At 50.2% G+C, this 461,373-nt stretch carries 441 protein-coding genes, 19 pseudogenes, 6 riboswitches and 2 other annotated features (2 of these 468 only partly in view); of the genes and pseudogenes, 80 read left to right on the top strand and 380 right to left on the bottom strand.

Going from position 1 to position 461,373, the window contains the following annotated elements:
- The 6 genes and pseudogenes from EXW96_RS08890 to EXW96_RS08870 all read right to left on the bottom strand — a co-directional run.
- A pseudogene (locus tag EXW96_RS08890) lies at window positions 1-147 on the bottom strand (glutamate dehydrogenase) (its annotated part extends 102 nt beyond the left edge of the window); the annotation flags it as partial.
- Window positions 148-285: 138 nt separating this feature from the next.
- The gene (locus EXW96_RS08885) at window positions 286-732 is read right to left on the bottom strand and encodes a DnaB-like helicase C-terminal domain-containing protein (RefSeq protein WP_174350358.1); all 447 of its coding nucleotides are present in this window, start codon (window positions 730-732) and stop codon (window positions 286-288) included.
- Between the two features lie 140 nt (window positions 733-872).
- Window positions 873-1,172, bottom strand: coding sequence for a DnaB-like helicase C-terminal domain-containing protein (locus EXW96_RS27395; RefSeq protein WP_254611288.1), 300 nt, complete (start codon window positions 1,170-1,172; stop codon window positions 873-875).
- Complete coding sequence (locus tag EXW96_RS08880; RefSeq protein ID WP_254611287.1) at window positions 1,169-1,909, bottom strand: toprim domain-containing protein; 741 nt, start codon at window positions 1,907-1,909, stop codon at window positions 1,169-1,171. The genes EXW96_RS27395 and EXW96_RS08880 overlap by 4 nt, the downstream gene beginning before the upstream one ends.
- A 90-nt stretch (window positions 1,910-1,999) precedes the next feature.
- Window positions 2,000-2,599 carry a genetic competence negative regulator gene (locus EXW96_RS08875; protein ID WP_062408884.1) on the bottom strand — a complete coding sequence of 200 codons (600 nt, stop codon included), beginning with the start codon at window positions 2,597-2,599 and terminating at the stop codon, window positions 2,000-2,002.
- Window positions 2,600-2,831: 232 nt separating this feature from the next.
- Complete coding sequence (locus EXW96_RS08870) at window positions 2,832-3,200, bottom strand: hypothetical protein (RefSeq protein ID WP_062408885.1); 369 nt, start codon at window positions 3,198-3,200, stop codon at window positions 2,832-2,834.
- Between the two features lie 379 nt (window positions 3,201-3,579).
- Between EXW96_RS08870 and EXW96_RS27390 the strand changes: the two are divergent.
- Window positions 3,580-3,905, top strand: a pseudogene (locus EXW96_RS27390) (polysaccharide deacetylase family protein); the annotation flags it as partial.
- Here EXW96_RS27390 and EXW96_RS08860 read toward each other — a convergent pair.
- The gene (locus EXW96_RS08860) at window positions 3,895-4,113 is read right to left on the bottom strand and encodes a hypothetical protein (RefSeq protein WP_174350357.1); all 219 of its coding nucleotides are present in this window, start codon (window positions 4,111-4,113) and stop codon (window positions 3,895-3,897) included. The pseudogene EXW96_RS27390 and the gene EXW96_RS08860 overlap by 11 nt on opposite strands.
- Window positions 4,110-4,703, bottom strand: a complete 594-nt coding sequence (locus EXW96_RS08855; protein ID WP_062410957.1) for a type II CAAX endopeptidase family protein — start codon at window positions 4,701-4,703, stop codon at window positions 4,110-4,112. Before EXW96_RS08855 ends, EXW96_RS08860 begins: the two co-directional genes overlap by 4 nt.
- Before the next feature lie 68 nt (window positions 4,704-4,771).
- On the opposite strand from EXW96_RS08855, the gene EXW96_RS08850 reads away from it, so the two are divergent.
- The gene (locus tag EXW96_RS08850) at window positions 4,772-5,680 is read left to right on the top strand and encodes a hypothetical protein (RefSeq protein ID WP_062408889.1); all 909 of its coding nucleotides are present in this window, start codon (window positions 4,772-4,774) and stop codon (window positions 5,678-5,680) included.
- Window positions 5,681-5,756: 76 nt separating this feature from the next.
- Here the strand turns inward: EXW96_RS08850 and EXW96_RS08845 are convergent, their stop codons facing one another.
- Complete coding sequence (locus EXW96_RS08845; RefSeq protein ID WP_174350356.1) at window positions 5,757-6,086, bottom strand: rhodanese-like domain-containing protein; 330 nt, start codon at window positions 6,084-6,086, stop codon at window positions 5,757-5,759.
- Window positions 6,087-6,272: 186 nt separating this feature from the next.
- Window positions 6,273-6,515, top strand: a binding site (T-box leader).
- A 76-nt stretch (window positions 6,516-6,591) separates the two neighbouring features.
- Here EXW96_RS08845 and serA point away from each other — a divergent pair.
- Window positions 6,592-8,175 carry a phosphoglycerate dehydrogenase gene (serA, locus tag EXW96_RS08840; protein ID WP_137669769.1) on the top strand — a complete coding sequence of 528 codons (1,584 nt, stop codon included), beginning with the start codon at window positions 6,592-6,594 and terminating at the stop codon, window positions 8,173-8,175.
- 91 nt (window positions 8,176-8,266) lie between these two features.
- Here the strand turns inward: serA and EXW96_RS08835 are convergent, their stop codons facing one another.
- The 19 genes from EXW96_RS08835 to EXW96_RS08745 all read right to left on the bottom strand — a co-directional run bounded on the left by EXW96_RS08835 (window position 8,267) and on the right by EXW96_RS08745 (window position 24,777).
- Entirely contained in the window at window positions 8,267-10,114 is a 1,848-nt protein-coding gene (locus EXW96_RS08835; protein WP_174350355.1) for a HAMP domain-containing sensor histidine kinase, read from the bottom strand.
- Window position 10,115: 1 nt separating this feature from the next.
- A complete protein-coding gene (locus tag EXW96_RS08830) occupies window positions 10,116-10,832 on the bottom strand; it encodes a response regulator transcription factor (protein ID WP_054819904.1) in 717 nt (238 codons plus the stop codon).
- A 41-nt stretch (window positions 10,833-10,873) separates the two neighbouring features.
- On the bottom strand, window positions 10,874-12,121 hold the full coding sequence (gene ccsA / locus EXW96_RS08825) for a cytochrome c biogenesis protein CcsA (protein ID WP_062408892.1): 1,248 nt from the start codon (window positions 12,119-12,121) through the stop codon (window positions 10,874-10,876).
- On the bottom strand, window positions 12,118-13,794 hold the full coding sequence (gene resB / locus EXW96_RS08820) for a cytochrome c biogenesis protein ResB (RefSeq protein WP_062408893.1): 1,677 nt from the start codon (window positions 13,792-13,794) through the stop codon (window positions 12,118-12,120). The genes ccsA and resB overlap by 4 nt, the downstream gene beginning before the upstream one ends.
- Window positions 13,795-13,828: 34 nt before the next feature.
- Window positions 13,829-14,347: a redoxin domain-containing protein gene (locus tag EXW96_RS08815; protein ID WP_062408894.1), complete on the bottom strand. Its 519-nt coding sequence runs from the start codon at window positions 14,345-14,347 to the stop codon at window positions 13,829-13,831.
- A gap of 67 nt (window positions 14,348-14,414) precedes the next feature.
- Window positions 14,415-15,176: a pseudouridine synthase gene (locus tag EXW96_RS08810; protein WP_062408895.1), complete on the bottom strand. Its 762-nt coding sequence runs from the start codon at window positions 15,174-15,176 to the stop codon at window positions 14,415-14,417.
- 19 nt (window positions 15,177-15,195) lie between these two features.
- On the bottom strand, window positions 15,196-15,537 hold the full coding sequence (locus tag EXW96_RS08805; RefSeq protein ID WP_062408896.1) for an N-acetylmuramoyl-L-alanine amidase: 342 nt from the start codon (window positions 15,535-15,537) through the stop codon (window positions 15,196-15,198).
- Between the two features lie 75 nt (window positions 15,538-15,612).
- Entirely contained in the window at window positions 15,613-16,146 is a 534-nt protein-coding gene (locus tag EXW96_RS08800) for a spore maturation protein (protein ID WP_062408897.1), read from the bottom strand.
- A 6-nt stretch (window positions 16,147-16,152) separates the two neighbouring features.
- Entirely contained in the window at window positions 16,153-16,752 is a 600-nt protein-coding gene (locus tag EXW96_RS08795) for a nucleoside recognition domain-containing protein (protein WP_054819902.1), read from the bottom strand.
- 22 nt (window positions 16,753-16,774) lie between these two features.
- Window positions 16,775-17,947 (bottom strand): D-alanyl-D-alanine carboxypeptidase family protein, encoded by a 1,173-nt coding sequence (locus EXW96_RS08790; RefSeq protein ID WP_174350354.1) that lies wholly within the window; start codon window positions 17,945-17,947, stop codon window positions 16,775-16,777.
- A gap of 206 nt (window positions 17,948-18,153) precedes the next feature.
- Window positions 18,154-18,450, bottom strand: coding sequence for a DUF6509 family protein (locus EXW96_RS08785; protein WP_074726796.1), 297 nt, complete (start codon window positions 18,448-18,450; stop codon window positions 18,154-18,156).
- Between the two features lie 111 nt (window positions 18,451-18,561).
- The gene (locus EXW96_RS08780; protein ID WP_062408900.1) at window positions 18,562-19,494 is read right to left on the bottom strand and encodes a manganese-dependent inorganic pyrophosphatase; all 933 of its coding nucleotides are present in this window, start codon (window positions 19,492-19,494) and stop codon (window positions 18,562-18,564) included.
- Window positions 19,495-19,658: 164 nt separating this feature from the next.
- On the bottom strand, window positions 19,659-20,111 hold the full coding sequence (locus EXW96_RS08775) for a DUF441 domain-containing protein (RefSeq protein WP_174350353.1): 453 nt from the start codon (window positions 20,109-20,111) through the stop codon (window positions 19,659-19,661).
- 184 nt (window positions 20,112-20,295) lie between these two features.
- Window positions 20,296-20,763, bottom strand: coding sequence for a GerW family sporulation protein (gene ytfJ / locus EXW96_RS08770; RefSeq protein ID WP_054819900.1), 468 nt, complete (start codon window positions 20,761-20,763; stop codon window positions 20,296-20,298).
- 66 nt (window positions 20,764-20,829) lie between these two features.
- The gene (locus EXW96_RS08765; protein ID WP_174350352.1) at window positions 20,830-21,522 is read right to left on the bottom strand and encodes a DUF2953 domain-containing protein; all 693 of its coding nucleotides are present in this window, start codon (window positions 21,520-21,522) and stop codon (window positions 20,830-20,832) included.
- Window positions 21,523-21,650: 128 nt separating this feature from the next.
- Window positions 21,651-22,265, bottom strand: a complete 615-nt coding sequence (gene scpB, locus EXW96_RS08760) for an SMC-Scp complex subunit ScpB (RefSeq protein ID WP_054819898.1) — start codon at window positions 22,263-22,265, stop codon at window positions 21,651-21,653.
- Window positions 22,234-23,019: a segregation and condensation protein A gene (locus EXW96_RS08755; protein WP_062408901.1), complete on the bottom strand. Its 786-nt coding sequence runs from the start codon at window positions 23,017-23,019 to the stop codon at window positions 22,234-22,236. Before EXW96_RS08755 ends, scpB begins: the two co-directional genes overlap by 32 nt.
- 37 nt (window positions 23,020-23,056) lie before the next feature.
- Window positions 23,057-23,527 carry a 6,7-dimethyl-8-ribityllumazine synthase gene (gene ribH / locus EXW96_RS08750; protein WP_062408902.1) on the bottom strand — a complete coding sequence of 157 codons (471 nt, stop codon included), beginning with the start codon at window positions 23,525-23,527 and terminating at the stop codon, window positions 23,057-23,059.
- A 29-nt stretch (window positions 23,528-23,556) separates the two neighbouring features.
- The gene (locus EXW96_RS08745; RefSeq protein ID WP_174350351.1) at window positions 23,557-24,777 is read right to left on the bottom strand and encodes a bifunctional 3,4-dihydroxy-2-butanone-4-phosphate synthase/GTP cyclohydrolase II; all 1,221 of its coding nucleotides are present in this window, start codon (window positions 24,775-24,777) and stop codon (window positions 23,557-23,559) included.
- A 467-nt stretch (window positions 24,778-25,244) separates the two neighbouring features.
- Here EXW96_RS08745 and EXW96_RS08740 point away from each other — a divergent pair, with 467 nt between their 5' ends.
- Complete coding sequence (locus EXW96_RS08740; RefSeq protein ID WP_074730232.1) at window positions 25,245-26,489, top strand: IS110 family RNA-guided transposase; 1,245 nt, start codon at window positions 25,245-25,247, stop codon at window positions 26,487-26,489.
- Window positions 26,490-26,685: 196 nt separating this feature from the next.
- Here the strand turns inward: EXW96_RS08740 and ribE are convergent, their stop codons facing one another.
- The 7 genes from ribE to EXW96_RS08705 all read right to left on the bottom strand — a co-directional run bounded on the left by ribE (window position 26,686) and on the right by EXW96_RS08705 (window position 33,937).
- Complete coding sequence (gene ribE / locus EXW96_RS08735) at window positions 26,686-27,351, bottom strand: riboflavin synthase (protein ID WP_174350350.1); 666 nt, start codon at window positions 27,349-27,351, stop codon at window positions 26,686-26,688.
- Window positions 27,352-27,354: 3 nt separating this feature from the next.
- The gene (ribD, locus tag EXW96_RS08730) at window positions 27,355-28,497 is read right to left on the bottom strand and encodes a bifunctional diaminohydroxyphosphoribosylaminopyrimidine deaminase/5-amino-6-(5-phosphoribosylamino)uracil reductase RibD (RefSeq protein WP_174350440.1); all 1,143 of its coding nucleotides are present in this window, start codon (window positions 28,495-28,497) and stop codon (window positions 27,355-27,357) included.
- A 270-nt stretch (window positions 28,498-28,767) separates the two neighbouring features.
- Window positions 28,768-28,947, bottom strand: a riboswitch (FMN riboswitch).
- A 66-nt stretch (window positions 28,948-29,013) separates the two neighbouring features.
- A complete protein-coding gene (locus EXW96_RS08725) occupies window positions 29,014-29,445 on the bottom strand; it encodes a peptidylprolyl isomerase (RefSeq protein WP_062408906.1) in 432 nt (143 codons plus the stop codon).
- A gap of 177 nt (window positions 29,446-29,622) precedes the next feature.
- Window positions 29,623-30,954 carry a diaminopimelate decarboxylase gene (lysA, locus tag EXW96_RS08720; protein ID WP_062408907.1) on the bottom strand — a complete coding sequence of 444 codons (1,332 nt, stop codon included), beginning with the start codon at window positions 30,952-30,954 and terminating at the stop codon, window positions 29,623-29,625.
- A gap of 124 nt (window positions 30,955-31,078) precedes the next feature.
- Complete coding sequence (locus tag EXW96_RS08715) at window positions 31,079-32,839, bottom strand: spore germination protein (RefSeq protein ID WP_254611286.1); 1,761 nt, start codon at window positions 32,837-32,839, stop codon at window positions 31,079-31,081.
- Between the two features lie 29 nt (window positions 32,840-32,868).
- Window positions 32,869-33,264, bottom strand: a complete 396-nt coding sequence (locus EXW96_RS08710; protein ID WP_062408908.1) for a stage V sporulation protein AB — start codon at window positions 33,262-33,264, stop codon at window positions 32,869-32,871.
- Window positions 33,265-33,277: 13 nt separating this feature from the next.
- Window positions 33,278-33,937 (bottom strand): stage V sporulation protein AA, encoded by a 660-nt coding sequence (locus tag EXW96_RS08705; RefSeq protein WP_174350348.1) that lies wholly within the window; start codon window positions 33,935-33,937, stop codon window positions 33,278-33,280.
- A 189-nt stretch (window positions 33,938-34,126) separates the two neighbouring features.
- Between EXW96_RS08705 and EXW96_RS08700 the strand changes: the two genes are divergently transcribed.
- The gene (locus EXW96_RS08700; RefSeq protein ID WP_174350347.1) at window positions 34,127-34,336 is read left to right on the top strand and encodes a DUF378 domain-containing protein; all 210 of its coding nucleotides are present in this window, start codon (window positions 34,127-34,129) and stop codon (window positions 34,334-34,336) included.
- A 53-nt stretch (window positions 34,337-34,389) separates the two neighbouring features.
- Here the strand turns inward: EXW96_RS08700 and sigF are convergent, their stop codons facing one another.
- The 17 genes from sigF to EXW96_RS08615 form a co-directional block, all read right to left on the bottom strand.
- Window positions 34,390-35,145 carry an RNA polymerase sporulation sigma factor SigF gene (sigF, locus tag EXW96_RS08695; RefSeq protein WP_054817777.1) on the bottom strand — a complete coding sequence of 252 codons (756 nt, stop codon included), beginning with the start codon at window positions 35,143-35,145 and terminating at the stop codon, window positions 34,390-34,392.
- A 12-nt stretch (window positions 35,146-35,157) separates the two neighbouring features.
- Window positions 35,158-35,604 (bottom strand): anti-sigma F factor, encoded by a 447-nt coding sequence (spoIIAB, locus tag EXW96_RS08690; protein ID WP_054817776.1) that lies wholly within the window; start codon window positions 35,602-35,604, stop codon window positions 35,158-35,160.
- A complete protein-coding gene (gene spoIIAA / locus EXW96_RS08685) occupies window positions 35,601-35,954 on the bottom strand; it encodes an anti-sigma F factor antagonist (RefSeq protein WP_054817775.1) in 354 nt (117 codons plus the stop codon). Before spoIIAA ends, spoIIAB begins: the two co-directional genes overlap by 4 nt.
- Window positions 35,955-36,161: 207 nt before the next feature.
- Window positions 36,162-37,340 (bottom strand): D-alanyl-D-alanine carboxypeptidase family protein, encoded by a 1,179-nt coding sequence (locus EXW96_RS08680; RefSeq protein ID WP_062408910.1) that lies wholly within the window; start codon window positions 37,338-37,340, stop codon window positions 36,162-36,164.
- 223 nt (window positions 37,341-37,563) lie between these two features.
- Entirely contained in the window at window positions 37,564-38,064 is a 501-nt protein-coding gene (locus EXW96_RS08675) for a YhcN/YlaJ family sporulation lipoprotein (protein WP_054817774.1), read from the bottom strand.
- Between the two features lie 140 nt (window positions 38,065-38,204).
- On the bottom strand, window positions 38,205-39,536 hold the full coding sequence (locus tag EXW96_RS08670; protein WP_174350346.1) for a pyrimidine-nucleoside phosphorylase: 1,332 nt from the start codon (window positions 39,534-39,536) through the stop codon (window positions 38,205-38,207).
- Window positions 39,537-39,648: 112 nt separating this feature from the next.
- A complete protein-coding gene (locus tag EXW96_RS08665; RefSeq protein WP_062408912.1) occupies window positions 39,649-40,026 on the bottom strand; it encodes a cupredoxin domain-containing protein in 378 nt (125 codons plus the stop codon).
- A 609-nt stretch (window positions 40,027-40,635) separates the two neighbouring features.
- Entirely contained in the window at window positions 40,636-41,487 is an 852-nt protein-coding gene (locus EXW96_RS08660; protein WP_054817771.1) for a purine-nucleoside phosphorylase, read from the bottom strand.
- Window positions 41,488-41,529: 42 nt separating this feature from the next.
- Window positions 41,530-42,357, bottom strand: a complete 828-nt coding sequence (locus tag EXW96_RS08655) for a purine-nucleoside phosphorylase (protein WP_054817789.1) — start codon at window positions 42,355-42,357, stop codon at window positions 41,530-41,532.
- A gap of 30 nt (window positions 42,358-42,387) precedes the next feature.
- Window positions 42,388-43,548: a phosphopentomutase gene (gene deoB / locus EXW96_RS08650; RefSeq protein ID WP_054817788.1), complete on the bottom strand. Its 1,161-nt coding sequence runs from the start codon at window positions 43,546-43,548 to the stop codon at window positions 42,388-42,390.
- 145 nt (window positions 43,549-43,693) lie between these two features.
- On the bottom strand, window positions 43,694-44,590 hold the full coding sequence (gene xerD / locus EXW96_RS08645; protein ID WP_062410960.1) for a site-specific tyrosine recombinase XerD: 897 nt from the start codon (window positions 44,588-44,590) through the stop codon (window positions 43,694-43,696).
- Window positions 44,591-44,680: 90 nt separating this feature from the next.
- A complete protein-coding gene (locus EXW96_RS08640; protein WP_174350345.1) occupies window positions 44,681-44,923 on the bottom strand; it encodes a DUF4227 family protein in 243 nt (80 codons plus the stop codon).
- A 73-nt stretch (window positions 44,924-44,996) separates the two neighbouring features.
- Window positions 44,997-46,121, bottom strand: coding sequence for an alanine dehydrogenase (gene ald / locus EXW96_RS08635; protein ID WP_174350344.1), 1,125 nt, complete (start codon window positions 46,119-46,121; stop codon window positions 44,997-44,999).
- A gap of 121 nt (window positions 46,122-46,242) precedes the next feature.
- Window positions 46,243-46,692 (bottom strand): ferric iron uptake transcriptional regulator, encoded by a 450-nt coding sequence (gene fur / locus EXW96_RS08630; RefSeq protein WP_054817769.1) that lies wholly within the window; start codon window positions 46,690-46,692, stop codon window positions 46,243-46,245.
- 240 nt (window positions 46,693-46,932) lie between these two features.
- Window positions 46,933-47,580, bottom strand: coding sequence for a stage II sporulation protein M (gene spoIIM / locus EXW96_RS08625; RefSeq protein WP_174350343.1), 648 nt, complete (start codon window positions 47,578-47,580; stop codon window positions 46,933-46,935).
- A gap of 61 nt (window positions 47,581-47,641) precedes the next feature.
- Window positions 47,642-48,823 (bottom strand): endonuclease Q family protein, encoded by a 1,182-nt coding sequence (locus EXW96_RS08620; RefSeq protein WP_062408917.1) that lies wholly within the window; start codon window positions 48,821-48,823, stop codon window positions 47,642-47,644.
- A gap of 1 nt (window position 48,824) precedes the next feature.
- Window positions 48,825-49,388 carry an NUDIX hydrolase gene (locus tag EXW96_RS08615; RefSeq protein WP_174350342.1) on the bottom strand — a complete coding sequence of 188 codons (564 nt, stop codon included), beginning with the start codon at window positions 49,386-49,388 and terminating at the stop codon, window positions 48,825-48,827.
- A gap of 138 nt (window positions 49,389-49,526) precedes the next feature.
- Here EXW96_RS08615 and mciZ point away from each other — a divergent pair, with 138 nt between their 5' ends.
- Window positions 49,527-49,796 carry a Z-ring formation inhibitor MciZ gene (gene mciZ / locus EXW96_RS28510; RefSeq protein WP_174350341.1) on the top strand — a complete coding sequence of 90 codons (270 nt, stop codon included), beginning with the start codon at window positions 49,527-49,529 and terminating at the stop codon, window positions 49,794-49,796.
- Here the strand turns inward: mciZ and EXW96_RS08605 are convergent.
- Window positions 49,681-50,832, bottom strand: coding sequence for a DUF3866 family protein (locus tag EXW96_RS08605; protein ID WP_174350340.1), 1,152 nt, complete (start codon window positions 50,830-50,832; stop codon window positions 49,681-49,683). The genes mciZ and EXW96_RS08605 overlap by 116 nt on opposite strands.
- 95 nt (window positions 50,833-50,927) lie before the next feature.
- Window positions 50,928-52,067, bottom strand: coding sequence for a M20/M25/M40 family metallo-hydrolase (locus EXW96_RS08600; RefSeq protein ID WP_054817766.1), 1,140 nt, complete (start codon window positions 52,065-52,067; stop codon window positions 50,928-50,930).
- A 70-nt stretch (window positions 52,068-52,137) separates the two neighbouring features.
- Between EXW96_RS08600 and prli42 the strand changes: the two genes are divergently transcribed.
- Window positions 52,138-52,233, top strand: a complete 96-nt coding sequence (gene prli42 / locus EXW96_RS08595) for a stressosome-associated protein Prli42 (protein ID WP_149917076.1) — start codon at window positions 52,138-52,140, stop codon at window positions 52,231-52,233.
- Between the two features lie 21 nt (window positions 52,234-52,254).
- Here prli42 and EXW96_RS08590 read toward each other — a convergent pair whose 3' ends face one another.
- The 4 genes and pseudogenes from EXW96_RS08590 to lpdA (EXW96_RS08575) all read right to left on the bottom strand — a co-directional run bounded on the left by EXW96_RS08590 (window position 52,255) and on the right by lpdA (EXW96_RS08575) (window position 57,233).
- Window positions 52,255-53,619 (bottom strand): dihydrolipoamide acetyltransferase family protein, encoded by a 1,365-nt coding sequence (locus EXW96_RS08590; protein ID WP_062408921.1) that lies wholly within the window; start codon window positions 53,617-53,619, stop codon window positions 52,255-52,257.
- 76 nt (window positions 53,620-53,695) lie between these two features.
- Window positions 53,696-54,676, bottom strand: a complete 981-nt coding sequence (locus EXW96_RS08585) for an alpha-ketoacid dehydrogenase subunit beta (RefSeq protein WP_174350339.1) — start codon at window positions 54,674-54,676, stop codon at window positions 53,696-53,698.
- Between the two features lie 5 nt (window positions 54,677-54,681).
- Window positions 54,682-55,692 carry a thiamine pyrophosphate-dependent dehydrogenase E1 component subunit alpha gene (locus EXW96_RS08580; protein WP_054817765.1) on the bottom strand — a complete coding sequence of 337 codons (1,011 nt, stop codon included), beginning with the start codon at window positions 55,690-55,692 and terminating at the stop codon, window positions 54,682-54,684.
- Between the two features lie 117 nt (window positions 55,693-55,809).
- Window positions 55,810-57,233 (bottom strand): annotated as a pseudogene (gene lpdA / locus EXW96_RS08575) (dihydrolipoyl dehydrogenase).
- A 149-nt stretch (window positions 57,234-57,382) separates the two neighbouring features.
- Between lpdA (EXW96_RS08575) and EXW96_RS08570 the strand changes: the two are divergent.
- A complete protein-coding gene (locus EXW96_RS08570) occupies window positions 57,383-57,652 on the top strand; it encodes a DUF2627 domain-containing protein (RefSeq protein WP_174350338.1) in 270 nt (89 codons plus the stop codon).
- 25 nt (window positions 57,653-57,677) lie between these two features.
- Here EXW96_RS08570 and EXW96_RS08565 read toward each other — a convergent pair whose 3' ends face one another.
- From EXW96_RS08565 to EXW96_RS08425, 29 genes are all read right to left on the bottom strand, one after another.
- Complete coding sequence (locus tag EXW96_RS08565; protein ID WP_174350337.1) at window positions 57,678-58,538, bottom strand: hypothetical protein; 861 nt, start codon at window positions 58,536-58,538, stop codon at window positions 57,678-57,680.
- Window positions 58,532-59,242: a glycosyltransferase family 2 protein gene (locus tag EXW96_RS08560; protein ID WP_054817762.1), complete on the bottom strand. Its 711-nt coding sequence runs from the start codon at window positions 59,240-59,242 to the stop codon at window positions 58,532-58,534. Before EXW96_RS08560 ends, EXW96_RS08565 begins: the two co-directional genes overlap by 7 nt.
- 20 nt (window positions 59,243-59,262) lie before the next feature.
- Window positions 59,263-60,432, bottom strand: a complete 1,170-nt coding sequence (gene steA / locus EXW96_RS08555; RefSeq protein WP_254611283.1) for a putative cytokinetic ring protein SteA — start codon at window positions 60,430-60,432, stop codon at window positions 59,263-59,265.
- A 243-nt stretch (window positions 60,433-60,675) separates the two neighbouring features.
- The gene (gene spo0A, locus EXW96_RS08550; protein ID WP_054817761.1) at window positions 60,676-61,479 is read right to left on the bottom strand and encodes a sporulation transcription factor Spo0A; all 804 of its coding nucleotides are present in this window, start codon (window positions 61,477-61,479) and stop codon (window positions 60,676-60,678) included.
- 241 nt (window positions 61,480-61,720) lie between these two features.
- Window positions 61,721-63,064 (bottom strand): SpoIVB peptidase, encoded by a 1,344-nt coding sequence (gene spoIVB, locus EXW96_RS08545; protein WP_174350438.1) that lies wholly within the window; start codon window positions 63,062-63,064, stop codon window positions 61,721-61,723.
- Window positions 63,065-63,201: 137 nt separating this feature from the next.
- The gene (gene recN / locus EXW96_RS08540; RefSeq protein ID WP_174350336.1) at window positions 63,202-64,902 is read right to left on the bottom strand and encodes a DNA repair protein RecN; all 1,701 of its coding nucleotides are present in this window, start codon (window positions 64,900-64,902) and stop codon (window positions 63,202-63,204) included.
- Window positions 64,903-64,922: 20 nt separating this feature from the next.
- Window positions 64,923-65,372, bottom strand: coding sequence for a transcriptional regulator AhrC/ArgR (ahrC, locus tag EXW96_RS08535; RefSeq protein ID WP_054817786.1), 450 nt, complete (start codon window positions 65,370-65,372; stop codon window positions 64,923-64,925).
- Between the two features lie 22 nt (window positions 65,373-65,394).
- Window positions 65,395-65,862 carry a hypothetical protein gene (locus tag EXW96_RS08530; protein ID WP_054817760.1) on the bottom strand — a complete coding sequence of 156 codons (468 nt, stop codon included), beginning with the start codon at window positions 65,860-65,862 and terminating at the stop codon, window positions 65,395-65,397.
- Between the two features lie 70 nt (window positions 65,863-65,932).
- Window positions 65,933-66,775: a TlyA family RNA methyltransferase gene (locus EXW96_RS08525; protein WP_062408930.1), complete on the bottom strand. Its 843-nt coding sequence runs from the start codon at window positions 66,773-66,775 to the stop codon at window positions 65,933-65,935.
- A 17-nt stretch (window positions 66,776-66,792) separates the two neighbouring features.
- Entirely contained in the window at window positions 66,793-68,679 is a 1,887-nt protein-coding gene (gene dxs, locus EXW96_RS08520; protein ID WP_174350335.1) for a 1-deoxy-D-xylulose-5-phosphate synthase, read from the bottom strand.
- Between the two features lie 111 nt (window positions 68,680-68,790).
- Window positions 68,791-69,696, bottom strand: coding sequence for a polyprenyl synthetase family protein (locus EXW96_RS08515; protein WP_373864962.1), 906 nt, complete (start codon window positions 69,694-69,696; stop codon window positions 68,791-68,793).
- Window positions 69,696-69,953, bottom strand: a complete 258-nt coding sequence (gene xseB / locus EXW96_RS08510) for an exodeoxyribonuclease VII small subunit (RefSeq protein ID WP_054817759.1) — start codon at window positions 69,951-69,953, stop codon at window positions 69,696-69,698. The genes EXW96_RS08515 and xseB overlap by 1 nt, the downstream gene beginning before the upstream one ends.
- A complete protein-coding gene (gene xseA, locus EXW96_RS08505; protein WP_062408933.1) occupies window positions 69,928-71,304 on the bottom strand; it encodes an exodeoxyribonuclease VII large subunit in 1,377 nt (458 codons plus the stop codon). Before xseA ends, xseB begins: the two co-directional genes overlap by 26 nt.
- A gap of 6 nt (window positions 71,305-71,310) precedes the next feature.
- Window positions 71,311-72,177, bottom strand: coding sequence for a bifunctional methylenetetrahydrofolate dehydrogenase/methenyltetrahydrofolate cyclohydrolase FolD (gene folD, locus EXW96_RS08500; protein ID WP_174350334.1), 867 nt, complete (start codon window positions 72,175-72,177; stop codon window positions 71,311-71,313).
- 24 nt (window positions 72,178-72,201) lie between these two features.
- On the bottom strand, window positions 72,202-72,660 hold the full coding sequence (nusB, locus tag EXW96_RS08495; RefSeq protein WP_054817758.1) for a transcription antitermination factor NusB: 459 nt from the start codon (window positions 72,658-72,660) through the stop codon (window positions 72,202-72,204).
- A 69-nt stretch (window positions 72,661-72,729) separates the two neighbouring features.
- Window positions 72,730-72,969 carry a DUF2273 domain-containing protein gene (locus tag EXW96_RS08490; protein ID WP_054817757.1) on the bottom strand — a complete coding sequence of 80 codons (240 nt, stop codon included), beginning with the start codon at window positions 72,967-72,969 and terminating at the stop codon, window positions 72,730-72,732.
- Window positions 72,970-72,984: 15 nt separating this feature from the next.
- The gene (amaP, locus tag EXW96_RS08485) at window positions 72,985-73,545 is read right to left on the bottom strand and encodes an alkaline shock response membrane anchor protein AmaP (RefSeq protein ID WP_054817756.1); all 561 of its coding nucleotides are present in this window, start codon (window positions 73,543-73,545) and stop codon (window positions 72,985-72,987) included.
- 74 nt (window positions 73,546-73,619) lie between these two features.
- Window positions 73,620-74,030: an Asp23/Gls24 family envelope stress response protein gene (locus EXW96_RS08480; RefSeq protein ID WP_054817755.1), complete on the bottom strand. Its 411-nt coding sequence runs from the start codon at window positions 74,028-74,030 to the stop codon at window positions 73,620-73,622.
- 160 nt (window positions 74,031-74,190) lie between these two features.
- Window positions 74,191-75,549: an acetyl-CoA carboxylase biotin carboxylase subunit gene (gene accC / locus EXW96_RS08475; RefSeq protein ID WP_062408935.1), complete on the bottom strand. Its 1,359-nt coding sequence runs from the start codon at window positions 75,547-75,549 to the stop codon at window positions 74,191-74,193.
- A gap of 17 nt (window positions 75,550-75,566) precedes the next feature.
- Window positions 75,567-76,043: an acetyl-CoA carboxylase biotin carboxyl carrier protein gene (gene accB / locus EXW96_RS08470; RefSeq protein ID WP_054817754.1), complete on the bottom strand. Its 477-nt coding sequence runs from the start codon at window positions 76,041-76,043 to the stop codon at window positions 75,567-75,569.
- A 279-nt stretch (window positions 76,044-76,322) separates the two neighbouring features.
- Entirely contained in the window at window positions 76,323-77,081 is a 759-nt protein-coding gene (locus EXW96_RS08465; RefSeq protein ID WP_174350333.1) for a SpoIIIAH-like family protein, read from the bottom strand.
- A gap of 56 nt (window positions 77,082-77,137) precedes the next feature.
- On the bottom strand, window positions 77,138-77,779 hold the full coding sequence (spoIIIAG, locus tag EXW96_RS08460; RefSeq protein ID WP_062408937.1) for a stage III sporulation protein AG: 642 nt from the start codon (window positions 77,777-77,779) through the stop codon (window positions 77,138-77,140).
- A 4-nt stretch (window positions 77,780-77,783) separates the two neighbouring features.
- A complete protein-coding gene (gene spoIIIAF, locus EXW96_RS08455) occupies window positions 77,784-78,533 on the bottom strand; it encodes a stage III sporulation protein AF (RefSeq protein WP_062408938.1) in 750 nt (249 codons plus the stop codon).
- Between the two features lie 28 nt (window positions 78,534-78,561).
- Window positions 78,562-79,842 (bottom strand): stage III sporulation protein AE, encoded by a 1,281-nt coding sequence (gene spoIIIAE / locus EXW96_RS08450; protein WP_062408939.1) that lies wholly within the window; start codon window positions 79,840-79,842, stop codon window positions 78,562-78,564.
- A 47-nt stretch (window positions 79,843-79,889) separates the two neighbouring features.
- Window positions 79,890-80,279, bottom strand: coding sequence for a stage III sporulation protein AD (gene spoIIIAD, locus EXW96_RS08445; RefSeq protein WP_062410962.1), 390 nt, complete (start codon window positions 80,277-80,279; stop codon window positions 79,890-79,892).
- Window positions 80,280-80,294: 15 nt separating this feature from the next.
- Window positions 80,295-80,498: a stage III sporulation protein AC gene (gene spoIIIAC / locus EXW96_RS08440; protein ID WP_054817751.1), complete on the bottom strand. Its 204-nt coding sequence runs from the start codon at window positions 80,496-80,498 to the stop codon at window positions 80,295-80,297.
- A gap of 14 nt (window positions 80,499-80,512) precedes the next feature.
- Window positions 80,513-81,031, bottom strand: coding sequence for a stage III sporulation protein SpoIIIAB (gene spoIIIAB, locus EXW96_RS08435; protein ID WP_062408940.1), 519 nt, complete (start codon window positions 81,029-81,031; stop codon window positions 80,513-80,515).
- A gap of 33 nt (window positions 81,032-81,064) precedes the next feature.
- Entirely contained in the window at window positions 81,065-82,066 is a 1,002-nt protein-coding gene (spoIIIAA, locus tag EXW96_RS08430) for a stage III sporulation protein AA (protein ID WP_174350332.1), read from the bottom strand.
- A gap of 143 nt (window positions 82,067-82,209) precedes the next feature.
- On the bottom strand, window positions 82,210-82,476 hold the full coding sequence (locus EXW96_RS08425; RefSeq protein ID WP_062408942.1) for a YqhV family protein: 267 nt from the start codon (window positions 82,474-82,476) through the stop codon (window positions 82,210-82,212).
- Window positions 82,477-82,618: 142 nt separating this feature from the next.
- Here EXW96_RS08425 and comA point away from each other — a divergent pair, with 142 nt between their 5' ends.
- The 3 genes from comA (at window position 82,619) to EXW96_RS08410 (ending at window position 84,877) form a co-directional block, all read left to right on the top strand.
- Window positions 82,619-83,458: a phosphosulfolactate synthase gene (comA, locus tag EXW96_RS08420; protein ID WP_074726775.1), complete on the top strand. Its 840-nt coding sequence runs from the start codon at window positions 82,619-82,621 to the stop codon at window positions 83,456-83,458.
- Window positions 83,459-83,478: 20 nt separating this feature from the next.
- The gene (locus tag EXW96_RS08415) at window positions 83,479-84,186 is read left to right on the top strand and encodes a 2-phosphosulfolactate phosphatase (protein WP_054817749.1); all 708 of its coding nucleotides are present in this window, start codon (window positions 83,479-83,481) and stop codon (window positions 84,184-84,186) included.
- A 226-nt stretch (window positions 84,187-84,412) separates the two neighbouring features.
- Window positions 84,413-84,877, top strand: a complete 465-nt coding sequence (locus tag EXW96_RS08410) for a DUF441 domain-containing protein (protein ID WP_054817748.1) — start codon at window positions 84,413-84,415, stop codon at window positions 84,875-84,877.
- A 1-nt stretch (window position 84,878) separates the two neighbouring features.
- Here the strand turns inward: EXW96_RS08410 and EXW96_RS08405 are convergent, their stop codons facing one another.
- The 3 genes from EXW96_RS08405 to EXW96_RS08395 all read right to left on the bottom strand — a co-directional run bounded on the left by EXW96_RS08405 (window position 84,879) and on the right by EXW96_RS08395 (window position 86,821).
- Complete coding sequence (locus EXW96_RS08405; RefSeq protein WP_062408944.1) at window positions 84,879-86,135, bottom strand: aspartate kinase; 1,257 nt, start codon at window positions 86,133-86,135, stop codon at window positions 84,879-84,881.
- 107 nt (window positions 86,136-86,242) lie between these two features.
- Entirely contained in the window at window positions 86,243-86,527 is a 285-nt protein-coding gene (locus EXW96_RS08400; RefSeq protein WP_174350331.1) for a hypothetical protein, read from the bottom strand.
- Between the two features lie 39 nt (window positions 86,528-86,566).
- Entirely contained in the window at window positions 86,567-86,821 is a 255-nt protein-coding gene (locus EXW96_RS08395) for a DUF2164 domain-containing protein (protein WP_217437285.1), read from the bottom strand.
- 232 nt (window positions 86,822-87,053) lie between these two features.
- On the opposite strand from EXW96_RS08395, the gene EXW96_RS08390 reads away from it, so the two are divergent.
- Entirely contained in the window at window positions 87,054-87,143 is a 90-nt protein-coding gene (locus tag EXW96_RS08390) for a sporulation protein YjcZ (protein WP_074726773.1), read from the top strand.
- Window positions 87,144-87,199: 56 nt separating this feature from the next.
- Here EXW96_RS08390 and EXW96_RS08385 read toward each other — a convergent pair whose 3' ends face one another.
- Window positions 87,200-88,405: an MFS transporter gene (locus tag EXW96_RS08385; RefSeq protein WP_174350330.1), complete on the bottom strand. Its 1,206-nt coding sequence runs from the start codon at window positions 88,403-88,405 to the stop codon at window positions 87,200-87,202.
- A 201-nt stretch (window positions 88,406-88,606) separates the two neighbouring features.
- Window positions 88,607-88,719, top strand: a riboswitch (TPP riboswitch).
- A gap of 92 nt (window positions 88,720-88,811) precedes the next feature.
- On the opposite strand from EXW96_RS08385, the gene thiC reads away from it, so the two are divergent.
- Window positions 88,812-90,593 carry a phosphomethylpyrimidine synthase ThiC gene (gene thiC / locus EXW96_RS08380; RefSeq protein ID WP_074726771.1) on the top strand — a complete coding sequence of 594 codons (1,782 nt, stop codon included), beginning with the start codon at window positions 88,812-88,814 and terminating at the stop codon, window positions 90,591-90,593.
- Between the two features lie 87 nt (window positions 90,594-90,680).
- Here thiC and EXW96_RS08375 read toward each other — a convergent pair whose 3' ends face one another.
- The 4 genes from EXW96_RS08375 to EXW96_RS08360 all read right to left on the bottom strand — a co-directional run bounded on the left by EXW96_RS08375 (window position 90,681) and on the right by EXW96_RS08360 (window position 94,266).
- Complete coding sequence (locus EXW96_RS08375) at window positions 90,681-92,354, bottom strand: thiamine pyrophosphate-dependent enzyme (RefSeq protein ID WP_174350329.1); 1,674 nt, start codon at window positions 92,352-92,354, stop codon at window positions 90,681-90,683.
- Between the two features lie 4 nt (window positions 92,355-92,358).
- Window positions 92,359-93,021, bottom strand: coding sequence for a GntR family transcriptional regulator (locus tag EXW96_RS08370; RefSeq protein WP_062408949.1), 663 nt, complete (start codon window positions 93,019-93,021; stop codon window positions 92,359-92,361).
- 170 nt (window positions 93,022-93,191) lie between these two features.
- Window positions 93,192-93,521, bottom strand: a complete 330-nt coding sequence (locus tag EXW96_RS08365) for a hypothetical protein (RefSeq protein ID WP_174350328.1) — start codon at window positions 93,519-93,521, stop codon at window positions 93,192-93,194.
- Window positions 93,522-93,606: 85 nt separating this feature from the next.
- Window positions 93,607-94,266, bottom strand: coding sequence for an HAD family hydrolase (locus tag EXW96_RS08360; RefSeq protein WP_062408951.1), 660 nt, complete (start codon window positions 94,264-94,266; stop codon window positions 93,607-93,609).
- Between the two features lie 303 nt (window positions 94,267-94,569).
- Between EXW96_RS08360 and EXW96_RS08355 the strand changes: the two genes are divergently transcribed.
- Complete coding sequence (locus EXW96_RS08355; RefSeq protein ID WP_174350327.1) at window positions 94,570-95,034, top strand: hypothetical protein; 465 nt, start codon at window positions 94,570-94,572, stop codon at window positions 95,032-95,034.
- A 97-nt stretch (window positions 95,035-95,131) separates the two neighbouring features.
- A complete protein-coding gene (locus EXW96_RS08350; RefSeq protein ID WP_174350326.1) occupies window positions 95,132-95,884 on the top strand; it encodes an MBL fold metallo-hydrolase in 753 nt (250 codons plus the stop codon).
- 53 nt (window positions 95,885-95,937) lie between these two features.
- Here the strand turns inward: EXW96_RS08350 and EXW96_RS08345 are convergent, their stop codons facing one another.
- The 11 genes from EXW96_RS08345 to EXW96_RS08295 all read right to left on the bottom strand — a co-directional run bounded on the left by EXW96_RS08345 (window position 95,938) and on the right by EXW96_RS08295 (window position 110,767).
- Complete coding sequence (locus tag EXW96_RS08345) at window positions 95,938-96,573, bottom strand: RraA family protein (RefSeq protein ID WP_174350325.1); 636 nt, start codon at window positions 96,571-96,573, stop codon at window positions 95,938-95,940.
- A 42-nt stretch (window positions 96,574-96,615) separates the two neighbouring features.
- On the bottom strand, window positions 96,616-98,613 hold the full coding sequence (locus EXW96_RS08340) for an IucA/IucC family protein (RefSeq protein WP_174350324.1): 1,998 nt from the start codon (window positions 98,611-98,613) through the stop codon (window positions 96,616-96,618).
- Window positions 98,610-100,457 (bottom strand): IucA/IucC family protein, encoded by a 1,848-nt coding sequence (locus tag EXW96_RS08335; protein WP_174350323.1) that lies wholly within the window; start codon window positions 100,455-100,457, stop codon window positions 98,610-98,612. The genes EXW96_RS08340 and EXW96_RS08335 overlap by 4 nt, the downstream gene beginning before the upstream one ends.
- Before the next feature lie 90 nt (window positions 100,458-100,547).
- Complete coding sequence (locus tag EXW96_RS08330; protein WP_309225045.1) at window positions 100,548-101,795, bottom strand: MFS transporter; 1,248 nt, start codon at window positions 101,793-101,795, stop codon at window positions 100,548-100,550.
- A gap of 166 nt (window positions 101,796-101,961) precedes the next feature.
- A complete protein-coding gene (locus EXW96_RS08325) occupies window positions 101,962-103,725 on the bottom strand; it encodes an IucA/IucC family protein (protein ID WP_174350321.1) in 1,764 nt (587 codons plus the stop codon).
- A 77-nt stretch (window positions 103,726-103,802) separates the two neighbouring features.
- Window positions 103,803-105,179: an aspartate aminotransferase family protein gene (locus EXW96_RS08320; protein WP_375256442.1), complete on the bottom strand. Its 1,377-nt coding sequence runs from the start codon at window positions 105,177-105,179 to the stop codon at window positions 103,803-103,805.
- Window positions 105,180-105,305: 126 nt separating this feature from the next.
- Window positions 105,306-105,758: a response regulator transcription factor gene (locus EXW96_RS08315; RefSeq protein ID WP_174350320.1), complete on the bottom strand. Its 453-nt coding sequence runs from the start codon at window positions 105,756-105,758 to the stop codon at window positions 105,306-105,308.
- 180 nt (window positions 105,759-105,938) lie between these two features.
- On the bottom strand, window positions 105,939-107,918 hold the full coding sequence (locus EXW96_RS08310) for an ABC transporter substrate-binding protein (protein ID WP_174350319.1): 1,980 nt from the start codon (window positions 107,916-107,918) through the stop codon (window positions 105,939-105,941).
- A 210-nt stretch (window positions 107,919-108,128) separates the two neighbouring features.
- Window positions 108,129-108,944: a hypothetical protein gene (locus EXW96_RS08305; RefSeq protein WP_174350318.1), complete on the bottom strand. Its 816-nt coding sequence runs from the start codon at window positions 108,942-108,944 to the stop codon at window positions 108,129-108,131.
- 42 nt (window positions 108,945-108,986) lie between these two features.
- Complete coding sequence (locus EXW96_RS08300) at window positions 108,987-109,886, bottom strand: TIGR01777 family oxidoreductase (protein ID WP_174350317.1); 900 nt, start codon at window positions 109,884-109,886, stop codon at window positions 108,987-108,989.
- Between the two features lie 482 nt (window positions 109,887-110,368).
- Window positions 110,369-110,767: a helix-turn-helix transcriptional regulator gene (locus tag EXW96_RS08295; RefSeq protein ID WP_483874535.1), complete on the bottom strand. Its 399-nt coding sequence runs from the start codon at window positions 110,765-110,767 to the stop codon at window positions 110,369-110,371.
- A 429-nt stretch (window positions 110,768-111,196) separates the two neighbouring features.
- Between EXW96_RS08295 and EXW96_RS08290 the strand changes: the two genes are divergently transcribed.
- A complete protein-coding gene (locus tag EXW96_RS08290) occupies window positions 111,197-111,808 on the top strand; it encodes a ferrochelatase (protein ID WP_254611282.1) in 612 nt (203 codons plus the stop codon).
- Window positions 111,809-111,888: 80 nt separating this feature from the next.
- Here the strand turns inward: EXW96_RS08290 and EXW96_RS08285 are convergent.
- The 15 genes and pseudogenes from EXW96_RS08285 to EXW96_RS08215 form a co-directional block, all read right to left on the bottom strand.
- A pseudogene (locus tag EXW96_RS08285) lies at window positions 111,889-113,099 on the bottom strand (acyl-CoA dehydrogenase family protein).
- Between the two features lie 21 nt (window positions 113,100-113,120).
- Window positions 113,121-114,197 (bottom strand): dimethylsulfone monooxygenase SfnG, encoded by a 1,077-nt coding sequence (sfnG, locus tag EXW96_RS08280; protein ID WP_062408965.1) that lies wholly within the window; start codon window positions 114,195-114,197, stop codon window positions 113,121-113,123.
- A 249-nt stretch (window positions 114,198-114,446) separates the two neighbouring features.
- Window positions 114,447-114,794: a hypothetical protein gene (locus tag EXW96_RS08275; protein WP_174350315.1), complete on the bottom strand. Its 348-nt coding sequence runs from the start codon at window positions 114,792-114,794 to the stop codon at window positions 114,447-114,449.
- A 193-nt stretch (window positions 114,795-114,987) separates the two neighbouring features.
- Window positions 114,988-115,761 carry an ATP-binding cassette domain-containing protein gene (locus tag EXW96_RS08270; RefSeq protein WP_054817784.1) on the bottom strand — a complete coding sequence of 258 codons (774 nt, stop codon included), beginning with the start codon at window positions 115,759-115,761 and terminating at the stop codon, window positions 114,988-114,990.
- A gap of 29 nt (window positions 115,762-115,790) precedes the next feature.
- Window positions 115,791-116,588 (bottom strand): aliphatic sulfonate ABC transporter permease SsuC, encoded by a 798-nt coding sequence (ssuC, locus tag EXW96_RS08265; protein WP_054817722.1) that lies wholly within the window; start codon window positions 116,586-116,588, stop codon window positions 115,791-115,793.
- Window positions 116,542-117,753, bottom strand: coding sequence for an FMNH2-dependent alkanesulfonate monooxygenase (gene ssuD, locus EXW96_RS08260; RefSeq protein ID WP_062408967.1), 1,212 nt, complete (start codon window positions 117,751-117,753; stop codon window positions 116,542-116,544). The genes ssuC and ssuD overlap by 47 nt, the downstream gene beginning before the upstream one ends.
- Window positions 117,754-117,776: 23 nt before the next feature.
- Window positions 117,777-118,763, bottom strand: coding sequence for a sulfonate ABC transporter substrate-binding protein (locus tag EXW96_RS08255; RefSeq protein WP_174350314.1), 987 nt, complete (start codon window positions 118,761-118,763; stop codon window positions 117,777-117,779).
- 36 nt (window positions 118,764-118,799) lie between these two features.
- A complete protein-coding gene (ssuE, locus tag EXW96_RS08250; RefSeq protein WP_174350313.1) occupies window positions 118,800-119,387 on the bottom strand; it encodes an NADPH-dependent FMN reductase in 588 nt (195 codons plus the stop codon).
- A gap of 363 nt (window positions 119,388-119,750) precedes the next feature.
- On the bottom strand, window positions 119,751-120,899 hold the full coding sequence (locus EXW96_RS08245) for a Ger(x)C family spore germination protein (protein WP_309225043.1): 1,149 nt from the start codon (window positions 120,897-120,899) through the stop codon (window positions 119,751-119,753).
- Entirely contained in the window at window positions 120,896-122,449 is a 1,554-nt protein-coding gene (locus tag EXW96_RS08240) for a spore germination protein (protein ID WP_174350436.1), read from the bottom strand. The genes EXW96_RS08245 and EXW96_RS08240 overlap by 4 nt, the downstream gene beginning before the upstream one ends.
- A 25-nt stretch (window positions 122,450-122,474) precedes the next feature.
- A complete protein-coding gene (locus EXW96_RS08235) occupies window positions 122,475-123,563 on the bottom strand; it encodes an endospore germination permease (RefSeq protein ID WP_074726757.1) in 1,089 nt (362 codons plus the stop codon).
- Window positions 123,564-123,787: 224 nt separating this feature from the next.
- Window positions 123,788-125,464 (bottom strand): 2-polyprenylphenol 6-hydroxylase, encoded by a 1,677-nt coding sequence (ubiB, locus tag EXW96_RS08230; RefSeq protein ID WP_174350312.1) that lies wholly within the window; start codon window positions 125,462-125,464, stop codon window positions 123,788-123,790.
- Window positions 125,465-125,512: 48 nt separating this feature from the next.
- Complete coding sequence (locus tag EXW96_RS08225; protein ID WP_062410965.1) at window positions 125,513-125,803, bottom strand: phasin family protein; 291 nt, start codon at window positions 125,801-125,803, stop codon at window positions 125,513-125,515.
- 25 nt (window positions 125,804-125,828) lie between these two features.
- Window positions 125,829-126,602 carry a patatin-like phospholipase family protein gene (locus tag EXW96_RS08220; protein WP_174350435.1) on the bottom strand — a complete coding sequence of 258 codons (774 nt, stop codon included), beginning with the start codon at window positions 126,600-126,602 and terminating at the stop codon, window positions 125,829-125,831.
- 163 nt (window positions 126,603-126,765) lie between these two features.
- Window positions 126,766-127,443: a LexA family transcriptional regulator gene (locus EXW96_RS08215; RefSeq protein ID WP_054817718.1), complete on the bottom strand. Its 678-nt coding sequence runs from the start codon at window positions 127,441-127,443 to the stop codon at window positions 126,766-126,768.
- A 260-nt stretch (window positions 127,444-127,703) separates the two neighbouring features.
- On the opposite strand from EXW96_RS08215, the gene EXW96_RS08210 reads away from it, so the two are divergent.
- From EXW96_RS08210 to EXW96_RS08200, 3 genes are all read left to right on the top strand, one after another.
- Window positions 127,704-128,654: a beta-ketoacyl-ACP synthase III gene (locus EXW96_RS08210; RefSeq protein WP_174350311.1), complete on the top strand. Its 951-nt coding sequence runs from the start codon at window positions 127,704-127,706 to the stop codon at window positions 128,652-128,654.
- A gap of 150 nt (window positions 128,655-128,804) precedes the next feature.
- The gene (locus EXW96_RS08205; RefSeq protein WP_174350310.1) at window positions 128,805-130,076 is read left to right on the top strand and encodes a copper amine oxidase N-terminal domain-containing protein; all 1,272 of its coding nucleotides are present in this window, start codon (window positions 128,805-128,807) and stop codon (window positions 130,074-130,076) included.
- A gap of 236 nt (window positions 130,077-130,312) precedes the next feature.
- A complete protein-coding gene (locus tag EXW96_RS08200) occupies window positions 130,313-131,179 on the top strand; it encodes a LysR family transcriptional regulator (RefSeq protein ID WP_062408974.1) in 867 nt (288 codons plus the stop codon).
- Window positions 131,180-131,228: 49 nt separating this feature from the next.
- On the opposite strand, the gene EXW96_RS08195 is transcribed toward EXW96_RS08200, so the two are convergent.
- The 11 genes and pseudogenes from EXW96_RS08195 to EXW96_RS08145 all read right to left on the bottom strand — a co-directional run bounded on the left by EXW96_RS08195 (window position 131,229) and on the right by EXW96_RS08145 (window position 140,898).
- The gene (locus tag EXW96_RS08195; protein ID WP_054820364.1) at window positions 131,229-131,735 is read right to left on the bottom strand and encodes a hypothetical protein; all 507 of its coding nucleotides are present in this window, start codon (window positions 131,733-131,735) and stop codon (window positions 131,229-131,231) included.
- Window positions 131,736-131,781: 46 nt separating this feature from the next.
- Entirely contained in the window at window positions 131,782-132,651 is an 870-nt protein-coding gene (locus EXW96_RS08190) for a transposase (protein ID WP_254611176.1), read from the bottom strand.
- 307 nt (window positions 132,652-132,958) lie between these two features.
- Window positions 132,959-133,870, bottom strand: a complete 912-nt coding sequence (gene prpB, locus EXW96_RS08185; protein WP_174350309.1) for a methylisocitrate lyase — start codon at window positions 133,868-133,870, stop codon at window positions 132,959-132,961.
- 37 nt (window positions 133,871-133,907) lie between these two features.
- The gene (locus EXW96_RS08180; protein WP_174350308.1) at window positions 133,908-135,356 is read right to left on the bottom strand and encodes a bifunctional 2-methylcitrate dehydratase/aconitate hydratase; all 1,449 of its coding nucleotides are present in this window, start codon (window positions 135,354-135,356) and stop codon (window positions 133,908-133,910) included.
- A gap of 38 nt (window positions 135,357-135,394) precedes the next feature.
- Window positions 135,395-136,510, bottom strand: coding sequence for a citrate synthase (gene mmgD, locus EXW96_RS08175; protein ID WP_062408977.1), 1,116 nt, complete (start codon window positions 136,508-136,510; stop codon window positions 135,395-135,397).
- A gap of 233 nt (window positions 136,511-136,743) precedes the next feature.
- A complete protein-coding gene (locus tag EXW96_RS08170) occupies window positions 136,744-137,262 on the bottom strand; it encodes an RDD family protein (protein WP_054817782.1) in 519 nt (172 codons plus the stop codon).
- A 16-nt stretch (window positions 137,263-137,278) separates the two neighbouring features.
- On the bottom strand, window positions 137,279-137,449 hold the full coding sequence (locus EXW96_RS28505) for a sigma factor (RefSeq protein WP_174350307.1): 171 nt from the start codon (window positions 137,447-137,449) through the stop codon (window positions 137,279-137,281).
- Window positions 137,450-137,453: 4 nt separating this feature from the next.
- Window positions 137,454-137,822, bottom strand: coding sequence for a hypothetical protein (locus tag EXW96_RS08160; RefSeq protein WP_062408978.1), 369 nt, complete (start codon window positions 137,820-137,822; stop codon window positions 137,454-137,456).
- Between the two features lie 424 nt (window positions 137,823-138,246).
- A pseudogene (locus tag EXW96_RS08155) lies at window positions 138,247-138,381 on the bottom strand (VOC family protein); the annotation flags it as partial.
- A gap of 22 nt (window positions 138,382-138,403) precedes the next feature.
- Window positions 138,404-140,531, bottom strand: a pseudogene (locus EXW96_RS08150) (heavy metal translocating P-type ATPase).
- Window positions 140,527-140,898: an ArsR/SmtB family transcription factor gene (locus EXW96_RS08145; protein ID WP_174350305.1), complete on the bottom strand. Its 372-nt coding sequence runs from the start codon at window positions 140,896-140,898 to the stop codon at window positions 140,527-140,529. Before EXW96_RS08145 ends, EXW96_RS08150 begins: the two are co-directional and overlap by 5 nt.
- 268 nt (window positions 140,899-141,166) lie before the next feature.
- On the opposite strand from EXW96_RS08145, the gene EXW96_RS08140 reads away from it, so the two are divergent.
- On the top strand, window positions 141,167-141,781 hold the full coding sequence (locus EXW96_RS08140; RefSeq protein ID WP_174350304.1) for a YHYH domain-containing protein: 615 nt from the start codon (window positions 141,167-141,169) through the stop codon (window positions 141,779-141,781).
- A gap of 101 nt (window positions 141,782-141,882) precedes the next feature.
- Here the strand turns inward: EXW96_RS08140 and EXW96_RS08135 are convergent.
- Window positions 141,883-142,769 (bottom strand): annotated as a pseudogene (locus tag EXW96_RS08135) (SDR family oxidoreductase).
- 788 nt (window positions 142,770-143,557) lie between these two features.
- Here EXW96_RS08135 and EXW96_RS08130 point away from each other — a divergent pair.
- Both EXW96_RS08130 and EXW96_RS27385 read left to right on the top strand, forming a co-directional pair.
- On the top strand, window positions 143,558-144,184 hold the full coding sequence (locus EXW96_RS08130) for a tyrosine-type recombinase/integrase (RefSeq protein ID WP_309225042.1): 627 nt from the start codon (window positions 143,558-143,560) through the stop codon (window positions 144,182-144,184).
- 24 nt (window positions 144,185-144,208) lie between these two features.
- Window positions 144,209-144,439 (top strand): hypothetical protein, encoded by a 231-nt coding sequence (locus EXW96_RS27385; RefSeq protein ID WP_254611280.1) that lies wholly within the window; start codon window positions 144,209-144,211, stop codon window positions 144,437-144,439.
- 319 nt (window positions 144,440-144,758) lie between these two features.
- Window positions 144,759-144,845: riboswitch (cyclic di-GMP riboswitch) on the bottom strand.
- 683 nt (window positions 144,846-145,528) lie between these two features.
- On the opposite strand, the gene cntE is transcribed toward EXW96_RS27385, so the two are convergent.
- The 6 genes from cntE to cntA form a co-directional block, all read right to left on the bottom strand.
- A complete protein-coding gene (gene cntE, locus EXW96_RS08125) occupies window positions 145,529-146,773 on the bottom strand; it encodes a staphylopine family metallophore export MFS transporter CntE (RefSeq protein WP_174350303.1) in 1,245 nt (414 codons plus the stop codon).
- 112 nt (window positions 146,774-146,885) lie between these two features.
- Window positions 146,886-147,623, bottom strand: a complete 738-nt coding sequence (locus tag EXW96_RS08120) for an ABC transporter ATP-binding protein (RefSeq protein WP_174350434.1) — start codon at window positions 147,621-147,623, stop codon at window positions 146,886-146,888.
- Complete coding sequence (cntD, locus tag EXW96_RS08115; RefSeq protein ID WP_054818842.1) at window positions 147,610-148,449, bottom strand: staphylopine uptake ABC transporter ATP-binding protein CntD; 840 nt, start codon at window positions 148,447-148,449, stop codon at window positions 147,610-147,612. The genes EXW96_RS08120 and cntD overlap by 14 nt, the downstream gene beginning before the upstream one ends.
- Window positions 148,450-148,454: 5 nt before the next feature.
- Entirely contained in the window at window positions 148,455-149,348 is an 894-nt protein-coding gene (cntC, locus tag EXW96_RS08110; protein WP_074729860.1) for a staphylopine uptake ABC transporter permease subunit CntC, read from the bottom strand.
- A 2-nt stretch (window positions 149,349-149,350) separates the two neighbouring features.
- Window positions 149,351-150,283, bottom strand: a complete 933-nt coding sequence (gene opp1B, locus EXW96_RS08105; protein WP_054818836.1) for a nickel/cobalt ABC transporter permease — start codon at window positions 150,281-150,283, stop codon at window positions 149,351-149,353.
- Window positions 150,284-150,307: 24 nt separating this feature from the next.
- On the bottom strand, window positions 150,308-151,915 hold the full coding sequence (cntA, locus tag EXW96_RS08100) for a staphylopine-dependent metal ABC transporter substrate-binding lipoprotein (protein ID WP_054818835.1): 1,608 nt from the start codon (window positions 151,913-151,915) through the stop codon (window positions 150,308-150,310).
- A gap of 236 nt (window positions 151,916-152,151) precedes the next feature.
- Here cntA and EXW96_RS08095 point away from each other — a divergent pair, with 236 nt between their 5' ends.
- From EXW96_RS08095 to EXW96_RS08085, 3 genes are read left to right on the top strand one after another with little or no spacing between them, the layout of a single operon-like run.
- Entirely contained in the window at window positions 152,152-153,015 is an 864-nt protein-coding gene (locus EXW96_RS08095) for a histidine racemase CntK family protein (RefSeq protein ID WP_054818834.1), read from the top strand.
- Between the two features lies 1 nt (window position 153,016).
- Window positions 153,017-153,835, top strand: a complete 819-nt coding sequence (locus EXW96_RS08090; protein ID WP_054818833.1) for a class I SAM-dependent methyltransferase — start codon at window positions 153,017-153,019, stop codon at window positions 153,833-153,835.
- Window positions 153,832-155,142 (top strand): opine metallophore biosynthesis dehydrogenase, encoded by a 1,311-nt coding sequence (locus EXW96_RS08085; RefSeq protein ID WP_137671277.1) that lies wholly within the window; start codon window positions 153,832-153,834, stop codon window positions 155,140-155,142. Before EXW96_RS08090 ends, EXW96_RS08085 begins: the two co-directional genes overlap by 4 nt.
- Window positions 155,143-155,263: 121 nt before the next feature.
- On the opposite strand, the pseudogene EXW96_RS08080 reads toward EXW96_RS08085, so the two are convergent.
- The 9 genes and pseudogenes from EXW96_RS08080 to EXW96_RS08040 form a co-directional block, all read right to left on the bottom strand.
- Window positions 155,264-155,506, bottom strand: a pseudogene (locus EXW96_RS08080) (CobW C-terminal domain-containing protein); the annotation flags it as partial.
- Between the two features lie 549 nt (window positions 155,507-156,055).
- Window positions 156,056-156,577, bottom strand: coding sequence for a TetR/AcrR family transcriptional regulator (locus EXW96_RS08075; RefSeq protein WP_062408989.1), 522 nt, complete (start codon window positions 156,575-156,577; stop codon window positions 156,056-156,058).
- 174 nt (window positions 156,578-156,751) lie between these two features.
- Window positions 156,752-157,612, bottom strand: a complete 861-nt coding sequence (locus EXW96_RS08070; RefSeq protein WP_174350302.1) for a hypothetical protein — start codon at window positions 157,610-157,612, stop codon at window positions 156,752-156,754.
- Window positions 157,613-157,693: 81 nt separating this feature from the next.
- The gene (locus tag EXW96_RS08065; protein ID WP_174350301.1) at window positions 157,694-159,091 is read right to left on the bottom strand and encodes a sensor histidine kinase; all 1,398 of its coding nucleotides are present in this window, start codon (window positions 159,089-159,091) and stop codon (window positions 157,694-157,696) included.
- The gene (locus EXW96_RS08060) at window positions 159,088-159,741 is read right to left on the bottom strand and encodes a response regulator transcription factor (RefSeq protein ID WP_054818831.1); all 654 of its coding nucleotides are present in this window, start codon (window positions 159,739-159,741) and stop codon (window positions 159,088-159,090) included. Before EXW96_RS08060 ends, EXW96_RS08065 begins: the two co-directional genes overlap by 4 nt.
- A 407-nt stretch (window positions 159,742-160,148) precedes the next feature.
- Window positions 160,149-160,706 carry an elongation factor P gene (efp, locus tag EXW96_RS08055; RefSeq protein ID WP_054818830.1) on the bottom strand — a complete coding sequence of 186 codons (558 nt, stop codon included), beginning with the start codon at window positions 160,704-160,706 and terminating at the stop codon, window positions 160,149-160,151.
- 99 nt (window positions 160,707-160,805) lie between these two features.
- Window positions 160,806-161,879, bottom strand: a complete 1,074-nt coding sequence (locus EXW96_RS08050) for a M24 family metallopeptidase (RefSeq protein ID WP_062408992.1) — start codon at window positions 161,877-161,879, stop codon at window positions 160,806-160,808.
- A 3-nt stretch (window positions 161,880-161,882) separates the two neighbouring features.
- Entirely contained in the window at window positions 161,883-162,329 is a 447-nt protein-coding gene (aroQ, locus tag EXW96_RS08045) for a type II 3-dehydroquinate dehydratase (RefSeq protein ID WP_054818829.1), read from the bottom strand.
- Window positions 162,330-162,436: 107 nt separating this feature from the next.
- A complete protein-coding gene (locus EXW96_RS08040) occupies window positions 162,437-162,949 on the bottom strand; it encodes a YqhR family membrane protein (protein ID WP_074729867.1) in 513 nt (170 codons plus the stop codon).
- 164 nt (window positions 162,950-163,113) lie between these two features.
- Here EXW96_RS08040 and EXW96_RS08035 point away from each other — a divergent pair, with 164 nt between their 5' ends.
- On the top strand, window positions 163,114-164,043 hold the full coding sequence (locus EXW96_RS08035) for a DUF1385 domain-containing protein (protein ID WP_137670315.1): 930 nt from the start codon (window positions 163,114-163,116) through the stop codon (window positions 164,041-164,043).
- A gap of 38 nt (window positions 164,044-164,081) precedes the next feature.
- Entirely contained in the window at window positions 164,082-164,363 is a 282-nt protein-coding gene (locus tag EXW96_RS08030; protein WP_074729869.1) for a hypothetical protein, read from the top strand.
- Between the two features lie 47 nt (window positions 164,364-164,410).
- Here the strand turns inward: EXW96_RS08030 and EXW96_RS08025 are convergent, their stop codons facing one another.
- Entirely contained in the window at window positions 164,411-165,418 is a 1,008-nt protein-coding gene (locus EXW96_RS08025) for a patatin-like phospholipase family protein (protein ID WP_174350300.1), read from the bottom strand.
- A gap of 110 nt (window positions 165,419-165,528) precedes the next feature.
- On the bottom strand, window positions 165,529-165,951 hold the full coding sequence (gene mntR / locus EXW96_RS08020; protein ID WP_074729871.1) for a transcriptional regulator MntR: 423 nt from the start codon (window positions 165,949-165,951) through the stop codon (window positions 165,529-165,531).
- Between the two features lie 216 nt (window positions 165,952-166,167).
- Here mntR and splB point away from each other — a divergent pair, with 216 nt between their 5' ends.
- Window positions 166,168-167,226: a spore photoproduct lyase gene (splB, locus tag EXW96_RS08015; protein WP_062408997.1), complete on the top strand. Its 1,059-nt coding sequence runs from the start codon at window positions 166,168-166,170 to the stop codon at window positions 167,224-167,226.
- Window positions 167,227-167,232: 6 nt separating this feature from the next.
- On the opposite strand, the gene EXW96_RS08010 is transcribed toward splB, so the two are convergent.
- The 10 genes from EXW96_RS08010 to EXW96_RS07965 form a co-directional block, all read right to left on the bottom strand.
- Complete coding sequence (locus tag EXW96_RS08010; protein WP_062408998.1) at window positions 167,233-167,940, bottom strand: cytochrome c biogenesis CcdA family protein; 708 nt, start codon at window positions 167,938-167,940, stop codon at window positions 167,233-167,235.
- Window positions 167,941-167,965: 25 nt separating this feature from the next.
- Window positions 167,966-168,769, bottom strand: a complete 804-nt coding sequence (locus EXW96_RS08005) for a metal ABC transporter permease (protein ID WP_074729874.1) — start codon at window positions 168,767-168,769, stop codon at window positions 167,966-167,968.
- 50 nt (window positions 168,770-168,819) lie between these two features.
- On the bottom strand, window positions 168,820-169,602 hold the full coding sequence (locus EXW96_RS08000; RefSeq protein ID WP_054818825.1) for a metal ABC transporter ATP-binding protein: 783 nt from the start codon (window positions 169,600-169,602) through the stop codon (window positions 168,820-168,822).
- 30 nt (window positions 169,603-169,632) lie between these two features.
- Complete coding sequence (locus EXW96_RS07995; RefSeq protein WP_174350299.1) at window positions 169,633-170,679, bottom strand: metal ABC transporter solute-binding protein, Zn/Mn family; 1,047 nt, start codon at window positions 170,677-170,679, stop codon at window positions 169,633-169,635.
- A 277-nt stretch (window positions 170,680-170,956) separates the two neighbouring features.
- Entirely contained in the window at window positions 170,957-172,936 is a 1,980-nt protein-coding gene (gene metG, locus EXW96_RS07990) for a methionine--tRNA ligase (protein WP_137670311.1), read from the bottom strand.
- Window positions 172,937-173,072: 136 nt separating this feature from the next.
- Window positions 173,073-173,318 (bottom strand): hypothetical protein, encoded by a 246-nt coding sequence (locus EXW96_RS07985; RefSeq protein ID WP_174350298.1) that lies wholly within the window; start codon window positions 173,316-173,318, stop codon window positions 173,073-173,075.
- Window positions 173,319-173,394: 76 nt separating this feature from the next.
- Window positions 173,395-173,592, bottom strand: coding sequence for a membrane protein insertion efficiency factor YidD (gene yidD, locus EXW96_RS07980; protein WP_174350297.1), 198 nt, complete (start codon window positions 173,590-173,592; stop codon window positions 173,395-173,397).
- 351 nt (window positions 173,593-173,943) lie between these two features.
- Window positions 173,944-175,020, bottom strand: a complete 1,077-nt coding sequence (gene mreB / locus EXW96_RS07975) for a rod shape-determining protein (RefSeq protein WP_174350296.1) — start codon at window positions 175,018-175,020, stop codon at window positions 173,944-173,946.
- Window positions 175,014-176,471 carry a sensor histidine kinase gene (locus tag EXW96_RS07970; protein ID WP_217437283.1) on the bottom strand — a complete coding sequence of 486 codons (1,458 nt, stop codon included), beginning with the start codon at window positions 176,469-176,471 and terminating at the stop codon, window positions 175,014-175,016. Before EXW96_RS07970 ends, mreB begins: the two co-directional genes overlap by 7 nt.
- Window positions 176,468-177,160 (bottom strand): response regulator transcription factor, encoded by a 693-nt coding sequence (locus tag EXW96_RS07965; protein ID WP_174350295.1) that lies wholly within the window; start codon window positions 177,158-177,160, stop codon window positions 176,468-176,470. The genes EXW96_RS07970 and EXW96_RS07965 overlap by 4 nt, the downstream gene beginning before the upstream one ends.
- Before the next feature lie 694 nt (window positions 177,161-177,854).
- Between EXW96_RS07965 and EXW96_RS07960 the strand changes: the two genes are divergently transcribed.
- Entirely contained in the window at window positions 177,855-178,196 is a 342-nt protein-coding gene (locus EXW96_RS07960) for a hypothetical protein (RefSeq protein WP_054818823.1), read from the top strand.
- Complete coding sequence (locus EXW96_RS07955) at window positions 178,183-178,650, top strand: type II toxin-antitoxin system VapC family toxin (RefSeq protein ID WP_054818822.1); 468 nt, start codon at window positions 178,183-178,185, stop codon at window positions 178,648-178,650. The genes EXW96_RS07960 and EXW96_RS07955 overlap by 14 nt, the downstream gene beginning before the upstream one ends.
- 349 nt (window positions 178,651-178,999) lie before the next feature.
- Here the strand turns inward: EXW96_RS07955 and EXW96_RS07950 are convergent, their stop codons facing one another.
- From EXW96_RS07950 to EXW96_RS07915, 8 genes are all read right to left on the bottom strand, one after another.
- Window positions 179,000-179,794: an ABC transporter ATP-binding protein gene (locus EXW96_RS07950; protein WP_062409004.1), complete on the bottom strand. Its 795-nt coding sequence runs from the start codon at window positions 179,792-179,794 to the stop codon at window positions 179,000-179,002.
- The gene (locus EXW96_RS07945; protein ID WP_062409005.1) at window positions 179,794-180,708 is read right to left on the bottom strand and encodes an ABC transporter permease; all 915 of its coding nucleotides are present in this window, start codon (window positions 180,706-180,708) and stop codon (window positions 179,794-179,796) included. Before EXW96_RS07945 ends, EXW96_RS07950 begins: the two co-directional genes overlap by 1 nt.
- Before the next feature lie 68 nt (window positions 180,709-180,776).
- Window positions 180,777-181,826: an ABC transporter substrate-binding protein gene (locus tag EXW96_RS07940; RefSeq protein WP_074729878.1), complete on the bottom strand. Its 1,050-nt coding sequence runs from the start codon at window positions 181,824-181,826 to the stop codon at window positions 180,777-180,779.
- Window positions 181,827-182,193: 367 nt separating this feature from the next.
- Window positions 182,194-183,417 carry a chromate efflux transporter gene (gene chrA, locus EXW96_RS07935; protein ID WP_174350294.1) on the bottom strand — a complete coding sequence of 408 codons (1,224 nt, stop codon included), beginning with the start codon at window positions 183,415-183,417 and terminating at the stop codon, window positions 182,194-182,196.
- A 93-nt stretch (window positions 183,418-183,510) separates the two neighbouring features.
- Window positions 183,511-183,774 carry a hypothetical protein gene (locus EXW96_RS07930; RefSeq protein ID WP_139170788.1) on the bottom strand — a complete coding sequence of 88 codons (264 nt, stop codon included), beginning with the start codon at window positions 183,772-183,774 and terminating at the stop codon, window positions 183,511-183,513.
- 184 nt (window positions 183,775-183,958) lie between these two features.
- On the bottom strand, window positions 183,959-184,777 hold the full coding sequence (locus EXW96_RS07925) for a YihY/virulence factor BrkB family protein (RefSeq protein WP_174350293.1): 819 nt from the start codon (window positions 184,775-184,777) through the stop codon (window positions 183,959-183,961).
- A 92-nt stretch (window positions 184,778-184,869) separates the two neighbouring features.
- Window positions 184,870-185,664, bottom strand: coding sequence for a C39 family peptidase (locus tag EXW96_RS07920; RefSeq protein WP_174350292.1), 795 nt, complete (start codon window positions 185,662-185,664; stop codon window positions 184,870-184,872).
- 158 nt (window positions 185,665-185,822) lie between these two features.
- Window positions 185,823-187,325, bottom strand: coding sequence for a tagaturonate epimerase family protein (locus EXW96_RS07915; RefSeq protein ID WP_174350291.1), 1,503 nt, complete (start codon window positions 187,323-187,325; stop codon window positions 185,823-185,825).
- 264 nt (window positions 187,326-187,589) lie between these two features.
- Between EXW96_RS07915 and EXW96_RS07910 the strand changes: the two genes are divergently transcribed.
- Window positions 187,590-188,525, top strand: a complete 936-nt coding sequence (locus EXW96_RS07910) for an MraY family glycosyltransferase (RefSeq protein WP_074727558.1) — start codon at window positions 187,590-187,592, stop codon at window positions 188,523-188,525.
- Window positions 188,526-188,627: 102 nt separating this feature from the next.
- Here EXW96_RS07910 and EXW96_RS07905 read toward each other — a convergent pair whose 3' ends face one another.
- A complete protein-coding gene (locus EXW96_RS07905) occupies window positions 188,628-189,692 on the bottom strand; it encodes an AbrB family transcriptional regulator (RefSeq protein WP_174350290.1) in 1,065 nt (354 codons plus the stop codon).
- A gap of 339 nt (window positions 189,693-190,031) precedes the next feature.
- On the opposite strand from EXW96_RS07905, the gene EXW96_RS07900 reads away from it, so the two are divergent.
- The 3 genes from EXW96_RS07900 to EXW96_RS07890 all read left to right on the top strand — a co-directional run bounded on the left by EXW96_RS07900 (window position 190,032) and on the right by EXW96_RS07890 (window position 191,608).
- On the top strand, window positions 190,032-191,147 hold the full coding sequence (locus EXW96_RS07900; RefSeq protein WP_174350289.1) for an aminopeptidase: 1,116 nt from the start codon (window positions 190,032-190,034) through the stop codon (window positions 191,145-191,147).
- 192 nt (window positions 191,148-191,339) lie between these two features.
- The gene (locus EXW96_RS07895; protein WP_082660782.1) at window positions 191,340-191,447 is read left to right on the top strand and encodes a sporulation protein YjcZ; all 108 of its coding nucleotides are present in this window, start codon (window positions 191,340-191,342) and stop codon (window positions 191,445-191,447) included.
- A gap of 59 nt (window positions 191,448-191,506) precedes the next feature.
- Window positions 191,507-191,608, top strand: coding sequence for a sporulation protein YjcZ (locus EXW96_RS07890; protein WP_174350288.1), 102 nt, complete (start codon window positions 191,507-191,509; stop codon window positions 191,606-191,608).
- Window positions 191,609-191,860: 252 nt separating this feature from the next.
- On the opposite strand, the gene ndk is transcribed toward EXW96_RS07890, so the two are convergent.
- From ndk to EXW96_RS07865, 5 genes are all read right to left on the bottom strand, one after another.
- On the bottom strand, window positions 191,861-192,304 hold the full coding sequence (ndk, locus tag EXW96_RS07885) for a nucleoside-diphosphate kinase (protein WP_137670295.1): 444 nt from the start codon (window positions 192,302-192,304) through the stop codon (window positions 191,861-191,863).
- Between the two features lie 79 nt (window positions 192,305-192,383).
- Complete coding sequence (gene ppdK, locus EXW96_RS07880) at window positions 192,384-195,077, bottom strand: pyruvate, phosphate dikinase (RefSeq protein ID WP_062409014.1); 2,694 nt, start codon at window positions 195,075-195,077, stop codon at window positions 192,384-192,386.
- 215 nt (window positions 195,078-195,292) lie between these two features.
- The gene (murA, locus tag EXW96_RS07875; protein WP_062409015.1) at window positions 195,293-196,588 is read right to left on the bottom strand and encodes a UDP-N-acetylglucosamine 1-carboxyvinyltransferase; all 1,296 of its coding nucleotides are present in this window, start codon (window positions 196,586-196,588) and stop codon (window positions 195,293-195,295) included.
- A 34-nt stretch (window positions 196,589-196,622) separates the two neighbouring features.
- Entirely contained in the window at window positions 196,623-197,390 is a 768-nt protein-coding gene (locus EXW96_RS07870) for an FHA domain-containing protein (RefSeq protein ID WP_235594314.1), read from the bottom strand.
- A 125-nt stretch (window positions 197,391-197,515) separates the two neighbouring features.
- Window positions 197,516-198,145: a DUF2087 domain-containing protein gene (locus tag EXW96_RS07865; protein ID WP_302621115.1), complete on the bottom strand. Its 630-nt coding sequence runs from the start codon at window positions 198,143-198,145 to the stop codon at window positions 197,516-197,518.
- A 216-nt stretch (window positions 198,146-198,361) separates the two neighbouring features.
- On the opposite strand from EXW96_RS07865, the gene EXW96_RS07860 reads away from it, so the two are divergent.
- On the top strand, window positions 198,362-199,876 hold the full coding sequence (locus tag EXW96_RS07860; RefSeq protein ID WP_174350286.1) for an LTA synthase family protein: 1,515 nt from the start codon (window positions 198,362-198,364) through the stop codon (window positions 199,874-199,876).
- 218 nt (window positions 199,877-200,094) lie between these two features.
- Here the strand turns inward: EXW96_RS07860 and EXW96_RS07855 are convergent, their stop codons facing one another.
- The 6 genes from EXW96_RS07855 to EXW96_RS07830 form a co-directional block, all read right to left on the bottom strand.
- Window positions 200,095-201,852, bottom strand: coding sequence for an ABC transporter ATP-binding protein (locus EXW96_RS07855; RefSeq protein ID WP_074727552.1), 1,758 nt, complete (start codon window positions 201,850-201,852; stop codon window positions 200,095-200,097).
- The gene (locus EXW96_RS07850) at window positions 201,849-203,609 is read right to left on the bottom strand and encodes an ABC transporter ATP-binding protein (RefSeq protein ID WP_174350285.1); all 1,761 of its coding nucleotides are present in this window, start codon (window positions 203,607-203,609) and stop codon (window positions 201,849-201,851) included. Before EXW96_RS07850 ends, EXW96_RS07855 begins: the two co-directional genes overlap by 4 nt.
- 169 nt (window positions 203,610-203,778) lie before the next feature.
- Window positions 203,779-204,228 carry a GNAT family N-acetyltransferase gene (locus EXW96_RS07845; protein ID WP_054817937.1) on the bottom strand — a complete coding sequence of 150 codons (450 nt, stop codon included), beginning with the start codon at window positions 204,226-204,228 and terminating at the stop codon, window positions 203,779-203,781.
- 17 nt (window positions 204,229-204,245) lie between these two features.
- Complete coding sequence (locus EXW96_RS07840; RefSeq protein ID WP_174350284.1) at window positions 204,246-204,938, bottom strand: metal-dependent hydrolase; 693 nt, start codon at window positions 204,936-204,938, stop codon at window positions 204,246-204,248.
- A gap of 223 nt (window positions 204,939-205,161) precedes the next feature.
- Window positions 205,162-205,524 carry a response regulator gene (locus EXW96_RS07835; protein WP_074727549.1) on the bottom strand — a complete coding sequence of 121 codons (363 nt, stop codon included), beginning with the start codon at window positions 205,522-205,524 and terminating at the stop codon, window positions 205,162-205,164.
- 187 nt (window positions 205,525-205,711) lie between these two features.
- Window positions 205,712-205,794, bottom strand: a riboswitch (cyclic di-GMP riboswitch).
- 242 nt (window positions 205,795-206,036) lie between these two features.
- Window positions 206,037-207,017 (bottom strand): aldo/keto reductase, encoded by a 981-nt coding sequence (locus EXW96_RS07830; protein ID WP_174350283.1) that lies wholly within the window; start codon window positions 207,015-207,017, stop codon window positions 206,037-206,039.
- 318 nt (window positions 207,018-207,335) lie between these two features.
- Between EXW96_RS07830 and EXW96_RS07825 the strand changes: the two genes are divergently transcribed.
- Window positions 207,336-208,529, top strand: a complete 1,194-nt coding sequence (locus EXW96_RS07825; protein ID WP_074727547.1) for a polysaccharide deacetylase family protein — start codon at window positions 207,336-207,338, stop codon at window positions 208,527-208,529.
- 12 nt (window positions 208,530-208,541) lie between these two features.
- Here EXW96_RS07825 and EXW96_RS07820 read toward each other — a convergent pair whose 3' ends face one another.
- From EXW96_RS07820 to EXW96_RS07810, 3 genes are all read right to left on the bottom strand, one after another.
- Entirely contained in the window at window positions 208,542-209,723 is a 1,182-nt protein-coding gene (locus EXW96_RS07820; RefSeq protein ID WP_137670327.1) for a cation:proton antiporter, read from the bottom strand.
- Between the two features lie 234 nt (window positions 209,724-209,957).
- Entirely contained in the window at window positions 209,958-210,434 is a 477-nt protein-coding gene (locus tag EXW96_RS07815) for a zinc ribbon domain-containing protein (RefSeq protein WP_074727545.1), read from the bottom strand.
- Between the two features lie 196 nt (window positions 210,435-210,630).
- Window positions 210,631-211,809 carry a HEAT repeat domain-containing protein gene (locus EXW96_RS07810; RefSeq protein ID WP_174350282.1) on the bottom strand — a complete coding sequence of 393 codons (1,179 nt, stop codon included), beginning with the start codon at window positions 211,807-211,809 and terminating at the stop codon, window positions 210,631-210,633.
- A 126-nt stretch (window positions 211,810-211,935) separates the two neighbouring features.
- Here EXW96_RS07810 and EXW96_RS07805 point away from each other — a divergent pair, with 126 nt between their 5' ends.
- Window positions 211,936-212,193: a hypothetical protein gene (locus EXW96_RS07805; RefSeq protein ID WP_137670285.1), complete on the top strand. Its 258-nt coding sequence runs from the start codon at window positions 211,936-211,938 to the stop codon at window positions 212,191-212,193.
- A gap of 18 nt (window positions 212,194-212,211) precedes the next feature.
- On the opposite strand, the gene EXW96_RS07800 is transcribed toward EXW96_RS07805, so the two are convergent.
- From EXW96_RS07800 to EXW96_RS07680, 26 genes are all read right to left on the bottom strand, one after another.
- The gene (locus EXW96_RS07800; RefSeq protein WP_174350281.1) at window positions 212,212-212,964 is read right to left on the bottom strand and encodes a 3'-5' exonuclease; all 753 of its coding nucleotides are present in this window, start codon (window positions 212,962-212,964) and stop codon (window positions 212,212-212,214) included.
- A gap of 256 nt (window positions 212,965-213,220) precedes the next feature.
- The gene (locus EXW96_RS07795; RefSeq protein ID WP_171005899.1) at window positions 213,221-214,135 is read right to left on the bottom strand and encodes an NAD(P)-dependent oxidoreductase; all 915 of its coding nucleotides are present in this window, start codon (window positions 214,133-214,135) and stop codon (window positions 213,221-213,223) included.
- A 299-nt stretch (window positions 214,136-214,434) separates the two neighbouring features.
- On the bottom strand, window positions 214,435-214,767 hold the full coding sequence (locus tag EXW96_RS07790; protein ID WP_062409028.1) for a hypothetical protein: 333 nt from the start codon (window positions 214,765-214,767) through the stop codon (window positions 214,435-214,437).
- 14 nt (window positions 214,768-214,781) lie between these two features.
- Window positions 214,782-215,480, bottom strand: a complete 699-nt coding sequence (locus EXW96_RS07785) for a pirin family protein (protein WP_174350280.1) — start codon at window positions 215,478-215,480, stop codon at window positions 214,782-214,784.
- Window positions 215,481-215,613: 133 nt separating this feature from the next.
- Window positions 215,614-217,731: a (Fe-S)-binding protein gene (locus tag EXW96_RS07780; RefSeq protein WP_174350279.1), complete on the bottom strand. Its 2,118-nt coding sequence runs from the start codon at window positions 217,729-217,731 to the stop codon at window positions 215,614-215,616.
- Window positions 217,732-217,792: 61 nt separating this feature from the next.
- Window positions 217,793-218,455, bottom strand: a complete 663-nt coding sequence (locus tag EXW96_RS07775) for a GntR family transcriptional regulator (protein ID WP_062409031.1) — start codon at window positions 218,453-218,455, stop codon at window positions 217,793-217,795.
- Between the two features lie 138 nt (window positions 218,456-218,593).
- Window positions 218,594-219,562: an electron transfer flavoprotein subunit alpha/FixB family protein gene (locus EXW96_RS07770; protein WP_137670279.1), complete on the bottom strand. Its 969-nt coding sequence runs from the start codon at window positions 219,560-219,562 to the stop codon at window positions 218,594-218,596.
- Between the two features lie 15 nt (window positions 219,563-219,577).
- Window positions 219,578-220,336 (bottom strand): electron transfer flavoprotein subunit beta/FixA family protein, encoded by a 759-nt coding sequence (locus EXW96_RS07765; protein WP_137670278.1) that lies wholly within the window; start codon window positions 220,334-220,336, stop codon window positions 219,578-219,580.
- Window positions 220,337-220,365: 29 nt separating this feature from the next.
- Window positions 220,366-221,136 (bottom strand): enoyl-CoA hydratase/isomerase family protein, encoded by a 771-nt coding sequence (locus EXW96_RS07760; RefSeq protein ID WP_171005898.1) that lies wholly within the window; start codon window positions 221,134-221,136, stop codon window positions 220,366-220,368.
- Between the two features lie 13 nt (window positions 221,137-221,149).
- Window positions 221,150-222,883, bottom strand: a complete 1,734-nt coding sequence (locus EXW96_RS07755; RefSeq protein WP_174350278.1) for an FAD-binding protein — start codon at window positions 222,881-222,883, stop codon at window positions 221,150-221,152.
- Between the two features lie 12 nt (window positions 222,884-222,895).
- On the bottom strand, window positions 222,896-224,458 hold the full coding sequence (locus EXW96_RS07750; protein WP_174350277.1) for an acyl CoA:acetate/3-ketoacid CoA transferase: 1,563 nt from the start codon (window positions 224,456-224,458) through the stop codon (window positions 222,896-222,898).
- A gap of 23 nt (window positions 224,459-224,481) precedes the next feature.
- Complete coding sequence (locus tag EXW96_RS07745) at window positions 224,482-225,117, bottom strand: RraA family protein (RefSeq protein ID WP_174350276.1); 636 nt, start codon at window positions 225,115-225,117, stop codon at window positions 224,482-224,484.
- A gap of 31 nt (window positions 225,118-225,148) precedes the next feature.
- Window positions 225,149-226,294, bottom strand: coding sequence for an acyl-CoA dehydrogenase family protein (locus EXW96_RS07740; RefSeq protein ID WP_174350275.1), 1,146 nt, complete (start codon window positions 226,292-226,294; stop codon window positions 225,149-225,151).
- A 52-nt stretch (window positions 226,295-226,346) separates the two neighbouring features.
- The gene (locus EXW96_RS07735; RefSeq protein ID WP_174350274.1) at window positions 226,347-227,810 is read right to left on the bottom strand and encodes an aldehyde dehydrogenase family protein; all 1,464 of its coding nucleotides are present in this window, start codon (window positions 227,808-227,810) and stop codon (window positions 226,347-226,349) included.
- 12 nt (window positions 227,811-227,822) lie between these two features.
- On the bottom strand, window positions 227,823-228,992 hold the full coding sequence (locus tag EXW96_RS07730; RefSeq protein WP_062409040.1) for an iron-containing alcohol dehydrogenase: 1,170 nt from the start codon (window positions 228,990-228,992) through the stop codon (window positions 227,823-227,825).
- Between the two features lie 110 nt (window positions 228,993-229,102).
- The gene (locus EXW96_RS07725; protein ID WP_174350273.1) at window positions 229,103-229,807 is read right to left on the bottom strand and encodes an ABC transporter ATP-binding protein; all 705 of its coding nucleotides are present in this window, start codon (window positions 229,805-229,807) and stop codon (window positions 229,103-229,105) included.
- Complete coding sequence (locus EXW96_RS27375; protein WP_254611279.1) at window positions 229,794-229,946, bottom strand: ABC transporter ATP-binding protein C-terminal domain-containing protein; 153 nt, start codon at window positions 229,944-229,946, stop codon at window positions 229,794-229,796. Before EXW96_RS27375 ends, EXW96_RS07725 begins: the two co-directional genes overlap by 14 nt.
- Entirely contained in the window at window positions 229,888-231,693 is a 1,806-nt protein-coding gene (locus EXW96_RS27370) for a branched-chain amino acid ABC transporter ATP-binding protein/permease (protein ID WP_254611278.1), read from the bottom strand. The genes EXW96_RS27375 and EXW96_RS27370 overlap by 59 nt, the downstream gene beginning before the upstream one ends.
- A gap of 35 nt (window positions 231,694-231,728) precedes the next feature.
- The gene (locus EXW96_RS07715; protein WP_062409041.1) at window positions 231,729-232,619 is read right to left on the bottom strand and encodes a branched-chain amino acid ABC transporter permease; all 891 of its coding nucleotides are present in this window, start codon (window positions 232,617-232,619) and stop codon (window positions 231,729-231,731) included.
- 74 nt (window positions 232,620-232,693) lie between these two features.
- Window positions 232,694-233,836: an ABC transporter substrate-binding protein gene (locus EXW96_RS07710; protein WP_062409042.1), complete on the bottom strand. Its 1,143-nt coding sequence runs from the start codon at window positions 233,834-233,836 to the stop codon at window positions 232,694-232,696.
- Between the two features lie 583 nt (window positions 233,837-234,419).
- Window positions 234,420-235,172 carry an acyl-[acyl-carrier-protein] thioesterase gene (locus tag EXW96_RS07705; RefSeq protein ID WP_174350272.1) on the bottom strand — a complete coding sequence of 251 codons (753 nt, stop codon included), beginning with the start codon at window positions 235,170-235,172 and terminating at the stop codon, window positions 234,420-234,422.
- A complete protein-coding gene (locus EXW96_RS07700) occupies window positions 235,144-235,830 on the bottom strand; it encodes a PIG-L deacetylase family protein (protein WP_174350271.1) in 687 nt (228 codons plus the stop codon). Before EXW96_RS07700 ends, EXW96_RS07705 begins: the two co-directional genes overlap by 29 nt.
- Before the next feature lie 167 nt (window positions 235,831-235,997).
- Window positions 235,998-236,321 (bottom strand): NIPSNAP family protein, encoded by a 324-nt coding sequence (locus tag EXW96_RS07695; RefSeq protein ID WP_174350270.1) that lies wholly within the window; start codon window positions 236,319-236,321, stop codon window positions 235,998-236,000.
- A 149-nt stretch (window positions 236,322-236,470) separates the two neighbouring features.
- A complete protein-coding gene (locus tag EXW96_RS07690; RefSeq protein WP_137670266.1) occupies window positions 236,471-237,319 on the bottom strand; it encodes a pirin family protein in 849 nt (282 codons plus the stop codon).
- A 215-nt stretch (window positions 237,320-237,534) separates the two neighbouring features.
- Window positions 237,535-237,759: a cold-inducible protein YdjO-related protein gene (locus EXW96_RS07685; RefSeq protein WP_062409044.1), complete on the bottom strand. Its 225-nt coding sequence runs from the start codon at window positions 237,757-237,759 to the stop codon at window positions 237,535-237,537.
- 83 nt (window positions 237,760-237,842) lie between these two features.
- Window positions 237,843-238,766 carry an AEC family transporter gene (locus tag EXW96_RS07680; protein ID WP_174350269.1) on the bottom strand — a complete coding sequence of 308 codons (924 nt, stop codon included), beginning with the start codon at window positions 238,764-238,766 and terminating at the stop codon, window positions 237,843-237,845.
- Between the two features lie 183 nt (window positions 238,767-238,949).
- Here EXW96_RS07680 and EXW96_RS07675 point away from each other — a divergent pair, with 183 nt between their 5' ends.
- Window positions 238,950-239,135 (top strand): small acid-soluble spore protein H, encoded by a 186-nt coding sequence (locus EXW96_RS07675; RefSeq protein ID WP_054817908.1) that lies wholly within the window; start codon window positions 238,950-238,952, stop codon window positions 239,133-239,135.
- 117 nt (window positions 239,136-239,252) lie between these two features.
- Here EXW96_RS07675 and EXW96_RS07670 read toward each other — a convergent pair whose 3' ends face one another.
- Both EXW96_RS07670 and EXW96_RS07665 read right to left on the bottom strand, forming a co-directional pair.
- On the bottom strand, window positions 239,253-240,176 hold the full coding sequence (locus EXW96_RS07670; RefSeq protein WP_174350268.1) for a DMT family transporter: 924 nt from the start codon (window positions 240,174-240,176) through the stop codon (window positions 239,253-239,255).
- A 203-nt stretch (window positions 240,177-240,379) separates the two neighbouring features.
- Entirely contained in the window at window positions 240,380-240,844 is a 465-nt protein-coding gene (locus tag EXW96_RS07665) for an HAAS domain-containing protein (protein ID WP_174350267.1), read from the bottom strand.
- A 51-nt stretch (window positions 240,845-240,895) separates the two neighbouring features.
- On the opposite strand from EXW96_RS07665, the gene EXW96_RS07660 reads away from it, so the two are divergent.
- Entirely contained in the window at window positions 240,896-241,078 is a 183-nt protein-coding gene (locus tag EXW96_RS07660) for a benzoate/H(+) symporter BenE family transporter (RefSeq protein WP_254611277.1), read from the top strand.
- Between the two features lie 75 nt (window positions 241,079-241,153).
- On the opposite strand, the gene aroC is transcribed toward EXW96_RS07660, so the two are convergent.
- A complete protein-coding gene (aroC, locus tag EXW96_RS07655; RefSeq protein ID WP_137670261.1) occupies window positions 241,154-242,209 on the bottom strand; it encodes a chorismate synthase in 1,056 nt (351 codons plus the stop codon).
- 75 nt (window positions 242,210-242,284) lie between these two features.
- Between aroC and EXW96_RS07650 the strand changes: the two genes are divergently transcribed.
- Window positions 242,285-243,214 (top strand): LysR family transcriptional regulator, encoded by a 930-nt coding sequence (locus EXW96_RS07650; protein WP_174350265.1) that lies wholly within the window; start codon window positions 242,285-242,287, stop codon window positions 243,212-243,214.
- Between the two features lie 78 nt (window positions 243,215-243,292).
- On the opposite strand, the gene EXW96_RS07645 is transcribed toward EXW96_RS07650, so the two are convergent.
- The 4 genes from EXW96_RS07645 to EXW96_RS07630 all read right to left on the bottom strand — a co-directional run bounded on the left by EXW96_RS07645 (window position 243,293) and on the right by EXW96_RS07630 (window position 248,433).
- Window positions 243,293-245,476: a malate synthase G gene (locus EXW96_RS07645; RefSeq protein WP_174350433.1), complete on the bottom strand. Its 2,184-nt coding sequence runs from the start codon at window positions 245,474-245,476 to the stop codon at window positions 243,293-243,295.
- Between the two features lie 319 nt (window positions 245,477-245,795).
- Window positions 245,796-246,545 (bottom strand): IclR family transcriptional regulator, encoded by a 750-nt coding sequence (locus tag EXW96_RS07640; protein ID WP_054817905.1) that lies wholly within the window; start codon window positions 246,543-246,545, stop codon window positions 245,796-245,798.
- 417 nt (window positions 246,546-246,962) lie between these two features.
- Window positions 246,963-247,427, bottom strand: a complete 465-nt coding sequence (locus tag EXW96_RS07635; RefSeq protein ID WP_074727531.1) for a DinB family protein — start codon at window positions 247,425-247,427, stop codon at window positions 246,963-246,965.
- Between the two features lie 40 nt (window positions 247,428-247,467).
- Window positions 247,468-248,433, bottom strand: coding sequence for an amidohydrolase family protein (locus EXW96_RS07630; protein WP_174350432.1), 966 nt, complete (start codon window positions 248,431-248,433; stop codon window positions 247,468-247,470).
- A gap of 46 nt (window positions 248,434-248,479) precedes the next feature.
- Here EXW96_RS07630 and EXW96_RS07625 point away from each other — a divergent pair, with 46 nt between their 5' ends.
- Entirely contained in the window at window positions 248,480-248,815 is a 336-nt protein-coding gene (locus EXW96_RS07625) for a hypothetical protein (protein WP_174350264.1), read from the top strand.
- Window positions 248,816-248,914: 99 nt separating this feature from the next.
- Here EXW96_RS07625 and EXW96_RS07620 read toward each other — a convergent pair whose 3' ends face one another.
- Window positions 248,915-249,517 carry a sigma-70 family RNA polymerase sigma factor gene (locus EXW96_RS07620; protein ID WP_171005896.1) on the bottom strand — a complete coding sequence of 201 codons (603 nt, stop codon included), beginning with the start codon at window positions 249,515-249,517 and terminating at the stop codon, window positions 248,915-248,917.
- A gap of 173 nt (window positions 249,518-249,690) precedes the next feature.
- A riboswitch (cyclic di-GMP riboswitch) is annotated at window positions 249,691-249,773 on the bottom strand.
- A gap of 229 nt (window positions 249,774-250,002) precedes the next feature.
- Here EXW96_RS07620 and EXW96_RS07615 point away from each other — a divergent pair.
- The gene (locus tag EXW96_RS07615; protein WP_054817894.1) at window positions 250,003-250,203 is read left to right on the top strand and encodes a hypothetical protein; all 201 of its coding nucleotides are present in this window, start codon (window positions 250,003-250,005) and stop codon (window positions 250,201-250,203) included.
- Between the two features lie 111 nt (window positions 250,204-250,314).
- Here the strand turns inward: EXW96_RS07615 and EXW96_RS07610 are convergent, their stop codons facing one another.
- The 4 genes from EXW96_RS07610 to EXW96_RS28280 form a co-directional block, all read right to left on the bottom strand.
- The gene (locus EXW96_RS07610; RefSeq protein ID WP_054820364.1) at window positions 250,315-250,821 is read right to left on the bottom strand and encodes a hypothetical protein; all 507 of its coding nucleotides are present in this window, start codon (window positions 250,819-250,821) and stop codon (window positions 250,315-250,317) included.
- 46 nt (window positions 250,822-250,867) lie between these two features.
- On the bottom strand, window positions 250,868-251,737 hold the full coding sequence (locus EXW96_RS07605) for a transposase (RefSeq protein WP_254611176.1): 870 nt from the start codon (window positions 251,735-251,737) through the stop codon (window positions 250,868-250,870).
- A 306-nt stretch (window positions 251,738-252,043) separates the two neighbouring features.
- Window positions 252,044-252,433 (bottom strand): DUF4183 domain-containing protein, encoded by a 390-nt coding sequence (locus EXW96_RS07600; protein WP_054817893.1) that lies wholly within the window; start codon window positions 252,431-252,433, stop codon window positions 252,044-252,046.
- 116 nt (window positions 252,434-252,549) lie between these two features.
- Window positions 252,550-252,921, bottom strand: a complete 372-nt coding sequence (locus EXW96_RS28280) for a DUF4183 domain-containing protein (RefSeq protein ID WP_074727571.1) — start codon at window positions 252,919-252,921, stop codon at window positions 252,550-252,552.
- Between the two features lie 387 nt (window positions 252,922-253,308).
- Here EXW96_RS28280 and EXW96_RS07590 point away from each other — a divergent pair, with 387 nt between their 5' ends.
- On the top strand, window positions 253,309-254,103 hold the full coding sequence (locus EXW96_RS07590; protein WP_174350263.1) for an IclR family transcriptional regulator: 795 nt from the start codon (window positions 253,309-253,311) through the stop codon (window positions 254,101-254,103).
- Window positions 254,104-254,208: 105 nt separating this feature from the next.
- Here EXW96_RS07590 and fdhA read toward each other — a convergent pair whose 3' ends face one another.
- The 13 genes and pseudogenes from fdhA to EXW96_RS07525 all read right to left on the bottom strand — a co-directional run.
- Window positions 254,209-255,426 carry a formaldehyde dehydrogenase, glutathione-independent gene (fdhA, locus tag EXW96_RS07585; RefSeq protein ID WP_174350262.1) on the bottom strand — a complete coding sequence of 406 codons (1,218 nt, stop codon included), beginning with the start codon at window positions 255,424-255,426 and terminating at the stop codon, window positions 254,209-254,211.
- 23 nt (window positions 255,427-255,449) lie between these two features.
- Window positions 255,450-256,673 (bottom strand): ABC transporter substrate-binding protein, encoded by a 1,224-nt coding sequence (locus tag EXW96_RS07580; RefSeq protein ID WP_309225057.1) that lies wholly within the window; start codon window positions 256,671-256,673, stop codon window positions 255,450-255,452.
- A 52-nt stretch (window positions 256,674-256,725) separates the two neighbouring features.
- Complete coding sequence (locus EXW96_RS07575; RefSeq protein ID WP_054817887.1) at window positions 256,726-257,430, bottom strand: ABC transporter ATP-binding protein; 705 nt, start codon at window positions 257,428-257,430, stop codon at window positions 256,726-256,728.
- Window positions 257,417-257,506 carry an ABC transporter ATP-binding protein C-terminal domain-containing protein gene (locus EXW96_RS07570; RefSeq protein WP_254611318.1) on the bottom strand — a complete coding sequence of 30 codons (90 nt, stop codon included), beginning with the start codon at window positions 257,504-257,506 and terminating at the stop codon, window positions 257,417-257,419. Before EXW96_RS07570 ends, EXW96_RS07575 begins: the two co-directional genes overlap by 14 nt.
- A gap of 48 nt (window positions 257,507-257,554) precedes the next feature.
- Window positions 257,555-258,796 carry an ISL3 family transposase gene (locus EXW96_RS07565; RefSeq protein ID WP_174349589.1) on the bottom strand — a complete coding sequence of 414 codons (1,242 nt, stop codon included), beginning with the start codon at window positions 258,794-258,796 and terminating at the stop codon, window positions 257,555-257,557.
- 87 nt (window positions 258,797-258,883) lie between these two features.
- Window positions 258,884-259,591, bottom strand: a complete 708-nt coding sequence (locus EXW96_RS07560) for an ABC transporter ATP-binding protein (protein WP_174350260.1) — start codon at window positions 259,589-259,591, stop codon at window positions 258,884-258,886.
- A gap of 5 nt (window positions 259,592-259,596) precedes the next feature.
- On the bottom strand, window positions 259,597-260,592 hold the full coding sequence (locus EXW96_RS07555) for a branched-chain amino acid ABC transporter permease (protein WP_174350259.1): 996 nt from the start codon (window positions 260,590-260,592) through the stop codon (window positions 259,597-259,599).
- 40 nt (window positions 260,593-260,632) lie between these two features.
- Window positions 260,633-261,526: a branched-chain amino acid ABC transporter permease gene (locus EXW96_RS07550; protein WP_174350258.1), complete on the bottom strand. Its 894-nt coding sequence runs from the start codon at window positions 261,524-261,526 to the stop codon at window positions 260,633-260,635.
- Window positions 261,527-261,570: 44 nt separating this feature from the next.
- Window positions 261,571-262,068 (bottom strand): aromatic-ring-hydroxylating dioxygenase subunit beta, encoded by a 498-nt coding sequence (locus tag EXW96_RS07545; RefSeq protein ID WP_137670253.1) that lies wholly within the window; start codon window positions 262,066-262,068, stop codon window positions 261,571-261,573.
- A gap of 18 nt (window positions 262,069-262,086) precedes the next feature.
- Window positions 262,087-263,415 carry an aromatic ring-hydroxylating oxygenase subunit alpha gene (locus tag EXW96_RS07540; RefSeq protein WP_062409062.1) on the bottom strand — a complete coding sequence of 443 codons (1,329 nt, stop codon included), beginning with the start codon at window positions 263,413-263,415 and terminating at the stop codon, window positions 262,087-262,089.
- Between the two features lie 66 nt (window positions 263,416-263,481).
- Window positions 263,482-264,675: an FAD-dependent monooxygenase gene (locus EXW96_RS07535; protein ID WP_174350257.1), complete on the bottom strand. Its 1,194-nt coding sequence runs from the start codon at window positions 264,673-264,675 to the stop codon at window positions 263,482-263,484.
- An 18-nt stretch (window positions 264,676-264,693) separates the two neighbouring features.
- The gene (locus EXW96_RS07530; protein ID WP_074727526.1) at window positions 264,694-265,545 is read right to left on the bottom strand and encodes a fumarylacetoacetate hydrolase family protein; all 852 of its coding nucleotides are present in this window, start codon (window positions 265,543-265,545) and stop codon (window positions 264,694-264,696) included.
- 57 nt (window positions 265,546-265,602) lie between these two features.
- Window positions 265,603-266,523: pseudogene (locus EXW96_RS07525) on the bottom strand (cupin domain-containing protein); the annotation flags it as partial.
- Window positions 266,524-266,602: 79 nt separating this feature from the next.
- On the opposite strand from EXW96_RS07525, the gene EXW96_RS07520 reads away from it, so the two are divergent.
- Complete coding sequence (locus EXW96_RS07520; RefSeq protein ID WP_375256441.1) at window positions 266,603-267,901, top strand: IS110 family RNA-guided transposase; 1,299 nt, start codon at window positions 266,603-266,605, stop codon at window positions 267,899-267,901.
- Window positions 267,902-268,302: 401 nt separating this feature from the next.
- Here EXW96_RS07520 and EXW96_RS07515 read toward each other — a convergent pair.
- The 4 genes and pseudogenes from EXW96_RS07515 to EXW96_RS07500 form a co-directional block, all read right to left on the bottom strand.
- Window positions 268,303-268,524 (bottom strand): annotated as a pseudogene (locus tag EXW96_RS07515) (cupin domain-containing protein); the annotation flags it as partial.
- 242 nt (window positions 268,525-268,766) lie between these two features.
- Complete coding sequence (moaA, locus tag EXW96_RS07510) at window positions 268,767-269,795, bottom strand: GTP 3',8-cyclase MoaA (RefSeq protein ID WP_062409066.1); 1,029 nt, start codon at window positions 269,793-269,795, stop codon at window positions 268,767-268,769.
- 28 nt (window positions 269,796-269,823) lie between these two features.
- Window positions 269,824-271,728 (bottom strand): molybdopterin biosynthesis protein, encoded by a 1,905-nt coding sequence (locus EXW96_RS07505; protein ID WP_174350255.1) that lies wholly within the window; start codon window positions 271,726-271,728, stop codon window positions 269,824-269,826.
- Window positions 271,729-271,781: 53 nt separating this feature from the next.
- The gene (locus EXW96_RS07500; protein ID WP_174350254.1) at window positions 271,782-273,023 is read right to left on the bottom strand and encodes a molybdopterin molybdotransferase MoeA; all 1,242 of its coding nucleotides are present in this window, start codon (window positions 273,021-273,023) and stop codon (window positions 271,782-271,784) included.
- A 100-nt stretch (window positions 273,024-273,123) separates the two neighbouring features.
- Here EXW96_RS07500 and EXW96_RS07495 point away from each other — a divergent pair, with 100 nt between their 5' ends.
- Together EXW96_RS07495 and EXW96_RS07490 are read left to right on the top strand one after the other, a co-directional pair.
- Window positions 273,124-273,399, top strand: a complete 276-nt coding sequence (locus EXW96_RS07495) for a ubiquitin-like small modifier protein 1 (RefSeq protein WP_054817882.1) — start codon at window positions 273,124-273,126, stop codon at window positions 273,397-273,399.
- A gap of 3 nt (window positions 273,400-273,402) precedes the next feature.
- A complete protein-coding gene (locus tag EXW96_RS07490; protein WP_062409069.1) occupies window positions 273,403-273,678 on the top strand; it encodes a MoaD-like domain-containing protein in 276 nt (91 codons plus the stop codon).
- Between the two features lie 46 nt (window positions 273,679-273,724).
- Here EXW96_RS07490 and EXW96_RS07485 read toward each other — a convergent pair whose 3' ends face one another.
- Complete coding sequence (locus EXW96_RS07485; RefSeq protein WP_062409070.1) at window positions 273,725-275,533, bottom strand: aldehyde ferredoxin oxidoreductase family protein; 1,809 nt, start codon at window positions 275,531-275,533, stop codon at window positions 273,725-273,727.
- 191 nt (window positions 275,534-275,724) lie between these two features.
- On the opposite strand from EXW96_RS07485, the gene EXW96_RS07480 reads away from it, so the two are divergent.
- From EXW96_RS07480 to EXW96_RS07465, 4 genes are read left to right on the top strand one after another with little or no spacing between them, the layout of a single operon-like run.
- Window positions 275,725-276,585 (top strand): ABC transporter substrate-binding protein, encoded by an 861-nt coding sequence (locus tag EXW96_RS07480; protein WP_174350253.1) that lies wholly within the window; start codon window positions 275,725-275,727, stop codon window positions 276,583-276,585.
- A gap of 19 nt (window positions 276,586-276,604) precedes the next feature.
- Window positions 276,605-277,273: an ABC transporter permease gene (locus EXW96_RS07475; RefSeq protein WP_309225056.1), complete on the top strand. Its 669-nt coding sequence runs from the start codon at window positions 276,605-276,607 to the stop codon at window positions 277,271-277,273.
- On the top strand, window positions 277,270-278,010 hold the full coding sequence (locus EXW96_RS07470; protein WP_174350251.1) for an ATP-binding cassette domain-containing protein: 741 nt from the start codon (window positions 277,270-277,272) through the stop codon (window positions 278,008-278,010). Before EXW96_RS07475 ends, EXW96_RS07470 begins: the two co-directional genes overlap by 4 nt.
- A 26-nt stretch (window positions 278,011-278,036) precedes the next feature.
- Window positions 278,037-279,074 (top strand): ThiF family adenylyltransferase, encoded by a 1,038-nt coding sequence (locus tag EXW96_RS07465; protein ID WP_174350250.1) that lies wholly within the window; start codon window positions 278,037-278,039, stop codon window positions 279,072-279,074.
- Between the two features lie 57 nt (window positions 279,075-279,131).
- Here the strand turns inward: EXW96_RS07465 and EXW96_RS07460 are convergent, their stop codons facing one another.
- From EXW96_RS07460 to EXW96_RS07435, 6 genes are all read right to left on the bottom strand, one after another.
- Window positions 279,132-279,725, bottom strand: coding sequence for an MSMEG_1061 family FMN-dependent PPOX-type flavoprotein (locus tag EXW96_RS07460; RefSeq protein WP_054817880.1), 594 nt, complete (start codon window positions 279,723-279,725; stop codon window positions 279,132-279,134).
- Between the two features lie 179 nt (window positions 279,726-279,904).
- Window positions 279,905-280,705 carry a creatininase family protein gene (locus EXW96_RS07455; RefSeq protein ID WP_174350249.1) on the bottom strand — a complete coding sequence of 267 codons (801 nt, stop codon included), beginning with the start codon at window positions 280,703-280,705 and terminating at the stop codon, window positions 279,905-279,907.
- Complete coding sequence (locus EXW96_RS07450) at window positions 280,702-282,696, bottom strand: hydantoinase B/oxoprolinase family protein (RefSeq protein ID WP_174350248.1); 1,995 nt, start codon at window positions 282,694-282,696, stop codon at window positions 280,702-280,704. The genes EXW96_RS07455 and EXW96_RS07450 overlap by 4 nt, the downstream gene beginning before the upstream one ends.
- 1 nt (window position 282,697) lies before the next feature.
- Window positions 282,698-284,776, bottom strand: coding sequence for a hydantoinase/oxoprolinase family protein (locus tag EXW96_RS07445; RefSeq protein WP_174350247.1), 2,079 nt, complete (start codon window positions 284,774-284,776; stop codon window positions 282,698-282,700).
- Between the two features lie 171 nt (window positions 284,777-284,947).
- Window positions 284,948-285,622 carry a Crp/Fnr family transcriptional regulator gene (locus EXW96_RS07440; protein ID WP_174350246.1) on the bottom strand — a complete coding sequence of 225 codons (675 nt, stop codon included), beginning with the start codon at window positions 285,620-285,622 and terminating at the stop codon, window positions 284,948-284,950.
- 597 nt (window positions 285,623-286,219) lie between these two features.
- The gene (locus EXW96_RS07435) at window positions 286,220-287,224 is read right to left on the bottom strand and encodes an AI-2E family transporter (RefSeq protein WP_062409078.1); all 1,005 of its coding nucleotides are present in this window, start codon (window positions 287,222-287,224) and stop codon (window positions 286,220-286,222) included.
- Between the two features lie 273 nt (window positions 287,225-287,497).
- On the opposite strand from EXW96_RS07435, the gene EXW96_RS07430 reads away from it, so the two are divergent.
- Window positions 287,498-288,835 carry an IS1380 family transposase gene (locus EXW96_RS07430; protein WP_027093557.1) on the top strand — a complete coding sequence of 446 codons (1,338 nt, stop codon included), beginning with the start codon at window positions 287,498-287,500 and terminating at the stop codon, window positions 288,833-288,835.
- A gap of 395 nt (window positions 288,836-289,230) precedes the next feature.
- Here EXW96_RS07430 and EXW96_RS07425 read toward each other — a convergent pair whose 3' ends face one another.
- The 12 genes from EXW96_RS07425 to EXW96_RS07370 form a co-directional block, all read right to left on the bottom strand.
- On the bottom strand, window positions 289,231-290,106 hold the full coding sequence (locus EXW96_RS07425) for an SMP-30/gluconolactonase/LRE family protein (protein WP_174350245.1): 876 nt from the start codon (window positions 290,104-290,106) through the stop codon (window positions 289,231-289,233).
- A 75-nt stretch (window positions 290,107-290,181) separates the two neighbouring features.
- Window positions 290,182-291,414: an ROK family transcriptional regulator gene (locus tag EXW96_RS07420; protein ID WP_174350244.1), complete on the bottom strand. Its 1,233-nt coding sequence runs from the start codon at window positions 291,412-291,414 to the stop codon at window positions 290,182-290,184.
- A 36-nt stretch (window positions 291,415-291,450) separates the two neighbouring features.
- The gene (locus EXW96_RS07415; protein WP_174350243.1) at window positions 291,451-292,113 is read right to left on the bottom strand and encodes an RraA family protein; all 663 of its coding nucleotides are present in this window, start codon (window positions 292,111-292,113) and stop codon (window positions 291,451-291,453) included.
- Window positions 292,114-292,190: 77 nt separating this feature from the next.
- Entirely contained in the window at window positions 292,191-293,489 is a 1,299-nt protein-coding gene (locus tag EXW96_RS07410) for an ABC transporter substrate-binding protein (protein ID WP_174350242.1), read from the bottom strand.
- Between the two features lie 62 nt (window positions 293,490-293,551).
- A complete protein-coding gene (locus EXW96_RS07405) occupies window positions 293,552-294,892 on the bottom strand; it encodes a hypothetical protein (RefSeq protein WP_174350241.1) in 1,341 nt (446 codons plus the stop codon).
- A complete protein-coding gene (locus EXW96_RS07400; RefSeq protein ID WP_062409084.1) occupies window positions 294,889-295,965 on the bottom strand; it encodes a DUF4432 family protein in 1,077 nt (358 codons plus the stop codon). The genes EXW96_RS07405 and EXW96_RS07400 overlap by 4 nt, the downstream gene beginning before the upstream one ends.
- Entirely contained in the window at window positions 295,962-297,074 is a 1,113-nt protein-coding gene (locus tag EXW96_RS07395; RefSeq protein WP_174350240.1) for a D-TA family PLP-dependent enzyme, read from the bottom strand. Before EXW96_RS07395 ends, EXW96_RS07400 begins: the two co-directional genes overlap by 4 nt.
- Window positions 297,074-297,901: a carbohydrate ABC transporter permease gene (locus EXW96_RS07390; RefSeq protein WP_309225039.1), complete on the bottom strand. Its 828-nt coding sequence runs from the start codon at window positions 297,899-297,901 to the stop codon at window positions 297,074-297,076. Before EXW96_RS07390 ends, EXW96_RS07395 begins: the two co-directional genes overlap by 1 nt.
- A gap of 2 nt (window positions 297,902-297,903) precedes the next feature.
- A complete protein-coding gene (locus EXW96_RS07385) occupies window positions 297,904-298,839 on the bottom strand; it encodes a carbohydrate ABC transporter permease (protein ID WP_082660795.1) in 936 nt (311 codons plus the stop codon).
- 75 nt (window positions 298,840-298,914) lie between these two features.
- The gene (locus EXW96_RS07380; protein WP_062409086.1) at window positions 298,915-299,289 is read right to left on the bottom strand and encodes a RidA family protein; all 375 of its coding nucleotides are present in this window, start codon (window positions 299,287-299,289) and stop codon (window positions 298,915-298,917) included.
- 38 nt (window positions 299,290-299,327) lie between these two features.
- Window positions 299,328-300,617: a M20/M25/M40 family metallo-hydrolase gene (locus tag EXW96_RS07375; RefSeq protein WP_074727517.1), complete on the bottom strand. Its 1,290-nt coding sequence runs from the start codon at window positions 300,615-300,617 to the stop codon at window positions 299,328-299,330.
- A gap of 22 nt (window positions 300,618-300,639) precedes the next feature.
- Window positions 300,640-301,389 (bottom strand): SDR family NAD(P)-dependent oxidoreductase, encoded by a 750-nt coding sequence (locus EXW96_RS07370; RefSeq protein ID WP_062409088.1) that lies wholly within the window; start codon window positions 301,387-301,389, stop codon window positions 300,640-300,642.
- 467 nt (window positions 301,390-301,856) lie between these two features.
- Here EXW96_RS07370 and EXW96_RS07365 point away from each other — a divergent pair, with 467 nt between their 5' ends.
- Window positions 301,857-303,101, top strand: a complete 1,245-nt coding sequence (locus tag EXW96_RS07365; RefSeq protein ID WP_074730232.1) for an IS110 family RNA-guided transposase — start codon at window positions 301,857-301,859, stop codon at window positions 303,099-303,101.
- 459 nt (window positions 303,102-303,560) lie between these two features.
- On the opposite strand, the gene EXW96_RS07360 is transcribed toward EXW96_RS07365, so the two are convergent.
- Window positions 303,561-304,271 carry a TerC family protein gene (locus EXW96_RS07360; RefSeq protein WP_137670243.1) on the bottom strand — a complete coding sequence of 237 codons (711 nt, stop codon included), beginning with the start codon at window positions 304,269-304,271 and terminating at the stop codon, window positions 303,561-303,563.
- 432 nt (window positions 304,272-304,703) lie between these two features.
- Here EXW96_RS07360 and EXW96_RS07355 point away from each other — a divergent pair, with 432 nt between their 5' ends.
- The 6 genes from EXW96_RS07355 to EXW96_RS07330 all read left to right on the top strand — a co-directional run bounded on the left by EXW96_RS07355 (window position 304,704) and on the right by EXW96_RS07330 (window position 312,584).
- Window positions 304,704-305,699 carry a thiamine pyrophosphate-dependent dehydrogenase E1 component subunit alpha gene (locus EXW96_RS07355; RefSeq protein ID WP_174350429.1) on the top strand — a complete coding sequence of 332 codons (996 nt, stop codon included), beginning with the start codon at window positions 304,704-304,706 and terminating at the stop codon, window positions 305,697-305,699.
- 15 nt (window positions 305,700-305,714) lie between these two features.
- The gene (locus tag EXW96_RS07350; protein ID WP_054819504.1) at window positions 305,715-306,749 is read left to right on the top strand and encodes an alpha-ketoacid dehydrogenase subunit beta; all 1,035 of its coding nucleotides are present in this window, start codon (window positions 305,715-305,717) and stop codon (window positions 306,747-306,749) included.
- A gap of 26 nt (window positions 306,750-306,775) precedes the next feature.
- The gene (locus EXW96_RS07345; RefSeq protein WP_174350239.1) at window positions 306,776-308,008 is read left to right on the top strand and encodes a dihydrolipoamide acetyltransferase family protein; all 1,233 of its coding nucleotides are present in this window, start codon (window positions 306,776-306,778) and stop codon (window positions 308,006-308,008) included.
- A 16-nt stretch (window positions 308,009-308,024) separates the two neighbouring features.
- Entirely contained in the window at window positions 308,025-309,404 is a 1,380-nt protein-coding gene (gene lpdA, locus EXW96_RS07340; RefSeq protein ID WP_137670241.1) for a dihydrolipoyl dehydrogenase, read from the top strand.
- A 37-nt stretch (window positions 309,405-309,441) separates the two neighbouring features.
- Window positions 309,442-310,497 (top strand): 2,3-butanediol dehydrogenase, encoded by a 1,056-nt coding sequence (locus EXW96_RS07335; RefSeq protein ID WP_054819503.1) that lies wholly within the window; start codon window positions 309,442-309,444, stop codon window positions 310,495-310,497.
- A gap of 197 nt (window positions 310,498-310,694) precedes the next feature.
- Complete coding sequence (locus EXW96_RS07330; protein ID WP_062409092.1) at window positions 310,695-312,584, top strand: sigma-54-dependent Fis family transcriptional regulator; 1,890 nt, start codon at window positions 310,695-310,697, stop codon at window positions 312,582-312,584.
- Between the two features lie 67 nt (window positions 312,585-312,651).
- On the opposite strand, the gene EXW96_RS07325 is transcribed toward EXW96_RS07330, so the two are convergent.
- The 14 genes and pseudogenes from EXW96_RS07325 to EXW96_RS07260 all read right to left on the bottom strand — a co-directional run.
- Window positions 312,652-313,527 carry an SMP-30/gluconolactonase/LRE family protein gene (locus EXW96_RS07325; RefSeq protein WP_174350238.1) on the bottom strand — a complete coding sequence of 292 codons (876 nt, stop codon included), beginning with the start codon at window positions 313,525-313,527 and terminating at the stop codon, window positions 312,652-312,654.
- 63 nt (window positions 313,528-313,590) lie between these two features.
- Complete coding sequence (locus EXW96_RS07320) at window positions 313,591-314,625, bottom strand: zinc-dependent alcohol dehydrogenase (RefSeq protein WP_062409094.1); 1,035 nt, start codon at window positions 314,623-314,625, stop codon at window positions 313,591-313,593.
- A gap of 50 nt (window positions 314,626-314,675) precedes the next feature.
- Entirely contained in the window at window positions 314,676-315,641 is a 966-nt protein-coding gene (locus EXW96_RS07315; protein WP_174350237.1) for a Gfo/Idh/MocA family protein, read from the bottom strand.
- A gap of 13 nt (window positions 315,642-315,654) precedes the next feature.
- On the bottom strand, window positions 315,655-316,686 hold the full coding sequence (locus EXW96_RS07310) for an ABC transporter permease (protein WP_062409096.1): 1,032 nt from the start codon (window positions 316,684-316,686) through the stop codon (window positions 315,655-315,657).
- A 20-nt stretch (window positions 316,687-316,706) separates the two neighbouring features.
- On the bottom strand, window positions 316,707-318,278 hold the full coding sequence (locus EXW96_RS07305; protein WP_174350236.1) for a sugar ABC transporter ATP-binding protein: 1,572 nt from the start codon (window positions 318,276-318,278) through the stop codon (window positions 316,707-316,709).
- A gap of 26 nt (window positions 318,279-318,304) precedes the next feature.
- On the bottom strand, window positions 318,305-319,324 hold the full coding sequence (locus EXW96_RS07300) for a D-ribose ABC transporter substrate-binding protein (RefSeq protein WP_174350235.1): 1,020 nt from the start codon (window positions 319,322-319,324) through the stop codon (window positions 318,305-318,307).
- Between the two features lie 48 nt (window positions 319,325-319,372).
- On the bottom strand, window positions 319,373-320,734 hold the full coding sequence (locus tag EXW96_RS07295; protein WP_174350234.1) for an IS4 family transposase: 1,362 nt from the start codon (window positions 320,732-320,734) through the stop codon (window positions 319,373-319,375).
- A gap of 288 nt (window positions 320,735-321,022) precedes the next feature.
- A complete protein-coding gene (locus tag EXW96_RS28275) occupies window positions 321,023-322,411 on the bottom strand; it encodes a sensor histidine kinase (RefSeq protein WP_062409099.1) in 1,389 nt (462 codons plus the stop codon).
- 36 nt (window positions 322,412-322,447) lie between these two features.
- The gene (locus EXW96_RS07285; protein ID WP_160327379.1) at window positions 322,448-323,443 is read right to left on the bottom strand and encodes a sugar-binding protein; all 996 of its coding nucleotides are present in this window, start codon (window positions 323,441-323,443) and stop codon (window positions 322,448-322,450) included.
- A gap of 11 nt (window positions 323,444-323,454) precedes the next feature.
- Window positions 323,455-324,594, bottom strand: coding sequence for a response regulator transcription factor (locus EXW96_RS07280; RefSeq protein WP_174350233.1), 1,140 nt, complete (start codon window positions 324,592-324,594; stop codon window positions 323,455-323,457).
- A gap of 165 nt (window positions 324,595-324,759) precedes the next feature.
- A complete protein-coding gene (locus EXW96_RS07275) occupies window positions 324,760-326,013 on the bottom strand; it encodes an enolase C-terminal domain-like protein (protein ID WP_174350232.1) in 1,254 nt (417 codons plus the stop codon).
- Between the two features lie 78 nt (window positions 326,014-326,091).
- Window positions 326,092-326,853 carry an SDR family oxidoreductase gene (locus EXW96_RS07270; RefSeq protein WP_062409103.1) on the bottom strand — a complete coding sequence of 254 codons (762 nt, stop codon included), beginning with the start codon at window positions 326,851-326,853 and terminating at the stop codon, window positions 326,092-326,094.
- A gap of 19 nt (window positions 326,854-326,872) precedes the next feature.
- On the bottom strand, window positions 326,873-327,883 hold the full coding sequence (locus EXW96_RS07265) for a zinc-dependent alcohol dehydrogenase (RefSeq protein WP_062409104.1): 1,011 nt from the start codon (window positions 327,881-327,883) through the stop codon (window positions 326,873-326,875).
- Between the two features lie 58 nt (window positions 327,884-327,941).
- Window positions 327,942-329,150: pseudogene (locus EXW96_RS07260) on the bottom strand (TRAP transporter large permease); the annotation flags it as partial.
- 169 nt (window positions 329,151-329,319) lie between these two features.
- Between EXW96_RS07260 and EXW96_RS07255 the strand changes: the two are divergent.
- Window positions 329,320-330,684, top strand: coding sequence for an ISNCY family transposase (locus EXW96_RS07255; RefSeq protein WP_074730239.1), 1,365 nt, complete (start codon window positions 329,320-329,322; stop codon window positions 330,682-330,684).
- Window positions 330,685-330,950: 266 nt separating this feature from the next.
- Window positions 330,951-332,315, top strand: a complete 1,365-nt coding sequence (locus tag EXW96_RS07250; RefSeq protein WP_074730239.1) for an ISNCY family transposase — start codon at window positions 330,951-330,953, stop codon at window positions 332,313-332,315.
- A 165-nt stretch (window positions 332,316-332,480) separates the two neighbouring features.
- Here the strand turns inward: EXW96_RS07250 and EXW96_RS07245 are convergent, their stop codons facing one another.
- From EXW96_RS07245 to EXW96_RS07140, 21 genes and pseudogenes are all read right to left on the bottom strand, one after another.
- Window positions 332,481-333,062 carry a TRAP transporter small permease gene (locus tag EXW96_RS07245; protein WP_062409106.1) on the bottom strand — a complete coding sequence of 194 codons (582 nt, stop codon included), beginning with the start codon at window positions 333,060-333,062 and terminating at the stop codon, window positions 332,481-332,483.
- A gap of 144 nt (window positions 333,063-333,206) precedes the next feature.
- Window positions 333,207-334,257 (bottom strand): annotated as a pseudogene (locus tag EXW96_RS07240) (TRAP transporter substrate-binding protein).
- A gap of 444 nt (window positions 334,258-334,701) precedes the next feature.
- A complete protein-coding gene (locus EXW96_RS07235) occupies window positions 334,702-335,160 on the bottom strand; it encodes a GntR family transcriptional regulator (protein WP_217437280.1) in 459 nt (152 codons plus the stop codon).
- A 367-nt stretch (window positions 335,161-335,527) separates the two neighbouring features.
- Window positions 335,528-336,286: an SDR family NAD(P)-dependent oxidoreductase gene (locus tag EXW96_RS07225; protein WP_174350228.1), complete on the bottom strand. Its 759-nt coding sequence runs from the start codon at window positions 336,284-336,286 to the stop codon at window positions 335,528-335,530.
- A 34-nt stretch (window positions 336,287-336,320) separates the two neighbouring features.
- Window positions 336,321-337,604 carry a TRAP transporter large permease gene (locus EXW96_RS07220; protein ID WP_174350227.1) on the bottom strand — a complete coding sequence of 428 codons (1,284 nt, stop codon included), beginning with the start codon at window positions 337,602-337,604 and terminating at the stop codon, window positions 336,321-336,323.
- Between the two features lie 28 nt (window positions 337,605-337,632).
- A complete protein-coding gene (locus tag EXW96_RS07215; RefSeq protein WP_062409111.1) occupies window positions 337,633-338,139 on the bottom strand; it encodes a TRAP transporter small permease in 507 nt (168 codons plus the stop codon).
- Between the two features lie 87 nt (window positions 338,140-338,226).
- Window positions 338,227-338,409 carry a hypothetical protein gene (locus EXW96_RS07210; protein ID WP_309225055.1) on the bottom strand — a complete coding sequence of 61 codons (183 nt, stop codon included), beginning with the start codon at window positions 338,407-338,409 and terminating at the stop codon, window positions 338,227-338,229.
- Window positions 338,410-338,458: 49 nt separating this feature from the next.
- A complete protein-coding gene (locus tag EXW96_RS07205) occupies window positions 338,459-338,695 on the bottom strand; it encodes a lamin tail domain-containing protein (RefSeq protein WP_174350226.1) in 237 nt (78 codons plus the stop codon).
- Window positions 338,696-338,977: 282 nt separating this feature from the next.
- Window positions 338,978-339,652, bottom strand: a complete 675-nt coding sequence (locus EXW96_RS07200; RefSeq protein ID WP_174350225.1) for a GntR family transcriptional regulator — start codon at window positions 339,650-339,652, stop codon at window positions 338,978-338,980.
- A gap of 149 nt (window positions 339,653-339,801) precedes the next feature.
- Window positions 339,802-341,307 (bottom strand): tripartite tricarboxylate transporter permease, encoded by a 1,506-nt coding sequence (locus EXW96_RS07195; protein ID WP_062409119.1) that lies wholly within the window; start codon window positions 341,305-341,307, stop codon window positions 339,802-339,804.
- Window positions 341,308-341,328: 21 nt separating this feature from the next.
- On the bottom strand, window positions 341,329-341,772 hold the full coding sequence (locus tag EXW96_RS07190; protein WP_249929589.1) for a tripartite tricarboxylate transporter TctB family protein: 444 nt from the start codon (window positions 341,770-341,772) through the stop codon (window positions 341,329-341,331).
- A 5-nt stretch (window positions 341,773-341,777) separates the two neighbouring features.
- The gene (locus tag EXW96_RS07185) at window positions 341,778-342,806 is read right to left on the bottom strand and encodes a tripartite tricarboxylate transporter substrate binding protein (RefSeq protein WP_074727505.1); all 1,029 of its coding nucleotides are present in this window, start codon (window positions 342,804-342,806) and stop codon (window positions 341,778-341,780) included.
- Window positions 342,807-342,821: 15 nt separating this feature from the next.
- Window positions 342,822-343,232, bottom strand: coding sequence for a PaaI family thioesterase (locus tag EXW96_RS07180; protein WP_062409122.1), 411 nt, complete (start codon window positions 343,230-343,232; stop codon window positions 342,822-342,824).
- A gap of 16 nt (window positions 343,233-343,248) precedes the next feature.
- Window positions 343,249-344,034, bottom strand: a complete 786-nt coding sequence (locus EXW96_RS07175; protein ID WP_174350224.1) for an enoyl-CoA hydratase-related protein — start codon at window positions 344,032-344,034, stop codon at window positions 343,249-343,251.
- Complete coding sequence (locus tag EXW96_RS07170; protein WP_062409124.1) at window positions 344,034-345,248, bottom strand: CaiB/BaiF CoA transferase family protein; 1,215 nt, start codon at window positions 345,246-345,248, stop codon at window positions 344,034-344,036. Before EXW96_RS07170 ends, EXW96_RS07175 begins: the two co-directional genes overlap by 1 nt.
- Before the next feature lie 273 nt (window positions 345,249-345,521).
- Window positions 345,522-346,802 carry a nickel pincer cofactor-dependent isomerase, group 22 gene (locus EXW96_RS07165; protein ID WP_174350223.1) on the bottom strand — a complete coding sequence of 427 codons (1,281 nt, stop codon included), beginning with the start codon at window positions 346,800-346,802 and terminating at the stop codon, window positions 345,522-345,524.
- A gap of 26 nt (window positions 346,803-346,828) precedes the next feature.
- Window positions 346,829-348,325, bottom strand: coding sequence for a tripartite tricarboxylate transporter permease (locus tag EXW96_RS07160; protein WP_062409126.1), 1,497 nt, complete (start codon window positions 348,323-348,325; stop codon window positions 346,829-346,831).
- A 14-nt stretch (window positions 348,326-348,339) separates the two neighbouring features.
- On the bottom strand, window positions 348,340-348,798 hold the full coding sequence (locus EXW96_RS07155) for a tripartite tricarboxylate transporter TctB family protein (RefSeq protein ID WP_062409127.1): 459 nt from the start codon (window positions 348,796-348,798) through the stop codon (window positions 348,340-348,342).
- A 73-nt stretch (window positions 348,799-348,871) separates the two neighbouring features.
- Window positions 348,872-349,891 (bottom strand): tripartite tricarboxylate transporter substrate binding protein, encoded by a 1,020-nt coding sequence (locus EXW96_RS07150; RefSeq protein ID WP_062409128.1) that lies wholly within the window; start codon window positions 349,889-349,891, stop codon window positions 348,872-348,874.
- Between the two features lie 25 nt (window positions 349,892-349,916).
- Window positions 349,917-351,086 (bottom strand): UxaA family hydrolase, encoded by a 1,170-nt coding sequence (locus EXW96_RS07145; RefSeq protein WP_174350222.1) that lies wholly within the window; start codon window positions 351,084-351,086, stop codon window positions 349,917-349,919.
- Entirely contained in the window at window positions 351,076-351,396 is a 321-nt protein-coding gene (locus EXW96_RS07140; RefSeq protein WP_174350221.1) for a UxaA family hydrolase, read from the bottom strand. The genes EXW96_RS07145 and EXW96_RS07140 overlap by 11 nt, the downstream gene beginning before the upstream one ends.
- Before the next feature lie 124 nt (window positions 351,397-351,520).
- On the opposite strand from EXW96_RS07140, the gene EXW96_RS07135 reads away from it, so the two are divergent.
- Complete coding sequence (locus tag EXW96_RS07135) at window positions 351,521-352,144, top strand: FadR/GntR family transcriptional regulator (protein WP_174350220.1); 624 nt, start codon at window positions 351,521-351,523, stop codon at window positions 352,142-352,144.
- 8 nt (window positions 352,145-352,152) lie between these two features.
- Here EXW96_RS07135 and EXW96_RS07130 read toward each other — a convergent pair whose 3' ends face one another.
- From EXW96_RS07130 to EXW96_RS07115, 4 genes are read right to left on the bottom strand one after another with little or no spacing between them, the layout of a single operon-like run.
- Window positions 352,153-352,938: an SDR family oxidoreductase gene (locus tag EXW96_RS07130; protein ID WP_054818810.1), complete on the bottom strand. Its 786-nt coding sequence runs from the start codon at window positions 352,936-352,938 to the stop codon at window positions 352,153-352,155.
- Window positions 352,939-352,954: 16 nt separating this feature from the next.
- Window positions 352,955-353,833 carry a fumarylacetoacetate hydrolase family protein gene (locus EXW96_RS07125; RefSeq protein WP_054818809.1) on the bottom strand — a complete coding sequence of 293 codons (879 nt, stop codon included), beginning with the start codon at window positions 353,831-353,833 and terminating at the stop codon, window positions 352,955-352,957.
- 34 nt (window positions 353,834-353,867) lie between these two features.
- Window positions 353,868-354,857: a 2-hydroxyacid dehydrogenase gene (locus EXW96_RS07120; protein ID WP_174350219.1), complete on the bottom strand. Its 990-nt coding sequence runs from the start codon at window positions 354,855-354,857 to the stop codon at window positions 353,868-353,870.
- Window positions 354,858-354,915: 58 nt separating this feature from the next.
- The gene (locus tag EXW96_RS07115) at window positions 354,916-355,650 is read right to left on the bottom strand and encodes a FadR/GntR family transcriptional regulator (RefSeq protein ID WP_062409132.1); all 735 of its coding nucleotides are present in this window, start codon (window positions 355,648-355,650) and stop codon (window positions 354,916-354,918) included.
- 401 nt (window positions 355,651-356,051) lie between these two features.
- Window positions 356,052-356,299, top strand: a binding site (T-box leader).
- Between the two features lie 54 nt (window positions 356,300-356,353).
- Between EXW96_RS07115 and EXW96_RS07110 the strand changes: the two genes are divergently transcribed.
- A complete protein-coding gene (locus EXW96_RS07110) occupies window positions 356,354-357,424 on the top strand; it encodes a bifunctional 3-deoxy-7-phosphoheptulonate synthase/chorismate mutase (protein ID WP_062409133.1) in 1,071 nt (356 codons plus the stop codon).
- Window positions 357,425-357,632: 208 nt separating this feature from the next.
- Here the strand turns inward: EXW96_RS07110 and EXW96_RS07105 are convergent, their stop codons facing one another.
- The 5 genes and pseudogenes from EXW96_RS07105 to EXW96_RS07085 form a co-directional block, all read right to left on the bottom strand.
- Window positions 357,633-358,820 carry an acetyl-CoA C-acetyltransferase gene (locus EXW96_RS07105; protein WP_174350218.1) on the bottom strand — a complete coding sequence of 396 codons (1,188 nt, stop codon included), beginning with the start codon at window positions 358,818-358,820 and terminating at the stop codon, window positions 357,633-357,635.
- A gap of 72 nt (window positions 358,821-358,892) precedes the next feature.
- Window positions 358,893-359,600: pseudogene (locus EXW96_RS07100) on the bottom strand ((Fe-S)-binding protein); the annotation flags it as partial.
- Entirely contained in the window at window positions 359,497-360,171 is a 675-nt protein-coding gene (locus EXW96_RS07095; RefSeq protein ID WP_254611309.1) for an electron transfer flavoprotein subunit alpha/FixB family protein, read from the bottom strand. The pseudogene EXW96_RS07100 and the gene EXW96_RS07095, both read right to left, overlap by 104 nt.
- A gap of 13 nt (window positions 360,172-360,184) precedes the next feature.
- Window positions 360,185-360,952: an electron transfer flavoprotein subunit beta/FixA family protein gene (locus EXW96_RS07090; RefSeq protein WP_054818805.1), complete on the bottom strand. Its 768-nt coding sequence runs from the start codon at window positions 360,950-360,952 to the stop codon at window positions 360,185-360,187.
- A gap of 39 nt (window positions 360,953-360,991) precedes the next feature.
- A complete protein-coding gene (locus EXW96_RS07085) occupies window positions 360,992-361,495 on the bottom strand; it encodes an acyl-CoA dehydrogenase family protein (protein ID WP_174350091.1) in 504 nt (167 codons plus the stop codon).
- Between EXW96_RS07085 and EXW96_RS07080 the strand changes: the two genes are divergently transcribed.
- Window positions 361,490-362,254 (top strand): dehydroquinate synthase/iron-containing alcohol dehydrogenase family protein, encoded by a 765-nt coding sequence (locus EXW96_RS07080; protein WP_174350215.1) that lies wholly within the window; start codon window positions 361,490-361,492, stop codon window positions 362,252-362,254. The two genes, EXW96_RS07085 and EXW96_RS07080, sit on opposite strands and share 6 nt — an antisense overlap.
- A 152-nt stretch (window positions 362,255-362,406) precedes the next feature.
- Here EXW96_RS07080 and EXW96_RS07075 read toward each other — a convergent pair whose 3' ends face one another.
- The 15 genes and pseudogenes from EXW96_RS07075 to EXW96_RS07015 all read right to left on the bottom strand — a co-directional run bounded on the left by EXW96_RS07075 (window position 362,407) and on the right by EXW96_RS07015 (window position 373,596).
- Window positions 362,407-362,625, bottom strand: a complete 219-nt coding sequence (locus EXW96_RS07075) for a tautomerase family protein (protein ID WP_137670216.1) — start codon at window positions 362,623-362,625, stop codon at window positions 362,407-362,409.
- Between the two features lie 90 nt (window positions 362,626-362,715).
- Window positions 362,716-362,880 carry a 2Fe-2S iron-sulfur cluster-binding protein gene (locus EXW96_RS07070; protein ID WP_174350427.1) on the bottom strand — a complete coding sequence of 55 codons (165 nt, stop codon included), beginning with the start codon at window positions 362,878-362,880 and terminating at the stop codon, window positions 362,716-362,718.
- A gap of 67 nt (window positions 362,881-362,947) precedes the next feature.
- Window positions 362,948-363,886 (bottom strand): FAD binding domain-containing protein, encoded by a 939-nt coding sequence (locus EXW96_RS07065; protein WP_074727483.1) that lies wholly within the window; start codon window positions 363,884-363,886, stop codon window positions 362,948-362,950.
- Between the two features lie 67 nt (window positions 363,887-363,953).
- The gene (locus EXW96_RS07060; RefSeq protein ID WP_137670214.1) at window positions 363,954-364,760 is read right to left on the bottom strand and encodes an N-acyl homoserine lactonase family protein; all 807 of its coding nucleotides are present in this window, start codon (window positions 364,758-364,760) and stop codon (window positions 363,954-363,956) included.
- Entirely contained in the window at window positions 364,747-365,889 is a 1,143-nt protein-coding gene (locus tag EXW96_RS07055; RefSeq protein ID WP_309225038.1) for a xanthine dehydrogenase family protein molybdopterin-binding subunit, read from the bottom strand. Before EXW96_RS07055 ends, EXW96_RS07060 begins: the two co-directional genes overlap by 14 nt.
- A gap of 58 nt (window positions 365,890-365,947) precedes the next feature.
- Window positions 365,948-366,259: an ATP-binding cassette domain-containing protein gene (locus EXW96_RS07050; RefSeq protein ID WP_174350214.1), complete on the bottom strand. Its 312-nt coding sequence runs from the start codon at window positions 366,257-366,259 to the stop codon at window positions 365,948-365,950.
- Window positions 366,260-366,355: 96 nt separating this feature from the next.
- Entirely contained in the window at window positions 366,356-366,643 is a 288-nt protein-coding gene (locus EXW96_RS07045) for a 4Fe-4S dicluster domain-containing protein (protein ID WP_137670212.1), read from the bottom strand.
- Window positions 366,640-367,398, bottom strand: a complete 759-nt coding sequence (locus EXW96_RS28760; RefSeq protein WP_483874534.1) for a hypothetical protein — start codon at window positions 367,396-367,398, stop codon at window positions 366,640-366,642. The genes EXW96_RS07045 and EXW96_RS28760 overlap by 4 nt, the downstream gene beginning before the upstream one ends.
- Window positions 367,372-368,001 (bottom strand): annotated as a pseudogene (locus tag EXW96_RS28755) (FAD-dependent oxidoreductase); the annotation flags it as partial. The pseudogene EXW96_RS28755 and the gene EXW96_RS28760, both read right to left, overlap by 27 nt.
- Complete coding sequence (locus tag EXW96_RS27355) at window positions 368,000-368,251, bottom strand: FAD-dependent oxidoreductase (RefSeq protein ID WP_302621110.1); 252 nt, start codon at window positions 368,249-368,251, stop codon at window positions 368,000-368,002. The pseudogene EXW96_RS28755 and the gene EXW96_RS27355, both read right to left, overlap by 2 nt.
- 122 nt (window positions 368,252-368,373) lie before the next feature.
- Entirely contained in the window at window positions 368,374-369,186 is an 813-nt protein-coding gene (locus EXW96_RS07035) for an alpha/beta hydrolase family protein (protein WP_174350213.1), read from the bottom strand.
- Between the two features lie 331 nt (window positions 369,187-369,517).
- Window positions 369,518-370,510 (bottom strand): ABC transporter substrate-binding protein, encoded by a 993-nt coding sequence (locus EXW96_RS07030; RefSeq protein WP_174350212.1) that lies wholly within the window; start codon window positions 370,508-370,510, stop codon window positions 369,518-369,520.
- Between the two features lie 33 nt (window positions 370,511-370,543).
- Complete coding sequence (locus tag EXW96_RS07025) at window positions 370,544-371,689, bottom strand: LLM class flavin-dependent oxidoreductase (RefSeq protein ID WP_054818773.1); 1,146 nt, start codon at window positions 371,687-371,689, stop codon at window positions 370,544-370,546.
- Window positions 371,690-371,720: 31 nt separating this feature from the next.
- Window positions 371,721-372,593: an aliphatic sulfonate ABC transporter substrate-binding protein gene (locus EXW96_RS07020; protein ID WP_174350211.1), complete on the bottom strand. Its 873-nt coding sequence runs from the start codon at window positions 372,591-372,593 to the stop codon at window positions 371,721-371,723.
- The gene (locus tag EXW96_RS07015; RefSeq protein ID WP_062409162.1) at window positions 372,586-373,596 is read right to left on the bottom strand and encodes an ABC transporter substrate-binding protein; all 1,011 of its coding nucleotides are present in this window, start codon (window positions 373,594-373,596) and stop codon (window positions 372,586-372,588) included. The genes EXW96_RS07020 and EXW96_RS07015 overlap by 8 nt, the downstream gene beginning before the upstream one ends.
- Before the next feature lie 462 nt (window positions 373,597-374,058).
- Between EXW96_RS07015 and EXW96_RS27350 the strand changes: the two genes are divergently transcribed.
- Both EXW96_RS27350 and EXW96_RS07010 read left to right on the top strand, forming a co-directional pair.
- Window positions 374,059-374,598 (top strand): hypothetical protein, encoded by a 540-nt coding sequence (locus tag EXW96_RS27350; protein ID WP_254611273.1) that lies wholly within the window; start codon window positions 374,059-374,061, stop codon window positions 374,596-374,598.
- Window positions 374,595-375,584, top strand: a complete 990-nt coding sequence (locus tag EXW96_RS07010) for a diguanylate cyclase domain-containing protein (RefSeq protein WP_254611272.1) — start codon at window positions 374,595-374,597, stop codon at window positions 375,582-375,584. The genes EXW96_RS27350 and EXW96_RS07010 overlap by 4 nt, the downstream gene beginning before the upstream one ends.
- Before the next feature lie 5 nt (window positions 375,585-375,589).
- On the opposite strand, the gene EXW96_RS07005 is transcribed toward EXW96_RS07010, so the two are convergent.
- A complete protein-coding gene (locus EXW96_RS07005; RefSeq protein WP_062409164.1) occupies window positions 375,590-376,306 on the bottom strand; it encodes a YebC/PmpR family DNA-binding transcriptional regulator in 717 nt (238 codons plus the stop codon).
- A 280-nt stretch (window positions 376,307-376,586) separates the two neighbouring features.
- On the opposite strand from EXW96_RS07005, the gene EXW96_RS07000 reads away from it, so the two are divergent.
- Window positions 376,587-376,814, top strand: coding sequence for a helix-turn-helix transcriptional regulator (locus EXW96_RS07000; protein ID WP_062409165.1), 228 nt, complete (start codon window positions 376,587-376,589; stop codon window positions 376,812-376,814).
- Window positions 376,811-377,101, top strand: a complete 291-nt coding sequence (locus EXW96_RS06995) for a DUF2178 domain-containing protein (protein ID WP_249929584.1) — start codon at window positions 376,811-376,813, stop codon at window positions 377,099-377,101. Before EXW96_RS07000 ends, EXW96_RS06995 begins: the two co-directional genes overlap by 4 nt.
- 93 nt (window positions 377,102-377,194) lie before the next feature.
- Here EXW96_RS06995 and EXW96_RS06990 read toward each other — a convergent pair.
- The 11 genes and pseudogenes from EXW96_RS06990 to EXW96_RS06945 all read right to left on the bottom strand — a co-directional run bounded on the left by EXW96_RS06990 (window position 377,195) and on the right by EXW96_RS06945 (window position 387,207).
- Window positions 377,195-377,892, bottom strand: a pseudogene (locus EXW96_RS06990) (response regulator transcription factor).
- A 17-nt stretch (window positions 377,893-377,909) separates the two neighbouring features.
- The gene (locus tag EXW96_RS06985; RefSeq protein ID WP_174350210.1) at window positions 377,910-379,343 is read right to left on the bottom strand and encodes a sensor histidine kinase; all 1,434 of its coding nucleotides are present in this window, start codon (window positions 379,341-379,343) and stop codon (window positions 377,910-377,912) included.
- A 14-nt stretch (window positions 379,344-379,357) separates the two neighbouring features.
- On the bottom strand, window positions 379,358-380,110 hold the full coding sequence (locus EXW96_RS06980) for an ABC transporter permease (RefSeq protein ID WP_174350209.1): 753 nt from the start codon (window positions 380,108-380,110) through the stop codon (window positions 379,358-379,360).
- Complete coding sequence (locus tag EXW96_RS06975) at window positions 380,097-380,822, bottom strand: ABC transporter ATP-binding protein (protein ID WP_062409169.1); 726 nt, start codon at window positions 380,820-380,822, stop codon at window positions 380,097-380,099. Before EXW96_RS06975 ends, EXW96_RS06980 begins: the two co-directional genes overlap by 14 nt.
- Before the next feature lie 77 nt (window positions 380,823-380,899).
- Window positions 380,900-382,174, bottom strand: coding sequence for a hypothetical protein (locus EXW96_RS06970; protein WP_174350208.1), 1,275 nt, complete (start codon window positions 382,172-382,174; stop codon window positions 380,900-380,902).
- Window positions 382,175-382,597: 423 nt separating this feature from the next.
- A pseudogene (locus EXW96_RS06965) lies at window positions 382,598-383,005 on the bottom strand (efflux RND transporter permease subunit); the annotation flags it as partial.
- Window positions 382,998-383,146: pseudogene (locus tag EXW96_RS27345) on the bottom strand (MFS transporter); the annotation flags it as partial. The pseudogenes EXW96_RS06965 and EXW96_RS27345, both read right to left, overlap by 8 nt.
- Before the next feature lie 2 nt (window positions 383,147-383,148).
- On the bottom strand, window positions 383,149-383,628 hold the full coding sequence (locus EXW96_RS06960; protein ID WP_054819366.1) for a DUF6530 family protein: 480 nt from the start codon (window positions 383,626-383,628) through the stop codon (window positions 383,149-383,151).
- 414 nt (window positions 383,629-384,042) lie between these two features.
- Window positions 384,043-384,579 (bottom strand): RNA polymerase sporulation sigma factor SigK, encoded by a 537-nt coding sequence (sigK, locus tag EXW96_RS06955; protein ID WP_174350206.1) that lies wholly within the window; start codon window positions 384,577-384,579, stop codon window positions 384,043-384,045.
- Window positions 384,536-386,176: a recombinase family protein gene (locus EXW96_RS06950; protein ID WP_174350205.1), complete on the bottom strand. Its 1,641-nt coding sequence runs from the start codon at window positions 386,174-386,176 to the stop codon at window positions 384,536-384,538. The genes sigK and EXW96_RS06950 overlap by 44 nt, the downstream gene beginning before the upstream one ends.
- A 269-nt stretch (window positions 386,177-386,445) precedes the next feature.
- Window positions 386,446-387,207, bottom strand: coding sequence for a hypothetical protein (locus EXW96_RS06945; protein ID WP_174350204.1), 762 nt, complete (start codon window positions 387,205-387,207; stop codon window positions 386,446-386,448).
- A 275-nt stretch (window positions 387,208-387,482) separates the two neighbouring features.
- On the opposite strand from EXW96_RS06945, the gene EXW96_RS06940 reads away from it, so the two are divergent.
- The 3 genes from EXW96_RS06940 to EXW96_RS06930 are packed head-to-tail and all read left to right on the top strand — an operon-like array spanning window position 387,483 to window position 391,071.
- On the top strand, window positions 387,483-388,991 hold the full coding sequence (locus EXW96_RS06940; RefSeq protein ID WP_174350203.1) for a tyrosine-type recombinase/integrase: 1,509 nt from the start codon (window positions 387,483-387,485) through the stop codon (window positions 388,989-388,991).
- A 14-nt stretch (window positions 388,992-389,005) separates the two neighbouring features.
- Window positions 389,006-390,133: a tyrosine-type recombinase/integrase gene (locus tag EXW96_RS06935; RefSeq protein ID WP_174350202.1), complete on the top strand. Its 1,128-nt coding sequence runs from the start codon at window positions 389,006-389,008 to the stop codon at window positions 390,131-390,133.
- Complete coding sequence (locus EXW96_RS06930; RefSeq protein WP_074730144.1) at window positions 390,130-391,071, top strand: tyrosine-type recombinase/integrase; 942 nt, start codon at window positions 390,130-390,132, stop codon at window positions 391,069-391,071. Before EXW96_RS06935 ends, EXW96_RS06930 begins: the two co-directional genes overlap by 4 nt.
- A gap of 432 nt (window positions 391,072-391,503) precedes the next feature.
- On the opposite strand, the gene EXW96_RS06925 is transcribed toward EXW96_RS06930, so the two are convergent.
- Window positions 391,504-393,588, bottom strand: a complete 2,085-nt coding sequence (locus EXW96_RS06925) for a DEAD/DEAH box helicase (RefSeq protein ID WP_074730145.1) — start codon at window positions 393,586-393,588, stop codon at window positions 391,504-391,506.
- Between the two features lies 1 nt (window position 393,589).
- On the bottom strand, window positions 393,590-394,183 hold the full coding sequence (locus tag EXW96_RS06920; protein WP_074730146.1) for a hypothetical protein: 594 nt from the start codon (window positions 394,181-394,183) through the stop codon (window positions 393,590-393,592).
- A gap of 136 nt (window positions 394,184-394,319) precedes the next feature.
- Between EXW96_RS06920 and EXW96_RS06915 the strand changes: the two genes are divergently transcribed.
- The 5 genes from EXW96_RS06915 to EXW96_RS06895 all read left to right on the top strand — a co-directional run bounded on the left by EXW96_RS06915 (window position 394,320) and on the right by EXW96_RS06895 (window position 398,444).
- Complete coding sequence (locus EXW96_RS06915; protein WP_217437279.1) at window positions 394,320-394,970, top strand: hypothetical protein; 651 nt, start codon at window positions 394,320-394,322, stop codon at window positions 394,968-394,970.
- The gene (locus tag EXW96_RS06910; protein WP_174350090.1) at window positions 394,936-395,331 is read left to right on the top strand and encodes a hypothetical protein; all 396 of its coding nucleotides are present in this window, start codon (window positions 394,936-394,938) and stop codon (window positions 395,329-395,331) included. Before EXW96_RS06915 ends, EXW96_RS06910 begins: the two co-directional genes overlap by 35 nt.
- A 121-nt stretch (window positions 395,332-395,452) precedes the next feature.
- Entirely contained in the window at window positions 395,453-396,265 is an 813-nt protein-coding gene (locus EXW96_RS06905) for a hypothetical protein (protein ID WP_074730148.1), read from the top strand.
- A gap of 98 nt (window positions 396,266-396,363) precedes the next feature.
- Window positions 396,364-396,783: a hypothetical protein gene (locus EXW96_RS06900; RefSeq protein ID WP_174350201.1), complete on the top strand. Its 420-nt coding sequence runs from the start codon at window positions 396,364-396,366 to the stop codon at window positions 396,781-396,783.
- Window positions 396,784-397,079: 296 nt separating this feature from the next.
- The gene (locus EXW96_RS06895) at window positions 397,080-398,444 is read left to right on the top strand and encodes an ISNCY family transposase (protein WP_074730239.1); all 1,365 of its coding nucleotides are present in this window, start codon (window positions 397,080-397,082) and stop codon (window positions 398,442-398,444) included.
- 122 nt (window positions 398,445-398,566) lie between these two features.
- Here the strand turns inward: EXW96_RS06895 and EXW96_RS06890 are convergent, their stop codons facing one another.
- The 27 genes and pseudogenes from EXW96_RS06890 to EXW96_RS06760 form a co-directional block, all read right to left on the bottom strand.
- Window positions 398,567-401,932 carry a DEAD/DEAH box helicase family protein gene (locus EXW96_RS06890; RefSeq protein ID WP_174350200.1) on the bottom strand — a complete coding sequence of 1,122 codons (3,366 nt, stop codon included), beginning with the start codon at window positions 401,930-401,932 and terminating at the stop codon, window positions 398,567-398,569.
- Window positions 401,933-402,199 carry a restriction endonuclease subunit S gene (locus tag EXW96_RS28500; protein ID WP_174350199.1) on the bottom strand — a complete coding sequence of 89 codons (267 nt, stop codon included), beginning with the start codon at window positions 402,197-402,199 and terminating at the stop codon, window positions 401,933-401,935.
- 44 nt (window positions 402,200-402,243) lie between these two features.
- Complete coding sequence (locus EXW96_RS27340) at window positions 402,244-403,749, bottom strand: transposase (protein WP_203237022.1); 1,506 nt, start codon at window positions 403,747-403,749, stop codon at window positions 402,244-402,246.
- Window positions 403,750-403,890: 141 nt separating this feature from the next.
- Window positions 403,891-404,793, bottom strand: a complete 903-nt coding sequence (locus EXW96_RS06875) for a restriction endonuclease subunit S (RefSeq protein ID WP_174350198.1) — start codon at window positions 404,791-404,793, stop codon at window positions 403,891-403,893.
- On the bottom strand, window positions 404,790-406,244 hold the full coding sequence (locus tag EXW96_RS06870; RefSeq protein ID WP_074730130.1) for a class I SAM-dependent DNA methyltransferase: 1,455 nt from the start codon (window positions 406,242-406,244) through the stop codon (window positions 404,790-404,792). Before EXW96_RS06870 ends, EXW96_RS06875 begins: the two co-directional genes overlap by 4 nt.
- Before the next feature lie 33 nt (window positions 406,245-406,277).
- Complete coding sequence (locus EXW96_RS06865; protein ID WP_174350197.1) at window positions 406,278-409,640, bottom strand: UvrD-helicase domain-containing protein; 3,363 nt, start codon at window positions 409,638-409,640, stop codon at window positions 406,278-406,280.
- On the bottom strand, window positions 409,633-412,596 hold the full coding sequence (locus tag EXW96_RS06860) for a PD-(D/E)XK nuclease family protein (protein WP_174350196.1): 2,964 nt from the start codon (window positions 412,594-412,596) through the stop codon (window positions 409,633-409,635). The genes EXW96_RS06865 and EXW96_RS06860 overlap by 8 nt, the downstream gene beginning before the upstream one ends.
- Window positions 412,597-412,637: 41 nt before the next feature.
- Window positions 412,638-413,591 (bottom strand): helix-turn-helix transcriptional regulator, encoded by a 954-nt coding sequence (locus EXW96_RS06855; RefSeq protein ID WP_074730127.1) that lies wholly within the window; start codon window positions 413,589-413,591, stop codon window positions 412,638-412,640.
- 54 nt (window positions 413,592-413,645) lie between these two features.
- A complete protein-coding gene (locus tag EXW96_RS06850; protein ID WP_174350195.1) occupies window positions 413,646-414,023 on the bottom strand; it encodes an HIRAN domain-containing protein in 378 nt (125 codons plus the stop codon).
- A gap of 127 nt (window positions 414,024-414,150) precedes the next feature.
- Window positions 414,151-415,272 carry a Fic family protein gene (locus EXW96_RS06845; protein WP_074730125.1) on the bottom strand — a complete coding sequence of 374 codons (1,122 nt, stop codon included), beginning with the start codon at window positions 415,270-415,272 and terminating at the stop codon, window positions 414,151-414,153.
- Between the two features lie 92 nt (window positions 415,273-415,364).
- Window positions 415,365-416,321: a 3'-5' exoribonuclease YhaM family protein gene (locus EXW96_RS06840; protein ID WP_074730124.1), complete on the bottom strand. Its 957-nt coding sequence runs from the start codon at window positions 416,319-416,321 to the stop codon at window positions 415,365-415,367.
- Between the two features lie 383 nt (window positions 416,322-416,704).
- The gene (locus tag EXW96_RS06835; protein WP_023554888.1) at window positions 416,705-417,289 is read right to left on the bottom strand and encodes an ATPase; all 585 of its coding nucleotides are present in this window, start codon (window positions 417,287-417,289) and stop codon (window positions 416,705-416,707) included.
- Window positions 417,282-417,461: a hypothetical protein gene (locus EXW96_RS06830; RefSeq protein WP_015253841.1), complete on the bottom strand. Its 180-nt coding sequence runs from the start codon at window positions 417,459-417,461 to the stop codon at window positions 417,282-417,284. Before EXW96_RS06830 ends, EXW96_RS06835 begins: the two co-directional genes overlap by 8 nt.
- A gap of 146 nt (window positions 417,462-417,607) precedes the next feature.
- Window positions 417,608-419,281 carry an SWIM zinc finger family protein gene (locus tag EXW96_RS06825; protein ID WP_309225054.1) on the bottom strand — a complete coding sequence of 558 codons (1,674 nt, stop codon included), beginning with the start codon at window positions 419,279-419,281 and terminating at the stop codon, window positions 417,608-417,610.
- A 178-nt stretch (window positions 419,282-419,459) separates the two neighbouring features.
- The gene (locus tag EXW96_RS06820; protein ID WP_139170888.1) at window positions 419,460-419,756 is read right to left on the bottom strand and encodes a nucleotide exchange factor GrpE; all 297 of its coding nucleotides are present in this window, start codon (window positions 419,754-419,756) and stop codon (window positions 419,460-419,462) included.
- A 30-nt stretch (window positions 419,757-419,786) separates the two neighbouring features.
- Window positions 419,787-420,425 (bottom strand): UPF0158 family protein, encoded by a 639-nt coding sequence (locus tag EXW96_RS06815; RefSeq protein WP_074730224.1) that lies wholly within the window; start codon window positions 420,423-420,425, stop codon window positions 419,787-419,789.
- A gap of 12 nt (window positions 420,426-420,437) precedes the next feature.
- Window positions 420,438-421,571: a DUF6155 family protein gene (locus EXW96_RS06810; RefSeq protein ID WP_174350193.1), complete on the bottom strand. Its 1,134-nt coding sequence runs from the start codon at window positions 421,569-421,571 to the stop codon at window positions 420,438-420,440.
- Window positions 421,572-421,659: 88 nt separating this feature from the next.
- Entirely contained in the window at window positions 421,660-421,815 is a 156-nt protein-coding gene (locus tag EXW96_RS06805; protein ID WP_157462203.1) for a hypothetical protein, read from the bottom strand.
- A 465-nt stretch (window positions 421,816-422,280) separates the two neighbouring features.
- Complete coding sequence (locus EXW96_RS06800) at window positions 422,281-422,547, bottom strand: type II toxin-antitoxin system RelE family toxin (protein ID WP_023554895.1); 267 nt, start codon at window positions 422,545-422,547, stop codon at window positions 422,281-422,283.
- Window positions 422,531-422,767 carry a hypothetical protein gene (locus EXW96_RS06795; protein ID WP_023554896.1) on the bottom strand — a complete coding sequence of 79 codons (237 nt, stop codon included), beginning with the start codon at window positions 422,765-422,767 and terminating at the stop codon, window positions 422,531-422,533. Before EXW96_RS06795 ends, EXW96_RS06800 begins: the two co-directional genes overlap by 17 nt.
- 346 nt (window positions 422,768-423,113) lie before the next feature.
- Window positions 423,114-424,388 (bottom strand): Wadjet anti-phage system protein JetD domain-containing protein, encoded by a 1,275-nt coding sequence (locus tag EXW96_RS06790; protein WP_028407040.1) that lies wholly within the window; start codon window positions 424,386-424,388, stop codon window positions 423,114-423,116.
- Window positions 424,389-424,412: 24 nt separating this feature from the next.
- Window positions 424,413-427,868: an ATP-binding protein gene (locus EXW96_RS06785; RefSeq protein WP_174350192.1), complete on the bottom strand. Its 3,456-nt coding sequence runs from the start codon at window positions 427,866-427,868 to the stop codon at window positions 424,413-424,415.
- Window positions 427,837-428,445 (bottom strand): DUF4194 domain-containing protein, encoded by a 609-nt coding sequence (locus tag EXW96_RS06780; RefSeq protein ID WP_174350191.1) that lies wholly within the window; start codon window positions 428,443-428,445, stop codon window positions 427,837-427,839. Before EXW96_RS06780 ends, EXW96_RS06785 begins: the two co-directional genes overlap by 32 nt.
- A gap of 6 nt (window positions 428,446-428,451) precedes the next feature.
- Window positions 428,452-429,870 carry a Wadjet anti-phage system protein JetA family protein gene (locus tag EXW96_RS06775; RefSeq protein ID WP_023554900.1) on the bottom strand — a complete coding sequence of 473 codons (1,419 nt, stop codon included), beginning with the start codon at window positions 429,868-429,870 and terminating at the stop codon, window positions 428,452-428,454.
- Between the two features lie 304 nt (window positions 429,871-430,174).
- Window positions 430,175-430,372: pseudogene (locus EXW96_RS06770) on the bottom strand (RNA polymerase subunit sigma-70); the annotation flags it as partial.
- 205 nt (window positions 430,373-430,577) lie between these two features.
- Window positions 430,578-430,754 (bottom strand): annotated as a pseudogene (locus EXW96_RS27335) (TRAP transporter large permease subunit); the annotation flags it as partial.
- A gap of 89 nt (window positions 430,755-430,843) precedes the next feature.
- A complete protein-coding gene (locus tag EXW96_RS06760) occupies window positions 430,844-432,208 on the bottom strand; it encodes an ISNCY family transposase (protein WP_074730239.1) in 1,365 nt (454 codons plus the stop codon).
- A 237-nt stretch (window positions 432,209-432,445) separates the two neighbouring features.
- Here EXW96_RS06760 and EXW96_RS06755 point away from each other — a divergent pair, with 237 nt between their 5' ends.
- Complete coding sequence (locus tag EXW96_RS06755) at window positions 432,446-433,012, top strand: DeoR/GlpR family DNA-binding transcription regulator (RefSeq protein WP_174350189.1); 567 nt, start codon at window positions 432,446-432,448, stop codon at window positions 433,010-433,012.
- A 172-nt stretch (window positions 433,013-433,184) separates the two neighbouring features.
- Here EXW96_RS06755 and EXW96_RS06750 read toward each other — a convergent pair whose 3' ends face one another.
- The 18 genes from EXW96_RS06750 to pdhA form a co-directional block, all read right to left on the bottom strand.
- Window positions 433,185-433,751, bottom strand: coding sequence for a nitroreductase family protein (locus tag EXW96_RS06750; protein ID WP_062409175.1), 567 nt, complete (start codon window positions 433,749-433,751; stop codon window positions 433,185-433,187).
- A gap of 32 nt (window positions 433,752-433,783) precedes the next feature.
- Complete coding sequence (locus EXW96_RS06745; protein ID WP_174350188.1) at window positions 433,784-434,629, bottom strand: alpha/beta hydrolase; 846 nt, start codon at window positions 434,627-434,629, stop codon at window positions 433,784-433,786.
- The gene (locus EXW96_RS06740) at window positions 434,619-435,377 is read right to left on the bottom strand and encodes an alpha/beta hydrolase (protein WP_174350187.1); all 759 of its coding nucleotides are present in this window, start codon (window positions 435,375-435,377) and stop codon (window positions 434,619-434,621) included. The genes EXW96_RS06745 and EXW96_RS06740 overlap by 11 nt, the downstream gene beginning before the upstream one ends.
- Before the next feature lie 24 nt (window positions 435,378-435,401).
- Window positions 435,402-436,424: a FecCD family ABC transporter permease gene (locus tag EXW96_RS06735; RefSeq protein WP_174350186.1), complete on the bottom strand. Its 1,023-nt coding sequence runs from the start codon at window positions 436,422-436,424 to the stop codon at window positions 435,402-435,404.
- On the bottom strand, window positions 436,417-437,424 hold the full coding sequence (locus EXW96_RS06730; RefSeq protein WP_174350185.1) for a FecCD family ABC transporter permease: 1,008 nt from the start codon (window positions 437,422-437,424) through the stop codon (window positions 436,417-436,419). Before EXW96_RS06730 ends, EXW96_RS06735 begins: the two co-directional genes overlap by 8 nt.
- Before the next feature lie 17 nt (window positions 437,425-437,441).
- Window positions 437,442-438,443, bottom strand: a complete 1,002-nt coding sequence (locus tag EXW96_RS06725) for an ABC transporter substrate-binding protein (protein ID WP_174350184.1) — start codon at window positions 438,441-438,443, stop codon at window positions 437,442-437,444.
- A gap of 103 nt (window positions 438,444-438,546) precedes the next feature.
- Entirely contained in the window at window positions 438,547-440,196 is a 1,650-nt protein-coding gene (locus EXW96_RS06720) for an AraC family transcriptional regulator (RefSeq protein ID WP_174350183.1), read from the bottom strand.
- A gap of 454 nt (window positions 440,197-440,650) precedes the next feature.
- Entirely contained in the window at window positions 440,651-440,974 is a 324-nt protein-coding gene (locus tag EXW96_RS06715) for an SCP2 sterol-binding domain-containing protein (protein WP_174350182.1), read from the bottom strand.
- Window positions 440,975-441,157: 183 nt separating this feature from the next.
- Window positions 441,158-442,846 (bottom strand): long-chain-fatty-acid--CoA ligase, encoded by a 1,689-nt coding sequence (locus EXW96_RS06710; protein ID WP_074727197.1) that lies wholly within the window; start codon window positions 442,844-442,846, stop codon window positions 441,158-441,160.
- A gap of 299 nt (window positions 442,847-443,145) precedes the next feature.
- The gene (locus EXW96_RS06705) at window positions 443,146-444,018 is read right to left on the bottom strand and encodes an HD-GYP domain-containing protein (protein WP_174350181.1); all 873 of its coding nucleotides are present in this window, start codon (window positions 444,016-444,018) and stop codon (window positions 443,146-443,148) included.
- Window positions 444,019-444,193: 175 nt separating this feature from the next.
- Window positions 444,194-446,104 carry a flagellar assembly protein A gene (locus EXW96_RS06700; protein WP_137670140.1) on the bottom strand — a complete coding sequence of 637 codons (1,911 nt, stop codon included), beginning with the start codon at window positions 446,102-446,104 and terminating at the stop codon, window positions 444,194-444,196.
- Window positions 446,105-446,204: 100 nt separating this feature from the next.
- Window positions 446,205-446,290: riboswitch (cyclic di-GMP riboswitch) on the bottom strand.
- A 182-nt stretch (window positions 446,291-446,472) separates the two neighbouring features.
- On the bottom strand, window positions 446,473-447,375 hold the full coding sequence (locus tag EXW96_RS06695; protein ID WP_174350180.1) for a helix-turn-helix domain-containing protein: 903 nt from the start codon (window positions 447,373-447,375) through the stop codon (window positions 446,473-446,475).
- Window positions 447,344-448,123 (bottom strand): DUF429 domain-containing protein, encoded by a 780-nt coding sequence (locus EXW96_RS06690; RefSeq protein ID WP_174350179.1) that lies wholly within the window; start codon window positions 448,121-448,123, stop codon window positions 447,344-447,346. Before EXW96_RS06690 ends, EXW96_RS06695 begins: the two co-directional genes overlap by 32 nt.
- Complete coding sequence (locus EXW96_RS06685) at window positions 448,120-448,269, bottom strand: hypothetical protein (protein ID WP_160327383.1); 150 nt, start codon at window positions 448,267-448,269, stop codon at window positions 448,120-448,122. The genes EXW96_RS06690 and EXW96_RS06685 overlap by 4 nt, the downstream gene beginning before the upstream one ends.
- 168 nt (window positions 448,270-448,437) lie before the next feature.
- Window positions 448,438-449,853 carry a dihydrolipoyl dehydrogenase gene (gene lpdA, locus EXW96_RS06680; protein ID WP_174350178.1) on the bottom strand — a complete coding sequence of 472 codons (1,416 nt, stop codon included), beginning with the start codon at window positions 449,851-449,853 and terminating at the stop codon, window positions 448,438-448,440.
- A 6-nt stretch (window positions 449,854-449,859) separates the two neighbouring features.
- Complete coding sequence (locus tag EXW96_RS06675) at window positions 449,860-451,239, bottom strand: dihydrolipoamide acetyltransferase family protein (RefSeq protein ID WP_174350177.1); 1,380 nt, start codon at window positions 451,237-451,239, stop codon at window positions 449,860-449,862.
- Window positions 451,240-451,271: 32 nt separating this feature from the next.
- Window positions 451,272-452,252, bottom strand: a complete 981-nt coding sequence (locus tag EXW96_RS06670) for an alpha-ketoacid dehydrogenase subunit beta (protein WP_054820342.1) — start codon at window positions 452,250-452,252, stop codon at window positions 451,272-451,274.
- 19 nt (window positions 452,253-452,271) lie between these two features.
- Window positions 452,272-453,342: a pyruvate dehydrogenase (acetyl-transferring) E1 component subunit alpha gene (gene pdhA / locus EXW96_RS06665; RefSeq protein WP_062409188.1), complete on the bottom strand. Its 1,071-nt coding sequence runs from the start codon at window positions 453,340-453,342 to the stop codon at window positions 452,272-452,274.
- Window positions 453,343-453,564: 222 nt separating this feature from the next.
- Here pdhA and EXW96_RS06660 point away from each other — a divergent pair, with 222 nt between their 5' ends.
- The gene (locus EXW96_RS06660; protein ID WP_174350176.1) at window positions 453,565-454,293 is read left to right on the top strand and encodes an alpha/beta hydrolase; all 729 of its coding nucleotides are present in this window, start codon (window positions 453,565-453,567) and stop codon (window positions 454,291-454,293) included.
- Window positions 454,294-454,305: 12 nt separating this feature from the next.
- On the opposite strand, the gene EXW96_RS06655 is transcribed toward EXW96_RS06660, so the two are convergent.
- The 3 genes from EXW96_RS06655 to EXW96_RS06645 form a co-directional block, all read right to left on the bottom strand.
- Window positions 454,306-455,139 (bottom strand): lipoate--protein ligase family protein, encoded by an 834-nt coding sequence (locus EXW96_RS06655; RefSeq protein WP_054820173.1) that lies wholly within the window; start codon window positions 455,137-455,139, stop codon window positions 454,306-454,308.
- 111 nt (window positions 455,140-455,250) lie between these two features.
- The gene (locus EXW96_RS06650; protein ID WP_137670139.1) at window positions 455,251-455,793 is read right to left on the bottom strand and encodes a GDYXXLXY domain-containing protein; all 543 of its coding nucleotides are present in this window, start codon (window positions 455,791-455,793) and stop codon (window positions 455,251-455,253) included.
- A complete protein-coding gene (locus EXW96_RS06645; protein ID WP_174350175.1) occupies window positions 455,786-457,012 on the bottom strand; it encodes a DUF2157 domain-containing protein in 1,227 nt (408 codons plus the stop codon). The genes EXW96_RS06650 and EXW96_RS06645 overlap by 8 nt, the downstream gene beginning before the upstream one ends.
- A gap of 230 nt (window positions 457,013-457,242) precedes the next feature.
- On the opposite strand from EXW96_RS06645, the gene EXW96_RS06640 reads away from it, so the two are divergent.
- The 3 genes from EXW96_RS06640 (at window position 457,243) to EXW96_RS06630 (ending at window position 460,777) form a co-directional block, all read left to right on the top strand.
- A complete protein-coding gene (locus EXW96_RS06640; RefSeq protein WP_174350174.1) occupies window positions 457,243-458,304 on the top strand; it encodes a metallophosphoesterase family protein in 1,062 nt (353 codons plus the stop codon).
- 64 nt (window positions 458,305-458,368) lie between these two features.
- Window positions 458,369-459,313, top strand: a complete 945-nt coding sequence (locus tag EXW96_RS06635; RefSeq protein ID WP_054820175.1) for an NAD-dependent epimerase/dehydratase family protein — start codon at window positions 458,369-458,371, stop codon at window positions 459,311-459,313.
- A gap of 180 nt (window positions 459,314-459,493) precedes the next feature.
- Window positions 459,494-460,777, top strand: a complete 1,284-nt coding sequence (locus EXW96_RS06630) for an ATP-binding protein (protein WP_174350173.1) — start codon at window positions 459,494-459,496, stop codon at window positions 460,775-460,777.
- A gap of 2 nt (window positions 460,778-460,779) precedes the next feature.
- Here the strand turns inward: EXW96_RS06630 and EXW96_RS06625 are convergent, their stop codons facing one another.
- On the bottom strand, window positions 460,780-461,373 hold the 3' end of the coding sequence (locus EXW96_RS06625) for a peptidoglycan D,D-transpeptidase FtsI family protein (protein WP_174350172.1). Its footprint extends 1,212 nt past the window's final position; only the last 594 of its 1,806 coding nucleotides appear in the window; its start codon lies beyond the right edge, outside the window — the gene reads right to left on this strand; it ends in the stop codon at window positions 460,780-460,782.

Genomic DNA, 461,373 nt, shown 5'->3' with positions numbered 1-461,373 from the left:
GACATTTTCAAACCCTTTTTCCATCATTTCTTGCAGCCTGGCATGCACTTGCTGCTCCGTCCAGTAATATCCCTGATTATTTTGCACCCATTCGAAGTAGGACACCACCACGCCTCCTGCACTAGCCAGCCCATCAGGTTCCAGCAGGTCATCGCCCTTGATACCCCAGCTTTGTAAGGGCCTGTTCAATGCTGTGCTGTGTCGTGTGAAGAGCGTTTAAGTTGTCGGTCACAAGCAACCACCCTCTGTTCAAACCTTGGAAGGAGATCAAGCCTTCCTCGGCATCTATGGGTTCGCCGCTTCTACAAACACTGCCTTTTGGTCATGAAAACGCAATTGGATTGTCTTTAAAGAACCGTTTCGGTGTTTCAGCAGATGGAGCGCTACGCCACGCCCTTGGTTCGGCTCCCCGACGGGCTGCGGCTTTAACAGCATAATAACATCCGCAGAGGCCTCCACGCCTTGCGGAAGAGCTTCTTCCCCGATATCCGAAGGAATCGCTGCCAGAACGGGGCCGCCCCGCTCTCTGGACCACTGCTTGAGGACATAAGCCAGCATCGTCTGATGCTCGCTTGCCGATTTGGGAGTCTGCTGCAAGCCGGTCACAGGAATCCGGTTGAGATGATCAATGAAAACGACCGGCGTTTTTCCTGCCATCGCCCCGATTCGCTCGATGGAAGCCATCACCCGGTCCATGGGCGTGTCAATGGAGCATTCGATCGTCCACAACATTTTGCTGATTTGGGCATACTGCTTGTTCGCATCACTTACTTCTTCAGGGGAATTTTACGCGGGAGACACGTCCCACTCTGCATAGCCTCTCTATCGGTCGCGGCGCAGTGATTCATGCTCCGCAAACTCTATTGCGCACCTCAATAGTATCCTATTCCAGGGGGAATTTTACCGCTGAGCACTTTTTGCGGCTCCGTGCCGATGATGCGGGCAATGCTTCGAGCCCATAACTCAAAAGCCGTCATATCCCACGAAACATAGACGACTGGCATTTGCTCGGAAGCGATATGATCGGCTATTTGTTTCATCAGCATCGTTTTGCCGGATGAGGCGCCTCCAGCAATCAAATAAAGCCCGCTGCGCAGCCCGCCGAACAACGTTTCGTCGAGCTCCGCAATTCCCGTAGGAGTGCCGGACGACTGGCCGCGGTGTCTTTTCATATATTCTTCCGTATATATCGTAATATTTTTACATCGGGGGCGATGGGTAACATCATCGCTTCTTCCATCGTTTCATTTAACAATTTCATGAAGGTATCCAACGGATGTTGTACGCGCACGAAGAAATCGTTGACATCTCTTATGGATTCCGGCATTTGAACGATGAGCGCCTGCTTGGCTATCGGTTGCAGCATGGTCAGTATTCTTACGCTTTCACTCCTGCCGAGCTCATCATTACCGAGACAAATAAACACTCTCTTCTCCCTAAGCTTCTCCGCATGACTATCCTTGAAGGTCATCCAGACAGGTACGCATACCGCCGGGAGCCGGGCCTGAGCCAAGCTAAGAACATCGAAGACACCGCTTGCGAGAATGACATCCTCCGTTTCTTCCAGGATCTGCTCATTAAACATAATATCATCGACACCGAGCAGCGATTTGTATTTCGGTTCGCGATGATCGATCGAACGGCCGATTAAATCAACGGCAGCGCCTTCCGCATCCGCTATCGGAATGATCACCCGGTTTTCAAAATAATCCCCCAGTTTGTTTGAATTCACATAAAAACCGATTTTACCAGGCTCGAAGCCGATCCGGTAACGTTCAACCGTTTCCTGAGCGATGCCCCGCCGCTGCAGATACAAGAATGCCTCCTCACGCAGCTGTTTCTGATAATGAACGACCAGCTCCTCTAAATCAAAGGAAGCTACGGCCGCGCTTCTATTGGTTCCCGACATCGCCTTACTTCCCCCCGCAAAAAAAGCATTCCAACAAAAACGAACGTTTTTGTGAATGCTTCATGTCTTAGTCTGTGTAGACAGGATTAGTTAGAATTTAGCGCAAAGCACCTTCACGGCATCGGATTCAATGACCGTTTTGCCATATTCCTCAAGCATGGCTTGCGTAACCGAAGTCGCCTCCCCATACTCCGATAAAACGGCTACAATCAATTGCAGCTGTTTATCTTCCATATCGGCTGCGTCAAGGAGCAAGATCCACTTGTTTTTGTAAGAATACAAAGTTCCGCCATTCGTCAATAACGGGTTAATGACTTTGGCCATGCGAAGCAGGTCTTCGAAATCATGAAAAGCATAGGTGACCTGGTCCGTTTCATCCATAGTCACTTCAAGCTCGTATACCTCTTCCAAGTCTTCGTCAATCGCATCTTCACCGTGGCTAAAATTCATCTTGCCCCGTGTTACGATCACCATCATTCCTTGTGCCGGCATGGCCAGCACCTCGACGGCAAGCGGACCTGTTGCATCAAAGCCAAGCTCCATATAAGCCTGATCCATCATTTCACTAAACAGCTCGTGCACCTTAGGTATTTCTCTCCACATGTCATCCTTATGAATGCCGCGCTCCGTTAAGTCATCGAATGTGAGGAAAATCCGTATCTTGTCCTGACTTAAACGCTCCATTTTCATACTGGATTCCTCCCTTGCCGACTGTAATAATATCTTATGAAGTTTGGGTTACAAAGGTGAGCCATGGCCCTGCGATTCATGAAATGAAGAGCTTGTATTTTCATGATATGACTATTATATCACAAACCTGAAAGAAAAGAACGGTTATACCCCTAAAAATAACACAATAAAGAAAAAGACACAACCGCCGTCTTTGAAAGACAACGCTGTGCCCGATATCTAATTCTGAAAATTAATGTGCGCCATATTGTTCTTTTCCCGCATTGCTGTCCAAAATTTTTTCTACAGCGGCCTTCAGTCCGGGATCTTGATTTACAATATCGCTAACCTTGTTCAACCCGTCTTCTTTAAATAAATCTTCATTCAAGCCCTTTTTCGGCTTATTCGCCTTCTCTTTGGATCCTGATTGAAAGGATTGAGATTCCGACGCGCCCGACTTGGTTTGACCTATTGTGCCCGACGATGACGCCATGCCCATCGACGGGTTTACCGAATCGCTGCTGCTGAACGCGGCACCGAACAACGATTTGTTTCTATTGGACAAATAGACGACAGCCGCCGCTCCTACAAGTCCTCCGAGCAAAAAAGCTCCTACTCTCATAGTCCATCCCTCCGCTTAGATTCGTCTTCCTCATTTATTCTCCTCTATGTAACATGGAGACATGCATGATAAAATAAGGAAAGCTGTAAGCCAACAAACATGACGGTAGAACAGGAGCTTCCTTATGAAGAATAACTGGCTTATCTTGTCCGCGGCGGCGCTGGTCCTGACCTCTTGCGCCAATCCGAACGCCAACACGCCGGCAGCCGCACCGGTCCCTGCAAGTCCGGCGGCCACGCCCGCTTCCCCTCATGCGGCACCGCCCGCGGCCGATCCGGGAAGGACCGGGGAAACCCCTCCTTTGGAACAAAAGAAGCCGCCTGAGCCTTCAGCCCCACAGGAAAAGCCAAGCTATATATATGATGAATCCGAAAACGGCGTCCAAAAGGCTGTGCAGGAGCTGACAGGCAAAGCCCCGGCCTTTTGGCCTCCCTTCGGTTTGGGCAGCGAGGCAGTCCGTGCCAAGGTAAAGGAGCATATGATTTATATGACATGGTCAAACGGTTCCAAGGACTGGGAGATGATGGTCAAAAAAAATAATCCGGACCGGATCATCTCAAATGTATCGGAACAGCTTCGTCCCGGAAGCACATCTTGATGCACGAACTGCCCTGGACAGCACAAGCGCTGGACACGCTCCTGACCCGATTGGAGGAAAAGGGCTACGCCTTCGTAGATCCCGAAACGATCGAAATCAGGAATTAAACAGCGTCCAGCCCCAAATCAAAAGACCTGCAACAAGGAGTACAAAAATCCACAACAGCGACCGATAAAAGATAAATACCCACTTTTCTTTCTCGGTCGGGTGAACCGTTTGTCGCGGCGGCAGGTAATGATCATCCAACTCCGCCACCGCTGCGTGCTCCGGTTCTTTGCGTTCTTGTTGTAACAAGGCTTGTCGTTTCCTGCTCATGTTTCCTCACTCCTGAATCGAAGGATGCAGCCCATGGTGAAGTCGATGAGAAAGTGAGCTGCGATCGGAGTCCACAGCGAGCCCGTTTGGATATAAATCCAGCCCAGGCCGTAGCTGATGCCAAATACAAGCCCGGTCATCAGCCAGTGCTGCAAATAACGGATATGAATGGCGGCAAACAATATGCTTGTCCAATAAGGCCCCCAGGAAGCCTGGATCGCACCGCGGAACAACAGTTCCTCGCAGAACGCCACGACCAGAGAAAGCAAAGCGATATGCCACAACGGCCTGTTCTTGAAAATCTTTTCATTAATGCCGCCGTCATCTGTCACTTCAGGAGGGACCTTGCTTGAAATCAATAAATCGACTATGACCACCGCTGCCGCGAAACCAATGCTCCATATAAGAATGCGGGTACCCGCGGCGATGGAAAAGATGGCGCTGAACTGCGGTTTTTGAAACAACAGGATCACCACAGCCGCGATCAGCACGACCAATTGGGTTACATACAGATTGATCAGCAAAAAACGATCGTCTACTTCATCCAGATTGACTTTTTGAAATTTAAAATGCTTTATGAATTTTTTCATCATGATTCCCTTTTTCGACATTTTCACCTATACTATCAGCATACAACAGAATCAGAGGTGTTCACCACATGGACAAACGGTTGACCCGAACGGATTACCTATTCGCCGTCACTTTTATCTTTATGCTTGTCGTGGCACTTGGAGCATTTTTCTTCGGCTTGAAGATGGGACAAGAGCGGACCGCGGTAAAATATGAAAAAATGCTCGCCGAGAAAAACGAAGCGGAAAAGGGTTTTGCCGCTTACCACCAACAGTATCTGGTGTCTTTCTATCATACCATTTATCAACCATACAGGGAATTTCATAAAAGATGGTTCGACAAAATGGAAGAGCTGCAAACCAACAGTCCGGCGGACGCTTCCCTGATCCTGAAGGAACTCGCCAAGCTGGCGAAAGAAACTTACGACGGACTGGGTGCTAAATCGATGCCCGATTCCTCACCTCTTCTCAAAGAGGCGCATATGAACTATATGAGAAGCTTAAAACTGTTCAATGAAGCGCTCGGCGGATACCAATCCAAGGCCAATGCGGTACCCGGTACCGAGCTTGTCTCCCAGCTGGATAAAGACGCTTACCTTGAGGAAGCGAAAAATTATGCGCTGCGGGCCGAAAAAGAATACTACGAATCGATCGTCAAATGGAATCAAACGGTGAATGAACAGTTCAAACCGATTGACGTGACCAAACCGGTATCCATCAACGATTGGAGCCGTCTTGGCCTGAATATGAAAAACGAATACATAGCTCAAATGATGATGACTTCCAAGTTATTCAAAGCGTTCACACCGCAGGATTTAACCGCCCGGATCGATGAAATGCTTGCTTCCGGACAAGCCAAGAATTTGAATTTGCAGGAAATTGAGGGCATCGTTGATGTTCTGATCGCAACAAACGCAGTCAGACCGGGCGATTTCCTCCGGGGCAAAAACAGATATGCGAATGAGACGCTGCCCCAGCTTCCTTTCTTCACCAATTAACCCTATGCCTTATCGGTCGTACCGCAAAAATAAGTACCCTGTCGGGTACTTATTTTTGCTTATACAAGGAAAAGGTTTAATCGTACTGAAACCCGCGCAGCGCAGCCAACGCAGCCATTCCTCCATCCACATTGACCACTTGATCAAACCCCTGCTGCTTCAAATAATAGCTGACATTGGCACTTCGTACGCCATGGGCGCACACGACATAGATGGGTTTATCCTTGGGAAGCTCCCCCAGTCTCTCCGGAATGGTATTCATCGGCATAAGAACCAGCTCCTCCCAGCGATAATACTCCCATTCGTACGGCTCTCTTACGTCAATAATAAGGGAATCTGATAATTCCCCGTTCTCCAGCTTTCGCTTGAAGTCTTCCGGCCCCACTCGATCAAAAGGATATTCCATGAGTTCCTCCTTGCATCACTGCTCATTTCAACCTCTATCTTAGCATGTTTGACCGCTCCGTCCAAACGAACGGGAATAGAAATCCAGGAAAAAAATATTCACAAAGATTTCGTATTTTAATTTCAGTTCGACACCTATTGACAAGGCCGAAACGGTCGTGTTAATCTAATGAAAAATTTCACTTGCAATAAAGCCATGACGGAGCCAAGCATATGACGAAACGTTCAGAGAGCCGGTGGTTGGTGCGAACCGGACGAATTTCAATATGCGGAGCACTCCTGAGTTGCTGCATCGAACTTGAAGTAGCTGCAGCCGGCCGGAAGCCGTTACCCTTCCAGGTCTGTGAATTCGGCAGACCACAAGAGGCTGTTCGCGCGAGCGCACAGTGAATTAGGGTGGTACCACGAGAGCCAGCTCCTCGTCCCTTGTATACGCTAGTCGTGTCGGGGTGGGGGGCTTTTTTTGATGCTCCAATGTTATTTTTATACTAATGGAGGGTTATGAAATGTTTAAAGTATTAGTCATGGACGGAATCAGCGACATGGGGATTCAAATGCTGTACGAGGCACCGGATGTAGAGGTAGAGAAAAAGAACGGCTTGTCCGAGGACGAACTCGCAGCCATCATCGGCGAGTATGACGCACTGTTGGTGCGCAGTGCAACCAAGGTGACCGAGCGCATCATGTCTGCCGGTACCAAGCTGAAGGTCGTTGGACGCGCCGGTGTGGGCGTGGATAACATCGATCTGGAAGCCGCGACCAAGCGCGGGATCGTGGTCATCAATGCCCCGGACGGCAACACCATTGCCACATGTGAATTGACGTTCGCTATGATGATGTCTATTGCGCGTTCCATCCCGCAGGCATACAAGAAAACGGTTGGCGGAGAATGGGACCGCAAAACGTTCGTAGGCGTCGAACTGCGCAATAAGGTGCTCGGAGTTCTCGGCATGGGCCGAATCGGCAGCGAGGTAGCCAAACGCGCGAAAGCTTTCGGTATGCAGGTGATCGGTTACGATCCGTTCCTGACAGAAGAGCGTGCCGAGAAAATCGGGGTGAAACTGGGAACGGTAAACGACATTTGCGCCAAAGCGGATTTCATTACGGTGCATACTCCGCTCACCAATGAAACCCGCCATATGATCAGCCGTCCTCAGTTTGAAACGATGAAAAAAGGGGTTCGCATTATCAACTGCGCCCGCGGCGGGATCATCGATGAGCAGGCTCTCGTCGAGGCGATTGATTCCGGTATCGTGGCCGGCGCTGCCTTCGACGTATTCGAACAGGAGCCGCCTGCCCCGGATCATCCATTCCTGAACCATCCGAAAATCATCGTTACTCCGCATCTTGGCGCTTCCACCGTTGAAGCCCAGGAGAACGTCGCCATCGACGTATCCGAAGAAGTGCTGCATATTTTGCGCGAGCAGCCGTTCAAAAATGCGGTCAACATGCCTACGGTACCGGCTAACGTTCTGAACGCACTGCAGCCTTACTTCAACTTGGGCGAGAAGCTCGGCTTGTTCCTCGGCCAAACCGTCGACGGGCCGGTCAGCGAAATCGTCGTGAACTACGCCGGCGATTTGGTCGACGTCGATACGTCCCCGCTCACCCGGCATATCGTCAAAGGCATATTGTCGAACCAGCTTGAAGGAGTCAATATCGTTAACGCCATGCATTTGGCCAAAACGAGGGACGTCAAAGTGATCGTACAGCAGTCCTCGGCTTCGCCGACGTTTACCAACCTGGTCTCCGTTACGCTCAAAACGAAGCAGCAGCAGCACTTGCTCGCCGGTACTTTGCTTGCGGGTTATGGTGAACGCATCGTGCAGATCGATCAATACCCGGTCGACATCGCTCCATCCGGTAACCTTCTGCTGATCTCCCACAATGACCGTCCGGGGATTATCGGTAAAGTAGGTACCCTTTTGGGCAGCAATGATGTGAATATCGCTACCATGCAGGTAGGCCGCAAGGTCATTGGCGGCCAGGCGATCATGGTGCTGACAACCGACAAACCGACGCCTAAGGACGTTATTGTGCAGCTGTCTCAGCTTCCTGAACTTACTGACGTTATCGAACTGACCCTGTAATCCGGTTGTTTCACGAACAACAAGAAAAAGTTGGACGATTCAACAAATAAAATAAAGCCTCCGATGACGAATCGGAGGCTTTTGTTTGGTTTTACACACCTTTGCAGGGAAGCGTGATAGAAAATGTCGTTCCCTGTCCGGTTTGACTTTTCACCTGAATGGTTCCATGATGAGCTTCGATGATATTTTTGACAATTGCAAGACCAAGGCCGGTTCCTCCGTTGGTTCCCCTGGTACGGGCTTTATCCGCCTTATAGAAACGTTCGAAGATATAAGGAATATCCTCCGCCGGTATGCCATAGCCTTGATCCGAGACTTCGATCAGAATGGCATGTTCACCTTTGTAACGCTCTTCCGACGCTCTGATTTCGATTTGAGCCCCTGCAGGTGTATGCCTAAGCGCATTATCCAGCAAATTCGTCATAACCTGCTCAAGGCGATCCTCGTCCGCTTGACAAAGCAGCAGCGGTTTATCCGGCAGCGTACAGCTTATCGCGATGCCCCGTTCTTTAGACAGCCCCGCAAATTTCCGGTGTATCCGCCTGAGGAAAGCCAACACGTCCAGTTCCCGGAAATGAAGCTCCATATTCCCCGTCTCCATCTTGGCCAGATCGAGCAAATCCCTGACCAGTCTGCCCATCCGAAGGGATTCGTCATGAATGACCTGCGCCAATTCTTTCCGTTCCTCCGGCGTGGCCGCGATATCATCGATGAGCGCCTCACTGTATCCCTGCATCATAGACAGCGGCGTCCGCAGCTCATGGGACACGTTGGCCACGAAATCCGTTCGCAGCTTCTCCAGACGAAACTCCTCCGTGACGTTGCGCATCACGGCAACGACACCGCGTACGATATCGTGGGAGTACAAGGGCGCCATGACGACGGACCATACATCACTTCTGACATGAACCTTGGAGGTCAGTTCTTTCGCTTCTGAAATCACGGATTCAAAGAGCGGCCTGAGCGGCTCGGGAATGGTGCTCATCGAACCATTGCCCGCTTGCCCGCCGGTCAGGGCAGGCTTTTCATCCGACCACTGGATCTGATTCCATTCCTGAATAATTTTCTCCCCTTGGGGATTCGTCAGTATGACACGCCCGGCCGCATCAAAAGTGATGACGGCATCGGTCATGCTTCGCAGGACGCTGGACAAATGCTCCTTCTCATGGTTGAGCGCTTTAATCGTATCGGAAAGCTGCCCGCCCATGTGGTTGAACGTTTGAGCCAGCTCTCCGATCTCGTCCGTAGATGTAATCGGCACACGAGTGCCGTATTCTCCCTTAGAGATCAGATCCGCCGCCTTCTTAAGCTGCTGTATCGGTTGGGTAATTCGGGTAAGAAGGAAAAAGGCGAAAAAGGTGGTCATTAAAAAGCCGGCAACCCCAACCACCACAAAAAGCTTTTTCACATAAGCCTGCGTCTCTTCCGAGGACTGGGTAATCTGATACAGAATCAGCGCTCCGGCCACCTGCGATTGTTCCTTATTCATGAACGGCACGGCAACGGCCGTATATTGATTCTCCAGCTGTGTATTCGGCATGCCGCTATTTCTAAGGCGGTTGTCCTTAATCTCACCCGCAAATACTTTCTGCAGATCCGAATTCAGAAAAAAATCATCATAGCGTATTTCCCGATGATCGGGTTGACCGACCGGCGCCTGAATCTGTCTAAAATCCGTAGTAACGATGATGACGCTGGTATCCTGAGCGCTTAACAGCTCATTAACGACCTGCAAGTAACGCCGCTCTTCCTGGTGCAAAGAAATCTCACTGGCCACCTTCACCGCCAATTTGCTCAGCGTTTCCGCCTGGTCCTTCGATTTAGGGAATGAGGTTTCTATAAAACGGAATAAAAAAAGGCTGAGCGTAAGCAGTACGACAACGACCAGCCCGATAATCGTGATCCACAGTTTGCCTACGACGCTTTTGAAGATAAACACGTTACTTCGGCACCTCAAGCTTATAGCCCACGCCCCACACGGTTGTAATCATGGAGGCCGCTTCCGGCGACACTTTATTCAGCTTTTCGCGCAAACGTTTTACATGCGTATCAACGGTCCGCAGATCACCGAAAAACTCGTAATTCCAAACATCCTTCAGAAGCTCTTCCCTGGAGAATACCTTATCCGGCGATACGGCCAAATAATGAAGCAGCTCATATTCTTTCGGAGTCAAGGCAACCTCCTGTCCGCCAGCCGTCACCCGATGCGCGTCATGCTCGATCACCAGGTTAGGAAATACGATATTGTTGCTGGAATTGACTTCCTTGGACAAATAAGCGGTAACCGAGGAACGCCTTAATATGGCCTTCACGCGATAGATCACCTCGCGCGGACTGAACGGCTTAACGACATAATCATCCGCCCCGGATTCGAAGCCTTGTACGCGATTGGTTTCTTCCCCTTTCGCCGTCAGCATGATGATGGGCGTCGATTTAACTTGACGCAGCCGTGCGCACACTTCATTACCGTCAATGCCCGGAAGCATGATGTCGAGCAATATCAAGTCGTAGTCCGTTTCGAGAGCTTTCCGAAGCGCCGTCTCCCCGTCCTCCGCTTCATCGATATGGTAATTCTCTTTCTCCAGATACATCCGCAAGAGCCGGCGGATCCGTTCTTCATCATCCACAACCAAAATACGCGTATTTGTGTCTGTCATGGATATCCCTCTTTTCTTCAGATGTAAAAGATATGGCGCCGCTACGTGCCGGAGTAGGAGTGCAGCCCGGCAATAACCAGATTGACGCCAATAAGCGTAAACATCACGACGAGAAAGCCGATAACCGAAAGCCATGCCGATTTCTTGCCCTGCCAGCCGCGGGACAGCCGAAAATGCAGGTACGCGGCATAAAAGAGCCACACGATGAGCGCCCACACTTCTTTGGGATCCCAGCCCCAGAAGCGCCCCCAGGCTTTTTCCGCCCAAATCATGGCAAAAATTAATGCGCCCAGCGTAAAAATAGGATAGCCTATGGCAATCGAACGGTAACTGATTTCATCGACATCGTCCGGGTCAATCCCTTTCATCAACGGCTGCAGAGCCCGGCCAAGCGGCTTTCTTGCAATCCGCCGGAGCAGAGAATAGAGTACGATCCCAAGCAAAATCGACCAGATCACCGTATTCAGCTTCCTGCCGGCGTTCGCTCCCTCCATCCAAGAAGGCGCCTCGAACAGCGGCTGCGTCATGCCCAGAAACGGCTTCATTTCCACCAGCTCGCTCTGGTAAGGCTTGACGATCGGCGGAAGCACATATTCGACCCGATTCGTGACCACCTGTTCCACTTTATTCTGGTCCAATATCTTCTCTTGATGCGTAAAGACCGCTTCGTATCCCGCCGCTTTAAAGCTGAATACGGATACGACGAAAGCCACAATCATAATCAGGGTGAACAGGGTGAATTCGACGCCGCGTTGCTCCCACCGCTCGCTGCGGCTCGTTCCTTCAAAGTTGACGCTTTGCAGCAGGTACATGATACCGGCCGCGAAGCCAACGGCAAAGAAGGCCTCGCCCAAAGCGGCGGTGGTCACGTGAATTTTGAGCCAGTAGCTCTGAAGTGCAGGAATCAAAGGCTGAATTTCCTGCGGAAATACCGACGCATAGCCAATCATAATGATGGCTACAGGCAGGGCGAAGACGCCGAGCGCTTGAGCCCGATAAATCAAATATAACACAATAAACGCAAGAACAATCATCATGCCGAGGAACGTCATAAATTCAAACATATTGCTGGTCGGGATATGTCCCGCCTCTATCCAACGGGTGAAGAAGAAGGTCACATGGAACAAGAAACCGAAAATCGTCAAGCCAATGCCAATCTTGCCCCAACGCCGGCCATAGTTTTCCGGATCCGTCACCCGCACCGATTTTTGCCCCGTGATGCCGATGACAAAACCGATCATGGCTATACAATATATGATAAAAGCAACGAGCAAGAAAGTACTGCTCACGTTTGGACCTCCTTTCTTTCCAATATTTTGGGATCGATGTCGATTCCCGATTTTTGCAGGACCTGCGCCACCTCTTTACGAATCCCGTACCAATTTTTGTTCGTGTGCGCCCCGAGCGCCAGCCGCCCGTTATCAATGCGCAGCCACACCCGGCGGTGGTGCCAATAAAATCCCATCACCAGTCCGATCATGGAGATCGCCGCTCCGACCCATATGAACGGCATGGCACGGTCCACTCTAATATTCAAGAAACTGATATACTCCGATATTTGGACATCGTCCATAGACCCTACGGATAGCTCCAGCTTGTCCGCTAAAGCGCCGTTAATTTCATCCTGACGGAAGTTCACCTTATCTACCTGCCGAGGGAAGTACATATAAGGCTCGCCTTCCGGCTTCAATCCCGGTCCCTTGATCTCAAAAACGAATGCCGGCTTGACCGGATCGTTGGATTTCGTCAGCGGCATTCCCTTGTTGTCCATTCCAAAATCCGGAAAATAAGCTTTTAATTTCAGCTCGTAAGGGCCGGCCTTATAGCTTTCTGCAGGCTTCTTCATCGAGATGTCGAAGCTGCCGTAGTTTTCGCCGGTTTGCTTGTTTTTTAGCGATGGCTTGACGGATAGCAGCATCGGTGACATTTTGAAGTCGAATTGAAAGGCCATGAGCCCTTCATACATCAGAGGCTCATTGACCTGGATGTCATGACGATGCACCTCCGTAAGAACCGGTTCCTTCACCGGATCATCGCAATCCGCCGTACATTTGTACAATACAGCCTCCGTTTTGTAAACCTTGGGTACGATCTGACCTTTTTCACGGAAATCCTCTGACATTTCTTCTTCTGTGTATAATTCCAGCGTAAATTTTTCGTTTTTCAGATAATAAGGCGTATCCGGTATTTTGACCAGCTGTCCTTCAGGAAAAGCCAGATGCTGGTCCATATGCCATCCGGGAATACTCCGCATCAGTACAGCCGCCAGAAAAATAATGAGACCGATATGATTAATATAAGGCCCCCAGCGGCTGAACCGGTTTTTCTCGGCCAGCAAGGCCGTACCGTCGGTATATACACGGTATCGCCGCTTGCGCAGCAGCCCGGCGGCCTTCTCCGTCCATTCCAGCGACGCCTTCTCTCCGAGCTCCGCTCCCGGAATCTCTCCGACGTAGGATACCTTCTGTCTCGTGATGAAACTGGTGTGCTTTCGGATCTGCTGCTTGCTGAGTGCACGATACAGCGGCAGAACCCTGTCCAGACTGCACACGACAAGGGAGGTGCCGATCATAAACAAAAGCGTGATAAACCACCATGATTCAAAGGTGTGCGTCAGCCCCAGCAAATAATAAATGTGGCCGATGGTTCCGTACGTCTCCTTGTAATATACCGACGGATCGATATTCAAGAACGTGTTCTCCTGCGGGTAAATGGTGCCGAGCGAGGCGCCGATCAATGTGATGATAATCAGCCAGATGGCAACTTTGACCGAGGAAAAAAAACTCCACACCCGGTCAAGCACACCGGGATTGGTCCGCTGGGAACGTCTTGCCACCCCGTCATACCGCATCTCAAGCGGCTCGTCGCCGCCATCATCCGTCAGAGGCTTGCCGCAGGATTCGCACAGAACCGTGCCGACATGATTCTGATGCCCGCATTCGCATTTTGTATTGTGAATCATGTGACCTCCTTGGTTACATCAGATTTTCTCTAAGTTACTTCAGCATGGCTGAAACCGTTTGTTCGATAAAGGGTTCATCCATTTCACCGATGCGGATGTGTTTGACAATGCCGTCAGGTCCGACAAAAAAGGTCGTCGGATACTGCGACACCCCGTAACGTTTACGAATTTCTTCGTTTTTGTCCATCAGGATAGGGAACGTCACCTTGTATTGCTGAATGAAATTTTCTACGGCGACTTTCGGTTCATCCAAATTCAGCCCGAGCACGACCAGCTGATCTCCCCATTTGGCATGCTGCCGTTCCAAAGCAGGCATCTCGTTGCGGCACGGCTCGCAGAATGTCCCCCAAAAATTAACGACAACCGCCTTCCCCTTAAAATCGGACAGCTCATAGGTATTCCCGTCAAGTCCAAGCAGCTTGAAATTGGGAGCCGGAGCCCCTTGGGTCGGCTTTTTGTCGCCGGAGTACAGCTGGCTTGCGAGGGTCAACGCGCCGATTACCACGATCACGGCAAAAATAGTGATTTGGATCCATTGTCTATGCTTTCCCATGATCACTCACCTTCAAACCATTGGATGTAAATCCTTTTTTCATTATAGCGAAAAATGTCATAAACGATTATTCGCCTTTTTGAATTTTATGTGTCTTGCCGCCGCCTGCCGAGAGCGCTTCATTCCTCAATTCTTCCACTTCCTGAGGGGTCAAATGACGGAATTTGCCCCTGGGCAGGCCGGAAAGCTGAAGGGGGCCGAACTGAACCCGCTTCAGCTTAATGATCGGATGATGAATGGCATCGAACATGCGCCGCACCTGCCGGTTGCGTCCTTCATATATGGTAATTTTGATGACCGCTTCCTTCTTGTCCATATCCACGTCCTGATATTCTACCTCAGCCGGCGAGGTCATGCCGTCGTCCAGCTCGATGCCGTTTCTCAGCTTGTCCAATTGTGTTCCATGCGGGATCCCTTTGACCGTTGCCAGATAGGTGCGCGGCACATGATGCTTCGGATGCGTAAGCAGATGGGCAAAATCGCCATCGTTGGTCAGCAAAAGCAGTCCCTCGGTATCATAATCGAGCCGACCGATCGGATAAATGCGCTCTTTCATGTTTTTGAAAAATTCGGTAACCGTTTTGCGGCCCTCCGGGTCCTTGGCGCTGGTAATGACGCCCTTGGGCTTGTTAAAGATCACATATACCTTCGCTTGTCGCCGGATCGGACGCCCGTCCACTTTAATAAAATCCTGGGACGGATCAACCTTGACGCCCAGGGTAGTGACTACCTGATCATTGACTTCCACGCGTCCTGCGGTAATCAACTCCTCGCATTTTCGACGGGAGGCCACACCCGCTTCGGCCAATACTTTTTGCAAACGTTCCATCTTGTCGATTCACCTCAAGCTAATGATACCTATCCTCAGGCGAAATCACAAGTTGAGACCACGGAAAAAAGCGGCCCGGACACGAATTCGTATGCGGAAATATGTCGGCCGGGTGAAACTTGTATGAATCGGAGAGCTTTTGAATCAGTTTGTTCAGCAAAAACAACTGTTCCTTCTCTTCTGTGTTGTACTCTATAGGAAGCACGGAGAAATCACCTTCGAGGCAAATGTGGATGTACAGAGGGTCGGTTTGTTCGGAAGAAGGGATGATGGCGCCGCTTTTGGCGATAAAGAAATCATACCCTTTTCCGTTAATGGCGGGACAGACGGAATGATGAACGATAATTCCGTAAAACTGCACGCAGCTCACCTCTTCCGGGTTGACTGCTTACAGTATATGTGCGGATAGCGGAGGGGTTCCATGCGGGACTTGCCATCAAACGAATACGAGGTAGCAGATAACGACGGAAGCGATAAACCCGACGGCGTCGGAGATCAGACCCACCTTCAAGGCGTAGCTAGCCTTGCGGATGCCGATCGCCCCGAAATACACGGTAATCACATAAAGTGTTGTATCGGTGCTGCCCTGAATGGTCGATGCGATGCGTCCTACCAAGGAGTCGGGGCCAAACTGCGAGATCAGGTCCGTAGTGAAGGCAAGTGAACCGGCGCCGGTAATCGGTCTCAGAAAAGCGAGGGGAACGACCTCGGTAGGCAGACCGATCGCTTCGCAGATCGGCTTCAGCCATCCGGTAAACAGATCCATAGCCCCGGAGGCGCGAAACACGCTGATGGCAACCATCATCCCGACCAGATGAGGGATAATGCGGATAGCCGTATCAAACCCGTCCTTGGCTCCGTCTACGAACGATTCGTAGACGGGCACTTTACGATAAGCCGCATAAAGCGGAATAAAGACGATAATGACGGGGATGGCCCATGAGGAAATCAAATTGACCAAATCATACACGTGCCATCATCCTTTCCCCGATCCGAGCGGCGAGCTCTTGCTCCGGTACCAGCGGTCAACCATAATGGCAGCCGCGGTGGAGATGAAGGTAGCCAAAAGTGTGGTTCCGACGATTTCCGCCGGATTGGCCGAATTGTAGCTCATGCGGATGGCGATCAGCGTCGTAGGAATCAACGTAATACTGGCGGTATTCAGCGCAAGCAACGTGCACATCGCCGGACTCGCAATATCCTTGTTCGGATTCAGCTTCTGCAGCTCCTGCATCGCCTTAATTCCCATCGGTGTGGCGGCATTGCCCAAACCAAAGATGTTGGCGCTCATATTCGACATGATATATCCGAGCGCCGGATGATTCCGGGGGACCCCCGGGAATAAAGAACGGACTACGGGGCTCAGCAGCCTGGACATTTTCTGCAGCAGTCCGGCGTCCTCGGCGATCCGCATCATGCCTAGCCAGAACACCATAATGCTGATCAATCCGAAGCATACGGTTACGCCGCTCTTGGCACCGTCGAAAACCGCTTCCGTCACCAGATCGATTCTTCCTTGAAAAGCCGCTACAATAAAGCCGGCTACCATAAAAAACAACCAGATGTAATTGACCATGAACGTTCGCTCTCCTTCCCGTTTACTTGACTTGACCGGTAAAGAGCACACGGGATAATGCCTGAAGAATATACAGCCATTCTCTGGCGCGCGCTTCATTCAACATTCCCATTTCCGTGAGGGAAAAGGAAGAACGGTCATTCAAATGAAGACGGGGACTGTCCTTTGCGTACAAAGGAACGGAACCGATCGGTTTGCCGTCCAGCAGGAACTGCAGATGCCCCGCTTCACCAAGCCTGTATGCCGTTGATCCGGCGTCATTCATCACCAATTGCCGCGTAAACCGGCTCCGTTCCGCTTCTTCCGCCGGGTAGCTGAACGATCCGCCGGCTGCGAAGTCTGTGCCTAACACGGGTTCTCCTGAACGGATGAGGGGGACAAGGGGGTAATGCTTGAAGCCGTAATCCAGAAGTCTGGCGTGATCGATCCAATCGTTCGGATCGTTCAACGTCACCGCAGCGAGCTGCTGCCCTCCTCTGGTTGCTGAGGAGACAAGACATCGTTTGGCAAGCTTGGTATATCCGGTTTTGACCCCGTCAGCGCCTTCATACAGCGATAGCATCTTATTTTTATTGACCCAGGAATAGTCCCAGGATTCATTCGGATTAGGCACTTTTTTCACTTTCGTTTTGACGATTTCCTGGAAAACCGGATTTTTGAGCGCGTAGGCCGTCAGCCTGGCCATATCGTTCGCCGTGGAATAATGCCCTTCCGCATCGAGCCCGGAAGGATTTTTGAAGCTGGAATTCGTCATCCCGATCATCCGCGCCTTCTCATTCATTAAAAAGGCGAAGCCCTCTACGCTGCCGCCGACATGCTCGGCGATCGTCATCGCTGCGTCATTGCCGGATCGAAGCATCAGTCCATACAAAAGGTCCTTCAAGCTCATTTCTTCATCCAGCCTTAAATAAATAGAAGATCCTTCGGTTCCGAACGCATTCTTGCCGACCTTCGCCATATCGCTCAGTTTCCCGTGTTCAATCGCCACTATTGCAGTCATGATCTTGGTCAGACTGGCGATTCTCATTGGCTTATCCCCTTGGACGCTAAACAGAAGCCGCCCTGAGGTGACATCGATCAGCGCCGCGCTTTCCGCGCTGGTGGATACGCCGGGCGCCGCCTGGACCTCTGCAGGCAGCAAGCCTCCCGTACAAACGAGTAGTAAAGCAAGTAGCAGCAGACATCCTTTTCTCATCCTAAATCCTCCCGCAAGCCATCCTTTGGAAACGAAGCCGCCGCCACCTAAGGGCAGGCCCATTCCTTCTCATCTTGTACATATATATGCATTCAGGACAAGGTTATGTATGGCTTGACCGAATCAGGCCGACCGGGCGAATCGGATACTTTCATTAAAAAAAGATGAATACATCCGGAACGGATATACTCATCTTTTTTATAGATTTATTTCACGGCCTTGGGCAGGTGCTCTTTACAATAAGCGTCTACCGTTTGTTCTTCATCTTCTTCCAGATCGAACTCCAGATACCGTTCTGTCGTTTTTTCGAAAATTTCGTATTTCACGAGATTGGTTTTATTTTCGTCCACACGATAAATGACCCTAATATATAAACCGTTCTCCGAGTATAACTCATCATCCTCAGAAACTTCGACATCAAGCAAAAACTCATACCGCTCTCCGGACAAGATGCCGAAGGGGTCTTTGATCCATTCGACTTTATGGCCGATAATGGTCAACATGCTGTCATTCCCTTCTCAACATTGGCGATTGCCGCTTTATCATCGGACAAAGGCTGCCGGACCCAACGGCCGGCAGCCTTTCTTACTTGGAATCTATCCAACGCGGATGATTCAGTTTTTGTTAAAAATGTCGGTCAGCACAGGTACGATTTGCGATTTGCGTGATACTACGCCTTTAAGAACGGCTTTATTATCAACCAGCTTTACATTGTACGCTTGCTCTACGGCATTCGCCTTATTGCCGAGGGCCAAAGCAATGGAATCGTTATTTAAAATATCCGTTACAACGAAAAGGAACAAATCCAAGCCTTTTTCCGAAATGATTTGCGAAAGAGCCGCTTCCAGCTCCGCTTGGCGAGAAAGAACATCGTTCGTATCAACAGCGTTAACTTGAGCGATTTCAACCTTGGAGCCTCCCATTTGGAATTCCTTAGAATCCAGGGAGATCAGTTGGCTGATTGTTTTGTCGCTCAAATCAGCACCGGCTTTGAGCATTTCCAAACCGTAGCTCTCGGCATTCACGCCGGCGATTTCAGCCAGCTCACGTGCCGCAGCCACATCTTCCTCCGTGCAAGTCGGCGATTTGAATAGAAGCGAATCGGAAATAATAGCGGATAACATCAAGCCTGCAATAGGTTTATCAATGGAGATCCCGTTTTCTTTATACAATTTTTTGAGAATCGTCGCTGTGCAGCCGACCGGTTCGGCACGGTAATACAAAGGACCGCTGGTTTCAAAATTCGCGATACGGTGGTGGTCGATCACCTCTGCCACGCGAACCTGATCGATGTCCGTCGCACTTTGTTGGCGTTCATTGTGATCGACCAAAATGACGCTTTTTACTTCATTGGCTACGGTCTCAACCAGACGAGGCGCCTCAACATTGAATTGTTTCAATGCATGCTGCGTTTCCCCATTGATCTCACCCAAACGGACGGGTTCCACATTTTGACCCAATTTGGTTTTCAAATCAGCATACGCAATGGCAGAACAAATGGAATCCGTATCCGGATTTTTATGCCCGAAGATAAGTACTTTTTCCATGATCTTACTCCCTTATTCTTTTTTTATTAGCGAGAAAAGTATACCTTAGAACGATATTCACAATCAAGATTATATCATAATATCCTTCTAACTCCTATTATTTTAGTAGGAATACTTAAACCTTTCAATAGCCATGGAATATGTATGCACGAACTGCGGCCGGATTACATTCTCCCGATCATAAGGGATAAAATGCCGGCGGCAATCAGCGGGCCCACAGGAACCCCCTTGAATAGCGCTACACCCAGAATGGTACCAGTTAATAATCCTGTTGTGATCGCAGGCTGATTCAGCATCAGGGAAGCCCCACGGCCGCCCAGATAAGCGACGAGGATCCCGACGGCAACGGCAAGCAGCGACTTCCAATGCAAAAAAGTCTGCGCTAGCGCTTGAAGCGTCAGTTTCCCGCTGGCGACCGGCGTCATGATGCCGATCGTCAAGATAATAATCCCCAAAGTAAGCCCGTGCTTTTCCAGAAACGGAAATGCCTGATGAAGGTTGAGCGCTCTCAAGAGAAGCAGGACAACCATGGCGACGGTAATGGAGGTATTGCTGGATAGAATGCCGAGTGCTGCAAAAAGCAGCAGAATTAACGAAGGCATATCGAGTTGATGCATTTTGGCATCTCCCTTCTTCTATAAATCGCATGAAAATGACTCCTAAGTAAATATAAAGAAATCCTCGGCAAAGAGCAACCGAATCAAGAAACAGTAAAGCTGCCCCGGTCGCAGGAGCAGCTTCTTATGGATTAAAGCCATCGTGTTCCAAGAAAGGGATGAAGTAATATTCATCTGAAGAATATTACACGATGTAATTCTCATTCTCGACAGAGGTTACCGTAGATGTTTCTCCTGCATCCTTTTTGGAATTCGCCTTGATCATCGATTGAAGCCGGTCGACCACGTGCGGAGCCGAGTCGATCAGCCGTTCCACCAAATGCGTCTGGTTATCCAGCGGCAAAATTTTCACGCCGTTCTTGCCTACGACCAAGAAAGCGATTGGCGTAATGGATACCCCGCCGCCGCTGCCGCCGCCGAAGGGCAATGCGACGGATGCGTTATGCGCATCGTTGCGGCTAACACTGCTGCCATCTTCAACATTGTAATCACTGCCGCCCGCAGCAAAGCCAAATGCCACTCGGGATATAGGCATAATTACGCTGCCGTCAGGGGTCTCCACAGGGTCGCCGACAATCGTATTCACATCGACCATAGCCTTAATATTTTCCATTGATGTTTTCATTAAACCTTGAATCGGATGTTCGCTCATGAAAATATACCTCCTTGAAAGATGACTTGACCTAAACACTTATATCGTGTCCTTTAAGAGGTATGATTATGTAGATCCCGAGCTTCCGGCAGGAAGCAGAACGTTCCGCCATACCCTAAGGCCACCTTTGACTTTAAGGATGCGCAACAGAAGCCGTAAGCCGGCACTAACCAGATATACCAGTCGAATTTGCAGGATGCACGCTCCTTCGATCACAAACAGCTTTTGGTTGAAAGCCGGCATAACCTGAAGTTGGGGCTGGGTATCCAATTGGATAAAACGGAACAGAAATCTGAGGATCATGGATTTGATCCCCCAGATGCTCCCCACCAGTAATGCCGTCTCGGGGGCATCCCCGATGCCGACAGAGGTCCTCCAATTGAACTGCGTACAATGGATTCGGCGCATCGTTCCGGATAACCATTCTTGAAAATGAAAGCAATGCTGAAGCAGGACCTGTACTTTTTCATAGGCTTCCTTCATTTTCTCCAGATTAATCTGCTTCTTCTGGTCCTTCATAAGCCTGTCGGCCGTCACATTCACTTGAGCCGTGTGCAGTTCAAATCCCTCCGCCCAGTTTTTGAAGCGAATCGTCGGAACATAGTAATTCACCTGCACAAGGCCGAAGAGAGCGCGGAGATTCAATAAAATTTCATCATTTTTATCTTGATGGGTAAACGTTATCCGGATCCGAAACTGGCTTAGTGCCAAGAGAACGATCAGCGCGCCGATCATCCCGGCGGCCCAAGCCCAAAACATATCAAGCAACCCCTTCCTGCAGGTAAGCCATCGTCCCGAAAACATAAGAAAACCCCTGAATGACAAGAAGCTTGCCGCTTCTTTTTCCTCAGGAGTTAGTATAGCCCTGCTTAGGCGAAACATACATGTCAGATTTGATCCGCCGGATCAATCTCGTCGATCGTCATTTGCTTTCCGTCCAGCTTCTCAAACAGAAGCCGCGTTTCTTCTTCCAGATTATCCTCGTTCTCGAACATCGTTGTTTCCGGCAAATCGGCAAGCGAGGCCAATCCAAAATAATCCAGAAACGATTTGGTGGTTCCATATAATATCGGCCGTCCGGGTGCGTCAGCGCGGTCTACTTCCTGGATCAGATCCTTGGCAACCAGCGTTTGCAGCGCACGGTCCGATTTCACCCCGCGAATTTCCTCAATATCAATACGGGTAATCGGCTGTCTGTAGGCAACTATGGCGAGCGTTTCCAGTGCGGCTTGCGATAAAGATGATCGGGATGGCGAATAAGCCAGACGTTCAAAATAAGGTGCGTGTTCGGGCAGCGTCGCCAGCTGGTAGGTCCCGGCAAGCTCGACGATCTGAAGGCCTCTGCCCTGCCTCTTCATGTCCGACTGCAAATCCAATATCATCTCGCGGATAAAATTGGCGTCCTGCTCCAGCACCTCAGACAACTGTTTGGCATCAAGCCCTTCATCTCCCGCCACAAACAGCAAGCCTTCAATAACTGATTTCATCTGTCCAAAGTCCATTCGCCGTTCCATCCTCTCTTGCCTGTATCACAATGTCGTCAAAAAGCCGGTGCTGAAAGCAAATAATCCGTTTGATCTTCATCAGCTCCAGCATTGCCAAAAACGTCACCACTACCGCTTCCCTTGTCGTATCCTCTTGCAAAAGTCTGGAGAAAAGCACTTTGCCTCCCTGGCTCTCCAGCGCTTCGAGCACCTCAAGCATCCGGTCCTTGACGGAAATTTCGTCTTTACGGATTTTGGCGATGGCTTGCCGGCTGTGCATGCGGCGCAGCGCTTTGCGAAACGCATGAACCAGATCGGCAACATGAAGTCCCTTCACCGGATTTTCAATGACTGTAGAGACGTATGGAGTTAAGTCCTCGGGCTCCCGCGTAAAAATCAGACTGCGTTCCACTTCTTTATCCCGTAAATGATCGGCTATCGCTTTATATTTGCGGTATTCAATCAGCTTCGCAACAAGTTCCGCCCTTGGATCGTAATCCTCATCCATCATATAGTCGTCAAATTCCAGGTCCACAACAGGCGGCTTCGGCAGCAGCATCTTGCTTTTAATCGACAACAAGGTGGCCGCCATGACGAGAAACTCGCTCGTCACTTCAAGCTCAAGCTCCTGCATGGCGTCCAAATATTCCATGTATTGATCCGTAATGTCTTTGATCGGAATGTCGTAAATGTCGACTTCCGCCTTATCAATCAAATGGAGCAGCAAATCAAGGGGGCCCTCAAAGGTTTCAAGTTTTACCGTGACTTTCACTTTCCGTTCGTTCCCCCTTAAGTCATGCCTTCAACGTTTATTTTGAGAATTGCTTGGCCAAGTTGGCCATTTCTATCGCGCTTGCGGCCGCTTCCCAGCCTTTGTTGCCGGCTTTGGTTCCCGCACGCTCCACGGCCTGCTCAATCGAGTCGGTCGTCAGAACGCCGAAGATGGTAGGTACGCCGGTTTTGAGCGCGATCGCTGCGACGCCTTTAGCCGCCTCGTTGCACACATAATCAAAATGAGGAGTTGAACCGCGGATGACGGCACCTAACGTGATCACGGCGTCGTACCGGCCGCTTTCAGCCATTTTTTGTGCGATCAAAGGAATTTCAAAAGCTCCCGGAACCCAGGCGATTTCGATTTCATCTTCTTGTACGCCATGGCGCTTCAATGCGTCCAAAGCGCCGCCCAGCAGCTTGTTGGTAATAAATTCATTGAAACGTCCAACCACAATACCGTACTTTAATCCCTGTGATACCAAATGTCCTTCGTATATTTTCGCCATAACGCTCTAACATCCCTTCATGTTCAAAATTATTTTTTCACGCCAAAATCGAGCAGATGGCCAAGCTTGGCCTGTTTCGTGTGCAAATAAACCGTGTTGTCTTCGTTTTCTTCCATTTGGATAGGTATCCGTTCGATGACTTCGAGACCGTAGCCTTCCAGCCCGCGAATTTTGCGGGGGTTGTTCGTCAGCAGCCGGATTTGTCTCACGCCAAGATCCTTCAAAATTTGCGCCCCGATGCCGTAATCCCGCAAATCGGGCGCAAAGCCCAGCTTCAGGTTCGCGTCTACCGTATCGAATCCCTGCTCCTGCAGCTTGTAAGCCTTCAGCTTGTTGATCAGCCCGATGCCCCGGCCCTCCTGACGCATATAGAGGAGCACCCCGGCGCCCGCTTCGTCGATTTGCTTCAAGGCTGCGGCAAGCTGCGGTCCGCAATCGCAGCGGTGGGAATGGAATACATCGCCGGTCAGGCATTCGGAATGAACACGCACCAAGGTAGGGCGGTCGCTGTCAATCTTGCCCTTGACCAAGGCCACATGCTCCTTTTGATCCACGACATTCGTATAAGCGATCGCTTGGAAGACGCCAAAATCGGTTGGCATCCTGACTTCGACTTCACGCTGAACAAGCTTTTCCTTATGATTACGGTATTTGATCAAATCTTGAATCGTGATGATTTTGATGCCGTGCTTCCGGCTGATTTCCATCAGATCAGGCACCCTCGCCATCTCTCCGTCTTCCTTGATCACCTCACAAATGACCCCGGCCGGGTAGGCTCCGCATAAGTTGGCCAGATCTACCGCCGCTTCGGTATGGCCGGCACGGCGCAGCACTCCGCCTTTCTTGGCGATCAGCGGGAAAATATGCCCCGGCCGGCGGAAGCTTTGCGGCTTGGTACGCTTGTCGATCAGCGCCATGACTGTCCGCGAACGCTCCGAAGCCGAAATCCCTGTCGTCGTTTCGATGTGGTCTACGGACACCGTAAACGCGGTGCCATGGTAGTCCGTATTCCGCGAAACCATCGGCGGCAGGTCAAGCTCCCTGGCCCGTTCCCCGGTAATCGGTACGCATACCAGACCGCGGCCTTCTTTGATCATGAAGTTGATGACCTCGGGCGTCGCCTTTTCGGCCAAAGCGACGAAGTCTCCTTCATTCTCGCGGTCTTCGTCATCCACAACGATAATGACTTTGCCGAGTATCAGATCGTAAATCGCTTCTTCGATCGAATGAAAACGGATTGGCTCTTCCATTGCTCTCACTCCTCGTATAGTATGTTTAGAATCTTCTTTTTGAAGAATTTCCAGTTAATCTGCAGTGAAACTATGGTGGACGTAGCCGACCCGCACCGCAGCCCGAAGGGCAAGGAGCGGAAGTCGGGGTCCAGAGAGAAAACCGCTCTTTGACAACTTTAAAAAATACAATTAGGGTCTTGGACTTTTCGTGATGTTCCCAGACAATGAGCTTAGGGTCATTTGGGGAAATTCGTCTCACTCCTGTAGTTCGACTACATCTAAAGTCTGTTTCCCCAGCACTCGTTTGAACTTCTTACCCGCTGGCTGTCCCCTTCGGCAACCCATGCTCGAAGATAGCAGCTTCGAGGCAGCTCATGGACCGAAGGAAGTTCTCATATGCGAGGGTGACTGATCGGCGAGCGCGCTGGGGGCATCCCGAAGAGTCCAATTCCCTAAATCCCGAATCCAGAAGGGAGGGATCACCCTTGAAATTATTTGTCGGTATTGACGTCAGTTCAGAAGAACTGGAAGCGTGTTTCATGAATCCGGAAGGCGATACGCTTGAAACGCTCAAGGTAGAAAACAATCTACACGGTGCCTCGCATCTGCGCGACCGCATCGTGGCTGCTGCGGACAAGCTGCCGGCTTCCGAAATCCATATCGGCCTTGAAGCAACCTCGGTCTATAGCTGGCATCCGGCTATGTACCTGCATGAGGATGCCTCGCTTCAAGAGCGGAAAACCAAGGTGTTCACGATCAACCCGAAGCTTATCAACAAGTTCCGGGAAGCCTACGCGGATATGGACAAGACCGATCGGATCGATGCCTGGATCATCGCCGAACGCCTGCGCTTCGGCCGTCTCACGACGACCATCGTCATGCAGGAGCAGTACATCGCGCTTCAGCGCCTGACGCGCATGCGGTACCATCTGGTTCACAACCTGACACGCGAGAAGCAGTACTTCCTGCAGAATCTGTTCTACAAATGCAATGCGTTTCGTTCCGAAGTCGACAGCTCCGTTTTCGGCCACGCCATCATGGAGATGCTCTCGGAAAAGTTCAGCCTCGATGAGATTGCCGACATGGAAGTCGCCGACTTGGCCGACTATCTCAAGGAGAAGGGAAAGAACCGTTTCCCTGACCCGGAGCATGTCGCCCGCTGCATCCAGAAGGCTGCACGAGCGTCCTACCGCCTTTCAAAGGTCGTAGAGGATTCCATTGATCTGGTTCTCGGCACTTCCATACAGGCCATCCGGAGTATTCAGAGCCAACTGAAAGAGCTGGACAAGGCGATCGAACGCATTCTGGCTGGCATCCCCGGCGCTCAGTGCCTGCGCTCCATTCCGGGCATCGACCGGGTGTACGCCGCCGGCATTCTGGCGGAGATCGGCGACATCGAACGCTTTAGCGATCAGGCCGCCGTAGCTAAATATGCAGGCCTGACATGGCGTAAACATCAGTCCGGGGGCTTTGAGGCCGAAGATACCAAACGCATTCGTTCCGGCAACCGATTCCTTCGTTATTACCTTGTTGAAGCTGCCAACTCGGTGAAAAACCGCGAACCGGAATTCGGCGAGTATTACCGGAAGAAGTACGTTGAAGTGCCTAAGCATCAACACAAACGCGCCCTCGTCTTAACGGCAAGAAAACTTGTGCGTCTGGTCGATGTGCTGCTACGCAACGGCCAACTCTACACGCCTGGAAGGAAGGTGACAACTGCGAAGGATTAACGCCTCCTTTGCCAAAGTCCTTCACGGATTCCCAGTTAAAATCTGGTAATTAACTCGATTTTCGACTGGGTTTAGTTTGGTGTTGCCTTTTTCCCTGAGTCATCGCGTTTTGGGCCAAAATAATTTCCAATTTCCACGAATCAGGGACTTGACATATTACCGCTGGACTTTTTTTCTATCCCCGATGATCTTTGCCTTAGATGAAGCCATTCTCCGCAAGAAAAGCTTCGGTCAGCTTTGCCTTCGGTGAAACCGCCGAGCCGCTTCCGCCGCGGTAAGTCATGAGCCTCTCCATGTACTTGCCCAGCACATCGCCTTCCAGATTGACCTCGTCCCCTTGTTTCTTGTACTGAAGGACCGTCTCGCTAAGCGTGTGCGGTATGATCGATACGGTAAACGAGTTCTCCGCCGCTTCGACAACCGTGAGGCTGATGCCGTCGATCGTGATGGAGCCGTGAGGAATAATATATTTTAGAATACCCGTGTCACGCGGCTCTACACGAAAAACGACCGCGTTCTCTTCCGGGGTTCTTCCTGTAATGACTCCGGTTGTATCTACATGTCCTTGGACGATATGCCCGCCAAAGCGTCCGTTGGCCGGCATCGCGCGTTCGAGGTTGACCGGAGCGCCGGTTGACAGCCGGGACAGGTTGGTCCGACGGTACGTTTCGGGCATCACATCCACGGTAAAGGCAGACTCGTCGAACGAAACGACGGTAAGACATACCCCGTTCACCGAAATGCTGTCTCCGAGCTTAACGTCGTCGAGAATCCGTTTGGCCCCGATTGTCAGTACCATGGCCTGCCCTTGCTTGGCCATGTGACGCAGCGTACCGATTTCTTCTATGATGCCTGTAAACATCCGTTACCCCCCGCTTTCATTTTCGGTATTACTCTCTGCTTCATACCGGGGATACCCGGAGATGCAGATGTCGTTATCGAAGCGTTCAACCTCCAGACGCTCCAATGCTATAGCTTCCCGCATCCTCCCGAATCCGGGAAAATCGAAATTGCCCGGGGCTGCCGCTCCCCCGCCGATGATCTTTGGTGCGTAGAAGAGCACCAATTTGTCCACAAGGCGTGCTTCCAGCAGCGCGCCGCTCAGCTTGCCGCCGCCTTCGACAAGCAGCGAGCCGATCTCGCGCTCGCCCAGCCGCTCCATGGCGGCGCGTAGATCGACTGCCGGCCCCGGGCCGCAGTCGATGACCTCGACGCCGAGCGTTTCGAGCTCGCGGCGGCGCGCTTGGGGCGCCCGTTCGGTCGTCAGCACGACCGTGGGCGCCTCGCCGTCCCGCACGAGCCGTGCGTCGCGCGGGATGCGCAGCGTCGAGTCGACGACGACGCGGATGGGATTCAGACCCGGCACCGGGAGCCGGGTCGTCAAGGCCGGATCATCGGCCAGTACCGTGCCGATGCCGACCATAATCGCCTGATGACGATGGCGCAGCGTGTGAACGTATGAGCGGGAACCGTCGCCCGTAATCCACTTGCTGTCGCCTGTTCTGGCGGCGATTTTGCCGTCCAGCGTGCTGGCGCTCTTGACGGTGACGAACGGCCGGCGGGTGACGATGAACTTGTTGAACGCTTCATTCAGCTTCACAGCCTCCCGCTCCAGCACGCCCGTCGTCACCTCAATGCCGCTCGCGCGAAGCTTCTCGATGCCGCTCCCCGCCACCAGCGGGTTCGGGTCCGTCGCCGCGATCACGACCCGTTTTACGCCTTCACGGATGAGCCGGTCACTGCACGGCGGCGTCTTGCCGTGATGACTGCAGGGCTCGAGCGTGACATAAACCGTGCTGCCCTGCGCTTGCCTTCCGGCCATCTGCAGCGCATGAATTTCGGCATGCGCCTCACCGCGTTTCAAATGCGCGCCCATACCGACCACTCGGCCTTCCTTGACAAGCACGCAGCCGACGACGGGATTAATGCCCGTTTGTCCCGAGGCGGAAGCGGCCAGCTGCAGGGCAAGCCGCATATAAAATTCATCGTTAATACCGCCCGCAGGCATCGTCATGATCCGCCCCCCCATTCTCTTGATGATGCAGCTGGCCGAAACTTTGCGGCCAACGCAAAAAAGCCGCCTTTCGCAATACAAAAGGGGCATGGGATTGTTAACGTATGGGAATGCCGTGGAATTGCACAGGAACAGGACGCCGATACCGCCGTTTACCTCCGGTAAACCATTTCAGCTTGTCAGACATCGACAAGCCGGCGGACGCGGCAGCTTCCTTGTGAAATTACGCACATATGCAAATGACAAGATTTGCTCTTGCTTGGCCTTCCCCTTCTCCCATCCAGACTATACTGTCGGTCTCGGAATTTCACCGAGTCCACCGGCAACGGATGCCTGCCTAATACAAGGCGCATGGCCGCCGCACGGGTCACGGACTGAGTCAAGCAGCTATCGCCGCTTGTCATCACCGCCGGTTGGGAATTTCACCCTGCCCCGAAGGTTCCAGCTATGTTATTTTTAAAACCCAGTATAACGCTTGGAGTAAACTTTGTCTATACCGATTCCAATAATTTATACTTCAGTGACCTGAACGGACTCCATTTTGTCGCGGCCTTTGAAGGCATCGACGTGCTCCATGCCTTTTACGACTTTGCCAAACACCGTGTGCTGGCCGTCCAGATGAGGCTGCGGCTGGTAGCAAATATAGAATTGGCTTCCGCCGGTGTTGCGGCCTGCATGCGCCATAGCCAGCGTACCGCGCTCGTGCTTGTTCGGGTTGATTTCGCAGTTGATCGTGTATCCGGGGCCGCCGGTTCCCGTTCCATGAGGGCATCCTCCTTGAGCTACAAATCCAGGAATGACGCGGTGGAATACAAGGCCGTTATAGAAACCGGAGTTTGCCAGCTTTTCGAAATTAGCTACGGTATTCGGAGCATCCTTGTCGAACAGTTCCAGTACGATTTCGTTTCCGTCAGCCATTTTGATGGTTGCTTGCTTTGCCATAGGTATATACATCTCCTTATTTTCGTCATATATGTAACCGGAAATGATGCTTCAGCAAATATCCCAGGTTGTCCTCAACTATTTTACTATGAAAATCAGCTCCGCACAAATGGTAGATCCGTGTGCCGTTTCAATATGACAACAAAACGCCCAGCCGTCAGCTGAGCGTCTCTTCCATTATGTTGTTTTCGTTACCTGCTTCATCCGCTCAGGCACGACGTCATTCCCCACAAGATACTCAAACGTCTCGCGTTTAACGACCACGTCGGCTTGCCCGTCTTTCACAAAAACGACCGCCGGACGGCGAATGCGGTTATAATTGCTGGCCATCGCGTAATTGTATGCGCCGGTGCAGGCTACGGCAAGCAAATCACCTGTCCGCACCTTCGGCAGATTCACATCCCAGATCAGCATATCTCCGCTTTCGCAGCATTTGCCTGCAATGGAGACGACTTCTTCATTCGGGTCATGCGCGCGGTTGGCAAGCATGGCTTCATACTGCGCTTCGTACAAAGCAGGACGCGGATTATCCGTCATGCCGCCGTCCACCGCTACATATTTGCGGACGCCCGGAATGTCCTTATACGTGCCGACGGTATACAAAGTCGTTCCCGCATCGCCTACAATGCTGCGCCCCGGCTCGATCCAAATTTCCGGAAGCGGATATGCGTGGTTCCCGAAATTGCCGCGGACCGCATCCGTGATCGCTTTGACATATTCCGCCACAGGCAAGGGCGTATCCCCCTCGACATAGCGAATGCCAAAACCGCCGCCCAGATTGATGACGCTAAACGTCACATCAAGCTCCTGACGCACCTTCAAGGCAAAGTCCGTCACTTTGTCCACCGCCAAACGGAATCCGCCCACCTCGAAAATTTGCGAACCGATATGGGAATGCACGCCGAGCAGAATCAAATGAGACAGATCCGATGCTTCTTTGACCGCTTGCATAGCGGAGCCGTTCTCCAAATCGAATCCGAATTTGGAATCCGTTTGACCCGTTGAGATATATTCATGCGTATGCGCATCGACTCCCGGAGTAATGCGAAGCAGGATGTTCACCTTTTGTTTCTTCTCGGCTGCAATCGCATTAAGCATATGCAGCTCCACGAAGTTGTCGACGACAAAGCAGCCGATCTTCGCATCGACGGCCATCTCCAATTCGTATGGCGTCTTATTGTTGCCGTGGAAATGAATCCGCTCCGCCGGAAATCCTGCCTGCAGCGCAGTGTACAGCTCGCCGTCGGACACGACGTCCAGCGACATGCCTTCTTCCTCCACGATGCGGCACATCGCCATGACGCTGAACGCTTTACTGGCGTAAGCTACCTGGAAGCGGAGGCCCGAATGGCGAAAAGCCTCTACAAATTCGCGGCACCGCCGGCGAATCAGCGCTTCATCCATGACATAAAGCGGGGTGCCGAATTTCTTTGCCAATTCTACTGTATCGCAGCCACCGATTTCAAGGTGCCCATTGTCATTGATTTTACTTGTGCCGTGTAAATACATCGTGTGTTATTCCCTCTTCCCTAACTAGACATTTCTTCTAAAGTAACACAGATGGACTCGGACTGACAATAAGCAAAACCTTTCCTTAAGCGCAAAGCCGTAAGGTTTGTTAAAGGCAGGTCTGTCAGCGCTGCGGCTGCCTCGTCCTGTCGGTCGGCTTGGTGATGCTTAACCGGGTTTTCATCGACATAAACGGACGTCTGATGATAATGTCGGCCATCGCTTTGGCGTTAAACGGTATAAACGGCCATAAGTACGGCGTGTTATAAGATCTTTGGAGCGCCAGCATAAGGACAAGCAAGGTAGAGCCAATCACAAGACCGGGCACCTTGAAGACGGCCGTCGCCAACAGCAGACCCAACCGGGCCAACCGGTTCGCGAGGCTGAGCTCATAGCTCGGTGTGGCAAAGGTACCGACAGCCGCCACGGCAAGATACAAAATCACCTCATTGACGAATAATCCGCTTTTCACCGCCACGTCTCCGATCAAAATCGCCGCGACCAAGCCCATCGCCGTCGCCAGCGGAGTAGGCGTATGAATCGCTGCCATCCGCATTAAATCCAGTCCGAACTCGGCAATCAGGAACTGGCCAAGCAGCGGAATTTTCCCCTCCTTCTGCGGTCCGATGAAATCCAGTCCCGCTGGCTTGAGTTCCGGCGCGATCACCATCAGCATCCAGAGCGGCAGCAGGAAAAGCGAAGCGGCAATGCCGAAAAAACGGACCCAGCGCAGGTAGGTTCCGGTCAGCGGGGTTTGCCGGTACTCTTCCGCATGCTGGACATGATGAAAAAATGTCGTCGGCAGGATCATGACGGAAGGCGACGTATCGACGAACACAATCAAATGTCCCTCCAGCAAATGCGCCGAGACGACATCCGGACGCTCGGAGAACCGTACCATAGGATAAGGATTCCACCCTTTGCCAATGATGGCCTCTTCCAGCTGCTTCTCTGCTAACGGCATCCCGTCCACATCGACCTGTTGAATTTTGTCGCGAACCGCTTCCACCAAATTTTTGTCGCAAATATCCTGAATATACCCAATGCAGATATCGGTCTGCGTCCGTTTACCGGCTTGGGTGATTTCCAGCTTCAAACGGGGGTCGCGAATTCTGCGGCGCACCAGGGTTACGTTCGTCAGCAGCGTTTCCACAAAACCGTCCCGCGACCCGCGCACTACCCGCTCCAGATCCGGTTCCTCCGTGGAGCGGACAGGGAAGCTTTTGGCATCCACCAGCACCGCTTCCTCGTAGCCTTCGAAGAAAAAAGCCGTTCCGCCTATCGCCGCATGATCAATGGCTTCTTTCAGCTTCTTTGTCTTCGTCACTTGAATATGGGGAATCAGCGCTTGCTCGAAAAGCGCGATCACATCCGACTGTTCCTTGCCCCGATCGCCTTGGCCTGCTGTGTGCCCGTCGTCCTGATGCCTTTGATCCGCATAGGATAGACGCACCAGAATATCGGTCAGCACCGTATCCTTGGCAAATCCGTTGTAATAAAATATGCCGGTATTTTGACCTCCAAACACCATTTCCCGGAACACCACATCGAAGCTTTTATTCAACCCCACCTGCTCTTCCAGCTGCCTTTTTAAACGCCCGAAATCCTTTGAAATGGATGTATCCTTCATCAGCTCGCGTTCTTCTTCAGTCAATGTCCATTCTTGATGAAAAGAGCCGGATTCTCCCTTAGGACTGCCGCCGGATGAAGCTTCTGATTCGATGTGAGGCTGCGGCATCTCCGATTCGGTTTCGGAGTTGTCAATAATGTTTCCCTCGCTGTCTATAGCCAGCTTCTCCTCCGATTTTCCGTTTTGCCTATCTTCCTTCTGAGGGTCCGAACCCGTTCGGACCCTCAAAAGCTTCGCTCTTTTGTACGGCTTCATCCCTTTATCCTCCTTGATACGAATAAGAATCACTTCAGCACACCCAGCCAATCGATTAGCGACCCGATGACTTTACCGAAAATCATCGCCATCAGCAGCCAAATCATAAATGGCTCCATACGGATCCGCTTGGCCAAAATCGGCAGCACATTAATCACTTCTGTCAGCGCGGCCGCGAGCATTCCGACAAAGATACCGGCAAACAGACCGAACCCTGCCGCAGCCATCGGAAAAAGAAAATACGTCCATTCAAAAAAATCGGTCAGCGTAAAAAACAGCGAGCCGAAAATAACGGCTATTTCATAAGACCGGATGTTTTTATACGATCTGGTAATTTGAGCCAATCGGGGGATGACATCCAGCACGACCAGAAACGCTACCATACCGCTGCCAACCACCAGTCCGCCGCCGATCCCGATAAACATCTGAAGCAGGACATCAAGAATCCCGATGAGAAGTCGCCTCCTCCTCCCGAGAATGCTTTGCTTGCATTTTTCCATATTCATCTGTAATGATGTAATGATTCAGGTTTTCCTGATACATGAACATTTCCACTTCAAGCGGGCTCGGTTCTTCATTGAATTTTTTCTTGAACAAATGGTTGAAGAACGTCATCATCCCGATGCCGATCCCGATCGAATAAGGAATTTGCAGCAGCAGCGGATGCTCTGTCTCCTTGCCGGTAAGAAGTTTATAAATATGCCGGTGCACTTCGGCCATGCTGACATCCGCGTGAAAGTTCATGATGGCTAACCCCGATCCTACAAACAGCAGCAGCCAGACGAGCACGATCAACACCAGGCTGGAGGGCTTCGAGCGCCCTTGGATTTCAATCAACGCATGAGGTTCCCCAAAAAGCTCGATTTGCATGGAAGGATACAGCTCCTTCACCTTGCGGACAATCAGCATCATATCGATCAGCACCAGGCTTCCGTCCTGTTCGTCGGGACGGTACAGCTCCAGCATCTGCAGCTTTTGCTCATACTCCGGCTCCGCCAGCAATTGTGCAATTTGTCCCAGATATACCGGTTCACCGCGGCGCACTTGCATTTTTTTGCGCAAACGTATATACAGGGATGGAACAGAAGCAGACGGCATGTTGCAGTTCCTCCCTTTTGACGCAGTTTGTCTTGTTTGCCTTAGTATGAATAAAAACCCACTTTCATAAACACGCCTTTTTTTGGCATAATTTAACTTGCCGCAGGCAGCATAATGAGAGATTTTTTAACAAAAATTAAGCTTATTAACAATGAACTCACTCTCAACACAAGGAAGGTGTCATAGGACATGACAAAAACAGCTTTAACGCTCGTAATTATCGGGGCACTGAACTGGCTGCTTGTGGGATTATTTGAATGGGATTTGGTTACGGCGCTGCTGGGAGGAGATGTTCACCGCGAATCTTCCGGCTTAAGCCGTATTGTCTATACCCTGGTCGGACTTGCCGGCCTTTACTGCATCGGGCTGTTGTTTCGCGACGACGTAAAAGCCGGATAACTTTTCCCGGATAAACGAAAAGAGGATGAGCTCCGGCTCGTCCTCTTTAAACCTCACTGTGCAATTTGGTTTTTTATGGATTGCAGTATTTTTTTCTCCAGCCGGGATACCTGCACTTGAGAAATCCCAAGACGGGTTGCGACCTCCGACTGCGTCTGATCCCGAAAATACCGCAGATACACGATCAAACGCTCCCGCTCGCTTAATGATCCGATCGCCTCGTTCAACGCAAGCTTATCAAACCACTTGTCCTGCGCTTCGTCGGCAATCTGATCCATCAGCGTAATCGGGTCGCCATCGTTCTCAAAGACGGTTTCGTGAATGGAGGAAAGCGGCTTGTTCGCCTCCTGGGCAAAGACCACGTCTTCGGGAGAAATCTGGAGTTCTTCGGCTACTTCCTTCACCGTGGGAAGTCGGCCATTTCGTTTGGAAAGCTCATCCTTGGTTTTGCGGATTTTGTTGGCCAGCTCCTTAAGTGAACGGCTGACTTTAAGTGTTCCGTCATCCCTGAGGAAACGCTGAATCTCCCCAATAATCATCGGTACGGCGTAAGTTGAAAACTTTACATCATACGACAGGTCAAACTTGTCAACCGACTTCAACAGGCCGATGCAGCCGATCTGAAACAAATCCTCGGCTTCATAACCGCGGTTTAAAAACCGCTGTACCACCGACCAAACGAGACGGATATTGCAGTTCACCAGCGTCTCCCTGGCAAGCGCATCCCCTGATTGGCTTAACGCGATCAAGCGCTTGACTTCGGCATCGTCCAAATAACTGTGAGAGGCGTTCTTCAAATCCACATCCATAAGATCAGACCCCTAATTGAATAAAGCTTTTTTCGATTCGATTCGCTTCTTCATCCTGACTGTGGTGCCTGTGCCAAGTGCGGTAGTGACTTCGATTTCATCCATGAAATTTTCCATGATCGTAAAGCCCATGCCCGAACGCTCCAATTCCGGTTTGGAAGTATACAGAGGCTGCTTAGCCAGATCCAGATCCTCGATCCCCGCTCCCTGATCTTCCACTGTGATAAAAACGGTATCCCCTTCGATTTGTGCGGTAATCGTCACTACGCCATCCGGACGATTATCGTAACCGTGGATAATGGAGTTGGTCACAGCCTCTGAAACCACGGTTTTGATATCCGTCAATTCATTCAAGGTCGGGTCGAGTTGAGATACAAAAGCGGCAACGGCCACACGTGCAAATGATTCGTTCTCAGAGCGGCTTGCAAACTGAAGCGTCATAAAGTTGCGTTCACTCATGATACGACCTCCAAACTTTGGATCGCTTTTCTTTCGTTATCCTGGATCGATAAAATTTTGAACAGGCCCGACATTTCAAGAAGACGGTACACGGACGGATTCACGTCGCAAACGACCATTTTCCCGCCTCTGGCCGTAATCAGTTTATAGCGTCCAAGTATGACTCCCAGGCCGGAGCTATCCATGAAGGTCAGATCCTTTAAGCTCAAAATGATATGGCTGCTGTTGCCCCTCAGAATCGCTTCTTCCATCTTCGTCTTTACGGTATCCGCCGTATGATGGTCAAGCTCGCCTTTAAGCCTTACAATCAGCATTTTACGATAATGTTCAAGTTCAATTTGCAAACTCAAACTGCTCACTCCTTCCCGTCTATGCCCACTCTTTTCTACACAGAGGAAACCATCTCCTGCACCTCCGACAAAACTAGAAGAAAAGCGCCAGAACTAGAAAAATTGCGACACCTTGCGCAAAGCGGATAAAACCAAATCCCCGCTAGCGGCGTTCATCTGCTGCGGGGACTCATGATGTCGATTCGTGTGAGCAGCGTATCTCTAACTTCAATCCAGGAAAAGCAGGCGTTTAGCCGTCCGTTTCGTCAGCGTCCACCAACCGGCTTTTTTGACATCTACCGGCGATTCCAGCGCAAACTCGGTGAGTACCTGATCATCTTTGTATACGACAAGCTTGCCAATCGGCTGTCCCGCAGCGATCGGCGCCTTCAAATTAGGCAGCAACTGCAGTTCATGGCGAATGCCGTTTACGCCATCGCCCTTCTTGAGCAGGACGCTGTAGGGATGCTTGGCCGTCAAAGGAACGATAGGGGTTTCACCCTTGCCTACCCTCATTTCACCCATTGTATCTCCGGTTTTGTAAATCGGAAGGCTCGTAAACTGGGAGAAGGCGTAATCAAACAGCTTCGTTACCTCCGCATTGCGGGTCTTGGTGTCGGGTTCACCCATGACGACGGAAATCACACGGAGATTGTCCCTTTTGGCCGTGGCCGACAGACAAAATTTCGCTTCACTGGTATAACCGGTTTTTAGTCCGTCCGCACCGGTATAGAAACGAACCAATTTGTTCGTATTCACCAGCCAGAAAGGTCTGGGCGATTCTTTTCTCAAGTAGTCCTGATACAGGCCTGTGTATTTAGTAATTTCTTCGTGCTTCAGCAGTTCTTTGGACATCAGCGCAATATCGTAAGCCGAAGAATAGTGATTCTCCGCAGGAAGCCCGTTCGGGTTAACGAAACGGGTATTTTTCATGCCAAGCTGCTCGGCCCGCTCATTCATCATACGCACGAACGCTTCCTCCGAGCCTGCTATTTTCTCAGCTACCGCCACAGAAGCATCATTACCCGAAGCCAATGCTATGCCCTTGAGCATGTCTTCAACGGTCATTTCCTCTCCTGGCTCCAGGAAAATTTGCGATCCGCCCATCGAGGCTGCGTATTCACTGGTACGCACCTTTTCGTCCATCTTGATTTTCCCTTGATCCAGTGCTTCCATAACCAGCAGCATCGTCATGATCTTCGTGATACTGGCCGGAGGCAGCTTGGCATCTTTATTTTTTTCAAAAATAATGGTTCCTGTATCTGCATCCATGACAACGGCAGACGTTGAATTCGGCGCCAGGTCAATCGGCTGGGCCGCCTTGCCTTCCTCTGCCATAGCGGTTGGAAGCATAAGAAGAAGCAAAAGCTGAACGGATAACCCTAGTTTCAATACTTTGCTGATCATAGCCTGTTCTACCCCTCCTGACTGAAGCTCAAGTTTAAATTGCTGGTAATTAGTGTTGACCATTACCCAACAAAATATTCCAATGGTGAAAAGAAATGGAGCGGGCTGCAAGCGCCTCGCTTAATATCCAGGGAGGACACCCCTGCAGCCGTACAAAAGCCAGAGCGATCCGACGGGCGGATTCTCTGGCTTCACTAGAAAAGCACCCTGATGGGTTTGCTGATTACCTTGCGTTCGGGAACACTCTTTGTACGATCTCGGAAAATTCCTGCACGAAGCCCGATATCGGTCTGCCTGCCTGCACATCGTCAACATAGCGGTTTACCCGGCTCACAAAATCAGGGTTGACCGAAACGTAAACGTTCCGGATATTTGCGTCGGTGGCACGAACCTTCTCCGCAATCTGAGACTCGACGTCCTGGGACACTTGAGTTTGACCGCCCTTGAGTACAGCGGCGACATAAGCGTTGCGGCGGGTCACCAGAACGTTTGCCGATTGGACGCCCGGCACCTCGGAAACGATTTTTTCAGCGGCTTTATCGGCAACCTCAACTCTTTCTTCCGTTTCACTCAAGGGACGCGTTTCCTGGCTTGGCGCAGCTTGCTGCTGAACCTGCTGCCGGTCGTTTTGCGCCTGCGGCCGGTTCGCGCAGCCGGCGGCTAACATCGCCAGGCAGCAAAGAGCGATTCCGGATGTGCTTAACAGCCTATTACGAATTTTCATTCACATAACCCCTCCTTGTATTTGATTCGCTATGTAGTATGCTTTATCCAGCACAAAGAAATGCATAAAAAAGGCGATTCCATCATGAGCAATTTTGGCATGAAAAAACTCGAGCTTCGTTTTGCTCGAGTCATTGTTTTTTATAGATGCCGCACTCCGTTTCGGGTCACAACGGCATAAATCAGCTTCGATCTTGGCGCCGGAGCCTCCGTAATCGTAAACGCGGCAGCAGTCCGCTCGCACATCCGGGCCGTATCGGCCGGTTCATTCCGGTTCATGTACAGCTCGGCCAGAGGCTCCCCTGCCTTTACGGTATCCCCGACGCGTTTGAACAGCTTGATACCGACGGCCAAATCGATAGGGTCCTCCTTCGTGGCGCGGCCTGCGCCGAGCAGCATGGCAGTAACTCCTAACGCCTCCGCATCGATCGCGGCAATACTGCCGTCGGCAGGGGAGGGCACAGGCACCCGGTATGCGGCCTCAGGCAGCCGATCGGGTTCATCGGCTACACGCGCATCTCCCCCCTGGGCCTTGATCAACTGCTTCAGCTTTTCCAGCGCCTCTCCGCTCTTTAGCAGCTGGTCGACCAGTTGCTTCGCTTCCGTTTCATCCTGCGCTTTGCCGCCCAGAAGGACCATATGCTTAGCAAGCTCCCGGCAAAGCTCCGTCAGCTCAGCCGGTCCTTGCCCCTTCAGCGTCTCTATGGCTTCGCGCACCTCCAGAGCGTTGCCAATGGACGGTCCGAGCGGTTCATCCATATTCGTGATCACCGCAACCGTCTCACGGCCAATCTCCGTGCCAATCTCCACCATCGCCTTCGCCAACCGGACGGAATCCTCCAGAGATTTCATGAACGCTCCCCGGCCGGTTTTGACGTCCAGCACGATGGCATCCGCGCCGGATGCAATTTTCTTGCTCATAATGGAGCTTGCAATCAGAGGTATGGATTCGACGGTTGCCGTTACATCGCGCAGCGCATACAGCTTTTTGTCCGCCGGAGTCAAATTGCCGGATTGGCCCACGACGGCCAGACCGATTTCCTTCACTTGATTCAGGAACTGCTCTTTGGTGCGTTCCACCTCAAAGCCTGGAATCGCCTCCAGCTTATCAATGGTTCCTCCCGTGTGTCCGAGCCCTCTTCCCGACATTTTGGCTACCGGGATTCCTGCAGCCGCCACCAATGGAGCCAGAATTAAGGTCGTCGTATCGCCGACGCCGCCGGTACTGTGCTTGTCGACTTTGACGCCGGGAATGGAGCTCAAATCCACTTGCTCGCCCGAACGGACCATCGCCATCGTAAGCTCAGCCGTTTCCCGTGCCGTCATTCCATTGAAAAACACCGCCATCGCCCACGCAGACAATTGGTAATCCGGAATGTCTCCGCGAGTGTAGCCTTCAATCAGGAAATCCAGTTCTTCCTTTGTCAGCTCGCCGCCATCCCTTTTCTTATGTATGATATCGACCGTCCTCACGCAATCCGCACCTCGCATTTTACCATATTACAAGTATTATATGCGCCGCAGGACCAAAAGAAAAGGAAGCCGAGGTAAAACCCTCAAGCTTCCTTGTGCAGTCGTTATTGAATTATTGAACGATCAGCTTCGTTTTCATATCCGCATGGCCTGGACCGCATGGCAGCGAGCAATGCACTTCATACTCGCCCGGTTTGTCGAAAGTCACTTCCATGGACTTGGTATTGTTGTCAAGCTTTACGTTCGTGCCTACGATTTCAATCGCATGCAGACCTTCCTTGTTTTGCAAAGAAACGGTCACTTTTTCGCCGGCTTTCACGGTGTACTCCGCTTGATCGAACTTATAGTTCGTAGCAACGAACTTCAATGTCGGACCCGCAGCTTCTTCCTGCGCCATCTCCGCTTGACGCGCCGAGATATTCTGGAACAGCACTCCCGTACCGAGGAGACAAGCGATGATGAATAGTGAAAACATAGCCCATTTTTGCATAGGTAATTCCCCCCTTACTGTTAGCCGTTAAGACGTATAGTCTTATTGTACAAAATACGCATCAATTTACACATGCCCTTTGAGGTCGAACAGGTGAAAAATTTGTGACAAATTTAGCTAATCAGCATCTTCAGCTATTATGCCCCAAGCTATTTTAGCATAAAACTATTACGGCAACAAAACATCGATACTAAAACTCCGCCGCATGGACAGAGTGCTCGGTTCGAATATTAAGAAGCGCTTCCCGGATCTGGAATCCGCTGCCCCGTTCAAGACGCCTGGCCTCCTGTTCCTTTATCACTGGAGCGTACTTGCGAATCGTATAATCGTGATCAGGAAAGCCATAATATGAAAGCTGAAGAATGCTTCTTGCAGGGGGAGGTGTCCCGGATGTGCGCTAAACAACAAGGACATGCCAATCAAAATACAACGACAAGAACAAGCGATAAGGGCGCAAAAAAATCGAAGTAACCTTAAAAAAGGCGTCCCCATTGGCAGCTCTCGGAAAGCGCCTTTACTTGATTTGAGGCAAAATAACCTGGCCGGTGGCCAGGTTATTGCTTTACAGCAGTCTTCGATGGGAATGCAGCCTCCGCAGCGGCTCCCCAATTACACACTGACCTCCCGCACAAACCGGCAGACCAGTTCGATGAATACCGGCTTCGTCCGGTTCGCTACGGCGACCACCTGCTCGTGCGTAAGCGGCTCGAGCTCCTCTCCAATCGCCATGTCGGTGATGCAGGAGATGCCGAGCACCTTCAGGCCGGCATGACTGGCCGCGATGACCTCTCCGACGGTAGACATGCCAATGGCGTCTCCTCCGAGCCGGGCCAGCATCGTCAGCTCGGCGGGAGGCAAATAATTCGGGCCGCTGATTCCCGCATAGACGCCTTCCTGCAACCGTACAGGTTCATTGCGCTCATGTCCTATTTGTTCTGAAATTTGTTTAGCCAATGCACGGTATTCCCGGTTGTAAGCTTCAGACATATCCGGAAACCGAGGCCCCAGTTCAGGATGATTGATGCCGATAAGCGGATTGTCACCGGTCATATTCAGATGATCGGTGATCAGCATTAAATCACCAGCTTGGAATGTTCGATTCATTCCCCCGGCCGCATTGGTGATAACCAAAGATCGGACCCCCAGTTGCTTCATGACATAGATCGGAAATACAACCTTTTTCATCGAATAACCTTCATAATAGTGAAAGCGCCCTTGCATGACGATGACGGATTTGCCCTCGAGCCTGCCGATGACGAACTGGCCTGCATGTCCTTCTACCGTAGAAACCGGAAAATGCGGTATGCGTTCATAAGGAATCGTGACAGCATCCTCTACCTGGGCGGCCATGTCGCCAAGACCGGAGCCGAGAACAAGACCGATATCGAGCGAACGGCGGTCAATCCGATCGCTGATCCATTGAGCAGACTCCTGGATGTGTTCTGCATAATAAGGTTCCATTGCTTTCACCTCTCCTTTCAATGTCAGACGCAGACCGGAACGCTAAATGCGCGGAATAATACCTACAATAAGCTTCAAGAACGTTTGCTTCACCCGCTCCGTCGTCTCCATCACTTCCTGGTGGGACAGCGGCTGATCCAGGATGCCTGCAGCCATATTGCTGATGCAGGAGAAACCCAGTACCTCAATGCCTGCATGGCGGGCGACCAGCACTTCAGCTACCGTCGACATGCCCACGGCGTCTGCGCCGAGCGTACGCATCATCCGGATTTCAGCCGGTGTTTCATACGATGGCCCCAACAGACCGATATAGACGCCTTCTTGAAGCTTCTGCCCTTGCTCGGAGGCTACCGTCTTGGCTATATCGCGCAACCGGCGGCTGTATGCCTCGGACATATCCGGAAAACGGACACCAAGCTCGCTGTGATTGGGGCCGATCAGCGGGTTGCGGAACGTAAAGTTGATATGGTCCTTAATCAGCATCAAATCGCCCACATTATAAGAAGTATTAATGCCCCCGGCCGCATTGGTGACAAGCAGTATTTTAACGCCTAGCGCCTTCATGACCCGGATGGGGAAGGAAACCGTCTCGACACTGTAACCTTCATACATGTGAAAGCGCCCTTTCATCAACAAGACATGGCGCCCGCTAACCGTGCCCAGCAGCAGCTCGCCTGCATGTCCTTCCACGGTAGACACCGGAAAATGGGGAATATCCTCATAAGGAATCACCACACCATCCTGCACCATATCCGCGATCACGCCCAGTCCGGAGCCGAGCACCAGACCGATTTCAGGTTCAATCGGATATTTGCTGCGGATATATTCCGCGGCCTCCTTAATATTTTGCAGCAACGCGTTTTGTTCCATGAACAAACACGCTCCCTTCATCTTCGTCGTTTATTGTAAATCGTTTAAAAAGCTTGTTCCATTCTTCACGGCGGTCAGGTTAAAATTATCGGCAATCGTAGCTGCAATATCGGCGAACGTATGACGAACGCCCAGCGATCCCGCCGATTGAAAAGCCGGGTTGTATACCAGCAGCGGAACATATTCCCGGGTATGATCGGTTCCGTGATGAACCGGATCGTTCCCGTGGTCCGCGGTCAAAATCAGCAAATCCTCTTCGCCAATCCGCTCCATCAGCTTCGGCAGCCAATCGTCGAATTCGTTCAAGGCCTTCGCATACCCTTCGGGATCTCTCCGATGCCCGTACAAGGAATCGAAATCGACCAGGTTCGTAAACAGCAGCCCTTCGAAAGCCTGCGAAAGCTTGTCTATCGTCTTGTGTATACCATCCAGATTGCTCTTGGTGGGATTCGATTCCGTAACCCCTTCCCCGGAAAAAATATCGTTAATTTTACCTACGGAGATCACGTCGTATCCCGCATCCTTGAGCAAATTCATAACGTTAGGCGCAGGAGGCTTAACGGCATAATCATGCCTGTTCGGCGTCCGCGTGAAAGCTCCGGGCTTTCCTATGTACGGACGAGCGATAACGCGGCCGACGGCATAGGGTTCATCCAGCGTCAAGCGCCGGGCGATTTCACAGCCGCGGTACAGTTCTTCCAGCGGTATAATTTCTTCATGGGCCGCCAGCTGCAGTACGCTATCGGCGGAAGTATAGAGGATCCATGCCCCCGTCTCCATCTGTTCGGCACCGAGTTCATCCAGAATCTCCGTGCCGGAGGCCGCTTTGTTGCCGATGACCTTGCGACCGGTTTCTTTCTCAAAACGTTCGATCAGCTCTGCCGGAAATCCGTCAGGAAATACGTTGAAGGGGGTCTCTACCTTCAGCCCCATGATTTCCCAATGCCCGGTCATTGTATCTTTGCCGACCGATACCTCAGCCATTTTTCCGTAGTATCCCTGCGGCTTCTCTACCGGTGGAATTCCTTGCAAGGGAGCAATATTCCCCAGCCCGAGCCGCTGCATGTGGGGCAATCTCAGCGAGGACACCCGCTCCGCAATATGCCCCAGGGTATGAGCTCCGGTATCTCCAAAACGCGCTGCATCAGGAAGCTCGCCGATGCCTACGCTGTCCAATACAATCACTGCCATGCGTTTATATTTCAAACCTGCCCCACCTCTCTTTTTAGATGACTAACTCATGAGCTTATTATCGCAAACCATAGTGGCTTTTGCAAAATCCGCCGAATGGAAACAACCCGTCTTCCGTTCACACGAAAGGCGGGCGAATCAGCCGTTATTTAATTCCGGCTCTAGGGTGGGTGCGGTTGTAAACGTCTTTCATTTTGCCCCGTCCCACCTGGGTGTAAATTTGCGTGGTGGAAATATCGGCATGGCCGAGCATTTCTTGAACAGAACGCAAGTCAGCCCCGTTCTCCAGCAGATGAGCGGCGAACGAATGACGAAGGGTATGCGGCGTGATTTCCATCTGGATATCCGATTCCACAGCATATCGTTTAATGATTTTCCAAAACCCCTGTCTTGTCATGCGCGTTCCCAAATGATTGATAAACAGCGCTTCCTCGTCCTTGGATTTTTTCAGCAATTTTGGACGCATCTTTTCGATATATTCCGCTACATATTGGGAAGCGATGCTTCCCAGCGGAACGATTCTTTCCTTGGCTTTACCTACGCAGCGAATAAACCCGACCGTCAGGTCCACGCTGTCCACATCAAGCGAGACCAGTTCCGATACCCGGATCCCGGTGGCGTAAAGCACCTCCAGCATCGCTTTATCGCGCATCCCGTTGGGCGTTGACGTCGGCGGCGATTCCAGCAGCCTCTCCATCTCGGAAACGGAAAGCACTTTGGGTACCCGCTTCTCCAGCTTCGGAGTCTCCATATGCATGGAAGGATCATTTTCCAGCATCCGTTCTTTCACCATGTACTGATAAAACGAACGGATGGATACCATATTACGGGAAAGCGTTGCCGTAGCCCGCCCCATCTGTTTTAACTTAAGCAGGTAAGACGAAATGCTCACCTTCCCGCTGTCCTTCAGCGAATGAACGCCTGATTGCTCCAAAAAATGGATGTATTGCTGCAAGTCGCGTTCATAAGAGTCCAGCGTATTTTGGGCTAAGCCTCGTTCTTCAGATAAAAATCGGATAAACGATTTCAAATCGTTTTTCATGAGAGCCTGATCCCCTTCTGTGTTGTCAAGCTGCAGTATTACATAAAAATTCAACAAAAAGGGGGGATTTCCTGCCTCGTCACAGCATTTTTATTCACCGATCCAATAAAAAAGTTTCAGCCGCTCTCCCATACTGACAGACGGGGATATTGCAGCATGCTCATTATGAAACACCTTCACCGCTCCGCCGGCCGGCGCTTTGTATTTAGGCATAGGCTCAATAAAACGGGTGACCATTAGCAGTATATGATACATCGCAAAGGTGAACGCCAGAAACAACAGCATGAATCGCATACGGCCCATCCACTTACGGATACGAATATGAAAGATCATAGCCTGTACTCTCCCCTTTCCTCTAAAAGACTATGATCTTTCGGACGCGATTATGTGCGGGTCGCCGCTCTCTTCAGCTAATAGGCAAAAGCGTATCAAGACCTGTGTACGGCAAGCCTACGGCCTCCGCTACGGCGCTGTGAGTCACATGACCGCGATACGTGTTCACGCCGTGCTTTAATGGCCCGTTACCGTTTAACGCCCGGGTGACTCCCTTACCGGCAAGCTCCAAAGCGTAAGCGATCGTCACATTGGTTAAAGCGAGGGTAGACGTCCGCGGCACGGCCCCGGGCATATTCGCAACGGCATAATGGATCACGCCGTGCTTCACGTATGTCGGCTGGCTGTGCGTAGTCACACGGTCCACGGTGGCAATCGAGCCTCCCTGATCGACGGCCACATCGACAATGACAGCCCCCGGCTTCATCTGTTTTACCATTTCTTCTGTAACCAGCTTCGGCGCTTTCGCACCGGGGATAAGAACGGCGCCGATCAAAAGATCCGCCTTCTGCACCGCATTGGCAATATTGTACGGATTGGACATGAGTGTTCGAATCCGTCCGTGAAACACGTCGTCCAGATAGCGAATCCGGTCGGCGTTTTTCTCAATCACAACGACATTGGCTCCAAGACCCAGCGCCATTTTGGCGGCGTTGGTGCCAACGATCCCGCCGCCCAGAATAATCACGTCCGCAGGAGGCACACCCGGTACGCCGCCAAGAAGGATGCCCCGTCCTCCGTAAAATTGCTCCAGGAATTGAGCCCCCACCTGAACCGACATCCGGCCGGCCACTTCGCTCATAGGCGTCAAAAGAGGTAGGCTGCCGTTAGGCATTTGAATCGTTTCGTAGGCGATGGCCGTCATCTTGGTGCGGACCAGGGCCTCGGTCAGCAGCTGTTCGTTCGCCAAGTGCAAATAGGCAAAGAGTGTCAAATCTTCACGAAAATAGATGAATTCCTGAGGCAGCGGCTCCTTCACCTTCATGATCATTTCCGACTTCGCCCATACCTCGGCCGCCTCCGGGATCAGCACGGCGCCTTCTTTGGCATAATCCTCGTCAGAAAAGCCGCTGCCGGCACCCGCTCCCCTTTCAATGATAACGGTATGACCTGCCGCCTTCAGCATCGCTGCCCCTCCGGGTGTCAAGGCCACCCGATTCTCATTACTCTTGATTTCCTTCGGTATTCCTATGATCATGAGTCAATCTCCTCCCTCATCGACAAAACGTACTATATAGGATTTGTCATAATGGTGTGAATATGTAAAGTATGCAAAAAACCTTCAGCCTGAATCGATACTCAAGCCGAAGGTTTCGGGTTCATGTTTTGTTCTTATCCCGGCAGCGGTGACAAATGCCCTGGAAATCCAGCCGGTGATCGAGTACTTGAAACCGGAACTCCCGCTCCAGCCGTTCCTCGAGCATGCCAAGCCAATCTTCCATAATTTCGTCCACGGCTCCGCACTGCACACATATCAGATGGTGATGATGATGATGAGTACTGTCGTTTCGCAAATCGTACCGTGCCACGCCGTCGCCAAAATTCATCTTCTCGAGCACATGCAGCTCGCTTAGCAGTTCCAGTGTCCGGTATACGGTAGCAAGGCCAATCTCCGGCGCTTTATCCTTTACGAGCATGAAGACATCTTCCGCACTCAGATGGTCTTCCTCGTTCTCAAGCAGCACCCGGACGGTCGCTTCACGCTGCGGTGTCAGCTTATAGCCTTGAGACTGAAGCTGCTGCTTTATTTTTTCGATGCGAGATTCCATGCTTTTCCCCCTACGGGTTTTGTGAAAGCAAAACCTTACTCGTAAGCCCACGCTTCGGGTTTCGCACAGCAAAGCCTTACTTGTAAGCCGTGATTTTGGGTTTTGCACAACAAAACCTTACTCGTAAGCAATGCTTTCGGTTTTGCGCAGCAAAACCTTTCATAAGCATTAACTACAGGATTCTTATGCTTACATTATAGGAGGTGAAACGCAAGAAAGTCAAACCTTTTAGCCCTATCCTCAAGAGGGCGGCATTGTGATTAGCATCGGTGCAACCCATTTCATCATGACAGGTGAAACATGGGCTTCAAATACAGCGACTCCGATCAGCATGAAACCGGAAGCGAGAATGGTCCCGGAAAGCTGCATAAAAGGCTCGTAAAGAGTGCCTTTTCGGCTGATAAACCGGTTTTTCACCAGAAGAATGGAAAACGAAATCGCGGACACACTGCAAATAATCAGCAGCGGAATGACAATCAAATTTTGCGGAACGACCGAAACCAGCGCGAACAAAAGCCCTTTCCAGGAAAGCGTGCCCACCATATAACCGACCGAAAATCCAATCAGCACGCCTTTCAGAAAGTCAAGAATAAGAATAAGCGGCAGTCCGATAACGGATAGTCCGAGCAGCCAGATGATCAGGACCCATTTGATGTGCATGGTGAAAGACTCCTTGATGGAGGAAGCCGTCCCGCTTTCCAGACCGCCTTGAGTTACAATGGAAAAAAAATTGCCGAGATACCTTGTAATCTCCTGCTTTTGCTCCAGCGAGAGGGCGTTTACCATGACGGCGCCAAAGACGACTCCTGTTACGAAAATTACACCGACAAAAATATACAGCGACAAATGCTCCTTCATATATTGCTCTAGCGTTCGGTTGCGCAACATGCTGCCATGCCCCCCTTGTCCGATTACTAGAGCATATGAAAAAGCGCCTCCCATTATGACTTCAGGCTTCCACCTTCCCGTATTTGCCGCCTCCGCCCGTTGCGAGCCGCAGTTTTCCGGAGCGTGCATCCGTCAAATAGCGGGCGATGGTCTCGCCTGCGGCTTCCGCAAGCTCCTCATACGCAGCCCGGTGCAGCATATTCATTTCGGTGCCGAAACGGGCGAGCAGCCGATGAAGCGTCTTGGGACCGAGGCCGGGGATATACTCAAGCGGAACCTGGTAATGATATGGCGGACGGTCAGCGGGAATGACGGGTTCGTCCCGATCGGCGATATCCAGAATCCGGTCCATGACCCCGTTGACGAGCTTCGTACTGCCGCAGTATAGACAGCGCTCCGTCGCGATGGCATGCTGTTCGTCCAATATATGATTGCAGCTGCTGCAGTAAGTCCGATGGTATTTGCCCAGCCGCGGGTTCAAACCGTAGTTCGCCAGCACCCGACGTCCCTCTTCCCTATTCAGCGCTTTGCGCAGTTCATCGAAGGTCGGGCGCTCTAGCGCAAGCTTGTTATATTCACGCCCGATCTTGGGCAGAGAGTGCGCATCGGAGTTGGTCAGGAACGTATATCGGTCCAACTCGCTGATATACCCCGCCATCACCGAATCCGCGCTCAGGCCCAGCTCTACCGCCGCGATACCGTCCAGATCAAGCAGGTGCTCCATCCGGGTGGAGCAGCTGCCGTACACACTCTTGTGCGGTGTAAAAATGTGGGCGGGCACCATCAGCCCTCCACGATCGATGACCTCCCGCTGCAGTTCACGGGCTGTAGTATAGATGCGCTGAGAACTCAGATTCACGTTCTTCATATAGTTACCGAGCCAATCCGTAAACTGCAGCATGTCGGAAAGCTTGGGCAAATATGCGATCAGGTGAGCCGTGCCCAACCCCGGATCCCGCACCTCGATTTCACAGCCTAAGATGATGGTTGTATGGTGATACCGGATGCCTCCGCCATCGAGCTCCTCCATATCGCCCCGTTCCAAATAATGCACCATCTCCCGCTGCACTCCGGGCGAATGACAATCAATGATGCCAACGATATCGATACCTTTGCGCTCCGAGGCTTCCTGAGCAATGTTATAAAACGTCAGATTTTTCGCCGCGCTGATTTTGACCGCTTCTCCTTCTTCCGTCCGTCCGATATGGATATGAAGGTCGGCATAATAATCCTGCAGTGACATATCAGAACTTCCCTGTCAGTTTATAGATTTGCCAGGCATATATCGCCATGATCGTCTTCGCGTCGCTGATCCGCCCTTCAGCCACATACTGCTGCGCTTGCTCGAGCGTAATGGCTTCGATCTCAAGGAACTCGTCCTCATCCGGTTGGGCCTCCCCTTTGGTCAGGCCCTGGGCTACATACAGATGAATGATCTCATCGGCAAAGCCGGGAGATGTATAGAATGAACTTAGAAGCTGAAGCGAAGCGCTGGTGTAGCCGGTTTCTTCCTCCAGTTCCCGACGGGCGCAGTTTTCCGGCTTCTCGCCAGGTTCTAATTTACCTGCGGGGATTTCAATCTGGCTTTTTTCGAGCGGCTTGCGGTACTGCTCTACGACAAGCATCCGATCATCGGGGGTGATGGCGAGTACGGCCACGGCTCCCGGATGCTTCACAATTTCGCGGGTCGCCTCCGACCCGTTTGGCAGCTTGACGGTATCCACCTGGAGAGAAATGATCCTTCCCTGGAATACAGATCGGGTAGAGATAGTAACCTCTTCAAATTTTTTATGGGAAATTGAAGTCATGACCGGATTCCTTTCTTACCATTTGGTTATTTTAATTATAAGACATCGATTTATTATACCATGAATTCAAGTCATACTCGCTTTTTCTCTCGCATAAGGTGAACTATATCAACCTATCAAAGCTTGGGGGAAAACACTATGAAAACCTATGTTGGCAACGGTCAGCTGCGTCTTGTAGGCAAGGCATGGGAAGTAAGACAATATTTGAAAATGATGCTGGGAACCATGTCGGCCGATCAGCCTTTAACCGCATTTTTGAACGCAAGAAGCGCCGCTGAGCTGAAGAACCGGCTTATTCGTCCTGTCTGTCCTGTCCATACAAGCATTGCCGATAGGCAACGGAAGCGGCCCCGCAAACTCCTGCAAAAAACGAAGGGTCTTCACGTAATCCCCTTCCCATCGAAGTGACCGGCCTGCCGTAAAGCTCCAGCGCAGCATCCAATTCATCCACGGAGGGAGCTTCCGTCCAGCGAACGCGGTGCAGCCGGTCGAGCTCATACTGCTGCATCTGCCGTTTCAGCAGCATGATTTTCCCGGGATCCCGGAGCAGCGGCAGCGGCAGGCTGCATGGTGCCAGGGCAGCGACGGCTAGTGCCGTCAGCGTATGCCGGCTGATCCCCCGGTGCTGCTCCCTGGGATCGGCAAAGCTGATCCGCGGAATGGCGACGGGCGTTCCTCCGAGGGCATGGACAGCGTTGATCAGCTCTCCGACCTCCATCCCGCTGTACCCGTAAACGGTATCTGTCCCAACGATCCCCGGACCCATAATAACCATGGCGATATCGGCCTGCAGAACATGTCTTGCTGCAAGCAGCGCCGTATATTTATTGACGGCTTCGAGATCCCCGCCATAGGCGTGACCGTAGGTAATCGTACCGGCAAGCCAGCCCAGGCCGCATAATCTGGCGGCATGCAGGCTGATAGAAAGCGGCAAAGCACCGCCGTCCGTCATGATGTACGCAATCCTGAGTTCTTTGGTCCCGGGCTGCGCTTGATTGGCCAGATGACGCAGCCAGCATACCGCCACAGGCAGCATACTGTGCAGTTCCCCGAGAAGCACCGGCATCCCCTCCAGCGTCCTGCGGCCGGCCAGCGTCTCATGATGCGGACTATCCGGCTCTTCTGCCGCAAGCACCGCGCGCTGCAGCGACGTGTAGCGCAATTTCATAATATGGCCCGGTCCCGGTTCCGCGGCGTCCATAGATGGCTCAAGTACCGCATGAATAAAATGGTAGCCGCCCGTGCCTAATTGAAGCGCTTCTGCCGTCGTATTCATCAGCACGGTATCCCCTACGGCCAGCCTGGGAAAGACGGACAAATCGTGAATAGCCCGGGCCGTCGCCCCATCGGGCTGCCTTACTTCAACGATTTGAATTTTAGCGTCCGGCAATGCCTCATGACCATCCGCATCCGTAACAACCCCCTTCTTCATCATCAAACCCATTGGAACACCTCCTACAATACAACTTACGTCGGAGAATCCATAAAAAAAACCACCCGGCACGTTTCTTCATGCGAGTGGTTCTTCCCAAGACGGCTTTATGATCCCTTAGCAACTTCCTGAATAATGTTTACTACCACTTCGGAAGTTTTAACCAGGTCTTTTATTGCGATGCGTTCTTTCGTGGTGTGAATGTCCAGATACCCGATCGCCAGATTAACGGTCGGAACTCCCATGCCGTTAAACATGTTGGCGTCGCTGCCGCCGCCGGAATGGAAGGTGCGCGGAGTGCAGCCGGAGTTGGTGAGTGCCTTCATCGCCAGCTTGACGACCGGAGCCGATTCGTCATACATGTAGGCGGGGTAAATCACCTCGCTTTGGAAGTTGAGCTTCGCCCCCATCTCCGCAGCCGCATCTTCGCACGCTTTGCGCATTCTTTCCACCTGTGCAAGCATTTTCTCCTGTGTAATGCTGCGAGCTTCGGCTTCCAGTCGAACCCGCTCGACTACGATGTTGGTTGCTCCCTCCACACCGCCTTCAAAGCGGCCGATGTTGGCCGTTGTTTCTTTATCGATTCGGCCAAGCGGCATGCGGGAGATCGCTTTGCTGGCCACCGTAATCGCACTGACCCCGTCCTCCGGATTCACCCCCGCGTGTGCGGAACGTCCCCAGAAGGTGATGTTCACCTTGGCCTGGGTCGGAGCGGCAACGGCAATGGCCCCGATCTCACCGTTGGAGTCCAGCGCATAGCCGAAGTCCGCATCCACCCATTTGGCGTCCATGGCGCGGGAGCCAAGCAAGCCTGATTCTTCTCCGGCCGTAATGATAAATTGGATTTGACCGTGTTCGATCTGGTTATCCTTCAGCACACGGATCGCTTCCAGCATTGCAGCCAATCCCGCTTTATCATCGCTTCCGAGAATGGTCGTCCCGTCGCTGCGTATGTACCCGTCCTCGCCGATCTGGGGCTTAATGCCTTTGCCCGGAGTGACCGTATCCATATGCGAGGTGAAGAAAAGCTTGGCCGCCGCGGACTTGCCCGGCGATGCCGGCAGTGTACAAATCAGGTTGCCCGATCCGTGACCCGTTTGGGCCGCCGTATCGTCCTCTTCCACCTTAAGGCCGAGCGCTGCGAACTTCTCTTTCAGCACCCGGCTGATTTCCTGTTCATGACGCGTTTCGCTATCTACCTGGACAAGCTCGATAAATTCAGCCACTAATCGCTCTTGATTAATCATTCGCTTTCCTCCAATCTACGCATGAGTTACAATATCATTATAGTATTCCCATGAACAGGAGTTGAGTCTTATGCAAAACAAACTTATTTTCAAGATTATCGTATATGTGATGATCATATCCATGCTGTTGTCCACGCTGCTCTTCACCGTGGGGATGCTGCTATAAAATGTTGTTGCCAAGCAAGTTCTAGTATAGCTTCGTATCCTGGTTATAAGCTTCCAGATTTTCCTTGACACGCTGCAGGAATCGGCCGCAGATCACCCCATCCAGAATACGGTGGTCAAGGGACAGGCATAGATTGACCATGGAACGAACGGCGATCATGTCCTGAATAACGACCGGCTTCTTTACGATCGACTCGAAGGTTAGAATCGCAGCTTGCGGATAGTTGATAATCGGATAGGAAAGAATCGATCCGAACGAACCGGTGTTGTTGACCGTGAACGTGCCGCCTTCCAAATCGTTAAGCGTCAGCTTGCCGGTTCTTCCCTTCCGGGTCAGCTCGTCGATTTCCCGGGCAAGGCCGGCAATATTTTTTTGATCAGCCTTCTTGATGACAGGCGTAACCACGAAATCCTCAGTGCCTACGGCAAGGGAAATATTGATATCCCGTTTGACGATGATTTTATCGACGGCCCAAACCGAGTTTATGATCGGATAATCCTTAATGGCGCTCACAACCGCTTTAAGCAGGAACGCGAGATAAGTCAAGTTGATGCCTTCCTGCTTCATGAATTCATCCTTGACCTTGTTGCGCAGCAGCACCAGGTTCGTGACATCCGCTTCGATCATCGTCCATGCATGAGGAATTTCCGTCACGCTCTGACGCATTCGGCTCGCGATGGTGTTGCGGATCGGCGTCACGTCGATCAAATATTCTCCGCGGCCTTCCAGAGAATGTCCTTCCACCTCGATCTTCGGTAATGGCGGATTCTCCGACAAATGAATGCCAGTCGAGCGGACAGGCACCTTCGGAGGCTCGGGAATAAATACCCCCTCGACTGCGGCTGCGGCAGCTGCGGCCTTATTCGCTTCGGCTGCCGGCATGACAGATCCCGGGACGGCTGCACGCCCGGAAGCAATGAATGCTTCAACGTCCTTGCGGGTAATACGGCCGCCCAAGCCCGTTCCCTGCACATCGCCAAGAGAGATACCGTGCTCGACCGCCAGCTTCAGCACCGCCGGAGAGAAACGGCCGCCCAACCCCGGATTTTGGGCTTCCGCCGCCGGACGTGATAAAGTGCCCGGCTGTTCCGTTTGTGCCGCGCCGTTTGCTGCGGCGCCGTCCGCCGCCTGCTGTGGCTCCTCAATGATACAGATCGCTTCTCCCACCGCCGCCGTGGCCCCGTCTTCCACCAAAAGCCGAACGAGCCTGCCTTCAATGGGCGAAGGCATCTCTACCGTTACCTTGTCCGTAATCAGCTCGCAAAGCACATCATATTGCGCTATGTAATCCCCGGGCTGCCTAAGCCATTTGCCGATCGTCGCCGACACCAGACTCTCTGCCAAATGGGGAACGGTTACTTCAGTCCCCTTCATGTTCTCCTTCATGCTGCATAACCTCCTATGAAAACGCCGGCCTGGAGGACGGCTAAATACGTCAGCTTCAAAGGGCTCGCTGCCTGCCTTAGAACAATGCCAGCTTCCGCATGGCTTCCATGATTTTATCCGTATTCAAGAGGAAAAATTTCTCCATCGGAGGATTCATCCCTACAGCCGGCACATCGGGCGCGCACAGCCGCATGATCGGCGCATCGAGCTCGAACAGAAGCTCTTCCGCGATGATCGCGGATACCTCCGCGCCGACTCCGCCGGTTTTGTTGTCTTCATGAATAATTAATACCTTGCCGGTTTTGCTTGCTGCTTTCAGAATCGCTTCTTTATCAAGCGGTTGAAGGGTGCGCAAATCCAGAATATGCGCACTGATGCCTTCCTTGTCCAGCTCTTCCGCCGCTCTCATCGCATATTGCACGGTCAGGCCGTAGGAAATCACCGTAATATCGGTGCCTTCCCGTTTCACGTCGGCCTTGCCGATCGGTACGATATAATCGTCTTCCGGCACCTCGCCCGTGATTCCCAGGTAGCATTTTTTATGCTCGAAATAGAGAACCGGATCAGCATCACGAATCGCCGCTTTGAGCAATCCTTTGGCATCATAAGGGGTAGACGGGGCAACGATCTTCAATCCGGGAATGCCGAAAAATACGGACTCCGGACACTGCGAATGGTAAAGGGCCCCACCCCCTGTCGCTCCGTAAGGCGCGCGTATGACGATCGGACAGTTCCAATCGTTGTTGGAGCGGTAGCGGATCAAAGCCGCCTCGCTGATGATCTGGTTCGTAGCAGGAAAAATAAAGTCCGCATACTGCATCTCGGCTACAGGCTTCATGCCGTACATCGCCGCGCCAATCGCCACTCCTGCAATGGCCGATTCCGCCAGCGGCGTGTCCATTACGCGTTCTTCCCCGAACTGGTCGCGCAGCCCTTTGGTCGCATTCATGACGCCGCCCTTGCCGACATCCTCGCCGAGAACGAACACATCTTCATCCCGTTCCATTTCTTCTTTCATTGCCGTACGAATGGCTTCCAAATAGGTTATGACGGCCACGATGATTATACCTCCCCTGAATCGGCATACACATGCCGCAGCGTATCTTCCGGTTTCGGAAACGGCGCTTGCTCGGCGTAATTCGTCGCCTCGGTCAGCTCCGCTTTGATTTGCTCCATCAGTTCGGCATCCCGTTCTTCGCTCCATACACCGCATTCGATCATATACCGCCTGAATCCAATGAGACCGTCTTTGGCACGATTCTCCTCGACTTCTTCCTTGGTCCGGTAAAGCAGATCGTTATCAGAAGTAGAATGCGGCGGGATGCGGTACATGACCGCTTCAATCAATGTCGGCCCTTCACCGCGAATGGCCCGCTCGCGTGCTTCCCTGACCACGCGGTACACCTCCAGCGGATCCCGGCCGTCTACCTTGATACCCGGAAATCCGTAGCCGACAGCCCGTTCCGCAATGCTTCCGGCCGTCTGTTTGTGAAGCGGGGTCGAAATCGCATATTGATTGTTTTCGCACATGAAAATAACCGGCAGCTTATGTACGCCTGCAAAATTGCAGCCTTCATGAAAATCGCCCTGGTTGCTGGAACCGTCTCCGAATGTCACGAACGATACGAAGTTTTGACGCTTCATCTTTGAAGCCAGCGCAAAGCCTACGGCATGCGGCACCTGCGTCGTTACCGGACTTGACCCCGTGACGATGTTCAGCTTCTTATGGCTGAAATGCCCCGGCATTTGCCGGCCGCCGCTGTTCGGATCTTCAGCCTTGGCGAAGACCGAAAGCATAAGCTCCCTGAGCGTCATTCCGATGGTTAGAACGAATCCGTAATCGCGATAGTAAGGGAGGAAATAATCTTTTCCCTTTTGCAGCGCGAATGCGGCAGCCACCTGCGCCGTTTCCTGTCCGATGCCGGATACGTGAAACGCAATTTTCCCGGAACGCTGCAAAACAAACCCTCTCTCGTCGAACATTCGGGCCTTCAGCATATATGTGTACATCTCAATGATTTGATCGTCGCTCAAACCAAGCTGCCGATGTTTGGTTATTTGTCCGATGGACATGGGGCGGACGCCTCCTTATCATCATCACCTAATATTATTACCAGGTGCTAGTACTTGACACTATATATATTATAAACCGTTTGGTTTATGAACACAATTTCAATATTTCAAGTACGATTAAACGACAATTGCCTTCCCGTCAACGGCCAGCATGGCGTCGCCCAATATTTCGGACAAGGTCGGATGCGGATGAATCGTTTGTCCGACTTCCCAAGGCGTCGCCTCAAGCAGTTGCGCCAGCGCCGCTTCCGAAATCAGATCGGTTACATGAGGACCGATCATGTGCACACCCAGTATATCATTTGTTGCAGAGTCGGCAATCACCTTCACAAAACCGTCGCTTTCTCCGTAAACGAGCGCCTTGCCAAGGGCCTTAAAGTGCACCTTGGAGGTCTTGATTTGATGACCGCGTTCTATCGCCTGCCGCTCGGTAAGTCCGACGCTCGCCGTTTCCGGACGCGAGTACACGCAGCGTGCAATCTGGTGGGAAGCGTAATGATGGACTGTATGCCCGCATATATGCTCAGCCGCGGCGATGCCTTCGTGGCCCGCCGCATGAGCCAGCTGCAAGCCGCCGACGCAGTCCCCCACCGCATAAATGTGCAGCTCCGCCGTCTGCATCACGTCGTTGACGCGAATATAGCCGCCTTCAACTTTGACGTCGGTATTCTCCAGGCCGATCCCTTCGACGTTGGCCTGACGTCCCACGCACACGAGTGCGATCTCCGCTTCCAGCATATGCCGCGCTTCCTTATGCTCAACGGCGAGCTGTACTCCGGAATCGCTCTTCTGCAGCGTATCGGCCAGTACCTTGGCGCCGGTCCTTACGGTTACTCCCCGTTTCTTAAGCAGACGTTCAAGCTCGCGCGATACCTCCTCGTCTTCTCCCGGAAGGAGCCTCGGCGCATATTCCACAACCGTAACCTGAACGCCGAAATCGCTGAGCATGGATGCCCATTCCACTCCGATCACGCCTCCGCCGATAATCACAGCCGACGCCGGAAGCTTCTCCAGACGAAGGGCGTCGTCACTGTTCAGCACGCGAACCCCGTCCGTATCCAAACCCGGAAGACTCCGCGGGCGCGAACCTGTGGCGATAATCAGCTTCTCCGGCACCAGCGTCAGGATTTCCCCGTCCTCCTGCTCCACCGATACACTGCCACTGCGCGGCGAGAAAATAGAAGGGCCGATGATTCTGCCTATTCCTGAATATACGGTAATTTTATTTTTTTCATTAAATATTGAAGTCCGTTATGCAGCTGTTCAACGATCCCGTTTTTGCGGGAGATCACTTTACCGAAATCGACCCGGACTCCGTCGGCCTCAATCCCGAATCGCTCACTTTCCTTCATCGCTGCATACACTTCCGCGCTCCTTAAAAGCGCCTTGCTCGGAATACAGCCGCGGTGAAGACAGGTTCCGCCCAGCTTGTCCCGTTCGACGATGGCCACATTCTTTCCAAGCTGAGCAGCGCGAATCGCTGCCGAATAACCACCGATGCCTCCGCCAAGGACTACGATATCAAAAGCATGCGTCGTCATTATATTCCCTCCGAAACTATGATTCTTCTATTTTAACCATATTCGTCTCAAGAAATATAGTCCAATTTGTGAAAAGGCATGAAATGTTCTTGAAGTTATGGTAACGTTAATGACATAGAACGTTTTATCGGAAAAAGAAGGAGCCGCACATGAAAGTCACCTTATACCGATTTATCGCCATGCTGCTGTTGGTCATTCCGGGCCTGATGGCGACCTACGGATTTCTGGCCATGAAGGATGCCTGGTTCGCCCAATTCGATCAAACGGCTACCGATCCGGGAATTCTCTGGGGCAAGATGATTCTCGGGTTGATTTTATTCGGAGTGGGGGTCGCCTTTATCGGAGGATGGATTTTTTTTCGCGACCGCAAGCACAATTATGTCGCCCCCAGATTTCGGGAAAAACGTAAAAAGGGATAGCCGTACAAGGCTGTCCCTTCATTCGTTATACCCGTTCCCGTCCGGCGCCGTCCAGCCAGCGCAAAAACCGGTTTGTCTCAATCAAGCTGCTTAAAGAGCGGCGCCACGTTAACATATGCAAGGCGACGAACACAGCAAGGACAGCCCCTTGAAAGAGCTCCGTCGTCAGTCTTACGATGCCGATGCCAAGCGCAAAGCCGAGCAGATTGGCGCCGGTATCGCCAAGCATGATCCGCCCCTTCAAGTCAAGCGGAGCAAGCAGCAGCGCGCCGACAAGGACCGGCGCCAGATCATGCCACAGCTGCGCCCCTCCCGGGGCTGCATCTGCTGCCATAAGAAAGCTGCTCCAGCCGATCATCCCCATGAAAAAGAAAAACATTTTCAACGCCCTGCCGGGACGGACATCAAACAGGTTAACGCCGTTCGTTGCGAGAAGCACGAGCAGGAGCTGGCGCGGCAGGTCCCACAAGCTGTCTTGGTCCGGCAGCAGAACAAGAAGACCGGCCAGGCCGGCCGCCGCGGCTTTCAGGATTCCGGTCGTGATGCTGCGTTCTCTCTTCCACGCCAGCCAGTGGCCGCGTATGCCTTTGGTTCGCTTATCGCCCTTCACATCGTCCAGAAAGCCCGCAAAGCAAATGATGCTCAGGGAGAGCACCCATACCGCATCCGGATTCCAAATGCCGGTGAAATTGTCTATGACAAAACTGGCCAGAAGAAGAAGCCAGATGAGCAGCCCCCCGGCTGTAGGAATGGAGTCCCCGGTATAGTTGCGTTCGGTAATCCCGTGCTCCTGCAAAAACCGCAAGCTGCCGGGCATAAGCAGGCGGCCGATAGCTAACAGCGCCGTTAGAGGCAAAATCCACTCCAGGACAAAACCAGTTAACATACCGGTTTCCTCCAGCATTCCCATAACGCGAGACCGACGGCAACGAACTGTTTGCCGCGGTGCACAAAGCCGCCCCAATCCCTTCCTGTTTCCCTATGGCCAAAAGGCACAGCGAGCTCCATCACACGATAACCGAGCTTGACGGTATCGATCAGCATACCTACTTCTACCCCAAATCCGGTGTAAACACGTCCACAGCGCTTCCATACTTCCGCCCTTACCGCGCGCTGACCCGATAACGGGGCTAACGATGAATAACCGCTTAAAGCTTTCACTCCGCGCGATGCGAGACCTTTTACCAGTCCGAAGCCTGCGGGCTTGTTGACCTGCGGAAGACGTGCAACCGTCAAGTCGGCCTGATTTTGGACTAACGGTTCCAACAATACGGGAAAGCAGGCTGCGGTTTCTCCCAAATCCGCATCCAGAAATACAAAAATCTCCCCCCCGGCAGCCCGGCAGCCCGCTGACATCGCAGCTGCCTTCCCTCTGTTAACCGGAAAACCGATAACCAGATCCGCCCACGGGTAAGCAGCCGCTCTAGTGTCATCATCACTTCCGTCATCGACGACAATAAGCTGAAACTTAAGCGCGCGGGGCTTCGCCCCTTCTATTGTTGATATGACCCGGTCCACCGCCTTCAGCGTTGCGGGAAGACGTTCCGCTCCATTCCAAACGGGAATAATGACGGATACAAGTGTCGTCACATTCGCCCCTCCTTGTAAATCTAGAACCAGGATCGAACAAAAGATTGCCAAGCCCTGCCGATTCTGAGCGGTTTCATTGTCTCGCCGTTCGGGAACAGCCGGCTGATTCCCCTGGCGTCAATCAGCTTGCTGCCTACCTTCATGCGTACAAGCCAAGTGCTTCCCATGCCTTTACGGCCTTTCTCAAGAAAATCCTGCATATGGCTGTGCAGGCCGACGGCAACGATTTGTTCGCATCCCCCGTCATAAGCCAGCAACAGCGCAGCGTCCTCACTGGTCCCGCCGCTTGGCAAAAGCACTCCCGACAAATGCAGCCTGTGCAGCCGTTCCAAGCCTGGAGCTGTTCCGTCGATGTAGCTATGTACGATAAGCTCGGCACCGGAGCATAAAGCCCGATCCGTCACGCTATCCATATCCCCGATAATCAGCCGCGGAGCGTACCCGAGCTCAAGCAGCGCGTCAGCTCCGCCATCGACACCGATGAGCACCGGATCCTCTCGCTGTATGTAAGCATGTAAAGCCGCCAGGTCTTCCTTATATCCGTTTCCCCTAACGACGATAAGGGCGTGCTTCCCTTTCAGCTTCGTTCGGAGAGACAGGCAGGTGAGCGGGTCAATCAGCCAATCTTTCTCTTGATTGGCATACCGAAGCGTGTTGTCGATAAATTCCCGGAGCCGAACGGGCTCCGCTTTTCGTGCGGCACGATAAGCCTCCAGCCACATTTGTCTGGTGAATCTTTTGCAGGGAAGGAAGGCATGGCCCAGATCGATGCCGTTCTCGGTTATGACGAGTTCGGGGGTTCCGCTTAAAAGCTCGAAGAATTCCGGAGCCGTTTCCAGCAGCGGCAGCCCTGCATCAAGAAGCAATAAGCCCGCCCGGCTTGCGAAGGTGCCGGTAGTGGTTTTGCCTGTATTAATCACCGCCTTAACCTTGGCAGCGATTAATCCCCGTACCGCCAACTCGTCCAAATCGTCGTGCGCGATAACGGCTATGCTGCCTGGACGAATTCTCTGCAACAGCTGCTTCGTGCTGCGGTCCGCTTCCACTTTTCCTTTCATGGGCCAACGTTCCGGTGTGCCATTCCATTTCATGATCACAATCACCCGTTTTCCGACGAAATAAATTGACGGGTAGGCTTCCCCATAGTCGGCAGATTCTTCGCATGTGACCAGCACCTGTCTTCTAAGCATCCGCCTTGCCGAGGATGTCTGTTTGCTGCATAAGGGTGAAGCCTCCTTCAATATTTCTTTTAACGTTCCCCATGCATCTTTCAAGTATGCAGCAAAAAAACGGCATCCTCTTTCGATACCGTTAGATTTCCATCAACCAATCACCCGACAAATCATTTCGATTTATCGGGTGATGGATTGGATGTGAAGAATATAAACTTTTTAAATGGCAGTAACCAACTATTCCAGTTAATCCTTACCCTTTCAAGAAACCTTATGCTCGATCCGCAGCTTATCCGCCACCATCGCGATGAATTCGCTGTTGGTCGGCTTTGCTTTGGAGATATTGATCGTGTAGCCAAACAAATGGCTAATGCTCTCGATATTGCCGCGCGTCCATGCGACCTCAATCGCGTGGCGAATCGCGCGTTCGACGCGGCTCGGCGTGGTTTTGTATTTCTCGGCAATCGCAGGATACAGCGTTTTGGTGATGGCCCCGAGAATTTCAATATTGTTGTACACCATTGTAATGGCTTCACGCAAATATTGGTATCCTTTGATGTGGGCAGGAACACCGATTTCGTGAATAATCGAGGTAATGTTGGCATCCAGATTTTTCGCTTTTGGCAAATGAACGATATTGGCTTTCGCTTGCATTGAAGATGACATCATCGACATCGTTTGGTTAGGGCCCACCAATTGACGAATGCGGTTCGTCAGAATCTCCATGTCGAAAGGCTTCAAAATGTAATAAGAGGCGCCAAGCTGAACCGCTTTCTGCGTAATATTCTCTTGGCCAAAAGCAGTGAGCATAATAATTTTAGGCTGTGGATTTAAATCCCTTTCACGGAGTTTCTCAAGCACACCCAGACCATCCAAATGCGGCATGATAATATCCAGAATCAGCACATCCGGAACTTTGGGGCTTTGCTCGATTAAACGAATAACATCGTTTCCGTTATAGGCTACACCCGTTACCCTCATATCCTCCTGATCATCGATAAATTCAGATAATAAATTGGTGAATTCACGGTTATCATCCGCTAAAAGAACTTCAATAGTTTGCAACAGAAAGCTCTCCCTTCATTTGCGACAATTACGTTAGCATTATTTACCTAATAATATGATTTCGACACACACTTTAAAATTCCTTCTGTCGAATATTATTTTTGTGGATTTTTTATCAGTTTTATTTTACAATAAATAATTTAATTCATTATTATACATTTTTCGACAAACACTTTATTTTCTATATCTGAATTCGCACCAACTATCCTTTCTTCGTTCAGGTAAAAAAAAATGAAGGCGATTAGCTCGCCTTCATTGCTTTTGTTCCTTCCTGATTTCCCGTTGACCGGAGCATAATGCCTGCATCCTGCAGCATCCATTCGATAAAACAACCATAGCCGCTTGTCGGATCATTAACAAATACATGGGTGACCGCACCAATGACCTTGCCGTTTTGAACGATCGGACTGCCGCTCATGCCTTGAACAATTCCCCCCGTTTTTTCCAGAAGACGGCGGTCGGTAATTTTGATGACCATTCCTTTGGTTGCAGGGTACTCTTGTTTGGCCACATGGATGACTTCAATATCGAATTTCTCGACTTTTTGGCCTCCGATCACGGTATAAATTTGTGCAGGACCTTCTTTGACTTCCTCCGCAAAGGCTACCGGAAGCACCTTGTCGCTCAGACTGTGGGAAGGAGCTTCGTACATCTTGCCGAAAATGCCGAATTGCGTGTTTTTCTCAATATTGCCAATTGCCTTGCTTTCTCTGGAAAACTGGGCTCTTTTTTCACCGGGTTCGCCATTTTGGCTTTTGGAGATGGAGGTCACATTGGAATGAACGATCTCTCCATTACCTACCACAATCGGCGTTTGTGTATCCATATCAGTAATGATATGTCCCAGGGCGCCATACACGCCTTGATCCGGGGCATAGAATGTCAGCGTACCAACGCCCGCTGCGGAATCACGAATGTACAGTCCCAGCCTGTAAGCATTATCCAGCAGATCGTAGGCAGGAGTAATTGGAATTTCCAACGTTTGATCACCGCGTAAAATCGTTAAAGAAATGGGTTTTTTACTTTCGCCCGCCGCCTTGACAAGCTCAGCTACCTTGCTCACATCGTTTACGGGTTTACCGTCCATTTTGACGATCAAATCTCCAAGCTGGACTTTTGCTTCTTCGCCCGGCGACGTCTTTTTATCCTCCGCAACGGCTACGAGGTGATGACCCACCACCATAATGCCCGCCGACTTCAGTTTTACGCCGATGGTTTGCCCGCCTGGTATGACTTTGAGATCGGGTACGACATTGACCTTTACCGTTTTGAGCGGGATTTTGCCAAACAATTTCAGCTTCATTTCCGCTTGTCCGGCTTTGTAGGATTGTAAAGAAATAGGATGATGAAGATCCACTTGAAATGAGTGCTCGGCGGTTCCGTTCACTTTTAATATTTCCGGATGATTAATGGTCAACTGTGCATTCACCGGCATGGATAGCTGTAAATGGGCTTGTTGTCCGGTAAAAAGTCGAAGCTCCTCGGGGAATGAGGCAAAGCTGCGGAAAGGGGTGGTTAAGCTCCCCCAACAAACGAAGAGGACGAGCAGTAATCCAATTAATCTTTTTCTCTGGTTGGAACTCAATTCGCTCACGCTCCCTTGCTTCCTCTGCATAGCGGCATCTTATCCTGTACACCAACATGGTTCAGATACCGCTGATGTGTACCTTTAAGGTAACCCCCGCCCATTTCTTTTATAACACCAAAATGGTGCCACCCCCGTTAGACCATCCTTGCCTTTTTATCATTTGCCAAGGCAAGCATTTCCTGTGCGTGCTGGAGCGTCTTCTCCGTGACCTCTACTCCGCCTAGCATCCGCGCCAGTTCATGAATCCTCTCGTCAGTACCCAGGTCGTCTACATTCGTATATGTCCGGTCGCCATCCGTTGTTTTGTGTATACGGTAATGCGCGTCCGCCATACAGGCCACCTGCGGCAAATGGGTGATCGAGAACACTTGACAGCTCTGCGACAGCTTGGACATTTTCTCAGCAATCGCCTGAGCCGCTCGTCCGCTTACCCCGGTATCCACCTCATCAAAGACGAGAACCGGTATCCGGTCCACCCGGGCAAATATCGATTTCAACGCCAGCATGACCCTCGATATTTCACCGCCGGAAGCGATTTTGCTTAAAGAGCGAAGCGGCTCTCCGGGATTCGCCGAAATCAGAAATTCGACTTGATCGGCACCGTCTCTTGTCAGCTTCCTCCCTTCCACCGGTGCGAAATGCACTTGAAACTGCGTCCTCTCCATATGAAGCTCACGCAGCTCCGCTACAATCTCCGCCGAAAGGCGATCAGCTACGCTTTTTCTTAGTCCGGTCAAATCGTCCGCCAACCGCTGAAGGGCCGCAAATGCCGCTTGTTCCTGCTTTTCCAGCTGCATTAGCTTCTCATCTTTATTCTCGATGAGATCCAGCTCATGCGCAATTTTGTCCCCATAAGCCAAAATGTCGGATACGGTATCTCCATATTTTCTCCTAAGAGACGATATTGTATCCAGTCTTTGTTCGATAAAATCAAGACGAGACGGGTTGAATTCCACCTCGTCCCGGTAATCCCTGATTTGATAGGCCGCATCCTCAAGCTGATAATAGGAACTCTGTACCTGTTCGGCAATAGACTGAAGCTTAGCCGGGTCCAGCCCGGCAATATCCTGAAGCTTCTGCATGGCGCGGCGCACCGAGTCAAGCCCTTTGCCTCCGCCATAGAGAAGATCATAAGCGTCGGCCGCGTTCGAATACAGTTTCTCCGCGTTTCCCAGCTTTTGTTTTTCCTCTGCCAATGCCTCATCCTCACCCGGTTTTAATTGGGCGGCTCGGATTTCTTCAACCTGAAAACGGTACAAATCCATCATCTGCAAATTTTGCTTGCTCGTATCCTGCAGCTCTCTCACTTGCTTGCGTATGGTTTGATAAGCATCATAAGCTTCTTGATAGGCCTGTCTGGCAGGGGCAATCTCCGCTTCTCCGAACAGATCGAGCCAGCGGGGATGCTCCTCCACCTTAAACAAGGACTGATGCTCATGCTGCCCGTGAATGTTCACGAGCCATTCGCCGACTTCCTTCAGCATGGCCAGATTGACGAGCTGTCCGTTAATGCGGCTTGTGCTTTTGCCTTGCGCCGTAATTTCTCTGCGTATGATAAGATGCTCTTCCGGGTCCGCTTCTATTCCCAACCGCTCCAGAACGGCCCACACCGGATGGCCGGGCTCTATTCCGAACATCGCCTCAATAGTAGCTTTGTCGCTCCCGTAGCGCACCAGATCGGAAGAGCTTCTGCCGCCTGCAATCAGGCTCAGCGCATCGATAATAATCGACTTCCCCGCTCCCGTCTCCCCTGTCAAAACATGAAAACCGTTTTTGCAGTGCAATTCAACATGTTCTATCACCGCCAGATGGCGGATGGACATTTCCAGCAGCATGGTTCACACCTCTTTTGGCTTCATCCGAGCATTCCAAGAATTTGATTGACCACATGCGCGCTTTGGTCTTTCGTACGGCATATAATCAGAATGGTATCGTCGCCGCAGATCGTTCCCATAATCTCGTTCCATTCCAGGCTGTCAATGAGAGCTCCAATGGCATTGGCTGTGCCCGGCAAGCTCTTTAGCACCACCAGATTTTCGGTATGATCGATATGTACAAAATGATCGTTGAGCGCCCTGCGAAGCCGCTGCATCGGATTATAACGCTGATCGGCAGGCACCGAATACTTGTATCTCCCGTCATCGAGAGGAACTTTCATTAAATGCAATTCCTTAATGTCCCGGGAAATCGTTGCTTGCGTTACGTGAAACCCGGCGGTTCGAAGCTGCTCCACCAGCTCATCCTGGGTTTCAATCTCGTTATTTGTAACGATTTCACGGATCTTGATATGTCGTTGGGCTTTCATGGTATCCTCCCTGCTGCGTATATTATTCATCGTACAGCTGCACAGCGAACACAAAGCAATGAACCTTCCGCTGTGGCAAGTCCACATATAATACACCGGCCGTGTTCGGATACACAAGCTGGTACACCAGCAGCCGTTCGCGTATCGAGCTTCCCGTCCACTCCACCGGCTTCCGGTCCTTAGCCAGCTTGACCGTATAGTACAGGCCATTCTTCGAAGCCATATAATCTATAAACAATCGGCTGTGCAGCATTTCCCCGTCGTTTACTGAGATTTCAATGGGAATGCGCTTTTTGCCGCTTATGACTTCATAACCGTTCTCTTCCAGCAAACGCGTCGCATCGTCATCAGGCAATTCCTCATCAATCAGAAAATCGAAAGGCGAAGCATTATCCACAGTCTCCCGCATTTTGCCACGTATATAATAGAAAGCCCATATGGCGAGCACTGCTATGATCAGCACAACGACCGTTCCGTCACCCTTTTGCATGGAATCACCTCGAAATTACTATTCGAGAATCCGCCTTCATAATCCTCTAAAAAGGCAAAAAACTCATCCATTAAGATGAGCTCTGCATGCTTTGCGACTCTTCAACAACCTCGCGGATGCGCTGTTCCAATTCGGAACCGGACCATCCGGGCTCGTCCGTATGGGTTTGGGTCAAATACGCTAAAAACTCGATATTTCCTTCTCCTCCCTTAATCGGGGAGAAAGTAATACCCTTCACGGCAAATCCAATTTCCTGTGCAAACTGAAGAACCGTTTGCAGCACTTCCCGGTGTGTTTCCGGCTCCCTTACCACTCCGGATTTGCCTACCTTCTCTCTGCCTGCCTCAAACTGCGGCTTCACCAATGCAACCACTTGACCCGAAGGGGCAAGCAGTTTTTTTAGCGGTGGCAAAATAAGCTTTAGGGAAATGAACGATACATCGATGCTGGCAAAGGCGGGCACCGGTCCCTTTAAATCCTCCGGCTGTATGTAACGGAAATTCGTCCGTTCCATTACGCTGACGCGCGGGTCTTTGCGAAGCGACCAATCCAATTGATTGTAGCCCACATCGACGGCATATACGTGAGCTGCGCCATGCTGAAGCGCACAGTCCGTAAAGCCGCCGGTAGACGCGCCAATATCCAGCACAGTGATACCCTGAAGATTAATATTGAAAGTCCGAAGCGCTTTTTCCAGCTTCAATCCGCCGCGGCTTACGTAAGGATGCACCGCCCCTTTGACGACAATTCTGGATGAGCGCGGGATTTTCGTGCCGGCTTTATCCACCGGCTCATCCTCCACAAGCACCAGGCCGGCCATAATCGCCGCTTTCGCTTTTTCTCTTGTTTCAAACAAACCGCGCTCGACCAGCAGGAGGTCGAGCCGTTCTTTATCCGCTTTGTCTGCTGCCATGAATAGCTCCTTACATCTTACGCCCGCTGTTTTTTGCGCGGGACGAGCGATTGCAGCTCGGTTATCAGCCGTTCTGCCGTCAATCCCACTTCTTGACGCTGTTCCTTCACAGAGCCATGCTCCACGAAATAATCGGGAACGCCGATCAGCTTTATCCGCATGCCGTATATATTGTTCAGAGAATAATACTCAAGCACGCCGCTTCCGAAACCGCCCATTTGGGCGCCTTCCTCGAGCGTGACGACCGGGATATCTTCCTTCGCGAGCTGCATCAGCACAGCTTCGTCCATCGGCTTGATAAACCGGGCATTGACGACCCGAACCTGAATACCTTCCTTGGCAAGCTGCTCTGCCGCTTCAAGCGCAAGCGGAATCATCGGTCCGACGGCCAAAATCGCTGCATCCTTTCCCTGCCGCAAAACTTCCCACGTGCCGATCGGAATCGGACTCACAGGCTCATCCGTGGATACGCCCAAGCCGTTAACCCGCGGGTAGCGTACGGCAATCGGCCCGTCATCATAATCAATCGCCGTTTTCATCATGTGCCGCAGCTCGTTCTCGTCCTTCGGCATCATCAGGACCATATTCGGAATGCTGCGCAGGTAGGCGATATCATAAACCCCCTGATGGGTTTCTCCATCCGGCCCAACGAAACCCGCGCGGTCAATCGCAAAGACGACATTCAGGTTTGCCCGGCAAATGTCGTGCACAACCTGGTCATAGGCCCGCTGCAGGAAGGTGGAGTAAACCGCAAATACCGGCTTCAAGCCAAGGCTGGCCAAGCCTGCCGAGAAGGTGGCCGCATGCTGCTCCGCAATGCCGACATCGTACATGCGGTCCGGAAATAATTTGGCAAACTCAAGCAGACCCGAGCCTCCCGGCATGGCCGGCGTAATCGCTACGATTCGCTTGTCTTGACGCGCAAGCTCGATCAAGGTTTTGCCGAACACTTCTGTATACATAGGCGGCCCGACGGATTTGAGCACTTGACCGGATTCAATCTTGTACGGAGTAATCCCGTGCCATTTGTGCGAATCCGCTTCGGCAGGAGAGTATCCCTTCCCCTTGAGCGTAATGACGTGAACGAGTACGGGGCCGTTTACTTTGTCCGCTTGCTTCAAGGCTTCCAAGAGCAGCGGCAGATTATGGCCGTCCACCGGTCCAAGGTACGTAAAGCCGAGCTCCTCAAACCATACCCCCGGAACGACTAAATATTTGAAGGAATCCTTTAAACGTTCCGCCGTTTTGGCCAGAGTCCCGCCAATCGCCGGAATTTTTTTGATCAAATGCTCGAATTCTTCCTTGGCTTTAACATAATGACGGTCTGAACGGATGCGCCCCAAATAGTTATGCAGCGCGCCGACATTCGGGGCGATGGACATTTCATTATCGTTCAGAATGACCATCAGCTTTCTTTTCTCGTGCCCGATATGGTTCAGCGCTTCTAACGCCATCCCTCCGGTAAGAGCGCCGTCGCCGATGATCGTAATGACGCGATTCGATTCCCCGTTAAGATCGCGGGCTACCGCCATCCCCATCGCAGCGGATAAGGACGTACTGCTGTGACCGGCTTCCCATACGTCATGCTCACTCTCGGAACGCTTCACAAAACCGCAAAGGCCCTTGTATTTACGCAGCGTATCGAATTTATCCTTGCGTCCAGTCAATATTTTGTGAACGTAGGATTGATGCCCCACATCGAAAATGAATTTATCTTTCGGACTATCAAACAAATAGTGCAGAGCAATCGTTAACTCGACAACACCAAGGTTGGGCGCGAGGTGACCGCCGGTAGCCGAAAGCTTTTCGATCAGAAACTTTCTCGTTTCCGCTGCCACTTGCTCCAGCTGTTCTACTGTAAGACCCTTCAGGTCCTCAGGCTGATGAATTTGATTGAGCAGCACGCTTGTTCCCCGCTTTCCATGGTAAAATAGTCAATCCAATGCCGAGACGTTGCCTTGATATCATGAAGTATAGCACAGGAGAAGTCCCGTGCTCAAATCAATCATGTTCAATTAATGATCCCGCTTCATCAAGAAATCGGCAAGCTGCAAAAGCCTCTCAGGCTTTGGAAACCCCGCTTGTACAATCGATTGCTTGGCTTTTCGGGTCAGTTCCTCCACCTTGGCTTCGGAGGCTTCGATCCCGATAAAATAAGGGTAGGTTACTTTCTGCTGTTTCACATCGCTCTGTACCGGTTTACCCAGCTTCTGTTCGTCCCCGATCAAATCCAGAATATCGTCCTGAATTTGAAAAGCGAGGCCGATGCAGGTGCCGAAATGCTCGAGCGCAGCCAGTTGTTTATCGCTTGCGCCGGCGATTCGACCGCCTGCTTTTAAGGAAAATACGATCAAATCGCTTGTTTTATGCAGATGGATATATTCCAGCTCTTCCAGCCGGGTGACCCCCTGCTCTCCCAGCATGTCCGCAGCTTGACCGCCCACCATGCCCGGAGCGCCAGCCAGACGTGAAAGATCTTCTACGATATCCGCAATCGTTTCTCCCGAAATTCCATGCTTTCTTGCCGATTGAACAATCATGTGAAAGGCATGGGTCAGCAGGGCGTCACCGGCAAGAATGGCCATCGCTTCGCCAAACACTTTATGATTCGTCAGTTTGCCGCGGCGGTAATCGTCATCATCCATTGCCGGCAAATCGTCGTGAATCAGAGAATACGTGTGAATCATCTCAACGGCCAAAGCCGCCGGCATGGCGGCAGTCGAATCGGCGTCAAGCGCTTCCGCTGCCGCGAGCACAAGAATTGGACGAAGCCGCTTGCCCCCGGCCATCAAGGAATACATCATCGCTTCGCGCAAAGGAGCAGGGATGCTCCACTGGGGAGGAATCGATGTCTTCAGCTCTTGCTCGATAAGCAGTACTTTTTCTTTAATATACGTGTCTATCCCGTTTAGCGGTTCAATCATCGGGTATCCCCTTTATCGCCTTCGTCCGCTTGAAACGGCTTTTTGACCATGCCGCCATCTTGCTCAAGCAGGACCTCGATTTTCCTTTCCACCTGTTCCAGCTTGCTGCTGCACAATTGCGACAGCTTCATCCCTTCCTGGAACAGCTCGATCGCTTGTTCCAGCGGAACGTCTCCGCTCTCCAGCTGTGCCACAATGCGCTCAAGCTGATCCATGGCTTGCTCAAAGCTAGGCATCGCTTCCTGATTTGTCATCGACTTTCTCCTCCATTGACCAAACATGACAATCGATACGGCCGTCCTTCAGCCTAAGCTTCAAAATATCACCGATTTGGACCTGGTCTATCGATTTAATCAAATGCTTTTCCTTCTCATCATACACTAAACTGTAGCCGCGCTGCATGATTTTCAAAGGGCTGAGCGCGTCGAGCTGACGAATGCCGGCCATCAGTTCCTGCTGCTTTCCCTTCAGCACACCCTGCATGGCCTGCCGCAGCTGCCGGGTTGAGGAATCCAGGCGCTTGCGCGTATAAACGATTTGCTCCTTCGGATTGAAAGATGCCAGCCGGCGTTCGGAACGCATCAGACGTTCCCCCGATTTCGTCACCCGGCTGCGGATCTTGTAGCCGAGCTGCTCCCGAACCCGGTCGAGCCTCTCTGCCGGCTGCTGCAGCAGCTGCCGTCTGGGGTTCGTCAAATAGGGCGAACGCTGCAGTCGCTTAAGCTTTTCTTTGCTGCGTTCGAGCTGTTTGGCCAGCCCCCCGTAAAGCTGCTGCTTATAAAAGCCGATCTGCTGCATGAGTTCCAAATGATGCGGCACGGCAAGCTCGGCAGCGGCCGTGGGTGTCGCCGCCCGCAGGTCGGCTGCAAAGTCGGCGATCGTGAAGTCGGTCTCATGCCCTACGGCAGAGATGACCGGCAGCACCGAGGCATGGATGGCCCGCGCAACGATTTCCTCATTAAATGCCCATAGCTCCTCCAGGGACCCCCCACCGCGGCCGACAATCAAAACATCCACTTCGTTCATTTCATTCATGTCCCGGATGGCTTTCACGATCGATGGGGCCGCCTGCTTTCCCTGGACCAATACAGGATATAAGAGAACAGGCACGGACGGATGGCGGCGCTGCAGCGTGGTGATAATGTCGCGAACCGCTGCTCCGGTTGGAGACGTGATGACACCGATCGCCTTCGGAAATCGGGGGATAGGCTTCTTTGCGGCCGGAGCGAACAACCCTTCGGCTTCCAGCTTTTTCTTCAGCTGCTCGAAAGCCATAAACAGGCTGCCGATCCCGTCCGGCTGCATTTGCGTAACGTAAAACTGATACTGCCCGTCCCGTTCGTAAACCGAGATGTTTCCGCAGGCAAGCACTTTGGCGCCTTCCCTCGGAATAAAAGCAAGCTTCTGATTATACGAAGCGAACATAATACATTTTAACCGGCTGTCTGCATCCTTTAGCGAAAAATACATATGCCCGCTGGTATGATGCGTAAAGTTGGAGATTTCTCCCCTGACCCATACGTTCTGCAGACGGTCATTCCCCTCAAGCAACATTTTGACAAGCCGGTTCAAATCCTTGATGGAATAAACTTGTTTATCCTTCATAACGGATCACAAAGCGGCATGCGCGCCTGCCGCCCGCTGTGCCGCTTCAAGCGTATTGCGAAGAAGAATGGTAATCGTCATCGGCCCGACGCATCCCGGAACAGGCGTCACGTAGCTTGCCGTATCCAGCACATCGTCAAAATCAACGTCCCCCGCCAGCTTTCCGTTATCGAGCCGGTTAATGCCCACGTCGATCACGACAGCGCCCGGTTTGATATGGCTGCGGTTGATCATTTTGGCTTTGCCGACCGCCGCCACAAGGATATCCGCCTGACGTGTAATCTCCTCCAAATTCTTTGTGCGCGAATGGCAAACGGTGACGGTTGCGTTCTCCCTGAGCAGAAGGGTCGCCATCGGCTTGCCGACGATATTGCTCCGGCCTACAACGACAGCATGCTTGCCGGCGATATCTACGCCGATCTTCTTCAAAATCTCGATGACGCCTGCAGGCGTACAAGGAGCCGGTCCTTCTTTACCGATCATCAGGTTGCCGACATTGACCGGATGAAAGCAGTCGACGTCCTTCTCCACTGCGATCGCTTCCACTACACGTTCTTCCGAAATGTGCTTCGGCAAAGGCGATTGTACAAGGATACCGTGAATAGCGGAATCCTCGTTCAGTCTGGCAATCAAAGCGAGCACTTCCGCCTCAGGCGTTTGTTCGGCAAGCTTGTACACCTCGGAGTGCATTCCCGCTTCTTCGCAGGCTTTCGCTTTATTGCGGACGTACACGTGCGATGCCGGATCGTCTCCAACGATGACCACGGCCAGCCCCGGGCGAACGCCCTGCTGTACAAGCCGTTCAACCTGCTCTTTGATTTGCGCGCGATAAGCGCTCACGATCTCTTTACCATTAATTACTTGTGCGGACATGTAAGCCGTTCCCCTTTCCATTTTTCAGACCTTCGGCGTCTGTTCCCGAAGCTTCTCCAAATCCTTGATCATCTTACCGAGCACGCCATTGACGAATTTCCCCGATTCCTCCGTCCCGAAATTTTTGGCCATCTCGATTGCCTCGTTCACGACTACCTTCGGCGGCACGTCTTCCTTGTAAATCATTTCGTACGCGGCGAGCCTCAATATTTCACGATCCACCCTGGACAGCCTGTCCATTTGCCAGCCTTTTAAATAATCCGACAGCAAGCTGTCGATTTGCTGCTTATGCTGTGTGGTGCCTTCCACAAGCTCCTGCACTTCCGCCGGCGATATTTGATCGCGCTCCCGTGTCAGCTGCGCTTCATCTTCTCCTCTTGCCTCTTCAACGACATGAGCGATGGCGTCACCGGATGTGACTTCGTTCATCTCGATTTGATACAGACTTTGCAGCGCAAGCTCCCTTGCCAATCTTCGTCTCATTAACCAATAAAACCTCCTGTTGGTCACTTAAAGGATCATTAAAAAAATCCTCAGGCTATCCCAAGGATTTTAGCGGAACAATCTCCATTTGTCCATTAGCCAGCGCCAAGTGTCTTCTACGGGAAATACCGGCTCGTTCCGGTCCAGCTTTTTCCCTATATAATAACCAGTATATACGATCAAGACAAAGATTAACATACGCCACAAGCCAAAGAACAAATATATCATCCCCAAGACGCCTCCGGCAAGGACGCCAAAGGTTTTGCCCCTGTGCTTTTCCCGCAGCTGTTCCCATATTTGCATCCACATCCGGGAAGCTCACCTCTATTCCACTCGACTTTTGAAGGTGGGGGACGATTGCTGGATATTCGCTACAAACACAGTCACATGTGCAACCGGAATACCCGTAATGTCTTCAATGTGATTCTTGACATTGCCCTGAATCTCTTCCGTCAGCGCCGGAATGGAGCTTTCGCCGTCAACAATGACGCGGATCACAAACTCAAGCCCCGCTTGATTGACTTTGACACGCGAACGCAAATCCTTCACGCCCCGGGTGCGGCCCGCCGCTTTAAGCGCCAGATTCTCCACCGTATCGAGCGATATGCGGATATCCCCGAAATCGGTTCTCTGATCTATCGAAGGCACATCCGACTTCCCCCGCCGAACCGCCAGATAAAGAAAACGGATACTGATCAGAAAAACCGCTATGGTAACCGGGATGAATATGACCGCCGTGTCCATATCATAATATATGTCGTGGACAAAATTTTCCGCAGCGGTTAAAGGAATGAGTCCGAAGGCTAAGAACAATAGGACGACGGAGGCAATAAATATAATGCCGCTGAAAAGCAGCAGCAGCAGTCTGTCGAGCACTTTTACCACGTATTCCGACTCCTTCCGAAAATATGGCGGAAACCCCCAGACGATAGGTTTGGGGGTTCAACCGGGCTTCATGTTTATTTCACGCGTTGCGGAGATGTTTCGACCTCTTCGGCTTTGTCTGCGCCCTTGAAGATAACGTCATGAATATGAACGTTGACCTGCACTACGCTAAGTCCTGTCATCGACTCGATCGCCTGCTTCACATTCGCCTGCACGCCGCTTGCCACCTCGGGAATTTTCGATCCGAATTCGATGACAATGGACACGTCAATGGCCGCTTCACGCTGTCCCACTTCGACCTTTACGCCTTTGGATACGTTCTTCCGTCCGAGAAGCTCGGCGATCCCGCCGGCGAATCCCCCGCTCATTCCCGCAACACCGGGAACTTCTACAGCAGCCATACCGGCAATGATTTCAATCACCTCGGGAGCGATTTGAATCGTGCCCATCTCGGTCTTCTCATAATCCGCAGCCAGTGTACTCATTGGATAGGTCCTCCTCCAAGTTTTTGCTAAAGCAAAAACGGCTTCAAAAAACATTCATGTTCATTCTGTTTTCCGGTAAAGCGACTATCTTATAGCCGCTCTAACCTTGTCTTATTGTATACTATACCATCCCGGCAAAAATATGACAATGAATTGTAAATCAGGAATTCGGGTCATTTACATCATGTTCTTCCAAAAATTTAATATCGAAGTCGCCGGCCAGAAACTTCTTATGCTCCAGCAGCTTCAAATGGAAAGGTATCGTCGAGTGGATTCCTTCGATCGCAAATTCCGATAACGCCCGTTTCATTCGCTGCACAGCCTCGTTCCGATCCGCTCCCCAGACGATCAGCTTGGCGATCATGGAATCGTAATGCGGGGAGATCGTATACCCCGGATAAGCGGCGCTGTCCACCCGAACCCCAAAGCCGCCCGGAGGCAAATAAAATTGAATTTGGCCTGCCGAAGGCATGAAATTCCGCTCGGGATCCTCCGCATTAATCCGGCATTCGATGGCCCAGCCGTTGATCTTCACGTCTTCCTGGGTGAAGGACAGCGGCACCCCTTCCGCTACACGGATCATTTCTTTAATAATATCGATGCCGGTAATCAGCTCCGTGACTGGATGCTCCACCTGAATGCGCGTATTCATTTCCATAAAATAAAACTGTCCGTCGGCGCCCAGCAAAAATTCAAGCGTACCTGCACCGGAGTAGTTCACGGCCTTGGCCGCGCGTACGGCCGCTTCTCCCATCCGTTCGCGGATTTCCGGCGTCAGAATCGGGCATGGCGCTTCCTCGACCAGCTTCTGGCGGCGGCGCTGCACGGAGCAGTCCCGCTCGCCCAGATGCACAACATTGCCGTGCTTGTCCGCCAGTATCTGTATCTCGACATGCTTCATGCCTGTCAAGTATTTCTCCAGATAGACGCCGGCATTGCCAAAAGCATTCTGAGCTTCCTGCTGTGCGGTGGTAATCTGTTGAATCAGCATTTCCTCGTTCTCTGCCAGACGAATCCCCTTGCCTCCGCCGCCTGCCGTTGCTTTAATGATGACAGGATAGCCGATTTCCCGGCAGATCCGGATTGCCTCGTCCATATCTTCCACAAGCCCGTCGGAGCCGGGAATAACCGGAACGCCCGCGTCCTTCATCGTCTGCTTCGCCACAGACTTGTCGCCCATTCTGCTAATCGCATCGGGAGACGGTCCGATAAACGTGATGTTGCAGCTTTCGCAGATTTCCGCGAAGTCCGCATTCTCTGCCAAGAAGCCGTAGCCCGGGTGAATGGCATCCGTTTCCGTAAGCGTAGCCACGCTCATCAGATTCGTATAGTTCAGATAACTGTCTTTGGAAAGCGTCGGTCCGATGCAATAGGCTTCATCCGCCAAACGGACATGAAGCGATTCCCGGTCGGCTTCGGAATATACCGCGACCGTGGAAATGCCGAGCTCACGGCAGGCGCGAATAATCCGAACGGCGATTTCCCCACGGTTGGCAATCAAGATTTTTTGAAACTTCAATGGTGTTCTCCTCCTACTTACTCCGGTTTCACCAGGAATAAAGGCTGACCGTATTCGACCAACTGGCCGTTTTCTACCAGCACTTCGACAATTTCACCTTTAACCTCGGCTTCAATCTCGTTCATCAGCTTCATCGCTTCGAGGATGCAGACAACCGTCTTCTCCTTCACTTTGCTGCCTTTCGAAACAAACGGCGCCGCTCCCGGAGAAGGAGCTTCATAGAATGTGCCTACCATCGGGGAAACGATTGTATGTAAGCCGGCATCGGCTGCGGCAGGCTTCTCGGCTGCCGGTGCAGCGGGCGCAGGAGCGGTCTGCTGAACGGCTGCTGGCGCATAAGCTTGCACAGCAGGCGCGGCAGCAACGACGACCTGCTCGGTTTTATTCGGTTTCCGAATCAAAAGGCGGGAGCCTTCGTTTTCAATTTCCAGCTCTTGTAAAGAGGTTTGATCCACTAGCTTAATCAGTTCTTTGATTTCGCTTAACTTAAACAAATAGGTTCACTCCTTTGGCGTCTTGTTCCAACCGGCGTCAATATACTGCGGCAGCGGTCGGAACGAAAGGTGAAACAAACGACGTTGTTATTATATCACAATCTTCCGGCAAGGAAAGAGTTTCTTGGGACTTGCCCATGAAGCTGGGAACAACGCCGCCTGATTCACTTGTACCGCATGGATAACACGGTCGGGAAGAGCAGCCGGGCTTCGAAGGGTATAGATGAAACAAGAGTCCCTTCGCGGGGACTCTTGTTTCATCTGCTTGGCACATTTGGATTAAGGCTTGTATTGTATGGCGATGTGATCCGGGATGATGCCAAGCTCCTTCATTACCTGATCGGCAATACTGACGGCTTGGCTTCTTTCCAGCTTGTTCGCTTGCACCGTTACCTTCCATCTCTCGCCTTCCTGGGTAATCACCGCTTGCGGATACTCCTTCATAAGGTTCTCTTCCAAGGATGTGATCTTCGTTTCAATGTCCTGGAGCTTTTGCAGTTCCGTCTGCGCTTTTGCGGCGGCTTCCTGCGTCTGCTTGGTGTCGGCCAGAATGGTCATCAGCGACTCCACCTGTTTGGACAGCGCTTCGTCGCGCTTCATTTGCATATTCACAAAATAATCGGAACCCGAGGTCGCTTGAGCCTGGATTTGTTCCAGCACTCTGGCGTTTTGGTCGCCGGCTGCCGCTTCATTCTTGGATACGGGCTGAGCAGTCGTCGGGTCAGCGCCGGATTCCGGCTTTTCTGTGGATGGCGTTTCGGTGCTCGTGCTGCTCGATTTCGGATCGGTCTCGGTCTTCGTCCCTTCTTCGGCTTCGGGCTGCTGATCGCTCTGCTTCGGCGCCGTTTGTCCATTGGCTGCGCCCTGCGGCAGGCCATCCAATTGGCCCGCGTTGATAATCACTTCTTTGGATTGCGTTGAGCTGGCCGTATTCAACTCCAGTTGGCTAACGTCTTCCGTGAACAAATAGTAGGCTGACAGGACTACCATCAAGCTGAGCATGGATACGAGCCAAATCGTTTGTCTTTTAGAGTTCATCAGTATTCCTCCTTAAGTGAGTTTATCGTTTTATCACTGCTTCCTGCGAACGCGAATTATTGTTTCCGCGGAAGAATGGATATCCGGTGCGGAGGGACGCCAAGGCCGCGTTCCACAGCCTCGGATATCATCTTTTTCACTGTTAAATTTTCCGCCCCTTTGGCCACGACCAGCACGCCGCGGATTTTAGGTTTGATCGTTTTGGTTACGAGGGGCTTTTTGCCGCCCGACACCTCGTAAAGAACGACTTCCCCTTTGCGTGAAATATCGGTAATATGCCTTTTGGCTCCCTGTTGATCCTGTTCATTGGTGATCTGCTGCGTTTCCTGGGTATTGCGTTCAACCGTGACCTCCTCGGTCGATTCAATCGTGACAAGAACCTCCACCTCGCCTACCCCGACGATTTTGGTTAAAATCTCCCTGAGCTGGGACTGATAGGCTTCCTCAAATTCGCGGAAGGGACTGGACTCCTTACCGCTTGATCCGAAGACAGGCTGCGTTTGATCCGCTGGAGAAGCGCGACCCTCACCGATGGGATCCACCTCTTTTACCGTAATGAATGAGTTCAGTATCATGAAGGCGGCTCCGACCAGCCCCATCAGCAGCAGCCAGCGGAGGGTCTGGATTCGTTTGGGTCCGCCCGGTCCGCCGCTAAAAAGGCTGAACGGCCATCTGGGTTTCCCGTCGTTGTCTCCCATCGATTCACCTCCTTGAGGATAGTCCCATCCGGATCTGGATTTGCTCTCCGGACAGCTGCCAGTCCTGCTCCAGCATCAGCAAAATTTGCGTTTGTTTCTGCAGCGCCTCCGGCGGGAGACGATCCTCTTGCACTTCATCCGAGGCCCACGCCGGATTTGAATCCTTCCTGTCTTCCCCGATTTCAATCGGGGCGATGTCAACCGGTTCCACCGGCCTGACAGGCCCGCTGCTGCCGACCGCCTGGTATCGGCCTTGCTGTGATGTGTTCTCGGTTGAAGGTACAAAGTCCAGGGACAACGCCACGCTCCGAATGACCGCTTGACCATTCTCATCCTGCCTGGTATCGACCTGCACGCTTTGTACCTGCACTCCCGCCGTTTGTTCAATTTTGCGCTTGATCAAATCGGCAACCTGGTTTTGCACGATCCGTTGGGATTGCTCCTCCCGCCTTAACCGCAGCGTCTCCGCTCTCTGCTGTATGGCGGGGAGCGACTCCATACGGTCCGTACCGTTACCGCTCTGCCACTTCCAGGCGGCATCCTGTTTGAACAGGGCCGATCCAAGCTTTTGATCTATCTGGCTGCTGTTATCTATTAAGGATAAAATGGGATGAAGCAGCGTCATCAGAAGAAACAGGGAAATCACCGTTTTGACATACCTCTGCATCGATTGATTCGGCAGCAGCAAGTCGACGAAAGTCGCGAGCAGAATCACGAGTATGACCGATTTAAGCCAATCGCTCAGGAAGTCCATAGCGGGATCCCCCTTCCCGTTCGGAGGATTATCGCATCATCACGGATACGTTCCCCGCCGCAATCAGGATTGTAATCGCCAAGAAAAACATGAGCCCTACCGCTGCCAGAGCAGCAAATACGTAAATCAAACTTTTCCCGATGGTTGCCAGACATGCGGTCATCGGATGATCGCCTAACGGCTGCATGACCGCCGCGGAAAGATTATATATGAAGGCAAGCGCAATAATTTTCAGTGCAGGAAACGCACAAAGTACCAGAATAATCACGACCCCCGACAAGCCTACCGCATTTTTGACCAGGAGCGACGCGCCGATAACCGTTTCCGAAGCATCGGAGAACAGCCTGCCTACTACCGGCACAAAATTGCCCGCAATATATTTGGCCGTACGGATCGTCACTCCATCCACAATCGCTCCCGCGCCCCCTTGAACCGATACCACCCCGAGAAAAACGGTTACGAATATCCCCAAACAGCCCAAACTGATATTTCGTAATAAATTCGCAAGCTGCGTTACTTTATATTTGTCCGACAGCGCGCTTACGATATGAAGCACTGCCGAAAAAAACAACAGGGGAAAAACGAAAAAATAAATCACCGTCCCTATGGCATAAACCATGAATACAATCAGCGGATGCAGCACGGATACCGATACGACATTCCCCATGGAGGCCAGCAGCGTCAGAAGCAGCGGAACTACGGCAATCATAAAGTGGGTCATTTCCGAAATGGCGGATTTGGCGTAACCAATCGCCAGGTTAAAGCTGTTCACCGCCATAATCATCAAAACCAGAAATGATATGGCGTACGCGATTTTGCTTACGTTGTTTTTCTCAAAGGAGCTCTGGAGCGTTTCCAACAGCATGCTGAAAACCGATAGGATCACGATGGATGCAAGCAGTTTGCCGCCATAAATCAGCTCGTGAAAAAAGTACCGCAAAAGCCCGGAGAAAATCGAACCGGGGCTGATCTCTTTGGCCCCGAGCAGCAAATCCATAAACGAAGGCGCTGCGGCATCGGGAAAATACCCGCCGTACTGCCGCATCAAGCGGCCCCAGAACTGCTCCACCTGATCGAGCGGCAGCCGCTCCGCTTGCTCGCGAATCAACTCCTCTACCGGCGTCGCTGCGTATGCGGTCATTCCGCAGCCCCCCGGCTTCCAGCAGCTTAAAGCATTCCCTCCGTCAAGCAGCAGCGCCGTGATCACAGCGATCCAGAGGAGCAGGAGCTCCGGGCGCCGATCCCTGCTTTTTCCACCGCCGGGATAGCGGCCTGTCTCAAGCGACATACGTTTTTTTAGATGCAGCATAGCTTCATCTCCTGGTTCGCTTCGCCTCTCCAGTGTGCCGCAATGGTTTAAGCGGGAAGCAGCTTGACCACGGTTTCGATGATGACCGACACGATCGGGATGGCCATCACCATAATGAGGATTTTGCCGGAGAGTTCAATCTTGGAGGCAATCGCCTCCTGCCCCGCGTCTCTGACGACCTGCGCCCCGAACTCCGCGATATAGGCGATGCCGATGATTTTCAGAATGGTCTTGAGGAATATCAGGTTGATTTCGGCTTTGTTCGCCAGTTCCTCCAGCACCCCGATGACTGTCGATATTTTACCGATTAAAAATAAGAAGATCGTAATCCCCGTGAAGGCGGTGAGCAAAAAGGCAAACATTGGCTTCTGCTCTTTGATGACCAGCACAAGAACCGTCGTGATCAACCCGAGTCCCACCACTTGTATGATCTCCACAGGCATCCCCCCCTCTTATTGAAAGAGGAAAATTGTCTTGATTTCATTAAACAGGCTGTCTAACAACCGGACGACCATAAACAGCACCACGACAAAGCCGATGACGGTTACCCAATGGGCCATATCTTCTTTGCCCATTTGCTTGAGCACGGTATGAATCATGGCGATAATGATGCCGATGCCGGCAATCTGGAATATCGCGTTTACATCTACGTTCATTGGCGGCACCTCACCTAATACATCAAGATGACGACGAGCAGCCCCATCAACAGTCCCAGGCTTTTCCACATCCGTTCATACCGCTGCTGTTCCTCGCGGGCGCAGTCCGCTTCACCTTGAAGTTGATTGACGGCCAATTTGAGATGCTTAACCTGGTCTTCTCTGTCGGTCAGCCCCAGGGTAGAGCCGAGCTGCAGCAGCACTTCCTTCTCATTTGGCTTCATGGAGGTATTTCTCCAGCCGGCAGTCAACGTCTGTTCCCAAATGGTTTGGACGGAACGCCCGTCCGGTTTCACCAGCTCAGCCGCCGTGTCCAGAAACAAGGATCCCACCGGATGGGTCCCCGCTCGCCCGGTTTGTCTGAGCGCTTCCGGCAGCGGAGTGAAGCCGTACACGATTTCCGTCTCCAGCCGCTGCAAAAGCCGAATCAGCTCGGAGATTTGCTTAGGCCTGCGCGATAATTGGGATGCCTGATAAAAACCCAGGAGAGTGCCTGCCAGCAGAATCAACATGGCGCCCAAGAGCTTCAGCATCCTGGACTCCTTCTTTCGCTCGCGCTCATAAGGTCATCCCCCTCTCAAGGCAAGCCTGTCATCCATCCGTTTACCAAGCTGATCAAACACCGCCGTATTCGGTCCCGGAGGAGCGGCAGCCCCCGTCCTGCGGTGCAAAACGACGAACCGGTCAAAGACTTCGGCTTCAAGCAGCTCCCGCAGGATCGGACGTCGCTTCGCATCTTCGATATCCCGTCCATGCGCAGTCGCTACAATGCTGATTCCCGCATGAAGCGCTTCATGAATGGCGGCTGCATCTTCAGCCCGTCCGATTTCATCGGCGATCAGCACTTCCGGAGACATGGAACGGATCATCATCATCATGCCCTCGGCCTTCGGACAGCCGTCGAGTACATCGGTTCGGGGACCGACGTCGAAGGTCGGCACGCCTTTCACGCAGGCTGCGATCTCGGAGCGTTCGTCCACGATGCCGACCTTGAAGCTCCTGTAAGACCTTCCCGATTCGTTGACCTTGCCGCCTGAGCTGAGAAGCCGGGCCAAATCGCGGATGAATGTGGTCTTTCCTTGCTGCGGCGGAGAAATGACCAGTGTTCGATAAACACTCCCGTCTCTTGGCTCCAGCAGGAACGGCAACGCCCCTGCCGCCGCCTTTTTCCATTCCCGGGCAAGCCGAATGTTAAACCCGCTGATGTCCTTTATATATTTCACTTTGCCCTGCTCGACCACCGTCCGGCCGGAGAGACCTATCCGATGCCCGCCGGCTACGGTAATGAATCCCCGCTTCAGCTCTTCCTCAAACGTATACATAGAATGCTGGGTCAAGAGCTCCAGCAGCGTTGCACAATCTTTGTGGGTCGCCCGGTATGCTTGCTCGGGATTCGGGCTCAAGCCGCCTTTTTCGGCAACAAAACCATGTCCCGTGCTCCATATGACTTCAAGCGGACGCGACTCGCGAATGCGGATTTCTTGCAATTCGGCTTGAATTCGCGTTGGTAGAGTTAATAGAATCTGCCGCACAGGGGCAGAAAAAAACGGTAGAACCGATCCGATCAAAGTACATTCCTCCCACATTCGACGGTTACGGCGGCGCTCTATTGCCCGTCATCAGCATTGCGACGGTTACCGCGCTTCTACCGGCGTCAGTCTGTCCAACTTCTACAATCATGTGTATGCCTTACCTAGTGAAATATGACAGATTACTTTTTTAAGATTCCGATAAAAATGCAGCTGACCCCCGCCATCACCCATAACATTTTGCCTGCCGAAAGCTTATCCGCCAGCCCGACCAGCCCAATCGTCGTTGTTGTCAGAAGTACGAATGGCCCTACGAGCGCCAGCCCCGAGTTCACGAGCAGCGCTTTCTCAATCTGGTTAAATCGAAGCATGAGCAGGGCCGCAGCAATTTCGATACCTCCTGAAACGATTCGGATCATGGCCATACTGAACACAATCTTGTTCAACATCGACGTTTCACCTCATCCCTTGGTCTCTATACCCATCCTATGCAGGCTCGTCTTATTTTAGGAATACTGGGCACACCCCCAACTGAAAATGCATATGATGACACAGTAATCCAAGACTAACCTACAGCGAGGCGATAACTAGATGGAGGTATCAATACCGCTGCAGTGGAATGCACTGCTCAGTGATCCGACCGGACGCCGGACGCCTAAACCGCGGCAATCGGGAAAAACCATGGTGATCGACAAAGGACTGGGGCTTTATGCCTTAGAAGATCTGTTGCAAACGGCAGGCGACTATATCGACATGCTGAAAATCGGCTTCGGCACCTCGCCGCTTTATATGGCGGATTTTCTCAAGAAAAAAATAGAGATGGCCAAAGCATATGACATTACCGTATATCCAGGCGGTACGTTCCTGGAAGTTGCGATACGACAGGACGAGACAGACCATTTTTTTCAGATGGCAAAATATTTGGGGTTTAACGGGTTGGAAATATCGGACGGAACGATCGAAATGTCGCGCAGCCTGCGCAGCGAACTGATTTGCCGCGGCCTGAACGAGGGCTTTATGGTCATTACCGAATACGGCAAAAAAGGCTGGGGTTCATCTATTGAGATCGAAGAGCTGATCCAAACGGTAACGATCGATTCGCAGCTGGGCGCCAGTCTGATTACGATTGAAGGAAGAGAATCGGGCAAAGGCGTAGGCATTTATGACGCAAACGGAGCATGTATAGATGAAGAAATAGAGCGGGTGTTAAACCGGGTTCCCAGCACCGACCTGCTGCTATGGGAAGCACCGCAAAAGGAGCAGCAGGTACATCTGCTGCAAATGCTGGGCACGGATATCCACCTCGGCAACATTGTTCCCGGAGATATCATTTCGTTAGAGGCTCTGCGGCGGGGGCTTAGGTCGGATACGCTGCTTTTGGCTGATGTTTCCAGACAGGAGTCCTATCAAAGCTTCAATTGGCAAATCTAGAGGGGAGGCTGGGCAAAGGAATGAATGTGCAGGTCATCGCCAGCGTGGGCGAAGCGCGAACGGATGAGCTTCAGAACAAGACAGTGATCGTCATCGATGTACTGCGGGCCACGTCCACGATGCTGACGGCGCTCACGAACGGCAGCAGGTCCGTCGTACCCACCGAAACGGTAGCGCAGGCCAAAAGCCTGCAGCGTCCGGGGGACTTGCTGGGAGGCGAACGCAGCTGCAAGAAAATACCCGGCTTTGACTTCGGCAATTCTCCGTTCGAATATGCTCCCGAAGCCGTCAAAGGGAAGAACATCATCATGACGACGACAAACGGAACCAGGGCAGTGCAAAAATCACATAAAGCGGCGCATATTTTGGCAGGCTCCTTACTGAATGCGTCCAGCTGCGCGGTCAAGGCGCTGCAGCTGCAGAAGGAGATTGCCCTGCTGTGCGCGGGGACTCACGACGTATTCAGTCTGGAGGACGGACTGTGCGCAGGATTGCTGGCCGACGAACTGGTCCGGCTCACCGGCGGCGGCTGCGAGGTGAACGACCTGGGTCTGGCCATGATGCATGCGTACCGCCAAACGCACGACCGGCTCCCGGAGACGATACTGTCATGCTCGAACGGCAAACGTCTGATCCGGCTCGGATATAAAGAAGATGTTCTTTACTGCAGTCAGGTCAACCGGATTCAAGCCGTCCCGCAATTCCATGACGGAGCTATGGTGATTTGAAAGCTGCAGGAGAGTTCTGCGCAATGGCAGTGAGAAAATGGGGAGAAGCAGTGAGCAATCATGTCCTAAGCGGCAGCGGGAAGCCGCCGTTCTGCATATCGGCGGCCTCACCGTATGGAATCCCGCGACCGGTTTTGTATGGTTAATAAACAGAAAAATGCTTCGTTCTAATTCGGTTGACCCCTCATACATATAAAGTGATACCAAATGGACAAGGGGCTTAACCATGAACGGAGAGATACTGCTTGTTGCACTGATTATCATCGGGCTGATTGGCCGTTCCCATATTATTACGACAGCCGCCTGTGTGCTTTTGATCGTGAAGCTGATCAGCCTTGAGCGGTATTTGCCCACCATCGAACGAAGAGGGCTCGAACTGGGGCTGCTCTTTTTGACGATGGGAGTTCTGGTCCCTTTTGCCAGTGAGAAAATTTCCATCAAGGACGTCTCTTCCATGTTTACCACTTGGCCCGGAATACTGGCCTTACTGGGTGGAGCCATCGCCACGTATATGAACGGCAAGGGGCTTGAGCTATTAAAATTAGACCCACAAATGATTGTGGGTCTGGTCATTGGTTCGATATTTGGAATTATTTTCCTCAGGGGCATACCCGTCGGTCCATTGATGGCCGCCGGCATTACTGCTTTTTTGCTTAGAGCGTTTACTTTCTTATTTGATAAAATCCGCTAGCTTATCTTCTTTCCGACGGTCCGCCGACAAATACGGTTTGATCCGTATCCAGGCCATATGCCGTGTGCAGAGCTTGAACCACTTCGTTCAAACGGCCATTCTCGATAACGCAGGATGTCTTGATTTCGGACGTGCTGACCAGCAGGATGCTGATACCGAGCTCCGAGATTACTTCGAACATCTTGGCGGCGACGCCCGGCGTACTGACCATGCCTGCCCCCACGATGGACACTTTCACCAAATTCGTCTCGGAGGTCACTTCACGGAAGCCCACGGAAGAGCGAATGCCTGCAATAACCTGCAGCGCTTTTTCCAAGTCGGACGAGGATACGGTAAAGGAGAAATCCGCGAGTCCGTTAATCACACCGCTTTGCACGATAATGTCCACATCGATCTGTTCCTTGGCCAAAGCCGTGAACACCTGGGCCAACTGTCCTGGTTTTTCTTCCACACCCAGAATGCTGATTCTCGCTACATTTTTATCGTATGCAATGCCGCGTACCACGATGCCTTGTTCCATCGCCGCTTCCTCCTTCACTTGCGTACCTTCGTTATGGTTGAAGCTGGATCTGACAACCAGCTTTACATTATAGTTCTTTGCGTATTCAACCGCTCTGGGATGCAGTACCGCCGCTCCGAGATTGGCGAGCTCCAGCATCTCATCGTACGAAATTTCGTTTAACTTGCGCGCACATTTGACGATGCGCGGGTCCGTCGAATAAACGCCGTCCACGTCGGTGAAAATTTCACACACATCCGCCTGAATCGCTGCGGCAAGCGCAACGGCCGTCGTATCCGACCCGCCTCGCCCAAGCGTCGTGATCTCCCCTTCTGCGCTCATGCCCTGAAAGCCCGCAACAATGACGATCTTGCCTTCTTCCAGCGCTTTAAGCACACGCTGCGGCTGAATATCGGTAATCCGGGCTTTGCCGTGGAGCGCATCCGTGTACATCCCCGCCTGCCATCCGGTGAAGGAAACAGCCGATGCTCCCAGACTATGTATCGCCATGGACAATAATGCAATCGAAACCTGCTCCCCGGTCGTCAGCAGCATATCCATCTCACGCGCAGGAGGGGTTCCTGTGTAAATTTGTTTGGACAAGTCAATTAAATCATCGGTGGTATCTCCCATCGCCGAAACGACAACCACGCACTGATGACCCTCGCGCTGTCTCTCTACTACGCGGTTGGCCACACGTTTCATTCTTTCCGCATCGCCAACGGAGCTGCCGCCGAACTTCATAACTATCAGAGACAAAACTGCTCACTCCCTACACAAACATTTGCATAACTAATGAGACATTATATCACAAGCCCTGTGTCTCTTGAAACAGAAAAATGAGGAAGCTTCAGACGGACCATCGTTTATTGTCTGTTTCTTCGCTGCTTCCAGTGGTGGAGTGCCGGCTTGATGAGAAAGGCATAGAGCAGTACACAACCGATAAAGGTAATCATATAAGCCCACCCCGGAACCTTCACGGCTGTACCGAACGATACGGTCCGATGATGCACCTCTACGGATTCATAGGTACTGATGATATCGGGAACATAGAGCATCGTCATCACATAACCGGAAATGATCTGAACGGCAAATAACAAAAGATGAACCGCCGCGGCAAATATCAATCCGTTTCTTATCGTTTTTACCATCTCGCTCCTCCATTCTACAGGCGACTCATCGCCTCCCGTCTACCGGCTTCTTCCCACCGGTTTCTCCAGGGAGTACAGCTCGTCTTCCAGCGCCGACATCCTCTCCAGCAACGTTCGTCTGGCATCTCCAATGGCATGGTTGTATACCGGGGGTCCTACCAGTCCGATCATAAAATCAATCAACTGCTCGGCCTCCAGATTTCCGATCGATTCGGTTCTTTCTTTTTCAAAATATTGCTGAACGCGCCACACCATTTGTTCTTTTTGCTCTTTGGAAATCTTTAGAGGGATCATTCGGCCCGCCCCTTTCCTTTGGCATCTCCCGGCAAAATGACACAAAAAAAGAATGCCAGAATGCGGTCGCAGCTCTTTTTCTTCTCTTTTCCGAGTTCCAAACCAGCTTGCCTCCGAAATAAATGACCGGATTTCACTTGTTATATATATACATTTTTAGAAAAGACCCAATCCCCCGATCAATGTAATTCATAAGATGACAATATGTTATAGCGAAAGGAGGCTGTCATCAATGAGCTTCGCAAGAGGTTTTACTTCTATTGGCGTGATTCTCGTCCTTTTCATTCTTCTCGTTATCGTTTCGACTGCATGGTTCATCTAATATGATCCATCGACCTGCGCTCGGGCTTACAGCTCGGGCGTTTGGTTTGCGAATGATCAGGCCTGATCATTCGCAGAACGGGTATCCCCTAACGGAAGACCGCGCTGCATTAACAACGCATGGGACAGCAGAGCCGTTGCACATCCTAAAGCGCCGATCATAATAAAACCCTGCCACAAGGTCAATAAATCTCCGGCTACCCCCATGACCAGCGGACCTGCAAACATCCCCAAGCCATAGATGGCCTGATAAAACCCCATCGCTGTAGCCCTTCTTCCCGCATCCATATGCTTTATGCTGAGAGCCATCAATACGGGCGCTGTGAGTCCACGGCCAATCCCCGCAAGACATTGGGTAACCATCAGCATCCACAAGGTTGAAGAAAACGGTATAAGAATTGTAAAGATTCCGGAAAAGATGAAGCCGATGATGATGATATGGTTTTCACCCAGTTTCCGGGCTACATATCTGCCCCCTACCAGGGACGCTATCGCCATAGGAAACGTGGAAAAGAACGTCAGCAGTCCCATATCGAGCTTCGTCGCTCCGATCGACTGGGCATATACGGGAGTAAATCCAAAAACCGTAGCGAATGTCAGCAATTGAAAAAGGACAGCCAGAAAAGAGACGGTCAACAGCCTCTTGTCGCTGCCTACCTCCAGCATGCCTTTGAAGGTCATGGGCTGTTTGCTTTTCTTAGGGGTTTCTACAAGAAAGAAAGCACCCACAAGCCCCAGAGCGCCTGCGGCGGCACCGATAAGAAAAGAAGATTCCCAGCCATACCTATCCGCGAACCACCCGCCGCAGAGAATGCCGAACATTTGACCGAGCGAGTTGTAAAATGAAATCGTTCCGATCGCTTGCGTCGTCTCTTCCTGACGGTAGTAGCTGGCAAACAAAACCGTAAAGTCTACCCACGTCGCCGCAGCCGCGCCTGCCGCGGCCCTGAGCAGGAGAATCCACGTCAGTTCCTGCGTAACCAGAATCCCGATACCGGATAAAACCGAAAAAAACAAGCCAAATACAATAAACCATTTGTGCTTGTGATAACGGTCCGAGACCACGCCCACCGGTATCCGCAGAAGCATTTGACTCAATCCGTACATGCCGACAATCAGTCCGGCCATTTTATAAGAGGCGCCCAGATATTCAACGTATGCGGTCAAGATCGGCACACAAGTATACATCGAAAACCAGAACAGCAACGTGACCGTACAAAACAGCGGTATCCTATAGTTTCGCACTTCAGGCGTATCATTCATCCCCGGTCTCTCCCCGTTTTCACTTCATTCATCCACCCCGCTTTAATGCACACGTTCACTGTTTATCATAACCGATTTCAGGAAGATTCTGAAGCACTAAATTCTGCAATGCTCCGCACCGGAATCATCATTCCAACAGGGTGCCGTGATATAAAAACAGGTTGATTTTTCAAGATCTTATAGTTATTATTGGTATGACAGTTGAATAACAACGGGAGCTTGGGAGTTGCCAGGCTGAGAGGACAGCCGATTGCTGTCGACCGTAAAACCTGATCTGGGTAATGCCAGCGGAGGAAAAGTCCTAGCCTTTGTGTATTCAAAGACCGCTTCTTTCCCGTTGCGGTCTTTTTGGTTTGCATCGAAGGGTTTCTCCGCTTGATCACATTCATTCTGAGGAGGAATTGAAATGGCAAGCGAAATCAAAGAAAAAGAAGCAGCCCCTCATCTTTCGTCTTTTCCGGGGAGCAAGAAGGTGTATGTGCAGGGTTCGCGGGAGGATATTAAAGTACCTATGCGGGAAATTAGCCTAACCCCGACAACCATCGGCGGCAATGTACAAGAGAACCCGCCTGTCAGGGTATATGATTGCAGCGGTCCATACACAGACGGCAGCATCCAAACCGATATTCGCTCGGGACTTCCGCTTAACCGCCGGAATTGGATATTGGAGCGCGGCGATGTTGAAGAATATGCGGGAAGAGCGGTCAAGCCGGAGGACAACGGATATTCAAAAGAAGAATCCGTCAAGCGGGAAGAACGATTTCCGGGATTGCAGCGCAAACCGTTACGAGCCAAAAGCGGAGCGAATGTAACGCAGATGCATTATGCCAGAAAAGGAATCATTACGCCCGAAATGGAATATATCGCCATACGCGAGAACGTCTCCCCGGAATTTGTCCGCAGCGAAGTCGCACGAGGCCGGGCGATAATTCCGTGCAACATCAATCACCCGGAAAGCGAGCCGATGATTATCGGCAGTAAATTTTTAGTCAAAATCAATGCCAATATCGGCAATTCGGCTGTCGCTTCGTCGATTGAAGAAGAAGTCGAAAAAATGAGATGGGCGACCCGCTGGGGCGCAGATACCATCATGGACCTGTCCACAGGCAAACATATTCATACCACCCGTGAATGGATCATTCGCAACTCCCCCGTGCCCATCGGTACCGTCCCTCTTTATCAGGCCTTGGAAAAAGTCGGCGGTAAAGCGGAGGATCTGACTTGGGAAATTTATCGGGATACCCTGATCGAACAAGCCGAACAAGGCGTCGACTACTTTACCATTCATGCCGGTGTGCTGTTACGCTATGTTCCTTTGACGGCGAAGCGGGTTACGGGAATCGTATCCCGCGGCGGTTCCATCATGGCGGCGTGGTGTTTGGCGCATCATCAGGAAAATTTCCTTTATACTCATTTTGAAGAAATTTGTGAAATCATGAAAACCTATGACGTCGCTTTCTCCCTTGGTGATGGATTGCGCCCGGGATGCATTGCGGATGCCAATGATGAAGCTCAATTTGCCGAATTGGAGACGCTTGGCGAGCTGACCCGAATCGCATGGAAGCATGATGTTCAGGTCATGATTGAAGGACCCGGCCACGTTCCTATGCACATGATTAAAGAAAATGTGGATCGTCAGGTTGAAGTATGCCAGGAAGCCCCGTTCTATACCTTAGGCCCTCTTACGACAGACATAGCCCCGGGGTACGACCATATCACTTCAGCCATCGGCGCAGCCATGATCGGCTGGTTCGGTACCGCCATGCTTTGTTATGTAACTCCGAAAGAGCATCTGGGTCTTCCGAACAAGAATGATGTTCGCGAAGGCGTCATCGCGTACAAAATCGCAGCCCACGCGGCGGATTTGGCCAAAGGCCATCCCGGAGCCCAGGAAAGGGATAACGCCTTATCCAAGGCGCGTTTTGAGTTCCGTTGGAGAGATCAATTTCATTTGTCGCTGGACCCCGAAAGAGCTATGGAATACCATGACGAGACGCTTCCAGCGGAAGGCGCCAAGACGGCTCATTTCTGCTCGATGTGCGGCCCCAAGTTCTGCAGCATGAGAATTACACAGGACATTCGCGAGTATGCCAAACAGCAGGGGCTCGAGGAACAGCGGGCCATCGAAAAAGGCATGGAGGAAAAATCCAGAGAGTTTAAAGAAGCCGGCAGCGTCATTTATAAATAATAAAGCCATGGGGAACGGCAGCTTTACAGCTCCTTCTTTTTCCAATGAAAAGACCAACGAAATCAACGTTGGTCTTTTCATCATGATTTACATTTGCTTTGCAGGCTGTGCCGCTCTCAGCTCTTCGATCGTTCTGGCTGCCGACACTTGCTGCGGATCGATGCGAACCTCGATCAGCGCAGGCTTTGAAGAAGCCAGCGCCCGCTGCAGCGCAGGTACAAAATCTTCATTCTTTTCTACAAGCTCTCCGTGTCCGCCCATATTCGTCATGATTTGCGCAAAGTTCGGATTCGATAATTCCGTTGCAATCACACGCTTTGGAAAATGCTTCTCTTGATGCATACGGATCGTACCGTACATGTTATTATTAGCGACGATCGCCAGGACAGGGATTTTGCAGCGTACAGCCGTCTCCAGCTCCTGCACCGTCATCATAAACCCGCCATCTCCGGCATAAGCCACAACGGTTTTCTCCGGTTGGGCCACCTTGGCTCCAATGGCTGCCGGAAGGGCATACCCCATCGCACCGGAAGTCGGCCCCACAAAAGTCCCTTCCTCCTGAAACCGGTAATGTTTGGCCATCCATCCGTAGAAATTACCTGCATCCGAAGTGAATATGGTGTCGGAAGGAAGGTGATTCATCAGATCGCCCATGATCCCTTCCAAATTCACATAATGCTGACCAGAAGTGACGCGAACCTCGGAATATTGTTCATATTTCTTCCGCTGTTCCTGTATATAAGCCTCACGCTCTTTGCTTTGCCCTGATTCGCCCAGCTCCGCAAGCAAGTCAAGCATAAAATTTTTCGTGTCAGCTACAATCCCGAGTGCCGGCCGGTATACTTTGTTCAATTCATCCGGTGAAATATCGACATGTATCAGCTTGGTCCCGGAGGTCAACAGCGTATAGTTCTGTGTCGTTATTTGGGAGAAACGGGTCCCCAGGGCAAGAACGACATCCGCTTCCCTTATGCACTCCACCAGATACGGCGCGGCACCCACTCCCAATTGCCCGATGTAGTACGGATGCTGATTTGGAAACGCGTCAAAGCGGCGAAATGCCGTTGCCACCGGAACTTGCAATTTTTCGGCCAGTTCCACTAATTCTTTCGCAGATTTGGTGCTCGTTACTCCGCCCCCGGCGATAATCACCGGACGCTTGGCATGCCGCAGGATTTCTTTGGCTTTGGCCACGGCTTGGCGATCCGGACGCGGATGGGATAACATCTCGGATTCTTGAAAAACCATTTCAGCCGTTTCATCCAGGACGTCCTGAGGCAAGGAGATCAGAACCGGGCCCGGTCTGCCGGATCTGGCCATATGAAAAGCCCTGTGGACCAATTCCGGGACCCGGCGGGCATCGTTGAGCTCCACTGTCCATTTGACCAAATGCCTGAAATAATCCGCCAGATCGATCTCCTGGAATCCTTCCCGTCCTCTAAACGAGCTTTCCACCTGTCCGATGAACGCGACCATGGGCGTGGAGTCTTGATGAGCGGTGTGCAAGCCGATGGATAAATTAGTTGCACCCGGCCCGCGTGTAGCGAAGCATACCCCTACCTTGCCGCTGGCCTTCGCATAGCCCTCAGCCATGAATGAAACCCCGCCTTCATGACGGCCGGAAATCAATTCAATCCGAGGTGTTTCGTACAAAACGTTTAATACGCTCAAATAGCTCTCGCCGGGTACGCAAAACGCCTTCTCGACGCCCTCCCTCAATAGAACCTCTACGATAGCTTTGGCAGCGGTCATGTGTGTCATAACTTTACTCCTCTCTGGTTTGATGTTGCTTGATCAAGTACTCAATGGCATTTTTTCTGGATGAAACAATATGTTCTTTCATTCTCATTTCGACCTTATCCGGATCTCTTTCCAGAAAAGCCTCAATAATGGCTACATGCTCAGGGATCGAGACATTATGCTTCTCATTAACGGATGAGGTGATAGCAAATATTCTATGATTATGGTCGTAAATGTTGCCCATGATATTATGGATAAAGGTGTTAGGGTACGAATAGATGATTTGATTGTGCAGCTCTTTATCCAAATCAATATAATAGGCTTTGCGTTCTTCGGGTGTCATCCCTTCGGGCGGTTCAACCAAGCGTTGCTTCATGTTTAACAGCCAATCCTCCGGAAGCTTGCGGCACACGCTTTTAGCTACGAAGGGTTCGATCAATTCCCGCATTTCATATACTTCATTGAGTAATTCTACGGTAACGCCGGAAACGATGATCCCTTTGCGGGGATAAATATATACCAGCTTCTCTTGCTCCAATTTTTGCAGCGCTTCTCTGATCGGAGTGCGGCTGATGTTAAGCTCTTCCTGCAGCCGATCCTCGGAAATGTCGGATAGCGCTTTCAATTCGCCGCTTAAAATTTTGCCCTTGATGATCCGGTAGGCCAAATCGGTTTTTCCTTGTTTCATTCCATCACCCTTTTTATACTCTATAGATGTATTTATAATATTTAATTGATATATCAGAATAATATTTATCATAATCCCAATAACTTACAGTGTCAATAGGAAATCAGACAAAAAAAACCACGCATACACGTGGGCCGATTTATGATTCATCGTTAAGACTGAAACTGCCTTTATCTATTAAAAATGAACATGCTCACTATGACTACTATTAATATGATTGCCAGCACAATAAAAAATGATTTGAAAAATCCCGCTATAAATTCCATGATTTCAGAGCCCGATTTCCATTCCAGTTTAACCCATAGCGCAATTAATGTAATGAACATGACCGTGACAGCAAAACGCAGTACTGTGAAAATATACTCTCTTAAAGGGATAACCCGATACTCAAAAAATCCCTTGCCATTATTTATCGTTTCCGTATCAGGGTAGATCAGTATGCCTAGTAACAGGCCTATAATCAGACTATATACTGCTCCTTTGACGAGTGTTCCCTCCATCGTTATCCTCCATTTGCGGTTTGCGGCAGCGGACCGGCTAGCTTGGGCCGCGGCTCTATTAAAATATCGATTTGAAATGACGCTCCTAAGATGACCTGATAAAGCTCAGGATTTCGATGATGTTGTTCACCTGGCCTATGGGTTTTACTCCCCTTTTGATCATCTCTTCCATCGTTGTGCCGTAGCTGATGAAAGCAATCCCCGCATCATTCGACGCTTTACCGTCAATCCATGAATCTCCAACCGCAACCCATTCATCGGACGAGATATGCTCAAATTGTTTTTTGGCATAATGAAATCCGGATGGGGAAGGCTTAAGCGAAGTCATGTGCTCTCTTCCTATGATCAGATCAAAATACGCTATGATTTGGGTGATTTCCAGAGCCTTTCGAGCCGCTGTTACTGAATTATTCGTTACGATGACTAGAACATAGTTCTTGTACAAAGCTTCCAGCAATTCCCTGACCCCTGGTTCAAGCCCTGCGCCTTCCATCCCTTTTAATTCATGTTTTTCCGTTATCTTGATTATGGTTTCATACATCTCATCGGTCATGCCTGTATTTTTGGCGTGTTCGATCAAGGTGGATGTCGTGTGCTCCTGTACGGGAAATTCGGCAGGAATCACTTTATGGCGGACCAGAAAACGATACACATCGTGCTTCATGGCCGGGAAATCAATGTTGGATTGCAATAATGTGTTGTCCATATCGAATAGAATTCCCTTGATTGTACCGGTTCGCAGCATAAACTCCCTCCGAAGCTTTCCGTTTAAGACCGCAATGTCGCTGCTTTCTTATAACGTTCCAGCGTTTCTACTGTGTCACAACCTCTTTATTTTACATGGAATTCACGAACAAATATAGCTGTTCCGGAAAAATGTTTCGTGGGTAACCGGCTCCGCTTGCCGCGCTGTTCCGGACCGGTGGTCAAAATCTCGAATTCACTGTCATTTTCTATCCAGGACAGTCCTGCCGTCGCAATCCTCTTGCAGGCTTCGAATCCTTTTAAATAGCGGGCTTAGGGACCAAACCATCCAAGGAGTATAGTCATGAAAAAAATATGTACAACCCGATTCGACTGGAATAAAATTACAGAAAAATTGGACGATTTTTGGGAAGAAAAGAGTTTCACATGGAAAAAATGCTTAAATCCAATAACGAACAGAATCGGCTTCGGTATTTACTTTTATAAAAATATAACCATAAACCTGAATCGGATCAATAAAGAGATACTCCGATTCGCCGAGGACAGTGCCGCACTTTCCCATTTTAACAAAACGGCGTTTCCCCGTTTTATATCGGTTGCCGATGGAATTCATGCCAAGATGTTCACCCAATTGCCTAACCATGTCATTGAACAGATCACTTCTTTGATTCAAGCGCTCCCGGGTTATCAACTGCTGCAATCCGCCACGCGTCCATACGGGTATCAATGCGAGCTTTATTACAATCAAGGAAAAGTATTTTTCGGCTCACTTCAGATTCATTTCAAAAAAATCAACCATCAAGAATAGCCTGAACATACGCTCACTGACGATCAAGGGATCGGTGAGCGATTTTTTTACTTCGATATCATCCTATTTTCACAAAATATATTGGGGAGGGATCATCATGTTCATTACCAACGGTGTACAAGGATTGGAAGTTTCATCCAATATCATGGGGCGAATGGATACTATTTATCCTACCCTGCTCTGGGACACAGACCATACGATTTTGGTGGATACCGGATATCCCGGCCAATGGCCGCTCATTCGCCAAGAAGCAGAGAAGTCCGGGATCGCATGGGATACGCTGAATAAAGTCATTATAACACACCAAGACCTGGACCATATCGGCAGTTTACCGACAATTCTCAATGTATTGCCTCAACCTATCGAGGTATTGGCCAATGACGTTGAAAAACCATATATTCAAGGAGAAAAAAGACTGCTTAAAATAAATCCGGAGTCCATAGCCCAAGCTATGGACTCTTTGCCGGAAAATGTGCCGGAGGAGTGGCGCAAAGCCTTCAGACAAGTGCTTGAAAACCCGCCCAAATCAAAAGTGGATAAAACTGTTGCCGACGGAGAAGAATTGCCCTTTTGCGGAGGGATCGTAGTGATTCATACGCCGGGACATACTCCCGGGCATATCAGCCTGTATCATAAGCCAAGCAAAACACTTATCGCCGGGGACTCTATGATCGTGGCAAACGGAGAGCTGCTTGGGCCCGATCCGCAGTACTGTATCGATGCGGACTTGGCCGTAAACTCTCTGAAAAAATTTGTACAGTACGACATTGAAACTGTCATCTGCTATCACGGCGGCCTGTATAAGGATAACGTCAACCGGCGCATAGCGGAATTAGCAAATGGACAGTGACCGGAAACAACAAATCGAGCTCTTCTATCTTGTCTGAAGAGCTCTTGGATTAATTACGATGTTATAGGCGGGGATTCCAATTGCCGGCCATGTTCGTACTCTTGTCTTCGCAGTGCCTCTTTGCGCTGTTTCTCCAAGGCCGCATAACCAATCTCTTCGGCGTCTTCCGGGTTCACGGCGAACAGGCCGTCATCATCGCCTACAATTAAATCGCCGGGACGTATGCTTACCCCGCCTATGCTTATGATGGTGTTCACCTCGCCCTGAAGTTTAAGGGAACGTGTGGTCAGCGCGCTGATTCCTTTCGAATAGACGGGAAAACCAAGTCCGGTTATCGCGCGAACATCGGTGACGCACCCGGATACAATGACGCCGGAAACTTTTTTGTCCAGCGCAGCGTAAGTCCTGAATTCTCCCCAGCATGCTCTTTGGCCATCGCCGGACATATCCACGACAAGAACATCGCCAGGCTGAACAAGCTCCATGGCATGGGAAATGGCGGCAGAGTCAAGATGCGGAATGCGAACCGTAACCGCGTTTCCTATCAGTTGGATCGGCCGAAAAAGGGGCTGCAGCCCGTTAATAAAACCAAAATCCGTAAGATGGCCAATGGTGGAGGTACTGATCTTCCGGTACAGCTCCAAAAGCTCTGGCGTAACCCCCTGTACTCTGGCCTGAATGCGAAACACGCGTCCCTCTCTCCTTTCCTGAATTCGTTAACCTGCCCTGCCTCATACCGAAGTTTCTATCGCCCCGGCACATACTTTAAAGGGATTCGGCGCTTCTCCGAGCCCAAAGGGCATGCTTCCCGGGACCCTGGAATTGGGCTTCAGAAGCGGCCGGATGATTTGCTTCCAGGGCCATCGTTCCCTGGCGAATAAACATTCCTCGAGTACGCACCTCACCTCATCCGGTACATTAGCCTCAATCATTGCCAGATTCAAACATTCCTGCAGTTCGATCCATAATCGTTCTTCTTTGATGCCGTAATACCGTTGCAGGCTGTCAAGGATTGCGTAACTGTTGACCTGGATGCCAAGCATTTGGAAAAAGGAGAACAGCTGATGCGGCGTGTCATGATACAGAGAGTTCGGATGCCCCGGCCGCAATCGATACTCGGGATCTTCCAGCCCGTTGGCATTTAACCAGGGCACATGCAAACGCAGCGCATCATGATCGCGAAGCAGCAGACCTTCTATTTTCCCCCGGTTCAAGATTAGAATGGAGTTTTGTCCATGAACTTCAGGCATCATCCCCAGTCGGAACAAACGGAAACATATTTCAAAATAAGGCAGCAAAGCCTCTTTGAATAAACGCAAAACGGAGGATTCATTGACTTCCAGTCCTGTCATGCGCAGCCATTCGTCAAACAAATGCCCCTTCCTGTCCCTATCGAAAACCGTCAGAGACGACATGGGCACTAAACGTACATGTTCATGATCTGCGATTTCCGGAGGGTATTGTCTTATCATGGCGGACAAATGCCTGGGAGGATCGGCAAACAAGTCTCTGTTTTCAGGCAGATAAGCCCACCAAACGGTTTCATCGCATAGAAGCAGCCGTTTTTTCAAGACGGGGTCCCGTTCCAGCGCTTGTCTCATCAGTCGTTCCGCGCGCTGTCCATTCATAAGCTTAATGGCCGAAAGATAGCGAAGTCCGCCCAGGGAATGCATGCCCAGCGGAAGCTTGACGTGTAACTGGCCTCCATTGGCGGGCATCAATGACCGTAAGGAAGAAGTGGCGTAAAAGGTGCCCGCTTCAACGTTTAACGGTATGCAAATCCCTTTGCCGATTTCCTCTTGCAGTTGTCCAGGCAATACGGTAGACATTTGCCACGGGTGGACAGGAACAGGTACAAACTCCTCCGTACTCAGCCCTCGCCTGTCCATTTCCTCACGGATCCCGGCTTTCTGGTCTTCGGCAAGCAGCAGATCCGCCGGAGCTACCCCCCCTGTTTCTGCCTGCTTATATTGGTCTTCAATGGAACGTTCATCCAAGCCGCTAACGAGATACCGGCGTTTCACCGCCATCCAGTTCAGTTGAATCGGCCGGGCAAATTCGGCTGTATAGTTGCGGCAATCTTCCTGCGTCCAACCCAGCTTGACTTTGGAGACAGGGTGGAAAGGCCGGTCGCGAAAAGCCGCCTTTCTCTCCAGCTCCAATAATGAAGCTGCCGAAGGCAAACCCAGTATTCCTGCCGACGGTTGTTTGTTTTCAAGAGACCAGGACATTTGCAGCAATGTTTGATCGAGCATATTCATAAAGCGGTCCGCTCCGCCAGCATCTATGGCGGCCGGATCTTTCCCGTAAAGATGAACGATATGCCGCATCAGCTCCAGCGGATCGAGCTTTTTCAGATAGACCGTATGGTTCTCCTCTATACGCACTTCGTACATGCCTGCGGATGCCTCAAAGCGGTATGGCTGCAAGATTGCAGGATGTACAGGAAAAACAATCATGGCCTCATGATAATCATCCAGCCGCCAGCAATAGATGCTTGCCTTAGGATCTAAAGAACCGAATTGCCGGTCTGCTGCGGCCAGTCCCATGTGACCGCGAACCATGAACTCCCATTCGGTTTGGGATAGAAGGTTCACCTCGTCGTGTTCGTCAAAAAATGTTTCCGCAAGCAATGCATTGACCAAGTCTTCCATGACCCGGCAATCGGCTTCATCAGCCGCTTCATTCGAATGTGCGCGGGAATCGGGACCCTTATGTTCCGTTGTCATACTCTCCCTCCTCTGATTGTCCGGTATGGATATAGGGGATTCGGTACGGACTTTGGATCGACCTCCGCGTCTTTCCACAGCCGCCTTCTTGCCAATTGTTCGATTTGAATCGTTTCCGAGAACAGATCATAGTGCTCGAAATTTTGGCTGTATTGCGGATGCTCATCCTGATAGAGATAAATCACCCGGGCAACCATTTCCCAAAAATCCGTTTCCCGAAGCCCGTACTGTTCGTTTAAAAACATGCACAGCTCGCTTATGCACACAAAGAAAAACGCGCTGTGCACAAAGTCTTTGACCGCCGGGAGATCGTCGGTTTGTATGAAGGAATGACGATTTAAAGCACGATGATGAGCGGGCTCCGGATGAAGATCGGGACAAACTTCCGGTTGTCCCAGATGCTGTTTGGAAAACCGAACTCCATCGTGAAAATCTTTCAACGCCAGACGGCAAGGACGTCCCTCTTTATGAATGAGAATTATATTTTGAGCGTGGGACTCCATAGCTATTCCGTGTGCGTACAACATATGAATGATGGGGGTTATCGCAACCTCCAGCAGCCGGCGCGTCCAGTTTTCTAACCCGTACCTGCGAACCCACGGTTCAATCCATGGCTGCTCTCCGGCCATGTGGCAGAGCGCACTGAACGGAACCGCTTCTTCATCGTCTCTTAAATAGCAGTATAGACTCTTCCTCCAAATCACACCCAGGTTCCCATAGGTTTGCAGTTGTACAGTGGACGGAAGCTTCTCGTAATCAAACGAAATTCCCGCAAATTCAGCTAAAAAAACAAAATCGAGTCTTCGAGCGGTTTCGTCATCCCTGGTTAGAGACAGCAGCCAATCCGAAACGAGAGGCGCGTTCATCACGGTATGCTTCGCCAATATTCGTTTCGTTGATGTATTGGTGATATTCAGCGCCAGCTTCATGTACGCTTTCTCTTTGTGGGAATGATTGGCCCAGCTGCGTATAGACTGCTGCGGACGGTACTCGTCGGAACCGTTGCCAAGCCGGACGATTTTCTTTTCGGATAGCTGACGATGAAAGTACGGCAGAATCATGTGCTCCCACTGCCAGGGATGAACGGGCATAAACCAGTAATCGCCGGCATCCAGCCCCTTTTCATTAAGCAAAGAAACAAAGGCTTCATACGCAGGTTTCCCGAGTTCATGCTGTATAAATGAGTTGTAGTCTGTTCCTTCCGATAAAGAAATCAGGCTCTGCGATTTGGAGACCGCCAACCAAACCGGCTTTAGTTTTGTTTTAAATTCCGGTCCGTATAAGGCATTGTCCCCCAAGCTATAGCCGATCCGCGATTTGTAGCACGGATGATACGGATGGCCGTCCAAATCGCTTTCCAAATCATCGTAATCCCATGGCGTTTCCGGCATTGGAGCGACGGACTTATGGTATTGGGCCTGCAAATCTTTTACCAGCGTATGTTCCAGTTCTTGCAGCAGCATCGCCAAACGTTCATTTTTCTGAACCTGACCGAGCACTTCTTCCACAAATCCGGACAACGTTGCCGCAGTCGGGTCTTCCTTTGCTTCCTTGCGTCTTACCGTTCCTTTCTTTATGCGAAAACGGCCGAAACTGAATTGGCGTTTGCCCTCAAACATGTATTCAACGGGTTCCCCTTCGTTTGTTTTTCCCGGGAGAACAAGGCGATCCTCGAAATCTCCGGACACGGGAAGTCCATGAAGGGGAACGGCAATTTCTTCATAAAGCACCGCCTCGATCAGCTGACAAAGGACTCGTTGTTCCACTTTGGCATAAATTTCGGACGAATAAGCACGAATCCAATCCTTCTCTTCTCCGCGCTGTAATGGTTCTAACACACTCATCAGTTCACGGCTCCCATCGTTCGAAAGTAATATGGCATCATCCATTTCATCTCCATGAAGCGTTTCGCTTTGATTCCATTCGTCCCCGGATTATTTCACCTCCCCGCTGCGGTTATTATCCTGCACACCGGACATGCCGACCGGCTTGCTGTAACGGTTGGCGTCAGGGAGAGTGAATTTCATCAAGCCATTGTTGAGCAGCAAAAGAAAAGCGGAGCAAATAAAGATCGACGGTAATCCGAACCGGGAAGCGACGGCTCCCATGCCGAGCGCCCCTGCCATCCCGCCAAGAAATATGGCACAATTGACATAGCTGTAGGTCCGGCTTTCCATCCCTTTCGGCGCAAAATGACGAACGAGAACATGGATTGAAGGCATCATCCCGCCAAGGCACGCCCCCGTACAGAAACGCAGCACGATGAGCTGCCACAGTTCCTGGACAAATGCCTGCGGAACAGAGAACAGGATCGCTCCGAATGCGGCGCAGATTAACACTTTATGCGAGCCGTACTTGTCCCCTAATTTCCCCAGCTGCGGGGCGGTAATCATGTTAGCCATCCCCATCGACGCCGCCGTAATCCCGGCCAAAAAGAACAGATTATCCTGACTCGGCGCCAAGGACTGGACATACAGCGGGATGAAAGGCAAGGTGCCCACCATGGCCGATCGAATGATGGATGCGGAGACAAACAGGGATGCAATTGGTTTTCGGGATACGATTTTCCTGAAATCTTGCACAAAGTTTGTCTTTTCTTTCCGGTCTTGTTTCTCAAAGTTTTCTTTGACCAAAAAGATGACGATCAATGCCGCTATGAAAATACTTACACCGGTATAGAAAAAGACGGCGGCGAACCCGAACCAGTCGGCCATCAATCCGCCCAATAAAGGGCCGCACATGGTTCCGGCCACAGATCCAGAATGCAAAATCCCCAATGCATACCCGCTCCGCTCCTTGGGCGTGTTCGTGGCTGTCAAGGCGATGGCGGCCGGACCGAATCCGGCCATCATCCCGTTTAATAAACGCAGGATCAGCAAGTGAATATGGCTGGTGGCCAACCCCATCAGCGTAATGGTGACGGCCATGCCAATTCCGGAACGGACAAGCATGAGCTTGCGTCCGTAGCGGTCTGCAATCTTTCCCCAAATCGGTGAAAAAATAAAGGCCGTCAGCAGGTTGGCGGCATAAATTATGCCCGTCCACCAGCGAACTTCTTCCGGATCGGTAAGCCCTAATTCCTGCAAATAAAGCGGTAAAAACGGGGTGACGCAGCTCATTGAAGCCATCGCCAGAAATTGCCCCACGTACAAAATGAACAAATTTCGTTTCCACTTTTCCACGGTGACGACACATTCCTTTCTCATTTTAAAAGGCCGTTAAACCTTATGGGAAAGCGGGCACTGGATGTTTGTCCCATAAAATAGGAATGTTAACGACTTTGGAAACGGAACGCCCTATTTTTACAAACTTCCCTATTTTGGGGTTCGACTGGGACCGCGTATTCATTTAGGCTTGTCCCTTGATGGGATTGGGAATATTGACAAACAATGGCGTCTCTCCTTTGGACAGAAAGCAGCTTGTAAAATTCGCTTTGGCCGGCAAAACATCGCTGTACAATAAATCGTCGATGTAGGCAAGCAGCCGTTCGTCAGCTCCCGATTTTTCCTGTTCGAGCAAATGGTTGACGATGCCCCAGTAGCGTTCCTCGTCCTCCCTGCAGTAAGCCGCAATCGTATGGATCAGCGAACCCAGGTGATTCACAAAGAAATAATACTTGGTCCTCATCCAAGCTTTGGCTTCTTCATAGAGGACAGGGCTGTGATCTTCAATCAGCGTAGGGATCCAGCCTGCTTCGGCTGCTTTATGACGGTCGATGCTGACCCCTTCGAGATCCCGCACATAATAGCAATCGGGAAGTCCGTTCTTCAGGGTCAGCAGGGAATTTTGCAAATGCGCTTCAAAGCTGATCCCTTTCCCGGCTAAAATGCGAAGAAGCGGCAGCATGGAGATGTGCAAATAGCATTCCAGCCAATAAGTTAGATCAGGCAGCCGTCCTTGATCGTTTTGCCTGATCGCTTGAATCAGCTTGGGCTCCTCTTCTCCCGGAAAGCTTTCCAATAAAGAGGCCATGACAAATGTAGCGGCATGCGGCACGGCCAAGGGCCGGTAGATGACCGTAAAGCTCGATGACCAATCTTCTGAAACCGAATCGAATCCGACTCTGCTGTAGCCCGTTTCCGAAATAATTTTGAAATGCTCCGTGTTCAGCTCGTTTTGTAACCGGTGAATCACGTTGGCGGCATCCATGGTCCGTTTCGTTTGTTCCCGCGTATTTTCGCGTATCAAGTTGGTGATCCGAACATTCAGCGGCAGTTTATATCCGTATCCCCCCTCCGGATCCCACACTGTTCTTACCGAAGAAGTCGGATATACCACGGGACCGGATGGACCCAGACGAATAATGGCGGACAGATTCATCAATTCCTGAACCTCCGGCAGCCGCACAACATAGTTTGCCTGCCAGGGATGCATGGGCACCAGCACATACTCGCTTACTTTATCGCCCAATTGTTGCTGGGCATGTGCCATCACAGCCGGCGGCAGCGCTTGAGCTTCTCCATCAAGCCATTCTTCATAAACCAATTCCTTTCGGACGGCAAAGTAACTCAATTGAAAAGAAGCGCCCATTTCAGGACTGTACTGCGCAAGCTCCTCATCGGCGAACCCTTCCGAGCATTTCGGATAGGGATGAAAGGGATGACCGAAATAAAGCGATTGCTCGGAACGGATGCAATCCGGCTTCTTGTCCGCTATGGAATGCCGTTGGTTCCATTCGTACTCGATATACATGCTCATCTTGCGGAGACTGTTTTCGATGCGCGCCTTCATGTGATTCAGATGAGCCCCGCGTTTGTCAAAAGCTTCGAGATGGCTCAGCTCTTCAAGCAGCAGTGAAATCAACCGATGAATATCCAGCTTCCGAAGCGTTCCGTCTGAACTCACTTCGTTAAATGCAGATCCGTAAGCATGCTGTCCGATCACAGAGTAATAAGTCAAAGTCCCCGTGATGGTCTTCCCGGTCGAGGGAAGCTTGATGACGACCGCTTCTCCTGGCTCAGGAAGGGGATTCCTTTGACCAAGCTTTAAGGCCCGTGGATCGATTACTCCGATCTCCCTGAGATAACTATTCAGCAAGGCGCGCATGGTCGCCTTTGCCGCCAGCTCCACACTTCTCACGGAGGTGGTTGCATCCGTTTGCTGCTGCAGCATTCGTATTCGTTCTCTCCTTTCTCATCCAACCGTCATCCGAATTACTCTCTTTAGGTTTCGCCAGTTTCGCTTCCGGATCAAACATACTCTCCCGCATGCAGGGCAGCGCAAGACGCATGGCAGGCTTCACTGAAAATCCGTGCAATTTCATCGATTTGCTGTTCCGTTACGATTAATGGCGGCAAAAAACGCATAACGGCGGAATGCCTGCCTCCAATCTCCAGGATCAATCCCCTGTGGAGACATTCCTGCTGAATGCGGCTTGCCAGCTTGGGATAAGCCGGAAAATGCCCCAGCTTGTCAGGCTCCTCATTGGCATTCACGATCTCTACGCCGATCATTAAACCGCGACCGCGGACATCTCCGATAAATTCCACTTTCGATTTCAGCTCGTTTAAACGATCCCTCAACCGATTTCCCAATTGCTCCGCTTTGGTTGCGATATCGTTTTCTTTTATATATTTCAATGTTGCCAGTCCGGCCGCCATAGCCATTTGATTGCCCCGAAACGTCCCGATATGCGCTCCCGGTTTCCAGGCATCCAGCTTTTTATGATAAATCACAACCGATAGCGGCAGGCTTCCGCCGATGGCCTTCGAAAGGACCAGCACATCAGGGAGAATGCCGGCATGTTCGAAAGCGAACATTTTTCCGGTTCTCCCAAGTCCCGTCTGCACTTCGTCAATAATCAGAGGGATGTTTTTTTCCTGCGTAATCCGGCGCATCTCCCGGATCCATTCGACCGGCGCGGGAATAGAACCGCCTTCCCCCTGCACCGCTTCAAATATCATTCCGCAAGGAGAGACAACGCCGCTTTCAGGATCGTTTAGCAAATTCTCGATATAACGGCTGCTGATCCGATGAGTCTGCTCCCCGCCGACACCAAACGGGCAGCGATAGGCGTAAGGATACGGCAGGAAGTGTACATCCGGGATTAATCCGTGGACCCTTTCTTTTTGTCCAAGCGTCCCGCTTAGACTCATCGTTCCGTGCGTCGAGCCATGGTATCCTCCTTGAAACGAGAGAATGCTGCGATGGCCTGTTGCCGTTTTTACCAGCTTAATCGCCGCTTCAATCGCATCGCCTCCTGTCGGCCCGCAAAACTGGATGCGCGCATCCTTGGCAAATGCCTCAGGCAAGCTTGAAAATAATTCATCCACAAATTGCTCCTTCAGCGGGGTTGTCAAATCAAGGGTGTGCAGCGGCCGTTTGCTGTCCAGCATCGTTTTAATCGCGTCGATGACGACTGGATGATTATGGCCTAATGCAAGCGTTCCGGCTCCGGCAAGACAATCGTAATAAACTTTGCCGTCCATATCTTTTACATAAATGCCTTCCGCCTCAAGAATCGCGATCGGGATTCGCCTGGGGTAAGATCTAGCATTGGATTCCCGAGCTGCCTGACTCTGAAGATAGGGGTCATTTTTTGATTTTTCAGCAACATAAGCGTTCACGATATCCGTCCTCCTCCGGAAAAGTACAGAACCGATAATAATGATAATCATTATCATCGATGTCTGTTTTTAGAATAGCAGCAAGTCCAGATAGAGTAAATTCTCCAATCGGATAATCTAGATGATCTAAATGAAGTATGTTTTTCCTCCGTCCTTGCTCTCCCTATGCATCATCTGCTTCAATGTGTAAAGAAAATCCGCACCCGCCGAATCGATATCCAACGCTTTCTTCATGTTCTGAATATGTTTTTTTACCGTATTGACGCTGATATAAAGTTCATCGGCAATTCTCTTAATCGAGTAATGATTGCACAGCATTTCCGCGATTTGCTGTTGTCTCTGGCTCAACGCGGTCATATCCAACGATTCGACGCTTTCCTCATCGTTGGGTCTCTCCGCCGATTGCATGATACGCCCGGCGCCGGCGCCTACATATTCCAATGTTACTTTCACGTATTCTTTCATTTCCAATCGTATCACCTGATCAACAACGATTTGATGCAGCTCGCTGAGCTTGGCGCGATCCTGGTCATCTTTTGAACTGGAATCGATCGTCAGTCTTATTGTGCTTTTGGACATGCTCTCCCCTCACCATTCAGCAATAAAAATTCGCAAGGATAAAAAAAGGAAGCGACTCAGGTTGCTCCCCTTCCCATTATGTCTTACTTAGTTTAAAGCTTTACATTGGCGGGCTGTGATACCTCCATAGACAATCAGCGGCCTATCGTTCACCAATAGATGGCAATATCTCTGTATTATCTACAACAGCGCTTCTGCAATTTCATCCACGACCAGATTGATGGCAATAGGACCGTAATAGCCGATCCACATCGTCGTGTTGACCGTATAGACCTGATTGGCTTGTACCGCATTCAGGCCTTTCCAGACGGATGTCTTTTGAAATTCATCCGTTAACTCCGTATTGGAATCATCTTTTAAGACAAAGAGGTGATCCGCGTTCAATTCCGGCATGACCTCTAACGAAATGGGCAAGCTGGTCTGCTCGTTATTCACTGCCATTTTCGGCGCTGAAAGACCGAGATCACGATACAGAATCTCTGCAGTACGATGTCCCGTCGTATGCAGCCGGATCATGTTATCGCGCGGACGGATCAAAGCAACGGTCTGCCCGTTCAGCTTGTCTGCCAACGCTGCCTTTAGATCGGCAATTTTATGATCGTATCCTTCGAGCACCTTCTGCGCTTCCTGTTCCTTGGCGACAATTTGACCGAACTTGAGGAGCATCGTGCGCCAGTCTTCATTTCTGTCAAACATCAGTGTCGGCGCGATCTTGATTAATTTCTCGTAAACTTTCTCCTGAAACTCCGTACAAATAATGAGATCCGGAGCCGCCTCGATAATCGCCTCCAAATTAGGCTCCTCCTTCGTTCCTAACACCTTAACATCATCCAGCTTATCCGTCAGATATTCCGGGAATACCGAGCTGTCGCTCGTAGCGATGACACTTCCGATCGGCTGCTCTCCCAACGCGAGCAGTTGATCGATATACTGGTAGTCCAGCACCACAATTTTTTCAGGCTTTTGTTCGAGAACCAGTTCGCCTTTAAGGTGCTGAATGCTGCGCTGCGTGCTTTCCGCCGTTTTCCCCGCTGTATTGGCATTATCTGCTTCGCCGCGAGTGACGGCCGGCTGCACATTAACGCTGTTGGTCGGGGAGGCCCCTCCTCCACCAGATGTGCCCGAGCATGCGCCTAGCAGCAAAACAAGACTGAGCATCAAACTGATGGCCAATGACGCTTTTGAACTTCTATACATGTGTAAAGCCCCTTCGTTTTTGTATTGATAATGATTTTCATCATCACCAATATCACTATATCTTCGCAATCTTCTGGCAACAATAGGGAATTGCGACAGACGAGATGGATTATGGCGACGATCGTTCCGCTGCCATGCCCGTTCCTTGAATAGACTGGGAGAAACCCCCATGTATTTTTTAAACATCCGGCTAAAATAGTAACTGTCCGTATAACCGACGGCCTCGGCAATTTGTTTTAACGGGACATTCGTCTGCTGCAGCAATGCCTTGGCTTTGTCCAGACGCACCTGAATCAAATACTCGATCGGCCCCACATGCAGCCTCGCTTTGAATAACCGCTGCAATTGTCGCGCGTTGCAATCCAGCACAGCTGCCAATGAATTCAGCGTAATCGGCTCGGCGTAACGTCCCTCAATATATCGCATCGCTTGGGCAACCAGGTTCGGTTGAGTCGTCTCGCCTCCCTGCTCCTGCAGCTGATGCAGCAATTCATAAACAAATTGATGGAACAAGGCTTTGACATGGAACTGCTCCAGCGTGCCGATTTGCTGCCATTGTCGGTTCATTTGCTCTATTCCCAAAAAGAGCGGTGTCGGAAACTGGGGCGCAAAACCATATTGTACCTGAAAAGGATTGCTTGTTTGATGCCGATGCACCAATTTTTGGCAGTATGGCGTGGTCAAGACCGCTGTATAAAATACCAGGTAATATTCGAATGCCTCCACTACCTGTGCAATATCCAGAAAAGCACCTTTGCCGGCATGACAAACATAGCACCGATCCACGGCATACTCATTCTCATCAATCAACACATGTGCCTTACCGCGAACAGTATACAGAAATGCGCTGGCTGGAAGCTGATATGCGCGCAGGCTTTCGCCCGGCTGCAGGATGGCATGACGTACGTCCTGCACCCTGAGAGCCGCATGATTCCAAAGTAAGGTATGATACTGAAATAGCAACTCTCCCACCACCTGTTATTTTTTTGAATTCATTACCTTTTTCGGATAAGTTTATTATATTAATAACGATTCTCATTATCAATTATATTTTGCCTGCGGCATCGGTCGTTGAAGGAATGGAAACAACAAAAGACCCTGGCAATAGGCCAGAGCCGATGCGGAAAAGCCATTTAGCATCCTCCTCGTTTGTATACGAGAAAGCCGCTCTCCTCAACGAGCGGATCCGAAACGCATTCGTAATTTTTGGAGCAAATAGAGATACGCGGCACAAATGGCGTAAATCAAAATATAACCCGCATGAAGTCCATAGATGGGAACAACGAACAAATAAGCGATATAGAATATAAATAACGCTGTTATACTATACGAATATCCATAAATGACGTATGGAAAAAGCCGATGATCGTCTTCGTAATGCAGTACGACAATGAGCGGAAAAAGGGTAGAGGGAAATGAACTTAAAATATTGGCCCATTTGCTGCCGACCATAGAGGCCGTTCCGGTGATCAGGATTAAAATCACTCCAACCGTTATACCTCTGATGAAATACTGCATTCCCGTGCTTTTGGTTCCCGAACTCTTCCCCTGCTGGCGGACCAGCTTCTTCATCAGGATCAGATTTAACATGAATACCGCAAAAAATATAAAAGAAGCCGATGCCACGTTTACTTCCAATGAATAAATAAAATAACCTGACAATAAAAAGGCAAAAATACCACCCGTGGATGATAAGAAAATAACGGTTCCTTTCCAATTCAATGCAAGACTTCCGGATATGACAAGATAAACGAAACAAAACACAAGAGCGGCAGCTAACCCGGCAATCCCCCAAGGTATCCCGCGAATCGTAAAATCAATCCCCTGCTCCAAAGAAATAAAATATATGGAGAGTCCCGTACCCAATGGAATCCCAGAGATCATCCCGGCCAGATGAGGATTTGCTCTTTTGGAAATCCCCGCCAATCCAAATACGATGAGAACGGAAATCACGATTTTCATGATCGTTAAGCTGAACAGTTCGTTCACCTACTTTATAGAATGCAGCAGCGGGTTGGACAGGCAGGCCTTTTACGAATGCGACCTATGTAAAATATCTTCAAACGCCTTATCCAATGTATCGAATTTGAACGTAAATCCTTCTCTCTCCAGCCTCTCGGGAATAACCCAACGGCTTTTCAAAACCAATTCGGTTTCCGTTTTTATGACATAGGCACCTATTTCAAGCAGCCATTGGGGGGATGGCAGTCCTATTCTCATATTCATCGCTTTACGGAATTGATGCATGAGCTCACGATTGGTGACAGGGTGAGGCGATGAACAATTGAACACCCCGCTCAGTTCTTCTTTATCTCTAAGAAAGAGAATAATACGATATAAATCCTCGATATGAATCCAACTAAACATTTGATTTCCCGAACCCTGGGCACCTCCAAGTCCGAATCGGACCAGGTTTCGGATCGGATGGATAACTCCCCCGCTCTCCCCTAATACAATGGCTATTCTTAAGGCCGCTTGTCTGGTTTGGGGTAATTGAAAAGAAAAGAATGCGTTCTCCCATGCTTTGGCTACATCAACGGAAAACCCTGATCCGATTTCACCATGATCCTCGGTCATCGGCCGGTCTTCCGCATGTCGATAAATCGTAGCCGTACTGGAATTGATCCATAACGAAGGAGGGTTTTTGCATTCCAAGATGGCATTTCCAAGTATGCGGGTAGTCTCTGTTCTCGATTGCAGGATCTCTTTCTTATTTCTAGAGTTGTAGCGGCAGTTGACGGACTTCCCCGCAAGATTAATCAGCATCCCGGAAGCTTCCAAAGCATCTGCTATTCCTGCATGATCGTTCCATGAGATATGACGGTCTTGTCTGGAAATGATCTTCACTTCATATCCCAGTTCCAAAAATTTTCTCTCCAAATATTTTCCGATAAACCCCGTCCCGCCAGCTAACACCACTTTTTGGTTCATGTGATCCACTCATTTCTATTGTTCGACTGGATTATTCAAAACTGAACGATTTCCTGCTCTTCCTTTTTTTATCGTCTATCTTCACAATAAAATTAAAATGCTATATTGTAAAGCAAATTCTGACCATACCGGATGGGCGCAAGATTCAACAAAAGAAAAAGAACCGAGTGTAAAAGCTCTCGATTCTCTTACGGATCACGGGGTTTATGAGATTTAGTTCCTTCTTTTGCAAGTGATAAGCACATAAACTTTTTTAATAACGTAATGAAACAAGTGTGCGCTTCCCCCCAGGTGCGGAAAATGATCTTTTGAAGTTGATGATCTATCGCCGTAATAACGGTTATAACCGGTTTGTTCGCGGGCAGGAGCGCGATAATATAAAATCTGGAGCTTTTATCATCCAGCCATCCATCAGGTTGGTTAAAGCCTTCACCATATCGATCAAATAGCCATCCGTCACGATAACGGATTTATTCTCTTCATCAGAGAAGTTCAACTCCTTCGGCTCCAATGGTCCTGCTCCTTTCTGTGCACAAATATCGGCACTTCGCTCCTCCATCCGCCATGCATTCCGTGCGTTCTACATGAGCGTCAAGCAAAGCCGAAAACAGGGATAGCTCACATTGGCATACCTGACGGTAGCGGATAGCGACCTGCGAAATAGGACAGTTTGCTTCCTCAAACGAATACGTTCCGTCACTGTTTTTTTCCAGCCTGACCATATACCCGTCGTCATCCTGGATTTGGGCCAACGTCTCCAAACGCTTTTCAAAACCTTGTCCCGACACCGCCATCTGATACTTTTGCTCAAGTTTTTTCATTCTCCGCTCAAATAGTTTGCCGACAAACGAATCATCGAACATGTCATGGAGCTCATCCATCAATTCCGTGGCAAGTACATCGTATTGATTCGGAAACAACGGTTCGGCAAAACCGAAAGACCATATACGAACGACGGTCTTCCGGTACGATGACGCACGTTGGAGGTCCGGATATACTTCTCCTTTTGCAAAGCATTGTTATGCCGGCCAAGAAGCTGCTAAACCCCAATCGCTACAATGTCGACCACTTGGAAGAAATCGCCGGGTAGCTGCATCCTGACAGATTTTAATCGATGTCAAAGCTGCAAACATAAAGGAGGGTTATGCCAGCCATATGAAAGCCATTTCAATGATGACTTACGCCGCTTTACCATCTATCGATAATTTACTTCCCTTTTATACCCATATATTCCAAGGGCATGTTCCTTCACCGGATGTCCTGGAGGGAGCGAAAAGATGTTTTCGTTCGATCGGGGTTGCCGACCCACAATGAAACATACACCGCCGTTTGTTGACGAAACCATTCGTCAAATCGTCGCGGATGGGGTTACCCGTCTGTACTCGCTTCCGATGTCACCGCTTTACTCAAGAAGCGGAACCGCAGCCTACCATCTCCGCGTCAGAAAAGCGCTTGCTGCCATCGGAGCGAATATTCCGGTTATCGAAATCAATGATTGGCACCTGTTTCCAAATCTGGTGGAAGCGATCAGCCTTCGCCTTCGAACGGCCCATCAATGGCTATCATCGACGAACCGTTCAAAGGCAACCGTTTTGTTTACTGCGCACAGTCAGCCTGGTTCACCGCAAGCAAATATCGAATTTATTCAAGCATTCTCTGAACTGGCTAAGGCCGTAGCAGATCAAGCATCCTGCCAACATTGGATGCTTGCCTATCGAAGCGCAGGTCCTGCACCCCAGACATGGCTGAAACCGGATGTGTTTGACAGGATGGAGGAAGTGGCACAGGAAGGCGGCAAAGCTGTTGTCGTCTGCGACTTGTTATCTTTAACGGAAAATGTCGAGGCGATATTCGATTGCAGAATCAATAGCCGGCTTAAAGCGAAGCTTGCGGATTGGAGTTTGTTTCCACCGAATTTCTGAACGATTCCGCTGATTATATTGATGCGCTTGCAGCAATGATACATGAAAGAATGATTCAATCGAGCACGGTTTATTGAACGTTAATCCCCTCCCTCGTACCACAATTCGAGAGGCAATCCTACCAGAGCTTTTCCAATCCATTCGCGAGCAATATTATTCGATGGTCCCATGGCAATCCCCGCCCTGGCATCGCGGTAAAGTCTTTCAAATATGCCTCGTTTGTAACCATAGCCGCCGGTTACGTCCAACGCCGCTTTCGCCGCTTTGTTCGCAACCTCGGCCGCATGAATTTTAAATTCGACCAGCGGCAGAAGCAGTTCAACCTGCTGCCGCCCTTGTGCTTGAAGTGCGTCTAATTGTTTAGCCAGGGAAAGCTGCCACGGCTTCAAACTTTCAATTAATACCTTGACCTCGGCAAGTTGCTGGCGAATGACTTGGTAATCCGCCAGTCTTTTATTAAAATCGCGATGCACCATTGCTTTCACATAGTCAACAGCCGATTCCAACGCAGCCTCAGCTACCCCAACCACGTCGAACCGAGGCCGATGAGGTAAACGGGTGAAACGCCGCTTTCTAAAATTTCGCGACCTTGTCCCTCCAAGCCCAGTTTATCTTCCGGGCGAATCCGGACGCCGTCGTACTTTATCGGACCGCTGTGGTTTCCTCTAACCCCCAATGCGTCCCAAACGCCGGCGTTGATTCCCGGAAGCTTGCCGTCCACGATAAAAAAGCTGACGTCCGTCGGCGTTTGCGCGCCGGGGGATTTGGTTTGGAAGATGTAGAAATCGGCTTGACCCGCGCTTGTTGTGAACGATTTTTCAGCGTTTATAATGTAGTCCTCTCCATCACGGGCGGCTTCGCTGAAATTATACCACCAGTGGCCCCCGGAAGCTTTTTCGCTTGTCGAATACGTTCCGATCCTTCCCTGGCGAACGGGCTTCAACCATCTTTCCTTTTGGTCGTCGTTCCCGTATAAAACGATCGTCTGCACCGCGCCTACATGCATTACATATACAAGTGACGTTGACGCACACCCTTTTGCGATTTCTTCCGTAGCAATGGCGAAGGCCACGTGATCAAGTCCCTGACCACCCCATTGCTCAGGGATTAACACACTGTTCCAACCCGCTTCCGCAAGCGCCAGAAGGTTCTCTCTGGGAAAAGCCCCTTCCCGATCGATCGTTTCCGCTCTCGGTTTGATGTCCGTCTCGACGAATTCACGGATTTGTCTACGAATCGTATCATAATCGAATCTCTGATCCAAGGTATTGGCTTGAATACTCAACTCCATTCACTCCTCTCCATGATTGTATTATTGAGCAGCAGCGCTCAGAAGTGCGGCTTCCTTTGCTCTGACAAGCGGAATGACCTTCTCTCCAAAAATACGAATATCTTCATCGTAATGCAAGAACCCGGTAAGGATGAGGTTGACACCGATTTTTTTCAGCTCAATGATGCGGTCTGCGACCTGTTCGGCCGTTCCGATCAAGCCTGTCTTAAAACCGTCGTTATATTGTACCAAATCGTCAAAATTAGAGTTTGCCCACATTCCCTCCCTTTCAGGAGAAGCCTTGCCGGCGAATTGAACCTGACTCCGAAATCCTTCTACCGCTTCTTCATCCGCGTAACGGATAATATCCCGCAGCACTCGCTTCGCTTCTTCCTCCGTATCCCTTACTATGACAAAGGCATTGACTCCGAATTTCAGCCTCCGCTGATGTTCGGCGGCCAGCTGATTCACTTCAGCGATTTGTTTCCGGAAGCCGTCTGCCGTATTGCCGTTCATGAAATACCAGTCCGAAACACGGGCTGCCATTTGGCGCGCGGCGAACGAATTACCGCCCTGGAACACCGGCGGGAGGACCTCGGGCTTCGGTTTGAGCGGAGCCCCGTTGATTCTGTAAAAATCGCCCCGGAAGCTCGTTTCCTCTTCCGTCCATAATTGCTTCAGCACCCTGATAAACTCCTCGGATCGGCGGTAACGCTCGTCATGATCCAGCCATGGTTCCCCGTAGCCGTAAAATTCTCCCTTAAACCACCCGCTGACGACATTAACCGCCGCACGACCTTTACTGATCTCATCTAGCGTGGAGATGGCCTTAGCGATCGGACCTGGATGCCACAGCCCCGGAAGAACGGCGGCAATCAGCTTCAGTTTCGTGGTGACGGCTGCCAAAGCCGATGCGAGAGTAATGGCTTCCAATTGATTTTCGGCTCCATAACTGGCGATAAACCGGGTCTGAAGCAATGCGTATTCGAAGCCCGCTTCTTCCGCCTGTTTGGCATATCTCGCATTGTCCTCAAACGTCCAGCCCGTTTTTTGAGGAATCTTGGAAATGACCAATCCTCCGCTTACATTGGGTACCCAATAGGCGAATTTTAATGACATGCTAATCCCTCTTTCCGCAAATGTTTTATAAAGACAGGGGACCTGCCCGTGGCTGATGGCTTTATCACGAAAACGGCATATTTGTTGTGTCCCCGACCTTTCGTCAAATCATAATGCTTCCCAAATTCTGCAAATGGAACAATCTCTATTGTCGGCTAAATAAAAAGGAGGCTCTCCACTTCCTGTGGTTCGCCTCCGGTTTTCCGGTCGTATTCGGGTTGTATACAGCAGCATTAAGCTTTTACTTCCTTATGATGGCCCTACTTTGTTCGATACGCTTTGCATAAACGCCTCCAGGCATTCCGTCAACCCTCCGCTGCCAAATCGGATAAACTTCTTATTACTATCCTTTTGAACGCGGCTGACGGCATAGGTAAAGAAACGAAGCAGTATGGTTCTTCTTGCCCGAATATCCGTAAAGCCTCTGCGGTACAACCAGATCTCCGCCGTATTATAGATCCCCCGATTGATTTGGAAAGACTCGCAGCAGTACCCCATAAACATCAGATCCGGCCAGTTAACCGGGGATTCCTCCTTTACCTGCATGGTTAACTTTTCATTCGAGATACGTACTACGGTTTGCTGCGGGTACTCCATCCACTTCCCCTTCTTTCAAAAGGACCATTTGCAATCATTTTCTCCTTTTCCAGTATTCCCAACATCTCTCACACCGGCTTCGTGCTTTTCACCTTATTGGTTTCCAATTAGAGAAATGCCACAGCCCGAATCGGATCTCCCCGATGCTGCCGTTGAGCTAAATCCTCTCACATCTCCTCGAATTTATCTTTATTTAAATAGAATACGAGACCTTCAACTGCGCTTCTTGCTCCAAACTCGTATCACGCTCCATAACGCGGTCCAAAATCAGCTTTTCAAAATAGGCGAAGCCGCTATCCCGCTCCCTCGGCCGAGGAAGCGTAATGGCGACATCGAGCGCGATGGCTCCGTCTTTCATCAATACAACACGATCGGCAAGCGCCACCGCCTCGCTCACGTCGTGGGTTACAAGAATGGCAGAGAACCTCTGTTTTTGCCACAGCTTCTCAATCAAATCCTGCATGTCGATGCGTGTCAACGCGTCCAATGCTCCTAACGGTTCGTCAAGAAGGAGCAGCCGTGGGTTTCCCGCCAACGCTCTCGCAAGCGCTACTCTCTGGCGCTGCCCGCCTGACAGCACACCCGGCCATTCGTTCGCTTTATCCTCCAGCCCTACCATCCGGAGGGCCTCCAAAGCGCGCTCCTTATTTCCGTCTCGTACACCGATCCGAACGTTCTCCAGCACTTTCTTCCAAGGCAGCAGCCTTGCGTCCTGAAACAGAACCCTCGTATCCGGATCAATACCCGTGATTTCCTTCTTATCCAGCAGCAGCGTTCCTTCCGTCGGCTCATCCAAACCTGCCACCAGACGAAGCAGAGTACTCTTGCCGCAGCCGCTCCGTCCCACAATCGCGATAAATTCGCCGGACTTGATGTTCAGGTTCAGCTTCTCCAGCACCCTCACGTCGCCAAACCGCTTGCTCACGTCGTTGATGGCCAAGTGAGAGCCCAGCACTCCAGTTTTCATGATCATTCTCCTTCCTTTCCAATCCTTGCTTATCCCTTCCGATAGTTCGGATGCCACTGAAGGAATAATCCTTCGAAATACTTCGCGATCGAATCGGACAGCTTGCCAAGCAGTGCGTACAGGATAATGCTAAGCACGACGATATCCATTTGCATAAATTCGCGGGCGTTCATCGCCATATAGCCGATTCCCGAATCGGCGGAAATCGTCTCCGCCACAATGAGAGAGATCCACATGATGCCCAACGAGAAACGAACACCGACAAGAATCGAAGGAAGCGCCCCCGGGAGAATGACTTTCCAGAAGAGCGGCAGCCCCCGTAAACCATACACCCTCCCCATCTCAATCAGCCCCGGATCCACCGTACGGATCCCGTGGAACGTATTCAAGTAGATCGGGAATGCAACGCCAAGTGCAACCAGAAACAGCTTCGCCGCTTCACCGATGCCGAACCAGAGGATGACGAGCGGAATAAGCGCCAGATGCGGAATGTTGCGGATCATCTGGACCGATGTGTCAATCAGCTTCTCGGCCAGAGGAACAATGCCGTTCAACAGGCCGAGTATTAACCCTATACCGCCGCCGATGGCGAAACCGATCAACGCACGGGTTGTGCTTGTTCCAATATAATCAAAGAGCATTCCGTTACCGATCAAAGTAAACAACGATTTCACCACAGCAACCGGAGTCGGCAGTATGCGTGTAGAAATGATTCCTAATTGCCCTAGAATTTGCCATAGAATGACAAGCGCAGCCGGAACGATCCAGACAAACCACGATTTATTTTGCCACTTTCGCAGGAGGCTGACTGTTCTTTTTCCCTGCATATTCCGCCACCTCTTTCGCACGGTTTCCCGCGACCTCACCCGGAAGCTCGTTATTGGCGATCAATTCGCCGAACGGACTGACATATCCTTGCCTTTCCGACGTGCCCTGAGGCCGGTCAAGAGGCAGCAGCGGGAACAACAGCTCCGCCGTCCTGTACGCCTCCTCAAGATGCGGATATCCGGACAGGATGAACGTTTCGATGCCTAGCTCCGCGTATTCTTTCATCCGTTCGGCAACCGTTTCAGGGTCGCCGACGAGGGCCGTCCCGGCGCCTCCCCTGACAAGACCGATTCCTGCCCACAGGTTCGGGCTGATTTCCAGAGATGCACGGCTGCCGCGATGAAGCTGCGCCATGCGCTTCTGCCCTTCGGAATCAAAGCGCTCGAATATTTTTTGCGCCGCTTCAATCGTCGCGTCATCGACATATTGGATAAGCTCGTTCGCCGCTTTCCAGGCTTCCTCGTTCGTTTCGCGTACAATCACGTGCAGCCGGATGCCGAAGCGGATCGTTCTGCCCTGTTTGGCGGCAAGCTCCCGAACGTGTTCAATCTTCTCCTTTACCTGCTGCGGAGGCTCGCCCCAGCTCAAATATACATCGACATGCTCGGCCGCCACCTTTTGGCCGGCTGGCGAGGAGCCGCCAAAGTAGAGCGGAGGATACGGCTTCTGGATCGTCGGGTAAACCACCTTGGCTCCGTTGACACGCAGGTGGGTACCCTCAAAGTCGACTTCCTCGCCCAAAAGCTCCTTCCGCCAAATATGCAGAAATTCATCGGTCAAGTCGTAACGGCCATCATGATCGAGGAACAATCCATCTCCGGCAAGCTCTACCGGGTCTCCTCCCGCCACTATATTAATAAGAAGCCTGCCGCCGGAGATGCGGTCGAAGGTGGACGCCATGCGCGCCGCCAAAGTCGGAGACATCAGCCCCGGACGGACCGCTACAAGAAACTTCAGCTTCTCGGTCGAAGAGATCAGGGAAGATGCCGTTACCCAAGCATCCTCGCAAGACTTGCCTGTCGGCAGAAGAACACCTCCGAAACCAAGACGGTCCGCCGCTTCCGCAATCTGCTTCATATACTGAAAATCGACTGCACGTGCGCCCTTGGTCGTCCCCAGATACCGGCTGTCCCCATGCGTCGGAATAAACCAAAACACTTCCATTGAAATCCCTCCATACCGCTTTTTTATTTATTCTTTAAAACCGCATCTTTGACTTGAATGGGCTTCGGAATAAGTCCGAGCTTCTCGAACGTATCCGCAATCCGCTGCTGCTCGGCGATGACCTCCTCACTGATTTGCTGCACGCCATATTCGCGTCGTCCGGAAGCCAGCTCCAGCGACGGAACGTCGATGCCAAGCTGAGCGGACAACAGCTCCGTAAGCTCCTTCAAGTTCGTCTTCGCCCATTCATCTACCTTGTCCAGTTCTTCAAGCAGTATAGCAGTAAGATCAGGGTTTTTCTCGACAAAGCTACGGGAGGCCAAATAAAATTCATGATTGCTTACAACACCCGTACCGTCAGCCAAAATGGTTCCTTTCGTAGCCGTTTGAGCCGCTGCCAGGAACGGATCCCAGATGACCCATGCATCCACGCTTCCTCTCTCGAACGCTACTCTGGCATCCGCCGGCGGAAGGAATACCGTCTCCACATCTTTATATTGAAGGCCGGCCTTCTCCAGCAGCACCACCAGCAAATAGTGGACATTAGAGCCTTTATTGAGCGCTACCTTTTTCCCTTTGAGATCGGCAACCGATTTGATCGGAGAGCCTTGCGGCACCAGAATCGCTTCGCCTTGCGGACTCGGCGGCTCATGCGCCAAATAGACGAGAGGCGCGCCGGCTGCCTGGGCGAAAATCGGCGGGGCTTCGCCGGTATGTCCGATATTGATGCTGCCGACATTCAGCGCCTCAAGAAGCTGCGGGCCTCCGGGAAACTCGGTCCATTCGACCTTCACGCCTTCTTTTCCAAGCCTTTCTTCCAGAACCCCTTTCGCCCTCAAAAAATTCATCGTGCCGTATTTCTGATAGCCAATCCTGATAACCTTCGCCTGGTCGCCGCTATTACCACCATTATCGTTTGTAGAAACCGCAGGTTTCTCCACGCTGCCGCAAGCGGGAAGCGCTAATGCAAACGCGATTAAAGCCACAGCTATTACAATTTTCCGTATCATGATATGATTTTCACACTCCCAATGCAGTGGCGATATTTAGGCCTTAACCGCGTTCTCAGACTCCCGTTTTCTCTCAATTCTCCATGCAGTCTCCCGAATCAGCTCTGCAACCGAGTTTTCAAGACGAGACTTTAATTCCTCTTCCAATTCGTAACCGCCTTGCTCGGTTTTCGTGACCCAGCTATCGACTGCAAATACGCCGCCAAGCACATGTCTTGCGCCCAAAGCGGCCAAAACCGGCTTCAACGCATAATCGATCGATAGCAGATGGGAAATTGTACCGCCGATAAACAAAGGGAGCACAATCTTGCCCTCAAGCGCACCCTGCGGCAGCAAGTCCAGGTACGTCTTTAAAACTCCCGTGTACGAAGCTTTATATACCGGGCTCGCTACAATCACCGCATCGGCTTCTTGAACCTTCTCGTTCGCGAGACGCACATCCTGGCTGTCGAATCTTGCGTAAATCAAGTCATCGGGGGGCAGCTCGGTCACCTGAACCCAGTTCAATTGAACGTTCCCTGAGGCCTGCAACTTCTCCTCAACAAACCGGGTAAGTCCATTCAACCTCGATACCTTGTTCGGGCTCCCGACAATGATTGCGATCTTCAAATTCTGTTTAGCCATCCAATACCCCTCCATTATGTTTTTTCAGCGAACGCAAAAAAGGAGACGCACCCCTCCATACGTTCAAGGAATGTCATCTCCGGCTGTCCGGTGGATAAATCCTATATGAATACTTGGATTTCTTAATAAGAATAATTTTACCACTGGAACACTTCATCTGTCAATGATTTTTTCTTTTCTGCATTTTTTCCGAATGAATATGCGCTTTTTTTGCTTGTTCAGTTCAATCGCACCCGCTTCCGGGAACGATTTTCGCCAAAACTCCCCGTTTGCCCAAAACTCTTCCCGTCAACCAAAAGGCATGGCCGGCAACGGAGCCGGGAAGGGCATTGGGGCAAGCTGGATTCATATCGGTTTGGACCCTTACATGCCGGGGTTGAATTTATACCGTCCCGTATTGGTCAATTCGACAATAACGCGGACGCTGCGCAAAGAATCTTCGCGCAACAAAAATTGATCCTCGTCCGCAAGCCGGTGCCATTCCGATGGATTGCGCCGAAACAACGGCTCGCTCAGATTGTATACATCCACCTTCCGCTCAAACCCTTGCCGGTAGGTATGACGGATTTGTTCCTCGATCTTCTGTTCTGCCAAGCTGATCAGTTCCCGCTTGGTCATTTCCTGATGCATTTCATTGACCCCTGCCTGCAGTATTACCGTAACGTCAAAATAGCCGCCGGGTTGAACTGAAGGCGTGATCTGCACCTCCGGTTTCTCCATGACCAACACAGCGGCCAATGAGTTCCCGCGAAAGAGATAAAGCGGCGCCCGAACCGTTTTTTCGTTCATCCAGGGCAATCCCTGCAAATCATTCAAATCCATATGTCCCCGGTACCGATCTTTCTGAAAGACGTGCATGCCTTCATACTCTAACAGCGGATGTGCTTTCCCGCTTTCTTTCCATTGGTCCTCCACAATCCGAAGAGAAGCCAGGTAGCTAATTCGCGCATCCTCTTTCAGAGACGTGATAAATTGATACAGCCTGACCGGCTTAATGATCGAGATTTGCCGGTATTGTTCTTCCGGACTGTGCAAAATGGACATTTTCGGGGACTCTTTAAAAAATGGAGTAATGTTAAAAATGTCTTCAATCGATTCCCTGGTGCTGAACGCCCATACCAAATAACGGAATTCCCTAAATCGGTCGAGCAATTCCAATACATCCCGGTATTTGTTTTGCTTCAAAATTCGTTCGCTGAATACAATCGCTGAAACATGGCCCCAAAGCAATTTTTTTTGCGACGTTGAATATAAACTGTTAGCTGCTTCCGTAAACGATTTCCCTGTTCCTTTCCCGACCCATACAGGCCCTTCCGACAGTTTTTGCTGACCTTCCAACTGGGCTACACTGGAAAAATCCAGCAACTGCACATACATGATGCATTTTCCGCCGCTGTAATCAAACCCAATGGCCGTTGCATAGTTCATGTCCTGGACTTCCCGGATGTTCCAACAGCCGGTGGTGATGGTCAGCAGTACCATCACCACAGTAAATAGCTTCAATCCCTTCACTTCTTATCTTCTCCTTGACTACTCGTATCATCGAGAATATTGAGCATCTTTGGACGCCGCTTCTTCCACACCCAAGGCAATCGGAACAGCGCATTCGGCAGGTCCTTGAAAAAGGGAGGAGACAATGGAGCCAAATAAGGAACACCGAAAGAGTGAAGTGTCGACAAGTGAACCAGCAAGATAAAAATACCGAGAAAAAAACCATATAACCCGAACAATGCGGCAAAACAGAAAAACATGAATCTTAATATGCTTACCGTCCCGCTCAATGCCTGATTGGTCAACGTTGCGCCGAATACATGAGTCAGCGCGCCGATCACAACAATCCCCGGAGACAAAATGCCGGCTCGAATGGCGGCATCTCCGAGGATAAGCCCTCCGACGACGGTAAGCGTCGAACCGACAGTGGACGGAAGACGAACACCCGCCTCACGCAATATTTCAAGAAAGAGCAGAGCAAGGAACATTTCTATGGTTACCGATAGCGGAATACCGAGCCGGTTGATCGTAAGAGTGGCCAGCAGGTAGAACGGAATTTGATCGTGATGATAAGCGAGCAATGAAACCCAGAGCCCCGGCAGCATAAGAGACACAACCAATCCCAATAACCGGAGTGATTGTCCGAATGTCGAGGATAATGCTGTATAATGGATGTCCTCCGGCGTCTTGACCAGAAGCATTAAATTAGCAGGAGCAACCAAAGCCGCCGGAGTTCCGTCCACCAGCAGGACAAATCGTCCATTCAGCAAACAATTGACTGCAAAATCCGGCCTGCCGGTATACGCCATTAAGGGAAACCATGCCTTGGCCGGCGATATGAGCTCCTCCAATTGCGTCGCGCTGAAAATGCCGTCGATGGTAATTTTTTGAATCCGTTGTTTCACGTCCTGTATGATTTTCGGATCGGCTATATCATACACGTACATCAATCCGACTCTCGTCTGCGTGCGTTCACCGACGACTAGCGAATCATAGGCCAACGAAGGAGATTTAATCCGCTTGCGGATCAGCGCGACATTGGTGACCAAATCTTCCACAAAACCGTCCCTCGGTCCCCTGATGGAAACCTCCAAATTCGATTCTTCCGGCTTTCTCGTCGGCAAGTCGGCAATATTAACCGTACCAGTGACCCCAAGTGCGGGGATATGCATGAGCAGATTGCCTTCAAACACATTTTGGGCCGCTTTCCGCTGCCAATCATGATCCGGTAAAAGCTCCAGATGAAGTTGACTCGCCGATATCAGCCACTCGACTTCCGTAAAGCCGTATATTTCATAAAAACGCTGCAAACGAGGCAGCACCAACTCATGAATCATTTGCTGGCTATCGCTCAAACCTTCACAGTAGACGAATAAAACGGATGAACGGTCATCATTTGCATTCAAAGTGTATATATGATGCTTGACATCGGCGCAACGTTGGAAAAAAGCTAAAATCGTATCGGTATCGGCGGGTTCAAACGTTAGGTTTGAGGATGGTTTGGAAGCTGGATTGTGTTCTTGGTTCGGGGACTGTGTCGAACCGTGCGATCCTCTTAGAAGCCGTTTCATAAACCACTCTTTAAACACCGTCATTTCACCTTCTTATTCTGTTGGATATCCAAATTTTTGTTACAAACAACGCCGTTAATCCCAAAACGACATAGACCGACAACGGAAAATACACTTTACCAAGAAATTCCAGAAACTCAGCATCACTGAAAGGCAGAAGGACAGCCCCGATCATCAGTATGGCGGTGAGTATCAGCCATGGCAATGGCTTATTCGGTTTCCATATGTCGACCAGAACAAAAAGGGCCAGTGTGACACGAATAAATGTTCCGGAGAGCCACTGGTAGATGGAGAAAAAATCAAGATGCGCAATATACTGTCCCAATTGGACCATACGCCACTGTTCAAAAGCGGGATAACGCTGTTCTGCCGCCTCATTGGGTCCAAAAATGGCGATGGAACCCGTCAACGGACCCAGAATCAGACCTGTTAGCAATACGAGGACCAGCATGAGATTGCCGAATCGCGGGCGCTTGGTTAAGTGCTCCTGAAAAAAAAGAATGCCCATCATTTCTAAAAGCCCCCCCGCAGCATAAAAGAGGCCTTTCCATATGGGTGCCGTCCCAAACTCCATAACCGGAAACAGCAGGCTGTAATCCTTGTACTTGAAATTGGCTGACATGACAAAATCACCGAGTATGATCACAAAAGGGAGCAAAATGCCGGTTACGATCGCAATCGAGCGCAATCCGGCTTTCGCAGCAAATAAATTGCAGATCACTCCCGCTAATACTAATGCCAAAACCGGTGTTTGCGGCAAATAAGAGGCAATGGTCCATGTTATGGTGTCTTTGAGGCAAAGCGTGCCCATGGCGAACACATAGACACTGATCAAAATTAACAAGAAGCATGATAATAGCCTTCCAAAGTGCCGGTACAGCCAAGATTTGAGCGGTACCCCGTTCATGTCCTTGATAATGTAGGACAAACACGCGACCCAAACCGGGGATATAGCCAAGACGACCAAAACACTAACCCATGAATCTCTATGGGAGACCGTTAGCAATAGTGGGATAATGATCACGTGATTCAGAATACCGATGGCTATCAGGATCAGCATATATCCTTGAAGCAGCGATATCTTGTTGTTAGCCGATGCGATAGTGATCACCACTTTTCTATATTTTCCTTATTATTGTTTCCCATTTCACCCTGTATAAACAAAAAATTCCTGATGGCGGATCTCGCGGCGCCAAAAAATAAAAAAAATGCCAGACCCCAAAACCGGTCTGACAATTTTCTTCATCATATGGACCTATGACCTGAATGGCGCAAGGCGTTGTGCCAGGAACTGTGCTCCCTTTTTTGCTCCAACCATCAGCCCCGAGGCCCGGAGCCTTAAAATCTCCCTGACTTAAAAATCGAATATAACAGCCACAAAAACATGATCATCGCCAATCCCAAACCCATTTCAATCGCCGGAAATTGCCAGAGCAAGGTGGATTGTCTGCCCAGAGAAGAACCGATAATCACACCTACCATAATAATACTGAAGGATAACAAAACAATACTAAAAGACAACCGGTTGCTGATCCGATCCAATTTCTTTAAGAAAAGATCCAGTTCAGGGACAGCGATCTCAAGCCGAAGTCTCCCCTGTTTGATCAAAGAGGTTACTTCTTTCATGTGTTTGGGAAGATCCAGCAGCAGTTCCCCGTAATCGGAAACACGATTCCATACCGTTACCGATACACTTTTGGGATGCAATCGTTCCTTTAACAATTGACGCCCAATGGGCTCCGCAATGTCGAAGATGCGAAACGCGGGATCCAGTTTTTCAACAACGCCTTCAACCGTCAGCAATGTCTTCCCCAATAACGTCAAGTCTGGGGGGATCCGGATGGAGTGCCGAAACGCTGTGCGAAACAGGTCGTTGACGGCCTCTCCGAGACTGATTTGACTTAACGGGACACCGTAATACTTCTCCCTCAATTGTTCTACATCGCCGCGCAGCTGCGCCATATTCACATCATCCGGCACCAATCCCATGCGAAGGATGGCTTTTATGACCCCGTCTGTACTTTGACGCATCAAAGCAATGACCAAAGAAGAAAAATGGTATTTCATCTCGGGACTAAGCCGTCCTACCATGCCAAAATCGATAAACGCGATCACTTCACCCGGTAATACGAGCACATTTCCGGGATGAGGATCCCCATGGAAAAAACCGTTATTAAAAATTTGGTGAAAAATCGCCTTGGCAAGACGTTCCGCCAGATTTTTCGGGTTGTAGCCGTACTGTTTCAGTTTATCCGGCTCATTGAGCTTTACTCCGTCAACGTATTCCATGGTCAATACTTTCTTGGCGGAATATTCCAAAAATACTTTGGGAACATAAATGGCAGGGTCATTGCCGAATTGTTTTGCGATTTTCTCCGCATTGCGGCTTTCCATCGTATAATCGAGTTCTGCCCGAAGGGACTTGGAGAATTCATCCACCATAATCCGAATTTGATATCTGGCCGCCCATTCCAGACGATGTTCAGCAAGAGCCGCCAAATCCTGAAGAATTTCCAAATCCGTTTCAATCACACTGGCGATATTCGGACGCTGGACTTTGACCGCTACTTTTTCGCCGGATCGCAAAACAGCCTGGTGGACTTGTCCTATAGACGCAGCAGCCAACGGAGTATCTTCAAAATGTTGAAAAATGTTATCCGGTTCGTCCGCCAATTCCTCCTGAATAATGCCGCGCACTTCCTGAAATGAAAAAGGAGGGACCCGGTCCTGTAATTTTTCCAATTCACGGATGATCTCTTCAGGAAGCAAGTCGGGACGCGTACTTGCGATTTGCCCCAATTTCACGAAAGTGGGTCCCAATTCCTGCAGAACGAGCCTGATCCGTTCGCCAACGGATTTTGGATCCTTTTTCTTCGGTTCGAAGAACATTCTCTGGGGAAGAGAGAGAAACTGAGCAAAACCGATTTCCTCTACCACGATTCCAAATCCATGACGAATCAAAGCAATGGCAATATCCCGATATCGACTGATATGGCGCATCCTTTTTCCAATCATCCATACGTCCCCTTTAACAGCCGGGGGGCCTTGAATGGGCCCCCTTATTTACTCGCCTCGTTTTTCCAGGTTCTGAATTCGCTGTTCCAGCCGCTGGATATCATCCTTTGTGGCTAAATTCAATTCGTCCGTCATTTGTTTAAGCTGCTCACGCACCAAACGTTTTAATCCGTCTTTTTCTTCTTCGCCTCGTTGAATCAGTTGATGGATCATATCCTTCGACTCTTCCTTGGATAATTCCCCTTTTTTCACCATTTCATTAACCAGCTTTTCCACCTGTTCTTTGCTTATAACGGCCAAACCCAGTCCAAACGCTAATCCTTTTTTGACAAAATCCATCATCACCGCGACCTCCGTTTCTGATTTATTTCAGCAGGGATATCACTTCATGAATCTTGTTTTGGGCTTCTCGTTCCCCCGCTAGAATACACTCCCGGATTCTGCCGATGTCGAAGGCGAAAATATGCCCGACTTCCGGCCGAAACACCACATCCGCAAATTTTAGATTGCCCCGGCGCTGTACCGTGGTCATAATCGTAAAAGAACGGTAAACCACTTCCAATAGATTGCGCGGCTCCTGTTCTTCATGCTCTCTTTCGACATCCACCGCAAGGATTGCATCTATTCCCGCCGTACGCAGAAGATCAGCGGGGAGGTTATTCAACACTCCCCCGTCCACCAACACTTTGCCCTGATAATGAACGGGAGAGAAGATACCGGGAACTGATGTGGTGGCCCGGATGGCCAAAACGAGACTTCCTTCTTCAAAAACAAAAACGTCTCCTTTTATCAGATCGACCGACACCGTCCGGAACGGAATCTTCAGATCCTCGATTCGGATGTCGCCAAGCCCTTTATGTTCCAGAAATTGAATCAGCATGGCGTATATTTTATTTCCGGCCAAAATCCCGCGCTTGAGAATTCCGATATCCACGAACCGGTAGGAGGGGGTGTTCAGAATAAACTCTTCAATCTCCTCGATGTCAATACCGGCGGCAACCAACCCCCCGATGGCACCGCCCATGCTGGTACCCGCAATAAAATCAATCGGGATTTGATGCTTTTTAAAAACTTTGATCACGCCAATATGCGCTAACCCGCGTATTGCCCCTCCTCCCAAAACCAATCCCACTTTCATGCTCATTCTGTCCTTCTCACCCCTTGAGGTTTGCCGAGAAATATATCGTATGGTTCCACGTCCGTCGGATTGATTCAAAACAGCTTCTCCATTACAGTTTATCCATGCCGGATACCAATTCATTCCTCCTTTCATTTTTTCTTGTTATGTGCGACCTGACCCGTCAGGCCAGAGATTCATAAAGAAAATCGGAAAGCATTCCCCTTTCACGGTCGGAAAGGTCTGTAATTGACTTTAGATACCGTCCGATCAAATCGGTTACCTCGATGCCCATCTCGTGATTCATCGTTTGAATGATCGTGCCAAGGACGGTCCCTACAAACATCGTCATCCGCATTTCGTTTGTCGGCGCGTGTTGAACAAGACTTTTGATCAAAGACTCGGTTCGCCCGCCCAGCTTGCGAAGGTAAACAAGAAGAAGCCCGATGATGTACGCGCAGAAGGCAACCCGAACCTGTACCTTCGGAATCTCCTCCATCACCTTTTGAACGGCGTCGCTGAGGCTGCTGCTTTTTAAGCTGTTTAGAAGCGCAAGCACCTTCGTTTTTATTTGATGCCACTCTTCCGGATCGATGACTTCAGAACGAGGTTGTTCGAACAAACTCGAAGCTTTGGCTGTCGGCTGAAAAACAATTTGGGAACGTCCTGTTTCGCCGGGATTTACTGCGTAATCACGGGTGAGACAGCCAAGCTTTTCAAGTTCCTTCAGCATGTCGTAGGCCGTCCATTTGCTGACGCCAATCGCTCTTGCTAATGTTTCATAATGAACAGGCATGTTGGTTTTATTGTACAAGTCGATCAATTTCTGAAGAAATTGCTTTCGGCGTCCGGTCAAAATCACGCCACGGCCACCCCCCAAAAAACCAAAAATATATACTGTCTAAAATATAAATCCAATTCAAAACGGTTGTCAATAAACAATCCCCAAAAAAGCAAAAAAACAGGTGCGACTCCCTCTATTTATCCGGCTTTTCCAATCGTGACGCTTAAAGCAAGGGAATCGGATTTTGCATATTTGCTTCTCGGGCATTATATGATATATTTTAGTTTGTCTTTTGTGTCTTTTTTGTTTTTGTGTATTTATGTTGTGGAGGGAATTTTATGCGTTCCAATCGTGATCATAATGGGGTCGGCATTACAGGTACAGGATTTTACGTTCCGCCATTCGTTTTAACCAATTTTGACTTGCCGGAAGCTCTGGAAACTTCCGATGAATGGATTCGACAAAGAACAGGCATCCGTCAACGATATATAGCCGATGAGTCGACGAACACATCCGAACTGGCTGCCATCGCCGCAACTAAAGCTTTAAAGCAAGCCCGGTTATCCCCGAAAGAGGTTGATCTTATCATTGTGGCGACCTCAACTCCGGATAACGCTTTTCCGTCAACTGCCGCACTTGTTCAGCAAAAGCTCGCTTGCCATGCGGCCGCATTCGATCTGTCGGCGGCATGCTCGGGTTTTGTCTATGCCTTGTCCGTTGGCAGCCAATTGATTCGGTCCGGTGCCTACAAGACCGTTCTGGTCATAGGAGCCGACGTATTTTCAAAAATTTTGAATTGGAACGACCGAAACACGGCAGTGCTGTTTGGAGATGGGGCAGGCGCAGTTGTTCTTCAATCCCTCCCCGGCTCCTTCCCGTGTTACTCTCTATTGGGTGCGGACGGTTCCGGATCAGAGCTGCTCAAGTCCCCGGTTACGGGACCGGTGACGATGAACGGACGAGAAGTATTCAAGTTTGGAGTCCGAATTTTTGATGCCTTGCTTCGGAAAGTCCTGGACGATTTGAGTCTGAGCATAGATGACATCGCCTTGATCATTCCGCATCAAGCAAACATCCGAATGATCGAGAAAGCCGCAGAGTCAGCCAACATCTCTCTCGATAAAGTATTTGTAAACGTTGAGAAATACGGGAATACGTCAGCAGCTTCCATTCCCATCGCTCTTGCAGAAGCCATTGAACAAAACCGTGTACGTTCCGGTGACATTGTTGTATTGATCGGTTTTGGCGCCGGACTAACCTGGGGCGTTCAGGTCATTCAAGTGGCTTGAAAAAATAAAATATTACTGTATAAGGTCGGGACTATCGATTCATTTTGCATATCAAGGAAGGAATTTAATTCCATTCACCGAAAATTTATTTAATCATTTTTCTTTTTATTGAAATAGTAATGAATCATACAGAACGCTAGGAGGACCTCAATGAAGAAATTCATCCGTGTAATCGTCAAGGTACTGCTTGCCGGATCTTTGGTCGTGTCAGTCAGCCCGACGATCAACGTATCCCAGGTTTACGCAGCAAGTTATGACAACTCGTTCGTTCAGGCTGTCGAATCCCGGTACAACCAGCTGGAGGCGAAATACAGCGACCTGTATGCATCGGACAAGAAGAAAGCGACGGCAGCATACGACGCCTTTTATGAGCAGATTCACAACGAGCAGCGCATCTTGAACGACCTTGTCGAAAAGGATCTCGACGAGCTGGCCAAGCTGTTGGACAGGGACTACACTGAACTGTCGGATAAATATGGCGGCAGCGGTTATCGAGATGCATTGAATGCCTACCAACGGGAGATCAACCCGAATTACACCTCCGGAGCGTTATGGAAATATGCGACGGCGATCAACGAGAACTATTTGTCGAGCACGCTTTGGCATTTCGCAAATCAGATCAACGAGAACTACAGGTCTTCCCTGATGTGGAATTACCACAACGAGAACAACCCCAACTACTCCGGCAGCACAATGTGGGACTACAGCAACGAAATGAATCCGAACTACACCAGCAGCACAATGCGGAAACTGCGCAACGAATCCAATATCAATTATTCGGGCGGGACGATGCGGGAATACCGGGTCGGGCGGATCTCGCGGGCAGAGGCGGAAAAACGGATCGACAAGGTGCTGACGGATGGGGAGAAGGAGCTGCAGGAGATCCGCGATGCCGCCGTAGCCTCCCTGGACAAGACACAGAAGGATACCGTCCTAAAGCTGACGGCGCTGCGCGATACGACGGTAGAGAAGCTGCTGCTTCAGCGAACGAGCTCGTTGGAAGAAATCATGAGCTTGCGGAAGCGGCATTTTGGCGGAGAGCTGGAAGTGAAGCCGCTCATCATCAGCTTCGATAAAATCAAAGTGATTATCGACGGCGAGCTGCAGAAGTTCGAGCAGCCCCCGGTCAACAAAGACGGGAGCGTTCTGGTTCCGATGCGCGCGATTTTCGAGAGGTTGGGGGCCGTGATCTCCTGGAACGATACGGAGCGTTCGGTGACGGCAACCAAGGGCAGCGTGACGGTCTATCTCCGGATCGGCAGCACCCAGCCTACCGTCAACGGGATTGCCAAACCGCTTGAGGTGCCGGCCCAACTGGTAAACTCATACACGATGGTGCCGGTACGCTTCATCAGCGAATCGCTGGGCGCCGAGGTGAGCTGGGATCAGGCATCCCAGACCGTCTACATCAAAACGCAATAAGCCGTTAGAAAACGGATTGGTCATTCAAGCCGGGGTTCTTCTACCCCGGTTTTTTGCTATGCGCATCCTGGGTCCGGTAAACAAACGGACCTTGCAGCGGATGACATTGAGGATCGGATGAGCTAAACCATCCCATAATGACAGGCTCAGCCGAAAGCGATTCCATGACCAATGGACCGAAGTATTACAATTCACCTTCCAGTGATGTAAAATGTAATTAAAAGGAGGGTTTCTCGATGGAGTTAAGGCATTTGCGCTACTTTGTTACTGTTGCTGAAGAACTTCATTTCGGACGGGCTGCTTCACGTTTAAATATTGCACAACCTCCACTCAGTCAACAAATAAGGCAGTTGGAAGATGAACTAGGGTTTCCCCTGTTATTCCGTACCAAACAACGAGTAGAACTTACAGAGGCGGGAAAAGTATTTCTCGAAGAATGCCGCTTATGCCTGGCACATATAGACAGGGCTATAGATGCCGCCGGGCGGGCAAATAAAGGCGAGATTGGCCGGCTTGACATCGGGTTTGTCGGGTCGGCAACTTATAGTATTGTGCCTTTTCTGCAAAGATACCGCTTACAATATCCTTCAGTGAGCCTAATGCTCCATCAAATGAAGACAACGAATCAAATACAAGCCTTACATGACGGACGCATTCATCTTGCTATCGTTCGCACGCCAATTCAAAGTCCATTTTTGACATCGAAGATCATTCTTAAAGAGCGGTTCATTGCCGCACTTCCACAGAAGCATCCCTTAACAAGAAAAAGAAAACTGCATATGCAGGATCTTGCCGGCGAACACTTTATTATCTCATCACGCAATAACGGATCCATTTACCATGACGCCGTGATTCAACTCTGTTATAAGTCGGGATATCGTCCGAACGTTTCTTTGGAGGCGCCGGAAATATTGACCATTGTTGCTTTTGTATCGGAAGGCATGGGCGTTGCATTGGTCCCGGACTCCTTTCGAAATCAAAAAAATAAAGGCGTCATCTATCGGGATTTAGAGGATGTTGAACCGTGTCTGGAGATGTCCCTCGTCTGGAGAAATGACGAAAAATCGCAAGTTCTGAATGAATTCCTGAAATGCATCAAATAAACCGTAGCGGAAATCAAAAAAAACTACGGCGGCATGAATAACATACATGTTATTTGAGCCATTGGTTTTCTAAATTTTTAAGATAATTTTGTGGATCGCGTTTAAACCGTTTGCGCATAACACTATCGCTCAACCGGTTATTCCATTTTTCTTTCTGTTTCTTGTAGCTTGTGTAGTCGACCATCCTTAAACGGGCGATTAGGTTTTCCTGTTTAAGTCCATCATCAACGAGCACAACCATCTCACCATTCCGTAAGATGTATTCGTTCCAGTTGCGTAGCCCGGTCATCCGACGGTGTCGTGTCTTCGTAGCTCGGAAGAAGCGTTCCAGATCGTTGTTCGTTCTTGGCACATGATAATGATCGTAGCAAGTGAAGAGTCCCTTCCAGAATCCCTTGCTGTAACTAAGGAGATTGTTAACCATTTCCAGATCATTCTCTTCGGTATAGGAAAGCCGAACCCAATCCAACAGCTTTGTCATTTCCCATTCAACTGTCTTGCTTGTCTTATCCATGCTGGGTTCAAGGATTTCTGCAATGTGACGGATTGGCTTCATCCAGCGAGCGACTTTCTCGTATTGTTGCTGAAGGGAATCGACTTTACTAAATATTCTGAAAACGTTTTGAAGTAGGGTGGCCCCCTTTTTTATCCAAGCATTTTTGAAGGGACGCTTGAATGGCTTGGGCCTGTTCATAGATACGCATACCGGGTAAATCTAATGGAGGATTTCCGTCTTCCAAGAGCAATGCACGTACGGCAGCAACGTAACCCTTCGCGATGCTTGCTTCTTGTGAATCCGACTGTTCGATTTTCCGCTCGACTTCACGAATGCCGCGCATGCTTTTCTTGAGCTCGGTCTTTAACTTTCGATCGACATCAACAACCGGTTTCGCGATGTCTTTTAAATAATGGTACTGGCAATATTGATAAGGCACATCGGGCAAAAGCGTCTCCATCGCTAGACGAATGGATTGCTGTCCATCACTAACAATACCGACGATCGGATAGCCTTGCTCGATGATCGGTTGGATGAGCGTTTGTAACTCGGCAGATGAACCACTTTTCATGTTTTTTGCTATTAAGACAGTACCGCTGAATACTTCACGAATTACATAAAGTGTCTCATTGCCTTTCTCTGGCTGGACGCCATCCATAGACAAGATAATACCGCCGTTTTGTTCTGTGACTTCAGCCAGCACTTTCTTCGTATGTTCAGTAAGACTAGCAGCAAGCAATGTTTGATACCGTTCATACAGATTTTGTGCGCTCCGTTCGGATGTCTGAACACCTCTCGCGTTCAATTCATCCGCAATCTCCTTGCGGGTCATATGCCGTTTGAAGCGAAGTTCACCAACTAGGCAAACAACGTCGAAGCCGTAAGGAGAATGCTTCATGCTTATTGCTTCTGCTTCCGCCGATTTGTAGTATACACCTGGCTTCGGGCAATCTGGATTTTCGCAATGGTAGGCCATGCTCCAAACGTGAACGACTTCTTTCAATGTGGCGATTTTCTTATTCCATGCTGTATGTGAACGACGTAATTTCTGTTGGCAGTGAGGACAATTCTTATGTTCAGGTCTAAAGTATATTCTCCGTTGTGGACGCAGACGGTTTTTGGAAAGCAATGCGGGTCAACTCCTTTGGAAATTTTGACCGTAATTACTTCGACAAACCGTTAGGAAGATCCTGTTAGTTATTCATGCCGCCGTAGAAAAAAAACAATCCCTCGAAGCGTCGATAACATCATTCGAGGGATTTAGCAGAATACTCCGGCTTCCATTATTTATCAGGCTCAGGCAATACCGTCTTCGCAATTTTCGCATCCAGCTCTTCGTAATCGTAATACCGGATCGTCTCGTACAGTTCTTTGCGGGTTTGCATGCGATCCAGGGAGTCGACCTGTGTTCCCTTATTTTGAATCTCGGCAAAAACGCGTTCGTACGCCTTGGCGGCAACCCGAAGAGACGTGACCGGGAAGATGACCATGTTATATCCCCACGCTTCATATTGTTCCGCCGTATAATAAGGGGTTCTCCCGAATTCGGTCATATTGGCCAGCAAAGGACATTCCAGCTTGCTTCTGAAGTGCTTGAATTCTTCCTCGCTCTCCAACGCCTCCGGGAAGATGCCGTCCGCTCCGGCGGCTGCATATTGTCTCGCTCTATCGATCGCGGCATCGATTCCTTCCACGCTTTTCGCATCCGTACGCGCAAGAACAAACAGCGTAGGACATATCTCTTTAATCGTGCGGATTTTTTGTACCATTTCCTCGACGGTAACAAGCTTCTTCCCGTTCAGATGACCGCATTTTTTCGGCAGCTCCTGGTCTTCGATCTGAACGGCGGCGACTTTAGATTCCGCCATTTCCTTGGCGGTCCGGGCCACATTGAGCACCCCTCCAAAACCGGTATCGATATCGACCAGCAGCGGTAGACCGGACGCGCGAATAAGATCGCGCGCCCTCTCAGCCACCTCGTTGGAATAGACAATACCCAGATCCGGCAATCCCCGGCTGGCCGTATAAGCGGCTCCCGAAAGATAGATCGCTTTAAAGTCATGCTGCTTCGCTATTCTTGCCGACATTCCATCATGTGTGCCAGGAATTTTGAGAATCGGTCCGCCGCTTACAAGCCTTCGGAATTCGTCGGCCAGCCTGCTTTGTTCCGGTACCTTTTCAATTAACCACGCCATAATAACCTCCACGTTAACATGTCTTGAACGTTATCTGTCAAATCACATACAGACTCAAATATTCTTGTACCGGCAACTCGGTCAATCGGTTATAATCCGAGGACAGCTGCAAAATATCGGCAGCCTTTTTCCGGGGAAAACGAGTTAACAGATTGGCTTCAAACTTTTCGAGAACTTTGGGCAATCCTTCCGCGCGGCGTTTGCGATGACCGATCGGATATTCGCAAATAACCTTCTCCGAATGCGTGCCGTCCTTGAAATGAATTTGTACCGCGTTGGCAATCGACCGTTTCTCCGGATCAAGGTAGTCTTTGCTGTACTGCTCATCCTCAATGACAACCATTTTTTTTCGAAGCTCGTCGATTCTGGGATCGGATGCCGTTTCGTCCTCATAATGTTCGGCGGTCAACGTACCGTACAACAACCCGATGGCCACCATATACTGCAAGCAATGATCACGGTCAGCCGGATTATGAAGCGGGCCCTTCTTGTCAATAATCCGAATGGCGGATTGATGCGTCGTTAAAGTAATTTGATCGATTTCGTCGAAGCGGTCCTTCACCGATTCGTGCAATTGGAACGCGCATTCGACCGCTGTCTGCGCATGAAATTCTGCCGGGAACGAGATTTTAAACAACACGTTTTCCATCACGTACGATCCCAAGGGCCGTCCCAACACCAATGCCTTGCCATTGAACAGTACATCCTGAAATCCCCAATGTTTGGCCGACAACGCAGTAGAGTATCCCATTTCTCCGTTTAACGCCATAAGAGCCAAGCGTACGGCCCTGCTCGTAGCATCGCCGGCAGCCCAGGATTTGCGCGAGCCGGTATTGGGGGCGTGGCGATATGTTCTCAAGCTGCCTCCATCAAGCCATGCGTTGGAGAGCGCATTGACGACCTGTTCCCTGCTGCCGCCCAGCATGGCCGAAACCACTGCCGTTGAAGCCACTTTGACGAACAGCACATGATCCAGTCCGACCCGGTTCAAGCTGTTTTCAAGCGCCAATATCCCCTGGATTTCATGCGCTTTAATCGCAGCCGTCAGCACATCCTTGATCGTGAATGGCGATTTCCCCTCTACTACCCGACCGCGGCTCAGATAGTCCGCGACGGCGAGTATGGCGCCCAGATTATCCGACGGGTGCCCCCATTCGGCGGCGAGCCATGTATCGTTATAATCCAGCCAGCGGATCATGCAGCCGATATTAAATGCCGCATGAACGGGCTCAAGCTCGTATCTCGTTCCCGGAACCCGGGCCCCGCCCGGCAAATTGGCACCCGGTACAACAGGACCCAGATGCTTGGCGCATTCCGGGAAACGGAGCGATAATATAGCTGTTCCGAGTGAATCAAGCAGTACATGCTGGGCGATGCGATACGCTTCCTCACTCTCTACAGTATAATCCAATACGTAGTCGGCAAGATCATTCAATAATTGATCCACTTGTGAGTCATTCTTTTGAATATAGTCTGTTGTACTCATTTGCAATTCACTCTCCGTCTCCATTTATCGTGATCATCTCAATTTTGTGGATGTAATCCGCGCGGACCGTTATAAAACACGCGAGGCCGGAACAACCGGTTGTTTTCATGCTGCTCCATCACGTGCGCACATATGCCGATCGTGCGTGCCGCAAGAAAAACCGGCGTGAACAAATCGATCGGAATACCCAGCAAATAATACACGGGAGCTGCATAATAATCGAGATTCGGATAAAGCCCTTTTTCACGTTTCATCACATTTTCTCCGATGACACAAATATTGAAAAGTTCATGCTTATCTTTCTCCTGCACCAATTCAGCCAGCGCTTCTTTCATCAGCATGGCGCGCGGATCAACTTTTTTCATGTACACGCGATGACCGAAGCCCATGATGCGTTCCTTGCGGGACAACTGGTTCAGCAAGAGCGGTTCGATTTGGCTTTCCGTTCCCGCCTCAAGCAGCATCTTCATCACTGCTTCGTTCGCACCGCCATGAAGCGTACCTTTCAGCGATGCGACGGCGCCGGTCAAAGCTCCGTATATATCGGATTGCGTAGAGGCAATCACGCGCGCGGCAAACGTGGAATTCGGCATCTCATGCTCGCTGTACACGATCAAGGATTGGTCAAAGACCCTCTCCTCCAACTTCGTGGGAACGGTTCCTGTGATCATGTACAAGAAATTGGCTGAATAGGAAAGATCCTTGCGCGGTTCCAACAAGGGTTGCTTTGTAACAGCCCTGTATCCGTTTGCAACGATTTGCGGTACTTTGGCCAGCAGGCGAATCGATTTGCGGTAATTCGCATCCCGCGAACGATCCTCCAGTTCCTCATCATAGCCGGAAATAGCGGAGATCCCCGTTCTCAATACATCCATTAAATTCGTCTTTTGCGGAAGCAGCTTCAATATCGAAAGGACGTCTTCGGGGAAGGAATACTCGGATTTCAATTTTTCCTCCAACGCATTTCGTTGAACCGGGGTAGGGAGCTGGCGGTTCAACAATAACCCGACGACATCCAGATAGGTTACTTTGCGGGCAAGTTCAATCAAATCATAGCCACGCAATACAATTTCTTCATTCTCAACATCCAGATAAGAAATGGAAGTTTCGCTAGCAATCACGTTTTCAAGACCGGGCTGATATTGGACAGTCATTCTTTCTTCACTCCTTTATAAGGATGGATTGCTTTAACAAGTGTATTAAACAAGCGCCCAACCGTCTAATATACATATCATCTTTGGTAATATATCAAACATATCAACTCATTTAATCGTATGCGCTTTCAAAATATCTATTCCAGCGACCATTCCCCATAAAAACGGGCGTTTGCCTTGACCCGGCTGCAAACCGTCATCAGATTTACGGCGAACAAACAATGGTTAAGCTTCTATCTTTCATCCCGAATTCTCATCACCATGGTTTTAGCGGCCATGTCATGCACCCCTTTTTCTCCTTTGCCTGCAAATAGTATGAGAATGTACAGAAGCAGCATCAGATTAGGGATGTAAATGAGATGCATATGGGCCGGCGGCCCTTCCATACCCCACCATGGTTCGGGAACCAGGATAATGATATGCGTTAATTCCCAGGGCAAGAGCCTGATAAAGGTTCTTAGGAACGCTTGCCTGAAGGTTATTTTTGATCGTTCACGATTCGTTACTTTTAATTTTAGCATCCGTTTTCCAAGGGTTTGCTGTTGATTAAGCTCAAACCAAATAAAATATAACCAAACCGGCAGCGACATGGATAGAAGCACCCAAATTTCAATATGATAGCCTTCCTTCAAGAAATGAAAGGGAAATCCGGATGTTGTGATATAAACCAGCCCTTGCAAATCGACTAAAATGATTGCCAGCAATACGAAATCCAGCCAATAGGCCAGCAGTCTTCTCAGAGCTAATGTCATTTGATCACCTTTCATTTCACGGTATTCGCTTCCCGCGATAAAACCATATTGCACAAATAGGCTTTGAATCGCGCACTTGCTGCAGCGGTTTTTCTTCCCACGAAAGGAACACGTCATGGACAATGTCTTCCGCTTCGATGATGCTCCCCAAAGTATGATATGCTAACGACAAAAGCAGTGGTTTCATCTCATTATATACCTTTTCCCGCTCCAATGCGCAGTTCTCCCCCTTTCGAAACGCGATAGTCGGTCAACCACCGATCACCAAGCCACGCAGTTTCAATCTGAATAGCATACAGACCGGATGGCGACACGAATTCAGCTTTTGCATGTACTGTTTGAGGAGATAATATGGCTCCGTTCGCGGCTTCACGATACGGGTGGTCGTACAGGGGGGTGGCTACTTTTAAGTTGAGGTCGGCGTTCATTGGACGGATTACGCCAATTTTTGTGTTTTCTACTTTGATCCACATATTACCAAGCCAAGTTGTATGTATTTGAATCCATGTATTGTCGTTTGGATATGCATAACCATTATTATCGAACTGAGTTGAAACCACATTTACCTCTTGTGGACTGAGCGAAGCCCAAGGTTGGCTGGAATGACATTTCGCTGCTATTCGTCTGTCGCTGATTGAAATAATGGAAGGGAACACCCAGCCTGGGTGGGGTGGGCATAGGAGATATCGCTTGATGGAAGGATATGGGGGTGCATTTACTGAATGCGCTGCTTTAAGGGGAAGTCGATTTAGGGGTTTAGGAGCCCCGCTTAGAAGGGAAGCAAATGTCGTTATTGTCGCATACGGTGCGGAAGGTGGACAGCGGAGGCGCTTCGCCGCTTTAGGGAATACGGATGTCCCACGATCCGGCTCCGGCAGAAGAAGAGAGCGGAACAGTATAGCTTTCATTCGTCTTCTCTGCTCGGATTCGCCTGCCCCCGCCCTATCCCCTATCGACTAAACGAAAATATCCTTTTGCCGCCGGTTACGGAAGATTGATTTGCCACGAAACCCCGAACTTGTCCACAAGCCAGCCAAACTTCTTGCTGAAGGAATAGTCGCCCAATGGCATCAGAACTTGTCCGCCTTCGGATAAATGCGCAAAAAGCCGGTTGCTTTCTCGGGTGAGGAGCATCCGGCATTCAGTCTTTGACTTGCAGCAATCGCAAACTGTTGAGGGTAACCATTAAGGTTGCCCCCATGTCGGCGAAAATCGCCAACCACAGCGTAAGCCATCCGGGAACAATGAACAGCAGCGCCAAGACTTTAATTCCAAGCGAGAACGCGATGTTCTGCTTAATGATCGCCAGTGTTTTTCGGCTTAGGCTTATGGTGTACGGCAGCTTGCTTAAATCATCGCCCATCAAGGCAATATTCGCTGTTTCCAGAGCTGTATCCGTACCGGCGCCTCCCATTGCAATTCCGACAGTGGAAGCAGCAAGGGCAGGAGCATCGTTTACCCCGTCGCCAATCATGGCGACATTGCCGTACTGGCTGCGAAGCGTTTTAATATACTCCAATTTATCCTGCGGCAGCAGTTCCGCTTTGACTTCTGCTATACCTAATCGCTTGCCGATCGCATCGGCAGTCGCTTGGTTGTCGCCGGTAAGCATGACGGTTTTCTTCATGCCAAGCTCATGCAGCTTATGAATGACATGCTGGCTGGAATCCCTCACTTCATCGGCAACCGCGATCAGAGCCAAGATGTTTTCTTCCGTCCCCAGCAACATGACCGTTTTCCCTTGGTTTTGCAGCTCACCGATTTGTGTCAGAATTTCTTTATCGATGGATGTCTGCAGCTCAGAGAAAAGTTTGGGGCTGCCCATGTAATAAAGCTGTCCGTCAACCTTCCCTTTTACCCCTTTACCGGTGAGGGAGCTGAATTCTTCCGCATCGGCTTTAAAATCGACTTGCACCGCTTCTGCTTTTCTTACAATCGCAGACGCGATAGGATGCTGCGAGCCTTTTTCCAGAATGGCTGCAATTCTTAAGATTTCATTATTTTTCCCAAAAAGATTCTTACCAATCGTGATAAAATCAGTGACTTGAGGCACGCCCTTTGTCAGCGTTCCTGTTTTATCAAAAGCAACCGCCGAGATTCGCCCCGCTTCCTCCAAGTGAATGCCGCCTTTAATGAGCACGCCGCGTTTCGCCGCGTTGCCGATCGCCGTCACGATCGATACCGGAGTGGAGATCACAAGAGCACAAGGGCAGCCTACAACAAGAAGCGCTAAACCTCTATAATCCATTCTCCCAGCTGCTGCCAACGAATAATGGCGGAATGACAGCAACAAGTACGGCCGCGATCATAATCGCCGGCGTATAATATTTCGCGAACTGGTCAACGAACGCCTGAGAAGGAGCCCGCTCGGCTTGCGCTTCTTCCACCAGATGAATGATTTTTGCAATCGTCGTATCCTCGACCGTCTTGGTTACTTGTACTTCCAGCAGCCCTTCTTCATTAAGCGTACCTGCATAGACTTCATCATCGACGGTTTTTGCGACAGGAATCGATTCGCCGGTAATGGCTGCTTGATTGACGTTAGACTCTCCTTTAATGACGACTCCATCCATCGCCAGCTTTTGACCGGGCTTTACGATCATAATGTCCCCGACCCGGATATCATCTACGTTTACGGTGAGCTCGGTGCTGCTGCGGCGAATCAACGCTTCTTTCGGTGCAATGTCCATCAGCGAGTGAATCGATTGGCGAGCTTTTTCCATGGAGTACCGCTCTAATCCTTCGCTGATTGCAAACAAAATCACAACCGTGGCCCCTTCGCCCCATTCGCCAATGGCAGCAGCCCCTATAATGGCTACGGTCATTAGCGTATTCATATCAAACTGAAGGCGAAAAAGGTTCTTCAAGCCTTTTTTAAATAATTCATAGCCGCCGATCAGCATAGATGCGCCATAGGTTAGAGAGGAAAGCAAACCTTCCCCGTACTGCTCTCCCAAAAAGTAACCGGCGATCAGAAGCAAGGCAGAAACAATGACATTCCAGTTTTCTTTCCAAAATGGTTCTTTCTTTTCCACGGCACGCTCTTTGTCAGGCGTCACTTTCAGGTTTTCAAATGCTCCCGCCTTTTCTAATTCCTCTATCGATGCATTCCCAAAAACCGTTATTTTGGATGCTCCGAAGTTTATTTGCGCATCCTGAACGCCTGGGAGATTTTTTACGTTCTTCTCAAAGATGGCTGCACAATGGGTACAGGTAAAACCTTGAACCCGGTACACATTTTTCTCTTCTTTAGGATTTTGCGTTTTAATGTTCAACGGTCATCATCTCCTGACGATGCGCGGAAGCGAGTTTAATGAGTTGGCGCACATGGTCATCATCCATAGAATAAAATACCAGCTTTCCTTCTTTTCGGTACTTGACAAGATTCATTTTTTTTAACGTTCGCAGATGATGTGAAGCCGTTGCAAGCGTGGAGCCGATAATGTTGGCCACATCGCAGACACAAAGTTCATCTTCTTGGCATAGAGCAAAGGCCACTTTCATCCTCGTTTCATCGGCGAGCGCTTTAAACATATTCGCCATGCCTGAAATATCCTGCCGCATTAGCGAGTTTTGAACGCGCTGCACTTTTACTTCGTCAAAACAATACAGTTCACATGTATCTTTTGGCGTCATTCAAACACCCCATCAATCAACTAATCGTTTGAGTATAGGATCATCATACTCCCTATTTTCTATTCAGTCAAATGTTTGTTTGAATGTTCTCATGAGAAAAACAAAAACAGCATGCAAATTAGACGATCCAATTCACATGCCGCTATCCTCACTAATGAACTTATTAAGGCTAACTCAGCCTCCGTTTCATTTTTCTGTATTATTGTCGTATTTTTCATTTCATGGTAATTTATTAGGTAATTAGAGCTATGATAGGAGGATAATACCGATGAAACTCAAGAAAACCATTATGATTATTGTCCTGCTCTGCTTTCCTTTTGCTTCAATCGCTAACGCTCATCCCGGTAGAACAGATCAGAACGGCGGTCATACTTGTCGAACCAATTGTGAGAAATGGGGTTTGAAATATAGGGAGTATCACTATCATAACGGCGGTAACAACAGCAGCCGTTCGTCAAGCAGTTCCGGTTCTTCAGCAAACGCTGCCTCTTCAAGCATATCGCCAAAAGAAAACGTTCCTGAGGGGGCAGTTAAAGTAAGTCTGCCTGGCTTCAATATTTTTGTGAATGGTCAACAGATTTCAAACTCAACATCTAGGTATCCTGTTGTTGTTTATAAAGACATTACTTACTTTCCAATGACATGGAATTATACTCAGGCACTCGCCTTGGAGACAAAGTGGGATGCTGAGGTTGGCTTCGTGATCAGAAAGACAAATGATAAACCGGCAAATCTTAATACTGATCCCGGCGTCCCGGCTTCAAAGCTTTACGCCACAATGCCTGAATTTAACGTGTACGTTAATGATGTTTGGATTGATAACTCCTCAGAAGAGTATCCCTTACTGGTTCTAAATGACATAACCTACTTTCCTATGACTTAGAAATTCGCTGTTGAAGAACTTGGTTTGACAACAAAGTTTGAAAATAATTCATTTTATATTTCTAAATAAACTAGTGAGGGCCGACTTTTCTGTGCTGAAAATCAAGTTACGACGGATCCGCCGTTTACGAACAACACTTGGCCTGATATGTAGGTCGAATCATCGGAAGCCAGCAGCACGTAAGTCGGCGCCAATTCAAATGGCTGCCCCGGCCGTTTCAAAGGCACTTCTGTACCAAAAGTTCTAACCTCTGCCGCGGCAAATGCAGACGGAATTAGGGGCGTCCAAGTAGGTCCGGGCGCTACCGCGTTTACCCGAATCCCGTCTTTGGCCAACGACAGAGACAATGAACGGGTAAAGGATACAATGGCCCCTTTCGTGGCCGTATAATCGATCATATTCCCCATCCCGGAAAAAGCGGTATCCGAGGTCGTGTTGATGATGGAGCCCCCGGCGGGCAAATGAGGCAGCGCAGCTTTGGTCATATCAAAAAAGAAATAATATTGGTTTGAAACGTGTTCATCAGCTGTTCTTTTGTAATATCCAAAATACTGTCCTGATGAAACTGTACGCCGTGATTATTCACCAAGACGTCGAGCCGTCCAAAGGTTTTGATCGTTGTCTCCACAATATAGCGGCAGGCGTCTTCCTCCCTCAAATTTGCAGCTATAGGCAGACAATTTCGGCCAAGCTTGCCGATGATTTGCTTCGTTTCAATCGCATCCTGGTGTTCGTCGAGATAAGGGATCACCAGATCGGCTCCTTCCTTGGCAAAAGCTATGGCCACGGCCCGCCCGATTCCACTATCCCCGCCCGTCACAATCGCTACTTTATTTTTCAACTTTCCGCTTCCCGTATAACCCGGATTATCGAAAATCGGCCGGGGATTCATCACATATTCAAATCCCGGATGCCTGTTCTGATGCTGCGCAGGAAAAACGACCGGAACATTCGTGCATTGCTGCTCCCAACCTATATAAGGATACATAGGATACGCCATTGTCATTCTCCTCTCGAACTGCATTTCATAACCTATTGTATTTTCGGCCGAAATCAAACATGCCGATATCCCGGCGCGGCCGGCATGAGATGGACAAGGCGCGTTGAGGCAACTGTAGAAAATCCGCAATCAGCGACAAGCAATTTCAACGTTAAGAATCCTTATAGGACACAGGCCTAAGGCCTTCGATAGGCATAACTACAAATCGTCGCATTTGGATATGATTAATTTCAAATTCAATTTATTGTTTCCTTCATCGGTATGATCGGTAAAAGTACTCGTGATAAATGCTCGGGCAAAACTTCATGCTTGCATTCAGGACAAATATCATTTACTAACTGCACCTGATTATTACACCATGGACATTCAATCATACTTCTCTCCCTTTCTATATAGTCCTATTTCAGATAACGTTCTTGTGAACCCTCATTGGCTTAAAGCGCGTAGCGCCGGGTCCGACGGACTTAGCCAGTGCATGGTTGTCTGCCTGATCCCACATCACTGCAATGCCTCGGGCAGACAAGGAACTTCAACTCTGCAGCGTGAATATGGTGTTAAACGAGGCGAAAGGAGGTGAGTCCTGTCCTCCAAAATGCCGAATAATCCTTATGTATCAACGGATTTCGGGTTTGTAAAACTCTTCCACGCGATTGTAAATAACCCGAAATTTCATTGAAGTTATGCGAAATCGTATATCCAAATGTTTTACGAACCTCCCCTTGCCCACTTCGTATATCTGCTTTGCTTCGCATATCCAATAAGGGAGGAAATGCGAAGTGCCTCAACCTAATATGACCGATTGGTCAAGCCTTGTTCATTTGTTTCTCATGGACTGCAAGTCCAGAAACCTAGCCAAGTCAACTATTCGTCGTTACGGGAACGGATTGAAAAAGATCGAACAACACTTAAAAACCCAAAATCTCGAATGGTCTGATTTAACTCCCGATCTGTTAAAACATCGTATCATCCCCAGTATGCTTGATGAGACATCGGCCTTAAGAACCGTTAATTGCAATCTGGCAATTCTCAAAGCGTTTTTCGCGTTTCTCGTCGCCGAGAAACAAGCTGATTTCAATATTACGGATGAACTAAAGCCGTTTAAAGTCCAAGCCTCTTTGATGCATACTTTCACGGATGCTCATTTGATGTGGCTGTTTACTGAACCCGATCGTTTAACATTTACAGGCTTACGTAATTACATGATGATGCTGATTTTGCTTGAAACCGGAATACGCCTGAACGAACTAACTCAACTACAAATCACAGATGTTCTATTAGATGAAGGAATGGTCCGTGTTCGGCAAGGGAAAGGCAGAAAGGCCAGAATGGTACCGATCCAGCGAATCGTATCTAATGAGTTGCAACTCTATTTGCTGGAGCGTGGAACGCTCGCGGATTTGTAAAACCGCAAACATTCAGGATGTGCAATGTTCCTGCCACACGTTTCGCCATACCTTCGCAAAAAGTATTTATTAAATGGTGGCGATATTTTCTCGTTAAAAAACATTCTCGGGCACTCACGGATTGAAACAACTGAAATGTATGTTGAACTTTTTTCACGCGATTTGCAGACTCAACATGAAAAGTTTAGCCCGCTGGAACAAATCATTCATGAATTCCCCGCACTCTTCACTGAAAGCGGGGTGCAAGGGGAATGACGACCGGACGCCGACAAAATAAGTTAACAAAAGTCGATAAGGCGAGTGACGCCAAGCAACAATTAAGCTATAACGATCTGCTTCACTCTTTTATTCTGAGTCTGTAAAATAAAATGTGTAAACTCTCAAACCTGATAAAATGAAAGTAATAGAAAGGTTGGGGAGCACACATGGGATTATGGAGTAAAGAGCAGCTTAGGGCCTTCATTAAGGAGAACAAGCTGGTGACCGCACAGGACGCGCAGAATGCTTTGAAAGACTTATTTTCCCAAATAAACAAATAATAAAAACACGACCCATTTAGGCCGTGTTCGGCAAATTGGGTAACCCGGCTGTCATCACTTGAATAGTGAGAAGACCCGTGGCTTTGCGTCACTGCCTTTCGACAGCTTTGCCGTTTTCCATATACTTCACGATGCACTCTTTTCCAATTCCTTGATACGAAATCTCCAAATTTCTTGACGAATTATGGTAGCAGCTTCAACATGAATAGATGCCTTATCTTGGATAACCTCGTGAATGATCACTCAACATCCTTATAACTTTCTTTAAATATCACATTTAATACTCCCAAACAAAAGCATCAACTAGGTTTCTCTTTATTTAAATAAGCAAAACACTTGCTTGGCAAACCCCGAGTAGACATGTCACCTGCTTGGGTGATTCGCCTCATAGAGAAGGTATCCAATAATAGGTACAAATCATATTTACCAATTGAATTTGCCAACTTATCAGCCCTCTATTATAGATTGCACCCGCCAGTTAAACGCTACTAACACAAATAGGCCAGCCAATTCTGGCTGAACCTGTACGTGATAATCATCAATCGCTTACTGGCTGTCCTAGCCGAAGCATCTGAAAATTCCAATAATAAAATATCGCTGCAAAACTGGTAGACCATAAGGAGTAGAATCATCTCAAAGAAGCCAACATCCGTACGCCCATGATCCTCCACTCCGTGGTTTAGAACGCTCACTTTCTTCCGGTTCCGCATTAGACGAGCCATTTGCTCTCGGCAAAGCCTTGGGAACAGCAGAGCAGCCCTGTTCTGCCGTTTCCGATGTTTCCACTTTGTCCCCACTCCGTGTCTCAAGACGCCGAGCTTGCTTGCCTTACTCTTCTTTGTAAGGCAAGCAAGGCAGCAGCCGCGGCAAGCGCTGCACAGATCAAATACATGGAAGAGTACGAAGTCAGATCGGAAACAGGTCCCATGATGATGCCTCCCATAGACACTCCCAGATCGGCCGTCGCAATGAACAAACCGATTAACACGCCTCGCTCCGCTTTGGGCAAAACAAAACTCAAATATGTCGTCAGAGTCGGATACAGCAGCGCTTGCGCGATGCCGAGCAGCACTGCCCCTGTGTAGAATAACGCCGCGCCCGCGCTCGGCGATAAACCGACGGCAAGCGAAGCCGTCACGAGAAGCATCATCAACCCACCAACGAAGGAGGAACGCCACTTGCCGTCGGACGGAATCCAGGATCGGAGCAGGAATCTCGCGGCCACAACGACTGCCGCCTGAATCATGAGGTAGACGGCCGCATTGCCTCCCTGAATCTGCGGCGCGTAAAGCGGCACAAACGCGGTAACCGCTCCGAATACAACCGAGGCGCTCAGCATGAGCACGCCGCAACGGAACAAGTGGGGATTGCTCCCAAGCTGGATCGTAGCTCTCAACATAGCCGCTGCCGGACTACGCCGCTCGCCTTCTCTCCCACTGGCCCCTGCCGGACCTCGTCCCTCTTCACCGCTTGCCGTATCATCCGGCTGCCCGCCAATGCGTGCCGTGAAGCCGACGATGCCGGTCAATATTGCGATGGCGATCATCGACACGGCGAACAGGCCCATTCCGCCCGTCTCTCCCGATTGCCACATGCCGATCGCCAGCAGCGGCCCGAATATGCCCGGCAGATAGGAGCACAGGGAATACATGGAGATACCCTGCGCCCGATCCTTGTCGGGGAGCGCTTCGATTACGCCGAGCTGCAGCGCCATGGAGAAGAAGGCGGTACATACGCCTTGCAGCACGCGGGCGAGGAAGTATCCCTCCAGTCCGGTGAACGTATACAGCAGCAGCGCAAGCCCATTGACGGTCAGCAGGACGCGCAGCACACGAATCGCTCCGTAACGCTGAATCAGGCCGCCTGCCCATGGCCTGAAAAACATTGTCGTCAGCAAATAAGCACCCATAATAAGGCCAATCGTCGAATTGGACGCTCCCAGTGACTCTCCCTTCAAAGGAATGATGACATTCAGAATGGAATTCCCGCTGAAATAGAGTAGCGTAAGCACATACAGCCGAAGAAACGGCCAGGACAACGCACCTTTCACTTCAAACTCTCCTTTCCTTGTTTCCTCGGTCGCTACTCTCCCCGAGACATTTCGATAATCCCTTGCGTAGCAATCCCCTTGGCATCATTACAACAGCCCGGGTGCAGCGTCATTACGACAACACCTTGCGAAGCAGTTCCTTTGCATACGGAGACTGAACGTGCCCAAGCTCCTCGGTATCGACAAGCTCCACGATCTCCCCTCCGCGAATAATCATGATCCGGTCGCAAAGATAAGCCGCCGCCTGGATATCGTGGGTAATAAAAATATAACCCATCCCATATGCCGTTCTCAGCTTCCCGAGCAAGTCCAACACCTGCATTTGAACCGAGCCGTCAAGCGAGCTTACGGCTTCATCTAGCAGGATGCACTGAGGTTCCGAGCACACCGCCCTCGCGATGCATACCCGCTGCGCCTCGCCGCCGGACAGTTCGTGCGGGTATCTCGGAAGATAGGATTCGTTCAACCCAACCTGCCTCAGCAGCTTGCCGATGTCAAACGATCCCTCCCCCTTCCCCGCAAGTTTGAGGGGTTCAAGAATCGCCTGCCGAACCGTAAAAAATGGATTGATGGACGAGGTGTAATCCTGAAAGACGGCGCTGATAGCCCCCCGCCGCACGCTTCGATCCGAGACGGGTTTCCCGTCGAAAGTGATAGAGCCGCTATCCGGCTTCTCGATGCCGAGCAACAGCCGTCCCAATGTCGATTTGCCGCTGCCGCTTTCTCCAATGATGCCAAGACATTCGCCCTTCCTCCACTCGAACCCGATATCGTGCAGCACTTGATGCCGGGTTTTGCGGAGCCAGACTTGCTGCCGATACGATTTGTGAACACCTTCAACGTTCAGCAACATCCGCGCCTCCCATCAATTGATTGTAGCGGCGGCTTAACGCTTCCTTGGAGGAAACCAGGTAACGAGTATACGGATGCCGCGCGCCGGCGAAAATATCCCTGGTCGTCCCGCGCTCGACGATCTCTCCGTCCTTCATGACGAGCACGTTGTCCGCAATACGTCTCACCACGCCCAAGTCATGTGACACAAAAATCATGGCGCTGCCCAGCCGTTCACGCAAACGCAAGAATTGTTCCACCACCTCGTACGCCGTGACGGCATCCAGCGCCGTCGTCGGTTCGTCGGCAATAATGACATCCGGCTCCATTACGATGGCAAGCGCGATCATGACCCGCTGCAGCATGCCGCCCGACAACTCGTGCGGATAGCGGCGCATCGCTTCAGACGGCTCCCTCAGGCCAACCGCGGCCATCGCTGCACTCAGTCTGGCTTCCGTCTCGCTCCGGCTCCAGTCGTAGTGGACGCTCAGCACCTCTTGCAGATAAACGCCAATCGGCCGCGACGGATCAAACGCGCTCATGCCGTTCTGCATAATCATGCAGAGCCGCCGCCCTCTGAACCGCCGCATCTCCTTGTCGGACAGCTTCGTCAAATCCTCTCCGTTCAACGTCACCGTCCCCGACTGCCGAAGACCTGTCCGATTCAATCGCATAATCGCTCTGCATGTCAGCGACTTGCCGCTGCCGCTCTCTCCAACGATGGCCAGACATTCCCCTTGCGCGAGCCGAAAGGAGCTGTCATGCACCAGTGCACGGCCGGAGCGCTCGTCCCGAATGCTCAAGTGTTCAACATCGAGTACATGTATTCCATTTTTGCCGTTCATCCCGCTCAAGCCACCTCCTTCCCGCGCAATCTAGGCGCAGTTCCGCCTGCACTCGCCTCCGCACGTCTGGCCGCGATCATCAGCTTGGGATCGAGCGCCTTCTGCAGCGCATCCGACAGGAAGTTCACCGCCGACACGACAATAATAATGGCAAGCCCGGGAGCCAGCATCAGTTCTGGACGGGTGAACATAACCGCTCTGGCTTCGTTCATCATCATTCCCCATTCGGGATGAGGAGCCTGAATACCGAGACCGAGGAACGACAACCCCGATATTTGCAAAATCATGGATCCAAAGGCGCCGCTGGCGATAACCGCCATCTCTGGCAGCGCCACCGGCGCGATATGCCGCGTCATAATGCCGAAGTGGCCGATGCCCAGCACCTTCGCAAACTTCACGTAGTCGGCATCCGCATATTGCATGACCGCCGTTCGAATGACGCGGGCGAACCAGGCCCACTTCATCATCACGAACGCAATCAAAATGTTGGTCAATCCCGCCCCCATCATGCCGACAATCGCCAGCGTCATGACGTAACCCGGGAACGAAAGCATGATGTCGCAGATTCGCATCAATATCGCATCCGTCTTCCCTAGGAAATAACCGGCAGCAAAGCCGAGCGCGGCTCCGATGCCAGCGGACGCCCCAAGGGCGGCAAGCACCCAGAGTACGCTTGGACGGATGCCGTAGATCAATCGCGACAAAATGCAGCGCCCCAGATGATCGTTGCCAAGCCAGTAGCTCCAGGAAGCTCCGGCGAACCGCAGCTCCATGTTGGCTTCATTCGGAGAATGCGGGGCAATAAGGGGAGCGCATAAGCCGATTAACAGCGTTGCCGCGACGACGGCAAGAGATGCCGCCGCCAATCTGTCCTTCAGCAGTCGTTCCATCAGCTTCATTATTAGAACTCCTTCCTCAGCTTCGGATTCACCGCCGCGTTCAACAGGTCGGATGCCGTGTTAAACAGGACGAACGCAACGGCCAGCACCAGAACGTAAGCTTGTATGATAGGGAAATCTCGCCCCAGAATCGAATTAACAGTGAGCGTTCCGAGACCCGGCCAAGCGAAAATATTTTCCACGACGACCGTGCTTCCCAGGATAACCGGAATGGCAAGGCCGAACACCGATACCGCGACTTGCAGCGAGTTGCGCAGCACCTGCAAGGTCAAGCTTCTCTCCGATAACCCGCACGCTCTGCCGTAAAGCACGTAGTCCTCGTTCAGGTTGCTCAACATGGAGCTGCGTATGATTCGAAAATAAATGCCAGCATATCCGATGACGATGACCGCCACCGGCAGCACGTAGCTGCCGTACCCGTCCATGCCGCTTGTCGGCAGCAGATCAAGCTTGACCGAGAAGTACCAGACCATCAGCGCAGCCAGCCAGTAGGACGGCATCGATGTCAACAGGAAGGAGAAACTTCTGACCGAGAGGTCCAGCCACTTGCCTTCCCTCAAGGCGCAGCCGACTCCCAGCGCAATCGACAGCAAGATGATGAGCAGCGAGGAGACGAGCGTCAGCTTCAACGTGTTCAGCAAAGCCGGGCCGAGCAGCGACCATACCGGTTTGCCCGTTATGTAGGAGTCTCCGAAATCAAGCCGGAGGCACGAGACCAGCCAATCCCAATAACGGATGAGCAGCGGACGGTTCATGCCAAGCGCTTCCCTCGTCTCCGCGATCAACTCATCCGTGATGGCCGGCACGCCTTGGGCGTGCAGAACGACCTCGGCCGGATCCATAGGCGACAGCCCGTTCAAAATAAAGGTCATAAACGAAATGACAACAAGCAGCGGAACCACGACGAATAATCGTTTCAATGCGTAACCGGCCATTGCTCTTTTCCTCCATGCTTCGCTTTACTTGAAGCTCATTCGTTCGAACGGCAGCTCGAATTGCGTCTGCTTGAACGAGATTCCTTGCAAATCCTTGGGGGCGACTACCGTAACGCTGCCGTTCGTAAGCGGAATAAACACGGCTTCGTCATGCACGATCGTCAAAATATCCTTGTAAAGCGCCTTTCTGGCATCCTCGTCCGTCGACAACATCACTTCATTGATCTTGCGGTACAGCTCCTCCGCCTGGGGAATGCCGCTTGTCGTGTGCAGATAAGCCGACTCGGAAGCAAACGCGGCGATGGTGCTTTGCGGATCGTAGGCAAGACCCCACGTCTGGTTGAACAACAGGTCGTAGTCGCCCGTCGAACGGCGGTTTGCGATCGCCTGCGATTCTTCTCCGACGAGCTCCAGCTTCATGCCGATTTTACCGGCTTCGCTTTGAAGCAGCTCCGCCTGCGTCTTCTGCGAGGAGGAATTGACATCGTAATACAGCTTCATTGCAAGCTCGCGACCATCCTTCGTGCGGACCGCCGCTCCTCCGCCATTCGTCCACCCGGCTTCCTCCAGCAGCTTGGCGGCACCTTCCGGATTATAGTCCCGCTTCGGTAGCCCGACATCGGCGTAATTGACGTTGGAGGAAAACAGCGTCTCCGCAGGCGCCTCCGTGCCGCTGAAGATCGTGCGGCTGATCGTTTCGCGGTCAATGGACAACCAGATCGCTTCCCGCACCGCTTTCTCGCTGACGGGACTGGCGGCATTGCTGCTGTTCGCCACAATCATTTTCGTATTCATCGGCTCGCTCCGAACGATCTGGTAATCGCCCGAATCCGCCAGCCGCTGCATGGCCTCCACGTCGATGCTGTCGGCGCCGCGGTCATCGGTGAAAACGAAATTGACTTCTCCCTTCTGCAAGGCAAGCAGCGTCGTCTCGCCGGCCGGCAGCACCTTCGCCGTAATCGTCTTGATGGCAGGCACGCCTCCCCAATAGTCCTCGTTCGCCGAGAACTTTGCGAATTGCTCCGTCACATGTTCGTCGAGCTTGTAAGGTCCCGTGCCGTTATAACCGGCAACCCCGTCCTTCGTCTCCCCGTTCAGGAAGTCCTTCGGCGAGAGGAAGACGTACGGACGCGTCATCGACAATTCAAGCAGCGTCGGATAATAAGTATCTTTCAGCGTCAATTGGACGGTGTGCTCGTCAATGACGTCGACCTGATCCAGCACGGTCGACAGCTTGATCCAGGCATGTTTGGCCGCATTGCTTTGAACGGCTTCGATGTTCAGCTTGACCGCTTCGGCGTTAAACGGCTCGCCGTCGTGGAATTTTACGTTTTTCCTTAAGTGAAAGGTATAGACTTTGCCATCCTCCGAGATGTCCCATGATTCCGCGAGCAGCGGCTTAATGCCTTCCGGCGTATTCTCCACCAGCGATTCGTACACGATGGCTTGAGCGGCCATCGATCCCGGATACAGGTGCGGATTCATGTCGTTGATGTCTTTCGCCGCGGCGTATACCAGCTCCCGCGTTTGTTCGGCCGCCCCCGGCTTATTGTTGTTGCCGCCGCTGCATCCGGCCAGCAATACGATGACCAGAAGGGATACCAGTAGTACGGGTGCTTTGATTCTTTTCATGTTTTGACGCTCCTTTTTCTAAAATAGTAAAAATTACGAATATATGGCCATTTGATTGTAATAATAACTATTATCATTTGTCAATTCATTTTTTTCCCATCCCAAGCCGCAAAAAAAACGTTGACGCACTGCCAATATTTTACTATGATGATGTCGAGTTTATTCGTAATTATTACTAATTTTCAAATTCTGGACGAAGTCGTCCACATTCTGCACCATATCGGAGGGTTGTTCCAATGAATCAGGAGATTGATTTCGTCAAATGCAGTCCCGCAAGCAACATGACGATTCTTATCATGGGCGAGTTGCCCGCCGATCAGCATGCCCACATCGCCTCCCAGATCATGGACTATAGCCATCTCTGCGCGGAGCAAGTCGGTTTTGTCGAAAAGCCGACCCTTCCCGGCTGTGCCGCCAAACTTCGGATGGCAGGGGGCGAATTTTGCGGCAATGCCTGCCTTGCACTCGCGGCGTGTCTAGCGTCGGAGCGAACGCTGCGGCCAGGCGAAACTCTGGAAATGCCGCTGGAGGTGTCGGGCGCGGAGTTTCCCGTGTTTTGCCGCGTGGAGAAATTGGACAGGGACTATATGTGCGAAGCCGGCATGCCGATTCCAACCGCGGTAGAGAACGCCGTCATCCCTTTCGAAGGTTTGCTGCTGGAGCTGGGTATCGTCCGTTACGGCGGCTTCTTCCATCTGGTCATCGACAACGAGCGCTTCGCGCTTGAGCCGGCTGCAGCCGAACGACTGGCGAAATTGCTTGGCGTCGTGTCGGGGGATAACTTGGTCGGCGTCATGCTGTACCGTCCCTCCTCGCGCGAGCTTGCTCCGCTGATCTACATCCCCGCGCTCGGCAGCTTGATCTGGGAGCGAGGCTGCGGCTCGGGAACGGCTTCGGTGGGTTGTTACCTGGCCTGGAACGGCCGCGACTCTGTAGACGTGCCCGTGCATCAGCCAGGAGGCATCATTCATGTACACGTTAGCTGGAACGGAGGGGAGATCACCGGCGTGACCATCGAATCCGCCGTCGGCATCGTCGCCAGAGGCAAAACTTATGTCGACGATTGCATCCAATATTCATTACAAGGAGGAAACGGATAACATGGAACTTCTATATCGATCATTGCTGCAATTTCGCGACAAATTCGTACAGGCAGCCGCGCAATATGACGGCATCTCCCGCAACAATCATGAGCTGCAGCAAACAATAGACGACTATTCCGCCTTCATCACCGATGCGAACAATCAACGGTTATGGGCGGAGCTTAACCCCGGTGACGTTCAGGAGCTCCATCCGCTTGTGATGCAACTGCGGGACATATCGGCGCGTTGCGTCGCCATTATGGAAAAATATCGCGCGCTCAAGCTGCTGCATGGCGGTGATGACAGGCATGAGTACTTTCATCACATTGAGGCTTCCATCGAAAAGGAATTCGGGAGCTTCACGGTAACCGCCGATTCCAAGATGTTGTTGATTGGCTCGGGTGCGTTCCCGATGACGCCGTTGCTGATCGCCAAACGAACAGGCGCCGAGGTGATTGGTATCGACATTGACCGGGAAGCCGTGGATTTGGGCAGGAAGGTCGTCGAACGACTCGGCCCGTATCTGCCCATCCGGCTGGAGAACGTTCCGCTGGAGCGGCTGCATGATATCGGCACGGTTACGCACATCATTATCAGTTCCACGGTGTCCGTCAAATACGAGCTCCTCGACCTGCTGCATGAGGCGACTCAGCCGGAAGTCGTCGTAGCTATGCGATACGGGAACGGCTTGAAGGCGCTCTTCAACTATCCCATGGAGGAAGTGGATGACGGCAAATGGCAGCTCAATGAAACGACGGTACGGCCGGGACATGTATTCGATGTGGCGTTGTACCGCAAAGCGCCGGCTCCGGCCCCGGCAAGGGAGGTCTTGAGATGAACCTTCTTCGCAGCGTTCTCATCGCAGGAACAGGCCCCGCAGCCGTACAACTTGCCGTGCTTCTCAAGCGATTGCGGAACAGCCACGTGGGCATCGCCGGACGAAAGTCCGTTCTCTCCGCTCCATTCTTCGATGCGCTTCGCTGGAACGGCGGGACGGTTGCCGTCGAAACAAGCGGTCCGCAACATAAAGCGCTTCAAGGCGAGTGCCGCGTGGACGCCATGTTCCAGGATTTGGGAACTATTGAGGAACAGTGGGATACGCTCATATTGGCGGTAACGGCGGATGCTTATGTGTCCGTGCTCGCGCAGCTACCGCCACGGCTGCTGCACAGCTTGCGCTGCGTTGCGCTTCTCTCCCCGACTTTCGGCTCGGGCGCGCTCATACGCCATTATCTGAAGGAACAAGGCTGCGACGCCGAGGTGCTCAGCTTCTCCACCTACCTGGGGGACACGCGACGGACGGGCGATAAGCCGCCAACCCATGTTCTGACGACGGCAGTCAAACGCAAGGTGTATGCGGGAGCGGCGGGATGGCCCTCCGAGTCCGTGGAGACGTTCCGGCGATTGTACGAAGATGCGGGCATCGCGCTGGAACCGCTGGATTCGGCGCTTGCGGCCGAGACGCGCAACATCTCGTTGTACGTGCATCCGCCTTTGTTTATGAACGACTTCTCGCTCGGCGTCATTTTCAGCGGCCAAGCCATTCCGAAGTTTGTGTACAAGCTGTTCCCGGAGGGCCCCATTACGCCCACTCTCATACGGGAAATGCTGGAGCAATGGAAGGAGATATCCGCTCTCGCCCGGATGCTTCGCTTGGAGCCGCTCAACCTGCTGCAATTCATGGTCGACGATAATTACCCGGTCAGGCCGGAAAGCTTGTCCCGCCAGTACATTGACGGTTTCCCCGAGCTAGATCCCATCCATCAGCAATATTCGTTATACGTTCGTTACGCGTCCCTGCTGATCGATCCCTACTCGGAGCCGGATCGGGACGGCCGGTACTTCGACTTCTCCGCCGTTCCGCTCCGCCCCGTGTTCGTCAATCACGAAGGAGCCTGGGATATTCCGAGAATGCCGAAGGAAGATTATTACCGGATCAAAATGATACAAGGCCTCTCTCGCGCAGCCGGCTTGCCTTGCCCGACCATCGACGGGTTCGTCGACCGATATGAGCGGCACTTGCTAAGCGCAGCGGAGTTGCTTACGGGCCGTCCATTGTCGGAAGCCTTTACGCCCCAAAGCTTCGAGGGCGATGTCCGGCGCATCTGTGCGGAGCTGCTTCAGATCGACGCTGCCAAGACCTGAGCCGGAACGGAGCAACCACACAGAACGAAAGCATGGCCGCCCAGATGGATGAGCGGCCATGCTTTTTGACGTTTTGAGCGTTTCTAGCAGGCTAATGACGACGGTTATCATATCACTTCCATCATGACAGCTCCAAAGCGCGTAAAGCGTTTGCCATATCCTGCTTGGAGAAATGATCGCCGATAAATACGGAAACGTTCGATGTCTCTACATCCGAACGTATCGAAAATATGTCCAGATCGCCATGGGTATATTGGAATAAGCTCGGAAAAGCTCGTCCCGCAAACCGGATCAGCCCCTTGGCCCGGTACACATTCGGCGGCAGCAAGGCAAGGAAGCCTTCAAACGCTTCCCGTTCCACTTCCTTCTCGAAATAATGAGTATATGGTGTTAAACGAAATTAGCGCCCTCACTGATATACTCACACAATAAGTTTTATGGCCTTTTCAGGTTTTCATTATCGAGGTTCTACTCTAATTCAAATTTTTAGTATTTCATTCAATTCTTTTTTATGGTATTTAAGATGAACCCCCTAATTGAGAATAAATGGATAATCATTAAACGAGGTTCGGACATCTAAGGTTGCATATGACGAATCCCTTCGAAGCCGCATTACATAACTATCCCTTTATCCAGATAGTGATTGATCAATTACTGTTGATCGCTAAAAGAGAACCGTTTCTTCTTTGCAGCGCGCGAACCGTGGCCGAGATTCCCTCTTCAAAAGACGTCGCCCGCACTGGTCCAATCAGCCGCTCATATTTGTCCCCGCTCAGCGAGCCTAGTCTTGCCCTTCCTTGTATGAGGCTGTTTCGGATGCTCATTTGTAATTGATCAATCACTTACTATATTGCAATGTATCATATAGTGATTGATTGGTCAATCACTAATTTGAATTCAATGTTCCCGCCCCTCACCTTTCCTTCAATTCGGGCATGTCCAGCGCCAGCGCAATGTTGCAGATCATCCCCCGGGCCAGAAACAGCATCGTCCGTTCCTTGGCATTCGGAATGCCGGCTTTGGTGAAAGCGTCCAGCACCATGCGGCGGACTTCCCCGAGTCCATTGCGCATCGCTTCTTGGATCGAGTCTTCCCGGATCGTCTGTGCCTGCATCTGAAGCAGAACCTCATTCTGGTAGGAATCCAGAATATCCTCATAGGCCTGAATAAGGCCGGTCTCTAGTTGTTCCGGCGAAGCGGATTCCACAACCTTGCGGAAGGATTCGATCACCCGCGACCAGGACACCTCCAGCGCCGCAAGTAACAATGTTTCTTTGGTTGAGAAAAACCGGAAGATATAGGGTTGCGAAATCTTGGCCCGTTTCGCGACTTGTGCCGTCGTGGCCCGGAAAAATCCGATCTCCGCAAACACTTCGATCGCTGCGGAAATGATTTCCGATTTGCGGTTTACCGAGATCGTCTCGGACTTTGACATCGGATTGACGCCTCCTTCGCAAGTTAGTGATTCAGCAATTATGTTATTATACAAGAAAAATACCTTGGTATCAATTCAGCATCATTCCCGACGTTTCAGGAATAGAAAAACGGAACAGGTCCCCAGCGTTCGCCGGGGACCATGCCAATACTTTTCCTTTATTTATTCAAAACATTACTTCAAAACCCTCAGAGTGGGTGCTTCGTTTTCAGGAAGAGCTGACTTTTCAAGCACTTCGATCTTGTCCTGCACCTGCTTGATGAGCTCTTGATTGAATTCCAGTGCGGACTTATATTCCGTATTATAACTGATGCCGAGCAGCGCTTTATCATACCGGGAAAAAGTCATTAAAACCATTTCCCCATTTTCGCCCGTGATATCCATTGAAATCGTCGGATCATTGTTGCTGTAGCCCTGGCCGTTGTATTCAACCGACTTCACAGCGCTATGAACAACGTTATATTTTTCCGCCAGTTTTTTTGCCAGCTCAACATATTCCTGCGGATTTTTAGCAAGGGCCGAATCAAAGGCTACTGAAACCTTTTCATCCAGCGTTCTGCTGTGGCCTATGGTAAATAATTCTCCTGTTACAGAGTCTACGGAGAAATAATAATTGCGCTCGCCGTTGATCAGCACATCCGCATACCACCTCGAACGGGGAAGGCCTTCGTTTGCCTGTTGATAGCCCATTTCAATGACTTGGCCCTCTAAGTTCAGGTCAAATACCTCCCAAAGGGCCTGGGCGCCAATCTCCGCTGCTTCTTCTTTTGTTAAATCCTTGCTGGTTGGCGTTTGGTTGCGGTAGTTTTCAAGGTCAATGACTCCCACCGTATAATTGGCTTTTTTGTAGCCATCCGGCAAGCTGTTTGGTGCCGCTTGGAACGGACCGGCTGCAGCATTCGCATATTTTGTAGGGATCACATGGGTTTGTTTGAACTCCGATACCGTTACTGCCTGTGTAAATCCCTGGAACAGTAAGGTGTTGGCCCCAATGATCACTGCGGATGCGAATATGGTTTTTTTCAAGCTTTTCATTTGAATCACTCCTTCATCGTTATGTTTGTGATCACATTAAGCAGTGTAAAATGGCCGGATTATCGAATCATCATCAAGTTATTATGAAGTTGTAAAAATGATTTTTGCTGTCGTTCCTTCGCCGGGTTGGCTCGTAAACTCCAGTTCCGCGCCATGACGCAGAACAATCTGTTTACAGATAGCAAGGCCTAATCCGGTGCCGCCGTCCCTGCGGTTTCGTGAATTCTCCGCGCGGTAAAAGGGCTCGGTAATATGCCGGAGTACTTCGGAGGTCATCCCTTTACCGTTATCCTGGATGTAAACCGTTTTCTTTCCGGCTTCCACGACGGCACGCACGATAATATGACCGCCCGTACCGCACGCCTTTATCGCATTGTCAATTAGATTGATAAACAGACTTTCCAGCAAGCAGGCATCTCCCCAAAGAACATCCATTTCACAAAGAAATTCCATTTGTATTTCTTTTTCCGTAAGCTTATTATGCAGTGTCTGCTTGACCGATTGAAAAAGAGCGGATACGTTTTGCGCTTCCCAGGCGATCTGATCATTCTTAAGATTTGCCAGTTCGAGTAATTGATTGGCCATGATCTGCAATCGCCGGCTTTCCGACATAATATAGCTGATCGCGGATAGCCTGTCATCCTCCGTCAGGGCCGCCTTTTGCATATATTCCGCATATCCGTAGATTGCGGTCAAGGGTGTACGGAGCTCATGGGCAAAATTATCAATAAACTGCTGCTTTTTTTCTGCGGCGGTGATCAGCTCCGTCATTTGACGCTGGATTTCCTCCGCCATATGATTGAAGCTTTGAGCCATTTCGGAAAGCTCATCATGACCGGATACCGGAAGCCTGGTTTCGTATGCGCCGGCCGCGATCTTGCGGGAGGTTTGAGAAATCTGCGACAAGGGCTTGAATATTCGATTCAGAATGAAAAGAAGACCTAAAGCATGCAAACCGGAAAGAATCAACCCCGCGAAAAACAGCATGTTTTTCATTTGTTCCCATGCGGTGATGGCATCCGACGCATCGTAAAGATAAACCATAGTATAGACCTCATACGGCGCAGGAAGCTTTCCCGAAACAATGACATAGGTGCTGTCATCTGATTTTTGTATAGAAGCCAGTCGGTTTCCGTCCTCCGGCGGCTCCATGAAACGGCTCTGCAATACGATTTCCTGCCGATTGGAATAGACAAGCTGATGGCCCTTGTAAAGCGCCAGATAAACCTTTTTATCCCCGGACAGATAACGGTATGGCTGGAGCAGAGAATCTAAAGAGCTCCTAATATCAATTCCGCGGCTTTCCACAGCATGAAAATCCTTTGTAAGCGCTGAGGTGATAAAATAGTGTTCGCGCAAACTTCTTTCTTCCGCACGATGAACCGTATCTTTGAATGTAGTGACACAAATGATGAATATTCCAAGATTGAAAGATAACAGAAAAAGGACAAGTGTTGTCAAAAAGGTCCGGTGTTTCATTGGTTTACCTCCAAGCGGTAGCCCAGCTTGTAGACCGTTTTGATCATATTCTCCCAGCCCAATTTTTTACGCAGCTTTTGGATGTGAACATCAATCGTACGGGTATCGCCTTCATAATCATAGCCCCACACTAGCTCCAGAAGTCTTTCTCTGGACAATGCAATATTGCGGTTTTTTACCAGCACCTCTAACAATTCAAATTCTTTAGGGGTGCATTCCACAAGCTGTCCCATATAGAATACCTGGCGGCTGTCAAAATCAATCCTCACAGCCCCCGCTTCAAAGCAACTTTTATTTTTTTGGGTTCGCCGCAGCACTGCTTCTACGCGAGCCAATAGTTCCAACATTTCAAAGGGCTTGGTCAAATAATCGTCAGCCCCCATAGAAAAACCCTTAATGCGATCGGATAAACTGCTGCGTACCGTTAAGAAAATCGTGGGCGTTTCGTGTACTTTTTTAAACACTTCAAACCCGTCAATTTCAGGAAGCATGATATCTAAAATGATCAGATCATAGGTATGGCGTTCTATTTCAGAAATGGCCGTTTTTCCATCAAAAACAGAAGTGCAGTGATGCCCTACAAGCTGCAAATTCCTTTTGACCAGTTCATTGATCGATATTTCATCCTCAACAATTAAAATGGCCGCCAATACGGCTCGCCTCCTTTTTCTGCAATCATATTATTATTGTTTTGTTATAGAGTTGTAAAAGCGGGTCATGGCGATTGGCACCACAACAATATTACCGTTGGATAGGTTTGCGTCCATTCACTCTATTATGACGATCGAAAAGGAAGGATTTCTCCAGCATTCTGAACTTAAACCAATCAAGGAGTGAATCCATTGAAGCAGGAGGAATGCAGACAGCAAACCATACAATTGCTTCTTAATTCAACGAAAGCGTTAATACGAGAAAAAGGGTCAATGCCCGAGATACACTTTACGTGTTGTTGGCTGTGACCCCTCAGCCCCCCAACAAAACAAAAAAAGATCCTTATCTCTAGTCATCTATGGACCAATGAGATAAGGACCTTATGCTTTAAGCTCCTAAATGAATCTTACGCGCGGGAAATGTATTTGCCTTCACGCGTGTCGATCAGGAGGACGTCGCCCTCGTTGATGAAGAGCGGCACCTGTACGTTCAGGCCGGTTTCGACCTTGGCGTTCTTGGTCGCGCCGGTTGCGGTGTTTCCTTTGATGCCCGGTTCGGTTTCAACCACTTTCAGCTCAACGCTGTTCGGCAGGTTAATACCGAGGATTTCGCCTTGGAAGCTCATGATATTGATCATCATGTTCTCGCGGAGGAAGTTCAGCTCCCACTCGATTTGCTTCTCGTCCAGGGTGATTTGATCGAACGTTTCCGTATCCATGAATGTATGCTCTTTGCCGCTGGCATACAGGTATTGCATTTGACGGTTCTCGATGTGGGCGCGGCTGACGTTCTCGCCGGCACGGAAAGTGCGCTCAACGATGTTGCCGTTACGCAGGTTTTTCAGCTTGGAACGGACGAACGCAGCGCCTTTGCCCGGTTTTACGTGTTGGAAGTCAATAACGGTGAACAAATCTCCGTCTACTTCGATGGTCAAGCCTGTTTTAAAATCGTTAACTGAAATCACTACAAATACCTCCCTGAAAATGTGAGCAGACGGCAGTCCCGAAGAAAACGCGGAAAACCCCGCGGCACAAACAGCTTGCCGCTACCTAGATGAATAAAGTTATGGAATCACGATCAAGTCTTTGCTTGATTGTGTTAACCTACGATTGCCTGTGTCTGTAATGACGATATCATCTTCAATGCGGACGCCGCCAAAGCCAGGTATATAGATACCGGGTTCCACGGTAACGGTCATTCCCGGTGCAAGAACCGTATCTCCTGTTATGGAGAGCCGCGGCGCCTCATGAATTTCCATACCCAAGCCGTGTCCGGTGCCGTGACCGAATAAATCGCCATAGCCGTAGCGCTTGATCACGTCACGTGCGATAGCATCCGCCTCACGTCCGGTCATGCCGGGGCGAATCCGGTCCAGCGCCTCCAGCTGAGCTTCCAGCACGATGTTGTAGATCTCCCTGTGCTTGTCCGTAGGCTTGCCGAGTACGACCGTACGGGTAATATCGGAGCAGTAGCCTTTATAGTAGGCTCCAAAATCCAGCTTGACGAATTCATTCGTACCAATGACTTTTTTGCTGGCCTTGCCATGAGGCAGGGCGGAGCGTTCGCCAGAGGCCACGATCGTTTCAAAGGATGTCGAGGCAGCGCCATGGGCACGAACATACATCTCGATTTCAAGCGCAATATCGAGCTCCTTCATGCCTGGCTTCAGTATACCGAGGATGTACTCAAACGTCCGATCGGCCAATTCTGCCGCTTCCTGCATGACCGCAAGCTCGCCTTCGTCCTTCACCATCCGAAGGGTTTCAACGACGGAGTCCGTCGGAATGAGCTCTACGCCGCCAAGAATCCCGGCACAAGCCTGATACACACCGTAGGTCATGTCGTTTTGCTCGAAGCCGAGCTTGGTCAGGCCCGCATGAGCCAGAAGCTCTTTGACCGTCTCCATAGCTTTAGGCGCATGCTCAATAACTTCGTAGCCGACCGCCTGCTGGGGCGCCTGAGTCATGTAGCGGAAATCCGTAAGCAGAATAGCCCGGTCTTCCGTGATCAACACGTAGCCTGACGATCCGGTAAACCCTGTCATGTACATGCGATTGGTTGCATTCGTAATGAGCAGCGCCTGAAGCCCTTGCTCCTGCATCAGACTGCGAAGCCGCAGAATCCGTTCCTCCTGCATCCGCTATCCCTCCGAACGTTCAATATATTGGACCAATGCGTTGAGACCCAATTCATAACCGTACGCGCCGAACCCTGCAATTTGACCGATCGCTACCGGAGCGATCACGGAAACATGACGGAACGATTCCCTTTTATGAATGTTGGAAATATGTACTTCAACCACCGGTATATTGACAGCACTTACGGCATCGCGGATGGCATAGCTGTAATGCGTAAAGGCACCCGGGTTGAACAGGATACCGTCCTTTGTCCCGTAAGCCGCGTGAATACGATCAATCAGTTCGCCTTCATGATTGGACTGGAACGCTTCAAGCCCTACTCCAAGCTCTTCCGCCAGCTTGGACAGCCGGTCCGTTATCGATTGAAGCGACAGCGCACCGTAAACACCCGGTTCCCGAATACCGAGCATATTCAAATTGGGCCCGTTCAATAACAGTATTTGTTTCATCCGATTTCCCCCCAACCGATCAAACAGCACATACCTATCTATTTTACCATACTTTTCTCCGGTTTGAGAACTTTCGTCAATCCCCGCGTTAATGTGATAAATAACCGTTAATGGGGTGTCGGCTGATTACGTTTATTGTCGAACGGTTCACGTATCCGCTCATCTGTAAATTCAAAGCTGATGGAATACCCAATGAACAAGCCCCACAGTAAAAACAAGCTGCAATCGGTCAAAATCGTATTCCAACCCAGCAAGGTGATCCGGTCCATCATACCGGTGAGCGGTCCAATGAACAAATACAGGACAGCCCACCATACGAGGCCGTAGCCCAGACCATACCAGGGGCCCTTCGCTTTGGCAAGCAGCAGCGTATACAGTATGGCCGCGGCTATAGAGAAAAGGATATAAGCCCCCCACCCCAGAAGAGTGCCCTGCCATGTCATAAGGTAGGAATGCCTGTAGAAGGGCTCGATCAAAAAAGCCGGAGACAGCGAGGTAAAGTGAAAATAGTGCTGGACGATTTTCAAGCCGCCCCAGAACAATCCTGCAAAAAAACCGATGTACAGCGAAAAAAACCACTTATTGGTTACGGGTTTCGTTTCATTATCGTTCGCATGCATTCCGCTGAGCCTCCCGTTGTACATTCCGAATAATCCTTAGTATGTTCAAAAGTCCCATGGATAAACAAGTAGCATTATCCGATCCGATTCGTTACAATAAAGCTGAAGGATTCCTGTTCCTACACCATTCCTAACTTATTCAAATCAGAAGAAGGTGCATCGTTTTGTCGGAAAAGCAGCAGAATGCGATTTACGGCGGCCAAGCCGTCATTGAAGGCGTCATGTTTGCAGGTCAAAAGGTTCATGTAACGGCAGTACGCCGTAAAGATAACACCATTCATTTTCTAGAAGTTCCCAAAAAAGAAATCGGCTGGGTCCAGACGCTCAAGAAAATCCCTTTCATCCGGGGCATTGTAGGAATCATCGAGGCAAGCGCAAAAGGCTCTCAGCATTTGAATTTCTCTGCTGAAATGTTTGCGGAAGAAGACAGCGGCACAAAGGAAGAAAAGAAGGAAACGTTCGCCAGCAAAATGACAATGATTCTTGGCGTCGCGTTCATAGGCATTCTTTCCTTTTTATTCGGCAAATTTGTTTTCACGCTTGTTCCAACGGCGATCGAACAGCTTTTGTTCGGTAAGATGTTCGAGAATCAAATCGGTCACAATCTGATTGAAGGCCTGATCAAAATCATTTTATTGATAGCTTATATTTATTTCATTTCCCTGACTCCCATGATCAAACGCCTGTTCCAATACCACGGGGCCGAGCATAAAGTAATCAGCGCTTACGAAGCCGGTGTAGAATTAACGGTAAGAAACGTACAAAAGTTCAGCACGCTGCATTACCGCTGCGGCAGCAGCTTTATCGTTTTTACAGTGATTGTCGGCGTGGTGATTTACTCGTTCTTTCAATATGATTCGTTCGTTGAGCGGATCATTCAGCGGATCGTTCTGATTCCCGTGGTTATTGGCGTCTCCTATGAGGTTCTGCGTTTCACTAACAGCTTGCGCGATGTTCCCGTACTGAGGTACCTCGGTTATCCCGGACTTTGGCTGCAGCTTCTTACGACCAAAGAACCCGATGATTCGCAAGTGGAGGTATCGATCGCTTCATTCAACCGCATGAGGGAACTCGATAAGCAAATGCAGGTTTAAACGCTTTTACAGTTCCATCAACAAAAGGAGGGTTTGGAATGAGACACCGCAACAGCACGATAGCCTATGTCATCTTCGCGTTGGTCGCCATCGGCATTTTGTTCACCGTTCTAACCAGACCGGGTACCCTGATCATCCCGCTTCTGGTCTTCGGGATCATCTTCTTGCTGTACAAATACCCGCCTAGCCGCTGGCGCAGCAGATCGAAATCGTTCAGTCCGCCCCGGTTCAGCAGCAGTAAAACCAAGCGCAGAAACGCCACCTTCCGGGTGATCAACGGCAGCAAGGACAGTTCCGACGAACCGCCCAAATACCACTAAAATACAGAGTCGTTACCGTGCAGCAGGTCATTTGAACCTGCTGTTTTTTATGCGCGGGCTCTCGGATCAGCATCTTTATTTTGCCGCATCATCCGGCATACGTGGGTCACATAGTTCTGCTTGTAGTCCGTAAGCTTCCACTTGCCGAAGAAAGCGCGCGTTGCTTGCAGGCCGGATTCGAACAGCTCCAAGCTTTGCTCGGGAGTAATATCGAAGTCGGTATTGCTTACACCCAGCGTCGGGATTTTAACCGTTCGGAAACGGTTATGCTTTTGAATATACCGCTCGTCACGGGCATCCAGCATCGTCGAGAAAAGCGCGCGCATCATACTAAGCGGACCGTAAATTTCATTCGGCTTACCCGAACCGCGGCCTACAAGCTGAAATCCGAGGGTAGGGATCATCTGATCCAAAGACGGCTCCTCCTCTGAATCAAACAGCCAAAGCGGAAAGTTGCTAAGCAGCCCTCCATCCACTATGTAAACGAATTGATCCGCAAAGTTTTTATCGAAGCGCATCTTTCGGTTGGCCGCTTTACGTATGATGACAGGATCGAAAAAATAAGGGATGCTCGTGCTCATCCGGACGGCTTTAGCCACCAGAAAACGTTTCGGATCCACCCCGTATTGGGCAATATCATCCGGCAGAACAAGCAGCCTGCGGCTGGAAATGTCAGAAGCAATAATCCGCAGTTGATTGTGTTTCAAATCCCCGAACGTTCGAATGCCTTTAGCCAGCAGCAGCCCGTAGATCCAATGCTCAAGCGATTCACCGGAAAACAGCCCTTTTTTTATAAACAATCTGGACAAGGGACCAATGAATTTGGTATCGAAAATGGCCGACCGCTTCAAAAAAAGGCGGAATGGAGTAGCCTCGATCACTTCCCGCAACTCCTCAGCCTTATATCCGGCCGCTACCAAAGAAGCGACAATGGCACCTGACGACGTTCCCGCCACCTGATAAAATTGGTGACCCAGCTCCTCCACACCGGCTACCGCACCGGCCAGAGCAATACCTTTTACTCCCCCGCCTTCGAATACGGCATTGATTCTCACCCCGCATCCCCTCTTCCCGCAAACAGTCTCACAGAGTATGTATGAGAGTACAGATTGTACATATGCGGGCGTCCAATAAAATAAGCCCCGACATTATGTCGGAGCTTTTCTTACGCCTCTTCCAATTCTCTTTTGAGCTGCATTAAATCCTCGGCCCGGGAGGCATCCCGTTTAAAATATTCCAGCAGCGTCTCGATGCAGGTGATGGATTCCCAGCTGAGATGATGCTCAATACCTTCTACATCTTTATAAATATGCTCATCGGAAACGCCGATCAGCGTCAAAAACTCTTCCAAAAGATGATGTCTGTCTACCAGCCGCTTGCCGACTCTCTGTCCTTTGGACGTCAGTACCAGACCGCGGTATTTCTCATAAATCAGATAATTATCTTTATCCAGCTTCTGAATCATCTTGGTTACTGAAGAAGGGTGAACCTCCAGCCCCTCGGCAATGTCGGATACGCGAGCATAGCCTTTCTCATCAATTAATTTATATATTTTTTCCAAATAATCTTCCATGCTCGGTGTGGCCATTGACGTTCCTCCTGTACTCCAAGACAATCTCGTTTATTTTAATGATACACTGTTTCTTTTTCACAAGGCAAGTCCCTTAGAATGTCCGACTCACTCGTCATTTCCCATGTGTGAGAACTGGCGGGAAGGGTACCCTAAGGTCATTATAAGCGTTCTTTACTATATCACAGCAGCCATAGTGAAGCAAGCCCAAGATCATTTTGAAGGAGGTAAACCATGGCAACCGTGCTGTCTCCGCCCGTTCGGGGAACGCAATTGTTTATTCCCGAGCTCGTTTACTTTGAGCCGGATGCATTGGAATATCCCAAAGGGCAAAAAATCCTTGAATGGGCCAAGAAAGAAGGCTTGCCTATTCATATGACTACTTCGCACAACCGGATTACGAACCTGCCGGGCGAAGGCGAACTGGAGAAATACCGGATCGCCAAAAGAACGCTGGTCGTCGGGATCCGCAAAACATTGACATTCGATACGTCAAAGCCGTCCGCGGAATATGCCATCCCCATTGCGACCGGCTGTATGGCGCATTGTCATTACTGCTATTTACAAACCACCCTGGGAGCCAAGCCTTATATTCGCGTTTATGTCAATATGGATGATATTTTAAATCAAGCCAAGCGGTATATCGATGAACGGGCGCCGGAGATTACCCGGTTTGAAGCCGCATGTACTTCAGATCCTGTAGGTCTGGAGCATATCAGCGGATCCTTGAAGGAAGTCATCGAATTTATGGCGAAAGAACCGCTCGGTCGACTTCGTTTCGTCACCAAGTTTCATCATGTCGAGCCGCTGCTTGACGCCAGGCATAATGGTCACACCCGTTTTCGGTTCAGTGTAAACGCTGATTATGTCATCAAGCATTTTGAACCGGGTACCTCGAGCTTCCAGGATCGGATCACAGCTGCGGGCAAGGTGGCTAAAGCAGGGTATCCGCTTGGCTTTATCATCGCCCCGATCATTTGGCACGACGGGTGGGAGGAAGGCTACGGCGAGCTTTTACGCAAATTAAAAGAAACCCTTCCGCCGGAAGCGACCTCTGATTTGACCTTTGAATTGATCCAGCACCGGTTTACCAAAACCGCCAAAAAAGTCATCCAGCGCCGTTATCCCAGGACCAAGCTGGAGATGGACGAAGAGAAGCGAAAATATAAATGGGGGCGCTGGGGACAAGGAAAATACGTATATCCTGACGAAAAAGCGGATGCGCTCAGAGCATACATTACCGAGCAAATCTTCACCCATTTTCCGCAGGCGAATATCGATTACTTTACCTAAAAGAACTCAGCCCATCCAGGCGGGGGTAATTTGCTGCAGCCAAATCGTAATCCTTGTCATTTGGTCGGTATAAAGCAGAATCCCGATGAAAATCATCAGCCCCCCGCCCACTTTCATCAAGGTGGAGGAATAGCGCAAAATCCAACGGGTCGAGCCGATAAAAAATGCCAGGATAAAAAACGGAATGGCAAACCCCAGCGAATAGGCGGTAATGAGCGGAAGCCAGGAATCAGGCTCTGTTGCCGCCAGCATGAGGATCGAGGACAGAATCGGACCAATGCACGGGGACCAGCCTGCGGCAAAGCCGATACCGATCAAAAGCGACCCGATATAGCTTGCCGGCTTGGTTCTTACCTTCATCTTATGCTCCCTCAGCAGCCACTGCGGCTGAAAGATACCCAGCATAAACAAACCCATGGCAAAAATAAAAATAGCGGACAGCTGCCGCATCAAATCGCGGTAGTCGATAAACAAATTGGCAATGGCGCTCGCGCCGAGTCCCAAGCTGTAAAACACGATCGAAAAGCCGACGATAAAGCTTAACGTATGGGTAACCATTTTAAACCGAATTTCACGCGTCGTTTGATCGCTTTTTAACTGATTGACCGAGACACCTGTAATGTAGGACAAATAAGAAGGATACAAAGGCAGACTGCATGGTGAAATAAAGGATAAAAAACCTGCCCAAAGCGCAATCCAGATATTCAATTCCACAGGTCATTCTCACCCCTTTACGGTATTAAGACCTTAATCCTCTTTTGACAAACAAAATGCAGATCAGCATGAAAATCAATACAAGCACGACCGTAGCCCCGGGAGCCAAATCCCAGATGCCCGCCGATGCCAAGCCGATCAGAACCGCCGTCTCCGCGAATAAAATCGACCAGAAGATCGAGTGCTTGAAGCTTCGTGCGACAAGCAAGCTGCATGCGACCGGAATGGTCAGCAAAGAGGATACCAGCAGCGCGCCGACAATCTTGATCGAGACGCTGATCACCAGCGCCGTCAGCATCGTGATCATGATGTTATAGAAGCGCAGCGGCAGACCGCTGACTCCCGCCGCATCCTCGTCAAAGAACAGCAGAAACATTTCTTTATAGTTGATCAGCACAAACGCCGCGACAAGAACAGCTACGCAGCCGACCACCCACAAATCGGTGCTGTCCAACGTATAGATGCTGCCGAAAAAGTAGCTCATGACGTTAATGTTAAAGCCTTTGCCCATCGTAAAAAGAAACGTAGCGAGAGCTATACCTCCCGACATGATAATGGCAATCGACAGCTCCGCATACGTTTTGTAGGCCTTGCGCAGCCATTCGATAGCAAAAGAAGCAAGCAGCGCAAATAACAGCCCTACTCCAATCGGGTACACGTTGATCAAGAACCCGAGGGCCACTCCGGCAATGGACACGTGAGCGAGCGTATCCCCGATCATAGACAGACGGCGAAGCACCAGAAATACCCCCATAAGCGGAGCCGTCAATCCGATCAGCAGGCCGCCAAGCAGCGCCCGCTGAAAAAAATATTCCGTAAATATATCCAACCCTTTTCTCTCCTATCTTCTGAACCAAACCTGCCGCCGCGCCCCAATGCTTATGTCAGTACTTCCATCGTTTCTCTGAGCTGCTGCATGGAGTGGGTCAGATCCGTTTCCCTGCAATTCTCCGGCTCATGCGTGTGCTTGACATAGAAAGACAATCCGCCGTTCTTCTGGGCCGGCTCGCTCCCGAGATACGATTTCATCATATCCATATCATGTGAAACCATAATAAATGTAATATGATGATGCTGGTGCATATGACGGATCATACGGAAAAAACCGGCTTGCGTCTCCGCGTCGATTCCCACGGTAGGCTCGTCCAAAATGAGCAGCTCCGGATTATTCACGAGCGCCCTGGCGAGAAATACCCGCTGCTGCTGGCCTCCGGACAATTGACCGATCCGACGGTCAGCCAGATCCTCGATCCGCATCGCATACAGCGCATCGTCGCATTTATTCCGCTGCTGCTTCGTCAGCCTCCGGAACATGTTTTTCTTTCCGAACAGGCCGGAGGTGACCACCTCCCGGACGGTCGCCGGAAACAGCGGGTTAAGCGCATTCTTCTGCGGTACATACCCGATCCGTTCCCAATCCCGGAAATCCTTGATCGACTGGCCGAACAAGCGAATCTCGCCGGAGGTGGGCTTCAGCAGGCCGACGATCATTTTGAGCAGCGTCGTTTTGCCGGCTCCGTTAGCGCCGATCAGGCCGACAAAATCACGCTCGAGAATCGAATAACTCAGGTTTTGAATCACCGTTTTATTTTCATAAGAAAAAAAGACGTCATCGATCGTAACGATCTCCTGATGACATCCGGATTGAGCATTGTTCAGCATAGCAAAGCTCCTTAGTCGAAGGTCTCCCTTCTATTGTAATGCTTTTAATAAATTATTCAAATTGTTTTGCATAATTGACACATAATCCTCACCTTGCTTGACCTGTTCCTCCGTCAGTCCTTCGATCGGATTGAGGACAAGCGTTTCCACTCCCGCATCGTTGGCCAGCGTCCGGGCCATCTTGTCGGAGACCAGTTCCTCAAAGAATATATATTTGAGCTGGTTGTCTTTTATGAATTTAAGAATGGCCTGCATATCCTTTGAGGTAGGCTCGGCGTCCGCCGTCAGGCCCATGATTGATTTTTGTACCAGGCCGTACTCCTTGGCCAAGTAGCCAAACGATTGGTGCGTCACGACGATTTCTTTCTTGGAGGTGCCTGCCAGCTTCTCTTTGTATTGGTTATGCAGCTCATCCAGCTGATCCGCGAGCTTTTTGAAGTTGGCTTCATAGTCCGCCTGATTCGCCGCATCCACTTTGATAAGAGCGTCTTTCACATTTTGCGCGATGATCTTGGCATTAACCGGGCTTAACCAAACGTGAGGATCCATTCCCGACTCATTATGTTCGTCTTGATGCTCATCCTCGTGCTCGTCTTGGTGCTCATCCTTATGGGCATCCTGCGCAGCGTTGTCATCATGTCCATCGCCTTTTTCCTCATGGCCATGATCATGTCCGTCCTCCGTACCCGGGATGAGCGTAATCCCTTTGCTTGCTTCCACGGCAGTCATACCGGACTTCTGATCCAGGCTGCTTAGCGTCTGATTGACCCAGCCCTCGAAACCCGCTCCCAAATAGATAAACAGATCCGCCTTGGACAAATTGGACATATCCTGACCCTTAGGCGACCAGTCATGAGGTTCAACTCCTGTAGGAACCAGATTGATGACATTCACATGCGCTCCGCCGATTTTGGAAGCAAAATCATACAGCGGATAGAAGCTTGCAACCACATTGATTTTCCCGTCCTCCATGGCTTGCTTCGGCTGGCTGCCGGTGCAGCCCGATAATGCGATGGATAGCATGAGAACAAGAATAAATGGTACAACCGTGCGTTTGTATATCTTTTGAAAAGACATCGGCAAGTCACTTCCCCCTTATGTAAATCGTAATTATTTTTATTATGAATCGACAACGATGATTATACCCCCCTCCCTGCCGGGTTGTCAACGGTAAATGTAGAAATTACGATTGAGCGGTCATATAAAAAAAGACCCTACGGCCGGCTGATCTAACCGGTCCGTAGCGTCAATTGATCGGAGAATGATTTATTCAATTTCAACCGTTCGCCGCTGAACCTTCAAGCAAAGTCCGGGCGCTTTGATACACGTTCCCGGATTCCGGTGGTGAACAACCTTATTTGACCACGGACCCGTTCGGAATCGAATCGGAAACTGTCGCTAAAGTTAATTGATCCCCTTGAGAGGCTGCCAAAATCATCCCTTGGGACAGCTCCCCGCGCAGCTTGACCGGCTTCAGGTTGGTTACACAGATGACTTTGCGTCCGATCATCTGCTCCGGCGTGTAATATTGGGCAATGCCGGAGACGACCTGCCGCTGCTCGAAACCGAGGTCCAACTGCAGCTTCAGCAGCTTGTCGGCTTTCTTTACCGGCTCCGCAGCGATGACCTGCGCCACCCGCAGCTCCACCTTGAAGAAATCGTCGATGGAGATTTCCGGAGCCTTTTCCTCTTCCGCTTCACCCGTTGACGAGGTTGAGGGCGTTTCCGGTTCAGCCGCCTTCGTCCCTCCGCCCATCGAATTGGCGATATAAGCGATCTCTTTCTCCGCTTCAAGGCGCGGGAACATGACCTCGCCTTTGACCACTTGCGTGCCGGAAGGCAGTGTTCCGAACTTGTAGATGGTCTCCCAACCGGTGAGGGACTCTCCTTCGATACCAAGCTGCCGCCACATTTTGCGCGGCGTTTCGGTCATGAACGGCTGCAGCAGTACGGAAACGATGCGCAGGGACTCCGCCAGGCAGTACAGCACCGAACCAAGCACAGGGCGCTTGGCCTCGTCCTTCACCAGCAGCCACGGCTGCGTTTCGTCGATATATTTGTTCGTACGGCTGATCAGCTGCCAAATCAGGGTCAATGCCACGGAGAATTCAAGCTTCTCCATCGCTTCCTCCACTTTGGCGACCGAAGTGCGGACGGTCTCAATCAGGTTTTTATCGTATTCCGTAGCTCCCTCAATGTAAGGCTGCACGATGCCGTTAAAATATTTGTCGATCATCACGACGGTTCTGCTGAGCAGGTTGCCGAGGTCGTTCGCCAAATCAAAATTGACTCTTTCCACGAAGCTTTCCGGCGTGAATGTCCCGTCGGCCCCAAACGGCACTTCCCTCATCAGGTAATAGCGCAGCGCATCCAGGCCGTAGCGGTCAATAAGGGTGACCGGATCGACGACATTCCCTTTGGACTTGGACATTTTGCCGTCCTTCATCAGGAGCCAGCCGTGGCTGAATACCTTTTTGGGGAGGGGCAGGTCCAGCGCCATCAGCATGATCGGCCAAATAATCGTGTGGAAACGTACAATTTCCTTGCTCATCAGATGCACGTCCGCAGGCCAGTACGTTTGAAAACGGCTGTCGTCCCCGCTGCCGTACCCAAGCGCCGAAATGTAGTTGGACAGCGCATCGATCCATACATAAATCACGTGCTTCGGATTACCCGGTACACGGATTCCCCAATCGAAGGTGGTGCGGGACACCGCCAAATCCTCAAGTCCCGGCTTGATAAAGTTATTGATCATCTCATTACGGCGAGATTCCGGTTGAATAAAATCCGGATTTTCCTCATAAAATTGGACCAGCCGGTCGGCATATTTGCTCAGCCGGAAGAAATAGCTTTCCTCCTTTACCCATTCCACCGGACGTCCGCAGTCGGGACATTTGCCGTCCACCAGCTTATTTTCCAGGAAGAACGATTCGCACGGCGTACAGTACCAGCCCTCGTAATGGCCCAGGTAAATGTCGTCCTGCTCCATCAGCCTGGCGAATATTTTCTCTACGGCTTCCTTGTGCCGCGGTTCGGTCGTGCGAATGAAGTCATCATAGGAGATGTCCAGCTTTTTCCACAAATCCTTGATTCCCGCGACGATATCGTCTACGAATTGCTGTGGCGTTTTGCCTGCTTCTTGAGCTTTGCGCTCAATTTTCTGCCCGTGCTCGTCCGTCCCCGTCAAGTACATGACGTCGTAGCCGCGCAGCCGTTTGTACCGTGCGACGACATCACCGGCCACCGTGGAATAGGCATGTCCAATGTGCAGCTTGTCACTCGGGTAATAAATCGGCGTTGTGATGTAAAAACTTTTTTTCTTCGTTTCGGACATGAAGGTTACCTCCCAAAATAGTAAATTGCAATCTTATTCTCTGCGGTAGCTTTATTTGTACAAAAAAAGCCCTCATCCCTTTGGGACGAGAGCTTCTGCTCACGCGGTACCACCCAACTTTCCCCGAACATGTTCGTTAGCAGACGGATGACCATCCGCTGCACGCCGTTCGAGGCTCAGCGGTCGTTGACGACCTTCCGTTAACGCCGGAATTACGATGAAAGCTAGCCAGAGGCATCTTGTCATGACCTGCGCACTTGTACGTGCCAAGTGGCGGTACAGGCGATACGATCCATCGGCTCACCTTCATATCCTCCAGGACCATTTTCCTCTGCATCGGCCCGCCGGTTCTCAGCTCCTCCGGCTCTCTGTGCGGCTTCACGCAAAAGTACTTATCCGTTCATGGGATGTTAAGCCAAATATATCGAAAATCCCCTGCCCGTGTCAAGGCACATGATCTACGCCCCTGGATGAAACGGGTGGCATTTGCATATCCGTTTGACAGCAAGCCATGACCCGCGTGCCGCCCCATGGCGCTCCAGCGCTTCCAGCGCGTAGGCGGAACAGGTGGGATAGAATCGGCAGGTCGGCGGCTTCAACGGAGAGATGAACTTCCTGTAGAACAGCACCCCGCCCCGCAAAACTTGCTTCACCATCGGCGCAGCTCCTTTGCTTTAGAACCGGCAATCGGCCAACGTATAATTTCATGATGCCGCATGATGGGTGCCATGTCAAATCGATCGCTTAAGGATCCGGCGGCATCTTTTCTTCTGCATCACTAAGCTGAAAATCAGCTTAACAGGCTGCGATGCCGCCATTTTTCCCGCTGTTAGATTGATTTTCAGCTTCACAGAGCCCGGTCCCGGAATAATTAAGCACCGGATATTTACAGTTCCTTCCATATCCAAGCTGACGCCAAGCCCTAAGCCGCTCCAAGACAAGCCGTCCTCTCATCCGAGTGCAGCCCTCTGCTCCGCCTCTGCCAGCTGCTATTATGCCTGGCCGTACTACGCCTCGCTCCTTACCGTTTCCTCTATCGCTTTGCCTGCCGCAATCTCCCGCAAAGCAGCTCGGCTGCTCTTGCCCAGGCGCCCGTTTTGGTAATCCAGCATCCGGCCGGCGCCTAATGCCGTGCAGTCCATCGGCTGGTCCGCAATATGCACCGGCACTCCGGTTTCCTTCTGTATCCGCTCGTCCAGTCCGTGAAGCAGCGCACCGCCGCCGCAGAGCAATATGCCCCGATCCATCACATCGCCGGCCAGCTCCGGCGGGCATTTCTCCAATGTCACCCGGATCGCTTCGAGAATGGTCATCAAGAAATCGTCCATCAATGAAGAGATTTCACTAGAGGTCAAGTGAAGCGAACGCGGAAGCCCGTCGATCAGGTCGCGTCCTCTGATATCCATACCTTTCTTCTCGCCATCCGGATCCAGCACCGATCCGATCCGTATCTTGATTTCTTCAGCCGTCCGCTCTCCGATAGCCATATTATAGGTGCGCTTAACATAATCGATGATATCCTTGTCGATGGACATGCCTGCCCGCCGCACGGTATGACTCACTACAATCCCGCCTAGCGAAAGAACCGCCACCTGGCTTGTTCCACCTCCGATGTCAAGCACCAGGCTGCCGATAGGCTCGTCCACCGGCAACCCGGCGCCCAGCGCCGCCGCAAGCGGCTCCTCCACCGCTACCGCCTTCTTTGCCCCTTTATGTATGACCGTTTCCTCTACGGCACGTTTTTGCACATTCGTAATCCCGCACGGCACCGAAATATACACCTGCGAGCTTCGAAACCAGGGAGCGCGCCCCTGAACCTTTTTCACAAAATGCTGCAGCATCGCGCTGGTCACATCAAAATTGGCGATCACACCGTCCATAAGAGGGTAAATAATATCGAGGTTGCCCGGCGTACGCCCGATCATCGCCTGCGCTTCTGTTCCAACCGCAACAATTTCTCCCGTATCCTGACGAATCGCCACCACGGACGGCTCACGCAGAACAATCCCTTTCCCCTGCTGATAAATGACCGTGTTAGATGTACCCAGGTCTATTCCATAAAGCATATCAAATCGTTTTAACATGACGAATTTCCTCCTTCAAGGGCTGTATGAATGGTGGGCAACCGGAGCTCGAATACGGTGCCTTTGCCAATTTCGCTTCGTACGGAGATGGTTCCCCCGTGTAAATCCACGAGCTCACGAACAATCGCAAGCCCCAGGCCGGTACCCCGGTTCTTTTTGCTGCGTCCCCGGTCTACCTTGAAAAACCTCTCCCAAATCATCTCCTGATCATCCGGCGAAATGCCGATGCCCGTATCCGAAACGCAAAGCTGAATAAACCCCGGTTCACTCCGGGCCTTTAACGAGATGCGGCCGTCTTCCGTAAATTTGACCGCATTTTTCACCAGATTTTTCAAAATTTGCTCCAGCCGGTCAGGGTCCGCATAGGCTTTGGGCAGCTCCTCTTCCGCGGACACCTCAATGACCGTGTTTTTTTCGGCGGCCTCCGGCTCAAAAGTCGAAGCCACATGCGACATCACCCGATAAACATCGACCGGGCTTCGGGCCAATGTAATTTCGTTATTTTCCAGCTTGATCAGATCCATGATATCGTCCACCAGCCGGTTCATATGCAGCGTTTCTTTATAAATGATATCGTAATATCTGGGCTTGGCCGCATGATCGATCAGATCGTCCTGCAGCGCCTCCAGAAATCCCTGCATCGCCGTCAGCGGCGTCCGCAGCTCATGGGATACATTAGCGAGAAAATCCTGCCGGATCTGCTCCAGCTTTCTTTTTTCATAATCGATCTTCTCCAGTTTTTCCGCCATTTGATTTATCGTCGCCGCCAAATCGCCGATTTCATCCTTCGACGGAATATTGATCCGCTCGCCGTAGTCGCCGAGTCCGATTTTGGACGCAACCTTATCAATTTCACGCAAAGGACGCGAAATCGACCAGGACAAATAGGAAGCGATCGCTGCGGACAGCATCATTCCAAGCAGCGTAACCCACAGAATCGTCTCCCTCATGCTTGTAATGGTCTGGTTCATGCCGACAACCGGCGCATGCAGAACGATCCCCCCATAGACGACATCGTCCTTTCCCCAAGGGACGGCAACCGACAGCATGGTTTCTTTCAGGCCTTCAAATTGCAGATTTAATGTGGCATCCTCGCCTTGGAGCACTTTCCGGACTATGGAAGGCTCCACGGATTTCCCGATATATACTTCATCTTTACTGGATGTAGCTACAATGCGGCCGCTGCGGTCAAAGGTCCAGATTCGCGTATCGAACGACTGGTCAAAAAAGATCAGCAAATCCTTCATGCGCTCATCGGATTGCTGAAAATTTTGAATGGTCAGATTCACGCGCTTGGCCTTGCGAAGCAGTTCCTCCCGCTGGGTGTCGACAATATAATCCTTGGTCCAAAAAGATAAAAGCAATCCGACCGCACACAGTCCAAGCAGTACCGTAAGCATGTAACTGAATAACAACCGCCGAAAAATGCTCTTATGTACGCCGAAAATCATCGTTCCGCCTCAAATTTATACCCGACGCCCCATATCGTCTGGATACAATCCTTTTTATACGGATTAAGCTTCTCCCGCAGTTTCTTGACATGCACGTCTACCGTACGGATGTCACCGATAAAGTCATAGCCCCACACCTGTTCCAGAAGCTGCTCCCGGGTGTACACCGTTCCCGGAGATTTGGCCATGTGCGTAAGCAAATCGAACTCCTTCGGACGCAGCATAATTTTTTCTTCCCCTACCAGCACCTCGCGACGATCCGGATGAATCGACAAACCGTCAAACGTATAGGTTTGTTCCTGTTCCTCCGAACTTTTTCTAGGCTGCATGCGCCGAAAAATCGCCTTAATGCGCGCGACAAGCTCCCTCGGGCTGAACGGCTTCGTAACATAATCGTCTGCGCCAAGCTCAAGTCCGAGCACCCTGTCGATCTCCTCGCCTTTAGCCGTCAGCATGATGATCGGAATATCATAGCGTTTCAGTATTTCGCGGCACGCCTCGTACCCGTCCAGCTTGGGCATCATGACGTCCAATATAATAATGTCCGGAGATTCTTTTTCTACCATCTCCAGCGCGGCTTCTCCGTCCTGGGCTTCCACCATCTCGATATGCTGCTTTTCGAAATAGAGCCGGATGATCTCCCGTACATTTGGATCGTCATCGGCTACAAGCACCTTCCAGGGATTCATCAATTCAGCTCCTTTTATATATATTGAAGTCCCTATCCTATAGGATTCTCTTGAGCCTTTGAATTTGCGGGGGGAAACAAGAAAAAGGAAGCTATTTCCTCATGTCGGAACATGATGGAAACAGCCTCCAGGGGATCTTACTTGGCTTGTGGAGATTCCGTCGTACCAGCGTCACCGGCACCATCATTCACATCCGGTGCCGTGGACGGAGAGTCTGTGCTTAAGTCACCTTTGTTGGAGTCCGGTGCAGGTGCGGGGGTCATTGTTCCTGTATCGCCGGACGGCGTTGAGTTCGAAGGAACGTCACTACTTGTTCCCCCTTCGCCTGAGCAGCCGGAGAGCAGCCCTAATATCAACATTCCGCCCAGCACACATACAAACCATCGTCTCATGCTCTAGCTCCTTTCCAGAATCGGTGATCGCCTTACAAGCTCTAATATAAGATAAAAACATGTTCAAACTGTGTTGAAACCTTGACCGGAAGTTTAAATAAGTATGATCAAACGGTGAACATTTCGTCCAGACGACAGAATTTGAGCATTTCTAACGAATTCTATAAAAGTGACGATCGAGCGATTTGCTCCAGGACTAACGGCTGCGCAGTATGATATGGGGACTTAGAGGAGCTGAATGCTCTCAATACATATTTCCGAATCACAACATCATAACCACATTGTCATGGAGGGTGAAGACCGTGAACAATTCCAAAGATTTCGTAAAAAATCAATTGAATAAATGGAAGAACGCCGCAGCAGGGCTCCTTTCATCGGGAGGGGAAGCCATGGATACGCATGCCGTTGAACTGGAGCCCGAATATTACGAGAAATGCCGGCAAATGGCCGAAGTACAGAACACAACCGTATCCGCTGTAGTCCATTATATGATTGAACAATATTTTGCCGGCCGTTCACAAGATACCTTGTTCCAAACGACGGCAGATCAGAAAGACAAAAATCCGCTGCTCCAGCTCGACGCGCTAACCAGGCGTAAAGCACCTTATACCCCAGAGGAGGCACAGGAATATGATCTTACATAACGATGCGAATCTTAAGCAGGACATCTTCTTGGAGCAATCCGCCCTGATGGCATTTATGAATCCGGAAGATCCTTATTATTTGAAGGCGCGCACGATTTTCTTCGATATACACGATTTGGATCGGCGTCTGGCGACGACCAACTATGTTATCTTTGAAACGCACCAATGGCTGCGAAACCATTTTGATTTTGCCGATGCGCAATTTTTCCTGAACACCATTGACAAAGCCGTGCAGCAGGGCGTGCTGACCGTCATTCCGGGAAGCCCGGAGCTCGAGCAGGAATCCAAGCGGCTCATCCTTGACTTTCCGAAATCCCAGTTCTCGCTGAATGAAGCCATGACGGCTGTCGTGATGCTGTCTTACCAGTTGAAACGGATTTTCACATTTAATCCAAACTACGCCTTTCTGACCACACTGGACCGGGAGATCAGGCTGCTCCCCAGCATGTGGTAACGTAAATAAGCGCCGCCCCCGATTCACAGTCTTGCACTGTGACCGGGGGCGCTTTTTATTTACAGCCGCAGTCCCGCCGCAGATCTTTACAAAATAAATATCATAAAATACAGGAACATTATGGCATATTTTGCGTCTAAATGAACGTCACAGCTTTAACGGAAGGTATGCTATCCTTTATGACAAGTTTATCAATGACCATGAATTGGGGCGAAGTGGAGAACGCCATCGGCGGCTTGCGGAAGTATTCACGGCTGCTGCGCTGAATTCAGCTTAGCAGCTCGCCCTGCCACCGCTGCCGTCGTTCAAACGGCAAAAAGACCGCGTCCCCCAAAGGAGACGCGGTCTTTTATCCCAGTACGACGCGGTCGTCGGCGAATTTCGCGCCGCGGATGCGCTCGAATTCGTGCAGCAGCCCTTCTACGGTGAGGCCCTGCTTCTCCTGCTCCGGCACATCCAAAATGATGCGGCCCTTGTCCATCATGATCAGCCGGTTGCCGAGCCGGATGGCCTGCTCCATGTTGTGCGTGACCATCAACGTCGTCAGCTTCAGCTCGGAGACGATCTGCTCGGTCAGCGTGGTGATGAGCTCCGCCCGCGAAGGATCCAACGCGGCGGTATGCTCGTCAAGCAGCAAAATGCGGGGCTCCGTGAAGGTCGCCATGAGCAGGCTGAGCGCCTGACGCTCACCGCCGGACAGCAGACCGACCTTCGCGCTCAACCGATCCTCCAAGCCAATGCCGAGCCGGCTAAGCTGCTCCTTGAACATCTTCCTCTTCTTCACGTTCACGCCGATCGAAAGTCCTCTGGGCTTGCTGCGCGCGTAAGCCATGGCCAGGTTCTCTTCTATCGTCATCGTTGGAGCGGTGCCTGCCATCGGGTCCTGAAACACGCGGCCGATCCATGCCGTACGGCGATGTTCCGGCAGGGCTTCGACTTGCTTCCCGTCAATCCATACTTTCCCCAGATCCGGTGTCATGACTCCGGATATGATGTTCATCAACGTAGATTTGCCGGCGCCGTTGCTGCCAATGACAGTAACGAAGTCTCCGTCCTTCAAGTTCAGGTTAATCCGTGACAAAGCCACCTTCTCATCCGGAGTTCCCGGATTAAACAGCTTCGATACGCCTTCGATCTTCAGCATCAGATGCCACCTCCCCGCGCAACATCGGCAGAGCTGGCCTGGTCCAATTCAGCCGCTCTTTTGCGGACAAGCGCTTTTTGGCGCATCGATGCGCGTATCATCGGCAGCGTCAGAGCAATAATGACGATCAAAGCGGTCATCAGCTTCATGTCCGTTGCCTCCACCCCGACGCGCAGCGCCAGCGCTACGATGAGGCGGTAAACGACAGCTCCTAACGCGACCGCAAGCGTCGCGCGAACCACGGTCCGTGCGCCGAACAGCGCTTCACCGATGATGACCGAGGCCAGACCGATAACGATCATCCCCACACCCATCGTAATTTCGGTAAAAGCCGAGTACTGCGCGATCAATGCGCCGGACAAAGCTACAAGTCCGTTGGACAAGCTGACTCCGATGATGATGGTGTTATCCGTATTAACTCCGAAGCTGCGGATCATCCGCGGATTGTCACCGGTTGCCCGAAGAGCAAGACCAATATCCGTACGCAAAAACCAATCGAGTGCCAGCTTGATGACCAATACGGCAATCGGCAGGACGATCAACAGCTTCACGTTCGTAAGCAGCGTATCCATACCGAGCATAGGGATATTGGATTTATCCATAATCCGGAGATTAATGGAATACAGCGCAATCATCATCAAAATCCCGGCAAGCAGTGCGTTAATTTTCCCTTTCGTATGCAGCAGACCTGTACAAACTCCTGCGATCAGCCCACCGAAAAATGCCGCTATCGTAGCAATGACAGGCGAACCGCCGCCAGTAATCATGACTGCGGCAATGGCCCCGCCGGTAGTAAAGCTCCCGTCAACCGTCAGGTCGGGAAAATTCAAAATCCGAAACGTAATGTAAACCCCCAGAGCCATAATGGCGTAGATCATACCTGACTCCAGAGAGCCTGTTAATGCAAGAAGCATTGATCCATCCCCCTGTAAAGAATGAAGAGTGACCCCCAAATGAATAAAAGGTCACCCGGTGCTTTGAATTATTTTGCAGAACCGCTAAGCAAATTTTCCTTGTTCTGCATTTTGCTTTTCATCGAATCCGTAATTTCGACTCCCTGCGCCTTGGCTGCATCTTCATTTATAATCAGATCCAGCTTATCCGGATAGCTCACTTTCATATCCTGCGGCTTGGCTCCGTTTTTGAGGATCTCGACGGCCATTTGGCCAGCTTGGTAACCATGGTCGTAGTACTTAAATCCGTAGGTAGCCAAAGCACCTTTCTCTACCGTATCCCGGTCGCTGGAGAAGAACGGAATCTTCCTGTCGTTGGCAATCTTGATGATCGTTTCTACCCCGCTGACCACCGTGTTATCCAGTGTGATGTAGAACGCGTCGACGCGGCCCACAAGCGATTCGGCCGCTTGCTTTACTTCCGAGCTGTTGGCAACAGCTGCTTTGACGAGCTTGATGTTATGCTTGGCAAGCGCCTTTTCGGCCGTATTCACCATGAATTCGGAGTTGGGTTCCCCTTCATTGACGACGACCCCGACCGTTTTCACTTTAGGGAATTCCGCTGCAATAAAATCCATCAGCTTCGGTACGGCATCCGGATGCGTATCGGCCGCACCGGTCACATTCGCACCGGGCTTATCCAAGCTGGCCACCAGCTTTGCGCTGACCGGATCGGTAACCGCCGCGAACAGCACCGGCGTATCCTTCACGTTCTGCACCACCGCTTGTGCGGTCGGAGTAGCGATGGCGACAACGAGATCTTTCTTATCCGCTGCAAATTTTTGAGCAATGGTCAAATTCGCTGCAGCATCGCCTTGCGCATTCTGATAATCCACCTGCAGATTTTCTTTGTCAACGAAGCCGGCGTCCTTCAGCGCAGCCAGGAAGCCCTCGCGCGTAGCGTTAAGAGACGGATGCTCGACAATTTGGGCTATCCCGATTTTATACACCTTTTTATCTTGTGGATTGGAGGCGCTTCCCGCCGGATCAGATTCGGCGGGCTTTGAGCCGCATCCTGCTGCAGTCAAAACCAAAGGCACGGTTAGAAGCAACGATAAGAGCTTAGTGGATGTTTTCAATGATTATTAAACCCCCTAATATACCGCTATTATGCTTTAAATCAATGCTTTAAATCAATATTGTTTAATTTTATTATGGCTGTTCCAATTCGTCAATGAACAATTATACCTTGGTTCAATATCCCGAGTAACCATTAACAGTATAATGGATAAAATTCCAGATAATTATAGTATTTTTTTCCAAGCCATCCGACGATTAATCCCTAGACCAAAATCGTCATTTTCGTGCTGCTCCCGATTTATCCATACCTTTCTGAAATAGATAGCGCGCGCTTTCACATCAGCGATCTGCGGGCCACCCCGCTCATCGCACCTTACAGTCCTGCATTGCTTGCAACGGCTTCCAAGATCACCCAGCAGGATACGTTCAACCTGTGAAAAGCTGAAGGATCGCGCCCATGACAGCACCGACGGCTACAACGTACAAGGCGGGCAGCTTCCAAAAGACCAGCATGCCGAACAGCACCGCCACGACGGCAAAATCTTCATGACTCAGCACTGCAGTCGTCCAGATGGGATCGTACAGTGCAGCCAGCAATATGCCGACAACGGCAGCATTCATGCCGGCAAGCGCACCCTGCATTCGGGGATGCGTCCGCAAAACGTTCCAGAACGGCAGAGCGCCGACGATAAGCAGGAATGCGGGCAAAAAAATGGCGATCGTCGCGGCCACTCCACCCGTCAATCCTCCGGCTATGGTTCCCGCATAGGAAGCAAACGTAAACATAGGTCCCGGTATCGCTTGTGCGGCCCCGTATCCGGCAAGAAATTCCTCCTTGCTGATCCAGCCCAGCGGTACCATTTCACGCTCCAGCAGCGGCAGGACGACATGACCGCCGCCGAAAACAAGAGAGCCGGCCCTGTAAAAGCTGTCGAATATCGCCACTCCCAGATTGTCCGAAAGCTGCCGCAGGATCGGTAAACCCAACAGCAGAACGGCAAAGAGCATCAAACAAAACATTCCTGCAGTTCGGCTAACCGGGATCTGAAGGCGGTACGGTTCTGCCGTGTTACCGTCGCGGTACCGCCAGGCGCCGAGCAGAGCTGCGGCGGCAATCAGCAGCACTTGCGTCAGCACCGTCTGCCAGAGCAGGCAGACGGCGGCAGTCACAATGGCCAAAGTGGCTCGTGGCCGATCAGGCGCCAGCTGACGGCCCATGCCCAGAACAGCGTGTGCCACGACCGCTACGGCCACCAGCTTCAGCCCGTGAATCCATCCGGCTTCGCCAAGCCTGAAGCCCTGCATGGCGTAAGCAAACACAACGAGGGCTATCACGGACGGAAGCGTAAACCCGAGCCAAGCGATCAAGCCTCCGAGCAGCCCGCCGCGAATCACGCCGATGCCGATGCCGACCTGACTGCTGGCTGGCCCGGGAAGAAATTGACCGAGCGCTACCAAATCGGCATACGCCCGTTCATCCAACCATTTTCGGCGAACGACATATTCTTCCCGAAAATAACCCAGATGCGCGATCGGCCCTCCGAAGGAAGTGATCCCCAGCTTGGCGGATACTCCCAGAATTTCAATGAGGGCAGCAGTCTTGGACTTGGGAAGGTCCGTTTTTCCTTTCGTGTTGGCAGATGAAGACATACAATTAAGTTCTCCTTTGGACTTGATGGATGATCATCGTTTTTTCATCGAAACAAAATTTGATAGGGGTGTTGCCAAGCCAAGTATAGCGCTTTACTCTACTCCCTCTGCCGTTTCAATCCGGGATCGCGGCAGTTTCGGCCCCGATTTCCCGCAAGCGGCAATAAGCATAGGCGATTTTTCAGAGATTCGCATCAGGCTTGCTGGCTCATACGGCAAATGAATCCCTCGCTTGATAAGCAGCACCGGCGCCGACACACTACAAGTATATTCCAGAAACAGAGCGTTGCAAATCGGAAAATTGGCAGACCTGCATACGTTCAGGTAAATGTCCAATGAAGCAAATCTAATTTTCACATGACGTCCCTGGTCGTTTCTTACAAAGAACAGCACCGCCGCCTGCAGCCTAAAAAAAGACCGTCCCTCTTTTGCACGGGACAGTCTCATGGGTTTCGCTGAGCCATTGATCCTTTCGCCTTCACCGATGATGAAGGAACCGACCGGACAATCCTTGAGCCAGACCGCTTCCCCCCTCTATCTCTTAAGTCCGTTCCTTAACCAGATAAGCCAGCGCATTCAGTTCCCCGCCTGCGACAATCAACAGCGCGGAAATATAGAACCAGGAAAGCAGTACAATGACTCCCCCCAAGCTCCCGTACGTAGCGCTATAATGGCCGAAATGGTTCACATAATAAGAGAAGCCCCAGGACGTAAGCTGCCAGCCGACAGCAGCCATGATGGCTCCCGGAAGCACATCCTTGCAAGTAAGACACGTATTGGGAGCTATATAATAAACGGCGGTCAGCACCAGAAATAAAATGACAAAATGAATGACCCAGCGCAGCACATTCCACAGTTGGATCTGGCTCCAGGGCAGATGCAGGCGGGTATTCATCCATTCGCCGATGAGCTGGCCAAACACGCTGAGCAGAAGCGCCAAGGCTACAACCATCAGCATGCCCGCCGTCAGAGCGATGGCCAACATGCGCGAATGAATGAAGCTTTTGCGCGGAGGAAGGCCATAGGCTTTATTGACAGCGAGAACAATGGCGTGCATCGCCGCGCTTGCCGTGACAAGAGAGAAAATGAGACCGAAGGACAACACGCCTCCCCTCTTGAACTCCAGCACATCCTTTAGCTGTTCTTCGATCCCCGCCGCCGCCCCCGACGGAATATACTCTTTGATCAAAAGCAGCACGTCATGCGCGGTGATCGGCAAATATCCCAGGAGACTCATGATAAAAATGAGAAAAGGAAACAGGGAAAAAAGAAAATAATAGGCGCATTGGGCGGCCAGGCTCAGAACGTCATCCTGCACCAATTGATTCCAAAACTCCACGAGAAAATCCCGGACCTTCATGTGCTTTGCCCTCCTGTCTGACACCGCAAGCCGTTCCGTTCACACCTGTCAACCGGGCAGCAAAAAGACTGCGGCATATCACCGCCAAGAGTTTATCGGTAAGTTAACGCCTGTTTGCCCATCGTGACCCAGGTGTCGATAAACGTCTGTTTGTTTACTTTTTGGGCTTTCCGGCCGGTTAACGGATCGTTCACAAAGACATGACCGGGATTAAATCCGACGACGACGACGGCATGCAAATCAAGCGGAGTCCTGATTTCTTCCTGTCCATGCTTCCACGATTCCCATCGGTCGGGCAATTTATAGTCGCCGGTCGTCCATACAACCACCGGTTTACCTTCCCTAAGCTTGGCGATCACATCGTCGAAAGAGCCTCCGGTTAAATTCACAGTACGATCGGGCAAATACTTCATCATCAGCGCTTCAAGCGGCTTTACATAAACGGCATATCCCTTTGTCCGGCCCGTTATATCTCCCACAAAACCATGCTCCGGATTGCCCCAATGGGTAATATCCCCGGATTTTGATTTCACTACCGGATCGTTATCTTTCGGCAATTCAGCCGCCAGCTTCATCTTGTCGGCTTGGATGCCCGCATGCCGCAGCAGCATGGTTAAACTGGTCACTTCACAGCCGAATTTCAATTCCGGGTTTTGAGCAATGATCGGAACATCCAGCATCACTTCATCGGCAGAAGATTCCTGCCCCTGCTGTTTCGTTTCCGGACCGGAAGTTTGGTTGTTCTGTTGACTTTGAATGAGCGCTCCTCCATCGGGGGAAGGATTCGCATGGTTTGTACCGCCCGGATCTGAAGCCTGCTCTTTCGGCTGCTGCGCAGTACAAGCAACGATCAATATCAAAAGGAGCAAACCTAAAATCTGCTTCATCAGGAAACCCTTCCTCCATCTTCATTTTTTTATAGGATAAGCAAAAAGGACCGGATTCATCCGATCCCTGATCCTGATATGAGGGTGGCAACAGTTCGCAATCGCTCTTTGGTTTGAGCCGCCAACCCAACCCAAAGCCCTCCTGCAGGCGTTGTCGTTTACTTGCCCAGCCATTCGATATGTTTGCCGATATGGGAGATGAGCGATTGCTCGTAAGCTTCTTCCTGCTCGCTGAGCGTCCGGTACAATTCGTCCTTAAACAAGGTGCTGCCCCGCTCATCCTTCGCCTGCAGCAAAATACCGTACGTAATATGGATCAATTGACGGGCATTGTCTTCATTCATATACGTATCGGCCAGATCAGCGTCAGACACTTGATCCAGCGGAACGATTTTGCTGATATCGGTCGTCACATGATAGTAGGCTGCCGCTTCTTCAAAATGCTCCAGCGCATACCGGTGCATACGGCGATAGAGGGAAGGCTTCACTTTGGCTGCGGTACGGACCGCTTCTAGCCAGTTGGTGCCCGCCGTCTTGACATGAAAACGGCCGCCGGTGTATTTTCCGATCATCGGGAACACGCTGAATTTGTCGCTGCCGGAGTGAATGCTCAGCTTGTAGCCGAAATCGTCCGCAATGCCGGCATGGATGGGCATTTCTTTTTCGAACTGTTCGATATCGCCGATGTAGTCGATCCCTTTTTGGAACTCGCCGCAAAAGCGGGGCGCCAGACTGTAAATCGTCACTCCTCTGCCGTAAAGCTCCTTCGTAACGAAAAAATGAGATTCAGGCCCCGTCGGGGCGGCCGTCTCATCAATCGAAATTTCGAAGTCAACCTCGCTGTCAGCGTTTTTGATGTACGTGTTGTACACATGCTCCATAAAATCGATGGCCGACCCATAAACCAGCACATTCTTGATCAGCGTTTCGCGGTCGAACGTAATGGAAATCCCCGCAACCCTGAACGTTTGTCCAAGATAAAGCGTTTCGTAATGACTGCGGACATCCGGCCGGAGCCCGGCATACTTGGCTTCCCGCCCGGCAGCGGACAAGTTTTCAATCGAATGATCGATCTTGTCGGAGCAGTCGAGCGTCAGCATGGTAAACCCGAGATCCAACGCCATCCGAATGTCTTCTTCTTTCTTCAAGTGGTCGCCGTCCGCTCCGAATCCGTCCTTGTACCCTTCCTGGAACACGGCATAACAGGCGGCATCCAGCACCTGCTTATAATCGCGTCCCGTCAGAGTCACCTCACGGATGCTTTGCTGCGCCAAAATCGGACGCACATCCTTTCCTTTGACGGCCTTGATGTGACCCGGAGAAGCGATCCCAAGCCGATCGCCCAGTCCGAGGGTGGAGAATTGCGTGCCGAAAGCGCGCGGTTTCGTATAATCAAAGTAACGGTTCAAGACCAAACGGTTATCATGCGTGAGCGGACACAGCTTGGCTCCGTCCTCTATGATCCCCTGTAATTCGTCGAACAGCCGGCCTTTACCCACAGCAAGCAAATATTTCGTATGATCCGCCAGGTCTTTTACCATCACCAGCTTGGTAGAATCCGAGGCTTCCAATGATTGCGTATACACTTTGATATCGCCGCTCTTCGCCGGAACCGCATGACCTGCCGCCAGCGCTTCAGCGATCCGTACAAATTTACCCATATCAGAGCTCCTCCTTATTCCCCTTCTTCTTTTAGAGCATATCGCAAAAATAGTATATAATCTCATCTTTTTTTGCTTATTTTATTGGTAACTATGCATATTTTGCTGTGAACAACCAGAGATGAGAAGGCTGACGAATCCCTGATAAAACGGTGACTAAACTTGTAACTCTATCTTCTGATAAGATATAATTGGTAATCATTGAGACTCGAATTTTGACGGATTTCGGGGGCGATTGTTATTCTTTATTTTGCCGCATTTCTCATGTCCTTTCTCTTGGTCTTTCTGCTTATTCCTCCGCTGAGAAAATTGGCTCTCCGCATCGATTTTGTGGACAAGCCCAAAGAAAATAGCGAACGAAAAATTCATAGAGAACCGATTCCTTTAACCGCGGGCTTGGCCATATTCGCCGGGATTCTCTCAACCTATCTGCTGTTCGTTCAGGATGACTGGAAACGCTCCTTAGCGCTTTTCGTCGGCTCGACGCTCATCCTCGCCATCGGCATGGTGGACGACTGGTACAAAACGCACGGCAAGGAGCTGGCCGCCTGGCCAAAGCTGATCGTCCAGCTCTCGGCGGCAGTCATCATATATGCCTCGGGCGTCGTGTTCTACGGCTTCAACAATCCGTTCACTGGTCAAGATATTCTTCTTCCGGTATGGCTTCAGTTCTTCCTGACGGTCACATGGATATTTGGAGTGACAACCGTCATTAATTTTACCGACGGCATGGACGGTCTGGCGGGCGGATTATCGGCGATTGCCGCCGTGACGCTGTTTATCGTCGCCTTAACCAAAGGCCAGCAGGATTCCGCCGTCATGGCGATTATTCTCGTGGGCGCGGCCCTAGCCTATTTGCGGTATAACAAGCCTCCGGCCAAAGTGTTTATGGGCGATGCGGGCGCCACCCTGTTTGGTTTTCTTCTCGGAGTTATCGCGCTGGACGGAGCCTTCAAGCAGGCTACCGTACTGTCGCTCTTGATCCCGATACTGGCGCTCGGCGTGCCGATCTTCGACAACCTGTTCGTGGTCTTCAAGCGGCTCATGAACGGCAGGCCGATCTATCAGGCCGACGCCACCCAAGCGCACTACCGGCTGCTGCGCAGCGGGTTGAATCCGAAGCAGGTCGTGCTGTTCCTTTGCCTGATCAACGTATGCTTTGGATTAACCTCGATCATATTGCTGCTGTTGACCGTATAAGCCAATAACCCAAAAAAGACCCGAGCCCTATCCCGGATAGGAGCACGGGTCTTTTTGATGGATTTACCGCTGACCTGAAGGCGTTCGTCCCGCTTCACGGCATTAATCATGCTGTCTTACATGGCGGCGGAAGCCCCAACGAAGCAAGTACGGGACGATAAAAAGGATGAATAAGATACGGAACATCTGGTAGGCGACAACGATGGAAACATCGCCTTTTACCGCTGCCGCCGTTACGCCCATTTCGGTCATCCCGCCAGGCGAGGTGCTGAGAAAGGCGGTGACGAAGCTGATCGGCAGCACTTGACTATAGCCAAAGGAAAGCGCCAAGGACAGCAGGACGACGGCGAGTCCGCCTGCGAACGAATAAGGCAGCAGCAGCCGCCAGCCTGCCAGAGCGCTCAACCGGATTCCGAGGCCGAGATAGATGCCGAGACTCCACTGCGCCGCGAGAACCAGCGGTGTCGGCAGATGCGGAGGTGCCATGCCTGCCGCGGTCAGCGCCGCTGCGACAATGATCGGGCCGAGAAACCACGGTGTCGGCATCCTCAAGCGCACAGCGACCAGCGCCGCTGCGATAATGACAGCCACAATGACCGGCACCGCCCAAAGCGGAAAACCTGCCGCCAATACCTCCGCAGGCGGAGGAAGAACTCCCGCTCCGGGAGCTGTCGATTCGGCCAGACCATGCACGGCAAGGAACGGCACAACGAAGATCACCGTCAGCAGACGGATGGTCTGCATAAAGGAGACCACCGTATGATCCGCCCCTTCAATTTCTTCGCTGAGCACGACCATCTGCGACAAGCCCCCGGGAATACTGCCGATCATGCTGCTTTGGAGCGTAATGCCCGTTTGTCGGGCGGTAAACCAGGCACAAGCCAGGCTAAAACCGACAGTGATTACCGTGGCCAGCAGCATGGATGGCAGCTGACCGGCAATTTGACGTGCGCTTTCAGCGGTAAACGAAAGCCCCATGCTGTAGCCCAGCAGAAGCAATCCCGCGTTCCGTAACCCGACCGGCCACTTCAACTCCCTCTTCAGCAGTCCTTGCCACAGCATCACGGCCGTGAGCGGGCCCAGCATCCAGCTGAGCGGAACGTGGAGCAGCGTGAACAGCAGTCCTCCCACAAAGGTGACCGTCAGCGTTTCCGTCAGTTTCAACATGATGAAAACCTTCTTTCACTTAATGGAACATAAAGAAAACCCGTTCAATATCCTCTATATAAGAATAAACTGGATACGGGTTTTGTCAACGGCCGATTACCTCGAACCGCACAAGCTTCGATACCTATATCCTTTGCCCCCTTACGATTCCGGCGACCGCCAATGCAGCGAATCATGGCAGAAACCTCGCGTCCGTACCTTCCATTTCTTGGTTACCCCGGACCGTCCGTCTCCGATGCTGAACGATGAATTGACAGAGTTGAGAATAAAGTAGGATTATTGGAAAAAAAGAATATAATATAGATAGGTCAAAAATCCAAATGAAGGGTGAATCCAATCATGTTAGATCCAAGAATAGAACGATTAGCGGATGTTTTGGTTAACTACTCGACCAAGGTTCAACCCGGAGAGAATGTTCTCGTTGAAGCCTTCGGCATCGAGAACCCGCTGGTTAAATCCATTGTCCAAAAGATACATAAAGCCGGAGGCCGGCCTTTTGTCAACCTGCGGGATCATCAAGTGACCAGGGAACTGCTGATGAACGCAACGGAAGAACAAATCAAAACATGGGCGGACTTCGACGCGTATCAAATGACCCGGATGCAGGCCTATATCGGTGTGCGCGGCGGAAACAACATTTATGAGCTATCGGATGTTCCCGACGAGAATATGAAGCTTTACAACAAATTCTACAACCATAACGTCCACTCCACGATTCGTGTGAAAAAGACGAAGTGGGTCGTGCTGCGCTACCCGACGCCGTCCATGTCCCAGCTGGCCTCCATGAGCACGGAAGCTTTCGAAAAGCTTTACTTTGACGTATGTACGATGGACTACTCCAAAATGAGCAAAGCAATGGATGCGCTGGTCGATTTGATGAATAAGACGGATAAAGTCCGGTTAATAGCTGATGAGACGGATCTGACCTTCTCGATTAAAGACATTCCCGCGATCAAGTGCGCAGGAGAGATGAACATCCCGGACGGCGAAGTCTTTACTGCTCCGGTCAGGGATTCCGTTAACGGAGTGATTTCTTATAATACCCCAAGCCCTTACAACGGCTTTGTATTTGAGAATGTAAAGCTGCGTTTTGAGAACGGCAAAATTATTGAAGCGACAGCGAATGATACAAAGCGGATTAATCAAATTTTCGATACGGATGACGGGGCGAGGTTTGTCGGAGAGTTCGCTATCGGCATCAATCCATTCATATTAAATCCGATGAAGGACATTCTGTTTGATGAAAAAATAGCCGGAAGCATTCACTTTACCCCCGGCCAAGCCTATGATGAAGCCGATAACGGCAACCGTTCCTCGATCCACTGGGATTTGGTACTGATCCAAAGACCGGAGTATGGCGGAGGAGAGATTTACTTTGATGACCGGCTCATTCGCAAAGACGGGCTTTTTGTTATCCCGGAGCTGATCCCTTTAAATCCCGAAAATCTGAAATAAGCGGCTCAACCTTAATGCATGCGCAATGCGTCTTGAAGATTCCCGGCGGAACATGGAATGATCTGGCAGCCCTGTCCGCCCCTCAAGGGTTATTCAACCCATAAGGTCATCTGACTATTTTCGTAGCGTCCAATCCCTGAATCTTTAACCCGCATATGATAAAGAAGATCAAGCGGAAGGAGGATGTTATCGATGAGCTGCGTAAAAGGATTTGGATTTGGCGGCGGCTTCACTTCTACTGGTGTTATTCTCGTACTCTTTATTCTTCTTGTCATTGTTTCTACTGCATGGTTCATCTAAAATAACCGGACCATCAGCGCTTTGACATTTTTGCCCGATTCTTGATTCGGGAGGTGAATATGGTGAGCCACGCACTTGGTTTTGGCTGGCATACGTCGACAGGTGTTATTCTGGTTCTCTTTATTCTTCTGGTTATCGTACTTCGTGCTTACTGGATCTAATGATTCTACGGAATCGTTAGAAAAGGAGTTCATAGAGCTCCTTTCTCCTCACAACTTCAGAACACATCATTAGAGGAAGGGCAGCCATACCTTTGAAATCCATAAATTCCAATTCAAACCTGGCTGCCCATGGCCTCGCCCCGCTCCCGGAAAGGGATACATACATTCATTGGATCGCATCCCGAAACGGTTAGTATAAGGAAACGCAAATCGGCCCTGCTCACAATAAAAGCGAGTCAGGGCCGATTTTTTTTAAATCCAGCTTTGAATCGAACGCTCATAGGAAAGCAGTTCTTCCGGTTTGAAAAAATGAGCGATTTCCCGTTCCGCACTCTCCGGAGAGTCGGAACCGTGAATGATATTATTTCCCGTTTGTACTGCAAAATCGCCGCGGATCGTTCCCGGGGCCGCATCCAACGGATTGGTCTTGCCCATCATCGTACGGGACAATTGAATGACATTGTGACCCTGCCATACCATCGCAAATACCGGACCGGACGTAATGAACTGCACGAGCTCGCCGAAGAACGGTCTTTCCTTGTGTTCAGCGTAATGGTACTCCGCCTGCTCCTTTGTGATTTGAATCAGCTTCGCTCCGATGAGCTGAAACCCTTTGTCCTCAAAGCGCTGCACGATCTTGCCGATTAATTGGCGCTGCACTCCGTCCGGCTTGATCATTAAGAACGTTTTTTCCATGCTGTTATACACTCCATCTCATTATGTTGTCATCAATTAAGTATATCATCTATTACATCAAGTTTCCATTGTTTACCGGTTATGCGCTTCGTTCCGGTATAAGACCCGTCTCCTCGTTTTTTTGAGCTTTACCCAAAGCCAGCTGCGCCTGCGCTGCAGCGATACGGGCGAGAGGTACCCGGTAAGGGGAACAGCTGACATAGTCCAGTCCTACCGCATGACAGAAGAAGATCGATTGCTTGTCGCCGCCATGTTCGCCACAGATACTCGTTTTGAGCTGCGGCTTCACGGATTTACCCTGTTCGACCGCCCACTCAATCAATCTTCCCACGCCATCCCGATCCAGCACCTGGAACGGATTGTCCGGCAGCAGATTCGATTCCACATAATGGGTAAGAAACTTGCCTTCCGCATCGTCGCGGCTGTAACCGAACGTCATTTGAGTCAAATCGTTCGTGCCAAAAGAGAAGAAATCCGCATGAGCCGCAATTTGTGCTGCCGTCACGGCAGCACGGGGCACCTCGATCATCGTGCCGATCCGGTAACGGAAGGTGCGCGCGGCATCGCCCAGTACCTCCTCGGCTTTGCGCTCGACCAGCTCGCGCATCCGCTTCAGTTCATTGGCATGGCCTACGAGCGGAATCATGATGTCGGGCCTGGCCTCCACCTGTTCATTCAGGCAGCTGAGCGCAGCGCGGAAAACAGCCTCCACCTGCATCTCGTAAATCTCAGGCAGCACCAGCCCTAGGCGGCAGCCCCGGGTTCCCAGCATCGGGTTCATCTCGTGAAGCGCTCTCACCTTGCGCAGCAGCTTGTCGAGCTGTTCTAGCTCCGCCGGATCCGCATCCGGCTGGTAGCGCAATCTCTCCTGCTGGACGATCAACTGCTCTAGGTTTGGCAAAAACTCATGAAGCGGCGGATCCAGCAGCCGGATCGTCACAGGAAGACCGCTCATCGCTTTAAAAATGCCCGCAAAATCCTCCTGCTGCATAGGCAGCAGCTGCGCCAACGCCTTACTCCGTTCCTCTTCCGTTTCAGCCAGAATCATCTCCTGTACGACGGGAACCCGCTCGGCGGACATAAACATATGCTCCGTCCGGCACAGGCCAATGCCTTCGGCACCGAAGCTTCGTGCTTTGGCCGCATCGTCCGGCGTATCCGCATTCGTGTAGATCTGCAGCTTCCGGATGGAGTCCGCCCAACCAAGCAGCTGCTGCAGCTCCGCAGTGATTACCGGCTCCCTCAGGCTGACGCCCCCCAGAATGACGCGTCCCGACGCACCGTCAATCGAGATGTCGTCGCCTTCCCGGACAATCCTCAGTTTACCGTCGACCTCAACGCTAAAGATACGATCCTCGATACGAATCGACTCGCAGCCGCAGACGCATGGCTTGCCCATTCCGCGCGCGACAACGGCCGCATGGCTCGTCATACCGCCTCGGCTTGTCAGCACGCCTTCGGCGGCCAGCACACCGTGAATATCTTCCGGCGTAGTTTCCGTACGGATCAGGATCACTTTACGGCCTTCCCGCGCCCAAGACTCCGCCGTATCGGCATCGAAGACAGCAGCGCCCGTTGCCGCACCCGGGGAAGCCGGTAATCCGACAGCAAGCACATCAAGCGGTTTGTCGGTATCAATAGCCCGGTGCAGCAGCTGATCCAGATGAAACGGCTCGATCCGCTCAATCGCTTCCCCCCGCTCCAGAATCCTTTCGTGCACGAGATCCACCGCAATCTTGACAGCTGCCTGCGCAGTCCGTTTACCATCCCGCGTTTGCAGCAGATACAGCTTTCCTCGCTCGACGGTAAATTCAATGTCCTGCATATCCTTGTAGTGCAGCTCCAGCGCTTCCGCGGTACTCAGCAGTTGGTCAAACACTTCCGGCATGTCATTCTTCAGTTCGGCTATCGGTACCGGAGTCCGAACACCGGCGACAACATCTTCCCCCTGCGCGTTCATCAAGTATTCGCCGTACAGCGACTTCTCCCCGGTAGACGGATTGCGGGTGAACACTACGCCCGTGCCGCAATCGCTTCCCATATTGCCGAAAACCATCGACTGAATATTTACAGCCGTGCCCTGCTCATCCGGGATATGGTGCACCTTGCGGTACACCTTCGCACGAGCATTGTTCCACGAACGGAAAACAGCTTCCACCGCCAGCTCCAGCTGTTCCTCCACCTTCTGCGGGAACGGGCGTCCCGTTTCTTTGAGTACGACCGCTTTGTATTCTTCAATTAACCGCATCCAGCCCTCAGCACTCACCTGGCTGTCATATTCAGCGCCGGTTTGCTGCTTCAGACGATGAAGCAGGCCTTCAAAATGATAGGACTCCAGATCAAATACGACGTTGCCGAACATTTGAATCAACCGCCGGTAGCAATCATAAGCGAAACGCGGGTTACCGGTTAAAGCCGCAAGCCCCCGGACGGTTTCGTCATTCATGCCCAGGTTTAGGATCGTATCCATCATGCCGGGCATCGAGGTGACCGAACCGGACCGTACGGATACCAGCAGCGGATTCTGCGGGTCGCCGAATCGCTGGCCTTTCGCCGACTCTAACTGTTTCAACGCTTGCGCTACCTCGTCCATAAGCCCCTTGGGAAGCTGTCCGCCTGCGGCATAATACGCTCGGCACACTTCGGTAGTAATTGTAAATCCGGGGGGCACCGGCAATCCGACCTTGGTCATTTCCGCCAGATTGGCTCCTTTGCCGCCCAGCCATTGCTTCATACCGGCATGACCCGCTTCGAACGGAACTACACTTCGCATAATAAATACCCTCCTATAGTGGAATAATCGGGAATATGATTAAATAAAACATAACATACGTCTTAAATTTTGTAAATAGTATGTAATATTAAAAAAATTAATACGTATTTAATGTGAAAAAAGCTTCAACAGTTCATTAAACAAAGAAGGCATCGACGCTCCCCATCGAGCGTGATGCCTTCTTTGTTTATCCTGTTCCTATCCTGTTCCATAGATCAATTCCGTCCCGCCGCTTCCTCCGCCGTCTCCGCGTGTTGAGTATCCCGCAGCGATATTCGGGCACCCAACGATCTGAAGCTGCCGATGACATCTTCGTAGCCGCGCTCCACATGCTCCACCCCGGTAATGCGCGTACAGCCCTCGGCGGTTAGTCCGGCCAAAATCAGGGACGTTCCCGCCCGTACGTCCGTAGCATGCACCCAATTGCCGGCAAGCGGACGGCCTCCTCGGATAAAAGCACTTTCTCCACGCACCTCAATCTCCGCCCCCATCCTCCGCAGCTGCGGTACATGGTTAAACCTGTTGGGATATACTTTTTCCGTGATGATGCTTTTGCCCCTGGCCTGTGTCAGCAGCGCGGTCATCGGCTGCTGCAGGTCCGTCGCAAAGCCCGGATACATGGAAGTCCGGATACGCGTTGCCTTAATGGCATCGGTTCCGTACGCCGTAATGCCCGATTCGGTGCATTCCACCGTCAATCCCGCTTCAATGAGCTTGGAGATGCAGGAACCCAGATGCTCGGGAATGACATCGGTCACCGTAACGCGCCCTCTTGTTATGCCCGCCGCCATCAAAAAAGCGCCGGCCACAAGCCGATCCGGAATCACGGTATGGTATCCTCCGTTTAAATACGGAACCCCTTCAATCCGTATCCGGTCCGTTCCGGCACCGTAAATTTTGGCCCCGAGCCCGTTCAGGAATGCGGCCGTATCGACAACCTCCGGATCGACGGCCGCATGGTACAAGTTCGTTCTGCCGTGGGCCCGAACGGCTGCCAGCATGCTGTTGATTGTCGCACCGGATGTTACCGTATCAAAGTAAATGTCGGCGCCTTGGAGCCTTCCTGCTTCCACCACATAATAATCCTCATGAAATATAACCTTGGCGCCCAGCGCCTGAAATGCTTTGATATGCTGGTCAATCGGCCTGGAGGAGAAATCGTCCCCTCCGGGAAAACCAACGGTGACCCTCCCGAACTTAGCGAGCAGCGCACCGGCAAAATAATACGAGGCACGAAACGAAGACGCTTTGCCCGGGTCAATGATCGCGCTGTGAATATAGCGGGGATCGATGACCATGCTGCCGTCCGGCATGCGCTGCAGCCTCAGCCCGATATCATCCCCGATACGGGCGATTACTTTAACGTCGTAAATATCGGGAATTCCCTCCAGTATTACTTGGCCATCCGCTAAACAGGCGGCGGCAAGCAGGGCAAGAGAGCTGTTCTTGGAGCCGGGTATCGATATGGAGCCTTGAAGCGGCCCTGCAGGTTCAACTTGAATAAATCTCATTCACGTAACCCTACTTTCCACATGTGCACGCACGCTATTTCGAATCCCACTCCAATACGTAACCGCTGCCGCGTACAGCACTAATCAGAAACGTGTCTTTGCCGTACTTTTTGCGAATCCGGTACACGAGCGCATTCAGTTCATCCATGCTGACATCGGGTACACCGTCCGTTCCCGACAGACGTTCAGGCCACACGCTTCGCTTGATCTGCTCTATCGGCACCAGCCGATTAGCCTCCTCATAAAGAAGCTTCAGGAACAAATACTCTTTCTCAGACATCGACAGCCGTTTGCCGTCCACCACACATTCCCTTTTTTCCCAATGGATCACCGGTTCGCCATCCGGTTCGTCCCCATGCTGGGTTAAGCTGAGCGGCTCGAATTCCAACGTCTGATCGGCGAATATATATGAAAAATGAAGTACCGTCATTCCTCTAGCAAGCTTGATGATGTCCGTCGATTGCAGCGGATAAGGCTGATGCGGCTCCACCTTGACTCCATTAATTTCAGTGCCGTGCCGGCTGCCCAAATCATATAGTACGGCCTTGCCGCCTTCCTGCCGAATCAACAGGTGCTTGCGCGAAATAAAGGCGTTCGTGAACGCAAAATCCGGCGAATACGTTTTGGACGCTCTGCCCAGCACCGTATCGGCAGCCGACAGATTGAGGCACGTTCCGGATCGATAAGGTTCCCCGCGAATCACATAAAGACAGGCGAAAGTTTCCAGTTTCTTTCCCTCCGTATGCTGTTTTGCGGCCCTTTGTCTCTTGTGGACAAGCGAGTATGAATTCCATACCATCATAACGTATTCCGAAACGAATGAAAATATCTGTTCGGTGACGAGTCAGTTATTTTTCAGTAACAATTCAAGATCGGCTGCGCAAAACAACCCATTAAGTTCTTTATCGTCAAAACACATCGGCCCCATTAGTCCCGTTTTTTGGCCGGCCTCGGCGCGTCGTGGTACCCCCACTCTCCGTAGGGCTGCAGCTGTTCCATCCATTTGGCTTCCAAAACGGCAAGCTCATGGCGAACATCTTGATAACCGTCCTTGCGCTGCTTCAACCGTTCGAGCACCTCGAATTGAAATTCCGCTTCCCCGACTTCATTATAGTCATGCTGCATGGCTTTACTGCGGAACATGCCCATGTTCAGCTCGAATTGATGGCGCTTTGCGATCGCGTCCAGGTCCGGACTGCTGCCGATCCACATCTTTCCATTCCTGCGGTTCGTGATACGGTACACTCCCATCGGGCGCTCTGTCTCCATATAGGCTGCAACCAGTTCTTTGCGTTTTTCCCTGTTCATGCTTTTCTTCCCCTTTTCTTGCGATTCATCGTCTTTGACCGGTTCAACCCAATAGGAGCTGCCGTCATCCAACCGCTCCATGAATCCATAATCCACCATATACCGCCGCAGTGACGCATAATCCGGGTGGGCCTGCTCCAGAATGCGGTTCACCTCCGGCTCGGTATACCGTTTGCCCGGTTGAAACCTGCGCTGCAGCAACCTTGCTATGTCCACGCGCCGGCTCTCTTTTTTCGGCCAGCTCCGCAGCGGGCCTTCGAGCCCATCGGGAAAATAGCGCAGCAGTTCCGCATCGTCCTCATCGCTGTTGATCTGTTCGGCGGAATGACATCAATTTCGTTTGGCCATTCTCATTTTGTGAAATCTAATCTGCGTTTCGTGTCGCTATCTGTATCCGGCAGCGCATGATATAATAAACCTATTTCTAGCATTCAACGAAAACGCAGCCGTTCGGGAGTGTTTATTATGCGCCTGTCCATCCGCCTGTTCACAGCTTTGATGGGGTTGCTGCTCATTTTGCCGATTCCATCTTCGGAGTTCACTTGTCCAGACCCTTCCTCTTCCGTTGCGCCTGTAAGTGTGGAGCCGCCGCAATTGGAATGGACGGAGGAGGATCTGCTCAAGCCCCCGAATATTATTTTTGTTCTGAGCGAAACCTTCTGGGATGCAACCCGGATGACGAATCTGACGTTCAGCCGGGATCCGATTCCTTTTTTTCGCGCGCTGCAGAAGCGGTTCACCCACGGCACCATGCTGTCACCCATGTTCGGCGGCGGGACGGCAAATGTGGAGCTTGAGGTTTTAACCGGGCATTCCATGCGCTTTTTTCCGGAGAACTCCATCCCATACGAATCCGTTATTAAGCATCCGACCGCTTCACTGGCCAGCATCCTGTCGGAACAAGGCTATACGGCTACGGCCATCAGTCCTTTTTACGGATGGTTCTTCAACAGCATCGAAGTGTATAAGCAGCTTGGTTTTTCCCAATTGATCAGCCTGGAATATTTTAACCCCAATGAGTATGTCGGACCATATATCGGCGATTATGCGGTAACAAGGCGCATTATTGAGGAAACCGTCGAAAGTCCGGGCCCCGATTTCATCTTTGCCAGTACGATGGAAAACCATTACCAATACTATCCCGGAAAATTCAAAAAGAATACGATCGATATTAAAGGAAACGGGGTATCGCCGGAAGCGATCGGTATTGCGGAGACCTACGCTCAAGGCTTGACGGCCGCGGATAAAATGCTTCAGGAGCTGGTCAGTCACTTTGGACAGGTCAAAGAACCGACGATTCTCGTGTTCTTCGGAGACCATTTGCCGTCTTTGGAGAAATATTTTGTCTATAAGGAAGCCGGGTATATCAGCGGCGAGGACGATCCGGACTTTCTGGAGAAAATGTACCATGTCCCCGTTCTCATCTGGAACAATTATTTGCCGGAGGAGCAGAAGGATTCCTTGCATATGAGCCCTTCATTCCTCGGTCCTTATGTGCTTCAATTAGCCAAAAGGCCGGGCAGTAGCTATACCGATTATTTAGGCGAGCTGTCCCGGCGTATGCCGATTCTCCCTCCGCCCAGCCATTATGAAGCGATGAATATCGATACCGGACTGGTAAAGGAGTACGAGGCGCGGCAGCATGCCATTCTGGAAGCGGAGAAGCAGGCGGGAGGGGAGCGCAGCGGATTCGTGCTTGGATACGGGGAACCGGCAATTGAGGAGGTAACACCGGGGAAAATAAAGCTTGGGGATAAGACGCGGATGACCGTCCGGGGCGGAAGATTCGGCATCGGCAGCACCGTTTTTGTAAATGGGGAGAAGCTGCAGACCTATTGGCTCAGCGAATCGTCGCTCAGTGTCAAGCTCACGAAAGAGCTGGTTAAAAAACCGGGTCTGCTGGAGATACAGGTTAAGGTCATAGACTCGAAAAACAATATCCTGAATGAGTCCAAACCGGTTTATGTCACAGTGGATTAACAGAAAACCAAATGATTCATGCAGCAGCAGTATAAAAACCCCATCCTCGTTCCGGTGCGGACGAGGATGGGGTTTGTTGAAGCTTGTCGATCCCTGCGCTTGCCCGGGAAATGAGGTTTGCTTCAAAGGCTTATGCCCGAACGGAAGCAGAAATAAACAGGCTGCCGATCCTCTCCTGAGCATCCATCGGCTGCCGACGCCGAGCGCCCATCAGCAGCTTATTCCTCCCGGTGCCACAGCTTCTGAAGCTCCTCATTGGTCTCCAGCAACTCTTCCAGGCGGCCGGCGGCGTCTACCCTGCCCTGCTTCAGCACGATGATCCGGTCCGCACGCATGAGAGCGGCCTTGCGGTGAGAGATCACCAGGCACGCCGCCCCCTGGCGCTGCTCCTCCAAGCGCTCCCACAGCTTCCATTCCGTATCGACGTCCAGCGCGCTGGACAAATCGTCGAAGACGAGAAGCTCCGCATCGCGCACAAACATGCGGGCCGCCGCCGTTCGCTGCGCCTGGCCGCCGGACAGCTTCACGCCGCGCGGACCGATAACGGTAGAAAGTCCCTGGGGCAATCTCTCCAGATCCTCCTCCAGCACCGCGGACCGGATCGCCCGGCGAAGCCGCTCCCCTTCCGGACGTATGCCGAGCAAAATGTTGTTCTCCAGCGTGTCACTGTACAGACGGGGAATTTGCGGCGTATAGGCGCTGCGCGGAGGAACGAAGAATTCACTTGGTTCCGTCACAGGCTCGCCGTTCCAGAGAATTTCTCCCGCCTGCTTGGGCAGCAGCCCTAACAGCGTCCGGACCAGCGTCGTTTTGCCCGAGCCCACGCGACCGGTAATGACAGTAAAGGACCCGCGCTCCAGACGGAGGCCGATGCCTTCAATCCCCCGCCCTGTCTCCGGATACCTGTACGTCAGACCGTGAACTTCCAGCACATCGAGACGGTCTTTCTTGGTCCGAACCGGCTCCTCCGGCTCCGGCAGCTCTCCGCGGAGATACAGCGGATGATGCTCCGTCAACCGCTGCGGGTCGGCTCCCTGCAGCAGCGCCAGCAGCCTGTCTTTGGCTACCTCGCTGACTTTAAAATACGTCATGAATTTACCGAAATTCTGGATGAATTGCGTCACGAAAGTCAGGTAATAGACGAATAAAGCAAAATCACCGACGGTAAAGCCGCCGCCCCGCATTTTTTCCGCAGCCAGCAAAAGAATCAGCCCCGTACCCAAATTCACGGCGTTGGAGAAGACCGAATCCAGGGAGGCGGTAAACAGCTGGTCTTTCAGCATGGCTTCCCGCCGCTGGGCATTGAGCCGTTTAAAGCGTCCGATCACACGATCTTCCGCACCCGCAACCTGAACGGATTGCACCGTGCTGAACATCTCGCTGATCGCCCCGGTAACCCGGCTGGTCGCTTCCCGGCTGGCGGCGCGATACTTCTGCAGCATGGCCGTAGACAGCTGCGCCACCATTACGACGATAATCAGCGGCAGAAATACCCACAATGTCATTTGTGCATCGATCCGGATGAGAATAAAACAGGAAACGGCGGCAAATAACATCATCCCCAGCGCATCCGCCGACCAGCTGACGGTTTCCTCCACTTGCTCGACGTCATCCCGAAACGAGCTGATCGCTTCTCCCGACGATCCCGGAATGGCTCGCGCTCCAGGCTCTTTGAGCACATGCTTCAGCAAGTTTCGGCGCAGCAAACCGCCGAGCCGAAAACGGAAGTGAACGTCGGTCATGAAGCCGAAAAGAATAAACCCGACCCTGGCCAGCGCGGATAAAAGAAGGAATGCGATCAGCGCCCCAATCCCGAAGCTGTACAGCGCATGTCCAGTCAGCATATCAAAAAACTGCTTCATAATCAGACCCGGTACGATCGGCGCCAAATAAATCAACGACCACGCCAAGGCATTCCATAAAAACAAGCCTTTGCGGTACCGGGTAAGCTTCCACAAGAAGGAGAGCGTCGTCATGCCAGCATCTCCTCCATTCCCAACTGCAGCATTCGGCTGTAACGGGAATGAGGGTCAGCAGCCAGCCTTACCCGTTCCCCTTGCTCTGCAACACGCCCATTATCCAGTACCAGAATCCGGTCGGCTCTTTGAACCGTCGTTAGCCGATGCGCAATGATAATGCAGGTGCGGCCGAGAAGCAGACGGTTCATCGCTTGTTCGATCCGCTGTTCGGTTGCCGGATCCAGCCTTGACGAAGCTTCGTCAAGAATAACAAGACCCGGATCGCGTAAAAACACCCTGGCGAACGACAGCAGTTGAGCCTCTCCGGCCGACAAGCCTCCTCCCCCGGACTCCAGCATGGTATCCAGGCCGTGAGGCAGCGAGCGAAGCCATGATGCCAAGCCCAGCTCCCGGAGCACCTGTTCGATTCTCCCGTCGTTCACCGATTCATCATAGAACGTCAAATTATCGCGTACCGTCCCTTGAAAAATCTCGATATTTTGCGTCACCATCCCGACACGGTCCCGCAGCTCATGAAGCTTGGTCTCCCGAATATCAATCCCCCCGATCGTAATCCGTCCTTGCCCCGGATCGTAAAAGCGCAGGAGCAGCCGGGCCAGCGTGGTTTTGCCGCTGCCTGTTCTGCCCAGAAGCCCTAACACTTGACCCTGCTCGAGGCGGAAGCTCACATCCTCCAGCGTTGCGGTCTCCGCATCGTATCCGAATCCGACACGGTCGAATTCAACGGATAGCGGCCCTTCCGGCAGAGCGGCGCCCCTGCCGTCTTGAATCAGTGATTGCGTCTGCAGCAGTTCGCGTATGCGTACAATGCTGGCATCGGCTTTTTGCAGGTCCTCCATTTGCGTCCGAATCTGCTCAATCGGTTTGGCCATCAGCTCGGTATAGTAAAAAATCATATACACCGTTCCGATCGTAATCGAGCCCTGGCGCCACAAATAATAGCTGATGCCCAACGCTACCGCGTTTCCGATCGTAAACACGAGCAGCGTCGTAATCCACATAGAAGCCCAGCCGAGATACGCCCGAATACGGATCGGCAGCCATTCGCGCAGCAGAAGATGAAAACGATGCATCACATACCCTGTCGCTCCGCTGGCGCGCGTGTCCTCCGTACCTTCCAGATGCTCACTAAGGAAACCGTAAAATGAGGCGCTCATCTGCCTGAGCTTCCCCCAGTGGGGCACTGCAAATTTACGGATATACTGGATAGCGGCAATGGCAAAAACCACAAAAAAAAGCATCCCCGTGCCGATCAGCCAGCCTTCCCGGAACAGCAGCACCAGCATGCCTGCAATCAGCACGACATTGCTTACCAGCATGATCACGAAATTGGAGAAAAAATTGGACAAATTGTTGATATCCCCATCTACCCGCTCAATGATGGCTCCGGAGGTTTGCGACTTGTGAAACGACATATCCAGCTTCAAACAGTGCGCCGCCACGGCCTCGCGCAATTGGTTCGTTGCAATCCAACCAACGTTGGCCCCCACATAGGACGCCCCAACCGCCACGGCTTGCTGCACCAAGGTAACGCCAATAAATAACACGGCAGCAAAGACCAGCGGCCTGCTGCTCTCCTGCCATTGCGCCGTATCGATAAAGTAGCGGATGATTTGCGGATTGACGAGCTGCATCACGATGCCGCTTAACAGCAGCACCGCAAGAACGGCCATGCTTTTCATCTGCGGTTTCAGATACTGGCGCAGCAAGCCGGCATATTCTCTGGCCGGAATTTTAGGAATCACCTTTTTCATACTCTCCCGCAGCCCCCTTTGCGTAAAAACATTGCAGCCTGCCGACGAGCCTAATCCACGACAGATCGTAAGGAAAAAATAAAAAGCCGCCGCGTCAATGGAGCGGAAGCTTACAGAATACAGAGTACACGATATAGTAAATGATATCCACTTTTGGGACTTCTCAGCCTTAACCGGTCAACTGCTTGCGCATGCGCACGTGCCATATGCCCGCGTCAAGAAAAGGTTCGGGAGAGATCGTTTCATAGCCCAGCTTGCGGTAAAATGGCTCTGCCTGTGTCTGTGCATCCAGGATGACCGCAGGCACACCTTGCGACCGGATATCCTCCTCCATCGCCTGGATGAGCAGGCGGCCGATCCCCCGACCGCGATAAGGAGCAAGCACCGCGATCCGCTGGAGCTTCGCCGTCCGGGAGTCATACATCCGCCAGCGTGCAGTCCCGACCGGCTTCTCGCCGTCCGCCGCGAGAAAATGCCGGCACGCCGACCATGAGACGTCGAACTCATCCATTTCAAGGTCAGGCGGAACCTGCTGCTCTTGTACAAAAACGTTCATGCGAACGGAAAAGCAGTCATTCAGCTGCTCCTCCGTATGTACGGGTATAATGTTCAGATTCAAGCCGAAACCTCCCGGGTCTATGAAAACGTCCAAACTTCACCCGGCCGCAAAGCTTTGCCGGTAATCCCTTTTGACGTGAGGCTGTCGGCGAACGCTTGCGCATTCTGCCTGATCGGCGGGAACGTATTGAAATGCAGCGGCACGACGGTCTTGGCCTTCAGCCATTCTGCAGCAAGAGCCGCATCCTGAGGTCCCATCGTAAACACGTCGCCGATCGGCAGAAACGCCACATCAATTTGGTTGCGCTCGCCAATGAGCTTCATGTCGGAGAACAGTGAGGTATCCCCGCTGTGAAGAAGCGTCAAACCGTTCCACCGGATGATAAAGCCGCCCGGCATGCCTCCATAGATGATCTTCTTCTCTTCTTCGAGCACGATGCCGGAGCTGTGAAAAGCCTGGATCATCTCGATCTCCGCATAGCCCAGAGAGGTACGGCCGCCAATGTTCATAGCAAACGTCTTCGCTCCCTGCCAGCTCATATACGTTGCCAGCTCGAAGGTGGCAACGACGGTGGCATCATTGTTTTTTGCGATCGGCACGGTATCCAGAATATGGTCCGGATGTGCGTGGGTAAGCAGGATGTGCTCCACTTTGATATCCTCCGGATTGGTAGCTGCCAAAGGATTGCCGGAAATAAACGGATCAATGATCAGAGAGTGTCCTTCGTGACTGAGTTGCACGCAAGAATGCCCATGATAGCGAATTTCCATAATGGTTACTCCTCCTTGGTATGGGAATCGGGTTCCTTTAGGACAAGCATCGTATGTACATTGTAACAAAGAACCCGCCATAAACTCAAAAAAAGAAAAACGTCCGCAAGATCATCGGACGGTTCATGGGTGCGCTAGCCCCACCCCTCATCTTTCACGATTTCAAAGGCGGACCGTAAACTTTCCATCCCATACCCAACGCCTATTTGAAAAACCGGCCGGTTCATCCGGCAAAAGCCTTCAATAATGCCTCCCTTACACGGTCTTTGCTGAAGGGCTTGACGATAAAATCGATGGCCCCCATAGAAACCGCACGAATCAAAAGCGCCTGCTGCCCCATCGCCGACACCATGATGACTTTGGCATCCGGGTCCATCGTCTTGATTTCCTTCAGCGCCGTAAGGCCGTCCATCTCCGGCATGGTTATGTCCAGCGTAACCAGATCCGGTTTAAGCTCGGAATAAAGCGTCAGGGCCTCCAGCCCGTTGCTTGCCTCCGCCACGATTTCATACCCAAATTCGATCAGGGAATTTTTGAGAATCATACGCATAAATAAAGAATCGTCTACGATAATAATTTTTTTCACGCCGGATTACCCCCACTTGTATGATGTATGTACGCAAGGATAAGTGGCAGCACGGTCCTATAATGGCAAGTGATCAGTCAAGCTGATTTGTAACACTCGAAAAAACTTGAGATGAGATGCCGGGTCACTAAAAAAGACCTCCCGTTTGCCGTAAAGGAGGCCCGTATCAGACGATTTCCTCCGGTCCTTCGGCAACTGGCTGACGTAGTTTGCACATTAGTCCCTTTAGCATTGCGTCCTTGACTTTCACCAGGGTTGCCTTAGTCGAGTGAACCGATAATCAAATGTATTATAGCATCCTATGGTGAAAATACAAGAGCGAACTCTCGGCCTGAATAAGGTTAAACGTCTCTTCTATTCTTATCTATAATTATACCTGTTCGTTCCAGGCATTGCCACAATTTTGTCAATTTTTATCAGTAAGCTATAGAGCGCCATGATCAATATGAGAATCCCGGATGTTCACTGCTTATGCCGCCTCTGACGTGCCCGTCCCTCTTCAGCATCCGGTTTCATCTTGAATGGGCAGCTTCCTCGGATCGGTCTGTCGCTAATGGGGGTTCAGGAGATAGTGCGGAAATCTCCTTTCTCCACTCCGGAGTCATGTCTATGTTCAGCGCTCCAAGCGAGGGCTCCAACTGTTCAACATTGCGGGCGCCAATGATCGGGGCCGTGATCCCGGGATGAGACATGACCCATGCCACCGCTAATGAAACCGGATGAACGCCATGCTCATCCGCGTACCGGGTGAAGCGGTCCGCCGTCTCGTAATAGCCTGCATCGGCATAACGAAGCTTGTAATTCGCCTGCTCAACGAGCCGCCCCAGTTCAGGCTTTCGGCCGACACCGTATTTCCCTGTCAACAGTCCGCCTCCCAAAGGGCTGTAGGAGATGACGCCCATCCGCTCGGATTGAGCCATCGGTAAAATTTCGACCTCCGCCTGACGTTTCACCAGGTTGTACATCGGTTGAATGCATTCAAACCGGGCAAGGCTTTCCCTGGCTGAAATCCCAAGCGCCTTCGCGATCTGCCAAGCCGCCCAGTTGCTGACTGCCGGATGCAGTATTTTTCCCTGCCGCTGAAGATCGTCCATAGCCCGCAAAATCTCTTCCATATCCGCTTCCGAATCGAAAGCGTGAACGAAATACAATTCGATCCGGTCCGTTCCGAGCCGCTTCAAGCTTTCCTCTACCGCAAGCATGATGTGCCTGCGTGATAAGCCCCGGTCATTGATGCCCTCTCCGGTCTTCCCGTGAACTTTGCTGGTAAGAATGACATCATTGCGGATTCCGGCAATGCACTTGCCCAATATTTCTTCTGCAAGCCCTTTATTATACACATCGGCGCAATCAAAGAAATTTATGCCTACCTCCCGGCATCTTCGGAACATGGCCATAGAGGCCGCCTCGTCGGCTGCACCTCCGAAGGACATTGTGCCGAAGCAAAGACTGGATACTTTCATTCCTGTTTTACCTAGTGTACGGTATTGCATCTAACCTTCCCTCCTCTTCATGAGCCAAAGGCATCGGCCGACAGAATCCGCCTTCTATGCATTCAGCGCACATTGGTTTACGTTCAACGTGTTCATCCGCAAAACTGCACAATTCCAATCCATGAGTTCAAAAGCGCTCCCGGGTTATGTATTCGTCATTGAGGGCTCCATCTCCGGCTTGCGCCTGTTTACATCATACCATAAAAGACCGGAATACCTTCACCGCTTTTTGCCTTCCAACGGGTGAACCAAGGGTGAACCAAGATCGTCTAATATTCAAAATCATCACGTATCCGCCTTGGAAGGAGGTGAAAGAAGATGAAAACGGGAACGGCAATTGCCATCGCGATCGCGGGCGCAGCACTGTTGTCCATATCCGTATGGCTCGGGCCCGGAGTGTTCACAAGATCAGACGCGGAGCAACCGCCGACGCCGCCAAGCCAACAAGCCGGCTCCGCTCCAAACAGCCCCTCCGGCAATGAAGTCCAACCGGTTCCGCCTCCTGCTACACAGCCCGTTCCCGAGGTAAAGGCGCCCCAACGCGTACCCTATCATGGTCCGGTGGAGCATATCTTTTTCCATCCTTTGATTGCTTACCCCGAGCTGGCGTTCGATGGAGATTCGATGTCCCGGGGCTACGATGACTGGTTCGTTACCGTCAAAGAATTTAAAGCGATTCTCGAACAGTTATACCAAAGAGGATATGTGCTGATTGACATCCGGTCACTTTATGAAACCCGAGACGATCAAGGGATCCGAAGCGTATCCCGGAAGGAGCTGCTGGTGCCGGAGGGTAAAAAACCTCTGATCTTATCGGTGGATGATCTAAATTATTATGAATATATGATTCGGAACGGTAATGTAAGCAGGCTTGTCGTCGACGGTCAGGGACGGATAGCTGCGGAATCAACGAGAAGCGGCCAAACGCATATAGACTATGATAATGAAATTGTTCCCATCGTGGACGAATTTGTCAAAGCTCACCCCGATTTTTCCCTGGACGGAGCTAAGGGGGTTATAGCATTAACGGGTTACGAAGGCATCCTCGGCTATCGTACGCAAAATAGAAACACCCCCGGCTTCGAAATGGAAGCGCAGAAGGCGCTGACGGTAGTTGAAGCGCTGAAAGCCAACGGCTGGTCGTTTGCCTCACACGGCTGGGGCCATTTGGATGCAAGGAAAACCAGTCTGGACCGCTTTGTTGAGGACACTCAACGGTGGAAGGATGAGGTGGAATCACTCATCGGCCCCACCCCCGTTTATATTTATCCATATGGAAGCAGTGTGCTTCCCGGTGATCCAAAGTACCAGGCGCTGCTGGACTCCGGCTTTACCATGCTGTGCTCCGTTGGCCCGGAGCCTTATATCCGCTTTCAGTCCGACAGTATCATGATGGATCGCCGTCATATCGACGGCATCGCCCTGAAGGGTCAGGCCAAACGGTTATCCGGACTTTTCAATGCCTCGGAGGTGATGGATTCCGTGAGACCAAAGACGGAAACTTCAAAATAGCCTCCGACGCACTTACACACTCATCGTCTCTCCTTTATTGCTTGCCAATTCCTTCCTTTCGCCGAACAGCTTCTTGAGAAGCGGAGGCGTAATTAAGGTAGTCAGAATAACGACGATCACAACCGATGTAAAGAAATCCTGTGGAAGAAGATTCATTTCGAGTCCGATGGCGGCGATAATCAAGGCCACTTCTCCACGGGATATCATTCCGGCGCCGATCCGTATGGAAGAATTCCATGAGAAACCGGTCACACGCGCGCCCAAGCCGCATCCTATGATCTTGGTCAACACTGCCATGATAGTAAGTCCTGCAATGAGAGGCAGCTGCTCCATGATCCCGTTGAATGTGACGGAAACGCCGATACTGACAAAGAATACAGGGACAAACACCGCATAAGCAATCGGCTCCAGCTTGTGCTCGACTTCTTTCTTAAAATTCGTTTGGGCGATGGCAATACCCGCCGCAAACGCTCCGATAATGCCGGCAATTTGCAGCGATTCGGCAAGGTAAGAAAAGCCGAAGCAAATAATCAACGCTGCGCTTGTGACCGTTTCCGACACACGCAATGGCGCAAACCGCTTCATGATCCATGGAACGACCTTCCAGCCCAGAACAAGGATCAGGGCAAAAAACAATACTTTCTTGCCTATCAGCAGCCCTAAGCTGACATCTCCGCCGCCTACGAAAAAGCTCATCAGGAACGCGAGCAGAATGACAACCAGAATATCGTCCACGATAGCTGCGCCAAGGATGGTAACGCTCTCCCGGCTCTTCAATTGACCCAGGTCTTTAAGCGTTTGCACCGATATACTGACGGAAGTTGCCGAGAACAGCAGGCCCAGGAACAACGATTCGGCTTGTCCAAGCCCCATGAGCTGTCCTCCCGCATATCCCCCAATCAGAGGAAAAATAATGCCTCCGACAGCTACCGAAACCGATGAATTCCGGTTTCGGTTTAACTCCTGAACATCCGTTTCCAGACCGGCTATAAACATCAATAGTAAAACCCCGATTTGACTGAACGCCTGCAGCATATCTGAATTTTGAACCCATCCCAGTACAGCGGGCCCAATCACGATACCCACGATGAGCTTCCCCAGCACCGCCGGCTGACCCAGCTTGACACAAAGATCCCCTGCAATCTTTGTGGAAAGCAAAATGATTAACAACTGAAAGAAAAACAACAAGCCTATCACTCCCGTTAAAAATGGATTTGCAGCACAAAAGGAGCCTGTACAGACATACTGATATCGTCTGTGACAGGCTCCACCTAAGTACTGCTTATATTCTTTTCACTTCTATATTCTATCATGGATAATATAAATAATACAAGAGTTTTTTTGTTTTAAGTACATATCGTTTCACTTTTACACAAGAAGAAGCCCTTGCTGATTGGGGCTCCTTTTTCATTCATATTCAACTTCACTTCATTTCGGAGGTTCCTTACGTGGCGTAACATCCTGCCGGATCGATTCGCTTTTGTTCTCGGGACGGTCCGGAACATAAGGCAGCGGTGTCCGCTTGATCTGCGGCAGATAAGGCTCCTCCGACGCTTCCAGGCGTGCGCCGCAGTTCGGGCAAAATCGGGTTTCCTCCTTAACGGATTGACCGCAAGCACACTGCTTCTCGTGCTTCAACAGCCGGATCTGGTCTTCCAATTGACGGATCTGCAACTCCAGGGATTGATTTTCCTTGGAATACATGCGCACTGTTTTTTCCGCTTTGCTGAGATCCGCCGCCTTATAAGCTTCATATACCTCTAAACCGATTTGATACAGATTTTGGTCAAGCTGTTTTCGCTTCGAATGAATTTGCGCTGTAATTTTGGTAACTTCAATCGCCTGTTGGGCTTTATCCGCCGCGCGGCTCGCCCCCTTCTTCAATTTCGACAAGAAATGGTTCATGCGCAAGCCCCCTACTCCTAATCAGTTCCCCTACTGTATCATACCGAATTTCCCGCCGGCATATAACCACAATCAAGCAGATTCAAACGACGGTTTAGAAAAAAAACTCTGAACAAAGCTTTTGCTGAAGATACGTGTTATCTTTTTCGTTAAAAAAAACGAAGCCGCCTTTCCGCAGCTTCGTTTAGCGTTACCGTTATCCGGCTTGACCTGCCCTCAGTCTTCCAGCCGCTTTAATGCTGTCATAATAATCAGGGCTGCCGCTGAGCAGCCAGTTCCGGTGGCCTACAGCCGTTTCGTCCCGCTCTGGCTCGCCGTATGGCCATTCCTCGCCGATGCCTTCGACGTAGTCTTTCATCAGCATCAGAAAAGCTGCGCTCCACTGCCGCGTTCCTTTAATGGTCGGAACCAACGGGTAATATTTGTCATATGCCGCCCGAATCAGCGTATGGACGACTTCCTGCAGCACACCCGGAATATCCGCTTCCTCTACCTTTGCGGCAAGCTCGGCCGGGAGCTCCTTCTCATCCGTGGAGGCGTGCCGTTCATATTGCTCGGGCGTTACAAACCCTTTTTTCATAGCTATCCACAGCTTCATCCGGTCAAGCGCAGGCTTGTACGCCTCAGGTACCGACACCGTCAGCTCCGGCTTCGGATCGTCCAAATTAATCACAAACGATTCTTCGAATTTATTCAGCTTTACGTTTCCGCGTACACCCAGCCATCTTAAAGCAAGCAGTGCGTGCGTTCTGGCTTTCGGATCGATTTCCTCATTGCGGCAAACTCTGCGAAGCAGCTTTTCGCTTCGAGGATCGGGTACCATGCACAGCAGACGGACCGCCGTGAGCACCGACTCCGCATCTTGTTCGAGCCATACCTTGACCTGCTCAAAAACATTGTCAAGCGGTTCCGCCATCAGCCAGTCGAGCTCAATCCTCCGGTCCGCATATTCGGAGAGGCTCAGGATCCCCTGCCGCTTAAGCAGCTCTTCACCGTAGCGTTCGACCAAATCGCGATACGATTGCTCCAATTCCTCAGCCATTTGTGTCAGCGCCTGCTTTTCTTCTGCACTCAAGCCGCCGCGGGTAAGCATCCTGCGCAGCCATTCCGCCATGGCTCCGGGACTTTGCCGCCACATCATCAGAGCAAAGGATATCATGTCCTTGTCGTAGGCAACGCCTTGCTGCATAGCAAAACGGGCAAGTATCGTTTGTACATCATACTCTTTGCGCATCAGGCTCAAGGCCAGTACAAGGCCGTTCCAGGCGTTCCCGTTCTCCTGATTCTCTACAATCGCACGATAAAAACAAAAGGCAGCCGCCCCGTATGACTCCGCCTGCAAGTGTTGTCGGCCCAAATCCCCGAATTGACTCATCCAAATGTTCGCCCCCATGTGAAGTTGGAATATATGACAAGTATACATGACAACCTAGCCTTAAGAAAGCTTTGTTCAGGATATGAGCATGCTAAATGCGTAACAGCATGATCGGAGGCGAAGACGTTGTCTTATTACTGCGCAGTATGCAACGGTATGGAATCGCTTGAATGCGCTTGTCCCGTTTGCGGGCATCCGGCTCAGGATGAAGGTAAGCTTAGCGATTTTTACGGCCCTTATTCCCCTTACCGGAATATGGATGATTTAAAATTAACGAACGGTTTTATCGACCTGGAACAGCATATTTGCGTCCATTCCATCTACTGCCCGGAGTGCGGCCGGTCATCAGCACAACCGGTGCGGGAAACCAATCAACTCCATTAAAAAAAGCTGCAGCTTCCATTAGGCAAGCTGCAGCTTCTTGGCTTTACGTCCGTACTTCATCTTCAACATTTTCTCAAACAGCTGCTTGACCATCCGAATTTCGGAAGCATCCAGCTTCATAATCGAGAAATAAGATTGTACTTTTTCATCCTCTATGAACTTGTCCCATGTCAGCACCACATTTTGGGCCATCGATTCGTCCAGGCTCGACAAAATCTGTTTTTTAATGCCTCCGGTACATATTTTAAATGGATCCTTGCCATAATATTTTTCAGAAGCGGCCGCCTCCGGCTTCATTCGAAGCAACTGCACCGCATTGAACGCATCATCGAGCGCGGAATGGTGCTGGCCAATGGGCTGCAGCTCATAATCCGCCAACGCTTTGTGCAGCCCGCCTTCGAAAAACGAGGTCATGTCGATCAGATTGGCAAGCCACTTGTCAGCGACTCCGTTGATTTTACAATCCACGAACAAATGAAAATAATCGCTGCCTCCCCAAGCCAGCATCTTATATTCATCTCCGCAAAAATCAATAAACTTGTCAATCACGGTTCGAAACCCGTCACTTTGAAGCAAGGTTTCCTTAGAAATTCCGGTAAATTGCAAAGCGAATTTATTTAAGCGGAAGTTGGGCCGGATGTAGCTTTGGAATGTATCCACAATCTCCAGGCGTTCGTTCAGCTTTACAGCCCCGATCTCGATAATTTCCATGGGATGTATGTCATAATGCTTTCTGCCGTTAAACTCCAAATCGATCACGATATAATGCATGCTGTGTCTATCACCTCGTCTCTAAGCATACCACGATCAGCCCGTGTTTCCTACCTTCATTCATTGCCATTTCCGAGCAGCTTCCATGATTTTTGCCCTTCATCTCTTTTGCTCATCCTGTCTTTATGGGGGGCGATTGCAACCATTCACGCTATGGAGCGTTTAAAACCGTCTTAAATAATGAGAAAAAAAAAAAAAAAGAAGCGCCATGATTTGCAACTGGCGCTTCTAACTCCCTTGAATAGATGCTGCTTCCTTAGTTGTCTGCTTTTTGACCAACGACCGTTCCTGTCCATTCTTCGTAGCATTTGATTACGGCGCTCATATCTTCGCCGCCCCAGCCGCTGTTGCAGGCGGTTTGGAACACCTGCTTGACCGAAGACAGCACAGGCACGGGCACCTGAAGCGACTCCGCCAGCCGGTTGGCCAGTTTCAGGTCCTTATGCATCAGCTGTGTCATGAATTGGGCCGAGAAATCGCGGCTTAGCATTTTGGGACCCTTCATCTCCGCCATTCCGCTGCGTCCTCCGCCGCCGGCAAGCACCTCCAGAAAGCGCTCGGGGTCTCCGCCGGCTTTTTGAATCATCACCAGGCTCTCGGCCAGTGCCAACAAGTTGGCCGCAACCAGCATGTTATTCGCAAGCTTGGTGTTCGACCCGGCTCCGCTGCCTCCCATGTAGACCGCTTTTTTGCCCATAATGTCAAAGAAAGGGGCACATTGGTCGAAGATTTCGCTCTTCCCTCCAACGATGAACGTCAGATTGCCTTCAATAGCTTGCGGCTCGCTTCCCGTCACCGGAGCATCCAGCATTTCTACTCCGTAAGCGGCCAAGGCTTGTGCCAGCTTCTGGCTCGTTTCCGTATAAATGGTGCTGCAATCCACCACAATCCGAGGCTTGCTGCCGGCAGACGAGGCGCATGCGGAAACGATCCCCTGTTCTCCCAGATAGACCTCCTCAACGGCCCGATCATCCGTAAGCATGGTAAAAACAATATCCGCCTGCTGCGCCGCTTCAGCCGGTGATGCCGCGATCCGGACGGACGGGAGACCTTCAAAATCTTTGGTTTTGTCACGATTGCGGTTATAGACCGTGAGAGGATAGCCTGCTTTATGCAAATTCAGCGCCATCGGCTTACCCATTGTACCCAATCCAATAAATGCTAGTTTCAACTGTGATTCCTCCATTTCCCCGAGATTCAGATCAGATATAACGGCAGTCCATAATAAAGCCTGTCCAAGCGGATTTCCAATATTTCCAAAACGAACAATCATTTTATCATATCATATTGTTGAATGACCAGACAATTTAACAGCTTGGCAGTTGCACCGCTTCTATATCCTTCCTGTATACGGTTTCAATTTGCATGGATCGGTTCGTTGGCGGGCTTATTGTATGTGGTTTTCATTTGGCAGGCAAGGGAGGGGGCTTACCCAATGCCGGGCAGGCCCCTTTGACTTCTGGCATATGATCAAACGGAAGCATGGAACAGGTCGGGCACATACTCGATTTTGGACTGCGCCACGATCGTTAATTGCTTATTCTGGGGATCGTAGGCCACAGGACCGTCCTTGACGTAAAACCATACTTTCTTCGTCGGCTGATCGTCGGATTCATAAAAGACAAACACGTTCAGCTCGCTTTTCCATCTCAGGATTTCCTCTACGTTCGAATCCGGAGGCACACTCAGGGTGAATTTGTAGTTGTCTCCCGATTGCTCCAGTTTATATTCGACGGACTGCTTACCCGTATCGATAAACGTTCTGCCGCCCACCGCATGTTTGACCAAAAGGGTTTCCTTCATGACATATCTCCTCCTTAAGGCAGATCGATCAGCATGAAGAACGCTTCTTCATCCGCCGCGATGGCCATCTTGGACAACGCTTCAATTCTGGCCGTATCTCTGGGTTCCAGTGGGGTGCCGTCTACTGTCAACCGTCCCTCGATGACAAAGAGAAACACACGCCGTCCTTCTTCTTGTTGGAAAATGATTTGTCTGTCCTTCTCCAATCTGCTCAAGTATATGGTCATGTCTTGATGAATGGCCGCCGCTCGATCCGATCCCTGACGGGAAACAACAGGCAGCAGCGTATTGTTCATCCGCTTCGGATCGTAGCTGCTCGTTTCATAGGAAGGAGCAAGTCCCCGCTCGCTCGGCATAAACCACAGCTGCAAGAGCTCCAGCTCCTCGGTCTCCGAAGCGTTATACTCCGCGTGAATCATCCCGCTCCCCGCAGTCATTCGCTGAATTTGGCCGGCAGAAGTCACGGCCACATTGCCCAAATTATCCTCATGCTTGATGGCGCCGCTCAGCACAATCGTGACGATCTCCATATCGCTGTGCGGATGGGGGCCAAACCCGCGGCCTGCCGCTACTACATCGTCATTGCACACACGCATGACCCCAAAGCTTGTATTGTCCGGGTCGTAATACGCGCCAAAGGAAAAACTGGGACGGCTGCGCAGCCATCCGAGATCCATAGCATAGCGGGATTCCGCAGGATATACCTGTATCATTGAGGATCTTCCTCTCCATAGGGGTTGTTGATCAGCTTAACCTCATTGTAAGCGGTAGGACCATTTTCTTCAATCTATAACAACCGGCCGGCTGTCCCTCGACAACCGGCCGGTTTCGCGTTTTGGTATGATATTATAAAACGGCTGCGGCCAATATTTCCGCGATATCCTTTGTTTTGACCTGCTCATCCACATTCTTGAGCTTTGCGCCGTCACTCATCATCGTGAGACAGTAAGGACAGGCGCTGCTGATCAGGGTGGGACTTACCGCCATGGCTTGTTCCACTCTGGCTACGTTCACGCGTTTGCCGGCGGTTTCTTCCATCCACATCATCCCGCCGCCCGCTCCGCAGCACATGCCGTTCTCCCTGGTTCTTTCCATTTCTACCAACTCCACTCCGGGTATGGCTCTCAGAATGTTTCGCGGTTGTTCATATACTTGATTATAGCGGCCCAAGTAACACGAATCATGGTACGTAATCCGTTCTTGGACTTCCCTTACAGGAACCAGCTTCTCTTCTTTGACCAGCTGCTCCAGCAATTCCGTGTGGTGATAAACATCCGCTTCCAGTCCGAATTCCGGATATTCATTTTTCAATGTATTATAGGTATGAGGACAAGCCGTTACTATTTTTTTGACGTTGTATTTTTTAAATATCTCTATATTCTCTTTACATAGCTCCTGGAATAAAAATTCATTGCCGAGCCGACGCGCGGTATCCCCCGAGTTTTTTTCCTCTTCGCCAAGAACAGCAAAATTGACATTCGCTTTGTTTAACAGCTGAACCAAGGAACGAGTCACTTTATTGTTTCTATTATCATAAGAACCCATCGAGCCGACAAAATAAAGCACCTCGAAACCGGGATTTTCTTTCACGGTCGGCACGTGTACATCCTCTGCTTCCTCTTTCCACTGAAAACGATCCTTTTTACTAAACCCCCACGGATTTCCCTGTCTCTCAATATTCTGAAGCGCACGCTGTCCTCCCGAGGGTATGCTTCCCTGCATCAGGACAAGCTGGCGGCGCAGATCGATAATTTTATCCACGTGTTCGTTGCCGACCGGGCATTGATCCTCGCAATTTCTGCAGGTGGTGCATTCCCAAACTTCTTCTTCACTCATGACATCCCCGATCAATTGGACGTCTTCGATTTTTTTGTCCGTCATCGTCCAGCCCAGCTTCTGCCTCTGCATCGTCGGGGCGATATCGGTAACGGCATGCTCCGGAAACGATTCCGAGTGATCCGGAGGCTGGAACGAATGCGAACCCTCGGTACCGAATACAAAGCTTGGAACCCAAGGCGATTTGGAGGTCAAAAGCTGGCCTTTCTCCGTCAAATGATCACGCAGCTTCACGATCATATGCATAGGAGATAAAGACTTTCCGGTATTGGAAGCCGGACAAACATTGGTGCATCTTCCGCATTCCACGCAAGCATAAAAATCCAGCATTTGCTTTTGCGTAAACTCTTCGATGCTCGAAACACCGAACGATTCGGCATTCTCGTCTTCCAAATCAAGCGTTTTCAACTTTCCCGCCGGCTCGCTTTTCTTTAACCATATATTGAGCGGTGCCGTAATAATATGAAAGTGCTTGGATTGCGGGACATAAATCGCAAAGGACAGCAGGATCACAAGATGAATCCACCAAAAGGTGTAGTACAGAACATAAGCCGTCTGCGAGGATCCCCCTTCAAATAGAAGAGAAATGGAAGAAGAGACCGGTGCATACCAGGAAAATCCATGCTGCAGTACGGCTCGCTCTAACGCCAGCGTGAACAGAATGGAAAGCATCAGCGAAAAAATGAACAGGAGCACAATGCTGGGCTTCCATCCTTTTTTGAGCCTCTTCACCTTCTCGATATACCTTCGGTAACCCGCATAGCCTGCAGCCAATAATACCAGCAGCACGGTGATTTCCTGCATCAGGGAGAACGTGTCGTATCCCGGAATGGGCAGCGGTTTCCCGGATAGTCCTTTGTAGATTAAATCGACAGCGCCGAATTGTAATATAATAAAGCCGTAAAAGACAATGACATGCATCCATCCACTTTTTCGATCTTTTAACAGCTTCTTTTGCCCGAAAACCTCGGCAGAAAACGCCTTCAGGCGTTCTTTAGTATTCCGTGGAATGGATGCAGGCTTGCCCAAACGAATATAAGTGTACCGTACATGAACGGCCTTAAATGCCAAATAGAGCGCAATTCCGGTGACCACTAAAAACGAAAAAAAATGAATGGGAGCCCACATAGCAATCTCTCCTAATTTTCCGGTATCGCCAAAATTGGTTTTTTACTTGTTCTCGACCATCTTATGATGGATTTGCCGGACTCAAGATCTGATGTCTGACGTAATTCAGATGCTTCATGAAGGCCTCACAGGCCTCTTCTTTATTTTTCTTTTTGAATGCATCCAGGATGGGCTTGTGCATTTCGGCAAGCTCCTGTAAATCGCGGAAATAAAACTGGCCGGTAAAATACCAGATGCGGCTCATCTTATTCGTGATATCCTCCCACACTTGATACATGAAGGAATGTTCGGCGATTTTATATATTATGCTGTGAAAAGCCACGTCATTCAGTCTCATTTTGTCAATATCGTCTGTTTTGCCCGCCTCAACCATATTGTTATAAATGTCCTCCAAGGCGGCGACATCCTCATCCGTAATCCGCTCAATGGCCCGGCGAATGGCAAATACTTCGATCACTTCCCGAAAGGTGTAGATTTCCTCTATATCTTTCTTGGAAAAATTCGAAACATAGGTTCCTTTATTCCCATGGGTGACAACGAGTTCATCCCTGCGAAGAAGTCCTAAAGCTTCGCGCACCGTGCTTTGGCTGACGCCGTAGGTTCTGGCAATCTCCAGTTCGATGATCCGGTCTCCGGATTTCAGCTCGGATCGGATAATGGATTCCTTGATCGACTCATACACCTGTTCGGCAAGTGATTTGTAAACGACTTTCTTTTTGATCATAGACACATCCTTTACGCGGGATACCGGTCATGGTTGAGCTGTCCCATTCCCAAGCAGCTTATCCAATCGACTATATTTTACCGTATTCCCGCATGATTTCAAATTCTGCGGCCTGATCGGTATCCAACACCGGGTCGGTCAGTTCGCCAATCTTCTCCGGAACTCTTCGGTCAGGAGAGGAACAATTTCAAACAAATCGCCGACGATCCCGTAATCCGCAATCTGAAATATCGGAGCCTCCGGGTCTTTATTGATCGCAATGATGACCTTGGAGTTCGACATCCCGGCCACATGCTGTATCGCTCCAGAAATCCCGCATGCGATATAAAGGTCGGGTGTAATCACCTTTCCCGTTTGACCGATCTGCATCCCATAGTCGCAGTAGCCTTCGTCACAAGCGCCTCTGGAAGCTCCCGTCGCTCCGCCGAGAACGGAAGCCAGCTCATTCAAAGGCCCGAAGCCTTCTTTGCTTTTCACGCCCCGCCCCCCTGAAATGACGATTTTCGCTTCGGCTAAATCGATCGCGCCCGTAGACTTCAGCACAATGTCGCGGATCACGGTTTGTACATCCACATTGTCCGCTTCACAAAAGACGACTTCCTGCACCTTGGGCGACGGTTCCGCCTTGAAGTTGTTCGGACGTATCGTGACGAACATGTTCTCTGTCGTAAACCGTTTTTTCTCGAAAGCTTTACCCGCATAGATCGGGCGTATAAAGCTCAGATCATGGCCATCCAACTCCACATTCGTACAATCTGAGATCAAACCGTATCCGAAACGGGAAGCGATTCTCGGAGCTACGTCCTTCATATTCACGGTATGTCCTGCGAGGATGACATCCGGGTTCGTTGCCTGAATCACTTTCCGGTAGGCATGATAGTAGATGTCGGCCTGATATCTGTCGAATTGGGGATCGGCGAACACCATCACCTGATCCGCACCATGCTGCCCTAATACCTCGGCATACCGGGATGCCTGGCTTCCGAACACCGCCGCAACCAAGCTCCCGTCTCCGGCAATTTTTTGGCCGATGGACAGCGCCTCTAAAGATACCTGACGGAGTACGGAGCCTTTCATTTCCGTAAAAACCAGCACGTTTCTGTTCATCGCTCTTCTTCCTCTCTAAAAGATGGATGTTTTTTCAAACAAGATGTTCACCAAAGCATGAGCTGCGCCATTTGAATCCTGATGATCGATGAACCGGCATGCCTGCCTTTTGGGAGGCAGGTAACGGCTCACTGTTTCCGTCTTTGGGGTGCTGTCCAATACGCCAAGCTCCTCGAAGCGGATCGTCTCGATCGGCTTTTTCTTCGCCTTCATAATATTGGGTAGCGACGGGTATCGCGGTTCGTTAAGACCCTGCTGACAGGTGATCAGTATGGGAAGCTTGCTTTCGATTTTATATACGTCGCCCTCTACATCTCTCTCGATGTGAACCCGGTCCGATTCCACCGCCAATTGAATCACGGATGTGACATGAGGGAGCATGAGTTCTTCCGCCAGACGAACCCCTACTTGTCCCGCCCCGTTATCGATCGATTGATTTCCGGTCAGAATGATATCGATGTCCTTATCCTTTAAGTAATGGGCCAGCGTCTTGGAGATGACATATTCGTCGCCTTCCGCTCCGCTGATCCTCACGGCCTTGTCGGCTCCCATGGCCAAAGCATGCCGAAGGGCGGTTTCCACACGCTCCGGACCGATCGTGACCACGGTTACCTCTCCTCCGAATTGTTCGCGCAGCCTTACCGCTTCCTCCACCGCATATTCATCATATGGATTAATAATCCAATTCGCCTGATCTTCCACGATATTCCCGTTTTCCAGCCTGATTTTCTCTTCCGTATCGAAGGTTTGTTTCAAACATACCCATATATTCAAGCCGATCCCTCCCCGTGCTTGCTTTCTTATTAACGATGCTTAAATACAGGCTTGCGTTTTTCAAAAAAGGCGTTGACGCCTTCTCTCACATCATCGGTTTCATGAACTTGCTGAAAAAGCCCGCGTCCGAACGCATCGAAATCATGCTTTGAACCGAGGTACTGATTTACCGCCCGTTTGGCCGCCTGTACCGCGGCGGCAGGAAGGGAAGCAAGCCGTTGGGCAAGCTCTTCAACCGCTTCGGCCAGACGCTCCGCAGGCACGATTTCCGTAGCCATTCCTATGCTTTTGGCTTCCGCAGCCTGAATCACGCTGCCGGTAACCATCAGCTTCATGGCATGGCCGGAACCCGCAATGTCGATCATTCGTTCCAGCCCGCCATTTCCCGGAAATACGCCTCTGGTGACTTCGGGAAATCCGATTTGGGCATTTTCCGCAAAAATCCTGAAATCGAAGGCCACGGCAAGCTCAGCGCCTCCCCCCAGGGCATTGCCTTGAATGCAAGCGATGGTCGGCTGCGGGGCGTTTAGAATCGAACGCAGCATCAGATGGCCCTCATCCCACGCTTTACCGGACGCCTTGTTTTCAATCCGCTCCGGAAATTCCTTCATGTCGGCTCCACAGCAAAAATGCGGGCCTTCCGCTGCAAACACGATCACACGAACGTTGGAATCCTGGGACACTCGCGAAAACACATCTTTAAGCTCTCTCTTCACCTGATTGGACAATACATTCATTTTGGGATTGGAAAGTGAAATGCGGGCAATCCCGTCAGCCACCGATTTGATTTGGACGTACATGGGATCATCACCCCTACAGTATTCTCCGGGTCGGCCATACATAATAATCCGTTGTCATCTTTCCCTCGCTGCATTGAACCCGGATGCTTTTCTTCCAATCGCGATCGTTTTTCTCGGGAAAATCTTCTCTGTAATGACAGCTTCGGCTTTCCTTTCGTTCTCTGGCGGAAAGGACGATGATTTTTGCCGTGATGATCATATGATGCAATTCCTTCGCCTTGGCGAACAGACTGTCATCGATATGATACTTACCGCTCATCAGGTCCGTCTCCAGGCTGCATAAAAAATCCCAGGCTTCCGAAAGCCTCTGCTCGCTTCGGATCACCAGACAATTTCGGTGCATCATGTCTCTCACCGAATCGGCGGCTTTCTCTATGCTTTTCGTTCCATGAGCGCTCTTCCGAAGCCATGCCCGATAGCTGTCCATCCGATCTGCCGCTTGAAGCTGCGGATCCGGCTTCGTGGTTTGCCGCTTTGCATATTGCGCAGAAGCCGTACCCGTCCGGTGGCCGAATACCTGCCCTTCCGCCAGGGAGTTGCCTCCCGGCCGGTCCGGTCCACGCAGTCCGCCCGCCGTCTCGCCGGCAACGTACAGTCCCGCAATAGCCGTCTCGCCGTTCATATTCAAAATCTGGACTCCCCCGTTGTTGCACTGGGAAATCAGTCCGATCTCGAATGCATCCTTGTCCAGATCCGTCCCCTTGCTTTTCAGCACGCGTTTGGTTTTGGGCATTTTCGACTCGATCAAATCATCGGTACCCGGTCTTTTTTTATACCACACCCCGCCTCGGGGGGTCGGATGGTTTTCTGACTCCCGCTGAATCGAGGTATCCAGATAGAATGAAACGTTGGATACGGAGAACGGAAACACTTTTTCCTTATATACCTCTTCAACCGTTACGCCTTCCGGAAGGATATCCTTAAAAATCGATTCCCCCTTCCCGTTCGTAAGCTCGGGATTCGTTTTCCAGACCGGGCCGGAGAGAAGCGTAATGGACGGAAACAAGGAAGCCGGTCCGATCTGCACAAACTCCATATTGATCAAGGGAAGCCCCAACTGATAGGCCATGGCATAACCGTCGCCTGTCATATCCGGGGTACCTACGCCATATTTATAAATACCATGGGAACCCCCGCAAGCAAAGATGACGGCCGGTGTCCGGTAAAGCACGATTTCCTGCGTCTGCCGATGCCAGCCCAAGGCCCCGGTCACCTTTTTATCGGCGTCAGTCAATATGTCAAAGATCATCATATCCTCATCCACGGGCACATCGAGCGCTTTTAGCCTTTTTGCCAAAATGGCAAGAATGTGTCTTGCGGTGACTCCGTTTACCCGGCAGGTTCTGGGATACGTTGCATAGTCGCTCATGCCTTGAACCAATTTCCCGTTCGGCTGTTTATCAAACTCCAGTCCCAGATCGATCAGGTCATAAATCCGGTCCGGCACTTCATGCGCTAATCCCCACACCAGTTCGGGATCAATGAAGCCTTCCCCGGATTCCATCGTATCGGAATAATGAATTTCCGGATGGTCCCGCTCATCCCCGTGACCGATCGCCGCTGCGATGGAAAGCAATTCAGAGAAAGCCGTAGCCGTTGATCCGCTTTTTAACCATTGGGATTTGACCGCCATCCTGACATCGGCCCCAGCCTGTTTGGCCGAAAGCGCCGCACGGGCTGCCGCCCCGCCGCCTCCGACCACAAGGACATCCGCATCGATTTCTTTAGCAATCCTTTGTTTGGACATGATTTGGTCTCCTTACTCAAAAATATGGGAAGACATCGGCCTGACTGCCGGATCAATGGTCACCGGGAAATCGATATAAGGCAAAATTTCCTTCTCTATATCGATTCCCGGAGCGTATTCGGCGAGAACCAGGCCTTCTTCACCCAACCGGAATACGGCTCTCTCTGTAATGTATAAAGGTGCCTGCCCTTTTTGTCTGGCGGCATCGGCATTGAATGTCAAATGCTCTACCTGCGGGATAAACTTCTTATGCCGTCCTTCCTTCACAACAGCCAGCTTCCCGTCGCGAATTCGGACTTCGAGTCCTCCGCTCGTCAGCGTGCCGCAAAACAAGATTTTCTTTGTACGGTGAACGATATCGATAAAGCCGCCCGAACCGCGAAAAATGCCGTTAAACTTGCTGACGTTGACATTGCCGGCTCCGTCAATTTGCGCAAAGCCAAGCAGACTGGCCGACAAGCTTCCGCTATGGTAATAGTCAAAGGCTTGCGGAGAAGTGAGAATGGCTGTCGGATTGATATGTGCTCCGAACACTTCCTCCCCCATCGGAATCCCGCCGACGGCGCCGTGCTCCAGAGAAAACGTAACCTGATCGAAAAAATGCTCTTCGATTAATAACTGCGGCAAGGAAACCGGAATACCGACCCCCAGATTGACGACGGAGCCCGGGGCCAATTCTTCCGCAGCCCTGCGCAGTATAATCTTTCTGGTGTCCAGGGGAAGCGGCTCGGCTATGTCATCGATCGGGGCCTTGATCTCTCCCGTCCAGCTCGGATGATGATATTCGAGCAGACTTTGCTTTTGCTCAGGATCAATCACGACGGCATCGACTAAAATACCCGGAACGGCGATGGAACGCGGATGCATCGAACCTTTGGCGGCAAGCCTCTTGGCTTGAACAATAACGTATCCCCCGTTAGCCTTGGCCGCCATCGCCATCTCTAAGCCGGCCAGCGTCACCGGTTCATGCTCCAGGGAGACGTTGCCGTCCTCATCGGCCGTCGTTCCGCGGATGATTGCAGCATGGACAGGCAGCGGACGGTAATAAAGATATTCTTCTCCAGCCACCTCGATAACCTCATTCAGACTCTCCGTCGTTCTTTCGTTCAGCCTTCCCCCTTCAATCCGGGGATCCACATACGTTTGCAGTCCGACCTGCGTGAACATGCCTTTATTGCCGCCGGCCATGCTCCGGATGAGATGGAATAACGTTCCCATGGAGAAGCTGTACGCTTCAATTTGATTGCTGCGGATCATTTCCGTAATCCTGGGGCTTTCCTTGACATTAAAGCTTCCGCTGATCAGCCTTTTCAGCATGCCGGGCTTTGCCAGATGATCCAGTCCCGTCGTTCGTTCTTTATCCCATCCGACACGAACCGGGGTAATGACCGTCAGGTTGGAAGGACTGCCGCAGCTATCGAACCGATGGCCCAGGGCCGAGATGACTTTTTCCGGGCATAGAATCGAAATCAGGCCCCCGATAGTAATCGTTGAATCATCGGGAATGTTCGCTACGGCTTCTTCCGCCGTCATGACCTTGGAGCGAGTCGTTACGCTTCTCTGGTATGCAGCCATTGTCTCTTCCCCCTCCTTTCTTGCTAGATTTCATACTTGCGCAGGTCAAATAAGTCAGCCGTGAGCTTTCCCTGCTTCAATTGTTCGATGACCGTTTTTTCAAACTCAACCTTCTCTTGAGCCGCCCGCACGATCTCTTCCAGCCGGTTGGAAGGAACCACGGCTACGCCGCTGGCATCGGCAAGAATAATATCTCCCGGATGGACGACCGTACCTCCCGCAACGATCGGAGCATTCAGCCTGCCGGTATTTTTTTTCTCCGCTTTTTTGATCGATACCGAGTGCGTGAATACCGGGAATCCAAGATCGATGATTTGTTCAATGTCCCGGACGCTGCCGTCGATCACGAGCCCCTTAATATTGCGTTCCATAGCTGCAATGGTGAGAATTTCTCCCCAATAGCCCGCTTCATAGTGCTGATTCGTTGTCGCGACCAGCACATCCCCCGGTTTGGCGCTGGCCACGGCCAGGTGCAGCATCAGGTTATCTCCGGGGTGGCACTTGACCGTCAGTGTAGGCCCGCAAAGCTTGAAGCGGCGGTCCAGCGGCTTGATATTCGCCGTCATGGCGTGTTCATTGCCCGCCAGGCAATCGGAAACAATCGCCGCATCGAACTGTGCCAATTGTTCGGTTAACGCAGCCGCGTTTTGATCAATCATCCTTCTTCTCATCTCCCTGTGAGATTATCTTTTACTTCCGCTGATCGAATTTTCTTTCGAGTACGGCTGCGGCCAGCATCGTCTTGTGAACCTGCACCGTACCGCCCGCAATCGAGGCCGCACGGACACAGCGGTAGTACCACTCCAGCGGGTATTCTCGTGAAAAGCCGTATCCTCCATGAAGCTGCAGGCAATCGTCCGTAATTTTTTTCGCGGCTTCCGCAACATAAACCTTGGCTATGCTCACGGACGTCTTATCGATTGCGCTGTCGAGCACCTCGGCGGCCGCCTTATAAAGCAGAGTCCGGGCAGCTTCCAGCTGCAGATACATGTCGGCAATCATCCACTGCACACCCTGAAACTCACAGATCTCCTTTCCAAACTGCCTGCGCTCTTTCACGTACTGGCAGGTACGATCGAAGGCCGCTTGCGCAATGCCCAGCGTTTGGGCCGCATAGCCGAGACGCACTCCGTTATACACGCCCATTAAGGCTTTAAATGCATTTTTGGTCACCAGTACATTTTCTTTCGGAACAAGCGCTTCATCAAAATAAAGCGCGGTCTGGTATTCGCCGCTCATATTTTCCTCGGCTACTCCGACCGAAAAGCCCGGCGTTCCGCGTTCCACCAGGATGGCCCCGATATCGGACGGTTTGCCCGAATTGCCGAATCGGGCGTACACGACAAACGCATCCGCAAGATGCCCTTCGCTGACAAAGATTTTCGAGCCGTTCAGCTTGTAATAATCGCCGCTTTCCACAGCCGTCGTTTTCAGATCGGTAGCCGCACTCCCCGCATCCGGCTCACTCATGCCCAAAGCGACGTAATATTTACCCGCCGCAATTTTGGGCAAATATTTACTCTTCTGCTCCGGAGTCCCCAGATGATTGATAAAATTGGCGATGCCCGGACCCGTATGATACACCATCCGTCCGCTGGTCGGACATACTTTGCACAGCTCCTCGATAATCAGCATCGCACTGAATAAATCCAGATTCATCCCGCCGTATTCTTCAGGCAGCGTAATGCCGAGAAATCCATGCTCGGAGAGCATCTCCGCGTTTTTCCAGAAATCCTCGCCCTCCAGCCAATGCTTGGCCGGCGTCAGCTTGCGCGAGGCGAATTCCCGCGCAACCGCCTGCCATTCCAACTGCTCTGCTGTCAATTCGTAGCCCATTGGTCAACTCTCCCAAAATATCATAGTAAATTGGCACACGGCGTCATCCGCTTTATTTCGAGCTTGAATATACGACTTTAAGTGCGGTCAAGAAATCCTTGCCTGTCGAACCGATGGAATACGGGCCGACGGCGGAATGCTTCAGCCCCCCGAAGGGAACGTGAGATTCGCTGATCGTTCCATTGTTGATATGGATCATGCCGGTCTCGATTTCTTCCACGGCCTGCTCCGCATACGGCATATGATGCGTAAAGCAGGACACAGCCAGACCGTATTCACTGTTATTGGCCACTTGAACGGCTTCATCAAAGCTGTCCACCGGTATCACGACAAGGACAGGACCAAAGATTTCTTCCCGGGCAATTCTCATGTCCGGCGCTGCATTCGTAAATACCGTCGGCTCATAATAATAGCCTCCGTTCACCCCCGACGGCCTTTTCCCCCCGGCCGCCAAAACGGCGCCCTCCTCTAGCCCGATGCGCACATATTGCTCCACCGTATCCAATTGGTCTTGACTGACCAGCGGGCCCATGTTCACTTTGTCCGACATCCCGTCACCTATGACGTATTGGGCCAGCTTTTCCGTCAAAGCCCGGGTGACCTCTTCGACTCTCGATCTTTGTACGACAATCCGGCTGATCGAGGTGCATCGCTGTCCGCTCGCCGCGAAGGCTGCGGCCAAGATCTGATCGACGGCTCCGTTCACATCCGGATAGTCATAAATAATGCCGGCATTTTTACCGCCCATCTCCAGCTGCACTTCGATCAGACGTTCCGCCGCCAGTTTGTATATACCGGACCCGACGGCCGTTGAGCCGGTGAAGGTTACGCCTTTGACCAGCGGATGCGAGACGAGCGTATTTCCCACGCTTCGGCCCGAACCGACAATCAGGTTCAGCACACCTGCCGGAAGCCCCGCTTCTTCGAACAATTCAATGATTTTCGCGCCCATCGCCGCCGTCACCGTTGCTGGCTTAAATACAACGGTGTTCCCGGCGGCCAGCGCCGGAACGATTTTACGAAGCGGAGTCACCAGCGGGAAATTCCAGGGAGAAATGGCGGCAATCACCCCTTTGGGGACACGGATCGTCCTGACATGAATCCCCGCACGCTCGCTTGGAAGCGTTTCTCCCGTCAATCGAAGCGCTTCTCCGGCGGAGTAGCGCGCCTCGTTGATCGCTTTCGTAATTTCACCGTGGGCTTCCTTGATCGGCTTCCCCATTTCTCTGGTGAGCAGTTCAGCCACTTCCTGCCTTCTTCTCTCCAGGACATCAATAACGTTGTAGATCTTCTCGGCACGTTTAACGGCAGGCACTTTAGACCAAGTTTGAAAGGCTTCGTGAGCAGACTCCACAGCCTGAATCGTTTCTTCTTTCGTAGCATTGGTTACAACAGCTACGATCTCACTAGTTTTTGCCGGGTTTTCTCTCTGGATGATTTCTCCGGATTCGGATGCAACCCAACGTCCACCGATATAATTGTTCACCTGGATAGCGGTTTGCTGTGCGTTTCCCATTGTGGATTCCCCTTATCTGATTTTTTCGATCATTCTCCGTAAGTCCGCCGTTGTGCAATCCTTCGGATTGGCACTCGTCATCCCGGATTCAAAGGCTTCTTTCGCGATCACATCCAGCTCGTCATCGGATGGATGCAGACCCAAAGCGGTTAACGTCGTAGGGATTTCCAAATCGTGAATCAACTGTTCCACCGCAGTAATGGAACGTTCGGCAGCCTCGCGCAAGCTTAAGCCTTCCACATTCTCGCCAAGCGCGACCGCAATATCTCTGAACTTCTCATAGTTGGTGCTTACGTTGTATCTCATGACGACGGGGAGCAACAGTGAATTGGCAAGGCCGTGCGCAACGCCCAAACGTCCTCCGAGCGGATGCGAGATGGCATGAACCGCTGCGATTCGTCCCCAAATGAACGCCGCACCGGCAATCGTAGATGCGAGCATCATATGCGATGCGGCGTTCAGATCCGCCCTGCGTGCCACGAATGGGCGCAGATGCCGTCCGATTAACCGGATCGCATACAATCCGAACGCTTCGGTAATCGGCTGCGCCTGATTGGAAGTATACGATTCGATCGCATGGCTTAACGCGTCCATGCCTGTGATCGCCGCCACCCCTCGTGGCACGGTGGTCAGTAATTGAGGGTCGAGAATGGCCGCTTTGGCATGCAGGTGTTGACTTAGAATCCCCATTTTATAATGGCGTTTGTTATCTTTTAGTACGGTAGCATGGGTCACCTCCGATCCGGTGCCCGCCGTCGTCGGTATGGTGATGATCTCAGGGCCCTTGTTCGGAATTTTGTCTTTTCCTTCATATTGAGTCAGGTCTCCGGCATTCACGACGGCAATGGATACCCCTTTGGCCGTATCGATAGAACTGCCTCCACCCATACCGATGAGTGCATCGCATCCGTTCTCGATATACAGGTTTTTCACATGCTGCACAATCTCGATGGTAGGGTCCGGTTCTACCTCCGTGAAAGTGAAGAATTCAATTCCCGCACTGCTGAGCAGGCTTTCCACACGCTTCAAATTACCGGATTGCACGATCCCTTTATCCGTACAAATCAATACTTTTTTGTAGTTGTACTTACGGATAATCGTCGGCAGTTCGTTAATTTTGTTTACTCCGTAGTAAATTTGCGTATGCAGACCAAATTCAAAGGAATCCAAGACGAGGTTCATCGGTTCACGACCTTTTGTTTATTTTTTATCGATTATCGATAATCTATAATGAATTAATCATATCAAAATTGCCGTCATTCGTAAAGATGATTTTTGGCCCTTGCTTTTCATTAATGCGCTCCTAAATAGGCATTTTTAATCTCGTCGAGCAGTTTGGAGGCATCGTCGTTGGCCACGATCCTGCCGGCCTCCAATACATATCCGCGATGGGAGATGGCCAGGCTTTGTCTCGCGTTTTGTTCGACCAGCAGCACCGTAGTGCCGCTTTGATTGATTTGCTTAATCGCTTGAAACATATGTTGAACAATGACCGGAGCCAGCCCAAGGGAAGGCTCATCGAGCAGCAGCAGTTTAGGCTTTGCCATCAGTCCTCTTCCGATCGCACACATCTGCTGCTGCCCTCCGGAAAGCGACCACCCCAGCCGATCCATCAACGGGATAAGATCGGGAAAGATCTGGGTAATCTCCTCGATATCCTGATTCACGATATGCATGGGAACCTTCCTTCCGGTTGCTCCTAGGATTAAATTTTCCCTGACCGTGAGCCCGGGGAAAATTTTTCTTCCCTCAGGCACATGAACCAGTCCCCGGCGGACGATTTCTTCCGGTGCGATGTGATCAATCGGTTGCCCCATAAACTCGATCGTTCCGGTTTTCGGGCGAATCAGCCCGGAGATCGTTTTGAGCGTTGTGGACTTGCCGGCTCCGTTCATACCGAGCAGAGCCACGATTTCCCCTTCCCTGATCTCAAGTGAGACATTGCGAAGCGCAACAATCTCGCCATATCTTGTTTCGATCCCGTTAAGTCTCAGCACGCACAAATTCCTCCCCGAGATAAGCTTTAATCACTTCCGGATCATTCAATACTTGTTCCACGGATCCTTCACTGATTTTTTTAACCGAAGTCCAGTACCGTAATGTAATCGGCCACTTGCGAAACCAGCTGCATGTCATGTTCAATCAGCAGCATCGTAATGCCGAGCTCGTTCATCCGTTTGATCAGCTTGATCAGCTCCTGCGTTTCTTCCGGATTCATCCCTGCAGCCGGTTCATCCAGGAAAAGCAAATCGGGTTCCGCTGCCAGCGCTCTGGCGATCTCCACCAGCCTTTGTTGTCCATAGGAGAGATTCTTCACTTTCTCAAAATAGTTATCGAACCCTACAAAAGCGAGCGCTTCTTCCGCCCTGGCCCTGATCTTTCTTTCTTCCTCCCGGGCGGATCTGGAATTCAGCATCACATGGAACAGATTCGCTTTGGTCCGGGTATGCTGGCCGATCATGACGTTATCGATAACCGAAAGCTCGGGAAACAAACGAATATTTTGAAACGTTCTTGCGGCTCCCATTTGTACGATCAGGTGAGGCTTATGATTGGTGATCTCTTTTTCGCGATATTTGACAATCCCTTCGGTCGCCGTGTAGATCCCGCTCAATACGTTAATCACGGTCGTCTTGCCGGATCCGTTCGGTCCGATAAGCACGTGAATAGCGCCCTTTTTCACATTAAAATCAACGCCGTCAACCGCTTTGACGCCCCCGAAATGCTTCTTTAAGCCTTTTACCTCAAAAATCACTTGATCCTCTCTTATCGGAGTTGCAGCATTGGCTTGCTCCAGATAAGACAGGCTCTTTCCTTCAACAAACTTGATCGCGCCGGCCTTTTCCGGACTGCCGCCCCTGCTTTTCTTTTTGATGAGCCGGCCATAAAGACCGCTGACCACTCCCCAAATCCCGTTCGGCAAAAAAATCAGGAACACGATAATCAAACCGCCATAAATCGCCAAATAGTATTCTTTAAAAGACCTCAGCCATTCCGGCAGCCAGGTTAACAATATGGTACCTACAAGCGCACCGATAATGGAATCCGCTCCTCCGGTAATCAGCATCGCAAAAAACGTGACCGATTGTTCAAAGATAAAGACATCCGGGCTGATATAGCCGTAGCCCGATGCGTACAAAGCTCCGCCGATCCCGCCCAACGTGGAGCATATGGCAAAAGCCAGCATTTTCGTTTTGAACAGGTCCACGCCTGCGACCGATGCGGCAAGTTCATCTTCGCGCAGCGCGAATAATGCCCGCCCCAGTCTTGAATGTTTCAAACGGTAAACAAAGAGGATGCACAGGAATAAAACGGCCAGGCAGAACCAGTAGAACCATTTTGCATCCTCTATGCCGAACGGACGGGGAATGCTGCTTAATCCGTCGGCACCGCCGGTAACCCCTTTCCAGTTATGAAGCACAAGCTGGATAATGATTTGAAATCCTATCGTAACTAACGCCAGATAGTGGGTGACCAGCCGAAGAGAGATCGCGCCCAGGAATAATCCCGTTACGACCGGAATGACTAAGGCCAATACGACTCCGGCCCAATACGGCAAGCCGAACAGCACCGTCGTTGATGCAAGAGAATAAGCTCCCAATCCGAAGAAGGCCGCTTGGGCCAGCGAGATTTGTCCGGCATACCCCATCCCTACCGTCAATCCCAGCGTAGCAAAGCAAAATACCGTTGTCCGCAATAATTCCGTCATATAGTAGTTGCCCAGGCGTCCCCCCGGCAGTAAAAAAGGGAGACAAAAGGCAAAAACGACAAGCACCAGACCCACTACAATGAAAATGGGCTGCGCCGGCTTTAAGCTTTTCAGTTCTTTTTCCATACCGCTACTGCTTTGTATCGATTGGGTTTGCATGGTTTTGGTTTGCATAGACACACTCCCTACTCATGTATTGCATCAGGGCATCAGGCTTTCATTCCGACTTTTTCTCCAAAAATCCCGTAAGGTCTAAAGATCAGGAAAAGGATCAGGAACAAAAACGCAAAGCCGTCTTTATAAGGTCCGGAAATATAGGCGGCGGCAAAGGTTTCCGCGATGCCAATCATCAGGCCTCCGATAATGGCGCCTTTGACATCGCCCAACCCGCCCACGATTGCGGCGGCAAAAGCTTTCAAGCCGATGATCGCGCCCATCGTATGGCTAATCATAAACACCGGAGCAACGAGAATGCCGGCCGCTCCTCCCAAGGCCGCGCTATAGATGAATGTCAGCGCTTGCATATGGGAAACCTTAATGCCCATCAGTTTGGCGGTCTCCGGGTCCTGTGCAGTAGCCTGCATCATTTTGCCCAATCGTGTTTTTTCAAATAACAAGTACTGCAGAATCAGCAGAACAATCGCGCAGCAAAGGATCGCAAGATACTGGACGGATACGACGATGTCTCCGATGTTGATCGTGTCCGTTGCAAATAAAGGCGGCAGCTTCAAAGGCACTGCGCCATAACCGAGCAGGAAAATATTTTGGATGATCATGGAAGCGCCGAGCGTACTGATCATTACCGCCAAGAACGCTTTGTTCCGTTTGGCAAAAGGACGGTAAACGGTCAACTGAAACAAGTACCCGATTCCGCCGACAATGAGCGTCCCGAGAATAAGGCCAACCCATATGGGCAGATTAAGCGAAACCACAAGGGTAAAAGCGACGAATGCACCCATCATCGTAAACTCGCCCTGGGCGAAGTTCACCACATTCACGGATACATAGATCAACACAAATCCCAGCGCCACAAGCGCATAAATGCTTCCTATCGCCATCCCGCTGACCAGAAGCTGCAGGGGCATATTGAACAGTTCCATAAACTTCCCCTTCCTCGAGTATCGGCCGAATCCGGCGGCATGGGCCGCCTGCCGAATTCAGCCTTTGGTTCGCTTTATTTTACGGTTACAATTTCACCGTTTACGACCTGAACGACAGTGTAGGAGTGCAGGCCGTCGCCGTTTGGATCAAAGTTATATTCCCCTTCAACCCCTTTATGTCCCTTCACGGCTAAAATTCCCTCGCGGATCTGATCGGGAGAAGTCCCTTTTTCCGCCATGACTTTGGCCAGCACATGCAGGGCATCATACACCCAGCCTGAAAATAAATCCGGCACATCCGTATATTTCTGTTTGAAGTTTTCAACGAACCTTTTGGTCTCCTCGCTTTGATCCAGCGCAAAATCATTCACACCATATATCCCGTTTAATTTGTCACCCGCCAATTTGAGCGTCGTCGTCTGGGCCCCCGCCGCTGAAGAAACAAATTCCGCCTGAATGCCAAGCTGTCTCATCTGAACGACCAATTGGGCCACATCCGCGGAAGCCGTCATAAAGCCGTTGATGACGTCCGCACCGGACTTGCGGATGTTTTCCAGTACCGGAGTAAAGTCTTTGGTATTCGCGGTATAGCCTTCAATAAGGACCGGCGTAATTCCCTTATTCTTATATTCAGCGACCAGCATGTCTTTGCCCGCCGTGCCGAATGCATCGGTATCATACACAATAGCGACCTTCTTTTTCCCTAATTTGTCCGTCGAGAAATCGACAATCGTCTTGGCGGAATAAGCGTCGCTCGGTCTGAAACGGAAAAACCATTGGTTTTTCAATTCGGTGGTTAAATTGACATTTGTGCCGCCGATCATGACGGGAATGCCTGTTTTCTTGGTAATTTCATTGATGGAGAGTGCATTGGTGCTCGTGATCGGACCGATGATCGCCACGATATCCGGGTCGGAGATTAATTTTTGAAATGCGGATACCGTACCGTCGTTCGTACCGCGATCGTCCTCGACCACCAGTTCTATCTTCTTACCATCTACACCGCCGGCCCCGTTAATCTCGTCTAACGCAATCTGAGCGCCGCGTTTTTTAAACTCGCCGGTGAGTGCGGATTTGCCCGTCAGGTCGGCAACCATACCGATTTTAATCACTTCGCCTTGATCACCTGCGCCTCCGCTACTGCTTCCGCATGCGGATACAATGATCATGCTTGCCGCCAAACACATGCCCAGTATTGCGCGAATCCGTTTTTTCAATGGTTACACCCCTTCTGACATCACTTATTTTTTAATCGCCTGCTCCGACTTTTTTTCACAGCTGTAGAATATGATAAGTTATACCTCACCACCTTTTGTTAAGCGCTTTCAAATTGGATTTTATAGATTATCGATTAACGATATTATTTAATATATTCTGACTTCAATTTTTTGTCAATTGTTTTTTTTACAGCACAATGAAGGCTCTGTTTTTATTCAAATATTCCCTTTTAAACTAAAATATGCTTTAATGAAGTAAGGATAAGGAATGCGGTTTGAAGCGGCCGCAGCCTTTTTTATTTTCAAAATTCAACGCAGGAGATGCCTTCGTGGTGAACTAAAACCATTGGATCTATCTCATATAGGCCTTGGTTATCATGTTTTGGGGACTCAATGTTGTTATGGTCACATATTTGGCGGAAATTGTACCGCCCGAGTCCCAAACAATGACTGCTTCTGATCCTTATTGGAACCACATCCATTTTCTTTCACCAAATCTTAGGGCACAACAAAAAGGGGATGTCCCATAAGTCACCTCGGTGACTTATGGGACATCCCCCTGAGCAGTCTATAACTTTGAACGTTATAGACTGCTCTTCTCTTGCAATCCGACAACTAGACAAGCCTCAAAAAAAGGCTTGCCTTCCGTGGATTCCCCTCTGAAATAAATGCTTCCTTCGCTTAGATCCGACCTTAGCACCAGGATGTCGTCTCCCATTCGCGCTTCATTGTGGTATGTAATCCGAAAGTTGTGCAGCGATAGTTTTAACTCCTCTTCGTCAAGAGCATCCAGGCAAATATCTGCGTAACGGGAATTGTTCAAATGTCCGTTAGCATCAATTCCGCTGTAGCGCACCTGCATCCGATAAGCTTCGGAAAGCAGCACATCCGGCGGAACCTGCACTTTATCGGGCACATCGCCAATGGATTCTTCGGCGTGAACATCCAGCCGATACGGAAACGCGGAGGGACGAAGTATTTTTCTCTTTCCCACATCGACAAGGGCCCATACCGATCTGGATTCGATCATCAGGTTCCCGTCCGCATCCCGCACGCGGTAATCCCGTAACCATAATACCCCCTTCGTTCCCTTATTCCAGGTTTGGATGGAGACCGTCTCCAATATCCGGGGCATTCGCTTGAACTCAATGTCCAAAGTGATCAGCATCCAGCCCATTCCGCTGTCCTTCATCTCCTGCCAAGGAACTCCCATATCGTCCACATGGGCATCCGCTGCTCTTTGCATTAAAGCCAATAAAGAGGACAGACGGCATTGGGCCCTGAAATCGGTATAATCCGAGCTGATCTTATAGTCGTCCTTCCACGAGCCCCGCATGGTTCATCCTCCCTTTTTCCCAAGCCAGTACAAACAATTCGTACCGACGGTTTTCCGGAAACGAATCCAGCTTCCCAAAGTAACGTTCAATCGCAAAGATTTGAGACTTGTGCGCTTTTAGCGCCTCCGCCTTCATGGGCCACTGTTGTTCGGTATCTATGACGATGGAGGGCTTGTAACCGTTCTCCATTAACGTATTGGACATGGCATAATAAAGCCGGCCTACCGACGGGCATCTTCCGCTTAATACGGCGGCCGTTGTCATTTTGGATATGGTCATATGATCAGGATGGAAGTTTCCGCCGTCTGCCGGAAAGGTGAACAGCATCGACGGTTCATATTTATTTACGAAGTTGACGATGCCGTCAATAAATATGTTTTCATCCACAGTATTCGATTTGCCGTCGGGAAACCCTAGATGCTCGACTGCAGACAGTCCCAGGATTTCGGCGGCCTTCTCCATTTCTTTGACCCTGACCTCAGCCAATTCCCCGTTGCTTAAATGGCTGGCGTAACCGTTCTTTTGACCGGCATCCCCTTTCGTGGCCAGGAGAAGAACCGTACGATGACCTTGATCCGCAAGCTGCCTGATCAGGCATGCACTCAGAAAAGTTTCATCGTCGGGATGAGCATAGATAAACCCTACGGTTTGACTCATTTCATCAGCCTCCTTACATTATTATATTCCATGAAGGCGTTGAAGTCATGCTACGAAAAAATCCGCCCCTTTCCAAGATAAGCCGGAGCCTCTCTTTAAAGCAGGGCGGATCGTATATTTTTATACATCAAGAAGATAACGGGCTTCCGGTAAAGTCGTTTGAGGCGCTACCCGCGGGTGAAATAGGGCACCCGTTTAAGGAAAATGCTTTCCAGCTTCTTTACGATCGGGCCGTCTTTCTCGGAATCGCTTTTGACCTTCTGCCATTCGGGATCGCTTTGGAAAGCGCTAAATGCCGCTTCGCGTGCTTCCTTATCCGCAAATTCAAGGACATAATAAAGCCGGTTATGCTCAGGGTTGATATCCTCCCAAAAATCGATAACCTTGATACCGTGCTTTGCAAAAATACGCAAGGTGTGATTGGAGAACCGGTCGTTGATTGCCTGCATTCTTCCTGGATGAATATGGTAAATACGGAGTTCATAAAGCATATCACATTTCTCCTCTCAATAATAGGTCCGGCCAAATCACGTTGTTTGCGCATTCCAGGTCAGGTCATCAGGATTTGTCCTTACTTGTTTTATTATAGACGACTTTCTCCGCCGGGCAAATAATCAAAATTCATAGAAGCTGCAGCGCCTTACACAAATTTTCCGTTACGGTAATCCTCGTAGGCTTGACGAATTTGCTCCATCGTGTTCATGACGAACGGGCCGTGGGCGACGACGGGCTCGTGCAGCGGTTGTCCCGCGTACAACAAAGCACGGAGCCTGGTGACGGCCGTGATCTCAACCTCGCTCTCGCGGCTGCTCCCTGCAGAACCCAGCCACAGGACCTGGCCTTCGCCGGCTTTTGTACGTTCCTTCCCGAACAACCCTTCCCCTTCCAGGATATATATAAAACCATTATAGGAGCCGGGCAGATCCTGCTTTACGGAGGCATCCGGTTCTACATTCAATTCCACCATCGTAATGGGAACAACGTTTTTCGTCGGGGACGCTACACCGCCCGATGAGCCCGAGAATACGCGGATCGTCGCTCCTTCCTCCACCCGCAAGGGCATATCCGCGCTTCGAAGGTTCTGATATCGCGGCTCCATCATTTTATCCCCGCTGGGCAGATTGACCCAAAGCTGAAGGGAATGAACGGTTTCACCCTCGGCAGGATCTTCATTATGAATCACTCCGCGCCCGGCCGTCATCCACTGTGCGTCGCCGGGGAGCAGCTCGTCCTTACCTGCGGTTTGGCTATCGTAATGCTCAAGCCTTCCCTGTATCACATACGTAACGGTTTCGATGCCGCGGTGTGGATGGTTATCGAATGAGCCTCTTTGAAACCAGTCCTCGGCAAGCATCAGGAATGGATCATATTCCTGCCAATGCCCCGGCTCCAGGATGAAGCTGTTCTGATGAGTCGGACTAATCCGGTTTTTCTTCGCAGTCCAGACACGGTGAATATCCCGCTGGAATACATGAGCTTGATCGTTCATGAACGGATGCCTCCCTTATTTGTTCGCATTAGCGGTTGATCGAAAGCAAGGTGTTAGGATCATTATATAAATATTACTTACTTTTATCAAGTTACTATATAATATTCTGCTAATTGGATGGCGTTCTTAGGAGAAGATGCTCTCTCCGCCCGGAAAAGGAAGAAGCCGAACGGGCAGCATGCCGTCGGCTTCTTCGTTATGTATTAAGATAAGTGCTAGAATCTTCTTTTTCCCATAATAAACGTTTTTCTCACTTTTTTAACGGCCAGCGGAACCTGTTTTTTACTTTGTTCCATCATGCTGCTGCATAGCGGACAGCTGGGAGCGGCCTCCGTTACAAATTCATCCCGGATCCAGGCGTTGCATTCGCTGTCTTTGCATTTCCAAATCTGGATTTCCTTCATTTCTTGTGTCTGTGCCTCAGAAGTCGATGTTGACATACTTGTGATTAACCCACCTTCCCAAAAATGTTGACTATTTATTATGGTACATATGAGGGCCAAAATGCAAGTCCCTTACCCATTTATTTCACAAGTGCAATCATAACAGGCAATACGATAAAGGAAGCAAGCGTGGTCCATAGAATGCACTTCGAAACGACCCTGGGCGAGGCGTTAAATCTCTCCGCTAAAATCACCGCATTGACGGCCACGGGCATCGAAGCCAAAAGCAGCATAACCGAAAACAAGATGCCTTCGATGTTCAGTACATATAACACGAAGCAGGCCACAACCGGGGCCACGAGCAATCGTACCGTCATCCCCATCCAGAACGGGGTCTGCAGCTTAGCATCCATCTCGGCGCTCTTTACGCTGACCATTTGCGCCCCTAATATGACCAATACTACCGGGGAATAAGCCGCAGCAACCAGCGAGACCCCTTTTTCAATTCCCGCCGGCAAATCCACGTCTAAAGTCCGCAGTACGACTGCCAACATCGCCGCATAAATCGCCGGAAGTGAAAATACGGATTGAATGGCATTTTTCACAGAAAACTGGGAACGGGCGGCAAAATAGATCCCTATCGTATTCACGATAATCATTTGGATAATGACGTAAATCGATGCTTTTTCCAATCCGAGCGTTCCAAAAGCGAGCAAAACGAGCGGAAGCCCGTAATTCACAGCATTCGTGAATGTAGAGATCAAAGTCAGGCCTGCGATTTCAGAGGAGGACCATTTCAGGATTCTGCCTAATCCATTGGCAACGGCCCACATCAATATCAGATTGAGAATACAGAAGGCAAGCGTCTTGTAGATGTCGTCAAAAGAAAGATTCGCACGATTCAACGTATCCAAAATCAGAGCCGGACTTAAAAAATATAAATACAGGGTCATGAGGGGCTTCGTTTCCAGATTTCTGTACCGTCCCAGGAGGGCTCCCGCAATAACGGGAACGGACAGCGGCACAATAACTTGAAACAGAGTTGAAACAACCGTCTGAAACATGCCGGGCATCCTTTCTATTAAGTTCAATTCCTACTCAATATAATACCACTAACAAGCGTTCGTCTAAGATGAATTTTCAATAAGCCCGATAGCTGCGTCCTATAAGAAAGAGCTTCAAGAATAATAATTTCATTTAAAGAACACATTAATATCCGTTAATTAAAATAAATGGAGGTTAGGACGATGAACAAATCGCGAGCCAGTGAGATTGCTTCTTCTCCTGTTATGGCCAATGTCACTTATCAGGGGGTTCCCATTTATATTCAACAAGTAGATGAGCAGACAGAAACAGCCAGGATCTACCCCCTCAACGAGCCTGAAAATGAACAAAGTGTTCCATTAGACCTTTTGGAAGAGCATGAGGAATAAAACCTTGATTTGAATGGGCAAGGAAGAAGCCGAACAAAACAGCAAAATAAGCATAGCCACGCCGGAATCACGGCTTACTGGCTATGCTTGCTTTTTATCCTGGGGGTTCAGAATGGATTATGGACTTTTGGGGACAGATGCCGGTTTAGGCGCAGATATCGGATGCTTCATAGCATCCGCTTTATCTTTTTTGCGGGATGTGGCCAGCACAACGCCCCCGACTATAAATATAGATCCGAAGATTTGAATGGCGGTCACCGGTGTGCCCAGGAGAACAAAACCGGCGATCATGGCTACAAAGGGTTGCAGATTCAAAAATATGGATGCTTTGCCCGCACCTACACGCTTGAGCTGCATGTTCCAGATTAAACCGCACAAGCCCTGCATCACAATAGCCGTTGCGATAAGCATCACCCAAGCCCAAAGATGGGGACTGACATGGTTTAAGGGCTCCTTGATGACCGCTACCGGGATCACCATACCGGAACCGATCACAGTCGAATATACCGTAGCAACAAATGGATCGATCCGCTCTGTCAATTTACGCATCATGATGATGGATACGGCAAAAGTAAGCATAGCAAATAGGATGTATACAATGCCTATAGAAACATTCAACCCGTTGGATTTCCCTACTACAAAGAATATGCCCAGAATCGCCACGATGGACCCTGCGATCATGCGCCCGGTAATGGCTTCCTTTAAAAACACCGACGCCAACAAAGCGATCGTAATTGGTGCAAGGGACAGGATCAGTGAGGCTGTTGTAGCGTTAACCGTTTCAAGCCCAGTAAAAAAAGCTGCCTGATTGAGCAGCGTTCCGATAAAGCCCAGCGGAATGAGCAGCAAGTAATCCCGCGGATTCAGGTACTTCAGCTTTTTGGTGCTCCATGCATAAGCGACAAGAAATAAGGACGTCATGGTCAATCGAAGTGCCGCTAGAAGCAGGGGCGGAAATTCATTCACCAATATCGAACCGAATACAAAATTGCTCCCCCAGCAAGTAACGCAAAAAAGCAGGAGTAGATATGAACGAATCATGAACCGTTTCGTCTCCTCATCTAACAAGAAATAAACCGACACTCCGAATCATACTCCCGTTTCCAGGTCCTGTCGAACAAGGAAAATGACTCGGAAAACGGATTTAGCCTTGGATTGGTTCATAAATCTTCATTATCTCCCCTAATCGGCTTTTTGCTAGCTTGTATGCGTTAAAATATATGCAGCCCGTTTCCCCTGCCATTTCAGCTTTGTTTTGGTCTTCGGTACAGCTTCTTAAAGCTGGTCCAAAAAAGAGAGGCGAGGATGATCACCAAACCTGCGGCAGCCAATACATAGGCGGAAGTTCCATGCATTTCAATGTGCGGACCCTCCGGCCAAACATGTCTTCCGGCAAGCTCTAACCCGATAAAAATCATAATCGACCAGAGAGCAAGGCCGAAAATCATCCAGACCGCCGCCTTGTTCGGCTTGAATGCCGTTTTGCGAAGTACAATCCACATGACACCCATGACGACCAAGGATACGATAACGTATCCGACGAGGTCATAGAGCGATAGCAGAAGCGTACCGCCGAAGCCTTCAATCAGCTTCCATTGGAGCAGCAGGAGCGGAATCAGAAACATAAGCTTGACCCGCTCCCGCATCGTGCGTTTGGGAATTTCCTTCATTAATTCGTCGCAATAGGATTTGGGATTTGTTCCAAACACATCTTCAGAGGATTTTATAATAGAACACAGTTGATGCCGGAGGTGCCTTACTTGAACTCGTCGGCTTTTTCCGAGTCCTCCTACCGTTATTCCACCGTGTTTGCGTTTGCGATCGCCGTATCGAACGTATCTTTTTTGGGAATTGCCGCTCCGGTGTGGTCTCTGGTGTTCGGCGTGTTTTCGGCGAAAATATTGGGTGAGGGTATATATTTTAGAGAAGCGAAAAAACGTTAGAAAGGCCGCTGGAAGGAAAATAGGGATTGCCCCAAGCTGCAAAGGCTGAGGGACATCCCCTTTTTTGCTGCGATATTAGTGATGCAGAGCCGCATGACGCTTAAAGTGGTCTTCGATGACAAGGCAGGCCATGGCTTCGACTACAGGGACAATTCGCGGGCAAATGCACGGGTCATGTCTGCCCTTCGTCACAATGACTTGTTCTTCTCCGCTGGTACGGATCGTTTGCTGGGGGACAGATATCGAGGAAGTCGGCTTAATGGCAACCCTGAAGATGATTTCTTCCCCGGTGCTGATTCCTCCGAGAATGCCCCCCGAGTGGTTGCTTAAGAAACCGGACGCGTTCATCTGGTCGTTATGCTCGCTGCCCAGCATTCCGGCTGCCTCAAATCCGGCTCCGAATTCGATTCCTTTTACAGCGCCGATCGATAGCATCCCTTTGGCAAGATCCGCATCAAGCTTGTCAAACACCGGCTCTCCCAAGCCCGGGATCACCCCCCGAATCCTGCATTCCACAATGCCGCCGCAGCTATCCCCGATCGCCGCCAAAGCTTCAATTTTCTCTATCATCCGAACCGCCGCTTCCGGGTCGCAGGCTCTGACCGCATTGCGTTCGATTTGATCCTCAATAAAGGCGGCGCATTCGATTCCGCCAATGGCCTTCGTATAGGCTACGACGCTGACGCCTCTGCGCTCAAGCAGCTTGCGCGCCACGGCACCCGCAGCCACTCTCGCGGCCGTCTCTCTGCCCGATGCTCTGCCGCTTCCCCGATGATCCCGGATGCCGTATTTTTTCAAATACGTAAAGTCGGCATGCCCCGGCCGGAAGGAATGCTGAATATCGCGATAAGCCTCGGGTCTCATATCTTTATTGTATAACGTGATAAAAAGCGGCGTTCCTGTCGTTTTGCCCTCGTAGACCCCGGATTGAATATATACCTGGTCATATTCCTTGCGGGGAGACGTTACGGAGGACTGCCCCGGTTTTCTCCGGTCCATTTGAATCTGAATGTACTGCTCGTCTATTTCCACTCCGGGCGTAACCCCGTCAATAATCACTCCGATCGACTCTCCGTGAGATTCCCCAAACGTCGTGATTTTCAGAAAATCACCGAACGAACTTCCTGCCATCGCCTTTCCCCCTTGGTATTTTGAATCCTTTTGACACCTTCGACTGGTTCCATTATAATTTCACTCATGAAATAAATGAAATCACAATATTTTAATCATGTCATAGAGGTGTTCTATATCAAAACAGTAACGATGGAGTGGTATCGCATATTTCTGTATACCGCCAAGCTCGGTAATTTGACCAAAGCCGCACAAGCGCTTCACATTACCCAGCCTTCGGTTAGTTATGCGATCAAACAATTAGAAGAGACTCTGGGAGTAAAGCTGTTCGATCGTCTTTCCAAAGGGGTGAATTTAACATCGGAAGGCCGCGCTCTGTTCGAATATGTGGAACAGTCCTTTGCCCTGCTGGATGCCGGAGAGAAACGAATTCAGTCTCTCAGGCGCCTGACAGCCGGCGAGCTGCGGATCGGCGCAAGCGGACCGTTCATTAGGCATCTGCTGCTGCCCGCACTCGATCAGTTCCATGCCGATTATCCCGGAGTACGTATCCGTCTTTCGCAAGGCAAAACCGCCGATATCGGAAAAAGGTTAAAGGACGGGCAAATTGAATTGGGTCTCGTCCATCTTCCCGTGGATGATCCCGGCCTGGAGGTGAAGCCGCTGCTGGACATCCAGGATTGTTTTGTCGTAGGGAATGCCTATCGTGCGCTATCCGGGCAGCCGATTACAACCGGACAATTAGCGGAAATCCCGCTTCTCCTGCTGTCCTCGGAAAGCAGCACCAGACTATTCGTGGAGCAGTGGCTGCACGCACAGGGCTATAAGGTTGAGGCGGACATAGAATTGAACAGTATGGAGATGCTGGTTGAGCTGGCCCGGCGCGGCTACGGCACCGCCTTCGTGACCCGGTCCTTTGTCCAGCAAGAACTGGATGCCGGACAGCTGTTCGAGCTGCAAACGGTCGAGCCGATCCCGCCCCGTGCCGTTGGAATAGCCATGCTGCGCGAACATTCCCCGTCTCTCATTGCCGCACGGTTTATGGAGCTGCTTACGGCTTCTTGATTCGCTCGCGCCGCTGTACACAACAAATCCCGACCATTCAACAAATGAATGATCGGGATCACGTTAACGATTTATAAATCAAGCGTTCTGTACAGCGATCTTCGCCTTAAATTCTTTGCGGCGGCGGTGCAGGATCGGCTCCGTATAACCGCTTGGCTGGTCGTATCCTTTAAACACCAGCTCGCAGGCAGCCTGAAATGCCACGGAGTGTTCAAAGTCGGCAGCCATCGGACGGTATGCAGGATCACCGGCATTCTGCTCATCCACCACCTTGGCCATACGCTGCATGGTCTCTACGATCTGCTCCTTCGTACAAATCCCGTGGTGCAGCCAGTTAGCCATGTGTTGACTGGAAATGCGCAGGGTGGCACGATCCTCCATCAGCCCCACGTTATTAATATCCGGTACCTTGGAGCAGCCAATCCCCTGCTCTACCCAGCGAACTACATAGCCCAGAATCCCTTGTGCATTATTGTCCAGCTCCTGCTGAATTTCTTCAGGGCTCCATTCGGGGTTTTCGGCTACGGGAATGACCAAAATATCATCCCGGAAATCTTTAATCGCTTGCTTCAATTGATTTTGAACTTCCGTTACATTCACTTGATGGTAATGGAGGGCATGCAGGGTAGCCGCTGTAGGGGAAGGCACCCACGCCGTATTGCAGCCGGCCTGCAGCTGGCCGATTTTTTGCTGCAGCATATCCTTCATCAGGTCCGGCATGGCCCACATCCCTTTGCCAATCTGGGCACGGCCCTGTAATCCGGTTGCCAGTCCGATGCTCACATTCGATTTCTCGTAGCTTTGCAGCCACCGGGATGATTTCATCGCGTTTTTCCGAATCATAGGTCCCGCTTCCAGCGAAGTATGAATTTCGTCTCCCGTACGGTCCAAAAACCCGGTATTGATAAACACAACGCGATCCTTTACTTCGTGAATACACGCTTTCAGGTTTAGAGACGTGCGGCGCTCCTCGTCCATCACCCCGATTTTCAGCGTATTGCGTTCCAAATCGAGCAGATCTTCCACACGGTCAAAAAGCTCATTGGCAAATGCCACTTCCTCGGACCCGTGCATTTTCGGTTTGACAATATAGATGGAGCCCTGGAGCGAATTCCGGTACAGGCTGTTTCTTAAAAGATCATGCTTGCCGATGAGACCCGTTACAACCGCGTCCAAAATCCCTTCGGGAATCTCCTCGCCATTGCGGTCCAGGATCGCATCAATCGTCATCAAGTGTCCTACGTTACGGACAAACAACAGGGAACGGCCGGGCAAGGTGAATTCCTCTCCTGCAGGAGACGTATATGACCGGTCGGGATTGAGCGTCCGTGTGACGGTTTTATTTCCTTTCGGGAAGGTAGCGGACAAGCTCCCCTTCATCAGCCCCAGCCAATTGCCGTATACCAATACCTTGTCCTCGGCGTCGACAGCGGCAACCGAGTCTTCACAATCCATGATCGTCGTTAACGCAGCTTCCAGGAGAATGTCTTTCACGCCGGCCTGATCGGTTCGGCCGATAGGATGGTTACGGTCGATTTGAATCTCAAAATGCAGCCCGTTATTTTGAAGCAATACGGCCGAAGGGTCCTCGGGACTTCCCTGATACCCCACAAGCTTGGAAGCATCCTGGAGTCCGGTAGTCTCTCCGCTGCGAAGCGAAACGGCCAATTGCCCCTCAACGATCGAATACCGGACGGCTTCCCGATGTGAAGACTTTGCTAACGGAGCCGCTTGATCGAGAAAATCTCTGGCGTAGGCGATGACCTTCTCGCCACGAACCGGGTTGTAATCCGCTGTACGCTGAGCTCCTCCTTCATCATCAATCGCATCCGTTCCGTACAGAGCGTCGTACAGGCTTCCCCAGCGCGCGTTCGCGGCGTTAAGCGCATATCTGGCATTATTGACCGGCACAACCAGCTGCGGACCCGCCTGCCGCGCAATTTCATCGTCGACCTTTTGGGTGGTAATCTGAAAATCCTCTGCTTCCGGCTCCAGATAACCGATTTCCTGCAAAAACGCCTTGTATTTTTCGAATTCAAACCCTGCTTTATGTTCCTTATGCCATTCATTTATCAATCGCTGGATTTCATCACGTTTTTTCAATAACGCCTTGTTTTTGGGTGCCAAATCATGGATCAAGGATTCAAAACCGGACCAGAACCGCTCCTGATCCACCCCGCTGCCGGGTAAAGCTTCGGAATTAATAAAGTGATAAAGGGCCGGAGCAACTTGAAGATTTCCTGTTTTCACATATTGTACCATCATTCATTCTCCTTTATTTATCAAATGATTGATTAGCTCTCACTTGAATCCTCGGCCTTCCAACGGCTCGTGAAGATCTCTCCCGTCGATTCACGAACGAAATCGTTTGCAGCTGTGCCTTGTCAAATCCCGGCATCATCACTATCCGCCCTCCTTGTTCATTATTTTGAACAACGTTCTTTATTTAGCCTTGACATTATCTTCCCACAGTTTTTAGTTTGTGTCAATGAGTTTTCGGCAAAAAAAACAATCATCCCTTTCCCTCTCTGGCTTGGGATCGGAATGATTGTCAGACTGTGGCTTGATCTGATCATTCATCTTACATACTTGTTGACAACCGCTGCCCTAATGCGCGAATTTCACGGATCGCCTCTTCTCTCTTTCCTTCCCAGTGATGGATGGGCATGGAGCAGCTGACCGCCGCGATAATCTCGCCGCTGCGGCGGCGAACGGGTGCAGCCACACAGCAAAATCCCATTACCCCCTCCTGAATGTCCAAGGAATATCCGTTGCGGCGGACCGTTTCCAGCTCCTGCAGGAACGCCTCCCGGGAGCCGATGGTATGCACGGTAACTTTATGCAGCGTTTCCTGCGGAAATATGCGGCGGACCTGTTCGGCATCCATGTCGGACATCAGAATTTTTCCCAAGCCCGTCGCATGTGCCGGAAACCGGACCCCGGGCCCGGATACCATTTGTACCGGAGACGGCGCTTCTAATTTGGCCAGATACAGTACATCGCTCCCATCTAAGCGAGCCAGCTGAACCGATTCCTGAAGCTTGCGCATCACCGGCTCGGCGGTTCGCCGGAATTCTTCAACAAGGTCGTACTGGCGGAAATAAGCACTCCCGAAATCGCCCAAGGCGCTTCCAAGGGCATAAGTCTCGTTGCGGTCCCGGTGGATCCAATGCAAACGTTCCATGGTCAGAAGAAGAGAGTACAGCGTGCTCTTGCTGATGCCCAAATGCTTGGACAGATCGGACAGCTTCCATTTGTAGGGCTCCTCGGTTAGCAGCGTCAGTACCGCATGCGCCCGATCCAGAGCCGGAACGGCATATTTTTGCTCCATGAGTTCACTTCCTTCGATATAATAAACGTTATTCGGTATTTTGACTTGTATGATGTTAAGCCTATCACGGCTTCGGGCAACAGTCAATGTACTGATCTTGATAACGAATGCCCGGGGCGTGATGGGTGCGGCCGCCGCAGAAGACAGTTTGTGCAACAGGGTAATGCTGTCCCGAAAGAGTCGAATGGGTATGGAACTGCAGAGGGGAAACGTCTGGGGAGATCCGGAGGAATGGTCACCTTTTCTTGGCCGGCATGAACAAGCTTATACACAACAGACATAAAGAAATGAGAAAACTAATCCATTTCAATAAAGGATATGAAGCCGTCTTGGCGGCAGGCCGGCCAATCGTCCGACTCTCTGCACAAAGCCACAAAGCCCGACAGAGGATGCCGCTCCACCGGGCTTTGGTCTCCGTTATCTTTGAGCGACGGCCGCCGCTCGTTTAAGGGCCATGATATAGCCTGCATGCATCGCCTCATGACAGGTGCCAAACAGCAGCGCTTCGTCATGCCGCTTGAAGTCTTTAAACGGAACCGTGATTTGCTGCTCCAGCCTTCCTTGCAGACGCTGCCGGATTTGGCCCGGCTGTTCCTGCAAGAGCTTGATGAGAGACGGCAAATCCGGAGGGGCGGTTTGCCAGTCAGCCGGTTTCGTACCGTTGAGGAACATGTTCATCAACTCCTCCGGTAACCCGAGCGGTTCTCCGATTAAACGGTATGCAAACCTCTCCTGAGTGGTCAATATGTGCCCCAAATGCCAGCGGATGTTGTTGTTGAAGCCTTCCGGTATGATATCCGCCTGACTCTCGGACAATCCGGTAACGAGCTCTAATGTACGGCTTCGATGTAGTTCGATCTGGTTGAAAACGATGTGCTCCATTCGATTCTCCCCCTGAACCGCCAAATTGGATGATGCTTCTTTACCATAGTAACCTGCCGCAGACTGAAGGGCAAGCTGTATCGGAAAGTCGATAGAACGAGCGGGCGTTATCATAAAAAATCTTTTGCTTTAACGCCTCCGGGAATTTGGGCGGGAACGTCAGATCCGGCGCATCATAATCCCAGTGGGGATAGTCTGTCGCGAACATCAGCATCTCGTCCGAGCCCAAATGCCCGATGACCTGAAGCAGATATTCGGCCACCGGCGGCTCCTCCATCGGCTGCGTCGTAAAACGCATATGTCCGCCGATATATTCAGACGGCTTACGCGTTAGGAAAGGCACTTCCTCGCGCAGACGCTTCCAATGCTTATCCAGCCGCCACATCAGCGAAGGCACCCAGGCGAATCCCCCTTCCAGCATCACCGTCCGCAGGTTCGGGAAGCGTTCAAAAACCCCTTCGCATACCATGCTGATCACCTGGCATTGAAATGCCTGCGCCATATTGGTATGGTCCTCGATGTAGTACGAAGGAAACCCGGAGGAGGTCGTTGCGTTACCGCCTAATCCGCCAAAATGAACGGCGATCGGCAGACCGTGGCTTTCCGCCGCTTCATAAATTTTCCAATATTTCCGCCGGCCCATCGGCTCCCGGGTACGCGGCATAATCAGAACCTGGACAAAACCGGGGTGGCCGGCGACCCGGTTGATTTCTTCCACCGATAGTTCGGCATTCTCATACGGGATGACAATGGAAGCGCGCAGCCGCGGCTCCTTATCGAGCCATTCGGCAATCTGCCAGTCGTTGACCGCACGGGCCAGCGCAGCGCCGTATTCGTCGTTAAGCTGCTCCCCGACCCGGTACAGGCAGTTGAGAATGCCGCACTCCAAATTCAAGGGATCAAGCAGCTGCTCCCGCATGAAGTTGAGGTCGGAGCCGGGGATCTGACCGTTAGGAGGCCAGGAGTCCGTCCGCGTTCCGCCCGGATTGCCCTTGGGATAAGGGATATTGTTGGTGAACCCGTGGTAGCGACCACATTACGTTATCGAATCTATGCTGCAATTCAATCACGCGGTTGGTTCCAGCCTCTTTTTGCTCATCGTCCCTTTGATCACACTCGGGTTCGGCTTCATAGGAATGCATCCCATCACAGCGATCACCCTTTTGGCGGAAGCGATGAATCCCCTGGCGTTGGGAATTTCGGCCGAGCACTTGGCCATTGCTTTGGTAGGGGGCGCCGTTATGACGTTTTCCATCGGCCCTTTTAGCGGAACGCTGAATATGTTTTCCGTTATTATCCGACAAGGCACATTTCGAATCGCAGCATGGAACCTTCTATACACCTTAGGTTTTTTTCTCTTTTTGGCACTGGTTCTGCTGGTTATTTAAACGCCCGACCTCCAACGGCAAATGCCCAAAGGAGTTCCTGCTCCCTTGGGCTTGTCTTATGTCCTGTGCCCTGTCCGCCAAAGCACTGCTCCTGCAAAACTATGCATTGTTATAAAGAGCGCTTCTCAATTTCCCTTTAGCCCTTTTCAACGCATTATCGATAGATTTATTACCCACGCCATGCAAGTCAGCTATTTCTTTATAGACCAAACCATCCAGCAAACCCAAAACCGCTGCCCTCTCCAAATGCGTTAAATGCGTTTTTATCAAGTCGAACAACTCATTATTCCTTGCCTTATTCATAAATATTTCTTCCGCCGATGGCGTGAAATGGGGGATGAGTTCATAACGGCTGGTCCTTTCTTGATCGCAGAAAGGACTTTCATCCAACGACACGCTTTGATTTAAAATCTGCTGTTTTTTTCTTAAGGCTGCTTTTACGGCGTTGATGATATAATGCTTGATATGCATCTTCGCGAAACCCGAAAACGCCATTCCTTTGGCGGGGTTATACCTTTTACAAGCGATAAATAACCCGATACATCCGGCTTGATTCATATCTCCCCGCATGAGACCTGGAGCATAATACTTCTTGCTGCAATAATAAATCATCGGAAGATAACGACTTAGCAGAGAGTTGAATGCGCTCTGGTCGCCTTGAATTACACAAGCGGCCAACTCGGCATCCGTGAATTCATCCATAATTGAAGTCATCCTCCTGTTCTTTTGTTGATTTTATTTGCAACCGGATATCATGATCATTGGACGAACCGCCGGAGAGAAGAGAGATTTTCTCTAGCGCTTACGAGGTCGTCCTTTTGGTCTTGAATGTCGGAAATGGATAAAAAAGGACCCCAAAGGGTCCTGTGCTACCCATTGGCAACCCGGCTGTCATAGCTTATGCCTTAGACCCGTGGCTTTGCGTCCTTATCTTTCGATAAGTATGCCTTTATCAATGTCAATATATGAAAACATCTTTCCCGAATAAAAACCGGATAGGGAATTAATACCATGTCCAAAGTAACATGTTATCAAAATAATTGTCAATAAAAACAAATTATCTTTTTAAAATTATACAAATTTCTTATCCGTCATTTGTCCGGCAACAATTAAATAAGACAAGTTGACGGATCTCATTGCCTTATGTAATATAATCGTAATTAAAACAACCCGGGGAGAACCATGACATGGATCAACACATTGAATTGTTAATTGACTTATTCGACAAATATACGGACGAGCAAATCGCCGATTTATCCGACTTTTCTTATGAAGGCCGGAGCATGACCCGGGAGGAGACTCTGGTTGTCGTTTCTACCTTTCGGGCCTCACGCATCGCAAGAGGATATATCAATGGCGGCCGCACAAGACAAAATCAATCCGGCTAGTTTTAATAAACCGGCAAAGGCTGTTCGCAGCTCGTGTCGGTTTATTTTTTAGCATAAAAATGTCAGCTTAGTCAGCAAAAAAAAACTACGGCGGCATGAATAACATACATGTTATTTGAGCCATTGGTTTTCTAAATTTTTAAGATAATTTTGTGGATCGCGTTTAAACCGTTTGCGCATAACACTATCGCTCAACCGGTTATTCCATTTTTCTTTCTGTTTCTTGTAGCTTGTGTAGTCGACCATCCTTAAACGGGCGATTAGGTTTTCCTGTTTAAGTCCATCATCAACGAGCACAACCATCTCACCATTCCGTAAGATGTATTCGTTCCAGTTGCGTAGCCCGGTCATCCGACGGTGTCGTGTCTTCGTAGCTCGGAAGAAGCGTTCCAGATCGTTGTTCGTTCTTGGCACATGATAATGATCGTAGCAAGTGAAGAGTCCCTTCCAGAATCCCTTGCTGTAACTAAGGAGATTGTTAACCATTTCCAGATCATTCTCTTCGGTATAGGAAAGCCGAACCCAATCCAACAGCTTTGTCATTTCCCATTCAACTGTCTTGCTTGTCTTATCCATGCTGGGTTCAAGGATTTCTGCAATGTGACGGATTGGCTTCATCCAGCGAGCGACTTTCTCGTATTGTTGCTGAAGGGAATCGACTTTACTAAATATTCTGAAAACGTTTTGAAGTAGGGTGGCCCCCTTTTTTATCCAAGCATTTTTGAAGGGACGCTTGAATGGCTTGGGCCTGTTCATAGATACGCATACCGGGTAAATCTAATGGAGGATTTCCGTCTTCCAAGAGCAATGCACGTACGGCAGCAACGTAACCCTTCGCGATGCTTGCTTCTTGTGAATCCGACTGTTCGATTTTCCGCTCGACTTCACGAATGCCGCGCATGCTTTTCTTGAGCTCGGTCTTTAACTTTCGATCGACATCAACAACCGGTTTCGCGATGTCTTTTAAATAATGGTACTGGCAATATTGATAAGGCACATCGGGCAAAAGCGTCTCCATCGCTAGACGAATGGATTGCTGTCCATCACTAACAATACCGACGATCGGATAGCCTTGCTCGATGATCGGTTGGATGAGCGTTTGTAACTCGGCAGATGAACCACTTTTCATGTTTTTTGCTATTAAGACAGTACCGCTGAATACTTCACGAATTACATAAAGTGTCTCATTGCCTTTCTCTGGCTGGACGCCATCCATAGACAAGATAATACCGCCGTTTTGTTCTGTGACTTCAGCCAGCACTTTCTTCGTATGTTCAGTAAGACTAGCAGCAAGCAATGTTTGATACCGTTCATACAGATTTTGTGCGCTCCGTTCGGATGTCTGAACACCTCTCGCGTTCAATTCATCCGCAATCTCCTTGCGGGTCATATGCCGTTTGAAGCGAAGTTCACCAACTAGGCAAACAACGTCGAAGCCGTAAGGAGAATGCTTCATGCTTATTGCTTCTGCTTCCGCCGATTTGTAGTATACACCTGGCTTCGGGCAATCTGGATTTTCGCAATGGTAGGCCATGCTCCAAACGTGAACGACTTCTTTCAATGTGGCGATTTTCTTATTCCATGCTGTATGTGAACGACGTAATTTCTGTTGGCAGTGAGGACAATTCTTATGTTCAGGTCTAAAGTATATTCTCCGTTGTGGACGCAGACGGTTTTTGGAAAGCAATGCGGGTCAACTCCTTTGGAAATTTTGACCGTAATTACTTCGACAAACCGTTAGGAAGATCCTGTTAGTTATTCATGCCGCCGTAGAAAAAAAACACTCCGCGGAGTGCTATAAAATTATTGTTGATCTTCCGTTCATATAACCGATCGGGAATTAGGTTATAACCGTTGTAGTGGAAGTAGATGAAGGGGCGAAATTGACCACTTCCAATACTACGGGAGTAGTCGCCTCAATAGGTTCGGATCCTACCGGTACTTCAATCTCAAGCTGTCCTGCCGCGCCATCCGTATACGTCACCAGGTTGTTCATTACTAAAATACCATTGACAAACACATTGACGTAACTATTGTTCGTAGCGAGTGCCGGCAGCGAGGTAGCAGCTACACCAGCATCGGTCTCAAAATCTCCTACAGCAATCGTCAATGTATTTCCGGCTGTTACCTGTGCCGCGACTTCATAAAAAAACCGCTCCACCGTAGGTACTGTTTCCGTCGTTGTTGTCGTAGTCGCCGAAGCAAAAATTTTCAAAATTCTCAGTGCCATTTCCTCACCTCCCATTCTATGATTATTATATTTCTACTTATCATAAATTTCTTAGATTAATGACCCATTTATTAGAAATCGGGCGCAGGCATGTGGATCATCGTTTAAATCACCCTTTAGTGAATCCGTTTGATCGAGAAGCCTACCGCTTCTAAAATGATTAAAGTACTTGCGTAAATCACTTCTTCATTGGAATATATCGTTAAAGCATTGGGGTTTACGTTATATATCTTTCCTTCTTGTAATACGGCATTCACATATAAATTATAATACCCCTCATCGCCCAGCTCTACGAATTCGTTTACTGGTTCCCCATCATCGTTAATAAATCGATTGGCGGGAATCATTTGGGTATTGGAAAGATCGATGTCTGTATCCGCTACGAAAAAGTATCTCCTTACATCAGGTATGATACGAATGGAAGCGTCCCCCGGAGGACCTTGCTGTCCAGGTGGCCCCTGCTGTCCGGGCGGACCCTGTTTATACACGATTCTTGTTACGATGATCTTTTTCTTGCACTTCCTTTTTCTTTTCCGGCAAGGAACCTTTTGGTTTCGCCTTATCCTTTTTTTCCTTTCCGGCACACAAACAACCGCACTTCTACGTTTACCATGTTTTTTAAATTGTCGTTTGTCGGTATAGTCCAATAAACGCTCCTCCCTCCTCCCTTAAAGCAGTTCGAAAGTATTTTGCTTTATTTTATGTGAAAATGTTACGGAAAGGATGGGTTCTTAACCACGATGGCCTTATAAGTAAAAAATGGACCAATGGTACAGGCAACGGCATAGCTTATAGTTGTATAAAAATAAAATGGATTGTATAATTCATATAATGGATTCAATATTTGTTATAACGATGGGGAGGACTATCTTATCATGCGTGATGTCAACGTAAATTCCGTTCGGGCCATCGATCGGGCTATTGATTTATTAAATGTGTTTTCTGTAGAGCACCCCGTTCTAACAATCGATGAGATCGTAGCCAAGACCAAATTGCCGAAAACAACCGCTTATCGAATATTGTATACGCTGGAGCTTCGGGGGCTTATTCAATACGATCAAAAGAACCAAAATTACCGGTTGGGATTAAAATTGTTAGAATATGCCGGTACGCTTACCACTCTCCTTGACGTCAGGCAAGAGGCGGAGGAAATACTTATCAACCTCCAGACTAATACCAAACAAACGGTGATTATGGCGGTCATCGAGCAGGAAACGTTTGTTTATGTTTTTTTACGGGAAAACCCGGTTGGTTTTAAATATTCCTCTTACATCGGACTGCGCCGCCCTATTAATTTTGGAGTTTTGGGACAAGTCATTATGGCCCATTTGACGGAAGATGAGCTTGAGCGTTTATTGCAAAAGCATCCCCTCGTACGAATGACCTCCAAGACCGTCACCGATCTGGACGTGCTTCGCGTCCGGTTCAAAAAAATCAAAGAGGAACGAGTCTATGCGGATATGGAAGAAACGTATGAAGGCGGCATTGCCATCGGTGCGCCTATATATGATGCGGAAGGCAAGCTGATTGCGGCTTTAGCAATTCTTGGACCTGCCGTGCAGTTGGATGGCGACCGGCTGGAGCCGGCAAAATTAATGGTCAAGGAGGCCGCAAGTCAAATATCCTTAAAAATGGGCTTTAAAGAAGCATTGGGCGGGGTGCGGCTTTAAACCTATGATTCCCATGTCCTGTAGGGAAGTCAAAAAACAAAACGGCCCTGCGGGTTCGCGTGTATATTCTTGGCATACACGGCAAATCCCGCAGCGCCGCAAGGTTTAATGCTTAATCGACCCGTGCGGATCGATGACAAATTTCTTGGAAGCCCCTTTATCAAATTCCGAGTAAGCTTGAGGTGCTTGATCCAGCGAAATCAAAGTGGCGTTTACCGCCTTTGCAATCTGTGCTCTACCGTTCAAAATCGACATCATCAATTCTCTATGATACTGCATCACCGGAGTTTGGCCCGTTACAAACGTATGAGCTTTAGCCCACCCCAATCCGAAGCGGATCTTTAACGTTCCGATCTTCGCATCCTCGTCTGCGGCCCCCGGATCACCAGTTACATAAAGACCCGGAATGCCAAGTCGGCCTCCTGCACGGGTTACTTCCATAATGGAATTCAATACGGTAGCCGGTGCTTCACCGTGTGCGTGACCATGGCCATGCGCTTCAAAGCCTACGCAGTCAATGGCGCAATCCACTTCGGGAACACCCAAGATTTGTTCGATTTGTTCCCCTACATTGGGATGCTCTTTCAGATTAACCGTTTCACATCCAAAGCTTCGGGCTTGCGCTAATCGTTCGCCGTTCAAATCGCCGACAATGACGACAGCCGCACCCAGCAATTGAGCCGAATGAGCCGCTGCCAAACCCACAGGACCGGCACCTGCTACATAGACTGTAGAACCGGGCTTCACGCCCGCGCTTACGGCACCGTGGTAACCGGTTGGAAAAATATCGGACAGCATCGTCAGATCGAGAATTTTTTCCATCGCCTGGTCTTTATCCGGGAATTTTAAAAGCTGAAAATCGGCATAAGGCACCATTACATATTCCGATTGTCCTCCGACCCAGCCGCCCATATCCACATAGCCATATGCGGAGCCCGGCCGGTCCGGATTCACATTTTCACAAACGTTGGTATTGCGTTCTTTACAGCTGCGGCAGCGGCCGCACGCGATATTGAACGGAACGGAAACGAGATCGCCTTTTTTAATAAACTCAACGTCACGCCCTACTTCGATGACTTCTCCCGTAATTTCATGACCTAAAACAAGACCGCTTGGAGCCGTGGTTCGGCCTCTGACCATATGTTGGTCACTACCGCAAATGTTCGTCGTGACGACTTTCAATATAACCCCATGATCGCATTTTCTGCCCACATTCAGCGGATTCACTCCGGGTCCATCCCGCAATATCAATTCCGGATAACGGATATCCCGAACCTCTACTTTCCCGGGTTCTACATAGACTACCGCACGATTGTCAGCCATGATTCCCATTCTCCTTTACCCTCTTATTTTTTCTCCCAAAATTTAGGTTCCCATTCCACATGCCAGCTTAATTCCGGATCCAGCTTCAGCATAACGGCGCCATCGTTGGTTGTACCTTGATGATCCTCAGGGGTATAGTTTACAACCGCAGTCGTGACGATAAAGTTATTGAATTGAGTTTCCAGCGCATGTTTGACCGCTTCCGGATCATCGCTGCCGGCTTTCTTTATCGCTTCGATAACGGTAAGTATCGAATCGTAGCCAATCGCCGTCACGTGGTCAATCTCCTTGTTGTATTCCTTCTTAAAGTCATCCGCAAATTTGACCATTAACGGCTTCAGCGGATTTTGCTCGCTAAGTCCTTTCCATGCGATAGGGGCAGTACCTGCGAAATACAGCTGCTCCGGAATATAATCTTTGATCGAGTTGGCAAACGCGTAGGAAACCTGGCTAGCATTAAGGATCAGCGGAATATCGAGACCGATTTGCCCTGCATTCTTGATGGCAATAGCCGGTGGCGCACCCGGGCCAACAATTTCAAGCGCCTCAATGCCCGCGCTCTTTAAGCGGGTCAACTGCGGAGTCACATCGATATCCTGCAGCCCCATTCTTTCAATGACATACTCAATGCCGTCTTTCTTGTTCATGGCCTCGATAATCTTTGCCGAAATGTTGCCGCTCGTATCTGTCGTTGCGATCAAACCCACCTTTTTGATTCCCTTCTGTTTATACCATTCATGCGGAATTTCATGAAACGCATCTTGCTTTAAAGAAGTGACGAAGCCAAAACTGTTCCCGGGAGCCGTATACGTGGGGGATAAAGAAAACATAATGACTTTATTCTTATCGGCAACGGACTGGATAGCGCCGGAGGTTTGAGCTGTGCTTGGCCCCAAAATAATCTTGGCGCCGTCCTTTTTAATCAGCTTTTGTGCATTCTGTACCGCTTTCTCCGGATTATTCTCATCATCGTAATAAATCAGCTTCAACTCGCGGCCGTTAATTCCCCCTTCCGCATTCACCTGTTTGGCCACCATGTCAAAAACCTCTTTCATACTTGACCCGAGAAATCCCGCACCTCCGGTCATAGCCATCGTGGACCCCAAGACAATCGGATTCTTCGCATCCGTCTTTGCCGCTTCGCCGGATTTATTCGGAGCCGAAGCCGGACTGCTCGTCTGATTGCCCGCGCAAGCTGCAAGCAGGACGACAACGAATACCATCATAACGGATAGGGTCAAACTCACTTTTCTCAATTTTACTCTCCCCTTTTACTTTATGTATTCGCTTAACCTTAGATTAATGCAAATAGGCCTCCTTAATATCCTCCCTTGCCAGCAATTGTTTAGCGTCCCCTTCCATCATGATTTCCCCGGACTTGATCACATACGCCCGGTTTGAGATCTGCAGTGCCTGAAATATGTTTTGTTCAACTAAAACAATGGTTCGCCCTTCCTTGCCAAGCTTTTGAATCGCTTCAAAAATTTCCTCCACGATCCTGGGAGCCAGGCCCTGGGACGGTTCGTCCAGGATCATCAGCTTCGGCGACATCATCAGGCCTCTGCCGATGGCAACCATCTGCTGCTCCCCGCCGCTCATCGTACCGGCCTTCTGTGTTTTTCTTTCACGCAGCCGGGGGAACATCTCGTAGACCGATTCCATTCTGGCATCCATCTCTTTCTTTGAGCGGGTAAACTTAAACCCGCCCATGATCAAATTGTCCTCCACACTGAGCTCCCGAAATACTCTGCGGTTCTCCGGAACATGGGATATGCCTTCTTTAACTACGGCATGTGCAGGAAGAGACGTGACGTCCTTTTCCCCAAAATACACCTTTCCCGACGTAACCGTTATCCCTCCTGTTATCGCTTTCAAAACCGATGTTTTCCCGGCTCCGTTCGCGCCTAATATACTAACCACCTCTCCTTTTTCAACATGAATCGAGATTCCTTTCAATACGTTCAGCTGATCATATTTCGCATAAATGTCTTTAAGCGCCAGCATGGGCTTTCTCCTTCCCTAAATAAGCCTCGATGACTTTGGGGTCGTTTTGGACGTCTGCGGGGCTGCCTTCGACCAATTTTTGTCCGTAATTTAATGGCTCAATCTCAAAATCAGTGCTTGACAATTAGCCGAACATCCGATGTCGGTTGCATTCGATCAGAATGCCAGCCTTATAGCGACTGCGATTTCGTGTAAAGTAGTGGCGGCGCTGAAAGGCTTTGATGCGATTGTGGCGGCCTTCTACAGTCGCATTTGTCCAGCGGCATTGATGGTAGTTAACGATCTCCTCTTTCCAGTTGCGCATGGTCTTCAGGGTGCTTTGGACGGCGGGGTGATCAATCCGATCGCCCTGCTCACACCAACGCTCAAATCCCAATTGGGCAATGGCAAGATTCGGCGAGCAGTTGTACCACGTCGTAAATGCTTCTTTCCATTCCCACACGCCGCGCAGTAGAGGGGAGTAATGGAGCAGCGTTTCCAAACGTTCGCGGCTTTTTTCATCAAGCGACTCCGCTGGCGGATTGAGCAACCGATGGTTCGCTTTCAGATAAGCCTTCGCCCGTGGCGACAGGGTGTTCTGCACGGTTTTCCGAACCGCCTGCACGCTTTCGATGACGTAACCGTGAACATGAAAACGATCGGCAATGCGAATCGCTTTTGGAAAACACTCGCGAATCCACGTGTGATACGCCTGAGCTAAATCCATGACCACCGCCTTCGGGTTCAACAGCAGGAAGCCAGGATGCTCTTGCGAATACGCCCGCAGTTCCTCCAGCTTTCGACCGGGCAGCAAGTCCAGCATCGTCTCGCCTTTGAGGTTGTGAATGCCGGTGTTATACGTATGGCCTTTCTTGATGGCAAAGTCGTCGATCCCCAGAACCAATCCGGACGTTTCTTGCGCTTCTTCCCAGACACGTTCGTAGATCCGCTCGCACTCCACTGGCACCGCCTCGTTATGCATGCGCTGTACGGTACTGGCCGGTGTTTGCTGCATCCGGGCGCTATGCGCGGCCGTGGACCCCAGCGCTTGTTCGACCGTCTGGGAGCGAAAGAGTCGGCTGTAGCGCTGCTTGGGACCGACAAATTCGTACGCCCACACAAATCCGGCTTCACAGCGCGTACAATACATCCGAATCGACGGCACGTGCAGGTAGGTTTGCTTTTCGAATACGGAAAGATGCCGGACGATCCGCGGTTCATTTCTTCCCTTGCGGACGACATGTTCAATGGACTTACAGCATGGACAGCATTGCTTGGCGTCCACGGGTAGAGCTTCTATGTGAAGTTCATCGGCATCGATGGACAGAATTTGTTTAATTTTCAGCTCTGGTAAGTCGAGCATTTCATTGATATACTGAGTTTGCATCTGTTTATTCCTCTTTGTTGTTGGGTAGGACTTACAACAATACAGGATTAGCAGATGTTTTTCCATATTTAGCCTTCGATCAATTCGTCAAGCACTGATTTCGGTTTTGAACCAATTTAATACCACGATCTTGTCGGAAATATTCATCACCAGACCCATATGATGCTCAACCAGAAGAATGGATACACCTTCCTTTTTAATGTTCAGAATCAGATCTGACAGCACTTCGGTTTCCATATCATTTAGCCCGGCTGCAGGTTCATCCAGGATCAGCAGGGAGGGTTTGGCTGCAAGCGCACGCCCCAATTCGACAAGACGCTGAATACCGAACGGCAGCTCCGTAACCGGTGTATAGGCAAAGGGTTCGATCCGAAGAAGAGCAAGGATTTCAAAAGTTCTCTCTTCCATCTGTTTCTCGTTGCTTCTTGCTTTTCTCAAGCCGATACCGGCAGAAAATAAACCATGGTCGTATTGATGATGCAAACCCAGCATGACATTTTCCAACACATTCATTTTATGGATTGAAAACAACCGAATATTTTGGAACGTCCTCGCGATGCCCATACCTACAAGCTCATGAGTCCTTCTACTGGCCAGATCCGTATCCTTGAACATAACTCTGCCGCTTGAGAGAGGAAGCACTTGGGTGATTAAATTAAGCAGCGTCGATTTCCCGGCTCCGTTCGGTCCTATAACCGAAACAATTTGCTTTTCCTCCACTTCAAAAGACACATTGGAAACGGCCTTCAAATCACCAAAATGCCTGGATATGCCCTCAACTTGCAGTAAACCCAAATCGTTCACTCCTTCCCCATCGATTCTTGATACACCCTGTTTTCCTTTGGGGTCGTCTTTCTTCCTTTTAACGATAACGATACCTTATCGATCGCCGATTGAACGCCTCCCGGAAGAAAAAGAACAACCAGCAGAAAAATAATCCCCTTGATCAAAATCTCGTAGTCCTCCATCAAGGCTGAGATCTGCGGAATAATTTGAAAAACGAAAGTCCCCGTAATCGGTCCGAGATACGAACCAAGTCCGCCAAGAAAACCCATGATCAACATATTGATCGAATTATGCATACTTACAATGTCCGGAGAAATAAAAACCATATAATGAGCGTAGTATCCGCCGGCTAATGCGCCCAAGGTACAGCCCAGAACAAAGACTTTCATTTTAAATCGGAATACATTGACGCCAAAGGAAGCCGCAGCCCCCTCATCGGAATGGATGGCCTTCATCGCTCTTCCTGCACGGGAATTCGCCAGATTTTTCGTCAGAATGAAGATGATCAGCACCGTAATCCAGATCAGATAAAAATGATCGTGGAACGAATGAAATTGATACGATCCAATAGAAAAGCCCGGAATATTGGCAAGTCCGTTGGGTCCTCCCGTGATTTCACCACCGCTGTTGATTAAAGTGAAGAGTACGACCCCAAGCCCCAATGTCCCCAATGCGAGAAAGTAGCCGGACAATCTTAACAGCGGGAACGCAATAAGAAAGGTAAACATCGCGATCAGGATGCAGCTCAGCAGAATCGATAAAAACGGATGCACATTCAAATGAATGGACAGATATGCGGATACATAAGCGCCTAAACCAAAAAATCCCGCATGTCCAAGCGCAATGAGTCCGGCATAGCCCAGAATTAAATTCAGGCCGATCACCGCAATGGCATAAATCCCGGCAATATTGACCGTTTCAAAAAAATACGATTCTCCTAAAAGAAAAGGAGCGATGATGATAAACAGCACTAAACATGCCAGATCCCAAGAAACCCATTTTTTAGTCACTCTATCCCCTCCTGTCGATTTGTTAACATCACATTAAGAATCAGCCGTTCTTTTTGTAGAGTGACTTGACGGATACCAAACCGCTTGGCAGAAACACGAGTAAAACAAGCAGGACGATGAACGAAAACGCGTCTTTTAACAATGAAGAAACAAAGCCGGCGGCATAGGCTTCGAATAGTCCGAGGATTAACCCGCCGATGATAGCCCCTCCATAGCTGCCCAACCCTCCCAGAAGAGCGGCAATAAACGCTTTTATTCCTAACATCGATCCCTGATAATAACTCATCGTAATGAGCGGGCCTGCCAAAATTCCGGCCACAGATCCCATAATGGAACCGATAATAAAAACGACAAGGATCATTCGTTTGACATGAATCCCCATTAATCCGGCCGCATACGGATCTCCCGAGATGGCCGTCAAAGCCCTGCCAAAATAAGTGTTTTGATTCACCCATCTGAAACCAAAATAAATGAGCAGCGACACCGCAATGATCAGAATCGTTTGCGAATCCACATTCGCCGAAAATACGGGGATGGATACACTTTTAAACAAAGCCGGTATCGCAAAGTTATCGCTGCCCCAGACCAGAAACGCGGCACCTTTGAGAATTTCCCCGAACGCAACGGTAACCACAATCATCGTAAGAATATCCGGCTTTTTTAACGGGTTAATGGCCATTTTGACCATGAACCACCCAATCACCGAAGCTAATACGACGGTTAACAATAGACCTACCCAATACGGACTGTTTAACGTCGTGACAAAGGAGTACAAGCTCAAGGCGCCGATCATAGTAAATTCTCCTTGGGCGATATTAAGAATCTTGCTGACATTGAAAATGATCGTGAACCCGAGAGCGATAAGAGCATAAATAAATCCGATGGTGATACCGCTCCAAAAGCTTTGTTGAAATAACATCATCTGTGCGTCCAACCCTATCTTCCCCCTTTCACGTCTTACTCTAAATAAATGATGAATTATAAGAACATGCTGAGATTTTTCAGATTGAGTATCGTTTGATCGGGAATAATCGTTCGGGAACAAATCTTAAACCCATCTCCGGCCTTTCGCAGAACATCCATTCGTTCTCCAAATAGTTGTTCGATTTCGGTTTCAGACGCCCGGCTTCGCATCAATAAAAAGTGACTGCGAACGCTTAGTTCCTGATCCGACTCGCTTTCAACCAGAATATTGGATACGAAATGCCGGGTGCGTGGCGCAGGATTTTCCGCCCATGCCGACGTTGTGCTTAACCTTTTTACGCGCAGGTTTAATGAAGTCTTCGTATCTTCAAAGAAAGTCATGTCATCCACGATGTTGGACCCATCCCTCTCTTCACGGGTAATCCGAACCGGCATCCGGTATACAATATCATCCGCAAGCAGATCCAGCCATTCGTTAAAAAGCCTGCGGTCCAGTATAGATGCTTCGCGGGTATAAAAATGAGTCACGCGAAAATACGTTTCCATGTTCATCCTGTTCATCTCCTCCGACTATTCCTTGGTCAACATCTCAAACCAGTAGTCATGATACCCTCTGGTCATAAAATCCACATAGTTGGTTGAATAAGCCACACCCGGCCCTGGAAAGGTTTCATCGGGAGCAACATGGTCATATCCCATTAAATAGTTGGAGAAGTTATTGTAATTCAGCGATTTGTCCCGAACCATGAAGCCTTTGCTGGCCTGCACCACCCGTGCCCATATTTCCGTATCGTCCTGCTCTAACGTTCCCGAAGGGCCAAACGAGCCGATATATCCTTTATAAGCATCTTCCTTGTATTGTTCCGGCGCACTTTGATCAATCAGGAACCATGAAATGACTTCCACTTTATCGGGTCCGAGCGGCCGCCAAACACGCACGTTAAAGTAATTGTATAAATGACCTTCGTTGCCGTGAAGCGGGCAGTTAAACGACATATTCGGAAAGCATGTGCCTACAAGCACTTTTACTTTTTCAAACACTTCCAGCTGTTCTTTGGTTAAATTCCGTTCAAACATAGGCCACATTTCTTGCGGCAACCCCTGATATTTAACCGGTCTGGCTTTGGACTTGGGACTGCTTGTGATGACGCAGATCCCGTGTCCGTGGTTACAGGCTACACCATGACCATAGCTTGCATATAACGGATCTTCGGGACTCATGCCAAGCTCAACCGTTGACCGGTGCGAGGTTTGAACATGATAGGGATCTACAAAATTTTCCGATACCATCTTCCAGTTCGCATGAACGACCCAGCGCTGAGGCACGCCCCGCACCTCCATACCTCCATCGCTCCGTCCCAGCATGATATCCAAATACCATCTAAATTCGCCAAGGAATTCCTCCAAAGGCATCGCCTGAGGGTCCAGATTCGCAAAAATCAGGCCTTTATATACCTCTACTCTTGGAATGGGACGGAGTCCCCAGTCTTTCTTATCCATTTCTTCTCCATAAATTTTATCCCCGGCAACAATACCGATCAGGTCGCCGTCAAGGTTATAGGACCACCCATGGTACGGACATGTAAAGCTTTTCTTTTTACCGGCATCGGCCGTACATAAGTGAACTCCCCGATGTGTACAGGAATTCAAAAACGCTTTAATTTCCCCGCCGCCGTTTCGCACCAACAGTACCGGATCATTCACTATCCAACGAGTGACATATTGCCCTGGTTCCCTGATTTCCGATTCATGTCCCAAAAGCTGCCAGGTACGTAAAAAGATCTGCTCCATTTCAATATTGTAAATATCCGGATCGGTCAATACCCATTGGGGAAACAATCCTCGTTCCAGGCTGTTCTCAATGCTTTTCCTTGTCTCTTCATCCAGATGCTTTTTCATGCTTCCCATCCCCCTTGCCCATTTTTATTTCAGTTTGTAATCGGTTTCAAGATATCCATTTCAAAACTAACGTTCTTGATTTATCGGGACAAACGTTCCGTATAACCAATCGACCACACTGTAGTCATCCGTTTTTCGCTGAGATAATATCGCGTTTCGCAGAAGAATGGCTGTATTGTCCTCCGTATGAAGGATATCGCCAAAGACGCGGGCGGTCTGCTGCACTTTGGCGGCTCTTGGAGCCCGTTCCTGCTGGTAGGCCATAAACGCCTGCTGTATTTGGCTTCCATGCGCTTCGAGTTTCTCGCCTAAAACGAAGGCGTCTTCCAACGCCTGACATGCTCCTTGCGCCAGATACTGCAGCATAGGGTGGCCCGAGTCGCCAAGCAGCGCAATCCGTCCTTCCGTCCATGTATGGATCGGCTGTCTGTCGTACAAAGGCCAACGGCGTTGGCGGTGAATAAAGGAAACGGCGTTGAGAACGGACGGACAGCACACGCTGAACCGCTCATCGAGTTCTGCCGTGGTCCCCCAATCGTCGGAGTCTTCCTTGTATTGATAGCTCCTAAAAACGACGACCTGATTGTAAAGCTCCTTCCGGCGTACAGGGTATTGAACCAAATGCAGATTCGGACCGATCCAGCAAACGACGTCATCCAGATTGGCCTCGGGAATCTCAGAGATCGGAATGGTTCCCCGATAAGCTACATAATGCGAACAGACGGCTTTGTCTTCAACAAATAATTTACGCGTTCTGGACCATAGTCCATCGGCGCCGATTACCGCATCGGCCGTGTAAACCGAGCCGTCTCTGCAACTGACCCGGGCCCGGTCCCCCAAATCCTCGACGGACAGCGCCTCTTTGTTGTTCAACAACGTAATCAGATCATGGGAACGACATGCTGCAAGCAGTGCATCCAGCAAATCCGACCGATGCGTCACAATATAGGGATAGCCGTAACGCTGGAGGAAGGCGCCGCCTAAATCCAGGGCGGTCATTTCTTGGCCGGTGATGGCATCCATCAAAACCAGTCTTCGGGGCGCAACCGCTTTTTCCATGACTGTACCCAATACTCCCAGTTTATCCAATACCGCCAGTGCATTAGGCGCAAGCTGCAAGCCTGCACCAACCTCTGCGAATTCCGGAGCCTGCTCCAGCACTTGAACCGGCCGTCCGGTTTTCGCAATGCTTAAAGCTGCCGCCAATCCGCCAATCCCGCCTCCGATAACCATAAAAGGAATGTTGTTTGTTTTTGTCATCCTCGAGTCCTCCATGCATTAAACAGCATCATCTTTAAAATCGACATTCACGCTAAATTCGCCAATCCGATCAATGCGGATTCGGACGCAATCTCCCTTGGTAATGGGTCCAACTCCCTCTGGCGTTCCCGTTGTAATGATATCTCCCGGATACAGCGTCATCGCTTGCGAGGCCTTCTCCAAGCAGGTGCAGCAATCCCAGATGATCTCGCTGAGATTGGTGTTCTGCCGCAGCTCCTCATTTACCCACAGCTCCATTTGAAGATGATGCGGGTTGTTGATCTCGTCGGATGTGACAATCCATGGGCCCATCGGCGTAAACGTATCAAACGACTTTCGCCACGTTCTTTCCTCCTCGCCTCGAACCGTAATATCCATTAAGGCAAAATAACCAAATATATATTCCCCCGCTTCAGCAGCGGTGATATTCTTCGCTTCCTTTCCAATAACAAACGCGAGCTCCGCTTCGTGGTCATGCCGCCGGTCCTTGTAAGGCAAAAGGACCGTTTCGCCCGGCCCGATAATGGACGACGGTGCTTTTAGAAATAAACCAAGCTTTTCAATCGTATAGGGAGCGTTGTTAAATTTGGCGTTCATTTCGGATTGATGATTTAAATAATTCACCGGAGCTGCTAAAATTTTGCTTGGCTTCGGTACAGGGGCTTGTAATTTCACTTCTGTTAACGGATAAGAATCGGAATTTGTTAAGGCCAGCTCCAGCTTCGGTTTCCATTCGTTAAAGCTGCAAATCAACCGCTCTAACGATTCTTGAGGATTGTGAGCATTCCAGGAGACAGCTTCCGATACATCGTAGATCCGGTCATTTTGGACAATACCTAAACGATGTTGATTAAATAGGGCAATTTTCAACGGGCAGCACCTCCACATCCATTTCGTTTATGCTCCATGCACATTCATCGGTTTCATTCATTCGGATTCCTGAACCACGGGGGTAAAGATGCCGGTGATGGGTTGAGTTCCGTTATGCTCCTCATAGGGCTGTTCCTTTTCCAGATCCAACATTTCCAGGACAGGACGATCGTTAATCGAGAACAGATAGGCATCCCGGGAGCCTGCATTCACATGCTCGTGCCAGCTCCATGGCGGAAGAACGAAAAAGTCCCCTTTCGACCATTCAAACTTTTGACCGTTAATGACGGTATAACCGGTACCTTCCAACACATGATAGACGGCCGTGTGCACATGACGGTGAGCCTGTGTATGCATGCCGGGCGGCAGCTTTTGCATCGTTGTACCGATGCGCGGATCTGCGGAACCTCCAGTCAAAGGATTGATATAATCCACCGCATAACCGTCAAATGGATCTGCCTCCTGCAATTGGGATAAATGATTCAATGTCCCTTTCGTCTTTTCCCATTTATAAGCCAACAGCGGTGAAGGATAGCCTCGCTTCTTTCTTTCCGTTACCGGCCGATAGGAACCGCCGGCGTATCGGAGCGTAGAACCGTTATCCGGCTTCGTGACAGGTTGGGCGTTATCGGGATGAGGCTCATAGAAGGAACCGGCAAGGTTGCGGACAAGACCAACGTCTAACCCATCCATCCAAATCATGGGTTCCTTTCCTTCATGTCCATGATCGTGCCATGTCCATGACGGCGTTAAAATTAAATCCCCTTGCTCCATATAGGTTTTTTCGCCGTCGACCGCCGTGAAAGCCCCGTCCCCTTCAATAATAAACCGGATCGCGGATTGAGTATGACGGTGTGCCGGCGCCACTTCGCCCGGAAGCAATAATTGAATTCCGGCATATAAGGTGTTGGTGGCATAGCCGATCAAGCCTTTTTTCATAAGGGAGCCATTCCTGTAATGAAGTAAATTGAGGTTTGAATGAAAAAAGCGTCTCCTGTATGCTGGGTCTTGGAATGGGACACATTCACTGCCCTAATTAAAAGGAGGACGCTCTACCATGAAGTATAAGCTGAAACAGAAGCAAAATCAACGAATTACAAGAATTTCCGAAAGAACGCTTGTCATCGGTGCGGACATTGCCAAGAAGATTCATGTAGCTCGTGCTGTGGACTTCCGTGGCCTTGAACTAGGCAAGGAATGCACTTTTTACAACGATCAAGAAGGGCTAATGAAACTAGCCTTGTGGATGAAGGAACTTCAGCAAGCTAATGCCAAAACGGAAATTGTATTTGGCGTTGAGCCTACTGGACACTACTGGTTCCCGTTGGCTGCATTCTTAGAAGGGCAAGGCATCAAAGTTGTAGTGGTGAATCCGCATCATGTAAACAAAACTAAAGAGCTGGAAGACAATTCACCGACCAAAAGCGACTACAAGGATGCTAAAGTCATTGCGGATTTAATCCGAAATGGCAAGTACTCTGAGCCCAGTCTTCCGACGAAGGAATATGCGGATTTGCGTATTCTGATGAATTTTCGAGAGAAGGTATCCATCAATCTCAAGCAAGTGAAGGCACGAATCGGGAACTGGTTCGATCGCTTCTTCCCAGAGTATTCCAGCGTATTTAAGGAATGGGACGGCAAGACCTCGCTTATGACCATGCGACGGTTTCCAACGCCAGAGGAGGTTGTCTCTACAGGCGCCAGAGGCATTCTCACACACTGGAAGACGGAAGTAAAGCGAGGCGTAGGCATCAAGCGAGCAGAGCAACTCTACGCTGCTGCAACGTCCTCCATTGGATTAACGGAAGGAACCATGGCAGCAAGGTTGGAATTATCCGCCCTATTAGAGCAGTTCGATCTGTTTATCAAGCAACTGGAGTCCACGATGCAGAAGGTGATGGAAATCCTGGAGAAAATTCCGGGAGCTGCACACATGCTAAGTATCCCAGGGGTTGGAGAAGTCACCGTAGCTGGATTTCTGGCTGAGGTAGGAGACCTGAACAAGTACGACCATGGCCAGCAGATCATCCGCCTGGCGGGTCTCAACCTGAAAGAGAACAGCTCTGGTAAACGTAAAGGGAAGACCGGCATCACCAAGCGAGGGCGATCTCGCCTCCGAGCGCTTTTGTTCCGTTGTATGATGCCGATGGTGGCCAAGAACGAAGTGTTCAAGGCTCTACACAAGCACTACACCACGCGGAGTCAGAATCCGCTGAAGAAAAAACAGTCGATCATCGCCCTATGTGGAAAACTCATTCGAATCTTATACACCTTGGGGACAAAGCAAAAAGAGTATGATGCAATCGATGTATTAGGACCCGTTCGACAAGCCCAGCTACAACGGAGTGCAGCTTAAAATTAATCAATGTCATCCTGAATTCTCACGTATTCATATGTGTACAACTTTGACAACGGAAGCACCGGAGAAGCCGAAGAACAATACACCATAAGGGCAACGACCCAGTAAGGGAGCAAGAATCGGCCTCCACCCCTTGAGAGGTAGAACGAAGGAATGTAAGGGCATAGACCCAGCGTGACATGGGAGGGTAAACCCCAAGGGTGAATGTGGAGATCCACTGTGCGATCATACCAATATATCCATAGTTTGGATAAAATCGAGTTCAAGCTCTATTCCCGCCACCGGCCCTTACAGAAAAAAATGTAATCTATTCAATTGTTCACCAATGTCTATCAACATCCTCAAGGCGTCAAAGTTGAAAAACTAAGAATGGGCGGGAAAACAGGAGAAAAAATTACTTTATAGTGGGAGGGATTCTGCAAATAAACGACCCGCCGCTCACTGTCTCTTCCCAGTGGCAGCAGCTCCCCAGACCTCAAAAGATGCTTGTGGATCGTTTGCCATTTCCAAAGATAAGGCTCCACATCGTGGGCCGGCTCTTTGGTCACCATATACCTGAGCTTGGTCCACAGCGGTCCCAACTGATCCTGTTCAAGCTCCTCATAATATTGGTTGAAAATCTCTTCTTCGCTAACCGAATTGGCCACTTTCTCTCCTCCTTTTCAATCCATACAGTGGATTTATAATTCCACATTATGGTTTGTTGCTTAGATTTTAATATAAGCCATTTCCCTTGTCAACGCTTTCATAGAATTTTTGGAATATATTCGCTTTTTGATGGCCTGTCATACGGTCTGCAAAAACCGGAACAGCACAAAAAAGAGGAGACATTTCATCTCCTCTTCATCCTATGGCGTTCCAGTTACCCGCCGATATGAGACATCTCGACTTTTTTCTTTTTCGTGATTTCAGGCGTATTGGAGAGCCTTTCTTCGGAATAACGGTCCGTCCGGTGACGCCAAAACTCCGTGATCAATTCCCGGATCTCCGGATCGCTCTTACCCTCTCGCAAAGGGGCGCGGAGATCGGTTCCGGCTGAAGCGAACAGACAGCTGTACATCTTCCCTTCCGCGGAAAGCCTTACTCTGGTGCAAGTGGAGCAGAAGGCTTGAGTGACGGAAGAGATTAGGCCGATCTCCCCTTTTCCCTCCAGATAGCGATATCTTGAAGCCACTTCTCCATAATGATTGGGCCCGACCGGTTCTAGCGGCATTTCACGATGGATCCGCTCAACGATATCCCGGCTGGGAAGCACTTGATCCAGCCGCCATCCATTGGAGTTGCCTACGTCCATATATTCAATAAAACGGAGGATGTGCCCTTTCTCGCGAAAATATCTGGCCATGGGAAGTACATCCTGATCGTTCGTCCCCTTTTGAACCACCATATTCACTTTAATTTGCAAGCCTGCAGCCGCGGCCGCTTCGATTCCTTCAAGAACGTGGGATACCTTGAATCCCCGGCCGTTCATTTGGCCAAACCGGTCATCATCCAGGCTGTCAAGACTTACCGTAACCCGGTGCAGCCCCGCTTCCTTCAAAGCTTTCGCGTGCTTGGCCAGTAAAGAGCCGTTGGTTGTCATGGCGATGTCTTTGACTCTGCCGACCTTGCTGATCATGTGAATGAATGTTGGAAGATCCCTGCGCATCAGCGGCTCCCCGCCGGTAATGCGCACCTTCTCCACACCCAGAGAAACGAAAATCCGGGTCAGTCTGGTCAGCTCCTCGAAGGTGAGAAGCTTCTCCTTGGGTAGAAATTTGTAATCGGACCCGAATATTTCTTCGGGCATACAATACCGACAGCGGAAATTGCATTGATCCGTAACGGATATGCGCAAGTCACGGAGGGGGCGTTGTAGCTTGTCGACAATTGAACGGGTTGGTTTCTGCATGCGCTAATCACTCCCTCAACGAGCGAAATTAATTCTCGTAAACGATCTGTCCGGACTCCCGGCAGCTGTACCCTCCCAAGAATTCCATTTCTTTTTTAAACGACTCGGATCGAATCGCTTGTAACAGGGTCTCCCCCTCTAGACTATAGTAAAAATGCTTGCTCATCAAGAGATCATAACGTTCTTCCGCTACAGGGATAAAATCAAGGTCCATCGCCTGGGCCGCAGAATAAATACCCAGACCGACATCCGCCGCGCCACCCGCCACTGCCGCCGCAACGCTGAGGTGATTGATGGCTTCCCTGTCATATCCATATATGGTATTCCGGTCGATGCCTTCTTGTTTTAGCAGGTAGTCAAATAAAATCCTGGTGCCAGCCCCCCGCTGCCGGTTCATATAAGTCAGCTGGGACTTGCCAATATCTGCGGCAGACCTGATCCCCAAAGGGTTCCCTTTCGGAACGATCCAGCCTTGTTCGCGATAAACCAGCTGAACCAGAACGACCTCATGGCCTTTCAGATACTTTTCAATATAAGGAATATTGTAGCTTCCCGTTTCCTCGTCGAATAAATGAACACCGGCCGCATGGGCCTCCCCTTTTTGGATCGCGAGGATTCCGCTCAAACTGCCGACATGAGACGAAACCAGAAAACGATCGGGGTATGTCTTCCGCAGCAGGGTATGCAGAACGTCCACGGACAAATCATGGCTGCCGGTAATCACGATCGTACGGTCGATCTGTTCTTTAGGGCGGTACAGCTCAAGCTCTACCATCTCTCCCTGCTCATAGCCCATATGTCCAGCCGGAATGCGAAGCAAGCCGTCCGCACGCACCATCGACATTGTAACTCCAGCCGCGCGGGTCAAAGGATTGGCAATATAGGCTCCATCAATACAGCCTACCGTCATGCGGACAAAGTCGTCGGCTCCCGCATCGGATACGATTCTTCTTCCGAGCTTCACCTGAAGAAGATTGCGCTTCGGCTCGATCAGACCGTAATAATGATGGACCAAAGGACGCGCAAACCATTCCAACGACAGATAGGCCGAAACCGGATACCCCGGCACGCCGATCACCGGTTTCCCGTTCACAACGCCTGTAATCGTAGGCTTTCCGGGTCTCGTGGCCACTCCATGAGTAAAGACCCGGCCTAATTCAGAGATGACATGAACGGTATAATCCTCCGTTCCCGCAGAAGAGCCCGCATTCAGAATAACGATATCGGCCAGCCGGGTCGCTTCCAGCACTTTATCTTTAATTGTATCATACTCATCCTTAACGATACCGAGATAAATCGGCTCCGCACCCCATTCCTTCAGATACGAGGCAAACACGGTTCCGTTAAACTCCACAATCTCCCCGCGTCCTACCGCATCGCGCGGCTCGATGAGCTCGGTGCCTGTGGGAATGATCGCCACCTTCGGCCTGCACAGCACGGCAACCTCGACCCTTCCGCCTGCCAGAATCGCCCCCAAGTCCACCGCACGCAGGGCATGATGAGCCGGAACGATCATTTCCCCCACCACGACATCCTCCCCTATAGGACGGATATGCTGCCAAGGGGCTACCGGTTCCAAAATTTCTATCGTATCCTCGTCCACCTGATGAATATGCTCAATCATGATCACGGCATCGAACCCGGGCGGGATCGGATCGCCTGTATCCACGATTTCATAATCAACACCCCGCTTCAGTCGAACGGGATTTTGTTCATCCGCCCCATAGGTTTTTGCCGCCGCAACGGCGACTCCATCCATGGCAGAAGCATTGTAATTCGGCATCGACACCTTGGCATACACAGGATCGGCCGTGATTCTGCCTAAAGCCTCGGTCGTTCGGACCCATTCCACCTTTCTGTCAAACGTGATTTTCTCCAGAAATTCACGCTGGGCGTCCTGCAGCGGAGTGTCTTCCAAGTAGATTTTTCGCATGGTATACCCCTTCCAAAGCCTTCTGCATTCATTTATTTCATTTGCCGCTACGGTCAGATCTCCTTGCCAAACAGCTTGATCTTCACATGATCTCCTTCCAAAATGCCTTCTTTATTCGCTGAAATTTCCATAATACCGTCGCTTTCGACCATAGTCGTAACCAAACCCGACTTGCCGAAGACAGGTACCGCCCACAGCCCGTCCTCGCGCTCCTCCAGACGAACCCGAATATAATCGCTCCGTCCTACGGCGGAAGGAACATTACGGGATATGCGCGCCCTAAACCGCTTATCAAAGGCATCTTTCGATTCGCCCTGAAGCTGCTTCAGGATAGGGACGCCGAGTAAATCCAGCATGATAAGTGCGGATACGGGATGTCCGGGCAATCCCATGACAGGTTTTCCCTGTGATTTTCCAATAATTGTCGGTTTTCCCGGCTTTGTAGCCACACCATGTACCAGCACGCCCGGTTCACCCAGCGCCTCAATGACTTGAACGGTGAAATCTCTTGTTCCCACCGAGCTTCCTCCCGACAAAAGAAGAAAATCCACCTTGCCGAAGAGGGCCCGCGCACGGGCCAAAAACTCCTCATACTCATCCTGCACTATGCCGCCATAAATCACTTCGGCCCCAAGCTGCATAAGCCGGGAACCTATCATCACACTGTTGATATCACGGATCTCTCCCGGGGAAAGCTCCGTTTTGTCCGGAGGAACAATCTCATCGCCGGTGGAGAGAATCCCGACGACCGGGATGGAGGCGACCGCCACCTCCGTTATGCCTATGGCCGCTAACAAGCCCAAATCCTGCGGACGAAGCCGTATCCCCTTGCGAAGGACGTGCTCCCCTATCTCTACGTCGTCGCCGGCCCGGATCACATTTTCCCCCGGAGCGACCTGACGGTAGACATTAAGCAGGTCGCCCACCTCTTCCACATGCTCAATCATCACGATGCTGTCGGCGCCCTCCGGCAGCATCCCCCCTGTAGGAATATATTGAGCCTGCCCTTCCAGAAGCGGAATCTCCGCTCTCTTGCCCATTTGAATTTTTCCCGTAATATCCAGAAAAGCGGGCATGGACTCCGATGCGCCATAGGTTGTTTTCGCCTGAACCGCATAGCCGTCTACCGTAGATCTGGCAAAGGGCGGAACCTGTTCCCTGGAATATACATCCTCGGCAAGGACACGGCCCACCGCCTCCCGGATCGAAACCCGAACAGGTTCGTGAATGGGAGCAAAATGCGTTTCGATGATGTTCACTGTTTCGTCTACGGTTTTTACATTGAAGAATTTCATGCGCTCCTCCTGCGGCTAAAAATGGGATCAACTCTGCATCTACACAAAAAGGAAATCAATCCATTATAATGAAAGATAACAAAAGAAGGGAGCTGTCCATATGAAGGTCAAGCTGTTTGCCAATTTCCGTGAAATTTGCCTGGACAAGGTCGTGGAAGTACCCTCTCCTGACGGAAGCTCTGTCATTCAGGTGCTCGAGGATTTAATCAAGCTTTATCCCGCCATGGATGATGAGGTATTTGATCATGAGCGGAAGCTCAAGCCCTTCGTCCATGTGTTTATTAACGGTAGAAACATCATTCATTTGGACGGATTGAATACTCCCGTCAGCGGGGAAGACCAATTCGCTCTCTTTCCCCCTGTAGCCGGAGGATAATCGATGACGGCAGAGCGGACATTGGAATTTCGCGGCATTCCTCTAGAGCATCTGAAGACTTATTTGATAGAACTGGGGGCGGCAAAACAGACCTTTGAATTTCCTTTTGTTTTTCAAGGACCCGATTGGCAGGCACACATTCTAAGCGAAAATCAACTCCGATTTACACCCGTATTCATCGTAAATGCCGTCTTTATCCGTTTTGAAGCATCGTCCCAGGAAGCTCTTCAACAAGTCATTGCAGCCTTCCGCCGAAAAACATTCAGGGCAGGAGGGTAAAGAAAAGGTGGAATCCGGATTCCACCTTTTTTTATGCTTGTTTAGTTTAGATGATTTGCAATTCTTTCAGCTTTTCCTCCGGAACGACTCCGTCCCTCCAACCGCGAACCTGGTAATACTCATCAAGCATGATATCCATCCGGCTTACCGAGCCCGCGCTGTTCCCGGTGGCAGGCTCTTGCGTAAAGCGTTTAGGCAAGTAATCGTCCTCACGCTTGTTAAAGCCGGCGAGATTGTTATAGTAACGCTCCAGATTGTAGATTCTCTCCCCGATTTTCAATACATCGTCGCCCGTAATGTCAGCACCTGTCATCGCAGAGTACTGCTGCGCATAGTGATCGGCATTTTCGGAGAAGGAGGAGAATTTACATACGTTCATCGAATCCGAGAAGGAGTGAAGATCCTGGAATATTTTCAGCAGCGCCCCTTTTCCTTCCGCTACAAGCCGGTCCGTAGGCTCCGGAATTCCCGCAATTTCACTGGCTACGGTGTAGCCGCGCAGGTGACAGGCTCCGCGGTTGCTTGTGGCAAAGCCAAGACCGATCCCTTGAATGCCGCGGGGATCATAGGCCGGAATCGATTGCCCCTTGACGGCCATTGCCAGGTTCGGATCGCCGAACTTCGCAGCTGCACGGGCAGGCCCTTCGGCCAGGATATCGCCAATGCCTTGGCGGAATACCATCTGCTCTACCAGCTCAATCATCCGATCCGCATCGCCCCAGGAAATATTCTCAGAGATAAGCCCCCGTTCAGCGGCTTCCATGGTCACGGAAAGTACATTCCCCAGCTCGATGGTATCCATGCCGTATTCATTACACATATTGATCATGTAAGAGATCGCTGCCGCATCGCTCAATCCGCAGTTCGCGCCCAGCGCCCAGCCCGATTCATACTCGAAGCTTTCGACCTTTGTCTTGTACTTGCCTTCCTTGACCTCCACTTCCTTCTTACAGGCCACGGGACAGGCGTGACAGGTATTGTCCGCCACGAGCAAAGTCGAATTGACCGTTTCCCCGCTGTGGCCTTCCGCAGCATCCCAATTCGTATATTTGGAGTTCATGGTCGGCAATGCCCCGACTTCATTAATCAGGCTCGTAAGCACGTTGGTGCCGTATACGGAAAGTCCGCCCTTCCTGGGAGCGGTAAGCCCGCCTTCCATCACCGCCTTGAGCCCGCTCTGATTCGCTTTCTTATAATCATCGTCCTTGGCCGGAACGGGCATATTTCCTTTCTGTTCGGCCTTGATCACAATCGCTTTCAAATTTTTGTAGCCTGCGACAGCCCCTGTTCCCCCGCGTCCCGCCGCACGGTCGTTTTCGTTCATGAAGCCGGCATAGCGCACGAGGTTTTCTCCGGCCTGCCCGATACACATGACGCTCAGATTTTCTTTTCCGTATCGGTCTTTCATCACCTGAATCGTATGCCGCGTCCCTTTACCCCATACGTCGCTGGCATCCCGCAACTCGGCTTGACCGTTCTCAATGTACAGGTAGACCGGTTTTGCGCTCTTCCCCGTAAAAATAATATTGTCGACCCCGGACCATTTCAGCCTCGCCGCCGTCCATCCTCCCATATGGGAATCGGTAACGGTACCCGTAAGCGGAGATTTGGTAACGACGCATAATCTGCCGCTCATTACCGTTCTTGAGCCGGATACGGGGCCCGTCATAATACAGAGCATATTTTCGGAAGACAGCGCTTCCACCTGGGGCCCGTTATCCAGCAGATATTTTACTCCAAGCCCCCGGCCTCCGATAAATTTCCTTGCCAGCTCCTCATTAATCTCCCTGTAGCTGACGGTTCCGGATGTTAAATCGACCACTACTTCTTTGTTCTTGAACCCGCCTAAGTTCATGCCGCTCGCCTCCTATTCTAATAAAAACAAATTTTCATTAATATTCATACTATTTCGACATATATTAAATAGTTCCTCCTTTTTTTGCCAATGAATTGATCAAAAAAGATTGCTATGAAAGTAACTTCGTAATACATTATATTTTGAAAGCGTTTATTTTATGAAAATTCACTGTGAAGGAGAAGGGTAGCATGCTATCTAACAGAAAAATTCCGGCGTTTTCTTATTTCTTTATTTCCCTGCTCCTGTTGGGCGTAATTACAGGCTGCGGCAGCCCTGTACAAGAAGCAGCTACCACGACCGCATCCGAAGAAAAAAGATCCATTACACTGGCCACAACGACCAGCACTCAAGACTCAGGTCTATTGGATTCCCTTCTTCCGGCATTCGAGCAAAAATCCGGTATTCAGGTCAAGGTAGTCGCCGTAGGTACAGGACAAGCGATTCAATTAGGGAAGGACGGCAACGCCGACGTTCTCCTCGTTCATGCCAGACCTTCGGAGGATGAATTTGTAGCCTCGGGCTTCGGCATCAATGCTTATGATGTAATGGTGAACCAGTTTCTGATTGTCGGACCCCGAGACGACCCTGCGGGCATTAAAGGAATGGCGACGGCGCCCGAGGCGTTTAAAACGATAGCCGAGAAAAAAGCGGCCTTCATCTCTCGCGGAGATGATTCGGGAACCCACAAAAAGGAGCTGTCCATCTGGGAAGCCGCAGGTCTCAAGCCTGAAGGACCATGGTATTTGTCGGCCGGCCAAGGCATGGGGGCGACGCTCCAAATGGCGGATGAAAAGAATGCTTATACACTGACGGATGAAGCGACTTACTTGTCCCGCAAAGGAGATCTTGATCTTGTCGTTTTGAAGGAAGGAGATGCTTCCCTTCTCAATCCTTATGGCGTGATCCAGGTCAAATCTACCGAAAAAGCCAAGGAGGCGGAACAGTTCATTCAATTTTTGACAGGCGATGAAGGCCAAAAGATCATTGAAGAGTTCGGGAAGGCCGAGTATGGGAAAGGATTGTTTGTCCCCGGCGCCAAAAAAAGATAAGAAAAAGGGAGTGTAGGGAATCTTTAGCTTACATGTTCTTGAAATTATAGGATTATCCATCCGGGTTTCCACCCTGGCCATCCTCATCGGGATGCTCATCGGCATCCCTTGCGGCGCTTTTCTGGGGCTTTATTCCTTTCCCGGAAAACGCTTGATTGTCATTCTGGTTTTTACGTTCATGGGACTTCCTCCTGTTCTTACCGGCGTGATTGTGTATTTCTTGCTGTCCAAATACGGCCTGCTCGGTTTTCTTCAGCTGCTGTTCACTCCGGAGGCGATGGTCATCGCACAGAGCATCCTGGTTGCTCCGATTATTACGGGGTTGACCATGTCTGCCGTTCAGGCGCGGGAAAGAACGTATTGGGAAACGGCCAAAAGCCTCGGAGCCTCCCCTTTCCAGCTGGTATGGACGATCCTCAGGGAAGCCCGAAGCGGAATAGGGTCGGGAATATCCACGGCCTACGGCCGTGCGATATCGGAAGTCGGCGCGGTCATGCTTGTCGGCGGGAACATCGAGCATGAGACCCGGGTGATGACCACGGCCATTATTCTGGAGACCCGCAAGGGGAGTTACGATGTCGCCTTGCAAATCGGTATGGTCCTTTTGCTGATCAGCTTTATTTTTAACAGCTTTCTCGTTGCAGGCGCGCTGCGGAACTTAAACGACAGGAGGGACCGGTCCCGATGAAGCCCATTGAAGTCGAGCATCTTACCGTTGCTGCCGGCGATCGGATGCTGTTGTCCATCCCCCATGCCGCCTTTGATGAAGGCGCCGTTTATGGCATTGTAGGTCCCAGCGGCGCAGGCAAGAGCACCTTTTTGCGCGTATTGAACTTTCTGGAGAAGCCTCAATCGGGCAGCTTATTTTTTTCCGGGCACCGGGTGGATTTAACTTCCCTTTCCCATTCGGGAGGGCTTCATTTGCAAAGGCAAATGGCGTTTGTCGCGCAAAAGCCCGTCATGTTTCAGACCACGGTTTTTGAGAATGTAGCGTTGGGGCTGAGCTATAGAGGCGTTCCCCGCAGCGAGAAAGCGCGGCTGGTCAAGGAAGCCTTGAGGCTGGTCGGTCTCGAAGCCGCGGAGGGACGTAAAGCGGCATCCCTGTCGGGGGGAGAAGCCCAGAGAATTGCACTGGCGCGGGCGCTTGTCCTGCAGCCCAAGCTCCTGCTTTTGGATGAGCCTACCTCCAATCTCGACCCGCCGAACGTATCGATCATTGAACAGATCATTACCCGGATTCGCCGGGAAAGCCCGATGACGATCCTCATGGTTACCCACCATTTGCAGCAGGCCAGACGCCTGTCCGACCGGTGCCTGTTCCTTTATCAGGGACGGATCGTGGAACAAAACGATACACAAGCCTTTTTTGAATCCCCCCAAAGCGAAGCCCTTCAGGATTTTATCAGCGGCAAAATGATCTATTAACCCTTGCAGGGGTAGAGGAGGTACCTATGGAACCAAATCAGAACGCCCGCTACTCGCGGCAAATGCTGTTTCCCCCCATCGGCCCGTCGGGACAAGAGAAGCTGTCGGGCAGCAGGGTGGCGATCGTCGGGCTGGGGGCGCTCGGCACGGTGCTGGCCAACCATATGGTTCGCGGCGGGGTCGGGTATTTGCGCTGCATCGACCGCGATTTCGTAGAGACCAGCAATCTTCAAAGACAAATGCTCTATGACGAAGAGGATGCCAGGAATCATATGCCGAAAGCCGTTGCCGCCGCGGACAAATTAAAAAAAATGAATTCGTCGGTTACCATTGAGCCCATCGTAGGGGACGTCCATGCCTATAATGCGGAAGAGCTGCTCAGCGACGTGGACATCATCCTGGACGGAACCGATAACTTTCAGATACGGTACCTGCTGAATGATGTCGCCGTCAAGCACCGCATTCCATGGGTTTATGGCGGTGCGGTAAGCTCCAGAGGCATGTTTGCGGCGATCCGGCCCTACGTCACTCCATGCTACCGCTGCCTGTTCCCCGATCCCCCTGCCGGCCGAGGGGAAACCTGCGATACGGTAGGCGTGATCGGACCTATCGTTCATATTGTTGCCTCTTATCAAGCGGCGGAAGCTTTAAAGCTTATGGTTGGCGCAGAGCATCACCTTAACCCTTACCTGGAGCAATTCGAGCTGTGGACGAACCGGCATATGCAGATGGATATTCGTCAGGGAAAGCACCCGGATTGCCCGGCCTGCGGCAAAGGGGAATTCGAGTTTCTCTATCCGGCTGCGGACAGCCTGGAGGTGTTTACGGCCTTATGCGGCAGAGATACGGTCCAGATCACCCCGAGAGGCGGACGATCGGTTAACCTGGAAGAAGAGGAGAACGTATTTCGCAGGATCGGGAAGGTCGAGCGGAATCCCTTCCTTCTGCGCTTTCACGTCGGCGATTATGCGCTGGTGCTGTTCAAAGACGGCCGGGTGCTGGTGCAGGGAACGCAGGACATTGACATCGCCAAATCGTTGTACGCCAAGTATATTAGCCATTAAAACAACAAGCCGGTGCGGGGATCCTTTTCCTTTCACCAGCTTGTTCATTTCCGTATATTACTTTTGGATCGTGAACCCATTCATTTGCAGATGAGCATGGAACATGTCGTTGACCGAAGGCAAATCTTTCTTTGCAGGCCGGGACTCCGCTTCCCAGACCTTTGATTTCTTCAGTGCTCTCGGACAGTGAATAAAGCACTCCTCCACCTCTACAATGACACCCAATTGAGGCACTTCACTCCATTGCATCGCTGTTAAAATGTCCTCATTGCGCGTGATCCTTGTCCGGCCATTAATCCTTAACACTTCCTCCAGGCCCGGTATGATGAAAAGCATACCTGCATATGGGTTCTCAAGCATATTCAACAAGGAGTCGACACGCCGGTTTCCCGGCCGTTCGGGATAGATCAGATGCCGGTCGTCTATGACTTTGACGAAGCCCGGTTCATCTCCGCGGGGCGATACATCGCACCTCCCCTCTTGATTGGCTGTGGACAGAAAGAAAAGCGGCGACATCGACACATAATTTCGAACATGAGAATCGATTTGTGCAATGCTTTTTTTAAGTACGGCTTCGTGAGGAGAGCCTACCAAATCCCTCAGCTCATCCGCACGGGTAACGATCCCTTGCGACCATAATTCATGAATCATCCGTATAAAACCTCCTTATCCGAAGAATCCCATGCTGCTTTTCTCTTACTATCCATGTTTTCTCGCGATTTGTCCATACTGATTCTTAACGTGAACAGGGATTCCCCCAAAAAACGAACGACTTCACTCCCGGGATACAGGAATGAAGTCGTTTTTTGGAATGGAGGCTTCGCCGGGAATCAGCTGCGTTTGTGCAGCGGGGCGGATGAATTGAATTCTCCGAGCTTAAAGGCATCCTTCAGCCAAACCGCGACCTCTTCAGACAAAGCATTCAGGATCACTTTGCCGGCGGCTGCATTGGCGCCGCCTGGTGTCCCGAAAACGCCGCTGGGGCTAATGGCCTGCACACCCTTGGTCTCGATGGCTTCCAACCATCCTGCTTCTCCTGCCGTATAGCCTGTGACGGCTTCAAACGCGCGTACACGGTGCTCTCCCATGACGTGAAGCGCCAGACTCGTCTCAATCGCGCCGGCATGACTGTCCGTAGACGCAAGCTTGAGCCCTGCCTTCACCCCGGCTTGAAACATGACATGCAGGAAACGCCTGAAATCGGTATAAGCGGCTACCTGCATTCCGGGCCATATACTGCTGCAACCGGCCGCATATTTGCCGAGAAACCGGAAATTCCCGCCATGGAAACTGAACAGACCGATACGGGTCAGCCCCATACGCCTCAATGCCGTGATGTATGCCTGAATTACGGCTCCGAGCGTTACGGGATCAAGGGTCACTGTGCCGGGAAAATCCGCGTGATGCTCCGATAGGCCGGCCATGATCGTGGGTGTTACAACGATGGGTTCTCTGCACCGTGCCGCAACCTCGGCCGCCAACACTTCAGCCAATGCCGAATCCGTCACCAGGGGCAAATGCGGCCCATGCTGCTCGAGCGCACCGATGGGGATCAGACCGACCGCGCCGCGGTCCTGCCCAACCGCCCTGGCCTCGGACGACGTCAAATATTTCAGCTCGACAAAACTCATAACAGCTGCGCTTCACCGGAGATTTCCTGATCCGCCATGCCAGAAGGTGGAAGAAACACATCATTGAACGTGATTTTGCCGGCTTTACGTTTCTCTTCAGCGTATGGACCGCGGTCGATCAGCTTCAGAGGAGCCCTCTTTTGATGAATTTCCCGCCTTTTCAGCCGAGTGGCTTCCTCGTCAACGACATACTCGGCGGTGAGTCCCTGCATGCGCTTATGAACCACCACACCGTAATCGCGCTCGGCGCTTTCGATGGAAACCAGCTGCCGCAGCACATCCATGCGTACGGCCTCCACATCCCGCTCCAGCGGGTCCCCCCAACCTCCGCCGCCAGGAGTTGTAACCCGGATGATATCGCCCGCTTTCACCGGGATTCCTTCCTGACAGAACTGGATCAGCCGTTCGTCAGCAGTACCGGGATTAATCCATGTTCCCCCGGGCTTGCCCGGCCCGCCGCCGTTAACGCCGTAACAACCGAACGCCGTGCGGTCGACATACGTAACGTAATACCCGTCGGCCAGCATACGAATGTCCTTCACGTAGCCCATCCCTCCGCGATATTTGCCGCATCCGCCTGAATCGGGATTGAGGGCAACCCGCTCGACAATAACAGGATAGCGCTGCTCGATAAATTCCGCCGGAAGGTTCTTGGCATCGTTCACCATGTCTACTGCATCGGTTCCATCCGCATAGGTCCGCGCTCCGGAGCCGCCGCCGAATACTTCGCGGTACAGCCAAGGCTTTCCTTCCTCGTCGTAACCGTAAACGCCATATACCTGAACGCAGTGCATATCCGCCGACACGTTTCCTCCAAAAGCCTGGGCAAGGGCCGCTCCATAAACGCCGAAGCCGCGGAACCAGCACTGCATACGGTTGATCACAGGCGCCGGATACTCCGACGTGAGCACGGTTCCAGGCGGCAGCTCGCAGCGGAATACTCTGGTCACGCCTTCGTTGATCACCGTCCCCGGTGCAAATCCGGCCAGGAACGAGCCTACCCATTTGGACAAAAAGCGTCCGTCGTTGGGCGAGTTCAGAGGACCTTCGGTTTGCGGATTCGTCCCCGTCCAATCCAGAATGATCTTCTCGGGGTCCTTGCGCAGGGTGACCATGAGCTTGACAGGATCGTCCAGGTTGATTCCATCGTTATCGAGGAAATCCTCCCCCGTAAACTCTCCATTGGGGAACATAGGCAGGATCACATCCCGTACCGCCTCCGCGCAGCGATCCATCAGCTTGTACATGGCGGCCTCGACGATATCGGCTCCAAGACGGTCGCAAAGCTGCTTTACTTGACGCTCAATGAGACGGCAGGCGCCGATGAAAGCATCCAGATCTCCGCGCATCGTATCCGGGAAGCGGGTATTGCGGAGCACAATCTTATAGATATCGTCCTGTAACCTGCCTTGGTTGTACAGTTTGACCGGAGGGATCTGGATCCCCTCTTCAAATATACTTGTGGAAGTGGTCGGCCAACTGCCTACCGACCGGCCGCCCACATCCTCGGTGTGACCAAAGATCAAGGAGAAAGCAATAAGACGACCGCTGTGAAAAATAGGGATGCACACACAGTAGTCGGGCAAATGCGTAATCGTACCATGGGAGTCGTAAGGATCATTGTAGAGAAATACGTCCCCCTCGTGAATCTCCTCAAGAGGAAAGTGGGCGCGTATAGGGTCCGCACTGGCTCCCCAGGAAACCGATGTTACATTATTGCAGTCTACGGTACAAATCGAAGCCCGATAATCGTGCTGCTCACGAATGATGGTTGAGCGCCCGGCAAGCTCAACAGCCGCTTCACCCTCATCTACCGCAGCCTCCAAACCGCCCTCCACGACGTCCAGAGTAATAGGATCCACTTGGGCCTTGAAGCGTTCAATGCGCGCCCATTCCTCTTCCGAACGGGGCCACTCCTGCTGCCGGAACGGCTTATACAATGGCGGCTGGTAAATGGACGCGTCGAAAATCAAAGGTTTGTCGTTTGACATATTAAGATCCTCCTTTAGCGTATCGTGTGAGGAGCAAGTGCCCGAACTCGTTTACCGTAACGTACCACCCGGGTTCCACAACGGTAGTGGTATCGTACTGTTCAATGACCGCCGGCCCGGCAAGCGGCTCCGGGATGGGTTCTGTGGGGCGTGCGTACACCGGACAATCCACGAAATCTGACGCCTCGTTTACATACATCGGCTGTATAGACTTCAGCAAGTCGCTCCACCGGAGCTCCGAGCTTTGCTTTGCATACTGGCGAGGTGGTGCGAGCAGCCCGAAGCCGGTTACTCCGATATTTACGATTTCGACCAGCGTCTTGTTCTCGTAGGAGTACCCGTACTGGTCTTCATGAGCAGCATGGAAGCTTTTGATGGTACCGGCAAGCGATCCGGCAATGGAACCGTCAGGAACAGGCAGGGGTACACGAATTTCAAACGCCTGTCCGACATATCGCATGTCGAGAAACGCCTGCAGACGAATGCCGCTGCTGTCAAACCCTTGACGGGCGAGATCCGCCGAGACCCGGTCGCGCAGCTGCAGGAACTCGTCGTTCAGCCGGTCCACATCGAGCGCGTCTTCGCGCTGCACATCGGTAATCACGTGATCCACACGCACATCCGAATAAAGCAGCCCGGCCGCAGCGGTGGCTCCAGGCGCCGTAGGGATCAGAATCCTGCTCATGTCCAGCGCATTCGCAACAGGGGAAGCCATGAGACCGCCTGCGCCGCCAAAGGCGAACAACGCATAATTGCGGGGATCGCGTCCACGGCGGACAGAGACGACGCGTATTCCTGCAGCAATGTTTTGCGTAGCGATCTCGAGAATGCCTGCGGCCGCTTTCTCGACGGAAAGCCCCAAGGGTTCGGCAATTTTGGCTTGTATGGCGTCATAGGCAGCCTGCCGATCCAATGGAATCGAGCCGCCAAGCAGGTAAGGCGGAATCCGGCCCAGCACCAGGTTCGCATCGGTAATTGTGGGCTCTTGGCCGCCCCTTCCATAGCACACAGGGCCCGGAAACGACCCCGCGCTCTGCGGTCCTACCCGCAGGGCTTTGCTGCCGCTCAGCCAGGCGATGGATCCGCCGCCCGCTCCCACGGTCGTCATATCGATCATTGGAGATTTGATGTCGTAGATATCGATCCTGCCTTCAGATAACAGACGGGGGATTCCGCCTTCAATCAAAGCCATATCCGTGCTGGTCCCACCCATATCCAGGGTCAGCACATCATGGATCCCGGCCGTGCCGGAAATGGCTGCGGCGGCGATGACGCCAGCCGCGGGCCCCGAGAGAGAAGCGGCAATAGGCCGTTTGATTAATTCATTGGCGGTGGCGACACCGCCACTGGATTTCATCACATATAGCGGGGCTTCTACTCCCGCCCCTTGTGCCCGATCGCCCAGCCGGTCAAGATAAGTGGAAAGAAGAGGCATTAAGCCGGTATTCAAGCACGTGGTCAGTGTCCGTTCATACTCGCGATATTCCCGGATGACATCAGCGGAAATGGATACAAAGCATTCGGGATATTCCTCTTGAATGATCTCCCGGGCACGTTCTTCATGAACAGGATTCTGATAGGAATGAAGGAAGGATACGGCAATCGCTTGAACGCCCAGATCACGGTATTCGCGTGCAGCCAATCGAATCTGCAGCTCGTCCAGCGGGCGCAGCTCCTCGCCTCGATAATTGAGCCGTCCCTCAACCTCGCGAACCAATTCCAACGGTACAACCCGGGGCGGTTTGATCCACCAGGTGATGGCGCCAAATTCTCCGGGCACGTTCTGGCGTGCAACCTCGAGCATATGACGGTACCCGTTCGTAACAATAAGTCCGAGGCGTGAATACTTTGCCTCCAATACGGCATTCGTGGCTACGGTGGTTCCGTGAAGCAGCATGGCAACGTCGGAAGCGGATGCGCCGATCTCTGCCAGAACACCTTCGATGCCGGCAAGGAAGGCGCGGGACGGATCATCGGGAATACTCGATGTCTTGAACACCTTCTCCTCACCAGTCACATCATTGAGAGCTACCACATCTGTAAACGTGCCGCCTGTGTCGATACCAATGCGCCAACTCATTCGGTCCTCCCCTTTCTGAATCTTCCTGATTGTGCATAACGCCACAAGGTTGAGATTCTACCTCATCTGCGTTTGCCTGAACCCAGTATAGCAGGGAGGTGACCTGCCGATCTGTTCATTAGTTACATATCCATCATTTTGCCGGTACGGCCCGATTGCGCCGCGTCCCGCTCACCCAATCTCGAAGGCCGCCAACCGCTCCAGCTCCGGCATATTCGTGATGAACAGAACGCCCTTCCGGAGATCGACCAATCCACGCGCGCGCAATCCGTTGAGCACCCGGGTCACCATCACTCTGGAGGTACCCGCCAAAGCGGAAAGCTCCTGATGGGTCATGGACAGCGCCCGCGTACCCTCGGGTTTGCGGGCAAGGATCTCCACCAAAATCCGGGCCAGCCGAACCTCGGAGGGATCGAAGGTCAGGGTCATCATCTGGTTGCTCAGCATCCATACCTTATGGGCTATCGATTGCATCAATGTGAAGGCGAAGTCCGGACGGATGCGAATAATTTTCTCCATGGTTTCCCTGGAAAATGCACTGACCTTGGTAGATTCTACGGCTTCTCCCGTGTACCAGTGATTAGCGTGCTGAAAGAACGGAACGTCCGCAAAAAACTGCCCGGGCTCCGCAAAGGCCAGCACTTTCTCCGTACCGTCCGGACGAACGATGGTAGCCCTTACATGGCCGGCATGCACATAGAAAAAATACTGTGCGGGTTCGCCTTGCCGGATGATAATGCTCCCTCGCGGGAAAAACCGGGGAGTTGCAAGTTCACTGACCTCGGACGGCAGCGATCCAAACGCGCGGGGATGAAACGCTTCTTGAACGACGTGCTGCATTTGCATTAGGTTACTCCTTTCCTATAGGGCATGATTAAGCTGTGAGAAATACGTTAATATCTGAATAATCAAAAAATTTTATCAAATAAAAGTCTATGATGCCCGGCATGATAATCTTATTAACGCGCTGATCATGAAATGTTGAATTTTGGACAATGCTTCACGGATCTTAAGCTTTGTCAGGAAAGGGTATTTGCAAGAGTGATGGAGAAGGAAATTGCGGTGCTTTTTGCTTTTGAGGTGAGACTGCACGTCGTACTGAAAATAGAACGATTCCTATAAAACGCTATGTATAGATAATAGCTTAATATTTGGGGAGGAACAAGAAAATTCTGTTACAACATATGCAACTTTACTTTCATCCTGGATTGAACCATTTCAAAAAAGTGATGGAAAATAAAAAGTATTTCCAACTTTGAGAAAGTCAGAAATACTTGTCCCAGATCATGAACCGCCTGCATAAAGAATCTTCCGATCTCTAACACTCCCTACTTCCACGTGGGGCTGCCCAAAATCCTCCCCCGTCCTTGAATCGCGCCGCCGCGGCTAACGTTTTGGCTGTGGACTGCAATGACTGCACCAGCAGCTTTCATAAATTTCGTGTCACGCCGACGTATCGACATCAAGCATGTCCAATAAAAAGATAAAGATCGGAATTCCCACGATCAGGCCCCATGTGCCCAGGTAATGCTCCGAAAAAATGAGAATAATAAACGTATAGAACATAGGAAGGTTCACTTTGGAAGACATCAGCTTCGGGTTCAGGAAATACCCTTCAAGAAAGTGAAGCACAGCAATCATAGATAACACATAGATGACCATCAGATAACCGCCTATCGCATATCCGATAATACTTAAAGGAATTAATGAAACTAAGAAACCTACTACGGGAACCAGACTAAGCAGGAAGATCATGATGGTTAGCGCAAAAAGGTAAGGATAGCCGAGAATCCATAGGCCGGTAACCGTAAAGATGGTATTGCATGTAGCAATAAGAAGTTGAGCCTCCAGCACTTTGCCAAAAGATAAAACGAATTTCTTCCCGAAATACTCAAGCTCTTCATATAACCAGGAAATTTTGCTGTTTTTCAATCTGGATGTAAAGGCGGCAATTCTGTTTTTTTCGAGGATAAAGACAAAGCTCAGCACGATCGCCAGTACGAACGTCGTCCCCCAATTGCTGATTTTAAGAATATATTCGAAGCCTTGTCTTACGTAGGATTGCAAATCCAGGTCTTTTATGGTTTTGTACACATATTGAGACAGCTCATCCTGAGGAACCGGCAAATGCGACAGCCCGATCAGAGTAGCTTTTAATTGTTTGATTTGAACATAAAGCTTCGGCAAATAATTAATGATACCGATGACGATGGTCGTAACTAAAATAAGATACAGCAATATGATAATGACCTTGCTGTTGACCGGGATGTATTTATTGATTTGCTTCGTTAAAAAATGCTGAAGACTGTTCATAATGTAGATGAATAAAAAGGTTAACAGAATGAGGTTCAGCATGTCCCTTATGCTAAACAACAGCAAACATATTACTAAGATGATCAGAAATCGTCTTACCGTCAGATTTAAAAAGAATCGCTTAATATTCTCCATCCATTCGTCTCCATTCACTAACCCTCGAGTTTGTCCTATTCCTCAGTCTACAACAATGAAAATAGTTAGGGCAATAAAATATACAATATTAACTTCATTTCATCGTTGCTTTATCATAATGAATAGATATGATTTACATATTGTAATTTTTCTAAACCCTGAATCCGTGATAGTTCTTCTGTGAAAAAGAAGAAAAAGAAAGGAAATCGCATCTCCGATGGTGAATTTTAAAGGAACCATGAATGATCCACTTTCACCTGCGAGGTGCTACATATGAGAATCCAATTCACCCAATCTAAGGAAATTCTGTTGACTACGCATGCTGGCCTGGCCACCGTCGGCGCCTTGCTTTCCCATACCCGATTGCCGCAGCGTCTCAATCGCTCCACCGTGAAAGGAATGGAGAACCCGATTCACAGTCATGGCGATGTCATGACCAGCTATCTTGGCTTGCTTTGCCAAGGCAAAAGCGACTTCGACCACATCGAACCTTTCCGAAAAGATCCCGTATTCCAAACCTGCCTCGGTGTCCGCAAGGTGCCGTCAAGCCCGACGCTCCGTCAGCGTCTGGATGCCGCAGCTCAAACGATGAATGCCAACTGGAACGAGATCCTGCTTCAAGAATCCGCCGATCTGATTCGAAACGTAAAAGCACCTGTAACCGGACTGACAGCAGGCGAGCATACGGTGATTCCGCTGGATATCGATGTCTCTCCGTTCGATAACTCCGGTACGAAAAAAGAGGGTGTTTCGTTGACCTACAAAGGCACGTTCGGCTACGCCCCCATTTTCGCCTACCTCGGACAGGAGGGGTATAGCGTGAATGTGCAGCTTCGGGAAGGCAGCACGCACAGTCAGAAGGATGGCGCTGATTTTCTGCGCGAAAGCATCCAGTATGCCCGGCGCATCACGAAAGAGCGCCTTCTCGTGCGGATGGATTCCGCTCACGACAGTCTGGAAAATCTGCAGGTGTGTCATGCTGAGCCAGAGGTCGATTATATCATCAAGGTCAATCTGCGCAATACATCCAAGGAAAGTTGGCTACGGATCGCCGAAGACAAGGGCATGGCCTGTGAGCAGCGCCCCGGCAAGACGGAATACATGGGCGTGATCGCCTTTCCCGAAAAAGGCTTCGATCAAGCCCTTCGTCAAGTGTTTCAAGTGATCGTACGGACGATCGACCGTGAAGGTCAGATGCTCCTGTTCCCGGAAATTGAAGTGAACGTCTATTGGACTTCTCTTACCTGCTCGCCGTGGCGTGTCATCGAGTTGTATCGCGATCACGGCACGAGCGAACAATTTCATAGTGAGCTGAAGACGGATCTGGATTTGGAGCGACTGCCCGCCGGCAAATTCGATACCAACGATCTGGTTTTGCACGCGGGGGTGTTCGCTTACAACCTGCTCCGCATCATGGGGCAGGAAAGCTTGCGCCAAGACGATGCTCCGATTCGGGGAGGCGTACAACGTCGCCGCATCCGCACCGTGATTCAAAACATCGTGTACATCGCGGCTAGAGTCAGCCGACACGCTCGTCAAACGATTTTCAATTTTGGGCGATACAGTCCCTGGTTTCAGACCGTACGACGAGTGTACCAAGCGTTTGCCTGAATCCATTTTTCGCCATCCAGACCAACCCAAACTGCTCTTCCCTGTTCCGGCCTTACCGTAAACAGCAAGGCTTATTGAGCATGCCTTGCTTGATGGATTCTGTCATTTGTAGATTTGTTTTCATCACGAATCTTTAGCTGATGGGGGGATTTCCGATTACTTTTTTCCATATACTGCCCTCTCTGGCGGAGTGGACTTAAGTTTGTCACGGATTCAGGTAAACCTAAATAACCCAAAATATGGAAAATATTGAACCTTTAGGTTTTTCGTTTTTTTTCAAAAAAACTTGTGTTAATAGACAATATTTTCCTTCCGGAAAAGAAAACAGGAAGCCGCAGCTTCCTGTCCATAATTTGTTCTATTCTATTACAAGACTGATGCCCGCAACCTTTTCATTACCCCTTGAACGAAAATGCCGGAAGCCCTTTAACCTGCGCGGCAACGCTGAATATTCCACCGGCCAACGGCTGATTATCCAACTCCCGTTCATGGAGTCCATGGCGGGCCGTCGTAATATACAGGACATCGAGATCCTTTCCACCGAAAGCGCATGACGTCACCTGAGAGGCTGGAACCCTTATTTCGTCAAGCTGCTTCCCGTTATCCGGATTCCAGCGGGTAACCCGATATCCGCCCCAATGGGCGATCCAAATCATGCCTTCCGCATCGATGGTCATTCCGTCGGGGAGCGCATGATCTAAGGTCAAATCAATCATCACCCTTTGCCGGCTCAGCGTTCCTGAGCTCATTTCGTAATCGAAGGCGACCACCTGCTTTGTCGGTGAATCGATGTAATACATGGTACGGCAATCCAGGCTCCAGACAATACCGTTGGAGATACCGATTCCCGTCAGCATCTTGCGGACGTTCAGATCCGTATCCAAACAATACAAGGCACCCGACCGCCCTGTTTCGTTCAAGTTCATGGTTCCTGCCCAGAATCTTCCGGCGGGGTCGCACTTACCGTCATTAAATCGATTCTCCGGCTGATTTTGTTCCGGATCCATGACAGGGGTCAGCACCTCCGTTTCCAAATCAAGCGAGTAAAACCCATTCTGCAAGGCCAGCATAACACCGCCCGCTTCTCTGGGCACAACGGTTCCAACGAATTGGCCAATGGGAATCGAACGGTCGGTATGGTGCTCCGGGTCGAACACATGCAGCGTTTTTCCCGTAATATCCACCCAGTAAAGCACCTGCTTTTCAGCATCCCATATCGCACCTTCACCAAGATCGGCTTTGGCATCCAATACAAGGCTGCATTCTGTCATGATAGTCCCTCCCCATACCCTTTTTTAACCATTCATCCGGCAGGCGGCATCGCGGCCTGCCGGATCAAGCCTTCCTTACAAATTAACCTGAAATAAAAGCTCCGGATTATCGAACAATTCTTTCAACACAAGAGCGCACGATCCGATAAGGTTGGCCTTCGGCCCCAGTTTGGAAAAAATGACCCGCACCCTTTCCTTCGGTACCGGCAGAGCTCTCTGCTGAATCTGCTTCTCAATTTCGGTGATCAGGCGTTCTCCCAAGTGAATTATTTCGCCATGGATAATGATCAGCTCCGGATTGATTGAATTGACAAGATTGGCGATACCGATCCCGAGATATTTGCCCAAATCCTCAATGGCCAGTTGGTATACGACGTCATCTCCCCGGCGGATCGCTTCCCCGATCAGTTCGAAGGTCAACTCGTCCCGCGTTTGCACCATGTCTTTCAGCAGTAACGTGCGCGATAAGTTTTCGTGAATTCTTGACATGAGGGAATTCGACGAAGCGTACATCTCCCAGCAGCCGTCATTTCCGCATCGGCACTTCAAGCCGTCCATTTGAATGGTCGTATGCCCAATTTCTCCAAAGCTGTCGTCTTTGCCCCTCATAATCCGGTTATCGATAATGATCCCCGCCCCGATGCCAACGTCCGTCATGAGGCTGACAAAGGTATCCACGTCTTGGCCTTCGCCAAACATTTTTTCGGCCAGCACCTGGTTGCGGCATTCGTTATCCACCCAAACCGGCAGATGAAAGGCCGAAGACAGGCTTTCTCCCAGTGAACAACCGTTTAACACTTCTAAATGGGTTGATGTCAGAATCGTTCCGGTGCTTGTCTCGACCAGTCCCGGGCAGCCTACTCCGATTCCTTTGACGGGAATCCCCAACTCCTTCGCCTTTAGAAGCAAAGCCCCCGCCAAATCCTTCACCTTGGCAAGCATCGTTTCCGTCGTATCCTTCGGGGTGATCGATACGCGAAGCTCGTGCAGAAGGTTTGCCGAAAGATCCATGAGCGCCGCCTTTATGGTATTCACGGTAAAATACAAGGCAAGAATGCCTCCGCCCCTGGCATGAAAGGCGATTAATTTGGGGCGCTTGCCTCCCTGGTCCGTGGAACTGCCCATTCCGCTCACTTTGATATATCCTTCCAAAATTAATTCTTCCACCAAAGCGGAAACCGTAGGGCGGCTCAGCCCCAATTCCTTGCTGATTTCCGGCTGGGTCGTTTCGCCCGAATTACGGACCCACTGCAAAATACTGAGTTTATTCGATTGTTTGATATCTGTTTTTCTTGAAATGATAAGCAAATTTCACGCAGCTCCTATCCAAATCTATATATAGTTTCACAAAATGCCGTACTTATTAAACGCCTCCACGATCCCCATCCCGTTTTCAAGGGCTTTTCTCATTTGGTTCTCTCCGCTCACTTTGTCCAAAGCCTTTGTTACCGTCTCATGGATGATCTCCTTGGGAACGACGACGACGCCGTCATGATCGCCGAAAATCAAATCCCCCGTACGGATGAGCACACCGCCGCATTGAACAGGTACGTTGCAGGCGATCACGTCGGTCCTGCCCTTGGAATCATACGGACTATAGCCACGGGCAAACACAGGAAACCCCATTTGTTTGATTTGCATACTGTCGCGGGTCAACCCGTCAATCACCGCTCCCCTCGATCCTTTGATTTTGGCAGCCGTACTGAGCAGCTCCCCCCAAAATCCGCTGCGGGTCGAACCGTTGGTCGCAGCAACAAGGACATCCCCTTCCTGCAGCGCATCGATCGCTTCAAGCTCCTTTTGATAAGGTGCGGACGGAATTTCGTAAACATCCGCAGCGAGCACGGTTAAAGCCCTGCCTGCAAATTTGGAAAAAGGAATCACCGGTCGTATATCATGAGTCATGCACTGCTGCCTGTAACCCATTTCGTCCAGAATATCCGCCAGGACCGCACTGGTTAAAGTTTCTTCCATTTGAGCATAGTTCAAAAAAATCCCGTTGTCCATTCGTATCCCCCATTTGTTCCGTTCATGGAAAAGGAGCGGATAGAACGTAAATATGCTTTCCAGCCGCTCTTCATTGATTATTGTTCCGCTATTTTTTGCAGATCGTCCAATGCCTGTTTGGGCGATTTTTGGCCAAGCAGCGACTGCTGCACCGCCTTGATGGTTTCCAAACGTATTTGAGTAAATTTAGGATCGTTTAACGGATAAAATTTAGCGATCGGCAGTTGGCTGATGAACTGTGCCGCCAACGGATCCTGCTTGGATAGACTTTCCCCGACACTCTTTGTCGCAGGCAGCATACCTTCATTTTTCATGAACTCTTCGTAACGTTGATCCTCATAGAGGAATTCGAGGAATTTGCCGACGGCCTCCTTGTTTTTGGTCGACTTGAACACCATCAGGAAATCCTGTACCCCCAGGTTGAAAGGCTGTTTGCCTGCATTGACCGGAATCGGCGCCACTCCGTATTTCAGATTCGGCGCATCCGCCTTCAGAATGGTCGGCAGGAAGTTGGCCGTAATCATCATCCCGACCTTCCCGGCTCCGAACACCTTTTGCAGCTCATCCCGGTTGATGGCGGTCGGCTCGGGGTTGGTCACTTTGTCATTACGCACAAGGTTGGTCAGATACTGTAGTCCCTCCACGTTTTCCGGAGAGTTCAGCACCCATTGATCGCCCTTTTTCCAATCTCCTCCATTCCCCCAAATGAAATAGGAGAAGTAGGCTTGCCCTTCGAAGGTCGTCATCGGTACGCCGAAGCCGTCGACTCCCGTTTGTTCTTTAATGGCTTTGGCCGTTTGCCTCAGTTCATCCCATGTTGCCGGGGGCTCTTTAATGCCTGCTTGTTCAAAGAGATCTTTGTTATAGTACAGACCGCGGATCGATGCGAGAAGCGGAAGGCCGTAGCTTTTGCCGTCCAGCTCACCCGCTTTGTAAAACGATTCGTAAAATTTGCTTTTCAGGTTTGGAGAAATCACTTCGTCCAACGGAAGAAGAAGATCATCAGCGGCAAATGCGGCATAATGGTTCAAGTTCAAAATGTCCGGCGTCTGTTGGGTGCTCACCATCGTATTTATTTTTTGCTCCAGAACGTCCCAACCGACAACCTGCAGGTTCACTTTGATATCCTGATTCGCTTGTTCAAATGCACTGACAACCTTTCTGAGAAAAGGCTCGGTCGCATTGCTGTATTGAGCGGCGATGAAGGTGATTTCTTTTTTCTCCCCGCTGCCGCCGCCGGAAGAAGATGGGCCCGGAGAGGGTGGCGGGCTTCCGTCTGTCGAATTGCCCCCGGTACATGCTCCCAATAGAGAGGACATCAGTAATAACAACGTAAAGAATACCGGCGCCCGTTTTAATGAATTCCTGTTGTTCACTTTGAATCCCTCCAAAAGTTACTTTTTGTGAAGCAAGCGTCTGCAAGAGCACGGTGGATCCGTTACGGGATGCTCTCACCCCCTTTAAGTCCGTTTAACAGGCCGATGGACTCCCGAACGATCAGCTCTCCGGCCTGCGGCGTGAGCTGACTGGTTCTTGCGGTTTTGATTTCATATCCTCCTTCTTCAAAAGCGCGTTCCGTAGGCACATATCCTATATAATCGTTCGCCATCCCCACAATCAGGGTATGGAGATAAGGGGACCGTTCTTTTATAGCCAGACCCAGTTCTGCAAAAAGCTCGCACGGCAGGCTCAGCAGCGCATGGTCTCCGATTTGAACCGCCTGAAGCTCCGTTTGCAGAAACTCGGCTTTATGTTGACTGAGGATCAATATTTCTTTGGCATAAGCTTCATCCGGCACGCCGTCAAGCAGAGAGGGAATGCCCCATCCTGCATTTTCCAGAAGCTGCAGGGCGTGCCGGACCTGTTCCTCCGTAATCCTTCTTCTCGGGAGTAAAACCGGTTTCGAAACGCTTTTCAACCGGAGCGCAGCCGAATACTTCAATGTCGGCAGAACATCGAGCACCCGACCCGCCAACCGGCTTCCGATGCGCTCCGCCTCCCCAAAATCGCGCGCCTGCCCCGGATTGGATATATCGATATGATTGATATCCCCTTCGGCGCCGTTCGCAAAGAGCACAACCGTATCCCGGCCGAACCGGTGCTCCAAGCGTTCGGTCAAGCTGTGCACATAGTCCCTCGATATCAACCCATCCTTACCGACCAGTACAGCGGTATGAAGCGTAAAATGAACCAAGATCGAGCGGATGGCCCGCCGTTCGTCCGCAACCGAAATCACGAATACATCCGGGTCGATCGGCCCGGCCGCAGATTTCACCTGGGAGGGATCCAGCCCTTCCCAGTTCATGCGCAGCGTTCCGTCCTGCATCATGATGCGCCGGTTAAAGCTAAGCGCGTCTTCATATCCTTTGCCGATACCGACCGCCGCTTCCCAGACGTTGTCCGTGCATAGGACGGCCCCTTCGATCACTTTGCGGGTCAGTTCTTCAATATACGTGATGACGAGCGGATCGTATTCGTCCTTGAAGGCTTCCATCACATCAGGCCCGGAATGAGTATGTGTGGCGAACAGGATGATGCTCTCGGGCAGGATTCCCGTTCTTTCGCGGATGCCTTCCTTAATAAGCTTTCCGAACGATGCGAAAATGCCGATCAAATCCAGTCCGATGAACAACAAAGCATGCTTTCCGTCGTTCAAATACAGGAAATTGGCATATAAAGGATCATGTACGCCCTTGGACCGGTTATCCTGACGAATGTTTCCGCCGATAGGAGTACCGGTTTGCGGCGTGATATCGATCTTGCAGCAGCCCGCTTTCACCGTTCGATCACCTCGCCTGTCGGTAAGATTTTCTCCACGCCTCTGTCGGTTTCATAGATAACAACCTTTAATTCCTTGCTGATCTTATCCCCTGCGCGTATTTTCTTCGCCGTTCCGTTGCGGATCGCTTCATTAAGGCCGTCTTCCCCGATCGACGGACGGCTGGTGAAAGGTTCGATGACGACCGTATAAGCGTTACCGTACCACGGATAGCCCTTCGTTCCGCCAAACTCCTGCCAAATCCACAGATGGGGAAAATCGTCCACAGGCCACGCCATCCCTATGCCCAGATTCATGCGGCGGTTGGTCAGGGCATACCAGCCCTCCTTATAGGCCGTCGCATAAAACATATCCGTAGTTTCGGCGCCGATGCCTCCAATTTTACGCAAATCCGCCGGTTTTCCATGTACATCGACAGCGTACGGCCAGTCAAAGCGGTTGCCGTGCGGCAGGCGGTTTGATGGCTCCGCTTTGTCCGAGGTAATAATCGTGCAATCCGGAAGCTCGAGAATGCAGTCCTCGCTTAAGAAAGGAGCTCCATAGCTGGGATGATGACCCCACATGAAGTCAAGCTCCGTCCTGCCGTAATTATGGATCGTCTCACGAAATTGGATGACCGGCCGGCCCGCTTCCAGGCGGATTCTTTTCTCCAGAATAAAGGGCGTTCTTAATGTTTTGGTCGTGAGGAGCACCTCTACTGCCTCCGGCTCGTCGACGAGAACGGCAAACTCCCACGGACATGTCGCCACCTCGCCATGAAAGCCAAGATGGGCGCCCTGGTAATAGGAAGGTCCGCTGGCCGAAGGAAACAGCTCCTGCCAGCCTCCGTGATAATAATCCGTAAAAATGCCCTGGGGATTCTGCATGGAAGCGGGGATAGGCGGATGCCTCAGCCCGATCGGGGATCGCCACATGAAATCGACATCCTTGGGCTTATACAATAATTCGAAAATGTCCGATCCCTTATCGAGCAATATCGACATCCGGATCAATTCGTTCTGCAGCACCAGCGTTCTCATGCCTTTGTAGGTCCCGTAAGGATCGATGCGGCATCCGTAATGGGCTTCCCTCATTTGTTTTTTCCCCTTGCTTCAACCGGAATCACGGTTTCCACCTTTCCGTTTCGGATACCGATCAATTCATCCGCCAGGTTTACCGTCGGGCAAACATGGTTGGGAATGATCTCCAGACGGCCGCCAATGGAGACAGGAAAATCATGTGCGGTAAGCATGACCCCATGTTCCTCGGAAAGCCGGTCAATCCGGACTTGCGGAGCCGAACGAATGCATCCGTATCCCTCCGTATAAGCCCCTTTATCCGAGGAGAGGGTTTTGGAGCCCGCATCGATGACCGCACGGTCTTCCGAAGGTCTGCTGACTACCGTTGTATGGATGGTCAAGGCGCAATCGACAATCCCGGCGAGCCCTAGCGAGACCATCGTCGCGTCGTTGAAAACGTAGGTGCCCGGCCTGATTTCTGTAATGCCTTCAACCTCCTTGCAGTGAAACGATGTCGGCGTCGAACCCACGCTGATCTCCGGAATATCCAGCCCGAGCTTTTCCTCAATAAGCCGTTTGGTTTCCGCCAGCAGCGCTCCTTCCAGTCGGCTGATACGAATCCGTTCTTCCTGAGAATCCGCCTTGTAGGAGTGGCCCGCATGGGTCATTAGCCCGGTTATGCGAACAAATGGCAGCTTGGCGATATCCCTGGCGAGCTGAAGCGTTTCTTTCCCCGGCTGTCTTCCGCAGCGCTGCAGCCCCGTATCCACATCAATGTATAAGGACATGGTTTTGCCGAGCCGGCGGCCAACCTCGGAAATCCCGCGCGCCGCTTCCACACTGTCCAAAGCTACGGTTACCTCGGCATGAGCGGCCAGCTTCTCCAGCCGCCGAAGCTTCTGCTCTCCGACGATCGGATAGGCGATCAGAATGTCGGTAATCCCGTGCTTTCGCATCACTTCGGCCTCCCCGATTTTGGCCACGGTAATGCCGAACGCTCCATACTGCAGCTGCTTCAAGGCGATCCAGGGGCTTTTATGGGTTTTTACATGCGGCCGAAGACGCACTCCCGCTTCCTCCGCTCTTAAAGCCATCCGCTTCATATTTCTTTCCATGATGTCCAAATCCACGACCAGCGCCGGGGTGTCTATGGATTCGATTCCTAAAGCTGCTTCACTTTCCATCAATGCTTCACTCCTCCTGCCGTAAGTCCGCTAATTAAATACTTCTCGATGCTGAGAAAAAGAATAACGACCGGCACGATCGCTACCAGCGAGGTGGCGAACACATACTGCCATTGGACGTCATACATGCCGAAGAAAGCGTAAATTCCGACGGTCAGCGGCTTCGACGTTTCCGTCGAAATGAAGGTCAACGCGACGGCGAACTCATTCCATGCGGCAATGAAAACAAAAATGACGGTGGTCATGATCCCCGGAACGGCCAAGGGCAGCGTAATCCTGCGCAGGGCCTGCCATTTCGTACAACCGTCCAGCCAGGCGGCCTGTTCAAGCTCATACGGGATCGTCGAGAAATAACCGCTGAGTATCCACACCGCAAACGCCTGATTGAAGGCGGCATTGGTGAGAACAAGTCCCCAGACCGAATCCATCAGACCTAGCCAATGCATTTCGCGGAACAAGCCGACAAGCAGCACGATCGGCGAGAACATCTGCGTTATCATAATCAGATACAAATACATTTGTTTCCCTTTAAATTTCATCCGTGCCAGCACGTAAGCGGCCGGAATTGCACAGATCAACGCCAAAGCCGTGGCGCCGCCCGCAATCACGACGGTGTTCAGCAAATAATCGGCCAACGGCACCATATGCCAAATATCCGCAAAGTTGGAAAATGTCCAGTTGACCGGAAAGAAGGTCGGGGGATAGACCTCGGCCTTGCTTTTTAATGAAACGATCAGCATGATCAGGTAAGGAAAAACCATGACAGCAAAGAGAACATAAGCGAACATGGAAAGGAATGCATTTTGAATTCTCATTGACCTTGGCACGGCTATTCCCTCCTCAAGGCAATGGTCGTGTAAATAATGGAAAACAACAATAGAAGAAGAAAACTGATCACGGATACGGCGGCGGCTTCACCCATCTTATGAGCGGCAAAGGCCAGCTTGTACAGATAGGTAATGATGGTATCCGTCTGATGGACAGGATCCCCTTTGGTCATCGACCAGATGATAGGGAACGAATTGAAAACATAGATGGTGTTGAGCACCGTACTGATGGTCAGAGGCTGTCTTAAAAGCGGCAGGGTGACATGATAAAACTGGCTCCAGGCGTTTGCGCCGTCCACACTGGCGGATTCGTACAATTCGGCGGAGATCGACTGCAGGCCGGAGAGGAGCACAAAGCTCGTAAAAGGAATCGTCACGAATATCCCCACTCCGATCATCGCAGGAAAAGAAGTCGACGGCGAAGCCAGCCAGAAGATATTTTCATTAATCAGGTTGAGCTTAAGCAGAATCAAATTCAAGGCACCGTAGTTGTAATCGAGAATCCATTTCCAAATCACGGAGGTAATAATCAAGGATACCGCCCATGGGATAATCAGGGCGGCACGCACCCATCGCCGCCCGGGAAAATCCCTGTTCAGCAGCTGTGCGATTCCCAGTGACAGCACGGTGCTGATGCCGACTACGCTAACCGTCCAGATCAGCGTGTTTTTTAAAACCGTCAAAAATACGGCGTCGCTCAGGACGTTGGAGAAATTGCGAAATCCGATATATCCTTTCTTCACTCCGGATAAGCTGATTTGGGACACGGAAGCGGAAAATAGCTCGTAAATCGGGAAAACGGTAATGAATACGATGAGGCTGATACTCGGAAGCAGCCAGAGATACGGCGTTGTTTTCCCGATGATCCGGCTGCTGCGGCGAATTTTTTGTTCTTTCTTCTTTATTCCTGATCCGACCGTACCTTTTTCAATTTCCATGGCTCACCCCAATTCCATATGACCTTTGTATCCACTATTCCAACGGTATAACGATTTGCCCGGATGCATCAGATTTTATTTGAGAATGGCCACGGCGTCGATTTCCACTTTGATGCCCAGCAGTTGGCTGCCTACGGTTGTACGAACAGGGTAAGGCTCCTTAAAGTAGCGTTTATACACTTCGTTAAAGGCCTGAAAATCCCCCAGGTCGCTTAGATGGACCGTCACTTTCACCACATCGTCAAACGTAGCGCCGGCTTGCTCCAATATGTACTTGAGGTTATCCAGCGTTTTAGCCGTTTGTTCTTCGATCGTATCGCCTTGAACCTTTCCCGTTTCGGCATCGATCGGTCCTTGTCCCGCCGTATAGATCGTATTGCCGAATTGGATCCCTTGCGAGTAAGGACCCGCAGGAGCCGGCGCCAGACGGGTCAGCAGTTGTTTTTTCATTGTCTATTCCTCCCTTTTTATCAATGGCCATCGGTTGGTCATTCCGTACTGCCGTCAACTCCGCACCATTCCGTCATGGCCAGCGCATACAGCTTCACCAGCAGGAAAAAGTCCTCCACCTCGATATACTCATCAGGAGCATGGGCATTTCCGCCTTTGGGTCCCCAGATGACCGCCGGTGTCCGGCTGTAAAGATTAAATACGAAGGAGTCGCAGGCAAAGGGCGCTCCTTGTACGGGAAGACCGCCGGGATATACGGTTTGGGCCACCTTGGACAGCACCTCTAAAGAAGGATGATCCTCAGGAATGCCTGTCCCCGGCAGAAAACGGATCAATTTCTCAATGACAGGCGGCATATCGCGGAGAATGTCATCATGGGCAGCCTTTTCCCTGTAATAATTTTCGAAGTCGCGGCGCAGCTCCTCTTCCGTTGTCTCCGGATAACACTGAATCCATACATCGATCGTACAGTGGCTTGGCACCCTGTCGCTTAGAGGCGAGTTAACGGGACCCGCTTTCACGCTTTGTACGTACGCGGGCAGGCCGTGGTCATTCACGAACCAACGGGATTGGGATCTCTTTCTGCGATGATCGGTTTCAAACTGATGGAAGATCGTAAGGAATCTTGCTGCGGCAAAGACGGGATTGATCAAAGGCTCTCCGCTGAAGGAACGGCCCGGACGCCCCCGGAAGGTGATTCGGAACATACTGCCGCCCTGATTGGCCGGGCAAATGGCGAGATTGGACGGTTCCGGCACGATGGCCAAGTCCGCTTCGTAGCCTTTTAACACGCAGGCCAGCGTGGCGTTTGCGCCTCCATACTCTTCATCGACGACGGTCTCGATGATGACGTCTCCCTTTAAGGCAATCTTCAGATCTTCGAGCAGCTGGAGAGCCATCATAGCCGCCGCCATCCCGCCCTTCATGTCGAACAGGCCCAACCCGTACTGCTTGCCGTCTTTTACTGTTCCGGAGAAGGGATCGACCGACCAGGGGTCTTCTCCTCTGGGTACCGTATCTACATGCCCGGTGAAGATCAGCGACCTTCCGCCGCCCTTTCCCCGCTTTCTTGCCACAACATTAGGACGGTTCTCATACTTCCGATTGCCCAGATAGGCTTGATGTTCCGTCAGGCCCGGTACATCGGTCGGCAGAAACATATCCATGTCACAATTCAACGTACTTAAAAAATGATAGATAAATTCCTGAATCTGTTTTTCGTCGCCCACAGGATAATGATTTTCGCTCGGGATCGAAACCAGGGACCTGTTAAAATCCAAAATATACTGGCGATGTTCATCTACCCACCGGCTGATGTTAGCGAGCATGAATAGCCCCCTTCCCATTCGCTTATTCTTGACAGATCTGTCCGCCGTCTACGACCAATTCCGTTCCTGTTATAAATGACGCTTCCTCTGAAGCGAGAAAAGCAAATGCGTTGGCGACATCCTCCACCTTGCCGTAACGGTTCAAGGGAATTTTGGAAGTGTAGTTTTGGACTTCCTCCTTGGACATGCCGCCTTCCAGCGCCAATTCGGTCAGTATGAATCCCGGGCAGACCGAATTGACCCGAATGTTAAACGGCGCAAGCTCGATCGCCATCGATTTGCCAAGCAGGATAACCCCTGCTTTCGTTGCATTATAATGAGCAAGACCTTTTTCGCCCAATATTCCATTCGTCGAAGCCATGTTCACGATGACCCCTGCATGTTGTTGTTTCATTTCGTGTGCAACCAATTGGGAGCACAGAAAGACACCTGTCAAATTCACATTCAGTGTATCCTGCCAATTTTGATCCGTGATGTCCAAGAACGGTTCGAAACGGGCAATTCCCGCATTATTGGCCAGAATATCAATGGATCCGAATGTCGTTTTCGTAAATTTCACCAGCTCCAAAACCTGCTCCCGCTTCGTCACGTCAACCGTAATACGGTGCACAGTTCCATATTCACTCAATTCTTTGGCCGCGTTATGTAATCTTGTTTCTCCCAGATCGCAAATGACCACCTGTGCGCCTTCCTGAAGAAACTTCTTGGCGATAGCCTTTCCGATCCCCCGGCCGGCCCCTGTTACAATGGCCGTTTTGTTCTGTAATTTCACACCATCAACTCCTCGTATAGTATGTTTAGAATCTTCTTTTTGAAGAATTTCCAGTTAATCTGCAGTGAAACTATGGTGGACGTAGCCGACCCGCACCGCAGCCCGAAGGGCAAGGAGCGGAAGTCGGGGTCCAGAGAGAAAACCGCTCTTTGACAACTTTAAAAAATACAATTAGGGTCTTGGACTTTTCGTGATGTTCCCAGACAATGAGCTTAGGGTCATTTGGGGAAATTCGTCTCACTCCTGTAGTTCGACTACATCTAAAGTCTGTTTCCCCAGCACTCGTTTGAACTTCTTACCCGCTGGCTGTCCCCTTCGGCAACCCATGCTCGAAGATAGCAGCTTCGAGGCAGCTCATGGACCGAAGGAAGTTCTCATATGCGAGGGTGACTGATCGGCGAGCGCGCTGGGGGCATCCCGAAGAGTCCAATTCCCTAAATCCCGAATCCAGAAGGGAGGGATCACCCTTGAAATTATTTGTCGGTATTGACGTCAGTTCAGAAGAACTGGAAGCGTGTTTCATGAATCCGGAAGGCGATACGCTTGAAACGCTCAAGGTAGAAAACAATCTACACGGTGCCTCGCATCTGCGCGACCGCATCGTGGCTGCTGCGGACAAGCTGCCGGCTTCCGAAATCCATATCGGCCTTGAAGCAACCTCGGTCTATAGCTGGCATCCGGCTATGTACCTGCATGAGGATGCCTCGCTTCAAGAGCGGAAAACCAAGGTGTTCACGATCAACCCGAAGCTTATCAACAAGTTCCGGGAAGCCTACGCGGATATGGACAAGACCGATCGGATCGATGCCTGGATCATCGCCGAACGCCTGCGCTTCGGCCGTCTCACGACGACCATCGTCATGCAGGAGCAGTACATCGCGCTTCAGCGCCTGACGCGCATGCGGTACCATCTGGTTCACAACCTGACACGCGAGAAGCAGTACTTCCTGCAGAATCTGTTCTACAAATGCAATGCGTTTCGTTCCGAAGTCGACAGCTCCGTTTTCGGCCACGCCATCATGGAGATGCTCTCGGAAAAGTTCAGCCTCGATGAGATTGCCGACATGGAAGTCGCCGACTTGGCCGACTATCTCAAGGAGAAGGGAAAGAACCGTTTCCCTGACCCGGAGCATGTCGCCCGCTGCATCCAGAAGGCTGCACGAGCGTCCTACCGCCTTTCAAAGGTCGTAGAGGATTCCATTGATCTGGTTCTCGGCACTTCCATACAGGCCATCCGGAGTATTCAGAGCCAACTGAAAGAGCTGGACAAGGCGATCGAACGCATTCTGGCTGGCATCCCCGGCGCTCAGTGCCTGCGCTCCATTCCGGGCATCGACCGGGTGTACGCCGCCGGCATTCTGGCGGAGATCGGCGACATCGAACGCTTTAGCGATCAGGCCGCCGTAGCTAAATATGCAGGCCTGACATGGCGTAAACATCAGTCCGGGGGCTTTGAGGCCGAAGATACCAAACGCATTCGTTCCGGCAACCGATTCCTTCGTTATTACCTTGTTGAAGCTGCCAACTCGGTGAAAAACCGCGAACCGGAATTCGGCGAGTATTACCGGAAGAAGTACGTTGAAGTGCCTAAGCATCAACACAAACGCGCCCTCGTCTTAACGGCAAGAAAACTTGTGCGTCTGGTCGATGTGCTGCTACGCAACGGCCAACTCTACACGCCTGGAAGGAAGGTGACAACTGCGAAGGATTAACGCCTCCTTTGCCAAAGTCCTTCACGGATTCCCAGTTAAAATCTGGTAATTAACTCGATTTTCGACTGGGTTTAGTTTGGTGTTGCCTTTTTCCCTGAGTCATCGCGTTTTGGGCCAAAATAATTTCCAATTTCCACGAATCAGGGACTTGACATATTACCGCTGGACTTTAGCCTTATGTTAGTTAGTTAATGTTCTTTTCTAACTAAATAGTACTCCACACACGCTAATAATTCAATAACAATTTTCTAAATTTTATAAATATTCTGTTATTTAATGAGGTTAAATATATTTTGTTTTCCAGGGCATGGTGCGGCACATCAATGCGGCAATGCCTAAAAAGCTTAGTAAAGAAGTTTCAGCTTCTTCACTAAGCTTTTTGGTGTTTTCCATATGCATGATTGTTCCGACACGATACCTTGGAGTCAAATCTCTATCCGGCCGTCCATGCCGGATGATTTATGACACTGTGGAATGAACATCTTCGGCGATGACGGCGTCGCTGCTTTCTTTCCCTTTTTTCTTTGAAGCCAATTTTCCAAGAACGATAACAAGCACAGCCAGTCCGATCGGAAGCACATAGTGGCCCGCCGGGAACACCGATTCCAAATAACTTCCCACGGCCTTGTCGCTTAATACCATTTCTCCCGCTGTATATCCAAGCAGTCCGGCACCCAGCCACACAATGATGGGGAACCGGTTCATGAGGCGCATGAGCAATTGGCTGCCCCAAATAATCAGAGGTATACTGATCGCCAGACCCAGGCCGATCAGAACAAGATTCCCGCCGGCTGCTCCGGCTACTGCAAGCACATTGTCCAAGCTCATGACAAAATCGGCAATGATAATGGTTTTAATCGCCTCGGTTATCGTAGATCCGGACTTCAAGTGTTCTTCATCTTCCCCGCCTTTTAACAGCTTAACGGCAATGTACAACAGCAGCAATCCGCCGGCTACTTGTACAAAAGGAATTTGCAGAAGCCAAACGGCGACGAACGTCAAAATGACTCTTAATGCGATGGCGCCAAAACTCCCCCAAACTACGGCCTTTTTCTGCTGGTTCTGAGGCAAATTACGGCACGCTAAAGCGATTACAACCGCATTATCACCACTTAATACAATATTAATCAAAATAATCTTCAGCAGTCCAACCAGAAATGCCCCTTCCATCCACCTGTCGCTCCTTTTATAAATGAAGAATAGAATCGTTACCGTAAGGGCTTACATTCAAGATCTACAAGCCTGTGATGCATTTTTTCATTGCAATCCTCCCAGAAGACAATGTGTGTAGCATATATATTACACAATACTATATTTTCTCCTTTTTCAAAAGAAAAAAATTTCCGCTTCATGGCACAATATGCATCCATGCCAGTTCTATACCGGTAAAATCGGGAACAAAAGTAGACAAAACGAGACTCCATTCTCATTTTGTCTACTTTTTATGGGACATGGGCACAAAACGGCCATTGCTGCGGGAGATTTGGTTTGGCACAGTTTTTGCTTAGTTATTTGGTGTGAAGGCGGCGAAACGGATTGCCGCTGCCGCTTATTCACAAGCTGCAGGCCATGTCATTTCAAATTCAAGAGGAGGTTGAACGTATGGTAGACGTTGTGAAGGACAAGAAGATCACGTTAAGCAGAGAAAAAGCCGGCTGGATCTTTCAAAAAATGCTGGAAATTCGTAAGTTCGAGGATAAGGTTCATGAGTTGTTTGCCCAGGGAAAGCTGCCCGGATTCGTTCATTTGTATGCCGGTGAGGAAGCGGTCGCTGTTGGCGTGTGCGCACACCTTGACGATAAGGACAGTATTACCAGCACACACCGCGGACATGGCCATTGTATTGCCAAAGGCTGCGATTTGGATGGCATGATGGCCGAGCTGTTCGGAAAAGCAACCGGGCTCTGCAAAGGAAAAGGCGGGTCCATGCACATCGCCGACTTTAATAAAGGCATGCTGGGCGCAAACGGGATCGTAGGCGGCGGATATCCGCTGGCATGCGGTTCTGCATTAACCGCCAAATATAAGAAAACCAATGCGGTAAGCGTATGCTTTTTCGGCGACGGCGCGAATAATCAGGGAACCTTTCATGAGGGAATCAATTTGGCCTCCATTTGGAAGCTGCCTGTTGTGTTCATAGCGGAAAATAACGGCTATGGGGAAGCAACCCCGTTTCATATGGCCTCTAGCTGCAAAACGATCGCCGAACGTGCAATCGCTTACAACATTCCGGGCATCCGGGTCGACGGAAAGGACGTGCTTGCCGTCTATCAAGCTGCGGAGGAAGCCGTACAAAGAGCGCGCAGAGGCGAGGGCCCGACATTAATCGAATGTGTCACCTACCGCAACTACGGACACTTTGAAGGAGATGCCCAAAAATATAAAAAAGAAGAGGAGAAAAAAGAGCATCTAAATGAAAAGGATGCCATTCAGCAATTCAGAGCTTATTTGCTGAATCAGCAGCTGTTTACAGAAGCGGATCTGGTTGAAATCGAAACATCCATAGATCAAGCGGTCGAGGCGGCTATCGAATATTCGGAACAAAGCCCCTTCCCTGACGAATCCGAGCTGCTAACCGATGTTTATGTATCTTATTAAAAGGGGGATACCAAGATGGCCAGAAAATTGAGTATGTCATCGGCAATTAATGAAGCGATGAAGCTTGCCATGCGTAAAGACGAAAATGTCATTTTGCTTGGCGAAGACGTGGCGGGCGGAGGCGGCGTTGACCATTTGCAAAATGATGAAGCCTGGGGCGGTGTATTGGGGGTTACGAAGGGCCTGGTCCAGGAATTCGGCCGTGAACGGGTTCTCGATACGCCCATTACCGAGGCAGGATTCATCGGAGCTGCGATGACGGCGGCCGCTACAGGATTAAGACCGATCGCCGAGCTCATGTTTAATGATTTCATTGGCAGCTGTTTGGATCAAGTCCTTAATCAAGGCGCTAAATTCCGCTATATGTTCGGGGGCAAAACGCAGGTGCCCGTCACGATACGTACGACGTATGGCGCCGGCTTCCGGGCGGCAGCACAGCACTCTCAAAGCCTGTACGCGCTTTTCACGAGCATTCCGGGGCTTAAGGTTGTCGTTCCCTCTACCCCTTACGATGCGAAAGGCCTGCTGCTGGCCGCTATTGAAGATAACGATCCCGTGGTCTTTTTTGAGGATAAGACGCTGTATAATGCGACCGGCGAGGTTCCCGAAGGGTATTATACGATTCCGTTAGGCCAAGCGGACATTAAACGGGCAGGCTCCGACCTGACCATTGTGGCGATCGGCAAACAAGTGCACACGGCATTAAAGGCCGCAGAACAGCTTGCGGGCAAAGGGATCGAGGCGGAAGTCGTCGATCCGCGAAGCTTGTCCCCGCTTGATGAAGATACGATACTGGCCTCGGTAAGCAAAACCAACCGGCTTATCGTCATTGACGAGGCCAATCCCCGATGCAGTATAGCGACGGATATCGCCGCATTGGTCGCGGATAAAGGATTCGATAGTCTGGACGCGCCGATTAAACGGATTACGGCGCCCCATACCCCTGTCCCCTTCTCTCCTCCGCTGGAGGATATTTACTTGCCGACACCGCAAAAGGTACTGGCCGTTGTGGCTGAGCTTTTGGGGGACAAATCGCTGCAAAGCGTCTAATTTCAACATGATCGGTGGGAAAACCAATGGCTGTAGACATTGTAATGCCTAAATTAGGAATGGCAATGAAAGAAGGAACGGTTTCCATTTGGCATAAACAAGCCGGAGATACGATTGCCAAAGGAGAAATCATTGCCGATATCAGTTCGGAGAAAATCGAGATGGAACTGGAATGCCCTGCAGACGGAGTTCTTTTGGAGATCGTTGTACCCGAAGGGCAGGGTGTTCCTCCGGGAGCAGTCATCGGCTATATCGGCCATCCGGATGAAAAAGTGAACAGACCTGCTGCAGCTACGGCCCAACCCGCAGCCCAAAATCAAGACTCTCCTGCTGCAAGTGTAGAAACGGCCGCTTCAGCGGAGGCCGCCGGATCTCAAAAGAAAGGGGAGATCAGGATCTCCCCTATCGCTCGAAAAATGGCGGAGGCCGCCGGATTGGATATCGCTTCCATTTCAGGAACCGGCCCGCAGGGAAGGATTACGAAAGAGGATATCGAACGTGAAATTTCGAACAAATCCTCCGCCACACCGGCCCGGCAGTCCGAACCCGATATATCCGAAGACGAAGAGCAAACCGTGCAATCGCCGGTCACCGGCATCCGCAAGGTCATAGCGACCCGGATGCTTGACAGCTTGCGCCATAGCGCCCAACTCACGCTCAACTTAAAGGCCGATGTCACTGAGCTTTTGGCGCTCCAAAAACAGATCAGCGAATTTATCCGGCAGCAATATGAGGTCAAGCTGACAATAACCGATTTTATCGCCCGCGCAGCCGTCCTTTCTCTGCTGCAGCACAAACAAATGAACAGCGCTTATATCGACGATCGAATTCTTACGTACAGCCACGTTCACCTCGGCATCGCTGTCGCCCTGGATAAAGGCCTGGTCGTCCCTGTCATACGCCATGCCGAAAAACGCTCTTTGCCGGATTTGTCCCGACTCATCAAATCCTTGGCTCAGCAATCGCGCGACGGCCAGTTAGGCAGCGAGCATATGCAGGGTTCAACCTTTACCATTACGAATCTCGGCGCTTACGGCATCGAGCATTTCACTCCTGTATTGAACCCGCCTGAAGCCGGAATCCTCGGGATTGGAGCCGTTCAGGATACGCCTGTCTACCTGGGTGAAGCTTTGCAGCGCAGAAGTCTCCTCCCGCTCAGCCTTACCTTCGACCATCGGGTATTGGATGGGGCGCCGGCTGCTGAGTTTCTTCGAACGCTTAAGAGCTTTTTAGAAAATCCTTTGCGTTTGGTTCTGTAGAAAGAAGGGAAGTTTCATGAAAACAATAGCTGTTATTGGAGGGGGACCTGCAGGATATGTGGCGGCGATCGTCGCCGCCAGGCAGGGTAAAGAAGTCACCCTTATCGAGCAAAAGGATTTGGGAGGCACTTGTTTAAACGAGGGATGCATGCCGACAAAGTCTTTGTTAGAGAGCGCAGAAACGGCCGAAAAAATCAAACATGCCGCACAGTTTGGCGTACGCCTCCCCTCCCATGAAGCGGAAATCGATTGGGACGGTGTTCAAGGCTACAAAAACGATATTGTAAAAAAGCTTGTCATGGGGATCGGATATTTGATGAAAAAAAATAAAATCAAGGTCCTCAAAGGAAAAGCAAGCTTTGAAACGGATCGCCGTTTATGTGTAGAGCAGGAAGGCAAACAAGTATTCGTTGAAGCGGATAAAATCATTATTGCCGCCGGCTCAGAGCCCGTTAGCCTGCCGTTTGCGCCATTTGACGGCGAATGGGTGGTTCATAGCGGCCAAGCCATGGCTCTCCCTGCAATCCCCTCTTCCCTGCTCATTGTCGGCGGCGGCGTTATCGGCTGCGAATTTGCAAGCATTTACAGCCGGATGGGCACCAAAGTAACGATGGTTGAGATGGCGGATCAGCTTATTCCGGGCGAAGATGCGGATATTGCCGCCATCCTGCGGCAGCAATTGGAAAACTCGGGTGTGACGATCCATACTTCAACGGTCCTGCATCATTTGGATTCCCATGACAAAAAGGCCAGGCTTGAAAACAGCAGCGGCGTCTATGAGCTAAGCGCCGATTATGTGCTGGTCTCCATTGGAAGAAGGCCCCGGACTTCAGGGCTGGGCCTGGAAAATACTCTGGTTGAATTTTCCAAGCAGGGCATCAAGGTCAATGAACATATGCAAACCAACATTCCTCATATCTATGCATGCGGGGATGTCATCGGCGGCATTCAGCTCGCTCACGTCGCATTTCATGAAGGGACCGTAGCTGCGATGCATGCTTGCGGAGGCGATGCAAAAGTGAATTATCGGGCAGTTCCCCGCTGCATTTATACAGCGCCTGAAATTGCCGGCGTAGGAATGACCGAAAATCAGGCAAGACAGCAATACGGAGATATTCGAATCGGGGAATTCCCTTTCACTGCGAATGGAAAGGCGCTCATTCTAAATGAGCCTGTCGGCAAGGTCAAAGTGCTGGTCGAGCCTGAATTTAACGAAATTATCGGCATGTCTATCGTGGGACCCCGGGCCACGGAACTGATCGGGCAAGGCGCGGTCATGCTGCACGCGGAATTGACTGCGGATGTTATGGAGCATTGGATTGCCGCCCATCCGACATTATCCGAAGCCGTTCACGAGGCTCTGCTCAGCGCTATCGGCCCAGCTTTACATGCTTGAATGCCTTCGACAAATTCATTGCAAGGGCGGGGTTCAAATGAAAGCTGCTTTTTGGTACGGTATCCGTGATGTACGTATCGATGAAATTCCTGCCCCGGTCGTTCAACCGGGAATGGTTAACATCAAGGTGGCGTGGTGCGGCATATGCGGCACGGATTTACACGAATATATGGCGGGCCCCATCTTTATCCCCGATCAACCGCATGCCCTTACCCATCAACAGGCTCCTGTTATTTTGGGCCATGAATTTGCCGGCGAAGTCGTTGAAGTCGGCCAAGGGGTAACCAGGGTCAAGGTTGGGGACCGTGTCACGGTTGAACCGATATTGGCTTGCGGCTCCTGCATTCCTTGTCAAAAAGGATTATACAACGTTTGCGACACATTAGGGTTTCATGGTTTAAGCGGAGGCGGAGGCGGCTTTTCGGAATTTACCATGGTGAAAGAGAGCATGGTTCACCGGCTGCCCGATCCTATGTCTTATGAGCAGGGAGCCCTGGTCGAACCGGCTGCCGTTGCCCTGCATGCCATCCGCACAAGCAAATTAAAAGCCGGCGACAGCTGTGTTGTTTATGGGGCGGGTCCCATCGGACTTCTGGTGATCCAAGCGGCCCGCACGGCAGGAGCCAGCCGTATTATTGCTGTAGAGGTTTCAGAAGAACGCCAACAGATGGCCAAGGCCCTGGGAGCCCATCATATCATCCATCCGTTAAAAGAAAATGCGATCCAGGCCGTTCACCGGCTCACCAACGGCGGTGCCGATATTTGTTTTGAGGTCACAGGGGTTGACCGCTGCTTGAATGATGCCATAGATTGCGCTAAAACCGACGGTCAAATCATCATTGTTAGCATTTGGGAAAAGCAGGCGTCCATTTTTCCAAACAACCTCGTACTAAAGGAACGGGAGATCAAAGGCGTGCTGGCTTACCGCAATATTTTCCCGGCTGTCATCGACCTCATATCGGAAGGAAGATTACAGGTCGATCAATTGATTACAAGGAAGATCTCCCTCAATGATTTAACGCAAAAAGGATTTGAAGAACTGATCCGAAGTAAGGAGCACATCAAAATTCTGGTTTCACCGTCATTGGTTTAGTGAATGCCTGACAGCGATTCGCTTGCCTGAGGCTTCCTTCCGGGAGGCGAATCGTTGTCGGGCGCAGACAGAGGATAAATTTGTAATTCCGGCGTTGTAAGCGAAACCATTTTAAGGTTATAATAGGAGAATACCAACCATGCCTACGTAAACTTTGAAGTTATATGCTGCGACATAATTTCAGAGGAGCGGGTAAAATGTTTGAAAGCGCATTCAACCTTGATATTTGGAATCGCTTCGTTCGGGAAGGTGTGCTTGATTCATCGCGCCTCAATCAAAGGATCGTTGAATCTTGGTACCGTTCCAGGAACGCGCATGTGAATCCTCATCTGGATAAGGGCAGATCGATTTTAAACGATGATCTGCTTCGCTGCCAAATGGCCAAAAATGCACTGCTTCAGGATATCGCTCTGCCTCATCTGCAGCGAATGAATTCCTTTGCGAATGATTTGGGCATGATCGCATTATTGATTGATCCGGAAGGTTATGTTCTATCCATTTCGGGCAATAAAGATGTTCAAATGGCCGCATCCAAAATGAATTTTGTCGAAGGAGTTCGATGGACGGAGGGCGAAGTCGGCACGAATGCCATCGGTACAGCTTTATCGACGGAAGAACCCATCATGGTAACGGGTACGGAACACTATTCGGTGGCTTCCCATCGCTGGAGTTGTTCTGCCGCTCCCATTCGCCACGATGACGGAAAGCTCATCGGCATCCTCGATGTTTCGTGTCCGGTCGACCGTGCCCATCCTTATATGCTCGGGATGGTGACTTCCGTTGCTTATTCGATTGAACGTGAAATCAGTATACGCCATCATAAGGATGAGATGGAGCTCATCCAGCGTTCCATGGATATCATTGAAACGGATCGGCCTGTCGTCATTTGCAACAATAAGCAAGTCGTGGTATGCGCCAGCAAACCGATTCGTCATAACATGCCGGGATGGATAGGGTCAAAACCTCATGACTTCATGGAATATGGATACGCGCTTCAAATGGAGATCCCCATCTATTCCAATGTTCATAACGGAATCATCGGAAGTGCCGTCCATTTCATAGAGGCGAAAATAAAGCCGGCCCCCCTGTGTTTCATCTCTCAGGTTCCCTCTACCCCGTTTGAATTTAAAGGAGAAAAAGGTATAAGCCAAGCTTTTCAACGCACACTGGACGAAATGAAACGGGTGGCCCCCTCCGACACCAGTGTTTATATTTCAGGAGAAACAGGAACTGGAAAAGAAGTCATTGCCCGAACCATCCATGAGAACAGTTCTCGGAAAAACGGACCCTTTGTGGCTGTAAATTGCGGAGCGATTCCAAAGGATCTGATGGAAAGCGAATTGTTTGGCTATGCGGAAGGAGCTTTTACAGGCGCACGGCGCCATGGGTATAAGGGGAAATTTGAACAAGCGAATCAGGGGACCTTATTTCTCGATGAGATTGGAGAAATTCCCCATTCGATGCAAGTTGCACTTTTACGCGTTCTCCAGGAACGAAAAGTCGTTCCTCTTGGAAGCGCCAAAGAGATTCCTGTCGATATCAGAATCATTACAGCTACGCATCGCGACCTTGGCCAGCTTGTTAAGGATGGGAAATTTCGTGAAGACTTGTATTATCGTCTCCATGTTTATCCGATCGATGTCCCGCCTTTGCGTGAAAGGAAAGAAGACATACCGTACCTGGTCCGATATTTTTGCGGCAAGCATCAATGGAACATCCCCTTGCATCCGGCATTATTCGAGCGGTTATTGGAATACCATTGGCCCGGCAATATACGGGAACTGATCAATGTGCTTGAACGTTTGCACATTGTATCCCAGGGTGAAGAGATCGCCCCTTTGGAAACAATGCATGTTCTGGACAGATTAAATATCCGCGGAGCTCTATCTTCAAATCCTTCACTGGAACAAAACAACACCCATATCCCGGCAAATGAACCGGCACCCTGCAGCTTGCGTGATCAAATCCAAAAGGAGCAGATGACGGAAGCTTTACAAAAAACGAAAGGCAATGTAACGATGGCCGCTCAATTATTAGGTATACCCCGGAGCACTTTTTATAAAAGACTTCGGAAGTTTAATATATGATTGGCGCCAAAAACAGATTCGCAGCCGCCTCCGTTTCCACACCAGGGGCGGCTGCTTTGCTTCCCGCCTACCCCTCGAAACGATAGGTCGGCGAGCCTTTGATGCCCAGCTTGACGCGGAAAAGTCCCCCCGCATGCGGCTGCTTCTCCAATTCTTCTTCACTTAAACCTACTCTTGCCGTTGTAATATACAGCTCATCCAGATGCTTTCCCCCGAATACAACGGAAGTGACCTTGGAAGCAGGCAATGCAATCGAGTCCAATCTCTGCCCGGTAGCCGGATTCCAACGCGAAACTCGAGCGCCTTCCCATTGCGCCACCCACAGCATCCCTTCGTCGTCAATCGTCATTCCGTCAGGTATGCCTTCTCCCTCCGGTATGGTGACGACCGTCCGCTTGTTACGAATGGAGCCGCTCTCCAGATCATAATCGAAGGCGGCCACCTGCTTCGTTACCGAATCAATATAAAACATCGTTTTATTTTCTTTATCCCAGGCCAAGCCATTGGAGATCCCCACGCCATCAAGTACTTTTCTTACCTGGAGATTCTGATCCAGACAATAAAGCGCTCCGCTAATTTCTTCCTGGTTATGATCCATCGTGCCGGCCCAAAAACGTCCCTTTGCATCACATTTGCCGTCATTGAAGCGGTTGTTGGGCCGACCGGTTTCCGGCTCGGCGATCGGGATCAATGAGTCCGAAGCCGGGTTCAACCTGTAGAAGCCATGCTGTGCAGCCACAATGAATCCCCCCGAAGCTTTCGGAACTGCGGCGCCAACCATTCGGTCTACTTCAATGAAACGGCTTTGGTTCGTTTCCGGATCAAAGCTCCAAATCTTGCCTTCAATGATATCTACCCAATACAGAAGTTGTCTGTCATGATCCCAGGCCGGACCTTCTCCCAGCGTATTCTTCACATCAAGCACCAGTTCTACTGCATGCATCGTATCCTCTCCTCTCCAGAATGAACATCGGGACACCGATCCCTATCCGGGCCTCCATTCATTTCAGCGTGCCACGTTGAGCACGATTTTTAATATATCCGGGTCCTTATTCTCCATAAGCTGGAATGCTTTTTCCAATTCGTGAAGTTCAAACCGGTGACTGATGAGCGGCGCCGTATTTATTTTACCGGACTGCAGCAGTTCGATCACGGTTTTCCATACGCCGGGACTGCCTAATGACCCATGCATTTCAAGATCGTAGGTTACGAACTGATCCACGTCAAAAGCAGCCCGTTTACCTCCGCACAATCCAAGCAAACTAATCCGCCCTCCCGGCACGATATAGTCCAATAGCGATTCCACAACGGAAGCATTTCCGGTCGCTTCCACCACCGCCGTAAATAAATCCGTCCTTGTCCCGTCTTTTACATTCATCGTTTCGTCCGCACCGAGGCGTAACCCCATTTCCAAACGGCGGTGGCGGATATCGAAGAGAACCACTTTTTTCGCACCGAACGCCTTCGCCATCTGTACGGCAAGCAGCCCGACAGGGCCCGCCCCGATCACCGCCACCGTATCCTCGGGAGTAATCGATATTTTGCTTACTCCACGGAAGGCCACGGCCGCAGGCTCGATCAGGCAAGCTTCCTCATACGAAAGAGAAGCATCAAAACGGTGAAGCGCATGGGCCGGATAAACCATGTACTCCGCAGCCGCTCCGTCTTTGCCCAGCACTCCGTTTTCCAATCGTTTGGGGCACAGATTATACCTCCCCTTTTGACAATAAGAGCAATGCCCGCACGCTATCGTTGTCTCCCCAACGACCCGGTCACCTACATTAAAATCCTGTACCTCGCTGCCTAAGGCGATGATTTCCCCCGACCACTCATGACCCGGAATGACGGGAAAGGAGGATTGATTCGTTTGAAAATAGACCATCGTCCCTTGATAGATTTCCAAATCTGTAGCGCAGACGCCTAAACAATGGACTTTGACCAGAACTTCATCCTCCCTGCAGACAGGCACTTCCAGTTCGCCGCAGCGAATGATTCTCGGACCTGTGATTTGCACCGCTTGCATCGTTTTCGCCAATCTCATGCCAAGCTCCTCTCTACCTGCTTATTTCCATGCCGCTTATTATCCGTTCATCAGCAGGAGATCATATGTTTGCCCAAATTGGCTTCGGCCAGCTCAACCATGTGCTGAACCACCGCCGCATCCTGCAAAGTAGATAACGGAGCCTTCCCCTTGTCGATGCATTCATTAATAAAGTATTCAGACTCATAGAAAAACAATTCCTCATATTTGGGATAGGCTTTGCCAAGCGTACCGATCGCCCGGTTGTACAGCACATCTCTCCAGGAATAATTCATTCCTCCCTGGGTACCCAACACCTTGACCAGGTACGTCCACGGACTGCTCGTATCGTCGTCACAAGCAAAGCTTGAAAAGAGAACCGCTTGTGCGCCGCCCGGCATTTCCAGCAGCATAACCGATTGATCCTCGCGTTCCAGTGTTTGATAGTGCAGTTTCGTCGCGGAACAGCTCATCGCCTCAGGCTTCCCCAGCAAATAGAGGGTCGTATACAGGTGATGGGTCATGATTTGCCGGATCACGCCCGGATAGTGTGAAGCCAGCTCCTCGCTATGATGAATGATAAATGTGAACCAGGCGCTGCATATTTGCCCGAGCGCCCCTTCTTCGATGTAGCGCTTCATCTTGATCATTTCCGGATGGTAGATATAATTGTGAGCGGGAAAGCATACACGGTTCATTTCCTGCGCCACCCGACCGATCTCGCGGATCTGCTCTACGGTCATGGCAACGGGCTTTTCGATCAGTACGTGCTTGCCGGCTTTCAAAGCCTGAACAGCCTGTTCATAATGGGCCTCCACCGGAGACAGGATATAGATGATGTCTATTTCATCGGATTCAATCAGCGCACGGGCATCGGGATAAGCCTTGGCCTGCCATTCCTTTTCCCTTCTGCTCAGCCGCTCTTGATTCAAATCCGTTATTCCGGCCAATTCCGCATGCTCCAGCTTATCAACGGACAGCTGATGCAGTTCGGCCACCGCCCCTGTCCCAATGAAACCTATCCGATGCTTGCTCATTCGTATCCCTTCCCTATCCTTTAGTTTTGGAGGAGCCCATCACATTGGCCGCCACCGCGACAAATAAGACGATGCCCGTAGCCAGGTTTTGCCCGGCGGACCCAACCCCTAGCAGATTTAATCCGTTGACCAGAACGCCCATTAACAATACGCCGACCAGCGTCCTCCACATGCTGCCCACTCCGCCGAACAGCGAGGTTCCGCCCAGGATGACCGCGGCAATCGGAGGAAGCTGCAAACCGACCCCGGCTGTCACCTGAGCACTCCCGATCCGCCCGAGCATGAGAATGCCGGCGAGAGCAGCCAATATGCCGCTGATGGTTAGCACCAGTACTTTATATTTGGCGACGTTGATCCCCGACATTTTCGCCGCTTCTTCATTGCCCCCGATCGCGTAAACATTTCTTCCGAACACCGTCCTGCTTAAGATGATGTGGCTGATCACAAAGATCACTGCAAAAACAAGGACAATGGACGGAATGCCGAATACTTTGCCCGAACCGAACCATTGGAGACGGTCGGGAATGCCGTACAACGGTTGAGCGCCCGAAAACCATAAGCTGATCCCGTCCACGATAAACATCATCGACAGCGTTGCCATAAAGGTAGGTATTTTTAATTTGGCGTTGGCAAATCCGGAAACCGCCCCGACCATAGCCCCGATGAACAATGTGCAGATGATCGCAAGCCAAACCGGCAGCGCAACGCCTAATCCAAAGCCTCCGGTGCTAAGAGCGCCCGCAACTAAACCGCTGAATGTCATAATGCTCGCGATGCTTAAATCAATTTCAGCCGTAATAATGACAAAGGTTACCCCAATGGCCATAATGCCGATAATCGCCGACTGTCTTAAAATGTTAAGGATATTCGCTACAGAAAGAAAGCTTTCGGCAAGGATGGAAAAGACGATGATAATAAGGAACAAGCCGATTAACGGACCTATCGTTGTCATATCCAGCTGCCGAAGTCCTCTGCTCCCGAGAGGGACTTCCGAAGACCGTTGGAGATGTTGGTTCAGCTTACTTTCTTTGTTCGATACAGCCATCTGTTATCCCCCTTTCCCAGCTAGACCACATCCTTGAAGATATGATTCATTATATTTTCCTTCGTGATCTGTTCATTCCTTAGCTCATGGACGATCTTTCCGTGATTCATGACCAATACGCGATCCGCCATGCCGATCAGCTCCGTAAATTCCGATGAAATAAATATAATGGCGATCCCCTGCTCGGCCAGCTCCCTCATCAGTTGATAGATCTCCGATTTCGCTTTGACATCAATTCCTTTGGTGGGCTCATCCAAAATCATCAGCTTGCAATCCAGCGCCAGCCATTTGGCCAAAATGACCTTTTGCTGGTTGCCTCCGCTCAAATTGCGGACCGGAACATGCTCGGAAAAGGTTTTAATATTGAGCTTGCTTATATACTTTTTGGCCTTTTGTATTTCCAGACGGCGATGAAGCAGCAGATGCCTGACCGTATCGCGGATCGTCGTTAAATTAATATTTTCCTTGACCCCCAGGCAGCCGATGAAGCCTTCTTTTTTACGATCCTCCGTAATCATGGCAATTCCCTGTTTAATCGCATCCATAGGGCTTTTAATGACAATGGGCCGGCCGTTGAGATACGTATTTCCCGAGTCCTTCCTGTCTGCTCCGAAAATCGCACGCGCCAGCTCCGTACGGCCTGCCCCGTTCAAGCCGGCAATCCCCAGGATTTCCCCTTTGCGAACCTCCAGTGAAATATGATGAAAGTTTCGTCCGGTATACTGCTCAATTCGAAAAACAATCTCTTCTTGCACGCTTCCCTTCCCGGGATATATCGTTTCTGCATGATGCTCCGTACCCGTCATTAAAGAAATCAGGTTCTTTTCGAGATCCGGACTTTTAACGGATAAATCCAAGGTTTCGATTTGTTGTCCGTCACGCATAATGGTCACCTTGTCAGATATGGCATAAATTTCTTCCAGCTTATGCGTGATGAATATGATCGCTTTGCCGCTTGCCTTCAGCTGACGGAGCGTTTCAAACAATCGGGTCACTTCTTTGTCGCTTAAAGCGGAGGTCGGTTCGTCCAGCAGCAGGATTTCCGCATTCATGGAAAGCATCTTGGCGATCTCGACCATTTGCCGGTCAGCAATACTTAGCCGGCCGACCAAATCATTGGTAGAGATCGTTAAATTCAGCAGAGCAAGAAGCTGCTGCGCATTTTCGTGCAGCTTTTTGTAATGGACCAAGCCGATCGAATTTCGCGGCAAGCGCCCAAGATAGATGTTCTCAGCCACATTCAGCTGCGGGATCAGGCTTAGCTCCTGATGAACCATGCCGATGCCCAGTAGCCTCGCATCCTCGCTGTTTTTCATCTCGGCCCGCCGGTTGTTGACATAGATTTCCCCTTCGTAATCCGTATAAATCCCGTCGATAATTTTAATCAAAGTGCTTTTCCCGGCGCCATTGGCACCCAATAGTGTATGAATCTCGCCTTTGTATATGGATAAATTGATATCCTGGAGCACCGTTATCCCGTTGAACTGCTTGCCAATATGCTTTGTAAACAGCGCGCATTCCTTTTCTACCCGTCGGGACATTCCCGCTCCCCTTTCCATGATCGTTTTCAATGAAAGCGGAAGCTCTATCATGCCCCCGATAGAGCTCCCCGCATGGATTACCAAGCCTTTGTTTTCAGCATGTCATCCGCATTGGCTTGATCGATAAGATCTGTAGGAACCCATACCTGCTCCTCCACCTTCTCCTGATTTAAATGCTTCACTGCTGTCTTTAACCCGTCCCCGAGCATGCTTGGATATTGCAGTGCCGAACCGTATATTTCTCCCGACTTGATTTTTTCTACAGTCGATTTCTGGCCATCCATCCCTACCATAATGAGCTGCGTATCGCGGTTTGCCGCCTTGGCCGCCTGCCATGCCCCTTCAATCATCATGTCGTTATGAGCAATGAAACCGTGCAAAGTTTTATTGGCGGTCAGGATATTCTCTGCAGCCCGCATCGCAGTGGTGGATTGAAATTCTCCGTTTAAGCTGGCTACAATCTTCACCTTGGGATTGTTTTCGAGTATATTGTGAATCCCTTTCCCGCGCTCGATCGCCGCAGACGAACCGGGTGTACCTTGAAGCTCAGCCACATTCCATACCGGCTCGTTCGGATATTTTTCTTCCAATCCCTTGAGGAACAGCTTGGCGGCATTTTCCCCCATATCCTCATGGTTGGTCCCGATATGCGCGACAACCTTGGCATCCTTGGAGGTGACGCTGCGGTCTACCGTAAAGACGGGGATGCCTGCTTCATTGGCCGCTTTGATCGCCGGGGTTACGCCTTCGGTTGTAATCGGAATGAGAACGATGGCATTTACCTTTTTGACAATCATATCCTCCACATCTCTGTTCTGCTTCGCCTGATTATTCTCTGCATTGTAGAAGGGCGCTTCCACGCCTAATTCCTTGGCTGTCTCCTGCCATGACTTCTGGGCGGCTACAAAGAACGTAAATTCGAGCGACGGCACCGACGTTCCGATGACGAGCTTCTTATCCGCAGTACCGCCGCCTTGAGGCGCAGGCGTTGGAGGTTGGTTGGTTGCGCTTACATTGGATCCGGAAGGAGCGGAACCGGAACAAGCCGTTAGAAATACGAGCAATAAAATGAGCATAGCGGTAAATCCTTTTTTCATGATGGCACACCCCTCATATCATGTTTTCATTGCTGAATTCAATGTAACTCAACTTTCGCAGCATGAAATGGGCAAACAAGCCTTAATGTAGTTGGGTAAAGCGGCAATCCATTGCTGGAGTTGACGTTGAATCAGAGCCGAAAGCTTTTTTCCTGCTTTCGTTGCGGTTTCGTTGATCAGATCGAGCAGTTGCTGCAAGGCGATCGCCCAGTCCAACGTGCCAACTTCGTCGCACAAAACATAAAACAAGCCGCCGAACGAGCGAGCATCTGTACTTTGCCGGTGCTGCCATGCCAGCAGAATATAGCGTGAAAACACAATGGTCGTATGGCTAATCAGCAAATCATAGGAGCGACCTTGAAACTCTTTCTGCAAACGAAGCAGCGACTTGGTGCACTTGAAGAAGACCTCGATGTCCCAGCGGATCCCGTAAATACGGATCACGTCCTCCACGGAGAGGGAAAGATCCGTCGACAGTACCGCGAGCCATTCATTCTTCTTCGTACGATGACGGACGAATACCACGCGAACCGGTATGCCGGGGGCAAGCTCGGTTTGAATCGAACGGAGGATGCCCCGTTTCTTACTCTGCACCGGAGACGCTGCCGCATATAGTTCTTTGAGCGACAGCTTCCGGCCTTGAACAAGGAAACGCTTATTGTCGTTCTTGACCATGCCGATCACGTCGAGCCCGCGAGAAACGATTTCGCCAATGAGGGGCGCGTGCGTGAACCAACTGTCCATCAAGACGTAGGAGGCCGTGGCTCCAGCGGTAAGCGCACGATCCAACATCGATACGATTACCTGCGGAGCCGGCAGGAGTGCTTCTTGACGTCGCTTATAGCCGTTCGTCCGTTTGTCGATCTTCTCGTTCATGCCGTTAATGGCAGATTTGCTGGAACTGAGCAGTGTGAAGTCCAGCGGCAGAAACGTATGGCCGTCGGACCATCCCATGGTGAGCATGCGAAAGCCCTTGTAATAAGCGCCGGTAGCATGATCTTTGAACCTGGCCAGCAACTCGACGGCTTTGCTGCGGTTGCGCTCGAACATGGAGTCGTCGACGATGAAGACGGTGTCCCGATTGGACGACGTAAGCACGTTGACCTTCTGCACCGTCGCGACGCTGAGCGACGTCAGAAAACGACGCCAGGCAAAGCCTGCATGGTTGAGGAAACGATAGACGGCATCCTCCTTGCCGGGAAATGCGTCGCCCTTGCTGCTCTCGAGCAGTCGGAACCAATTCTTCTGGTGAAACAGCAGAACGAAGACGAGTTGGAACAGCCGAGCACAGCTAAAGCCGAATCGCTTACGGAACCCGGCTTGCTGAAGATGTTTCAGCACTTTCAGTTCTTGAAAAGCGGGCTTTAATTCGTTTGGCAGTTGATTCAGGTCGGGCTGATGGTCTATCATGATGGAAGACACCTCTTCTGTCTGGTGGTGATTGTTCGTCACTCTCACTTTACCAAACGAAGTGGTGTTTTTCTATTTGTGCAAGCTGGCTATTCAACAGACCTTAAGCCCGCTCTACAATTGGTTTTACATTGATTTTCTAGGTGCGAAAGTTGAGAATGTAACAAAGCCCGGTCAAAATGACTCTACACGATTGTTCCAATATTCTGACTATTCCAACCCTTTTCTAGCATTTATTTGCCACGCTCTGGATTTTTGTTCCAATAGGAAAAAGCCGCTTACGCGGCTTTAAACGATCTGATAATGCCGATGACGAGGCAAGTTCAGCCTGATGCAGGTTCCCGATCCCATTTCACTATGAATGGAGATGACGTCAGACGTTTGGTAAAAGATACGCAAACGCCGGATGACATTTTGAATACCAAGTCCCAAGCCATAGGATTCGGAATTTACATTCAGCAAACGTTCAATGGTTTCGCGGGACATTCCCGCTCCATTGTCATGGATCTCGATCTTTTCGCAGCCCTCGTCCCGATAAATGTGAATTCGGATTCGGGTGATCGTTTCCGCAGATTGAATACCGTGAACAAAAATATTTTCGACAATGGGCTGAAGGGTCAACGACGGCATTTCAATATCCAGACAGGCTTCATCCACTTCGAATTGAATGTCAATCTGATCCTGAAATCTGACTTTTTGAATATAAAGGTACTTATGGATAATATCCAGTTCTTCCCGCAGCGTTACCCGGCTCTCTACTTTTTTCAGATGATATCTCAGCAGCTTGGACAGGTTCATCATCAAATCTTCCGTTTTGTAGGCTTTTTCCATGAAGGCCAGCCGGGATATAATATTTAACGTATTGAACAGAAAGTGAGGATTCATTTGACTTTGCAGCGCTTTTAACTCCATCTCCTGCAGCAGCCTTTTATATTCCTCCTGGCTTTTGACTTCTCTTAGCAGCCGCTCGATATTGTGGCCCATGACCACATAGGCCGCCATCAATTCGCCGATCTCATCCTTTCGTTCCAGAGATATGTCGCTTACATTAAAATCGCCCGACGATATTTTGCGGGAGCGCGCCGCCAATTTTCTCAACGGCAAAGAAACACCGTGAAAAATAAACAGGGAATACAGAATACTAATCACAATGGAAACGAAAAACATGGTTCTTCCCATGATCTGAAACAAATGCTTGCTTTCTGTAATTTTAACAAACTGCTCCCGATAGGAGGTCAATTCAGAGCTTGTTATATTTCTCGTGTTGTCCATAATAAATCCGGCCAGCTTGAACGATTCATCATAATGCGCCGTATAGGCATCAATCTCCTGCCGATCATAGTATGTGACGCTCACTTCCACCTCCTGTTGAAAACGATCCAGCAAATGGGTCAATTGAAGTAGCTGGAATTGGCTGTTGTGCAAAAACGTTTCTTGCTCCATGGTTGCTGCGTAATCGTTCAGCAAACGGAGCCCGGCTGTGAGATCATCACGATCTTTCTCGTAGCCCCTGCTTAAATATTGATTCAAAGAGCTTTGCGTGGCTTCCACCGTATTGGCAATGTCGTTCATTCGGACAAAGCTTCTTAAGATCATTTCATAATTATCGAGATGCTGTGTGAAATTATAATAAATGATAAACATCAGCCCGTTAAAAAAGGCGCTGAAAATAATCACATAGATAAATACCTTTTTGTAAATCCGGATAGGCCTTCACTCCTCTCTTGTCTGCAAATAGGCATCCATAGACGAGCGGTCGATAATGAACGATTCCGTATAGTTCATCGGGGATACCGGCTTCCGATGTATAATTCTTCTCATCAATTCCACGCTTTTAAAGCCCATCAAATATGACTTCTGCTGGACTGCCGCTTGAATCACGCCCTGCTTAATCAGCTCTACGGTTTCCGGCAAATCATCAAAAGCAATGATATCGATCTGGCGTGCCGGAAAGTACTTGTTCACCGCTTGCGCAATTCCCGGACCGTCTAAAGCGCTTACACCGAACATCACATTAATGTCCGGGTGCTCCTTCAACATCTCGTATGCCTTTTTTACCGCTTCCAGCTTGCTGATTTGCGAACCCTCCAAAGCGACAATCGTAAAATCCCTGCGGTCCTTGATGGCCTCCTTGAACCCTTCGATCCGCAGCTTCATATGCTGCCCTTCGGGATTTCCCGAAATGATGCCGATATGAGCAGGATCATGCCGGTGCGCTTTCAGGTAGTTTCCGATTTGCACGCCCGCCCGATAATTGTCCGTGCCGACAAATGCCAATCGCTTGCTCTGTGGGGCGTCCGTGTCAATCGTAATCAAAGGAATGCCGGCTTCCACCGCTTTATTGATGACGGGAACAAACACGTCATCCAGCCCCTGAGTGATGATGCCATCCACTTTAGAAGCGATCGCTCTCTCAATGAGAAGACGATGCTCTTCGATGCTTGCCCGGTAGGGCCCCTGCAGATCAATCCGCAGATCCTCTCCCGCGGCAGCCTGCGCCCCTTTAAGAACCACATCCCAGTAGGGGTGCTTGGCTTCCTCGGATACCAGTAAAATTTGCTTTTGCTTGACCGGATTCGCATTCTCCGTAAAGTGCCGCCTCGCATCCTTCGCCAATTCCCACGATTGATAAAAGGATATCCCTAACCAGAATGAACCTGACAACAGCGCCGCGAACAAAACGAAATACAGAAACCAGATCTGTTTCACTTTAATCTCCATCAGACCTCGCTTGGGTTCTTCCCCTTGATTTTTTTAAACACGCGGCTAAAATAATTCGGATCATGAAAGCCTACCTGAAAGCTTACCTCTTTAATACTGGCTCCGTTTTTTAGTCTCAATAAAGCGGCCGCCTGCTCGACCCGGTATGCCGTAAGATATTCGGAAAACGTCTCTCCGAAGCTTTTTTTAAACCACTTGCTGAAATAATTTACGGAGAACCGGGCATACGCCGCCATCTCTTCCACCCTCAAGTCCCGGTGATAGTTTTTCCGGATATAATCCTCCACTTTCAGCTTCAATTGATTGTCTCCCCGCAGCTGAAGCAGCACCCTGCGAAAAGCTTCTCTTACTGCCGACAGCTCAGTTCCGACAGGCTGGATTTCCCATACCAGACCCGGCTGCTTTTGGTTTTGGAAGCGCTTTATATTTTTGTCAAGCTCAGCCGTTACCTGCAAAGGAAGTTCGGATGAGAAGATCAGCGCCAGCTTCATTTCCCCCAAAGCCAATTCCAGCACAACAGGAAACAGCACTTTCCACTTTCGAATGAGCTCTTGGGCCGCCTCCATCCCGCTGCTGCCCATTGGCTTGAACGTTACCAGGTATCCGGGCATTTCATCGATGCCGAGCAGCTGTCTCATTTCCTGAAAATTGGCATCATTTAAGGTTCCTTGGATCAGTCCATTGAATAATTCCTTCTGCAAAAAATGGTTCGTTAACTGGAACCGTTCCCGGTTCAAGATGTGTTCCGTTCGTACTTTCCGTTCCTTTCTGCATTCATCCAATGTGCTTCGAACCGTCCGTACGATTTCTTCCCTGCCGGCCGGCTTGACCAAATAATGTTTGACCTCCAGTTGGATCGCACGCTGGGCATATTCGAATTCTTCGTACGCCGAAATCAGGATCACTTTCAATTTAGGAAACGAATCCTTCAATTCGTGAATCAAGTCCAGGCCATTAATCCCGGGCATCTGGATATCTGCAATCAGCAAGTCCGGTTTACAGGCTTCCGCCAATTCCAGTATCCTTCTTCCGCTTGTTTCCCGATACACTGTAAGCTCAGGAAAGGCATCCTTTAAAATCCATTCGAGTGCCTTTGCTTCGATGGGCTCATCGTCCACAATAAAGCAAGTTTCAGCCATTGCAACCTCCTTAACATACAAGAGTTTTAGGAAATATTTTACTATTCACACTTTGATTATACACCATTTTCCGCAAGCGAAAATAAGAAAAACCTGGCCGCTGGCCAGGTCCTTATCTAAACATATACTACGTGCACAGGGAGGCATGGGTATGACCAGTTAGACTCAAGGCTTGACCGCTGTTCCGTCCGGCGTACGTGCTAACGTCCACATTGGAATCGTCCCTTGACAAGGGTATTTGGTCGCCTCTTCCTCGATGATATCTATACCAAGCCCAGGCCGGTCGCTCAAGTAAGCATATCCATTTTTAACAATCGGACAGCCTGGAAAAACGGTTTGCAGCTGCTCATTAAGCGGCGTCCACTCCTGAATACCGAAGTTGGGGGTGCTTATAGACAAGTGCAAGTTTGCCGCTGCGCCAACAGGGGAAATATCTCCTGGTCCGTGCCAAGCTGTTCTAACACCGTAAAACTCCCCAAAAACAGCCAATTTTTTGGCGGGCGTAATTCCCCCTATCGCGCTTACATGGGCACGAATAAAATCAATCTGACGCTTGGCTATTAATGGCTTCCATTCGTTCACGTTTGTAAAAAGCTCCCCGATAGCGATCGGTGTACTGGTCTGCTGACGAATCAGTTCGATCCAATCCAAATTCTCAGGAGATGTCGGATCTTCTAAATAGAACAGATGGTAAGGCTCCAGCTTCTTGGCCAATCGAACCGCTTCAATCGGTGCGATTCTTTCATGAACGTCATGGATCAGTTCAATGTTGTATCCAAGGGTTGCACGCAGATGCGCAAATAAATGTTCAATACTTTTCGCGTAGGCTTCCGGGTCGAAATAAACCCCGGGTTGAACATGCTCCGGCGAATGCTTAGACTGAATATTCGATGCCCGTGAAATGACTTTGGCAATCAAACGTGTGTCTTCCGTCCCGCTTCCGCCGTACATCCCCATCTGAACGCGGAGATATTGATATCCCTCATCCATGAGTTGTCTGGCATTTCGCTCCACTTCCATTTCATTGCTGCCATCAACATGGCGGTACAACGCAACCCCGTCACGGCATTTGCCGCCTAACAATTCATAGACCGGCATATCGGCTATTTTCCCTTTAAGGTCCCATAAAGCCATATCGATTCCAGAAAGAGCATTGTTCATAATCGGTCCATTTCTCCAATAGCCGCTTACGTTTGCACTCTGCCATATATCCTCTATTCTAGATGGGTCTTTACCGATTAAGAAAGGCTTCAAATAATTCTCTATCGCAGATTGAACAGCGTAAATCCGTTGGGTAAACGTAGCGCAGCCGAGCCCATACAAGCCCTTCTTATTCGTTTCGACCTTCACTACTACCAAATCAATGCCGCCAGGAGCGGTTAATATGACTTTTACATCTTCAATTTTCAAATTGAGCATCTTGATGGACCTCCTTTTAACGGGTGTAGTTATCCTGCAGCTCTTCTGAAAAGCAGAGGCGTATTTTTTTCTGCGCAGCTAGCGCCCAAGCCAGCCGCCGTCAACAGCAAGCAAGTGTCCATGAACATATCTGGCCCCCTCTGAAGCAAGGAAAACGGCAGGAGCTTTAAAATCGTCTGGATTTCCCCACCTTCCAGCAGGGATACGTTCGAGAATTTGCCTGCTCCGGACAGGGTCATTCATCAAAGCCTCATTCATGTCCGTGGCAATATAACCCGGCACGATCGCATTCACATTAACCCCGTGCGGGGACCATTCGTTAGCTAACGCTTTTGTTAATTGAGCCACAGCCCCCTTTGCGGAAGCATAAGCCGGAACAAGAATACCTCCTTGGAACGATACGAGGGAAGCGATATTGATGATTTTTCCGCTTTTTTGAGGAACCATATATTTACCCGCTTGTTGACAAAGCAGCCATACCACTTTTAAATTGACTTGTATAACGTCATCCCAATCTTCTTCTGAAAAATCAACGGCAGGCGAGCGCCGTTGAATACCTGCATTGTTAACCAGGATATCGATCTTGCCAAAGGTATTGACTACCGCAGGAATAGCTTCTTTCACTTGACGCAGATCAAATAAATCACATGGAACAATAGAACATTTCACGCCCAACTGTTCAATCTCTTGTTTGACGGAAACCTGATCAGGCGAGCGCTGCAGTAATGCAATATCCGCTCCCGCTTCTGCCATCCCTATAGCAATGGACCGGCCAATGCCGCGGGTTCCACCAGTGATTGCAGCTACTTTTCCTTTTAGACTAAATTCATTCATGGTCATGGGGTTCTCGCTCCTATTTTTACGGGTGAAATAATACTTTCAAAGAAATATCCGTATTTTCCATAGTTGAAAAACCTTGCTGAATATCATCCAGCGGAAGCTTATGGGAAATCAGAGAAGCAACATCAATAATTTTTTTCTCCATAAGTCTAATTGCTATAGCAAAATCGTTTGAATTTGCACATCTTGTCGTTGTCAAAGATATTTCTCTGAAGTGCATGGCGGCTAAATCAATGGTTGGCGCTTGCTTATACACACTTACGACCACGATTTTGCCCTGGTATTTGATACATTGAATCATCTGATTGGCTGTAGCCTGAGTTCCCGCAACCTCAAATACGATATCGGCACCAACACCTTTAGTAAAAGAAAGCACCGCTTCTTTAATGTCCTCTTCTTTCGCATGAACTGCCGTAAAGCCCATTTGTTTTGCGACCTGCAGACGGTAAGGACTGATATCCGAAATAAAGATCTCGCTTGCGCCCGCCTGTTTGGCCACCTGGCCAATAAGCAGCCCGATCGGGCCTGCTCCCAAAATAACTACGCTGTCCCCAACCTTCAGGTCCGATCGCCTAACCGTATGTACGGCAATAGCAAGCGGCTCTGTCAGCGCACCCTCTTCATCAGACACGTTGTTAGGCAGATGATGAAGACGGTGAATGGGTACGGCAACGTATTCGGCGAATCCCCCGTCCTTATCAATACCGATGCATCTTAATGTTGCACATACATGATACTGTCCAGCAAGACAAGCAGCGCATGTTCCGCAAGTTAAATAAGGCTCAACGGTTACGCGATCCCCCCGGTGGAAGTGATCATTGTCCGCAATGGACTCAATCGTTCCGCTAAACTCATGACCCAAAACTACCGGAGCCTTAGCCCGTGGATGTTTCCCTGCAAAAATCATCATATCCGTACCGCAAATCCCTGCATAGGCAACTTTAATCAGTGCTTCGCCTTCCCCTGCAACGGGTTTTTCGATGGATTCCGTTTGAACTTTTTTCTCGGCAATGTACATTCCTGCTTTCATTGCATGCGCCTCCAAATGTGTTTTTACAATAAGAATTTCATTTATTTTAGGTTCTTGGTTACTGATGCAACCACCCTAAAGGAGCCAAAACGATTTGAGGAAAAATGGTTAACAAGAGCAGAACCAACACTTCCGCAATTAAAAAGGGCACTACGCCTTTTATGATATCGTCCATTCCAATTTTCCCTACACCTGCTGCTACGTTGAGCACTGTTCCGACTGGCGGGGTTAGTAGTCCGATACAGTTATTCAGCACAAAGAGCAATCCGAAAAAGACAGGATCTATACCTGCATGTTCAATGATCGGCATCAGCACGGGGGTAAGAATCAAGATCGTAGGCGTTAAATCCATGGCCGTACCGACCAAAAATACTAATGCATTTATAGCGAGCAAAAGAAGTACCTTGTTATCCAGAAAAGGTTCGAGAAGTGCGGTTACTTGCCCCGGTATGTTCGCTATTGTAATTAACCAAGCAGACACCATAGCGGCAGCCGCTAAAAGCATAACCACGCTTGTTGTTTTGGCAGCAGCCAACACTACTTTGTATAGCTGGTCAAACTTTAACTCACGGTAAACCACCATACCAACAAACAAGGCGTACACCGCAGCCACTGCTGCCGCTTCCGTAGGTGTAAAGATTCCCCCGCGCAAACCTCCAATAATAATTGCAGGAAGCATCAAGGCCCAGATGGCAGACCGGGTTGCGAGCCACATTTCTTTGGCTGATTTTCGCGGCTGTGTTTCCACTTTTTCTTTTCGCACAATCCATGCCCAGGTAATGGTCAAAGCCACTGCAAGAAGAATACCGGGCACGATCCCTGCCATGAACAATTTGGAAATGGAAACTCCACTCGTTACCCCGAATATAATCATGGGAATACTTGGCGGAATAACAGGTGCGATAATGCCCCCTGCGGCAATTAAGCCAGCCGATCGGTTCCGGTCATACCCCGCCTTTGCCATCATTGGGATTAATATAGCTCCCAGAGCCGCCGTATCGGCCACTGCCGAACCGGACAAACCTGCAAACAAAAGGCTGGCGATAATGGCAACGTATCCAAGCCCACCGCGGACATGGCCAACGAGAGCCATCGCTAACGCGATGATCCGTTTGGAAATGCCTCCTGCGTTCATAACCTCTCCTGCCAGAATAAAAAAGGGGATCGCCATAAGAGCAAAATTGTCGGCACCATCAATCAGGTTGGATGCTAAAATTTGCGTATCGAAATTATCCATAACTAGCATGAGCGTTAAACCGCTAATTAGTTTCCCCTGAAAAAGTCAGGGTGTTTTGAGCATAATTAAAAGGAATTCAGCACCTCAAAATGGAAATTGTTATTGTCGAGATAACAAAGTTCCACACCCCGAGGGAAGAATTCCTTTGCTATAGGAGTTCAACAGAAGCCCTCGGGAATCCTTCCAAGAGGTGAAGAAAATGTTGAAACTTCGAGACGAGCAATTGACCATCTGGGATGCCATTCTCCCGGAATCTGTTAGAAAGTTGCCGGTCGAGCTTGCAATCATAGATCAATTACTGGACGACGACCGTTTTCTTCAACCGTTTACTGAGTTGCACCCGAAAGGCAAGAAAAGCGGCCGTCCTACGCTTGCAATTGAAAAGTACATCCGTCTTATGGTCCTGAAGCATAAATACAATTTGGGCTACGAGTCACTCGTGAAGGAAGTCGGTGACAGCATCACATGGCGAATGTTCTGCCGGTTTGCCATCGACGAACCGATGCCCGACCCGTCTACGCTCATCTATGCCCGCAAACGCTACGGCGACAAGATCGTCGAAGACATCAATGCCGCACTCGTAAAGCAGTGTGAGGAAAAAGCCGTTCTGAAAACCCGCAAATTGCGCACGGATACGACGGTTGTGGAATCCGATATCCATCACCCGACAGACGCTACGCTGTTGCAAGATGGCGTAAAAGTCATCACTCGAACGATTCAGAAAATCCGGAAAGTCGCCTCCCACACTGTTCAAGGCTTTGAAGATCGTACGGCAGAAATCAAGGAAAAGATTCTGTCCATCGCGAAAGTTCTACGTCGCCGCACCCGTGAATCTTGGGAAGAAGTTGACCGGATCACTGGGAGCGTAATCGAAGTAGCCGAGAACGTTGTGAACAAGGCGCAAACCGTTATCGAGAAACTGCAAGACAAGGGCAAAGCTGCTCTTCGACAAAGTAAAACCAAACTGACCGAGGCGGTCACGCTAACCGGCAAGTTGTTGGAACAAGCCAAACAGGTCGTTTCCGGCAATCGAATCATCGCAGATCGGATCGTCAGTTTCTTTGACCCGGAAGCAAGACCGATTAAGAAAGGTAAGCTGGCCAAAGGAACTGAGTTCGGCTACAAGGTGCGAATCGACGAGACGGAAAGCGGCTTTGTGACCGGCTACGCTGTCTACGAGGGGAACCCCTCGGATGATGAACTGCTCGTTCCCGCTGTACAGGCGCATATCAAGCAATTCGGCAAAGCGCCGCAAGCTGTAGCGACCGACCGCGGTTTCTCAAGCAAGAAGAACGAAACGGCCATTACCGAACTTGGTGTGAAGCGAGCTAGCTTGCCGCGAAAGGGCAAAAAAGGCATTGCCCGATCCGAGTACGAAAACGAATTATGGTTCAAAGACTTGCAGCGTTACCGTGCAGCTGGAGAAGCGAAGATTAGTCTTCTCAAGCGGAAGTACGGTTTGAACCGCAGCAGGTATCGGGGCTTTGTCGGCTCAAAATGCTGGGTCGGCTTCGGGATTCTGACCCACAACCTGCAAAGAGCGGCAAAAATGCTCCAAAACTAACATGGAAACCGATCATTAGGGAAAGTTCCCCCTCACAACCCAGCCAGCAACCCGAAACTATTTTTGAAAATCGACTTTTTCAGGAGCAACTAATTAGTTTCCCCTGAAAAAGTCAGGGTGTTTTGAGCATAATTAAAAGGAATTCAGCACCTCAAAATGGAAATTGTTATTGTCGAGATAACAAAGTTCCACACCCCGAGGGAAGAATTCCTTTGCTATAGGAGTTCAACAGAAGCCCTCGGGAATCCTTCCAAGAGGTGAAGAAAATGTTGAAACTTCGAGACGAGCAATTGACCATCTGGGATGCCATTCTCCCGGAATCTGTTAGAAAGTTGCCGGTCGAGCTTGCAATCATAGATCAATTACTGGACGACGACCGTTTTCTTCAACCGTTTACTGAGTTGCACCCGAAAGGCAAGAAAAGCGGCCGTCCTACGCTTGCAATTGAAAAGTACATCCGTCTTATGGTCCTGAAGCATAAATACAATTTGGGCTACGAGTCACTCGTGAAGGAAGTCGGTGACAGCATCACATGGCGAATGTTCTGCCGGTTTGCCATCGACGAACCGATGCCCGACCCGTCTACGCTCATCTATGCCCGCAAACGCTACGGCGACAAGATCGTCGAAGACATCAATGCCGCACTCGTAAAGCAGTGTGAGGAAAAAGCCGTTCTGAAAACCCGCAAATTGCGCACGGATACGACGGTTGTGGAATCCGATATCCATCACCCGACAGACGCTACGCTGTTGCAAGATGGCGTAAAAGTCATCACTCGAACGATTCAGAAAATCCGGAAAGTCGCCTCCCACACTGTTCAAGGCTTTGAAGATCGTACGGCAGAAATCAAGGAAAAGATTCTGTCCATCGCGAAAGTTCTACGTCGCCGCACCCGTGAATCTTGGGAAGAAGTTGACCGGATCACTGGGAGCGTAATCGAAGTAGCCGAGAACGTTGTGAACAAGGCGCAAACCGTTATCGAGAAACTGCAAGACAAGGGCAAAGCTGCTCTTCGACAAAGTAAAACCAAACTGACCGAGGCGGTCACGCTAACCGGCAAGTTGTTGGAACAAGCCAAACAGGTCGTTTCCGGCAATCGAATCATCGCAGATCGGATCGTCAGTTTCTTTGACCCGGAAGCAAGACCGATTAAGAAAGGTAAGCTGGCCAAAGGAACTGAGTTCGGCTACAAGGTGCGAATCGACGAGACGGAAAGCGGCTTTGTGACCGGCTACGCTGTCTACGAGGGGAACCCCTCGGATGATGAACTGCTCGTTCCCGCTGTACAGGCGCATATCAAGCAATTCGGCAAAGCGCCGCAAGCTGTAGCGACCGACCGCGGTTTCTCAAGCAAGAAGAACGAAACGGCCATTACCGAACTTGGTGTGAAGCGAGCTAGCTTGCCGCGAAAGGGCAAAAAAGGCATTGCCCGATCCGAGTACGAAAACGAATTATGGTTCAAAGACTTGCAGCGTTACCGTGCAGCTGGAGAAGCGAAGATTAGTCTTCTCAAGCGGAAGTACGGTTTGAACCGCAGCAGGTATCGGGGCTTTGTCGGCTCAAAATGCTGGGTCGGCTTCGGGATTCTGACCCACAACCTGCAAAGAGCGGCAAAAATGCTCCAAAACTAACATGGAAACCGATCATTAGGGAAAGTTCCCCCTCACAACCCAGCCAGCAACCCGAAACTATTTTTGAAAATCGACTTTTTCAGGAGCAACTAATTAACAGAGCGAACGCAATTGGGGTACCCAATGCCATTATTCCTAGCAGTGAAGCTACAAATACAACCAGAGTCACGATGTTCCGCCTCCTATTCTGTCCCCGGTGTTTCGCCGCTCATTCATATGCCCGAATCCAGCTTGCCCTACCAGTTCTTCCGAGTCTGTCGTCATAATCAAATCTTTCTCGCTATATTTATTGAACAAAATACGATATAGATTCGCGAAAACAATAACCATCATTCCAATGCTTGTAACAAGTCCGATGCCGTAGATGAAAAAATAGGGCAGGCCTGAAGCTGGAGCTGTTTGATTTAAATTAATGATGGTCAGCTTCCAGCTTCCGTCAAACAGGAACACAAGTGTAATTAATATTAATAGATTACTGACCACGAAACATATCTTCTTACCCTTATACGAAAGCTTCTTCACCATCATGTCGACACCCAAATGCTCATTATCCTTAAGGCCAAGAATCGATCCTAAAAAAATCATCCAAATAAACAAAAACCTTGATAGTTCCTCTGACCAAGTGAGCCCTGTATTAAAAACGTACCGTAAAACAACGTTCCCGAACACAAATATGGTCATCAATGATAAAGAACAAACGATAAAAAAATTGAGCAGGCCACTGATTCTGTCGATCAACTTTACCACGGTGATCACTCCTTTCCAGTTGTTTAATCAAGTTGTTAATCAATCGCAGCCGTGACGAAATGGGGAGGATTAATGAAAGATGCTCACGACACCCGCTTCACATCTACCCTAATCCTCCCTTCTAAAAAGCTAGGGCTTTCTTGTTTACTTCTCTCCTCTTACTTTTTGAATCTCATCGAACATTTTCTTTACAAGCTCTTCTCCAAGCTCTTTAGAGTACTTGTCAATCACTGGTTTAACGGCTTCTTGAATCTTTTTTGTTTCCTCATTTGAAAATTCACTTACCTGCATGCCTTTGCTTTTCAAATACTCCAGTGACTTTTTCGTTTCTTCCCGGTTTAGCTCACGCTGAAACTTTCCTGCCTCAATGACCGCATCTTGTAAAATTTTCTTTTCTTGATCATTGAGCTTGTCCAATGAAAATAAATGGTGTATACAAATGCTTGGATAGGCTCAAATGGGATTGGACTTCATAGAATTTACTTGATTGAATAGCAGTCAAGGGATTTTCCTGTCCGTCGATGGTTTTCGACTCCATTGCTGTAAACAACTCCGAGAAAGGCATCGGTGTTGGATTGGCACCTAAAGCTTTAAATACATCGAGATGGACTTGGTTTGGAATCGTCCTAATTTTTAATCCCTTGAAATCCTCTAGAGTAGCTACCGGCTTCTTACTATTCGTCAGGTTACGGAACCCGTTTTCCCAATATCCGAGCCCGATTAAGTTATGGGCCGGCAATTTATCCAGCAAAGTTTTTCCTACCGTACCATCTAACACGGCATCGGCTTCTTTTTCATTGTTGAATATAAACGGCAGGTCGAAAATACCGAATTCTTTCACACTTGCTGTTAGTGGCGAGGTCGAAATGATCCCCAACTCTACGGTTCCTGACTGAAGGGAATCGGAAACCTTTTTGTCATCACCTAATTGGTTGTTAAAGTATACGTTTACTTGAAATTTTCCTCCGCTGTTTTTCTCAACGATTTCTTTGAACTTTTTTCCGCCAACGCCTTCAGGATGATCCTCGGTTAAACCGACAGAAAGTTTAAATTTACGTTCACTGATTCCCTTGTTTTCAGAGGTTCCGGATTGAACTGTAGTATTGTTATTTTGACCTCCCCCGCAGCCAATTACCGAAATAAGAAGACCAAAGACGACCAGACCGGAAATCGCTTTTTTCCATAAACTTTTCACTTGTAATGCTCCTCTCACAAAATTGATCTTGTTAAGATATTGAAATACAAATCATCATTCATGATGGCGGTTACATATTATTGTTTAGACATACACATTTACATGTTTTCTGTTTAGCGGCCGCTTATTCTTACTCTTCTTCCAAGCCTTCTCCCATGAAATGGCAGAGGTTAATATAGCGCTTTCAATCGATTGAAGTGCAGTTTAAATGAAGCATCTCCCCCAAATCATAACTATAGTCAGTCTAGCGTCTGTCTCCCCCGTTTCTTATTCTCAATCCATCTCCTATTTATTATATATATTAATACGGATTATATATAATATAACAAAAATCGTCAAGATATTTATATATAAAATTAAATATTATATATAATGTTTTTTCTTCTAAATAAAAAAATGGCCTTCTCCTTGTGAATTTCCTAAAGGAAAAGCCATTTATATCACTCATTTTATTCTTGTTTCATTACAAAAGGACATGATATGTTCTCTAAATGCTGCCTTTGATTTTTCTACATCGCCTTGTTCCAACACTTCAACGAGCTCTAAATGGTATTTATAGACTTCTTCAGGTTTTATTTGTATAGTTGGATGGAGGTATGCAATATACCTTCGAATATGAGTGTTCAAAATTCCCCATACCCTGTTATAAATTTCAATTTGAGACCATTCAATAATTTTAGAATGAAAATCCATATCGAAGCCTGATTGTGTTAAATAGTCCGGAGTTCCGCTTTTCATCTTTTCAACTATATCGTACAGTTCCCCTGTATCCCGTCTTGTTAATTTGGGGACAACAATTTCAAGTACGCTGGTTTCTATTTCGGTACGTAAAGAGAAAATATGATAAAGTTCGACTTGATTGATCTCAGTAACAAAGGCTCCTTTGTATTTAACTGTTTTCACTAATCCTTCCTCTTCCAATCCCCTTAACGCTTCACGGACAGGAACCTGACTAATACCATGATTTTTGCAATTTCTGTTTCTACTATACGCTGTCCAGGTTTTAATGTATTCGAGATAATGTCCTCTCTCAGTTTCTGTTTGATCTCATCTTTTAGAGAAACCAATCGAGTTGACTGGTTATTAATCGGATTCATCTTCTCACTCCTTTTCAATCATTTTTATAAAAAATCTGTTATTATATATAATTAATTTTATTATATATAAATACCCGAATGAATTTCAACGTTTATATTTTTTCGGGGTATAAAAAAGCCGTACCCGTTGTAGACGAACTACAATCAGGTACAGCTTCTATGCGTTCAAGCGTTTACATGGTCATTCCGCCATCTATCGTAATCAGACTGCCGGTCATGAAGGCGGACTCATCGCAGCAGGCGAATAAAATCGCATGCGCGATTTCTTCCACCCTGCCGAGACGTCCCATCGGCTGTCTTGCGGTAAACATCGCTTCCATTGCCGCCGGATCGGCGGCATTTCTGATCTTTTCCTCAATAGCCTGCGTATATGTCGTGCCGGGGCAGACACAGTTCACCCGGATGTTGTCTTTGATATAATCGGCCGCCATGGCTTTCGTCAACGATACCACGGCTCCTTTCGATGCGGAATAGGCACTTCTGTCGGTGTGGCCTTTCAATGCCGCGACAGAACCGTTATTGACAATCACTCCGCCGCCTTGCTTCTTCATTTGCAGTACGGCATATTTCGAAACCAGAAATGTCCCCTTTACATTGACCTGCATGGTTTTATCGAAATCTTCCTCCGACATGTTGTCTACTCTGCCGGGCAGTACAATCCCCGCATTGTTGACCAGGATGTCGATTCTGCCGAAGGCTTGGACGGTTTCCTTTACAATACGTTCGGCATCGGCCGGATTGGAGACATCGCCTTGGACGAATATCCCTTCAGCCTCCGCCTTTTTCAATAGCTCTACAGCTGCTTCCCCATGGCCGGCCGTACGGGAATTCACTGCCACTTTAGCGCCATATTTGCCAAACTGTATGGCAGTGGCAAGTCCGATCCCCGATCCTGCTCCGGTCACCAGCACCACTTTTCTCAAAAAATCCAATGTTAGAATCCTCCTAATCACGGAAAGACAATATTTACTTGCCGAAGATTAAATTCGGAATGAACAACGTTAAATCCGGAATGAAAATAACCGCAATGACGACCAGCAATACGCTTAGCAGCAGCAGCCAGGATTCTTTTATGAATCTCCAGAAGGAGGTTTCAAAGATGGAGCAAACGATATACATGACCACTCCGACCGGCGGCGTTAAAAGCCCGATCGTCAGCGTCAAAACCATCACAATGCCAAAATGAACGAGGTCGATGTTCAGCTGTACGGCGACCGGAATGAGAATGGAGGTCAACAACAGGATCAAGACCGTCGAGTCCATGATCATGCCCACGATCAGCAGGAACACGATGAGAATAAGCATGATGATCCATGGCGTTTCGGAAATGTTCAGCAGCAAGGCCGCCATTTTTTGCGGGATCTGTTCCCAGGTTAAGCCGTAACTGAAGATCGCCGACAGCGCGATTAACAGCATGATCATGCCGATGTCGAGCGCAGTATCTTCCAACGTCCTCACAAATTTTTTCCAGGTAAATTCTTTGTAAACAAGCAGACCGATCACGATCGCATAAATGGCGGCAAAAGCGCCGGCCTCGGAAGGCGTGAATATGCCCGTTCGCAAGCCCGCCAGCAGCAGGATCGGAAAGAGAAACGCCCATATGCAATCGATGAAAGTCGTCCAGATTTCTTTGGGAGGAGCCACTTTTGCCCGTTCCGGCTGATAACCTTTACTCCGTGCGGTAACGGAAACCGCGACCATTAACAATACCATCATGAGGAGACCGGGAAGAATGCCTGCGGCAAACAGCCGGCCGATGGAAACTTCGCCTATGCTTCCGTAAAGAACAAGACCGATGCCCGGCGGTATCATTGTCGTAATCATCGAGCTGGTACCGATAACTCCCGCCGCAAATCCTCTGGAATACCCTTTCTCGATCATGCCCGGTCCCAGAACGCGTCCAAGCATGGTGGCGTCGCCGATCGCCGAGCTCGTAATTCCGCCCAGCATCGTGGCCAGCACCATGTTCACTTGTGCCAACCCCGCACGCATATGTCCCGCCAACACGGACGCCAGCTTCATCAGCCGATGCGTAATGCCGGTTTCGTTCAGCAGGTTGCCCGCGAATACAAATAAAGGAATCGCAAGCAGAACAAAGCTTTGTGTCTGAGTTAGCACAAGCTGGACCGGCATCGTGAACGACAGTGTCGGCTGCTGCAAGAAGAAAACGAACCCCGAAATCCCTATCGCAAAGGCTACCGGCATGCCCAGAATCATCAGTAATAAGAACACGATAGTGACCAATAACACGTTTTATGCCTCCTTTCCATTAAAGTGATTACAGAAATTCTTTATTGCTTTCCGTCGTTTGAACACTCTGATAGCCTCTGGCGATTTGCTCTTTGATTTTCACGATCGTGGTGCTTAACATCAACATGCACCCGACGGGCACGCTCAGCGTAACCCAGGTATAGCTGAAGCCCGGAATTCCCTGATACGTTCTGAGCCGTGTCGTATAGGAGAGCCATAAGCCAAAGCCGATAAGTACCGCCAAAAATAAGATAATCAAGATTTGGTTCATGATTTTAAGGTAAAACTGCGCCTTTACCGGCAGGCGGCTTACAACCAGCTCGATGCTCACCAGCTTGTCGTTTCTCATCGCCATATCGGCGCTTAGAAAGACGCACCACGCAAACAGAAAGGTTGCTACATCCACAGCCCATGAGATAGGGTGACCAATGGTTCTTGCGATGGCCGTGGCAAAAACCAATGCCGTTATGATCGCCAACGCCGTTTTGACGATAAAAACCTCTGCTTTACCGATGTAATCATACAGTTTTTTCATGGTTCCACACCTCCGCATCACGTTCTTATTTTCCGGCCTGCCCTTGCGGGCAGGCCGGAAAATAAGAATTACGATTTCAGCTCCTGGTTACTTGCCCATTTCTTTAAAAACGGTATCTCTGGCTTGAACCAGATTTAATTTCGTGTAAGCTGCCTCGCCGGCTTTTTTGAACGCTGCAATGTCGATCTCGTTGGCCGGAATGATCGTTACGCCGTGGGCGGCAATTTCTTTCTTGAGCTGTTCCGTTTCCTGCTCCATCTTTTTGGAAATTTCAAGCCCGGCTTTGTTGCATTCCTCGATGAGAATATCCTGATACTCTTTAGGAAGGGTAATCCTTCAAATTGATCGTCTTGTTGCTGTTATTATAAATCTCTATGTACTCATATGGCTCCGCAGACACCCCGGAAGGCTGTTTGGAGTTAAACATAATTTCCGTAATCAGCACATACGGAGGTGCGGCCGCCGCTTCAACCTTCGGAACCGTACCCGCCATTGGAAGGCCGGATACGGCGACGGCGAAAGCTAAAAACAATTTGATCCATTTCCGTTTCAACACATTCTCCCCATCCTTATCATGATTTACCGCACAACCAGAACATACGATCCCGCATTCAAACGTGTGCGTATTTATGGATTATAGTGAAGGTTTGTAAGCGGAATATCATCTCAATTTTAAGAAAAAGTAAACAGATTCTGAAATATTTCAGCCCGCAAAAAAGCCACAATGCGAGGGTTGTCGCATTGTGGCTCAGGACAAGTCGTAGCGAAGCCGTAACGATTTCGGCCAAAGTAATCGGTTTCATTTTTTGCGCGTCATCCAACTCTTCCCGGCCTATTTTTACCCGGATGCGTTCTCGTCTTCCAACGCCTGGTCGGCCGCTTTCCACGCATTGAAAATATGCTCTTCCGCTTTTTTCTGGGCCGTTGTTCCATCCCGCTGCAGAATGGCCGAGGCGATGAGCCGATGCTCGTTCAACGTGCTATACTTGCGTGTGCTGTTTTTGGTCCAAGCCGTCGACCTGATCAAAGTAATCGGATTTTGTAAGCTCTCCAGCATTTTTCTCAGCACTTCGTTTTTGGATATGTAATAAATTTTTGAATGGAATTCGTTGTTGATTTCGGCAATCACTTTATAATTGGTCAGCTCTTTTTCCTTTTCAAAAACAACCTCCATTTCATTTAACAACGAGTGAAAGTCCGCCAGCTCCTCCTCGGTTGCATTCTCGGCGGCAAGTTTGGCGGCTAAGCCCTCCATAACCGCTCTCGTTTGATAGAAATCGAGTATATTTTTCCTGGACAGTTTGGTTACGAAAATTCTCCGATGAGGCAGCGTTTCCACTAATCCTTCCGATTCCAGCTTGTTCAGGGCATCGCGAATCGGGGTGCGGCTCACCTCCAAATCCTGCGCAAGATTGGTTTCGATCAATCGTTCTCCCGGCCGGTACACCCCGGCTAAAATGTTATTTTTCAGCTGCTCGTATACAACTTCCCTGATCGTTTTAGGCCGAATCATATCTTTTTGTTCTCTCCCTTTTATCTAAACAAGCTTATTAATGGAATCATAACAATAAGTAGAACGACAATCAATAACGTCAGGGAAAATCTTACATTTCGCTTCTGCTTCATCGCCGCCCTGTTCCTTGATCGGTTTTAGGGCAAATTTCATCCTCTCCAAGCTTTTTTAATCATTCTCATGACGAACGGCATGGCCAGTATGCATAAAATCAGAATGAACAACGTCAGTGAAACAGGACGTGTAACGAAAACATCCAGGCTTCCATGCGAAGAAAGCAGGGACTGCCGCAAGGTATTCTCCGCCATGGGCCCCAGGACTAAAGCCAGGACGGCTGCTGCGGGGGAAAATCCGTTCCGCTTCATAAAGTATCCAATGATTCCGCAGATCAACATAATCCAGGTTTCCACGATACTTGCATGAAGAGTGTAGGTTCCCAGCACGCAAAGGACAACGACCATAGGAAGCAGCAAACGGTAAGGAACCTGCATGACCTTTACAAATAGCGGGATGGCGACAATATTCACCAACAGCAGTACGACATTGCCCAAATACATGCTGGATACCAGGCCCCAGACAAAATCGGGATTGCTGTCCATCAGCAGCGGCCCGGGCTGCAGCCCCCACATCATGAACGCGCCAAGGAGAACCGCAGTGGAACCCGAACCGGGAATCCCAAGGGTCAGCAAAGGCACCATCGCTCCCGCCGAGGCCGCATTGTTGGCCGCCTCCGGACCGACCAGGCCCGGCATGGCGCCCTTCCCGAATTTTTCCGGGGTCCTGGAAAGTTTCTTTTCCATAGAGTAAGACATCAGAGATGCAATCGTAGCCCCCGCACCCGGCAGCACTCCGACAAAAAATCCTAACAGCGACCCGCGGATAAAGGTATATTTGCTTTCCAGATAATCTTTCGCATTGGGCCAGAAGTTTTTCTTAAAGGAAAAAACAATCATTTCTTTCTTTCCTTCCCGATGGGCTCCTTCATGGACGGAACTTAGAAGTTCCCCGATACCGAAAAGGCCGATGGCCACGGGAATAAAGTCGATGCCATTGATCAGTTCGGCCGATCCGAAGGTAAATCTTTGTTGACCCGATACGACGTCAACGCCTACCATGGAAATGGCGAAACCGAACAAAGCCGAAATGATGCCGTTAATCTTGTTGTCTCCCATCATAAAAGTCAACATCAGCAGACCCATCAACATCAGCATGAAATATTCCGACGGGCCGAATGATACGGCAACATCGGCCAGAAAAGGGGCCATGGAGGAAATCAGGATGACCCCGAGTGTACCGCCTATAAACGAAGCCACCGCCTGCATGACAAGCGCGGGGCCCGCCCGACCTTGTTTGGCGAGCGGATACCCATCTAATGTACTTGCGACGGTTGCCGATTCCCCGGGCGTATTAATCAGAATAGAAGTAATCGTGCCTCCATACATGGAACCGTAGTATATCCCGGCAAGCATAATGATTGCCGTTGTGGGATTCAATGAAAATGTCAGCGGCAAAAGGATGGCGATTCCGGCTGATGGACCGAATCCGGGGATGATCCCTACAATCATGCCGATAAACGCCCCTATGGTTACAAATAATAAATTGGTAGGAGTGACTGCTATTGAAAAACCCAATAGCAAATGATCCCAAAATTCCATACTGCTCGCCTCCCACAGCTTTTACATAAATCCCAGTATTCCCTTTGGCAGCCCCGCATTCAGCCAAAGCTCAAACATAGCAAAGACTAACGCCGGAATCGTGATGCTGATGACCGCATTCTGCACATATCGTTTGCGGTTGAAACGAAACAGAATGAAATAAATGTACAATGCCATTGCGGGTACGGCCCCGATATAAGTCATGAGCAGAACAAGCAGAAATGTAAGAAGAATCACCCACCCTATATCGCCGGCATACCCCTCGCTGCCTTCGTCCGATCGTCTGTTCCGCCAATCGTTCATCACCCGAATGCCTGTAAATATGAGAAGCAAAAGACCAATCGTGATGGGAAACAGACCGGGTCCCGGCTTGCCGGAGCTTGTGAAAAATTCGAATTCAAGGCTTAACAGAAAAAATACCCAAGTGAACAAAAAGAGAAATGCGGAAAATCCCAGTTTCATCATGCCCACTATTTTATCGCTCCCGTCTCTTTAAGAAGTGTCTTAAAGGTGTTGGTTGTCTCTTCAAGATATTGGGCAAAATCGTCCCCAAATCGTATATCTTCCGTCAAGCTGTTATCACTGATGTACTTTTTCCATTCCGGTGTTTCCGCGACTTTTTTCATCGTCTCAATCCACCAGTTCTGAACGTCATCTGAAACGCCGCCTGCCAAAACAATTCCGCGCGGCATAGGCAGGTTCACGTTGTAGCCGAGTTCCTTGAAGGTGGGGACGTCCGATAAGGACTGTATCCTGCTATTACCGGAAAATGCAAGCGGTTTCATTTTTTCGGCTTTAATTTGCCCCAATACTTCCGATGGATTTGCCATCATGGCATCGATGCTTTTTGAAAGCAGGCCCGAAGTACTTTCTCCTGCAGATTGGAACGGCACATACTCAAAATCGAATCCGGCTTCTTTCGCCAGCATGCGGGGGATAATGTAATCCACATTCACCGCTCCCAACCCTCCGATACTCATTTTTTTGCCGCTTTTTGCGGTTTGGATGAAATCGTCCAGCGTATTGTACGGAGAGTCGCCGTTTACAATAAACACCATGTCGTCCGTTGCCATCAATGCGACCGGGGTAAAAGATTTGTAGTCAAAGCCCGTATTGGAAAGCAGCGGTGTTGTGATAAAGCTTCCGCTGGTGGAACTGATTTGATAAGGATCCCCTTTGTGGCTGTTCAGATACCCCCAACCCGTGGCTCCGCTGCCGCCCTGACGATTTTCAGCCACAATCGGCGGTGTATACAGTTTGTTTTTTTTCAAAATATCGATAATGGTTCTGGACATGATATCGTTTCCTCCGCCGGGTCCGAAGGCGATCGTCCAGTCAAGCGGCTTTTCCGGATATTTGAATTCCGTTTTCGATTGCGTTTGTGTATTCTCTGAAGCGCCGTTGGCGGGTTGGCCGTTCCCTCCGCCCGCTCCCCCGCAGGCGCTTAATGAAAAAGCCGTCAGAGCAGCCAACATCATTTTCCATACTCCACTTTTCATAATAAACTCTCCCTTTCAAAGCAGATAAAAGGTGGCGGTCGCCATGGCGACCGGTTTTCCGTCCTGATTCGTCATTCTCGATTCCATCTGGACGATTTTCTTCCCTTTCTTCAAAAAAGCGGCGGTGCATGTAACGATTCCACCATGGACACCGCTCAGATACTGGGTTTTCATTTCCAGAGTAACCGCCGAACCAAGAAATTTTTTGCACAAATGTCCCATAGACACGTCGAGGATGAAGGAAATAACCCCGCCATGCAAAGTCCCCTGCGGATTGAACATGTAATTTTCGACAGGGGCTTCCACGATGCAAACTTCATCCCCGTACTTGAATTTCAAATCAAAAAAACGCGCCAGAAAAAACGTTTCAAAATCATTTGCCTGGGTGGCCATGGCTTCTTCAAATTTGATCCTAGCCTGTTCCATATTTATACCTTCTTTTCTAGGAATACTTGAAGTCCGGTTTACGTTTCTCCAAAAAAGCCCTGACTCCTTCTTGATAGTCTTCCGTGCTGAAGGAATCCTGCCGGAGTCTTTTCGTCTCCTCCGTATCTTCCGCCACGCCTCTCATAATTTCCGAAATGATATATTTCATGCTGCGTACCGTAAATTGCGCATTTTGGCACAATAGTTCCGCAAATTCGTAAGTTTTGCTTACGATTTCTTCCGGGGAATAGACTTCGTCGATCAGGCCGATTCGGAATGCGCGCTGCACATCGATAATTTTGCCGGATAAAAGAATATACTTTGCGTTGGCCGGACCGACCAGATCAACCAATTGTTTGGTCGCGTTAAGGCTGTATACCAGTCCCAATTTGGCGGGGGTGATCCCAAAACGGCCGGTCGTATCGGAAAAACGGAAATCGCATGCCAACGCCAACTCGCACCCTCCTCCGATACAAGGTCCCTGAATCATCGCAATCGTCGGCTTTTTAAAGTGGGCTAATCTTCTTTCCGCTTTATGACAAGCATCGTTGTAAATTTTCGCCCCTTCCGGAGTCGATCTTAATGTTTTGAATTCGCTGATATCAGCCCCGGCGGCAAACGCCATTTCATCCGCCCCGCGCAAAACGAGCACCTTGATCCCCCTGTCCTGCTCGGCATCTTCCAACAGGGAAGGAATCGTTTTCCACATTTCGTGGGTCAAAGCATTCCTTTTTTCCGGCTGATTAAAATAAATCGTGGCAATTTCACCTTTTTTCTCAAGATAAACATGATTCGTAGACATCAGATGATCATCCTTTCCGGATATTTATTGTATACCACATTTTCATTATACAGCTCCTTGATTTCCTCTTCCTGCAATCCCAGCTCATTCAATACCTCGTTCGTATGCTGCCCAAGCCACGGCGCAGGCGTTCGGATCGAAAGCGGCGTCCCGGAGTATTTGACGGGGAACCCTATGGTTTTCATATCCCCCAGGATGGGATGATGAATTTCCAGAACCATGTCCCTGGCCAAAATGTGCGGATCGTTTAACGCTTGTTCGTAAGTGTAGACCGGTCCTCCCGGTACGCCGGATTCATCCAATTTTTCCACCCAATGCGAGGTCGGTTGCTCTTTCAATATTTCTTCTATCATGCTCTCCAGCAAGTCGATATTTTTCATTCTTGTCTGCAAATCGATGAACCGCGGATCGCCGACCCACTCCGGTTTTCCTAAAACCTTATTGCATAAGTTGGTCCAAAGCTTATCGTTTCCGGCTCCAATCGTGACATACCCGTCTTTCGTTTTGTAGGCTTGATAAGGAGTGGACCGTCTATGACGCGCTCCGGTTGCAGCCGGAATTTCCCCGGCCCCAAAGTAAGCCGCTGATTCCCAGAACGTCCATGCCAACGCGGCATCGACCAAGGACGTTTCCAGATACTGCCCTTCCCCGGTTTTAAGCTTATGGATATAGGCGCCCAAAATTCCATAGGCCGCCGTTATGCCGGCAGAGATATCATTAATGGCAATCCCGACTTTCACGGGACGTCCGCCGGGCTCGCCGGTCATTCTCATCAGCCCCGTAACGCCTTGGGCAACGATATCAAAACCTCCTTTCTGGCTGTATGGCCCCGTTTGCCCATACCCGGATATGGAGCAATAGATCACCCCCGGATTAACCGCTTTCACCGCATTGTAATCAATGCCCATTTTCGTTTTGACGTCAGGACGAAAATTTTCGATTACCACATCCGCCTTTTCAGCCAGCTGCATAAAAATGTGTTTCCCTTTTTCATTTTTCAAATCGAGCGCGATGCTTCTTTTGTTTCGGTTAGGCATAGCAAAGCAGTAGCCTTCGCCATTTTTAAAAGGCCCGACTCTCCTCGAATCGTCGCCGCCCGGGAATCGTTCCACTTTGGTCACTTCCGCCCCAAGATCGGCCAAAATCAACGTACAGTAAGGACCTGCCAAAAATTGGGTCAAATCCAACACTTTCATTCCATGCAAAGGCAGCATCAAAATCACCTCTCCTCAAAATGTTAAAAATTTCGTTTTGTATACAGTATTCCGTATCCAAAAAAAATATACTTCTGACTCACAGGTCAGAAGTATATTTTGCAATAAAATAAATTGATTAAATTGATAAAAAAGGCTGCATCCAACAATTAATAATGTATTCAGTTTTCATTATGATGGTAAGACCAATAAAACGAGGCTTGGATAAGGCATCCCGTTAACCGTCCCACTTCCTCCAGTTCCCTATTTGTACGGTTAACGGGATGCCCGTTCCTATTCCCAAATCCAATTGCCCAGTTCATCGAATTGAAGAAACTTGGGCTCATGATTTAACTCGATATGTGGCTGATTTTTGATCTCCTCATAAATGGCTTCGGTTACCCACAGATGTTCGATATGAAGGGTATTCCGGATCACCATCATACGCAGCTTGGCCGCATCATCGACCCGCAGCATTTGTAATGCCCCGTCAACAAGCGCCCGGTCATCGGCAAATGTCATCGGAACAGCCGCCCGAATCACGAAACCGCTTGTTGCGCAATTCAAATAAGTAGCCGTTTTATCCATTTCCTTCACCAGCGCTTCCGTTGTCAAATCGGCAAGCCCAATCCCCGTGGCATTGCCGTGGGACGGTTCGGATAAACGGAGTACTCCGATATAGGTGAAGTAAGGTTTTTGCGGTTCCGGTACGCCCTGAATACGAAGCCGGCCGATGATGTTCGTATCCATCCCGGTACCGCTGAAATTTTTTCCCATTTCTCCGACAATAAGCAAATCTGCCTGATCGGCAGGGAGGCTTGGCATAAAGCTTTTTGCTTGTGCCAAAAGAACCTTCTCCCTTTCAAAGATCCGGTCATAAGGTATGCCTTCCACGATTGCCGTTTGCTCTTTCGCATTCTCTACGACGCCAATCCCGCCGATGATCGGGGCATGCTCCAATATGCGTCCGCCGATCAAAGGAATCATATCGGCCAGGTGACCGGCGCCAAGGCTGTGGAACATGTCGGCTCCCTTCGCCCGTCCCATGCCAACCGTCATCATCTTTAATAAACCGCTTTCGTAGTCACCCCGAAACGAAGTATGCGGTTTGATCCGATTCACGACCACAACCCCGTCCGCCTCGAACGCTTCTTTCGCACAATAAACCGGAATTTGCCGTCCAAACGCTTCAAACTCGTCGATCAACTGCACATCCCTGGAGCAGGAAACCCGACAGCCCAGAGCCTCTTCTTTAATTCCCATGCTGTCCAATACTTCTTTTTGCCCCTCGGCTTCCCCGCGCCCGTGGCTGCCCATGGCCGAAAAGACAAATGGGAGATATCCTTTGGACTGAAGTACGCTCACTACCTTCCGCAAAATGTCTACATAATTGGCAATCCCGCGGCTTCCGGCCGTTACCGCGATCGACGCTCCCGGCTTCAAACGCCGGGAACGGTCGTTTTGCAGTATGTTTTCTACGGCCTGCTCTATCGATTTTGAAATATCGCCGACAACCGGGGTCTGGGAATGAACCTGAATCGGATAAAGTTTAATTGAAGCTGCTTTAATCGACATGCTTTTCTCCTCCTAATATCGTTAGCCTACATTTCAATATCCGACGATAGTGCTTCTTTTTTCTTCTTGAACCCGGCCAGAATACTAAGGATCATAATCACGATGGAAAGAATCAGCAGGGTGCCGGAAAGAGGTCTCGTAAACAAGGCGAAAAAGTCTCCTTTATAGATCGTCAGCGACTGCATCAATGCATCTTCCATAAGTTTCCCCAAAACGAACGTCAGCACGATAGGCGCCAACGGGATATCGACTTTTTTGAAGATGTAGCCTACGATGCCAAAGGCCACCATGACACCCACATCAAACAAACTGTTGCTGACGCTGTATGCCCCTACGGCCGCCACCGCCAAAATGATCGGGAACAGCAGCTTGAACGGTATCATCGTAATTTTGGCCCAAAATCCGGCCATCGGCAGGTTCATGATCAAAAGTATGAAATTTCCGATAAACATGCTGGCAATAACCGCCCATACGAAGTCCGGATTTTTCTGGAAAAGCTGCGGTCCCGGTGTCAGACCATGCATGATAAACGCTCCAAGGAGTACGGCAATCACCGGGGAACTCGGAATCCCCAAGGTAAAGAGGGGAATCAGGGCCCCTCCGCAATACGAGTTGTTCGCCGTTTCCGGACCGGCCACACCTTCGATCGCCCCTTTCCCGAAGCGGCTCGGATCTTTTGCCAGCTTCTGTTCAAGGGAATACGACAAGATCGCCGGAATCACCGAATTCGTCCCCGGGAGCAAACCGATGATGAAGCCAAGTCCGCTTCCACGCAAAATGGCGGCTATCGTCGGCTTCCATTCTTCCCGCCTCGGCAGAAGCCCTTTGACCTTCGGCGGTTTTTCCGCCTTCAAATTTTTTTCCGCGCTGATCAAAATTTCAGAGATCCCAAACAGCCCCATGGCTAAAGGCACAAAATCAAAGCCGTTCATCAATTCCATTCGATCAAAGGAAAAGCGAACGACACCCGTTACCGGATCCAATCCGATCAGGGCAAGATTTAACCCGATGACTGCGGCAATCATGCCGCGGATGACCGATTTGCCCATCAGGCCGATGACCATGGTCATTCCGAGTATCATTAAGGCGAAAAATTCCGGCGGACCGAACTGCAGCGCCAGCCGGGCAATGGGCGGTCCAATGAGCGCGAGACCGATAATGGACAGCGTCCCCCCGATGAAGGAGCCGATTCCGGCCACACCCAAGGCGGTTCCCGCCCTGCCTTGCTTGGCCAACGGATGGCCGTCAAGGCATGTAATGACGGAGGCGGCTTCCCCCGGCGTGTTGATCAATACGGATGTAATCGTCCCGCCATACATCGCCCCGTAATAAATCCCGGACAACATAATAATCGCGGAAATCGGCTCCATGCCAAACGTCAGTGGCAAAAGGACAGCGGTCCCGGTGGTCGGGCCCAGGCCCGGCAGGACACCGACAAGCATCCCGATCGTAACGCCGATGAAACAATACAATAAATTCCACCAACTGAAAGCTGTTTCAAATCCCGAAAGCAAATATTCCATCGCGGCTTCCCCCTTTATAACCCGAATACATTTTCAGGCAGGGGAACGTTTAATAACGATTGGAAGACATAAAAGATCGCCAATGTTACCGCCACCGAAATGCCTAATCCCCAATACCACTTATATTCCCTGAAAAACAATATGAACAGCATGACAATGCTCGCGATGGTATAGCCTGTGTAGGGTATTATAATCAGAAACACGATGAAGGCCGCAAATATCGAAGCCACTTTCCTTAATCCGGCACCTTTAGGAAAAATGTCACTTAATTTGATCCTTTCTTTTCGAATCGATTCCACAATATACAACAAGGAAAGAAGGATTAAAAATCCGCTCAGCCAAAGGGGCAATAATCCGGGACCCGGTCCATAATTGCTGTAATAGTCATAGGATAATGACTGCCAAAAGAGGGTGCCGGCAATAATGAGAATGACCAAACCGACCCAAACGCCTGCATTTTTCAATTCTCTCACATCCTTTGTCTCCTTTGATTTGGCCAGCGAGGATTGACCTGACAATGACACTATCGTTCCAACTGAAGGGGGATTACCATCCAAGTAAATCTCTTAATGCAAGCACATCCTGCTCATCTTTTTCCAGCAGATCCATATAATCTTTTCCGTCTTTGTAGTCCACTTGAAGGCCGGATTGGCCTTGCTTATCGATCTGTTCCTGATTTTTGATGCCTTTTTCCAATGCCGCACGTAAAATTTCCAGCTTATGCGGATCGATGTCCTTCGGAGCGGCAATTCCCCGGGCGGAACCGGAAATAATCCCGCTGAATCCGCTTTCCTCCAATGTCGGAATATCGGACAAGAAGGGGGAACGTTTTTCGGCCATCACGGCCACGACCTTGATCTCGCCGCTGTTATGAAGCGACGTGACTTCCCCGACATTCGCGAATAAAACATCCACATGACCGCCGATCACTCCGGTCTGGCTTTCTGCGGCTCCTTTGGTATGCACGGCCGTGAATTTGGTACCCAAGGCCTTATTCATTTTCAATATGGCATAATGATCATCGCTACCCACTCCGGTAGAAGTGGCGGTTAATTCATTATTCCTGGCGTATTCAATTAAACCTTTGATATCCGTAAAACGGTTCTCATCTCTGCGGATGGCGATGGCCCCAGGATCCGTAACATGGTTAGCGATCGGGGCGAAGCTTTTCAGATTCTCCTTGCGTTTTTGCTTTGGATCCAGGTAACCCGTCATCAGGTTTGGGGTATTAATATACCCGATGGTATAGCCGTCCGGCTTGGCATTCGCCAGCTCCGTCCAACCGATCCAACCGCCGCCGCCGGGCTTATTTATGATATTGATCGGCACGCCGAGCTCTTTTTCCACGTAAGGCATAAGCATGCGCGCTCCGACGTCCGTACCGCCGCCGGCCGCATAAGCAATGATCAGATTGATCGGCTTATCCGGCCATTTTTCCTTTTGCGGTTCCGGATCCGGGGATGAACCTTGGACGGAAGATGATTGGCTTCCGCCTCCGCCACAAGATGTAAGCGCTAACGTTAAAATGACCGCCAAAGACAGGTTAATCCATTTTTTCACAGCCATTCACCCTGCTTTCCTAATTTTAAAATTAAGTCATTCTGGTAATGCAAAACTGCTCATCATGCCCCAAAATTTCCGCCTTGACCATTTTTCCGGAGGCCACCTCGAGAATTTCGCGGTAAATTTCTTCTCCCATTTGCTGCAGCGTCTTTTTGCCAAGCAATACTTCACCCGCGTTGATATCTATATTTTCTTTCATCTTTTCATAGGTTTTGGGGTTGCCTGTAATTTTCAGTACGGGAACGCCCGGAAATCCCGTCGGCGTCCCTCTGCCGGTCGGGAATACAATCATCTGCGCTCCCGCCGCTACCTGCCCGGTGCTGACCTCCCCGTCGTGCCCGGGAGAATCCATCAGCAAAAGCCCCTTCACTTTCGGCGTTTCGGCATACTGAATCGTACCGCTAAACGGGGCATTCCCGGACTTTTTCATACTGCCCAATGATTTTTCCACGACACTGGACAATCCTCCGTCATAATTTCCTGTCGAAATAAGATGAGTCCTCTTCACATTGCTGGACTCGCGAGTCTGCCGCTCAAGCTTTTTTTCCGTACGGGAGACGATCTCCTTGATCTCCTGCGCTACTTGCTCATTCACGGCTCTTCTCGCCAAAATATGCTCTGTACCGAGAAGCTCGGTAATTTCAGCAAGAATAGAGGAGCCTCCTTGGGATACCAGCATATCGGAGGCAATGCCTAATGCAGGATTTGCGACCAATCCCGATGTCATATCAGACCCCCCGCAATTCAGACCGATCATCAAATGACTGACATCCGCTTCCTCCCTCTGCTGTCTGGAGGCCATTTGCTGCATTTTCCTGGCGTATTTAACGCCCTTCTGGATCGCTGCCAGAGAGTCTCCTTCCTTTTGGATGACCACGGTCTCCAGCATCTTTTGTGCCGGGGCTATCCCCTCCGCCAACTCGTAGGGACTAAAACGTTCGCAACCCAAACCCACTACAACGACGCCGGAAAAATTAGGATTTCTTCCGATTTGAATCAATGTTCTTGCGGTAATCTCCAAATCCTCGCCAACCTGGCTGCAGCCGACGGGATGACGAAAGTAAACGCTTCCAGGCACCTGATAGGCAATCCTTTCAGCCACTTTCGCGGAGCAGAAGACAGATGGGATGATCGCAATCAAGTTGCGAACCCCTACGGTCCCGTCTTTTCTCCAATACCCCATAAACTTATCGGCCATGCTTCATTCCCCTTTCGCAATACATATTGTGGCTGTGTATCCAACCGCCTTTTTGAACCGGAACTTTCATTTTCCCGATTTCCTCGCCGTACTTATAAACGCTTTCGTCCCTGCCAATGGGCTGCAAAGCGATTTTGTGACCAAAGGGGATATCCTCAAGAACAACAATCGATTCCTCCCGGTTCTCTTTTCTGACTATGCAAAGATCTCCTTTGCTCAAATCCGTCAAAGCAACAGCTGTGTTGTCTTTCGGGTCTATGACAAGCGCTGCTTTCTCTTCATGGCTTGCGGCAAGCTTTACATCGTCCATACGCCTACTCCTATCTGAATAATTTATGATGGTCCGACCTATGAATGAACAAAAGAATGACATGTGGGATTAAATCCAATTCAATGGTATTATATTTACATTAATATGACGGGGTAATGTCGATATGAAAAAAAGTTACAATGTCAAAGCTTCACCGCGGATGTTCGAGCAAGTTGCCAGGCAAATAGCCGATTATATTCAGGCAGAGCAGTTGGAGCCGGGATCCAAGCTGCCCACCGAAAGGCAGTTAAGCGAGCTGCTTCAAGTCAGCCGTTCCTCTGTGCGCGAAGGCATACGGGTGCTGGAGCTGCTCCGTTTTCTGGATTCGAAGCAAGGGGAAGGAACTTTTGTATCCGATCCTCCTCCCTTTCTCATCCCTGACCGGGTGATCGGGCAAAAACTTGAACCACAAGCTTTGCGCCATTATTTTGAGATCGCCCTTATGTGCGCGGAAACCGTTCTTATGCTGTCGATTCAACATCACGTCCGCTATAGTAACGTTTTAAGCGGGAAAACATTCTGGGAAAACCTGCTGTTTTTCATTACCGGTTTAGGGGAATCATTGGAAAATCCTTACTTTTTCGTTCTGTTTTCCGAAACCTTCGGGCTCGTCCTGCAATCCGGAGATTTGCCCGAAACAAGCGCGCCTTTTGAAATGCAGGAAATCATCGATGCTTACCATGCTTCCGATATCCATAAACTCAAAAAACTAATAAATTTATTATCTGAACATATATCCTTTCTGTAAACAGCTTCCTAGATCGATTTAATCATTCCGCCGTCAATGAGGATGGAGCTGCCCGTCATGTAGGTGCTGGCGTCAGATACCAGAAAAACAACCACCTTCGCAAATTCTTCCGGGGTACCGTAACGGCCTAATGGAATTTGCTTCTTGGACTGTTCTTCTACCTGCTCCCGAGTTTGTCCGGTCTTTTTCGCCTTCAATTCATCGAGAAAAGCGACGCGATCCGTTGCAATACGCCCAGGCGCAACCGTATTGACGAGAATATGGTAGGGTGCCAGTTCTTCGGCCAGGGTCTTGGTTAATCCGACGATTCCCGTACGGAAAGTATTGGAGAGAATTAATCCCGGAATCGGTATCTTAATGGAAGAGGATGCCAAATTGACAATACGCCCGCCTGCCTGCTTCAAATCGGGCAGCACTTCCCGAATGATCCGGATATAGCTTAAAAGATTGAGTTCAAAGGCTTTCTGCCAGTCTTCATCAGAAAACTGTTCAAACGATCCTCCGGGAGGCCCGCCTGCATTATTGATCAGAATGTCGATTTTTCCGAATGTTTCACGAGTGGCTTGGACAAGATTTTTGATCGATTCGGCACTGGTAATATCGGCAGGTTGCCAGGCCACCTTTCCTTTTCCCAGCTGCTCGAGTTCTTTATGAACCGCCTGCAATTTTTCCGGATTACGGCTTGTCAGCATGACGTGTGCGCCTTCTTTCACCAGTTCGGCGGCGACCGCCTTTCCCAAGCCCTGGCTCGAGGCGACGACTAAAGCGGCTTTTCCTTGTAAATTCAAATCCATGAAGCTCTTCCCCTTCCTATTTGACCTTCAAATCCGTTACCGGATTAACCAATTTTTCAAAACCGTCAATATGGCATTCTACGACATCGCCGTCCCGAATAACGACAGCTCCCGGGGTTCCGGTGGAAATAATGTCTCCAGGCAGCAGCTTCATGACTTTGGAATGGAAGGATACGAGGTACCAGGGACGGAAAGTCATATTGGAAACTACGTTTTTCCGGTGAATTCTGCCATTGATGACAGTCGATACATTCAAATCGAGCACTTCATCCACTTCATCCGGAGTCACCAAATGCGGACCGAAGCTGAAGAAGGTGTCAAAGCTCTTCGAACGAGTAAGATAGCGGGGATTTTGCGCCAATATATCTTCAGCTGTCATATCGATAATGGTCGTAAAACCTGCAATGACGCTTTGCGCTTCCTCCTCGGATACATTCTTACATGCTTTGCCGATAATAATTCCCAATTCCGACTCCGCTGTTGTACGGTCGGATTGGAATGGAATTTCGATGGTATCGCCAGGGCCAATAATCGCAGTATCCGGCTTCATAAAGCTGGCAGGTTCCGTATTTGGCGCTTTTTCATGAAGATCGGCGGCGTGTTCGACATAGTTGAGTCCAATGCCCCAAATTTTTCGCGGGTGGCGATAAAGCGGCCCGTATTCCACCTGATCCGCAGGAATCGCATCGCTTTCTATCCTTTCCAACTGCTGCTTGCCTCCGTTTTGATACCAATGTTTCATTTCGTCCAATTGATTGGTTTGAATGATTTCAAAAAGACTGGTGGACCAATGTTGGTTGAACCTTTGATTTACGGTTTCCACCGGTACAACCCCTGCTTTTGTAACAACCGCAGCCACTTCAGCTCCATTTTTCTTCACTGTTGCAAGACGCATTGCTTATCCTCTCCTTTTTCATCATGCTATTCTGCTAATCTACGATTCTTGCCGTTTCTATGTTATTCACAACAAACCGGGGGGCATCCCCCTCTTCCACCCGCTTTATATTTTGAAACGCGAGATGAAGCACTTTATTCAGCGTATCTCTTGTTCCTGCGCCAAGATGAGGGCTGGCAATCACATTGTCCAACGTTAATAAAGGATTACCGGGATCGGTCGGCTCGAATTCCCACGCATCGATCCCTGCTCCGGCTATGATTCCTTCTTTCAAGGCATGGTATAATTCGTCTTCCTTGACGATTCCCCCGCGTGCTACATTGATCAATACCGCCGACGGCTTCATTAATTGCAATTCCTTTAGACCGATCATCCCCCTGGTTTCGGGCAACAATGGAAGATGCAAACTCAGGATATCCGCCTTTTTCAATACTTCTTCCAGCGGAAGATAGGTTGCCCCCAGCTGCCGTTCGAACTCCTCGGAAACCCGGTATTTATCATAGTATATGATTTCGGTTCCGAAAGCTTTGGAACGCTTGGCCGTCTCTCTGCCGATATTGCCCAGGCCGATAAAACCATGCGTCTTTCCTTCCATCTCGTAAGAGGATGGACGAAGTTCCCACATCAACCATTGCCCGTTTTTGGTGGCTTGATTGACTTGCGGAAGCTTTCGGTATAATGCAAGCGTTAACAAAATGGTTAATTCTGCAACTCCGGTCGAATTGCCGCCCGGCGTATTGGATACAGGCAAGTGGAATTGCGTTGCCGCTTCGATGTCGATATTGTCCACCCCGACCCCCGTTTTCTGAATAAAGCGGGCATTCCTGGCCCCGGATAGAATGGTTCTATCCAATGGGCGGGTAGCGACCAGCAAATAGTCTGCTATAGCCAGCTTATTCTGCTGCTCCTGCGGATTCATTTCCTCCCAGTACCATAATTCAAAGCCTGCCGGCTTGTGTTCCTCCAGGAGCTGCTTGAATTCATCAAACACCTGGTCAAAATAAATAATTTTTTTCTTCGACATCTCTTATCCCCAATCTCAAAGGTATGATAATCATTATTAAAATAATGATTTATTATGGTCAGACCATTTTATGAGGAAAAGAAATATTCGCTCTCAAGTTAGCCCATATTTTTTCCTCATTGCGGATCAGATGATGGCGCATCGCTCTGGAGGCCCCTTCCGAATCCCGCTTAAACAAGGCTTCCATAATATCCTCATGCTCCTGATAAGCCTGCAGGAACAATCCCGGCGTTTTCATCGATTGCATTTTACTGATGCGCATCGCTTCTTTCAATTTTGGCGATACGGCTTTAAAGATATCCCTGTAGATCGAATTATGGGAAGCAAGGATGATCTCCTCATGGAAATTATAGTCTTCATCCACCCCGATTATGCCCGCTCCGTTTGCTTCGACCATATCTTCATGCGCCTTCCTGATTTTCGCAAATTGCTCTTCCGTACCACGAGTGGCGGCCAACCCGGCGGCTTCCACCTCCAACCCTCTGCGAAAATCAAGGATCTCCTGCAGCTCCCCTTTTTCCATCAAATTGGAGGTTACCCTCACAACGATGGATTCACCATGAATATCCTTCAAATAAATGCCGGAACCCGGTCTGGTTTCGAGAATTCCGTTCGCGTTCAAGACACTCATCGCTTCTCTGACCGCCGTTTTGCTGACGTTAAAAATGGAAGCCAACTCATTCTCAGATGGAAGCTTTTCACCCGGCTGGATATTTTCTTCCTGTACATATTGTTCAATCGCAACAATAATCTCTTCAAAGAGCCGCTTCTTCTTAATCGGCTTTAAAGCCATAGAATCACCTTTACATTTATGATGGTCTGACCTGTGGATCATATTTATTAAACCCCGAATTCCAAAATGTGTCAACCATTATTTCATCGGACATAGCTTCAGAGATGACCATATCAATAAAACTAGAATAACGAACAAACGTCCATTATAGACTAAACAGGATGTATGTTCGTGTCGACGCGCAAGCGCTTTATTTCGTTAAAATCAAAAAGACCTCGATCAAGCTAAAAAATTGCCCAGGCAATCCTTAACGATAGCGAAGTCATTCAATGGATTGCAAACCGATATTCGATGCGATAACACGTTAACACCAGAAAGCAATCTCGCGTTAATTCACATATTTGCAAATGTTTCCCAGCGTATTATATAATACTGCTTAATCAAACATTAACTGAATCTCAGTACAAGCGATGAAGGAAAGAGTAAGCAGATTATCGTTTACAGGGAAGGCGTGCCGCTGACTGGAAGCACCCGAACGAACGTCTGCCGAAGTTCACTCCCGAGCTGGTTCCTGAACGGCTGCCTGTCCTTTGGCATCCCTTAGGGATACCCGTATTCCCTGCGTTATAGGGCTGAAAGTGAGAAATGTACTCCGTTACAGGCGAGAACATTTCTAATAAGGGTGGTACCACGGCTCCTCGTCCCTTGCGATGGGGGGCTTTTTTGTATTTTCATACTCAATTTTGTAAAGGAGTGAATGAAAATGAGCATGGGAAAATTAGAACAGTTACGAGGACAATTGGATTCTATAAATATTCAGCTTTTAGAACTGCTGTCGAAAAGGGCGCACATAGTTCAAGAGATCGGGCAGGAGAAAGAAAAGCAAGGGGTGCCCAAATTTGATCCCGTTCGTGAAAAAAATATGCTGGAGGAGCTTGTTTCCCGCAATAACGGACCTTTCGATCATGAGACGGTTCGTCACCTGTTCAAACAAATTTTTCAAGCGTCATTAAAGCTGCAGCAAACGGAAAACAAAAAGCAGCTGCTGGTCAGCCGCAAAAAGCAAAAGGAAAATACGGTTGTACCCTTAGGAGATATTACCATTGGAGGCGGCAAGCCGTTGATCATTGCGGGCCCATGCTCTGTCGAAAGCTACGAGCAAGTGCGCCAAGTAGCTGCCGCTTTAAAAGCTTCCGGCATCACCGTCTTGCGCGGAGGCTCATTTAAGCCCAGAACATCGCCTTATGATTTCCAAGGCCTGGGGATTGAAGGTCTAAAAATTTTAAAAGAAGTAGCAAGCGAATTCGGCCTTAAAACGATCAGTGAAATCGTAGATCCTGCCCATATCGAGCTAGCCGGCAGCTATATTGACGTCATTCAGATCGGGGCCAGAAATATGCAAAACTTCGAATTGCTGAAAGCGGCGGGCGATGTACGCACACCGATCCTGTTAAAACGCGGAATGGCCGCCACAATCGATGAGTTCCTTCATGCAGCGGAGTACATCGTATCTCGAGGCAACACACAAGTTATGCTGATCGAACGAGGCATCCGCACTTATGAAAAAGCGACCCGCAATACACTCGACATTTCTGCCGTACCGATTCTCAAACAGGAAAGCCATCTACCGGTTCTTGTCGATGTGACCCATTCTACAGGACGAAAAGACATCCTGGCTCCATGCGCAAAAGCGGCGCTGGCCGCAGGAGCCGACGGCGTTATGGTCGAGGTTCATCCGGATCCCGCCACCGCTTTGTCCGACGCGGCACAGCAGCTTAACATCGACGAATTTAACCGCTTCTACGCAGAGGTCAAGCAATCCGGCTTGCTCTAGGCAGCACTAATACAAAGGGCGATGCCCTATATCGAACGATGTCCCCCGTCCCAATTTGACGAGCGGGGATCTTCATACGCATATGCTGCTTATGCTGCTGTCGCCGGACACCTGCGAAATTCACTTCGCTGCTCGCTCTCTTCTGCATCGGTCTTCGCCAGGGCATTCCGGGCTAATGTTTACTCATCACAGGGGAACAAGGATCGGTTTATTCCCTTTCAATAATCGTTGCTATGCCCTGGCCTCCGCCGATGCACAGCGTAGCAAGACCATACCGGGAGGACCGGCGTTTCATTTCATAAAGCAGGGTAACCAGAATCCGGGCGCCGCTCGCGCCAATGGGATGTCCCAGCGAAATCGCACCTCCGTTTACATTTAGCTTGTTTCTATTGAATTTGAGCTCCCGGTCAACGGCAAGGGCCTGCACGGCAAAAGCTTCATTCGCTTCGACCAAGTCTATGTCTTCGAGGGTGAGACTTACTTTTCGCAGCGCTTTCCGTGTGGCCGGCACGGGACCGAGCCCCATGACACTTGGCTCAACCCCTGCGGAAGCGTTGGCTTTTATCACTCCCAGTGGAGGTATTCCGAGCTTTTGCGCCTTTTCCCTGCTCATTATAAGCAGGCATGCGGCTCCGTCATTGATGCCCGAGGCGTTGCCCGCGGTCACGGTTCCATTCTTCAAAAATGACGGTTTTAATTTGCCGAGCTCCTCAGCCGTTACGCCTTTACGGGGAAATTCATCCGTTTCAAAGACAAGGGAGTCGCCTTTTCTTTGCGGAATCAGAACAGGAGCGATTTCATCCCTGAATTTCCCTTGTGCTGCTGCCGTTTCCGCTTTTTGCTGGCTCCAGGCTGCGAATTCATCCTGCTCTTCCCGGGAAATGGCGTACTTCTCGCGCAGGTTCTCTGCCGTGATACCCATGTGATAGTCATGAAAAGCGCACCATAATCCGTCGCGAATGAGGCTGTCGACCACCTGCTGATCCCCCATCCGGAAGCCGCTTCTAGCGTTTTCCAACAAATACGGCGCTCTGCTCATATTTTCCATTCCACCCGCCATAACGGCCTCGGCTTCTCCAGCCCAAATGGCCTGTGCCGCCAAATGCACGGCTTTCAGACCTGAACCGCATACCTTATTGATGGTCATCGCCGGAATGGTTTCAGGCAGGCCGGCTTTGACCGCAGCCTGACGGACGGGATTTTGTCCCAGTCCGGCCTGGTATACATTTCCCATGATAATTTCGTCCACTTCATGGGCAGCGATTCCTGAGCGGTCAAGCGCGCTTTTGATCACAACCGATCCAAGCTCCGTAGCCGGTACAGCGGCTAAGCTCCCGTTAAAACTGCCGATGGCCGTACGAACGGCGCTCACAATAACGGCGTCCTTTCCCGTCATTGCGTACCCTCCTCTCCATTACTCCAACATAAAAAATCCGCCGTTTCCATTCAGCGCTTGAACCGGAATCGTTTATGCGAGAGCACGCTCCACGAGTTCCGAAATATCCAGTGTCGCGACCCGCTCTTCCGCTTCTTTGGCTTTGACGCCATCGCTCATCATCGTCAAGCAGTACGGACAGCTGCTTCCGATCGCTGTCGGGCTCATGCGCAGCGCCTGCTCGGTCCGAGCGAGGTTGACGCGTGTACCCTGCGTTTCCTCCATCCACATCATGCCGCCGCCAGCCCCGCAGCACATCGAATCCTGCCGGTTCCGCTCCATCTCCAGCAGCTTCACACCCGAAATGGACTGAAGTATTTTTCGCGGAATCTCATACATGCCATTGTACCGGCCGAGGTAACAGGAATCGTGATAAGCGACGGCTTCATTGACCCGTTGAGACGGTTTGATTCTCCCTTCTTCCATCCAGGTCCAGATCAGCTCCGTATGGTGATAAACTTCCGCTTCCAGCCCAAATTCCGGATACTCATGCTTGAACGTATTATATGTATGCGGGCAGATCGTTACGATTTTCTTCACCCCATACTTTTTAAAATTGGCGATATTTTTCTCGCACAACTGCTGGAATAGAAATTCATTGCCCATCCGGCGGGCCGTATCCCCCGAATTGTGCTCCTCATTTCCCAGAATAGCAAATGGAATTCCAGCCGCATTCATGATTTTGGCGAACGACTGCGCCACCTTCTGCGTTCGCTGATCGTAAGAGCCCATCGAGCCGACATTTGCGAACGATGTCTTTGACCAGCACTTTCAGATCTTTGACATCCAGGTAGAAAACCGCCGCAGCGGTCTGGGCGGGAGCTTCGGAGACGTCAACGTTATTCGGACGCAGAGTGGCACAGATCGTTCCGCTGCGGAATGTCTTTACTTGGAACGCTTTACCGGAATAGACCGCCCTTGTAAAGAAAATGTCCTCTCCCGCCACTTCCAATCCAATGCAATCGGAGATCAATCCGACACCCATCCGCTCCGCGAGTCTGGGAGCGATATCCCTGCCTGAGGACGTATGTCCCATCAGCACGGCATCGGGATGTATCTCCTGAATGAGTTGAGAAAGTGCTTCGGTGCAGTATTCGTTAGTCGGATTGGCGCCTGCACCGGAAATCGCATAAAGCTGTTCTGCGCCGTACTTGCTTAATTCCTCAGCATACGATTCAGCGTCTGACCCAAAGAGTACGGCTATTAACGGTCCGCCGTCCGCCATTCTTCTTCCGGCCGTCAAAGCTTCGAATGTTACATTTCGCAAATGCCCGTCTTTTATTTCCCCGACTACCAGCACTTTTCTGCTCATCATCAATCTCTCCCTATACGATCTTTTCTTTGCTGCGCAGCGAATGTACCAGTTCCTTCACCTGATCCTTCAACTCTCCCTGGAGCATGCGACCTTCCTGCTTGGGGGAAGGCAAATATTGATCGACAACCTCGGTATACGGCTGCAATTCTTCCGGCTGCATATTCAGACCGGCGACGGTCAGCTGTTGAAGCGGCTTCTTCTTCGCCTTCATGATGCCGGGAAGAGACGGATAACGAGGTTCATTTAATCCTTGCTGGGCTGTCGCCAGAAAAGGAAGGTCGACCTCCACTACCTCTACGTCACCCTCTACATCACGCTCAATGGCGGCACGATTGCCGTTGAAGGTTAGTTTCGTAATCGTCGACACGTGGGGAATCCCGAGCCGTTCGGCGACACGTACGGCAACCTGGCCGGCTCCCGAATCAATGGCCATATTTCCGGCAAGAATCAAATCGTAGGCTTTCCCGTCGATGGCTTTGGCGATGATGCCGGCAATCACCGCTTCATCATCCTGGCTTTCCTCGGATATCACGTGTATCGCTTGGTCCGCCCCCATAGCCAGCGCAGTCCTCAGCGCGCTTTCGGCTCTGGACGGTCCCACGGTAAGCAAGGTCACTTCACCGCCGAATTCGTCTCTCCAGCGGATCGCTTCCTCCACCGCATATTCGTCATAAGGATTGATCACAAATTCCGCGTCGTCCTCTTTGATCTTCCTGTTCTCGATGAAAATTTTTTCTTCCGTGCCAAATGTCTGTTTCAGCAAAACCAAGATGTCCATCCTTCACCCCTCCTCCGCAATCAATCAGGAAAACGAAAGTCAATAAGACCGTGGCAGACCGAGATCATGCTGCGAGATATAATTCAAAATCATTTCTTCAGATACGGGAGCGATTTTGAAAAGTCGGACGTCGCGCCACAACCGTTCAATGTGGTATTCTTTCGCATAGCCATACCCTCCCATGACTTGCATGGCCTGGTCGCAGGCATGGAAGGCGGCTTCGGCCGCGATTAATTTGGCCATGTTCGCTTCGGTGCCGTTCGGCTTCTTCTGATCATAGAGCCATGCGGCTTTATAATTCATCAGCTGCGCCAGCTCCAGTTCGGCCCGAATTTTCGCAAGCGGGAATTGGATGCCCTGATAAGCGCCGATCGGCGTATCGTTAAACACCACCCGTTCTTTCGCGTAATTCACCGCAAGCTGCAAAGCGAGCTGTCCCGTCCCAATAAGCCCGGCTGTCGTCACAATCCGTTCCGCGTTAAGCGTATCCAGAAGGTAAGACCAGCCTTTGCCTTCTTCTCCGATCAGGTTGTCTTTATGCACTCTCAAATTTTCTATAAATACCGTATCGGACTGTCGGTCGTCATTGACGAGAAAACGGGTATCAAATACCCCCTCGCCGATTTCGAGCTGACACCGGATCTGGCGATCATCGATCCTTCGATGGTAGAATCTATGCCTAAACAAATAACGGCCTATACCGGCATGGACGCGCTGACTCACGGGATTGAATCATATGTAGCCAAGCCCCGCACTCTACTAACCGATGCGCTGGCGATTGAATCGGTCGAGTTGGTGAAACAGCATCTTCTTCACTCGTACGAAGGCAATCCGCAATCGCGCGAAGCGATGCATATCGCCCAAGGTATGGCCGGTATGGCTTTCGCCAACGCAGTGCTGGGTAATGTTCACAGCCTTTCCCACAAAAGCGGCCCGACCTTCGATATTCCGCACGGCTGTGCCAATGCGATTTATTTGCCGTACGTCATCCAGTTTAACCGTACGGTTGTCGCCGACCGCTATGCGGCCATTGCCAAACGGATCGGTCTTAACGGCCAATCGACGGATGAGCTGGTAGATGCGCTGGTAGCTTGGGTCCGTGAGTTGAACCGTAATATGGGTATCCCCAGCACGCTGAAAGAGTACGGTGTGTCCGAAGAACTCTTCAACGCGCATATGGACAGCATGGCGGCAAACGCCGTGAAAGATCCATGCACAGGTACGAACCCGCGTGAAACGTCTGTAGAAGAAATGAAAAAACTGTACATCGCCGCGTTTAAAGGCGAAGACGTAACGTTCTAATTTCTTCATAGGCTACACCAAAAAGGCAATCCAAAAACTTCGGTTGATCTAAGGGGCTGCCTTCCGATTGGAAGGACAGCTCCTTTAATCTATATTCCGTTACAGCGTAGAGGCTTTAACTTTAGCGATGCCGTTATAGCTGCTGCCAAGCTTCATTGATCGTTACCTCCGCTATCGTTTTTTCTCCTCGTATCGTAAACCAATTCCCCAGCTATGCTGAACAAGTCTGCTTTAAGCTCGATCAATTCGACCCGCACATCACCCGGCGTGACGGATAAGGCCTCGCAGCAAGCCTTCGTGATTCCGGCAACCAGCTTTCTTTTCGTTTCCAAATCCCGGCCTTCCACCAATTTCAGTTCAATATAGGGCATGTGAAATCTCCTCCGATCCCTAATGTACAACTACGCCGCCTGCTTCCACTTGCACCTTTCCCAGGAAGCCCCAAGCTTTCCGGTATCAATTTAAGTCGCCGGTTCGATTGCTTTCATTTTTTGCGCTGCCTCGATGACGGATTCGATGATGTTTTGGTACCCGGTGCAGCGGCATATATTGCCGGATAACGCTTCACGGATCTCGTATTCCGACGGGTCGGGATTCTCGGCAAGATAGGCGGAGACAGTGATTATATTCCCGCTCGTACTTTACTCCATTAACCGTCACGGATATTTTTTGTGTGCCCACCGCCTCAGCCATTTACTTTACTCCCTTCCATTGTTCGTAAGCCATCTTTAATGCTCTGCCGCTTAAAACGGCCGCCGCTTCCTTCCTGTATTCAGCACTGGCAATCTCCGATACTCTCCGGCCCTTGATATCGGAAAATTGCTTGACAAATGCCGCCTGTTTATCCGCTTCCTCATCCGGATTGACTTCCGCTTGAATGTCTTTTTGGAGCTGCTCAACCCATTCATGACCGAACGTTAAGCCGCGCCATTTCTCTACCGCCCGGACACGGTAAGGCACGCCTTCGCCGCTCACATTCCCCAGAGCTACCCGCACATCGATAATGGTGCCCTTATCATCCAGGTCAAGCGTGGCAGCTGCAGACACGATAGGGACATGGCCGTGACGCCGGGTCACTTCCAGGAAGGCATAGCCGGTCGTTTTTGAAAGCAGCGGAAACCGGATTTCGGTCAACATTTCATTCGGATTGAGTACGGTGGTGAAATGGCTTTGAAAAAAGCCTGCTGCCGGGACGGTTCGCTCGCCTTGCGGTCCTGCAATGACCATCTCGGCGTCAAGCAAACGGGCAACGACTCCAAATTCAGCCCCCGGCGCATTTTGAACCAGACTTCCGCCGATCGTCCCGCGATTGCGAATCTGAAAATGCGCTATATGCTCAGCCGCTTTCCGTAAAATAGGGCAATGAGACTCTACCAGGTCCGAACGTTCAATCGTACGATGGCGGGTCAACGCTCCAATGGCCAAACTGTCCGAGGTTAGCCGAACATAGTCCAAATCGGTAATGCCATTGATATCTACAATATAGGAGGGTCTGGTTTGACGCATATTCATTTCTTGAAGAAGGCTTTGACCTCCGGCAATAATGCGGGAATCTGCTCCGTATTTTTGTAAGGCATGAATGGCTTCAGTTACACTGTGGGCAACCACATATTCAAATGGAGCGGGTTTCATCCTGATTCACCTGTCCTTCCCGGATAAATAATCCAGAAATTGGCTAGCTGGCTTTGCCGATTCTTCCTCATGCTTGCTTTTCTCCAAAAGGGAGTCCCTCCGAATACTTCCTAAGCTCCTCATAGTCATGGGAAGGAAGAACAAAATCGGCATCCCTCTTGATCTTCTTCATCGCGCGGTACGCGGCCTCCAAATCGTAAAACAGGCCCGGCGGGATCCCCTTGTTGACATTTAGCTCCACTTTTCGGGCGATATCACCCAAAATCACGGCGTTACCCGCAGAAGTCCGGACGTAGACGGCTTGACTTCCCGGGGTGTGCGTATTCGAGAATAAAACGCATCTGACGCCTGGAGCAATTTCTTCATCCCCATCAATCAAGTGTACTCTGGACCATAACGGATCAATTAATTCCGCAATGTCTTTACGATCATAGAAAAGAGCGCCGCCGCCGAAATCGAGCTCGCGGGAAACCATGGGTGCTGCCGCCGCCTGCAATTCCGTCCGCTGAATAATGAATTTGGCGCGAGGCAGCAGCCCGCATCCCCCCGCGTGATCGTAGTGGAGGTGCGTGAAAATGACCGTTGGGATATCCTCCAAACTGTAGCCGTACTTGGACAGCTGCGCCTTCAGCGTCCATTCAGGCTTGGATCGATGCGGACCCAGACCTTGCAGCTGCACACAACGTTCCGCGTCACGAAAACCGGTATCGACGAGAATGGGTTCGCCTCCGTGCTGAGGTACCAGCAGCCATGCCGTAATTGGAACGCTTACAAGCGACTTTTCACGGGACAGCGACCAGAACGCGTCCAGAACTTGCGGCACATCGGCTTCTCCGACAAGCAAAGGGTAGATTTTCCAGTCAGGATTTGGCATAAGCGTTTCTCTCACCTCGTTTAATCCATTGCAATACCTTCTCCGGCGAAAGCGGCAGGTTTTTCACCCTTACACCGAATGGCTCCAAGGCATCCTCGACCGCATTGGCGACGGCGGCAGGCGACGGGATGGCCCCGCCTTCCCCCATTCCCTTGGTACCTAGCGGAGTAAAAGGAGAAGGACATTGAATATGATGGGATTCGATAACCGGTACTTCCATCGCGGTTGGACACAAATAGGTTTGGAAATCAAGATTGACTAATGAACCGCTTGAATCATACGCCAAATCCTCCATTAGGGTGCCGCCGATTCCGTGAGCAATACCGCCGGCAATTTGTCCGTTGATGATCATGGGATTAATAATGGTTCCGCAGTCATGGGAAACTACAAATTTTTCGATTTTAATTTGCCCCGTCTGAACATCCACCTCTACTACGGCAATGAACACTCCTGTCGGATGGGTCGTATACAGATTGACCCGGCCGTTCTCGTCCGGTTCCCATGTGACCGACGGACTGGTCCATGTGTAGGTGCATTCCAAATTCACATCCAATCCCTCGGGAATCGTGCCGTATGGCCCAGGCCACAGATGAATTTTATTTCCAAGGTCCTTGAGACGGATGGATTCCTCTTGAGCGCTGCTTCCTCTTTTTCTTCTTATGAAACCGTTATCCATTTCAAGCTCGCTCGGATCTATCCGGAGAAGATGTCCGGCAATTTTGATTAATTTATCCCGCAGCAGCTTAGCCGCTTCATGTACAGCCGATACGGTGAACGTTGCTCCGCGGGATGAGAAAGGTCCCAATCCATAAGGAGTTACATCGGTGTCTCCGTACAAGAACGTAATATGATCAATGTCTACTTTCATAATGTCGGATACGATTTGCGGCAATGTAGTTTCAACGCCCTGCCCTATATTTTGATGACTCGTCAGGATTTGAAAACCTCCCTCCGGGGTCATGCGGACCGTAGCCGCCTGGAAACCGTTAAAGATCCCGTTAAATACCGCAGCCCCTGAAGGCTCAAGCATGGCTGAAATACCGATTCCTATATATTTGCCCTGCTTGCGCAATTCTTTTTGCCGCTCTTTCAAACGATCGTAACCGGCCTTCTCCAGGGCAAGACGCATTAATTGATCAAAATCACCGCTGTCATAAATCGGGCCGGCAATATTCCGGTACGGGTATTCATCCTTCGTAATGATCGGGGCCGGGACGTTGAACCGGTTTGCCGTCTATCCGGATCGTTCCGCCGGACGCCTTGAGCAATCCCGCAACGGCATTAAGAAACGACGATTTCCCGCAGCCGCTTAAGCCGACGATCGTCACGAACTCTCCGGGCTTGATGTCCAGGGATACGTTATGAACCGCTTCCGTGGTTTCACCGGATTTATGGTTTTCATAGGAAATCATTAGATTTTCAACGGACAGCTTTGGCTGTGGTTGTTCCTGATTGGAAGAAATCCCCTCTGCAACCGCTTGCCCGACGGCTAATGACATGGTACGTTTCCCTCCTTCTTTACAAATGTTAAAAAAGAAAGAGGCTCAATCTTGTGTTTTGATCCAGCCTCCAGTGATCCAGTTAGCTATATTCCGTTATTTTGAAGCGTGAATCTTGTCATGTTTAAACACTTGCTTGCGGTATTCGCCAATAATGTCTTCCGGCAAGTCCGTTACCCGGATTCCCGTCAGCTGTTCGGCATCGGGCGCAACGTACAAGGCGTCAACCGGGCAATACGCTTCACACATAAAACATGTCTGACAGTCGTCTACACGCGCTATTGCGGGAACGCCGTCTGTCTTGCGATCGAATACATTCGTTGGACATACCGATACGCATATATTGCAGGAAATACAAGTTTCTTCGTTTAACAACTCAATCAAACCGCAGCAGCCTCCTTCTTCCCGGTTTTCAGGTATTCCCGGGACACTTCGATCTGATCGGTTCCCGAAGTAATCAAACGGTGAAGAGGAGTCGTTTCATCCAATTCGGGATAATCCAGACGTTTATGCATACCGCGTGTTTCTTTGCGTTCCAACGCTGTCGTATACATCCATCTGCCCGTTGCGGCCATCGCTTCCGCTTCTCTTGCCCGAACCCGATCGAGATTGTTTTGGACTCCTCCGATTCCGCGCTTGATTTCCGACCAAATGTGGTCGAGCCGACGCAAAGATTCGGTAAGCGTCTCTTCGGTCCGGAACAGGTTTTTGTCATACGGCAAAATTTCGTCTTGGACGGCCTTGACAATTTCACGGCTGTTCGCAACATCGGTTGAAGCGGAATATCCTTTCAAAGCTGCGCCGGATGCGCCGGTCAGATTCCGTTTGGTTTTGTTGGGGCCAAGCCGCTTCGCATACAACGCCGCGCCTTCCCCGGCCCAATACCCGGAAGAAATGGCCCAGGCGGCGTTATAGCTGCCTCCTCCCGTAAATCCTCCGCACAGCAACTCACGCGTAGCGGCGTCTCCGGCAGCATAAAGTCCCGGCACTTTCGTTCCACAGGATTCGTCCGTCAAATGGATGCCTCCCGTGCCCCGCACCGTCCCTTCCAGGCGCAATGTGACCGGAAACAAATCGCGGAACGGATCGATGCCCTTGCGGCGGAACGGGAGGAAGAAATTGGGCTGCGCTTTCGGCATCCATTCCTTCATGTATTCCTCCACCTGATCCAAACGCGCATAAACCGGTTGATTGAGCAGGGTTTTCGCGATCAGGGAGCGTCCTTTTTGGGAGCCTGCGCCTTCAATCACTGTGCCGTCTTCATAGTAGAATGTCGCATAATTGAAAAACCGGCCTTTCGTAACGCTGCTGAACGCGGGAGATAATGAATAGTGATTGGAGAATTCCATCCCGGATAAATCGGCTCCGCTCTCGGCGGCCAATAAGTAACTGTCGCCGGTCAGCACGTTGCACCCGAGAGCCTTGCTCAAGAAGGCGCAGCCGCCGGCGGCAATCACAACGGCTCCCGCGCGAATGGTCCAATCCCGATCTTTCTGGGTCTGTGTGCCTCTGGCGCCTCCGACGCCATGCTCGTCTACGATCAATTCCAATGCGGGACTATGATCGAGGATACGAACGCCGGCACGTTTGACCAGCTTTCGCATCAGCCGCATGTATTCAGGGCCCTGCAATTGGCTTCGATAAGCATATCCTTCATATACGGCGGGGAACGGATACCCTAGGTCCGCTAAACGATTCACATTCTCATATGTACGATGCATGATGCGATGCGACCACTCATCATCGGATAAATATCCTCCTAATGCTTCTCTCGCCGTTCTCGCCTGCTCGCGAAGCTTGGGTTCGGGATTGACATATAATACGCTTGTTCCCGAAGGAGCCGTTGCGCCGCTTGTGCCGCAATACCCCCTTATCGACCAGCACCACATCCGCTCCTCTTTCCGCGGCTGTCAGCGCCGCCCACGTTCCGGCGGGACCGCCGCCGATGACCAGTACATCCGTATCCAGCTTCAGTTCTTCTCTGTTACCCATCTTTCATACCTCCTGTGATTTGAAAGTATTTCGCAGGTCCGAGCGTTTTGTCGACAGATCTTTTTCAACAGGTCATTAACTCCCGGGGTTATGCCGCGATTCCGGTTCTCCCCTTTCAACCATCATGAAGTTGGGGCTTTAACGGTAACAGCCAGCTGCAAAAAACGATGGGTTTCTTCAACCGTTTGGTCCAGTTGTGATGTAGACCCTTGGTAAGGATTCGCGACTCCAAAGGTATGATCTCCGCCGGCGATATCGATAAATTTCTGATGGGGGGCCGCAGCTTTCAGTTCTTTATTTCGCTGGAGCAATCTCTCATTGTCCGCATCGCCCTGTACCACAAGAGCCGGAATACGCAATTCTTTAAAATGCTTCACAATGTCGAAACGTTCAGTATTCAACGATACATCCTCATTCACAGCTTTCTCAATCAAGGTTTGGGAAGAGCCGTTTGCACCATTGGACCGAACAGGTCCGGAACCGCCGTTCCAAACAATGACTGCGCGAACATCCGGTTGCTCGGAGGCGAGTATAATGCTGCTTCCTCCCGAACGGCTATGTCCCAACAAGCTCACACGGCTGCGATCCGCTTCGCCTGCCAATGGCAGCTTTGCTTCAAGCACATTCGACAGAACCGCATTTAAATCATGAAGTTCTTGAGTGATAGTGCTGGCCTCGGCCAGTTTCTTCTCCTCAACTTGAAGATGACGGGCTGCAATCCGGGTAAAATCAAAATTCACCGTGTAATAACCCAGTTCCGCAAAACGACTCGCAACATCCGGCCAAAACCCCCAATTCCGATGTCCCCGAAACCCGTGGCTGACAATCAAGACCGGCTTCCCGGAGCCATCGATCTGCGTGCGTACCTCACCCTTCAAGGGCAGGCCATTGGCTTGTTGGATACTGAAGCTTTCGACTGCAATTTCTTTTCCCATAAAATCATCTCCTCACTCAGAATCGTTTGTCGCTTGCATCCTTCTATGGAGTCATTTGCCCGACTAAACAAAAAGAGGCTTGTTTAACTTCAACGTTCGTTGAATTAAACAAACCTCTAATAGTATAGTCGGTTGTAAACCTGATTAATTAAAGCGAATTACTTTGTTTTCTCACTTTATCATGGGATATTTATGCTGTCAACCCTATGCAATTGGACTGAATAGTAGACATAGAAGTACGCGGTCACCGTTATACCGGATTCCCCAACATAAGCGAAATGGCCTGCCCGAAACCCCTGAGACAAACTCATATCGATTAGCCCATGGCATGCTAAGATGCTAGGTTGTCCGCTTCAATCGATTGTGCGTCCACCGTGTGCGACTTCACGTCGACGGCCTTCGGGATGATCCCCTTGCCGAAAACGTAGTCCGCAATACCCTGCCACCGGTCGCGGATCGTGTCATCGACCGGATCGACCGGGATAACGCCTTCTTTCGCTTGTTGGCGGGCGACTTGCTTGGAAACGTTTTGAATATTCTGGATGAGTTTTGTCGTTTGATCAAGGTTTTTGGCGGATAAATTTACTTCCTCGCGCAGACCCTCGAAGAACTCCCGCACCAAATGCGGATGTTCATTCAGAAATGCGGTTCGCACAACGTAAATCACATCATTTTGCGTATCGATCACTGACGCCGGGATCACGAGCTGGGCACCGTGCTGCTCCTTCGCAAGCGACGTGAATGCTCCCCATGTGGCCCACGCATCCACCTTTCCGGCTCCGAACGCCGGGCCGGCTTCGGTTGGAGGAAGATACACAAACTCAACGTCGCCGGGTTGGAGCCCTGCTTTGTCTATGGCCTTAAAAAGCAGGTATTCACCTGTTCCGCCGCGATTCACGGCTACCTTCTTGCCCTTGAGATCGGACGGACCGCGGATACCCGATTCCGGCCTCGCAACGATACCGGTATTATTGGTGTCACTTTCCTGCCGAGCGAAGATCTTAAAATCTGAGGTACCGCCTACGAGAGAACTGATTCCCGCTGTAATGGATCCAACGGTGATGTCGATTGATCCAGCGGTCAAAGCTTCGATTGCGGGCGCAAACGCGGGGAAGCTTCCCGACCTTTCGAGTTTAGCACCAGCGGCTTCTATCCGTTTCTCAAGAGGGCCTTCCTTTTGCGCCAGGTTCATCGGATCCGCACCGCGCAGGATGCCAACACGGACGGTAACATCACTTTTTTGCGCGGGTTCCGCTTGGTTGCCGCAGGCCGCTAAACCTGCGGCCATGGCTAATGAGAGCAAAATCGCACTAACTTTCCGCATCGGGTCACTTCCTTAGAGAGATAAAATAGCTGTTTACGGAATGCTTTGGTTCCAAGTAAAAACGGTATCGCGCTGGGCTTCCACGTTCCTGGCCAACCCGGTATCATAGGTTACCGGAAGGTGAGGCAGGATGAGTTCCGCAACGCGGTAAGCTTCCTCAAGCAGCGGGATACCTGAAAAGATGAATGTCGAGATGCCGGCATCCCGGTACTCCTGGATTCGCGCAAGGACGGTCTGGGGACTGCCGACGATGGCCGTGCCTGGTCCGGGTCTTACAAGACTGAGACCAGCCCACAAGTCCGGATAGATTTCGAGCTCTCGTGCATCGTCCGGAATGCGGCCGTTATGGAATTTGAGCATGCGCTGCTGGCCCACGGAATCCGTGCCGCGAAGCAGAGCCTGCGTGTGCCTCACCGTGGCTTCGTCCATGGTGCCCAAAAGCCGGTTTGCTTCCTCCCAAGCCTCCTCATCGGTGTCCCGAACGATAAGATAGAGTCGAATCCCGTAGCGGAGAGTGCGGCCATGCTTAGCGGCAAGCGCTGAAAGATCTCTAATCTTCTCTGCGACTTGGGTAGGGGGCTCACCCCAGCTTAAATAGGTGTCTATGTGCTTTGCCGCGGTTTCATGCGCCGCCTGCGACGAACCGCCGAACCAAAGGGGCGGCGTCGGCATCTGCACCGGTTTAAGCTGCAATGCCTGTCCCTCCGCGGTAATATACTTGCCATGAAAGTCCAGCCTCTCGCCTGCAACTGCCTTGCGCCACACGGTAATCCATTCATCGGTGTACGCGTAGCGCTCGTCATGCTCAAGCGTTGAACCGTATGCACGCATCTGTGTTGAGTTGCCGTTAATGATGTTCAATAATACTCGCCCCTGCGAGAGCTCATCGAACGTCTGTGTCATTTTTGCCGCAAGCACCGGAGAAATAAGCGGCGGGGAAACGGCGATCAAAAATCGCATCCGCTCCGTGCTCGTAATAAGCGATGAACCGAGCACCCAGGTGTCGTGCGGCCCCGTTGCGAGCAAAGCGCCGGTGTAGCCCAAATGATCTATGGCGGAAGCGATTTGCCGCAGATATGGCAGGTCAATTTTCCGCGCACCGTTCGGCGTCCACGGATTACGTCCGTCAGGTGCGGTGAGGTACCATAATACTTCCACCCCATCCTTGTGTGCCGTCATGCCGTCGCCCTCCTAAGCGCAGCCGTGGGTGCTAAAACCGCATCTGCAACCGTAATCGGCCGGGAGAGGAGCCTTGACGGGCAAAGAGATCAGCTACACGCTGCTGCTCGGAGACAAAATCCCGACTGACAGGGTGAAGACCCCATGGCCGCCGCCGGAGCGCGTCCTCCCAAGCATCGATAGAAGGCCAATCGGGCAGGTCGCGGGCAAAAATCTCGGCAGCCTCACGATGATGCTCCCGAACCCATGCATCCGAACGCTGCAATGCACTGACGACCGCGTCGAGGATCTCCGGCCTGTTCGTTGCAAAGTCACGACTGGCGAACCATACGGATCGGTGAGAAATAAAGGGGGCGACAGGGAGAAGCGTGCGAACCGCACCGTCACGCTGAAGTGCTGCAAGCTGCGGATCGTTTCCAATCCATGCCTCGACCTCCCCGGCCACCAGCGCATCATCCCCTCCGCGACTCAGATCGATCCGCTCGATGTCTTTGTAGGCTAAACCATGTTGATCGAGCGCAGTGATGAGAAAACTGGTCTGCCACGAGCCTTCGGCAAGGGCAACACGCCGGCCTTTCAGGTCCGCAATCGAGTTCACAGGCGAGTCGGTACGAACAACAAGCGCTCCGCTTGCGGGGCGCGGTTCCGAGATGGCGACATAAACCAGGTCAATGCCGGAAGCTTGCCCGGTTAACGGCGGAGTAGCACCCGTGCCGCCGAAATCGATCTCTCCCGCCGCCAGTTTTTGAGGGGTTCCCGCCCCGTCTTCATAATCAACCCAGGCGACCGCTGCGCCATGCTCCTGGAGAATGCCCTCTAAAATGCCTGTGCGGCGCAGCACGAACAGTGAATGGTTATTCGGATGCACGCCGATCTTAACGTCGGCGCCAGCAATGTTAGTCATGATTGGACACTCCTTCATAGTAATTTTTTTCTGCGGCGGCCAACGGTCCGGCGTGGACCCACTCCCGGACGTTGAAATCACCGGCAAGGAAACCGTGTTCGAATAGAAATTTACGTTGGGCGTCAAGAGCAGCGAGCAAGTTCTCATGCAGTGCGGGCCGAAGAGATCCGTTCCGATAAGCCGTCTCGACAAATTCAGGAGAAGCGCCCGTCTCGGCGGCAATGACCCGGGTTAGATCACCGCGATGATCGGCGGCCCAGTCGGCAGCGCGAAGCAGAGCTGTAAGAACGCGCTCAACGACACCAGAGTGCTCGATCAGTTCCGCATCGACCGTCACAGCTCGTGGCACACCGTTATTCACCCGCACAAGCGGGTCCGGGTGAAACCCGAGATCTGCGACCTCGCGTACATCCAACGTGCGGGCTGCCTGGAGACCGGTTGCGCCTTTTACAAAGATGGCATCGACCTCGCGGCGACGAAGCGCGTCGATCTCGGTGTCCCAGGAATCACGGCGGCCGGCGGAGGGAGCCTCAAGATCGACAGGTTCGACATCGTCAAGCGTGAGTCCGGCTAGCCACAGTGCGCTGTGGAACCCCCGAAGTGCCTGCGCTGCCCGGAAGTCGATCTCTAAATAACGGTGACGGGGGATACCGATACGGCGTCCTCGCAAATCGGCAGGTCCGGAAATATTGGCGTCAGGGAGCGCAAGAATCGTCTGGTACTCATCGACCCAGACAAGAGCCACCAGCCGTGTGTCACGTCCCGTCGAGCGCGCCCACAGAGCCGGAATGTTGCCCCCTTCGCGGACGAGGAACGGAAGCGAGTGGTCAAAGTGTGCCCCGTGCATGGCAGCATCCTTTTCATCCTGCAGCACACTGGCAAGAATCCCCGCTTTCGCAAGCTCCTTTTGCAGAAATCCGCGGTCAAACGCAACGCTGCTTGCCGTCGGAACCGGACAGCGTGTAATCGATATACGTTCGACTGTCGTTTTTTTACTGGACATGACGTATCCTCCTTGAATTCTACTTGTATACAGATCCCAGTCATTGCACATCAACCGATCGGATCCGAACGTGGTTGCCGCATCCTTTTCGATTTTCATTCCGGCTAAAAAAAATTAAACCTCGATGTCAGCAAATGTTTGCTGGCAACGAGGCCTCCATACGAATGGTTAGCAATCCTATATTTCTTATTTATATAGTTGGTATTATGATTATAATTATTGCTTGGAACTTCTGTCAATAAATTAGACAACCTCCCAGTATCAAGCATCCACTACCCCATTACCGGACACGGTTTGTTCGATTCCTTCTGAATAAGCGCACCACAAAATTGTAAACAAATGCAGCGCACTTACCGATATATGAATCAGTAAAAACATTCCTGGTCTCTTTTCAGCAAAGGAGACCTTCAATTATCCAATTATTCTTTTGACAGCCATGAACATCCTATAGGAGGTAATTCAGTGCATCGTGGTTTCAAAACTAAATTGATGATGATCATGGGCTTTTTCAGTATTGTATTGACACTCAGTGTGTCGTTAGTGAACCAACACCGCTGGAAGGATAATTTAATAACAAGCTACATGAGAGAGGTCTCTTTGGTTGAAGACATCATCGTCAACGCTGTCTCGGACGCCGACAAAGCATTTCAAATGCTGGACAGCGATATCGAGAAAAAGATGAGCGACTATTCAGACCGGCTGTTAAACAAATACCGGGAAAACCCGAATGTAGAATCATGGGACTACCAAGCACTGAAAAATGAATTGGATGGGATGGACATCTATATCATAGATGATACGCAAACGATCCTATACAGCAGTTTTACCAAGGATATAGGATTGAATTTCAGAGAAAAAGACGGCACCTTGGGTCCATTCGCACAGCTCTTAAGAGAAAGGCTGAAAGGAAACCAATTCGTAGCGGACGGCCTGGATCAGGAAACCAATACGGGCAAATTAAAAAATACAGCTACGTTCCCACGCATGACCATAAATATTTGATCGAACTTGGCTTGTACCAAGAAAATAATCCGATTTTCAAGAGCTTTAACTTCCTTGAAATCAGCAGTAAACTGAAAGAAAAATACAGCTATATCAATGACATCACTGTGTATACAACCTCGGGAAAAGCCATCGGCAAATCAGGCGAAGATGGAAAGTCGCTCCTGGTCGCCGACGAAAACAGGCCAATCTTCAACAAAGCGGTCCATGATAAAATAGTGCAAAAAGTAAAAAGAACGATACATGGCGATCCTGTCACTTATCGCTATGTCCCATATATCGTTCAATTTGAAACCGATGTGGCTAAGCATACGGATCAACGCATTATTGAAATTGTTTACAACGAAAAAGATTTAAAAAACAAACTAAAGCAAAATAATCAAATCTTCTTGCTTCAGCTATTTGCTACCATCGCCTGTGCCTTAATGATTTCCTACATTATTACAAGGCTGGTTGCAAGACCAATGTACCTGGCATCCCATGATTTGCTAACGGGCCTTTCAAATCGCGCAGTTTTCGAAAATTCGCTTATGTCAAGCGTTGAAAAAAACAAGAAAAAAGGAAGAAAAACAGGGTTATTGCACATAGACCTTGATAATTTCAAAAAGATCAACGATACGCTTGGACACGAAGCGGGCGATTATTTTCTCAAAGAAGTGGGCAGGAGAATCCGCTCCGTTGTTAATGATCCGAACGATATCACGGCACGTCTTGGAGGAGACGAATTCGTGATCATCCTTAACCATGTAATGGATGAGAATGCAGCCTCGAACGTTGCGCTTCAGATTATTCAAGAGTTAAAGCGCCCCATCGAAATTAAAGGGGCGGATGTCGTAAAAGAGTATAACATTACCGCATCTATCGGCATTGCTCTTGCTCCTGATCATGCTCAAGACTCGGACGAATTATATAACTGTGCAGATCAGGCGCTCTATCATGCAAAACGTACCGGCAAAAATACATTCAGCGTGTATAACAAAGCTTGAAAGCCTTATTTTTCATCCACATTGTGATAAACGCGCTGGACATCCTCCAGATCTTCAAGTGCATCGATCAGTTTCTCGAACTGCGCTAATTCGTCTGGTGCAAGATTCACGTAATTTTGCGCAAGCATGGTCAGTTCCGCCACGGTAAATTCCGTAATGCCCGCCTGCTTAAGCGCGGTTTGGACGGCATGAAACTGGTCCGGCTCGGCATAGATGATAATGGAATCATCTTCTTCTGTGATATCTCGAACGTCCACATCGGCATCCATTAATAACTCCAATACTTCGTCGGATGTTTTCCCTTCAACGCCGATAACCGCCGTCGGGCTAAACATATAAGATACAGAACCACTAACTCCCATGTTGCCGCCGTTCTTATTAAAAGCCGAGCGTACGTCCGCTGCAGTGCGGTTGACGTTATTCGTAAGCGTATCAACGATAATCATGGCGCCGCTCGGTCCGAATCCCTCATAACGGAGCTCCGAATAATTGTCCTCCGAGCTTCCTTTGGCCTTTTCGATGGCCCGGTCGATTATGGCTTTCGGCACATTGTATGTTTTGGCCCGCTCAAGCACGAATTTTAACGCTTGATTGGATTCCGGGTCGGGTTCCCCTTTTTTCGCCGCTACATAAATCTCTATTCCGAATTTGGCATAGACCCGGCTCGTGTTGGCATCCTTCGACGCTTTTTTTTCTTTAATATTATTCCACTTACGCCCCATGTTTTACCTGCTTTCTTTTTTGTACTTTATTCCAGCTTGCAGCAAAACAAGCCATACGAATTCTCTCTTCAATTATATTATATTAAATAAAACGATATCTGGACAAGCTCTCACATCGTGGAAACCCCATACCAATGAATGATTCCACCCGATGGCAGTCGGATATAAACCGTCCCCCGCACTTCTTGATATTGGAGGCCTTTAGGTAAAAAGTTAAAAATAGTTTACAAAATGTCAAAAATAAATTACCTTATACACCAAAGGAGGCGATAAATCGAATATGCAGAAAAACGGCAGACTATATAATAAACTAAACGTGCTAAGAGCTGAAAAAAAGTGGACACAGCAAGATTTAGCCAAAAAAGTCGGAGTTTCGAGACAAACCATCGCTTCTATTGAAGCCAATCGCTATAATCCATCCCTGATTTTAGCCTTTGAGATTTCATTTGTTTTTGATAAAGAGCTGCAGGAAGTTTTTCAATACGAATTAGTCGAGGAGAAATCATGATGTTTACTCTTATCGGTATCATTTTATCTTTTATCGGACTTGCCGCGGTCATCTTTTCAGCGTATTTCATTAAAAAGGAAGGGGGAGACGAAAGAGGGGATAAAATATTGGGTATGGCAGGAATAGCCGTTTATTTTTCATTTTTGTTAGGCTATTTGGTTATTTTTATGATCAATACGATCGTGCCGCTAAATGGAGAACAATATACGTTTGCCTTCACTTGTTTATTTGCATTCGTTGTCGTGTCTTATGCTATGACGATAATAAGTTTGAAAAGACGGTATTAGCATATGGGAATTTGCGGCCAAGCCATTAAACCGGCCCGGCAAAAATCAGCGGGGGTGGGAGGAGGCCGCCTGTTAAAGCGGGGACCGTCGTTGTCAAACTATAAACCGGTACCCGGATCCCCAGACTGTACCTATATATTGAGGCTTGGACGGGTTCTCCTCGATTTTCTCCCTGATCCGGGCGATGTGTACCGTAACCGTGGACGCATCGCCAAGCGCATCCATCCCCCAAATCCGTTCAAACAGCTCTTCCTTGCCAAATACCCGGTTGGCATTTTGCAGAAGAAACAGAAGCAGGTCGAATTCCTTATGAGCCAACGTTACTTCTTTCCCGTTCACAAAAACCCTTCTGGCCTCCTTCTGGATCTCCAGCCCCCTGACCCGGATCTTGCCGCCTTCGTCAACATGGCCGAACCGTTCTTTCATCCGTTCAAACTTGTTTAGATGAGCGTTAACCCGGGCCACCAGCTCGCCGGAGCTGAAGGGCTTTGTAATATAATCGTCCGCGCCAAGGCCAAAACCGTTAATTTATAAATTTCCTCCGCCCTGGCCGATACCAGCAGCACGGGAATATCCTCCTTCTCGCGGATCGTTTTCAAAACCTCGAATCCATCCATCCCCGGCAGCATAATATCCAGAATGATGAGGTCAAACGTTTCCTCCTCCAGAGCTTTCAAACCGTCCGTTCCGCTATTGACGATCTTCACGGAAAAGCCGCTCAGCACCAGATAATCCTTTTGCAGATTGGCTATGCTTTGATCGTCTTCAACAATCAATATCTTTTTTTTCATCGTAACCTCCAAAAATGCTAATACTTTTTCAGAGATATCATCATGCGGGTTCCTTCTCCTACAGTGCTTCTGACCCAGATCTTTCCTTCATGGCCTTCCACAATTTGTTTGGCAATAGCCAGCCCAAGGCCGCTGCCGTCCACACTCTTTCTAGACGGATCCGCACGATAAAATCGTTCAAAAATATGGGGAAGGTCAACCTCGGGTATTCCTTTTCCATTGTCTCTGATTTCTATGATAGCGGATGTCCGGGTTTCCCTTAAAATAATATCCACCTGTCCGTTAACCTTTTCCATATACTTCCTAGAATTATCGAGAATGTTTTGAATAACCCGTTTCAACCTTTCCCTATCGATTAACACATAGACGGGCTCCTTCAATTCACTGATCAGCGCCAGTTTGATATTCGCCTTTTCATATTCGTAGCGATGGTCAAACACGCAATCCTCGAAGTACTGCTCCAGATTCGTTTTTTCAAAATGATAAGGGATTTGGTTCAAATCCAGCTTGGAGTACAAAAGAAGATCGTCAATCATGGCGTTCACCAGCATCGCCTTTGATCGTGCCGTTTCCAGGTATTCCTCCATTTTGTCCGGTGTGTTGGCTACCCCGTCGATAATGCCTTCGATATATCCTTTAATGGAAGTCACAGGGGTCTTTAAGTCGTGAGAGATGCTGGATATCAAAAATTTCCTGTTTTCATCGTATTTCTGCTGCAGATAAACAGACTCCTTCAGCTTAATCCTCATGAACTCCAGCGTCCTGCACAGTTCCCTGACCTCTCCTTCGCCTTCCTCCGCAATCCCGAAGCTTAAATCGCCCTCACTAATTTTAACGGCGGCATCTCTCAGCCTGGCGATCGGTGTAATGATGCCCCGGGAGAACCGGTAGGAAACCCAAAAGTTCATGATCAAAAAAGAAAGAATAAAAAAGCTGACCGTAAAGATGCCGAGAAACAGGTAAAAGCCCGTTTTCAGCTTGATCGGCGCAAGCAGCAGCAAAACGCCCTTATCTCCCGATTGAAGGCTGTAGTCCGCTCTGGCAAACATATAGGTTTTGCCCTCCAGCTCCAAAGTATCAAGATTGGGCATATTATCGGATAACATCAAGCTTTTTTCAATGTCGATGGCATTAAACTTTTTTGTGGTATATACAACCTCTCTGTTTTTCAAAATAACGGCATTCGCCCCCAAAGCCTTAACCCGATCGGACAGCTCCTGCTGATAGGATTTATCAAGCAGTTGTTCGAACTCTAGGGTCTGCGCCGCCCTCTTGATCTCGCCGATCCCTGATCGGACTTCAAAGATCCTTTTGAAATCGTCGATATCCGCTTCCGGACCAAGCACTTTCGTATAAGCTGCAACGAATATGATGACAGCCAGAACGGTTAATGCAATGGAAACCAGCACGGTCAGCGCATTCATCATAAAAAAGCGTTTGGTTAATTGCATTTGGAGATACCTTTCTATATATCCTTGCGGTCAAACAAATAATAACCCGCTGTAAATAACATTATACCACAGCCCGACATGATCAGGATCTGGCGGAAAATTTTAAAACCGTTGACCGTTTCCGAAATCCAAAGCGTATACCAGTCAAACATGGAGGTAATAAAGAAACTCGAAAAATTGGAAAAAACGATGCCTAAAAAGTTAAACCCGATAAAAATAATGATCGAGAGAAAAAAAACCGCCAGTCCGCCCCGAAGGATATTGGACAGCAATACCACGAGAAGACCAAATACAAAAACAGGAAAAAACGTTGTGACATAAGACAAAACGACCCTTACGATTCCCGTCAGGCTGGCGGACGAAGGATTAAATATAAACCCGGCAAGCAAAGAAAGAATCATCACAAACAGCAGGTTTACAGCAATGAACACGGCTAAATTCAAAACCTTCGCGCTGAATACGCCGAATCTGGAAACAGGCCTGGTGAGCGTGATTTTCATTGTATTTGACGAAAATTCGCCGTTAAACATATCGATGGCCACAAAGGTTGCAAAAAGAGGCAGGATCGTATAAGAAAACATCGATAGAACCACCAAAGGAAATTCGGTGCTGCCTACAACTCTTAATCCAAGACCATGCTTAATTGCCGTAACGGCAACTTGTCCGATCACCACGGCAAGAATGGATAAAATGGCGGCCGCAATCATTTTTTTCTTTTTCAACAACTTGACGTTTTCATTGATAAATGCAGCCTTAAACCCTGCCATTCCGGTCCACCTCGCTAACAAAATAATTTTCAAGTGACGAATAATTGGAAAGGATATTATGGGTATATTCCACATTGACCAGCTTTCCGCCGTAAACCACTCCGATCCGGGTGCAGGTCAGCTCGACATCATGGATCAGGTGGCTGGAAATAAAGAACGTGGTTCCTTCTTCCTCGGCAAGCCGCTTGATCATCCTCCGCATATCCAGCATACCCTCGACATCAAGTCCGTTTAAGGGCTCGTCCAATATTAACAACTTTGGCCTCGAAAGAATCGCTGCCGCTACCCCAAGCCTTTGTTTCATCCCAAGCGAGAACTTTCTCGATTTTTCATTTTTATATTTTAACATGCCGGTGATTTCAAGACATTCGTCGATTCTTTGCTGGTCCACCTGCGGATAAAACCTGGCAAACAGCTTCAGGTTTTCGTTTGCCGTTAAATAAGGATACGACTCCGCCGTCTCGATAATACACCCCACATGCTTCATCGCATTGACATAGTCCTCTACAATGCTGGCGCCGAAAATCTTCACGTCGCCGCGGTCCGGCTTCATGAGTCCCGCCATCATTTTCATAGCGGTCGTCTTCCCCGCGCCGTTTGGTCCCAAAAAACCGAAGATATCGCCTTGATCGACTTCCAAATTCAAATCGCTGATTCCCCGGCCGTTTTTATATACTTTGGTAAGGTCTGTGATTTCAATCGCTTTTGTCAAAGATAACATCCCCCAATACAAATGACATAGCTGTCCCTGAAGTGAAGTTCAAGTTCACTTCAGGGACAGCCTTTCGATTACTCTTCAAATACGCGGTCAAATTCCCCGTCGAAATACGGGTGACTTGCGTTGGATCTATACGAGTTTTCGTCCAGGATTTCTATGTTCAGGTCGAGATAAATTTTACCGGAGCTGCTCGGATGAAGCTGCCCGTTTTCCTGCTCGCCTTTGGAATTGGTATAAGTAAAGAAAGACATCGCCTTTGATTGGTCCGGATTATATTCAAAATTAAAGTTATATTTGTCAGGATAGTCGGACTCGAATCCGGGTTTCACGGTTTCGTAGTATTTGCCCGTCACTTTATTATTTTCCACGCTCGTGATTTCAAGGATTCTCTCGCCGATTTTCACGAATTTGCCGTTTTTCTCGAGGACGATGTTATTTTTATATTTCCCCACATGCTTGCTGCTAAATCCGCTGGAATGGCTCACTTTCTCAACGTTTGCGCCTGTCAGATCAGGCTTTGTAATTTTCGTATTTCCAATGTCGGATAGCTTGAGAACCACGTTCAGCGATAAATCATGCTGCACTCCGTTTTTGTCTTTCCCGGAGAGAAACACATCGCCCGTTACATTTTCCAATAATCCCGCTTTGTTTTCAACGGCCGTGCCCGAAATCTTTTTAACAAAAACATCGCTATCAATATCCGGCAGCTTCGAATTTTTATACGCGCGGCTTTGGGAACTGATAAACTGCTTTATACCGAAGGAAGAGACGGCATTGACTACGGCAGGCACCTGCGCCTCAGACAAGCTTCCCGAGTATACTCGTCCGCCCTCTGGTCTTTCTTCAGCCTGCACATAGTCCTTCAAATTGCCGACGATGGCGTCAACGATCTTTTCGACCTCCGGCGCCCCCTTCTCGTTAAACGGATTGGTAAACCTGTTCCCTATTTTCCTGTTGAGATCGTCGGGGTATTCCGTCACATAATATTTGTCTTCCGTTCCGCTTTTCCAAATCGAAAGCTTCTGGTCGGAATACGAATATTCCGTTGATGTTTCGCCATTTGATTTTTGAATCTTACCTGAGCTTTCAAAAACTTGCTTTTCATTATCGATTTTATTGAAGAGGGAAGCCTGAAGCAAGGTTTGATCGTTATCCTTCAGCGTGTACAGCGCCTCGATGGTGTAGTTGTTCAATCCCTTCTCCATCTGCGCCGCGGTATTTTTTATTGAACCTTTAAACCGGTCATAGCCTGAGCCAAGCGCCATATCGGCAAAGGCTGTGGAGATAAAGACACACGCTCCGATCGTAAATGAGAGGACAGTCATCGCATTTTTACTAAGTTTCATTTCGGATCTCCTTTATTTATCTTTTATTTCATCTTGGGGAAACGTTTCCTTACCTTTCATTATAATCAGGGCTTATTGAATCCTTCTAAAGAAACTATTAACAATTTATAAACTCATGCCGGTGCAAAATATATCAAACCGTAGGCGCTCGAGCGCACCCTGAACAAGCTTCTGGAACGATTAGACGATACATGTCGATTTCAATGGATAAGACGTAAGTCTCCGAACTTGTAGCCAAACAAAAAAAAGCCACTGGCAGTGGCTGTAAATCACGAAAAATTGAACTTCAAGAAAGTACAGACTTTCCCCTTTATCCATCCTGTTCCCTTACAATTAACCCGAGCCATCCATGGATAGACGGTATCTCCGTTTACTCTTGCCGCTGAGTTTCATCAGGAACTCATAAACGACAGGCACGATCAAAAGCAGCACGATAGCATTCGTGACTACGATACCGATCAGCATAAGCGCCCCCATCATGGCCGATACACTGAGCGTCTCCCCCGTGACGAAAAGTCCGACAAGACCACCGATAACCGTAAACGGGAGCGAGAACATAATCGCAAACGGCGCGAGCCCCCCGCCGAATGTAATGACAAGAATGAGGTAAACAATCGCAACGGCGGCTGCCATCGCGAGACCCAGTTGGGTAAAGGTTTCGTTGATCTGTTCCGTAACGCCGCCGAATTTGACTTCAACGTCCGCCGGTTTCTCCAAGTCTTCGATTTTTGCCTCAAGATCGGAGGATGCCTTCGCTACATCTTTTGTGGTGATGTCGGCATTAATGTCGACGACCATCCTGCCTTCGTTGCGCGTGATGGTGTTCGGCGACTGAAATAAGCGATACGTACACCGGGTTATTATTTGTTAGCTGGGTGACATAAAGATGAACAGCATAGTTTCGAATCCAAATTCCGACTGTAACAATACCCGTGAAAGAATAATGGTTCGAACATAAGGATTGGAAAACAGCTTTAATACCCCATTTCCTTCAACATTCTTGATAACGTGCGCAGCCTTTCACCGATCAGCTCATCATCATCACTCAGGGCTTGACTGAACAGTTTGATATCTTCATTGATTTTTTCATTGTCCGTACAAACAGCCACAGTCATAGCATCCCCCTGCAGACCAACCCTGTCGATGACAGGATTATGCGGATCATATAGATGCTCGTATCTGTAGGCTTCGCGGAAATGCGCCAAGGAGCGGCAAATCAGAATAGACAGATCAAGAACGCGATGGAGAGGCAGCTCCTCGGATTGCCGCGACCATTTTTCCCCTGTATATCTCCATACTTTCGCAGAAATATCGACCTTTCCCCTATCGTTCCACTGAGCTAATCCCAAGGAAAGACCTTTCGCATCTGTATTTCCGGCAAGTCGACCGTCAACCTGCTCATAGTTTTCAGAAACGACAACAGGCTTATGTTTTAACGTAGTAGGAATTTTCATTTTATTTCCTTCTTTCTGTTACTAAATTAGTAATTAACTGAATTACTAATTCATTGTATTTCATTTTTTATCTTTAGTCAATTCGGTATTCGGCTGTTACCCGTTATTTGGGCCAAAGGGGAAAAAAGCCCATGTATCAGGACATGAGCTTTCTCAGCAATAAATAGGAATCTTGGGATAAGGCATCGAACACAGCGGAATCAACCTGAGAAATGGACGCGCAACCGTAGTTTAACTCGATAAGCGCTTGGTAAGCGGAGAAAGGTGACTCGCTTTATCGATGGCGCTTTCTACCAGCTTTGTGGTGAGAATCCGCGCTTTGTAATCAACTTCATTAACGCTTGCTTCTCAATTCGCGACATATATATAAGTGCAATCAAAATGACACATTAAAAGGAAGGGCAACCCCTTCCTTCACCGTTTCTGTTTATAAAACTCATGATACAGCTTCATCAATGCCCGCTTCTCGATCCGCGATACATAAGAACGCGATATGCCCAACTCCTTGGCAATTTCGCGCTGCGTACGTTCCTCTCCTCCCGCCTCGAGTCCGAAGCGGCCGACAACCACTTCCCGCTCCCGTTCATCCAATATATCGAGGTTTCGGTAAATTTTCGATTTTTCAATCTTCAACTGTACTTTATCCACGACATCATCGGTTTCTGTGCCAAGAATGTCAATCAATGTAATTTCATTCGCTTCCTTATCCGTACCGATCGGGTCATGAAGCGATACGTCTTTGCGGGTCTTTTTCAGCGAACGCAGATGCATCAGGATTTCATTCTCAATACACCTCGCTGCAAACGTAGCCAGCTTGGTCCCTTTGTCAGGACTGAAAGATTCGATCGCTTTAATCAATCCTATCGTCCCGATCGAGATTAAATCCTCCAGATCTTCTCCCGTGTTATCAAATTTTTTGAGGTTGTGAACACGAACCGATGTCATCCTCATGCTGAATAAATTGTTGGCGTTTTAACTCATCTAGTGCTCCGACTGCAGTAATCTGTACTTCGTTCCCGTCGTAGCGAATAATAACTTCATCAACCAGGGTCTCCAGGATATGTCGCTTCTCCTCAAGGGTAAGCTCGTCGCCGGCGCTCTCGATAAAGTTTCGGACAGCCTTGGAGACCTCGGCAATCCGATTGGCCGATATTTCCTTCTCCGCTTGTTCTGACAACTGCTTTTCGTACCCGGCAAGCTCTTGCTCCAACGACTTTAGTCCGGCATTAATCTTTTGCATTTCGGTAAGCATCTCCTGCTCATCAATGACCTCCCGCTTGAACATGATTTTGATTTTTTCCTTTTCCTTCTCCTTCTGCTCCAGCTGACGTTTGATGTGGTCCGCGGCGGATTGAAGTTCCAGGTTAATCTCATTCGATTTGCTTTGCAGCCGCTCCATATAATCATCGGGATTAGACAATGTCTCCAAAATGAGCTGCCAGACGTAATGATCCAACATATCGGCGCGCAACGTTTGAGTTGGGCACTTCTCAACTCCTTCACCATACTTCTTTGGGAAGAGGTTTGGACATCTGTAGCAGGTGTAACGGATCTTTTCTCCCGTTTCTTTATTTACCCGGCCTGTATAAGTAGTTGCTTGCCACATTCTGCCGCAATGTCCACACCGGATCATGGATTTTAACAAATACTCATACTTTACATTTCCTGACCGTTTCATGTTTTTCTCTTTCTGCACCTGGGCTAATTCAAACAGTTGCGGGTCAATGATACTTGGCACGGTAACCTCGATCCAGTCCTTTTCCTCGCGAAAGGCATATGTTTTTTTCGGTGTGCCGTTCTTGGTTTTCTCCCCGCGAATCTTCCGGGTTTCTCTACGATTGTAATAGAACTTGCCGATGTACACCTCAGAAGTAAGAACCCTTCTAATGGAACTGGCGCTCCAGTTCCTGCTTTCCCCTCGTTTGGGTACCGCCCCCAACGCATAGAGTCGATCCCCGATTTCACGAAGCGTATAGTTCTCATGAACATACCAGTGGTACATTTTACGAACGAATTCGGCTTCCTGCTCATTGATAATGAAGGTATTTTCGTGAAGGTCATATCCATAGGGAGCCACACGCATGGGCATGATCTTCTTATCTTTTTCCACCGCTTTGAGTCTTCCGCGTACCGTCCGCTTCTTGATTAAAGACAACTCGTATTGTGCAATGGAACTCATCAGGTTGAAAAAAAGCTGTCCTTCCGGTGTATTCCGGTATTCCGTGTCCACGAACACCAGCTCGATATTGCTCCGCTCCAGCTCTCGGCAAAGGATTAATTTATCCGTCAAGTCCCTGGTCAACCGGTCAGGATGCGTAACAATCAAACGACGGATCAGACCTTGTGCAGCATCCTGCCTGAATTCATTCATGGCGGGCCGATCAATATCTTCACCCGTGAATCCTTCCTCGCGATAAACCTTGATCATGGATTCGGGGATCCCCAAATCTTTCGCTTTCCGCATACAAATCTCAATTTGTGCATCAAGGCTTGTGCCCTCTGATGCTTGCATTCCTGTAGAAACCCGTGGATATATAGCCGTATACATGGAGGTTCACCATTCTCCTTTCTTACCACAATTACATTCCAGTATGGACAAACGAAGAAACAAAAAACCGGCTTATTCAGTCGGTTTCAAGATCAAACGCTTTAGGATGTAGTCTATAACGGCATTTTTGGCTTCGGCAGCAGATAAGGTGTTTGAGTTTTGTGCAGTATCGCTACATAAAGTATGAGGCACATATACGATTTTGATTGTCGGCATTCGCTCCATACTTTTCACCTCAATACACCTTATTCCATCTGCGGTTTGTCCTATCACAAGCGCATGGTGTTTTGGATATACTTGAACTCTGTTTCCATGATCCGAGCAATAGCTGATTCATGATCCGCCCCAATGAATGTCCAGTATCGGTACCCAGGTATAACGGATTGGGTAATGAATCCAGACCATGTGAAGGACGTCGATTTTAGAGCGGACATGAGTTGGTCCAAAATCAATAAATCAGCTTGATAAAGATCAACAACGACCACATCCGCTCGTGATTCCAATCGGATATAACATTCTTGATCCGTGCTTGTCTGGACGACATATCCATTTACATCTCTATTACGGTCTTCAGCCATTCTCAATAGCGGAATTATGGCTTCCATACAAGTTAAAGCTATCCCACTAAAATCATAATTTTTGAAGTTCCATCGCTCTACAACAGACCCATCCTTATAAACCCAATCAAAAGGTACGCGGTGGATGATGCCAAATTGGGCTAGCAGCTCATTGGTAAATCTTCTTCTATATTTCACTGGATGATATAGGTCAGAAATCGTTGAAGAAGAATCCGAAAAATCCCCCAGCAAGAGTGTTCTTAGCTCCACTGTCCTTAAAGCAAAAGCCTGAATCAATGCTCTTCGACGATTAGGCAAGGAGAGCTTCCGCAGCAGAATACCAAAAGTTATTGGGTCAGTAGCTGCCAGTTCTTTCACCTCATACCAGTCTCGATCATGCCTGCTGATATAAGTGATTTCGTCTATTTCACCATGGATGAATTTTAAGGCTAGTTGAAGAATGTCTTCCTTCAACCTAAGCTTTACACTCCATCAGCTTAATCCCGTATCAAAGCACTCATCATCAACTCTCCACAAATGGAGCTGATTCTTGTTTCTTTCGACCGAAATCCTCGCATAACCCGAAAACCCAACGAGCTTTTGCTCCATTTGTGGAGCAACCAGGACAGAAAACGAAAGCAAATGATACCTTTACATCAATGATGTGGACCATCGGGCCCCACCTCCTTTCTTAAGCAAAAGCTGCTGTCTGAACGGTCAAAGAAACAGAATCTGAGGGAGAGATGTAGATGGATAACGATCAGAATATTAAAGATATCGATATTTTGGGATTCACGTATTCGGATCATTGGAAGCAAAATGCGAAAACTATTGCAGAGATTGCTTCTTATGCGAAATCTACTTCGCTAGAATGTTTAGAAACCTCCCCAACTGGCAATCATGATATTAGAAGTCTAAGTTGGGAGAAGGTGCTGTCGTTCTTGAATAACTTGTATGCATTCCGATGGCCTGAAGAGGATACGTCAATAAGTTCTCTAGGCTCGCATGGCTTGAATGAATGGCTTTTTAAAACCCAAATCCAAGGTCGAATTTTTACACCTGTAGTACTCGATTTCCTGGAAAAGAAAAAGTCACTCAAATCAACCAGCTATTTTTCTTTGATTCAATACGCACTAGAGCTCATTAATTTTTTCAAAACCCGCACTGGGCTTGATGCTCGATCCATTCAAGACAAGGAATTGACCAATAAAGATGACCTTATTAATTTCACGGAACAATCATACCCGGACTTTATTCAACGAGACATGATTCTTGCGATATCTAGAAAATTATTCTCGTATGAATTCGATCTAAAGAAACCTTGTGAGAGTCAGTCTCCAGAAGAAGCAACTCAAGTTATCCATCACCCTGCGATAAATGCGCACATCATCTATTTAATCCGATCAGGGGTGAAAGTTAAATCTGTTGCCAAGTACAAGTTCAGTTACACCATGTTTATGAATTGGCTCCATACCAATTACATCCAATTCCAGAGTAACTCGATCAACGACCTTCCTTTATCGATGGTTACGGAAGAGCTACTCATCGAATTCAGGCAGTACTTATTACGGCTGGCATCGAAAGGTGTCTATAGCAAACACACGGTTAGTGACCGTTTCTACGATATCCGATACTTATTGTCTAACCTTTTCAAGTTAGGCTGGCTCTCTAAAGACATTACTTTGGATGTCTCCGGAATCCCGTATGAGAAGTACCTTTATCGCGATTTACCGACCGATGCTGAACTTCAAAACTTTTACCAAACGATCCTACGTCATTCAGACCAGCCAATACTGGAGCTCGCAGCATTTGGGTTGATGCTCTTACTTGGGTTGCGGATACATGAGGTAGCAAGTATTCGTTATGAGGACCTCAATATAGAGAATAAAACCATCTCTGTCTTCGGCAAAAACGAGAAATCGGTCTTGCTCCCGTTACCTGAACCATTACAAAAGTATTTTCAATCTCTGATGGCAAGCCGTTCTCGTAATGACTATGTGTTCGGCGACAATATCCAAGCAATTATTCGCGAATTACGGGCACGCTACAGGCTCTATTCCTTTGTCGCTGGTTGGAATTATCCGGGAGGTCCCCATTTACTCCGGCATGCTTTCATAAGCAGGCTGTCGGAACGTTCGGATTGCCCGCCACAGTTACTGATGTATCTAGCAAGACATGACCGGCCAGAAAATACTGCACGATATGTTCATCGAAGTCCACATCAATTAACAGATGCCGTGAATAAAATCAACTACTGATAGGAGTTGTTCACATGCCAAAAGTAATCCGAGATACTAAGTACTCTGAACTCAAGGAACAATTAAACCAGTTGTTAAGTCATTATGGTCCAGAGAAAATGCGACAAGTTATGGAAACCTTTCCTGTCCAGACACAGACAAAACCTAATATGCCCCCGGCAGTGCGGAACGTTTCATTTCTCGAAGCCGTTGATGCTTTCTATCAAAGCAGCAAGTTTTCTGGTCTTAGCCGGACCACGCAAACAACGTATCGGTCAGAGATGAAACTTTTCCAGCAACATGTGAAGGAAAAGTTTGGCAACGATCCGCAGTTTGAAAAGGTATCAAACGGCGAATTCTTGTCCGACTATATTAAGCTTAATGAGGATCCTAATACAAAAGCCAAGAAGTCTTCCTTTCTTCGCACCTTCATAAAGACCACATACAAAATATTTTATGGCCATCAGGATCTCGGGGACTTGAAGACTATACTACGCGTTCGATGGTCAAACGATGACGCACCAAAAGCCTTTACTAAAGTGCAGATCGCGGAAATCTTGCAGATCGCTCAATCTCGTAACCACGATAGCCTTTACACTGCAATTATCTGGACTTTCCTTGGGAGTGGAATTCGCATAAACGAGCTCTGCCATCTAAGAATCGGTGATATCACTCCTGATACTCAAACAATCAAGGTAACACCCAAAGGGGCTGAGAATACCAAGAAAGTCCGAAAAATCAACGAGCTCGCCTTAATGATGCTCACAGATTTTATAGAGAAAAAATACAGTCGCGCTCGCGAGGTGATGCCAGATTCCGATTATCAAAGGCTCTATATCTTTTCAAGCACTGCCGGGGATAAACCCATCACATCTAGAGCCATTCAGCAATTTATAAAACGTATTATTCGCGAGTCTCAGTCGATAAAGGAGGAAGACAAAGATCGTTTAGGTCCTCACTCTTTTCGTCATTCTTTTGCCGTTCAAGGCCTTGAAGCAGGGATCGATATATACACCCTCTCGAAGCTTTTAGGACACGAATCGATCGACAGCACAATGAAATACTTGCGGCTATTCGATGATCAGCTTCGAGACGCCATTAACAAGCACCCATTTGCTCAAGAAGTCATGAAGCAAATTAAGGAAAGGCTGGAGAAAAAATGAGCCACTTATTATTGGACTCTCCATACTATACCAATTGGAAGAAACATACCCATCTTAAAGAATCGGCAAAATACACTTATAGCCGTCAATTCCTCAAATTTGAGCACTACCTTAGTCAGGATTACGATGGAGAACTGGATTTCGATAAATTTTACTACGACACGGAATCCGAGACCTATCGTCCTATTGATGCTAATTGCATCGATGGTTATATTGAGTTCTTGAAGCAAAGATATCAGGCCTCAAAGAATACCATTTTCAATAACATAGTTTATCTGAAGCACTTTTTCACATTACTCCATGGCCTTGGTATGGTTAAGCAAAACCCCATGAAAAATTTCCCAAACCCTTATTACGAAAGACGAATTATTGATCGTTCTCTTTCGCTCGAAGAGTGTCAGAAATTATTTCAAGTGGCTATTAAAGCCGACCCATTTGTCCGGAAGTACTTCACCCTATTTTTGCTAATGACTACGACCGCTCTTCGAAACAGGGAGATCATACAGTTAACGCTTGAACAGATTGATTTTGAGCGCAGGGTTATTATAGTGAATAAAGGACAGAAAACCATATCCGAAGTCGTTTACATGCCCGATTCCCTCGTTGAAGAGTTGGAACGTTATTTGAATCATCCTTCTATACAAGAATGGCTGAAATCCGGCCATCCAGAGGTTTTCTTCGAGAATAATCGTCCCTTAACCAAGGAAGCGTTAAACCGGATCATTAAGGCGTTTTGTCGGGAAGCCGGAATACTAAAGAAAGTCACAGCCCATAGTTTCCGGCATACAACGGCATACTTGATGCAAAAAAGTGGAATTGACATCATCGCCATTAAGCGCCAACTACGCCATAAGCAGCTGTCGACAACTTTGCGATATGTTCCTCCAGTTGACGCTGCCAAGCTGTTGAACGACGCGTGCTCAACTCTAATTGAATAACAACAAAAAGAACCCGAAGAAAGCAAAGAAAACATGCTTTCATTCGGGTTCATTTATTTGAACAATTATAGTACACAAAGACAGACTAGTCCTGTGGTGTAATTAATCTCCATAAAGGGAATTGGATACCGTTAAGCTCACGGGATAGGTATCAATCAGCTGTCCCGCGAGGACATGATTTGGGCCAGAGGATGGCAACTCATTAGGCTTCCGTTGGGAACAGAAGCGATAGAAGGACTGATTACATTATAATTCTAGTAATGATTAATTTCAACATTCTTATAGACCCGCGTAAAATGAGATGAATCTTTTCTTCAAAGATCGATAGAAATGATGATACTCTCTCCGCCAAGCATTGATTTCTGTTTCATGCCTTTAATGTCGACAATTACTACTATAGGCCTAACAGCAGTTGTTAATTTTAGACTAGCCCTAATTTCCAATAAACAACCCCAACACCTCTACTGTTTCCTCCTCCGCACGCGTCCAAACCGACTCCCGCAACTCTTGCACAAGCCCCTCCGGCCGCAGCCAGCCTTGTACATCTCGCAGGCGAAGCTTATCTGGCAGCATCCGGTTTGCCAGTGGCAGACCTAACTGGCTCTCAGCAGTATCCAACCTGATGCTCACAGCGACGTGTAAGAGGTCTGCTGCAGGATGAACTAGCCAGCGTGGCTTCAGCTCCTCGCGGAAGCTGACGTAGTACGGCGTGATCTTCGACGGTCGTTCCTCGGGTGCGACGTAGACGGACAACAGCCGCAAGGCGAGGCTCATACGCACGCCGCCGAGGTGGAAGGCGCAGTAATACCCGTCCTTATCCTGCACGACAGGCCACTCCCCCTCCGCCAGCAGCAGCTTGTGGCGAAGCACCATCGGATGCTCGGTCCTCCGGTTTGCCGGACCGCTCACGTATGACCATTGACTTTCGCCATCGGGCAGCCGGGCTGAGGACTTGACCTTGAGAGAGTAAGCAGAGCGTTCGACCACTTGAAAGTGGTTACCGCCGATGCTAAGTCCTTTGCCTTTCAAGTGTTTTACTTGGTTAGCCAGCCTCCGCCCAGTGACCGAATCCACGGCGGTTTGGCCTGGCAGCGTCTCGATGACAGAGTGAAGCTCGCCCCGCAAGGCCCGATCTCTTGCCTTGGTCGTTAAGCGAACCCCCCTCGGTGTATCATGAATATCACCGCCGTTAGCCATCATCGTTAACAGTTCCTGCATAATGGCGCCATCAATTTCCTTCTCGAACAGACGGCAAATAAACTCCCGACTGCGCACTCCCCCCTTACCCTGAAATATGTAAGACAGTACCTGCTGCCGCAGTACGGAGCTGATCGGGCCTACTGGTTGATTAGCAAACCAGCCTACGCGAGCCGCTTCGAGCATCGCCTCCTGCAACACCGCGTCCTGCTCAGAGCGGGCGCACAGCATGACCTGCGTATGCTGCGAGCGGCGATTGCCGCGGCCGATGCGCTGCAGGAAAGCTGCCATATCCGGCGGCGGAGCGTCCAGGGCGACGCCGTCGACGTCGCCGATGTCGACCCCTATCTCGATGGTCGAGGTGGCAACCAGCACGTAGCGGTCGAGTCGGCGCACGTCCCGCTCGGTCATCTCGCGCAGTGTCTTCCCCAAGCTGCCGTGGTGCGCACCGACAGAATACCCAAAAACCCGCAGCTCCTTGCACAGTAGTTCGGTGAGCTCGTCCACGCGCTTGCGGTTATTGCAGAAGACGACCCATTTCTCAGAGCTTCGTCCCTTTGCACCGAGATACGCCGGGAGGGCTCGCTCCACAGGAGCAAACCGCATGCCAGGCGGCACCACTTCAATAATCTCCCGCTTTCCGGGTACGAACACGAGTCCGCCGCCGGGAAGAAAGGTGTCAATGACGGCCTGAGGCTCGGCGACCGTTGCGCTGAGGCCGACGATCTGCAATTGTTTGCTCCGAGTCCAGCCTGAATCATAAGCATGAGCCACCAGCCGTTTCAGCCGCTCGATTAGCCATCTTGTCTGCTCGCCGCGCGGAGATCCGTGCAGCAGATGAATTTCGTCGAGTACGACGGCGCGGACGTGAGCCAGAACGTGAGCGCTTCCATCCTCGGCCAAACCACGGCACAGCATACTGTCAAGTGACTCTGGCGTCGTAACAAGAATATGCGGAACCGCCTCCGACTCCCATTTGTATTCCCCCGTACGGCGCACGAGACGAAGCCCGAGCCGCTCTGCGGCCGGACCGAGCCTTGCATGGATGTCGTTGACGAGCGCCCGGGTAGGTGACAGATACAAGATCGTCCACGGACCGGACATCCCCTTCAGCCGCTCTACTAGCGGAGCATAAGCTGCCTCGGTCTTGCCGCTGGCGGTTGCTGCACAGATGAGAATGTTCCGACCGTCCAGAATCGGCCCGATCGCTTCCCGCTGGACCGGAGTCAGCCGTCCGAAGCGCTGGAAGAACACCGGCCATACCGTAGGAAGACGCCTGCTCAGTTGACGGTCCTTCTCGAGCTCCTGTGATGTTGTCAAACTAAGCCATCTCCTTCGGCGGTCCGTACAGTACGTCCAGGAACGCCATATACCATTTGATAAACTGCCTCAGCAGCTCGCTCTCTACATACCCGCGTCCGTCCAGCAGCGTATGCACGCGGTCGGCTACATTCGGATCGTAAGGGCGCTGAAGCTGATACGCCTCTTGATAAAAGCGGTAAATTCGATTGGCGAGTTCGAGCCGCTCCTCCTTTTGGAAAAAACGCAGTTCCAATGCGGAGCCTCCACTTGCTTCGACCAGATCGTTCAGGTAGACGTCTCCCTCGTCCATCGAGTCTCCCACGGTACCAAAATAGAGTGCTAGCGGCACCTTTGGTAAATTGCGTTGTCCACTGACATAACATTCTATCGCCCTCAAGGTCAGCATCAGCTTCTGCTTCTGTGCCTTGGTCAGATGCTTGTTCTCCGTCTCGAATTCGTCGATCGTAATGATAAGCCCCTTATACCCTGCAGCCTTAGCTAGCCAAGCCGTTCCTAGCAGCGATTCGACTAAGCCGTTCGGGCGGTCGAGAAGAGAGCGCGGGACCGCAGGGAAAACCTGCACACTCGCTCGTGTTTGCTTACGCAACTCCACCAAGCAGTCCCCGGGCGTGCGGCTTTGAGGGTGAATGAATCTGAATCGTTGTACCATATGCAATCTGAATTTCGGAAGCGTTCTTATCCGTTGGCTGTACCTTACCTGCGACGACGCTTTTATGGATATTTACTTATTGTTAGGCGATAATGATCCTCATCTCCCTAGATTGGATACTATGCACTCAGTTGCACATTTCTTTCCAGCATCTTTGAACACGTACATAGAGAACGACGATAAATTTGTTAGGCTTATAGGTTCAATTGATCGTTCAAATTATACGAAATCCATTGACGAAGTAGCAAGCCGATTGGACCATTACTTAAATAAACGTATATGTTTATCCGATTCATTAGAAAAGTACTTTCTTCGTGATGCTATTTTTTCGAATTACCAGCATCAGGAAGATGGAAAGTGGAAACTATATTTTAAATGTGATGAACGAACTATAAGGGATGAAGAATTCCATGCAGAGGATCCGTTACAGGAGTCTACAACAAACATCGAGGAATTGATTGCCATCTTGGAACAGAAAATTCACGAAATTCAAAGTATAAGTGAGTCGTTAGAAAGCTATGGAAAGGCAAGGCAAGGAGGAGTTGAAAAACCTCTCTTTCAAACCATCTATGAAGAATACGAATTTCAAATGGCGCCCATCAGAGCGATATGCAAAACGAATACAGTTTCTGTAAAACACAACCCAGTACCGCGACGGTACTGGGTTTGCTATATGCCGGGGAAAGAGGAGAAGAATGATCGCAGCGGCGAATATCTTCTTCTGGAGTAAAAATGTCCGCCGGCTTCAACCCGCCGCGCGGCAGCTAGGCCGGTATGCCCAAATGTCGCGCAAGCATGTGTTTTTGCTAGTTCCCGGGACGACGCTGAGAATGTGCGGCAAGGATCAGCAACAATTGAAGCTGTACAAAGTTTCGTTTCAATTGTTTCGTCTAACGGCATCAACAGATTCCCGAAGAAGAAATTTGGAAGTCCAACGTTCCATCGTGCCGCAAAATCTGTCCGGAATGATGGATTATGTCACATTGTATTTGGATCATGGCCAAGGATTATTTTTCCGGGAATCATCCTGTCGGCATGAGGAGCAGGGGTTCTATGATACGGCATTCTTTATATTTTGTAAAGAAATGTAATTCTATAGAACTATATACCATATTTTACAATTCTGATACAATAAAAGAGTTGGAAGATTATTCCTTTCGTTGATATGCTGGCCAGCTGTCAAAATAAAAGGTAGTGGAGGAACTAGTGCAAATGTTTAAAAAAGCCCTTAGTTTAATACTAGCTATTTCTTTAGTTATTCCTGTAGGAATTTCCACCGCTGCAACAGAAAAAGAGCCAAAGGAAAAGGATCCTGAAAAGATCCTACTTAAAGCTGGTTTTCCCCAATCTCTTCTGGATACATGGCCGGATAACGTTAAGCAGGATTGGGTTGACCGTGGTGTAACAAAATATGAAGGTCAAGTTTCACAGTACTATAAAAGAGACACAGAGACCGGTAAACTGAATTTAGAACAAACAGTGGACTCCTCTACCGGGCCCGGGGATGTAAGCTTGATGGGAACCATCCCCTCATCTGATATGGTTTTCCGTATTACAAGAGCATCTAGCGGAACCAGAACTTGGGGGATTCAAAACGAGATTGAATGGCTGAATCCAGATTTTATAATGGGGCCTGAAGACACGCTTGCAACGTCATGGAGTAGTAACCTCAGAGCTTATGGAAATACATTCAGCTGTTATCAAATGTATAAAGATAGCGCCGGCATTTTTCGTAATGATCCACCAGGAAATTGTGGAGGACAACCGTTTAACGCTGAAGAAAAGGGTGTAGCTTGGAAAATTGATTTTACAAATGGTTTCGATGGGTATAAGGCTTATTCATTACAAACTGTCTACGTAAGCAATGGTTCTACAAGCGGGACAGCTTCAATCTATTCAAGATATGCCCATGACACAAGTTCAAATTATCAGATACAAGTAAATTTTGCGAACTACGGTAGTATTGCTTTCTCCAGTAGCGGGTCTTTTGACCAAGCTGCTAATCAAAACGACTGGACTTATTAATCGAATAAAAAGTATTATAAAGCCAGGGTTAAATATCCTGGCTTTTTCATTAAGTATCAAGGGTAGGTGTATGTAAAAATGAGGCAACATTTTTTATTGTGATCTTAATAGTGGCTTTATCCCTTACAGGATGTAATGAAAGGACGTCAGACTATGCACTGTCCCCTTCATTTGATTTAGACATGGGCAGTAATCAAGCAATTGAAGTTACGGGTATAGAAGGGAAAATAGCAATTTCGTACACTAAACCGTTTCAAGCCGACACTCCATATGATGTATTATGGCTATTTTGGAATAATCAAAATAAAATAGAAGGTAAGAAAATGGAGGTTATGGGATTCAAAAAAGATAGCACTCTTACTAGCCAAATCCTTGTAGTTGAAAATTTAGGTGGAACACATTTAGGTGCAAATGCGCATCATAAAACAAAAATGATTATACCTGAACCGGGAATATGGAGATTGCAAGTTAAAATAGAGGGACAAGATTTTGGGGATATAGTTTTAGAAGTAAAATAAATTTTTCTTACTTATAAAAAAGACAAATATAAAAACCCTAGATCCAATGATCTAGAGTTTCCAATCGTCCATCACGGACAAAACGTGTGTCTTGCGGCAATTGCTCATCACGAGCGAAATTAATTAGTTTCCCCTGAAAAAGTCAGGGTGTTTTGAGCATAATTAAAAGGAATTCAGCACCTCAAAATGGAAATTGTTATTGTCGAGATAACAAAGTTCCACACCCCGAGGGAAGAATTCCTTTGCTATAGGAGTTCAACAGAAGCCCTCGGGAATCCTTCCAAGAGGTGAAGAAAATGTTGAAACTTCGAGACGAGCAATTGACCATCTGGGATGCCATTCTCCCGGAATCTGTTAGAAAGTTGCCGGTCGAGCTTGCAATCATAGATCAATTACTGGACGACGACCGTTTTCTTCAACCGTTTACTGAGTTGCACCCGAAAGGCAAGAAAAGCGGCCGTCCTACGCTTGCAATTGAAAAGTACATCCGTCTTATGGTCCTGAAGCATAAATACAATTTGGGCTACGAGTCACTCGTGAAGGAAGTCGGTGACAGCATCACATGGCGAATGTTCTGCCGGTTTGCCATCGACGAACCGATGCCCGACCCGTCTACGCTCATCTATGCCCGCAAACGCTACGGCGACAAGATCGTCGAAGACATCAATGCCGCACTCGTAAAGCAGTGTGAGGAAAAAGCCGTTCTGAAAACCCGCAAATTGCGCACGGATACGACGGTTGTGGAATCCGATATCCATCACCCGACAGACGCTACGCTGTTGCAAGATGGCGTAAAAGTCATCACTCGAACGATTCAGAAAATCCGGAAAGTCGCCTCCCACACTGTTCAAGGCTTTGAAGATCGTACGGCAGAAATCAAGGAAAAGATTCTGTCCATCGCGAAAGTTCTACGTCGCCGCACCCGTGAATCTTGGGAAGAAGTTGACCGGATCACTGGGAGCGTAATCGAAGTAGCCGAGAACGTTGTGAACAAGGCGCAAACCGTTATCGAGAAACTGCAAGACAAGGGCAAAGCTGCTCTTCGACAAAGTAAAACCAAACTGACCGAGGCGGTCACGCTAACCGGCAAGTTGTTGGAACAAGCCAAACAGGTCGTTTCCGGCAATCGAATCATCGCAGATCGGATCGTCAGTTTCTTTGACCCGGAAGCAAGACCGATTAAGAAAGGTAAGCTGGCCAAAGGAACTGAGTTCGGCTACAAGGTGCGAATCGACGAGACGGAAAGCGGCTTTGTGACCGGCTACGCTGTCTACGAGGGGAACCCCTCGGATGATGAACTGCTCGTTCCCGCTGTACAGGCGCATATCAAGCAATTCGGCAAAGCGCCGCAAGCTGTAGCGACCGACCGCGGTTTCTCAAGCAAGAAGAACGAAACGGCCATTACCGAACTTGGTGTGAAGCGAGCTAGCTTGCCGCGAAAGGGCAAAAAAGGCATTGCCCGATCCGAGTACGAAAACGAATTATGGTTCAAAGACTTGCAGCGTTACCGTGCAGCTGGAGAAGCGAAGATTAGTCTTCTCAAGCGGAAGTACGGTTTGAACCGCAGCAGGTATCGGGGCTTTGTCGGCTCAAAATGCTGGGTCGGCTTCGGGATTCTGACCCACAACCTGCAAAGAGCGGCAAAAATGCTCCAAAACTAACATGGAAACCGATCATTAGGGAAAGTTCCCCCTCACAACCCAGCCAGCAACCCGAAACTATTTTTGAAAATCGACTTTTTCAGGAGCAACTAATTAATTGTGGCATCAAAACCTATAAAAACCTACGCTCCAACTACCTCTGCATTCTTGTTGATAGTATCGATAATTCCAATAATTGCCCGCGCATCGTCCAGATTACTACTGAACAGTTCCGTGATACTGCCTACCGAACGGAACGGTTCCTCTTGAAGTACGGATTTTTCTATAATACCGTTTTTAACTACATAGTCGATAATCAGCTTTACAAACCGAAGTTGATTGACATTCAAACGATTTTCTTGTAAAAATACTACGAATGCTTCATTCGCGGCCTCCTGATCAAGCCCTACGACCGTCCGTACAAGCTTCGTTACCGGTAAGTCTTTATATTCCCGCTCGTAATCTGCTTTGGTTCCGAGTTCTGCCCATAGAATATGTTCAAGCGTCTCCAGGTCTTGTTTCGTGATCGGTTTGTTGTTGCGTAATTTATAGATAGCTATTTGATCCTTGTTAGTTTGTAAATATTGGTTGACCTTTTTGCGGTAATTTTGCAGGTCATTGGTGTTATAGAAGCCTCTACTTTCCTCTACAGCAAGCCATTCATCTTTGAAATTCGTATAATATATTTGCTGTGTTTCCCGTTCGAGGAACTTAATCAGTTCCCGTAAAGCTTCACGTACTTTCTCCATTTGGAAGATGTCCGCTTCTTCCCAGAACTCTGCCGTCAAGACCTTCTCTATGACATGTCGCTGTGCGACGATTTGAGGAATCGTACCCAACTTGGAGAGTTTTTCTGCCGTCTCCATGACTTTGCGAATTGGCTTCACCGATTGTGTTCCCTGAAGCTTAGCCAATTCGATGATCAGCATCATATAGTCAAACCGCTTTGCTAATTCGTCATGGTCTAAAGAAACGACAAGAGGAGCTATATACTCCTTCAAATCCCCCATATCGGTATCGGTCAAGGAGCGCCATGCAACGTCTTGTTTATATTTATGGACATATTGGATATGCTGCCTGATGCGAAAATGTTCTTCATTCAACGCGTTCACGCTATCCTTTAACAATTTCACCATTTCCGTGCGATGTGCGATATACTCAGGCTCCTGATAACGCAGTTGTTGAAGTTCACGTACAATCTGCGTACGGACATTGAACAATTTTTCCGATAAAGTCTCGACAATATCGGTATCCTTCCCTTTTGGATTTGCTCGGAAAAACTCAAAGTTACGGCAGAAATCAAAGATCAAGAATTCCTTCTTGTCCTCACCAATACCATGCAGATCTTTACACAACCGTGTCCCACGACCCACCATCTGCCAAAACTTCGACTTCGAGCGAACTTTCTTAAAGAATACCAGATTGACAACTTCAGGGATGTCTACTCCCGTATCGAGCATATCAACGGAAACAGCAATTTGCGGAAGCTTGTTCCATATCGAAAAATCATCTATCAGAGATTGATAATAATTCGTTTTGATATCAATGACCCGTGCAAAATGCCCCTTTAATGCCGGATATAGGCTATCGAATCGCTCCACAATCGCAACTGCGTGACGATGGTTTTTTGCGAATATAATTGTCTTGCCCAGCTTGTCTCCGCCTTCGACCTTCAAGCCCCGTTCCATCACAAACTGAAGCACCCGGTCTATCGTATCCTGGTTAAACAGCCACTCATTAATCGCCGCACTGTCGATATCCCACGGTTCCTCATCTTCATCCTCGAGCAACACTTCTTCGTATTGCTCTTTTTCCTCTTCGGACAGATCATCGTAGCGGATGCCATCATCCATAATCTTCGTCGTCGTTTCCACCGTACGGTAATCCACCAAATGTCCTTCCTTGACCGCTTGCTCAAGTTCGTAGGCAAAAGTCGGAACACCATTTTCCAGACGGAACACGTCGTATGTGTTTTTGTCGACTTCATCTTTAGGAGTTGCTGTCAACCCTAAGAGGATGGCATCAAAATAATCGAATATGGCCTTATATTTCTTGTAGACGCTTCGATGCGATTCATCGATGATAATCAAGTCAAAATGACCAACCGTAAACAACTTTTTGCCGTCCTTCCGCTTGCCCTCGTCGATGGCATTCATCATCGTCGGGTAGGTGGAGAAAACAATTCTTGCCGTCTCCGGATTGTCCTTGCTGTCTAGCAGGTTGCACAGTGTCATGTCGGGCAAATACTGGCTGAAGCTGTTTTTGGCTTGGCGAACAAGCGTTGTACGATCCGCAAGAAACAGCACATTCTTAACCCAGTTATATCGGCTCAGCACATCAACAATGGCGCTCGCAGTGCGTGTTTTACCGCTTCCGGTCGCCATGACAAGCAAAGCGGTCCGCTGTCCTTTATTTAATGCATCACAAACCGAAAGGACTGCTTCATGCTGATAAGGGCGATTTACAATGGAGTTGTTGATTTGTACTTCCTGTAACGGTTTACGGATCGAGCGCCGGTTGACGAGCAACTGCAGCTCATCCTGACTGGCGAAACCGGATACTTGCCGACTGGCATAGTGAAGATCATCCCAGAAATTTATTACAAATCCATTGGTATAATAAATCAACGGACGCTGTCCATACCGCTGCTCCAAACAATCCGCATAGAGCTTCGCTTGCTGCTTGCCCACATTGGGATCTGCGCTGGTCCGTTTAGCTTCCACGACGGCAAGCGGCTTCCCGTTCTCACCCAATAACACGTAATCGACATAACCGATCCCTTGACCGTTTGGCATTCCTTGTACTTCAAACTCTTTCAGTATATTTTTCTGGAATGTCCATCCGGCCAGCTTAAGCTCGAGATCGATGTAACGTTTGCGAGTCTCGAACTCGCTGATTTCGTCCGGAACAAAGTTGTACTCCTGTGTGTTCTGCGCCTTGCGCTCGGTCAGCAGCTTCCGAAGCTCTTCATTTTCTTTGATCAGATCTTCCAGCTTACGGTCTTTTGAACCTAATCGGTCGTATAAATCCTGCAGCTCCTGAGGCCTAACTTTTTCTTGTTGCTTGTTCTCTTCCAATAAGAGTTGTTCGTCAAAACTTCTGGCCGTATACTCGACCGAATAACAATAATCGATCCAGCTGATGAAGTTAAACAGGTTGCGAAGAGACAGAATCGCCTCACCACGGCTGATCGTTGCATTGGAATGCACGGCGACATTTCCTAGCTTCGTAATATATTTCAACTGTGGTAGCATGGACTGATCGATTACGCGGAGAAAAGTTACATCGTGAATCAAGCTTGACAGATTGTCTTGATAAGGGACCTTCAAGTCGCTATCGTAGGTAAACAGCCATTTGACAGCAAGCTCTAAAGCACGTCGGCTGAGGATAGCGCTGGTCGCGGGACTGACGACCAACGCCTTTTCCGCTTCTATACATGCACCTGCAAAGCTGGCATAGGTTTTATTTTCTCTGAGAAATCCAAAATTCGTTAGCTGCACATCGCCCATCTAGACCGTTACACCATCCCTCACTATCAATTCGCCCTTGAAAGCTTTTTGAAGTAGTGCCTGGAAGTTGGATTCTAGTTGTTGAAGGGATTCAATCAGTTTCCCTTTTTGTATTAGGTATCGTTCGAAAACCCCAACATACTTATGTTGTGTTTCTAAATCGGGAATCGGTATCTTTATATCATTAATTTTTGCTAGTGTTAGTCGCTTTATTGCTGCTCCAGACATATTATTTGTGATTTGTTCTTTGACATATTGGTTGTTCAAATAGCTTACAACATATTGGGGGGTCGCATATTTAATATCATGACCTATGCAGTTCGTGGTAAGACCTGGTAAAGTTCTGGTCTGGGTGTAACCCAAAGAAGCATTAAATAATGCTCTGGCCAAAACAATTCAATTAGTCTTGCAAATTGCCGCACTTGTATGTCACAATCAATAGAGATTCGCTGAATGCCCTTGTGGTTTTTCACGCGAACCTGACAACGAGTGTGGAAGAGGCCACGAACCATTTCGCCGTGGGTGTAGCCTTCATCACTCGTTTTTTCTTTGTTCAGTTCGAAAAGCGCAACGGCTAATAATGTCTCAGCGGCGAACAATAGCTCGAAATGAGCATGGTGATGCGCTTCGGATTGGGCATGGCACTTTTCAAAAGCCAGTTCCTGCTTGGCTGCACGAAAGAACACTTCGATCCGCCAGCGTTTTACGTAGGTCTGCAATGCTTGCTCCGGCGCATCAAAGCGGTTACTGATGAGCAAGTACGCGCCTCTGTAAGTGGCAGGGGACTCTTCCTCTTCTGTCTGGACGGGATTCGAATCGGGTTGTTCATCTTCCTTTAATCGCATGGCGACAACAGCGGCGATCGGTACAAATCGTTGTTTGGTCACTTGCTTTCCTTTTCGATTTATAGTGGTGTAAGGGCGCTTCATGTAAATACCCGGAATGGAAATGGAACTCAATCCGGATGTCGCTTGACGAGTCAAATCCTTGAACACTTCGCGGATGAGCATGACCGGAGTCAGCGGCACGAAGCGTTCTCGACGGGTACCGGGTTCAATGACTTTACGGAATAAAGCGGTGTTGCGCTTGGCCTTGGTTACCCAATCAAAGTTGTTTTCTTCTAGGAATACGAAAAATTTCTTGCACAGATACCACCGGTCCATCGCCACCCACAGTCGGCATGTGACGGATTCACGCAGCATCAAAAGCATCTGTCTGGCCAGATCCAGCTTCGTAAGACCCTCACCCTTCGTTTCCGGCTTATGCCACACGCGGTAAAACAACGGATATTCCAATCCGCTTTTTAGGACAGCTTGCAGGACCACAAGATTCATCGCCCATGCATATGTTTTTGTGGAATGGTCGTAGAGCCAGCTGAGAAACGGAAGTTGTTTGGCGTAGGGATGCGCACTATGCGTATCATCGAGATTGACCACATCCCCATCGGAGAGTCGGGTCAGGGTATCTTGCTGCAATCGCTCGACACGCTTTTTTCCAAAGGTCATCCAGGCAAAGCTAGTCGTGAAGAAGCGGCTCAACGTATACTGAGTGAGCTTCCAGGGCTGGAACATGACTTTCAGCAAGGCATCCTTGTCGGCTAACTGTGCCATTTGAACAACGGATGAACAATTGGAAACGAGACCGACGACATAAAGGAAGCAAAGGAGCCAAGACGGTGTTCCACTACGCTTCATCATGCCGGATTGGGAGAGCAGCAGAGAGAAGTCAAAACGATCCCACAAACTTTTTAGGACGGGGGCTCCCGCGCATTCACTATGATTGAGCTCAGTAAATCTCGGTTTTTGTAACGCTGACATTGGCAAACCACCTATAATCTAGAAGATATACCCTGCAAATAGAGGTATCCTTCGCGATTATGGGGGTGTTTCCAAAATGTCAAGTGGTTTTTCGTCCTAATTTCGAGAAATTAGTGACATTTGTGCAGCAAAAACCACCGTTTACCAGTTAATGACACGAACTGCATAGATCATATTAATATCTATTCTAATTAACGCGAGACTGGACAACATGCTAAATTCAAACTCGTATGGATTAATTGCTGCGATTCCTGTCGTAGCCCCATCTTTAATATACAAAATATCTCCCTTTTTTACAGGACATCGCTTATAGATGGCAGTATGATCACTTTCTGAAATGTAAGTTGGGTTCGAATAGAAATCAATATTATTTACCTTAACATGCTTTGCAGTTATATACGGTATACCTTCTGTCATAGGTTCGGGTGAATGATGAGTACCGTCAGTAATAAGCTCAGAAACTTCTTTAAGTTTACTAATTTTCCGTGAATTGGCGTTTTTAATGGGATCACCAAACATATCTAAAAACACTGCTTGAACCAACTCATCAAGCTTGGCTATTGCTTGTTTGCGCTTATCAATTAAGGCTTGGGCTTTGTCGAGTATCAGTACAACTTGTTGTTGCTGATCTTTGGGTGATGTGAAGAAATCAATATTTAATATATCCTCTCTGGAGATGCCAGGAATTAGTCCTTTTGCCTTCTCTCTCAATCTATCAAGGTAATATTTGATAAAGTAATATACATACTTATTTTCTAAACCCTCATGTGGTCTTATTGACATTACTTGCCTACTAAGATGGACTTTTTCTTCCTTTTGAATTACCAATTCACCTACTGTACCTTTTACAGATATTATAATGTCATTTTTCAATCCTACTACAGATGGAGATTCCGTCCATCGCTCGATTGCAAGTTTTCCGTCAATCATATTACTTGCACCCATAACGTAAGGAATACCACGTCCATGTGAATTATATTGATCGCTAGTGAGATCTCTTCCTGATATTAGATCTACCACATCTCCTAATTTACGCTCATTCACCCCAACAACGCCTCCAATTCGTCAAGCCCCTTAACAATCTCTTCCTCTAGCTGCTTGATCGTAGCCAGTATGACCTTCGGGTCTTCGTACTGAACTTCCTCATACTCTGTTTCCTTGTAGCGATTAATGCTGAGGTCATAAGCATTGGAGCGAATCTCATCAACCGGAACCAGGAAGGATTTCTCCGTACGCTTACGCTCCTTCTCTGCTTCCCAATTGCCAAACCGCTCCAAAATGTCGGGTATATCATTCGCCTCAATGGGATTCCGCTTGTCGTCAAGCGAATAACCGTCCGCCTTCATGTCATAGAACCAAACGTGATCCGTTCCGCCTGCACCTGTCTTGGTGAAGATTATAATAGCTGTCGACACCCCAGCATATGGCTTGAAAACCCCGCTTGGCATTGAAATAATAGCTTCGAGTTTGTGATTCTCAACAATTTCCTTGCGAATATCTTTATGGGCTTTACTGTTACCGAATAAGACACCGTCCGGCACGATGGAAGCGCAACGCCCCCCGACTTTGAGCATACGCAAGAACAGAGCGAGGAATAGCAACTCCGTCTTCTTTGTGCGAGTCACACGCAATAGATCCGCTGCTACCGCATCCGCATCAAGCGACCCTTTAAACGGCGGATTGGCTAAGATTAGTGTATATTTGTCCTTGTCGGTATTGTTTTCATTCAAGGAATCACGGTATTCGATATTCGGGTTATCCACTCCATGAAGCAGCATATTCATAGCACCGATACGAAGCATCGTACGGTCCATATCGAAACCGTAGAACATATGATTATTGAAATGCTCCTTTAACCCCTGAACTAGGAATAGATCGGCATGATGGTTACGCAAATATTCTCCCGCGGCAACGAGAAATCCCGCCGAACCAGCAGCCGGGTCACAAATAATATCTTCAGGCGTCGGTTTCATCAAAGCGACCATCATTTCGATAATGTGTCTCGGAGTCCGGAACTGTCCGTTCGTTCCAGCTGTAGCTACCTTGGATAGCAGATACTCATACAAATCCCCGTTAGTATCTCTATCCTTCATGTCAATCGTATCGATGCCTTCGACAATGCGTACAAGCATATTCGGAGTCGGGATCATAAAGATGGCATCACCCATGTATTTGGCATAGGCTGAATCCTTATCTCCGTGAAGCGTCTTGATGAAAGGAAATACTTCGTTCGAGACAACATCATACATCCGCTGAGGATCGAACAATTTAAATTGACTCCAGCGTAAGTGTTGCTTGTCACTTGGAAATAATCCGGTAAAAGGTAACGACAGCAGCACGGATTCATTTTCCTTACGCGTTTCCGCTTCGTCCAGTCCTTTAATGAACAACAAATATGTAAACTGTTCGATCACACTTAATGGGTTAGTGATTCCGCCGGTCCAAAATGTCTCCCAAATCCGGTCTACTTTTTGCCTTAATTCACCTGTAATCATAACGATCTCCTCTGCATGTAGATTCTTGTCTAATTATACTACGGACTGTCCTAATATGACATGTTTCTGCAAACTAACAAAATACAAACCAGCTTCCTTCACTTGATAGCCGAATGTCTCCGACCAGGGTTTAGCATAAGCCTGCACTTGTGGCGCATAAAACCGGACAAACTGCTCCAATTTGTTCTCATCCAATTGATCCGTTTTGAAGTCGACTATCACCCAGCCATCTTCCTCTTCGAAAGCGAAATCTATTACACCCTTCACCAAGAGATTAAAGTAGCTATTGGATTGTTGCGTTAATACCGCGGCGGCTGTTTCGGACATCGCCTGCTCGGTTGCGGGATCAGGCGTTGTTGTCTCCCCATTTCTCTGATGCATCATAATCGGGATCTCAAACAATCGCTGCTTCGCCCGCAGACTGCGCTGCCAGAGCTCACTGTCTAGAACTTCTCGAAGAATAGGCAGAGCATCAGTCGCGTCCTTCTCTGATACTCCTTCGGTCTGGCAGAGGTATTGAACGTATACAGGCAATTCGCTCATCGGAAGACCTTTTCCAACTGCTTCAAGCCCCTTATGGATCACGCTGCCGAAAGATTGGCCCCTCCCAGTGGCTGACCATTCCGGCGTGTCGCTCATGCTCTTCGTCAGCCCGGTAACGGTTGATTCGGCATAAGTCGGTTGGCGCAGTTGATGGAACACCTGCTCTCTCTGGGCCAAGTAAGCACCTAGATCAATGGATGAGGCTTCGGACCCGGATAAACCAGATGAAGTTGTCCCAATTACAATATCTCCGTCAAGTTCCCGATCATACTCATCTGTTTGAACATCCGATTCCGGAACATCCAACTCCCGGATTAGCTCCATCCCATCCATGAGTGAACTCCACGGGCACTTGGCAGGTTGTTCGGGGTAGAGACTGACGACTAGCATTTGCTTGGCCCGCGTCGCCGCGACGTAAAGAAGCCGATCCCGCTCCGCATGCATGAATGCTCGCTCCCGCACTCTCATCGCTTCCCAGCCGACCGGCTGAGCAATCGTATCTTTCTGAAACCCTTTCGATTGCTGGATCAGGAAATAGCCCGCGGCCTCAGCCTCCGAACGATCAACAAACTGGTCAGCGTCATGATCCTTCTCCCCGCAAGGGCAAGCAAGAAACACGACAGGCGCTTCCAGCCCTTTAGCCTTATGCACATTCATGATCCGCACCGCTTGCCCCTTACCCGCGTAGAGGCTGGCGGTTTCCATTCCCTGGCTCTCCCGAATGGCCGATATCGCCTTCGCCAGTTCATGCCAATCCGATGCAAGCAAGGCGTCACGCTGCAAGAGCTCCAGCATCTTAAGCAGAGTTCCCGACCGGTTGGCTCCTGCTTCTTGCACTGTAGAATAAGGCAAAAGACCAGTGTCCTCGATGATGCGGTGCAAAGCGGCCCATGCTGGCATTTCCTTGACCCAGCCGGCATATTCCCGTAATTTCCGGCATGCAGCGGCAACTTGTCTGCCCTGTTCTGCTGCTTCCTCCGGCAGCCGATAGATTGACCACGCATTCCCTTGAGCACGATACGCCATCAGATCCTTGTCGCTAATACCGAATAGAGGTCCGCGCAGTACGCTTAGCATCGCCACTTGGTCGGAAGGATCGGCCAGATAGAGGGCCAATTGACCCAGCGTATGAAGCTCGGGATATAAAGCGGAGCTTCCTACCGTTTCCGCGGCCACGCCCCGCTTCTCCAGCTCTTCCGCGTATAGGTGCAAATAATGCCTTGTTCTTGTCAAAATCAGAAAATCACTGGGCCGTGCCTCTCTAAATACCCAAGATGCTCCAGCCCGCTCCTGAATGTGCAAATTTCCATCACGGCAAGCCCACGCGATGGTTGCGGCAATACGCTGTGCGTCAACCGCCGCCACTTCATCCTTGCCTCCGGGAATTTTCGGGTAAGTGAGTGCATAAACCCCGTGATCCGCGCGCTTATTCCCCTTTGGATTCGGTATATTCGTTTCCATCCGGACATACGCCGCTTGAACATCGGTTTCCCGGACGGGAAGCTTGCCGATAAATTGCCCGTTCACAAAATCGCCGATCGCATCGACGGATCGGAAATTGCTGGTCAAGTGAAGCACATCTCCACATGCTTGAATCCGCGATTTAACCTCGTTATAAATGGAAATATCCGCGCGGCGGAAACGATAGATGGACTGTTTCGGGTCTCCCACGAGGAACAAGGAACCCGGCTTTGGAGTAAGCTTCCGCCAATTCCGTTCATTCGGATCATCGCCGGCCCCCGTTAAGAGAAACATCATTTCCGCTTGGACCGGGTCGGTGTCCTGAAATTCGTCGACCATAAGCCGTTGGTAGCGCCCGGCGAAAAATGCGCGAACCTCCGGGTAATCACGCAGAAGACGGCAGGCATACATCAGCAGATCCTGAAAGTTCAGCTTCCCTGCCTGCAATCGCCGTTCTCTGCAATACTCCAATGCAGGCAAGACAAATTGAATGACTTTCGGATACAGATATTCCCGCCACGATTGAAGAAAGGGGAACAGGACCGTAATCTGCCAATCGTGAAATCGTTCGGATATGGCTTTGGCTTGCTTCTTATCCGTCCATTTGTACTGCTTCACATCCAGTTTGAAGTCAAACATCTTCGCAAGTGTTAGCATCAACATATCGTCCTGCTCATCCGACAACCGAAGCATACGATTAGCAGTACGCAGTTTTGCCTGAAGATTATCCCACCCTTTTTCCGGTTCAGCTGTCGGCAAAAACCTGCTGGCTTCTTCGATCATGGGAAGCAGGGAGAGCCGGATTAGGTTGAAATCAGGACAATGAACCGGTTCGCAAGGGATTTGGAGGTCCGTAAAAATAGATACCCGATCATAGACATTCTTAAGGATGCTGACGTCGATGTCCACCTCGGCAAAGGAGGCAAGGGCCTCACTATCTCCCTCCTTCAGCTGAATCAGATATTCGTCCCAGCATTGATCGTGGAACGCACGATTCATTTCATCATCCATTTCTTCGAAAGAAGGGTCCAATCCGGCCTCAATCGGACGCTCCCGAAGCATGGAGGAACAGAACGCATGGATCGTTCCAATGAAGATTTGGTCCAGATTGGCCAAAGCTTCTTCCATTCGTTCTCTAGTTTCGCCTTCAACATCAGCCGCTTTCCGCTCCAAAGCAATACGGAAACGCTCCTTCATCTCATCCGCCGCTTTATTCGTAAAGGTGATCGCCGCAATATGCTCCATCTTAGCCGTTCCTGTCTCGATGAGCGCCAGCAATCGGCCGACCAAGCTGGTTGTCTTTCCCGAGCCTGCACCGGCTTCTACCAGAATGGTCGTGTTCAGCTCCTCCAATATCCTCTTTCTAGCTTGTTGATCGGATGGTTCATTCAATGTTCTCCACCTCCAGCAGCGTGTACAGTAGCTCCGAATTCACTTCGTCCTTTCGCTTATCGGCCATCATCTCTGCGTGATCTCCGCATACAGCCGCAAAATCGCAATATCTGCAGACCCCAGGATCTGAAGCGGGAATAAACAATCCCTGTTCCATCGACGAAAGGATTCCTCGGATTACCGCGGTGACTCGATGACGTTCGGTTTGCGAGCGCGTAATCACTTGCCCGTGCCCCCGTTCGCTTGGAAAGACGTAAGACGCTTCAAGCACTTTTGCATCAGAATCCACACCCGTTTGCCGCATCCATAGCTCCGTCCCCATTGCGTAAAGCGCGTGTTGCAGCTGCGTACCGCCTGCGAACATGCCATTTTCCTTGTAAGGCCGAGGACTGCCGGTCTTATAGTCGATAATCCGATATTGATGCGGCGCAACTTGATCGATCCGGTCGACGATCCCGCGCAGCGTAATCGCCATGTCCTCGCCAAGCTCAAGGTGCAACGGCTGGCCGTCCACGATGAGCTCTTGTTCGAAAAACCGGGGAGCCGTCTTAGCCTGCAATTCCATGCGATAGAACACGTCCACATCCCAGAGCATCGCTTGCCGTTCCCTCTCAAACACATGAGGGCTCGGTGCCGGTATCCGCTCAGCATACGAGAGAATCGTCTCCTCCGCGATCTGAAGCAAACGAGCATGATCGTGAGTAATAGGCATGGTATTACTTGCGCTGATTTCTGTCATATAACGACGATAAACCTCGTGTAATAGCGAGCCTCTTTCATTCGGCTTCAGCCAGGAGGTACGATCAAAGGTCACTTGATCTTTCACGCGAATCTCCAACACATATTGGAAAAAATACCGCATCGGACATTCCGCGTACTTCTCCAATTGACTTGCACTAAGCGTCCGTTCGGCCTGGCCTCTCCAATAATCAGCCCATTCATCCCCCGCTATATATCCGTCATGCTCCGTCACTTGCGAGCTGCCGCGTGCCTCGAGTGCAAGTCTGCCTTGACGAAGCGAGGGATAGACCGATTCGATGAAGGATTGCCGGTCCCTCATAAGGTTTACATTCGCATGGATTTGTCGGAAGACGTAATGAAAGGCGTCCAATGGCAGTCCATTTAGCTCAGTAGAGGATGGCTGCTCTACATCCAAATACCCGACAGGTTCGCCTAAGCTTCGGTGCAACATCTCATAGTCCGCATTCGTTTCTCCGGATACTTTTCGGAATACCTGTAGAAGTTGAAAAGCCGGGCTTGCTGTCGCTCCTTCTGCCAAGTCATACGACGAGAAGCTAAATGTGATATTGCCGCTTATCATCCCAAGCCGACCATCACGAAGGCGTTGCCGATCTCTTTGTCTCTGCACGGCTGTTTGAAGCCCGGCACCGATCCGTCTGCACTCTTCATCGAGAAGCATGGGATTTTGCCTGATATTCCCGGACCACGACTGTTCATCCATCCCGAGAAGAAACGTATGTTTTCTCCCGCTGATCCCCCCGTTCGCCAAACTCGATATGTACAGGAATCCGGGCTTGGGTAACCGTTGCACCCCGACTCGAAGTTCCTGCAGCATGTCTCGGGCATACAAGAACATTTGCTGAAACGGCATCGAGTCCGGAACAGGACATTCCTGCAGTTCTTTAGCGATACCTTTCATTTCTTGCAGGACGATCGCATCCTCTTCCGTTCCGCATACACCAAATCGATCCAAGATGTTAACGAGCCATCCCCAGATTCCCTTAGGAGATGAGAGCGCCGCTTCGTCTGGAAACAATTCTCCTAGGAGGTTTGTCAGATGCTTCTTGATGTCGTCATCCCGCTGTTGTTGTTCCGTCCGCTCCCGTTCTTCGGGTCTTTCATCTGCATCCCCTTGGAACCGAACATGCCCCGACCCCAGCAACTTGATATACCGTTCTTTCCCCCAGCCGATTCCGCTTTTCTCCAGGGCTCGAATACAATCCGCATTCGTTATTCCTTGGTCACGATCGGAGAACGTGATCAATTGCTGCTGCAGCATCAATACGAGCTGCCGCACCTGATAACCGGACTCCAACCAGTTCAGCAGAAAATGTGCGGCTCTTCCCATTCCGGATGTAATCACAGGCAGCCCGTCTGCATAGGAACAGGGAATACCGAAAGAAGCACACATGGTCGAAATAACCAACGCATATTCTTCATCCGGTACGATCATCTCCACTTCATCCAATGGCATCCGGCCCTGAATAATGCGTCTCAATGCTTCGCGAACCTCCGCCAGCCTTCCGGTCGCATGATAGAACTGAACCTTTCCGAACGGCATTGTGGATTGGACGTCAGTGAAGGAAGAAACCGCTATAATCCTCGTCATCCGTCCGTTTGACAACCGCTCCAGCATTCGAGCGGAAACCGGTGAAAGCGGCATAGGGTCTGGCAGAATAAGCTCCACGTTTTCCGGCAATTGGGTTGGTATATGCGACAAAAGGCCGGGGAAATCGATCCAGCTCCGCTGATTCAGAAAGCGCTCATACGCTGACAACACCTTTCTGACATAGCTGCCTTTTTGCTGGCTCATAAAGTGGTCGTCTCGAAGCTCCCCCGCACTCACTCCGGCACGGCGCAGATCCATAATGGCTTGGTGAACATGCATGGCAATACCAGGCTTTACTTGATCCACCGCGATGTAGGAATCCGGCTTGGAAGCCATTTGTTCCATGACATGATGGATAATCCAAAAGGACCGCTGTTCCCCGATTAAAGTCAGCCCTTGTTGATACAGGGAGAACTGAACCTGACTTCTTACAAAGGATTGAACCGTTTGGACCTCCACATTCATAACCGGCCCTAATTCCCGGCATATTCGCATCAACCAGGACTGTCCTTCGATGTAGGAAGGAGCAATAACAATTTTGCGGCGAAATGGCTCTCTACGGATTGCATCATATAAACGTTCTAGAAACGTGCCTACTATTTTCAAAAGGGATACCTTCCTTTCGTCTATCTTTCAACAACAGCACCTTACTGCCCATACAACTGTCCCCAACGCTGTAGCTGTTCCTTAAACTTTTCCCGGACAGATGCAGGCTCTAAAATCTCCGCTGAAGGTCCGTACTGAACCACCCAATTCATAAACTCCCGCTCGTGGTTGACGGTGACCTCGAATAATAAGCTGCCGTCCGGCAGATCGGTCATCTTCGGTCTCACGAACAATTCTTCTTCCTTCACATAGCGGGCGACATCCGGATGGAATTTAATCTTAAAAGTGATTAAAGAATCCCCGCGTTCAATCGACCAGGTATGCTTCATATACTGAGCAATGTTAAAATCACCCTTGTCGAATCGATTACTTGTCAACTCTACATGGCGGAAACGGCTTATACGAAACGTGCGAATGTCCTGCTTGGAATGACAATAGCCGATCAAGTAAAACCGTTGATCCCGCGGGACCAAATAGTACGGATCAATTTGGCGCTCCGTCAATTCATTCCGGCTCTGGGTATGGTAAACAGCCCTGATCGTCTTACTGGCGATAATCGCTTCCATGATGGGCAGCAAGAAGTTGGCACTGTTCTCCCGATAAGCCGGGGTGCCCATTTGGATCATGTCTGCGACATTTTCCAGTGTATCGTACCGCTTCCGGGTTTCTTTCACATGGGTAGCCATCACCTTGTCGTAGGCGGATTCAAAGCCTGGAGGCAATTTGCTGGTGTCCAACACGGAGGGCAGGACAGAGAACACCAACGCTTCCTGCTCCGTGAAATTCAGCGGGTACATGGCGAAATTACCGACAAAACGGTACCCTTTTCCGTAACCCTCGTTTGTAATCGGTGCGATCAAGTCCAAAATCCGCATGTCCCTATAAATCGTACGATCCGTTGTCTCGCATTTGTCCGCCAGCTCCTTGGCCGAAATCCCCGGATTGGATTGAATGGCGAGAAGTATTTTAAAGAGCCGAATCACTTTATCCGTCATGCTATATCTCCTATCGTGGCATATAGAATGTAAATCCTTATCATCATTGGGATTCTACGCTTTACCTGGTTCTTCCTGCCTATAAGGAGAAAACGCAACGTTCTCTGTCGTTTTGATGATGTACACTTCCTCTAGACCCGGCGTAAGTTCAACAATTGCCGTATCCTTAACGACAAATCGCACCATGCCGCAAACATGATGCTCAAACATATCATAAATCCGGCCGGCGCTGCGGCATCCTTTCGGTACGGTATGCGGACTGTTGGCGACATAACCGATTTTGCCCAATGGGATCATATCCACCTTTATCGCTTCATGGTCATGCGGATTATCCGGGTCTTTGATCAAGTGAACGACCTGACCCGGCTTTAGAAATGCTGCTCCGTAGTAATGCTGCGTGCCTGTGACGGCGATATAGATCGGTTGATCCACTGTACTCACTCCCGCATGTCTTTCCTTCATTATGACGGATCGCAACGACCATAGATTGTCAGCGAATATATGTTCTGCGCACAAAAAAAGCACTGCGGCATCTCAACTTGAGATCGCAGTGCTGCATTCATTTTAGAAAATGGGCAAACTGATCCGGCGCATTCCGAATGTCTTGTGCCAACTTCTCGTACTCTGCGGATAATTTGATCGAACGAACTCTTTTGGCGTCTTGATCGCGCGGCTCAATGAATCCTTCTTCTCTCCAATGACTTACCTTTTCCCTTATTGAACGGTCCGACAAACGCAGCAGGTCCCTCATTTCGCTTGTCGTTAGGGTATCTTGTTTAAAGGTTAATTGAGCAAACACCATTCTTTGCTGGGGATCTAACTTGCGAATTAGATCCGGTTCGATTTTCGTCATTTGAGCAGATTTCTCCGTTACGATGGCAGCGGCTTCTTGAAAAACCTCCGCCAAACCATCGATAAAGAATTCCAGCCAAGGCGTCAAGTCAGCCTCATTCCGCCCAAAATAATAATTGTGATGGAGACCCAACTGGAGTCGGCGATAATATTCAGCCAAGTTGCGGTCATAGAAATTCTCGAGTACAAATAACCCCTTTAAGCCATATCCGCCGCGTCGTAAAAGATATGTCGTGATCATCCGAGCCGTTCGGCCATTCCCGTCCAAATACGGATGAATCGTTAGGAACTGCCACATGAATATGCCAGCCTTGATAGGAACCGGAACCGAATAGGTTTCCGGCGAGTTCACCCAGGCAACCAAATCCTCCATTAATACCGGGACATCTTTCCATTCCGGCGGCAAATAAAAACCGGAGGCATTGCGGCTGCCTACTTGATTCTGTTCTTCGCGATACTCGCTAACACGCGGTCTTCGTCCGTGTGATATTCGGATAATAGCATGCAGCTTTTTAATAAATTCCTCTGTGACCGGGAGCTGCCTTTTTTCGGCTTCATCCAGATATTCCAAAGCTTTCATTAAGTTATAAACTTCCTGCTCTTCATTGTCATTGCTGGTTTGGTACAAAACTTTTCGCTTCGTCGCCTCGTCAAGTGTGTTTCCTTCAATTTTCGTTGAAAGAATGACTGTCTTTTCCATGGATTCTTTCTTAAGCATATCCAGAATAGATGCGGGCAATGGAAGCAAATCCACCACAACACTGGCGCGTTGTATATCCATTAGTCTGCGGGCTATGGTGTCCGTTATTGAATATTTGGGTGTAAACATAACATCACCTTCCTCAATAACATTATACCATTGCCGCTATTTTGCCGCAAAGTATTTTTGTTTCATTGCATTTTCTTCGTATATTTTAATTTCTACAATGACATCCGGTACAACGCTTTATTCTCCAGCCCTCGGACCGGCTGTGTCCACAACTCCTTGTCCGAAGTGGCGCTTAGTGCGTCCTCCGCCATCTGGAGTTTGGCATCCAGTGCGTCAATATAGTGCAATGCTACCGCTTCTGCCGTTTGCGGCTGCACCGGGCTTCCCCATTCCCCAAGGTTATGGTGCGAGAGAATAAGGTGCTGCAATCCGATCACTTGTTGCGAATCGAGTGGAAGTTCCAGCCGCAAAGCCGCTTCTGTGATCCAACTAGCCGCCATGGCAATATGACCGATCAACTTACCCTGGGTGCTGTAATCTATCACGACCCCAAGCTGAGCGATCATTTCCTCTGGCTTCGCGATATCATGCAGGATAATCCCGGCTTTGATCATGTCCGCATTTAGAAATGGCCTCTGCTTGCAAAGGAACTCTCCGATCTCCAGCATACGAACGATATGATAGGCCAAGCCTGCGAAGTAAGCATGATGGTGCATTTTGGCCGCCGGATAATGAGCTAATTTCTCTCTCACCTTATCGACGCAAAAGCTTACTATATCGCGAATCGCCGGATCCGAAATACTCTCGATGACTCTGCTTATGACCTCTAATAATTCCGCAAATCCAATTGGTGCAGCTCGAATAAAATCGGTTAGGGACACACCGTCTTCGTCCCTTATATTGCGAATCCGGATGATCTTAACCTGCGGTTTTTCCCGATATAACTGAACGATTCCTTGAACCTTGACAAGCGTCATCGGAGAAAAATTGTCTCTTTCCGTTTCCTCCACATCCCAATACTTGGCGGGTAACTGTCCGCTGGCATCACACAGCACCAAATCGAAGTAATCCTTTGCCGGCGATGTGTTGGTCTGCTTCAGCTCCAGCTCTTTCAGCAAATAGAAGCCGACGAATTCATCATTCGTACTCAGATCTTTAATCAAAGTCATTCTTTTCACCCCCATCTACAACTCCAAAAACTCTGCCTCTGCCTCAGTGATCTAGTATATTTTATTTTATAATTAAGTCATGACAACTTTTTGTCAGCGAATATATGTTCTGCACAAAAAAAACGACCAGATCTAATCCGGTCGCGTAGAATTCCTTATTCACATTGGGAGAAATGTAAAATTCAAGATTTAATCATCTTCGGTTAGTAGTAATTCCCTTTTACAAACATCACACTGGACCTTGATAACCAATCCTAGACTTGTTGGTATAAATATGTACGCAAACTTTGCTCCCGTTACATCTTTGGGTTCACATTTATCCCAATTATTAATTTTGTTTTCCATAGATTTGCTAATTTCAAACTTCATATGATTCTCCATAATCAATGTAACTGATCCTTGATCTTATGCACCCATTTTGGAAGAGATTCGGCCTGATATTTTAAAATACTATGTTCAGCTTGCATAACGATTTTACCGGAAACTTCGCTATTATCAATCACAATCAAATGATCAATGAGATGGATATGAGTTAGCAGATTTTGCATGGATGTGGTTTGTCTCCGAATGATGTCTTCAGTCGGTATATGATGTCCGCCGTTTCGAACTCTGGCGGCAACACGTTCGATATTGAGCCGAACATCATTTAGACCCACATAAAACATCATCACTTCAAAGCCGTTCGCCTTGGCTTCCCGTATCAGTCGTATCGCATTACCGCCGGCCAAAGTCGTTTCTACAGAAAAATCGCGTTTATGATGGATACAATCTCTCGCAAGTTTAATCGCTTCTTTGCCTGCGGATACTTTGCGGCGATCCGGATGGTCAGAATCAATGCCGCGAGCTAAAGCGTCGGGATCTATATTGACACTGATACCAAGCCTGTCCACTATCAAATTGCGAATGGTGCTTTTGCCGCTGCCGTTATTGCCGGCGAATACAACCATCACTGTGGAGTACTCATTCATGATGAACCCCAGGATTGTCGATTGGCTCGATCACACCGTTTGCATATTCTTTGACAATCTGGCCTTTTTCCGTTTGATAGACAATGTAAGTCCCGTTCGCTTTTGCATCCAGTTTCGCGCGATCGCCCGTAAGTTTGATCAGTTTTTGCAAATCTTGAATACGATCCATCATAGGTCACCATCCAACCCGACTTAATCTTGCCATTATTATAACATACTCGTTTCAGATCAAAATTACAGGCCTCGCATACCAGTTTGTCCACCCACTCACAAAATCAAGCTATGCTCAAACCGCGTTACTTCTTATTCCCATAAAGTTCAAAAACGAATCTTCCCCAGCTCCTCCCGGAAAGCCGGTCTTCGCGGAAATTTGGTTAACAATTTTTGTGTGACGGTGAACGCTTCTTTCCGTCCGCCAACCTGTTGAAGCATTCGAATGATCCGGCAAACATCGGCGTAATCTCGCCTGTCTCTGGATTGATCCGCCCGGAATTCGATATATGCCACGAAAAGCGCCTTCACCTCCTCCGGGTAATGCGGAAGCAATTGCTCATAGAACGATTCAATTCGGTAAGGTGCCTTGCGGACATGTTCCAAAAGCCGTGCGTACATCTCCTCTTCCACCAGAATTTGGGTATACGTATGCTCTCCCCTCGGGCTCTGCTCTAATTGATCTAACATATCTTGCAAATACAAAGTCCATTCTCCCTCATCGGAAAATGTATCCTTCACAGAGCGATAATACGCATATTCTCCGTTCATGATCAGCTCCATCCCGAGTTTCCGCTGCTGTTCGACTTGTCCTGTGCGATGGTATGCCTCATACCGATATTTCTTCCAGCGATAGACGAGCCCCGGCAGCCCCTGATCTTGAGCTTCCCCGGCCTCCGCCAATCGGATCGCTTCCTCGGCATCGCCTTGCTCAAGCGCCGCACGAATCGCAATCTCCCGGATTTCCGGGAAATGCAGATGTCTATACAAATAAGCTTTCGCCTGTTCTTCATCTGAACGTTTCAATATTTGACCATATCGGAGCACAGCCACCCGCTCGTCTGCGTACCTCTTCGACCAATTGCTCCCGGACATATGACCCAGGAGCGAATCCGCCGCATCATCCCATTGATGTTGCATCTCTTCCGACTCGATCAGCGCGCCCGCCGCCTCGAGGAGCGCGAGCTGCCAATCCGACCACCCGTCGTAATAAGGTTGGTGTGTCTCCTCCAACAACCGGCGGAAAATCTTCATGCGTTCTTCCGCCGGAATATGATGGCGATCCTGAACCAGCTTGAAGATCGATTCCAGACAGCTTTCGATCACGATCCCGACTCCACCGTCCGAATCGTCGGCGGACTGCAATAATTCAATCATCTCTTCGATGATGCAAAACAGAATCGCCAGCCCGTGCAACCATTCCTCTTCATCGAAGGCGGAGAGAGCCTTTTCAGCGACGATCTCCGCACCTTCCACCGCGCGGCTTAAGTTCCGCCAAGACACAAAACCATGATCATCCGAATATGTGTCAATGTAGGATCGAATCAACCGTCGGCAGGCGTCCAACTCCTGATCCGCGCCCCTTTTCGACAAGTGGAGTCTGATGCGCTCTTCCGCGGTATATGAATCCGATGCAATCGAGAGCAGCAATTCGATTAATTTCTCCTTGCTCTCTGCTTCCAACAGTTGCCGGAGAGACGGTTCCGGTGAAGATACCCCGTCTGCTTCTCTATTCTTAAGCTCGAGGAATACGGCGACTTGATGCTTGCATACCGGTCCAAAATCGTACGGACAATCGCATTCCGATTCCATTATGTTGTTCTCGTTGTCTAGCCTTACATAAACCTCATAATCCTCGTACCCGCGCACAACCGCAGTGTACTTTTCATCGGCAATGGACTTCAAGGAAATTACCCGTCCTTCGAACGCGTATTCCTTCCCTCTGTGTACAACTGCAGGATCTATGTATCTGGAAAAATCGGATAAATTCAAGAGGACCACCCCCTTTGGATGCTTCTTTCCATTTTGGAATTCCAATAGTCGATGAACACCTGATAAGATCGCACCGTGGTAAAGAAGGGAATATGTTGGTCTGCCGCAGCGTCGACATATTCATCTTTTAGAAATGGTGACAGCGACACAGGTCGTATATCGGTTGCCATTTGGAAAATAATCCTGCTCATTTGTTGCTTTTATGCTTAAGGATGTATGTTTTAGCCAAGTGGTTTAGATGGCCAACAGCAATTGAATTGGGATCACCCGGGTCATGCTTCTTCTGCATGGCACGTTCAAATTCATCAATCATCTTTGCAAAATCGCATACATTCTGCTCAAGACCAAATAAACGTTTCATGTCTCGATAGTGTCGAAAAAAGACTGCTTTAGCTTGATCATTGGGATAACCTAATTGTTGAAGTTCCGAAATGACCGCTTGAGCATACAGCTTAATCATCGTCTGTCTTGAAGAACGTTTCACCGGTATCCCCTGCCCAAACATTTTTCTTGATTACTCGAGAATCAACTTCACTTCAATGGATTCCAACCAATCAGAAACACGTTTGCGATTCTGCTCTTCAACAAACTGGTAATACCGCTCTAACTGCTCACTGTCGGAAGATAACGCATCCTTGAATCTTCGGAATATTCTCTTGCCGCCGCTTAATATGTGCATCAAAGTGGATTGCAGCTTTTTATCTTCAACCGTTTCCGCAAAATCAACCATGTCGGTATATCCTTCATCCGACTCCCGTTTCGGTATCCGAAAATAAATTTCATTAAAGCCTTCTTCAATGATCTCGCTTAATTCTTCGTCCTCTTCATCCCGGTCAAACGTTCGCAACGTGACAACATCTCCAGTTTCGATATTCAGGAAGGACTCTATTCCTTCTACGTACATGTCGTATGCATCCACAATCTCCTGAAACTGCTGCTTGGTCAATTTCAATTCTTTCATAGGTTCTCCCTCAGCTACTGTCGCTTTGATCAACTCGCCGCGTTGTTCCGCCTCATATTCCTCCCACGTGATTCCATACGGGAAGCCTCCATCCGTATATCCGGCGATAAAATAGAAATTCTCGTCTTGCTCCAACAGCCCCGTGAATTCCGCTTTCTGACCGGTCCGCTTATTTTTCTTCCTGCCGCGCATTAAGTTCCCCACCTAAATCCATCTTATTTGAGCGTGCAGATTAGCCAAATTGTCATGAAAACCCCAGCCGATCCCTTCTGTTTTCGAAACAACGGCTTCGAGACGTTCCTCGAATTCGTCGAACAACTCGGCTGTTTCATCTTCATTTACTTGATCAATGATATCGGCATACATGGACACCATGCTGTAGTAGAAGCGTTCATCAATATCCCCGTAGCTTAGGGTGAAATCAACTCCATTTTCAACGTAGACCAGCTTCAATTCCAGGGCGTACCTGGAATTTCCAGTCAATCTCTCGAATTCCGAAATCGCATGTTTCGCTTCCTGGAGTCTCAGCTTGCCAAATCCCCGCTCAGGGAAAAACTCTTTCTCAACCTTCTTGCAATACTCTTGAAAGAGAGACTCTACTGCTTCATCGCCCAGTATTCTTACAGCAAGAAACTTCTCCATATCTTTGCTGGCGCCATAACAAGCCTTCACCAAATCGATAAGCTGGTCGCTATTTAGCTGCTTCAGATGCTTATTCAGAGCAGACTTCGTCAGCTTCACAGGCTTTTTCCCTACCGGCCGCTTAACCAGTGACTTGGGGATCAGCTTGTCCTTCTGCCGCTCAAGCTCCTGATTCACTTCTTCGCAGGAGAAATGTTCGGGATCATATCCTTCTCGAACCCAGCCTATAAAATGATCCCGCTCCGGATGATTGGGAGTAAGCAGTACTTCCAGCATATGCTGATGCCCCCACACGCCTCCCACATCTTCCTGCGGACAGCCGCGGGCACCATCTAGACACAAGGGTGCCGGGTCGGATGTCGATGCGTCGATTTTGATCAACGTAACCGTGTGCTGCCAATCATCTCCAAAATCATACACGTATGTAAATACGGTGTTTTCTTCGTGAACATGCTTCTGAACGATTTCTCTTCGAGCATTCAATACCTCTCGGTCTTCCATATCTGCGAATGTCGGATCGGGCAGACCGATCACCTTTTCTTTCACATGAAACTCGTATAAATGGTAATTTTCCCATCCCATGACCGATTGGATGATTTTGTGAAGCTGATGAAACGTCACGTCCGGATGAAATTGAAACTCCCGCCAAATCTTCGGGGCAATCTCATTCAGTTCGATTCTGCATCTATAAACCATGATCGTCTGTTCTCCTTTTAAGTATTCCGAGTATATAAACAATCCCACTGTATCCCGGTTGGAATTACAATGGGTAGGCTATTTAGATTCATTCCCATTCTTCTTCGCGCATCCTTTTGATTTCATCAGTCAAATGCGCAGCTTGTTCCGGAGTTAAAACTCCAGCCGATTCAAGGATATCGTCAATGCTGCATTCATCCTCAGACATTTGTCGGTCCAACTTATTTGGCAGGGGCATAGCCAACTGTTCTCCTCCCAATTATAAATCTGAGCAATCATTTTCATTTCTCTCCGGGAAACAAAACAGGAACATTCTAAACTTCATTCTCCTGCTGTTCAAAAGAAATCCTAGACCTCTGACCGCTGCTCTTCCTCTTGCAAGACGAGAGTGAACTTTCCCTTTCCTGGAATATGAAAGTGGTACACGGAGTTGTCGCGGCTCATATTCGATATGTTCTCCATCAACTCTTCCGGTGAATTGACCTTTTCCATTCGATGTCACCCCATGTCATAAGCTTTTCCGCTCTTTTATCACCAGTATAACATAAACCGCCCCGAATCCTGTAGAAGCAGAAAACCGGTCCCCACGGACCGGCATATCGCCCATGTAGCTCGTCCACCCTTACTTCGCAAACCGCGCCGTTAGCTGAAATTGCTGAAGATCTGAAGAAAAGTAAAAAGGCCTACCCTGTAAGAATAGACCTAGAAGTTAAGATTTATATACATCACCACGAGAGCCAATTTTAATTACTTGGATAAGTAACTTATCATTCTCAACTGAATAAATAATTCGATAAGAACCCACTCGTAATCGATATTCGTCCATTGTTCCTTGCATCCTTTTGATATCGAGCTCTGGATGATAAGGGTCTTCACAGAGAATTTGTAGATGTTGAGTAATTCGAATACGATTCGTCCTATCTAATTTTTGTAAATACTTAAGAGCATCTTTATAGAACTCAATTGAGTAAGTCATCGATAACATCCTTAAGTTTAATACTCTCGCCACGTCTAAAGGATTCTTTAGCTTTTTTAATTGCTTCAATATCATCTTGAGTAGTTGGCTCATCATCCCAAGGGATATGACGATACTCTTTATTTGTGACTAATTTTTCCAGGAAATCAGCAGCGATTGGAAGGGCTTCTTCAGGTAATTGTTGAATTAATTTGTTCAAATGATCTTTTGAAACTGCCATTCGATCAACCCCTATCTAGAAAGGCTAAATTAATTTTATTATAACACGTACTTAATGAAATTTCATAAAGATCGTACGGGCTATTTCAAGGTAGTCAGCAACATCAGCTAACACCGTATTCACGCTTCGGGCCATACGGCCCTTGGTCTGCCCGAGGCATTTCGGGGGAGAAGATTCATGCAGACAACCCTGCGAACCTAACCGCGTCGCGGCCGGCAGCTACGCTGCCTTAAGGTTCTCGGATTCGTGAATACAAGAACGTTACCTGAACCCCTCGTCAAAGATGAGTGGTCTGGTTTTCCTCCATAACAAAAAGTCAGAAAGTTAATGTCCATTGTTTTCTTCTTTAATCCAATTCCACAATACTTTCCTGTTCCAAGCGTATCCTTCGATCAAGCATCGTTTGCAGCACCTGCCTCCAATGGGTCAGTCGGGTATCCTTTAGAGCCTCCTCAAGCTTTCCGGCATATTCATCGCTGATTGACGCCGCTGAGGACTCGTAACGAAGAAGCGTCTCCGCATCCATTAGCATGGGCCTCAGATTAGAAAAGAATTTCTTCCGCAGGTATTCAAAAATCCGGATTCCTCCCAGATCAATATCACCCCAATGATACACTTCAATGTTCTTTTCCGATGCCGAGGCCAAATGCTCTGCCAGTCTACACAAAAAGGATTGCAATGACCGATGGGGAAATCCCCCGGTATATAGAACAAGCTCTGTGTCGCGGAGCTCGGAAGCGTGTTCGAGCCACAGATGATAAGTCGCCAAGTTTTCAATTGTTACTATCCGAGTGGCAACTGTTTGCACTTGATACATTTCTTCCACCGTTTTATCCGATAAGCCAACCCCACCGGCAAACACTCCAATATCAACCTTACGACTGTCGGTAGTACGGAATGAAAGAGGCCCGCTTACCAGCACAATTTGTGGATTTTTGGCCACCCCGAGGAAATCAAGCCATTCTTCCTCGGTTTCACGCTCCTCTCCTGATGCCTGCTTGGCGAGCGAAAGCAACCTTCGTTGAACGTTTCTTTCCATGTGCTTGGAGTCCTTGAACAGCTTCTGGCTAAGTAATCTTATTGGAACGGCTCGCTCGAGCCTAGGAAGCTCCAGCAATACACAAACAAGATCCTTATACCCCTCTGGATCGTCCACCTCCAGGTGGGCAGTTTTACCTTCGGCTAGCGATACATCGGCTTGTTCAGACCACACCCTGACCCATTCCCAAGGATGGCGGGATAAGGGAGTAAGGATGTGCCGCAAGCGTTCCAGCTTGTCCCGCTTCGGCATCCGCCCCGCAACGCGATAAGCCGTCTTCAACTCACTCCATCGCAGATAGATTCTTTCCAACTGCTCGCCGGTGCGAAACCGGGCCCAATTGAGTTCAACAAGTCCGAGCCGCTCCAACTCGGAAGCTGCTTCGTTGATCCAAATTCGTTTACGGAAATCCATTTCGTCTGTATAATCTTGCCAGAATGGACTTTTGTTAAGAGATAGCTGCGGCCTTTGCTTGGAAGGCTGCCCGGTTACAAAAGACTGGCTTAACTCGTATTTGTCCAACAGGAGGTTTAGCAACTGGGAGACAAATTTGGATTTATATGGCGTTTCATGAATCTCCAAGCAGATCACCCCTTACCATAAAATCTAGAATAAAAAGCCTTGACCGTTTCCTTCATCCGCATCATCGGCTGAGGGGGATTTCCCGTTGTCAACGTTCGATAAATTCGATGCGGCAGCCGCCTCAGCCTCATATTCCGCTATTTCCACGGCTCCCGCTCTCGCCATCTCGTCTTCCGCCCCGTTGTCCCATTTGTCAATCATGTCTACATAACACTGGTAGTTATGCTTGCTGACGAACAGCGTGGTGGACACCTCAGGAGCCATATGCTGCATCTTCTCATCGGGAACGGCGGCAATCAGCTGCAGACCCATTTGCTTAATCAACCGCAGACTGGATTGAATCCGCTGCTCGTCCATTTTATTGAACGCTTCATCGAAAATGACAAGCCGCGTGCTTTTTCCGGAATATAAGTGGTGGAAGGAAGCCAATATCGCAATATAGAACGGTGTCTGCGTCTCGCCTCCCGATTTCTCCTTCAGCACTTGCGAGAAGCGGTATTTGCCGTTGCCGGATGTTACGATAATATCGAAATCCAAGTATTGCCGATAGTCCGAGAACTCCTCCAATTGTCCGGCCTCACCTTTGACCAGAAGATCGAACAACTCATGCAGAACCTCGGTACGATCATTGTCCGGTAATTCGAACAATGAACCCTTTTCCAAAAGCATGGGATCCATCACGGCATCATAGAAGCGCTTGTAACGTTCACTAGGGGAAACCTCAAAATGATACTTGTCGTCGGAAAAAGGAAAATGCCTCAGCGCATAGTTCAGCTCGTGAAACTCCCTACGGGCCATCTCGATCGCTTCCCTTAACCGAAAAATAAAGTGGGACTTGAACTCCTCTTCCGATTCTTTCAAAGCCGCCGCAACTTTATCCTGATATTCCGGAATATTCAGGTGTTCGATCGTTTCAAGCAGCCGATCGTAATCCTCGTTCGTGACCTTCTGGATGTCGGCGATAAAATTTTGATCGATATTATATTTTTGCCGCATTAATTGCAGCTTGTTGAACTGGCTGTCGCGCAGTGTCTGCTGACCCTTCCAGCTGCCTTCCCAATTTTGGATTTTCTGCCAAGTGGAGGCGGACGAATTGCATGCTTCTTCGTATCTTTGCATCGCTCCCGCTTCCCGCTCGCTGCCGTGCTCATTGATCCAATTCCGCCATGCGGCTTCGTACTCTTGCACCTTAATCCGAAGCAAGTGCAGCTTTCCTTCCGCTTCGGACTTTTTCGATTCGGTTTCCGTTTGCTTTCGGAGTAAGGATCCCCATTTTTGTTGCCACTTCTGTTCATCCTTCTTCCACTGCTCATACTCCGCCTGCAGCCGCTCCGCTTCGCTGAAATCGAGACCATTCAGTTCCTCTGTCTTCTGCAATAGCATTTCCGAGCATTCGTGGATATGCCGCATCAGGCCAAGATGGTCGGCAAGCTTGGTACAGCCCGTTTCCTTCAATTTGCCGATCCATTCGGAAAGGTGTTCACCCCAAGCATACAGCATGCGCCGTTCGTCCTGGGCAGACACCAGCTCGGAGCGGCGGATTTCCAACTGGCGGGCGATCGCTTTGGCGCCTATGAACGGAACCTCGTATTGCTCCTTGCGCATCTGCCGGGCTACCAGGTTGTTGTAAACCATGCATGATTGGGTCACCGCTGTACGATGGTGTCGCAGTTCCTGCTCGTTTGCAGCCTTCATCACCTTGCCCAGCAAATGCTCGACGTGCGCCTGGATTACGGGATGCTCCGCCTGCAGCTCGAGTGCCAGGGAACCGGTTACGGCCGTTCCCAAATACCGCTTCTCCTTCTCCGTATCGACGAGACCGACGCCTTCCAGCCGATAGGTTCGCTTCTCCCTTTCATAAATAGACAATGCCTCTGCGAAACATTCCGGTTCAACCAACAGATCGAAGCGCTGGGTGTTCAAATACCCTTCCACCGCATTACGCCAAAGCTCTTCCTTGAGCTCCATGTGCTCGCAAAACACCCAAACCGCCGAGCGGCCCCGCAGCCGTTCCTCCAAGATGCCCTTCAACTGGCGCACCGGTTCGGCATAGCTGCGCTTCTGCTGCTCCAGATCACGAATGATCGTTCTTAACTCTTCGATTCGAGCGTCCGTTTCACCCAGCTTTTCCTGCAACTGGTTATGTTGAACGAGCATCCTGTCACGCCACGCCGTTAGACCTTCTCCAATCTCAGCCAGATCCCGTGTCCACTCTTCTTCCTCATGGACTTCAATGATTCCGCAACGTGCCACAGCGTCAAGACGCGCCAGGCTCTCCTGATAACTGCGAAGCGTCTCCCTCTCTCCAGGCTTCCATGTCCAGTACGGATTGTCCGGCCAATCGTACAAGTTCGCCAATAGCTGAAGCTCCCGTTCAATTTGTCTCCGATACGTGAGCAAGAGCCTCTCTCCCTCGCTCTGTTGAGCGGTGAGCCGGGCAATGTCCTCGTTCAGCTCTTTCTTGCGCTTCTCCGCAGCATGGTTCTGCCAGCGCTGGTAAGCATCCTGCTGCTTGTCCCGGGCTTCCGCCTGCAACCGGGCGGCAAGGTCAATATCATCCGCAAGCTGTCGCAGCTCTTCTTCCAGCCGGACATTGTCCCGTTCGGTCTGCTCCAGATTCTCACTCTCGTAATCCGCTTTCAAGCGCCGGATCACATAATCCTGCTCAATGGCAGTCTCCTTGTATTTGGCATACTGGGCATAACACTCACGTATGGATTGCAGGTGCAGCTTCTTCTCCTGAAGATGCTCCAGCTCCTGGCGATACCGTTCGTGGATCTCGAAATTTTGCCGCATCAAATCCAACTGCAGCTCTTTTCGGTCGAGTATATAATCGTAGACAAAAGCACGGATATTCTGGATCGGCTTGAACGAGAGCGCTTTGGTGAATATTGTGAAAAACCGATCATGAAGCTGTCCCATCCGGGCGAGTAAGGCTTTCTGATAGTTGGTCTTGTTCCTTTCAAACAAAGCCTTTTTTCCGGAGAGCCCGCTGACCCTGACGCTTTCCCCACCGTAGCGCTTGCGGAATTCGTCTCGATTGAGCAGCTGGCCGTTGGATTTGACAAACTGCAAATCATCCAACCGCCGATCTGACAAAATGAAATACTCTTCTTCCCCGGTCGTGCTTCCTCGGTATACATCAATCGCTACCCCGACAACGAACCATTCCTTACGGTCCTCGTCCCGGAATTCAGCTGCAATATAAGTCGTAAAATCGCCGTCCCTCAAAAAGGAGCGCTCGTCGCTGCCGATTTTTCCCCTAAGATAATTGATAAAGCTGCGTTTGGCGTCATCGTGTGCAGCCGCATTGAACTTGATCATTCGATGATCAGCAACGAAAAGCACCTGCAGCGCGTCAATAATCGTCGATTTTCCCGCGGCGTTCTGTCCAGTGATCAACGTCTGTTTTCCGAATTCCAGCTCCTCGTCCTTGAAATAATGCCAGTTAATCAGACGCAGCCGCTTCATCCATTTCATCCAGCAATCCTCCCTCCGCGTTCGTCAGGTACAATTCTAGCTTATCAAGTAACGACTGCATCTCATCCGTCTGAATCATATAGATCCAAGTATGGAACAGCTTGAACCGGGCATCATCGGAACGAATGTCGGAATCCAGCGGTTCAATCAATTGGGCCTGTACGCACAATCTAACCAGCCTGTCCAATGCGGTACGGTTTACCCATTCCAGCCGGAACGTCTCGTACTTGCTGCGAATTTCATAAAGGGTAATCATAGGATAATCCGCCAGCGATAGGCCTTGCCTCTTCTCCTCATAAAGTAAGCGCAGCACCAGTAGCCATAGTGTCTGTTCCCGGTCAAGCCTACGGCGAAGACGGCCATCGGGAATATGCAGATAGACGCATTCATGCCGCTCGTCCACGACAAGTTCCCAACCAAGGAATCGATAATAGCCCTCCAACGCGGTACGGTAGCGACGAATTGTCGCATACAACTCCCGGTCCTTGTCTTTGATCAGAAGGTTAACCTCCATGAGTCGCTGGATTGCTTCTTTGACCTTCGATTGTTCAGAGTCGCTCAAATCTTGAAACATCATGAATCGTTATCCTCCCCGCTCTTTACGGACAATGTCGTGATTGTGGAATCGATATCTTCCGACACTAACCGTCTGCCGCTTGCCTTGCCGGTCCAAGCTGAAACGCGAGCCACCATCCGAGCCATACAAATAAACATACCCCAGCATAAGAAATTCCTCGGCACTACTTGGAGCGAGCTCGATCAGTTCCATGCGCTTTCGGTCACCAAGCCGGGTCATGACGTAATCATCCACTTTTTTACGGGTAATGGCCTTGCGCATTTTCTCTACGTTCCTCTGTCGCAGCTCCTCCATCACGTGTGCCGGAATCGGAACCGTAACATGGGTCTCCGGCTGATGAGCCATCCTTCGGCGGCGCGGCGGCAGGAGTGACTGCTCTGACCATCCGCGAACCTGATTAATCGCGAACAGCGAGTATTCCGCATCCTGCTTTTGCTGGCCGAGCAGCTCCAGCAGACGTGTCAACCGGCGGTCCAATCCTTCATGCTGCTGACTCAAATATCTGGCCCGGTCGTAGGAAGAACGAAGATACTGGTTATGCCGCACATCAATCTGATAGAAAATCTCTTCCAGCCCGACAAAGGTTTCTTCAATGAAGAATAAAGCTTCCTTGACGGCATATTCCGCTTGTTCAACCGTTTCATACAGCTCGCTCTTGACGCCGTCCATTGCAGCTTCCTGCAGCAAACCCCGATCTAGGAGCCACTTCTGAACCGTATGAAGGATTTGAAAACGATAGCGCGCCACATGATCCGACGTTTTGAGCCGGTGATAGCTTTTATCTACAATTTGCGATTTATAGGTTTCAAAATGATGGTCCAGCACTTCGCGAATCGAGGTTTTTTGAACAACTGTCTCCATGTGATGCTTCATATTATTGTATAACCCAATCAATTCATGGCGAAATTGCCTTGTTACCTGTGCCGCCTCCATTACGGCGAAACAAGGGCGCATTTTGGCCTCCTCGCCGGTAAGAAGCTGATAAGTTACAAAAGCAAACCGTTGATATTCGACCGTCCGTGCTTCGCATAATTCCTGAAACACCGCAATCAGCCGGCTGGCATAATGGGGAAGTACAATATAAGCTTCGAACTGGCTGCGGGTTTCCACATCAATCCACTTCGCCCGTTCCAGCCGTCGCAGCAATGCATTGGCCTGAGCTCTGGAGACATCCTCTAACGTAAGCTGATCCTCTCTTCCAGCTCCAACCGGCTCATCCTCATCGGCAGAAATGACCATACCCGTTTCTTGTTGAGTCTCCAGCAGCTCCTGCAGCAGATCCCGCATGACTTCATAGCGAATGCCAAACCGCTCCCTTTGCGAATGCTCGTATAAAAGCAGCAGTGCTTCCGCATATATCTTCCGATTGGAACCCGTCAGAAGATGAAATAATCCTTCCGGTACTACATCAAACAAGTTCATCATACCGCGCGCATACCCTTTCGGAGAAAAATGTCGATACTTTATTATACTAGATTTGGAAGATATGAAGTATGGTAGAATACGGCTATTCCCTTCAATCTTAATGGCAAGCTCCGTTGGTATACGGAATACTTGCCGTACAAGGCTCTCAAGTATCGGTATTAACTCCAGAAGAAGCAGAAAACCGGCCCCCTCGGACCAGTTGATTCAGGCTCCATATAGCTCGTCCACCCTCACCGCACAAACCGCCCGCTGCACAAAAACCGCGCCACATCCTCCTGACGTCGTTTCGTGTTCACAACGTGTTGACAATGTGAGCCACGAGCCGCAGATTGTGCTCTATCAACAAATTGCGGGAATGCTGATTCCCTTCAGCCATTAATCGTAAATGCTTCTCTTCTTCATCTTCAGCGAGCGGTTGGGGAAACGCATTATTTTTAACGTACGAAACCAGCAGCATTAACTCTTTAATAAACAAGGCAATTGCAGAAAAAAATCCAGGCACCTCAAGCCACCCCCATGATGAAAGTAGTACTATTCTATGTGGGCCGCAGCCTATCAGTGCCTGTACAGAACAAAAATACTATACCCTTACTCCCTCAACTATAACTTTCCATCGCAGGTCCCATCTGTGATGATATTACCCACTACTGCAATAGGATTTTCGGCCATTTCATGACACGATCGCGAACAACCGCATTTTCGAACGTCAGCCCTGCGGCCGTAATGATTGGCATAAGCACCGGCGTCAGTATAAGAACCGTAGGGGTCAAATCCATCGCCGTGCCTACCAAGAAAACGACCAGGTTGATGGCCATAAGCAGGAGCAATTTATTTTCCATCAACGGAACGAGCATGGCCGTCAGCTCGCCAGGTATGTTAGCTAGTTGCTCCTGAAAAAGTCGATTTTCAAAAATAGTTTCGGGTTGCTGGCTGGGTTGTGAGGGGGAACTTTCCCTAATGATCGGTTTCCATGTTAGTTTTGGAGCATTTTTGCCGCTCTTTGCAGGTTGTGGGTCAGAATCCCGAAGCCGACCCAGCATTTTGAGCCGACAAAGCCCCGATACCTGCTGCGGTTCAAACCGTACTTCCGCTTGAGAAGACTAATCTTCGCTTCTCCAGCTGCACGGTAACGCTGCAAGTCTTTGAACCATAATTCGTTTTCGTACTCGGATCGGGCAATGCCTTTTTTGCCCTTTCGCGGCAAGCTAGCTCGCTTCACACCAAGTTCGGTAATGGCCGTTTCGTTCTTCTTGCTTGAGAAACCGCGGTCGGTCGCTACAGCTTGCGGCGCTTTGCCGAATTGCTTGATATGCGCCTGTACAGCGGGAACGAGCAGTTCATCATCCGAGGGGTTCCCCTCGTAGACAGCGTAGCCGGTCACAAAGCCGCTTTCCGTCTCGTCGATTCGCACCTTGTAGCCGAACTCAGTTCCTTTGGCCAGCTTACCTTTCTTAATCGGTCTTGCTTCCGGGTCAAAGAAACTGACGATCCGATCTGCGATGATTCGATTGCCGGAAACGACCTGTTTGGCTTGTTCCAACAACTTGCCGGTTAGCGTGACCGCCTCGGTCAGTTTGGTTTTACTTTGTCGAAGAGCAGCTTTGCCCTTGTCTTGCAGTTTCTCGATAACGGTTTGCGCCTTGTTCACAACGTTCTCGGCTACTTCGATTACGCTCCCAGTGATCCGGTCAACTTCTTCCCAAGATTCACGGGTGCGGCGACGTAGAACTTTCGCGATGGACAGAATCTTTTCCTTGATTTCTGCCGTACGATCTTCAAAGCCTTGAACAGTGTGGGAGGCGACTTTCCGGATTTTCTGAATCGTTCGAGTGATGACTTTTACGCCATCTTGCAACAGCGTAGCGTCTGTCGGGTGATGGATATCGGATTCCACAACCGTCGTATCCGTGCGCAATTTGCGGGTTTTCAGAACGGCTTTTTCCTCACACTGCTTTACGAGTGCGGCATTGATGTCTTCGACGATCTTGTCGCCGTAGCGTTTGCGGGCATAGATGAGCGTAGACGGGTCGGGCATCGGTTCGTCGATGGCAAACCGGCAGAACATTCGCCATGTGATGCTGTCACCGACTTCCTTCACGAGTGACTCGTAGCCCAAATTGTATTTATGCTTCAGGACCATAAGACGGATGTACTTTTCAATTGCAAGCGTAGGACGGCCGCTTTTCTTGCCTTTCGGGTGCAACTCAGTAAACGGTTGAAGAAAACGGTCGTCGTCCAGTAATTGATCTATGATTGCAAGCTCGACCGGCAACTTTCTAACAGATTCCGGGAGAATGGCATCCCAGATGGTCAATTGCTCGTCTCGAAGTTTCAACATTTTCTTCACCTCTTGGAAGGATTCCCGAGGGCTTCTGTTGAACTCCTATAGCAAAGGAATTCTTCCCTCGGGGTGTGGAACTTTGTTATCTCGACAATAACAATTTCCATTTTGAGGTGCTGAATTCCTTTTAATTATGCTCAAAACACCCTGACTTTTTCAGGGGAAACTAGCTACGGTGATCAACCATGACGATACCATTGCCGCTGCTGCCAGAAACATAACGATACTGGTAGTATGCGTGTAGGGGATTGCACTGTCGAAAAAAAAGCCATCGCGAAAGCAGTGACACAATTGATTCAGCCGCGTGAAATCGTGGCTTTGGACGCCGGGACAACAACCACTGAGGTAGCCAAGCTTTTAGTAAACATTCAACCCTTGACTGTCGTGACCCCATCGCTTACCATTGGTCAAATGTTTGGCGAAGCGGATCGTGAAGAAATAACCGTAATCTTGTCCGGGGGAATCCTGAGGAGTAAAACCCTTTCCCTGGTTGGGGATTTATGCGAAGAAGTGCTATTAAAATACCGCTGCGACAAAGCCATTATCGGATGCAACGCATTATCGCCGGAACTGGGGGCCATGAACACGAATTTGCTTGCACTGGGAGTGAAAAAATCGCTTGTCTCCATAAGCAAAAAGTTAATTGTGGTGGCCGATCATACCAAGATCGGACGTACGGCTCTGGCCACCTCTGCTTCAATTGAACAAATCGATACCCTGGTCACCGATTGGCAAACCCCTGCCCATCTGGTTGAGGAGTTTGTGAATAAAGGCATTCATGTCATCGTCGCCCAGCCATAATTCGGGGCCTGTGAACCTGATCGGAATCTCCGGTCGGGTTGTTTTAGGTTTCAGATACTGGGCCGGGAAATAAGTTTGAGCATGCGGAAAACGTCCGTAAAAATAAAAATACCGTCCCCGAGTGGTAATCAGGGACGTCTGTGCACTTGCTGTTTCGTCTTTCCTTCCGCCATTACACTCTATCAACCACAGTAATGCGCTCCGCCGCCAGAATTCTCGGCTGAGCTTTAGGAATTTGAGCCGGGTATCCGATGTGCAGATTGCCCAGCACCTTTTCTCCAGGCAAAATCCCCATCGTCTCGCGAAATACGGGGTGATGCAGCCAGCCGTATGTCTCCCATACCATGCCGATTCCCCGTTCCCAAGCCAGCAGGCTGAGGTTGTGAATAATACAGCTGGTCGAAGCGTAGTCTTCTTCCCTGACGACCAGATTCGGATCTTCCTTCATAATGACGGTCATGATCATCGGGATAGCCATGATTTTATTGTAAAACTTCTGACCGACCTCTTTTTTCAGGGCCGGGTCGGGCTCCCTGCTTTCCTTCATCGTCCGGACCGCTTCGGCCATCTTCCTGCGGCCCTCGCCGTAGGTCAGTATAAACCGCCAAGGCTGGGTCATATGATAATTGGGTACCCAGACGGCAGTGTCCATGAGCTCCATAATAAGCTCGGGCGGGACTTCCCGGTGTTCAAAAGCATGAATGGAACGGCGTTCCCTGATTAATCGCGCGAGCTCCATGAGTCCGCGACCTCCCTTCAAATGATAAATGGTTAAAGTTTGCCTCCAGGCTCCCCGCTCTCCGCTAAAGCGAACCGCAGCGCCCTATTGATCAGAGGCAGCAGTATGGTAATGTGCCCCTCGTCCTCCAGCTCCATGAATTGGAGCCGAATTCCCCGTCCAGAAAGAGGCTCTACCGTTTGAAACAGCTCCCTGGCATCCTGGATCATAAACGGCTTCTCCTTGCCGCCCACGGCCATCAACACCGCTGCCGGCAGGGCCTTGTCCTCCTGTCTTTCCGCCAAACGGCGTGCGGCGTCCAGCAAATACCGGTTGTTCCACCAGATGGACGGGCTGCCCGCCACATAGGTTTGGAACGTTTCCGGCCGGTTCAGCCACACATCCAGTGTAAAAAGCCCGCCAAGCGAATGGCCGAACAGGGTTTGCCGGTTCCTGTCAATCGGAAAGTCCCGTTCGATCGCCGGCTTCAGCTCATCCTCAATGAAAGACAGGAACGCATCGGCTCCTCCGGTTTCGGGCCAAGGGGACCCGTCGGGTCTGACCGGCAGCTTGGCGGAGGCGGGCTTCGTGTAATCGTAAAATCTTCTTGTTGATTCCAGCGGCTCATCCGTCGGATAGCCAATCCCGACAATGACGGCAGGGCCGAACCCGTGCGGCTTGCGGGATTGCAGCCTGACCGCTTCAGCCATCGTTCCGAATACGGCATTGGCGTCCAGCACGTAGATGACGGGAAACCCCTCGGGAGGCGCCTCATGCGCCGGTTTGAACACAAAAATCCGGTACTCCCGGTTCCCGTTCCGCGAATACATGACTCTCGCTTCCGAATGGACGATGGCATACGGCGGAACGGGTTCTAAAGCTGCTTTTTTATACGGCATGAAACAACCACCTCAACGCACTTGGAAATCGCCTGCAAAAATAGGAGTGTTCGTGTACAGCTCCTTCTTCTGTCACCAGCGTCAATCGTTCTTCGGAAAAGCCCTTTTGTCTCAAGATCGCATGCGCTTGTCCGGTTAGTGGAACCATGTCCTTTTGAACGGTCTGCTTGCCGACCCCTTCCAGGCTTCCTACATCCATATAGATTTTCATTTTGCCGTGGTCCATCGCATGCGTTCGCATATAGTCTACAAACCCTTCGAACCAGTACGAGCCGGAGATGGAACCGATTTTGCCGAACACGCCGGGGTACAGGTAAGCCGCATACATCGAAATCAGCCCGCCGAGCGATTTGCCTATGACGGCTGTATGCTCCGGGTCCGTGGCTGTTCTGTACGAGGCGTCCATGTATGGCTTCAGCTTGTTGGCGAGAAAAGAGAGGTACTCGCCGCCCTTCCCGCCGAAATCGCCGTAATTGTATGGTGTGGAAAGGGCCTTCGCAAACCAGGGCGTATATTCGTCCATCCGGTTTTTGGATTCCACCCCGACCAGGATCACCTCCAACAGCGACCCATCCGCAAACATGCGTTCCAGCTCATAGAGGGCTTCACTCTTGGCCGGATCAAACACATCGCCGAGATCATGCACATAGACTACGGGATACTTTTTCGAGTCCGTTTCATAGGTTTGGGGAAGGTAGATCAGGAGTTCCCTGCCCTCGAATTTTTCCCGAACGATCTTGCCCTTCATTGCCCGCTCTCCCTTCTTTATATCCTAGGCTTTGGCTTTAAACAGCAAGTAGACGAAATACGGGACGCCAACTATCGAAATCACAATGCCCACAGGCAGCTCGGCAGGCGAGAACACGGTTTTGGCAATCAGGTCGGAGACAATGACCATCATCATCCCGATCAGTCCGCAGACGGACATCACCCGCCGATGGCGCAGACCGACAAGACGCTTCGCAATATGCGGGGCGAGCAATCCGACAAAGCCGATGCTGCCCGACACGGACACGCAGGCACTCACCAGTCCGATGCTGCTCAGCAAAAACAAGCTTTTCTCTCTTTCCACGCGAACGCCGAGACCTTTAACCAAGCTTTCTTCCAGCTGAAACACATCGAGCAGAGGCGCCCTGCGCATGAGAACGGGCACAAGCACGATAAACCACGGCAGCATGGATGCGATATAGACCCAGTTGGCATTCCAAATGCTTCCCGTCAGCCAGACGGTTGCCATTTCAAAATCTTTGGCGTTCATTTGCAGGGAAAGGAACATGGTGAACGCGCCGAAACCAGAACCGATCGCAATCCCTGTCAAAACTAAACGCTGCGGATCGAGTCGTCCGTTCTGCCAGGCAAAGAAATAGATAAGTGCGGCGGCGGCCAAACCTCCGATAAGACCGAAGAGCGGCATCATCATAATGGCTGTCCATCCGGTACGGATGACATTCCCTTGAAAGAAAAACATAAATAATACGATCGCCGCACCGGCACCTGCATTGATGCCGAGAATCCCCGGATCCGCAAGGCCGTTCCGGGTCACGCCTTGAATCACCGCGCCTGCGATACCGAGGCCGAAACCGACCAACGCCGCAATGACGATGCGCGGCAGACGAAACTCAAACAGTACCATATCGTGATCCGGCTGCGGGTGAATACGGAGCAGCGTACGCAGCACTTCAGAGACCGTCATGTCAAATTCGCCGTTGGTCAGATGGATGTATACCGCCGCCGCGATGACGACGAAGCAGCCAAGCTGTACATGCCACAAGGGCCTTTCTGAGCCTTTACGCATGCTTGCCGCCTCCTCTCTTGCGAATCAAATAGAGGAAGAAGGGCACGCCGAAAAGTGCGGTTAGCACCCCGATAGGCGTCTCGAACGGATAGTTGAGAAACCGGCTGAGAATGTCGCACAGCCCCAGAAAAAGTCCGCCCAGCACCCCCGCACACGGAATGATGCGACGATAATCGACGCCGACAAAAAATCGGGCGATATGCGGAATCAGCAGCCCGACAAAGCCGATTTTGCCGGCCAAAGCGACGGAAATTCCCGTCAGAATGACGACAGCTCCTGTAGCGGCCGCTTTCACAAGCAGAGTACGCTGGCCCAAACCGATGGACACTTCCTCGCCTAGCGATAAAATCGTGACCGACGGGGAAATGCACAACGCCATGACGATGCCGACAACAGCAAACGGGATGGCAAGCTTGATCAGTGTCGGATCGAGCTGGTAAAGCCTTGCGTTATACCAGAAGCTGATATTTTGCGAAACTTGAAAGTACGTCGCTACCGCCGCGGAAACACTGCTCAGAAACGTTCCGATAATCGTCCCGATAATCGCCATCCGAACCGGGGACAAACCGCCGGGCAGCAGCGATGCAATGCCGAAAACGATCCCGACGCCCAAAGCGGAGCCGATTAAAGAGCATACGATCAACTCCATTGACGAGGCCTCCGGCAGCAGCACCATTCCCAGCGTAATAGCGAACGCCGAGCCGTCCGTAACCCCCATAATAGAGGGGGATGCCAAGTAATTCCTTGTCATCCCCTGCATAATGGCCCCGGATATGGCGAGGAAGGCTCCGATAAGTAGTGCCCCGGCAGCCCGGGGAACCCTGGAATGCATAATAATCTGATGGTCCACATTTCCCTTATCGAAATGAAAGAACGCGTTCCACACCGTGCTGACATCCATCGATTTTGCCCCGTAGCGTATGGATAAGAGCATGATGAGCATGATCATAACGGGGGCAATGCCGAGCAAAAACGCGGTGTAAGAAATCCGAAGCCTCATACGTCAACCGAGCCCTCTCATTCGGACAGCTTCTGAACAGCTGCTTTCAGGAAATGGATTTTGCTCCAGGATGTGCCCCCTTGTGCGAGCGGATCCACGACATTGACGAACACCTTATTGTTTTTCACCGCGTTGATGCTTCCCCAGATCGGGTTGTTTTGCAGCTCCTCCAGCGATTTCAAATGATCCTTGTTCTCGTCCTCGGAGAATTGAAGGAAGATCGCATCGGGGTTCATGGCGCTGAACTGTTCTAAAGAAATGGTTTGCTGCGCTTTGGCTGCCTTGACCTCATCCGGCACGTCCATTCCAAGCTCTCCATAAATCGTCGGGTTGAAGAAAACGTCAGCCGGATAAATATTCAGGGCTCCGTTGCGAATCCGGACCGTCACGACTTTCTTCCCTTTCCACTTCTCGCCCAGCTGCTTTTTCGCCGCTTCGACATCGTCCTTATACTGCTTCAGCACTTTCTCGGCTTCCGCTTGCTTGCCGGTCAGCTCGCCCATCAGACGCAGATTCGCTTCCCAGTTGGTAGCAATATGGGATACCTGAATCGTCGGAGCGATTTTCGCCAGCTTCTCTACCACCTCCGGCTGGAATTTAGTTGTGCCGAGAATGACATCCGGCTTCAGCTTCAGAATCGTTTCCATGTTCGGCTGCGTTTTCTCGCCGATCGATTGCGAAGACCCGGTAATCGGCTTAAACAGGTCGGGGAACTTGCCGCCGACCGTTATAGCGCCGATCGGTTCAACCCCCAGCACAAGGGCGTCCTCCATCGCTTCCAGAGCGCCCGTTATGACGATTTTGCCGGAGGGCACGGTGACCGTATATTGCTTGTCCAAATAAGTGATTGTTTTCGTTTGACCCGCAATTGGCGGTTCCTTCGGTTTCTCGGCAGTGCTTTCCGATGTTTTATTCCCCGCAGGGGCGCCGCCCGTCGCCGGCGCTGCTTGGTTTGCGCATGCGGCTAAAACCAAGATGAGTAATACGATGAAGCTAAAGCTTACAAACTTCGTTTTCATGATGCTGATGTCTCCTCCCAAGCTTCTTCGATTCAATTGATAACAATTCTCATTTGCAATTATAAAACATCGCCTTGGCCTGAACCATGGACGAAATCCTGAATTAACATGGACGATTTCCTGTTAGCAGCCTGAGCGTCTCGTCCACAAGACGGTCGTGCGAGGAAGCTGAATATTCACGCCAAGGATCGGAAGAGATGACATAGACCTGATTGCGGCTTACAGCCTTTAAGCTTTGCCACGACGGAGAGAGCTGCAGCGATTCCCAATGCAGGAGCGATTCCGTCTCCTGGCATACGTTTACGAGGATATGGTCCGCATCGTAAACGTGCAGCCGCTCCGGGGTTACCGGTTCTCCAGTAAAAACTTGATCGATCGCATGCGCGGGAGTCAGCTGGAGATCCCCGTAGAATACCTCGATGATGCTCCGGTTGGCATAAACCTGACAGCGGTCCTTGTATATGCTCAGCGTCAGGAACGTCTCGTTCTTCGTTTTGTGCTTCAAACGCTCCCGTACGGCTTTGACTTTCCGGTCATAATTGTTAAGCCACAGCTCCGCTTCCTTGGGGATATCGAGATATTCGGCGGTCAGCCTCAACTGCTCCCGCCAGTCGGTATGCTTCCGCGGGATATAATATACGGGAGCCGCCTGTTCGAGCATCTCCTTCTCCCCGTCCTGCAGTTCGTCGGTACTGATGATCGTATCGGGGCGCACCTGAAACAGCGTTTCAATATTGGATTTCCAGTGCTCGTTATGGCGGTACGCACTAAGATGGACCGGTATATCCGAACGGTATGTTCGGTAATAATACGCTGTCCACTTGGGGTTAAGAGGAGCGGCGTAAGGGATCATATGGAGCGCGAGCAGGTGCCCGGTCACCCCGGCGCCGTATGCAGCGATCTTGCGGCGGCGTTTCGACATGTAGGTCGTCGGCGGGCAGCCCGTCTCCTTTTTGAATTTGCGGCTAAAATAAAATTCATCGTTATAGCCGACTTGATGGGCGATATCCTTCAGCCTCGCGTTGGATCTTGCCATCAGCTGCTTCGCCTTGTTCATCCGCAGGGCGGTCAAATAATCGACGGCGCTGATGCCGTACAATTTTTTAAACAGGTCCACAAAATACTTAGGGCTTATATCCGCCAGACGGGCCAGCTGCTCGATCGAAAGATTTTGCTGGTAATGGCTGTCCATGTACGCTTTCGCGCGCTCCAGCGCCGAATGCGAATCTTCGGCCGAGTGGCGTCTGTTCTCCAAGATAGAGTACAGCAGTTCCTGGAACACAAGCTGCCCGCGGAAACGCTCCAGGCTGTCACGACTCTGCCTGTGCAGATAGGCGGTATGACACAATGCGGCCAAACGAGCCCCGGATGGAACCGGGATTTCTCCACGCTCCGGGAAGAAGCCGGCTCCGCCGCTGCAGCGTACGGCATCGCGATTTGAACCGGCTATGCGGTAAAGCTCGTAGCGAAGCAGAAACAATCCAAGCCCATCCTCGGACTCCGCCGCAGCCCCGAACGTCTCTCCCGGAGGACAAACATAAACCGCATCCTGCCTCAGCCGATAATGTTGGCTGCCGATCGATAACCGTCCTTGCCCTAACGTGGCAACGATTAAGACATATGATTCGGTGAACCGCTGTTCCATCCTCCATTCGCAGCCGCCTTTCATCAAATCGATGTCCAGAAGATGAACCATCAAACCCTCCGCCTCATGAGCCCACGGCCCTGTGCTTTCCGTCCGGATCGAATTCATCGGCCTTCACCTTCTCCTTTTAACCGAATCATGCTGACAAATAGGTTTGTCCGCCTTGTTCACTTGGTACGCTTTGTCCGCTTATGGAATGTACGGATTCGATTATTTCATGATTGATAATGGTTATCATTATCAATCATGAATTATAGCAATATGACTTCGGGTTGACAACTGCAATTTATGGGCGGCAGCAATCGGCCTTGCTTCTGGCGGCTTCCAGATCATGAACCGCTGCTCAACATACCGCAAATGATGCTCTACCGACAGCCTTTAGGAATCGGATTTTCCCGGTCCCTATACTCCGTTCTTTTCGGCCAGCCGCATTTTTTCCCCATTTTTGATCAGCTGTATTGGATTGGCTCCGGATCTATGTCTCCATATCAAAACAGGGTGTCCCTCAGGCCGGATTCGACCTGTCGGAGCACCCTCATTGAAGTCAGAACTACCCTGAAATTTATGAATAAGCCTTCAATACCTCCTGCAGCCGGAAGGCGACCGTCATTTTTCCTTCCACCTTTAGATCCCCCGATATATACGCGGCTGCCGCGTTCAGTTGACGGTTCATCAGCTTGCGGAGCGTCGCCTCCGTCATCGTCAGCTTGCAATCCGCAGGATCCGGCGCCCCCTCCTTGAGGCTCACCTGTCCTCCATGAAAGCGTACCTGCAGCACATTGTCATCTGCCAGATGAAATTGATATACCGCATTCAGCGACCGGATCGCCTCGGGGCTGCCGTTCATTCGATCCACAAGTCGCTGAAGCTCATCCCGAATGGCCATAGCTCACCTCGAAGATCAATGGATTCAAGTGGCGGATCACCAAATGAAACGTACCGTCACCCGTTCCGGCTGGCTCTCTTCCAAGACACCGCCGGGCATTTCAGAACATGTCCGGTGCCGCCTCCGGTCAAGCCTTTTCCGCCGGCAAGCTTGCTCGTTGTTCCCCATCGAAATCGTTTCAGATCAGCTTTCCACCGTATCGTCATCCGTCTTCTCCGCTTCTTCTTCCTCAAGCTTCCTGCGCAGCACCTTGCCCACCAGAGACTTGGGCAGCGTTTCGCGGAATTCATAAACATGCGGTACCTTATATGCTGCGAGTCTTTGCCGGCACCAGAGGTTCAATTCTTCCGCACCTGCCTCACTGTTTTTTTTCATCACCAAATAGGCTTTTACCGTCTCCCCGCGATAAGGGTCGCTCACTCCTGCCACCACAGCCTCCTCAACCTCAGGATGTTCATAAAGCACTTCCTCGACTTCCCGTGGATAAACGTTGTAGCCGCCGGCAATGATCAAATCTTTCTTTCGGTCCAAAATGGTAAAAAAACCATCCTCATCCATCTTCGCCATGTCCCCGGTGTACAGCCAGCCATCCCGCAAAGCGGCTGCCGTATCCTCCGGACGATTCCAGTAGCCTTTCATAACCTGAGGGCCGCGAACAATCAGCTCGCCGATTTCCCCCGCCGGCAGCTCCGTATCGTGATCGGGATCGACGATCCGGGCCTCCGTGTCGGGTAACGGAATGCCGATCGATCCGATTTTACGTTTCTCCCATATATTGTTCGCATGAGTGACCGGCGACGCCTCTGTTAAGCCATAGCCTTCGACCAGTCTGGCGCCCGTCATGGCTTCAAACTTCTGCTGAATCTCCGCCGGAAGAGGAGCCGCGCCGCTGACACACACCTCCAGAGAAGACAATGTACTGCCGGTTAGCGCATGACGGATCAAACCCGCATACATCGTCGGGGCGCCCGGGAAGATCGTCGGCTTCACCCGTCGTACGGTCTCGACCAGCAGGGCGATCTCAAATCGCGGCAGCAGAGCCATCGTTCCAGCCAAATAGACCGATTTGTTCAACAGCACCGTTAAGCCGAAAACATGGAAAAAAGGCAATGCAGATAAATAAACCTCGCCTGCCTGCTTTGAACGGTAAGACCAGAGCCGGTTTTGAATCGTATTGGCGACCAGATTATAATGCGTAAGCATCACGCCTTTGGCCCGCCCTGTCGTCCCGCCCGTGTACTGAATCAGTGCGAGATCATTCTCCGCATCCAGCTTGACGCCGCACGGCTCCGGGGATGCCCGGCGCAGCAGCTTGACGAACGAATATACGCCTTCCCCATAAATAACATCCCGTTTCATCTTCTTCAGTTTGGCAAATAGGGGATACAGCCAATTTTGCGGTATCGGCAAATAGTCCTTGATAGACGTAACGATGATCTGCCGGATTTCCGCCTTCTCCTTTACCTGGTAAACCCGGTCGAAAAGCAAATCCAAAGTTACGATCACGGTCGCCCCCGAATCCTTGAGCTGGTACTCCAGCTCCCGCGGCGTATACATCGGATTCGTCATCACTACCACTCCGCCCATCAGCAGTGTGCCATAATAAGCGATCACGGTTTGCGGGCAATTGGGCAGCATGATCGCTACGCGATTGCCCTTTCTGACGCCGAGGCGGATCAGCGTATTCGCAAACCGGTAGGCTGAATCGAGCAGCTCCCGGTAAGATATTTTTTTACCCAAAAAATCTAAAGCGATATGCTTCGGATAGGTCTGGGCGGATTCCTTCAAGAAATGTGCCAAATTCTGCTTCGGATAATCAAAGGTCGGTGGCACCTCGGCAGGATAATGCTTGAGCCAAGGTTTGCTGGTCATTGAAACCACCTCCACATCGGGCTAGTCATGTCAAGCTGCGCTTGGTAAGCAAACCGCTTCCGGATCAACTAATGTTTTGCCAGGGTCGTCCGAAAACGTTTACATATTCCTGTAATGGATAATATATGATTCCGGCTAACCCGATATGACTTTCCTTCACCTTCCGTTGTCCTCAACAGGCCGCCTCTACGAGGATCTGCGGAAATATTCATTGTTGACGATCGGCGCGGAAAGCCATGAAACGCGAAAAAGCGCCCTTATCAGCGGAGAAACCGCCCGGCGCCCTCGATGATCATCCACTATACAGAAACGGTTCCCCCGTCGCGCAGCCTTCCGATCTTTAACCCCGGCCGCTTCCTCAGGTCGATAAACTGACCGGACCCATACACCAGGGGACGACAAGGATCCGCTTCATGAACCATGACTACCGTTGCTTGCGTTCCATCAGACAAGTCTACACGGCTTCCAATCGTACATTCGGTCACATGCCGGACAAAGCAGCGGACAATACCCGGATCCAGCATACCATAAGCATGATCGGCGATGCTTTGAAGCACATCAAATAAAGGCAAAGCATTTCGGTACGCCCTCTTAGAGGACATTGCATGAAACACGTCGGCCACAGCCACGATTTTGCTAACCTTTTCAATGCGGTTTCCCGGTAACCCCGCAGGGTAGCCGCTGCCATCCTCCCGTTCATGGTGCTGCAGCGCGGCCAAAGCAATCACCGGATCCAGCCCCGGTTCGCGAACGAGGAGATCATAACCGTACCGGGCGTGGCGCTTGACTTCACAGAACTCCTGTTCATCCAATTGGCCCGGCTTTTGAAGGATCGATTGCGGAACGAACAGCTTGCCCACATCGTGAAGAAGGCCGGCCAAGGTGATTCGAACCCGTTCATTTACGGACAGGCCGAGCCATTTGGCCAGCAATCCCGCCATCACGCCGACTCCGACACTGTGCTTGTACGTATCTTCATCCTGCTTCTCCAGCGTCAACAAAATGCGGTACGTATCCGAACGGCCCGAAATACGCATGATGGCCGGCAGAACCGTACGGCATACCTTGTCGACAGGAACCCTTCCGGCGGCGCGGATATCCGCAAACATCTCCTTCATCTCACGGATAGCAAGCCGTACAAGCTGCTCAGGCTCAAATTCCGGGAGAATCACATCCGTACTGTCAAGTTTAAGACCGTGCTCTTGAAGCGATTTAAGGCTTTCCGTTGTAAGAATGGAGGAAGCTGGCAGAATTAATAGTCCATTTCGATTATATATATTTTATTCAACCTCTTGCCCAGAAGATGCGATTTTTCTATCAACTGGCGTAAACCTTTATCGTCCGTCATCACGCCAATTTACCGTTGGTCTGTTGATTTTGAATGCCTCTGGCGGAATATACGCGGCTTTTTACCCATTCCATATCGATCGTCTGATTCTCGATGTGCTCCAGAATTTCGATGCAGTAATTTTCGATGCATACCCTGCCGGAGCTCATGCTCTTCAGAATAATTTTCGTCTTGGACCTTAAAACCGACGGAGCCCCCGTCTGACCGCCGACCATCATGGCGGAAATCATGCCGTCCGCCTCCAAACGGGAGCCTCGGCATACGGCATCTTTGTCATAAAATACAATATTGGCCGCTGAGTACAGGTCGCTTTGCAGCACCCCTTCTTTTCGGATCAAAATGTCGCCGTTGGATTTGAGCGTGGATAAATGGCACTGCCCGATATCGATCCGTACTTTGGCTTCTTGCATGCTGCCGACATGCTGGACCGTCTCCCTGAGAGAATTCAAAATGCCGAGAATCGTTCCGTGAGAAATCAATTGCGGCATCCGGGAGAGCTGAAGGAACCGTTCCAGCATGTCTTTAAGATTCAGCCAAGCCGTCTTGTCTCGGGACCGGATATTAATAATCACCGATAACGCTTCTTTGGCCAGTTTATAAATATCTTTAAACTTGTTTTCCACGAGCAGTAAAATAATTTGTCCGTAATGGGGCTTCTGCCCCTTCTTTTCCACCATCTCGAAAAGAAGCTTCGCTGCTTCAAGCAGCTGTTCGAATTGGGACATTAACAATTTGGAATTGTTGTAAAGCCGGTTATACAACACCCCGAAATAACCGGAGTACAGATTGCTTTTGATCGCATTGCCTTGAATGTAAATGCTGCCGGTTGCCGTGACGGTAGCGTTGTAGACACTGCCTGAGATATACACATTGCCAAGCGACTCGACGATCATGCTTTCCATCACGTTTCCATAAATGATAATGTCGCCGGAAAAAACAATATGTCCCGTTTCAATATTGACATCGCCGGGTACGATATAAGCCTTCGTAATATCAAAAAACTTCGTTTGGTTGCCGGTGATGCGCGGTCTTCCTTCTCTAAGAGCGATAACGAAGCCGTCCTCCCGGATTTGCACCCCGTCTTTGGCTACAATAACAATATCCTTCGGTTCTTTTGGCCGAATGAAATTGCCATATACGTCGTAGCCGACGGTCCCTTCTTCCGGCGGAATTTTTCGGGCGATCACATCTCCCGGAGTGACCGAAGGAATATTTAAATGATTTCTGTAATCGACCACGCCCCCGATTTCCACATACTGATTTTCCACCTGCTCTGTGAAAAAGAGCTGCAGCTCCGCATCCTTTCCGGGAACCGGAGGCTTTCCCCGCGCGATCAGAATCGGCTCGAATGTCGGATTAAGCACTTCCTCAAACACTGCCCCGATGTTCCGGTTTTTCGTGATCGACAAACGATCCAGCTCAAGAATAATATCGTTAAACTCCAGTTTGTTAAGAATAATCGATTGGTCTTCTTCCGCTCTGAGAACCAAATGGGCGGCAGGCTCGCACTCGCTGAGCTTCCATACATACCTGACGGGTGAATGCACAAGCAGGTAGGCTTGCATACGATCCTCGGATACCTGAATTTCAAACAATGGAGATTCCTCTACGGACCACTCCAGCTTGTCCTTGGATGTTACGGTTACCGTACCGGAGACCGCTTCTCCATTAACAGTCAGCTTGACCGGGGGTATAGCCTCAATGGTAAGGGGCGACATCTCGTCATCCGACGTATGTACAAAAATTTCATTTCCGCTTACACTAAACCAGCCTCGGTTCGTATTTTCTTTATGCCCGCCGAGAGCTTCCTCTTTGGAATAATCCGACAAACCGGCACCATTCGGCGCTGAATCCAACGCCAACGATTTTATCATTTTGACCAATTCCATTTCCGTAATAGAGTCGGACATCCGGACTACCTCCTTCCTCTGAATCAAGCGTTTTGCAGCTTAGAAAAAATGCACCTTCTCCAGCCGGGGAAAGGTGCATGAAAAATACGTTCCTTCCATTATCGGCGGCATGGCTGCCATAGCATAAAATACTTTAGGCCCATTGCTTTGCGTCCTTGCCTTTCGACAAGTTTGCCATTATCGTAATGAAATATTCCGTTTTATAATTAAATTATAATCAAGCAGATCGGCAAACGACAACACGATATAAGACAAAAGGACTAATCCATGCTTGTAGAAAGTATTTTATGTGTCATTTTTCGCTAATATTCGACAAAAAGGTTAAAACATTGCATTATTTACGCCCGTTTTTACATATTGTTACAGATCTAATCGCGCCAAAGCTCGGTAATCGGAACACCCAGTGCATCCGCAATACATTGTATGGTATATTTATGCGGGTTTGTAATTTTTCCGTTTCTCATTTTGGAGATCGTGCCCATGGACAGTCCGGTCAGCTCAGAAAGCCTGGTTGCCGTCATACGGCGTTCCGCCATCAGCATGCGCAGCGTAACAGCTATTCCCGACGGTTCCCGTGTTTGCCCGTTTGCCAGGCATTTGCCGACAAAGGCAATTCGGGTGACTTCCTGCCTGCCGTTTAACAGAGGTTGAAAGCGAAATTCCATATCTGCCTGTCGATGGTTATGTACCCACTCCAGCGTCATACTGAAGCCGGATGCGGACAATAAGGCCTGGCGGAGCGAGTGCCTTACCTGAAGCAAATGTTTGGATCCGACAAAAGAAAGAAACGGCTGCGCTAACAAATCTTTTCTCTGCAGATCCAGCAAGGGGCCGTGGAGCGAGCAATCGGTAAAGCGGAATTTCGTCGTCAGCGTTCCGCTTACCTCATACCCCGTACCCTGCCGTAAAATCCATTTTTTATCGCTGACGTCTCTGACAACCATAATATAGTAATAGACCCCATCCATAACCGTTTCGCGTAAAGATAGCTCCACATCCACTTGATGCCCGTGTTTTACGGTCCATCTCTCTTCCGAAAACAGAACCTCATCATACTCAAAAAACTCCGGACGCTTCAATACCCAATCCCTGTATTCAGCCGATAGAAAAGATAAGAAGGATGCCTGCCCCAGCTCTTCTTTTGTATAGCCGATGATCTGGAAAAAAGCCGGATTCGCCTCTTCGACCATGAATTGACGGCCATCCCATTTGCAAAGACAGATGCCAACCGCAGCCTTTTCAACCATCAAGCTTGCCCAACGATTCGGCATTGTGCTTTTCCAACCTTTCCTCTTTAAGAAAACAGTAATAAGCTATGATCCGTTGTATTCCCAAGCGGTCCCCATCTCCGCCCTCGGGCAGCTGCCTCGGTCTGCCTTCACTCAACCATGCCGTTACCGCGAGCACAAGCGCATCGACGATATCGTCCCGCGCCACCGCTTTGCGCGGATACCGCAGCATCAGCTCTTCGACAACCTCGTCGGCTTGTGCATACACGCCCCGCAGATGCGCCATACGCTCGTCAAAGCCCGCCTGGCTCTTCTTCCCGCTGCGCATCGGGCGGCCGAAAAGCTGTGCGAGGCAAAGCTCCGGATGCGACTCGCGAAACGTTAAGCGGGCCGCTTCATCCTGCCGGAGCAGCCGGTCCAGCGTGCGAATCTTCGGGACTAGCGCCCAGGTTTGACGCGATAATCCCCGACCGCTGAGCCTGCGCTGGAGCGCATTCGCCTGCGCATAATCCGTGGCACTCAGCACCTCGCGGACGGGCGCAGGGAATATGCTGGACGCCCGTCCGGGCTTCAGCAGCTGCCGCGCCAGCACATCGCAGCGTCGCGGCTCGCTGCCGTCGGCCAGACCGATCGGCATATCGATCAACAACAACACTGCCTGCCGATACGCCGCCCATAGGCTTTCCAGGTCCTCGAACACCCCCGCCGTCCAGCTTCCGTCAATCGTAAGCTCCACCGTTAGCCAGCCCGCCGGGCAGCCGTCAATGCCTGCAAAGGAGCCGCCCTTCATGAGTTTTCCGGCTCCGCTTTGCCGGCACCCGGATTCAACTGCAAAAACCGCTCAGCCATAAACCTTGTCCCGCACTCCCGATCCCATTCGTCCGCGGCTTGCTTGTTTTCGTCCCGATCCGCCAATAAACAGGTATGCGCTTGCATAGTTGAACACGCCCTTTATCCCTTGGTCATTGTCTTTATTATACATCCTTTTGCATGGAACAGACATGCTGAGACAAGGACAAATAGCGCCTCGGCATCCGTGCTGCTTTAAACGCAAAAAGCCGAGGATACATGGATTTCCATTCATCCTCGGCTTTTCATTCTTTCTTACTTCCCTAACTGGTGAATCGGATGGCCAAGCGCGCCTTCGGCAGCGTCCATGGTAATCTCGCCAAGCGTCGGGTGCGCATGGATCGTGAGCGCGATATCTTCAAGCGTGGCTCCCATCTCAATGGCCAGCGTCAACTCGGCGATCAGGTTGGACGCTTCTGCACCGACGACAAACCCGCCAAGCAACAGTCCGCTGTCTTTGTCGCCGATCAGCTTCACGAAGCCGTCGGTGGCGTTCATCGATTGCGCGCGTCCGTTAGCTCCATACGGGAACTTGCCTACGACGACATTGATGCCCTTCTCTTTTGCTTCCGTCTCGCTGAGACCGACGCCCGCGATTTCCGGATCGGAGAATACGACGGCCGGAATGACTTTATAGTCCACTGCGCTGGGCAGACCTGCGATCGATTCCGCCGCCACTTTTGCTTCATAGGAAGCTTTATGCGCAAGCGCAGGACCCGGTACGATGTCGCCGATAGCATAAATGTGCGGCACGTTGGTCTGGCATTTTTCGTTCACCTTGATCAGGCCGCGCTCGCCAACCTCCACTCCGGCGAGTTCCAGGGACAGGTCGCCGTCCGTATTGGGACGACGGCCTACCGTAACAAGCACGTAGTCGGCCGTGATTTTCTTTTCCTCGCCTTTTACGGTGTAGGTCACCGTTACATCCTTGTCGGTTTGCTCGGAGCTCTGCGCCAACGCTTCCGTCACGATGTCTACATTCAGCTTTTTCAGGTTGCGCGCCACAAGCTGGGTAAGATCCTTCTCAAAGCCGGGAAGAATCGAATCCGATCCCTCCAGCACCGTAACCTTCGTACCGAATTTGGCATAGGTTTGACCAAGCTCGATTCCGATGTAGCCGCCGCCGATCACGACCATGCTCTTTGGAATTTCCTTTAAGGACAGCGCCTCTGTCGAGGAGATGATCCTGCCGCCTAAAGGAAACGCCTTGAGCTCGATCGGACGGGACCCCGTCGCAATGATGCAGTGGTTGAAACGGTACCGGGCCGTTTCGTTATCGTTAAACACGCGCGCCTCATGCTCGTTGATGAACAGCGCCTCGCCATGGAATACCTGTACTTTATTACCCTTGAGCAGCATGCCGACGCCACCGGATTGCTTTTTGACGATGCCGTTTTTCCACTCCTGGACTTTGTTAAAATCGATCGAGACATTCTCCGCCGAGATACCGACCGAAGCGGCATGGTTGACCAGCTCATATTGATGTGCCGCGGATATCAAGGCTTTGGACGGGATGCAGCCGCGGTTCAGGCAGACGCCTCCAAGCTCGGCCTTATCCACCACCAGCACGCTTTTGCCGAGCTGGGCGGCACGGATCGCGGCGACATACCCGCCGGGACCGGCTCCGATGACAAGCACATCGATTTCAACTGATGCGTCTCCAACTACCATAATGGATTACACCTCCATGACAAGCAGTTCCGGATCGGCCAGCAGCTGCTTGATATAATTCAAAAAGTTTTGAGCAGTAGCACCGTCGATAATACGGTGATCGAAGCTTAAGGACAATGCCATGACAGGAGCGACAACGATCTCTCCGTTTCTCACTACAGGCTTTTCCGTAATCCGGCCCGTTCCAAGAATCGCCACCTCAGGGAAATTGATGACCGGAGTAAAGAACATGCCGCCGGCGGAGCCGATGTTCGTAATGGTGATCGTCGAGCCTCTCAGCTCGTTGGGTCCCAGTTTGCCCTCGCGGCCGCGCGCCGCCAAATCTTTAATCGCTTCGGCGATAGCCCACATGCTCTTGCGGTCGGCATCCGGAATAACCGGAACGATCAGACCGTTATCCGTATCGGTAGCAATCCCGATGTGGTAGTACTTTTTGTACACGATTTCCTGCTTTTCTTCGTCGATCATCGCGTTCATTACCGGGAATTGGCGAACCGCCGCAACCAGCGCCTTCACGATGAACGGCAGGTATGTCAGCTTGACGCCTTTCTTCTCGGCAATCGGCTTTGCTTTCGTACGAAGCGCGACGAGCTGCGTCACGTCGACTTCGTCCATCAGCGTCACATGCGGCGCCGTGTACACGCTCTTCACCATGGCATTGGCGATCGCCTTGCGGATGCCTTTGAGCGGTACGCGCTCTTCCTCGCGGTCTCCGCTTGCGGCTGTTAAAGCCGCAGGCGCAGCTTTCGATGCTGCAGGAGCCGCCGTTTCCGCCGCTTCCGGTGCTGCAGCTTTCCCGCCGCCGTTCACAAATCCGAGCACATCTTCTTTCGTCACGCGCCCGTTCTTCCCGGTTGCCGTCACTTCCGCGATGTTCACACCCTTCTCGCGAGCCAGCTTGCGGACGCTCGGCGTAGCCAATACCTCACGCTTCTGGCTTCCGGCCGCCGCTCCCTGCGCCGCTCCCTGCGCCGCGGACGAGCCGCCTGCCATCGGCGTATCCAGCTTCGCAGCGTTCACGTTCGCCGCAACAGCTCCGCCCACCGCGCATTCGGCGCCGGTTTCCGCCCCAGCCGCAGCAGGCGCTGCCGCTTCAGCGGCGCCAGGCGCTTCGCCGTGTCCGCCCGCACTTTGCGGAACTTCACCTTCCACTTCAAAAATGGCTATCAAATCGCCAACCGTACACACCGTGCCTTCGTCAACCTTCAGCTCGACGATTTTGCCTTCCACCGGGGAAGGAACCTCTACAGTCGATTTATCGTTTTGCACGTCCATCAGGATCGTTTCATCGTTTACCGTATCTCCTGGCTTTACATGCCACTTGACAATTTCGCCCTCATGAATGCCCTCGCCCAGCTCGGGAAAACGGTATTCAAACTTTGCCATCGGTCAGTCACCGTCCTTACGATTTATCAGAATTAGAAATCCAGAACCTTATTCAAACCGGCTACGATGCGCGCCGGATTCGGAAGCCATTGATCCTCAATCTGTGCGAAAGGATATACCGTATCCGGAGGAGCCACACGCAGCACGGGCGCTTCCAGATGCAAAATCGCCTTTTCGTTGATCTGAGCGATGACCTCCGCCGCAATGCCGGCCGTTTTTTGCGCTTCCTGTACCACGATCGCACGGTTCGTCTTTTTGATCGATTCCACGATCGTATCGATGTCCAGCGGCATCAGCGTGCGCAGGTCGATGACTTCCGCCTTCGCGCCGCGGGTTTTTTCCAATTCTTCCGCAGCCTTCAGCGAAGTATGCACCATAGCTCCGTATGTGATGATGGTAACGTCAGAACCTTCGCGAACCACGTTGGCTTTGCCGATCGGAACGGTATATTCGCCTTCCGGCACTTCGGCGCGGAACGAGCGGTATAAATTCAGATGCTCCATGAAAAAGACCGGATCATTGTCGCGAATGGCCGAAATCAACAAACCCTTCGCATCATAAGGATTGGACGGCACGACCACTTTAATCCCCGGCGTTTGCACCAAAAGACCCTCCAGCGGATCCGTGTGCAGCTCCGCCGCCTTCACTCCGCCGCCGAACGGTGTGCGAATGACGATCGGAGCCTGGTAACGGCCGCCGGAACGGTAGCGCATTCTGGCCGCCTGAACCGCAATTTGGTCGAACGCTTCAAAAATAAACCCGATAAATTGGATTTCCATAATCGGCCGGAAGCCTTGAATCGCCATACCGACGGCCATTCCGCCGATCGCCGATTCGGCCAGCGGTGTATCGAATACGCGGTTTTCCCCGAATTCCGCCTGAAGACCTTCCGTCGCCCGGAATACGCCTCCGACTTTCCCCACGTCTTCACCGAAAATTACCACGTTAGGATCGCGCTGAAGCTCAACCCGCATCGCGTCCTTGATCGCTTGAATCATTGTCATTTGAGCCATGGCTGATGGTTCCTCCCCTTTACGCTAAATAATCCGCTTTCTGCTCTTCCAAATGCTGCGGCGTCGTTTCGAACATGCTGTCGATCAATCCCGGCACCGTCATTTTTTCCGTCTGTTCGGCTTTCTTGATTTGCTCCGCCACCGTATTCTTCGCATCCTCGATCACAGCGGCCTCTTCTTCTTCCGACCACAAGCCCTTGCTCACGAGGTAATTGCGGAAGCGGTTCAACGGATCTTTCTGTTCCCATTCCGCCGTTTCCTCTTTCGTACGGTATTTGGACGGATCGTCGCCGGACATGGAATGCGGCAGGAACCGGTACGTTACCGCTTCAATCAGTGTGGCTCCCTCGCCATTGCGTCCGCGTTCCGCTGCATCCTGTACCGCTTTGATGACAGCCAGCACATCCATTCCGTCCACTTGCACGCCCTTAATCCCCGCCGCTACCGCTTTGTGAGCTATGGACAACGCAGCCGTTTGCTTGGAGAACGGAGTCGTAATGGCATAACCGTTATTTTGAACGACGAAAATCGCCGGCAGCTTGAAGGCCCCCGCAAAGTTTATCGCTTCGTAGAAATCACCCTCGGAGGAACCGCCGTCGCCGGTATACGTGATGGAGACACGCTTTTCCCCGCGCTGTTTGAACGCCATGGCTACACCCATCGCGTGCAGATACTGGGCTCCGATAATAATCTGCGGCATCAGCACGTGCACATCTTCCGGAATTTGACCGCCATGCTGATGTCCTCTGGAATACAAAAACGCTTGGTACATCGGCAAGCCATGCCAAACGATCTGAGGCATGTCGCGATACCCCGGACAAATAAAATCATCCTTATTCAGAGCGAACTCGCTGCCGATCATCGTCGCTTCCTGACCCGATACCGGCGCATAAAAACCAAGACGGCCCTGACGGGTCAGGTTTACGGCACGTTGATCCCACGTCCGCGTAAATACCATGCGGCGCATAACTTCCTTTAACTGATCGTCGGAGAGCTTCGGCATCGCTTCCGGATTGACTACCGTACCATCCTCAGCCAGAACGGACAGCGGCTGAACTTCTTGCACGTCAACTATATACGGCTTGCTCATGATCAAATTCACCTCTAAGATAGATTTTTAGAAACATGAAAATGTCGATTATTTAAAATTTCTGTTATAGTATTATTATAAACCTGTTTTTATCAATAAGACAATAACTTACTTGAAAAATATGATATATACACATGCATAACACTATAACAGTTTCTCAAAATAAGTAATACAGATGCCTCTTTTCGACAAAACTATTATAATACAAAGGAGATGGCTATCATGGACGAAAGCTTGTACTACAAACGGACCATTGTAAAAGAAACGATATCTTCGGCTGAGCTCGGCGAAGACCGCTCCTTGCGAATATATCTCCCGCCCGGTTACAACGAGCTGCTGTCATACCCGGTGATTTACTGTCAGGACGGAGAAGACTTTTTCAATTTCGGACGGATCGCCACCACCATGAACCGCTTGATTTATGACGAGAATATAGAACCGGCCATCATCGTAGGCGTGGACGTGGATAAGTCGGTCCGCACCTCCGAATACGCTCCCGAAGGCAGCCGGTTTGCCGCATACTGCCGTTTTTTCGCCCGGGAGCTGGTGCCCTACCTTGAACATCATTACCCTGTACGGGCGGACTTAAACGAACGGATGATCGCGGGCGATTCTCTGGGTGCAACCGTATCCCTGCATCTCGCCTTAGATTATCCTAGCCTATTTTGTAAAGTTATATCCTTATCGGGCGCATTTTTCCAATCGACAAGAGACCGCATTGCGCAGGAGGACGATTTATCCAGGCTGCACGTGTCCATGGTGATCGGGTTGGATGAAACAGAGGTTCATACGGATCGGGGGACCTTCGATTTTGTGGAAGCGAATCGAATAACCAAACAGCTTCTCGAAGCGAGAAGCTGTTTGGTCAACTATGAGGAAAAGCCGGGGAAGCATATATGGGGCTTCTGGCAGAACGAGCTGCCATGGATGCTGAAGCAATTTCTTAAGTGATTGCAGCTGCCGCTATCCTTTTCGTATGCCGTAACGCTGCTTCAGCATACAGATCATCTCTATCACCTGATCGCGTTCAGGCAGCCACAGTCCGGAGGCGGCCCGCTCCATCCCTTCCGGAGTTTGCCGGTCACGGATCACCCGCTTGACGCCGTCGGCAAACTTCGCCGCGGCGCCGCCGCCGATGCCGGTAAGCTCCTCCAAGCTGGCCATGCTCTCCTCCGTTACCCGGGGGTGATCCGAACCGCCGCCCGCTTGATCCGATGCGCGTTGATAAAACTCGCGGGCCAGCCGCGCTTTTTGCCTGCCCGTTCCTTCGGCCACCACAAAAGCCTGCACTACATAAGCGTGCGCTTGACGCCGTTGGGCAATGCCGCAAAATTTGCGCCCGCCGATACTCAGGTCAAAATCACCCGGACAATAGGCGCCCTGGACTTCACCCGTACTCACGCTCGCCCCGGTTTCCTGCAGGGTGAGCCGGATGAGTTCGACCATTCGCTCAAAGTCATCGCGAAAATCAATTTCTCCCTGCCTGCGTTTAGGCAGAATCAGCGATAGATTGACAACGCCGAGATCCAGCGGGACGGCCGCACCGCCGGAATTGCGCACGGCCACGGAATAGCCGTCCCTTTCAAGCCATTCGGCTGCTTTCCCCGCTCCCGGCAAACGGCTGTCGCGCAGGCCCATGACAAACGCCCGGGGATGCCGCCAAAGATGAACAAGCGGCGCTCCGCCCTCGCCGACATGCCTGCACAGCAGCTCCTCCAAGGCAAAAGGATATAGCACATCCGGTTCCGTCAGATCGTTGGACCGATCAAGGATCAGCAGATCGGTGAATTTGCTCATGATCTATCCCCTTTATGTACGTCTCAAAGTCGTCTCAAAATAGATACCCCCTATTGTAAAAGGGAACACTCTCCGTTGCAAGCGGGCATCCGCGTATCCGCCCCCTTTCTCTCAGTCTTTTCGGTCCTCCAACCCCTGAATCGCTGCTTGGCCCCATGGAGCCACTTTCAGGTGAACAATCAACCGGTCCGCCTTCTCCTCCAACGCCTGGCCTGTGTTCTCCGGAACGTAGTATTTTTCAATCCCGTATTTCACGGCAATCGCATCGTCCCAGTTGTAATTGATTCGTCCTTTCAGGACGACCTCGCCCTGCCCGGCGGAGGGCTTCGACCCATAGGCCGCCTTGGCCTCAAACAGCCCATCGGCTCCGGGCGCCGCCACTACAAAAATCGTTTTGCCCCGCTCCGCCCGGCTGCCGGGATCCTTCCATAAGGAGGGATCCAGCTGGCTGATGTCATAACTTAAGGTCACGTAATCCCCATACAGCAGATCTCTGGGATCGACAGGCACCGTTCGGACGCGGACATCCTGACCAAACCAGCCGACGGCATAATACGATACGGCGACTCCGGCCAGCACCAGCGCCTGCAGCAGCACCAGTCCAAACACAAGCAAGGAACGGCGCTTTACCGAAACCGCGCTCCCGTTACTCATGCCGAATCCCCTCCTTCGTATCGTCCAAAACCTGTTTTTTCCGGCGGTTCAGGAACCAGCCAAGCCCGAGAAGAATCATTCCGCCGATGATGAAAAACAGCGATTTGTCCATGAAATCCCAAGTCAATTTGCCATAAGCCACCAGCGTGCTGCAGATGAAGAGCAGCGTGCCGAAGTTGATTTTGAAGCGCCACTCCTGTGCATACCCGCACCATAAAACATACAGCGAGAAAAAGAACAGCGAGAGCAGGTACAGCAATTCGATCCCCGAAGGCATGTAAATAAACGGTACCAGCAATACCCATTCGAACGCGCTTTGAGCTTTTCCGTTCTTCATTTTGCCCGCGAGCGAAACGGCGAACAGAAGCACCAGTGCTCCGATATAAAACAGTGGCTCCGGCCGAAGCTGCTCCATCATCCCGTCTTTCCATTCGCCCGGGAACAGGACCATATACACACCGAATATATACGCGGCTGTAAGCGGCGCCGACTGCAGTGCGTAACCGTCGCGGCGCTCCTCAAGCCAATCGCCCAGCACATAAAGCGACATAGCGGGAATGAACATCCACAGGAACGGAATCTGCCCCGACGTCGTCCACATCAGCAGATGCAGCGTTACGCTGAAGCTGAACAGCCAGATCAGAAGATGGCTGCGCCGCTTCCAGACATAAGTCCCAAGTGCCAGCACCAGCAGACCGAAAGCCGTATAGCTGAACGTATCGAACTCGTTGACACTGTACCACTGGGCAATATTGACCAGCAGCAAGCTCAGCAAATATAAATAACGGCTGCGGTAGAGGAATGCTGCCAGCACCCCCGCGGCCGACCACAAAATGAACGTTCCCGCATGGTAAGCTATCAGATGAAACATTTGACCGATGAGGATGATGCCTCCGCCAAAGGTAATAACACCGAGAGCGACAAGTGCGATGCCCAGCTTATCGCTGCCCCTGCGCACCATGATCTCCCCCGCAACGTAGAAGCCCGCCATCGCCGCCATCACCAGGCACAACCGGACGAGCTGCGGAATATCCTGCCAATTGGCCGCAATAAAGCTCAAAATCCCAAGCCCGAGCAGAATGCTTCCGAGAATCGGAAGCAGACCGACGGCATGCTTTTTATCTTCATATAAATCCAGAATCTGATTCGCCTGCTCGCGGGTTACAATTCCCCGCTCGATCCAGAGAGGCGCTTGGTTTTCCACCCATTTTCTGCTCATAAGCCACACCACCTTTTGTCCCGGACCCTGTCTGCCGGCAAGGTCCTGTTCATTTTAGTATATCCAAGCCGGATAAGAACGGAAGTACTAATTTCTTATAGTACCCGTTCATTCGCCTGCGAATTTATTACAGCGTTCGACATTAAATTTACAAAACGCTTATTCTATTTTTATGCCTGCTCCATTATAATGAAGCTAATTAGCACAATACCCGGAGGGAAAGTCCGAATATGATGTCCAGAAGACTCTTTGTCAAACAGATGCTGGCCATCCTCACGTTGATGTCAGGGGGCGCCCTGACTGCATCTCAAATATGGAATGGCGCCTCGGATACATACACTGAAACCAAATCCGGAGGAAATCATTCCCAACAGCCCGAGGCTCGGACGGCTTCCTCCGATCTTTCCGTCCCTGTCCTTTCCTTCTTTCTGCTCAGCGATCTGCACATTTCCGCGGCGGATTCCGTCTTCGACGGCAGACTGCATTTGGCGCTGAAAGACATCAGCAAGTTCGAATCGGATGTGGACACGATCGTGCTGGGAGGCGATTTGACAGACTTCGGCAGAGAGTCGGAGTACAAACGTCTGCAATCGATACTCCATGAGTATAAGCTTCCACCGCTGTACGGGAATATGGGCAACCACGATTATTACGATATATGGCTGAACGCCAAAGGAGCTTTCTCTACGGAGACGATGCCCAACGGCAAAACGGACGCCATGTCACGCGAGCGGTTTATGCGGTTTATCGGGTATAAGGACAAACCTTATCATGAGGTATGGATCAAGGGCGTTCATCTCATCATGCTGTCCCAGGAGACTTACGTCCAGGAAACGCCCGAGGTCGGAGAAGGAGCATGGTATTCCGACGAACAGCTGGCTTGGTTTGAAGAAACGATGAAAGCCCACAAAGACGGGCGGCCCGCTTTTGTCTTTATCCATCAACCGCTTCCGGAGCCGGGCACGGACGGCGGTACGCATCGGTTGATTCGCGCCGAGCGATTCCGCGCCATTCTGGAGCCTTACATCAACGTCTTCGTGCTGTCCGGACACAGTCACCGCAACTTTGTCGGAGAAGACCATTACAACCGGCAGAACACCTTTCACTGGTTCAACAATGCCTCGGTAGGCAAAACAAGGCCCGTCCCCGGTCAATCGGGAACGCCGGTACAGGGAATGTACGTACAGGTATACCCGCATGAAGTCGTGATTCGCGGACGGGAATTCAGTACCCGGACTTGGATCGAAGAAGCGCATTGGAAGGTTCCTCTGCTTCCGGGCAAGTCAACCTGAGCAACGTGCGGCGTGATTGGCCTCCATTCACGATATTGTATTTTATACTTTGGAGGAATAGAAAATGAATTTTGTGGTCACCGGAGGCGCGGGTTTTATTGGCTCACATATCGTGGATGCGCTCATCGATTCGGGACATCGGGTGCATGTTGTCGATAATTTAACGACAGGCCGTCGGGAGAACGTGAATCCCAAGGCAATATTTCATCTTATCGACATTACAGGGGATCAGCTCGGAGCTGTTTTTGAGCAAGCCAAACCGGATATGGTCATTCATCACGCGGCGCAAATCGACGTGCAAACTTCCATGGAGCGTCCGCTGCTCGATGCAAAAGTCAATATTCTGGGTACCCTTGCCCTGCTGGAGCAATGCCGCGAGCATAAAGTGCGCAAACTGATCTATGCTTCTTCTGCCGCTGTGTACGGACCTCCGGAGTATCTTGGAGCGGATGAAGGGCATCCACTCCGCCCGATTTCCTTTTACGGCATTTCCAAGCAAACGCCAGAGCATTACATTGAGATCTTCTCTCATTTATTCGGAATCGATTACACCATATTACGCTATGCCAATGTATATGGAATTCGTCAGGATCCCAAAGGAGAGGGCGGCGTCGTGTCCGTCTTCGTGGATCAGCTGCTGCAAGGACAGCAAACCGTTATTTTCGGGGACGGCGAGCAAACCCGTGATTTCATTTATGTCAAAGATATCGTCAGCGCCAACCTGGCGGCCGTTGAACGCGGGAGCAAAGGAATATACAACATCAGCTGGAATAAGCAGACCTCGGTAAATAATCTGCTGAAGCTAATGAGCGAGCTGTGCGGCAAGCCGTTCGCTCCCCGCTACATGCCTCCGCGCGCCGGCGACATCATCCACAGTCGGCTTGACAACACGGCGGCCAAAGAACAGCTTGGGTGGGAGCCCCGTGTCACGCTGCGCAGCGGACTCCGTGAAACGATTGAATACTACAGCCGCCTCTACGGATCGAACTCATCCTGTCCGCCACAATGATTTGTCTCTTGAGCTCCTCTCATCCTTAGGCTTTCCCGTTCTTCCAGCAATAACCTTTTTCAGACCGGTATGCGTTTCGGTTAGAAAAAGGTTTTTTGGCATGATGTAGGAACTTAAAAGATTTTGTCGAATAAGAAAGAATATACGTTTTTTGATTATACCCTTAAAAGGTGATGTTTTTTGAATCTGATCTGTCAACTTTTGCTTCACATGTTTATTATTATAACACCCGTACTGCTTTACCAGCTTTTTTGGATCGACCGGCTGCAGCGAACAGACGAAAGAAGCAAACATTGGATCGCAGCCGCTATTTGTGCTTTGGTTGCCGTATTCAGTATGTCGTACCCGTTAGAATGGCATCCGGACTACCGCTACGACTTCCGCATGATTCCGCTGGCAGTCTGCTTTTTTTATGCCGGCCCGGTTCCGGCGCTGGGCGTTTCCGCCGTCATCATGGGGTACGGCTGGCACTTGAACAGCTCCGATCTTCATACGCTTCCGATATTATTAAGCTTTATTCTGATATTGCTGTGGTATTGTCAAAAAAGGCTTGGCGATGCGTCCAATCTGCTCCACCCTGTCAAGGGGGCCTTATTGGGACTTGCGATCTCCCTTATATCGGCCTTTGTCGCCCTGCTAACCCAGTGGCTGCAAGGTGTTCCTGTGGGCAGTCATTTCTTCATCTTTTTTTCTTTATACTGTTTAATATTCACGGTCACTTCGATCCTTGTCGTGTATACCATTCGCCAGATAAAGAAAAACCTTAATCTGCGTAAACGAATACAGCACAACGATCAGATGAACATGCTGAGCGAGCTTGCGGCATCGTTTGCCCATGAAATTCGCAATCCGTTGACCGTTGTTCGCGGTTTTGTGCAGATGATGAGCCAAAGCCATTTGCCCGAAGACAAACGCCAATTTTACAACCAACTGGTTTTGGAAGAAATGGACAAAGCCCAATCCATCATCAACGACTACCTGACATTCGCCAAGCCGCAATTCGATGCAACGCAGCTGTTCGATGCCAAGACGGTTATTGCTGCCGCAGTAGAGTCGCTGCAAGCGTATGCCGAGCTTAAAGGAGTGACCATCGAGACGCATTTGCAGGATCAGCTGATGATCAGCGCCAATACGGATAAATTCATGCAGTGCATCGTTTGCTTGTGCAGGAACGGAATTGATTCGATGCCGGGCGGAGGCAAGCTGCAGCTCGTCGGCGTAGTACAGAATCAAACCGTATGTATCGATATCATCGACCACGGCGTCGGGATGACGGCCGACGAGGTAAGGCGGCTGGGGACGCCATATTATTCTACGCGCGTTAAGGGAACAGGACTCGGCATGATGGTTACTTATCGGACCATTCAGAACATTCAGGGCCGCATAGACGTGACAAGCGAAGTAGGAAAAGGCACCTGTTTTTCCATTCTGATCCCTTCCCTGCACTCATCCGCTTATCACTAGACTTACGGAGCAGCAAGAATGTCCATGACTTCCTTGAACAAAGGAACGGACTTGTTGCCGTATCCTTGCGGCACATTCTGTACCAGAACGGCAACGGCGTAACGGGGCTGATCCGCAGGACCATACCCGATGAACCAATGATTTTCTCCCGGCTTCCCGTTCTTCAAGGTCAATTGAGCCGTTCCCGATTTGCCTGCAAGCGGCCATTTGGCCGCCTGCAGCGCCGTACCGGTACCATGGTCTACCACCTCTTTCATCCAAGCGAGCAGCCGCTGTGCCGTATCAGGGCTGATCGGAGCGGCACCTTCCGGTGCAAGCCCTCTTGGAGGGAAAGAGGTATGAAGCCGATCGTTCTGAAACCGGATTTCCTGGACGATGCGCGGCGAGAGTACCTTTCCTTGCGCATATAAGCTTACGACCAGATTGGCCACCTGGAGCGGAGTCACCTGGACATCCCGCTGCCCGATCGCCGTCTGCACTAAAGCCCCCTCATCTCTTTTATCGGTCGAAAGGTGATACACCTGTCCCTTCTCTTCTCCGTCCCACTGCCTGAAGTCCGCTTGTCCCGGCACCGCTCCCGACCAGCCCACGAGAGT

Origin of the sequence: Paenibacillus sp. JMULE4, from assembly GCF_013337105.1 — a bacterium.
Lineage (GTDB): Bacteria > Bacillota > Bacilli > Paenibacillales > NBRC-103111 > Paenibacillus_G > Paenibacillus_G naphthalenovorans.
This window is presented reverse-complemented; position numbering and strand designations above follow the sequence as displayed.

Excerpts from the sequence above, each read along its gene's own strand:
- EXW96_RS08885 (WP_174350358.1), bottom strand. The coding sequence starts at position 732 with ATGTTGTGGACGATCGAATGCTCCATTGACACGCCCATGGACCGGGTG.
- EXW96_RS27395 (WP_254611288.1), bottom strand. The coding sequence starts at position 1,172 with ATGAAAAGACACCGCGGCCAGTCGTCCGGCACTCCTACGGGAATTGCG.
- EXW96_RS08880 (WP_254611287.1), bottom strand. The coding sequence starts at position 1,909 with ATGTCGGGAACCAATAGAAGCGCGGCCGTAGCTTCCTTTGATTTAGAG.
- EXW96_RS08875 (WP_062408884.1), bottom strand. The coding sequence starts at position 2,599 with ATGAAAATGGAGCGTTTAAGTCAGGACAAGATACGGATTTTCCTCACA.
- EXW96_RS08870 (WP_062408885.1), bottom strand. The coding sequence starts at position 3,200 with ATGAGAGTAGGAGCTTTTTTGCTCGGAGGACTTGTAGGAGCGGCGGCT.
- EXW96_RS08860 (WP_174350357.1), bottom strand. The coding sequence starts at position 4,113 with ATGAGCAGGAAACGACAAGCCTTGTTACAACAAGAACGCAAAGAACCG.
- EXW96_RS08855 (WP_062410957.1), bottom strand. The coding sequence starts at position 4,703 with ATGAAAAAATTCATAAAGCATTTTAAATTTCAAAAAGTCAATCTGGAT.
- EXW96_RS08850 (WP_062408889.1), top strand. The coding sequence starts at position 4,772 with ATGGACAAACGGTTGACCCGAACGGATTACCTATTCGCCGTCACTTTT.
- EXW96_RS08845 (WP_174350356.1), bottom strand. The coding sequence starts at position 6,086 with ATGGAATATCCTTTTGATCGAGTGGGGCCGGAAGACTTCAAGCGAAAG.
- serA (WP_137669769.1), top strand. The coding sequence starts at position 6,592 with ATGTTTAAAGTATTAGTCATGGACGGAATCAGCGACATGGGGATTCAA.
- EXW96_RS08830 (WP_054819904.1), bottom strand. The coding sequence starts at position 10,832 with ATGACAGACACAAATACGCGTATTTTGGTTGTGGATGATGAAGAACGG.
- resB (WP_062408893.1), bottom strand. The coding sequence starts at position 13,794 with ATGATTCACAATACAAAATGCGAATGCGGGCATCAGAATCATGTCGGC.
- EXW96_RS08815 (WP_062408894.1), bottom strand. The coding sequence starts at position 14,347 with ATGGGAAAGCATAGACAATGGATCCAAATCACTATTTTTGCCGTGATC.
- EXW96_RS08810 (WP_062408895.1), bottom strand. The coding sequence starts at position 15,176 with ATGGAACGTTTGCAAAAAGTATTGGCCGAAGCGGGTGTGGCCTCCCGT.
- EXW96_RS08795 (WP_054819902.1), bottom strand. The coding sequence starts at position 16,752 with ATGGTCAATTACATCTGGTTGTTTTTTATGGTAGCCGGCTTTATTGTA.
- EXW96_RS08790 (WP_174350354.1), bottom strand. The coding sequence starts at position 17,947 with ATGAGAAAAGGATGTCTGCTGCTACTTGCTTTACTACTCGTTTGTACG.
- EXW96_RS08785 (WP_074726796.1), bottom strand. The coding sequence starts at position 18,450 with ATGTTGACCATTATCGGCCATAAAGTCGAATGGATCAAAGACCCCTTC.
- EXW96_RS08780 (WP_062408900.1), bottom strand. The coding sequence starts at position 19,494 with ATGGAAAAAGTACTTATCTTCGGGCATAAAAATCCGGATACGGATTCC.
- EXW96_RS08775 (WP_174350353.1), bottom strand. The coding sequence starts at position 20,111 with ATGCATCAACTCGATATGCCTTCGTTAATTCTGCTGCTTTTTGCAGCA.
- ytfJ (WP_054819900.1), bottom strand. The coding sequence starts at position 20,763 with ATGAGCGAACATCCGATTCAAGGTTTAATGAAAACATCAATGGAAAAT.
- EXW96_RS08765 (WP_174350352.1), bottom strand. The coding sequence starts at position 21,522 with ATGTTTTGGGCTTGGGCCGCCGGGATGATCGGCGCGCTGATCGTTCTC.
- scpB (WP_054819898.1), bottom strand. The coding sequence starts at position 22,265 with ATGGACTTTGGACAGATGAAATCAGTTATTGAAGGCTTGCTGTTTGTG.
- ribH (WP_062408902.1), bottom strand. The coding sequence starts at position 23,527 with ATGGCGAAAATATACGAAGGACATTTGGTATCACAGGGATTAAAGTAC.
- EXW96_RS08745 (WP_174350351.1), bottom strand. The coding sequence starts at position 24,777 with ATGGAAGAGCCAATCCGTTTTCATTCGATCGAAGAAGCGATTTACGAT.
- ribE (WP_174350350.1), bottom strand. The coding sequence starts at position 27,351 with ATGTTTACAGGCATCATAGAAGAAATCGGTACGCTGCGTCACATGGCC.
- ribD (WP_174350440.1), bottom strand. The coding sequence starts at position 28,497 with ATGCCTGCGGGCGGTATTAACGATGAATTTTATATGCGGCTTGCCCTG.
- EXW96_RS08725 (WP_062408906.1), bottom strand. The coding sequence starts at position 29,445 with ATGGCAAAGCAAGCAACCATCAAAATGGCTGACGGAAACGAAATCGTA.
- lysA (WP_062408907.1), bottom strand. The coding sequence starts at position 30,954 with ATGTATTTACACGGCACAAGTAAAATCAATGACAATGGGCACCTTGAA.
- EXW96_RS08715 (WP_254611286.1), bottom strand. The coding sequence starts at position 32,839 with ATGAAGCCGTACAAAAGAGCGAAGCTTTTGAGGGTCCGAACGGGTTCG.
- EXW96_RS08710 (WP_062408908.1), bottom strand. The coding sequence starts at position 33,264 with ATGTTTATCGGGATCGGCGGCGGACTGGTGGTTGGCAGCGGTATGGTA.
- EXW96_RS08705 (WP_174350348.1), bottom strand. The coding sequence starts at position 33,937 with ATGCCGTCTGCTTCTGTTCCATCCCTGTATATACGTTTGCGCAAAAAA.
- EXW96_RS08700 (WP_174350347.1), top strand. The coding sequence starts at position 34,127 with ATGACAAAAACAGCTTTAACGCTCGTAATTATCGGGGCACTGAACTGG.
- sigF (WP_054817777.1), bottom strand. The coding sequence starts at position 35,145 with ATGGATGTGGATTTGAAGAACGCCTCTCACAGTTATTTGGACGATGCC.
- spoIIAB (WP_054817776.1), bottom strand. The coding sequence starts at position 35,604 with ATGAGTGAACGCAACTTTATGACGCTTCAGTTTGCAAGCCGCTCTGAG.
- EXW96_RS08680 (WP_062408910.1), bottom strand. The coding sequence starts at position 37,340 with ATGATCAGCAAAGTATTGAAACTAGGGTTATCCGTTCAGCTTTTGCTT.
- EXW96_RS08675 (WP_054817774.1), bottom strand. The coding sequence starts at position 38,064 with ATGAAAATTCGTAATAGGCTGTTAAGCACATCCGGAATCGCTCTTTGC.
- EXW96_RS08665 (WP_062408912.1), bottom strand. The coding sequence starts at position 40,026 with ATGCAAAAATGGGCTATGTTTTCACTATTCATCATCGCTTGTCTCCTC.
- EXW96_RS08660 (WP_054817771.1), bottom strand. The coding sequence starts at position 41,487 with ATGGAACCTTATTATGCAGAACACATCCAGGAGTCTGCTCAATGGATC.
- EXW96_RS08655 (WP_054817789.1), bottom strand. The coding sequence starts at position 42,357 with ATGGAACAAAACGCGTTGCTGCAAAATATTAAGGAGGCCGCGGAATAT.
- deoB (WP_054817788.1), bottom strand. The coding sequence starts at position 43,548 with ATGGCAGTGATTGTATTGGACAGCGTAGGCATCGGCGAGCTTCCTGAT.
- xerD (WP_062410960.1), bottom strand. The coding sequence starts at position 44,590 with ATGAAAAACGATTTGAAATCGTTTATCCGATTTTTATCTGAAGAACGA.
- EXW96_RS08640 (WP_174350345.1), bottom strand. The coding sequence starts at position 44,923 with ATGATCTTTCATATTCGTATCCGTAAGTGGATGGGCCGTATGCGATTC.
- ald (WP_174350344.1), bottom strand. The coding sequence starts at position 46,121 with ATGATCATAGGAATACCGAAGGAAATCAAGAGTAATGAGAATCGGGTG.
- fur (WP_054817769.1), bottom strand. The coding sequence starts at position 46,692 with ATGGAATCTCGCATCGAAAAAATAAAGCAGCAGCTTCAGTCTCAAGGC.
- spoIIM (WP_174350343.1), bottom strand. The coding sequence starts at position 47,580 with ATGTTGCGCAACCGAACGCTAGAGCAATATATGAAGGAGCATTTGTCG.
- EXW96_RS08620 (WP_062408917.1), bottom strand. The coding sequence starts at position 48,823 with ATGTCACTGCAGGATTATTATGCCGACCTTCATATCCATATCGGACGG.
- EXW96_RS08615 (WP_174350342.1), bottom strand. The coding sequence starts at position 49,388 with ATGACTTCAATTTCCCATAAAAAATTTGAAGAGGTTACTATCTCTACC.
- mciZ (WP_174350341.1), top strand. The coding sequence starts at position 49,527 with ATGAAAACCTATGTTGGCAACGGTCAGCTGCGTCTTGTAGGCAAGGCA.
- EXW96_RS08605 (WP_174350340.1), bottom strand. The coding sequence starts at position 50,832 with ATGGGTTTGATGATGAAGAAGGGGGTTGTTACGGATGCGGATGGTCAT.
- EXW96_RS08600 (WP_054817766.1), bottom strand. The coding sequence starts at position 52,067 with ATGATTAATCAAGAGCGATTAGTGGCTGAATTTATCGAGCTTGTCCAG.
- prli42 (WP_149917076.1), top strand. The coding sequence starts at position 52,138 with ATGCAAAACAAACTTATTTTCAAGATTATCGTATATGTGATGATCATA.
- EXW96_RS08590 (WP_062408921.1), bottom strand. The coding sequence starts at position 53,619 with ATGAAGGAGAACATGAAGGGGACTGAAGTAACCGTTCCCCATTTGGCA.
- EXW96_RS08580 (WP_054817765.1), bottom strand. The coding sequence starts at position 55,692 with ATGTCCATCGGACAAATAACCAAACATCGGCAGCTTGGTTTGAGCGAC.
- EXW96_RS08570 (WP_174350338.1), top strand. The coding sequence starts at position 57,383 with ATGAAAGTCACCTTATACCGATTTATCGCCATGCTGCTGTTGGTCATT.
- EXW96_RS08565 (WP_174350337.1), bottom strand. The coding sequence starts at position 58,538 with ATGTTAACTGGTTTTGTCCTGGAGTGGATTTTGCCTCTAACGGCGCTG.
- steA (WP_254611283.1), bottom strand. The coding sequence starts at position 60,432 with ATGCTTAGAAGACAGGTGCTGGTCACATGCGAAGAATCTGCCGACTAT.
- recN (WP_174350336.1), bottom strand. The coding sequence starts at position 64,902 with ATGCTGCTGGAAATGTCCATCCGCCATCTGGCGGTGATAGAACATGTT.
- ahrC (WP_054817786.1), bottom strand. The coding sequence starts at position 65,372 with ATGAAAGCCCAACGACATATCAAGATCCGTGAAATCGTTACAAATAAC.
- EXW96_RS08530 (WP_054817760.1), bottom strand. The coding sequence starts at position 65,862 with ATGCAAAAGGGTGACGGAACGGTCGTTGTGCTGATCATAGCAGTGCTC.
- EXW96_RS08525 (WP_062408930.1), bottom strand. The coding sequence starts at position 66,775 with ATGGCAGCAGACAAAGCGGATAAAGAACGGCTCGACCTCCTGCTGGTC.
- xseB (WP_054817759.1), bottom strand. The coding sequence starts at position 69,953 with ATGACAAATCAGGAAGCGATGCCTAGCTTTGAGCAAGCCATGGATCAG.
- xseA (WP_062408933.1), bottom strand. The coding sequence starts at position 71,304 with ATGAAGGATAAACAAGTTTATTCCATCAAGGATTTGAACCGGCTTGTC.
- folD (WP_174350334.1), bottom strand. The coding sequence starts at position 72,177 with ATGTCCGCACAAGTAATTAATGGTAAAGAGATCGTGAGCGCTTATCGC.
- nusB (WP_054817758.1), bottom strand. The coding sequence starts at position 72,660 with ATGAGACGAAGATTGGCAAGGGAGCTTGCGCTGCAAAGTCTGTATCAA.
- EXW96_RS08490 (WP_054817757.1), bottom strand. The coding sequence starts at position 72,969 with ATGTGGATGCAAATATGGGAACAGCTGCGGGAAAAGCACAGGGGCAAA.
- EXW96_RS08480 (WP_054817755.1), bottom strand. The coding sequence starts at position 74,030 with ATGAGTACACTGGCTGCGGATTATGAGAAGACCGAGATGGGCACGATT.
- EXW96_RS08465 (WP_174350333.1), bottom strand. The coding sequence starts at position 77,081 with ATGAACTCTAAAAGACAAACGATTTGGCTCGTATCCATGCTCAGCTTG.
- spoIIIAG (WP_062408937.1), bottom strand. The coding sequence starts at position 77,779 with ATGGGAGACAACGACGGGAAACCCAGATGGCCGTTCAGCCTTTTTAGC.
- spoIIIAF (WP_062408938.1), bottom strand. The coding sequence starts at position 78,533 with ATGGACTTCCTGAGCGATTGGCTTAAATCGGTCATACTCGTGATTCTG.
- spoIIIAE (WP_062408939.1), bottom strand. The coding sequence starts at position 79,842 with ATGCTGCATCTAAAAAAACGTATGTCGCTTGAGACAGGCCGCTATCCC.
- spoIIIAC (WP_054817751.1), bottom strand. The coding sequence starts at position 80,498 with ATGAACGTAGATGTAAACGCGATATTCCAGATTGCCGGCATCGGCATC.
- spoIIIAB (WP_062408940.1), bottom strand. The coding sequence starts at position 81,031 with ATGCTGAAGCTCTTGGGCGCCATGTTGATTCTGCTGGCAGGCACTCTC.
- EXW96_RS08425 (WP_062408942.1), bottom strand. The coding sequence starts at position 82,476 with ATGTTGAACAAGATTGTGTTCAGTATGGCCATGATCCGAATCGTTTCA.
- comA (WP_074726775.1), top strand. The coding sequence starts at position 82,619 with ATGGAGGTATCAATACCGCTGCAGTGGAATGCACTGCTCAGTGATCCG.
- EXW96_RS08415 (WP_054817749.1), top strand. The coding sequence starts at position 83,479 with ATGAATGTGCAGGTCATCGCCAGCGTGGGCGAAGCGCGAACGGATGAG.
- EXW96_RS08410 (WP_054817748.1), top strand. The coding sequence starts at position 84,413 with ATGAACGGAGAGATACTGCTTGTTGCACTGATTATCATCGGGCTGATT.
- EXW96_RS08400 (WP_174350331.1), bottom strand. The coding sequence starts at position 86,527 with ATGGTAAAAACGATAAGAAACGGATTGATATTTGCCGCGGCGGTTCAT.
- EXW96_RS08395 (WP_217437285.1), bottom strand. The coding sequence starts at position 86,821 with ATGATCCCTCTAAAGATTTCCAAAGAGCAAAAAGAACAAATGGTGTGG.
- EXW96_RS08390 (WP_074726773.1), top strand. The coding sequence starts at position 87,054 with ATGAGCTTCGCAAGAGGTTTTACTTCTATTGGCGTGATTCTCGTCCTT.
- EXW96_RS08385 (WP_174350330.1), bottom strand. The coding sequence starts at position 88,405 with ATGAATGATACGCCTGAAGTGCGAAACTATAGGATACCGCTGTTTTGT.
- thiC (WP_074726771.1), top strand. The coding sequence starts at position 88,812 with ATGGCAAGCGAAATCAAAGAAAAAGAAGCAGCCCCTCATCTTTCGTCT.
- EXW96_RS08375 (WP_174350329.1), bottom strand. The coding sequence starts at position 92,354 with ATGACACACATGACCGCTGCCAAAGCTATCGTAGAGGTTCTATTGAGG.
- EXW96_RS08370 (WP_062408949.1), bottom strand. The coding sequence starts at position 93,021 with ATGAAACAAGGAAAAACCGATTTGGCCTACCGGATCATCAAGGGCAAA.
- EXW96_RS08365 (WP_174350328.1), bottom strand. The coding sequence starts at position 93,521 with ATGGAGGGAACACTCGTCAAAGGAGCAGTATATAGTCTGATTATAGGC.
- EXW96_RS08360 (WP_062408951.1), bottom strand. The coding sequence starts at position 94,266 with ATGCTGCGAACCGGTACAATCAAGGGAATTCTATTCGATATGGACAAC.
- EXW96_RS08355 (WP_174350327.1), top strand. The coding sequence starts at position 94,570 with ATGAAAAAAATATGTACAACCCGATTCGACTGGAATAAAATTACAGAA.
- EXW96_RS08350 (WP_174350326.1), top strand. The coding sequence starts at position 95,132 with ATGTTCATTACCAACGGTGTACAAGGATTGGAAGTTTCATCCAATATC.
- EXW96_RS08340 (WP_174350324.1), bottom strand. The coding sequence starts at position 98,613 with ATGACAACGGAACATAAGGGTCCCGATTCCCGCGCACATTCGAATGAA.
- EXW96_RS08335 (WP_174350323.1), bottom strand. The coding sequence starts at position 100,457 with ATGAGTGTGTTAGAACCATTACAGCGCGGAGAAGAGAAGGATTGGATT.
- EXW96_RS08325 (WP_174350321.1), bottom strand. The coding sequence starts at position 103,725 with ATGCTGCAGCAGCAAACGGATGCAACCACCTCCGTGAGAAGTGTGGAG.
- EXW96_RS08315 (WP_174350320.1), bottom strand. The coding sequence starts at position 105,758 with ATGTCCAAAAGCACAATAAGACTGACGATCGATTCCAGTTCAAAAGAT.
- EXW96_RS08300 (WP_174350317.1), bottom strand. The coding sequence starts at position 109,886 with ATGAACCAAAAAGTGGTGTTAGCTGGCGGGACGGGGTTTATCGGAAAA.
- EXW96_RS08295 (WP_483874535.1), bottom strand. The coding sequence starts at position 110,767 with ATGGATGAGCTCCATGACATGTTCGATGATTCGTTTGTCGGCAAACTA.
- EXW96_RS08290 (WP_254611282.1), top strand. The coding sequence starts at position 111,197 with ATGAAACATACACCGCCGTTTGTTGACGAAACCATTCGTCAAATCGTC.
- sfnG (WP_062408965.1), bottom strand. The coding sequence starts at position 114,197 with ATGTCATTAAAATTCGCCTATTGGGTACCCAATGTAAGCGGAGGATTG.
- EXW96_RS08275 (WP_174350315.1), bottom strand. The coding sequence starts at position 114,794 with ATGGAGTACCCGCAGCAAACCGTAGTACGTATCTCGAATGAAAAGTTA.
- EXW96_RS08270 (WP_054817784.1), bottom strand. The coding sequence starts at position 115,761 with ATGAAAACTGGAGTGCTGGGCTCTCACTTGGCCATCAACGACGTGAGC.
- ssuC (WP_054817722.1), bottom strand. The coding sequence starts at position 116,588 with ATGCAGGGAAAAAGAACAGTCAGCCTCCTGCGAAAGTGGCAAAATAAA.
- ssuD (WP_062408967.1), bottom strand. The coding sequence starts at position 117,753 with ATGGAAGTGTTTTGGTTTATTCCGACGCATGGGGACAGCCGGTATCTG.
- EXW96_RS08255 (WP_174350314.1), bottom strand. The coding sequence starts at position 118,763 with ATGATACGGAAAATTGTAATAGCTGTGGCTTTAATCGCGTTTGCATTA.
- ssuE (WP_174350313.1), bottom strand. The coding sequence starts at position 119,387 with ATGGCTAAACAGAATTTGAAGATCGCAATCATTGTCGGGAGCCCGAAC.
- EXW96_RS08240 (WP_174350436.1), bottom strand. The coding sequence starts at position 122,449 with ATGAAACGGCTTCTAAGAGGATCGCACGGTTCGACACAGTCCCCGAAC.
- ubiB (WP_174350312.1), bottom strand. The coding sequence starts at position 125,464 with ATGATTGGAAAAAGGATGCGCCATATCAGTCGATATCGGGATATTGCC.
- EXW96_RS08225 (WP_062410965.1), bottom strand. The coding sequence starts at position 125,803 with ATGGATTTTGTCAAAAAAGGATTAGCGTTTGGACTGGGTTTGGCCGTT.
- EXW96_RS08220 (WP_174350435.1), bottom strand. The coding sequence starts at position 126,602 with ATGAAAGTGGGATTGGTTTTGGGAGGAGGGGCAATACGCGGGTTAGCG.
- EXW96_RS08210 (WP_174350311.1), top strand. The coding sequence starts at position 127,704 with ATGCGTTCCAATCGTGATCATAATGGGGTCGGCATTACAGGTACAGGA.
- EXW96_RS08205 (WP_174350310.1), top strand. The coding sequence starts at position 128,805 with ATGAAGAAATTCATCCGTGTAATCGTCAAGGTACTGCTTGCCGGATCT.
- EXW96_RS08200 (WP_062408974.1), top strand. The coding sequence starts at position 130,313 with ATGGAGTTAAGGCATTTGCGCTACTTTGTTACTGTTGCTGAAGAACTT.
- EXW96_RS08195 (WP_054820364.1), bottom strand. The coding sequence starts at position 131,735 with ATGAAGCCAATCCGTCACATTGCAGAAATCCTTGAACCCAGCATGGAT.
- EXW96_RS08190 (WP_254611176.1), bottom strand. The coding sequence starts at position 132,651 with ATGGCCTACCATTGCGAAAATCCAGATTGCCCGAAGCCAGGTGTATAC.
- prpB (WP_174350309.1), bottom strand. The coding sequence starts at position 133,870 with ATGGCGTGGTTAATTGAAAAGGTACCGGAACAAAGCAGGCTGGCCGAC.
- EXW96_RS08180 (WP_174350308.1), bottom strand. The coding sequence starts at position 135,356 with ATGAGTACAACAGACTATATTCAAAAGAATGACTCACAAGTGGATCAA.
- mmgD (WP_062408977.1), bottom strand. The coding sequence starts at position 136,510 with ATGACTGTCCAATATCAGCCCGGTCTTGAAAACGTGATTGCTAGCGAA.
- EXW96_RS08170 (WP_054817782.1), bottom strand. The coding sequence starts at position 137,262 with ATGACATTAGCTCTGAGAAGACTGCTGGCCTATTGGCTGGATTTCGTA.
- EXW96_RS28505 (WP_174350307.1), bottom strand. The coding sequence starts at position 137,449 with ATGAAACCACTGCTTTTGTCGTTAGCATATCATACTTTGGGGAGCATC.
- EXW96_RS08145 (WP_174350305.1), bottom strand. The coding sequence starts at position 140,898 with ATGACGCCAAAAGATACATGTGAACTGTATTGTTTTGACGAAGTAAAA.
- EXW96_RS08140 (WP_174350304.1), top strand. The coding sequence starts at position 141,167 with ATGAAACTCAAGAAAACCATTATGATTATTGTCCTGCTCTGCTTTCCT.
- EXW96_RS27385 (WP_254611280.1), top strand. The coding sequence starts at position 144,209 with ATGTTCCTGCCACACGTTTCGCCATACCTTCGCAAAAAGTATTTATTA.
- cntD (WP_054818842.1), bottom strand. The coding sequence starts at position 148,449 with ATGAACGGCAAAAATGGAATACATGTACTCGATGTTGAACACTTGAGC.
- cntC (WP_074729860.1), bottom strand. The coding sequence starts at position 149,348 with ATGAAGCTGATGGAACGACTGCTGAAGGACAGATTGGCGGCGGCATCT.
- opp1B (WP_054818836.1), bottom strand. The coding sequence starts at position 150,283 with ATGGCCGGTTACGCATTGAAACGATTATTCGTCGTGGTTCCGCTGCTT.
- cntA (WP_054818835.1), bottom strand. The coding sequence starts at position 151,915 with ATGAAAAGAATCAAAGCACCCGTACTACTGGTATCCCTTCTGGTCATC.
- EXW96_RS08095 (WP_054818834.1), top strand. The coding sequence starts at position 152,152 with ATGAATCAGGAGATTGATTTCGTCAAATGCAGTCCCGCAAGCAACATG.
- EXW96_RS08090 (WP_054818833.1), top strand. The coding sequence starts at position 153,017 with ATGGAACTTCTATATCGATCATTGCTGCAATTTCGCGACAAATTCGTA.
- EXW96_RS08085 (WP_137671277.1), top strand. The coding sequence starts at position 153,832 with ATGAACCTTCTTCGCAGCGTTCTCATCGCAGGAACAGGCCCCGCAGCC.
- EXW96_RS08075 (WP_062408989.1), bottom strand. The coding sequence starts at position 156,577 with ATGTCAAAGTCCGAGACGATCTCGGTAAACCGCAAATCGGAAATCATT.
- EXW96_RS08070 (WP_174350302.1), bottom strand. The coding sequence starts at position 157,612 with ATGAAAAGCTTGAAAAAAACCATATTCGCATCCGCAGTGATCATTGGG.
- EXW96_RS08065 (WP_174350301.1), bottom strand. The coding sequence starts at position 159,091 with ATGAAACACCGGACCTTTTTGACAACACTTGTCCTTTTTCTGTTATCT.
- EXW96_RS08050 (WP_062408992.1), bottom strand. The coding sequence starts at position 161,879 with ATGCAGGAGGAACGGATTCTGCGGCTTCGCAGTCTGATGCAGGAGCAA.
- aroQ (WP_054818829.1), bottom strand. The coding sequence starts at position 162,329 with ATGAAACAAATACTGTTATTGAACGGGCCCAATTTGAATATGCTCGGT.
- EXW96_RS08040 (WP_074729867.1), bottom strand. The coding sequence starts at position 162,949 with ATGCATGCGAACGATAATGAAACGAAACCCGTAACCAATAAGTGGTTT.
- EXW96_RS08030 (WP_074729869.1), top strand. The coding sequence starts at position 164,082 with ATGAGACACCGCAACAGCACGATAGCCTATGTCATCTTCGCGTTGGTC.
- mntR (WP_074729871.1), bottom strand. The coding sequence starts at position 165,951 with ATGGCCACACCGAGCATGGAAGATTATTTGGAAAAAATATATAAATTA.
- splB (WP_062408997.1), top strand. The coding sequence starts at position 166,168 with ATGGCAACCGTGCTGTCTCCGCCCGTTCGGGGAACGCAATTGTTTATT.
- EXW96_RS08000 (WP_054818825.1), bottom strand. The coding sequence starts at position 169,602 with ATGCTGAACAATGCTCAATCCGGATGTCATCAGGAGATCGTTACGATC.
- EXW96_RS07995 (WP_174350299.1), bottom strand. The coding sequence starts at position 170,679 with ATGTCTTTTCAAAAGATATACAAACGCACGGTTGTACCATTTATTCTT.
- metG (WP_137670311.1), bottom strand. The coding sequence starts at position 172,936 with ATGTCCGAAACGAAGAAAAAAAGTTTTTACATCACAACGCCGATTTAT.
- yidD (WP_174350297.1), bottom strand. The coding sequence starts at position 173,592 with ATGGTGAAGCAAGTTTTGCGGGGCGGGGTGCTGTTCTACAGGAAGTTC.
- mreB (WP_174350296.1), bottom strand. The coding sequence starts at position 175,020 with ATGTTAAAACGATTTGATATGCTTTATGGAATAGACCTGGGTACATCT.
- EXW96_RS07970 (WP_217437283.1), bottom strand. The coding sequence starts at position 176,471 with ATGATTTTCGGCGTACATAAGAGCATTTTTCGGCGGTTGTTATTCAGT.
- EXW96_RS07965 (WP_174350295.1), bottom strand. The coding sequence starts at position 177,160 with ATGAATCCCTGGAAGGTGCTTGTAGCCGATGACGATCCAAATGTACGG.
- EXW96_RS07955 (WP_054818822.1), top strand. The coding sequence starts at position 178,183 with ATGATCTTACATAACGATGCGAATCTTAAGCAGGACATCTTCTTGGAG.
- EXW96_RS07950 (WP_062409004.1), bottom strand. The coding sequence starts at position 179,794 with ATGCTGAAGATCGAAGGCGTATCGAAGCTGTTTAATCCGGGAACTCCG.
- EXW96_RS07945 (WP_062409005.1), bottom strand. The coding sequence starts at position 180,708 with ATGCTTCTTGCATTAACAGGCTCTCTGGAGTCAGGTATGATCTACGCC.
- chrA (WP_174350294.1), bottom strand. The coding sequence starts at position 183,417 with ATGTCTTCATCTGCCAACACGAAAGGAAAAACGGACCTTCCCAAGTCC.
- EXW96_RS07925 (WP_174350293.1), bottom strand. The coding sequence starts at position 184,777 with ATGAAGGTCCGGGATTTTCTCGTGGAGTTTTGGAATCAATTGGTGCAG.
- EXW96_RS07920 (WP_174350292.1), bottom strand. The coding sequence starts at position 185,664 with ATGAAGCAGATTTTAGGTTTGCTCCTTTTGATATTGATCGTTGCTTGT.
- EXW96_RS07915 (WP_174350291.1), bottom strand. The coding sequence starts at position 187,325 with ATGGGTAAATTTGTACGGATCGCTGAAGCGCTGGCGGCAGGTCATGCG.
- EXW96_RS07910 (WP_074727558.1), top strand. The coding sequence starts at position 187,590 with ATGTCCTTTCTCTTGGTCTTTCTGCTTATTCCTCCGCTGAGAAAATTG.
- EXW96_RS07905 (WP_174350290.1), bottom strand. The coding sequence starts at position 189,692 with ATGTTGAAACTGACGGAAACGCTGACGGTCACCTTTGTGGGAGGACTG.
- EXW96_RS07900 (WP_174350289.1), top strand. The coding sequence starts at position 190,032 with ATGTTAGATCCAAGAATAGAACGATTAGCGGATGTTTTGGTTAACTAC.
- EXW96_RS07895 (WP_082660782.1), top strand. The coding sequence starts at position 191,340 with ATGAGCTGCGTAAAAGGATTTGGATTTGGCGGCGGCTTCACTTCTACT.
- EXW96_RS07890 (WP_174350288.1), top strand. The coding sequence starts at position 191,507 with ATGGTGAGCCACGCACTTGGTTTTGGCTGGCATACGTCGACAGGTGTT.
- ndk (WP_137670295.1), bottom strand. The coding sequence starts at position 192,304 with ATGGAAAAAACGTTCTTAATGATCAAGCCGGACGGAGTGCAGCGCCAA.
- ppdK (WP_062409014.1), bottom strand. The coding sequence starts at position 195,077 with ATGCGAAGTGTAGTTCCGTTCGAAGCGGGTCATGCCGGTATGAAGCAA.
- murA (WP_062409015.1), bottom strand. The coding sequence starts at position 196,588 with ATGAGATTTATTCAAGTTGAACCTGCAGGGCCGCTTCAAGGCTCCATA.
- EXW96_RS07870 (WP_235594314.1), bottom strand. The coding sequence starts at position 197,390 with ATGATGGTATGGAATTCATACTCGCTTGTCCACAAGAGACAAAGGGCC.
- EXW96_RS07860 (WP_174350286.1), top strand. The coding sequence starts at position 198,362 with ATGCGCCTGTCCATCCGCCTGTTCACAGCTTTGATGGGGTTGCTGCTC.
- EXW96_RS07855 (WP_074727552.1), bottom strand. The coding sequence starts at position 201,852 with ATGACGACGCTCTCCTTCTTGTGGAAGCTTACCCGGTACCGCAAAGGC.
- EXW96_RS07850 (WP_174350285.1), bottom strand. The coding sequence starts at position 203,609 with ATGAAAAAGGTGATTCCTAAAATTCCGGCCAGAGAATATGCCGGCTTG.
- EXW96_RS07840 (WP_174350284.1), bottom strand. The coding sequence starts at position 204,938 with ATGGAAATTCGCTATCATGGGCATTCTTGCGTGCAACTCAGTCACGAA.
- EXW96_RS07830 (WP_174350283.1), bottom strand. The coding sequence starts at position 207,017 with ATGCAATACCGTACACTAGGTAAAACAGGAATGAAAGTATCCAGTCTT.
- EXW96_RS07825 (WP_074727547.1), top strand. The coding sequence starts at position 207,336 with ATGAAAACGGGAACGGCAATTGCCATCGCGATCGCGGGCGCAGCACTG.
- EXW96_RS07815 (WP_074727545.1), bottom strand. The coding sequence starts at position 210,434 with ATGAACCATTTCTTGTCGAAATTGAAGAAGGGGGCGAGCCGCGCGGCG.
- EXW96_RS07810 (WP_174350282.1), bottom strand. The coding sequence starts at position 211,809 with ATGAGTCAATTCGGGGATTTGGGCCGACAACACTTGCAGGCGGAGTCA.
- EXW96_RS07800 (WP_174350281.1), bottom strand. The coding sequence starts at position 212,964 with ATGCATTATATCGTGATCGATTTGGAGTTTAACGGCAGAAAGCATTAT.
- EXW96_RS07790 (WP_062409028.1), bottom strand. The coding sequence starts at position 214,767 with ATGAAGGAAACCCTTTTGGTCAAACATGCGGTGGGCGGCAGAACGTTT.
- EXW96_RS07785 (WP_174350280.1), bottom strand. The coding sequence starts at position 215,480 with ATGATACAGGTATATCCTGCGGAATCCCGCTATGCTATGGATCTCGGA.
- EXW96_RS07780 (WP_174350279.1), bottom strand. The coding sequence starts at position 217,731 with ATGTGGGCTCCCATTCATTTTTTTTCGTTTTTAGTGGTCACCGGAATT.
- EXW96_RS07775 (WP_062409031.1), bottom strand. The coding sequence starts at position 218,455 with ATGATCAAAAAGAAAGTCGTTTACAAATCACTTGCCGAACAGGTGTAT.
- EXW96_RS07770 (WP_137670279.1), bottom strand. The coding sequence starts at position 219,562 with ATGAACAGAAACGTGCTGGTTTTTACGGAAATGAAAGGCTCCGTACTC.
- EXW96_RS07760 (WP_171005898.1), bottom strand. The coding sequence starts at position 221,136 with ATGTACGTCCAAATCAAATCGGTGGCTGACGGGATTGCCCGCATTTCA.
- EXW96_RS07755 (WP_174350278.1), bottom strand. The coding sequence starts at position 222,883 with ATGTCCAAACAAAGGATTGCTAAAGAAATCGATGCGGATGTCCTTGTG.
- EXW96_RS07750 (WP_174350277.1), bottom strand. The coding sequence starts at position 224,458 with ATGGCTGCATACCAGAGAAGCGTAACGACTCGCTCCAAGGTCATGACG.
- EXW96_RS07745 (WP_174350276.1), bottom strand. The coding sequence starts at position 225,117 with ATGATTGATCAAAACGCGGCTGCGTTAACCGAACAATTGGCACAGTTC.
- EXW96_RS07740 (WP_174350275.1), bottom strand. The coding sequence starts at position 226,294 with ATGGGCTACGAATTGACAGCAGAGCAGTTGGAATGGCAGGCGGTTGCG.
- EXW96_RS07735 (WP_174350274.1), bottom strand. The coding sequence starts at position 227,810 with ATGGGAAACGCACAGCAAACCGCTATCCAGGTGAACAATTATATCGGT.
- EXW96_RS07730 (WP_062409040.1), bottom strand. The coding sequence starts at position 228,992 with ATGAACCTCGTCTTGGATTCCTTTGAATTTGGTCTGCATACGCAAATT.
- EXW96_RS27375 (WP_254611279.1), bottom strand. The coding sequence starts at position 229,946 with ATGACATGCAGCTGGTTTCGCAAGTGGCCGATTACATTACGGTACTGG.
- EXW96_RS27370 (WP_254611278.1), bottom strand. The coding sequence starts at position 231,693 with ATGCAAACCAAAACCATGCAAACCCAATCGATACAAAGCAGTAGCGGT.
- EXW96_RS07715 (WP_062409041.1), bottom strand. The coding sequence starts at position 232,619 with ATGGAACTGTTCAATATGCCCCTGCAGCTTCTGGTCAGCGGGATGGCG.
- EXW96_RS07705 (WP_174350272.1), bottom strand. The coding sequence starts at position 235,172 with ATGCGGGGCTCGTGGAAGGACGACTATAAGATCAGCTCGGATTATACC.
- EXW96_RS07700 (WP_174350271.1), bottom strand. The coding sequence starts at position 235,830 with ATGAGTCAAACCGTAGGGTTTATCTATGCTCATCCCGACGATGAAACT.
- EXW96_RS07695 (WP_174350270.1), bottom strand. The coding sequence starts at position 236,321 with ATGCTTTATGAACTCCGTATTTACCATATTCATCCAGGAAGAATGCAG.
- EXW96_RS07690 (WP_137670266.1), bottom strand. The coding sequence starts at position 237,319 with ATGAACGATCAAGCTCATGTATTCCAGCGGGATATTCACCGTGTCTGG.
- EXW96_RS07685 (WP_062409044.1), bottom strand. The coding sequence starts at position 237,759 with ATGTCAACATCGACTTCTGAGGCACAGACACAAGAAATGAAGGAAATC.
- EXW96_RS07680 (WP_174350269.1), bottom strand. The coding sequence starts at position 238,766 with ATGTTTCAGACGGTTGTTTCAACTCTGTTTCAAGTTATTGTGCCGCTG.
- EXW96_RS07675 (WP_054817908.1), top strand. The coding sequence starts at position 238,950 with ATGAACAAATCGCGAGCCAGTGAGATTGCTTCTTCTCCTGTTATGGCC.
- EXW96_RS07670 (WP_174350268.1), bottom strand. The coding sequence starts at position 240,176 with ATGATTCGTTCATATCTACTCCTGCTTTTTTGCGTTACTTGCTGGGGG.
- aroC (WP_137670261.1), bottom strand. The coding sequence starts at position 242,209 with ATGGCAGGAAGTTCGTTCGGTGATTTTCTGAAAATCACGACGTTTGGG.
- EXW96_RS07650 (WP_174350265.1), top strand. The coding sequence starts at position 242,285 with ATGAAATCACAATATTTTAATCATGTCATAGAGGTGTTCTATATCAAA.
- EXW96_RS07645 (WP_174350433.1), bottom strand. The coding sequence starts at position 245,476 with ATGGTACAATATGTGAAAACAGGAAATCTTCAAGTTGCTCCGGCCCTT.
- EXW96_RS07640 (WP_054817905.1), bottom strand. The coding sequence starts at position 246,545 with ATGGAGCAAAAATATGCCGTTCCGGCTCTGGATCGGGCGCATGCGGTA.
- EXW96_RS07635 (WP_074727531.1), bottom strand. The coding sequence starts at position 247,427 with ATGGAGCACATCGTTTTCAACCAGATCGAACTACATCGAAGCCGTACA.
- EXW96_RS07625 (WP_174350264.1), top strand. The coding sequence starts at position 248,480 with ATGCTGCAATTCAATCACGCGGTTGGTTCCAGCCTCTTTTTGCTCATC.
- EXW96_RS07620 (WP_171005896.1), bottom strand. The coding sequence starts at position 249,517 with ATGGATGAATTCACGGATGCCGAGTTGGCCGCTTGTGTAATTCAAGGC.
- EXW96_RS07615 (WP_054817894.1), top strand. The coding sequence starts at position 250,003 with ATGGATCAACACATTGAATTGTTAATTGACTTATTCGACAAATATACG.
- EXW96_RS07610 (WP_054820364.1), bottom strand. The coding sequence starts at position 250,821 with ATGAAGCCAATCCGTCACATTGCAGAAATCCTTGAACCCAGCATGGAT.
- EXW96_RS07605 (WP_254611176.1), bottom strand. The coding sequence starts at position 251,737 with ATGGCCTACCATTGCGAAAATCCAGATTGCCCGAAGCCAGGTGTATAC.
- EXW96_RS07600 (WP_054817893.1), bottom strand. The coding sequence starts at position 252,433 with ATGGCACTGAGAATTTTGAAAATTTTTGCTTCGGCGACTACGACAACA.
- EXW96_RS07590 (WP_174350263.1), top strand. The coding sequence starts at position 253,309 with ATGCGTGATGTCAACGTAAATTCCGTTCGGGCCATCGATCGGGCTATT.
- fdhA (WP_174350262.1), bottom strand. The coding sequence starts at position 255,426 with ATGGCTGACAATCGTGCGGTAGTCTATGTAGAACCCGGGAAAGTAGAG.
- EXW96_RS07575 (WP_054817887.1), bottom strand. The coding sequence starts at position 257,430 with ATGCTGGCGCTTAAAGACATTTATGCGAAATATGATCAGCTGAACGTA.
- EXW96_RS07565 (WP_174349589.1), bottom strand. The coding sequence starts at position 258,796 with ATGCAAACTCAGTATATCAATGAAATGCTCGACTTACCAGAGCTGAAA.
- EXW96_RS07545 (WP_137670253.1), bottom strand. The coding sequence starts at position 262,068 with ATGAACATGGAAACGTATTTTCGCGTGACTCATTTTTATACCCGCGAA.
- EXW96_RS07540 (WP_062409062.1), bottom strand. The coding sequence starts at position 263,415 with ATGAAAAAGCATCTGGATGAAGAGACAAGGAAAAGCATTGAGAACAGC.
- EXW96_RS07535 (WP_174350257.1), bottom strand. The coding sequence starts at position 264,675 with ATGACAAAAACAAACAACATTCCTTTTATGGTTATCGGAGGCGGGATT.
- EXW96_RS07520 (WP_375256441.1), top strand. The coding sequence starts at position 266,603 with ATGAAGTATAAGCTGAAACAGAAGCAAAATCAACGAATTACAAGAATT.
- moaA (WP_062409066.1), bottom strand. The coding sequence starts at position 269,795 with ATGCAGAAACCAACCCGTTCAATTGTCGACAAGCTACAACGCCCCCTC.
- EXW96_RS07505 (WP_174350255.1), bottom strand. The coding sequence starts at position 271,728 with ATGCGAAAAATCTACTTGGAAGACACTCCGCTGCAGGACGCCCAGCGT.
- EXW96_RS07500 (WP_174350254.1), bottom strand. The coding sequence starts at position 273,023 with ATGAAATTCTTCAATGTAAAAACCGTAGACGAAACAGTGAACATCATC.
- EXW96_RS07495 (WP_054817882.1), top strand. The coding sequence starts at position 273,124 with ATGAAGGTCAAGCTGTTTGCCAATTTCCGTGAAATTTGCCTGGACAAG.
- EXW96_RS07490 (WP_062409069.1), top strand. The coding sequence starts at position 273,403 with ATGACGGCAGAGCGGACATTGGAATTTCGCGGCATTCCTCTAGAGCAT.
- EXW96_RS07485 (WP_062409070.1), bottom strand. The coding sequence starts at position 275,533 with ATGAACTTAGGCGGGTTCAAGAACAAAGAAGTAGTGGTCGATTTAACA.
- EXW96_RS07480 (WP_174350253.1), top strand. The coding sequence starts at position 275,725 with ATGCTATCTAACAGAAAAATTCCGGCGTTTTCTTATTTCTTTATTTCC.
- EXW96_RS07470 (WP_174350251.1), top strand. The coding sequence starts at position 277,270 with ATGAAGCCCATTGAAGTCGAGCATCTTACCGTTGCTGCCGGCGATCGG.
- EXW96_RS07465 (WP_174350250.1), top strand. The coding sequence starts at position 278,037 with ATGGAACCAAATCAGAACGCCCGCTACTCGCGGCAAATGCTGTTTCCC.
- EXW96_RS07460 (WP_054817880.1), bottom strand. The coding sequence starts at position 279,725 with ATGATTCATGAATTATGGTCGCAAGGGATCGTTACCCGTGCGGATGAG.
- EXW96_RS07455 (WP_174350249.1), bottom strand. The coding sequence starts at position 280,705 with ATGAGTTTTGTCGAGCTGAAATATTTGACGTCGTCCGAGGCCAGGGCG.
- EXW96_RS07450 (WP_174350248.1), bottom strand. The coding sequence starts at position 282,696 with ATGTCAAACGACAAACCTTTGATTTTCGACGCGTCCATTTACCAGCCG.
- EXW96_RS07445 (WP_174350247.1), bottom strand. The coding sequence starts at position 284,776 with ATGAGTTGGCGCATTGGTATCGACACAGGCGGCACGTTTACAGATGTG.
- EXW96_RS07440 (WP_174350246.1), bottom strand. The coding sequence starts at position 285,622 with ATGCAAATGCAGCACGTCGTTCAAGAAGCGTTTCATCCCCGCGCGTTT.
- EXW96_RS07435 (WP_062409078.1), bottom strand. The coding sequence starts at position 287,224 with ATGGAGAATATTAAGCGATTCTTTTTAAATCTGACGGTAAGACGATTT.
- EXW96_RS07430 (WP_027093557.1), top strand. The coding sequence starts at position 287,498 with ATGAGAATCCAATTCACCCAATCTAAGGAAATTCTGTTGACTACGCAT.
- EXW96_RS07425 (WP_174350245.1), bottom strand. The coding sequence starts at position 290,106 with ATGACAGAATGCAGCCTTGTATTGGATGCCAAAGCCGATCTTGGTGAA.
- EXW96_RS07415 (WP_174350243.1), bottom strand. The coding sequence starts at position 292,113 with ATGGACAACGGGATTTTTTTGAACTATGCTCAAATGGAAGAAACTTTA.
- EXW96_RS07400 (WP_062409084.1), bottom strand. The coding sequence starts at position 295,965 with ATGAGGGAAGCCCATTACGGATGCCGCATCGATCCTTACGGGACCTAC.
- EXW96_RS07395 (WP_174350240.1), bottom strand. The coding sequence starts at position 297,074 with ATGGAAAGTGAAGCAGCTTTAGGAATCGAATCCATAGACACCCCGGCG.
- EXW96_RS07385 (WP_082660795.1), bottom strand. The coding sequence starts at position 298,839 with ATGGAAATTGAAAAAGGTACGGTCGGATCAGGAATAAAGAAGAAAGAA.
- EXW96_RS07380 (WP_062409086.1), bottom strand. The coding sequence starts at position 299,289 with ATGAAAAAACAACTGCTGACCCGTCTGGCGCCGGCTCCTGCGGGTCCT.
- EXW96_RS07375 (WP_074727517.1), bottom strand. The coding sequence starts at position 300,617 with ATGCTCGCTAACATCAGCCGGTGGGTAGATGAACATCGCCAGTATATT.
- EXW96_RS07360 (WP_137670243.1), bottom strand. The coding sequence starts at position 304,271 with ATGGAAGGGGCATTTCTGGTTGGACTGCTGAAGATTATTTTGATTAAT.
- EXW96_RS07355 (WP_174350429.1), top strand. The coding sequence starts at position 304,704 with ATGGTAGACGTTGTGAAGGACAAGAAGATCACGTTAAGCAGAGAAAAA.
- EXW96_RS07350 (WP_054819504.1), top strand. The coding sequence starts at position 305,715 with ATGGCCAGAAAATTGAGTATGTCATCGGCAATTAATGAAGCGATGAAG.
- EXW96_RS07345 (WP_174350239.1), top strand. The coding sequence starts at position 306,776 with ATGGCTGTAGACATTGTAATGCCTAAATTAGGAATGGCAATGAAAGAA.
- lpdA (WP_137670241.1), top strand. The coding sequence starts at position 308,025 with ATGAAAACAATAGCTGTTATTGGAGGGGGACCTGCAGGATATGTGGCG.
- EXW96_RS07335 (WP_054819503.1), top strand. The coding sequence starts at position 309,442 with ATGAAAGCTGCTTTTTGGTACGGTATCCGTGATGTACGTATCGATGAA.
- EXW96_RS07330 (WP_062409092.1), top strand. The coding sequence starts at position 310,695 with ATGTTTGAAAGCGCATTCAACCTTGATATTTGGAATCGCTTCGTTCGG.
- EXW96_RS07325 (WP_174350238.1), bottom strand. The coding sequence starts at position 313,527 with ATGCATGCAGTAGAACTGGTGCTTGATGTGAAGAATACGCTGGGAGAA.
- EXW96_RS07320 (WP_062409094.1), bottom strand. The coding sequence starts at position 314,625 with ATGAGATTGGCGAAAACGATGCAAGCGGTGCAAATCACAGGTCCGAGA.
- EXW96_RS07315 (WP_174350237.1), bottom strand. The coding sequence starts at position 315,641 with ATGAGCAAGCATCGGATAGGTTTCATTGGGACAGGGGCGGTGGCCGAA.
- EXW96_RS07310 (WP_062409096.1), bottom strand. The coding sequence starts at position 316,686 with ATGGCTGTATCGAACAAAGAAAGTAAGCTGAACCAACATCTCCAACGG.
- EXW96_RS07305 (WP_174350236.1), bottom strand. The coding sequence starts at position 318,278 with ATGATAGAGCTTCCGCTTTCATTGAAAACGATCATGGAAAGGGGAGCG.
- EXW96_RS07300 (WP_174350235.1), bottom strand. The coding sequence starts at position 319,324 with ATGAAAAAAGGATTTACCGCTATGCTCATTTTATTGCTCGTATTTCTA.
- EXW96_RS07295 (WP_174350234.1), bottom strand. The coding sequence starts at position 320,734 with ATGATAGACCATCAGCCCGACCTGAATCAACTGCCAAACGAATTAAAG.
- EXW96_RS07280 (WP_174350233.1), bottom strand. The coding sequence starts at position 324,594 with ATGGCTGAAACTTGCTTTATTGTGGACGATGAGCCCATCGAAGCAAAG.
- EXW96_RS07275 (WP_174350232.1), bottom strand. The coding sequence starts at position 326,013 with ATGCTCAATTTGAAAATTGAAGATGTAAAAGTCATATTAACCGCTCCT.
- EXW96_RS07270 (WP_062409103.1), bottom strand. The coding sequence starts at position 326,853 with ATGACCATGAATGAATTTAGTCTAAAAGGAAAAGTAGCTGCAATCACT.
- EXW96_RS07265 (WP_062409104.1), bottom strand. The coding sequence starts at position 327,883 with ATGAAAGCAGGAATGTACATTGCCGAGAAAAAAGTTCAAACGGAATCC.
- EXW96_RS07255 (WP_074730239.1), top strand. The coding sequence starts at position 329,320 with ATGTTGAAACTTCGAGACGAGCAATTGACCATCTGGGATGCCATTCTC.
- EXW96_RS07250 (WP_074730239.1), top strand. The coding sequence starts at position 330,951 with ATGTTGAAACTTCGAGACGAGCAATTGACCATCTGGGATGCCATTCTC.
- EXW96_RS07215 (WP_062409111.1), bottom strand. The coding sequence starts at position 338,139 with ATGAAAAAACTGTATGATTACATCGGTAAAGCAGAGGTTTTTATCGTC.
- EXW96_RS07200 (WP_174350225.1), bottom strand. The coding sequence starts at position 339,652 with ATGATTCGGCCTAAAACGATCAGGGAAGTTGTATACGAGCAGCTGAAA.
- EXW96_RS07195 (WP_062409119.1), bottom strand. The coding sequence starts at position 341,307 with ATGGAATTTTGGGATCATTTGCTATTGGGTTTTTCAATAGCAGTCACT.
- EXW96_RS07190 (WP_249929589.1), bottom strand. The coding sequence starts at position 341,772 with ATGATGAAACTGGGATTTTCCGCATTTCTCTTTTTGTTCACTTGGGTA.
- EXW96_RS07185 (WP_074727505.1), bottom strand. The coding sequence starts at position 342,806 with ATGAAAAGTGGAGTATGGAAAATGATGTTGGCTGCTCTGACGGCTTTT.
- EXW96_RS07180 (WP_062409122.1), bottom strand. The coding sequence starts at position 343,232 with ATGGAACAGGCTAGGATCAAATTTGAAGAAGCCATGGCCACCCAGGCA.
- EXW96_RS07175 (WP_174350224.1), bottom strand. The coding sequence starts at position 344,034 with ATGTCTACGAATCATGTTTATCTTGAGAAAAAAGGTGAAATTGCCACG.
- EXW96_RS07170 (WP_062409124.1), bottom strand. The coding sequence starts at position 345,248 with ATGCTGCCTTTGCATGGAATGAAAGTGTTGGATTTGACCCAATTTTTG.
- EXW96_RS07165 (WP_174350223.1), bottom strand. The coding sequence starts at position 346,802 with ATGTCGATTAAAGCAGCTTCAATTAAACTTTATCCGATTCAGGTTCAT.
- EXW96_RS07160 (WP_062409126.1), bottom strand. The coding sequence starts at position 348,325 with ATGGAATATTTGCTTTCGGGATTTGAAACAGCTTTCAGTTGGTGGAAT.
- EXW96_RS07150 (WP_062409128.1), bottom strand. The coding sequence starts at position 349,891 with ATGGCTGTGAAAAAATGGATTAACCTGTCTTTGGCGGTCATTTTAACG.
- EXW96_RS07145 (WP_174350222.1), bottom strand. The coding sequence starts at position 351,086 with ATGGCCGATAAGTTTATGGGGTATTGGAGAAAAGACGGGACCGTAGGG.
- EXW96_RS07140 (WP_174350221.1), bottom strand. The coding sequence starts at position 351,396 with ATGGACGATGTAAAGCTTGCCGCAAGCCATGAAGAGAAAGCAGCGCTT.
- EXW96_RS07135 (WP_174350220.1), top strand. The coding sequence starts at position 351,521 with ATGAAAAAAAGTTACAATGTCAAAGCTTCACCGCGGATGTTCGAGCAA.
- EXW96_RS07130 (WP_054818810.1), bottom strand. The coding sequence starts at position 352,938 with ATGGATTTGAATTTACAAGGAAAAGCCGCTTTAGTCGTCGCCTCGAGC.
- EXW96_RS07125 (WP_054818809.1), bottom strand. The coding sequence starts at position 353,833 with ATGCGTCTTGCAACAGTGAAGAAAAATGGAGCTGAAGTGGCTGCGGTT.
- EXW96_RS07120 (WP_174350219.1), bottom strand. The coding sequence starts at position 354,857 with ATGTCGAAGAAAAAAATTATTTATTTTGACCAGGTGTTTGATGAATTC.
- EXW96_RS07115 (WP_062409132.1), bottom strand. The coding sequence starts at position 355,650 with ATGGCTTTAAAGCCGATTAAGAAGAAGCGGCTCTTTGAAGAGATTATT.
- EXW96_RS07110 (WP_062409133.1), top strand. The coding sequence starts at position 356,354 with ATGAGCATGGGAAAATTAGAACAGTTACGAGGACAATTGGATTCTATA.
- EXW96_RS07105 (WP_174350218.1), bottom strand. The coding sequence starts at position 358,820 with ATGACGGGAAAGGACGCCGTTATTGTGAGCGCCGTTCGTACGGCCATC.
- EXW96_RS07095 (WP_254611309.1), bottom strand. The coding sequence starts at position 360,171 with ATGAGCAGAAAAGTGCTGGTAGTCGGGGAAATAAAAGACGGGCATTTG.
- EXW96_RS07090 (WP_054818805.1), bottom strand. The coding sequence starts at position 360,952 with ATGGACATCTTGGTTTTGCTGAAACAGACATTTGGCACGGAAGAAAAA.
- EXW96_RS07080 (WP_174350215.1), top strand. The coding sequence starts at position 361,490 with ATGCACTCTCAAATTTTCTATAAATACCGTATCGGACTGTCGGTCGTC.
- EXW96_RS07075 (WP_137670216.1), bottom strand. The coding sequence starts at position 362,625 with ATGCCCTATATTGAACTGAAATTGGTGGAAGGCCGGGATTTGGAAACG.
- EXW96_RS07065 (WP_074727483.1), bottom strand. The coding sequence starts at position 363,886 with ATGAAACCCGCTCCATTTGAATATGTGGTTGCCCACAGTGTAACTGAA.
- EXW96_RS07060 (WP_137670214.1), bottom strand. The coding sequence starts at position 364,760 with ATGCCAAATCCTGACTGGAAAATCTACCCTTTGCTTGTCGGAGAAGCC.
- EXW96_RS07055 (WP_309225038.1), bottom strand. The coding sequence starts at position 365,889 with ATGCGTCTTGCCCTGGAGAAGGCCGGTTACGATCGTTTGAAAGAGCGG.
- EXW96_RS07050 (WP_174350214.1), bottom strand. The coding sequence starts at position 366,259 with ATGTCATTAGCCGTCGGGCAAGCGGTTGCAGAGGGGATTTCTTCCAAT.
- EXW96_RS28760 (WP_483874534.1), bottom strand. The coding sequence starts at position 367,398 with ATGCCGAAAGCGCAGCCCAATTTCTTCCTCCCGTTCCGCCGCAAGGGC.
- EXW96_RS27355 (WP_302621110.1), bottom strand. The coding sequence starts at position 368,251 with ATGGGTAACAGAGAAGAACTGAAGCTGGATACGGATGTACTGGTCATC.
- EXW96_RS07035 (WP_174350213.1), bottom strand. The coding sequence starts at position 369,186 with ATGGGAAAAGAAATTGCAGTCGAAAGCTTCAGTATCCAACAAGCCAAT.
- EXW96_RS07030 (WP_174350212.1), bottom strand. The coding sequence starts at position 370,510 with ATGCGGAAAGTTAGTGCGATTTTGCTCTCATTAGCCATGGCCGCAGGT.
- EXW96_RS07025 (WP_054818773.1), bottom strand. The coding sequence starts at position 371,689 with ATGACGGCACACAAGGATGGGGTGGAAGTATTATGGTACCTCACCGCA.
- EXW96_RS07020 (WP_174350211.1), bottom strand. The coding sequence starts at position 372,593 with ATGACTAACATTGCTGGCGCCGACGTTAAGATCGGCGTGCATCCGAAT.
- EXW96_RS07015 (WP_062409162.1), bottom strand. The coding sequence starts at position 373,596 with ATGTCCAGTAAAAAAACGACAGTCGAACGTATATCGATTACACGCTGT.
- EXW96_RS07005 (WP_062409164.1), bottom strand. The coding sequence starts at position 376,306 with ATGGGGCGTAAGTGGAATAATATTAAAGAAAAAAAAGCGTCGAAGGAT.
- EXW96_RS07000 (WP_062409165.1), top strand. The coding sequence starts at position 376,587 with ATGCAGAAAAACGGCAGACTATATAATAAACTAAACGTGCTAAGAGCT.
- EXW96_RS06995 (WP_249929584.1), top strand. The coding sequence starts at position 376,811 with ATGATGTTTACTCTTATCGGTATCATTTTATCTTTTATCGGACTTGCC.
- EXW96_RS06985 (WP_174350210.1), bottom strand. The coding sequence starts at position 379,343 with ATGCAATTAACCAAACGCTTTTTTATGATGAATGCGCTGACCGTGCTG.
- EXW96_RS06980 (WP_174350209.1), bottom strand. The coding sequence starts at position 380,110 with ATGGCAGGGTTTAAGGCTGCATTTATCAATGAAAACGTCAAGTTGTTG.
- EXW96_RS06970 (WP_174350208.1), bottom strand. The coding sequence starts at position 382,174 with ATGAAACTTAGTAAAAATGCGATGACTGTCCTCTCATTTACGATCGGA.
- EXW96_RS06960 (WP_054819366.1), bottom strand. The coding sequence starts at position 383,628 with ATGAAAATTCCTACTACGTTAAAACATAAGCCTGTTGTCGTTTCTGAA.
- sigK (WP_174350206.1), bottom strand. The coding sequence starts at position 384,579 with ATGAGGATGACATCGGTTCGTGTTCACAACCTCAAAAAATTTGATAAC.
- EXW96_RS06950 (WP_174350205.1), bottom strand. The coding sequence starts at position 386,176 with ATGTATACGGCTATATATCCACGGGTTTCTACAGGAATGCAAGCATCA.
- EXW96_RS06940 (WP_174350203.1), top strand. The coding sequence starts at position 387,483 with ATGGATAACGATCAGAATATTAAAGATATCGATATTTTGGGATTCACG.
- EXW96_RS06935 (WP_174350202.1), top strand. The coding sequence starts at position 389,006 with ATGCCAAAAGTAATCCGAGATACTAAGTACTCTGAACTCAAGGAACAA.
- EXW96_RS06930 (WP_074730144.1), top strand. The coding sequence starts at position 390,130 with ATGAGCCACTTATTATTGGACTCTCCATACTATACCAATTGGAAGAAA.
- EXW96_RS06910 (WP_174350090.1), top strand. The coding sequence starts at position 394,936 with ATGATCGCAGCGGCGAATATCTTCTTCTGGAGTAAAAATGTCCGCCGG.
- EXW96_RS06905 (WP_074730148.1), top strand. The coding sequence starts at position 395,453 with ATGTTTAAAAAAGCCCTTAGTTTAATACTAGCTATTTCTTTAGTTATT.
- EXW96_RS06895 (WP_074730239.1), top strand. The coding sequence starts at position 397,080 with ATGTTGAAACTTCGAGACGAGCAATTGACCATCTGGGATGCCATTCTC.
- EXW96_RS06890 (WP_174350200.1), bottom strand. The coding sequence starts at position 401,932 with ATGGGCGATGTGCAGCTAACGAATTTTGGATTTCTCAGAGAAAATAAA.
- EXW96_RS27340 (WP_203237022.1), bottom strand. The coding sequence starts at position 403,749 with ATGTCAGCGTTACAAAAACCGAGATTTACTGAGCTCAATCATAGTGAA.
- EXW96_RS06870 (WP_074730130.1), bottom strand. The coding sequence starts at position 406,244 with ATGATTACAGGTGAATTAAGGCAAAAAGTAGACCGGATTTGGGAGACA.
- EXW96_RS06855 (WP_074730127.1), bottom strand. The coding sequence starts at position 413,591 with ATGACGGATAAAGTGATTCGGCTCTTTAAAATACTTCTCGCCATTCAA.
- EXW96_RS06845 (WP_074730125.1), bottom strand. The coding sequence starts at position 415,272 with ATGTTTACACCCAAATATTCAATAACGGACACCATAGCCCGCAGACTA.
- EXW96_RS06840 (WP_074730124.1), bottom strand. The coding sequence starts at position 416,321 with ATGACTTTGATTAAAGATCTGAGTACGAATGATGAATTCGTCGGCTTC.
- EXW96_RS06835 (WP_023554888.1), bottom strand. The coding sequence starts at position 417,289 with ATGAATGAGTACTCCACAGTGATGGTTGTATTCGCCGGCAATAACGGC.
- EXW96_RS06830 (WP_015253841.1), bottom strand. The coding sequence starts at position 417,461 with ATGATGGATCGTATTCAAGATTTGCAAAAACTGATCAAACTTACGGGC.
- EXW96_RS06815 (WP_074730224.1), bottom strand. The coding sequence starts at position 420,425 with ATGCGCGGCAGGAAGAAAAATAAGCGGACCGGTCAGAAAGCGGAATTC.
- EXW96_RS06810 (WP_174350193.1), bottom strand. The coding sequence starts at position 421,571 with ATGGTTTATAGATGCAGAATCGAACTGAATGAGATTGCCCCGAAGATT.
- EXW96_RS06800 (WP_023554895.1), bottom strand. The coding sequence starts at position 422,547 with ATGACTTACTCAATTGAGTTCTATAAAGATGCTCTTAAGTATTTACAA.
- EXW96_RS06795 (WP_023554896.1), bottom strand. The coding sequence starts at position 422,767 with ATGGCAGTTTCAAAAGATCATTTGAACAAATTAATTCAACAATTACCT.
- EXW96_RS06785 (WP_174350192.1), bottom strand. The coding sequence starts at position 427,868 with ATGAAATGGATGAAGCGGCTGCGTCTGATTAACTGGCATTATTTCAAG.
- EXW96_RS06780 (WP_174350191.1), bottom strand. The coding sequence starts at position 428,445 with ATGATGTTTCAAGATTTGAGCGACTCTGAACAATCGAAGGTCAAAGAA.
- EXW96_RS06775 (WP_023554900.1), bottom strand. The coding sequence starts at position 429,870 with ATGATGAACTTGTTTGATGTAGTACCGGAAGGATTATTTCATCTTCTG.
- EXW96_RS06760 (WP_074730239.1), bottom strand. The coding sequence starts at position 432,208 with ATGTTGAAACTTCGAGACGAGCAATTGACCATCTGGGATGCCATTCTC.
- EXW96_RS06755 (WP_174350189.1), top strand. The coding sequence starts at position 432,446 with ATGCGTGTAGGGGATTGCACTGTCGAAAAAAAAGCCATCGCGAAAGCA.
- EXW96_RS06750 (WP_062409175.1), bottom strand. The coding sequence starts at position 433,751 with ATGGAGCTCGCGCGATTAATCAGGGAACGCCGTTCCATTCATGCTTTT.
- EXW96_RS06745 (WP_174350188.1), bottom strand. The coding sequence starts at position 434,629 with ATGCCGTATAAAAAAGCAGCTTTAGAACCCGTTCCGCCGTATGCCATC.
- EXW96_RS06740 (WP_174350187.1), bottom strand. The coding sequence starts at position 435,377 with ATGAAGGGCAAGATCGTTCGGGAAAAATTCGAGGGCAGGGAACTCCTG.
- EXW96_RS06735 (WP_174350186.1), bottom strand. The coding sequence starts at position 436,424 with ATGCGTAAAGGCTCAGAAAGGCCCTTGTGGCATGTACAGCTTGGCTGC.
- EXW96_RS06730 (WP_174350185.1), bottom strand. The coding sequence starts at position 437,424 with ATGAGGCTTCGGATTTCTTACACCGCGTTTTTGCTCGGCATTGCCCCC.
- EXW96_RS06725 (WP_174350184.1), bottom strand. The coding sequence starts at position 438,443 with ATGAAAACGAAGTTTGTAAGCTTTAGCTTCATCGTATTACTCATCTTG.
- EXW96_RS06720 (WP_174350183.1), bottom strand. The coding sequence starts at position 440,196 with ATGAATTCGATCCGGACGGAAAGCACAGGGCCGTGGGCTCATGAGGCG.
- EXW96_RS06715 (WP_174350182.1), bottom strand. The coding sequence starts at position 440,974 with ATGGCCATTCGGGATGAGCTTCAGCGACTTGTGGATCGAATGAACGGC.
- EXW96_RS06710 (WP_074727197.1), bottom strand. The coding sequence starts at position 442,846 with ATGACCAGCAAACCTTGGCTCAAGCATTATCCTGCCGAGGTGCCACCG.
- EXW96_RS06700 (WP_137670140.1), bottom strand. The coding sequence starts at position 446,104 with ATGTCCGACTCTATTACGGAAATGGAATTGGTCAAAATGATAAAATCG.
- EXW96_RS06695 (WP_174350180.1), bottom strand. The coding sequence starts at position 447,375 with ATGCCGAATCGTTGGGCAAGCTTGATGGTTGAAAAGGCTGCGGTTGGC.
- EXW96_RS06690 (WP_174350179.1), bottom strand. The coding sequence starts at position 448,123 with ATGAAGGGCGGCTCCTTTGCAGGCATTGACGGCTGCCCGGCGGGCTGG.
- EXW96_RS06685 (WP_160327383.1), bottom strand. The coding sequence starts at position 448,269 with ATGCAAGCGCATACCTGTTTATTGGCGGATCGGGACGAAAACAAGCAA.
- lpdA (WP_174350178.1), bottom strand. The coding sequence starts at position 449,853 with ATGGTAGTTGGAGACGCATCAGTTGAAATCGATGTGCTTGTCATCGGA.
- EXW96_RS06675 (WP_174350177.1), bottom strand. The coding sequence starts at position 451,239 with ATGGCAAAGTTTGAATACCGTTTTCCCGAGCTGGGCGAGGGCATTCAT.
- EXW96_RS06670 (WP_054820342.1), bottom strand. The coding sequence starts at position 452,252 with ATGGCTCAAATGACAATGATTCAAGCGATCAAGGACGCGATGCGGGTT.
- pdhA (WP_062409188.1), bottom strand. The coding sequence starts at position 453,342 with ATGAGCAAGCCGTATATAGTTGACGTGCAAGAAGTTCAGCCGCTGTCC.
- EXW96_RS06660 (WP_174350176.1), top strand. The coding sequence starts at position 453,565 with ATGGACGAAAGCTTGTACTACAAACGGACCATTGTAAAAGAAACGATA.
- EXW96_RS06655 (WP_054820173.1), bottom strand. The coding sequence starts at position 455,139 with ATGAGCAAATTCACCGATCTGCTGATCCTTGATCGGTCCAACGATCTG.
- EXW96_RS06650 (WP_137670139.1), bottom strand. The coding sequence starts at position 455,793 with ATGAGTAACGGGAGCGCGGTTTCGGTAAAGCGCCGTTCCTTGCTTGTG.
- EXW96_RS06645 (WP_174350175.1), bottom strand. The coding sequence starts at position 457,012 with ATGAGCAGAAAATGGGTGGAAAACCAAGCGCCTCTCTGGATCGAGCGG.
- EXW96_RS06640 (WP_174350174.1), top strand. The coding sequence starts at position 457,243 with ATGATGTCCAGAAGACTCTTTGTCAAACAGATGCTGGCCATCCTCACG.
- EXW96_RS06635 (WP_054820175.1), top strand. The coding sequence starts at position 458,369 with ATGAATTTTGTGGTCACCGGAGGCGCGGGTTTTATTGGCTCACATATC.